Annotated in this window: 434 protein-coding genes, 7 tRNA genes, 1 other RNA gene, 9 pseudogenes and 1 riboswitch (1 of these 452 only partly in view); of the genes and pseudogenes, 382 read left to right on the forward strand and 69 right to left on the reverse strand. The window is 37.4% G+C overall.

The features are described from left to right. The first annotated feature begins 42 nt into the window (after positions 1–42). The 3 genes from A9Q68_RS00005 to A9Q68_RS00015 all read left to right on the forward strand — a co-directional run bounded on the left by A9Q68_RS00005 (position 43) and on the right by A9Q68_RS00015 (position 309). Positions 43–115, forward strand: a tRNA-Thr gene (locus A9Q68_RS00005). A 38-nt stretch (positions 116–153) separates the two neighbouring features. Beyond that, positions 154–227, forward strand: a tRNA-Ile gene (locus A9Q68_RS00010). A 10-nt stretch (positions 228–237) separates the two neighbouring features. Continuing rightward, positions 238–309, forward strand: a tRNA-Glu gene (locus A9Q68_RS00015). Between the two features lie 98 nt (positions 310–407). On the opposite strand, the gene A9Q68_RS00020 is transcribed toward A9Q68_RS00015, so the two are convergent. From A9Q68_RS00020 to recX, 3 genes are all read right to left on the reverse strand, one after another. Beyond that, positions 408–722, reverse strand: coding sequence for a DUF960 domain-containing protein (locus A9Q68_RS00020; protein WP_071792606.1), 315 nt, complete (start codon positions 720–722; stop codon positions 408–410). Positions 723–781: 59 nt separating this feature from the next. After that, positions 782–1,315 carry a nucleoside tri-diphosphate phosphatase gene (gene ntdP / locus A9Q68_RS00025; protein WP_071792607.1) on the reverse strand — a complete coding sequence of 178 codons (534 nt, stop codon included), beginning with the start codon at positions 1,313–1,315 and terminating at the stop codon, positions 782–784. Positions 1,316–1,395: 80 nt separating this feature from the next. Continuing rightward, positions 1,396–2,172 (reverse strand): recombination regulator RecX, encoded by a 777-nt coding sequence (recX, locus tag A9Q68_RS00030; protein WP_071792608.1) that lies wholly within the window; start codon positions 2,170–2,172, stop codon positions 1,396–1,398. 91 nt (positions 2,173–2,263) lie between these two features. Between recX and rlmD (A9Q68_RS00035) the strand changes: the two genes are divergently transcribed. The 6 genes from rlmD (A9Q68_RS00035) to A9Q68_RS10925 all read left to right on the forward strand — a co-directional run bounded on the left by rlmD (A9Q68_RS00035) (position 2,264) and on the right by A9Q68_RS10925 (position 10,668). After that, the gene (rlmD, locus tag A9Q68_RS00035; protein WP_071792609.1) at positions 2,264–3,619 is read left to right on the forward strand and encodes a 23S rRNA (uracil(1939)-C(5))-methyltransferase RlmD; all 1,356 of its coding nucleotides are present in this window, start codon (positions 2,264–2,266) and stop codon (positions 3,617–3,619) included. A gap of 499 nt (positions 3,620–4,118) precedes the next feature. Next, positions 4,119–7,307, forward strand: a complete 3,189-nt coding sequence (locus A9Q68_RS00040; protein ID WP_071792610.1) for a M14 family metallopeptidase — start codon at positions 4,119–4,121, stop codon at positions 7,305–7,307. 177 nt (positions 7,308–7,484) lie between these two features. Beyond that, entirely contained in the window at positions 7,485–8,399 is a 915-nt protein-coding gene (locus A9Q68_RS00045) for an amidohydrolase family protein (RefSeq protein ID WP_071792611.1), read from the forward strand. Then, complete coding sequence (locus tag A9Q68_RS00050) at positions 8,396–9,067, forward strand: putative quinol monooxygenase (RefSeq protein WP_083426007.1); 672 nt, start codon at positions 8,396–8,398, stop codon at positions 9,065–9,067. Before A9Q68_RS00045 ends, A9Q68_RS00050 begins: the two co-directional genes overlap by 4 nt. 94 nt (positions 9,068–9,161) lie before the next feature. Continuing rightward, a complete protein-coding gene (locus A9Q68_RS00055; protein WP_071792612.1) occupies positions 9,162–9,734 on the forward strand; it encodes a GNAT family N-acetyltransferase in 573 nt (190 codons plus the stop codon). Further along, positions 9,718–10,668 (forward strand): DUF459 domain-containing protein, encoded by a 951-nt coding sequence (locus tag A9Q68_RS10925; protein ID WP_240494196.1) that lies wholly within the window; start codon positions 9,718–9,720, stop codon positions 10,666–10,668. Before A9Q68_RS00055 ends, A9Q68_RS10925 begins: the two co-directional genes overlap by 17 nt. Positions 10,669–10,736: 68 nt before the next feature. Here A9Q68_RS10925 and A9Q68_RS00065 read toward each other — a convergent pair whose 3' ends face one another. Continuing rightward, entirely contained in the window at positions 10,737–11,642 is a 906-nt protein-coding gene (locus A9Q68_RS00065) for a LysR family transcriptional regulator (protein WP_071792613.1), read from the reverse strand. A 157-nt stretch (positions 11,643–11,799) separates the two neighbouring features. Here A9Q68_RS00065 and A9Q68_RS00070 point away from each other — a divergent pair, with 157 nt between their 5' ends. From A9Q68_RS00070 to A9Q68_RS00110, 9 genes are all read left to right on the forward strand, one after another. Then, a complete protein-coding gene (locus A9Q68_RS00070) occupies positions 11,800–12,636 on the forward strand; it encodes a sugar phosphate isomerase/epimerase family protein (RefSeq protein ID WP_071792614.1) in 837 nt (278 codons plus the stop codon). A 54-nt stretch (positions 12,637–12,690) separates the two neighbouring features. Continuing rightward, positions 12,691–13,548, forward strand: coding sequence for an SDR family NAD(P)-dependent oxidoreductase (locus A9Q68_RS00075; protein WP_071792615.1), 858 nt, complete (start codon positions 12,691–12,693; stop codon positions 13,546–13,548). Positions 13,549–13,590: 42 nt separating this feature from the next. Beyond that, the gene (locus A9Q68_RS00080) at positions 13,591–14,868 is read left to right on the forward strand and encodes an MFS transporter (protein WP_071792616.1); all 1,278 of its coding nucleotides are present in this window, start codon (positions 13,591–13,593) and stop codon (positions 14,866–14,868) included. Between the two features lie 74 nt (positions 14,869–14,942). Continuing rightward, positions 14,943–16,178 carry an MFS transporter gene (locus tag A9Q68_RS00085; RefSeq protein ID WP_071792617.1) on the forward strand — a complete coding sequence of 412 codons (1,236 nt, stop codon included), beginning with the start codon at positions 14,943–14,945 and terminating at the stop codon, positions 16,176–16,178. A 12-nt stretch (positions 16,179–16,190) separates the two neighbouring features. Next, positions 16,191–17,075: a shikimate dehydrogenase gene (locus A9Q68_RS00090; protein ID WP_071792618.1), complete on the forward strand. Its 885-nt coding sequence runs from the start codon at positions 16,191–16,193 to the stop codon at positions 17,073–17,075. A gap of 237 nt (positions 17,076–17,312) precedes the next feature. Continuing rightward, the gene (gene aroD / locus A9Q68_RS00095; RefSeq protein ID WP_071792619.1) at positions 17,313–18,068 is read left to right on the forward strand and encodes a type I 3-dehydroquinate dehydratase; all 756 of its coding nucleotides are present in this window, start codon (positions 17,313–17,315) and stop codon (positions 18,066–18,068) included. A 14-nt stretch (positions 18,069–18,082) separates the two neighbouring features. Further along, complete coding sequence (locus A9Q68_RS00100; RefSeq protein ID WP_071792620.1) at positions 18,083–20,989, forward strand: NADH-dependent flavin oxidoreductase; 2,907 nt, start codon at positions 18,083–18,085, stop codon at positions 20,987–20,989. A 109-nt stretch (positions 20,990–21,098) separates the two neighbouring features. Next, positions 21,099–22,007 carry an AEC family transporter gene (locus A9Q68_RS00105; RefSeq protein WP_071792621.1) on the forward strand — a complete coding sequence of 303 codons (909 nt, stop codon included), beginning with the start codon at positions 21,099–21,101 and terminating at the stop codon, positions 22,005–22,007. Between the two features lie 280 nt (positions 22,008–22,287). Further along, positions 22,288–22,896 (forward strand): VTT domain-containing protein, encoded by a 609-nt coding sequence (locus A9Q68_RS00110; RefSeq protein WP_071792622.1) that lies wholly within the window; start codon positions 22,288–22,290, stop codon positions 22,894–22,896. A gap of 74 nt (positions 22,897–22,970) precedes the next feature. Here the strand turns inward: A9Q68_RS00110 and A9Q68_RS00115 are convergent, their stop codons facing one another. Continuing rightward, on the reverse strand, positions 22,971–24,188 hold the full coding sequence (locus A9Q68_RS00115) for an ABC transporter permease (RefSeq protein ID WP_071792623.1): 1,218 nt from the start codon (positions 24,186–24,188) through the stop codon (positions 22,971–22,973). Next, positions 24,185–25,078 (reverse strand): ABC transporter ATP-binding protein, encoded by an 894-nt coding sequence (locus tag A9Q68_RS00120; RefSeq protein ID WP_071792624.1) that lies wholly within the window; start codon positions 25,076–25,078, stop codon positions 24,185–24,187. The genes A9Q68_RS00115 and A9Q68_RS00120 overlap by 4 nt, the downstream gene beginning before the upstream one ends. A gap of 159 nt (positions 25,079–25,237) precedes the next feature. Here A9Q68_RS00120 and A9Q68_RS00125 point away from each other — a divergent pair, with 159 nt between their 5' ends. Both A9Q68_RS00125 and A9Q68_RS00130 read left to right on the forward strand, forming a co-directional pair. Next, a complete protein-coding gene (locus A9Q68_RS00125; protein WP_071792625.1) occupies positions 25,238–25,726 on the forward strand; it encodes a prolyl-tRNA synthetase associated domain-containing protein in 489 nt (162 codons plus the stop codon). Positions 25,727–25,738: 12 nt separating this feature from the next. Next, positions 25,739–26,476 carry an HAD-IIB family hydrolase gene (locus A9Q68_RS00130; RefSeq protein WP_071792626.1) on the forward strand — a complete coding sequence of 246 codons (738 nt, stop codon included), beginning with the start codon at positions 25,739–25,741 and terminating at the stop codon, positions 26,474–26,476. A 61-nt stretch (positions 26,477–26,537) separates the two neighbouring features. Here the strand turns inward: A9Q68_RS00130 and A9Q68_RS00135 are convergent, their stop codons facing one another. Continuing rightward, a complete protein-coding gene (locus tag A9Q68_RS00135; RefSeq protein ID WP_131814164.1) occupies positions 26,538–26,978 on the reverse strand; it encodes a hypothetical protein in 441 nt (146 codons plus the stop codon). A gap of 704 nt (positions 26,979–27,682) precedes the next feature. On the opposite strand from A9Q68_RS00135, the gene A9Q68_RS11115 reads away from it, so the two are divergent. The 5 genes from A9Q68_RS11115 to A9Q68_RS00160 are packed head-to-tail and all read left to right on the forward strand — an operon-like array spanning position 27,683 to position 31,663. Then, on the forward strand, positions 27,683–27,883 hold the full coding sequence (locus A9Q68_RS11115; protein WP_420806773.1) for a helix-turn-helix domain-containing protein: 201 nt from the start codon (positions 27,683–27,685) through the stop codon (positions 27,881–27,883). A 47-nt stretch (positions 27,884–27,930) separates the two neighbouring features. Then, positions 27,931–28,731: a TspO/MBR family protein gene (locus A9Q68_RS00145; protein ID WP_071792629.1), complete on the forward strand. Its 801-nt coding sequence runs from the start codon at positions 27,931–27,933 to the stop codon at positions 28,729–28,731. Further along, positions 28,731–29,126: a DUF2177 family protein gene (locus A9Q68_RS00150; protein WP_003104934.1), complete on the forward strand. Its 396-nt coding sequence runs from the start codon at positions 28,731–28,733 to the stop codon at positions 29,124–29,126. Before A9Q68_RS00145 ends, A9Q68_RS00150 begins: the two co-directional genes overlap by 1 nt. Before the next feature lies 1 nt (position 29,127). Next, positions 29,128–30,894 carry a DegV family protein gene (locus tag A9Q68_RS00155; RefSeq protein WP_071792630.1) on the forward strand — a complete coding sequence of 589 codons (1,767 nt, stop codon included), beginning with the start codon at positions 29,128–29,130 and terminating at the stop codon, positions 30,892–30,894. Further along, positions 30,887–31,663: a DUF1295 domain-containing protein gene (locus A9Q68_RS00160; protein WP_071792631.1), complete on the forward strand. Its 777-nt coding sequence runs from the start codon at positions 30,887–30,889 to the stop codon at positions 31,661–31,663. The genes A9Q68_RS00155 and A9Q68_RS00160 overlap by 8 nt, the downstream gene beginning before the upstream one ends. Positions 31,664–31,749: 86 nt before the next feature. On the opposite strand, the pseudogene A9Q68_RS00165 reads toward A9Q68_RS00160, so the two are convergent. Then, a pseudogene (locus A9Q68_RS00165) lies at positions 31,750–32,929 on the reverse strand (IS256 family transposase); the annotation flags it as partial. 219 nt (positions 32,930–33,148) lie between these two features. On the opposite strand from A9Q68_RS00165, the gene A9Q68_RS00170 reads away from it, so the two are divergent. Both A9Q68_RS00170 and A9Q68_RS11030 read left to right on the forward strand, forming a co-directional pair. Then, positions 33,149–33,979 carry a CPBP family intramembrane glutamic endopeptidase gene (locus tag A9Q68_RS00170; RefSeq protein ID WP_071792632.1) on the forward strand — a complete coding sequence of 277 codons (831 nt, stop codon included), beginning with the start codon at positions 33,149–33,151 and terminating at the stop codon, positions 33,977–33,979. A 25-nt stretch (positions 33,980–34,004) separates the two neighbouring features. Next, complete coding sequence (locus A9Q68_RS11030) at positions 34,005–34,139, forward strand: hypothetical protein (RefSeq protein WP_276204026.1); 135 nt, start codon at positions 34,005–34,007, stop codon at positions 34,137–34,139. Positions 34,140–34,469: 330 nt separating this feature from the next. On the opposite strand, the gene A9Q68_RS00180 is transcribed toward A9Q68_RS11030, so the two are convergent. Further along, a tRNA-Thr gene (locus A9Q68_RS00180) sits at positions 34,470–34,540 on the reverse strand. Positions 34,541–34,777: 237 nt separating this feature from the next. On the opposite strand from A9Q68_RS00180, the gene A9Q68_RS00185 reads away from it, so the two are divergent. Both A9Q68_RS00185 and A9Q68_RS00190 read left to right on the forward strand, forming a co-directional pair. Beyond that, positions 34,778–35,989, forward strand: a complete 1,212-nt coding sequence (locus A9Q68_RS00185) for an MFS transporter (protein ID WP_071792634.1) — start codon at positions 34,778–34,780, stop codon at positions 35,987–35,989. A 12-nt stretch (positions 35,990–36,001) separates the two neighbouring features. Further along, positions 36,002–36,817: an MBL fold metallo-hydrolase gene (locus tag A9Q68_RS00190; RefSeq protein ID WP_071792635.1), complete on the forward strand. Its 816-nt coding sequence runs from the start codon at positions 36,002–36,004 to the stop codon at positions 36,815–36,817. Between the two features lie 89 nt (positions 36,818–36,906). On the opposite strand, the gene A9Q68_RS00195 is transcribed toward A9Q68_RS00190, so the two are convergent. Together A9Q68_RS00195 and A9Q68_RS00200 are read right to left on the reverse strand one after the other, a co-directional pair. Continuing rightward, positions 36,907–38,277 (reverse strand): MATE family efflux transporter, encoded by a 1,371-nt coding sequence (locus A9Q68_RS00195; protein ID WP_071792636.1) that lies wholly within the window; start codon positions 38,275–38,277, stop codon positions 36,907–36,909. Positions 38,278–38,292: 15 nt separating this feature from the next. Next, a complete protein-coding gene (locus tag A9Q68_RS00200; RefSeq protein ID WP_071792637.1) occupies positions 38,293–38,718 on the reverse strand; it encodes a MarR family winged helix-turn-helix transcriptional regulator in 426 nt (141 codons plus the stop codon). Between the two features lie 253 nt (positions 38,719–38,971). On the opposite strand from A9Q68_RS00200, the gene A9Q68_RS00205 reads away from it, so the two are divergent. The 9 genes from A9Q68_RS00205 to A9Q68_RS00245 all read left to right on the forward strand — a co-directional run bounded on the left by A9Q68_RS00205 (position 38,972) and on the right by A9Q68_RS00245 (position 47,451). Next, positions 38,972–39,226, forward strand: a complete 255-nt coding sequence (locus tag A9Q68_RS00205; RefSeq protein WP_037593334.1) for a DUF1912 family protein — start codon at positions 38,972–38,974, stop codon at positions 39,224–39,226. Positions 39,227–39,247: 21 nt separating this feature from the next. Next, a complete protein-coding gene (locus tag A9Q68_RS00210) occupies positions 39,248–39,796 on the forward strand; it encodes a helix-hairpin-helix domain-containing protein (RefSeq protein ID WP_071792638.1) in 549 nt (182 codons plus the stop codon). Positions 39,797–40,060: 264 nt separating this feature from the next. Next, positions 40,061–40,591, forward strand: a complete 531-nt coding sequence (locus A9Q68_RS00215) for a DapH/DapD/GlmU-related protein (RefSeq protein WP_071792639.1) — start codon at positions 40,061–40,063, stop codon at positions 40,589–40,591. Between the two features lie 8 nt (positions 40,592–40,599). After that, on the forward strand, positions 40,600–41,190 hold the full coding sequence (locus A9Q68_RS00220) for a GNAT family N-acetyltransferase (protein WP_046388284.1): 591 nt from the start codon (positions 40,600–40,602) through the stop codon (positions 41,188–41,190). Then, positions 41,177–41,794 (forward strand): DUF1349 domain-containing protein, encoded by a 618-nt coding sequence (locus A9Q68_RS00225; RefSeq protein WP_046388283.1) that lies wholly within the window; start codon positions 41,177–41,179, stop codon positions 41,792–41,794. The genes A9Q68_RS00220 and A9Q68_RS00225 overlap by 14 nt, the downstream gene beginning before the upstream one ends. Next, positions 41,791–42,351: a shikimate kinase gene (locus A9Q68_RS00230; RefSeq protein ID WP_071792640.1), complete on the forward strand. Its 561-nt coding sequence runs from the start codon at positions 41,791–41,793 to the stop codon at positions 42,349–42,351. The genes A9Q68_RS00225 and A9Q68_RS00230 overlap by 4 nt, the downstream gene beginning before the upstream one ends. A 46-nt stretch (positions 42,352–42,397) precedes the next feature. After that, complete coding sequence (locus tag A9Q68_RS00235; protein WP_071792641.1) at positions 42,398–45,049, forward strand: valine--tRNA ligase; 2,652 nt, start codon at positions 42,398–42,400, stop codon at positions 45,047–45,049. 334 nt (positions 45,050–45,383) lie between these two features. Next, complete coding sequence (locus A9Q68_RS00240; RefSeq protein ID WP_071792642.1) at positions 45,384–45,995, forward strand: DUF3862 domain-containing protein; 612 nt, start codon at positions 45,384–45,386, stop codon at positions 45,993–45,995. A gap of 235 nt (positions 45,996–46,230) precedes the next feature. Continuing rightward, positions 46,231–47,451, forward strand: a complete 1,221-nt coding sequence (locus A9Q68_RS00245; protein WP_071792643.1) for an ATP-binding protein — start codon at positions 46,231–46,233, stop codon at positions 47,449–47,451. Positions 47,452–47,611: 160 nt separating this feature from the next. Here A9Q68_RS00245 and A9Q68_RS00250 read toward each other — a convergent pair whose 3' ends face one another. Further along, a complete protein-coding gene (locus tag A9Q68_RS00250) occupies positions 47,612–48,127 on the reverse strand; it encodes a YcxB family protein (protein WP_071792644.1) in 516 nt (171 codons plus the stop codon). Positions 48,128–48,341: 214 nt separating this feature from the next. Here A9Q68_RS00250 and dcm point away from each other — a divergent pair, with 214 nt between their 5' ends. The 10 genes from dcm (at position 48,342) to A9Q68_RS00295 (ending at position 60,904) form a co-directional block, all read left to right on the forward strand. Then, positions 48,342–49,505: a DNA (cytosine-5-)-methyltransferase gene (gene dcm, locus A9Q68_RS00255; RefSeq protein WP_071792645.1), complete on the forward strand. Its 1,164-nt coding sequence runs from the start codon at positions 48,342–48,344 to the stop codon at positions 49,503–49,505. Further along, complete coding sequence (locus tag A9Q68_RS00260) at positions 49,498–50,949, forward strand: ATP-binding protein (protein ID WP_071792646.1); 1,452 nt, start codon at positions 49,498–49,500, stop codon at positions 50,947–50,949. The genes dcm and A9Q68_RS00260 overlap by 8 nt, the downstream gene beginning before the upstream one ends. After that, positions 50,942–53,542, forward strand: coding sequence for a Z1 domain-containing protein (locus A9Q68_RS00265; RefSeq protein ID WP_071792647.1), 2,601 nt, complete (start codon positions 50,942–50,944; stop codon positions 53,540–53,542). The genes A9Q68_RS00260 and A9Q68_RS00265 overlap by 8 nt, the downstream gene beginning before the upstream one ends. Next, the gene (locus A9Q68_RS00270; RefSeq protein ID WP_165605213.1) at positions 53,535–54,467 is read left to right on the forward strand and encodes a PD-(D/E)XK motif protein; all 933 of its coding nucleotides are present in this window, start codon (positions 53,535–53,537) and stop codon (positions 54,465–54,467) included. Before A9Q68_RS00265 ends, A9Q68_RS00270 begins: the two co-directional genes overlap by 8 nt. Continuing rightward, entirely contained in the window at positions 54,458–56,536 is a 2,079-nt protein-coding gene (locus A9Q68_RS00275) for an AIPR family protein (protein ID WP_071792649.1), read from the forward strand. The genes A9Q68_RS00270 and A9Q68_RS00275 overlap by 10 nt, the downstream gene beginning before the upstream one ends. A gap of 155 nt (positions 56,537–56,691) precedes the next feature. Continuing rightward, a complete protein-coding gene (locus A9Q68_RS10745; RefSeq protein WP_165605214.1) occupies positions 56,692–56,841 on the forward strand; it encodes a hypothetical protein in 150 nt (49 codons plus the stop codon). A 143-nt stretch (positions 56,842–56,984) separates the two neighbouring features. Next, entirely contained in the window at positions 56,985–57,944 is a 960-nt protein-coding gene (locus tag A9Q68_RS00280; RefSeq protein ID WP_071792650.1) for a Gfo/Idh/MocA family protein, read from the forward strand. Between the two features lie 212 nt (positions 57,945–58,156). Continuing rightward, positions 58,157–59,077, forward strand: a complete 921-nt coding sequence (locus A9Q68_RS00285; RefSeq protein WP_071792651.1) for a magnesium transporter CorA family protein — start codon at positions 58,157–58,159, stop codon at positions 59,075–59,077. A gap of 11 nt (positions 59,078–59,088) precedes the next feature. Beyond that, positions 59,089–60,165, forward strand: coding sequence for an MmcQ/YjbR family DNA-binding protein (locus A9Q68_RS00290; protein WP_071792652.1), 1,077 nt, complete (start codon positions 59,089–59,091; stop codon positions 60,163–60,165). Positions 60,166–60,199: 34 nt separating this feature from the next. Beyond that, entirely contained in the window at positions 60,200–60,904 is a 705-nt protein-coding gene (locus tag A9Q68_RS00295; protein ID WP_071792653.1) for a B3/B4 domain-containing protein, read from the forward strand. Between the two features lie 96 nt (positions 60,905–61,000). Here A9Q68_RS00295 and A9Q68_RS00300 read toward each other — a convergent pair whose 3' ends face one another. Then, on the reverse strand, positions 61,001–61,474 hold the full coding sequence (locus A9Q68_RS00300) for an arginine repressor (RefSeq protein WP_071792654.1): 474 nt from the start codon (positions 61,472–61,474) through the stop codon (positions 61,001–61,003). Positions 61,475–61,624: 150 nt separating this feature from the next. On the opposite strand from A9Q68_RS00300, the gene A9Q68_RS00305 reads away from it, so the two are divergent. The 28 genes from A9Q68_RS00305 (at position 61,625) to A9Q68_RS00440 (ending at position 91,248) form a co-directional block, all read left to right on the forward strand. Next, complete coding sequence (locus A9Q68_RS00305) at positions 61,625–62,302, forward strand: Crp/Fnr family transcriptional regulator (RefSeq protein ID WP_071792655.1); 678 nt, start codon at positions 61,625–61,627, stop codon at positions 62,300–62,302. Positions 62,303–62,587: 285 nt separating this feature from the next. Next, a complete protein-coding gene (arcA, locus tag A9Q68_RS00310) occupies positions 62,588–63,820 on the forward strand; it encodes an arginine deiminase (protein ID WP_071792656.1) in 1,233 nt (410 codons plus the stop codon). 333 nt (positions 63,821–64,153) lie between these two features. Beyond that, complete coding sequence (gene argF / locus A9Q68_RS00315; RefSeq protein WP_071792657.1) at positions 64,154–65,167, forward strand: ornithine carbamoyltransferase; 1,014 nt, start codon at positions 64,154–64,156, stop codon at positions 65,165–65,167. A gap of 325 nt (positions 65,168–65,492) precedes the next feature. Continuing rightward, the gene (locus A9Q68_RS00320) at positions 65,493–66,989 is read left to right on the forward strand and encodes a YfcC family protein (protein ID WP_071792658.1); all 1,497 of its coding nucleotides are present in this window, start codon (positions 65,493–65,495) and stop codon (positions 66,987–66,989) included. Positions 66,990–67,022: 33 nt separating this feature from the next. After that, positions 67,023–68,354: a dipeptidase gene (locus A9Q68_RS00325; protein ID WP_071792659.1), complete on the forward strand. Its 1,332-nt coding sequence runs from the start codon at positions 67,023–67,025 to the stop codon at positions 68,352–68,354. A 16-nt stretch (positions 68,355–68,370) separates the two neighbouring features. After that, a complete protein-coding gene (arcC, locus tag A9Q68_RS00330; RefSeq protein WP_071792660.1) occupies positions 68,371–69,321 on the forward strand; it encodes a carbamate kinase in 951 nt (316 codons plus the stop codon). Positions 69,322–69,501: 180 nt separating this feature from the next. Continuing rightward, complete coding sequence (gene asnA, locus A9Q68_RS00335) at positions 69,502–70,494, forward strand: aspartate--ammonia ligase (protein ID WP_083426008.1); 993 nt, start codon at positions 69,502–69,504, stop codon at positions 70,492–70,494. A 120-nt stretch (positions 70,495–70,614) separates the two neighbouring features. Next, entirely contained in the window at positions 70,615–71,154 is a 540-nt protein-coding gene (rsmD, locus tag A9Q68_RS00340) for a 16S rRNA (guanine(966)-N(2))-methyltransferase RsmD (RefSeq protein ID WP_071793698.1), read from the forward strand. After that, on the forward strand, positions 71,144–71,635 hold the full coding sequence (gene coaD, locus A9Q68_RS00345; protein ID WP_071792662.1) for a pantetheine-phosphate adenylyltransferase: 492 nt from the start codon (positions 71,144–71,146) through the stop codon (positions 71,633–71,635). The genes rsmD and coaD overlap by 11 nt, the downstream gene beginning before the upstream one ends. Continuing rightward, positions 71,622–72,665 (forward strand): SepM family pheromone-processing serine protease, encoded by a 1,044-nt coding sequence (locus A9Q68_RS00350; RefSeq protein ID WP_071792663.1) that lies wholly within the window; start codon positions 71,622–71,624, stop codon positions 72,663–72,665. The genes coaD and A9Q68_RS00350 overlap by 14 nt, the downstream gene beginning before the upstream one ends. A 130-nt stretch (positions 72,666–72,795) precedes the next feature. Further along, entirely contained in the window at positions 72,796–74,751 is a 1,956-nt protein-coding gene (locus tag A9Q68_RS00355; RefSeq protein ID WP_071792664.1) for a BglG family transcription antiterminator, read from the forward strand. Positions 74,752–74,772: 21 nt separating this feature from the next. Beyond that, positions 74,773–75,225, forward strand: a complete 453-nt coding sequence (locus tag A9Q68_RS00360; protein ID WP_071793699.1) for a PTS sugar transporter subunit IIA — start codon at positions 74,773–74,775, stop codon at positions 75,223–75,225. A 20-nt stretch (positions 75,226–75,245) separates the two neighbouring features. Further along, positions 75,246–75,524: a PTS sugar transporter subunit IIB gene (locus tag A9Q68_RS00365; RefSeq protein WP_071792665.1), complete on the forward strand. Its 279-nt coding sequence runs from the start codon at positions 75,246–75,248 to the stop codon at positions 75,522–75,524. Positions 75,525–75,536: 12 nt separating this feature from the next. Then, complete coding sequence (locus A9Q68_RS00370; RefSeq protein WP_071792666.1) at positions 75,537–76,877, forward strand: PTS galactitol transporter subunit IIC; 1,341 nt, start codon at positions 75,537–75,539, stop codon at positions 76,875–76,877. A gap of 17 nt (positions 76,878–76,894) precedes the next feature. Further along, positions 76,895–77,092: a hypothetical protein gene (locus A9Q68_RS00375; RefSeq protein WP_071792667.1), complete on the forward strand. Its 198-nt coding sequence runs from the start codon at positions 76,895–76,897 to the stop codon at positions 77,090–77,092. 1 nt (position 77,093) lies between these two features. Continuing rightward, positions 77,094–77,927, forward strand: coding sequence for a rhamnulose-1-phosphate aldolase (rhaD, locus tag A9Q68_RS00380; protein WP_071792668.1), 834 nt, complete (start codon positions 77,094–77,096; stop codon positions 77,925–77,927). A gap of 204 nt (positions 77,928–78,131) precedes the next feature. Next, the gene (locus tag A9Q68_RS00385) at positions 78,132–79,112 is read left to right on the forward strand and encodes a LacI family DNA-binding transcriptional regulator (RefSeq protein ID WP_071792669.1); all 981 of its coding nucleotides are present in this window, start codon (positions 78,132–78,134) and stop codon (positions 79,110–79,112) included. After that, complete coding sequence (locus A9Q68_RS00390; protein ID WP_071792670.1) at positions 79,109–80,020, forward strand: ribokinase; 912 nt, start codon at positions 79,109–79,111, stop codon at positions 80,018–80,020. Before A9Q68_RS00385 ends, A9Q68_RS00390 begins: the two co-directional genes overlap by 4 nt. Then, positions 79,995–80,393: a D-ribose pyranase gene (gene rbsD, locus A9Q68_RS00395; protein WP_071792671.1), complete on the forward strand. Its 399-nt coding sequence runs from the start codon at positions 79,995–79,997 to the stop codon at positions 80,391–80,393. The genes A9Q68_RS00390 and rbsD overlap by 26 nt, the downstream gene beginning before the upstream one ends. A gap of 15 nt (positions 80,394–80,408) precedes the next feature. After that, positions 80,409–81,887 carry a sugar ABC transporter ATP-binding protein gene (locus A9Q68_RS00400; RefSeq protein ID WP_071792672.1) on the forward strand — a complete coding sequence of 493 codons (1,479 nt, stop codon included), beginning with the start codon at positions 80,409–80,411 and terminating at the stop codon, positions 81,885–81,887. A 1-nt stretch (position 81,888) separates the two neighbouring features. Then, a complete protein-coding gene (locus A9Q68_RS00405) occupies positions 81,889–82,833 on the forward strand; it encodes an ABC transporter permease subunit (protein ID WP_071792673.1) in 945 nt (314 codons plus the stop codon). Positions 82,834–82,876: 43 nt separating this feature from the next. Then, a complete protein-coding gene (locus A9Q68_RS00410; protein WP_071792674.1) occupies positions 82,877–83,845 on the forward strand; it encodes a substrate-binding domain-containing protein in 969 nt (322 codons plus the stop codon). A gap of 171 nt (positions 83,846–84,016) precedes the next feature. Next, the gene (locus A9Q68_RS00415; RefSeq protein WP_071792675.1) at positions 84,017–85,351 is read left to right on the forward strand and encodes a bifunctional metallophosphatase/5'-nucleotidase; all 1,335 of its coding nucleotides are present in this window, start codon (positions 84,017–84,019) and stop codon (positions 85,349–85,351) included. A gap of 10 nt (positions 85,352–85,361) precedes the next feature. Further along, complete coding sequence (locus A9Q68_RS00420) at positions 85,362–86,099, forward strand: YutD family protein (protein ID WP_071792676.1); 738 nt, start codon at positions 85,362–85,364, stop codon at positions 86,097–86,099. After that, the gene (gene rlmN / locus A9Q68_RS00425) at positions 86,096–87,181 is read left to right on the forward strand and encodes a dual-specificity RNA methyltransferase RlmN (RefSeq protein ID WP_071792677.1); all 1,086 of its coding nucleotides are present in this window, start codon (positions 86,096–86,098) and stop codon (positions 87,179–87,181) included. Before A9Q68_RS00420 ends, rlmN begins: the two co-directional genes overlap by 4 nt. After that, positions 87,181–87,690: a VanZ family protein gene (locus A9Q68_RS00430; protein ID WP_106403984.1), complete on the forward strand. Its 510-nt coding sequence runs from the start codon at positions 87,181–87,183 to the stop codon at positions 87,688–87,690. The genes rlmN and A9Q68_RS00430 overlap by 1 nt, the downstream gene beginning before the upstream one ends. Positions 87,691–87,767: 77 nt before the next feature. Continuing rightward, a complete protein-coding gene (locus A9Q68_RS00435; protein WP_071792678.1) occupies positions 87,768–89,510 on the forward strand; it encodes an ABC transporter ATP-binding protein in 1,743 nt (580 codons plus the stop codon). Further along, positions 89,503–91,248 (forward strand): ABC transporter ATP-binding protein, encoded by a 1,746-nt coding sequence (locus A9Q68_RS00440; protein WP_071792679.1) that lies wholly within the window; start codon positions 89,503–89,505, stop codon positions 91,246–91,248. The genes A9Q68_RS00435 and A9Q68_RS00440 overlap by 8 nt, the downstream gene beginning before the upstream one ends. A 36-nt stretch (positions 91,249–91,284) precedes the next feature. Here the strand turns inward: A9Q68_RS00440 and A9Q68_RS00445 are convergent, their stop codons facing one another. Then, positions 91,285–91,932 (reverse strand): prepilin peptidase, encoded by a 648-nt coding sequence (locus A9Q68_RS00445; RefSeq protein ID WP_071792680.1) that lies wholly within the window; start codon positions 91,930–91,932, stop codon positions 91,285–91,287. 104 nt (positions 91,933–92,036) lie between these two features. On the opposite strand from A9Q68_RS00445, the gene A9Q68_RS00450 reads away from it, so the two are divergent. The 17 genes and pseudogenes from A9Q68_RS00450 to ileS all read left to right on the forward strand — a co-directional run bounded on the left by A9Q68_RS00450 (position 92,037) and on the right by ileS (position 108,950). Beyond that, a complete protein-coding gene (locus A9Q68_RS00450) occupies positions 92,037–92,270 on the forward strand; it encodes a YqgQ family protein (protein ID WP_071792681.1) in 234 nt (77 codons plus the stop codon). Then, on the forward strand, positions 92,245–93,216 hold the full coding sequence (locus A9Q68_RS00455; RefSeq protein ID WP_071792682.1) for an ROK family glucokinase: 972 nt from the start codon (positions 92,245–92,247) through the stop codon (positions 93,214–93,216). The genes A9Q68_RS00450 and A9Q68_RS00455 overlap by 26 nt, the downstream gene beginning before the upstream one ends. 9 nt (positions 93,217–93,225) lie before the next feature. Continuing rightward, positions 93,226–93,606, forward strand: a complete 381-nt coding sequence (locus A9Q68_RS00460; RefSeq protein WP_071792683.1) for a rhodanese-like domain-containing protein — start codon at positions 93,226–93,228, stop codon at positions 93,604–93,606. 176 nt (positions 93,607–93,782) lie between these two features. Further along, complete coding sequence (gene typA / locus A9Q68_RS00465; protein ID WP_071792684.1) at positions 93,783–95,624, forward strand: translational GTPase TypA; 1,842 nt, start codon at positions 93,783–93,785, stop codon at positions 95,622–95,624. Between the two features lie 114 nt (positions 95,625–95,738). Then, positions 95,739–95,981 (forward strand): DUF3165 family protein, encoded by a 243-nt coding sequence (locus A9Q68_RS00470; protein ID WP_071792685.1) that lies wholly within the window; start codon positions 95,739–95,741, stop codon positions 95,979–95,981. Between the two features lie 152 nt (positions 95,982–96,133). Next, the gene (murD, locus tag A9Q68_RS00475; protein ID WP_071792686.1) at positions 96,134–97,492 is read left to right on the forward strand and encodes a UDP-N-acetylmuramoyl-L-alanine--D-glutamate ligase; all 1,359 of its coding nucleotides are present in this window, start codon (positions 96,134–96,136) and stop codon (positions 97,490–97,492) included. Beyond that, complete coding sequence (locus A9Q68_RS00480) at positions 97,492–98,571, forward strand: UDP-N-acetylglucosamine--N-acetylmuramyl-(pentapeptide) pyrophosphoryl-undecaprenol N-acetylglucosamine transferase (protein ID WP_071792687.1); 1,080 nt, start codon at positions 97,492–97,494, stop codon at positions 98,569–98,571. Before murD ends, A9Q68_RS00480 begins: the two co-directional genes overlap by 1 nt. Then, the gene (locus A9Q68_RS00485; protein WP_071792688.1) at positions 98,572–99,741 is read left to right on the forward strand and encodes a cell division protein FtsQ/DivIB; all 1,170 of its coding nucleotides are present in this window, start codon (positions 98,572–98,574) and stop codon (positions 99,739–99,741) included. A 234-nt stretch (positions 99,742–99,975) separates the two neighbouring features. Continuing rightward, positions 99,976–101,179, forward strand: a pseudogene (gene ftsA / locus A9Q68_RS00490) (cell division protein FtsA); the annotation flags it as partial. Continuing rightward, on the forward strand, positions 101,161–101,343 hold the full coding sequence (locus tag A9Q68_RS11120) for a cell division protein FtsA C-terminal domain-containing protein (protein WP_420806774.1): 183 nt from the start codon (positions 101,161–101,163) through the stop codon (positions 101,341–101,343). The pseudogene ftsA and the gene A9Q68_RS11120, both read left to right, overlap by 19 nt. Positions 101,344–101,395: 52 nt before the next feature. Beyond that, entirely contained in the window at positions 101,396–102,721 is a 1,326-nt protein-coding gene (gene ftsZ, locus A9Q68_RS00495) for a cell division protein FtsZ (RefSeq protein ID WP_071792692.1), read from the forward strand. Between the two features lie 8 nt (positions 102,722–102,729). Further along, the gene (locus A9Q68_RS00500) at positions 102,730–103,401 is read left to right on the forward strand and encodes a YggS family pyridoxal phosphate-dependent enzyme (protein WP_071792693.1); all 672 of its coding nucleotides are present in this window, start codon (positions 102,730–102,732) and stop codon (positions 103,399–103,401) included. Between the two features lie 12 nt (positions 103,402–103,413). After that, entirely contained in the window at positions 103,414–104,064 is a 651-nt protein-coding gene (locus A9Q68_RS00505) for a cell division protein SepF (RefSeq protein WP_071792695.1), read from the forward strand. A 2-nt stretch (positions 104,065–104,066) separates the two neighbouring features. Continuing rightward, on the forward strand, positions 104,067–104,324 hold the full coding sequence (locus A9Q68_RS00510) for a YggT family protein (protein WP_071792697.1): 258 nt from the start codon (positions 104,067–104,069) through the stop codon (positions 104,322–104,324). Further along, the gene (locus tag A9Q68_RS00515; protein WP_071792699.1) at positions 104,321–105,109 is read left to right on the forward strand and encodes a YlmH family RNA-binding protein; all 789 of its coding nucleotides are present in this window, start codon (positions 104,321–104,323) and stop codon (positions 105,107–105,109) included. Before A9Q68_RS00510 ends, A9Q68_RS00515 begins: the two co-directional genes overlap by 4 nt. A 9-nt stretch (positions 105,110–105,118) precedes the next feature. Next, on the forward strand, positions 105,119–105,886 hold the full coding sequence (locus A9Q68_RS00520; protein WP_071792701.1) for a DivIVA domain-containing protein: 768 nt from the start codon (positions 105,119–105,121) through the stop codon (positions 105,884–105,886). A gap of 262 nt (positions 105,887–106,148) precedes the next feature. Continuing rightward, positions 106,149–108,950: an isoleucine--tRNA ligase gene (gene ileS / locus A9Q68_RS00525; protein WP_071792703.1), complete on the forward strand. Its 2,802-nt coding sequence runs from the start codon at positions 106,149–106,151 to the stop codon at positions 108,948–108,950. Between the two features lie 73 nt (positions 108,951–109,023). Here ileS and A9Q68_RS00530 read toward each other — a convergent pair whose 3' ends face one another. From A9Q68_RS00530 to A9Q68_RS10930, 4 genes and pseudogenes are all read right to left on the reverse strand, one after another. Beyond that, a complete protein-coding gene (locus A9Q68_RS00530) occupies positions 109,024–109,701 on the reverse strand; it encodes a helix-turn-helix transcriptional regulator (RefSeq protein ID WP_071792705.1) in 678 nt (225 codons plus the stop codon). A 25-nt stretch (positions 109,702–109,726) separates the two neighbouring features. Further along, positions 109,727–110,878, reverse strand: a complete 1,152-nt coding sequence (pepD, locus tag A9Q68_RS00535) for a beta-Ala-His dipeptidase (protein ID WP_206281786.1) — start codon at positions 110,876–110,878, stop codon at positions 109,727–109,729. Continuing rightward, a complete protein-coding gene (locus tag A9Q68_RS10875) occupies positions 110,868–111,164 on the reverse strand; it encodes a hypothetical protein (protein ID WP_206281787.1) in 297 nt (98 codons plus the stop codon). Before A9Q68_RS10875 ends, pepD begins: the two co-directional genes overlap by 11 nt. Before the next feature lie 213 nt (positions 111,165–111,377). Then, positions 111,378–111,641: pseudogene (locus A9Q68_RS10930) on the reverse strand (transposase); the annotation flags it as partial. A 334-nt stretch (positions 111,642–111,975) separates the two neighbouring features. Between A9Q68_RS10930 and A9Q68_RS10935 the strand changes: the two are divergent. From A9Q68_RS10935 to A9Q68_RS11040, 3 genes are read left to right on the forward strand one after another with little or no spacing between them, the layout of a single operon-like run. Then, positions 111,976–112,230, forward strand: a complete 255-nt coding sequence (locus tag A9Q68_RS10935) for a hypothetical protein (RefSeq protein WP_240494197.1) — start codon at positions 111,976–111,978, stop codon at positions 112,228–112,230. Beyond that, a complete protein-coding gene (locus A9Q68_RS11035; protein WP_276204042.1) occupies positions 112,227–112,706 on the forward strand; it encodes a hypothetical protein in 480 nt (159 codons plus the stop codon). Before A9Q68_RS10935 ends, A9Q68_RS11035 begins: the two co-directional genes overlap by 4 nt. Then, a complete protein-coding gene (locus A9Q68_RS11040) occupies positions 112,690–113,430 on the forward strand; it encodes a hypothetical protein (RefSeq protein ID WP_276204028.1) in 741 nt (246 codons plus the stop codon). Before A9Q68_RS11035 ends, A9Q68_RS11040 begins: the two co-directional genes overlap by 17 nt. Positions 113,431–113,585: 155 nt before the next feature. On the opposite strand, the pseudogene A9Q68_RS11130 reads toward A9Q68_RS11040, so the two are convergent. Continuing rightward, positions 113,586–113,748: pseudogene (locus A9Q68_RS11130) on the reverse strand (IS3 family transposase); the annotation flags it as partial. Between the two features lie 109 nt (positions 113,749–113,857). Here A9Q68_RS11130 and A9Q68_RS10540 point away from each other — a divergent pair. Continuing rightward, positions 113,858–114,625 (forward strand): annotated as a pseudogene (locus tag A9Q68_RS10540) (IS3 family transposase); the annotation flags it as partial. 84 nt (positions 114,626–114,709) lie between these two features. Continuing rightward, positions 114,710–114,875: pseudogene (locus A9Q68_RS00560) on the forward strand (transposase); the annotation flags it as partial. Positions 114,876–115,000: 125 nt separating this feature from the next. On the opposite strand, the gene A9Q68_RS00565 reads toward A9Q68_RS00560, so the two are convergent. From A9Q68_RS00565 to A9Q68_RS00575, 3 genes are all read right to left on the reverse strand, one after another. After that, positions 115,001–115,303 carry a DUF1827 family protein gene (locus A9Q68_RS00565; RefSeq protein WP_071792708.1) on the reverse strand — a complete coding sequence of 101 codons (303 nt, stop codon included), beginning with the start codon at positions 115,301–115,303 and terminating at the stop codon, positions 115,001–115,003. Positions 115,304–115,339: 36 nt separating this feature from the next. Beyond that, entirely contained in the window at positions 115,340–115,786 is a 447-nt protein-coding gene (locus A9Q68_RS00570) for an NUDIX hydrolase (protein ID WP_071792710.1), read from the reverse strand. Positions 115,787–115,908: 122 nt separating this feature from the next. Beyond that, on the reverse strand, positions 115,909–118,197 hold the full coding sequence (locus A9Q68_RS00575) for an ATP-dependent Clp protease ATP-binding subunit (RefSeq protein WP_071792712.1): 2,289 nt from the start codon (positions 118,195–118,197) through the stop codon (positions 115,909–115,911). Between the two features lie 280 nt (positions 118,198–118,477). On the opposite strand from A9Q68_RS00575, the gene A9Q68_RS00580 reads away from it, so the two are divergent. From A9Q68_RS00580 to A9Q68_RS00665, 18 genes are all read left to right on the forward strand, one after another. After that, positions 118,478–118,708 carry a DUF1797 family protein gene (locus A9Q68_RS00580; RefSeq protein WP_071792713.1) on the forward strand — a complete coding sequence of 77 codons (231 nt, stop codon included), beginning with the start codon at positions 118,478–118,480 and terminating at the stop codon, positions 118,706–118,708. Between the two features lie 155 nt (positions 118,709–118,863). Beyond that, complete coding sequence (locus A9Q68_RS00585; protein WP_071792715.1) at positions 118,864–119,547, forward strand: amino acid ABC transporter permease; 684 nt, start codon at positions 118,864–118,866, stop codon at positions 119,545–119,547. Further along, positions 119,547–120,281 (forward strand): amino acid ABC transporter ATP-binding protein, encoded by a 735-nt coding sequence (locus A9Q68_RS00590; protein ID WP_071792716.1) that lies wholly within the window; start codon positions 119,547–119,549, stop codon positions 120,279–120,281. The genes A9Q68_RS00585 and A9Q68_RS00590 overlap by 1 nt, the downstream gene beginning before the upstream one ends. Before the next feature lie 115 nt (positions 120,282–120,396). Beyond that, on the forward strand, positions 120,397–121,251 hold the full coding sequence (locus tag A9Q68_RS00595) for a bifunctional methylenetetrahydrofolate dehydrogenase/methenyltetrahydrofolate cyclohydrolase (RefSeq protein WP_071792718.1): 855 nt from the start codon (positions 120,397–120,399) through the stop codon (positions 121,249–121,251). Then, on the forward strand, positions 121,248–122,090 hold the full coding sequence (locus A9Q68_RS00600) for an NAD(P)H-hydrate dehydratase (protein WP_071792720.1): 843 nt from the start codon (positions 121,248–121,250) through the stop codon (positions 122,088–122,090). Before A9Q68_RS00595 ends, A9Q68_RS00600 begins: the two co-directional genes overlap by 4 nt. Before the next feature lie 120 nt (positions 122,091–122,210). After that, entirely contained in the window at positions 122,211–123,551 is a 1,341-nt protein-coding gene (xseA, locus tag A9Q68_RS00605; RefSeq protein WP_071792722.1) for an exodeoxyribonuclease VII large subunit, read from the forward strand. Beyond that, the gene (locus A9Q68_RS00610; protein WP_071792724.1) at positions 123,529–123,744 is read left to right on the forward strand and encodes an exodeoxyribonuclease VII small subunit; all 216 of its coding nucleotides are present in this window, start codon (positions 123,529–123,531) and stop codon (positions 123,742–123,744) included. The genes xseA and A9Q68_RS00610 overlap by 23 nt, the downstream gene beginning before the upstream one ends. Then, complete coding sequence (locus A9Q68_RS00615; RefSeq protein ID WP_071792726.1) at positions 123,744–124,613, forward strand: polyprenyl synthetase family protein; 870 nt, start codon at positions 123,744–123,746, stop codon at positions 124,611–124,613. The genes A9Q68_RS00610 and A9Q68_RS00615 overlap by 1 nt, the downstream gene beginning before the upstream one ends. Continuing rightward, complete coding sequence (locus tag A9Q68_RS00620) at positions 124,606–125,433, forward strand: TlyA family RNA methyltransferase (RefSeq protein WP_071792728.1); 828 nt, start codon at positions 124,606–124,608, stop codon at positions 125,431–125,433. The genes A9Q68_RS00615 and A9Q68_RS00620 overlap by 8 nt, the downstream gene beginning before the upstream one ends. After that, positions 125,420–125,890, forward strand: a complete 471-nt coding sequence (locus A9Q68_RS00625) for an arginine repressor (RefSeq protein ID WP_071792730.1) — start codon at positions 125,420–125,422, stop codon at positions 125,888–125,890. Before A9Q68_RS00620 ends, A9Q68_RS00625 begins: the two co-directional genes overlap by 14 nt. An 18-nt stretch (positions 125,891–125,908) precedes the next feature. After that, positions 125,909–127,570, forward strand: a complete 1,662-nt coding sequence (gene recN, locus A9Q68_RS00630) for a DNA repair protein RecN (protein ID WP_071792731.1) — start codon at positions 125,909–125,911, stop codon at positions 127,568–127,570. A gap of 130 nt (positions 127,571–127,700) precedes the next feature. Next, entirely contained in the window at positions 127,701–128,540 is an 840-nt protein-coding gene (locus tag A9Q68_RS00635; protein ID WP_071792732.1) for a DegV family protein, read from the forward strand. Then, a complete protein-coding gene (locus tag A9Q68_RS00640; protein WP_071792733.1) occupies positions 128,533–129,375 on the forward strand; it encodes an SGNH/GDSL hydrolase family protein in 843 nt (280 codons plus the stop codon). Before A9Q68_RS00635 ends, A9Q68_RS00640 begins: the two co-directional genes overlap by 8 nt. Then, positions 129,353–129,940, forward strand: a complete 588-nt coding sequence (locus A9Q68_RS00645) for a YpmS family protein (RefSeq protein ID WP_071792734.1) — start codon at positions 129,353–129,355, stop codon at positions 129,938–129,940. Before A9Q68_RS00640 ends, A9Q68_RS00645 begins: the two co-directional genes overlap by 23 nt. Before the next feature lie 97 nt (positions 129,941–130,037). Beyond that, positions 130,038–130,313, forward strand: a complete 276-nt coding sequence (locus A9Q68_RS00650; protein WP_071792735.1) for an HU family DNA-binding protein — start codon at positions 130,038–130,040, stop codon at positions 130,311–130,313. A 278-nt stretch (positions 130,314–130,591) separates the two neighbouring features. Continuing rightward, the gene (locus A9Q68_RS00655) at positions 130,592–132,445 is read left to right on the forward strand and encodes a heavy metal translocating P-type ATPase (protein ID WP_071792736.1); all 1,854 of its coding nucleotides are present in this window, start codon (positions 130,592–130,594) and stop codon (positions 132,443–132,445) included. Between the two features lie 72 nt (positions 132,446–132,517). Beyond that, the gene (locus A9Q68_RS00660; protein ID WP_071792737.1) at positions 132,518–132,718 is read left to right on the forward strand and encodes a hypothetical protein; all 201 of its coding nucleotides are present in this window, start codon (positions 132,518–132,520) and stop codon (positions 132,716–132,718) included. A gap of 339 nt (positions 132,719–133,057) precedes the next feature. Next, the gene (locus tag A9Q68_RS00665; RefSeq protein ID WP_106403985.1) at positions 133,058–133,465 is read left to right on the forward strand and encodes a cupin domain-containing protein; all 408 of its coding nucleotides are present in this window, start codon (positions 133,058–133,060) and stop codon (positions 133,463–133,465) included. A 77-nt stretch (positions 133,466–133,542) separates the two neighbouring features. Here the strand turns inward: A9Q68_RS00665 and A9Q68_RS00670 are convergent, their stop codons facing one another. The 3 genes from A9Q68_RS00670 to A9Q68_RS00680 form a co-directional block, all read right to left on the reverse strand. Further along, entirely contained in the window at positions 133,543–134,109 is a 567-nt protein-coding gene (locus tag A9Q68_RS00670) for a hypothetical protein (RefSeq protein ID WP_131814165.1), read from the reverse strand. A gap of 31 nt (positions 134,110–134,140) precedes the next feature. Continuing rightward, positions 134,141–135,073 (reverse strand): hypothetical protein, encoded by a 933-nt coding sequence (locus A9Q68_RS00675; RefSeq protein WP_071792740.1) that lies wholly within the window; start codon positions 135,071–135,073, stop codon positions 134,141–134,143. Positions 135,074–135,204: 131 nt separating this feature from the next. Beyond that, positions 135,205–136,140: a dihydroorotate oxidase gene (locus tag A9Q68_RS00680; RefSeq protein WP_071792741.1), complete on the reverse strand. Its 936-nt coding sequence runs from the start codon at positions 136,138–136,140 to the stop codon at positions 135,205–135,207. Positions 136,141–136,376: 236 nt separating this feature from the next. Between A9Q68_RS00680 and A9Q68_RS00685 the strand changes: the two genes are divergently transcribed. The 7 genes from A9Q68_RS00685 (at position 136,377) to A9Q68_RS00715 (ending at position 143,289) form a co-directional block, all read left to right on the forward strand. Beyond that, the gene (locus A9Q68_RS00685; protein WP_071792742.1) at positions 136,377–137,072 is read left to right on the forward strand and encodes a phosphoglycerate mutase; all 696 of its coding nucleotides are present in this window, start codon (positions 136,377–136,379) and stop codon (positions 137,070–137,072) included. A 225-nt stretch (positions 137,073–137,297) separates the two neighbouring features. After that, complete coding sequence (locus A9Q68_RS00690; protein ID WP_071792743.1) at positions 137,298–137,816, forward strand: transcription repressor NadR; 519 nt, start codon at positions 137,298–137,300, stop codon at positions 137,814–137,816. A 70-nt stretch (positions 137,817–137,886) separates the two neighbouring features. After that, complete coding sequence (locus A9Q68_RS00695; RefSeq protein WP_071792744.1) at positions 137,887–138,429, forward strand: hypothetical protein; 543 nt, start codon at positions 137,887–137,889, stop codon at positions 138,427–138,429. Positions 138,430–138,533: 104 nt separating this feature from the next. Beyond that, positions 138,534–139,304 (forward strand): formate/nitrite transporter family protein, encoded by a 771-nt coding sequence (locus tag A9Q68_RS00700; RefSeq protein WP_071792745.1) that lies wholly within the window; start codon positions 138,534–138,536, stop codon positions 139,302–139,304. A gap of 26 nt (positions 139,305–139,330) precedes the next feature. After that, positions 139,331–141,469, forward strand: a complete 2,139-nt coding sequence (gene pbp2b / locus A9Q68_RS00705; protein WP_083426012.1) for a penicillin-binding protein PBP2B — start codon at positions 139,331–139,333, stop codon at positions 141,467–141,469. Positions 141,470–141,479: 10 nt separating this feature from the next. After that, positions 141,480–142,076: a recombination mediator RecR gene (recR, locus tag A9Q68_RS00710; protein WP_071792746.1), complete on the forward strand. Its 597-nt coding sequence runs from the start codon at positions 141,480–141,482 to the stop codon at positions 142,074–142,076. A gap of 166 nt (positions 142,077–142,242) precedes the next feature. Continuing rightward, positions 142,243–143,289: a D-alanine--D-alanine ligase gene (locus A9Q68_RS00715; RefSeq protein ID WP_071792747.1), complete on the forward strand. Its 1,047-nt coding sequence runs from the start codon at positions 142,243–142,245 to the stop codon at positions 143,287–143,289. Between the two features lie 38 nt (positions 143,290–143,327). On the opposite strand, the gene A9Q68_RS00720 is transcribed toward A9Q68_RS00715, so the two are convergent. After that, positions 143,328–143,885 (reverse strand): folate family ECF transporter S component, encoded by a 558-nt coding sequence (locus A9Q68_RS00720; RefSeq protein WP_071792748.1) that lies wholly within the window; start codon positions 143,883–143,885, stop codon positions 143,328–143,330. A gap of 40 nt (positions 143,886–143,925) precedes the next feature. Continuing rightward, a riboswitch (THF riboswitch) is annotated at positions 143,926–144,016 on the reverse strand. 130 nt (positions 144,017–144,146) lie between these two features. Here A9Q68_RS00720 and A9Q68_RS00725 point away from each other — a divergent pair. The 5 genes from A9Q68_RS00725 to A9Q68_RS00745 all read left to right on the forward strand — a co-directional run bounded on the left by A9Q68_RS00725 (position 144,147) and on the right by A9Q68_RS00745 (position 149,706). Next, entirely contained in the window at positions 144,147–145,508 is a 1,362-nt protein-coding gene (locus A9Q68_RS00725; protein ID WP_071792749.1) for a UDP-N-acetylmuramoyl-tripeptide--D-alanyl-D-alanine ligase, read from the forward strand. A 99-nt stretch (positions 145,509–145,607) separates the two neighbouring features. Beyond that, complete coding sequence (locus tag A9Q68_RS00730) at positions 145,608–146,300, forward strand: TMEM164-related integral membrane acyltransferase (protein ID WP_071792750.1); 693 nt, start codon at positions 145,608–145,610, stop codon at positions 146,298–146,300. A 167-nt stretch (positions 146,301–146,467) separates the two neighbouring features. Next, complete coding sequence (locus tag A9Q68_RS00735) at positions 146,468–148,012, forward strand: peptide chain release factor 3 (protein WP_071792751.1); 1,545 nt, start codon at positions 146,468–146,470, stop codon at positions 148,010–148,012. A 159-nt stretch (positions 148,013–148,171) separates the two neighbouring features. Beyond that, positions 148,172–148,816 carry a DUF6287 domain-containing protein gene (locus tag A9Q68_RS00740; protein WP_071792752.1) on the forward strand — a complete coding sequence of 215 codons (645 nt, stop codon included), beginning with the start codon at positions 148,172–148,174 and terminating at the stop codon, positions 148,814–148,816. A 53-nt stretch (positions 148,817–148,869) separates the two neighbouring features. Next, positions 148,870–149,706 carry a hypothetical protein gene (locus tag A9Q68_RS00745; RefSeq protein WP_071792753.1) on the forward strand — a complete coding sequence of 279 codons (837 nt, stop codon included), beginning with the start codon at positions 148,870–148,872 and terminating at the stop codon, positions 149,704–149,706. A 36-nt stretch (positions 149,707–149,742) separates the two neighbouring features. On the opposite strand, the gene A9Q68_RS00750 is transcribed toward A9Q68_RS00745, so the two are convergent. Next, a complete protein-coding gene (locus tag A9Q68_RS00750; RefSeq protein WP_071792754.1) occupies positions 149,743–150,519 on the reverse strand; it encodes a Cof-type HAD-IIB family hydrolase in 777 nt (258 codons plus the stop codon). Between the two features lie 211 nt (positions 150,520–150,730). Between A9Q68_RS00750 and cshA the strand changes: the two genes are divergently transcribed. Both cshA and A9Q68_RS00760 read left to right on the forward strand, forming a co-directional pair. After that, on the forward strand, positions 150,731–152,338 hold the full coding sequence (gene cshA / locus A9Q68_RS00755) for a degradosome RNA helicase CshA (protein WP_071792755.1): 1,608 nt from the start codon (positions 150,731–150,733) through the stop codon (positions 152,336–152,338). A gap of 129 nt (positions 152,339–152,467) precedes the next feature. Continuing rightward, a complete protein-coding gene (locus A9Q68_RS00760; RefSeq protein ID WP_071792756.1) occupies positions 152,468–154,474 on the forward strand; it encodes a KUP/HAK/KT family potassium transporter in 2,007 nt (668 codons plus the stop codon). 52 nt (positions 154,475–154,526) lie between these two features. Here the strand turns inward: A9Q68_RS00760 and A9Q68_RS00765 are convergent, their stop codons facing one another. Genes A9Q68_RS00765 through A9Q68_RS00775 form a run of 3 tightly spaced genes read right to left on the reverse strand, consistent with a single transcriptional unit; the run spans position 154,527 to position 155,774 of the window. After that, on the reverse strand, positions 154,527–154,793 hold the full coding sequence (locus tag A9Q68_RS00765; protein ID WP_071792757.1) for a GIY-YIG nuclease family protein: 267 nt from the start codon (positions 154,791–154,793) through the stop codon (positions 154,527–154,529). Then, entirely contained in the window at positions 154,783–155,001 is a 219-nt protein-coding gene (locus tag A9Q68_RS00770) for a DUF3923 family protein (RefSeq protein ID WP_071792758.1), read from the reverse strand. The genes A9Q68_RS00765 and A9Q68_RS00770 overlap by 11 nt, the downstream gene beginning before the upstream one ends. Further along, entirely contained in the window at positions 154,998–155,774 is a 777-nt protein-coding gene (locus A9Q68_RS00775) for a tRNA1(Val) (adenine(37)-N6)-methyltransferase (RefSeq protein ID WP_071792759.1), read from the reverse strand. The genes A9Q68_RS00770 and A9Q68_RS00775 overlap by 4 nt, the downstream gene beginning before the upstream one ends. Before the next feature lie 138 nt (positions 155,775–155,912). On the opposite strand from A9Q68_RS00775, the gene A9Q68_RS00780 reads away from it, so the two are divergent. The 6 genes from A9Q68_RS00780 to A9Q68_RS00805 all read left to right on the forward strand — a co-directional run bounded on the left by A9Q68_RS00780 (position 155,913) and on the right by A9Q68_RS00805 (position 162,847). Continuing rightward, positions 155,913–156,653 (forward strand): lysophospholipid acyltransferase family protein, encoded by a 741-nt coding sequence (locus A9Q68_RS00780; RefSeq protein ID WP_071792760.1) that lies wholly within the window; start codon positions 155,913–155,915, stop codon positions 156,651–156,653. 78 nt (positions 156,654–156,731) lie between these two features. After that, positions 156,732–157,415: a helix-hairpin-helix domain-containing protein gene (locus tag A9Q68_RS00785; protein WP_071792761.1), complete on the forward strand. Its 684-nt coding sequence runs from the start codon at positions 156,732–156,734 to the stop codon at positions 157,413–157,415. Next, positions 157,396–159,639, forward strand: a complete 2,244-nt coding sequence (locus tag A9Q68_RS00790) for a DNA internalization-related competence protein ComEC/Rec2 (protein WP_083426013.1) — start codon at positions 157,396–157,398, stop codon at positions 159,637–159,639. The genes A9Q68_RS00785 and A9Q68_RS00790 overlap by 20 nt, the downstream gene beginning before the upstream one ends. Positions 159,640–159,710: 71 nt before the next feature. Then, positions 159,711–160,742, forward strand: coding sequence for a DNA polymerase III subunit delta (gene holA / locus A9Q68_RS00795; RefSeq protein WP_071792762.1), 1,032 nt, complete (start codon positions 159,711–159,713; stop codon positions 160,740–160,742). Between the two features lie 121 nt (positions 160,743–160,863). Beyond that, entirely contained in the window at positions 160,864–161,472 is a 609-nt protein-coding gene (sodA, locus tag A9Q68_RS00800; protein ID WP_071792763.1) for a superoxide dismutase SodA, read from the forward strand. Positions 161,473–161,794: 322 nt separating this feature from the next. Continuing rightward, the gene (locus A9Q68_RS00805; RefSeq protein ID WP_071792764.1) at positions 161,795–162,847 is read left to right on the forward strand and encodes a serine hydrolase; all 1,053 of its coding nucleotides are present in this window, start codon (positions 161,795–161,797) and stop codon (positions 162,845–162,847) included. Between the two features lie 78 nt (positions 162,848–162,925). On the opposite strand, the gene queA is transcribed toward A9Q68_RS00805, so the two are convergent. After that, positions 162,926–163,954, reverse strand: coding sequence for a tRNA preQ1(34) S-adenosylmethionine ribosyltransferase-isomerase QueA (gene queA / locus A9Q68_RS00810; RefSeq protein ID WP_071792765.1), 1,029 nt, complete (start codon positions 163,952–163,954; stop codon positions 162,926–162,928). 173 nt (positions 163,955–164,127) lie between these two features. Between queA and nagB the strand changes: the two genes are divergently transcribed. The 14 genes and pseudogenes from nagB (at position 164,128) to A9Q68_RS00885 (ending at position 179,836) form a co-directional block, all read left to right on the forward strand. Then, a complete protein-coding gene (gene nagB, locus A9Q68_RS00815) occupies positions 164,128–164,838 on the forward strand; it encodes a glucosamine-6-phosphate deaminase (RefSeq protein ID WP_071792766.1) in 711 nt (236 codons plus the stop codon). A 57-nt stretch (positions 164,839–164,895) separates the two neighbouring features. After that, positions 164,896–165,612 (forward strand): pseudouridine synthase, encoded by a 717-nt coding sequence (locus A9Q68_RS00820; RefSeq protein WP_071792767.1) that lies wholly within the window; start codon positions 164,896–164,898, stop codon positions 165,610–165,612. An 85-nt stretch (positions 165,613–165,697) separates the two neighbouring features. Next, positions 165,698–166,843, forward strand: coding sequence for an MFS transporter (locus tag A9Q68_RS00825; RefSeq protein WP_071792768.1), 1,146 nt, complete (start codon positions 165,698–165,700; stop codon positions 166,841–166,843). A 66-nt stretch (positions 166,844–166,909) separates the two neighbouring features. Next, complete coding sequence (locus tag A9Q68_RS00830; protein WP_071792769.1) at positions 166,910–167,860, forward strand: competence protein CoiA; 951 nt, start codon at positions 166,910–166,912, stop codon at positions 167,858–167,860. A gap of 9 nt (positions 167,861–167,869) precedes the next feature. Further along, complete coding sequence (pepF, locus tag A9Q68_RS00835; protein WP_071792770.1) at positions 167,870–169,672, forward strand: oligoendopeptidase F; 1,803 nt, start codon at positions 167,870–167,872, stop codon at positions 169,670–169,672. A gap of 92 nt (positions 169,673–169,764) precedes the next feature. Continuing rightward, positions 169,765–170,403: an HAD family hydrolase gene (locus tag A9Q68_RS00840; RefSeq protein ID WP_071792771.1), complete on the forward strand. Its 639-nt coding sequence runs from the start codon at positions 169,765–169,767 to the stop codon at positions 170,401–170,403. A 124-nt stretch (positions 170,404–170,527) separates the two neighbouring features. Further along, on the forward strand, positions 170,528–171,742 hold the full coding sequence (locus A9Q68_RS00845; protein ID WP_071792772.1) for an L-lactate MFS transporter: 1,215 nt from the start codon (positions 170,528–170,530) through the stop codon (positions 171,740–171,742). A 56-nt stretch (positions 171,743–171,798) separates the two neighbouring features. Continuing rightward, a pseudogene (locus A9Q68_RS00850) lies at positions 171,799–172,140 on the forward strand (hydroxyethylthiazole kinase); the annotation flags it as partial. Continuing rightward, positions 172,133–172,796 (forward strand): annotated as a pseudogene (gene thiE / locus A9Q68_RS00860) (thiamine phosphate synthase). The pseudogenes A9Q68_RS00850 and thiE, both read left to right, overlap by 8 nt. A gap of 250 nt (positions 172,797–173,046) precedes the next feature. Next, positions 173,047–173,754, forward strand: coding sequence for an O-methyltransferase (locus A9Q68_RS00865; protein ID WP_071792776.1), 708 nt, complete (start codon positions 173,047–173,049; stop codon positions 173,752–173,754). A gap of 60 nt (positions 173,755–173,814) precedes the next feature. Next, the gene (prsA, locus tag A9Q68_RS00870) at positions 173,815–174,756 is read left to right on the forward strand and encodes a peptidylprolyl isomerase PrsA (RefSeq protein WP_071792777.1); all 942 of its coding nucleotides are present in this window, start codon (positions 173,815–173,817) and stop codon (positions 174,754–174,756) included. Positions 174,757–175,090: 334 nt separating this feature from the next. Further along, positions 175,091–177,709: an alanine--tRNA ligase gene (alaS, locus tag A9Q68_RS00875; protein ID WP_071792778.1), complete on the forward strand. Its 2,619-nt coding sequence runs from the start codon at positions 175,091–175,093 to the stop codon at positions 177,707–177,709. Positions 177,710–177,868: 159 nt separating this feature from the next. Next, the gene (locus A9Q68_RS00880; protein ID WP_071792779.1) at positions 177,869–178,651 is read left to right on the forward strand and encodes a carbon-nitrogen family hydrolase; all 783 of its coding nucleotides are present in this window, start codon (positions 177,869–177,871) and stop codon (positions 178,649–178,651) included. A gap of 9 nt (positions 178,652–178,660) precedes the next feature. Next, entirely contained in the window at positions 178,661–179,836 is a 1,176-nt protein-coding gene (locus A9Q68_RS00885; protein ID WP_071792780.1) for a pyridoxal phosphate-dependent aminotransferase, read from the forward strand. A gap of 154 nt (positions 179,837–179,990) precedes the next feature. On the opposite strand, the gene A9Q68_RS00890 is transcribed toward A9Q68_RS00885, so the two are convergent. The 4 genes from A9Q68_RS00890 to nrdH form a co-directional block, all read right to left on the reverse strand. Then, positions 179,991–181,235 carry a chloride channel protein gene (locus tag A9Q68_RS00890; RefSeq protein WP_071792781.1) on the reverse strand — a complete coding sequence of 415 codons (1,245 nt, stop codon included), beginning with the start codon at positions 181,233–181,235 and terminating at the stop codon, positions 179,991–179,993. 128 nt (positions 181,236–181,363) lie between these two features. After that, the gene (gene nrdF / locus A9Q68_RS00895) at positions 181,364–182,323 is read right to left on the reverse strand and encodes a class 1b ribonucleoside-diphosphate reductase subunit beta (protein WP_071792782.1); all 960 of its coding nucleotides are present in this window, start codon (positions 182,321–182,323) and stop codon (positions 181,364–181,366) included. Positions 182,324–182,479: 156 nt separating this feature from the next. Then, on the reverse strand, positions 182,480–184,639 hold the full coding sequence (nrdE, locus tag A9Q68_RS00900) for a class 1b ribonucleoside-diphosphate reductase subunit alpha (RefSeq protein WP_071792783.1): 2,160 nt from the start codon (positions 184,637–184,639) through the stop codon (positions 182,480–182,482). 17 nt (positions 184,640–184,656) lie between these two features. After that, complete coding sequence (nrdH, locus tag A9Q68_RS00905) at positions 184,657–184,875, reverse strand: glutaredoxin-like protein NrdH (protein WP_071792784.1); 219 nt, start codon at positions 184,873–184,875, stop codon at positions 184,657–184,659. 530 nt (positions 184,876–185,405) lie between these two features. Between nrdH and A9Q68_RS00910 the strand changes: the two genes are divergently transcribed. The 4 genes from A9Q68_RS00910 (at position 185,406) to A9Q68_RS00925 (ending at position 190,487) form a co-directional block, all read left to right on the forward strand. Further along, positions 185,406–185,669: a phosphocarrier protein HPr gene (locus tag A9Q68_RS00910; protein WP_000146945.1), complete on the forward strand. Its 264-nt coding sequence runs from the start codon at positions 185,406–185,408 to the stop codon at positions 185,667–185,669. 4 nt (positions 185,670–185,673) lie between these two features. Next, a complete protein-coding gene (ptsP, locus tag A9Q68_RS00915; protein WP_071792785.1) occupies positions 185,674–187,407 on the forward strand; it encodes a phosphoenolpyruvate--protein phosphotransferase in 1,734 nt (577 codons plus the stop codon). A gap of 153 nt (positions 187,408–187,560) precedes the next feature. Continuing rightward, complete coding sequence (locus A9Q68_RS00920) at positions 187,561–188,988, forward strand: NADP-dependent glyceraldehyde-3-phosphate dehydrogenase (RefSeq protein WP_071792786.1); 1,428 nt, start codon at positions 187,561–187,563, stop codon at positions 188,986–188,988. A 206-nt stretch (positions 188,989–189,194) separates the two neighbouring features. Beyond that, positions 189,195–190,487: a polysaccharide deacetylase family protein gene (locus A9Q68_RS00925; RefSeq protein WP_071792787.1), complete on the forward strand. Its 1,293-nt coding sequence runs from the start codon at positions 189,195–189,197 to the stop codon at positions 190,485–190,487. Between the two features lie 66 nt (positions 190,488–190,553). Here the strand turns inward: A9Q68_RS00925 and A9Q68_RS00930 are convergent, their stop codons facing one another. Then, positions 190,554–191,636, reverse strand: coding sequence for a DEAD/DEAH box helicase (locus A9Q68_RS00930; protein WP_071792788.1), 1,083 nt, complete (start codon positions 191,634–191,636; stop codon positions 190,554–190,556). A gap of 151 nt (positions 191,637–191,787) precedes the next feature. Between A9Q68_RS00930 and udk the strand changes: the two genes are divergently transcribed. The 5 genes from udk (at position 191,788) to A9Q68_RS00955 (ending at position 195,296) form a co-directional block, all read left to right on the forward strand. Further along, the gene (gene udk / locus A9Q68_RS00935; RefSeq protein WP_071792789.1) at positions 191,788–192,423 is read left to right on the forward strand and encodes a uridine kinase; all 636 of its coding nucleotides are present in this window, start codon (positions 191,788–191,790) and stop codon (positions 192,421–192,423) included. Position 192,424: 1 nt separating this feature from the next. Beyond that, positions 192,425–192,703 (forward strand): DUF1294 domain-containing protein, encoded by a 279-nt coding sequence (locus A9Q68_RS00940; RefSeq protein ID WP_071792790.1) that lies wholly within the window; start codon positions 192,425–192,427, stop codon positions 192,701–192,703. Between the two features lie 101 nt (positions 192,704–192,804). Continuing rightward, positions 192,805–193,302, forward strand: coding sequence for a GAF domain-containing protein (locus A9Q68_RS00945; protein WP_071792791.1), 498 nt, complete (start codon positions 192,805–192,807; stop codon positions 193,300–193,302). Further along, positions 193,302–194,984 (forward strand): DNA polymerase III subunit gamma/tau, encoded by a 1,683-nt coding sequence (gene dnaX / locus A9Q68_RS00950; protein ID WP_071792792.1) that lies wholly within the window; start codon positions 193,302–193,304, stop codon positions 194,982–194,984. Before A9Q68_RS00945 ends, dnaX begins: the two co-directional genes overlap by 1 nt. A gap of 108 nt (positions 194,985–195,092) precedes the next feature. Further along, positions 195,093–195,296, forward strand: coding sequence for a DUF3272 family protein (locus tag A9Q68_RS00955; protein WP_071792793.1), 204 nt, complete (start codon positions 195,093–195,095; stop codon positions 195,294–195,296). Here A9Q68_RS00955 and birA read toward each other — a convergent pair. Further along, positions 195,277–196,212: a bifunctional biotin--[acetyl-CoA-carboxylase] ligase/biotin operon repressor BirA gene (birA, locus tag A9Q68_RS00960; RefSeq protein ID WP_071793703.1), complete on the reverse strand. Its 936-nt coding sequence runs from the start codon at positions 196,210–196,212 to the stop codon at positions 195,277–195,279. The genes A9Q68_RS00955 and birA overlap by 20 nt on opposite strands. 277 nt (positions 196,213–196,489) lie before the next feature. Between birA and metK the strand changes: the two genes are divergently transcribed. The 54 genes from metK (at position 196,490) to A9Q68_RS01230 (ending at position 258,444) form a co-directional block, all read left to right on the forward strand. After that, the gene (metK, locus tag A9Q68_RS00965; RefSeq protein WP_071792794.1) at positions 196,490–197,677 is read left to right on the forward strand and encodes a methionine adenosyltransferase; all 1,188 of its coding nucleotides are present in this window, start codon (positions 196,490–196,492) and stop codon (positions 197,675–197,677) included. A gap of 179 nt (positions 197,678–197,856) precedes the next feature. Next, complete coding sequence (locus tag A9Q68_RS00970; RefSeq protein ID WP_071792795.1) at positions 197,857–199,116, forward strand: UDP-N-acetylglucosamine 1-carboxyvinyltransferase; 1,260 nt, start codon at positions 197,857–197,859, stop codon at positions 199,114–199,116. 307 nt (positions 199,117–199,423) lie between these two features. Continuing rightward, complete coding sequence (locus A9Q68_RS00975; protein WP_071792796.1) at positions 199,424–200,968, forward strand: MFS transporter; 1,545 nt, start codon at positions 199,424–199,426, stop codon at positions 200,966–200,968. 69 nt (positions 200,969–201,037) lie between these two features. Beyond that, a complete protein-coding gene (locus A9Q68_RS00980) occupies positions 201,038–202,063 on the forward strand; it encodes a sugar kinase (RefSeq protein ID WP_071792797.1) in 1,026 nt (341 codons plus the stop codon). Positions 202,064–202,074: 11 nt separating this feature from the next. Beyond that, positions 202,075–203,865, forward strand: a complete 1,791-nt coding sequence (gene uidA, locus A9Q68_RS00985; RefSeq protein ID WP_071792798.1) for a beta-glucuronidase — start codon at positions 202,075–202,077, stop codon at positions 203,863–203,865. Between the two features lie 38 nt (positions 203,866–203,903). Next, entirely contained in the window at positions 203,904–204,632 is a 729-nt protein-coding gene (locus A9Q68_RS00990) for a FadR/GntR family transcriptional regulator (protein WP_071792799.1), read from the forward strand. A gap of 117 nt (positions 204,633–204,749) precedes the next feature. Next, positions 204,750–205,370: a bifunctional 4-hydroxy-2-oxoglutarate aldolase/2-dehydro-3-deoxy-phosphogluconate aldolase gene (locus A9Q68_RS00995; RefSeq protein ID WP_071792800.1), complete on the forward strand. Its 621-nt coding sequence runs from the start codon at positions 204,750–204,752 to the stop codon at positions 205,368–205,370. A gap of 12 nt (positions 205,371–205,382) precedes the next feature. Beyond that, the gene (uxaC, locus tag A9Q68_RS01000; RefSeq protein WP_071792801.1) at positions 205,383–206,780 is read left to right on the forward strand and encodes a glucuronate isomerase; all 1,398 of its coding nucleotides are present in this window, start codon (positions 205,383–205,385) and stop codon (positions 206,778–206,780) included. 30 nt (positions 206,781–206,810) lie between these two features. After that, a complete protein-coding gene (locus A9Q68_RS01005) occupies positions 206,811–207,905 on the forward strand; it encodes a mannonate dehydratase (RefSeq protein WP_071792802.1) in 1,095 nt (364 codons plus the stop codon). 25 nt (positions 207,906–207,930) lie between these two features. Then, positions 207,931–208,770 (forward strand): SDR family oxidoreductase, encoded by an 840-nt coding sequence (locus A9Q68_RS01010; RefSeq protein WP_071792803.1) that lies wholly within the window; start codon positions 207,931–207,933, stop codon positions 208,768–208,770. Between the two features lie 339 nt (positions 208,771–209,109). Further along, positions 209,110–209,913 carry an HAD family hydrolase gene (locus tag A9Q68_RS01015; protein WP_071792804.1) on the forward strand — a complete coding sequence of 268 codons (804 nt, stop codon included), beginning with the start codon at positions 209,110–209,112 and terminating at the stop codon, positions 209,911–209,913. A gap of 25 nt (positions 209,914–209,938) precedes the next feature. Then, on the forward strand, positions 209,939–211,732 hold the full coding sequence (locus A9Q68_RS01020; RefSeq protein ID WP_071792805.1) for a glycoside hydrolase family 3 protein: 1,794 nt from the start codon (positions 209,939–209,941) through the stop codon (positions 211,730–211,732). Positions 211,733–211,876: 144 nt separating this feature from the next. Further along, positions 211,877–212,428 carry a GNAT family N-acetyltransferase gene (locus A9Q68_RS01025; RefSeq protein ID WP_071792806.1) on the forward strand — a complete coding sequence of 184 codons (552 nt, stop codon included), beginning with the start codon at positions 211,877–211,879 and terminating at the stop codon, positions 212,426–212,428. Further along, positions 212,421–213,704 (forward strand): CBS-HotDog domain-containing transcription factor SpxR, encoded by a 1,284-nt coding sequence (gene spxR / locus A9Q68_RS01030; protein WP_071792807.1) that lies wholly within the window; start codon positions 212,421–212,423, stop codon positions 213,702–213,704. The genes A9Q68_RS01025 and spxR overlap by 8 nt, the downstream gene beginning before the upstream one ends. Before the next feature lie 24 nt (positions 213,705–213,728). Next, positions 213,729–214,589: a methionyl aminopeptidase gene (locus A9Q68_RS01035; RefSeq protein ID WP_071792808.1), complete on the forward strand. Its 861-nt coding sequence runs from the start codon at positions 213,729–213,731 to the stop codon at positions 214,587–214,589. A gap of 1 nt (position 214,590) precedes the next feature. Further along, positions 214,591–215,556, forward strand: a complete 966-nt coding sequence (locus tag A9Q68_RS01040) for a YihY/virulence factor BrkB family protein (RefSeq protein WP_071792809.1) — start codon at positions 214,591–214,593, stop codon at positions 215,554–215,556. A gap of 82 nt (positions 215,557–215,638) precedes the next feature. Beyond that, complete coding sequence (gene aroA, locus A9Q68_RS01045; protein ID WP_071792810.1) at positions 215,639–216,922, forward strand: 3-phosphoshikimate 1-carboxyvinyltransferase; 1,284 nt, start codon at positions 215,639–215,641, stop codon at positions 216,920–216,922. Beyond that, on the forward strand, positions 216,915–217,406 hold the full coding sequence (locus A9Q68_RS01050) for a shikimate kinase (RefSeq protein WP_071792811.1): 492 nt from the start codon (positions 216,915–216,917) through the stop codon (positions 217,404–217,406). The genes aroA and A9Q68_RS01050 overlap by 8 nt, the downstream gene beginning before the upstream one ends. A gap of 165 nt (positions 217,407–217,571) precedes the next feature. Next, complete coding sequence (locus A9Q68_RS01055) at positions 217,572–219,005, forward strand: LCP family protein (protein ID WP_071792812.1); 1,434 nt, start codon at positions 217,572–217,574, stop codon at positions 219,003–219,005. A 72-nt stretch (positions 219,006–219,077) separates the two neighbouring features. Continuing rightward, positions 219,078–220,709, forward strand: a complete 1,632-nt coding sequence (gene rlmD / locus A9Q68_RS01060; protein WP_071792813.1) for a 23S rRNA (uracil(1939)-C(5))-methyltransferase RlmD — start codon at positions 219,078–219,080, stop codon at positions 220,707–220,709. Between the two features lie 150 nt (positions 220,710–220,859). Beyond that, positions 220,860–221,432: a hypothetical protein gene (locus A9Q68_RS01065; protein WP_071792814.1), complete on the forward strand. Its 573-nt coding sequence runs from the start codon at positions 220,860–220,862 to the stop codon at positions 221,430–221,432. 38 nt (positions 221,433–221,470) lie between these two features. Continuing rightward, complete coding sequence (locus tag A9Q68_RS01070; protein ID WP_071792815.1) at positions 221,471–221,677, forward strand: helix-turn-helix domain-containing protein; 207 nt, start codon at positions 221,471–221,473, stop codon at positions 221,675–221,677. Further along, on the forward strand, positions 221,677–221,889 hold the full coding sequence (locus A9Q68_RS01075; RefSeq protein WP_071792816.1) for a hypothetical protein: 213 nt from the start codon (positions 221,677–221,679) through the stop codon (positions 221,887–221,889). The genes A9Q68_RS01070 and A9Q68_RS01075 overlap by 1 nt, the downstream gene beginning before the upstream one ends. 65 nt (positions 221,890–221,954) lie before the next feature. Then, positions 221,955–222,236 (forward strand): CD1845 family protein, encoded by a 282-nt coding sequence (locus tag A9Q68_RS01080; protein ID WP_071792817.1) that lies wholly within the window; start codon positions 221,955–221,957, stop codon positions 222,234–222,236. A gap of 29 nt (positions 222,237–222,265) precedes the next feature. Continuing rightward, complete coding sequence (locus tag A9Q68_RS01085) at positions 222,266–222,586, forward strand: TfoX/Sxy family protein (RefSeq protein WP_071792818.1); 321 nt, start codon at positions 222,266–222,268, stop codon at positions 222,584–222,586. 28 nt (positions 222,587–222,614) lie between these two features. Continuing rightward, a complete protein-coding gene (locus A9Q68_RS01090) occupies positions 222,615–223,232 on the forward strand; it encodes an SAP domain-containing protein (RefSeq protein WP_071792819.1) in 618 nt (205 codons plus the stop codon). Positions 223,233–223,351: 119 nt separating this feature from the next. After that, positions 223,352–224,194: an AraC family transcriptional regulator gene (locus A9Q68_RS01095; protein WP_071792820.1), complete on the forward strand. Its 843-nt coding sequence runs from the start codon at positions 223,352–223,354 to the stop codon at positions 224,192–224,194. A gap of 117 nt (positions 224,195–224,311) precedes the next feature. Then, complete coding sequence (locus A9Q68_RS01100) at positions 224,312–225,076, forward strand: replication initiator protein A (RefSeq protein ID WP_071792821.1); 765 nt, start codon at positions 224,312–224,314, stop codon at positions 225,074–225,076. Positions 225,077–225,084: 8 nt separating this feature from the next. Beyond that, positions 225,085–225,924 carry an ATP-binding protein gene (locus A9Q68_RS01105; RefSeq protein WP_447444103.1) on the forward strand — a complete coding sequence of 280 codons (840 nt, stop codon included), beginning with the start codon at positions 225,085–225,087 and terminating at the stop codon, positions 225,922–225,924. Then, positions 225,921–226,406, forward strand: coding sequence for a PcfB family protein (locus A9Q68_RS01110; protein WP_071792823.1), 486 nt, complete (start codon positions 225,921–225,923; stop codon positions 226,404–226,406). The genes A9Q68_RS01105 and A9Q68_RS01110 overlap by 4 nt, the downstream gene beginning before the upstream one ends. Then, entirely contained in the window at positions 226,403–227,134 is a 732-nt protein-coding gene (locus A9Q68_RS01115; protein ID WP_071792824.1) for a phage antirepressor KilAC domain-containing protein, read from the forward strand. Before A9Q68_RS01110 ends, A9Q68_RS01115 begins: the two co-directional genes overlap by 4 nt. Next, positions 227,127–228,911, forward strand: a complete 1,785-nt coding sequence (locus A9Q68_RS01120) for a VirD4-like conjugal transfer protein, CD1115 family (RefSeq protein ID WP_071793704.1) — start codon at positions 227,127–227,129, stop codon at positions 228,909–228,911. Before A9Q68_RS01115 ends, A9Q68_RS01120 begins: the two co-directional genes overlap by 8 nt. Before the next feature lie 155 nt (positions 228,912–229,066). Next, positions 229,067–229,378: a single-stranded DNA-binding protein gene (locus tag A9Q68_RS01125; RefSeq protein ID WP_071792825.1), complete on the forward strand. Its 312-nt coding sequence runs from the start codon at positions 229,067–229,069 to the stop codon at positions 229,376–229,378. A gap of 3 nt (positions 229,379–229,381) precedes the next feature. Then, positions 229,382–229,597 (forward strand): Maff2 family mobile element protein, encoded by a 216-nt coding sequence (locus A9Q68_RS01130; protein WP_071792826.1) that lies wholly within the window; start codon positions 229,382–229,384, stop codon positions 229,595–229,597. 11 nt (positions 229,598–229,608) lie between these two features. After that, entirely contained in the window at positions 229,609–230,472 is an 864-nt protein-coding gene (locus A9Q68_RS01135) for a VirB6/TrbL-like conjugal transfer protein, CD1112 family (protein ID WP_009529533.1), read from the forward strand. A gap of 14 nt (positions 230,473–230,486) precedes the next feature. Then, positions 230,487–230,747 carry a hypothetical protein gene (locus tag A9Q68_RS01140; RefSeq protein WP_071792827.1) on the forward strand — a complete coding sequence of 87 codons (261 nt, stop codon included), beginning with the start codon at positions 230,487–230,489 and terminating at the stop codon, positions 230,745–230,747. Positions 230,748–230,750: 3 nt separating this feature from the next. Next, positions 230,751–231,155 (forward strand): PrgI family protein, encoded by a 405-nt coding sequence (locus tag A9Q68_RS01145; RefSeq protein ID WP_071792828.1) that lies wholly within the window; start codon positions 230,751–230,753, stop codon positions 231,153–231,155. Continuing rightward, on the forward strand, positions 231,052–233,484 hold the full coding sequence (locus A9Q68_RS01150) for a VirB4-like conjugal transfer ATPase, CD1110 family (protein ID WP_071792829.1): 2,433 nt from the start codon (positions 231,052–231,054) through the stop codon (positions 233,482–233,484). The genes A9Q68_RS01145 and A9Q68_RS01150 overlap by 104 nt, the downstream gene beginning before the upstream one ends. Positions 233,485–233,489: 5 nt before the next feature. After that, entirely contained in the window at positions 233,490–235,613 is a 2,124-nt protein-coding gene (locus A9Q68_RS01155) for a CHAP domain-containing protein (protein ID WP_071792830.1), read from the forward strand. A gap of 12 nt (positions 235,614–235,625) precedes the next feature. Continuing rightward, positions 235,626–235,865: a conjugal transfer protein gene (locus A9Q68_RS01160; protein ID WP_071792831.1), complete on the forward strand. Its 240-nt coding sequence runs from the start codon at positions 235,626–235,628 to the stop codon at positions 235,863–235,865. Then, the gene (locus A9Q68_RS01165) at positions 235,840–237,375 is read left to right on the forward strand and encodes a CD1107 family mobile element protein (RefSeq protein ID WP_071792832.1); all 1,536 of its coding nucleotides are present in this window, start codon (positions 235,840–235,842) and stop codon (positions 237,373–237,375) included. Before A9Q68_RS01160 ends, A9Q68_RS01165 begins: the two co-directional genes overlap by 26 nt. A gap of 86 nt (positions 237,376–237,461) precedes the next feature. Then, entirely contained in the window at positions 237,462–238,061 is a 600-nt protein-coding gene (locus A9Q68_RS01170) for a DUF6088 family protein (protein WP_071792833.1), read from the forward strand. Between the two features lie 2 nt (positions 238,062–238,063). Then, complete coding sequence (locus A9Q68_RS01175; protein WP_071792834.1) at positions 238,064–239,065, forward strand: nucleotidyl transferase AbiEii/AbiGii toxin family protein; 1,002 nt, start codon at positions 238,064–238,066, stop codon at positions 239,063–239,065. A 93-nt stretch (positions 239,066–239,158) separates the two neighbouring features. Next, positions 239,159–240,871, forward strand: a complete 1,713-nt coding sequence (locus tag A9Q68_RS01180) for a DNA topoisomerase 3 (RefSeq protein ID WP_071792835.1) — start codon at positions 239,159–239,161, stop codon at positions 240,869–240,871. 55 nt (positions 240,872–240,926) lie between these two features. Beyond that, the gene (locus A9Q68_RS01185; protein WP_206281794.1) at positions 240,927–241,874 is read left to right on the forward strand and encodes a DNA cytosine methyltransferase; all 948 of its coding nucleotides are present in this window, start codon (positions 240,927–240,929) and stop codon (positions 241,872–241,874) included. A 2-nt stretch (positions 241,875–241,876) separates the two neighbouring features. After that, a complete protein-coding gene (locus A9Q68_RS01190) occupies positions 241,877–250,198 on the forward strand; it encodes a helicase-related protein (RefSeq protein ID WP_071792837.1) in 8,322 nt (2,773 codons plus the stop codon). A 55-nt stretch (positions 250,199–250,253) separates the two neighbouring features. After that, positions 250,254–250,913, forward strand: a complete 660-nt coding sequence (locus A9Q68_RS01195) for a DNA-binding protein (protein ID WP_071792838.1) — start codon at positions 250,254–250,256, stop codon at positions 250,911–250,913. A 151-nt stretch (positions 250,914–251,064) separates the two neighbouring features. Continuing rightward, a complete protein-coding gene (locus A9Q68_RS01200) occupies positions 251,065–251,295 on the forward strand; it encodes a helix-turn-helix domain-containing protein (RefSeq protein ID WP_071792839.1) in 231 nt (76 codons plus the stop codon). Beyond that, positions 251,288–252,349: a DNA cytosine methyltransferase gene (locus A9Q68_RS01205; protein WP_206281788.1), complete on the forward strand. Its 1,062-nt coding sequence runs from the start codon at positions 251,288–251,290 to the stop codon at positions 252,347–252,349. The genes A9Q68_RS01200 and A9Q68_RS01205 overlap by 8 nt, the downstream gene beginning before the upstream one ends. Positions 252,350–252,367: 18 nt before the next feature. Continuing rightward, on the forward strand, positions 252,368–253,591 hold the full coding sequence (locus tag A9Q68_RS01210; protein WP_071792841.1) for a DNA cytosine methyltransferase: 1,224 nt from the start codon (positions 252,368–252,370) through the stop codon (positions 253,589–253,591). A gap of 13 nt (positions 253,592–253,604) precedes the next feature. Continuing rightward, positions 253,605–255,326, forward strand: a complete 1,722-nt coding sequence (locus A9Q68_RS01215) for a 5-methylcytosine-specific restriction endonuclease subunit McrB (protein ID WP_071792842.1) — start codon at positions 253,605–253,607, stop codon at positions 255,324–255,326. Between the two features lie 36 nt (positions 255,327–255,362). Further along, a complete protein-coding gene (locus tag A9Q68_RS01220) occupies positions 255,363–256,547 on the forward strand; it encodes an LlaJI family restriction endonuclease (protein WP_240494199.1) in 1,185 nt (394 codons plus the stop codon). Positions 256,548–256,568: 21 nt separating this feature from the next. Further along, complete coding sequence (locus A9Q68_RS01225; protein WP_131814166.1) at positions 256,569–257,339, forward strand: DUF6414 family protein; 771 nt, start codon at positions 256,569–256,571, stop codon at positions 257,337–257,339. Then, positions 257,332–258,444: an AAA family ATPase gene (locus tag A9Q68_RS01230; protein WP_071792845.1), complete on the forward strand. Its 1,113-nt coding sequence runs from the start codon at positions 257,332–257,334 to the stop codon at positions 258,442–258,444. Before A9Q68_RS01225 ends, A9Q68_RS01230 begins: the two co-directional genes overlap by 8 nt. On the opposite strand, the gene A9Q68_RS01235 is transcribed toward A9Q68_RS01230, so the two are convergent. Together A9Q68_RS01235 and A9Q68_RS01240 are read right to left on the reverse strand one after the other, a co-directional pair. Continuing rightward, positions 258,445–259,776, reverse strand: a complete 1,332-nt coding sequence (locus tag A9Q68_RS01235) for a relaxase/mobilization nuclease domain-containing protein (protein WP_071792846.1) — start codon at positions 259,774–259,776, stop codon at positions 258,445–258,447. Beyond that, positions 259,776–260,135, reverse strand: a complete 360-nt coding sequence (locus A9Q68_RS01240; protein ID WP_071792847.1) for a plasmid mobilization protein — start codon at positions 260,133–260,135, stop codon at positions 259,776–259,778. The genes A9Q68_RS01235 and A9Q68_RS01240 overlap by 1 nt, the downstream gene beginning before the upstream one ends. A 293-nt stretch (positions 260,136–260,428) precedes the next feature. Here A9Q68_RS01240 and A9Q68_RS01245 point away from each other — a divergent pair, with 293 nt between their 5' ends. The 16 genes from A9Q68_RS01245 (at position 260,429) to A9Q68_RS01315 (ending at position 275,276) form a co-directional block, all read left to right on the forward strand. After that, a complete protein-coding gene (locus tag A9Q68_RS01245) occupies positions 260,429–260,656 on the forward strand; it encodes a helix-turn-helix domain-containing protein (RefSeq protein WP_071792848.1) in 228 nt (75 codons plus the stop codon). 20 nt (positions 260,657–260,676) lie between these two features. Beyond that, positions 260,677–261,333: a response regulator transcription factor gene (locus A9Q68_RS01250; RefSeq protein WP_071793705.1), complete on the forward strand. Its 657-nt coding sequence runs from the start codon at positions 260,677–260,679 to the stop codon at positions 261,331–261,333. A 3-nt stretch (positions 261,334–261,336) separates the two neighbouring features. Next, the gene (locus tag A9Q68_RS01255; protein ID WP_165605216.1) at positions 261,337–262,188 is read left to right on the forward strand and encodes a sensor histidine kinase; all 852 of its coding nucleotides are present in this window, start codon (positions 261,337–261,339) and stop codon (positions 262,186–262,188) included. A gap of 84 nt (positions 262,189–262,272) precedes the next feature. Then, positions 262,273–262,959 carry an ABC transporter ATP-binding protein gene (locus A9Q68_RS01260; RefSeq protein ID WP_071792850.1) on the forward strand — a complete coding sequence of 229 codons (687 nt, stop codon included), beginning with the start codon at positions 262,273–262,275 and terminating at the stop codon, positions 262,957–262,959. Continuing rightward, positions 262,952–265,462 (forward strand): ABC transporter permease, encoded by a 2,511-nt coding sequence (locus tag A9Q68_RS01265; protein ID WP_071792851.1) that lies wholly within the window; start codon positions 262,952–262,954, stop codon positions 265,460–265,462. Before A9Q68_RS01260 ends, A9Q68_RS01265 begins: the two co-directional genes overlap by 8 nt. 266 nt (positions 265,463–265,728) lie before the next feature. Next, the gene (locus tag A9Q68_RS01270; protein WP_071792852.1) at positions 265,729–266,139 is read left to right on the forward strand and encodes a sigma-70 RNA polymerase sigma factor region 4 domain-containing protein; all 411 of its coding nucleotides are present in this window, start codon (positions 265,729–265,731) and stop codon (positions 266,137–266,139) included. 489 nt (positions 266,140–266,628) lie between these two features. Continuing rightward, a complete protein-coding gene (locus A9Q68_RS10630) occupies positions 266,629–266,790 on the forward strand; it encodes a hypothetical protein (protein ID WP_000368178.1) in 162 nt (53 codons plus the stop codon). An 89-nt stretch (positions 266,791–266,879) separates the two neighbouring features. Beyond that, the gene (locus A9Q68_RS01275) at positions 266,880–268,559 is read left to right on the forward strand and encodes a recombinase family protein (protein ID WP_071792853.1); all 1,680 of its coding nucleotides are present in this window, start codon (positions 266,880–266,882) and stop codon (positions 268,557–268,559) included. Positions 268,560–269,180: 621 nt separating this feature from the next. Further along, positions 269,181–269,567, forward strand: coding sequence for a GntR family transcriptional regulator (locus A9Q68_RS01280; RefSeq protein WP_071792854.1), 387 nt, complete (start codon positions 269,181–269,183; stop codon positions 269,565–269,567). Continuing rightward, positions 269,557–270,399 carry an ABC transporter ATP-binding protein gene (locus A9Q68_RS01285; RefSeq protein WP_071792855.1) on the forward strand — a complete coding sequence of 281 codons (843 nt, stop codon included), beginning with the start codon at positions 269,557–269,559 and terminating at the stop codon, positions 270,397–270,399. Before A9Q68_RS01280 ends, A9Q68_RS01285 begins: the two co-directional genes overlap by 11 nt. Beyond that, a complete protein-coding gene (locus A9Q68_RS01290) occupies positions 270,399–271,052 on the forward strand; it encodes an ABC-2 transporter permease (protein ID WP_071792856.1) in 654 nt (217 codons plus the stop codon). Before A9Q68_RS01285 ends, A9Q68_RS01290 begins: the two co-directional genes overlap by 1 nt. A 255-nt stretch (positions 271,053–271,307) precedes the next feature. Then, complete coding sequence (locus A9Q68_RS01295) at positions 271,308–272,075, forward strand: hypothetical protein (RefSeq protein ID WP_071792857.1); 768 nt, start codon at positions 271,308–271,310, stop codon at positions 272,073–272,075. 54 nt (positions 272,076–272,129) lie between these two features. Further along, positions 272,130–272,675, forward strand: a complete 546-nt coding sequence (locus tag A9Q68_RS01300) for a DUF3592 domain-containing protein (protein ID WP_071792858.1) — start codon at positions 272,130–272,132, stop codon at positions 272,673–272,675. A 44-nt stretch (positions 272,676–272,719) separates the two neighbouring features. Further along, positions 272,720–273,535, forward strand: coding sequence for a J domain-containing protein (locus A9Q68_RS01305; RefSeq protein ID WP_071792859.1), 816 nt, complete (start codon positions 272,720–272,722; stop codon positions 273,533–273,535). A gap of 4 nt (positions 273,536–273,539) precedes the next feature. Next, entirely contained in the window at positions 273,540–273,929 is a 390-nt protein-coding gene (locus A9Q68_RS01310; protein WP_106403987.1) for an HIRAN domain-containing protein, read from the forward strand. A 213-nt stretch (positions 273,930–274,142) separates the two neighbouring features. Further along, positions 274,143–275,276 (forward strand): PTS sugar transporter subunit IIC, encoded by a 1,134-nt coding sequence (locus A9Q68_RS01315; RefSeq protein WP_071792861.1) that lies wholly within the window; start codon positions 274,143–274,145, stop codon positions 275,274–275,276. Positions 275,277–275,327: 51 nt separating this feature from the next. On the opposite strand, the gene A9Q68_RS01320 is transcribed toward A9Q68_RS01315, so the two are convergent. Further along, entirely contained in the window at positions 275,328–275,708 is a 381-nt protein-coding gene (locus A9Q68_RS01320) for a DUF1761 domain-containing protein (protein WP_071792862.1), read from the reverse strand. A 35-nt stretch (positions 275,709–275,743) separates the two neighbouring features. Beyond that, on the reverse strand, positions 275,744–276,313 hold the full coding sequence (locus tag A9Q68_RS01325) for a dihydrofolate reductase family protein (RefSeq protein ID WP_071792863.1): 570 nt from the start codon (positions 276,311–276,313) through the stop codon (positions 275,744–275,746). A 176-nt stretch (positions 276,314–276,489) separates the two neighbouring features. Here A9Q68_RS01325 and A9Q68_RS01330 point away from each other — a divergent pair, with 176 nt between their 5' ends. The 8 genes from A9Q68_RS01330 to A9Q68_RS01365 all read left to right on the forward strand — a co-directional run bounded on the left by A9Q68_RS01330 (position 276,490) and on the right by A9Q68_RS01365 (position 282,054). Further along, on the forward strand, positions 276,490–277,008 hold the full coding sequence (locus A9Q68_RS01330) for a hypothetical protein (protein ID WP_071792864.1): 519 nt from the start codon (positions 276,490–276,492) through the stop codon (positions 277,006–277,008). Positions 277,009–277,132: 124 nt separating this feature from the next. Continuing rightward, the gene (locus tag A9Q68_RS01335) at positions 277,133–277,588 is read left to right on the forward strand and encodes an 8-oxo-dGTP diphosphatase (RefSeq protein WP_071792865.1); all 456 of its coding nucleotides are present in this window, start codon (positions 277,133–277,135) and stop codon (positions 277,586–277,588) included. Between the two features lie 225 nt (positions 277,589–277,813). Continuing rightward, on the forward strand, positions 277,814–278,806 hold the full coding sequence (locus A9Q68_RS01340) for a helix-turn-helix domain-containing protein (RefSeq protein WP_071792866.1): 993 nt from the start codon (positions 277,814–277,816) through the stop codon (positions 278,804–278,806). 76 nt (positions 278,807–278,882) lie between these two features. Continuing rightward, the gene (locus A9Q68_RS01345) at positions 278,883–279,362 is read left to right on the forward strand and encodes a nucleoside 2-deoxyribosyltransferase (RefSeq protein WP_071792867.1); all 480 of its coding nucleotides are present in this window, start codon (positions 278,883–278,885) and stop codon (positions 279,360–279,362) included. A 169-nt stretch (positions 279,363–279,531) separates the two neighbouring features. Continuing rightward, complete coding sequence (locus A9Q68_RS01350) at positions 279,532–279,990, forward strand: GNAT family N-acetyltransferase (protein WP_071793706.1); 459 nt, start codon at positions 279,532–279,534, stop codon at positions 279,988–279,990. An 84-nt stretch (positions 279,991–280,074) separates the two neighbouring features. Then, the gene (locus A9Q68_RS01355; protein ID WP_071792868.1) at positions 280,075–280,470 is read left to right on the forward strand and encodes a PaaI family thioesterase; all 396 of its coding nucleotides are present in this window, start codon (positions 280,075–280,077) and stop codon (positions 280,468–280,470) included. 157 nt (positions 280,471–280,627) lie between these two features. Next, entirely contained in the window at positions 280,628–281,284 is a 657-nt protein-coding gene (locus tag A9Q68_RS01360; RefSeq protein ID WP_071792869.1) for an ABC transporter ATP-binding protein, read from the forward strand. Further along, complete coding sequence (locus A9Q68_RS01365) at positions 281,281–282,054, forward strand: ABC transporter permease (protein WP_071792870.1); 774 nt, start codon at positions 281,281–281,283, stop codon at positions 282,052–282,054. The genes A9Q68_RS01360 and A9Q68_RS01365 overlap by 4 nt, the downstream gene beginning before the upstream one ends. Before the next feature lie 27 nt (positions 282,055–282,081). Here A9Q68_RS01365 and A9Q68_RS01370 read toward each other — a convergent pair whose 3' ends face one another. Then, positions 282,082–283,566, reverse strand: a complete 1,485-nt coding sequence (locus tag A9Q68_RS01370; protein ID WP_071792871.1) for a DUF1846 domain-containing protein — start codon at positions 283,564–283,566, stop codon at positions 282,082–282,084. Between the two features lie 489 nt (positions 283,567–284,055). Here A9Q68_RS01370 and A9Q68_RS01375 point away from each other — a divergent pair, with 489 nt between their 5' ends. Next, a complete protein-coding gene (locus A9Q68_RS01375; protein WP_071792872.1) occupies positions 284,056–285,279 on the forward strand; it encodes an MFS transporter in 1,224 nt (407 codons plus the stop codon). A 155-nt stretch (positions 285,280–285,434) separates the two neighbouring features. Here A9Q68_RS01375 and A9Q68_RS01380 read toward each other — a convergent pair whose 3' ends face one another. Further along, positions 285,435–285,797: a thioesterase family protein gene (locus A9Q68_RS01380; protein WP_071792873.1), complete on the reverse strand. Its 363-nt coding sequence runs from the start codon at positions 285,795–285,797 to the stop codon at positions 285,435–285,437. 101 nt (positions 285,798–285,898) lie between these two features. On the opposite strand from A9Q68_RS01380, the gene A9Q68_RS01385 reads away from it, so the two are divergent. Both A9Q68_RS01385 and A9Q68_RS01390 read left to right on the forward strand, forming a co-directional pair. Continuing rightward, positions 285,899–286,252 carry an iron chaperone gene (locus A9Q68_RS01385; RefSeq protein ID WP_071792874.1) on the forward strand — a complete coding sequence of 118 codons (354 nt, stop codon included), beginning with the start codon at positions 285,899–285,901 and terminating at the stop codon, positions 286,250–286,252. A gap of 9 nt (positions 286,253–286,261) precedes the next feature. Continuing rightward, positions 286,262–286,984: a pseudouridine synthase gene (locus A9Q68_RS01390; protein WP_071792875.1), complete on the forward strand. Its 723-nt coding sequence runs from the start codon at positions 286,262–286,264 to the stop codon at positions 286,982–286,984. 31 nt (positions 286,985–287,015) lie between these two features. On the opposite strand, the gene A9Q68_RS01395 is transcribed toward A9Q68_RS01390, so the two are convergent. Both A9Q68_RS01395 and A9Q68_RS01400 read right to left on the reverse strand, forming a co-directional pair. Beyond that, entirely contained in the window at positions 287,016–287,933 is a 918-nt protein-coding gene (locus A9Q68_RS01395) for a magnesium transporter CorA family protein (RefSeq protein ID WP_071792876.1), read from the reverse strand. Positions 287,934–288,037: 104 nt separating this feature from the next. Next, a complete protein-coding gene (locus tag A9Q68_RS01400) occupies positions 288,038–289,279 on the reverse strand; it encodes an aminopeptidase (protein ID WP_071792877.1) in 1,242 nt (413 codons plus the stop codon). A gap of 162 nt (positions 289,280–289,441) precedes the next feature. Between A9Q68_RS01400 and A9Q68_RS01405 the strand changes: the two genes are divergently transcribed. From A9Q68_RS01405 to A9Q68_RS10640, 3 genes are all read left to right on the forward strand, one after another. Then, positions 289,442–289,570, forward strand: a complete 129-nt coding sequence (locus tag A9Q68_RS01405; protein ID WP_003099126.1) for a DUF4044 domain-containing protein — start codon at positions 289,442–289,444, stop codon at positions 289,568–289,570. 52 nt (positions 289,571–289,622) lie between these two features. Continuing rightward, positions 289,623–290,936, forward strand: a complete 1,314-nt coding sequence (obgE, locus tag A9Q68_RS01410) for a GTPase ObgE (protein WP_071792878.1) — start codon at positions 289,623–289,625, stop codon at positions 290,934–290,936. A 117-nt stretch (positions 290,937–291,053) separates the two neighbouring features. Then, on the forward strand, positions 291,054–291,212 hold the full coding sequence (locus A9Q68_RS10640; RefSeq protein WP_102777395.1) for a hypothetical protein: 159 nt from the start codon (positions 291,054–291,056) through the stop codon (positions 291,210–291,212). Between the two features lie 6 nt (positions 291,213–291,218). On the opposite strand, the gene pnuC is transcribed toward A9Q68_RS10640, so the two are convergent. Both pnuC and A9Q68_RS01420 read right to left on the reverse strand, forming a co-directional pair. Next, the gene (gene pnuC / locus A9Q68_RS01415; protein ID WP_071792879.1) at positions 291,219–291,920 is read right to left on the reverse strand and encodes a nicotinamide riboside transporter PnuC; all 702 of its coding nucleotides are present in this window, start codon (positions 291,918–291,920) and stop codon (positions 291,219–291,221) included. A 41-nt stretch (positions 291,921–291,961) separates the two neighbouring features. Then, positions 291,962–293,455 carry an ATP-binding cassette domain-containing protein gene (locus tag A9Q68_RS01420; protein ID WP_071792880.1) on the reverse strand — a complete coding sequence of 498 codons (1,494 nt, stop codon included), beginning with the start codon at positions 293,453–293,455 and terminating at the stop codon, positions 291,962–291,964. 805 nt (positions 293,456–294,260) lie between these two features. On the opposite strand from A9Q68_RS01420, the gene A9Q68_RS10705 reads away from it, so the two are divergent. Further along, positions 294,261–294,461 carry an LPXTG cell wall anchor domain-containing protein gene (locus A9Q68_RS10705; RefSeq protein WP_131814167.1) on the forward strand — a complete coding sequence of 67 codons (201 nt, stop codon included), beginning with the start codon at positions 294,261–294,263 and terminating at the stop codon, positions 294,459–294,461. A gap of 91 nt (positions 294,462–294,552) precedes the next feature. Here the strand turns inward: A9Q68_RS10705 and A9Q68_RS01425 are convergent, their stop codons facing one another. Further along, on the reverse strand, positions 294,553–295,293 hold the full coding sequence (locus A9Q68_RS01425; protein ID WP_071792881.1) for an amino acid ABC transporter ATP-binding protein: 741 nt from the start codon (positions 295,291–295,293) through the stop codon (positions 294,553–294,555). Then, positions 295,293–297,464 carry an ABC transporter substrate-binding protein/permease gene (locus tag A9Q68_RS01430; protein WP_071792882.1) on the reverse strand — a complete coding sequence of 724 codons (2,172 nt, stop codon included), beginning with the start codon at positions 297,462–297,464 and terminating at the stop codon, positions 295,293–295,295. Before A9Q68_RS01430 ends, A9Q68_RS01425 begins: the two co-directional genes overlap by 1 nt. Positions 297,465–297,635: 171 nt before the next feature. Here A9Q68_RS01430 and uvrB point away from each other — a divergent pair, with 171 nt between their 5' ends. The 6 genes from uvrB (at position 297,636) to dltD (ending at position 304,359) form a co-directional block, all read left to right on the forward strand. Next, positions 297,636–299,627, forward strand: coding sequence for an excinuclease ABC subunit UvrB (gene uvrB, locus A9Q68_RS01435; RefSeq protein WP_071792883.1), 1,992 nt, complete (start codon positions 297,636–297,638; stop codon positions 299,625–299,627). A gap of 253 nt (positions 299,628–299,880) precedes the next feature. Next, positions 299,881–300,015: a teichoic acid D-Ala incorporation-associated protein DltX gene (locus tag A9Q68_RS01440; protein ID WP_071792884.1), complete on the forward strand. Its 135-nt coding sequence runs from the start codon at positions 299,881–299,883 to the stop codon at positions 300,013–300,015. 12 nt (positions 300,016–300,027) lie between these two features. Next, positions 300,028–301,566 (forward strand): D-alanine--poly(phosphoribitol) ligase subunit DltA, encoded by a 1,539-nt coding sequence (dltA, locus tag A9Q68_RS01445; RefSeq protein WP_071792885.1) that lies wholly within the window; start codon positions 300,028–300,030, stop codon positions 301,564–301,566. After that, the gene (gene dltB / locus A9Q68_RS01450; protein WP_071792886.1) at positions 301,563–302,822 is read left to right on the forward strand and encodes a D-alanyl-lipoteichoic acid biosynthesis protein DltB; all 1,260 of its coding nucleotides are present in this window, start codon (positions 301,563–301,565) and stop codon (positions 302,820–302,822) included. The genes dltA and dltB overlap by 4 nt, the downstream gene beginning before the upstream one ends. A 15-nt stretch (positions 302,823–302,837) precedes the next feature. After that, on the forward strand, positions 302,838–303,077 hold the full coding sequence (dltC, locus tag A9Q68_RS01455; protein ID WP_071792887.1) for a D-alanine--poly(phosphoribitol) ligase subunit DltC: 240 nt from the start codon (positions 302,838–302,840) through the stop codon (positions 303,075–303,077). Further along, positions 303,070–304,359 carry a D-alanyl-lipoteichoic acid biosynthesis protein DltD gene (dltD, locus tag A9Q68_RS01460; RefSeq protein ID WP_071792888.1) on the forward strand — a complete coding sequence of 430 codons (1,290 nt, stop codon included), beginning with the start codon at positions 303,070–303,072 and terminating at the stop codon, positions 304,357–304,359. Before dltC ends, dltD begins: the two co-directional genes overlap by 8 nt. A gap of 94 nt (positions 304,360–304,453) precedes the next feature. Here the strand turns inward: dltD and A9Q68_RS01465 are convergent, their stop codons facing one another. The 3 genes from A9Q68_RS01465 to A9Q68_RS01475 form a co-directional block, all read right to left on the reverse strand. After that, entirely contained in the window at positions 304,454–305,290 is an 837-nt protein-coding gene (locus A9Q68_RS01465) for a sugar ABC transporter permease (protein WP_071792889.1), read from the reverse strand. Then, on the reverse strand, positions 305,290–306,651 hold the full coding sequence (locus tag A9Q68_RS01470; RefSeq protein WP_071792890.1) for a carbohydrate ABC transporter permease: 1,362 nt from the start codon (positions 306,649–306,651) through the stop codon (positions 305,290–305,292). The genes A9Q68_RS01465 and A9Q68_RS01470 overlap by 1 nt, the downstream gene beginning before the upstream one ends. A gap of 237 nt (positions 306,652–306,888) precedes the next feature. Next, complete coding sequence (locus A9Q68_RS01475; protein ID WP_071792891.1) at positions 306,889–308,139, reverse strand: extracellular solute-binding protein; 1,251 nt, start codon at positions 308,137–308,139, stop codon at positions 306,889–306,891. Positions 308,140–308,349: 210 nt separating this feature from the next. On the opposite strand from A9Q68_RS01475, the gene A9Q68_RS01480 reads away from it, so the two are divergent. The 3 genes from A9Q68_RS01480 (at position 308,350) to glgP (ending at position 313,254) form a co-directional block, all read left to right on the forward strand. Continuing rightward, positions 308,350–309,384, forward strand: coding sequence for a LacI family DNA-binding transcriptional regulator (locus tag A9Q68_RS01480; protein WP_071792892.1), 1,035 nt, complete (start codon positions 308,350–308,352; stop codon positions 309,382–309,384). Positions 309,385–309,466: 82 nt separating this feature from the next. Next, positions 309,467–310,969, forward strand: coding sequence for a 4-alpha-glucanotransferase (gene malQ, locus A9Q68_RS01485; RefSeq protein WP_071792893.1), 1,503 nt, complete (start codon positions 309,467–309,469; stop codon positions 310,967–310,969). Between the two features lie 20 nt (positions 310,970–310,989). Continuing rightward, entirely contained in the window at positions 310,990–313,254 is a 2,265-nt protein-coding gene (gene glgP, locus A9Q68_RS01490) for a glycogen/starch/alpha-glucan family phosphorylase (RefSeq protein ID WP_071792894.1), read from the forward strand. 115 nt (positions 313,255–313,369) lie between these two features. Here the strand turns inward: glgP and A9Q68_RS01495 are convergent, their stop codons facing one another. Beyond that, the gene (locus tag A9Q68_RS01495) at positions 313,370–313,675 is read right to left on the reverse strand and encodes a hypothetical protein (protein WP_071792895.1); all 306 of its coding nucleotides are present in this window, start codon (positions 313,673–313,675) and stop codon (positions 313,370–313,372) included. 172 nt (positions 313,676–313,847) lie between these two features. Between A9Q68_RS01495 and trhO the strand changes: the two genes are divergently transcribed. From trhO to A9Q68_RS01510, 3 genes are all read left to right on the forward strand, one after another. Then, positions 313,848–314,834: an oxygen-dependent tRNA uridine(34) hydroxylase TrhO gene (gene trhO, locus A9Q68_RS01500; RefSeq protein ID WP_071792896.1), complete on the forward strand. Its 987-nt coding sequence runs from the start codon at positions 313,848–313,850 to the stop codon at positions 314,832–314,834. Between the two features lie 76 nt (positions 314,835–314,910). Further along, a complete protein-coding gene (locus A9Q68_RS01505; RefSeq protein ID WP_240494201.1) occupies positions 314,911–315,717 on the forward strand; it encodes a cation efflux transmembrane domain-containing protein in 807 nt (268 codons plus the stop codon). 13 nt (positions 315,718–315,730) lie between these two features. Continuing rightward, a complete protein-coding gene (locus A9Q68_RS01510) occupies positions 315,731–316,642 on the forward strand; it encodes a TDT family transporter (RefSeq protein ID WP_071792897.1) in 912 nt (303 codons plus the stop codon). 20 nt (positions 316,643–316,662) lie between these two features. Here A9Q68_RS01510 and A9Q68_RS01515 read toward each other — a convergent pair whose 3' ends face one another. After that, on the reverse strand, positions 316,663–316,839 hold the full coding sequence (locus tag A9Q68_RS01515) for a DUF3042 family protein (RefSeq protein ID WP_071792898.1): 177 nt from the start codon (positions 316,837–316,839) through the stop codon (positions 316,663–316,665). 134 nt (positions 316,840–316,973) lie between these two features. On the opposite strand from A9Q68_RS01515, the gene miaA reads away from it, so the two are divergent. The 16 genes from miaA to rfbB all read left to right on the forward strand — a co-directional run bounded on the left by miaA (position 316,974) and on the right by rfbB (position 332,270). Then, positions 316,974–317,864, forward strand: a complete 891-nt coding sequence (miaA, locus tag A9Q68_RS01520) for a tRNA (adenosine(37)-N6)-dimethylallyltransferase MiaA (protein ID WP_206281795.1) — start codon at positions 316,974–316,976, stop codon at positions 317,862–317,864. Between the two features lie 85 nt (positions 317,865–317,949). Further along, a complete protein-coding gene (gene hflX, locus A9Q68_RS01525) occupies positions 317,950–319,188 on the forward strand; it encodes a GTPase HflX (RefSeq protein ID WP_106404002.1) in 1,239 nt (412 codons plus the stop codon). Then, positions 319,181–319,822 carry a cystathionine beta-lyase gene (locus tag A9Q68_RS01530; protein WP_071792900.1) on the forward strand — a complete coding sequence of 214 codons (642 nt, stop codon included), beginning with the start codon at positions 319,181–319,183 and terminating at the stop codon, positions 319,820–319,822. Before hflX ends, A9Q68_RS01530 begins: the two co-directional genes overlap by 8 nt. Positions 319,823–319,827: 5 nt before the next feature. Further along, complete coding sequence (rnz, locus tag A9Q68_RS01535) at positions 319,828–320,757, forward strand: ribonuclease Z (protein ID WP_071792901.1); 930 nt, start codon at positions 319,828–319,830, stop codon at positions 320,755–320,757. Then, a complete protein-coding gene (locus tag A9Q68_RS01540) occupies positions 320,757–321,521 on the forward strand; it encodes an SDR family NAD(P)-dependent oxidoreductase (protein WP_071792902.1) in 765 nt (254 codons plus the stop codon). Before rnz ends, A9Q68_RS01540 begins: the two co-directional genes overlap by 1 nt. Further along, positions 321,518–323,725: a single-stranded-DNA-specific exonuclease RecJ gene (gene recJ / locus A9Q68_RS01545; RefSeq protein WP_071792903.1), complete on the forward strand. Its 2,208-nt coding sequence runs from the start codon at positions 321,518–321,520 to the stop codon at positions 323,723–323,725. Before A9Q68_RS01540 ends, recJ begins: the two co-directional genes overlap by 4 nt. Before the next feature lie 126 nt (positions 323,726–323,851). After that, the gene (locus A9Q68_RS01550) at positions 323,852–324,370 is read left to right on the forward strand and encodes an adenine phosphoribosyltransferase (protein ID WP_071792904.1); all 519 of its coding nucleotides are present in this window, start codon (positions 323,852–323,854) and stop codon (positions 324,368–324,370) included. A 54-nt stretch (positions 324,371–324,424) separates the two neighbouring features. Beyond that, positions 324,425–325,105, forward strand: a complete 681-nt coding sequence (locus A9Q68_RS01555) for a DnaD domain-containing protein (protein ID WP_071792905.1) — start codon at positions 324,425–324,427, stop codon at positions 325,103–325,105. Then, positions 325,105–325,758, forward strand: a complete 654-nt coding sequence (nth, locus tag A9Q68_RS01560; protein WP_071792906.1) for an endonuclease III — start codon at positions 325,105–325,107, stop codon at positions 325,756–325,758. The genes A9Q68_RS01555 and nth overlap by 1 nt, the downstream gene beginning before the upstream one ends. Positions 325,759–326,251: 493 nt before the next feature. Further along, on the forward strand, positions 326,252–326,929 hold the full coding sequence (locus A9Q68_RS01565; protein WP_071792907.1) for a tRNA (adenine(22)-N(1))-methyltransferase: 678 nt from the start codon (positions 326,252–326,254) through the stop codon (positions 326,927–326,929). Then, complete coding sequence (locus A9Q68_RS01570; RefSeq protein WP_071792908.1) at positions 326,926–327,714, forward strand: Nif3-like dinuclear metal center hexameric protein; 789 nt, start codon at positions 326,926–326,928, stop codon at positions 327,712–327,714. Before A9Q68_RS01565 ends, A9Q68_RS01570 begins: the two co-directional genes overlap by 4 nt. A gap of 14 nt (positions 327,715–327,728) precedes the next feature. Next, positions 327,729–328,550 (forward strand): ZIP family metal transporter, encoded by an 822-nt coding sequence (locus tag A9Q68_RS01575; protein WP_071792909.1) that lies wholly within the window; start codon positions 327,729–327,731, stop codon positions 328,548–328,550. Between the two features lie 10 nt (positions 328,551–328,560). Further along, on the forward strand, positions 328,561–329,661 hold the full coding sequence (locus A9Q68_RS01580; RefSeq protein WP_071792910.1) for an NAD(P)/FAD-dependent oxidoreductase: 1,101 nt from the start codon (positions 328,561–328,563) through the stop codon (positions 329,659–329,661). A 54-nt stretch (positions 329,662–329,715) separates the two neighbouring features. Beyond that, positions 329,716–330,585 (forward strand): glucose-1-phosphate thymidylyltransferase RfbA, encoded by an 870-nt coding sequence (rfbA, locus tag A9Q68_RS01585; protein ID WP_071792911.1) that lies wholly within the window; start codon positions 329,716–329,718, stop codon positions 330,583–330,585. Next, entirely contained in the window at positions 330,585–331,178 is a 594-nt protein-coding gene (locus A9Q68_RS01590) for a dTDP-4-dehydrorhamnose 3,5-epimerase family protein (RefSeq protein WP_071792912.1), read from the forward strand. Before rfbA ends, A9Q68_RS01590 begins: the two co-directional genes overlap by 1 nt. 45 nt (positions 331,179–331,223) lie before the next feature. Next, entirely contained in the window at positions 331,224–332,270 is a 1,047-nt protein-coding gene (gene rfbB / locus A9Q68_RS01595) for a dTDP-glucose 4,6-dehydratase (protein WP_071792913.1), read from the forward strand. 31 nt (positions 332,271–332,301) lie between these two features. Here the strand turns inward: rfbB and A9Q68_RS01600 are convergent, their stop codons facing one another. Beyond that, entirely contained in the window at positions 332,302–332,493 is a 192-nt protein-coding gene (locus tag A9Q68_RS01600; protein ID WP_071792914.1) for a hypothetical protein, read from the reverse strand. Between the two features lie 69 nt (positions 332,494–332,562). Further along, positions 332,563–333,576, reverse strand: coding sequence for a lactonase family protein (locus tag A9Q68_RS01605; protein WP_071792915.1), 1,014 nt, complete (start codon positions 333,574–333,576; stop codon positions 332,563–332,565). A gap of 85 nt (positions 333,577–333,661) precedes the next feature. On the opposite strand from A9Q68_RS01605, the gene A9Q68_RS01610 reads away from it, so the two are divergent. From A9Q68_RS01610 to budA, 5 genes are all read left to right on the forward strand, one after another. Then, a complete protein-coding gene (locus tag A9Q68_RS01610) occupies positions 333,662–334,189 on the forward strand; it encodes an NUDIX hydrolase (protein WP_071792916.1) in 528 nt (175 codons plus the stop codon). Next, a complete protein-coding gene (locus A9Q68_RS01615) occupies positions 334,182–335,363 on the forward strand; it encodes an AI-2E family transporter (RefSeq protein WP_071792917.1) in 1,182 nt (393 codons plus the stop codon). The genes A9Q68_RS01610 and A9Q68_RS01615 overlap by 8 nt, the downstream gene beginning before the upstream one ends. Beyond that, positions 335,353–336,585, forward strand: coding sequence for a tetratricopeptide repeat protein (locus A9Q68_RS01620; protein ID WP_071792918.1), 1,233 nt, complete (start codon positions 335,353–335,355; stop codon positions 336,583–336,585). The genes A9Q68_RS01615 and A9Q68_RS01620 overlap by 11 nt, the downstream gene beginning before the upstream one ends. Before the next feature lie 107 nt (positions 336,586–336,692). After that, entirely contained in the window at positions 336,693–338,369 is a 1,677-nt protein-coding gene (gene alsS, locus A9Q68_RS01625; RefSeq protein ID WP_071792919.1) for an acetolactate synthase AlsS, read from the forward strand. Between the two features lie 12 nt (positions 338,370–338,381). Continuing rightward, positions 338,382–339,098 (forward strand): acetolactate decarboxylase, encoded by a 717-nt coding sequence (budA, locus tag A9Q68_RS01630; RefSeq protein WP_071792920.1) that lies wholly within the window; start codon positions 338,382–338,384, stop codon positions 339,096–339,098. Positions 339,099–339,173: 75 nt separating this feature from the next. On the opposite strand, the gene A9Q68_RS01635 is transcribed toward budA, so the two are convergent. Next, complete coding sequence (locus A9Q68_RS01635; RefSeq protein ID WP_071792921.1) at positions 339,174–340,832, reverse strand: Rqc2 family fibronectin-binding protein; 1,659 nt, start codon at positions 340,830–340,832, stop codon at positions 339,174–339,176. 609 nt (positions 340,833–341,441) lie between these two features. Here A9Q68_RS01635 and trpX point away from each other — a divergent pair. The 14 genes and pseudogenes from trpX to A9Q68_RS01705 all read left to right on the forward strand — a co-directional run. Then, positions 341,442–342,440: a tryptophan ABC transporter substrate-binding protein gene (trpX, locus tag A9Q68_RS01640; RefSeq protein WP_071792922.1), complete on the forward strand. Its 999-nt coding sequence runs from the start codon at positions 341,442–341,444 to the stop codon at positions 342,438–342,440. A 9-nt stretch (positions 342,441–342,449) separates the two neighbouring features. Next, a complete protein-coding gene (locus tag A9Q68_RS01645; protein WP_071792923.1) occupies positions 342,450–343,319 on the forward strand; it encodes an ABC transporter permease in 870 nt (289 codons plus the stop codon). After that, positions 343,316–344,074, forward strand: a complete 759-nt coding sequence (locus A9Q68_RS01650) for an ABC transporter ATP-binding protein (protein WP_071792924.1) — start codon at positions 343,316–343,318, stop codon at positions 344,072–344,074. Before A9Q68_RS01645 ends, A9Q68_RS01650 begins: the two co-directional genes overlap by 4 nt. A 179-nt stretch (positions 344,075–344,253) precedes the next feature. Next, positions 344,254–345,915 (forward strand): ribonuclease J, encoded by a 1,662-nt coding sequence (locus A9Q68_RS01655; RefSeq protein ID WP_071792925.1) that lies wholly within the window; start codon positions 344,254–344,256, stop codon positions 345,913–345,915. 137 nt (positions 345,916–346,052) lie between these two features. Further along, positions 346,053–346,838 carry an alpha/beta hydrolase gene (locus A9Q68_RS01660; RefSeq protein ID WP_071792926.1) on the forward strand — a complete coding sequence of 262 codons (786 nt, stop codon included), beginning with the start codon at positions 346,053–346,055 and terminating at the stop codon, positions 346,836–346,838. 14 nt (positions 346,839–346,852) lie between these two features. Beyond that, positions 346,853–347,575 (forward strand): M57 family metalloprotease, encoded by a 723-nt coding sequence (locus A9Q68_RS01665; protein ID WP_071792927.1) that lies wholly within the window; start codon positions 346,853–346,855, stop codon positions 347,573–347,575. A 60-nt stretch (positions 347,576–347,635) separates the two neighbouring features. Then, positions 347,636–349,546, forward strand: a complete 1,911-nt coding sequence (locus A9Q68_RS01670; protein ID WP_071793709.1) for an ABC-F family ATP-binding cassette domain-containing protein — start codon at positions 347,636–347,638, stop codon at positions 349,544–349,546. 220 nt (positions 349,547–349,766) lie between these two features. Continuing rightward, entirely contained in the window at positions 349,767–350,735 is a 969-nt protein-coding gene (locus tag A9Q68_RS01675; protein WP_071792928.1) for a thiamine pyrophosphate-dependent dehydrogenase E1 component subunit alpha, read from the forward strand. A 61-nt stretch (positions 350,736–350,796) separates the two neighbouring features. Then, positions 350,797–351,795 carry an alpha-ketoacid dehydrogenase subunit beta gene (locus A9Q68_RS01680; RefSeq protein WP_071792929.1) on the forward strand — a complete coding sequence of 333 codons (999 nt, stop codon included), beginning with the start codon at positions 350,797–350,799 and terminating at the stop codon, positions 351,793–351,795. 113 nt (positions 351,796–351,908) lie between these two features. After that, a complete protein-coding gene (locus A9Q68_RS01685) occupies positions 351,909–353,327 on the forward strand; it encodes a dihydrolipoamide acetyltransferase (RefSeq protein ID WP_071792930.1) in 1,419 nt (472 codons plus the stop codon). A gap of 103 nt (positions 353,328–353,430) precedes the next feature. Beyond that, positions 353,431–355,185 carry a dihydrolipoyl dehydrogenase gene (gene lpdA / locus A9Q68_RS01690; protein WP_071792931.1) on the forward strand — a complete coding sequence of 585 codons (1,755 nt, stop codon included), beginning with the start codon at positions 353,431–353,433 and terminating at the stop codon, positions 355,183–355,185. Positions 355,186–355,313: 128 nt separating this feature from the next. Next, a complete protein-coding gene (locus A9Q68_RS01695) occupies positions 355,314–358,079 on the forward strand; it encodes a cation-translocating P-type ATPase (protein WP_071792932.1) in 2,766 nt (921 codons plus the stop codon). A gap of 255 nt (positions 358,080–358,334) precedes the next feature. Continuing rightward, a complete protein-coding gene (locus A9Q68_RS01700; protein ID WP_071792933.1) occupies positions 358,335–359,324 on the forward strand; it encodes a lipoate--protein ligase in 990 nt (329 codons plus the stop codon). Positions 359,325–359,691: 367 nt separating this feature from the next. Further along, positions 359,692–359,802 (forward strand): annotated as a pseudogene (locus A9Q68_RS01705) (LPXTG cell wall anchor domain-containing protein); the annotation flags it as partial. Positions 359,803–359,886: 84 nt separating this feature from the next. Here A9Q68_RS01705 and gatD read toward each other — a convergent pair. Continuing rightward, the gene (gatD, locus tag A9Q68_RS01710; RefSeq protein WP_071792935.1) at positions 359,887–360,675 is read right to left on the reverse strand and encodes a lipid II isoglutaminyl synthase subunit GatD; all 789 of its coding nucleotides are present in this window, start codon (positions 360,673–360,675) and stop codon (positions 359,887–359,889) included. Further along, entirely contained in the window at positions 360,675–362,018 is a 1,344-nt protein-coding gene (gene murT / locus A9Q68_RS01715) for a lipid II isoglutaminyl synthase subunit MurT (RefSeq protein ID WP_071792936.1), read from the reverse strand. Before murT ends, gatD begins: the two co-directional genes overlap by 1 nt. A gap of 101 nt (positions 362,019–362,119) precedes the next feature. On the opposite strand from murT, the gene cdaA reads away from it, so the two are divergent. The 9 genes from cdaA to ndk all read left to right on the forward strand — a co-directional run bounded on the left by cdaA (position 362,120) and on the right by ndk (position 370,409). Then, the gene (cdaA, locus tag A9Q68_RS01720) at positions 362,120–362,965 is read left to right on the forward strand and encodes a diadenylate cyclase CdaA (protein WP_071792937.1); all 846 of its coding nucleotides are present in this window, start codon (positions 362,120–362,122) and stop codon (positions 362,963–362,965) included. 2 nt (positions 362,966–362,967) lie between these two features. After that, the gene (locus tag A9Q68_RS01725) at positions 362,968–363,924 is read left to right on the forward strand and encodes a CdaR family protein (RefSeq protein WP_071792938.1); all 957 of its coding nucleotides are present in this window, start codon (positions 362,968–362,970) and stop codon (positions 363,922–363,924) included. A 60-nt stretch (positions 363,925–363,984) separates the two neighbouring features. Next, the gene (gene glmM / locus A9Q68_RS01730; RefSeq protein WP_071792939.1) at positions 363,985–365,337 is read left to right on the forward strand and encodes a phosphoglucosamine mutase; all 1,353 of its coding nucleotides are present in this window, start codon (positions 363,985–363,987) and stop codon (positions 365,335–365,337) included. A gap of 262 nt (positions 365,338–365,599) precedes the next feature. Then, a complete protein-coding gene (locus tag A9Q68_RS01735; RefSeq protein WP_071792940.1) occupies positions 365,600–366,268 on the forward strand; it encodes a GNAT family N-acetyltransferase in 669 nt (222 codons plus the stop codon). 44 nt (positions 366,269–366,312) lie between these two features. Further along, the gene (hemW, locus tag A9Q68_RS01740; RefSeq protein WP_071792941.1) at positions 366,313–367,443 is read left to right on the forward strand and encodes a radical SAM family heme chaperone HemW; all 1,131 of its coding nucleotides are present in this window, start codon (positions 366,313–366,315) and stop codon (positions 367,441–367,443) included. A 10-nt stretch (positions 367,444–367,453) separates the two neighbouring features. Continuing rightward, positions 367,454–368,185, forward strand: coding sequence for an acyl-ACP thioesterase domain-containing protein (locus tag A9Q68_RS01745; RefSeq protein ID WP_071792942.1), 732 nt, complete (start codon positions 367,454–367,456; stop codon positions 368,183–368,185). 12 nt (positions 368,186–368,197) lie between these two features. Next, positions 368,198–368,962, forward strand: a complete 765-nt coding sequence (locus A9Q68_RS01750) for a TIGR01457 family HAD-type hydrolase (RefSeq protein WP_071792943.1) — start codon at positions 368,198–368,200, stop codon at positions 368,960–368,962. Continuing rightward, positions 368,962–369,582, forward strand: a complete 621-nt coding sequence (locus A9Q68_RS01755; protein WP_071792944.1) for a TIGR01906 family membrane protein — start codon at positions 368,962–368,964, stop codon at positions 369,580–369,582. Before A9Q68_RS01750 ends, A9Q68_RS01755 begins: the two co-directional genes overlap by 1 nt. Positions 369,583–369,971: 389 nt before the next feature. Next, on the forward strand, positions 369,972–370,409 hold the full coding sequence (gene ndk, locus A9Q68_RS01760; RefSeq protein WP_071792945.1) for a nucleoside-diphosphate kinase: 438 nt from the start codon (positions 369,972–369,974) through the stop codon (positions 370,407–370,409). Positions 370,410–370,475: 66 nt separating this feature from the next. Here the strand turns inward: ndk and A9Q68_RS10940 are convergent, their stop codons facing one another. Next, positions 370,476–370,748 (reverse strand): hypothetical protein, encoded by a 273-nt coding sequence (locus A9Q68_RS10940; protein ID WP_071792946.1) that lies wholly within the window; start codon positions 370,746–370,748, stop codon positions 370,476–370,478. A 402-nt stretch (positions 370,749–371,150) separates the two neighbouring features. Here A9Q68_RS10940 and lepA point away from each other — a divergent pair, with 402 nt between their 5' ends. The 21 genes from lepA (at position 371,151) to A9Q68_RS01870 (ending at position 392,595) form a co-directional block, all read left to right on the forward strand. Beyond that, positions 371,151–372,983, forward strand: a complete 1,833-nt coding sequence (lepA, locus tag A9Q68_RS01770) for a translation elongation factor 4 (protein ID WP_071792947.1) — start codon at positions 371,151–371,153, stop codon at positions 372,981–372,983. Positions 372,984–373,546: 563 nt separating this feature from the next. Further along, positions 373,547–373,990, forward strand: a complete 444-nt coding sequence (gene msrB / locus A9Q68_RS01775; protein ID WP_071792948.1) for a peptide-methionine (R)-S-oxide reductase MsrB — start codon at positions 373,547–373,549, stop codon at positions 373,988–373,990. Positions 373,991–373,994: 4 nt separating this feature from the next. Continuing rightward, positions 373,995–374,648 (forward strand): HD domain-containing protein, encoded by a 654-nt coding sequence (locus A9Q68_RS01780; RefSeq protein WP_071792949.1) that lies wholly within the window; start codon positions 373,995–373,997, stop codon positions 374,646–374,648. Positions 374,649–374,668: 20 nt separating this feature from the next. Next, complete coding sequence (locus A9Q68_RS01785; RefSeq protein ID WP_071792950.1) at positions 374,669–375,130, forward strand: GNAT family N-acetyltransferase; 462 nt, start codon at positions 374,669–374,671, stop codon at positions 375,128–375,130. Positions 375,131–375,211: 81 nt separating this feature from the next. Continuing rightward, the gene (locus A9Q68_RS01790; protein ID WP_071792951.1) at positions 375,212–376,393 is read left to right on the forward strand and encodes an Mbeg1-like protein; all 1,182 of its coding nucleotides are present in this window, start codon (positions 375,212–375,214) and stop codon (positions 376,391–376,393) included. 86 nt (positions 376,394–376,479) lie between these two features. Continuing rightward, a complete protein-coding gene (locus tag A9Q68_RS01795) occupies positions 376,480–377,334 on the forward strand; it encodes an aldo/keto reductase (RefSeq protein WP_071792952.1) in 855 nt (284 codons plus the stop codon). Positions 377,335–377,523: 189 nt separating this feature from the next. Next, positions 377,524–378,357: an SDR family oxidoreductase gene (locus A9Q68_RS01800; RefSeq protein WP_071792953.1), complete on the forward strand. Its 834-nt coding sequence runs from the start codon at positions 377,524–377,526 to the stop codon at positions 378,355–378,357. Between the two features lie 254 nt (positions 378,358–378,611). Then, positions 378,612–379,652, forward strand: coding sequence for a zinc-dependent alcohol dehydrogenase family protein (locus tag A9Q68_RS01805; RefSeq protein WP_071792954.1), 1,041 nt, complete (start codon positions 378,612–378,614; stop codon positions 379,650–379,652). 127 nt (positions 379,653–379,779) lie between these two features. Continuing rightward, positions 379,780–380,172: a stress response transcriptional regulator NmlR gene (gene nmlR / locus A9Q68_RS01810; protein WP_071792955.1), complete on the forward strand. Its 393-nt coding sequence runs from the start codon at positions 379,780–379,782 to the stop codon at positions 380,170–380,172. A gap of 2 nt (positions 380,173–380,174) precedes the next feature. Next, positions 380,175–380,579: a cupin domain-containing protein gene (locus A9Q68_RS01815; protein ID WP_071792956.1), complete on the forward strand. Its 405-nt coding sequence runs from the start codon at positions 380,175–380,177 to the stop codon at positions 380,577–380,579. Positions 380,580–380,593: 14 nt separating this feature from the next. After that, complete coding sequence (locus A9Q68_RS01820) at positions 380,594–380,914, forward strand: carboxymuconolactone decarboxylase family protein (RefSeq protein WP_071792957.1); 321 nt, start codon at positions 380,594–380,596, stop codon at positions 380,912–380,914. A gap of 33 nt (positions 380,915–380,947) precedes the next feature. Beyond that, positions 380,948–381,934, forward strand: coding sequence for an aldo/keto reductase (locus A9Q68_RS01825; RefSeq protein ID WP_071792958.1), 987 nt, complete (start codon positions 380,948–380,950; stop codon positions 381,932–381,934). Positions 381,935–382,154: 220 nt separating this feature from the next. Next, a complete protein-coding gene (locus A9Q68_RS01830) occupies positions 382,155–383,174 on the forward strand; it encodes a YeiH family protein (protein ID WP_071792959.1) in 1,020 nt (339 codons plus the stop codon). Positions 383,175–383,331: 157 nt separating this feature from the next. Then, complete coding sequence (locus A9Q68_RS01835) at positions 383,332–385,029, forward strand: FAD-dependent oxidoreductase (protein WP_071792960.1); 1,698 nt, start codon at positions 383,332–383,334, stop codon at positions 385,027–385,029. A gap of 2 nt (positions 385,030–385,031) precedes the next feature. Further along, entirely contained in the window at positions 385,032–386,378 is a 1,347-nt protein-coding gene (locus tag A9Q68_RS01840) for an APC family permease (RefSeq protein WP_165605217.1), read from the forward strand. Then, positions 386,375–387,634 (forward strand): YeeE/YedE family protein, encoded by a 1,260-nt coding sequence (locus A9Q68_RS01845; protein WP_071792962.1) that lies wholly within the window; start codon positions 386,375–386,377, stop codon positions 387,632–387,634. Before A9Q68_RS01840 ends, A9Q68_RS01845 begins: the two co-directional genes overlap by 4 nt. 160 nt (positions 387,635–387,794) lie before the next feature. Beyond that, positions 387,795–388,421, forward strand: a complete 627-nt coding sequence (locus tag A9Q68_RS01850) for an ArsR/SmtB family transcription factor (protein ID WP_083426015.1) — start codon at positions 387,795–387,797, stop codon at positions 388,419–388,421. Positions 388,422–388,626: 205 nt separating this feature from the next. Next, positions 388,627–389,808, forward strand: coding sequence for an alpha/beta hydrolase (locus tag A9Q68_RS01855; RefSeq protein WP_240494202.1), 1,182 nt, complete (start codon positions 388,627–388,629; stop codon positions 389,806–389,808). 75 nt (positions 389,809–389,883) lie between these two features. After that, positions 389,884–390,501 carry a hypothetical protein gene (locus tag A9Q68_RS01860; RefSeq protein WP_071792964.1) on the forward strand — a complete coding sequence of 206 codons (618 nt, stop codon included), beginning with the start codon at positions 389,884–389,886 and terminating at the stop codon, positions 390,499–390,501. A 305-nt stretch (positions 390,502–390,806) separates the two neighbouring features. Further along, positions 390,807–392,003, forward strand: coding sequence for a chromate efflux transporter (gene chrA, locus A9Q68_RS01865; RefSeq protein ID WP_071792965.1), 1,197 nt, complete (start codon positions 390,807–390,809; stop codon positions 392,001–392,003). Between the two features lie 187 nt (positions 392,004–392,190). Next, positions 392,191–392,595 (forward strand): DoxX family protein, encoded by a 405-nt coding sequence (locus A9Q68_RS01870; protein ID WP_071792966.1) that lies wholly within the window; start codon positions 392,191–392,193, stop codon positions 392,593–392,595. A gap of 126 nt (positions 392,596–392,721) precedes the next feature. Here the strand turns inward: A9Q68_RS01870 and A9Q68_RS01875 are convergent, their stop codons facing one another. Further along, entirely contained in the window at positions 392,722–393,870 is a 1,149-nt protein-coding gene (locus tag A9Q68_RS01875; protein WP_071792967.1) for a low temperature requirement protein A, read from the reverse strand. Positions 393,871–394,121: 251 nt separating this feature from the next. On the opposite strand from A9Q68_RS01875, the gene A9Q68_RS01880 reads away from it, so the two are divergent. The 14 genes from A9Q68_RS01880 (at position 394,122) to A9Q68_RS01940 (ending at position 407,750) form a co-directional block, all read left to right on the forward strand. Further along, a complete protein-coding gene (locus A9Q68_RS01880; protein WP_240494203.1) occupies positions 394,122–394,514 on the forward strand; it encodes a GNAT family N-acetyltransferase in 393 nt (130 codons plus the stop codon). A gap of 11 nt (positions 394,515–394,525) precedes the next feature. Continuing rightward, positions 394,526–394,834, forward strand: coding sequence for a DUF2316 family protein (locus A9Q68_RS01885; protein WP_071792968.1), 309 nt, complete (start codon positions 394,526–394,528; stop codon positions 394,832–394,834). A gap of 234 nt (positions 394,835–395,068) precedes the next feature. Further along, entirely contained in the window at positions 395,069–395,917 is an 849-nt protein-coding gene (locus A9Q68_RS01890) for a MurR/RpiR family transcriptional regulator (protein WP_071792969.1), read from the forward strand. Between the two features lie 132 nt (positions 395,918–396,049). Beyond that, complete coding sequence (locus A9Q68_RS01895; protein WP_071792970.1) at positions 396,050–396,904, forward strand: Cof-type HAD-IIB family hydrolase; 855 nt, start codon at positions 396,050–396,052, stop codon at positions 396,902–396,904. 135 nt (positions 396,905–397,039) lie between these two features. Next, a complete protein-coding gene (locus A9Q68_RS11045; protein WP_276204033.1) occupies positions 397,040–397,162 on the forward strand; it encodes a hypothetical protein in 123 nt (40 codons plus the stop codon). 329 nt (positions 397,163–397,491) lie between these two features. Next, positions 397,492–397,668 (forward strand): hypothetical protein, encoded by a 177-nt coding sequence (locus A9Q68_RS10750; RefSeq protein ID WP_165605218.1) that lies wholly within the window; start codon positions 397,492–397,494, stop codon positions 397,666–397,668. A gap of 177 nt (positions 397,669–397,845) precedes the next feature. Then, on the forward strand, positions 397,846–398,535 hold the full coding sequence (pynA, locus tag A9Q68_RS01905) for a pyrimidine 5'-nucleotidase PynA (protein ID WP_071792972.1): 690 nt from the start codon (positions 397,846–397,848) through the stop codon (positions 398,533–398,535). A gap of 180 nt (positions 398,536–398,715) precedes the next feature. Next, a complete protein-coding gene (locus tag A9Q68_RS01910) occupies positions 398,716–400,089 on the forward strand; it encodes an NAD-dependent succinate-semialdehyde dehydrogenase (protein ID WP_071792973.1) in 1,374 nt (457 codons plus the stop codon). A gap of 71 nt (positions 400,090–400,160) precedes the next feature. Then, positions 400,161–400,967, forward strand: a complete 807-nt coding sequence (locus A9Q68_RS01915; RefSeq protein ID WP_071792974.1) for a Cof-type HAD-IIB family hydrolase — start codon at positions 400,161–400,163, stop codon at positions 400,965–400,967. 5 nt (positions 400,968–400,972) lie between these two features. Then, positions 400,973–402,130 carry an MFS transporter gene (locus A9Q68_RS01920; protein ID WP_071792975.1) on the forward strand — a complete coding sequence of 386 codons (1,158 nt, stop codon included), beginning with the start codon at positions 400,973–400,975 and terminating at the stop codon, positions 402,128–402,130. Positions 402,131–402,321: 191 nt separating this feature from the next. Continuing rightward, entirely contained in the window at positions 402,322–404,097 is a 1,776-nt protein-coding gene (gene uvrC / locus A9Q68_RS01925; protein WP_071792976.1) for an excinuclease ABC subunit UvrC, read from the forward strand. A 102-nt stretch (positions 404,098–404,199) separates the two neighbouring features. Next, positions 404,200–404,802 carry a nitroreductase family protein gene (locus A9Q68_RS01930; protein ID WP_071793712.1) on the forward strand — a complete coding sequence of 201 codons (603 nt, stop codon included), beginning with the start codon at positions 404,200–404,202 and terminating at the stop codon, positions 404,800–404,802. Between the two features lie 165 nt (positions 404,803–404,967). Next, positions 404,968–406,329, forward strand: coding sequence for a dipeptidase PepV (gene pepV / locus A9Q68_RS01935; protein ID WP_420806775.1), 1,362 nt, complete (start codon positions 404,968–404,970; stop codon positions 406,327–406,329). A 746-nt stretch (positions 406,330–407,075) separates the two neighbouring features. Next, positions 407,076–407,750: a CPBP family intramembrane glutamic endopeptidase gene (locus tag A9Q68_RS01940; RefSeq protein ID WP_071792978.1), complete on the forward strand. Its 675-nt coding sequence runs from the start codon at positions 407,076–407,078 to the stop codon at positions 407,748–407,750. 153 nt (positions 407,751–407,903) lie between these two features. Here the strand turns inward: A9Q68_RS01940 and mnmE are convergent, their stop codons facing one another. Beyond that, positions 407,904–409,280: a tRNA uridine-5-carboxymethylaminomethyl(34) synthesis GTPase MnmE gene (gene mnmE / locus A9Q68_RS01945; protein WP_071792979.1), complete on the reverse strand. Its 1,377-nt coding sequence runs from the start codon at positions 409,278–409,280 to the stop codon at positions 407,904–407,906. Positions 409,281–409,445: 165 nt separating this feature from the next. On the opposite strand from mnmE, the gene rpiA reads away from it, so the two are divergent. From rpiA to A9Q68_RS01975, 6 genes are all read left to right on the forward strand, one after another. Then, the gene (gene rpiA, locus A9Q68_RS01950; protein ID WP_071792980.1) at positions 409,446–410,126 is read left to right on the forward strand and encodes a ribose-5-phosphate isomerase RpiA; all 681 of its coding nucleotides are present in this window, start codon (positions 409,446–409,448) and stop codon (positions 410,124–410,126) included. Positions 410,127–410,187: 61 nt separating this feature from the next. Beyond that, positions 410,188–411,399, forward strand: a complete 1,212-nt coding sequence (locus A9Q68_RS01955) for a phosphopentomutase (RefSeq protein WP_071792981.1) — start codon at positions 410,188–410,190, stop codon at positions 411,397–411,399. 12 nt (positions 411,400–411,411) lie between these two features. Then, on the forward strand, positions 411,412–411,819 hold the full coding sequence (gene arsC / locus A9Q68_RS01960) for an arsenate reductase (glutaredoxin) (protein ID WP_071792982.1): 408 nt from the start codon (positions 411,412–411,414) through the stop codon (positions 411,817–411,819). 21 nt (positions 411,820–411,840) lie between these two features. After that, a complete protein-coding gene (locus A9Q68_RS01965; protein ID WP_071792983.1) occupies positions 411,841–412,650 on the forward strand; it encodes a purine-nucleoside phosphorylase in 810 nt (269 codons plus the stop codon). A 208-nt stretch (positions 412,651–412,858) separates the two neighbouring features. Then, complete coding sequence (deoD, locus tag A9Q68_RS01970) at positions 412,859–413,572, forward strand: purine-nucleoside phosphorylase (protein WP_071792984.1); 714 nt, start codon at positions 412,859–412,861, stop codon at positions 413,570–413,572. After that, positions 413,565–414,341, forward strand: a complete 777-nt coding sequence (locus A9Q68_RS01975; RefSeq protein ID WP_071792985.1) for a LytR family transcriptional regulator — start codon at positions 413,565–413,567, stop codon at positions 414,339–414,341. Before deoD ends, A9Q68_RS01975 begins: the two co-directional genes overlap by 8 nt. Before the next feature lie 48 nt (positions 414,342–414,389). Here the strand turns inward: A9Q68_RS01975 and A9Q68_RS01980 are convergent, their stop codons facing one another. Continuing rightward, positions 414,390–415,304, reverse strand: coding sequence for a LysR family transcriptional regulator (locus A9Q68_RS01980; RefSeq protein WP_071792986.1), 915 nt, complete (start codon positions 415,302–415,304; stop codon positions 414,390–414,392). Positions 415,305–415,556: 252 nt separating this feature from the next. Between A9Q68_RS01980 and cpsA the strand changes: the two genes are divergently transcribed. From cpsA to A9Q68_RS02115, 27 genes are all read left to right on the forward strand, one after another. Continuing rightward, positions 415,557–417,023, forward strand: coding sequence for an LCP family glycopolymer transferase CpsA (gene cpsA, locus A9Q68_RS01985; RefSeq protein WP_071792987.1), 1,467 nt, complete (start codon positions 415,557–415,559; stop codon positions 417,021–417,023). Next, complete coding sequence (gene cps4B / locus A9Q68_RS01990; RefSeq protein ID WP_071792988.1) at positions 417,020–417,751, forward strand: capsular polysaccharide biosynthesis protein Cps4B; 732 nt, start codon at positions 417,020–417,022, stop codon at positions 417,749–417,751. Before cpsA ends, cps4B begins: the two co-directional genes overlap by 4 nt. 8 nt (positions 417,752–417,759) lie before the next feature. Next, positions 417,760–418,449, forward strand: coding sequence for a Wzz/FepE/Etk N-terminal domain-containing protein (locus tag A9Q68_RS01995; RefSeq protein ID WP_071792989.1), 690 nt, complete (start codon positions 417,760–417,762; stop codon positions 418,447–418,449). Positions 418,450–418,459: 10 nt separating this feature from the next. Continuing rightward, positions 418,460–419,203: a tyrosine-protein kinase gene (locus tag A9Q68_RS02000; RefSeq protein ID WP_071792990.1), complete on the forward strand. Its 744-nt coding sequence runs from the start codon at positions 418,460–418,462 to the stop codon at positions 419,201–419,203. Positions 419,204–419,206: 3 nt separating this feature from the next. Further along, entirely contained in the window at positions 419,207–421,009 is a 1,803-nt protein-coding gene (locus A9Q68_RS02005) for a polysaccharide biosynthesis protein (protein ID WP_071792991.1), read from the forward strand. A gap of 2 nt (positions 421,010–421,011) precedes the next feature. Beyond that, a complete protein-coding gene (locus A9Q68_RS02010; RefSeq protein WP_071792992.1) occupies positions 421,012–421,623 on the forward strand; it encodes a sugar transferase in 612 nt (203 codons plus the stop codon). Continuing rightward, entirely contained in the window at positions 421,620–422,468 is an 849-nt protein-coding gene (locus tag A9Q68_RS02015; protein WP_071792993.1) for an NAD-dependent epimerase/dehydratase family protein, read from the forward strand. Before A9Q68_RS02010 ends, A9Q68_RS02015 begins: the two co-directional genes overlap by 4 nt. Before the next feature lie 19 nt (positions 422,469–422,487). Then, positions 422,488–423,477: a WaaS/CpsH family glycosyltransferase gene (locus A9Q68_RS02020; RefSeq protein ID WP_071792994.1), complete on the forward strand. Its 990-nt coding sequence runs from the start codon at positions 422,488–422,490 to the stop codon at positions 423,475–423,477. A 2-nt stretch (positions 423,478–423,479) separates the two neighbouring features. After that, the gene (locus tag A9Q68_RS02025; protein ID WP_240494204.1) at positions 423,480–424,067 is read left to right on the forward strand and encodes a DapH/DapD/GlmU-related protein; all 588 of its coding nucleotides are present in this window, start codon (positions 423,480–423,482) and stop codon (positions 424,065–424,067) included. Between the two features lies 1 nt (position 424,068). Beyond that, positions 424,069–424,911 (forward strand): NAD-dependent epimerase/dehydratase family protein, encoded by an 843-nt coding sequence (locus A9Q68_RS02030; RefSeq protein ID WP_071792995.1) that lies wholly within the window; start codon positions 424,069–424,071, stop codon positions 424,909–424,911. A 13-nt stretch (positions 424,912–424,924) separates the two neighbouring features. Continuing rightward, the gene (locus A9Q68_RS02035) at positions 424,925–425,995 is read left to right on the forward strand and encodes a glycosyltransferase family protein (RefSeq protein ID WP_131814168.1); all 1,071 of its coding nucleotides are present in this window, start codon (positions 424,925–424,927) and stop codon (positions 425,993–425,995) included. 9 nt (positions 425,996–426,004) lie between these two features. Next, positions 426,005–427,102, forward strand: coding sequence for a glycosyltransferase family 1 protein (locus A9Q68_RS02040; RefSeq protein ID WP_071792997.1), 1,098 nt, complete (start codon positions 426,005–426,007; stop codon positions 427,100–427,102). Then, positions 427,099–428,556, forward strand: coding sequence for an O-antigen polysaccharide polymerase Wzy (gene wzy / locus A9Q68_RS02045; protein WP_071792998.1), 1,458 nt, complete (start codon positions 427,099–427,101; stop codon positions 428,554–428,556). Before A9Q68_RS02040 ends, wzy begins: the two co-directional genes overlap by 4 nt. Continuing rightward, the gene (locus A9Q68_RS02050; protein ID WP_071792999.1) at positions 428,556–429,629 is read left to right on the forward strand and encodes a polysaccharide pyruvyl transferase family protein; all 1,074 of its coding nucleotides are present in this window, start codon (positions 428,556–428,558) and stop codon (positions 429,627–429,629) included. The genes wzy and A9Q68_RS02050 overlap by 1 nt, the downstream gene beginning before the upstream one ends. Further along, a complete protein-coding gene (locus A9Q68_RS02055; protein WP_071793000.1) occupies positions 429,619–430,839 on the forward strand; it encodes an oligosaccharide flippase family protein in 1,221 nt (406 codons plus the stop codon). Before A9Q68_RS02050 ends, A9Q68_RS02055 begins: the two co-directional genes overlap by 11 nt. Before the next feature lie 13 nt (positions 430,840–430,852). Then, entirely contained in the window at positions 430,853–431,950 is a 1,098-nt protein-coding gene (gene wecB, locus A9Q68_RS02060; RefSeq protein ID WP_071793001.1) for a non-hydrolyzing UDP-N-acetylglucosamine 2-epimerase, read from the forward strand. Between the two features lie 163 nt (positions 431,951–432,113). After that, positions 432,114–432,671 carry a hypothetical protein gene (locus A9Q68_RS02065; RefSeq protein ID WP_071793002.1) on the forward strand — a complete coding sequence of 186 codons (558 nt, stop codon included), beginning with the start codon at positions 432,114–432,116 and terminating at the stop codon, positions 432,669–432,671. Between the two features lie 273 nt (positions 432,672–432,944). Then, a complete protein-coding gene (gene pyrF, locus A9Q68_RS02070) occupies positions 432,945–433,637 on the forward strand; it encodes an orotidine-5'-phosphate decarboxylase (protein ID WP_071793003.1) in 693 nt (230 codons plus the stop codon). A 30-nt stretch (positions 433,638–433,667) separates the two neighbouring features. Next, a complete protein-coding gene (gene pyrE / locus A9Q68_RS02075; RefSeq protein ID WP_071793004.1) occupies positions 433,668–434,297 on the forward strand; it encodes an orotate phosphoribosyltransferase in 630 nt (209 codons plus the stop codon). 571 nt (positions 434,298–434,868) lie between these two features. Further along, positions 434,869–435,624, forward strand: a complete 756-nt coding sequence (locus tag A9Q68_RS02080) for a GNAT family N-acetyltransferase (protein WP_071793005.1) — start codon at positions 434,869–434,871, stop codon at positions 435,622–435,624. Between the two features lie 70 nt (positions 435,625–435,694). Next, positions 435,695–436,078 carry a DUF1398 family protein gene (locus A9Q68_RS02085; RefSeq protein WP_071793006.1) on the forward strand — a complete coding sequence of 128 codons (384 nt, stop codon included), beginning with the start codon at positions 435,695–435,697 and terminating at the stop codon, positions 436,076–436,078. A 30-nt stretch (positions 436,079–436,108) separates the two neighbouring features. Next, on the forward strand, positions 436,109–436,609 hold the full coding sequence (locus A9Q68_RS02090; RefSeq protein WP_071793007.1) for a YbhB/YbcL family Raf kinase inhibitor-like protein: 501 nt from the start codon (positions 436,109–436,111) through the stop codon (positions 436,607–436,609). After that, a complete protein-coding gene (locus tag A9Q68_RS02095) occupies positions 436,596–438,077 on the forward strand; it encodes an amidase (RefSeq protein ID WP_276204035.1) in 1,482 nt (493 codons plus the stop codon). Before A9Q68_RS02090 ends, A9Q68_RS02095 begins: the two co-directional genes overlap by 14 nt. A 111-nt stretch (positions 438,078–438,188) precedes the next feature. Next, positions 438,189–439,055 (forward strand): transporter substrate-binding domain-containing protein, encoded by an 867-nt coding sequence (locus A9Q68_RS02100; RefSeq protein ID WP_071793008.1) that lies wholly within the window; start codon positions 438,189–438,191, stop codon positions 439,053–439,055. A gap of 20 nt (positions 439,056–439,075) precedes the next feature. Further along, positions 439,076–439,723, forward strand: coding sequence for an amino acid ABC transporter permease (locus A9Q68_RS02105; RefSeq protein WP_071793009.1), 648 nt, complete (start codon positions 439,076–439,078; stop codon positions 439,721–439,723). A gap of 117 nt (positions 439,724–439,840) precedes the next feature. Further along, entirely contained in the window at positions 439,841–440,494 is a 654-nt protein-coding gene (locus A9Q68_RS02110) for a uracil-DNA glycosylase (protein WP_071793010.1), read from the forward strand. Positions 440,495–440,517: 23 nt separating this feature from the next. Further along, positions 440,518–441,786, forward strand: coding sequence for a dihydroorotase (locus A9Q68_RS02115; protein WP_071793011.1), 1,269 nt, complete (start codon positions 440,518–440,520; stop codon positions 441,784–441,786). 69 nt (positions 441,787–441,855) lie between these two features. Here the strand turns inward: A9Q68_RS02115 and plsY are convergent, their stop codons facing one another. After that, positions 441,856–442,494 (reverse strand): glycerol-3-phosphate 1-O-acyltransferase PlsY, encoded by a 639-nt coding sequence (gene plsY, locus A9Q68_RS02120; RefSeq protein ID WP_071793012.1) that lies wholly within the window; start codon positions 442,492–442,494, stop codon positions 441,856–441,858. A 130-nt stretch (positions 442,495–442,624) separates the two neighbouring features. On the opposite strand from plsY, the gene parE reads away from it, so the two are divergent. The 9 genes from parE to A9Q68_RS02165 all read left to right on the forward strand — a co-directional run bounded on the left by parE (position 442,625) and on the right by A9Q68_RS02165 (position 451,060). Continuing rightward, positions 442,625–444,577: a DNA topoisomerase IV subunit B gene (gene parE / locus A9Q68_RS02125; protein ID WP_071793013.1), complete on the forward strand. Its 1,953-nt coding sequence runs from the start codon at positions 442,625–442,627 to the stop codon at positions 444,575–444,577. A gap of 171 nt (positions 444,578–444,748) precedes the next feature. Beyond that, positions 444,749–445,159, forward strand: a complete 411-nt coding sequence (locus tag A9Q68_RS02130) for a YkvA family protein (protein WP_071793014.1) — start codon at positions 444,749–444,751, stop codon at positions 445,157–445,159. A gap of 277 nt (positions 445,160–445,436) precedes the next feature. Then, positions 445,437–447,896, forward strand: coding sequence for a DNA topoisomerase IV subunit A (parC, locus tag A9Q68_RS02135; RefSeq protein WP_071793715.1), 2,460 nt, complete (start codon positions 445,437–445,439; stop codon positions 447,894–447,896). 117 nt (positions 447,897–448,013) lie between these two features. Then, the gene (locus A9Q68_RS02140; RefSeq protein WP_071793015.1) at positions 448,014–449,036 is read left to right on the forward strand and encodes a branched-chain amino acid aminotransferase; all 1,023 of its coding nucleotides are present in this window, start codon (positions 448,014–448,016) and stop codon (positions 449,034–449,036) included. Between the two features lie 63 nt (positions 449,037–449,099). Then, on the forward strand, positions 449,100–449,330 hold the full coding sequence (locus tag A9Q68_RS02145) for a DUF2969 domain-containing protein (protein WP_071793016.1): 231 nt from the start codon (positions 449,100–449,102) through the stop codon (positions 449,328–449,330). Positions 449,331–449,390: 60 nt separating this feature from the next. Then, positions 449,391–449,471 (forward strand) — tRNA-Tyr (locus A9Q68_RS02150). A gap of 5 nt (positions 449,472–449,476) precedes the next feature. Next, a tRNA-Gln gene (locus tag A9Q68_RS02155) sits at positions 449,477–449,548 on the forward strand. Positions 449,549–449,671: 123 nt separating this feature from the next. Then, complete coding sequence (gene rpsA, locus A9Q68_RS02160) at positions 449,672–450,889, forward strand: 30S ribosomal protein S1 (RefSeq protein ID WP_071793017.1); 1,218 nt, start codon at positions 449,672–449,674, stop codon at positions 450,887–450,889. Between the two features lie 99 nt (positions 450,890–450,988). Beyond that, positions 450,989–451,060 (forward strand) — tRNA-Arg (locus A9Q68_RS02165). A gap of 151 nt (positions 451,061–451,211) precedes the next feature. On the opposite strand, the gene A9Q68_RS02170 is transcribed toward A9Q68_RS02165, so the two are convergent. Then, entirely contained in the window at positions 451,212–451,841 is a 630-nt protein-coding gene (locus tag A9Q68_RS02170; RefSeq protein ID WP_071793018.1) for a DUF3862 domain-containing protein, read from the reverse strand. 247 nt (positions 451,842–452,088) lie between these two features. Continuing rightward, positions 452,089–452,436, reverse strand: a transfer-messenger RNA (tmRNA) gene (gene ssrA, locus A9Q68_RS02175). A gap of 91 nt (positions 452,437–452,527) precedes the next feature. On the opposite strand from ssrA, the gene A9Q68_RS02180 reads away from it, so the two are divergent. Beyond that, the gene (locus A9Q68_RS02180) at positions 452,528–453,139 is read left to right on the forward strand and encodes a TVP38/TMEM64 family protein (protein WP_071793019.1); all 612 of its coding nucleotides are present in this window, start codon (positions 452,528–452,530) and stop codon (positions 453,137–453,139) included. 36 nt (positions 453,140–453,175) lie between these two features. Here A9Q68_RS02180 and A9Q68_RS02185 read toward each other — a convergent pair whose 3' ends face one another. From A9Q68_RS02185 to A9Q68_RS02195, 3 genes are read right to left on the reverse strand one after another with little or no spacing between them, the layout of a single operon-like run. Then, the gene (locus tag A9Q68_RS02185) at positions 453,176–453,955 is read right to left on the reverse strand and encodes an ABC transporter permease (RefSeq protein ID WP_071793020.1); all 780 of its coding nucleotides are present in this window, start codon (positions 453,953–453,955) and stop codon (positions 453,176–453,178) included. A gap of 9 nt (positions 453,956–453,964) precedes the next feature. Next, entirely contained in the window at positions 453,965–454,663 is a 699-nt protein-coding gene (locus A9Q68_RS02190; protein WP_071793021.1) for an ABC transporter ATP-binding protein, read from the reverse strand. Position 454,664: 1 nt separating this feature from the next. After that, the gene (locus A9Q68_RS02195; RefSeq protein WP_071793022.1) at positions 454,665–455,033 is read right to left on the reverse strand and encodes a GntR family transcriptional regulator; all 369 of its coding nucleotides are present in this window, start codon (positions 455,031–455,033) and stop codon (positions 454,665–454,667) included. Between the two features lie 172 nt (positions 455,034–455,205). Here A9Q68_RS02195 and A9Q68_RS02200 point away from each other — a divergent pair, with 172 nt between their 5' ends. The 4 genes from A9Q68_RS02200 to lepB all read left to right on the forward strand — a co-directional run. Continuing rightward, positions 455,206–458,316, forward strand: coding sequence for a DNA polymerase III subunit alpha (locus tag A9Q68_RS02200; RefSeq protein WP_071793023.1), 3,111 nt, complete (start codon positions 455,206–455,208; stop codon positions 458,314–458,316). A 79-nt stretch (positions 458,317–458,395) separates the two neighbouring features. After that, positions 458,396–459,409 carry a 6-phosphofructokinase gene (gene pfkA, locus A9Q68_RS02205; RefSeq protein WP_071793024.1) on the forward strand — a complete coding sequence of 338 codons (1,014 nt, stop codon included), beginning with the start codon at positions 458,396–458,398 and terminating at the stop codon, positions 459,407–459,409. Positions 459,410–459,482: 73 nt separating this feature from the next. Next, positions 459,483–460,985: a pyruvate kinase gene (pyk, locus tag A9Q68_RS02210; RefSeq protein ID WP_071793025.1), complete on the forward strand. Its 1,503-nt coding sequence runs from the start codon at positions 459,483–459,485 to the stop codon at positions 460,983–460,985. Between the two features lie 124 nt (positions 460,986–461,109). Next, positions 461,110–461,373, forward strand: partial view of a signal peptidase I gene (lepB, locus tag A9Q68_RS02215; RefSeq protein ID WP_071793026.1) — the 5' portion only. Its footprint extends 294 nt past the window's final position; only the first 264 of its 558 coding nucleotides appear in the window; its start codon is at positions 461,110–461,112; its stop codon lies off the right edge, out of view.

Consider the following 461,373-nt stretch of genomic DNA (forward strand, 5'->3'; position numbering starts at 1 on the left):
ACGGCGTGGGGGTTCAAGTCCCTTAACCCGCATAAAACTTTAGCCGGCTTAGCTCAGTTGGTAGAGCATCTGATTTGTAATCAGAGGGTCGCGTGTTCAAATCATGTAGCCGGCATTGTTTTTATAAACAATATATTTTCCAAGCGTAAGCTTGGGCGCGTAGCTCAGGTGGTTAGAGCGCACGCCTGATAAGCGTGAGGTCGGTGGTTCGAGTCCACTCGTGCCCATTATAACTTTGGTCCGTTGGTCAAGGGGTTAAGACACCGCCTTTTCACGGCGGTAACACGGGTTCGAATCCCGTACGGACTATCGTTAACTCTTCATTATGAAGAGTTTTTTTATTTTATTTTTTGAGACATTTAAAAGACCTCAGAATGATAGGCTCATTAGAGGTCTTTTTATCTTAGTTAATGTAACTCATGATTTAAGAGGATGGTTTCAATCCCAGCATTATCCACTGCATAAACATATTTGGGTAAGAATGGGTCATAAGGATAGTCATAATCAAAAACAATAAGTGTTTCATTTTTCTTATCATGGTATTCGATGGATAGCTTGCGCTTATCATTTCGAATCAGTTTGAAAAGTAAGATATTTTCGAGTGGGAAGACACCTCTCAAGTTTTCGTCGATAATTTGCCAGAAAGTGTCAATAATTTCAGGTGCAATCGAAGTAGCAACTCCAAAACTTGCATAGCGTTCTTTTGTATTTTGAAAAGCCATAGGGTTATCCTTTCTAAGCGATAAGCAAAGCACTCCAAAAAGAGGAGTGCTCAACTTTATTAACGATTCTTCAGTTCAAGATAACGTTTGTACCAAATTTTGATATAGGCTTTTGAAAAAGGCCCTTTCTCCTGATTAATCCAATCAACTAAAACCTTAACATTTTCTTTTAAGATATAATCAATATCAGCAGAGTAACACATTTTTTCTTTGTGCATCTCATATTCGTCTACATCTAATAATCTTTTTTCACCATCTGCAAATACTTTAACATCTAGATCATAATCAATATACTTAAGAGCCTCCCCATCAAGAACATAAGGACTAGCTAGGTTACAATAATATGAAACACCATTGTCTCTAATCATGGCAATAATATTGAACCAGTATTTTTTATGAAAGTAAACAACTGCAGGTTCCCGAGTCACCCAGCGTCTACCATCACTTTCAGTAACAAGCGTATGATCATTCACTCCGATAATAGCATTTTCAGTTGTCTTTAGTACCATAGTATCCCGCCAAGTGCGGTGTAAACTACCATCATGCTTATAACTTTGAATTGTAATAAAGTCGCCTTCTTTAGGTAATTTCATGCCTTACCAACTTTCTACAATTAAACTTATCTGATATATTTTAACACAAAAAAAAAATAAAATCACTCATTTTGAGTGACTTATAAGTATTCGCGCAAAGCACGGTTAATGGCATCAGGATCAAAGCCTTTCCGATAGAGAGCTGCAAAAAGTTTTTGCTGTAATTGGTAACCGTCATAGCGCTTGCTAAATTTGCGGTGCTGCTTATCAAGTTCCTTTTCTAGAAGCGCATCACTATCTTCCTGATCAAGCTCAAAATGGAGGCTTCCCACAACAGCCTTGGCAGTGTCATAGGAGAAACCTTTAGTAAGAATTGACTTCGTAATTTTATCCTTCAAAGCTTTTTCCGGCAGACGACCCTGATAGTTATCTAAGAACTTTTGGCCAAGCTTTACAGCTAGAGGGAAATAATCAAATTGATCAATGACCTGATCAATTAACCCCGTGCTAATCCCCTTCTGCATTAATTTCTGCCTTAAAACCTGTGGTCCTTTATCACCGGATAAAGCATTTTGCCGTAAAAAGGACTCCACATATTTGGCATCATTAATCCAATTATTATCTTCTAAATCTTTAAGAATAGGGGCAATAGAAGCTTCATCAATATCATTCTTTAAGAGATAATCGCGAACCTGTTTCTTCGTACGTACCTGAAAAGAGATGAAATAAAGAGCAAGATTTTTACCATACGAAAATTGGGCAAATTCCCTAATTTCAGCTAATTCATCAGCACTTAATTCCTTATCTTTTGACAGCATGTATTTAACGATGGTATCTTCGGTAACATACAGTCTTTCAGAGTCATCAATTTCCAATAAATAAAGACGTTTCTTCTTTTCGATTTTGCTTATTTTCATACTAATCATTATAACAAATTAATGGTAAAATAGATGGGAAGAGAAAATTGTAATCGATAGAAATTTCTAAGAAAACGTGAAAAGGGACAAGATGCCATACATTAAAGAGAAACAACGAATTAAACTAAAAATCAAGCGCATGGGCATTAACGGTGAGGGTATTGGCTATTATCAGAAAACCTTAGTTTTTGTCACAGGCGCCTTGACCGGTGAGGAGGTTCTCTGCCAAATTACAGCCGTAAAACCGCGCTTTATGACAGCAAGATTAGTGACTATTCTCAAGGCTTCAAAAGATCGTGTTGCCCCTAAATGTCCTATTTATGAAGAATGTGGTGGCTGTCAGATAATGCACTTAGCCTATCCCAAACAATTGGATTACAAAGAGGATATAATCCAACAAAGTCTGAAAAAGTTTAAACCGGCAGGATATGAATCTTATCAAGTGAGAAAAACCATTGGCATGGATCACCCTTGGCATTATCGTGCCAAACTGCAATTTCAAACACGAGCCTTTGGTGGAAAAGTCCATGCAGGCTTATTTGCTGAGGGTAGTCACCGCTTGGTAACGATTGATGACTGTATGGTTCAAGACAAGACAACACAAACCATTCTCAATGATATTGTAAAATTATTAGATCGGCATAAATTGCCAATTTACAATGAACGTAAAATTGCTGGTTTACGAACTGTCATGATTAGACGGGGTCAAAGTAGTGGTCAAGTCCAATTGATTTTTGTAAGTAGTTGTGAGCTCCGACTTGCCCCAATGATCACAAATTTAGTCAGCATGCATCAAGATATCAAGTCAATTGCAATCAATATTAATAAAAGTAAAAGTAGTCAGATTTATGGCGAGGAAACAGAAATCATCTGGGGCAAAGAAAGCATTGAAGAAGAAGTTTTGGATTCCCAATTTGCCCTTTCCCCAAGAGCCTTTTACCAGCTCAATCCCCAACAAACGCAAGTACTATATGCCCAAGTTGTCAAAGCCTTAGATGTCTCTGAAGAGGACCATATCATAGACGCCTATTGTGGTGTGGGAACCATTGGTTTTGCTTATGCCAAACAGGTCAAGAGTTTACGAGGAATGGATATCATCCCAGAAGCCATAGCTGATGCTAAAAGCAATGCTGAACAATTAGGATTTACCAATACCTATTATGAAACAGGCAAAGCTGAAGACCTGATTCCCAAATGGTATCAAGAAGGCTATCGTGCAGATGCCATCATTGTCGATCCACCACGAACTGGATTGGATGAAAAATTACTAAAAACCATCTTAACTTATAAACCAGCAAAAATGGTTTATGTCTCTTGTAACACCTCAACCTTAGCAAGAGACCTGGTTCAATTAGCAAAAGTTTATCAAGTAGAGTATATCCAGTCGGTGGATATGTTTCCGCACACTTCCCGTACTGAGGCTGTTGTTAAGTTACTCCGCAAGTAGTGCTTCTATCAAAGTCATGTTATGTTTGGAAATATATAAAAAAAGTATATATATTAGTAGTTATTTTATAATAGCCACATAAAAATTAAGGACAAAATGAACAATTTTAAGACAAAAGCACAATTGTGCTTTTTCTTTTTATATTTTAAGAATAAATATTCTTATAAGGACATAAAAAAAGATTTTATAGTATTTTTAGAGGATACGAAAAAATATATATAAAAGGGGCTTCTTTTGAATAAATACAAAAAAATTATAGGATAGTTATTATAATTATCAATTTTAAACTTTATTATAAAAAATTATAAAATATTCGATTTTGACTAATTATTTTGCAACTAAATAGTATGTGAATAAAATTAAAATAATTACAATAATTCTATTTTTTTGAATACTCCAAAGACTTTGAAAGCGGTTGCAAACTGATATTCCTTGTGATAAAATGAGGGCGAAATAAAGAAATAAATGAGTAAAAAAACTCTAATTTAGGAGGTCTGTCATGGCTAAATTGCATACTAGTCATTCCACTTACGCTGATAGAGTTATTAAAGGATTATCAGCTTCTTGCTTACTTCTTGCTACACTTGCTTTAGCACAACAAGCTCAAGCAGAAGATGTTGCAGCCGTAGCACCAACTGCACCAGCAACAGCTCAAACTGTAGCTGCTCCAACAACTACAACAACTGCTGCCCCTGTTGTTGAAGCACCAACTCCAGCAACAACTACAGACGCTAGCGTTACTGCACCTGTTGCTCCAGTAACAACTGATGCTACAACACCGGCTCCAACAACTGACCCAACAACAGCTGCCCCTGCACCGGCTGTTACTGCAGTAACACCTAAAGCAACTGCTACACCTACAGTTAAAGCAGAGCCAAGTCAAACTGTTTATATGGATGTTACAAATAAAGTGAACATCTCTGCTCCAACAACAAGCCCAATGAAATGGACTATTCCAAAATTACCAACTAATCTTTATGATATGAAAACAGGTACATTTACTGGAGCACCTTCTTACACTGTAACAGAAACAAAAACAGCAACTGGGACAGATTATCAAATCGAAATCGTACCATTATTTGGCCCTGACCTCAGTTTACGTTGGCCAAACAATATCAGAAGAACTTACCGTGACTATATGGGAACTTATACCCTTCAAGGAGTGAGTCAAGATGGTTTAACAGTTATTACAAAAGAATTAATTCTTCGACCTTACGAAGACTATCAAACACATGAAGAACTCCTAAATACACTAGATGACGTTGCAGCAAACCATGCTACTGACCGTTTAGTTAAAGTAGAAACAATTGGTCAGAGTGCATTGGGCAACGATATTAAAATGGGGATTGTTGCTAAAGATCAAGCAAGCCTTGATAATTATCTTAATAATACAACCCCATCAATGTTACTAAATCCTGACCAAGCTTTAAAACTTTTGGCTCAAGGTCAATTTGATTATAAATTACCGATTCTCATCAATAATACCCATGCTGATGAACAACCTGGTATTGATATTGTTAGGGGATTATTTGAAGCTTTCTCAAGACAAACTGTGATTGACTATCAAACTGTTGACGCTAACAATACTCCAATGACAGTAACATTGGATATTCCAAAATTATTGGAAAAAGTTATCCTACTCTTTGATTTTACTGAAAATCCAGATGGAGATATCGCAAATACACGCGCTTTGGACAATGGACTTGATCCTAACCGTGATACAGGTTATCAAACCAATCCAGAAACACGTGCTATTGTTGAGCAAATCAACAAATGGAACCCAATTGCTATCTTTGATGTTCACGGATTTGTAAAAGAATTCTTGATTGAACCATGTACGCCTCCACATGATCCTAACTTTGAATATGATCTCTTTAAGGATAATCTAGTTGCTGGCGCACAAGCCATGGGTAATGCTGGAATCACTAACTCACAATATGACAGCTACATCATACCAATGTTCGACTATGGGTCAGGATGGGATGATTCCTTCTCAGGCTACACAGCTGTTTATGGTTTATATCAAGGAATTTTAGGACATACCATCGAAGTACCTGGAACAAACCAAGAGTCCTATAAAGCAGGCTACTATGCAGTATTAGCAGGGATTAATTATGATTTAGAAAATAGTGACCAGTTAATGAAGAAACGTTTGGAATTCTATTCTCGTGGTATTCATAAAGCTGAAGTAGAGGCTGCCGCTAACGAATTAGTCACTGTTGATGGTTCTGTTAAAGGAAGACCAACAAATGGGAACCCAACTTTCTTCCCAGATTATTATGTCATTCCAATGACACTTTCTACAGAAAGTGATACAGACCAAGCCTTTAAGATGATTGATTACTTCCGTCGTAATGGTGTCATTCTTAACCAATTAACACAAGACGTAGCAGGCTACAAAGCTGGTGATTTAGTCATTGACATGGCACAAGCTAAGAGAGGATATGCCAACCACGTCCTTTACCAAGGAGCTAATGAGTCAGAATGGCCAGCAATGTATGCTGAATTAGTAATGAATTTCCCAGCAATGCGTGGTTTCAAAGCTGATGCTATCTATCAAGAAAGTCTTTTTGCAGGAAAACTTGGTAACGTAACCTTAACAAGCGCACCTCGTACAGCAACAACCGACAAACAATACTATATTGTATCAAATAACTCTCTGGCTGCAGTCCAAGCCGTTAATGCAGCTCTTAAAGCAGGCAAAAATGTTTATTTAACTGACGATGGTTATGTAATGGATAAAGCAACATATGAAAGTGTTATTGCTACCTATCCACTCTATGCTAAACCAACATGTATGGTGCCAGTTGGACAAACCCTTAAAGCAATGAATGTTTATGCACCTGGTAATCCAAATGCTTCACTTGGCTTTAATTCACCGGCTGAAGTCAGTCTTGCCTTAGCACAAATGGGCTTTAATGTTGTTGATTCAGCAGACCAAGCAGATGTTATTGTACTTGATAATGACGAATTTGATGCAAGTATTCTTGGTAAAAAACCAATTATCGTACTTGGCGGAGTTGCCATGGCTAAACTTGAAAGTCTAGGTGTACTTCCCGGTTTCGATGCAGCTATGACAAATGAAGATGAAGGTTATAGCTACGAAGGCTTAATGAAGATTGACCTTGATACTAATAGCCCTTACACAAGTGGATATGGTTCTGATGCACTCTACTATGCAAACTCTGGTTCTTGGATTCAAGGAATTCCAGCAGGATTTATGAGTTTAGCAAATATCGAGGCAAGTGACTTCTATGTATCAGGTTGGTGGCCACAACATGAAGGACTAGCAAATAAAACAGTTGCTGTCAGTGGTATCTTCCAAGGACAACCAATGTTCATCTTTGCTGGAAATCCAGTTAACAAAACACATACAATTAACTTCTACCGTTGGGTAAGTAACGCTATCTTCGGTACAAACTTAACTGAATTTGTAGAAGGTGATTGCCATAAACCTGCAACTGACAACAACACAGTTGTAACAGTAAATCACAATGGACAACAAGTTCAAGTTTACCAACAAGTTGCTTACGGACAAGAAGCTCCAGCTGCTGAAAAAGCTGGCTTACCTGAACTTGCTGACGGAAACAGCAGCATGAAAGAAAGCCAAATCTTCTGGATTACTGGCCTCCTCGTTGCAAGTGGCGGACTCTTCGCAGCATTAAAACGTCGTGAAGAAGAAGAATAAGATATCAAAAAAATCTGATAAGACGCAGTAAGAAGCTAAGGGAAACCTTAGCTTCTTTTGCTGTGAAAAATCAGACCTATTCCTTCTCAAGTAGAATTCTTAAGTCATGCTCTTTTTAGACGGGATTATTATCTATTTTCTGCTATAATGGAGAAAATATGCGAAAAGAGAGCTCTTATGGAAAAAATTGATGTCTTTGCCCATGTCTTATTACCCCAATTTAAAGATGCTATCTTAAAAATAGCCCCTAGTATCCCTGAAAAAATGCCTTTTGTCCAACACCCTTTATTAGCTAACATGGAAGCTCGACGTCAAGCAGCACAAGACCATGTTAAGCAAGTTCTGTCATATGTCAATACCAATCCAGAAGATTATTTAGAAGCGGAGCAAGCAGCAATGATGGTTCAATCGGCCAATCAAGAGTTGCTGGATTTAGTAGCAGCTAACCAAGATATCTTTTATGGAGCGGTCCTCATGTTGCCCATGAATAACATTCCGGCTTGTTTAAAGATTATTGAAAGCTTTGCTAATCAGAAATATGCCTTAGGCTTTCAGATTTTTACCAGGCAATTAGGTAAATCAATAGCTGACCCAACATTTGCTCCAGTTATTGAGTCTTGTGCCCAAAAGGCTATTCCCTTATGGCTCCATCCGGTTTTTGATGAACGCAAACCCGATAACAACATCATTTTCTCTTGGGAATATGAACAAACACAGGCCATGTTACAGCTAGTTCAAGCTGGCTATTTTCAAAAATACCCAGACCTAAAAATCATCGTCCATCATGCAGGTGCCATGGCCCCTTATTTTGCCGGACGCATTAATCATATCCTGGCACCAGAACTAGCCCAAGACTTCCGTAAATTCTATGTGGATACTGCCCTTTTGGGCAATAGCAAAGCTCTAGAGCTAGCCATTGATTATTTCGGACATGATCATGTCCTCTTTGGGACAGACGCACCATTAGGCATTGCCCCAGCTGGCGCAACAAAGGAAATTATCCAAGCTATTACCCAGATGAAACTGCCAGAATCAGCAACAGCAGACATTTTCCAAAAGAATTTCTTAAGACTAATAGGGAGAAAAGAATGACCAATCCAGAAAAACAAGCCCCAATCATGCGCCTCTTTGAGCTAGAACCTATCCCGTCAACTTTGGAGACTTTCCAAAAAGTGGGTAAAAATAATTTGTTGCAATCTATTGAAAAAGAAGAGGGAACTCTAGTCATGGCCTCTTGCCACCATGATAATCCAGAGCAACAGTTGGTTTTTGAACTTTATCAAGACGAGGCTTCTTATCGGGAACACATCCAGTCTGACCACTTTAAAACCTTCTTAGATTATGCGACAGATGGCCTTAAAAGTCGCAAGGTTATTATCTTACAAGCCGAATTACTTTTTGAAAAGGCGACGAAAAAAGTCTTTGAAGATGCCACTTCTTTGAATATTCGTTTGGCAAAAATTAGCTTAGACCCTGAAGATGCGGCGACTTTTAAAGACATCCTTAGTGAGGAAATGGCCACTTCGATTGCTAAAGAAGAAGGTGTTTTGGCCCTCTTTTGCGGTCGCAATTTAGAAGATCTCAGTCAATGGTATTTCTTTGAAGTTTATCAGGACCAAGATGCTTATGAGAAACATATAGCAAGCCCCCACTTTAAGAAGTATATTGAGACTTCAAAAGCCATTGTTCAAGATAAAGAACTAGAAGTTCTAAATGGCATGACCTTTGTCAGTCAAGGGACAGCACACTACATTCTATAAAGGACAGACTTCGTCTTATTATTGACAAAGCTTTGAGGAGAATTTTTGACCTCAAGGCTTTTTTATTTTATACTAAAAATCTAAGGAGTCTTTTATGATACGATTTGCAAGTCCTGCTGATGCTGAGCAACTCTTAGCCATTTACAGTCCTTATGTGACCGAAACAGCAATTACTTTTGAATATGATGTTCCGTCGCTTGAGGAATTTAAAGAGCGCATAGCAAAAATCCAGACCTTTTATCCCTATCTTGTCTATGAAGAGGATGGCAAGATTTTGGCTTATGCCTATGCCTCAAGTTTTCATCCTCGCGCAGCCTATGCTTGGTCTTGTGAGGTCAGTATTTATGTCGCCATGGATACTCGCAGTAAGGGGCTTGGTCCCAAACTCTATCAGGTTTTGGAGGGCTACTTGTCGGCGCAAGGGATTCTAAATTGTAATGCCTGTATTGCGACAGCTCCTCAAGAAACACCCTATTTAAGCAATGCCAGTCAGGCTTTTCATGAAAAGTTGGGCTATCGTTTAGTTGGTAAATTCCATGGGTCGGGTTACAAATTTGACCAGTGGTTTGATATGATTTGGATGGAAAAATGCTTGAGTGAGCACAAACAAGGTCTTGAGCCGCCCCGACCGATACATGAGGTAGTGAATAATGGAAAAGTCTATTAGCAGTTTGAAAGTCAGTCAGTTCTACTTATCGGAGCGGAAATTAAAAGCCATCGAAGAGTGGCTGACCGAAGATCCGGACTCTATGAATGAACCTATCATTATCCGAAAAATAAATGGACAGGATACGATTCTTGATGGTCATAGCCGAGCATTTGTAGCCTATCAAAAAGGCTGGCAGACCATTCCTGCCCAATATGATGAGCAAGATCAGTGGCCGCATTACCAAACTTGTGCAGAAGAGGCCGTGCGTCAAGGGATAAATAGCGTCCTTGACCTCAGAGACAGGATTTTAGATGACCAAGACTATCAGGAGAAGTGGATTGCTTATTGCCAATCCTTGTCAGAAGTTAAAGTCGTCAAAAAAATTCATTTAACGGGGGATAGCTTAATGGCTAGGCATGAAGATGCGGATCAACCTATGGTTAACCTCATGCTCCACGCTCTTGATGAGAATTTAGTCATTCATAACACAGCCATTTCTGGCAACTCAACTCGAGATTTGTTAGCCCGCTATCAGGATATGATTTTAGAAGAAGAATCCGATTATCTCTTTGTATTGGTGGGAACCAATGACTTATCCAGTGATCGAGATATTGCCATCGATGAATTTGAGGCCAATTTGGAGCGTCTGATTGAAATCTTTGAAACCCGTTATCCAAGGAAACAGATTCATTTTCTCTTGCCCCCACCTGTGGATGAGAGCAAAATGCATCTAAGAACAAATGCCAACATTGCGGCCTATGGCCATACCATTGTCGAAGTTTGTCAACGCAAAGGCTGTCAAGCCCTTGATTTGAACCAAGCATTCAGAGATGCTGCCACAAAGGAAGTACCATTAGACCAATTACTGATTGGTGTTAAAGATGATGGTCTCCATTTTGGACGCATGGGCTATCGTATCCTCGCCAAGACTATTTATCAAGCCTTAACCTAAAAGCTTATATGTCATAAGCTTTTTTTCTTGCCTTCAACTCGAAATTAACATATGAAAAAAGCCAATCCTTAGGATTGGCTCATTTGTTCAATTTGATATTGTTTGGAAACATAATCGATAAAGTCTTGGATTGCTGGGGCCTGTGTTTTGTTATTGAGGTAAGCCAGGTAGTAGTAGCGAGAATTTTTGAGGACATCGACTTCAATGATATCAACATCGATTGTTTTTAGGAAATCCATTTTTGGTAGGATGGCAATGCCAAAGTTTTGTGACACTAAGCCGGCGATGGTTTCATCTTCCTCAACTTCAAAGGTAATATTGACTTGGTTTTTATACTCTTTATAAAGTTCCTCGACAACTGGGCGAACACCACTTTTTTTGGAAAACCAGATTTGAGAATAAGGTAGGGTATCTTCCAAAGTCACTTTTCCTAATTGACTGAGTTCATGTCCTTTTGGCACCACAATGACCATATCCTGAATTGCAATCGGCACAAAGGTGATTTGTGGGTCAGTATCGATTTTTGAACAGAAGGCTAAGTCATATTTACCATCTATTAAACCTTTTAATAGATCGGCTGTCATTCCGCTATCATTATAGAAGATAAAGTTAGCGGGAGAATGGGGGTGCTTGGTTAGGAATTGTCTTGTTAAATTTGGGACAATTCGATGACTGAGGATTCTCAACAAGGCAATATTAATATCTAATTGATCTAGGTCAAGGGATTGCAGTTTTGAGACACTTCTATCAATAATATTGAGCGCTTTTTGAATATCTTTCGCAAACTCCCGGCCATTGGCTGTTAAGACCATATTTCGCCCTTGTTTTTCAAAGAGTGGTAGTCCTAGCTCAGTTTCAATCATATTGATGGCATGACTTAATGTTGGTTGCGTAATATGTAGCTGCTGAGCAGCTTTTGTGTAATGTTCCAGATTGGCAAGTGTGATGAAATAGCGTAAGTGTTGTAAATTCATAAGCAACTCCTTCAGTTCATAATTCTATTTTAACAAAAACCATAAATTTTTTCTATGGAAAGCTTTTCAAAAATCAATTGGATTTTGTGATTTTTTTAACTTATAATAAATTTGTAAATGAATGTTAAAAGATTAACAAACTTTTGGAGGACTTATCATGTCAAAAGAATCACCAATTACCATTAGCTCTTGGACCTTGGGAGAAACTTGTCTTTTTGAAGACCGCGTTAAAGCAGCCAAAGAAGCAGGTTACGAAGGGATTGGCCTTCGCGCAGAAACCTATGTCGACGCCTTAAATGAAGGCTTAACAGACCAAGATATCTTGGCTATCCTAGAAAAATATGACATTAAAGTCACTGAAGTAGAGTATATTGTTCAGTGGGCTGAGGAGCATCGTTCTTATGAGCAAAAGTACAAAGAACAAATGTGTTTCCATATGTGTCGTCTGTTCAATGTTGGTCACATTAACTGTGGATTAATGGAAAACTATTCCATTGACTATACTGCTCAAAAATTAAAAGAACTTTGTGGACGTGCTGGTGATTTAATTATTGGTGTTGAACCAATGCCTTACAGTGGTCTTCCAGATTTTGACAAAGCCTATGCGGTGGTAGACGCCTCTGGCTGTGATAATGCCATGTTAATTCTTGACACTTGGCACTGGGTTCGTGCGGACCAACCTTATCGTCAGCTCACAGCTGAGCAAGCCGCTAAGGTTATCTCCATCCAAATCAATGATGCCTATGATCGCCCATATGCGGCAGCGATTCTCCGAGACGAATCCATGCATGACCGTTTGGCTCCAGGTACAGGGGCTAAGGACACAGTTGGATTTGTCAACATGATTAAGGAAGCGGGCATCACTCCGAAGGTTATTGGTGTTGAAGTGATTTCAGACGCTATCTTGGCTCAAGGTTTAGATTATGCGAGTCAACATACTTATGACAATACGGTTAAGGTGCTTAAGGAAGCTTGGCCAGAACAGTTGGTTTAAAAGGCTATCGGCAATTACTTTAAAATAGGCTATAATAGAAAGACAGGTAATATCATGACAGAACAATGGTTAGGTTTGGAAGGTAAAGTCGCAGCAGTTACAGGAGCTGTCGGCGGTATGGGAAAAACAATCGTTCAAGAATTTGCTAAGCAAGGGGTTAAAATCGTCCTTCTTGATATCAAAGAAGAAGAGCTCAATGCTTACGCTAAAGAAATTTCAGACACATATGGTGTCGAAACACTGGCAATTGTCACTAACTCAACTTCGGAAGAAGCGGTTGACAATGCAGTTGCTAAATCAGTGGAAACATTTGGTCAGGTTGACATTTTGGTTAATACAGCAGCAATGCTTCGTGCTTGTCCTTTAGAAGATTTACCCTTGGAAGAATGGCGACAAACAGTAGATATCAACTTAACAGGTTATTTCTTGGTATCTCAACGTTTCGGTCGTCAAATGATTAAACAGGGTAAAGGGAATATGGTTCATGTCTCAACCATCGCTTCTGTTTTCCCAGAAACTTATTCTGCAGCTTATAGTTCCACTAAAGCAGGCGTTAACATGATGTCTCGTCAAATGGCTGCTGAATGGGGTCAGTTTGGTGTTCGTAGTAACTGTATTCAACCATGTTTTGTTAAAACACCACTATCAGAAGCTTTTTATGCGGATCCTGAAGTTGAAAAAGGACGTAAAGCTTTAACAGCCAACAAACGTATTGGTAACACTATGGACATTGCTAATGCTGTTCTTTATCTAGCAAGTGATCGTTCAGACTATACAAATGGTCATGAGTTACGTGTTGAAGGTGGCTTCGGCATTATGATGGGTGACCAAACACCAAAACCTGGTGGACGTCGTCAATATGCTGAAAAAGAGCACAATGCCTACCTAGAGCGCATCAAGGCTAATAAGTAAAAAAAGAGGAGTCTGTTTCGTCAGGCTTACAAAGGAGAAAAGATGTTTAAGAACAATAAGTACAATTTCACAGCATTTCTATTATGGATGACTTACTTCTGTCATGGGATTCAAGCTATCATTATTTCACAAAATGCAGATTTCTTCGCTCATAAATGGGGTGTTGAAGCAGCAGCCGTTTTTGCTGTTATTGCTTGGACAGGTTTAGGGAAGATTTCCTTCTTAACTTTCTCTGGTGCCTTATCAGATAAAGTTGGTCGTAAACCCCTAATTGTTATTGGTTTAATCGGTTTTGTTATTATGTTTGGGTCTTTCTTGGTAGCAAGCAATCTTTGGATGGCCAATATTTTAGCCTTTATTGGTGGAGCTATGACTTCACTATATGATGGTGCCATTAACCCAGCTTTATTCGAAATGTATCCTGAAAATAAATCAACAGCTTCAATTTTTAGTAAAGCCTTTATTTCAGTTTCATCAATGTTATACCCACTTTTAGTAGCATTCTTAGTTAGTCATAAAATGGCGGTTGAAATTGGTATTATGGTTCCCTTCATTCTTAGTATCCTTGTTTTAGCAGGTGTCTTAATCGCCCGCTTCCCAGATAATGATATTCGTAAAGAACAAAATGTTTCAGCTCGTGAAGCCATCAAAATTCTTGAAGCTAAACAAAGTACTGCTCAACCAGCGACTAGCCAAACAACTAGTCGTCAAAATGCTGCTAACTTTGCCATTGATGGGGTTATCTTATCAGCTTTTGCCTTCACCATTTACTCAACTTTCTACTTATTCCAACAAGCTTCTAAATTGTATGCCCAAAATGTTATTCACATGTCAGAAACAGGAGCAGCAGCTGTTACTTCTTACTACCAATTAGGTGGTTTAATTGCAACAATCGTCTTTGCTTTCTTAATGGCGCGTGGCATTCGTGATATTGCCTTGCTTGTTATCAGTCCTATCTTTGCAGGTCTTGCTGGTTTACTGGTATACTTTGTTCCAACAGCAGCAACTTTAACTTTTGCAGGTATTATCATCGGTTTCTTCGCTGCAGGTGGCTTGTTGCAAATGGGGAATGCAGTTCTTAACCAATTTTTTGATAAAAATAAAGGTCGTAATACAAGTATCTATTACTTTGTTATGGCTCTTGGATCATACATTGTACCAATGTTAGCTTCTAAATTGATTGCTGCTAACCGTGCAGATTTAATCATGTTATTCGTATCAGTATGTGGCTTTGCTTCAGCAGCATTAATGATGATTGCTGGTAAACGTTACGGTCATATCTTTGGAGTTTCTGTCTTTTCCAATTCAAAAAAAGACTAAGAGATAACGTTTAAAGAAGGATGTCTAGCTTTCTTTAAGCCTTTTAAAGAATTTTATGCAAGGAGTATCATTCAATGAAAAATAAGTATGTGCCAACTATTGGGGCACTTTATATCAACTATATTTTTCAAGGAATTGCCGCCATTATTATTTCTCAGAATATGGTTACCTTAGAAGGAAGATGGCAAGCGTCGATCAGTCAAATTACTTTGGTCATTAGTGCTATCGGTTTTGGTCGTGTTCTAAGTGTTAACTTGGCCGGTTTAATTTCAGATGCTCTGGGACGCCGCAAGGCCGTTTTGTTAGGTGTTTTATCTTACATCATTTTCTATTTAGGTTTGATCTTTTCAAGCAACTACATGATGGCATTTGTTTTTGCTATCTTTGCTGGTATTGGTAATTCTTTCTTAGATACTGCCACATATCCGGTTGTGGTTGAGGCTTTCGAGGAGCACAATAGTAATAGTGCCCTTTCTGTTCTCAATAAAGCATTTATCTCAGTCGGTCAATTTTTACTGCCCTTGCTGACCAGCTTTTTACTCCGCAATCATTTCTATTTTGGCTGGACTTTCATTGCTGCTGCCCTCTTTTTAGCAGGCAATGCCCTATTACTCTTGAAATTACCATTTCCTAAATTGCAAAAAGATACCAAAAAAGAAGTGGTCTCAGAAGCGGAGCTATTGGCTCCTGCCAAACCTTTATGGAATCAATCACATTTTGCTATTGAAGGTGTCTGCCTATTAGTCTTTTCGCTGGTTTCGGTTTCGCTATTTAATATCTTTATTATTTGGGTTCCGACTTTTGCAGAAAATGTTGTTGGTATTGCCAGAACGGATAGTTTAATGTTTGTCAGTCTTTATAGCATTTTCTCATTCGTTTCGGTTTTTATCACTTCAGCCATTGTTAAGCGTGGGGTTAATGTTGTGGCTTACATGATCTTTTGTACCACTATTTCAGCACTTGCTTTAACAGCTATGTTGGTCTTCCCAACCATTTACACCTTAATTTTTGCTACTTTTGCCATTGGTTTCTTTGCTGCTGGTGGTATCTGGCAATTGGGGCTAGCGACTCTATTAGACTTTTTCCCTCAAAGAAGAGGTCTGGTAACCAGTTACTATTCTTTGGCAACATCCGTTTCGGTTATGGGCTCACCCTATATTACGGGTATCCTGGCTGAAAGTGATATTCGCTTGGTCTTTTATCTAGTTATTGGCTTAGCACTGCTCGGAACAGCTGTCTTAGCCATCGTTGCATATCGTTATAAAAAAGTTTTCTTATCAGAAACTAACATTATCAGACTTAATCAATAGAGAGGTATTATTATGTCAGAACGTTTATCAGGTCACACTTTACTCATTTCATTAATTGCGACACCAATTCGTCATAGTTTATCACCAAAAATGCACAATGAAGCATTTGCTAAACTCGGTTTAGACTATGCCTACCTTGCTTTTGAAGTGGGTAACGAAGAATTAGCCGATGCTGTTCAAGGGATTCGTGCTTTAGGAATCCGCGGTTCAAATGTTTCAATGCCAAATAAACAAGCTATCATTCCTTACTTGGATGAGATTTCACCAGCAGCTGAACTTGTTGGTGCAGTTAATACAGTGGTTAACAAGGATGGTAAAGGTCACCTAGTTGGTCATGTCACTGATGGTACAGGTGCTGTTCGTGCCCTTGCAGAAGAAGGGGTGGATATTAAGGACCAAATTATTACCCTTGCTGGTGCAGGTGGTGCAGGTACAGCTATTGCTGTTCAACTCGGTTTGGATGGGGCTAAAGAAGTCCGTATCTTCAATCCCAAAGATGCTGCTTTTGCCAATGCTGAAAAAACGGTTGAAAAAATTAACAGCAGAACAAATACTAAAGCAAGCGTAACTGATTTAGCTGACGATGCTGCCTTTAAACAATCCATTGCTGAGTCATCAATTTATATTGATGCAACTGGTGTTGGTATGAAACCATTAGAAGATTTAAGTTTAATCAATGATCCAGAAGTGATTCGTCCGGATTTAGTTGTCTTTGATGTGGTTTACAGCCCAGCAGAAACAAAACTTTTGAAATTCGCTAAAGAACATGGCGCTAAAAAAGCCATTAATGGTTTAGGTATGATGCTTTATCAAGGTGCTGAAGCCTTCAAATTATTTACAGGAGAAGATATGCCTGTAGACTATATTAAAGATTTACTTTTTAAGGAAGAAAACTAAAATCTGAAAAAGAACAGCATGCATGGTCATGCTGTTTTTGTTTGCAAATGGATCAGGTTTTTTCATCGATAATATATAAAAAATATCTATTGATTCATAAAAAAAGATGCATTAGATTTTAAAAATTCCTCATGCTATACTATTAGTGAAAAGTATCACATTTATCATCGGCTGAATTTGTTAGTCGGTAGCAAGTGGTCCAATAGCTTTCATGAGAAAAGGAAAGGTGTTAAAGAAATGGTAAAAACAGTAACAATTGGAGATTTGGTCATTGGCCAAGGTCAACCTAAAATTATCGTGCCTATCGTCGCCAAAAGTGCAGAGGCTATTATCCAAGCAGCCAAAGAAATCAGTGAAATTGATTGTGATTTTGTGGAATGGCGTATTGATCATTTTGAAAAAGTCCAAGACTTTGCAGAAGTAGCTAAATTGTCTAAACAAGTCAAAGCAACATTAGCAAAACCTCTTCTAGTGACCTTTAGAACACACAAGGAAGGTGGCGTTTGTCCCTTATCTGATGAATCCTATTTCAAACTCTATCAAGAATTAATTGAGCATGGGAGCCTTGATTTATTAGACGTGGAACTCTTTATGCCAGAGGCTGGAGTTGCAGACTTAATCACAAAAGCACATGAAAAAGCAATCAAAATAATCATGTGTAATCATGATTTCGATAAAACACCAAGTCAAGAAACCATTGTTGAACGCCTGACCATGATGGAAGAAAAAGGTGCTGACATCTGTAAGATTGCAGTGATGCCACAAAGCAATCAAGATGTTTTGACCCTAATGTCCTCAACAGCGCAAGCAAGACAAAAACTTGAGCAACCCTTGATTACCATGTCTATGGGTTCGCTGGGAATGGTAACACGGGTTTCTGGAGAAGCTTTTGGGTCTGCCGCAACCTTCGGTGCTGCTCAAGAAGCATCAGCACCAGGACAAGTACCAGTTGGCTTATTGCGCCAAATTTTGACAACCTTTAAATTGAACTAGGAAAAGGAAGAGTTATGACTAAAGAATTACTTGATCAGCTAACATTACCAAATGGACAGTCTTTAAAAAATCGTATCGCCATGGCACCTATGACGACACAATCAGCCTATTTTGACGGTTCCATCACTGAGGAATTGATTAAATATTATGCAGAGCGCTCTGGAACAGCGGGGACCATCATCGTTGAAAGTGCTTTTGTTGAAGACAAAGGCCGTGGTTTCTTCGGTGCACTTGGTATTGACCATGATGATAAAATCGAAGGCCTAAGTCGCCTCACGCAGGCCATCAAAAATAAAGGGTCAAAAGCCCTCATTCAAATCTATCATGCAGGACGTATGGCTTGGCCAGAGATGAATGGTGGTGCGAAACCAATCTCTTCCTCAGCAGTAGCAGCCCTTCGCCCAAACGCACCAGTACCAACCGAAATGACTCACCAAGAAGTCTTAGAAATGGTAGCCAACTTTAAAGAAGCTGTTCGTCGTGCCATAAAAGCAGGCTTTGATGGTGTCGAACTTCACGGTGCCAACACTTATCTCTTACAACAATTCTTCTCACCACATTCTAACCGTCGTCAAGATGCTTGGGGTGGCAGCCGAGAAAAAAGAGCTAAATTCCCCTTGGAAGTATTAAAAGCAGCCCACCAAGCCGTTAAAGAAGAAGGAGCCGAAAACTTCATTATCGGTTACCGATTCTCACCAGAAGAATTGGAAGAACCAGGAATCCACTTCGAAGACAGCATGTACCTGCTCAATACTTTGGCAGAAGAAGGACTAGACTATGTTCACTTCTCAATGGGAGCCTACTTACGAACTTCAATCGTTGATACCAATGACTTAGAGCCAACTATTGCCAAATACCACAAGCTTAAATCAGAAAAATTAGCCCAAGTCCCAGTCATGGGGGTTGGCGGCATCTTACAAAAAGCGGATGCCGAAGATGCCTTAGCCGCTGGATACGACTTAGTAGCTATCGCAAAAGGATACCTGGTAGAGAATGATTGGGCTCAAGCCATCATGGCTGACCAACAAGTTCCTGCCTTTGCTGATGTGCATGATCGTGAAAAATTAGTTATCCCTACCCCTTTGTGGAAATTTATGGATGACACCTTCTTCTTGGTTAAAGACACCATTGCCGAAGCTGCCAAAGCAGAGCGTCTCAAAGAATTAATGACCAAACCTTTGGAATATAAAGCTGGTGAGTATCGTGTCATGGCTCATGGCCACAACAGCGAATTACCAATGAAAGTTACCTTCAGTGATTCAGCTATCACAGCTATTGAAATTGATAGCGCTGGTGAATCAGCAGGACTTTCTGATTTGGTCTTTGAAAAAATGCCAAAACAAATCATTGATTTCCAAACCCTTAATGTTGATGCCGTTTCAGGAGCATCCTCAACCAGCCAAGGGGTTATTGATGGGGTTTCAGACGCCGTTCTTGAAGCCAGTGGACAAGATGCCGTTGATGTCTTAAAAGCACGTCCAAAACCAACAGTCGTCCGCTCAACTGAAGTCGTTGAAGAAACTGCCGACCTAGTTGTCGTTGGAGGTGGGGCAGCCGGAATTGCCGCAGCCCTCAGAGCTGATGAGTTAGGCTTAAAAGTAACATTAGTTGAAAAACTCAGCTTTATTGGGGGTGCCATTTCTGTATCTGGTGGTAACCAAGTGGTTATGGGTTCACGCTTACAACTTGAAGAAGGCGTGCAAGATGACAGTCCAGAACTTATGTACGAAGATTTCATGGCCAATGGTAACCATAAAAACGTGCCAGAATTGCTTAGCCTCTTAACCGAGAATGTTGGCCAAGCAACTGACTGGGTTCACGATTATATCGGTGTTCAGTACGACAAAGGCTTGCATATCTTAGCCGAGTACCGTAAAGACCGTGAATTGGCTTATGCCCATGGGGGACATGGCTTCGCAGATACAGTCCGTACAAAAATGGCAGCATCAGGCGTAACCTTACTATTACAAACAAAAGCAGAGAAACTCTTACATGACGGCCAAGGGAATGTAACAGGCTTAGTAGCGGTAGAAGAAACAGGTAAAACCCACCGCATCCAAACCAAAGGGGTTATCTTAACAACAGGTGGTTACGGTAATAACAAGGCCCTCCTTACAGATGAACTCAAAGGTGTTCTCTTCTACGGAACAAGCTCATCAATGGGTGAAGGCCTCATGATGGCGCAAGTACCAGAAATTGACGCCGCTAGCCGTCTCATGGAATTTGGAAAAATCTATCCAAATGGGGTCGAAGTAGCACCAGGCTATGCCAAATCAACCATCGGAGGTAACTTAGTTGTTCTGAAACAAAACGGCCTTTTAGTCAACACCGACGGTCAGCGCGTGGTTAATGAACGAGCAAGTAACCATGACATTCTAGAAGTCTTGATGGAACAAAAAGCTAAATTGTTGTACCTACTATTAGACCAAAGCCATTTTGATGTTTTCCGCAAAGAAATAGCTGAAGGTGGTATCTCAGAAGCTGAAGTTGACTCATGGTTAGCAGCCAACGGCCAAACAACACCATATCTCTTCCACGCTGATACCCTAGAAGAATTAGCTGAATTAGCAGGAATGGATTCTACTAGCCTTGCTGAAACCGTAGCTCGTTACAACGGCTTTGTTGAAGCTGGTCAAGACCAAGACTTCCAACGTGAGCTCCGCTTTTTACAAGAAAAAGTTGGCCAAGGTCCTTACTACATGATTGAGCAACGTCCGCGTTTTGCCACAACAATGGGTGGACTTGTGGTTAATGATAAACTAGAAGTTGAAAACAGTAAAGGCAATGTTATTTCTGGTCTTTATGCGGCCGGAGAAGTCGTTGGTGGGGTTATGGGAACAGACTCACCATCAGGGGCAAACAATGCTTGGGCCCTTACTTCAGGTAAATTAGCAGCCGAAAGTCTAGCAGCCAAAATTTAAAGAATTTCCTCTAGCAAAAGCTCAGGTGAGTGATCATTTGGGCTTTTTGCTTGGTTAAATGGCCGAGCTGAGAATGTGGTATACTAGTAAAGGTAAAAAAGGAGTTAAAATGTTAGATATTCTCATCAAAGCTAGCGCTTTTGTATTAGTGGTCCTGCTGGGGTATTTATTCAAAATCGGAGGCATTATCTCGGACAAGGAAGGCAGAGCCATGGCCAAAGTGGTTATGAATGTAACACTGCCCTGTGCACTCCTGATTTCCGCAAAAGCCATAACTATTTCAAGCCAACTATTTATACCGATGTTGGTTGCCCTACTAGCTAATTTTCTGATGTTGCTGATTGGTTATCTCAAAAGTCGTGGCAAAGAAGCTGTAGCAGCTTCCCAGGAAATTATTCAGTTAGCTGGCTACAATGTGGGGAATTTTGCCTTTCCCTTTGTTCAGTCTTTCTTCCCAGCATCCTATTTGTTAACAGTTATTCTGTTTGATATTGGCAATGCTATTATGGTTTTTGGTGGCAATGTCTCTATGGCAAGTGGCTTAGCCAAATTGGATGGACGCATGACCTTGCAGAAATTTTTGGCAAAACTTTATCATTCCGTCCCCTTTTGTACCTACCTCTTTTGTTTCTGTTTAGCTCTTTTACACATTGAGCTACCGGATGCTGTCCTAACCATTTTAAAAATTGGTGCCGACGCCAATCCTTTTATGGCCATGTTGGTCTTAGGGATTATGGTTGATTTGCGGATGAATAGAGAAGAAGTTGTCGAAATTGGTCGTCTGCTAGGTCTGCGCTTACTAGGCTCAGGAATCATGATTGCCCTCGTCTATCTTTTGCCAGTATCCGCAATTGTCAGAGATATGTTAACCGTTTGTCTCTTGGCACCAATCGCAGTAGTTTCACCGCTCTTTGCGCGTGAGTTGGGGAGCAAGAGTTCGACTCCAGCAACTATCAATTCCTTAACCATCATCTCTAGCATTGTCTTAATAACACTATTTATTCTTATACAAGCTTAAAGTGATCTGAAATGACGAATTGTTTCTCCAATTTCATTTTCCTTCAGACATCATCTGATTTGAACATAGGAGTTTTTACTCAGACTTTATCTGGTTTGAAAATATGAACTTCTTGCTCATATATTATTTCTAGCCATTCTTCCTTTGGTAAAGGGAGCTAATTCTGCCAGCAAAGCTTAAGGAAAGCTTAACTGACAGATTTGGAAATAACCTTTTCTGGTAATAGCCCTTTTTTTCTGCTATGCTATTACTTAGAAAAAAGAAAAACTAAAGGAATATTATGTTTACTGATTTTATTAATATGATATTGACCAATTATGGTCTTTATGCATTTGCAATTATCTTTGTCATTATTTTTGTGGAAACTGGCTTGGTCTTTTTTCCCTTCCTACCTGGGGATTCGCTTTTGTTTATGACCGGTGCCTCTATTGCCAAAAGTGCCTACAATCCCATCCCTTTTATTATCCTATTAGCCCTTGCAGCTATTATTGGGGATTATGTTAACTACTCCTTAGGGAAAAGATATGGGCTAGCTCTGAGAAGAGTACCTTTTTTCGGTAAATTTATTAAAGACAGTCATATTGCTGAAACGGAACAATTTTTTGTAAAATATGGTAATATTGCAATCTCACTAGGCCGATTTGTTCCCATCGTGAGAACTTTTATTCCATTTATTTCTGGAATCGGACGAATGGATGCTAAGAAATTCTTGCATTATAATATCATCGGTGGACTTGCTTGGGTCGTCGTTGGGATTTTAGCAGGATTCTTCTTTGGTAGTATCCCTTTTGTTCAAGCTCACTTTGAACTGATCATGTTGGGAATCATCTTTGTTTCGGTATTACCAATTATTTTCGTAGCAGTTAAACGTCAATTATCAAGCAAATAAAAGAGACCAATTGGTCTCTTTTTGATCAATCAAAAGCCTAGGATAGCTTAATCCTAGGCTTTTATTTGGATTTCTTATTTGTGGGCAAGTCCTTTTTTGAGTCCTTTAAAGAAACCGATATCGTCTGTTTGGAGAATTAAACCAGAGTATGATTTTCCGATAAAGTTGGTTAATAAGAAAGCACTAAGAGCTAAAATAGCTAAGGAAATCAGACTTTGAGTTAGATCAGCATAGCCATTAATTAAACGAATGGGCATAAAGAAGGTTGAAATAAAGGGAATGTAGGAGCCAATTTTGAGGAGTAGCACATCACTGCCTTCTTGTCCAAAGAGGAAGGAGCCGACAAAACCGGCGATAACCAGGTACATGACTGGTTGAGCTGCTTGTTGGGCTTGTTCAGGTCTTACAACCAGTGAACCGCAAAGGGCTGCTAAGATAACATAAATGAGGATGCCAAATACTCCAAAGGCTAAAATAGACCAGTCTAAATGTTTGAAAACAGATTCGATTAAGGGTTTGCTTCCAGCAATCATGGCTTTCATATTGTCCATCTTATTGGCCAAATGATAGGTCACTAAACCACCAATCACATAAATAGAGACATGGGTTAGAATAACGGCGAAGATTCCAAGGATTCGACCGTAGAAATAATTCTCAGCGGAAACACTGGAAAAGATAACTTCCATAATTTTAGTCCCTTTTTCACTGGCAATTTCTTGGGCAGTTTGGGAAGCATAAATCAGAATAATAAAATACATGATAAAGATGACACCGAAGAAAGAGATGTACTTACTGATAGCATTGTATTGATTTTTTTTCTCGGTTTCAACTTTTAGTTGGGGTTCTTGACTTAAAGTTTTTAACTGGTCTGGTGAAATCTGAGCTTTTTGAATATTGACTTGATTTTGAAGTAATCCTAAGCTTTGTTCTAGGAGGACTTTTTGACTCCTTCCTATGCTGTCATTACTCTTATAAATACCTTTAACAAGGGCATCTTTTGCGTCAACAATTAAATAGGCTGAAATTTTTTCTTTTTTTAGAGCTTTGGCAGCATCTTTTTCACTTTTATAGGAAAAGGTCTTATCCTCAATGTTTTGGAAGGCTTTTTTCATGGCTTTATCGCTAACAACAATGGCTATTTTGTCATTTTTTGAAGCTGAATTGCCACTGAGATAACCAATCCCCAATGAAAAAGCAATAAAGATAAAGGGTGAGATGACCATGAGTAAGAAAGACCAAGATTTAACTTGTCTTAAAAAGGTTTCTTTACAAACGATTAATATTTCTTTCATGAGAGAGCTCCTGACTTCAGTTTAAAGATATCATCAATAGATGGTGCTTGTTGATCAAAGGTTGATAAATAGCGACCAGCAGAGACACGATTAAAGATTTCTTTGCCAACTTCCTCATTGGCTAAAATAAGACGCCATTGTCCCTGATTTGTTTTTTTGATTTCCAAGATTTCAGGGATATCATTTAAACAATCAATAGCAACTTCAGATGATAAATAAAGTCTGGTTTTGCCAAAGCTATTGCGAATATCGGAAATGCTTCCATTTAAGACAATTTGTCCATCTTGAATCATAATCAGTTGGTCACACAATTCTTCAACATTGGTCATGACATGGTCGGAGAAGATGATGGTTGCTCCACGCTCTTTTTCCGCAAATATGACTTTTTTTAGAATAGCTGAATTAACAGGATCTAGACCAGAAAAGGGCTCATCGAGAATAATTAAATCAGGTTTATGGATAAGTGTAATGATTAATTGAATTTTTTGTTGATTCCCTTTTGATAAACTTTTAATTTTATCACTTGGTTTACCTTTGACTTCTAGCCGTTCCATCCAAAGTGGAAGTTCTTTTTTGACTTCAACATCAGTCATTCCTTTTAAACGAGCTAAGTAGGAAACTTGTTGAAGGACACTTAGTTTAGGCATTAAACTGCGTTCCTCTGGTAAATAGCCAATTTTAGGATAAGCTTTTTTGGTAATTGTTTCCCCATCAAGACAAATTTGTCCTTGATAAGTGACAAAGTGCAGTAAGGAATGGAAAAAAGTTGTTTTACCTGCCCCATTTTTCCCTACAAAGCCACAAATACTTCCAGATTGAATGTCAAAAGATAAATCTTTCAGTACGGGAGTATTACCATAGGCTTTGCTCAAATGATTTATAGTTAGCATATTCAAACTCCTAAATTTTCATTTTAGTAAAGGTTGCTTTACAAAAGTAGTATAATAAACGTTACATTTTTTGTCAAATGATTTTATTATTTTTTTAAAATTTGACCAAGAGCTTTTATTTATATAAAATAATATTAAAATGAAAGTAGGATTGTTACCATGTCTGCGTTTGAAGAATTAGCTGAGGAATTAGCCAAGAAGAATATTTTTTATGATATTGTGGAACATCCAGCTGCCTTAACAACGGAAGAAGCTGACGCTTACATTGAGGGCTATGAAGGCGTCCGTACCAAATCCATGTTTCTGACCAATAAGAAAAAAACAGCTTACTATCTTGTTGTTATGGATGATACCAAGCCCTTGAATATGGATTCTTTCAAAGACCTAGTCCATGCCAATCGTATTAGAATGGCTTCTCCTCAGAGTCTAGAGGAGAAAATGGGCTTAAGACCTGGGGTTGTTTCCCCCTTCGGCCTCATCAATAACCATAAAAAAGACATTCAGGTTTATTTTGATACCGAAATTTTGGATCAGCCGATTCAAACTTTCCACCCTAATGACAACACTAAAACAATCTTTGTCAAAACTGAGGACGTTTTACGCTTTATTGAGGACTTGGGATTTGAGGTCCACAAGGTTAACCTATAAAAAGGAGATTTAATGCCAGCTTCAACCAATATTTTTGTTTTTGATTTAGATGGGACTATTGTGTTTAATAGCCGAGCTATTGAGCAAAGAGTAAAAGAAAAATTATTAGCATTACAGAGTAATGCAACTCTGATCTTTGCTTCCGCTCGTCCCATTCGAGATATGCTGCCCCTCTTGGAAGATTTTCAAACTTGTGACCTGATTGGGGCTAATGGAGCTATGTATAGAAAGAATCAGCAGATTCAACTGACAGAATATCTAAATCCTAATACCATTGTGACTTGTTTTCAATTGATTGAGAAAGAAGACTTGGATTATATAGTAGATTATGACTGGAACTATAGTGCAAAAATTTCTGACCTGCAACATCATATTTTAGGGAAATTAGATCCAGGACATTTAGCTAAAGAGGTAGCCCTGACAGAAAAAAATGTGAGCAAAATAATTCTCTTCAATATTGAAGCAGAAGAAGCTCAGCTACTGGAATCAATGCCCAATACAACGGTTCTCTACCATCAAGCAGAAAAAGAGCTGGTTATCACTGCGAAAGGAATAAATAAATACTCTGCATTGAGATTTTTGATTGGTCAAAAGCCCTTCGTTGCTTTTGGTAATGACCAAAATGATATTACAATGCTCAACAATGCGACGAAAGGCTTTGTCATTGGAGATTTGATAGCATCGGAAAAATATCAATCGATAGCAGTTGAAGATTTGGTAGAAAAATTAGATTATTGGATTACAAAATAAAAGTAGAGAGTCAGTGATACTATCCTGACTCTCTTTTTAAAGATATGTTTCAACTTTTTAATTAATTGTTAATAATTAAGTCCATCAAATTGAGAACATCCTGTCGACTTGGAAATAGATTAATAATCATCGACTTTTGATTGAGACGGAGCTGGTTCTGGGGAATCACAATATCGGTAAGAATAATGTCGAAACTATCATTAAATGATCTTTTTTCCGTAATTGGTATGATATTTGCGAAACTTTCTGAAATAGAAACAGCGAAGTAGTCACAAACCATTTTGGAGTGATGTTTGCCAATCGAAGTATAAATACCTATTTTTAGAGGGTTCCAATGTTGTTTCATTTCAGGAACAAAATCTTCCCAATTGGAAATTAAGACATGGGTAATATTCTCTTTGATTTCTTCCAAATTCTTTAGAGGTATATTAATATGTGTTAGATAATCAGTGATAAAAGTCTCGATGGCATGGGCATTTATGGGTAAAAAAGTGTCTCTCAAATCAAGTATATTAATATCCGAGCGAATTAAAAGATTTTTATAATAAGCGATATAAAACGGAAAGAGAATCGTATAATTATGAATAATGCGAATTAATCGATCTTCATTTTTTAAGGGATAGTGTAAAATGTTTTGAAAATGGTTTATGCTTTATTTTCACTTTTTGTTTCAATTAGTTCCTTCTGTGTTTCTAGAAATAGATTCATCTCTAGAAATAAATACATCTTCAGAAGAAAAAATCAACTGAGAGTTATAAATACCAATTATCAAGTTTTTAAAATTTAATTTGTTTTCCTTTTTAATTTTTAAATTTGATTAAGAAATTGAAGGTGCTATATTTCTAACTTTAAATTGGGTTTAATCTAAAAAATAGATGAATATAAAACTTTAATTGAGACTGTAATTTTTAAACCTTCTTTTCCACTTGTATTATATTTCATACTTTCTTCAGAAGAAATAGCAATAATTTTTTTCTAAAAGTGATTTAGTAGCTTCTATAATTGTTTTGTTTGTTCCATAGCAAACCTCCTTATAATTTGGTATAATATAATTAAAAATTAAATTATACATTTGATGTAAAAAATCAAGAAATAAATTATGTTGTAATTATAAAAGTATTACTTTTTAACTTCTTTGAATTAATACGAGTTGAAAGTTATAGAAATTATGACGTAAAAATATATAAACAACGTGTTGGTTCAAAAATCAAATTAATCCGAAAAAAATATGGCTATTCCATGACTGAGTTCGCTAACAAAATTGGTGTGACCAAAGGAGCTATAAATAATTATGAAAAGGGTAGAGTAATTCCTAAGTTTTCTGTATTAGATAAAATAATAAAACTTAGTGACAATCTGAATGAAATAGAGATAATTCATTTTAATAAAACCTGTTATAATGGATAACATTATATCAAGAAAATGAATTAATAATTTATTTAAGGAGATTTAAAATGAAAAATTTAAACACAAAGACCAAAGCTTGGATTAATCTATTTGCATTCATTATAACTATAGCATTTAATGCTTTAGGTTCATTCGGATATATTAACGGAATGAGTCAAAAAGCAGTTTCCGATAAGTATCATAATCTAATTACTCCTGCTCCATTTACTTTTTCAATATGGGGTATTATTTATACCTTACTTTTACTTACATTAGCTATGATGATAGTAAAAAAGAAAGATTCAAAGGTAAATAAACTAATTAATATTTTTACTCCTACTTTTCTTCTAAGCTCTTTATTTAATATCTTGTGGATTGTAAGTTTTTCTTATGAACAAATAGGAATTTCTACTATATTTATTTTTTTGTTACTTATAAGTTTGACTACTATTAGTAAAAGATTAGATGAACATAGGAGTGAAATACCTTACAGACTTATAGGAATTACATTTGGGCTTTATTCGGGATGGTTGACTATAGCTTCAGTGGTAAATGTTGCAGCTTATTTAGTAAGAATGGGATGGAATGGTTTTGGGATTTCTCAAACAGTTTTGGCACCTACAGTTTTAGCTCTTTCAATTATTATAGTAATTTTAATAAATACTAAGATAAATAATGCTATATATACTTTACCTGTTGCATGGGCTTTTTTTGGAATACTGATGGAAACGAGAAGATTAGCTGGAAAGTTAGATTATGGTACGTATCTTAACCCAGTTATAATAATTGGAATCGTAGTATTAACGTTAGTTTCGATATTACAATTTAATCGAAACAATTTCTGTGTTGTTAAAAGAGAGGACAAATAATGATAAAAAGATATTTAATAATATTTGGAGTTTTTTTACTAATTGATGCTGCATGGCTTGGACTAGTTGCACCGAAATTTTATAAAAATAATATTGGCCATTTAATGGCTGATAAAGTTAATTTTATTCCAGCAATCATTTTTTATCTATTATATGTTTCAGCTATATTAATATTTATTGTAAATCCAACAGCTGAGAGTGGAAATATATTAAAAGGGATTCTAATGGGAGCATTTCTAGGGCTAGTTATGTATGCAACATACGACTTGACAAATATGGCTACTCTTAAAGGGTGGCCAACTATAGTAACAGTCGTTGATTTAATTTGGGGTTCATTTGTAACAGCTGCAACAACAGGAATTTCAATAAAAATAATTAATATATTAGGATTGTAAGATGAAAGATATCATAACAAGTAGTTCTATCTATAATGCCTTTATATTAGCAACAGAACAAATAATGCTTAATAAAGATTACTTAAATGAAGTAAATTATTTTCCTGTACCAGATAATGATACTGGAGAGAATCTATCTCATTTAATGCAGAGAATAAGGGAAGAAATTCGTGAAGAAGAAAATATAAAAGATATACTAAAATCCGTAAGTAATGCAGCTATCAAAGGTTCTAGAGGTAATTCTGGTGCAATATTTTCACAGTTTTTTCAAGGATTTGAGTATAAATGTCCTGACACTACAAGTTTACATTTATCAGAATTAATTAATTGTTTCGAATCTGGATCAGAGTATGCATACGACTCATTAGAAAATCCAGTAGAAGGAACAATTTTAACTGCAATCTCGGACTTTTCAGCAAGCTTACAGTTATTTAAAAATAATGAAATTGGAACAGGATCAATTTTTGAGAAATCATACGAAGAATTACAGAAGACTGTAGAAAAAACAAAGTATCAGATGAAGACAAAAGTAGGTAGTCAAAAAGTAGATGCTGGAGCACTTGGATTTATGTATTTCGTAGAGGGATTTATTAGTGGAATAAAAGGTAAAAAAGCTAATAAAACTAACAATGATTATATAGAAATAATAAGAGAAACACATATAAAAACACATGATTATCATATTGTTGATAACTACAAGTATTGTACTGAAATTTTATTAAAAAATAAAAAAAGTGTTCAGAAAGAAGACTTTAAGGATATTCTTAAAAAATATGGAGATTCTATAGTTATAACTGAGAATAAAACGTACCGAAGAACCCATATCCATACTAATGATCCGCAAAAGTTAATTGATATATTTAGAGAATTTGGTGATATTGTTGAAGTTAAAGCAGATGATATGATTTTACAACAAAGACTTACAAAAGTGTCTGATTCAGAGATCGGAATAGTAATAGATAGCATTGCAGATTTACCATTAGATGATTTACCAGATTTTGCATATATGTTACCCCTAAATATGATAATCGAAGGAGTTTCATATCAAGACAAGAGGACTGCTCCCAAAAATATGTCAAATATTAAAAGTGCTACTTCTTCACAACCTAATATTGAAGAGATAAAGAAATTCTTAAATCCTATTATTAAAAGACATAAGCATACCATTGTTTTGACAGTCTCATCTAAAATGTCAGGACTATTTGAGAGATATTTAGAATATAATAAGTCTAATCCGAATATTTCATTGGAAATAGTAGATACAAAATTAAACTCTGTGGCTGAAGGCTTAGTAGTATATCATGCGATTAAAAAAATTCAAGAAGGAATTGAATATAGTGAACTTATTAAATTTCTAGAAAGTTCAATAAAAAGAACTAAGATTTTTGTAAGCCTAAAAAATCTGGATGGTATGGTAAAATCAGGAAGACTAAATCAGAGGATAGGATGGTTCCTTCAAAAAATAGGATTTCTTCCATTAGTTTCTATAGATCAAGAAGGAAATGGAATTATAAAAAGGGCGGCGTTTTCAAACAAGAGAAACTATTCTAACTTATTAAACGAAATAAAAATAAATAAGGATAAAATAGAATCCTATGCTTTAGTCCATGTAAATAATTTTGAGAAGGTTCGAGAATTGGAGAAAGTATTAATAGAAATATTAGGATTTTCACCCTTATATATTTCAGAAATATCTTCAATTACTGAAAATTTTTCTGGAGATGGAAGTGTAGCAATAGGCTATCAATTAAAGGAGAATTATGAATAAATATATTTTAACAGTTGGAATTGTTTTAATTAGTTTCATTTTCGTTTTCTTCATTGGAAAGAGGGAAAACAAGCATGACTTACTTGACGTACTATGGGGAGCTGCATTTATATTGTCCTCAGTAATATCCTACTTAATATCGAATAATAAGACATATTCTGGTTTATTAATGACTATTCTTGTTATTATTTGGGGCAGCAGGCTAACTTTCCATTTAGCAAAGAGAAATATTAAAACTAAAGAAGATTTTAGATATGATGACTATAGAAAAAATTATAAGGGAAAATATTTTGATTTTTATTTCTTTTTTAGGATGTATTTAGTCCAATTTGTGTTGTGTATAATAGTCGTATTACCAGTAATATATGTAAATATAACAGGTAATGCAAAAATTTCAATTTTAACAATTAACGGAATTTTTCTCTGGATTATTGGATTTATATTTGAATCGGTAGGGGATAAACAATTAAAAGACTTCAGGTCAAAACCCGAAAATAAAGGGGAGCTAATGACATCTGGACTTTGGGCATATACAAGGCATCCAAACTACTTTGGAGAAGCAATACAATGGTGGGGAATTTATATTATATCTATTTCCAATCTAAATAATGTGTGGCTCATTTTTAGTCCTTTAGTGATTACACTTTTAGTTAGGTTTGTATCTGGGGTCCCACTACTTGAAAGGAAATACGAAGGTAGACAGGATTGGGAAGAGTATAAAAACAGTACAAGTGTTTTTTTCCCGCTCCCTCAAAAATCGAAAAATTAGGCTTTACACACAAGATGAATAAAGAGAGACAAGAAATAGTTTGTTTCTCTTTTTGCTTTGCTATGTTTTTCTCGAAATAATAGAATTTAACAATCAGTAAAAATTAAGAAAATGAATGGCAATTCAAAGCTCAAATTAAAATATAAAAGTAAACATGCTCCGAATCCTTTATGAATACGAGCTCCGAACTTAATATTATAGTCCTCGAAAATACTTACAAGGCATCGTTCTAAGGCTTCTTAATTTTGGGAAAACACCCTCTTATTGTTTGGTCGCTTGATTTCTTTATTGAGTGATTCAATCAAGTTTGTAGTGTGAATACTAGACCAAATGTGATGTGGAAATTGATAGAAAGTTAGGAGGTTTTCCATTGTTTAAAGTGATGCCATGACCTTTTTGTAATCAGGTTTCTACTCAGAAACAAATTGCTCTAATAATTTAAAAGCCTCCTGTAAATTTGTGGCACGATAAATCTGGTTGAACTGATTTAGAATAGGTGCCCTATCTATCCGTTTGACCTTACTGGAAATATTACGACCAATGTGAACCAGACACTGTTGCTGTTTAGCCATTGGATAGGCTTGTTGGATGATTTGATCCACACCGGTAGAACCGCCTGTAACAACTAGAGAATCTTGCTTAAGTCCTTGATTTTGTAGCCTCTTAAGAAGATCTGAGCAAGAGACATTGTTTTCATTAGGGGCAATCTCATAGCCAAGAACTGATTTATACCCTTCAGGTATGATACCAAGTGTAATGTGAATACATTCTTTACTGACCGTACCTAGTCGTAAGGGTAAGTAAGTTCCGTCTAAATACAAGACTGAGTAGTTAGATTGAAGTGATCGTTCATGAAAGGCAGAGACACTTTCTTGGGACACTTTTGTGATATTTGAAACAGTTGCTGGACTGTAATGGTGAGCATACATGCGCTCAGTAATGTCACTCATTTCGCGTGTCGTAACGCCAGTCTGAAAGAGTTTAATCACCATATCTTTTAGCATAATATGGTGATTAACTGATGAAAATTTACCGAGTCGATATCTTAGGATTATAAAAATTACTGCCGCTACTTCGTTTCAAACTGTCGATAATTAGTCCCATTACGTCTATTACCAGAGTTGTAATTTTTTTCATATAGCTCATTTCCAAGGAAAGCTGGGAGTTCAAGCTACAAAAGGTCATTCATAGCTATTACTAAAGAGGAACGAATGAATTCTTCAATATCTAATTTTGAGCTAGGAAGTTAAGTAATTCTGTTCTAAACTAAGTCATGAGAATAAATCTCATTCTAGCGAAATATTGTAAGTATACTATACAGGATTTATTCCTTTTTTGTTTTTAGACAATATATTTTACACTACCTAAAATCACCATTAATGATGTATATGATGAGAAATCGTTTGTTTTATTAAAAACAATATTATATACTGATAAAAAAGATTTTGATCACGCTAGTCAGTTAAAATAATAAGGAGATATCAATTGTTAACGACGAAAAAAGTTAGTTTAGGAATAATAGGATCCATACTCATACTCATTTTCTCACAGGTGTCAGCTGAATTAATAGAAACACTGTTAGTTCTCTTTAAAGTTCCAGAATTTATTTCAATTGCGATATCTGGAATCATTTATATTTTTTTAACTTATTTTTTACTGAAACAATTCGTGATAAAATTCTTTCATCGGAATTTAAATGACTTTGGAATCGGACATTTTCATGTAAAGTGGAAGTGGGTCATCATTGGTTTATTATTACCAGTTGTGGTTACAGTTATTTATCTATCTATTCCTGGTCACATTATTTCAACTCACAAGTCCACATTAGAAACCTTAGCAGTCATTAGTCGAGGAATCTTTTTCACAGGTTTTGGTGCAGGTTTTGTAGAGGAGATGGTTTTTCGTGGTATTATCATGACCTTAGTTAAAGAAAAGTGGGGAATGATGATTTCAATAGTTATTCCCTCCTTACTTTTTGGACTAGTTCATATCATTGGGATGTCATTTAATCTTTTAAGTATTTTATTAGTGATGCTTGCTGGAACAATGGTAGGTGTTATGTTTTCACTTATTGCTTATGAGAGTAAAACTGTATGGAATAATGCATTAGTTCATTCATTATGGAATAGTGTGATTATTAGTGGTATCTTTACAATATCAACTAAAGTCGATCCCTATAACATTAGTCACTATTTACTAAGAACAAAGTCCTTCTTAATAACTGGTGGTCAATTTGGAATTGAATCATCACTAATAGCACTATTGGGCTATAGTCTTGTGGCTTACTACGGATACAGTGAACTTAAGAGAGGTTAATAAGACTTATGAAGATAATAAAATTGTGACTACAGTCAGTACGGAAAAAGCTAGTATCACAGCTATATCAGGACAAATAGTCACAGCCATCAAAGGACAATTTAGAACAAAGGTTGAGACAGTTATTGATACTAACAGTACAAAATATGATGCTTTTTAAAACGTTTATTAAAGCGTTTTTTTTTTTAGTACCTTATTAATAAAGATTTAATTATTCAAAATTAGTTTTAAAAAAGGACTTTACTAGAACAAATTTAGAACAAATAATGAAAAATAACTAAAAAACCTTTAAAATCAAGGTTTTTAACTACATCTCTCTGATTAGGACGTATGGTCATTTAATGGCAGAAGTTGAGATGAGTCAACAAAAATAAGTTGTTGATGTATTAGATACTTAAACAAAGAAATGATGTAGACCAAAAGTAGACCAAGTTTGGAAGAAAACAAAAACAAACCCTTATAGAATAAGAGTTTGTACTTATAAAATATCTGCCACCACCGAGAATCGAACTCGGAACGAAGCATTACCATTGCTTTATTATACCATTTAACTATAGCGGCTACTCTATCTATATTACTATAATTTGGACTTGGGTGCAAGACTATTTTTTCAAAAAGTCATCCACAAAAATGCTTTTTTTTGAAATTCAATTTCACACTTTTGAGGAAAATGCTAAATTTGTGAAATTTAGTTACAAATTGGGTCAAATCAAATTGTTTAGGCATTTTAATTATGGTAAAGTAAAAGAAAAAAGCCATCCTTAATAAAATAGGGATGGTCAATCAGGAGGAAAACATATGACATCTGGACATAAAGCCTGGAAGGTCTTAGTAACATTATGTGGTTTATCAGCCGCGACAATTGGTGTTTCCATTAACACTTCTGGTGTTTTTTATGGAGTTGTGTCGGAAGCATTAGGCATTTATCGTGGTTCATTTGCCTTTCATATGACCATCTTTTCAATCGTAACAGCCATTGCGGGACTCTTTGTCATCAAACTTTTGGAAAAGGTTCCCTTCAAGTTATTGATGTGGGTCTCAATTGCTGTAGGTTTTGCCTCAACAGCTTTGATGGGTATGGCCACGCAATTATGGCAATTTTATTTGCTCAGCTTCCTACGTGGCTTTAGCACGGGGATGTTTTCTATCATGACTTTGACTTATATCATTAACTTCTGGTTTAATGAGAAAAATGGTCTTGCGACCAGTATTACCTTAAGCTTTAGCGGTATCATTGGCGCACTAATCTCGCCTATACTGGCAAAAGTGATTCAAAGTCAGGGTTGGCAATTTGCCTTCTTGGTACAAGCATTAATTTTCTTAACTTTCTGTCTGCCTGCTCTGCTATTCCCCTTCAAACTAGACCCAAGACAAGAAGGACTGACAGCTTACGGTTTTAAAGGAAAAGAAGAAGTGGTTGACGAATTAACAGATATAGAACCAACTAGCAACTTTAAAATCAACAGCACCTTAATTGCTATGATTATCTTTGGTGTCAGCTTAAGTTTCATCACTAGTATGGCCCAGCACTTCCCAGGATTTGCGGAAACCCTCAACTTAGATGTCACTGTTGGAGCAAGTTTATTGTCCATGGCCATGCTTGGCAATATTCTTTCAAAATTGGCAGTTGGTTTCCTTTCTGATAAAATAGGAGCTATAAAGGCCAACTTTGTACTAATCTTTGCCCTAACACTCGGTATTCTATTGCTAATCATCGGCAAAACACCGAGCCTCTTAATGCCAGGTGCTTTCTTATTAGGTGCAAGTTTTGGTATTCTAGCCGTTGCCACTCCGCTAATCACGCGTCATATCTATGGTGTTAATGATTATGGAAAAACCTACCCACTTATTGGATTTGCCTCAAACCTAGGTGCAGCCATCGCCTTCTCAGCCATTGGTTTCATCTACGACTTCACCAAGTCTTACTATCCAAGTCTATTTATATTCCTGGCCTTAATTGCCATTGGTAGCCTTGCGGTTATCTATGCCAACAAGAAAGGCAAAGCTTAAAAGGAGAATCCTATGTCAGTAACATTTAGCCCATCAGGTCAAGCAATGCCTGAAAAAACCGTTAACCTCCCCCTTTCAGCCTTCGACAAAATTGAAGGTACCAAAGTTTATTGGTTAGGCAATGCCTCTATCATGATTAACAGTCGTGGAACCATTTTGCTCATTGACCCAATACTTGATAGCTTTGACATGCCCTTGTTAATTGACATGCCAATTGATTCCAAAACCATTCCCAAAATCGACGGGCTCTTGATTTCACATATTGATAATGATCATTTGAGTTTTGAGACATTGGAAAATTGCAAAGCAGTTACAAAAACTTACCATGCCCCAACACACGTGGCAGGAGTCATGAATGAGAAAGGCTTCGCGACAGAAGAACATGCTGTCGGCGCAAGCTTCATGGTTGACGATATTAAGATTACCACAACGCCAACACGCCACAACTGGCAAAATAGCATGTCTAAGTACAATTATCGTGAGTGGAAAGAAGAAGAATATGTGGGTTTCTGGGTTGAAACTGCAGATGGGACCATTTGGCTGCCATCTGATACAAAATTGATGCCAGAGCACTTAGAAATGCCTCAGGCAGATATGATTCTCTTTGATTTTAGTGACAATGACTGGCACATCACGTATGATGGCGCCATTAAAGAAGCTAATACCTATCCAAATGCTGATTTAGTGACCATTCACTGGGGTTCTATTGATGCACCAGATTGGAATACCTTTAATGGTAACCCAGAACAGTTGCGTCAAGATGTGGTTAACCCAGACCGTGTTCATGCCTTGAATGTCGGTGAAGGCTTAGACTTAGTTAAAAAGTAAAACTATCTAAATCTTTAACAAGAAAACATCAGAAAAGCCAAGCTCAATTAAAGAGTTTGGCTTTTTCGCTCGTTGATTTGTTTTTACGGTTAGACTTCATCAGCTCTTAGATCATGCGGCATGCGTTTGAATTCACGTCTTAAGAAGTAAAAGGCTGAGACAAAGGCAATGAAATCAGAGATAGGAGCAGCATACATGACTCCTTCAACTCCCATAAAATGCGGCAGAATGAAGAGTAATGGTAGAAGAACGATGACCTGTTTCATCAAGGATAGAAAGGCACCAATTCTGGCTTTACCAATGGCTTGGAAGAAAGTCGTTGATGCAATTTGGATACCATTGACAAAAACAAAGAAGAGGAAAACACGTAAATACATGATGCCAAACTGAAAATAAAGTTTGGATCCAGTTCCAAAGAGTTCTAAGAATGGTCGGGTGAAAACTTCAAAACTGAAGAAAGCAATAACAGAAATGATGGTTGCTGTTTTCAGGAGCAAGACAGTTGTTTCTTTGACGCGTTCAAGATTTTTAGCCCCGTAGTTGTATCCGATAATCGGCTGAGCCCCTTGGACCAGTCCGATAATGATGGCAATAAATAAGCTATTAATCTTCATGACAATACCAGCCACAGCGATTGCGATATCGCTACCATAAATGGACTCGGCACCAAAACGACGCAACATGTTATTGCTGACAATTTGAATCAGTAACATAGAAGACTGGAAGATAAATGAAGAAGAACCAACCGAAACAATAGCCTTGAAGATATCAGCCCTAATTTTAAAGTCCTTGCCGACCAATTTAACTGATTTAAAATGACGGAAATAGAGTGCCATATAAAGAGCTGAGAGGATCTGACTGATTAAGGTCGCAAAGGCTGCACCTTTAATTCCCCAGCCAAAAACAAAGATAAATATAGGCACTAAAATGGTATTGAGGACAGCCCCAAAGATAATGGCCAACATAGAATGGTTGGGACTGCCGTCAGCACGAATCAGTGGATTGACACTAAAGGTGAAAAGCAAGAAAGGCATACCAAAGGCTGTAATGGAAGTGTAGTCTTGGGCATAAGCCATGGTCGCATCTGTGGCACCAAAAATGATCAGCAATGGCTTCAAAAAGATGATAATCAAAGCAGCAATAATAACACCCGAGAGGACAGAAAGGGATACAGCATTGCCGACTACTTTACTAGCTTTGTCCATTTGTCCGCGACCTAAAGAGAGGTTGAAGTTAGCAGCTCCACCGAGACCGAAGGTTAAGCCAAAGGCAAGACAGAGAATGGTTAAAGGGAAAGCCACACTGGTCGCTGCATTCCCTAAATAGCCAACGCTATGCCCAATAAAAATTTGGTCGACGATATTATAGAGGGAATTGACTAAATTGGCTGTGATAGCTGGCATAGCCATTTTAAAAAGGAGTTGGGGAATGGGTTTTAGTTGAAAATCGTTTGCTTGCATTGTTACCTCGCTATTCTATTCCTGATGATTTTTCTGTAATTTATTTAATAAGTGGCGTAAAATCTCTTTTTCTGAATCGGTCAAAGCAGCAGTAAAGCTTTCTTCAATTTGACCACTTGTTTCCAAAATAAAAAGACTAGCATTTTTAGCCTTGTCGGTTAACATGATGACCTTTGAACGTTTATCCTCAGCGTGACATTGCCGATAAATCCATTGATTCTTCTCAAGATTTTGAAGAATACCAGTGACAGTTGGGTTTGACATAGAAAAGTAATTTTCAATATCAATCTGTCGGACGCTGGCTTCAGGTCTTAAAGTAACGTATTTTAAGATTTTAAACTGACTAGGTGTCAAGCCTTTTGGCGTTAAAATCTGACTAGCAGTCTTATCAAAAGTTTGACTGGTTTTTTTGATTAAGATTCCAATATGATCTTTATACATGACAATTGCATAGTTTCCTATCTAAATGATGCTCCTATTATAACATAGCTTCCTATCTTTTTCGATAGAAATATTTAAAAAAGAGAAAAAATTTTAATTTTTAAAAGTGACCACACATATATTGATATGAGTGGGTTTCTTATAGATACAGAAAAAGGCGCATGTATACATGTAAGCCTTTCCAATGACTAATAATAGCACTCTCTGCCTACTTATGATATAATTTGTCTATCAATTGAGGAAGGAAGGTTTTATGTCTTTCGAAAAAGAATTTATAAAAGACTTTGAAGAATGGGTCCAAACGCAGATTCAAGTCAATCAAGTCGCAATGACGACAAGTCAACAAATTGCTCAGGAAGATGGAGACGAGCGTGCTAAAGATGCTTTCATTCGTTATGAAAGTAAATTAGACGCCTATCAATTTCTTTTAGGCAAATTTGACAATTATCACAATGGTAAATCCTTCCACGACATGCCGGATGATTTATTTGGAAAACGAAACTATTAAAATAGAAAGTAGGAAAGAATTATGGCTAAAGTAAAAAATCGTAAAAAAGAATTGAAACAAGAATTAAAACGTCAAGGTATTATTGGGCAAGAGCATCCAAAAGTGATTACCCTTGATGCTAACACCGATATCACAGCTATCCCTACTGATGCGGAAAGTGTTACAATTACAGAAAAACCAACTTTAGCTGAATTTGCTGAAACACCAGAATTAGAAGGTGTACGTTCAGACGCCGTTGAAAACATTTACGACAAAGGTGTCACATCAACTGATGAATTAAAAGACATGTCAGAAGATGACTTGCTTGAAGTCAAAGGTGTCGGTCCAGCAACTGTTGAAACACTAACAGAAAATGTTGGTATTGATGGCAAGTTGAGCCTTGAGGACTTCTCAAACCTTAAAGAAGTGAAAGATATTCGTTCTGACTTGGTTGAAATGCTCTACCATGAAGGCATCAAATCGAAAGCTGACTTCAAACAATGGACAGAACAAGAAGTTCTTGATATCAACGGAATTGGTCAAGGAACCATTGATAAATTAGTTGAAAATGGCGTTAAATTTAAAAAATAAGCTATCCATGATTGCCTAAAAGCTGCTAATCTGATAGAATAACAGTAATCAGAGTCCTAATGAGTTTGTCTGTTACAGGAAGCGGCAGTATTGAGAAACCCGCACAGATGTCAGAAGGTGTTGCTGAGGCTAACATAATCAATAACAAAGTTGCACATATCACACGGATATGTGAATCTGGGTGGTACCGCGGATAAGCATATTCGTCCCTGTCTAGCTCTAGCTAGATGGGGATTTTTTGTATTTAAAAGAGGGGGAAAAGAAATGATTGAACGTCGCTATACGAGTTTTAAGGATTCTGCTTTGTTTGAAGAAGCTATCGCCTTAACCATGGAAATCAACAGCCACTATCATAGTCCTGAAGAAATCAGAGACCTGATGTCACAAGTGACTGGCCAAAAAGTGCCAGACAGTCTCCGAGTCTTCCCCCCTTTCTATACGGATTTTGGCAAAAACACGACCTTTGAAGAAAATGTCTTTCTCAACTCGGGCTGTCATTTCCAAGATCAAGGAGGCATTCATATTGGCGAAGGTAGTCTAATTGGCCACAATGTGGTACTGGCAACCGTCAATCATGCCCTAGAACCAAGCAAGAACCGCAAGAACTCATATGACTCTATCGTCATTGGCAAACATGTCTGGATTGGTTCCAACGCCACCATTCTCCCAGGAGTAACCGTAGGCGATTGGGCCGTCGTCGCGGCCTCAGCGGTCGTCACTAAAGACGTCCCAGCCTATACCGTCGTCGGTGGCGTCCCAGCCAAAATCCTTAAAGAAGTAGACCCAGAAAGTTGAGGTGGATGATGATCAAAATAAAAGGTGACATTGAAAATAATCAACTCCCAGATATCGAGACGGAGAGGTTAATTCTTCGGGGTCGTCGCTTGTCAGATGCTGAAGCTATCTTTGCTTTTGCAAAGTTGGCAGAGGTCTCATATCCCGCTGGTTTTCCACCCGTTGCGACTATTGAAGACGAAATTCACTATCTAGACACTATTTACCCAGAAAATCTCAAAAAAGAAAAACTCCCATCCGGTTACGGCATCACGCTCAAGGATCAAGATAAGGTCATTGGCTCTGTTGATTTTAATCACCGCCATGAGGACGATGTCTTTGAAATAGGCTATCTCTTGCACCCAGATTATTGGGGACAAGGAATCGTACCTGAAGCGGCTCAAGCTCTTTTAGAATATGGTTTCACCAAATTACAGTTACATAAAATTGAATTGGCCTGCTACAGTTATAACAAGCAAAGCCAGGCTGTCGCTGACAAACTAGGCTTTACTCTAGAAGCGAGAGTCCGCGATAGAAAAGATGCTCAAGACAATCGTTGCGATGATTTACGCTACGGATTACTGAAGACAGAATGGGAGAAAAGACATGAAAACATTTAACTCAAAAGACCTAGTTTGGACTCGCCAACCCAAATCTTATGCGATAAGTGATCAAGAAATCGTCATTGAGACTTTACCACACACCGATTTGTGGCAGCGGACTTATTACCATTTTCAAAATGATAATGCACCCGTTTTGCAGATGACCATTGAAGAAGACTATTTCTCCTTTGTGGTCAAAACTAGTTTTGACAGCAAACACCGCTTTGATCAATGTGGTCTAGTCATGTATTTGGATTCCGAAAACTGGCTGAAAGCATCAATCGAATATGAAAATGAAGATTTCCAACATCTGGGATCAGTTGCTACCAATCAAGGATACTCCGATTGGGCCACCACCGAAATTGATGCCTCAATCAAAGAAATGTGGTACCGCCTCAGCCGTCGTGGCAATGATTTCCGCCTGGAGTGTTCACAAGATGGTCAATCCTTCAAACAAATGCGGATTTGCCACATGGTAAAAGCCAAAGGTCCAATCCAATGCGGTATCTATGCTTGCAGCCCAGAGGATTCTTCCTTCACCGCTCGTTTCACAGACCTAGAAGTGTTAGAATGCCAATGGCCATCTCACGACGGACAGGCGCCGGACGAGGTCACTGAATGAACTTAATCATTATCGGAGCACAGGCTTCTGGCAAAATGACCATAGGCCAAGAAGTCGCCAAATTGACTGAGATGACACTCTTTCATAATCATGAAACCATTGACTTCGTCCTCAAATTTATGCCCTGGTCTAAGGATGCTACGGACTTGATTACAAAAATTCGCTTTGACTTTTTCGAGACTTTTGCAAAAATAGGCCAGCCAATGATTTTCACCATTGTCATCGATTTCGGCGACCCAAACGAAGTGGCATTCTTAGATGCTCTTCAAGGAACTTTTGAAAAAAATAAGCAAGAAGTCCTCTTTGTAGAATTAGAAACCTCACTGGAAGAACGTTTGGTCCGTAATAAAACGGAAAACCGTCTCAAACATAAACCCTTTAAAAGAGATATTGCCTGGTCAAAAAAGGATATTCTCAGCACCATGGAATATGTCACTTTTAACAGCAATGAAGCACCGAAACAGCTACATCATTACCACAAAATCAATAATACTCACAAAAGTGCTCAAGCAGTGGCATTGGAAATAGTGGAAGTGATGAAGAAAATAGAAAATTAAAAAGTATCAAAAAAAGCCAATACACACATAATCAGAAAGGACAATTATGTCAAAAGAACTATCACCAAAATACAACCCAACTGAAGTTGAAGCAGGTCGCTACGACAAGTGGTTAGAACAGGACGTTTTCAAGCCATCAGGCGATAAAACAGCTAAACCTTATTCCATCGTTATTCCACCACCAAACGTTACCGGTAAACTTCACCTTGGCCATGCTTGGGACACAACCCTTCAAGATATTATTATCCGTCAAAAACGGATGCAAGGCTTTGATACCCTATGGTTACCAGGGATGGACCATGCAGGGATTGCGACGCAAGCAAAAGTTGAAGAGCGTCTGCGTGAACAAGGGATTACCCGTTATGACCTTGGTCGCGAAAAATTTCTAGACAAGGTTTGGGAATGGAAAGACGAATATGCTGTGACCATTAAAGAGCAATGGGGTAAGATGGGAATTTCCGTGGATTATTCACGTGAACGTTTCACCCTTGACGAAGGCCTCTCTAAAGCGGTACGCAAGGTTTTCGTTGATTTATACAAAAAAGGCTGGATTTACCGTGGTGAGTTTATTATCAACTGGGATCCGGCTGCCCGCACAGCTTTGTCCGACATCGAAGTTATCCATAAAGACGTGGAAGGGGCCTTTTACCATATGACTTATATGTTGGAAGATGGCTCGCGCGGCTTGCAAGTGGCAACCACTCGACCAGAAACTATGTTTGGAGACGTCGCAGTTGCCGTAAACCCGGAAGATCCTCGTTACAAAGATTTAATCGGTAAAAATGTTGTTTTACCTATCGTGAATAAACTGATTCCAATTGTCGGAGACGAGCATGCCGACCCTGAATTTGGAACTGGTGTCGTTAAAATCACCCCTGCCCATGACCCTAATGATTTCTTAGTTGGACAACGCCATAACTTACCACAAGTCAATGTTATGAATGATGACGGTACCATGAACGAGTTAGCTGGCGAATTTGCTGGTATGGACCGTTTTGAAGCCCGTAAAGCAACCGTTGCTAAATTAGAAGAACTTGGTGCCCTTGTTAACATCGAAAAACGTGTTCACTCAGTAGGTCACTCAGAACGTTCTGGCGCAGTGGTAGAACCGCGTTTATCAACCCAATGGTTTGTTAAAATGGATGAACTTGCTAGACAAGCCATGGATAACCAAGACACTGAAAACCGCGTTGATTTCTACCCACCACGCTTCAATGATACTTTCATGAGCTGGATGGAAAATGTCCATGACTGGGTTATTTCACGCCAATTATGGTGGGGACACCAAATCCCAGCATGGTACAATGCGGAGGGTGACATTTATGTTGGCGAAGAAGCCCCAGAAGGCGAGGGTTGGAAACAAGACGAAGATGTCCTTGACACTTGGTTTTCATCTGCCCTATGGCCATTTTCAACCATGGGTTGGCCAGATACAGAAGCCGAAGACTTCAAACGTTACTTTCCAACGTCAACACTTGTAACAGGTTATGATATCATCTTCTTCTGGGTATCACGGATGATTTTCCAATCCCTTGAATTTACCAATGAACGCCCATTCCAAAATGTCCTTATCCACGGGCTTATCCGTGACGAAGAAGGACGTAAAATGTCTAAATCATTGGGTAACGGTATTGATCCAATGGATGTGGTTGAAAAATATGGTGCTGATGCGCTTCGTTGGTTCCTATCAAACGGTTCTGCCCCAGGCCAAGACGTTCGTTTCTCTTACGAAAAAATGGATGCCTCTTGGAACTTCATTAATAAAATCTGGAACATTTCCCGTTATATTTTAATGAACAACGAAGGCTTGACCCTTGAAGAAGCAGAAAATAATGTGGCTAAAGTCGCTAGCTCAGAAGCAGGAAATGTGACAGACCAATGGATTCTTCACAACCTTAATGAGACTATCGTTAAAGTTACCGAAAACTTTGACAAGTTCGAGTTCGGTGTTGCCGGCCACATCTTGTACAACTTCATTTGGGAAGAGTTCGCCAACTGGTATGTTGAGCTAACTAAGGAAGTGCTTTATTCCGACAATGAAGACGAAAAAGTCATGACCCGCTCAGTCCTCCTTTACACCTTGGACAAAATCTTGCGCCTCCTTCATCCAATCATGCCTTTCGTAACCGAAGAAATCTACGCTCAATATGCCCAAGGCTCAATTGTTACAACAGCTTACCCAGGCGCTAATGATTCTTTTGAGAATGAGGTGGCCCACCGCGGTGTTGAGAGTTTGAAAGACTTGATCCGTTCGGTCCGCAATGCGCGTGCAGAGGTGAACGTTGCACCAAGCAAGGCCATCACCATTTTGATTAAAACGTCAGACAAAGAGCTAGAGGACTTTTTCAAAGCCAACGAAAACTACATCCGACGTTTTACAAACCCTGAAAAATTAGACATCTCAGCTGACCTCCAAGCTCCAGACATGGCTATGACCAGCATCATCACAGGCGCAGAAATCTACCTGCCACTAGCAGACCTACTCAACGTGGACGAAGAGTTAGCCCGCCTGGACAAAGAACTTGCAAAATGGCAAAAAGAACTGGACATGGTAGGCAAAAAACTTGGCAACGAACGCTTCGTAGCTAACGCCAAACCAGAAGTCGTAGCTAAAGAGCGCGACAAGCAGACCGATTACCAAGCTAAGTTTGATGCGACTCAGGAGCGTATCAAAGAGATGAAGAAACTTGTTAAATAGTTAAAATCATCCACTACTTCCTCAGAGTCCTGCCGCTAGACCATCAGTCTAAGCGTCAGGGCTCTTTGTCGTATTGAAGTGATTTTAACTGATTTAACTTAATAATCTTATGATAAAAATGAGCGAGACTTGCCCTACCATCAGTACTGCTGTATCGGACTGCCTCGAATCAACTGCTGATGGAATGTCAGTAATACAAATTAGAAGTACTAATGTTCTCAAATGGGTGATTATTGATATAAAAAACAACTTTTAAAAAATGTAATTTTATAAAAACGCTTTCAAAAGGATGAAATAGTTGTATAATATAATTATTAGGAAAAAGGAGATTCTTATGAAAAGAAAAAATTTTATTGTCATTGGTGCCCTAGCCTTGTTTTCAGTAGCAACTTTATCTGATTTAGCGATAGTAGGTCAAAACCAAAACCAAATTGTTTACGCTGCTAAAAAGAAAAAAGTTAGTAAGAAGCAAAAAGTTAGAAATAATTTTGACAAAATTATTGTTGGAGATATGGCAAATATGGGTGAAGGTGGAAGCACAGTAGATGAGCTTAAGAAAATGTTTGGCGAACCAAATTCAACTAGTACTAGTCAAATTGACGGTGTAAATTCACAAGACCTTACTTGGAGTAAATCAGGTATTACAATTACAATTCAATTTATAGAAAATAAAGCAGTTGCTCGATCAATTACTGGTTTCCAATATCTTAGAAAAGATGTCATTGGACTTAAAGAATATAATGCATTAGCAGATGGTACAAGCTATGAACAAGTTGTTTCACAATTTAAACAGCCAGATAGTATTACTGAAACGATTATCATGGGTTCAAAATCAACAATGGCAACTTGGGTTACAGGTGTTAAAGGTGGATTTGGTTCTGATATGGTATTAACATTTACAGATAATGCACTCACAGGAAAAGCACAAGCTAATTTGAAAGATTAGTATTCAGTAATATTATTACTTTTTTCGTATTAACAAAATTTCAAAATAACATTATACCGCCCCTAGGGGCGGTTTTTTTCTGTCTAATAAAAAATTATTTGCACAATCATGCAAATAATAGATAAAAAACACAGTTATTTGCACAATCATGCAAATAATAGATAAAAAACACAGTTATTTGCACAATCATGCAAATAATATCACAGTGTGATATAATGTTTTTGAGGTGAATCGAATGAAATATATTCAAAGACCAAACTATCAGGCCTTTTTAAATAGGCATCGTGAGAAACAAGTAATTAAAGTGGTAAGTGGTGTAAGACGAGCCGGTAAATCGGTACTTTTCCAACTCTATAAAGACCAACTCTTAGCTTCTGGTGTAAAACCAGAACAGATTATTGCAATCAATTTTGAAGACCTAGCCTATTTTGAACTACGTGATTTTAAAGTACTTAATAATTATATTGTGGATCGATTAACTGATGATGAAATGAATTATGTCTTTCTCGATGAAGTTCAACACGTCGAACAGTTTGAACTAGTAACTGATAGTCTTTTTATTAAAGATAATGTTGATCTTTACTTAACGGGTTCAAACGCCTACTTTATGTCCAGTCAATTGGCAACAAACTTGACGGGTCGCTACGTACAATTAGAGGTTTTACCTTTATCATTTAGTGAGTATGTGACTGGTATGGAGCTCCAAGGAAGTCAATTGAGTAAAACAGAACTCTTTAATACCTACTTATTTAGTGCATTCCCTTATCTTTTACAGACAGAAACTTATCAGGAAAGAATTGACTATCTACAAGGGATATACAATTCAATCCTCTTACATGATATTGTTCCAAGAATAGGAAGTCCAAGTCCTGTTTTGATTGAAAGAATTGTTCGGACACTATTGAGCAGTATTGGTAGTCAAGTTTCAACCAATAAAATCAGAAACACCCTAATTAGTCAGCAAACGCAAATTTCTCACCATGCATTGGATAATTATTTGGATACCTTAACAGACAGTCTACTTTTTTATGCCGTACCACGCTTTGATGTTAAAGGTCGATCATTATTACAAAGACTAGAAAAATATTATCCCGTCGATTTAGGATTTAGAAATTTATTATTACCAGATCACCAAGCAGATTTAGGTCATATGATTGAAACGATTGTTTTTCTAGAATTAAAGAGACGTTACCATAAAGTTTATGTGGGCAATATTGATAAATACGAAGTCGATTTCGTTGCTGTAACTGACCTTGGGGAATATGCCTATTTTCAAGTTAGTCTCACCACCTTGGACCCAGTAACCTTGGAAAGAGAATTGAGACCATTACAAGCTATTAATGATCAGTATCCAAAATACCTGCTGACATTAGATCAGATTCAAAGCCAAGCCAATTATGAAGGAATTGAAAAAGTAAACCTTATTGATTGGTTATTAGGAGATATGAAATCTTAAATTCAATTAAGGTAGGTTATCCAAGCCGTATCGTCTGAAAGGCCGCTGTAGCCGGCTTGACTGCCAATATTTTGTTGCTGAAGGTGTAGGAAATTGGAGAAAAATTAAAAGCCACACAAGTGGCTTTTTTGATGATTATTTGAAGTAGAAGAAGATGAACTTATTCAATAACTTTATTCTTTTTTGCAGAAAATTCTTTACTCTGCTTCTTTAAAAAATCAAGTAACTCAGGGCTAACCGACTCACCATCAATAATAAAGGCTTGAATATCATTGATAAAGAGATAAATAGTAGTATCCGTAATGTTCATTCTAAAAATATCTGAATAGCGATAAGAAGCAGACCCTTTAGATTGAACTGTCTTAAAGTGATCTTGAAAAAAAGAATAGTGAATCTCTTCGTTTTGGATACTTTTCGTTTGAAGATAATATTTTTTTGCTCTCCAACTAACCATCCCCTTCATGATAAAAGGAAAAGTAATTGCAAAGAGAAGAAGAAATAGGAAAGAACCATAAGCTTTGGATAGAAATAGTAAGAGTATAACAGAACCCAAAAAGAGACAATACCAAAGACGATATTTTCTCACTTTCATCACAAAAAGAGTGCGGTTCATAGCTAAATAAGTCTCTAGAGTAATCTGAGCCCTAGCCTCAAACAAAGGAATTTGACTGTCCATACTGCCTCCAAATAAGATATTCTCAAGAGTATTTTAGCATAATACAACATTTAATCACACTTATATTAAAAGGAAATTTGTAATTTTAATACATTCATTAATTTTTTAAACGATTTCAAAAAATTAATACTTGTTATATAATAGTAATAGAAAAAAAGGTAAAATTAATAAAAAAAACCTTTAAAAGTCATAAAAACTAAGGAAGTAAAAATCAATGTTAAAAGTTGTTGAGGCCTTTTCGGGAATTGGTGCTCAAAAAGAGGCTCTGGAAAGAGCAGAAATTGAACATGAAATATTAAGGACAATTGAGTGGGATATCAATGCCATTTATGCTTATGATGTAATGCATCATAGTGATTTGACACCTTCTGAACTAAGTAAGGATGAAATTGTAAACGATCTTGCGAATGTTATTTTAAGTTCTGATGGAAAAAAACCTCTTACACAAAGAAGCATAAGATATATTAGTGAAAGTAAATTAAAAAGATTGCATGCAGCAATTGTAAGAAATAAGAATTTATGTGATATTACAAAAGTTGTAGGAGAAGACATACCAGAAAACACTGATCTAATAACATATAGTTTCCCTTGTCAAGATCTATCAAATGGGTCTGCTTGGTATAATAAAGATAATGAAGGAATAAAAAAAGGTGCGGAGACAAGATCAGGTTTATTATGGGAAATTGAGAGAATATTAAAAGAAAAAAGACAAAAAAACATGATTTTACCCAGATTTTTGTTAATGGAAAATGTAAATGCAATTACTTCGCCAAAACATAATGAGAATTTCTTGCATTGGCAAAAAGAACTGGAGAGTTTGGGCTATGTTAATAAAGTTTATAGGTTGAATGCTTTAAATTTTGGTGTTCCACAATCAAGATCACGTACATTCATGCTATCTGTTAGATATGATGGAAATGAAGAAATCATTTTTTCTGATTTAGAGTCTTATAAGTCAGAAAAAAAATATGATTTAAGTGATTACTTGAGATTAGATAATATTTCTGAGTCAATTGAGTCTATTCCAAATTATACTCCAAGTAGAGCAAAAATTAGAAATAATAATATAGAATTAGCAAGAGATAATAAGATATTGGCCGATTACACAAAAACAATTTCTACAAAACAAGACAGAAATCCAAATGCTGGTATAATCATGTTTCAAAATAAAATGCGTTATTTAACGCCACGAGAAACATTTTTACTAATGGGGTTTACTGAAAAAAAATTCGATAAATTGAAAAGTGAAAATATTAAAAGTCAATATTTAAGTAATAGTCACTTTTATAAAATGTCTGGCAATTCAATCGTTGTAGATGTACTTGTACAGATATTTTTAGAGATTGAAAGAATTAATGGAGTCTATTTTAATGAATAATTTTCAAACATTAATACCAGATGCCTATAATTTAATTGAAAGTCAGAGATCAGTAGGATATATATTTGAAACTGCTGTAGCTGATATTATAGATAATTCTATATCTGCCAAGGCAAAAAAAATACTATTAAATGCTAATACAGAATCTCGAAACTTGACAATTACTGATAATGGGATTGGAATGAATAAAAAAGAGTTACTTCAAGCAATGAGGTATGGATCAAAGTCATCTTTAGATGCCCGTGAAAAAGATGACCTTGGTCGCTTTGGTTTGGGTTTAAAGATGGCTTCTTTTAGTCAGTGTAGAAAACTTACAGTAATTTCAAAACAATCTAATTCCCTAATAGGGGCTGTCTGGGATTTGGATTTAGTAAAAGAAAAGAATTCATGGATAATCCAAGTTTTATCTGAAGATGAAATAAGTAAAAATGTTAATACAGATCCTCTAATGGATTTTTCTTCTGGAACAATGGTACAGTGGGAAAAGTTTGACAAAATCGAACAACATGCTGACTTTCAAAATAATTTTGACGAAACCATGGAGAGAACTGAAGATCACCTTTCATTAGTTTTTCATAGATTTATCCAGTCAGGTAATTTATCAATTTTTTTAAACGATAGAAAAATTGATTATGTTGATCCATTCTTTACATCAAACAAAGCCACTCAACCAAAATCCCCTGATGTCATTTTAGAAAAAAATCGTAATTCTAGAATAGAAGTTCAACCGTTTATTGTACCTTATCAAAATAAATTAACACAGAAGGAACGACATGTTTTAAAAAAATTTGAAAATAATCAATTGAATCCAGGATTATATGTATATAGGAATAAGAGACTTATTGCTTGGGGAAAATGGTTTAAACTTGTGAGACCAAATGAGTTAGCAAATTTGGCAAAAATTCAAATTGACATTCCAAATACGATGGATGATTTATGGGAAATAGATGTAAAAAAATCACAACTTAAAATACCATCTAGCATTAGAGAACAACTCAGAAGTATTATTTCTAAAAGTATTGGAGAGTCAGAGAGAGTCTACAAACACAGAGGTACAATTCGAAATAAAGATAATATGCATTATATCTACAATCGAGTTGAAAAAGATGAATCAGTAGCTTATCAAATTAATCGAGAGAACCCACTTATCCAACAATTACAAAATAACTTATCTGATATTGACAATAGACTACTGAGTGTATTGTTAAATCAATTAGAGAATTTTTTACCATTAGAAAGTATTCAATATGATATGGCTAGTAAGAGAGAGATTAATAAAAATAATATTGATGATGATAAAATCTACGAAGAATTAATGTTAATAATCGGCAATCAAAACTCAAAAGCTAGTAAATTAAAATTGATTGAATATCTAAAAACTTCAGAAAATTACTCAGATAAAATTAGTATTTTTAAAAGAATAGAGGATAATTTGAATGATTGACTATGACAAAATTAATAAGCATTTTGAAACAGCACGGAGTGCAATTATTGCTGATGAGTTATCAACAAAAGAAGAAATAACAGAGCATCTTTTAAAGTTAAATAAAATTTTATTTGAGATGGATGATGTGACATTTGAAGAACTAGTTAGACAAGTTTTCTCAACTGTAGATATTTCATTAGAGTCAGGTAATATCCTAACTAAACAAAAAAATTCAAATTGGTTTGTAGATAGTAGGAGTGAAAGGGGTCAAAGAAGATTTACAGCTTATGAAAAATATTTAGCATATGTTTCTCATTATTCATCTAAAACAATTACTGGAATTAGTAATTCGATGGATAAAGTAATGAATAATATTGGTGATCCAAATTTAGACAGTTCATTTTCAGTTAAAGGCTTGGTTATTGGTGATGTTCAATCAGGTAAAACAGGGAATTTTATTGCTTTAATGAATAAAGCAGCAGATGCGGGGTATAATGTAATCATAGTTACCACAGGCACGATTGAGAAATTAAGAAGACAAACTCAAGAAAGAATTGAACAAGGTTTTGGTGGTTTTGATTCCGGTGAATTTGATATATCAAAAACAATCAAACGATGGGATAAAGATTTAGAAGCTTTAATGATTACGACTAAAGATGCTGATTTTAAAAAGAATGTGAATTTCACAACAGGTATTTCAAAATCAGTGCCAATGGTAGCAGTAATCAAAAAAAATAAAACATCATTGGAGAGTTTGGCATCGTGGCTTGAAAAACATAATGGGTTATATATTGACAGAAGTTTATTATTTATAGATGATGAAGCAGACAATGCTACTATTAATACAAGAAATTCTGAGGATCCGACAACAATTAATAAAGGAATAAGAAAAATTCTTAGTTTATTCAAACGATCAAGTTATGTTGGATTTACAGCTACACCTTTTGCAAATATCTTAATTGATCATAATGAAAACAAGGATTTGTTTCCTACAGACTTTATTCAAATTCTTGATACTCCAACAAATTATATGGGGGCAAATGTTATCTTTCCTGAAGGAAGTAAGTATCATTCTATTTTAAAATATAATGATGATGCTGAAGATTTAATCCCTCTAACAATACCGAAATCTGAACGATTAAATTTTCTTGTTGAGGATTTGCCAGCTAGTTTAAAAAGAGCAATAAAAATATTTTTTTTACAAAATACAATTCGAGATCTTCGCGGAGATAAATCTAAGCATAGGTCTATGCTTGTAAATGTAAGCTATTTAACACATATTCAAGAACAAGTTAAAGAATTGATTGAAAATGAGGTTGGTGAACTTAAAAGAAATATAAAACTCCATATTCTTCAAAAAGATAATAGTATACATAAGGAATTGGAAAAATTATTTAACGAAGAATTTTATTCAATACCAGAAACTTGGGAAGATGTATATAGAATCCTTTATCAATCTACAGATTCAATTATTACCGAAGTAATAAATGCAAAAAATAAATCCTTCCAATATGAGGACTTTCCGAATGGTGCAAGAGTTATTGCAGTTGGTGGTTTTGCACTATCAAGAGGATTAACATTAGAAGGACTATCTATAAGTTACTTATATAGAAATACATTAATGTACGATACATTAATGCAAATGGGACGATGGTTTGGTTATAGACCAAACTATGATGATATAGTGAAACTATACATGCCAGCTAGATCAATTGATTGGTATTCTCAAATTATGGAAGCTGTTAATGATTTGAAAAATCAAATAATATCAATGGTAAATCAACATAAGACACCTGAAGAATTTGGACTTTATATCAAAGATGCGGATAATCAAGATGAAGCAATTCTTTTAATTACTTCGAGAAATAAAATGAAAAATGCACTTTCACAAGATGTAAATATCAGAATATCTGGTGATTTTAAAGAAACCACGAAATTAAGTAAAGATAACTCAATAGAAAATAGAAAGATTATTAATGAATGGATAAATATTAATAGAGAAAAATTTGATAATAATTTATTAATAAAAAATGCAGATATTTCAATCGTAGAATCTTTACTAAAAAATTATGACTACGGTAGTTATAATAAATTAAATTCATATGTTATTGACGAAGTTATTAAAGAGTTCAAATACTTTGACGTTCAAATCGCAGCAAATGAGGGATCGAGTCTAGGGAACTTAAAAAATAAGATTCGTTCGTTTAGGTATGAACCAAAATTAAAAGTTGTTGCATTATCAAATTCTCGTCTAGGTTCTCCTACAGATGGAAAATTTGGACTAAGTAAAGAACAAGTTGAAAATGCAAAAGAAAAAAAGTTCAATCAGCAAAAACAATATTTTTCAGAGTTTAGTCAAGATGAAAGAAATCCATTAATAGTATTATATCCTCTTACTTTGAATCCAAAAGACGATGAAGATTCAAAAAAATTTGCTTCGGAAAATGAGGGTGAGACATTTTGGGCAATTTCATTAGGCGTACCCAGAACAAATAAAAAAACATTAACTTACAAAACAAAAATGAATACAGTCCTTCAACAACAATTAATTGAAGGTGATAAAATCGATATTTTGGCAAGTTCTGATGAGGAAGAGGACGATATTGAATAATATAGAGTTAAATACTTTTAAATTTGATACATATAAATTAATCCCTAGTGTGACTGCAATTCAAGTTTTTAAAGGTTCTGACATTTTGGGTAATTTATCTATTGCGTTTATTTTCCAGAAAGAACCTAAGTTAGAAATAAATACAAAAAAAATTTCAAGTAGAATAATAAAAGCTGAGAATGAATTTAGATTTTTCATATCTCTCAATCAAAGTGACAGTAATTCAATAGAAATTTTTAATTTATTTACGAATGATTTGACTAGTAGTATTAAAGAGGCTGATACAGAAAAAGAAGTACAAAGACTACTTTCAAATCGTATACGGTATTGGTCAGATTTTTTTAAAAGAGAAAAAAATAAATTAAAAGAGACAACAATACTAGGTTTAATTGGAGAATTATGGTTTTTAAATACAGTCTTAATTGAAAAAATCGGAGTAGAGGACTCAGTGAAATCATGGATTGGTCCTAAAGGAGCAAATCAAGATTTTATAACGAAAGAAAAAATTTTTGAAATAAAGACTCATAATATTCAATCTCAAACAATAAAAATATCAAATGAGAATCAGTTAAATGAAAATACGAATTTAACTGTAATTGGTGTTGAAAAATCAAGTTCAATTAACCAACATGCATATACTCTATCTAAGTTAGTAAATACAATTAATTTTAAAATCAGTGATCCAGAAACCCTGCTAATTTTTCAAAGAAAATTACTAGATATGGATTTATTTCCATTGGAAAACTTAGGTGTATATGATGATTCTGCATATTCAATAAAAAAGATACAATACTTTAGAATTAGTGAAAATTTTCCAATATTACATCAATCTAAAATTCCGAAAGCAATCGTAAAATATAATTATGATCTCCTGTTGAGTGGAATTTCTGACTTCGTTATAAGTGAGGAGGAATTATGGAACTGATAGAATTTTATAATTCTTATATTGAGGAAAGAAATGAGAATAGACAAATAGCTGAAACAACATTTGAGGAAGAATTTTTTAACTCATATTTAGACTTTCTAATTGAAAATGATGAAATAATTGGAGATCCGGTTTTTCTTCATTTTGAGATTCCTTTAGCACGATCTCAAAAAGCACAAATATCTGGATACTCCTATAATGAACTTGATGGTGTACTTTATTTAATTTCAGTTGATAATTTAAATTTAACAGATGAAATTTCAACGTTAACAACTGTGGAAGGTGAAAAGTTATTTAAACGAGCAAAAAATTTTTTCAAATATTCAAATGAAATATCACAAAATGGAGAGGAATCAAATGAGGCTGTATCACTTGCTTATGATTTAGCCACTTATCAGAAGAATAGTAATAGTTTATTCAATAACCTATCGGCAATAAAAGTATTGATTTTTACAGATAAAAAGCTTAGTAGAAGTCTTACTAGAAATGATGATGAATTAATAGGTGAAATTAAAGTTTCAGTTCAGTATGTAGGAATTGAAAGAATATTTGAGTTGGCAAATAGCAGAAAAGGAAAAATTGATATTGAAATTGATTTATCTGATTATGATAGAATTCCAGCAATAAAAGCAAATGAAACTTTAGATTATGAATCATACTTATGTAATATTAATGGTTTTACACTAGCTAGGTTATACAATAATTACGGAAGTAGTCTTATAGAGAGTAATGTGAGATCATTTTTACAAACTAGAGGTAACGTTAATAAGGGGATTAGATTAACAATTCTAAAAGAACCTGAAAAATTTTTCGCTTATAATAATGGTCTAACTTGCACTGCAAAAAGTGTTTCATTTTTTGAAAACCATATAATAAAAATTACGGGTTTACAAATTGTAAATGGTGGACAAACAACTGCAAGCTTAGCAAATGTACTTTTAAATGATAAAAACGGAGAAGAGAAATTACATTTGGTATCAGTTCCAATGAAATTAAATGTAATTAAAAATTTAGATATTGAAGACGAATTAGTTCCAGCAATTTCTAGATATGCTAATTCTCAAAATAAAGTATCAGAAGTTGATCTTGCAAGTAATCATCCTTTTCATAAGAAAATCGAAGAGTTATCAAGAAAAACTTCAACTCCTGCAGCAGATGGATTTTCACATGGCACATACTGGTATTACGAGAGAGCGGCAGGTCAGTACGCACAAGAAACATATAAAATGCCAAAAAGTCAGAAAAATAAATTTTTACAATTTAATCCTAAAAATCAAATGTTTAGGAAATCTGATTTAGCAAAATATTTTAGTATTTATAATCAAAAACCTGACATGGCTTCAAAAGGTGGTCAAACTGCATTTAAAGATTTTACATCTTGGATAATTAATACTTGGGAAAAAGATCCTAATACTATAAATCAAGAATTTTATAAAGAAATGATTTCTAACATTATTTTGTTTAAAGCTTTAGATAAAGAAACAAAAAATGGTGCTGGTGTAAATGGTTATAAAGCAAATATTAATGCGTATACTTTGTCCTATTTTTATTGGTATATTGAAAATAAGATCAATATGAAATTTGACTATTCTAAAATTTGGCAAAGACAACAAGTACCAAAAGAAGTTCTCGAATTTTTTAACGATGTTTCTTATCAAGTGAGAGATATTTTGACAAGTACAGATGGAAATGTAACTGAGTATGCTAAAAAAGGTATTGCTTGGACTAATATTAAAGAAAAAATTAATTGTTTTTCTGACTACGATTTAGGATTGGTAACAATGTCAAAGAATGAATTAAAATCTATTAAAAAAGATGCTCTAAAATATGAAAAAGAAACAAATGACATATTAGATACAAGTCTAGTATATAAAAAATTAGATGAAAATCTGGATTATTATATTACTCTATTTTCATTTATGCAACAGCATAAGGTGGAATTTAGTCCTTCAGAACATAGTGTAATCAGTTTACTTACACAAAATAAATATTTATCTGATAAACAATGCAAAATCGCACTAAATGCTATTAAAAAAGCTGAATTAGAGGGATTTGGAATTGACAATTAATTATTAGTAAAACAATTGTAAATCTAAAAAGTATCGAATTTTTTCGATGCTTTTTCTGATTTTTATAAACTTTTTCAGTGGACACACATGTCATTGTGCCTTTAAATTTGTTATTGTAAACTAATTAATAAAATATTTCATTCTTGGAGGAATTCATGGCTTATTTTTTAGTTATTCATTTTGAAGAAGAACTTGATGCTGAGTTGTCTTATTGGCCAAATCAGTTAGGTATGACGAAATCGCAGTTTATTCGTCAAGTTTTGGAAGAAAAATTGAATTGTATTAAAGAATATCCTATTGGGTAACTATTTTTTCTTTCTCCGTTATTCAACTGCCTCAAATTGTCTAAAACTTTGTGAATTTTTCCGGTCAGTTTTGCTCTTGGTTTCTGCCATTTTTAGCTTTAAATGTTATAATAAAGGTATCATAGCAGAAATGGGGAATGTCTATGGCGAAAGTAACGTATGGGATTGTTTCCACGGCGCAGGTGGCGCCGAGGTTTATTGAGGGAATTCGGTTAGCGGGTAATGGGGAAGTTGTGGCTGTTTCTAGTCGGTCGATTGATAAGGCCCGTGTTTTTGCCTCTAAATATAGGATTCCTAGGGCTTATGGCAAGTTGTCTGAGATGTTGGCGGATCCGGATATTGATGTCATTTATGTGCCGACCATTAATAAAGACCATTATAATTGTGCTAAGAAAGCCCTTTTGGCCGGTAAACATGTTTTGGTTGAGAAGCCTTTTACGCTGACTTATGGGGAGGCGCGTGAGCTCTTTAATTTGGCCTACCGTAAGGAGCGTTTCTTGATGGAAGCTCAGAAGTCGGTTTTCATTCCTTTGACCGACGTCATTAAAAAGACTATTCAAAAGGGGGAGTTGGGGGAAATTCTTTCTATCAGCTCGACGACTGCTTATCCCAATATCGACCATATCGAGTGGTTCACTGATCTCGAAGCTGGTGGTGGGACCGCTCACTTCATGGCACCTTACGCTTTCTCCTATCTTCAGTATCTTTTTGACTGCCCTATTGAAAAAGCGGGTGGGATGGCTAACTTTCCAAAAGGCCAGAGTGATTGCCAATCTAAGATTCTTCTTCAGTTGGAGAATGGTATCATGGTAGACATTTTTTTGACGACCAAACTGAAATTGAAGCATAAGATGATTATCCGTGGTTCCAAAGGGACGCTAGAGATTCCTAGTTTTTGGAAATCAACCATGGCAACGATCATCCATGAGGACGGAAGTCGCAAATTGCTTGAAGCACCCATGGACAGTGATTTTGCCTCCGAAGCCTATCACGTTAGTCAGATGATTCAGGAAGGCGCTACGGTAAGCCCTATTATGAAACCTGAAATCACGCTCTTAACCATTAAAATTATAGAAGAATTATATAAATCTTGGGGTAAATAAACTTTAAGGATAAGAAAAAGAGTTTAGCCTAGCTAAACTCTTTTTGGTTTCTCGTTTTATGAAAAGTTGAGACTCTCCTCTATAAAAAGTTATTTGCAAAAAAATGTATATTTTTACATATTTAATACAAAATGACATATTCTTACAGTTTTAACTTGTACATTTTGCCTATTTAGCCGATAATAATAAAAAGGTCTGGAAGGAGTCAGCTTATGGAAAGTGATAAAAAGTTAGAGAAAAAGATTTCCATTATCAATGTCGATTACTTATCGGCTGATGATCAGGAAAATCTATCGCAACTTGGGGAATCTGGGCAGGAGATTTTGGATTATGCCCAGGATGACAACGAGACAGCCTTTGTCAAAGAGGACGATGGCCAGTTGATATTGGTTTATCAATTATTGGAGGACAAGCTTGTTTCTCTGAGCGACGGCAGCATTCCCAGGATCATGCCTATGACTTTTGTGGCTGGGCAAGACCAGCTGCTGATTTTGCATACGGACTCCACTGCTCGGCTATTAGCTAAAGCAATGGACAAGGTCAGTCCAGCTGATGACCCTAAGGAAAGCCTTTTGCAGCTCTTGACGGTATTCACTAAGGACTACTTTAGAGTGGTTGAAGGCATGGGGAAAGAACGTGACGACCTGATGAATCAACTGCGCCAGCGCCCGACTAAGAGGAGTTTAACGGGCTTGGCTAATCTGCAGAGTGGCTCGGTTTATGTTATGATGGGCTCGCAACAAAATGGAGAGATGCTGGCTGATTGGCAGGACTTGCCAGGTTATGAGGACTATAGTGACAGGGTTAAGGAGCTCTTGCGGGATACTATGATTGAGGTCAAGCAGTTGTCCAATAATTGTTCTTTGCACCAACGGATTTTGGAGCAGATGGCTTCTTCTTATAACAACGTTTTGAGTAATCGCCTTAATGATAATGTGACATCCTTGACCATTTTAACCATTGGTTTGACCATTATTACGACGGTTACCAGTTTTTACGGTATGAATGTCAAGTTACCGTTTGCCAAGGTGGATATTGTTTGGCTGATTATTCTGGTCATTACGACGGTGATTGCCTTGATTGCTATGCATTTCTTGCGTCGTTTTGTTAATGGTGGCCATAAAAAGCTTTAGAAAGTTAGTGCATGTCGATTGAAGAGAGTGTTTTTAAACGAAAAGTTTTAAATAAAGATAAATTAGAAGCCTTTGGCTTCCTTAAAAAGTCTGACCAGTCTTATGATTATCAGACTAAGATCATGGATGGCAGTTTTCTGGTTCAGGTGTCTATTGATGCTAGGGGAAACTTGTCCAGTCGGGTCCTTGATTTGGACATGGATGAGGAATATCTGGCTATTCATTTAGAAAAGACGGTTTCTTCCTATGTGCGGCAGGTTCAGGCTGCTTACCGCCAGGTGTTGGAAGAGATAGCGGTGGCTTGTTACAGCCATCTGCCCTTTATTTCGGACCAGATGAATCGTCTGCATGCCCGCTTACAAGGGGAGTTTGGGGATTTGCTTGATCAGCCTTTTGAAAAGCACCCTGACTACCAATCTTATCGGGTTGCGGGCAAGTGGTACGCTTTGATTTACCCTTTGGACTTAGACAAGTTAGAAGGGATTGAGGACAAGTATAAGGGGCAGAGGGCTGAGGTAGTTAACCTGAAAGTGAAGCCTGCGCAGCTGGATGCCTTGCTTGGTTTGGAGGGCATTTACCCGGCTTATCACATGTCGAAAAAATCCTGGGTCACGCTAATTCTGGACGATACTTTGTCGGATTCGGCCGTCTTGGATCTCTTGCTTGGGAGCAGGGCCCTTGTCGCGCCAGCTATTCTCCCAAATCCAAATGGGCCAGATTATTGGGTCATTCCGGCCAATCTCAAGTACTATGATATTGATAGTGAGTTTGCGGCGGATCCGGAAATTTTGTGGACCCAGAAGGCTTCGATTAAGGCTGGGGATTATGTTTTTATCTACATTACGGCGCCTACTAAGGCTTTGCGCTATGCCTGTAGGGTGGTTGAGGCCAATATTCCCAATCGGGGTTATCGGGATCGTGATGGGATTGAGACCTTGATGAAGTTGCAGCTTTTGCAGCACTATGAGGACCACTTACTGCCTTTGGATATGTTGCAGGAGCAGGGGCTTAAGTCGGTTCGGGGGCCAAGGCGTTTGCCGCCTCAATTGGTTGCATTTTTGCAGGAAAAAGGGTATTTTAAAGAGTAAATAGGAGTAATAGGAGTATATAGGAGGTGGCCAGATGGCACGTTTTTTAGCTGATCAAACATTTTGGGACTTGTTTCCCGATGCACAATTAGGAGTTGTTCTTTTACGCAATTATCAGGCTTCGGGAGAATCACCTGAAGAGATTAAAACCATACTGAAAGAAAGCCACTCCTTAGCGGAAAATCATCTGACAGAGGATAATTTCGCTGAGAATGAGGTAATCCAGACTTATCGGAAAGCTTTTCAACAATTCAAGACCAAAAAGGGTGCCCGTTCTAGTATAGAAGCTCTTTTGAAACGTGTTTCAAATGGCAATGAGATTCCCTCCATCAACCCCTTGGTAGATATTTATAATGCTGCTAGTCTACGTTATGCTTTACCTGTTGGAGCTGAAGATTTAGATTCCTTTGTGGGTGATTTGCGCTTAACAATTACAGACGGTGGTGATCCATTTTATCTGATTGGTGATGAGAATAATTCACCGACTCTGGCTAATGAACTTTGTTACAAGGATGATGCTGGTGCTGTTTGTCGTTGCCTCAACTGGCGTGATGGCGAACGGACCATGATTACAGCTAATACCAAAAATGCTTTCCTCATTATAGAATTATTGGACCCGAGTAAAGCTGATCAGCTGGTCGAAGCCTTGAATTTCATTGAGGGTCATGCTAAGATGCAGTTAGGGGCTGAAACAGAGAAATTTGTTCTGACACAAGAAAATGCTTGTATTGATTTATAAAAGTTTATAGGTTAAAAATATGAAAAGCCCAAAGAGAAATGTCAATTTCTCTTTGGGCTTTTGTTGATGTGAAAAACCTTAACAATGTGTTAAGGTTTATTTGTTACTGAAGAAAAATGGTGGTGTGTAATGGCTGAGGGTCTCAAAACAAGCTTTTGCTCCCTCATTGTCTTCACAGATGATCAGACAGGTGTCGTCACCACAGACTGTTGCGACGATTTCTTGTATTTGCATGGCATCTAAGATTGATCCGAAGGACTGGGCTAGTCCTGGCAAGGTTTTTAGGACAATTTGATTCTGGACAATTTTGAGCATGACCAATGCATCTTCCATATAAAAGCGCAGGCGGTGTTCCCAGCGACTTTGACTGATAGATAAGGTTTCGTAATGGGTGGATTCACCATTAGAAACTTTAACCAAGTTCAATTCTTTCATATCTCTTGAGAGAGTTGCTTGGGTAATATGAATGCCGTTTTTTTCTAAGCGACTTTGTAATTCTTGTTGCGTGTGGATGGTCGTCTCGGAAATCAGGGAGCGAATGAGCTGATGTCGGATTTCTTTTTTGTTCATTTTTTCTCTTATCCTTTATAAAAAATTATTCAATAATTAATCCGAGTATAACAAAAAGCGATAGACCTGTAAAGAAAATTTATAGAACCGCTTACAAAAAGCGAACCTTTGTGATAAAATACTAGGGATAGAGAAAATTGGAGGTGTCATTTGATTAGAAGAGAAGATTATCAATATTTAAGAAAATTAAATGATTTTAGGTTTTTCTCCATTGAAGAATTTGATAAAATTGTTGGTCAAATGGAGCGCCGTAAAGTGCCTAAAGGCCATATATTGTTTTTTGAGGGAGATAAGCGCGATAAGCTTTTTTTAGTGACTTCCGGTTATTTCAAAGTTGAACAAACGGATCAAACCGGATCCTTTATATATACAGATTTTATTCGTCATGAAACCATCTTCCCATATGGAGGTATGTTTACGGACGAAGTATATCATTTTTCTGTTGTAGCAATGACAGATGTTACCTATTATTATTTGCCGACGGATTTATTTGAGGAATTTTCAGCAAATAATCCCAAACAGATGATCCACCTTTACAGTAAGTTATCTAGACTTTTAGAATTACATGAATTGCGCGTTCGCAACATGATCACTTCTAGTGCTAGTGAAAGAGTGATTCAGTTTTTAGCCATTCTCTTGATTGAAATGGGCGATGACAATAATCAATTGCCTTTCCAACTGACAGCTCTTGATATTGCTAGCATGAGTGGAACGACAAGAGAGACTGTCAGTCATGTCCTAAGTAAATTGAAAAAGGAAAAGCGGGTTGAAAGTAAGAACAAATACCTAACATTTATTGATCGTGACTACTTTTTAAAACATACTTAAGAAAATATAAAATACTTTTTTAAAGTTTTTTATATTTTTTTTGCTTTTTTTAAAATTTATAACTATTAATTTTTTCGTAAAAATGTAAAAAACTTACAAGAAACCGGATACATTTTTATAAAATTACATATTTTGAATAAAAACTGTAAACGATTTCACATATTAAGAGTGAAATTTACCGCATAATTTATATTGTTAAAAGGTAAACTATGTATGTAAGCAAGATTACTAAATCTTGATATGTGAATTCACAAAATCTTATATTTTAGAAAGAGGTTAAAAGTTATGACTGCTAAATCACCGATTCATGTTTATTCTGAAATTGGCAAACTTAAAAAAGTTATGCTCCACAGACCTGGTAAAGAAATTGAAAACTTAATGCCAGACTACCTTGAAAGATTATTGTTTGATGATATTCCTTTCTTAGAAAACGCTCAAAAAGAACATGATGCATTTGCACAAGCTCTTAGAGAAGAAGGCATTGAAGTACTTTACCTTGAAAAATTAGCTGCTGAATCACTTATTAATGATGAAGTTCGTAAATCTTTCATCGACGAATATATTGAAGAAGCTAACATCAGAGGACGCGCAACTAAAGAAGCAATCCGCGAAATGCTTATGTCAATCGAAGATAACCAAGAATTGATTGATAAAACAATGGCTGGTGTTCAAAAATCTGAACTTCCAGAAATCTCAGAAGAAGAAAAAGGTTTAACTGACCTTGTTGAATCTGATTACCCATTCGCAATTGATCCAATGCCAAACCTTTACTTCACTCGCGATCCATTCGCAACTATCGGTGAAGGTGTTTCATTAAACCACATGTTTGCTGAAACTCGTAACCGCGAAACACTTTACGGTAAATACATTTTCACTCATCACCCAGAATACGGTGGAAAAGTGCCAATGGTTTACGATCGTAGCGAAAACACTCGTATCGAAGGTGGAGATGAGTTAGTTCTTTCTAAAGATGTTTTAGCAGTAGGTATTTCACAACGTACTGACGCAGCATCAATCGAAAAACTTTTGGTTAACATCTTCAAAGAAAACTTAGGTTTCAAAAAAGTATTGGCATTCGAATTTGCTAACAACCGTAAATTCATGCACTTAGATACAGTTTTCACAATGGTTGACTATGATAAATTCACAATTCACCCAGAAATCGAAGGCGACTTGCGTGTTTACTCAGTAACTTATGAAAACGACAAACTTAAAATTGTTGAAGAAACTGGCGATTTAGCAGAACTTCTTGCAGCAAACTTAGGTGTTGAAAAAGTTGAATTGATCCGTTGTGGTGGTGACAACATCGTTGCTGCTGGACGTGAACAATGGAACGATGGTTCTAACACACTTACTATCGCACCAGGTGTTGTAGTTGTTTATAACCGTAACACAATCACAAATGCAATTCTAGAATCTAAAGGATTAAGACTTGTTAAGATCGAAGGAAGTGAATTAGTTCGCGGTCGTGGTGGACCTCGTTGTATGTCAATGCCTTTCGAACGTGAAGATCTATAATCTAGAAATTCATTAGAATCAAAGGAGTCATAAGCTGGTGTTAAAATCTTTCTACTATTAAATACAGTATCTTTCATTCACAATAGTAGGAGTGATTCAACTTAGACTTTTGTCCCTTTACATTAAGTAAATCAACACGTTGTGTTTAGGGAAAGGGCAGTGGTTCATATGGGCGCTTCCATCCCGAATCTCTCTCATTTCCCTTGACGCAATCTGTTAGTAACGAGATAAAACGACATGAATTTTATTATAATTACAGCTATATTAGGCGGGTTTATTGGCCTTTATCTCTATCAAGATCGAAACAAATAAAACATTTTCAAGGAGAATAAAATGACTCAAGTATTCCAAGGACGTAATTTCCTAGCAGAAAAAGATTTCTCACGCGAAGAATTCGAATATTTAATCGACTTCGCAGCACACTTAAAAGACCTTAAAAAACGTGGTGTTCCTCATCACTACTTAGAAGGCAAAAACATTGCTTTACTTTTTGAAAAAACTTCTACACGTACACGTGCAGCTTTTACAACTGCAGCAATCGATTTAGGTGCACACCCTGAATACCTTGGTGCAAACGACATCCAACTTGGTAAAAAAGAATCAACTGAAGATACTGCTAAAGTTCTTGGACGTATGTTCGATGGTATCGAATTCCGTGGATTCAGCCAACGTATGGTTGAAGAATTAGGTGAGTACGCTGGTGTTCCAGTATGGAATGGTCTTACTGACGAATGGCATCCAACTCAAATGCTTGCTGACTACTTAACAGTTAAAGAAAACTTCGGCAAACTTGAAGGTTTAACTCTTGTTTACTGTGGTGATGGACGTAACAACGTTGCTAACTCACTTTTAGTAGCTGGTACTTTGATGGGTGTTAACGTACACATCTTCTCACCAAAAGAATTATTCCCTGAAGAAGAAATCGTTAAATTGGCAGAAGGATTTGCTAAAGAATCTGGCGCTCGTATCCTTGTAACTGACAATGCTGATGAAGCTGTAAAAGGTGCAGATGTACTTTACACAGACGTTTGGGTATCAATGGGTGAAGAAGACAAATTCAAAGAACGTGTTGAAATGCTTCAACCTTACCAAGTAAACATGGATCTTATCAAAAAAGCTGATAACGAAAACCTTATCTTCTTACACTGCTTACCAGCATTCCATGATACTAAAACAGTTTATGGTAAAGACGTAGAAGAAAAATATGGCGTATCTGAAATGGAAGTTACTGATGAAGTATTCCGTAGCAAATATGCTCGTCACTTCGACCAAGCTGAAAACCGTATGCACACAATCAAAGCTGTTATGGCAGCAACTCTTGGAAATCTTTTCATTCCAAAAGTTTAAGATTAAATCGGTTTACTCTAATTAATACGAAACTTACTAATTTAACTTTTCAATCAAATGACTAAAGATATCTACTAATGTCTGAAGTCAAAAAACACATTATATAACTCCTTATATTTATAAAACAATTTAACAATTCCTTTAAGTAACTCCTTATGCTTAAAGAACTACATTATTTAACTCCTTATAACTAATGTAACAATGTAAAAATAAACTCCTTATAATTAACGTAACAAAGTAACTACTAAAAATTAGTCGTTCTGGTTCTGGCGACCTTGACCGGAACTTGAACGACTTTTTTAATTAAAAAAAAGAGGTAAATATCATGACAGAAGAAAAAAAACGGGGTTTTAAAATTCCTTCTTCTTACACAGTTCTCTTCCTTATTATTGCTTTGATGGCAGTATTAACATGGTTTATTCCAGCGGGTGCTTACGATACAGCTAAAGATGGTAGCGTAGTTTCTGGAACATATCATGCTGTGAAATCAAACCCTCAAGGGATCTATGATATCTTCATGGCTCCTGTACGTGGGATGTTAGGAACTGACAAAACTGATGGTGCTATCCAAGTTTCATTCTTTATCCTTATGGTAGGTGGATTCCTTGGTGTTGTTAACAAAACTGGTGCCCTTGACCAAGGTATTGCATCAATTGTTAAAGGCAACAAAGGTAGAGAAAAAATGCTTATCGCTATTTTGATTCCTATCTTTGCCCTAGGTGGATCAACTTACGGTATGGGTGAAGAAACAATGGCCTTCTATCCATTACTTATTCCAGTAATGATTGCCGTTGGATTCGATACGCTTGTAGCCGTAGCGATTATCTTGATTGGTTCTCAAATTGGATGTTTAGCATCTACAATTAACCCATTTGCAACTGGTGTTGCGGCTGATGCTGCGGGTGTATCAATTGCTGATGGTATGATTTGGCGCTTGATCCAATGGGTTGTTTTAGTAGCAATTTCAATCTGGTTTGTTTATAGCTATGCTAGCAAAATTGAAAAAGACCCAAGCAAATCTTTGATTGCCGATAAAATGGCTGAACACAAAGAAATCTTTAAATTACAAAACACTGACATGGATATGACTAAAGCTCAAAAACATGTTATCTGGTTGTTCATTATTACATTCTTAATCATGATCTTAAGCTTAATCCCTTGGGAAAACTTCAACATCATGATCTTTACAGACTTCAATAAATGGTTGACTGGTCTTCCAGTTTTAGGAACTCTTATTGGTAAATCTGCACTTCCAATGGGTTACTGGTACTTCCCTGAAATCACTATGCTCTTCATCATGATGGGTATCTTAGTAGCAATGGTTTACAGAATGTCTGAAGATGACTTCATTTCTTCATTCATCGCAGGTGCTGCTGACCTTCTTAGCGTTGCAATCATCTGTGCGGTTGCTCGTGGTATCCAAGTTATCATGAATGATGGTATGATCACATCAACTATCCTTTCTTGGGGTGAAAAAGGACTTTCAGGTCTATCTTCACAAGTATTCGTATTATTAACTTACTTATTCTACTTACCAATGTCATTCTTAATCCCATCAACTTCAGGTCTTGCTGGAGCTACAATGGGTATCATGGCACCTTTAGGTCACTTCTCACATGTTCCAGCTCACCTTGTTATCACTGCATTCCAATCAGCATCAGGTGTTCTTAACATGATTTCACCAACATCAGCTATCTGTATGGGTGCTCTTGCAATTGGTAAAATTGACCTTCCAACTTGGTGGAAATTCGTTGCTAAATATATGGTTATCGTTGTTGTAACCAGCGTTGCAATCTTAATGGTAGCTACATTCTTTAGCTAATTAATAATCACCAGGTAATATGGAGGTATAGAAATGAAAACCTATATTACAGAAACACACCAAGCAGCTTGTGTCAAAGCGATTAAAGAGGTCGTAGCCTTCCCTTCTGTTTGTGCAGAAGGGGAGAACGGCACTCCTTTTGGTCAGGCCATTCAAGATGTTTTAGAACATACCCTTGCACTTTGCCAAGGTCTCGGTTTTAAAACAGTTATTGATCCTGAAGGCTACTATGGCTACGCTGAAATTGGTGATCAAAAAGAAATGTTGGCGATTCTTTGTCACTTAGATGTTGTCCCAGAAGGGGACCGCTCTTTATGGAAAACAGATCCATTTGATTGTGTTGAGAGAGACGGAAAACTTTATGGTCGCGGTACTCAGGATGACAAAGGACCTTCAATGATGGCCTTGTTTGCGGTCAAAGCTTTAATGGATGCGGGCGTTACTTTTAACAAACGGATTCGTTTTATCTTTGGAACTGACGAGGAAACCCTATGGCGTTGTATGAACCGTTATAATGAGCGTGAAGAACAAGCCACCTATGGCTTCGCTCCAGATTCAAGTTTCCCGCTAATTTACGCTGAAAAAGGCTTGTTACAGGCCAAATTAACTGGTCCTGGAAGCAAAGCTTTGAATCTTGAAATTGGCAACGCTTATAATATTGTTCCTGCTCGTGCAAGCTATCAAGGGGACCGATTAGAAAAAGTAAAAGAAGAATTAGACAAGCTTGAATTTGAATATGTCTTAAAAGAAGACAAGATTACTGTTTACGGCTTAGCCCAACATGCTAAAGACGCTCCACATGGTATTAATGCCTTAATTCGTCTAGCAAAAGCCTTAGCACCTCATTGTGACGAACCGACTATCGATTTCTTGGCTAATGTTGTCGAAGAAGACGGTAAAGGCTTGAATATCTTTGGTGCTATCGAAGATGAGCCTTCAGGAATTCTTTCATTCAATGCTGCTGGTTTAACCATGAATGCTGATTTAACAGAAGTTCGGTTAGACATTCGCATTCCAGTCTTAGCTGACAAGGATCAACTTGTTGCTAAATTAACTGAAACTGCAAAAGCTTACGGTTTAACTTATGAAGAGTTTGACTACTTAGCACCGCTTTATGTTCCTATTGATAGTGAATTAGTGACAACACTAATGTCTGTTTATCAGGAAAAAACGGGTGATATGAGTCCAGCTATTTCATCTGGTGGCGCAACTTTTGCAAGAACTATGCCTAATTGTGTGGCATATGGGGCAATGTTCCCAGATTCTATCCAAACAGAACATCAAGAAAATGAAAATATCGTGTTAGAAGATGCTTATCGTGCTATGGATATTTATGCCGAGACCATCTTACGACTAACGACTTAAAAGGAGAATTAATCGTATGACTAAACAAAAAATTGTTGTCGCTTTAGGCGGAAACGCAATTCTTTCAACTGATGCTTCAGCTAAAGCACAACAAGAAGCATTGATTTCAACATCTAAATCACTTGTTAAATTAATCCAAGATGGTAACGAAGTTATCGTTACTCACGGTAATGGACCACAAGTTGGTAACTTACTTTTACAACAAGCTGCAGCTGATTCTGAAAAGAACCCTGCAATGCCTTTAGACACTTGTGTGGCTATGACTGAAGGTTCAATTGGTTTCTGGCTTGTTAACGCTCTTGACAATGAACTTAAAGCTCAAGGTATTGAAAAAGACGTTGCTGCTGTTGTAACTCAAGTTATTGTTGATAAAGACGATGCTGCTTTCAAAAACCCAACTAAACCAATTGGCCCATTCCTTTCTGAAGAAGATGCTAAAAAACAAATGGAAGAAACTGGCGCTAACTTTAAAGAAGATGCTGGTCGTGGTTGGCGTAAAGTCGTACCTTCTCCAAAACCAGTTGGCATCAAAGAAGTTAACGTTATCCGTAGCTTAGTTGACTCTGGCGTTGTTGTTGTCAGTGCTGGTGGTGGCGGTGTGCCAGTTATCGAAGATCCAGAAACTAAAGTTCTTACTGGTGTTGAAGCCGTTATCGACAAAGACTTCGCTTCACAAACACTTTCTGAACTTGTAGATGCTGATATGTTCATCGTCTTAACTGGTGTTGATAACGTCTTTGTTAACTTCAACAAACCTGATCAAGAAAAATTAGAAGAAGTAACAGTTTCTCAAATGAAAGAATACATTGGACAAAATCAATTTGCTCCAGGAAGCATGTTACCAAAAGTTGAAGCAGCAATTGCTTTCGTCGAAAACAAACCAGAAGCAAAAGCAATCATCACTTCACTTGAAAACATTGACAAAGTTCTTTCTGAAAATGCTGGAACTCACATTATCGCTGGTTAATTTTTGCTAAAATTAATAAGTTATTAAAAGTGTCAATAAAGGCTAAATTTTCTAAATTTAGCCTTTTCTTTTAACCCTTTTAAGTGTATAATTAGCTTTATATTTTTAATTTTTAAGAGTGAAAGTCCCTTAAAATAGAGAATCCTGACCATGTCAGAAAAAATAAAAAAAGGAGGAGCTATGAAGAAAAGCTTTATTCATCAACAAGAGGAAATTTCTTTTGTTAAAAATACTTTTACGCAATATTTAATTGCAAAGCTTGACGTTGTTGAAGTGCAAGGCCCAATTTTAAGTCGGGTCGGGGACGGTATGCAAGATAATTTAAGAGGTATCGAAAACCCCGTATCCGTTAATGTTCTTAAAATTCCAGAAGCAAAATTTGAAGTTGTCCATTCTTTAGCCAAATGGAAACGACACACCTTGGCGCGTTTTGGATTCAATGAAGGAGAAGGCCTTGTTGTCAATATGAAAGCTCTCCGCCCTGATGAGGATTCTTTAGACCAAACCCACTCTGTTTACGTCGATCAATGGGATTGGGAAAAAGTAATTCCAGACGGTAAACGTAATATTTCCTATTTAAAAGAAACTGTTGAGACTATCTATAAAGTCATCCGCCTAACTGAGTTAGCTGTTGAAGCACGTTATGATATCGAAGCTGTCTTACCTAAAAAGATTACCTTTATCCATACGGAAGAATTAGTTGCTAAATACCCAGATTTAACGCCTAAAGAACGTGAAAATGCCATTACTAAAGAATTCGGTGCCGTTTTCTTAATTGGTATTGGTGGTGTTTTACCAGACGGTAATCCACATGATGGCCGTGCACCAGATTACGATGATTGGACAAGTGAATCTGAAAATGGTTACCATGGTTTAAATGGAGATATTTTAGTTTGGAATGAGCAACTTAAATCTGCCTTTGAATTGTCTTCTATGGGTATTCGCGTGGATGAAGATGCCTTGAAACGACAAGTAGCTATTACAGGAGACTTTGACCGTTTGGAGTTTGATTGGCATAAATCTTTGTTGAACGGCCTTTTCCCATTATCTATTGGTGGTGGTATTGGTCAGTCACGGATGGCCATGTTTTTGCTTCGTAAAAAACATATTGGGGAAGTTCAAACATCTGTTTGGCCTCAAGACGTTCGTGAAACTTACGAAAATATTTTATAAGATTAGTTCTTATCTTAAGTGGAGACAATGCATTTTGTCCTCACTTTTTTATTTTGTAGTTGTCTTTATTTTTTGGTGCAAAAACTTGGAAGTGAACTTATTTCTGCTATAATAGAATTTATGAGAATTGTATCAGGTGAATTTGGTGGGCGTCCGCTTAAGACCCTCCCAGGAAAAACAACGAGACCGACTTCGGACAAGGTTCGAGGTGCGATGTTTAATATGATTGGCCCTTATTTTGATGGGGGTCGGGTTTTAGACCTTTTTGCTGGCTCAGGAGGCTTGGCTATTGAAGCCGTTTCTCGCGGAATGTCTCAAGCTATTCTGGTGGAAAGAGACCGCGGTGCGCAAGCCATTATCCACGAAAACATCAAAATGACCAAGGCTGAGAGTCAGTTTAAGCTATTGAAAATGGATGCTAGGCAGGCTTTGTTGCAGTTTGACCAACCTTTTGATTTGATTTTTTTAGATCCTCCTTATGCTAAGGAGGAAATTGTGGCCACCATAGAGGAATTGGATCAGCGCGGCTTGCTCAGTCCTCAGGTCATGATTGTTTGTGAAACGGACAAGTCTGTCCAACTGCCTGAGGAAATAGGATCAGTCGGTATCTGGAAAGAAAAAATTTACGGAATTAGCAAGGTAACGGTATATGTCATCTAAAATCGGACTTTATTCAGGGTCATTTGATCCTGTGACCAACGGTCATATGGATATTATTGAGAGAGCCAGTCAGCTCTTTGACCACTTATACGTGGGTGTTTTTTTCAATCCCGATAAGAAGGGGTACTTTGATTTGGACGTGCGCATGCGGATGTTGGAGGAAGCTTTAGAGCATTTAGACAATGTTACAGTAGTATCTGCCCAAGACAGCTTGGCGGTTGCTTTAGCTAAAGACCTCCATGTGACACATATGGTTCGTGGCCTTCGTAACCCGACCGATTTTGAGTATGAATCCAATTTGGAATACTTTAATCACCGTTTGGAACCTTCGATCGACACTGTTTACCTTATTGCCCGTAATACTATGAGTCCGATTTCATCCAGTCGGGTCAAAGAACTGGTGCATTTTAAATCTTCGATTGAAGGATTGGTCCCTCAATCTGTTATCGATCAATTGGAGCGAATGAATGAAAATCCTTAAATCCATAAAATTGTGGCTGATTAGCCTTTTAGCAGTAGTAGCCATCCTCTTTGCCCTCTTTTTCCCACTACCTTATTATGTTGAAATGCCAGGAGGCGCCTACGATATCCGCTCTGTCCTGCAAGTTAACAACCAAAAGGATAAAGAAAAAGGCTCTTACAATTTCGTAGCTGTCACTCTTAGCCGGGCCAGTCTTGCTCAAATTCTCTATGCCTGGGTGACACCCTTCACTGAGATTTCCTCAGCCGAGGACACAACTGGGGGCTATAGCGATGCGGACTATATGCGAATCAACCAATTTTACATGGAGACCTCTCAAAATGGGGCTATTTATCAGGCTTTAAAATTAGCCGGTAAGCCAGTTTCTCTAGACTACCTAGGGGTTTACGTCTTAGACGTGAGCAAGGACTCTAGCTTCCACGGGGTCTTGAATATTGCCGACACAGTAACAGGCGTTAATCAGAAAGAATTCAAGAGTTCAGCTGACCTGGTCAAATATGTTTCTAGCCTAAAATTAGGTGATAAAGTCACTGTTCAATACACCTCTGGACAAGAAAAGAAATCCAAAAGTGGAAAAGTCATTAAACTGAAAAATGGAAAGAATGGTATCGGGATTGGCCTAACAGACCATACCAAAGTCCACACCGATCAGAAAATTGTCTTTTCAACCGAGGGAGTTGGCGGACCAAGTGCTGGTCTTATGTTCACATTAGATATTCTAGATCAAATCAATAAAGAAGACCTCCGTAAAGGCCGTAATATTGCTGGTACAGGTACAATTGATCAAGATGGGAAAGTAGGAGATATCGGTGGAGCTGGCCTCAAAGTCGTAGCAGCAGCCAACGAAGGCGCAGAAATCTTCTTTGTCCCAAACAATCCCGTTGATAAACGGGTCAAAAAAGCCAATCCAAAGGCAGTAACCAATTATCAGGAAGCACTCAAAGCAGCCAAACAGCTCAAAACTAAGATGAAAATCGTCCCAGTCAAAAATGTCAAAGAAGCCATCGCATACCTTCAAAAAACCAAATAAAGGTTTAAAATAAACGAAAGCTTTCATAAACAATCAAAAACTTCTAGATTATTCTGGAAGTTTTTTGACTTTAATAAAAAAATGAGTCCGCTATACTATTAACTGTAAGCGATTACATATAGGAGTTCATATGAATAACAGACAAATTAGCTTATTACGAGATCTGATTGCTCAGGATCAATTTCAGACTGCTGCCTATTATGCAAAAATGTTTAATGTTTCTACAAAGACTATTTATAAAGATGTTCAAAGTCTCAATCTTATGTTGGAAGATTATCAAGTAGCTATTGAAAAAAGACCTCACCTTGGTATTCAATTGGATATCAGTGAAAATGATGGGCAAAAACTTTTATCCTATTTGAAAGAAACTGGATTGCAAACGAGTGGTGAATTTAAATCAAGTTCTGATTGTCGTGAGCTTGAATTGCTACAGGAATTAGCATTTGGAGATTGTCAGATTGACATTTTAGATTTTGCTCTAGATCATTTTATCAGTGAAGCCTCTGTCAAAAGAGATTTAGAAAAATTAGTCCCTTTGGCCAATGATTATGGCATTACATTTGATAAATGTCAGGGCAAGGTCATTCTGAATGGGAAAGAATCCGAAATTCGAAAATTTTTGCGTCAAGCCATCAGCGATAGAATCAAAAAACGTGATGAAGAGTTATCCTTTCAAAATTTAGTCAAATTTTTCAACAAAGATGACCTCATAATGATTGAAGAACAATTAAGCCTTTTATCGAAACGATATCATTTTGAAGTGAGTGATGTCTATAAATGGTATTTTATACTCGATGCTTGTATTTCTAATTATAGATTCCGAAATGGTAAACTGATTGACCGCATAAATGTTAGTGATTTTGCCAGCGTTCAAGATTATGAAATCTATTTATTAGCGACAGAATTCTTATCAGCCATCTATGCTTTACCTCATGATATCTTACCTCAAAATGAAATTTTGGCAACTCTGGCGGCCTTGATAGCAATTGGTTATATCAGTGACGACCATTTCAAAGATAAAATATTTGAAGAAGCCGTGACCGATTTAATTAGTGAGGTTAGTCGTCTTGTTAATTTAGACTTGAATGATGATCAGCATCTTAAGAAAATGTTATTAATTCATGTTCAACCGATGATTTATCGATTAAAGAATAAGGTTTTAATCTCCAACCAAACCACTGAAGTCATCAAGACACAATATAGTGTTCTCTATAATTTAGTCTGGTTAGCTTCGAAAGAACTATCAAACAGATTCTTAGTGCACTTGAATGATGCTGAGGTATCCTTTTTAACCATTCATTTTGAAGTGGCTATTGAACGTAAGTTGAAGCCAATTAAAATTTATGTCATTTGTCCCCATCATTTAGCGACTTCAGAATTAATTATGGTTCAGTTACGTAAAATTATCTCACCATTAGATAGTGTTCAAGCTATCGAAATCAATGATTTAAAGAAACTGACTTTAGCTGAGACTGATTTGGTCATCAGTTCCGTTGATATTTCAGATTTAAAAATCCCATTTATCTTTGTAAATAGTGTAATTACACCGCAACAGTTGCAAATGGTTCAAACGCAATATGCTAATTTTTCTCAAGGCAACAACCAGATGACGACTCATTTGCAAAATAATGACATGATTATCCAATCTATGATAGAACGTTTGTTGGATAATGCTATCTATCTGAATAAACCATTTAAAACAAAAAAAGAATGTATTGACTATATGGTTTCACTAGCCCATCCTGACAATCAGTCAAATTTTGGATTCAAAAAATCAATTATTAAACGAGAAATCCTAGGTAATACCAGTGTTTACACAGGAATAGCACTCCCCCACGCTAATCCAGAAGAGGTTAAGAAGTCACAATTAATCATATTAACATTAGATAAACCCATTAAATGGGGAGTCAATTATGTCAAGGTTATTATGTTAATAGCTATTGAAAGTGCAGAAGTTGCCTTGTATCGAGAAGCCTTAATTAGCATCTATGCCAAAATAGACAGCAAAGATTACATTGATACCCTTTGGAGTTCTGAAAATAAAGAAAACCTATTATGTAATTTGTTTAAAGAAGTTATTTATTAAAAAGGAGTCTATATGAGCGAAATTGTAGAACAGCTTGTTCGTGAAGATTTACTTAATCTTTACCTTAAAGCTAATGACAAAAGTCACCTCTTAGAACTTTTGTCAGATGATCTATTTGAAAAAGGCTATGTCTTAGATAGCTTTAAAGAGGCCATTATTAAAAGAGAGGGCGATTTTCCAACGGGTTTGCAGTTAGAGGAAGTAGCAGTCGCTATCCCACATACTTATTCCGAGCATGTCAAAAAACCATTTTTATACATCAACAAACTGGAGGAAACAATTCCTTTCATTCAAATGGGAACGGATGATGAAATTGTCCAAGTTTCCTATGTGATTGTTTTGGGCATTACAGAGCCTCATAAACAGACGGGACTGCTTGTGGAATTAATGGAAATCTTTGGTGATTCTGAATTTCTAGACCAATTACAGGAAGCGAAATCAGAAGAAGACTTGTATCACTTATTTAAAAAATAAATTTTTTGGAGGAAAAAATTATGAAACGTATTATTGTAGCTTGTGGATCAGGTGTAGCAACATCACAGACTGTTGCATCAAAAGTCAGCCGACTTTTAAAAGAAGCTGGAGTTCCTTGCGAAATCGAAGCCGTTGATATGAAATCATTGGATATGTTCATCAAAAATGCAGATGCCTATATTTCAATTGTTAAACCTAAAAAAGACTATGGTATTCCTGTCTTTAATGGCGTTGCTTTCTTGACAGGCATGGGACAAAAGCAAGAACTAGACAAAATTGTTGCCTTTATTAATCAGTAAGAGGAGTAGAAGATGGATATCTTAAAAACCGTTATTCAGTATATTTTAGATTTAGGAGCAGCTGTTTTTGTTCCATTCTTAATGTTAATTGTTGGTCTCTTGATGAAGATGAAATTTAGGGATGCTTTTACATCTGCCTTGACTTTAGGGATTGCCTTCACCGGTATGGGCATTTTAGTTAATTTCATCATGACTAGTATGGGTGCAGCAGCAAATGATTTAACAACCAACACTGGATTATCTTTACCAGCAGTTGATATTGGTTGGCCAGGAGCTGCGTCTATTTCATGGGCTTGGCCTTATGCCTTCCTAATGTTCCCTCTTCAACTAGGAATTAATTTCCTCTTGCTGGTAACTAATCAAACCAAAACCCTTAATGTCGATTTATGGAATGTTTGGAATAAAATCTTTACAGCTGTTATCGTCACTTACTTCACTAACAATGTTATTTTTGGTTTCTTAGCAGCAGCTATTATTATTGTTCTTGAATTGAAATTGGGGGATGCTTTTGCACCTGAAGTGGAACGTTTAACTGGAATTCCTGGTGTAACAGTTCCTCACTTTATCACGTTGATTGCTGTGCTTTTACATCCAATTGATGAATTATTGAAAAAGATTCCAGTTCTTAACAAGCAGTTCGATGCAGATACTCTAAAAGAAAAAATTGGGGTCTTTGGTGAAAACTCTGTTATGGGTGCCATTATCGGTTTAGCACTTGGGTTTGCATCAGGAAACGGTGTTCAGTATGCTTTAACTTTAGCTGTTCAAGCAGCAACTGCCCTAACCTTATTCCCTATGGTTTCTAAACTATTCTCACAAGCTTTATCACCAATTTCTGAAGCCGTATCTGAATTTATGCGTGAGAAGTTTGAAGACCGGGAAGTTTACATTGGTTTAGACTGGCCAATCCTTGGTGGCCGTAATGAACTTTGGGTAGCAGTTATCATGACTATCCCATTCTTATTAATTGGTGCTATTATCTTACCTCACAATATCGTTTTACCATTTGCTGGTATTATTAACTTGTCATTCGTAGTTGGTGCATTGTTGCTAACTAATGGTAATGTTCTTCGTATGATTATCCATGGTCTTATTTCAACACCTCTCTTCTTATACGGAGCTACCTACTTCACACCTTACATGACACGTCTTGCGCGTGAAACAGGTACTTTAGAAAAAGCAACGCATGGTATGGTTTCATGGTCATCATTTGAAGGTCCAGATTTACGCTATCTCTTAGCAACAATGTTTAATGGCAATATTATTTCAATTCTTTTATTTGCTCTTTGGATTGGACTTTATATTTGGTTATTAAAAGATCGTAAAAAATACAATCAGAGTTTTGAAGCATAATTAATGGAGGTCTTGATGTGACAAAACGTTATCAGTTCTTAATTCTAGCAAGCTATTTAGGCCTTGTTTATGCTCTTATTTGTCACAATTTAGGCCTATCTTTGATTCTACTCGTGCTCAGTTTGTTTCTTAAACGTAAGAATCTCTTTGAAGAGTGGGATCGTAAACAAGCTCTTAAGCGCCAGCAATTTACCTTAAGAAAAGAAAGGAAGTAAGATGAATTATCCAGAATATATAAATGGTTTAATTGAGTTAACCTATGACATGTGGAAAAAAGGTTGGGATGAATATAATGGTGGTAACGTCAGTTACCGTCTTAAGGAAGATGAGATTACTCATTTGACTAAAGATTTAGCAGAGACAGACTACATCTGGCATGACAATGAACCAGAAGTAGAAGTAATGGCTATTCCAGAAAATATGCAAGGGCAATACCTCTTAATTTCAGCTTCTTGGAGTCATTTCCGCCACTTGAAAAATCAGCCAGCTAACGATTCAGGAATAATCCGATTAACAGCTAATGGTTATGTAAAAGTAGCTGGATTTAATGAGGGCAAACGTCCTACCAGTGAAATCTTTATGCATATCTTAGCTCACTCTGCGCGTCTCGAGAAAGATCATAATCAAAGGGTTGTGGTTCATAATCATGCGACTAACTTAGTTTTATACTCCTTGTTAAATGAGGTTACGAGTCGCAGTTTGACACTTGATTTGTGGTCAGTATTAACGGAATCATTGATTGTTTTTCCAGATGGCATTGCCGTTCTTCCTTGGGAAGTTCCCGGTACCAAACAAATTGGTATGGATACTGCAAGAGAATTGGCTAGTCAACGCCTTGTTGTCTGGGCAAAACACGGGGTCTTATCAACTGGTGTTGATTATCAAGATTGTTTTGGTCTTATTGAAACTGCTGATAAAGCTGCCAAACTTGCTTTGGATTTACAAAATATCCGCCAAAAACCACTATCAGAATTCAATACCTTAACAAAAGAGAACCTCCTAGAAATCTGCCATGCTCTAAATATTAAGAGTCGCTATTTAGAGGATTAAGATTTCCAAAAACTTCTAGATTATTCTGGAAGTTTTTTGACATTCTAATAGGCGACAGGACTGGAATGACTGAAAAATATTATTATGACCATTATTTAAAAAATATGATGCAAAATAAAAAGTTAGGTCTTGACAGCCAAAAAGAAAACGGTTACAATTACAAATGTGAGAACGGTTCCATAAAATGTTGGGAAGGAGTCAAAAATGTCTACGATTAAAGAAGTGGCTGAAGAAGCAGGCGTTTCAAAGTCAACAGTTTCTCGTTATATTTCGCAAAACGGTTACGTATCAGAAGATGCGCGTGAAAAGATTAAAGCGGCTATTGAAAAACTGCATTTTAGTCCAAACGTTATTGCTCAATCCTTAAAAACAAATCGGAATCAATTGGTGGGCTTATTGCTACCAGATATTTCCAACCCCTTCTTTCCACGACTAGCTCGTGGGGCAGAAGTCTTTTTGAAAGAAAAAGATTATCGGGTCATGCTTGGTAATATTTCTGACAGCAAAACGCTAGAAGAAGAGTACCTTAAAGTCCTTTTGCAGAATAGGGCTGCCGGCATTATCACAACCCATGACTTTACCAAGGACCATCCGGAAATCGACATTCCAGTTGTGGTCGTTGACCGGGTTGATAAAGATAGTCGCTATGGCGTCTTTTCTGATAGTCAAGAAGGTGGTCGCCTGGCTGCGGAAGTTGTTTGGAAGGCCGGAACCAATCGTGTCCTCTTAATCCGTGGACCTTTGGATCAAGCCGACAATATCAATGAGCGTTTTAAAGCCAGTCTCCAGTTCCTGAAAAGTAAAAAGGTCGATGTTCGCATCTGTGACAGTTCCAGCTTTGATTTTGATCAGATTCAAGCCGAAGCAAGACGCAATTTGGATTGGTTTGTGGGAATCGATAGCATCATCGCACCTTCAGATATCCATGCCATTGCTTACATCCACGAACTGCATTCACGTGGCTTGCGCATCCCCGAGGATGTTCAAATTATAGGCTATGACGACATTTTAATGAGTCAATTCATCTACCCGTCATTATCAACTATCCACCAAGCTTCCTATCGCATGGGGCATTATGCCGCAGAATTAGTTTATAAAATAGCCAATCATCTCCCAATCGAAGAAGAACGGATTAAATTACCCGTTCACTATGTCGAAAGGGAAACTATAAGGAGTAATATATGAGTAAAATCGTCATCATTGGAAGTATTTCAATGGATTTAGTCATGGTCACTAACCGGGTCCCCAACCAGGGAGAAACTGTTTTCGGACAGTCCTTCTCCATGGTTCCTGGCGGTAAGGGCGCTAATCAAGCAGTGGCTGTCGGCCGCCTAAGCTCTGAGAAAGATCAGATTACCGTTATGGGTGCTGTCGGAAATGATTCCTTTGGTCCACTTTTATTAGACAATCTTAAGGCCAATAATCTTTTTGTGGATCATGTGGGAACGGTACCATCATCTTCTGGAATTGCTCAGATTACCTTGTTTGAGCAAGACAATCGGATTATTTACTGTCCAGGTGCTAATGGTCTGGTTGACACATCCAAATGGACTGAGGAATGGGATGTGATTGCCGATGCTGAATTAGTCATCCTCCAAAATGAAATTCCTCATCTAGAGAATCTGGCCATCGCCAAATTCTGTAAGGAAAAAGGCATAAAAATACTTTATAATCCAGCTCCATCACGCGAAACTGATCTGGAAATGCTACCCTATGTGACCTTCATGACACCAAACCAACATGAGTGTCAAGAACTCTTCCCAGGGCGCCAGCTTGATGACTTGCTAAAAGAGTATCCAAATCAATTGATTGTTACTTTGGGTACTAAAGGCTCAACTTATTGTGATGGTCAAGAGATTAAACTCATTCCTGCAATCAAAACTGAAGCTGTTGATACAACAGGGGCAGGAGATACCTTTAATGGCGCATTCGGAATGGGCTTATCAAAAAGACTGGATATTGCCCAGGCTTTAGAATTTGCTACTCTGGCCTCCCATTTATCCGTCCAAAAATTTGGAGCACAAGGTGGTATGCCAACAATTGAAGAAATGAAAGGACACCCAGCATATGTTGAAACATGGAATTTTGAATAGTGACTTAGCTAAACTAGCAGCTGATTTAGGACACACAGACCGCGTTTGTATTGGGGACTTAGGTCTTCCGGTACCAGTTGGTGTTCCTAAAATTGATTTAGCCTTAGTGCCGGGTAAACCAAGTTTTCAAGATTTACTTGATATTTATCTAGAAAATATCAAGGTTGAAAAAGTTATTTTGGCAGAGGAAATCAAAAGCTTTAATCCTGAACAACTGCAGGCTGTTTTAGCTAAGCTGGAACCAGAAGTGGTCGTTGAGTATGTTAGCCACGAGGACTTAAAAGAGCTTAATAAAGAGGTTAAGACTGTTATTCGAACTGGTGAAAATACGCCTTATTCCAATATCATTTTGCAATCAGGGGTTACCATATAGAAAGGAATTATCATCATGAAAATTGACATGAGAGATATTTCCAAATCGTTTGGAAACAATAAGGTTTTAGAAAAAATTGATTTAAGTATTGAATCTGGCCAAATTCATGCTCTAATGGGAGAAAATGGCGCCGGCAAATCGACCTTAATGAATATTTTGACAGGACTCTTTCCGGCAACATCTGGCCAAATCTTTATTGATGGTAAGGAAATGACCTTTGCTAACCCACAAGAAGCGGAAGAATTTGGGATCTCTTTTATCCACCAAGAAATGAATACCTGGTCTGAGATGTCGGTCCTTGATAATCTATTCCTGGGCCGTGAAATCAAAAAAGGCTTCGGAATCTTAGATAAAAAAACAATGACCTTAAAGGCCAAAGAAGCTTTCAAACGACTAGAGGTTGATATCCCTTTAAATAAGGCCATTGGCGAACTTTCAGTTGGGCAACAACAGATGATTGAAATCGCTAAATGTCTGTTGACCAAGGTTTCTATCCTGATTATGGATGAACCAACCGCTGCCTTAACCGAACGGGAAACGGGCAATCTTTTCCGAGTGATTCGAAGTTTGAAAAATGAGGGCGTAGGGATTATCTATATCTCTCACCGGATGGAAGAGATTTTCAAAATTACCGATTTGGTAACCGTTATGCGTGACGGCTTAGTGGTTGATACGGTGCCAACAGCAGAGACCAACCCCCATCAGTTGGTGCAAAAAATGGTTGGTCGTGAGCTAAATGATTTCTACCCAGAAAAGACAGCTACAATTGGTGACGTCGCCTTTGAAGTCAAAAATCTCAGTGGTCAGGGCTTTGAGGATGTTTCTTTCTCAGTCCATAAAGGCGAAATCCTCGGCTTTTCAGGGCTAATGGGAGCTGGTCGGACGGAAGTGATGCGGGCTTTATTTGGATTGGATACCAAAAAAGCTGGTTCGGTTATCATTGACGGGCAAGAAGTGGACATTAAGAATCCAGCTCAAGCTATCGCTAAAGGCATTGGCTTCCTGACCGAAGATCGTAAGGACGAGGGCTTAATCTTAGATTTTTCAATCCAAGATAATATGACCTTACCAAGCACCAAGGAATTTAGTAAAAAAGGATTCTTTGATGAGAAAACCAGTAAAACCTTTAGCCAACAATTAATTGACAGATTACGGATTAAATCTGGAAGTCCGCAGTTGCCCGTCGGCAACCTATCAGGTGGAAATCAACAAAAAGTTGTTTTGGCCAAATGGATTGGGATAGCTCCCAAAGTGCTCATTTTAGATGAACCAACCCGAGGCGTCGACGTCGGTGCCAAACGTGAGATTTATCAATTGATGAATGAACTAGCAGAACGTGGAGTTCCAATTGTCATGGTCTCATCTGACTTACCAGAAATACTTGGCGTCAGCGACCGCATCATGGTCATGCATGAAGGACGGATTAAAGGCCAGTTAAGCCGAGAAGAAGCGACACAAGAAAAAGTCATGCAATTAGCAACAGGAGGAAACTAAGGTGAAAAAAGTCATGAACTACGTATCAGAGTTAACCACTCTGGTTGCACTGGTAGGATTAATGATTGTCATTACAATGCTTAATCCTAACTTCTTAACAACCAATAACTTGCTCAATTTATTGTTGCAAGTAACAGCCAATGGCTTTATTGCCTTTGGGATGACCTTTGTTATTTTAACAGGGGGTATCGACCTATCAGTCGGATCCATCTTAGCACTTTCAAGTGCTTTGACAGCAGGTATGATTGCTAAAGGTGTCCCAGTTGGAGTTGCAATTTTGATTGCACTTGCACTTGGTGGTATCTTTGGAATGTTGAATGGTCTCTTTATTTCTTATGGGAAATTGGCACCCTTCATCGTAACACTAGCAACCATGACCATATTTAGGGGAGCAACCTTAGTTTATACCAATGGTAATCCTATCACCGATGGTTTATCAGATAGCTTCCTCTTCCAGTTTATTGGCCAAGGCTACCTCTTTGGTATTCCTTTCCCAGTTATTCTGATGTTTCTTATTTTTCTTATCTTGTATGTTCTTTTACATAAAACAGCCTTTGGGAAATCTGTCTACGCGCTAGGGGGGAATGAAAAAGCAGCGTATATCTCAGGTGTTAAGCTTAATAAAGTTAAAATCATTATTTACACCATTTCAGGTATGATGGCCGCAATCTCAGGTCTCATCATTACCTCTCGTTTGAGTTCCGCACAACCAACTGCTGGTGCTAGCTATGAGATGGATGCCATAGCTGCTGTAGTTCTTGGTGGAACGTCATTGTCAGGTGGTAAAGGTCGGATTATTGGGACCCTAATTGGGGCATTAATTATCGGGGTTCTAAATAATGGTTTAAACATTATTGGTGTCTCAGCCTTTTGGCAACAAGTTGTCAAAGGTATTGTTATCTTGATTGCTGTCTTATTAGACCGCTTCAAGGTTGCAAAAGCTTAGCTATTTTATAAAAAAGAACAAAAAATTAAAAAAGGAGTCTCATATGAAATTCGGAAAAAAACTTGGCTTTTTAGCCCTCTTGTTCTCAATGGTTCTCGTTTTAGGCGCTTGTGGTAAAACTGGTTTAGACAACTCTTCAGGTTCGTCGTCTAAAGAAGTGACTAAAAAAGCAGCTAAAGATTTGAAATTAGGTGTGTCAATCTCTACAACAAACAACCCTTACTTTGTTGCTATGAAAGATGGTATTGATAAATACGCTGGCAGCAAAAAAGTTTCAGTTAAAGTGGCAGATGCTCAAGACGATGCTGCCCGTCAAGCAGACGATATTCAAAACTTTGTCAGCCAAAATGTGGATGCTATTTTGATCAACCCAGTTGACTCAAAAGCAATCGTAACGTCTATCAAAGCAGCAAACAAAGCTAACATTCCAGTTATTTTGATTGACCGTGGTTCTGAAGGCGGCGACGTTCTTACAACTGTTGCATCAGACAACGTTGAAGCTGGTAAAATGGCTGCAGACTTTATCGTTAAAACATTAGGTGAAAAAGCTAAAGCTTTCGAACTTTCAGGTGTACCAGGAGCTTCAGCAACTGTTGACCGTGGTAACGGCTTTGGTAAAGTTGCTAAAGAAAAATTAGAAGTTCTTTCTAGCCAATCAGCAAACTTTGACCGTGCAAAAGCTTTGAACACTGCTCAAAATATGATTCAAGGACATAAAGATGTTCAAGTTATCTTTGCTCAAAATGACGAAATGGCACTTGGTGCTGCACAAGCCGTTAAATCAGCTGGCTTGAAAGATATTGTTATCGTAGGTATCGACGGTGAACCAGATGCTCACGCAGCAATTAAAAAAGGTGAATTGACTGCTACAATTGCACAACAACCTGCTAAAATGGGTGAAATTGCAATCCAAGCAGCTATCGACCACTACCAAGGTAAAAAAGTTGCTGAAAAAACAGTATCTCCAATCTACCTCGTAACAAAAGACAATGTTGATAAATACAACTGGTAATACATGAGAAGAAGCATTTCGGTGCTTCTTTTTTTTTTTTTTTGCTTTTTTGGAAAATAGCAGAGCTTCTTAGGGTATCAAAAATCAGAAATGGCTGCAAAAAAATGCTATACTAAATGTAGTCTAAGACCCAGTCTTCAAAGCAGCTTAAAGGAGGGCACCGAGCGCATCATGGAAGAATCCATCCGTATCTTACACCTAAATGACTTGCATTCTCATTTTGAAGCCTATCCCAAAATAGAGCGTTTTTTTGCTAGGGCTTCAGAAACAGATGCTGAAGTGATCAAAGTGGATATTGGTGACAATTGTGATTCTAGCCACCCTTTGACAGATGCCACGCAAGGCCAAGCAAATATACAGCTGATGAATCAATTGGGCATCCACTATGCAACTATTGGCAATAACGAAGGTATCGGCCTGTCGAAAGCCTCTCTGAATCAGCTTTATGATCAGGCAGATTTTCAGGTTATTCTAGGGAATTTGACGGACCAAAAGGGTCGGCCTGATTGGGCCAATCCTTATTGGATTCATGAAAGCAAAGCGGGCACAAAGATTGCCTTTTTAGCATATACCTTTCCTTATTACAAAACATATAATCCCAATGGTTGGCAGGTGCAAGACCCACTTGAGGCCTTGAAGAGAGAGTTAGCTATTCCAGAAGTTGCGCAAGCAGATATGCGAATCCTTCTGAGTCATTTAGGGATTCGGGTTGATGAGAGAATTTGTCAGGAAATTGAAAACATAGACTTGATTATTGGTGGTCATACCCATCATGTCTTTGAAGATGGGGTCTCTCTCAATGGAACCTATATGGCAGCAGCTGGGAAATATGGTCAATATGTTGGTGAAATTAACTTAAGTTTAATCGACCATCGACTAGATAGTATCCAGATGATTGCCCATGAAAGCAGTCATTTTGCTAGTCGTAAGGAAGATCAGGCCTTTATTGAAGGACTTGTTCAAAAAGGAAAAGCCTTATTGGCCCAAAGACAGGTTGATACTTTTGATCAGGATTTAGATATGGAAAGTTCTCTTGCTTTATTAACTGCGGCTATGAAAGATTATGCCCAAGCTGATTTGTGCTTGATTAATTCAGGCTTAGTCGTATCCCCTTTCAAAGCTGAGGTGACTGCTGAAAATCTACATCAGTCTCTTCCTCATCAAATGCGTTTGGCAAAATTAGAAATTACGGAAGAAGAACTGCAAGTTATTTGTCAAGATATTTATGGCCAAGAAGAATTCTTAAAGAATCAGGAAATTAGAGGAATGGGCTTCCGAGGCAAACAATTTGGCCAACTTTATAGCGACGGCTTTCGATACAAAAAGGGAAAAATAGTGTATAATGATAAAGTTATGGGTCAATCTGACAAACTAACTTTAGTCCTTGTTGACCAATATTATTTTGCTTCTTATTTTCCAAGTATTAAAGAAGTAGAAGTTGAGTTATTATTTCCAGACTTATTAAGAGAAGTCGTCGAAAAATACCTGATAAAAAGAAAAACCTGAAAGGAGTGCCATGAAAAAAGAGATTTCCCCTGAAATGTATAATTACAATAAATTTCCAGGGCCAGAATTTGTGGCATTTGACACTGTTGTCAAAAGTGATAACCTTACCTTTTCACTTTTAGAAAATGAAAAGGATGCCTTCGACGCAACGGCATTTAGTCAACGTTTTACAGAAATTCTCCTCAAATACGACTATATTGTTGGTGATTGGGGAAATGAACAATTACGGTTAAAAGGCTTTTATAAAGATTCCAATGAGGTCAGAAAATCAAGTCGTATTTCCCGCTTAGAAGACTATATTAAAGAGTTTTGTAATTTTGGTTGTGCTTATTTTGTCCTTGAAAATCCAGAACCAGTAGAGATTAAATTTGAAGAGGAAAGAGCACCACGCCGACGTAAAAATATCCGGTCATCAAACAGTAAAAGAAGAAGTCAAACGGCTGATAATGCTAAAACACGCTTTAACAATAAGGATAGTTTGAATGCTAGTCCTAAGCAGAGTCAGGAGCAAAGATCACGGTCTAAAATGAAATCCAAGGATAAAGAAGGTTTCAAAGCAAGACCAAAAGGCAAGCCCAAAATGAATCCTCGTGTCAAAGAGGATGAAAAAGCTTCACAAAACTTTACCAGTAAGAAGCGTCGTTCACCACAAAAACCTAGACCTAAAAAAGAAAACTCAGCAGCAAGCTCTAAAGCAGAAGCTTCAAATGATCACTTTATCATCAGAAAGAAGGATACTAATTCATGAAACCATCAATTTACAGCTTAACCCGAGACGAGCTTATTGCTTGGGCAGAGGCTAATGGCCAAAAGAAATTTAGAGCAACGCAAATTTGGGACTGGCTCTATAAAAAACGTGTCCAATCATTTGAAGAAATGACCAACATTTCTAAAGACTTTATTGCTCTTTTGAATCAAGAATTCTGTGTCAATCCTTTAAAACAAAGAATTGTTCAAGAATCTGCTGATGGAACAGTAAAATATCTTTTTGAATTACCAGATGGTATGTTAATTGAAACAGTATTGATGCGCCAGCATTACGGACACTCTGTTTGTGTTACCACACAGGTTGGCTGTAATATCGGTTGTACTTTCTGTGCCTCTGGACTTATTAAAAAGCAACGTGATTTAAACAATGGTGAAATCACTGCGCAAATTATGTTAGTTCAAAAATACTTTGACGAACGTGGCCAAGATGAACGCGTTAGCCATGTTGTGGTCATGGGTATCGGGGAACCATTTGACAATTATACTAATGTCATGAAATTCCTTAGAACCATCAACGATGATAATGGTCTAGCAATCGGTGCCCGTCACATTACCGTGTCAACATCTGGATTAGCTCATAAAATCCGTGAGTTCGCCAATGAAGGTGTTCAAGTTAACTTAGCCGTTTCCTTACACGCGCCTAATAATGACTTACGCTCAAGTATCATGCGTATCAACCGTTCTTTCCCCTTGGAAAAACTCTTTGCTGCTATTGAATACTATATTGAAACAACCAATCGTCGGGTTACCTTTGAGTACATTATGTTAAATGAAGTCAATGATGGTGTTGAACAAGCTCAAGAATTGGCAGACCTCACAAAAAATATTCGCAAATTGTCCTATGTTAACTTGATTCCTTATAATCCAGTTTCTGAACACGACCAATACAGCCGTAGTCCTAAAGCGCGTGTTGATGCTTTCTACGATGTCTTGAAAAAGAATGGTGTTAACTGTGTGGTTCGTCAAGAACACGGTACAGATATTGATGCGGCATGTGGTCAATTACGTTCTAATACCATGAAACGTGACCGTCAAAAAGCAGTGGCGGAAGTGGCTGAATAATGTCTTGGATTGACAATCCAATGGCTTTGCCAAAAGGCTGGCTGAGACTTCTAAAGTTTCTTCTGGTCTTTTATGCTTTAGCCATTGCCATCATGTGCTTTACGCCAAATCCACAGATTTTTGAAGGTATGGAGACACCTAATATTATTTATTACGGTCGATTACGCTTACTTTTAATCCCATTTAATTCATTTGTAGGCTTAAAGGAAGTGACTTCTCTATTCCAATTGATTTGGATATTTTGCCAAAATCTCTTGAATATGTTCTTGCTTTATCCTTTGATTTTGCTGGTCCATATTTTAAGCAGTCGTTGGCAGACGTATCGCAAGAGTTTATTGCTTGCCTTTCTAATCAGCCTCTTTATTGAATGTAACCAATTACTCTTGGATTTGGCTATAAACGCCAATCGTGTCTTTGAAATTGATGATTTGTGGACAAACAGTTTAGGAGGCTTCTTTGCCTTCATGACTTATCTTTTGATTAGTAAGAATCGTATCAAAAGAAACTGAGTTCTCTCCTGAGGGAGAGACTTTTTTAGCTGAATGAAATGAAATTTAGCGACAATTTAAAACTTGAAAGGAAGCTTATGTCAATCATAAAAAACCTCTGGTGGTTCTTCCGCCAAGAGAAGGGTCCATATTTAGTAGGAATCATCTCACTCAGTGTGGTGGCCTTATTAAATTTGATTCCGCCCAAAATTATGGGTTCCGTTATTGATGGAATTACCAGCGGTCATTTAACCAAAAATCAATTACTGTTGCAGTTGTTCTGGTTAGTTCTGTCAGCGCTAGCCATGTATTTCTTGCGTTACCTGTGGCGTATCTGCATTTTCGGAACCTCTTACAGACTGGGACGCATCATGCGATTCCGCCTCTTCGAACATTTCACCAAAATGTCACCTTCCTTCTACCAAAAATACCGGACAGGTGATTTGATGGCCCATGCCACCAACGATATTAACTCTCTAACCCGTCTAGCTGGTGGTGGGGTTATGTCGGCCGTCGATGCCTCAATCACAGCCATCGTAACTTTAGTGACTATGTTCTTCAGCATTTCTTGGCAAATGACCCTAATTGCTGTTTTGCCTTTACCAATCATGGCATATGCCACTAGCCGCTTAGGGCGTAAAACCCATAAAGCATTTGGTGAATCTCAGGCAGCCTTCTCGGATTTGAATAATAAGGTGCAAGAAAGTGTCTCTGGAATTAAGGTAACCAAGTCTTTCGGCTATCAAAGTCAGGAATTGGCCTCATTCCAAGAAACCAACCAGAAAACCTACCTAAAAAACATCAAAACCATGACCTATGATGTCATGTTTGATCCATTGGTCCTTTTATTCATCGGGGCTTCATATGTGCTCACTCTCTTAGTTGGGGCTTATATGATTAAGGGGAATCAAATCACCATAGGGAGCTTGGTCACATTTATCACCTATTTGGATATGCTAGTTTGGCCACTCATGGCCGTAGGCTTTTTATTCAATATGATACAGAGAGGATCAGTTTCCTACGAAAGAATTAATGACCTCCTTAGCCAAGAATCAGACGTTAAAGATCCTGAAAATCCGGTCAAGGAAGTTGCCAATGGTCCTTTGGATTATCAAATTGATAACTTCCATTACGATAATGAAGAAACCCTAAATGATATTCATTTCAACTTGGAAAAAGGACAAACCTTAGGACTAGTTGGTCAAACTGGGTCTGGGAAAACGACCCTGATCAAGTTATTACTTCGTGAATATAATGTCACCCAAGGAATGATAAAACTAAACGGACATAACATTGAAAATTACCGTTTAGAAGATTTACGTCGCTTGATCGGTTATGTTCCTCAAGACCAATTTCTCTTTGCGACTAGCATTCTCGAAAATGTACGATTTGGGAATCCTGATTTATCACTTGAAGAAGTGGAAGAGGCAACCAAATTATCACAAGTCTATGATGACATCATGGCCATGCCAGATAATTTCAATACCCTAATCGGTGAAAAAGGTGTTTCCTTGTCAGGTGGACAAAAACAACGGTTGGCTATGAGTCGAGCGATGATTTTAAATCCAGACATCCTCATTTTGGATGACTCCCTCTCAGCCGTTGATGCTAAGACCGAACATGCCATTATTGAAAATCTAAAAGAAACACGTCAGGATAAGACAACTATTATCACAGCACATCGCCTGAGTGCCGTTGTCCATGCCGATTTGATTTTAGTTATGCAGAATGGTCGCATTATCGAACGGGGAAGACATGAAGACTTGATTCAGCAGAATGGTTGGTATGCTAAAACTTATCAATCCCAACAAATGGAAATGGAGGTGCAAGAAAATGGCTAAAGATAATCAATGGCACGTTTTTAAACGCCTTATGTCCTATTTGAAACCTTATAAGTGGATGACAGCCCTTGCCTTGGGACTTTTGCTCTTAACAACAGTTGTTAAAAGTTTTATTCCGCTAGTGGCTTCCCATTTTATTGATAACTACCTCAATCACATCAACAATACAGCCTTCATGATTTTAATTGGCTATTATGGTTTATATGTTTTACAAAGTTTGATTCAATATTTTGGTAATCTCTTCTTTGCCAAGGTTTCTTACAGTATTGTCCGCGATATCCGTCGCGATGCCTTTGCTAATATGGAGAAATTGGGCATGTCTTATTTCGATAAGACACCGGCAGGTTCAATTGTCTCTAGAATTACCAATGATACCGAAGCTATCAGTGATATGTTTTCAGGTCTCTTATCTAGCTTTATTTCGGCAATCTTTATCTTCACCGTAACCTTATACACCATGTTGATTTTGGATGCCAAGTTAACAGCCTTAGTTGCTATTTTCTTGCCTTTCATTTTTATCTTGGTTAATTTATATCGTAAAAAATCTGTAACTGTGATTGCTAAGACCAGAAGTCTGCTTTCAGATATTAATACCAAACTAGCGGAAAGTATTGAAGGCATCCGGATTATTCAAGTTTTCGGGCAAGAAGACCGTCTTAAAAATGAATTTGAATTAATCAATGAAGAACATGTGGCCTACGCCAACCGCTCAGTTGCTTTGGATTCGATTTTCTTAAGACCTGCTATGTCCCTCTTGAAATTATTGGCTTATGCCGTGCTCATGACCTATTTTGGCTTCAAAGGCATGCAAGGTGGCTTAACGGCTGGTATCATGTACGCCTTCATTCAATATGTCAATCGCCTTTTTGATCCTTTAATAGAAGTGACACAAAACTTTTCTACCCTGCAAACGTCAATGGTGTCAGCCTCTCGGGTCTTTAAATTAATTGATGAAGTTGGCTTTGAACCTGCCCAAGAAGGTCAGATTGACCATATTGAAGAAGGACACATTCAGTTTAAAAATGTTTCCTTCTCCTATGACGGTCAAACGAAAATTCTGAATAACATCACTTTTGATGTTAAGAAGGGTGAAACCATTGCCTTTGTTGGTTCAACAGGTTCAGGAAAGTCCTCAATTATCAATGTCTTTATGCGTTTTTACGAATTTGCGGAAGGTCAGGTCTTGATTGATGGCAAGGATATCCGCAAATATAGTCAGGAAGCCTTACGCCAAGCAGTTGGCTTAGTCCTTCAAGATCCTTTCCTCTATCACGGCACCATCGCTTCAAATATCCGCATGTATCAGGATATCAGTGATCAGGAAGTTGTGGAGGCAGCAGAATTTGTTGATGCCAATTACTTTATTGACAAACTCCCTGAAAAATATGATGCTCCTGTATCAGAACGTGGCTCAAGTTTTTCAACCGGACAAAGACAATTGTTGGCCTTTGCCCGTACCGTTGCTAGCAAGCCAAAAATCCTCATACTTGATGAAGCAACAGCCAATATTGACTCAGCAACTGAGCAAATCGTCCAAAATTCCCTTGCTAAAATGCGTAAGGGTCGGACAACCATCGCCATTGCTCACCGTCTATCCACCATTCAAGATGCCAATTGTATCTATGTCTTAGACAAGGGCAATATCATTGAAAGTGGTAGCCATGATGAGCTCCTAGCTAAAGGTGGTACTTACTATAAAATGTATCAACTACAGGCTGGTATGATGGAGAATCGCTAAGCTGTAAAACAAGTCTGGAAGAAATTCCAGGCTTTTTTAGGTCAGCAAAAGTAATATGAAAAGGGCTGCGCTAAGAAAGGGGATGAAGGGCAGTACTTTTTGTTTGGACCAGAAAGAATAAACTAAGCCCAGCAGACTAGCACCTTGAATGGTCCAGAGAATGAGACTTAGGGGATAAAAGAGAGCCAGAAAAGCCAAGTAGAAGAAGTCTCCACTACCTATTTTGATGGGTTTTATAATCGCTAAAAGACCTATGAGAAGAAAAAAGACAGATAATAGATTTAGACCGCAACCAAGAAATCCAACTCCGTATGCTAGCAGCCAAAAAAGCAAGGGATAAGAACGAGAATAGTAGTCATAGATAGAGAGAAAGAGTGACAAGGACAGGATAGCCAAATCAATAAGAGTCAAATAATGAAAGCTTAAACAAAGGGTAAAGAGGATTCCATAAGTTGTTCCAAGCAAACAATAAAAGGGACTGATGGGAATATGACAAAAGCGGCATTTGTACTTGTTGAGACACCAGGAAAGTATGGGTACCAAGTCACGAGCTCGCAGTTGATTCTGACAGTTGCAACAATGACTGGGCGGCCAAATGATGGACTTTTGAGGGAACCTATCGTAAATCAAGCCTAAGAAGGAGCCTAGGCTTGCACCTAGGAAAAAATAGAGTAAGAAGGTCATACCTATTCATTCGAAAAGAAAAGTGAAAAAGGAGGAAAGAAAATAGGAAAGCGATTGCTTAATCTTCTTGAAAAAAATCTGATAATTTGCTAAACTCTACTTATATGAAAACATTATATGATGTGCAACAGTTACTGAAAAATTTTGGTATTTATATCTATATTGGCAAGCGTCTTTATGACATTGAGGTCATGAAAATAGAGCTTAAACGGCTTTATGATAATGGGCTGATTGACAAGATGGATTATTTGAATGCTGAACTGATTTTGCGACGCGAGCATAGATTAGAATTAGAAAAAGAAGGACATGAAGATGAGTCAAAAATTAATCGGGATTGATTTAGGCGGAACTACCATCAAATTTGGTATTTTAACCCTTGAGGGTGAAGTTCAAGAGAAATGGGCGATTGAAACCAATATTTTAGAAGATGGGAAACACATCGTTCCTGATATTGTTGTATCCTTAAAGCATCGTCTTGAACTTTACGGTTTAAGCAAGGAAGATTTCGTCGGTATTGGTATGGGGTCACCTGGTGCTGTCGACCGTGAGAAAAAAACTGTTACTGGTGCATTTAACCTCAACTGGAAAGATACCCAAGAAGTTGGTTCAATCATTGAGCAAGAATTGGGAATTCCATTTGCTATTGATAATGATGCTAACGTTGCGGCTTTAGGTGAACGTTGGGTCGGCGCTGGTGACAACAATCCAGATGTTATTTTCGTAACCCTTGGTACGGGTGTTGGTGGCGGAATTGTCGCTGACGGTAACTTAATCCATGGTGTTGCCGGTGCTGGTGGTGAAATCGGCCATATGATTGTTGAACCTGAAAATGGTTTTGCATGTACTTGCGGATCATTTGGATGTTTAGAAACAGTGGCATCAGCTACAGGTGTTGTAAAAGTGGCTCGTCTTTTAGCTGAAACTTATGAAGGTGATTCAGCTATTAAAGCAGCCATCGACAATGGTGAAGCTGTAACAAGTAAAGATATCTTTGTGGCAGCTGAAGCTGGCGATTCATTTGCTGATTCAGTGGTTGAAAAAGTAGCATTCTACCTTGGTTTAGCAACAGCTAATATGGCTAATATCTTGAACCCAGATTCAATCGTTATTGGTGGTGGGGTATCAGCTGCTGGTGAGTTTTTACGCTCACGCATTGAAAAATACTTCTTAAAATTTACCTTCCCACAAGTTAAATCATCAACAAAAATTAAAATTGCAGAACTTGGTAATGATGCCGGTATCATTGGCGCAGCAAGTTTGGCAAGTCAAATAGAAAGTCATTAGGAGGACGGCATGTCAATCGTTACGATAATTGGATGGATCATTTTAATTGGAACTGTGATCTACTTTACTTGGAATTATTTTGCTTTTAGAAGAATGGCTAAGCAGATCGACAATGAGACATTCAAAGAAATGATGCATTACAGTCAAGTTATTGATTTACGTGATCCAGTGGCTTTTAGGAAAAAACATATCTTAGGGGCTCGTAACTTCCCATTACAAACCTTTGATGCTTCAATCAAAGCCTTACGTAAAGACAAACCCGTTTTAATCTATGAAAATGTGACAACTCGTTTGGCCCCTAACGCCATTCGCAAGCTGAAAAAAGCAGGATTCACAAATCTTTACCTCTTAAAAGATGGTATTGATTATTGGGATGGTAAAACAAAATAAGATAATGAGAAATCAGGATTGACTGATTTCTTTTTTTTACCAATAATCATACGTCATTTTCATGTAAAAATTAAAAATATAACTGAAAACATTTACAATAAGTCATTTTCTGCTTTTTGAGAAAATTTGTGTTATACTAACTAAGTTAAAAAATTTATATGCTACAAGAGGAAAAAATGACAGAACTAAGAAACGATATCCGTAACGTTGCCATCATCGCTCACGTTGACCACGGAAAAACAACACTAGTTGATGAATTGCTAAAACAATCTCACACACTTGATGAACGTAAAGAGCTTCAAGAGCGTGCAATGGATTCAAACGATATTGAAAAAGAACGTGGTATCACCATTCTTGCTAAAAATACAGCTGTCGCTTATAACGACGTTCGTATTAACATTATGGACACACCAGGACACGCGGACTTCGGTGGAGAAGTAGAACGTATCATGAAAATGGTTGACGGTGTTGTTCTTGTCGTTGATGCCTATGAAGGTACAATGCCACAAACACGTTTCGTTTTGAAAAAAGCCTTAGAGCAAGACTTAGTTCCTATTGTAGTTGTTAATAAAATCGATAAACCATCTGCACGTCCAGCTGAAGTTGTTGATGAAGTTTTAGAACTTTTCATCGAGCTTGGAGCAGATGACGAACAATTAGAATTCCCTGTTGTTTATGCTTCAGCAATCAACGGAACATCTTCACTTTCAGATGATCCTGCTGACCAAGAGCATACAATGGAACCAATCTTTGATACGATCATCAACCATATTCCAGCACCAGTTGATAATTCAGAAGAACCTTTACAATTCCAAGTGTCACTATTAGACTATAATGATTTCGTTGGTCGTATTGGTATCGGTCGTGTCTTCCGTGGAACCATCAAAGTTGGTGATAACGTAACCCTTTCTAAATTAGATGGTACAACTAAGAACTTCCGTGTTACCAAACTTTTCGGTTTCTTTGGTTTAGAGCGTCGTGAAATCCAGGAAGCAAAAGCTGGTGATTTAATTGCCGTATCTGGTATGGAAGACATCTTCGTTGGTGAAACAATCACGCCAACAAATGCTATTGATCCATTACCAATTTTACGTATTGATGAGCCTACCCTACAAATGACTTTCTTAGTCAATAATTCTCCTTTCGCTGGTCGCGAGGGTAAATGGGTAACATCACGTAAGATTGAAGAACGTTTACAAGCAGAATTGCAAACAGACGTTTCCCTTCGTATCGACCCAACTGACTCTCCCGATAAATGGACTGTTTCAGGTCGTGGAGAACTTCACTTGGCTATTCTTATTGAAACAATGCGTCGTGAAGGATACGAATTGCAAGTATCTCGTCCAGAAGTTATCATTAAAGAAATTGATGGCGTTAAATGTGAGCCATTTGAACGTGTTCAAATTGATACTCCTGAAGAATACCAAGGTGCGATCATCCAATCCCTTTCAGAACGTAAAGGTGATATGTTAGATATGCAAATGGTTGGTAACGGTCAAACACGTTTGATCTTCTTGATTCCTGCTCGTGGTTTAATTGGTTATTCAACTGAATTCCTTTCAATGACACGTGGTTACGGTATCATGAACCACACCTTCGACCAATATTTACCTGTTGTCGGTGGAGAAATTGGTGGACGTCACCGTGGTGCCTTAGTTTCAATCGACCAAGGTAAAGCAACAACATACTCAATTATGCGTGTTGAAGAACGTGGAACCATCTTCATTAATCCAGGTACTGAAGTTTATGAAGGTATGATTATCGGTGAACACTCACGTGATAACGACCTTGGTGTAAACGTAACAACTGCAAAACAAATGACAAACGTTCGTTCTGCTAACAAAGACCAAACATCAGTTATCAAAACACCACGTATTCTTACATTGGAAGAATCTTTAGAGTTCTTGAATGATGATGAATATATGGAAGTAACTCCTGAGTCAATTCGTTTGCGTAAGCAAATATTGAACAAGGCTGCGCGTGATAAAGCAAGTAAAAAGAAAAAATCAGCTGAATAATCTTTGCCATTAAATTAAATAGAAAAGATTTTTGAAGAGTCCCGCTTTTTAAAAGTCTTTTTATGTCTGAGCAATGGTTTCAGAGCTAATCAGATATTAGGAAAGAGGACAGGAGTGTTTTATTTAATAATTGCCGTTTTAATAGTATCATACTATCTTTTTATGGCACCTAAAAGTATCAAGAATACCCTGTCAATGATTGGACTAGTAGCTCTGGTTGCGCTCTTGATTGTCTTAGCTGGGATGAGCTTAGTTAAAATATTGCAGTCACCGCCAGAAGTATTCGTTGTCTTGGCCATGATTGCTATTTGTTACCTAGCTCTGAGGGATATTTTAAGAATGCCTCCCAAAAATTAATAACAAAGACTGGCTTTTAAAAGGCTAGTCTTTTGACATTTCTGGCTTTTCATCAGGAAAATTGCTTTTGCTTGTATCTGGTCTTAACCTTGAAAAAGCTAGAAAATAAAGGTAAAATAAGATGGTATTAGAATGGATGGCGTGTGTACAAAATGAAAAAAATTACAAATTTTGAAAATAAAAAAGTCCTAATTCTTGGTTTGGCGCGTTCTGGGGAAGCGGCAGCCCGGCTTCTAGCTCAATTAGGCGCACTAGTTACTGTTAATGACGGTAAAGCATTTGAAGAAAATCCTGCCGCGCAGGCCTTACTGGAAGATGGCATCAAGGTTATTTGTGGTAGTCATCCTTTGGAACTCTTGGACGAAGATTTTGAAGTGATGGTGAAAAACCCAGGTATCCCATACACCAATCCCATGGTGGAAAAAGCATTGGCAACAGGTATTCCCGTTTTAACAGAAGTTGAATTGGCTTATTTGGTCTCAGAAGCACCAATTGTAGCTATTACTGGTTCAAATGGTAAAACGACAACAACAACCATGATTGCTGATCTTTTAAACCATGCTGGTCAATCAGCTTTACTGTCAGGAAATATTGGTTTTCCTGCCTCAGAGGTTGTTCAAAAAGCTAAGAAAAATGATACCTTAATCATGGAGTTATCATCCTTCCAACTGATGGGTGTGGAAGAGTTTCATCCTCATATTGCCATCATTACAAACTTGATGCCAACCCACATTGACTATCATGGTAGTTTTGAAGCTTATGTGGAAGCTAAATGGAATCTTCAAAATCGGATGACGCAGGAAGACTATTTGATTTTGAATGCTAACCAAGCGATTTCTCACGAATTAGCAGCTAAAACCAATGCCAAAGTTCTCTTCATCTCGACTGAGAAAGAAGTGGATGGAGCTTACTTATCTGATGGTAAACTCTATTATCAAGGTGAGTATATTATGGATGCGGATGCCATCGGTGTACCGGGTATCCACAATGTTGAAAATGCCTTGGCGACAATCATTGTAGCTAAGTTATTAGGTGTTGAGAATGCTGTCATTGCTGAAAGTTTAGCCCACTTTGGTGGGGTTAAACATCGCTTGCAAAATGCTGGGCAAATTGATGGTGTGACCTTCTATAACGATAGCAAATCAACTAATATCTTAGCTTGCCAAAATGCCCTCTCTGGATTTGATAATGAAAAAGTAATTTTAATTGCTGGTGGTTTAGACCGTGGCAATACTTTTGATGACCTAGTTCCTGACCTTAAAGGATTGAAAAAAATGGTTCTTTTGGGAGAATCTGCCCCTAAAATGAAAGAAGCAGCTGAGATGGCGCAAGTACCATCAATTGATGCTAAAGATATAGCTAACGCTACCAGAATTGCCTTTTCTGAGGCTAGTCAGGGTGATATCATCCTCTTAAGTCCAGCCAATGCAAGTTGGGACATGTATCCTAACTTTGAAATCCGTGGGGACGAATTTTTGAAAACAATCTCAGAACTTAAAGGAGAAGCCTAATGGCTAAAAAGATTATTTTCACTGGTGGTGGAACAGTCGGTCATGTAACCTTAAATCTGATCTTAATGCCACAATTTATCAAAGACGGTTGGCAAGTCCATTACATTGGTGATAAACATGGCATTGAATACCAAGAAATTCAAAAATCAGGACTAGATGTAACCTTTCATAGTATCAAAACGGGTAAATTAAGACGTTATTTTTCTTGGCAAAACCTTCTAGATGTTTTTAAAGTTGGCATTGGCCTCTTGCAATCAATGATTATTATTGCACGTATTAGACCTAAAGCCCTTTTTTCAAAAGGTGGATTTGTTTCAGTGCCACCAGTTATTGCAGCAAGCATTTTACGTGTACCTGTTTTTGTCCATGAATCCGATTTATCTATGGGACTAGCTAATAAAATTGCTTCCAAGTTTGCGACAACCATGTATACAACTTTTGAACCGGAAGCTCACCTCAAAAACGCTAAACATATCGGTGCAGTTACAAAAGTGTCCAGTGACTCTTTAATCTCTGCAAACCCTCTATTGCAAGAGATTGTTGAACAATTTAATCCAAATTTAAAAACTCTTTTGTTTATTGGTGGGTCAGCAGGAGCTAAAGTTTTCAATCATTTTATCAGTCAAACACCTGAATTGACAGAAAAATACAATGTTATTAATATTAGCGGTGACCCTAGCTTAAACAGTTTGGAAAAAAATCTTTACCGTATTGATTATGTGACAGAACTCTACCAACCTTTGATGAATTTAGCAGATGTGGTTATCACTCGAGGTGGGTCTAATACTATTTTTGAACTTTTGGCTATGCAAAAATTGCATGTCATTGTACCGCTTGGTAAAGAAGCTAGCCGCGGTGATCAATTGGAAAACGCTAAATATTTCGTTGAGCACGGCTATTCTCAAGAACTTATGGAAAATGAATTAACTTTAGATGGCCTTAGTCAAAAAGTTTCTGACTTATTGGTAAACCAAGATTCTTATAAGACAGCTATGGCTAGTGCACGTGAATTAACGTCACCAGATATTTTCTATAAACAATTAAGAGCTGATATGAGCTCGAAAATTAAGGAAAATTAAATGGCAAAAAAGAAAAAAAATAGCCCGGATAAAGAGCCGGTTGTTTTAACAGAATGGCAAAAAAGAAACATTGAGTTTCTGGAAAAGAAAAAAATTCAGGCTGAAGAAGAAAAAAAGCTTAAAGAAAAGTTGATGATTGAGAAGAAAGCTCAACTTCAACCGGTTGAACCGACTGAAGAAGTTGAGGAGACAAAAGTTTCTAAAATACTCTTTAAAAAAGAAAAAAAAGAAAAGCAGCCTAAAGAGAAAAGAGAAAAAACAAAAAGACAAAAAGCCTTGATAAAAGCTCTCCCGGTCTTGTTGGTCAGCCTCTTAATCATGGGGACATCGATCTTTTTCTTGACACCCTACAGTAAAATGAAAACCTTTGATTCAAAAGGTAACAGTCACAGTAGTTTGGTGGAATTGGTTAATCAAAGTAAGATTAAGCCTTCTGAGTATTTTTTATCTGTCCTTTTTTCTAGACAAAAACATATTGATGCTATTAAAGCTAGCAATCCATGGGTAAAAGACTTATCCATTCAATATGAATTACCTAATCATTTTATTTTTAAGGTTAAAGAATACCGCATTATTGCTTACGCTGAAGAAAAGAATGGTTTTCAACCAATCTTGGAGAACGGGCGACGAGTGACTGTTGTTAACAAGAGTCAATTACCAAAAAACTTTTTAATCATCAATCTAAAAAATGAAAGTGATATTCAATATTTGGTTAGGACACTTGCCAAACTACCAACTAAATTGGTGAAAAATGTTAAGTCAGTCTCCTTAGCAAATTCTAAGTCAACACCCGACCTCCTTTCAATCCAAATGCAAGATGGCAATACCATTCGGGTTCCTCAATCGCAATTATTGAAAAAGATGCCTTATTATCTCAAGTTGAAAAAGAATCTAAAAGACACAGCTATCGTCGATATGGAAGTTGGAATCTATTCAACAACGAGTGATATTGAAGCTGCGGAGGCTAAAGTCAAAGAGGAGCAAGCAAGTAAAACAGCTAAAAAGAAGGAGACAACAAATTCTTCTAGTAGCACCCCGTCAACTGACACAACACAATCAAGTGAGACTCAGCTAGATCCTAATCAACAAGCGGGTCAAGTCGATCCAAACCAGCAGCAAAGTCAAACAGAAAGCTCAAGTCAGGCAGCAGATCAAGTACCTGCTCAATAATGAAAATGACTTGCGAAATTTTTTGAAAATCACTTTGAAAAGAGGAGAATTTCAGCTAAAAAATGATTGTTTTCTTGGTCAGGATTAAATTGACAAAAAAGATTAAGTTTATATAACAAAATGCGTAAAATGGTAACATTTTACGTTTTTTTATGGTATAATATTCACTGAATAATTCTGTTTTTAGCAGTATTTAGAATAGTAAAAGTTTGGAAAGATAGTGAGGTCAAGTGAATGGCTAGAAATGGCTTTTTTACTGGTTTAGATATAGGAACTAGCTCGATTAAAGTTTTAGTAGCGGAGTTTATTTCAGGTGAAATGAACGTCATTGGAGTTAGTAACGTCCCTAGTACCGGCGTAAAAGATGGCATAATAATTGATATTGAAGCAGCAGCTACTGCAATTAAAACTGCAGTGGAGCAAGCTGAAGAAAAAGCAGGTATGACTATTGATAAAATCAATGTTGGCTTACCAGCAAATCTTCTTCAAATTGAACCAACTCAAGGAATGATTCCTGTTCCTAGCGAGTCTAAAGAAATTAAGGACGAAGATGTTGATAGTGTTGTTAAATCAGCTCTAACAAAAAGCATTACGCCTGAACGTGAAGTCATTTCTTTAGTTCCAGAAGAGTTTATTGTAGATGGTTTCCAAGGCATTCGTGATCCTCGTGGTATGATGGGGATTCGTTTAGAAATGCGCGGTTTGATTTACACTGGACCAAGTACAATCTTACATAACCTTCGTAAAACAGTTGAACGTGCGGGGATTACCGTAGAAAACATCATCATCACTCCATTAGCGATGGCTCGTTCAGTTCTTAACGAAGGCGAACGTGAATTTGGTGCTACCGTTATCGATATGGGTGGCGGTCAAACAACAGTAGCTTCTATGCGTGCTCAAGAATTGCAATACACTAACATTTATACTGAAGGTGGCGATTATATCACCAAAGATATTTCAAAAGTCTTGAAAACATCGATGTCAATTGCGGAAGCATTGAAATTTAACTTTGGTCAAGCCAACGTTAATGAAGCTAGCCCAACAGAAACTGTAAATGTTGATGTGGTTGGTAGTGATGAGCCTGTTGAAGTGTCAGAGCGTTATTTATCTGAAATTATTTCAGCCCGTATTCGTCACATTTTAGATCGCGTTAAACAAGATTTAGATCGTGGTCGCCTGTTAGACTTACCTGGTGGTATTGTTCTGATTGGTGGTGGTTCAATTGTTCCTGGTGTTGTTGAGATTGCTCAAGAAATCTTTGGAACAACTGTAAAACTCCATGTTCCAAATCAAGTTGGTATTCGCAATCCAATGTTTGCTAATGTGATTAGCTTGGTAGAGTATGTTGGTAAAATGTCAGAAGTTGACGTTCTAGCTCAAGGTGCTGTAAATGGTGAAGAAATGCTTCGTCGCAAACCAATTGATTTTGGTGGTCACGACTCATTTGTTCCTCAGTACAATGAACCTAGACATCAGCAAGCTGCTAATTATAACAACAATCAACAAGCAAATCCTGTCGATTATACTAAACAAGCGCCAGCTGAACCAAAACCTGGTATAGGTGAACGAGTTCGTGGTATTTTCGGAAGTATGTTTGACTAAAATTTTTAAAAAATAAAACTAGACAAAAGATAGTAAAAAAGTGAGGAATAAAATGGCATTTTCATTCGATACAGGATCAATTCAAGGTGCAATCATTAAAGTAATCGGTGTCGGCGGTGGTGGCGGTAATGCTATCAATCGTATGATTGAAGAAGGTGTTGCTGGTGTTGAATTCATCGCTGCAAATACTGATGTTCAAGCTTTAAGTTCATCTAAAGCAGAAACAGTCATTCAATTAGGCCCTAAATTAACTCGTGGTCTTGGTGCTGGAGGTCAACCTGAAGTTGGTCGTAAAGCTGCTGAAGAAAGTGAAGAAACGTTAACTGAAGCTATTACTGGTGCTGATATGGTCTTTATCACTGCTGGTATGGGTGGTGGTTCTGGTACTGGAGCTGCTCCAGTTATCGCTCGCATCGCTAAAAGCTTAGGTGCTTTAACAGTTGCAGTAGTTACTCGCCCATTTGGTTTCGAAGGAAACAAACGTGGTAACTTTGCAATTGAAGGTATTCAAGAATTACGTGAACAAGTTGATACTTTATTAATCATTTCAAACAATAACCTTCTTGAAATTGTTGATAAGAAAACACCTTTATTAGAAGCTCTCAGTGAAGCTGACAATGTCTTGCGACAAGGTGTACAAGGTATCACTGACCTTATCACTAACCCAGGTTTAATCAACCTTGATTTTGCTGATGTGAAAACAGTGATGGCAAATAAAGGTAATGCTTTGATGGGTATCGGTATTGGTTCAGGTGAAGAACGTATTGTTGAAGCTGCTCGTAAAGCAATTTACTCACCATTGTTAGAAACAACTATTGATGGTGCTGAAGATGTTATTGTAAACGTTACTGGTGGTCTTGATATGACTCTTACCGAAGCTGAAGAAGCTTCAGAAATTGTTGGTCAAGCAGCTGGAAACGGTGTTAACATCTGGTTAGGTACTTCAATTGATGACTCAATGAAAGATGAAATCCGCGTTACTGTTGTTGCAACTGGTGTTCGTCAAGATAAAGCTGAACAAGTTGCTGGTTTCCGTAGCCAACCTCGTACTTTCAATAATGGTTCTGCTCAACAAGCTGGTGCTCAATATGCAAGTGAACAAGCTCAACAAGCTGTTCAACCAAATTTTGAACGTCAATCAAACTTTGATTTTGATATGGCAGAAACACGTGAAATGCCAAGAGCTCAAGTGAAATCACCAAAAGTTAACTCTAACCAAAATCAAGGGTCAGCCTTTGGTAATTGGGATTTACGTCGTGATAATATTGAACGCCCAACTGAAAGTGAATTAGACAAACAATTAAATATGTCAACTTTCTCAGCAAATGAGTCAGATGATGACGAATTAGAAACACCACCATTCTTTAAAAATCGTTAAGAGAAACAATGACTATTAAAGAGAATAAAGATGTAATCTTTGAAGAACTCCATAAAAGCCTAGAAGCTGCAGGTCGTAATGAAAATTCTGTTACTGTGATTGGTGTCACCAAATACGCAGATATAGATGCGACTAAGGAATTGATAGAAGCTGGAATTTTTCATCTTGGTGAAAATCGAGTTGATAAATTCTTAGCTAAATATCATGCCTTACAAGATAAGGAGCTAACTTGGCATTTTATTGGTAGTGTTCAAAGACGAAAAGTTAAAGATTTTATCAATCAGATTGATTACTTTCACGCACTTGATTCAATTAATTTAGCAAAAGAGATTCAAAAAAGAGCTGAAAAGCCTATTAAATGTTTCCTTCAGTTAAATGTTTCAGGTGAGGAAAGTAAACACGGCTTTTCACCAGATGAATTGGATGACATTATTCCACAATTGGAAGACTTAGATAAGTTGCAATTGGTTGGTTTAATGACGATGGCTCCACTGGATGCTAATCCAGAAACACTTCACAACATCTTTAAAGAAACAAATCACATCAGACAAGAACTGCAATCGCAAAACAGAAAGAATATGCCTTTTACTGAGTTAAGCATGGGAATGAGCAATGATTATCCAATCGCTGTTCAAAACGGTGCAACTTTTGTTCGTATTGGAACTTCTTTCTTTAAATAATGGAGATAAAAGATGGCATTTAAAGACGCAATTAATAAGATGGTATCTTATTTTGATACTGATGACGTCAGCGAAGTGGAAGATGATGCTCCAGTTCAAAGAACAGAGGAAGCTGTAGCAGCAAAACCACAACAACAAGCGACTCGTCCAAACCCACAAACTCAAGCAAGTCCACGTGCTAGCCAGCAAGCTGCTAACCGTCCTGCTCCAACACCTCGTTCTTACAAGCCTGAGCAACAGGTAGCGCCAAGCTATCAAGCACAGCAAAGAACAAGTGCACCAGAAGCAATGGAACGTCGTAGTACACAATATGGTTCACAAGCTGCTAGAAAACCTGAAAGACAAGTTGAAACAGCGGCAGCAGGTCAAACAACAATTGCTCTTAAATTCCCTAAGAAATATGAGGATGCGCAAGAAATTGTTGATTTGTTAATTGAAAACGAATGTGTCTTGATGGACTTCCAATACATGCTCGATGCACAAGCTAGACGTTGTTTGGATTTTATTGACGGAGCAAGTAAAGTCTTGTACGGATCTTTACAAAAGGTTGGTTCTTCAATGTATTTGTTGACCCCTTCGAATGTATCTGTTAATATTGAAGAAATGAATATTCCTAATAGTAATCAAGACTTTGGTTATGATTTTGATATGAAGAGACGCTAAATATGATATTTCTATTAGTTATCGTCCTTAATCTCATAAAAGTATATTCATACCTTCTACTAGGTTATGCACTACTTTCTTGGTTTCCAGGTGCATATGATACTTGGTTGGGAAGATTGATTTGTCAATTGGTAGAACCTGTCATTCAACCTTTTAGAAAATTGCCTTTGCAATTTGCAGGGATTGACTTTACAGTTTTTGCAGTCATGATAGCACTCAACTTTTTAAGTAATTTTTTGATTAAACTCGTAATTGGATGACAAGTAAAGATATTAAACAACATTTTCACCCTAGTGAATCACCATTTATTGAAAAGATAAATGATATTATTAATCGGGTTGAAAATAATTATACCTACTATCTTACTGATTTTCTAAATCCAAGACAGATTGAAATAGTCAAAATATTGGTTGCTAGCAGTCAATTACTGGCCTTTTCGTCAAGTGATTATTTCCAGACGGAATATGGTCGCATGATTATTGCACCAGATTATTATCAATTAGATGAATCAGATTTTGACATAGCACTTGTTGAGATTATTTATAATCCTAAATTCAATAAGATAAAACATTCGCAAATTCTTGGTGCTCTAATTCATGAATTAGGGATTCAAAGGAGCTTGCTTGGTGATATCCTTGTTGAAGAAGGTTATGCTCAGGTCTTAACCACAAAAGCAATGGTAACTTATCTATTAAATCATATTAATAAGATTGCTAGAGCTAGTGTTAATCTAAAAGAAATATCAATAAGTCAGCTTATTAAGCCTACAGTAGATGAAATTCTATTGGATGTTACACTTTCTAGCCTTAGGCTTGATCGACTGATTGCCACTGTCTTCAAGTTATCTCGAAGTCAGGCAATTAAATTAATTGAATCTGAAAAAGTAAAAGTAAATTATCGCATCATCGATAAGACTTCTGAAACACTTAATCTTGATGATTTGGTCAGTGTTAGGGGTTTTGGTCGCTTTAAACTCATATCAGATAACGGTCTTACCAAAAATGGAAAGTATAAATTGACGCTTAGCAAAACAATGCAAAAATAAGGAGAAATAATGGCACTTACAGCACTTGAAATTAAAGATAAAACATTTAAAACCAAATTACGTGGTTACAGCGAAGAAGAAGTAAATGAATTTTTAGATATTGTTGTTGAAGATTATGAAGCTCTTGTTAAAAAGAATCGTGAACAAGAAGCAAAAATCAAAACACTTGAAGAAAAATTATCTTATTTCGACGAAATGAAAGAATCATTGAGTCAATCTGTTATTCTTGCTCAAGAAACTGCAGAAAAAGTTAAAGCTTCAGCAAATGCAGAAGCAAGTAACTTGGTAAGTAAAGCTAACTATGATGCTCAACACTTGTTAGATGAATCTAAAGCAAAAGCTAACCAAATGTTACGTGATGCAACTGACGAAGCAAAACGTGTAGCAGTGGAAACTGAAGAATTAAAACGTCAAACACGTGTCTTCCACCAACGTTTAATTTCATCAATTGAATCACAATTGACTTTATCAAATTCTCCTGAATGGGATGAATTATTGCAACCAACAGCTGTTTATCTTCAAAATTCAGATGCTGCCTTTAAAGAAGTGGTAAAAGAAGTTCTTAATGAAAATGTGCCAGAAACTAATGACTCTGCTTCATTTGATGCGACACGTCAATTCACTCCAGAAGAAATGGCTGAATTGCAACGTCGTGTAGATGAAAGCAATAAAGAATTAGAATCTACAGAATTTGCATTGAATGGTCATGAGGAATCATCTGATTCAGGCATTAACCTTAACGAAACACAAACTTTTAAATTAAATATTGAAGATTAAGAAAAACACGACTGATTAATCCACAAATACAGCAAGCAGAAGATGATGAGAGTTCTGCATTCCCTAGATTAATCCGTTATCATTTTCGATCATTTCAACTGAAATCCTATGTAAGTTGAAAGGTTTAGCTCACCTTACGAGCCACGAGGGAATAGTGCAAGCACTATTCTGAATTAAGGTGGTACCACGAGCTTTCGTCCTTTTATAGACGAGGGCTTTTTATATTATCGCAGTGACGAGTTATGAGAAGGAGTCTCACATTATGAAATTAAAAGAAACATTAAATCTTGGCAAGACAGCTTTCCCAATGCGGGCAGGTCTTCCAACAAAAGAACCCCAATGGCAACAATCTTGGGAAGAAGCTGATATCTATAAAAAAAGACAAGCCTTAAACGAAGGCAAACCAGCTTTCCATTTACATGATGGCCCTCCATATGCTAATGGAAATATCCACGTTGGTCATGCTTTAAATAAAATTTCAAAAGACATCATCGTACGTGCCAAATCAATGTCTGGTTACCAAGCGCCATTCATTCCAGGTTGGGATACACACGGTCTACCAATCGAACAAGTATTAGCCAAAAAAGGTATCAAACGTAAAGAAATGGATTTAGCGGAATACTTGGAGATGTGTCGTGAGTACGCACTATCACAAGTTGACAAACAGCGTGAAGATTTCAAACGTTTAGGTGTCTCTGCAGATTGGGAAAACCCTTATGTAACCCTAATGCCTGAATACGAAGCTAATCAAATCCGTGTCTTTGGCGCAATGGCTGATAAAGGCTATATCTATCGCGGGGCTAAGCCAGTTTATTGGTCTTGGTCTTCAGAATCAGCCCTTGCTGAAGCCGAGATTGAATACCATGATATTGATTCAACTTCTCTTTACTATGCAAATAAAGTGAAACACGGTAAAGGCATTCTTGATACAGATACTTATATCGTCGTTTGGACAACAACACCGTTTACAGTAACGGCTTCGCGTGGTTTGACAGTTGGTCCGGAAATGGATTATGTTGTCGTAAGACCGGCAGGTAAGAGTCAGAAATACCTTGTTGCTGAAGGATTGCTAGATAGTCTAGCAGCAAAATTTGGTTGGCCAGAATTTGAGACAGTAGCAACCTATAAAGGTAAAGACCTTGAATTCATTGAAACTGAGCATCCATGGGATACAGAAGTAACAGAATATGTTATATTAGGTGATCATGTTACTCTTGATTCAGGTACTGGTATCGTCCATACAGCTCCAGGTTTTGGTGAGGATGACTACAATGTCGGTATGCAATATAAACTTGAAGTGGCTGTTACCGTTGATGAACGTGGAATTATGATGGAAAATGCGGGACCAGATTTCCAAGGCAAGTTCTATGATAAAGTAACACCAATTGTTCAAGAAAAACTTGGTGACTTACTCTTAGCTAGTGAAGTAATAAACCACTCATACCCATTTGACTGGCGTACTAAAAAACCAATTATCTGGCGTGCAGTTCCGCAATGGTTTGCTTCAGTTTCTCAATTCCGTAAAGAAATTTTAGAGGAAATTGAAAAAACAACTTTCCATCCTTCATGGGGTAAAACACGTCTCTACAACATGATTCGTGACCGTGGCGACTGGGTAATCTCACGTCAACGGGCTTGGGGTGTTCCTTTACCAATCTTCTACGCAGAAGATGGCACAGCTATCATGACTAAAGAAGTGACTGACCATGTTGCTGATTTGTTTGAAAAAGAAGGCTCAATTATCTGGTGGAAAAAAGAAGCTAAAGACCTTTTACCAGAAGGATTTACCCATCCAGGTTCACCAAATGGTGAATTCACAAAAGAAACAGATATCATGGATGTTTGGTTTGATTCAGGCTCATCATGGAATAGTGTGATGAATGCTCGTCCACACTTAAACTACCCTGCTGACCTTTATTTAGAAGGTTCTGACCAATACCGTGGATGGTTTAATTCATCCTTAATCACATCAGTAGCTGTAAATGGTCACGCACCTTATAAATCAGTATTATCACAAGGATTTGTTCTTGATGGTAAAGGTGAAAAAATGTCTAAATCTAAAGGTAATACTATCTTACCAAGTGATGTGACTAAACAATATGGTGCTGAAATCCTACGTCTCTGGGTGACTTCTGTAGATACTGATAACGACGTTCGCGTTTCGATGGATATCTTAGGTCAAGTTTCTGAAACTTACCGTAAGATCCGTAATACCCTACGTTTCTTGTTAGCAAATACCTCTGATTTCAATCCAAGTACAGATGCCATCTCTTATGAAAATCTGCCAGCTGCTGACAAGTACATGACCATCAAATTTAACAAATTAGTGGAAACTTTCCATGAAGCCTATAACACTTATGACTTTATGGCCATCTACAAAGCTGTTGTTAACTTTGTAACCGTTGATTTATCAGCCTTCTATTTAGATTATGCTAAAGATGTTGTCTATATCGAAGCTGCAAATAGCCCACAACGTCGTGCTATGCAAACCGTCTTCTATGATATCTTGGTTAAGATTACAAAACTTTTAACACCAATCTTGCCACATACGGCAGAAGAAATCTGGTCATACCTTGAATTTGAAGAAGCAGAATTTGTGCAATTGACTGAATTACCAGTTGCTGAGACTTTCAATGGTGAAAATGAGATTCTGGAAGCTTGGGATGCCTTCATGACACTCCGCAACCAAGCTCAAAAAGCCTTGGAAGAAGCACGAAATGCCAAAATTATCGGTAAGTCATTAGAAGCCCACTTGACAATCTATGCTAGTCCAGAAGTGAAAACACTCATAAATGCATTAGATAGTGACATTGCTGTCTTGATGATCGTATCGCAATTAACAATAGCTGACTTAGAAGCTGCGCCTGCAGATGCAATGACTTTTGATGGCCTTGCATTCACAGTAGAACGTGCAGAAGGCGAAGTTTGTGAACGGTCACGTCGTATTGACCCAACAACCAGAATGCGTTCTTATAATGCCTTTGTCTGCGATGCTAGTGCTAAAGTGATTGAAGAAAACTTCCCAGAAGCTGTTGCTGAGGGATTTGAAAGAAAAGAAAAATAAGCACTTTCTAAGTGTTAATCACTTATGAGTAACATCAAAACACCTTCACATGTTCATGTGAAGGTGTTTTTTTTTATGAAGCTTCGCTTTCCGATTTAACGGCTTGTAAGTACTTGTAAATGGAAATTTCTGACATTTGGAAATCAAGGGCCACTTTAACAATACTTTCTTTAAAGTCAAAGAAGCCTTTTTGATAAAGTTGGCGAACCACTTCAATTTTTTGTTTGCGTTTGAGTTCATGACCGTGACGGTATTTACCATCTGTAATTTGGAAAATAATTTTCTCAATCATTTGCTCAGGCGACAAGTAGAAGTTTTCAACAATATCTTGTCGTGAATCATTTGAAAATTGTAAGTTGAGGACCTGATTGATTTTACTTAAGCCTGTTTCAAACAACTCTTTCATTTCGAGATTATCAGACTGATCGGTATTGGTGCAGACCATACCGATTAAGTTTTGATGCTCGTCTTTGATGAAGAATGATGACGAGTAGCAAAGCTTGTCGCTAAGCGTTTTGGTTTGATAATTGACAATAAAATCTTTTTCCAAATAGGTTTTGTTTTTATAAACATCAAGGACAAAATCAGTTGCAGGAGAGCCAATTTGGCGACCAGAAAAATTGTTTTTGATATAGACAACAGAATGTTCAAAACCCTTGGTCAAATCATGTAAGACAATTTCCGTTTTTGACCCCATGATGGCTCCGATAAAGTCAACAATAACAACATATTTTTCAATTTTTGGGTGCATAGTTCTCCTTACCTCTGGCATTTTTTTAATTCATACTTTCAAGTAAATTTAAGGTAAACTGCCAAATTCTTTCAGCTGAGGCAATATCTAATTTTTCATCTGCAGTATGAACGTCATATAAATTAGGACCATAACTAATCATATCACATTTTGGTAAAATTTTCTTCAACATACCACATTCTAATCCAGCATGAATAGCATCATATGTTGCTTCTTCATTAAAGGTTTCTTGATGCACTCTTAAGCAGAGGTCTCTAAGAGGGCTATTTGGTTCGAAGTGCCATCCAGAATAAAAGTCAGATTGCTCAAAACCACAGCCAACAAATTGCGCAATATAAGCTAATTTAGCAGAAAGGTTTGTTAAATTTGACTCTACTGAAGACCGTAAGGAAGTGATTAATTGGAAACTATCGTCATTTTCAAGCATGATAGCATTATTTAATGACGTTTGGACTAAGCCTTTGACATCAGGTGACATGGTTTGGACACCATCAGGGAGTACCATGAAGAAAGCAATCAATTTTTCAGTCAGTGCTTTTGTATAAGCTTGTAATTCCTCATCTTGTTCAGCTGCAGAAAAGAAGACGCTTAAGTCTGGATCAACACTTTCAAATTCAACTTTCAAATCTTTAAGCATCAGGTCAAAACTAGTTTGGGCTTTGTTTAAGTCACTGACAATGACAGTAGCAGAAGCATTGTTAGGGATAACATTATCTTTGCTACCACCTTCTAAATGGACAATATGAAGGTTTGTTTCAGCGGCCATGACATTCAAAATTCTGAAAAGAACAATATTAGCGTTAGCACGTTCTTTGATAATTTCTTGTCCAGAGTGTCCTCCTCTTAAGCCAGAGACTTCGAGATCAACTTTATAACCTTTGACATTTTCTTTTTCTAATTGGAAAGTAAAGGTATCGGTTTCACCACCAGCACAAGAGGTTAGGAAAATACCTTCTTCTTCAGAGTCGATATTCAACAAGCGAGTGCCGGAAAGGAGGTTTGGATTCACGGCGCCCGCTCCACTCATATTCGTTTCTTCGTTTGTTGTGATGAGGCACTCTAATTTCGGATGTTTGTAGTTGCCATCCAAAATGGCTAAAATCATGGCAACAGCTATGCCGTTATCAGCCCCTAAAGTAGTACCTTTAGCTTTTAAGAAACCATCTTCAACAAACAATTTGGATAGGATCTTTTTCAAAGTCGTGGACAGTGTCTTTGGTTTTTACACAAACCATGTCCATGTGCCCTTGAATAATAACTGGCTCAGCATTTTCGTATCCTGCTGCCGCTGGTTTTTTAATAATAATATTTAAGAGTTGGTCTTGGTGAACCTCTAAACCACGCTCATTGGCGAAATCCATTAAAAATTGTGAAACTTTTTCTTCATGTCCAGATTCCCGTGGAATTTGGTTTAATTCGTAGAACCAATGAAAAACATTTTGAGGTTCAATTGATAAAGTCATTTAGTTGTCTCCTTTTACTTATTCTTTCTGAGATTATACTAGTATTACAAAATTTATTGAGTTTGGTCAATTGTCTTAATAAAATAATCAAGATTAAGAACACTTTCAGATTATATATTAAATTAATCTCTAGTAAAGTGATATATAACTATTCTAGATATAGTTAGTAACTTTGTTTAAATACAAGAGTGAAGTATCTGAATATTAGTTAAATTAGCTATCAAGTGTATTGAAGCATATTCTAAATTTTTTATGAATACAGGCTCTTAATTTATTATTATAGTCCTCAAAAATACTTACAAGGTATCTTTCCAAGATTTCTTCATTTAGATCCCACTAAGCTCTTGTTTTGTCGCTTAATTTACTCATTGAGCGATTAAATCAAGTTTGTAGAGTATATACTCTACAAATGTGATGTGGAAATTGGTAAAAGGTTAGCAAATTTTCCGTTGTTTCAAGTAACGCTATAACCTTTTGTAACGAGGCTTCCTTTCAGTGACAACCAAAGAAAATTCTTTCATTCCTTATTATGTCATATCAAATATTCTGTAAAAAAAATTATATTTCTATTTTTTAAATTGTAATGAAGATAATTTAAATTATCTACGGAAAAAGGATAATAGTCAACATTTATTATTATCTTTTTTATATATCGCTTCAAAAAATATAAAATGTTATAACCCATCTTGTGAAGCGTTTTCACAATCATTCTTTCACAATTTTGTTTATGATTGGAGATTCTTATGACTCAAGAAGCTAAAGTAAAGAAAAAAGTGGTTTTCCATCTGCTTTTATAGTTTTGTTTATCATTATGTTGTTAGCATCCGTTCTGACTTATGTTATTCCATCAGGTGCATTTGAACGTTTAATTTACACACCAGAAACACAAAGCTTTACTAAGGTGGATGTTAACGGAGAAACAAAAGAAGTACCAGCTACACAAAAAACATTAGATAAATACCACATCACCGTTCCATTAGAAAACTTTAAAAATGGTTCTGTAAAAAAACCCGTAGCATACCACATTCTTATAGAAAAATTACTCAACGCCCTCAAAATATTATAGCAGTTTTGAGTGCAACGGTTACTGGTTTAACTGAAAGTATTGATATTATCGGATTTGTTCTTATTTTAGGGGGTAATATTGCAATTCTTAATGAAACTGGTGCATTTGCAGCAGGTATCTCTTCATTATCTCGTAAAAGTAAAGGTCATGAGTTCTTCCTGATTGTACTTGTTTCACTACTTGTTACTGCTGGTGGTACAACATTTGGCATGGCAGAGGAGTGTATTGCTTTTTACCCAATATTAATGCCAATTTTTCTAGCTGCGTGTTATGATGCTATTGTGGGAATTTCAGCACTCTTCTTAAGCTCATCTATTGGAACAATGTTTTCAACGACTAATCCATTCTCAGTTGTCATTGCTTCAAATGCTGCAGGTATTTCTTTTTCAACTGGCTTAGGGTTTAGACTTGTTTCATTAATAATTGCTGAATTTATTACTTTGTTGTATCTATATCGTTATGCTAAAAAAAGTTAAGCTTAATCCAAGTAAATCACTTGTAGCGGATATGATGCCAGACATTAAAGAGCATTTCTTGAAAGATTATAATCCAGACTTAGAAATTCCATTTGACTGGCGTCCTATTTTAATGTTACGTGTCTTTGCAGCTGGTTTTCCTATTCTTATATGGGGTGTATCAGTTGGTGGATGGTGGTTTGAACAGTTGACCACTCTTTTCTTAGGAATTGGTATAATCAATATGGCCTTATCGAATCTTGGAGAGAAAAAAGCCATTTCTGTCTTTATTGATGGAGCTGCTAGTTTAGTTGGTGTTGGTTTAACTATTGCTGTGGCTCGTGGAACTAACATTATCATGGATGGTGGAGCAATTTCTGATACGATTTTGAACGAAGTGTCAGGTTTAATTGCTAACGTTAATGGCGTTCTATTTTCATCAGTACAAATGATTTTGTTCTCATTCTTGGGAATTTTCATTCCATCATCTTCGGGTCTTGCAACACTTTCTATGCCAATTGTTGCACCACTTGCTGATGTTGTAAATGTTGGGCGAGAAGTAGTTGTTTCTGCTTACAACCAAGGTCAAGGATGGATTGCATTTATTACTCCAACTGGTCTGATTAAGGTAACTTTTGAATTAGTCGGCATTACTTTTGATTGTTGGTTCAAGTTTGTATGGCCATTAATGATAATTATCGGCATTTTTACTTTGATAATGTTTGGTTTAATGGTTGTCATTTAAAATAAACATCTAAAGAAAGAGAATACTCTAAAATGTAAAATCTCTATCAGTTTTCTGTATTGTACGGGAGACTGGTCGCCTATTCTCTGTTGAATTCTAGTTTCATTATAAAATGTTTGCTATACTATCTATGTTGTATTTTCTCCTTTCATGGAGATAAAAGGTTTCAGTCTTTAGGACGGAGTGAAACGATTCAATACAGGTGTTATCTGAAGGTGTCCCTTTTCGGGACATAGAGCGGATAATGCCTTTTTTCGTACAAGCTTGGTAGTAAGTCTTAGATGTATATACTGAGCCTTGTTCGCTGTGTAAGCTTACCCTATTAGGCAATTCTATGAATCGGTTACACTAAACTAGACAGAAATTATTAAGCGTTCTATACTAAAGATAACAGGAGAAAAAGTATGTCTAGAAACCTACGTCGCCACTTCACAAGGCTGGTATGAAACGAAGTGAGCTGATCAAAGAATATGAGTTGACCCCTTCAACTTTCGATAAGTGGGTTCCTCAGGAAAAAACAACTGGTTCATTTAAAACCGTTGATAATATTACAGGTGAACAAGATGAGCTGATTGAACTCCGAAAGCACAACAAAGATCATAAAATGCAGTGAGATATCCTAAAGCAAGCGGCAGTGATTATGGCACGAAAAGACAAGTAATCACTGCTAACAAGAATATGTATATCATTGTAGCTATGTGTCGTTAGCTGAAGATTCCACCCTCTAGCTATTACTATAAAGCCGTAGAACCAGTATCCGAGGCAGTTCTCAAGGGCAACCATCATTAAAAGTATTTTCCTTGAGAGTAAATCAAGATATGGCACTCGTAAAATCAAGAAAGGCATGGAAATCGATGGTGTTAGGATTTCACTCCGACGGATTCGTCGTATCATGGAGCGACTCAACCTGGTTTTCGTCTATCAGAAGGCGGCCTTTATACCTTACTCTACAGGTAAGTTAGATAGACAATTCAACCCAGAAAAGCTACTGGAAGCTCTAATAACGGACTTGATTTATGTTCCTGTAGCTGAGAGCACCTATCGTGCTTTCAAGATTGAATTTGTCAACCAAGAAACTTTCCATTCACTGGAAGAATAAATCTTCAAAATGTAATATTATATCCACTGGTGGAATTATCTTCGCATTCATGGCAGTCTGAACTACCAGACACACATGAACAAAACATTAATTGCCTATGAAAAACACTTTATAAATTTTGTACAGAAATCTGTCGCCTTTCCAAAAGCAATCTTTAAGGCCTCCATAATACCTAAGACTTATATCACTAATGTTCTCGAAATTTCCCTATTCTAACGCCAAGCTAGAAACTACTAACAATCTTAATAAAGTCATTAAGCGTAACGCTTTTGGATTTCGGAACTTTGAAAACTTTAAAAAGCGTATTTTGATTGCTTTGAACATTAAAAAGAGAATATCAATTTGATACTCCCTAGAACTTAGCTTTTCATCCACCTACTACAGTTGACAAAGTGCCAAAAAATAGAGCCTCACCAAAAGTGGAACTCTATTTTTATATCTGAGAAATCTTTTTGTCTCAATCTCTCAAATTTATTCTTTAATTTGGAATGACATTTCAATGAGATTATTGGTGTGAAGGGTTTTGGATTTACCTGGAACAATGTGTTCAGGATTAATTTTCCGCTTGAGGAAAAACTGACGGATAGCATCTAACTCTTCGTCTTTTATGGCACGGTATTTATTGGAAATCAACAGTTCATAGTGGGTTGCTGCTTTTGTAAAAATGACATCAGTATTACCTGCAGAGTAGACCTCGACAAGTTGGGCATCTGTATTTCGTAGCTGATTCTGAACAAGTTCAGGATGACTACTAGTTGTATTGATTAGTCTCATACTATCCTCCAAATTAAGATGAATTTATATTAACGTTTAATGATGATGCTTTTGCCACTCTGTCACACCCCATTTGTGGCTGCCTCTTTTAAGTTTATCAATGGCTTCTTCGACAGGGAACCAAGCTAATTGATTAAAATCTTCAAGCGGTTTATCCTCAATTTCATATGAAGTTACTTCATAGAGATAGGCGGGGTTGTAATAATAAGTGTCACGATGACGAGAGTAGAAGTACTCATCGGCTTGACCGTAGTAATAACCGATTTTTGCAGAAAAGCCAAGTTCTTCAATTAACTCCCGTTCTAAGGCAGTCATATGATCTTCACCTTCCTCGATTTCACCGCCAGGTAGAAACCAAGCACCATTTGGAGCTTGGACCAAAATGATTTGGTCAGCTTCTTTATTTGGAATGATGGCATAGACGCCATATCGAGACTGATAGTCTTGGTCATTCTTTTTTTCGCCGAAAATTGGAACTGTCATAAGCCCCCTCCTTTAATCTATTATACTAAAAATTTGCTGAATAATCTTATAAAAATTTGTATTTTTTAGAAAAAAATGACATAAAAGAAGAAGAAAAGAGTGCTTATAGCACTCTTTGTAAACTATTCAATGACTTCAGTCACATTTTGTTTTTTCTCGGTTTTTTTAGCTGACTTGATGACAATTTTGCCATTTGAGGACATCATGGCTTTTAAGTCTTTTTCTGTTGGATTATCCAGATAATAATCAGTGATAGCATCTTCGATGTGTTCTTGGATGGTACGTCTTAATGGACGAGCACCCATTTTTGGATCATACCCAAGATCAACCAATTTTTCTTTGACTTTTGCTGTGACGTCAAGGTGGATATTATTATGAGCTAGGCGCTTATTGACATCATCCAACATTAAATCAACAATTTGAAGCAAGTTGTCTTTGCTTAAAGCTTGGAATTCGATAATGCCATCAAAACGGTTCATAAATTCTGGACTAAAGAAGTTGCTTAATTCTCCTAGGACAGAATTGGTACGACCTTCCCTGGCAGCTCCGAAACCAACTGAAGCTTCAACTTTACCAGTTCCAGCATTTGAAGTCATAATGATAATGGTATCCTTGAAACTTACAGTGCGGCCTTGGCCATCAGTTAAGCGACCATCGTCCAGAACTTGTAAGAACATGTGCATGACATCAGGATGGGCTTTTTCCACCTCATCTAAAAGTATTAGAGAGTAGGGATTTCGTCTTACTTTTTCAGTTAATTGACCAGCTTCCTCATAACCAACATAGCCTGGAGGGGCACCAACTAATTTAGCAACAGCATGTTTCTCCATGTATTCGGACATATCAAAACGGATCATATTATCAGCTGAACCAAAGAGTTCAAGAGCTAATTGTTTAGATAATTCTGTCTTACCAACACCAGTTGGACCAACAAAAAGGAAAGAACCAATAGGCCGGTTTGGACTACCTAGACCAACACGATTTCTTCGGATAGCTTTAGCAATTTTATCTACAGCATCATCCTGACCAATAACATGGGCTTTTAAATCAGCTGCCAGATTCACCAATTGTGATTGTTCTTTCTCTTTTAAATCACCCACTGGAATATTGGTTTTTTGCTCAACGATGGCCTCAATGGTTTTTTCAGTGATGATTGGAATATCTTGCTCATCTACTTTTTGTTTTTGCATTTCCTTATATTTGGCGATTTGGTCGCGGAAATAAGCTGCGCGTTCGAAATCTTCATCACGAGTGGCTTGCGCTTTTAAATTTTCGGCTTCCACTAATCGTTGATCAATTTCTTTAGGGTCAACAAAGTTTAGGGTCAAATTCATTTTTGAACCCGCTTCATCAAGTAAGTCAATCGCTTTGTCCGGTAAGAATCGATCTTGAATATAACGGTTGGACAAGTTTGCGGCTGCTTCTATAGCATCTTGACTATATTTAACATGGTGATAGTCTTGGTATTTACCTTGGATACCTTTTAGAATTGTAATGGTTTCTTCGACAGATGGCTCATCCACCTTAACCGGCTGCATCCGGCGTTCGAGTGCGGCATCTTTTTCAATAATCCGGTACTCTTTAAGAGTAGTAGCACCAACCAATTGTAATTCGCCACGAGCTAAGGCTGGTTTTAAGATATTACCAGCATCCATATTACCATCACCAGCGCTACCGGCACCAACAATTTCATGGATTTCATCAATAAAGAGAATAACATCTTGACGATTGCGAATCTCTTCCATCAATTTTTGCATCCGCTCTTCAAATTGACCACGGATACCAGTACCTTGGACCAGACTAACCACATCTAAACGGATAACTTGTTTATGTTGCAATTTATGAGGAACATCGCCGTCCACAATTTTTTGAGCAAGGCCTTCAACAACGGCTGTTTTACCAACACCTGGCTCACCAATAAGGACGGGATTATTTTTGGTACGACGGTTTAAGATTTCAATGACACGAATGATTTCTTCATCTCGACCAATAACGGGATCAATGTCGCCACGACGTGCGATATCAGTAACATTAATACCGAATTCTTCTAGAAGTCCTGGTTCTCTTTGAGCAGAATGTGGATTTGCTCCAGGTCTTGCAGCTTGTCCATTTTGGTGATTGTTACCACCATTGCCCCCTCCTTGGCCCCCTGCCTGTGTAGGAGGCGTATTTGGTAATTGACCAAAGGCTCTAAAATTATTGAGATCTCCGAAGAAATCATCAAAGAATGGATTGAGTGAATCTCTTTGTTCTTGCGATTTAGAATGCATTCCTCCTAAAATTGGATTATTTGCATCAGTTTTCATGATTTGATAGCAATTTTGACAAAGATCTATCTGTCTTTTTTTGCCATTCACATTTGTATATAAGTGAATAGACGCTTCATTTAATTTACAATTTTGACAAAGCATAAGTTACCTCCCGGGGCAAAGAATAAAAAGGGAACCATTTAGTCAATAATGGTCAAACTTTATAGTCATATTATAGCACCCTTGATATGGAAATCAAGTAAAAAGTTCAAAAATTAGCACTTACTAGATAAGAGTGATAAAAATAGTCTAACGATTATCCTTTCAGTCACTTTACATGAAAATGACTGTGAAAAAACAAATAAAAATGGTCCTTTTTGTGTTGGTTTACTTATTTTTATGTTAAAATATAGGGGATAATAAAACGAATAGGAGAAAAGAAATGGAATCACATTTAGTGAGAATCATTAATCGTCTTGAATTAATGGTCAATGATGGTGGAAATTTAAAAAGAAATTTTGAACGTGAAGGTGTAGTTGTTGCTGAAGTTTCATTTTCAAATGATCCTGACAATGGTCCTGTATTCACATTACGTGATGTTGAAGCACGTGAATCATATTCATTTGATAGCATTGACTTAATTGCTATGGAAATCTACGACTTATTATATTAATAATTTGTCCTTAAACTATTTTTAAAAAAGCTTACGTTTAGTGAGTTTTTTTTTTGCTTAAAATTTAAAAAATGGAAAATCATCATTGTATTTTTATTCATTGAATGTTATAATTATTTCTATTATTTTGTTTTAGAAATGAATAGAGGACTTATATGGATTTTTCTTTTTTACCTAAATATTGGGCATATTTTAATGATGGTGTGCTTATCACCATCCTCATTTCAGTCTGTGTCGTTTTTTTTGGAACCATTATTGGAGTTCTGTTGACCTTTATGAAACGCAGTAATATAAGAGTTTTTAAATGGTTAGCGAATTTTTATATCTGGATTTTCAGGGGTACTCCCATGGTTGTACAGATTATGATTGCCTTTGCTTGGATGCACTTTAATCAGATGCCGACCATCTCATTTGGTGTTTTGGACTTGGATTTTTCTCGCTTGCTACCCGGTATTATTATTATATCGCTTAACAGCGGAGCATATGTTTCTGAAATTGTTCGAGCGGGGATTGAAGCTGTACCCAAAGGTCAACTGGAAGCTGCTTATTCCTTGGGGATTGTCCCCAAAAATGCCATGCGCTATGTGATTTTACCACAGGCCTTTAAAAATATTTTACCTGCACTTGGCAATGAGTTTATTACCATAATCAAGGATAGTGCTCTCTTGCAGACCATTGGTGTAATGGAACTTTGGAATGGTGCTCAATCTGTTGTGGCTTCAACTTACTCACCTGTAACGCCTTTGCTTTTTGCGGCATTCTACTATTTGATGTTAACCACACTTTTGTCCTATTTACTGGGCTTATTAGAGAAAAAATTAGGACAAGGAGCAATGTGATGACAAAAACACTAATTGACATTAAAGGTTTATCCAAATCTTTCGGCCAAAATCAGGTCTTAAAAGAAATTGATATAAGTATTGCAGAAGGTGAAGTAGTGGTTATTATTGGCCCTTCTGGATCTGGAAAATCGACCTTGTTAAGATCATTGAACCTCTTAGAAGTGCCGAGTCAAGGGACTATCCTTTTTGAAGGACTTGATATTACAGATAAGAAAAAAAATATTTTTAAAATGCGGGAAAAAATGGGCATGGTTTTCCAACAATTTAATTTATTTCCCAATATGACAGTTCTAGACAATATCACCTTGTCACCTGTTAAAACAAAAGGCTTAAGCAAGCGTCAAGCTCAAGAAAAAGCCTATCAGCTTTTGGATAAAGTCGGTTTACGAGAAAAAGCTAGTGCTTTTCCTGCAAGTCTTTCCGGTGGTCAGCAACAGAGAATTGCTATCGCAAGGGGATTAGCTATGGAGCCAGATGCGATGCTTTTTGATGAGCCAACTTCCGCTCTTGATCCTGAAATGGTAGGCGAAGTTCTAGCAGTTATGCAAGATTTGGCCAAATCAGGAATGACCATGGTCATTGTAACGCATGAAATGGGCTTCGCAAAAGAAGTAGCTGACCGAGTTATTTTTATGGATCAAGGACAAATCCTAGAAGAGGGCCCTCCAAAAGCTATTTTTGAAGCTCCTCAAAAAGTCAGAACCCAAGATTTTTTAAGTAAAATCCTATAAATGGTATATAGGGTTTCATAAAATCAGACCGTATGATAAGATTCAAATTAATGAGGGCTTGCTTTCTCATTTTTTTGGTATAATAATAGACAAAAAGTAGTTAAGGGAGTATTAAATGGTAACAGTTATTGATGGTAAGGCTTTAGCACAAAAGATTCAGAGCCAATTAGCTGAAAAAGTGCAAAAATTAAAATCAGAACATGGGATTGTTCCAGGCTTAGTTGTCATTTTGGTAGGTGATAATCCCGCAAGTCAAGTTTATGTGCGTAATAAAGAACGATCCGCTCTAGCTGCAGGCTTTAAAAGTGAGACGGTTCGTTTGTCAGAATCCATTTGCCAAGAAGAACTGATCACCATTATCCAGCAATACAATCTGGACCAATCCATCCATGGCATCCTGGTACAACTTCCCTTACCTAGCCATATTAATGATAAAAAAATCATCCTAGCCATTGATCCTAAAAAAGATGTCGATGGTTTCCATCCAATGAATACTGGTCATCTTTGGTCAGGACGGCCTCTGATGGTACCATGTACACCAGCTGGGATCATGGAAATGTTTAGCGAGTATGGCATTGATTTAGAAGGCAAACATGCCGTGATCATTGGTCGCTCAAACATTGTAGGGAAGCCAATGGCGCAATTGCTTTTGGATAAAAATGCAACTGTGACCCTAACGCATTCTCGCACTCGTCATCTGCCGCAAGTTACAAGTCAGGCAGACATATTAATTGTTGCCATCGGTCAAGGTCACTTTGTGACAGCTGATTTCGTCAAAGAAGGGGCAGTGGTTATCGATGTCGGCATGAATCGTGATGACAATGGTAAATTGATTGGTGATGTAGAATATGAGCAAGTGGCAGAAAAAGCAAGCTATCTCACCCCAGTTCCAGGAGGAGTTGGCCCAATGACTATCACCATGCTCTTAGAACAAACTTATCAAGCAGCCCTAAGAAGTGCTAGCCAATGATTCTAGAAGAAAGTATCCTGACCCAGGTCATTCAAGAACGCCCTCGTAAAAGTCATAAAGGCGATTACGGTCGTTTGCTTCTGATTGGTGGCTTTTATCCCTTTGCTGGTGCAATTATTATGGCTGCTCAAGCAACAGTAGCTAGTGGGGCAGGCCTAGTTACAGTAGCAACCGAAAAAGAGACCATTAGCCCCTTGCACGCTCGTCTACCTGAAGCCATGGCCTTAGACGTCGCAGACCAAAGTCTATTCTTACAGACCCTACATACTGCCGATAGTGTCTTGTTAGGTCCCGGTCTTTCGGAGAATAGCAAAGCTGAGAGCCTATTTGATTTAGTCATGGAGCATCTGTCAGAAGAGCAAGTCCTCATTCTAGACGGCTCCGCAATAAACCTCATGGCCAAAAGAAAACCCAAACTTAAATCCGGTCAGAATCTAATCCTGACACCCCATGAAAAGGAGTGGGAGCGCCTATCAGGACTAGCTATCAATGAGCAGACCGAAATGGCCAGTCAGGAGGCTCTGAAACAGTTTCCTCAAGGGACAATTTTAGTGGCTAAAAGTCACCAAACCAAACTGATTAAAGGAGAATCCATTTATCGCCTATCGGTTGGTGGACCTTACCAAGCGACGGGTGGTATGGGGGACACTTTGGCTGGCATGATTGCTGGCTTTAGTGGGCAATTTCCGCAGGTCAGCCTTTTTGAAAGGGTTCAGGCTGCTACCTATTTACATGCTTATATTGCTGAACAAGAGGCAAAAGAAGCCTACGTGGTTTTGCCAAGTCGCATTAGTCAAGTTATCCCCAAATGGATGCAGACATTAGCTAAAAAATCCTAAATCTATGTGGAGCCTTTGGCTCCTTTTTTTGTATCTAAGCCAAGCTTTTTAAGGGGAAAAATGGTATAATGGCTCTTGTATATACTGGTCTTTCTGACCAAAAATGAGGAAAGGAATCTGATGTCTGATTATTTAAGTGTTAGTCAACTAACCAAATATCTCAAATTAAAGTTTGATCGAGATCCCTATTTAGAGCGGGTTTATTTAACAGGTCAGGTTTCGAATTTTCGAAAAAGACCTAGTCATCAATATTTTTCCTTAAAAGATGAAGGTTCTGTGATCCAAGCGACACTGTGGGCAGGAACCTATAAAAAATTAGGATTTGACTTGGAAGAAGGCATGAAAGTCAATGTCGTCGGCCGGATTCAAATCTATCAACCTTCAGGCTCTTACTCAATCATTATTGAAAAAATTGAGCCAGATGGTATTGGTGCCTTGGCTATTCAGTTTGAACAATTAAAAGCAAAATTAAGCCAAGCCGGTTTTTTCAATGACAGTCATAAACAGACATTGCCCCAATTTGTCAGTAAAATCGGTGTCATTACCAGTCCCAGTGGTGCCGTTATCAAAGATATCATTACAACAGTATCCAGACGTTTTCCGGGAGTTGAAATTCTCCTCTATCCCACCAAGGTCCAAGGTGCAGGCGCAGCTCAAGAAGTTGTTGCCAATATTCAAAGGGCTAACCAAAGAGATGACTTGGATTTGTTGATTGTCGGACGAGGTGGCGGTTCGATTGAAGACCTTTGGGCCTTTAACGAGGAAATCGTGGTTGAGGCTATCTTCGAGTCACGCCTCCCAATTATCTCCAGCGTTGGCCATGAGACAGATGTAACCTTGGCTGATTTTGTAGCCGATCGCCGAGCAGCCACACCAACAGCGGCAGCTGAACTAGCGACACCGGTCACGAAAAGCGATATTATCTCTTGGATCAGCGATCAGCAAAACAGGGCTTATCAGGCTAATCTAAGGCTGATTAAACAAAAATCTGACAACCTAAGAAAGCTATCGCAGTCAGTTATTTTTAGACAGCCAGACCGCCTATATGATGGCTACCTGCAAAAAATTGATCGTCTGCAGTCGCAGTTACAATATAGTATCAAGCAAACTATTGCCCAAGCCCAGCAGGCGGAAATCCATGCTCGACATGGTCTCCAATCCCTAGATTTGGTCACTAAAATCAACCGTTACCAGGAAAAGGTTACCTACATGGAACAGTGGTTGCGAGTGGATATGCAAAAACGTTTTGATCAGAGCTTAGCGCGTTTTGAGAAAGCTCAAGATACTTTACTATCCTTAGATACCCAAAGAATTATCGCCCGAGGCTATAGTATCTTACGCAAAGAAAATAAAGTCCTTACCTCCATTAAGCAAACGCAAGCAGGCGATTTATTAGCCGTGGAATTACAAGATGGACAATTAGAAGTAGAGGTTAAAAATGTCAAAGAAGCAAACATTTGAAGAAAGTTTACAAGAATTAGAAGCCATCGTCAGCAAGCTTGAAAATGGTGATGTGCCCTTAGAAGAGGCCTTGGCTGAATTTCAAAAAGGGATGATTTTATCAAAAGGCTTGCAAAAAACCTTACAAGAAGCTGAAAAAACCTTGGTTAAGGTTATGCAAAATGATGGCACAGAAGTTGAGATGGAAAACTAATGGATAAGTTAACTAAGATTAACCAAACCATTGCCTCTTTTTACCAAAGTAAAGCTGCTGTTTCGACTGAAATGATTGAAGCTATCCTTTACTCAGTAGATGCTGGTGGCAAACGAATCAGACCCCTTTTCTTATTGGATGTCTTAGAAGCTTTTTCCATCCCTTTAGAGGAGAGTCATTTTGCGGTAGCAGCTGCTTTAGAAATGATTCATACGGGTAGTCTCATTCATGATGATTTACCTGCCATGGATAATGATGATTACCGTCGTGGTCGTCTCACAAACCATAAAAAATTTGATGAAGCTACAGCTATTTTAGCTGGCGACAGCCTTTTTTTGGATCCTTTTGCTTTAGTAGCTGGAACTGATCTTCCTGCTCAAGTAAGAGTTGACTTGATTCAATGTCTCTCTGATTCTTCAGGGACTTTTGGCATGGTTGGTGGTCAAATGCTGGATATGAAAGCAGAAGGGCAAAAGTTATCTTTAGACCAACTGCAAGCTATTCACCGCCATAAGACCGGCTGTTTACTGGCCTTCCCATTTTGGGCAGGAGCAAGAATTGCTGATGCCCAAGAAGAGGTTCAAGAAAAATTCCTTCAAGTTGGTCATTTGGTTGGTCATGCCTTTCAGGTTCGTGACGATATCCTGGATGTGACTGCTGATTTTGAGCTATTAGGAAAGACGCCGGAAAAAGATTTAGCGGCTGATAAAATGACTTATCCAAGTTTGCTTGGGCTTGATAAATCCTACCAGATTTTGAATCAGGATATTGATCAGAGTTTGGCGATTTTGGCTGAGTTGGAAAAGGCTCAAACAATTAAAGCAGATGCCGTCAAGGCTTTGATAGAAAGGTTGCGTCTTCATGCCTAAAGAAAGAGTTGATGTTTTGGCTTTTAAACAAGGCCTATTTGAGACCCGGGAACAAGCTAAACGTGGCGTTATGGCCGGCTTAGTTGTTGCTGTCTTAAATGGTCAACGCTATGATAAGCCAGGTGAAAAAATTGATGAGGACACTGAACTCAAACTAAAAGGGGACAAACTTAAATATGTGAGTCGTGGCGGTCTCAAATTAGAAAAAGCACTTGATGTCTTTGCCATTTCGGTTAAGGATCAGGTAACTATTGATATTGGTGCCTCAACTGGTGGATTTACTGACGTCATGCTGCAGTCCGGTGCCAAATTAGTCTATGCTGTGGATGTGGGTACCAATCAATTGGTATGGAAATTAAGACAAGATGACCGTGTGCGAAGTATGGAACAGTATAATTTTCGCTATGCCCAATTAGAAGACTTCACAGAAGGCCAACCTCAGTTTGCAAGTATCGATGTCTCTTTTATCTCTTTGAGTCTGATTTTGCCAGCTTTACATGCTATCTTAGCTGATCATGGTCAGGTAGTTGCCTTAATTAAACCCCAATTTGAAGCTGGTCGTGAATTGGTTGGTAAAAATGGTATTGTCAAGGACAAGGCTGTCCATCAAAAAGTCATTGAGGATGTTATGGCCTTTGCCGAAAATTTCGGATTTATCATTAAAGGACTTGATTTTTCACCAATCCAAGGTGGTCATGGTAACATTGAGTTCTTATTACACTTGCAAAAATCGGACTCTTCATTGCAATCAGAGGCAGTCGATATTCTAGCACTTGTTGACAAAGCACATAAGGAATTTAAGAAAAATGAAGAAAAATGAACGCTTGAATTTAATTAAGAAAATTGTTTTATCTCATGATATTGAAACCCAACATGAATTGTTGGCACTCTTAAGAGAGCATGGGCTTGAGTTAACTCAGGCAACCATTTCACGTGATATGAATGAAATTGGGATTGTTAAAATCCCTTCAGGTTCTGGTCCCTACATCTACGGTTTATCACAAGATTCTGGGAAAAAGATTAGCCAACGCCCCTTGTCTATCCGTTCAACCATATTGTCTATTTCGGAAAAAAATCCAGGCTTAAAACAACACCTCTATTTAAAGGTTGTGCCAGGAAATGCTATGGTTATTAAACGCTACCTTTGTCAAGATTTTGCGGATCGACTTTTTGGTGTTATCGCCGATGATGATAGTATCTTGATTCTGACAAAGAGTGAAGCTGACGAGGACATCATTCGCGATGAAGTTTCAGAATGGATGAATCAAAAATCATAAGAAGAAAGGGTCAGCCATATGCTTTTAGAAATTTCCATCAAGAATTTTGCAATTATTGAAGAGATTTCCCTTAATTTTGAAAATGGCATGACTGTTTTGACAGGTGAGACGGGTGCCGGGAAATCCATTATTATCGATGCCATGAATATGATGCTAGGGGCGCGTGCTAGTTTGGATGTTATTCGTCATGGTGCTCAAAAGGCTGAAATTGAAGGCTTTTTTTCCATTGACCAAAAAGAAGAACTGGTTTCTGTCTTAGAAGCCAATGGCATTGCGGTGGAAGATGAACTTATTATACGCCGTGACCTCTTCGCAAATGGGCGGAGCGTCAGCCGGATTAACGGCCAAATGGTTAACTTATCAACTTTAAAGGAAGTTGGTCAATTCTTAGTGGACATCCACGGCCAACACGATCAGGAAGAATTAATGCGTCCTGCTCACCATTTAGCTATCTTGGATGCCTTTGGCGATTCCCATTTTCAAAAAACCAAAGAGTCTTATCAAAGTACTTTTGACCGTTATAAAAACTTGCGCAAGGCTGTTCTTGAGAAGCAGAAGAATGCTCGTGAGCATAAGGAACGGATTGACATGCTGGCCTTTCAAATCGCCGAGATTGAGGCGGTTGATTTACAGCCAGGTGAGGATGACCGTCTGCATGCTGAGCGTGACCGTTTGATGAATCATAAATTGATTGCTGATACCTTAACCAATGCAGCTGTCATGTTGGATAATGACGAGCTATCAAGCCTAGCTAATATTCGCTCGAGTATGAATGATTTGTTGGCACTTGAAAATTACGATCCTGACTATAAACAGATGGCCAGTAACATTTCGGAAGCCTATTATATTCTTGAAGATGTTAATAAGCAGCTAACAGATACCATTGATAATTTGGATTTTGATGCTGGCAGGCTTTTGGAAGTTGAGAGCCGTCTGGATATTATCAATAGCCTGACTCGCAAATATGGGGGGACAGTCGACGATCTATTGGACTATTATGCCAATATTGATAAGGAATACCAACTCCTAACTGGCAGTGAAAGCTCCAGCCAAGATTTAGAGGCCGACCTGAAAAAAGAGGAAAAGGCCTTGGTCGCTCAAGCAGCTGATTTGAGTCAGCAAAGACACCAATTAGCTAGTCTTTTAGAAGCTGATATTAAAAAACAACTGCAAGACCTTTACATGGAAAAAGCTGACTTTAAAGTTCAGATGACGCCTTCCAAGTTTAACCGCAATGGTAATGAAACTGTTGAATTTTATATCTCAACTAATCCAGGTGAAGGCTTTAAACCATTGGTGAAAGTTGCTTCTGGGGGAGAATTGTCACGCCTGATGTTGGCAATTAAAGCTTCCATCTCAAGTAAGGCTGATAAAACAAGCATTGTATTTGACGAGGTCGATACAGGGGTTTCCGGCAGAGTAGCCCATGCCATTGCGCAAAAAATTTATATGATTGGTCAAAATAGCCAAGTGCTTGCCATTTCCCATTTGCCACAAGTCATCGCCATTGCCGACTATCAATTTTACATTTCTAAGGAAAGTAAGAATGATAGTACGGTTTCTAAAGCAAGACTTTTGGATAAAGAGGAAAGAATCGAAGAAATCGCCAAAATGATAGCGGGAACTGATATTACAGAAACTGCTCGTCAACAGGCACGTGATTTGCTGGAAAATCATTAAGAAGAAATAAGTCAGAAAAGATGGTCATAATCATCTTTTTCTTCTGTCTTTTAATATGAGAACTTTTGATTTATTGCCAAAACAGTGCTAGAATATAAGAATAATAGTTTCGTTTTAGATAGGAAAAAACATGGGAAAGATTAAGATTGTTACGGATTCATCAATAACTATTGAAAAAGAATTACTTGAACAATATGATATTACTGTAGTACCACTATCTGTGATGATTGATGGTAAATTATATTCAGATAATGACCTTAAAGAAGAAGGGCATTTCCTCTCACTAATGAAAGCCAGCAAACAATTACCTAAAACCAGTCAGCCACCAGTTGGTTTATTTGCCGACTACTACGAAAAATTAGTGGCTGATGGGGCTAGTGAAATTGTTGCTATTCACTTAAATCCGATTTTGTCAGGAACCATCGAAGCTTCCCGTCAGGGGGCTGAAATAGCTGGGGCACCAGTTCATGTTTTTGATTCATCCTTTACAGACCAAGCCCTTAAATTTCAGGTTATTGCAGCTGCAAAATTGGCTAAAGAAGGGGCTTCACTTGATGAAATCCTAGCAAAAGTTGCTGAAGTCAAAGAAAAAACAAGTCTCTATATTGGCGTGTCGACATTGGAAAACTTGGTTAAAGGTGGCAGAATTGGTCGTGTCACAGGAGCAATTAGCAGCTTATTAAATATTCGTTTATTAATGGAATTAATTCCTGACCAGCTAAAACCAGTTGCCAAAGGTAGAGGCAATAAAACCTTTTTCAAATGGTTGGAAGGTCATATGATGGAATTAGCAGCAAAACCAATTGCTCAATTAGCTATTTCCTATGCAGGTGACCGTCAATTAGCAGATCAGCTTTTGGAACGCATTAAACCTTTTTACTCAGGACCAATTTCCGTCATGGAAACTGGCTCTATTATCCAAACACATACAGGAGAAGGCGCTTTTGCCGTCATGATACAATATGAATAATAAAGAATTGCTTAAAATCTTAGCTTTCTTTTCCATATCACTCTTGTTATCCTTATTATTTTTTAACCAAGTTATTCCAAAATCACAGTCTCAATTAAGAGCTAGTGATTTTTTAAATCAGGAAAAGAAAGAACTTTCTTACATTGCAATCGGTGACTCCTTAACAGAAGGAGTCGGTGATTCAACTGGTCAGGGTGGCTTTATTCCTTTACTAAAAAAAGATATTGAAGCCCATTACCCAGTAACAATCCAAACACAAAATTATGGGGTATCCGGCAATACCAGTCTTCAAATATTAACAAGGATGCGTCAGGATAAAAGTCTGCAAGCTGATTTAAAGAATGCAGATTTGATGACCCTAACAGTCGGTGGAAACGATGTTATGGCTGTCATTCGTAAAGACTTGACCAATTTAGACATCTCTTCATTTGATCAGCCTATGCTTGATTATCAGGAAAGATTGGAAAAAATTATTACAATTGCTAAGAAGAGCAATAAAGATATCCATATCTATGTACTTGGAATTTATAATCCTTTTTACCTCAATTTTCCAGAAATCACTCAGATGCAAGAAATTGTCGATAACTGGAATCAGAAGACAAAAAAGACTATTGCGCAATATGACAATGTCCACTTTGTTCCTATTAACGATCAGCTCTATAAGGGTGTTGATGGCAAGGAAGGTATTGTTCAGTCAGAAGGAGATAAAAAACGGATATTAAATGATGTCTTATATTCTGGCGACCATTTTCATCCCAATAATATTGGCTATCAAATCATGTCAGACACAGTAATGGAGAGTATTAAAAAACATGAAAAAAAACTTACAAATTAATTGGTGGAAGTGGGCCTGCTTACTGATTTTAGCCATGAACATCGCCTTTGTTGTCGTCATTGGCAGCCGCCTAATTCAAATTCGCGAACCAGAAACTGAACATATCAAGGTCAGTAAACAGAAAAATATTAGGGTTGGAACCGTTACGACCAATCGTCAACAACTGAATAAAACAGTAGCTTCATATTTAAAAGACTATCAGAATAAAGACATGTCATACGATATTTATGCTTCTAGCACATCAATTGTCTTTGAAGGTAAATACAAGCTACTAGGGTATGAAGTCCCTCTTTACGTCTACTTCCAGCCAATTGCTTTAGCTAACGGAAATGTTCAGTTACAGGTTTCATCGATTTCAGCAGGAACCTTACCATTACCAGAAGCAGAAGTCCTTCAGTACCTTAAATCAAGCTATGATTTACCAGCTTTTGTTAAGGTTAAACCTAAGGAATCATCACTAGTTGTTAACCTCAGTAAAATCAAGAATGATGCTGACATTTATCTCATGGCAAAAAAGATTGACTTGGCAAATGATAAAATAAGCTTTGATATTTACAAGATATAGGCAAAATAACGTTAAATACTTGACCTATAAGCATTTTTTAGATATTATTGTACTTGTTAAAGCATATTGCTTATTAATTAATTGGAGGATTTGTTAAATGGCTAACAAACAAGATTTAATCGCAAAAGTTGCAGAAGCAACTGAACTTACTAAAAAAGATTCAGCAGCAGCTGTAGACGCAGTTTTTTCAGCAATCGAAGGATTCCTTTCAGAAGGTGAAAAAGTTCAATTAATCGGTTTTGGTAACTTTGAAGTTCGCGAACGCGCAGCTCGTAAAGGTCGTAACCCACAAACTGGTGCAGAAATCAAAATCGCTGCATCTAAAGTACCAGCATTCAAAGCAGGTAAAGCTCTTAAAGACGCAGTAAAATAATCGCATATACAAAAAGCCTATTGTAGCAAGCTTTCAAGCCTGCTCAATAGGCTTTTTTTTGATGAATTTTGACTTTTGGGGCATTTTTGGGGCAAAAGAGGAGCAAATGGCTAGAATCCACTCAAATCTGCCAAATAAAAGCATTGATTTGAGCTTAAATTACTTTCCTGGTTAATCTTAATTAGAATTATTCTAAATTACTTGACTTTTTTATTTAGAATAATTATAATTAAGATAAGTTAAATAGTTAGATTATTTCTAACTTGGAGGGAAATATTATGACTTGGATCAAAGCACATATCCATTTGATGGAAACATTAACATGCTTACTTTTAATTTTAATTGGCTTACCACTATTAGGTTCAAATCCTAGTTTGGCCTCATACTTTTTTATCGCTGCCTTCCTTATTGGTGGTTATGAATCAGCTAAAGCAGGGCTAGAAGATTTATTTGTTAATAAGCATCTTTCTGTTGACGTTTTAATGATTCTTGCTGCTGTTGGTGCTGGTATCATTAGCTATTGGTTAGAAGGGGCTTTGTTAATCTTCATTTTCTCCCTTTCCAATACATTGGAAGAAATGGCGATGGAAAAGAGTAAAAATGCCATTTCTGCCTTAATGAACCTAACACCGGATACTGCCCGCAAAATTATGGCTGACGGCTCTATTGAAGAAGTTGGCACCAAAGATTTAAAAATTGGGGACAAACTACAAGTTCGTAAAGGGGAATCTGTTCCAATTGATGGGGAGTTGCTTAGTGACTTTGGGCAATTTGATGAATCCATGGTTACTGGTGAGCCAATTACGGTTGATAAAGGAGCTAAAGACAATTTGATTGGTGGTACCATTAATGAGGGCCAAACCATTGAGATGTTGGTAACAGTTGAGAATGAGGACACCCTTTTTGCTAAGATCGTCAACCTGGTTGAATCTGCGCAAACCCAAAAAAGTAAAACAGCGACCTTTATTGAAGGTCTGGAAGATAACTATGTGAAAATGGTTCTGCTTTTAGTGCCTATCTTCATCCTCTTTTGTCACTTTGCCCTTGGTTGGACGTGGTTGGCTGCTTTTTACCGGGGAATGATCCTACTGACAGTTGCTTCACCATGTGCTTTAGTTGCTTCGTCTACACCAGCAAGTTTAGCTGCTATCAGCCGCGCTGCCAGAAAAGGTTTAGTCATTAAAGGCGGAGATGTCATCGATAATATGGGTGATATTAAAGCTGTCGTTATGGATAAAACCGGTACTTTAACGCAAGGTAAGCCATCTGTTGTTGATACCCATTATGTTGGTGACAAGGCGGAAATTGATGCCTTGGTTAAAACAGCAGAAGAAGCCTCTACCCATCCTATTTCAAAAGCCTTGTTAGAATTTACTGGGGACATCAATCGCCTTGCTATCGAGGATGCTGAAGAAATTTCTGGTAAAGGATTTGTCTTCCGTTATCAAGGACATGAATGGCGTATTGGGAAAAAATCCTTTATTTTAGAAGTGGTAGATCATATTGACCATTTAGAAGCTGAGATTGATACCTTTGAAGGTCAAGGGAAAACCCTAATCTTTGTTAGTCGTGATAAGGAGTTAATGGCTTACTACGCTTTACTAGATGATATTAAGAAAGAATCTTTAGAAGCTGTTAAAATGATGCATGACCTTGGAATCAAAACAGTTATGTTAACTGGAGACCAAGAAAAAACAGCTAAATATGTCGCTGAAAAATTAGGCATTGATGATGTCGTAGCTAATTGTATGCCTCAGGATAAGGTGGCTCGTTTAGCTGAAATTAAAGAAAAATATGGTTTTGTAGCCATGGTTGGTGATGGTATCAATGATGCGCCAGCTCTTGCTCAAGCTGATGTTTCCTATGCCATCGGTGCAGGGTCTGATATTGCCATGGAAAGTGCTGATTCCGTTATTATGGATGACTTAACCAGAATTCCCTTCTCTATTAAACTTTCTCGGAAGATGAAAGGCATTGTTAAACAGAACATTATCTTTGCCCTATCAGTCATTAGCTTATTAATCCTAGCCAATGTCTTCCAAATTGTTAATTTACCTTTAGGTGTTGTTGGTCATGAAGGTTCAACAATCTTGGTTATTCTGAATGGCTTACGCCTCTTATCCTTTAAATAAAATGAGATAAACTTGATTCTAAACATGAAAGCGTTTATACTATTATTAAAGTCTTAATAGAAAGTAGAAACCATGTTAGAATTAGAATTAGGATTAGAAGCTGTTTTAGTAGGATTTGCGCTCTTTTCCATTGGCAAGATAATCTTTTTTATCAAATTATCAGACAAGTTTTTACCAAAACCAGGAAAAAAGAGCAGTAAAACCTATTACCTAAAAAGAGGTGATCAAAAGATCAGCCCAGCTCAAAAATTCAAAAGAGACTATTTCAGATGAAATAGTCTTTTTTTTTATTAATTTATTTGATTTGATTTTCGATACTTTTCGGTAGTGGTTCGGACGACAGCGACTCACTACGTTATTCCATGTCTAAATCTTGAGCCAAAAGTCTCAAGATTTCCGAGTGGCACTTGTTGAAATTGGCCACTTTCACCACTTATGAAAAGTATCGGACTATAGATTTTTAAAAATTTATTTCAATCTTAGTTTTTTACTCTGTAATTTATTTTTGAAAATAAGATTTTACAATTGGAAAAAACATCAATTAATTACTAGGAAAAAATGCATTAAAATTACTTAAATGAGTTATACTAAAAATAAAGGACAGGTAAAATAATGAAGGAAATAGAGCAAGTTAAAATAAGTTATTCTATTTTTGTTGAAAAAGATAATGGAACAAAAGTCAATTATTTTTTATTTCCAGAGTTTGAAATTCATGAGAATCTTATTCCGAAACAATCAATTCAAGATTGGCATCAACATTCTAATATTGAAGAAGTTATAGTTATTACGAGTGGAGCTATTTGTATTGAAGTAATAAATGAAAAAACTTCGGAAATCAAAACATACAATGCAATTGATGGCGATGTAATTCGTGTGAGACATTCAATTCATAGGCTAACTAATAAAAGTCAACTAGATGCTAAGTTTATTGTTTTTAGATTTGTCCCAGATGGATGTGATAAAAGTTCAATCATAAAAAATGATAAAATTGATTTTGATTGTAAGTATTTGAATGAATAAAAATGATAATAATCTCAAAATAGGATAAATAAAAAATAATCTTTACGAAAAAGGGAGCTGATTACCAGCTTCCTTTTTCACTTCTTCACATTCTCTAGCCAGTATTTGTAATTGGATTCTAATCCATTTTTGGTTGTTCCGTCTGGGGCTGTTTGGCGAATCCAGTCGAGGAATTCTTTTGCTTCATCAGCTTTTAATATCAGAGTTTGATCAACCCTCATTCCTTGATTTAATTGATAAACCATTCCAAACTCTGTTTTACCATTTGTAGTTGTAGCATAACTACTATGAATATAAAATCCATTTCTGAAAATATGACCATAGGCATCTCTTAGTGGTTTACCTTCTTGTTCTCCATTAAGTGAGACATATTCAGCAACATAAGGTGGATATTCTTGGTCATCTAAAGAAGAAGTGCTTGTATTAGTTATTGTGCTTGTTTCAGAATCTATATTTGAAGCACTAGAATTATTATTAGATATCTGATTTGTAGTCTTTTTAGATTCAGATGATTCAGTAGACGACCTTGTTGTTTGTTCAATATTTTTAGACTTTAAAAATGATGATTTTGCAGCTTCTTGATTATCTGAGCAAGCAACAAGGATAAGGGTAAGTGGAATTAAGCATAAATATTTAATTTTCATGATAAGTCTTTCTATTAATACATGTTCATTTTTACTTTTTAACATTCTCTAGCCAATACTGGTAATTGGATTCTAATCCATTTTTGGTTGTTCCGTCTGGGGCTGTTTGGCGAATCCAGTCGAGGAAAGCATGGGCTTGGCCATTGGGGAGAACAACGACATCTGTTTCCTTCATATTTGTCATTTGGGAAATGTGGGTGTCGGCTGCTTCTGTGTTTTCGATAAAACTGATGTAAAAACCGTCTCTTAGCTTTGTGTCTGATTGCCAAGCACTTGGGAAGACATCCGTTTGATAGGCTTCAGTACTTGGGTTTGTGGGGCTAGGGTTTTCGGCACTAGGATTTTCTGATTGTGATGCTTGTGTTTTTGCTGGTAACCATGTTAGAGCTGCTAAGTTCAGTGTTTGGGTATTAGTGATACCAACTTGGCTAAGGTCATTGTCATGGATATTGTATTGCTCATCACTAGCGACAATTTTTGCTTGTCCACCATTATCAGGGATTTGATAAACCTTACTTTCAGCCATAGGACTTAAGGAAGACCATTGACTGCTTAGAACTTTACCATCTTCAAAAATAGTGAAGCCTTGTCTATTGCCCCCGGCGCTAGCGACAATAGATGAGGCTAGTAAAGTGGGCTGTTCGTTAACTAAATAATAGAGGGCTTCAGCGAAATCCGCTTTACCAATAATTAATTCATCAATACCGTCATGATTAATATCGCAGAAAGCATGTGATCGTGAGTAATACTGGTTGGGATAGTTGGCAAGGATGTCAGCATATAATTCTTCATTTTTCTTTTGGTTTTTAGTTTGTAAAGCATTTTTCTGTTTTGAGCTAGAATTTGTTTTCGTTTTTAGGATTTTGTCTGTTTTATTAGAGCTGTTTGTCGTGTTTTGAGCAGGTGAAGTACAAGCTATTAGAAGCAAATTTAGGGGTAAGAGGTAAAAGATTTTTCTTTTCATTTTGCTAGTCTCCATTCTTACTTTTATTATAGCACTCCAACAGGATTTACACTTTGAAAGATTGGCGAATTTCAGTTTTAGTCTTAAAAAAATCAGACCCTATTAAGGATCTGATATGATTGTCTTTTGTCTTAGTCTAAATACTGTAATTTCCCGCGGAAGTCTTCAAGGCTTTCGTACCCTTTTTCGCTCATGATAGCTTTTAATTCTTCAGTGATGCGCGTGAAGATTTCTGGTCCTTCTTCTTGTAAAGCTGTGCCGATTTGGACCATGCTTGCTCCACAGAGGATATGCTCAAAGGCATCTCGTCCTGACTTAACTCCACCTGTTCCAATAATTTGGATGGAAGGGTTGAGGCGTTGATAGAAAGCGTGGACGTTGGCTAGTGCTGTTGGCTTGATGTAATTACCACCGATACCACCAAATCCATTTTTAGGTTTGATGATAACAGTCTCCTCATTGATAACCAGTCCATTACCGATTGAGTTAATCGAATTGACGAAGGCAAGTGGGAATTTGTTAAAGACAGCGGCCGCTTGATCGAAATGAACGATATCAAAATAAGGGGGTAACTTAACACCGAGTGGTTTTGTGTAGTATGCAAAAATTTCTGTTAATAGATTTTCGGTTGTTTCAAAGTCATAGGCAATTTGTGGTTTTCCTGGAACGTTAGGGCATGATAAATTCAGTTCGACAAGTCCTTGATAAGCTGAAGCTTCAAGAGTTTTAAGGATGGTATGGGTATCTGCTGGTGAAAGACCGACAACTGAAATGAAGTGATTTTTTGAATTTGGCTCTTTTTCTAAGTCAAGAACAAAATCTAAGTAGTAATCGTAGCCCATATTTGGTAGTCCCATGGAATTAATGGATCCAAGAGTAGTTGGTGCGTAGCGTGGTTCGGGATTACCCTGACGGGCTTCCAAGGTTCCGGTTTTGGTTACGAATGAACCGGCAGCAGATGCCTCAATCTCTAATAATTCTTCCTTGGTCATACAATAAACACCGGCAGCGTTCATTAGGCAGTTGTCAAAGTTAAAACCAGCAATTTGCGTAGCAGTAGATACCATGATTTCCTCCAGAATTTAGACAAATTTTTTCTATTCTATCACTTGGGCATAAGCTTGGCAAGAAAAATTAAAAAAATTTCGAAAAGTCAACTAAATTCCCGAACAATGAAACACTTTCATTTGTTTTACATTCTCTTTTCAATTTTATCTGTTATGGACTAGCTTTTTTAGTCTAATTTTTGTAAAATAGTAACTGTAAAAAGGTGTAAAACCTTAAATAAAAGGAGAATTAACTAATGGTTAAATTGGTTTTCGCTCGCCACGGTGAGTCAGAATGGAATAAAGCTAACCTTTTCACTGGTTGGGCTGATGTTGATCTTTCAGAAAAAGGAACTCAACAAGCTATTGATGCAGGTAAATTGATTAAAGAAGCTGGTATCGAATTTGATCTTGCTTTCACATCAGTTCTTAAACGTGCTATCAAAACAACTAACCTTGCTCTTGAATATTCAGACCAATTGTGGGTACCAACTGAAAAATCATGGCGTTTAAACGAACGTCACTATGGTGGTTTGACTGGTAAAAACAAAGCTGAAGCAGCAGAACAATTTGGTGATGAACAAGTTCACATCTGGCGTCGTTCATACGATGTATTGCCTCCAGACATGGCTAAAGATGACGAGCATTCTGCTCATACAGACCGTCGTTACGCACATTTAGATAACTCAGTTATTCCAGATGCTGAAAACTTAAAAGTAACCTTAGAACGTGCCTTACCTTTCTGGGAAGACAAAATTGCGCCAGCTTTAGTTGACGGCAAAAATGTTTTCATCGGAGCACATGGTAACTCAATCCGCGCTCTTGTTAAACACATCAAACGCTTAAACGATGACGAAATTATGGATGTTGAAATCCCTAACTTCCCACCACTTGTTTTCGAATTTGACGAAAAATTAAATGTTACTGCTGAGTACTACTTAGGCAAAGACTAATATGAGAGGCCCTCACTTGAGGGCTTTTTTTGTGACATTGAGCTTGCTCTAAAATCTTACCTTGATTCTATTTTAGGGAATCCCAAAGGATCACAGCTGACTTGACAATAAAAAGAGAAAATGAATGGAACTACTCTTTTGAGGGCTCCGTGATTGCTTAAAGCATAGTCCAGAAAAGGAAAATGTGGTAAGATAGAATGCAAGAAAGCAGTGAAAGGGTATGAGATGAAAGCAGAGCAAAGAAGACAAGAAGTTTTGGCTATTCTTGAGGATCAAGAGGAGCCAATTTCAGCTAGTCAATTAGCTAAGACAATGCAGGTCAGTCGTCAAGTTATTGTGGGCGATGTGGCTTTATTGAGGGCGTCGCAGAATGATATTATCTCAACGCCTAAAGGCTATTTAATGCGCAAATCGCTTTATTCAAATGCCTTTACGGCCCGCTTAGTTTGCCAACACACTGAGGCGCAAACTTTTGAAGAGCTGTCCATTATTGTAGCTAATGGGGGAATTGTTTCGACGGTAGAAGTGGAACATCCCATTTATGGCATGTTAACAGCCCCTCTTAATATCAGAAGTCAGGAAGACATTGTCGACTTTATCAAAAAAGTTAAGAAGTCACAGGCGGAATTATTATCTTCATTGACTAACGGCCTTCACAGTCACTTGATTTCCTGTAAAGACCAGGCTAGTTTTGAAAAGATAAAAAAAGACTTATTAGAAGCGGGAATTCTCTATCAAAATTAAAACATTACAGGTGTCTTGACACCTGTAATGTTTTTGGTTATAATGTCATTTATATAAAAAGGAGATTATAATGACAAAAAAACCAACTCAAACCATTGCCTATGCTTCAATTTTGGTTGCATTTGGTATCTTGATTCCGATGATTATGCCTATTAAGATTATCATTGGACCAGCTTCATTTACTTTGGCTAGTCACTTGCCTTTATTCTTAGCCACATTTATTTCGCTTCCAGTTGCTATTTTTGTGGCTTTAGGAACAACTTTGGGTTTCTTTTTAGCAGGCTTTCCAATTGTGATCGTGATGCGGGCTTTTTCCCATTTAGCTTTTGCGGGGATAGCAGCAGCCTTTATCAAAAAGCGTCCTGAAATCTTACAAAATCCCTTACAATTAGTACCTTTTGCCCTGATTATCAATCTGATTCATGCCTTGGCTGAATTTTTAGTTGTTTTACTGATGACTAGAACAGCCCATACTGAAATGTCTTACATTTGGTCTATTCTTGGACTTGTCGGCTTAGGAACCTTAATTCATGGCATGGTCGACTTTTTCTTAGCTTCGTGGTTATGGGTGACCTTAACCAAAAAGTTAGGCTTAAAAATTGCCACCAATTAATAGGATGCAAGCCCTGGAAAGGGCTTGCATTTTTTTAAGAAATTGGTATACTTATACAGTATTGTGAAATCTATAACAAAAATTGAGGTAATATTGAGGTAATTATGAAAAGTCCTGAAGAAATATTAAACGCGACGATTGCAATTGGTCATCATAAAATTGAGAAATCTTTCTTAGCTAAAGCTATCTTAGGATTTATAGGTGGCGCAATGATTAGTCTAGGCTATCTCCTTTATGTCCGGATTGCTGCTAGCGGTTTAGAAACTTTCGGTGCCTTCTCAAGTATTTTAGGAGCCTGCGCTTTTCCAATCGGTTTAATCATTATTCTGATGGCGGGTGGTGAATTAATTACCGGTAATATGATGGCTGTTTCAGCGACTTTCTTTGCTAAAAAAATTTCTTTGAAAGACTTACTGTTAAATTGGGTAACTATTACCATCTTCAATATCATAGGTGCTTTCTTTGTAGCCTTTGTTTTTGGTCATTTCTTAGGTCTGACGTCATCAGGTATTTTTAAAGAAGAAGTGCTTCATGTTGCTCAGGCTAAAATTGCGGCTAGTCCCCTTCAAGCTTTTGTTTCAGGTATTGGCTGTAACTGGTTTGTCGGTTTAGCCTTGTGGCTTAACTATGGGGCTGGTGATGCTAGTGGTAAAGTTTTAGGCATCTGGTTCCCAGTTATGACTTTCGTAGCTTTGGGCTTCCAGCACAGTGTGGCCAATGCCTTTGTTATTCCAGCTGCCATTTTTGAAGGTGGAGCCAACTGGTTACAATTCATTCAAAATTTCACCTTTGTTTATGCTGGAAATATTATTGGTGGAGCTGTTTTTGTTAGTCTCTTTTACTACCTAGCTTTTCATCATCCTGAGCATGATTAGGATACATAAAATTTTAAGATCGAGAAATGATTCTCGGTCTTATTTTTGTAAAATATGATAAAATAGTAGGCGACGTTTCAAAAGGAGGTAGTGTCATCAAAAAAGAAGTTTCATCATCGATTATTGTTAAAAAGAAGGCAAGTATACCTCGAAGAATCAACTTATTATTTTTAATTATTGTTATATTATTTGTTGCTTTAGTCTTACGACTATCGCAAATGCAGATAGAAGATAAAGCATTTTACGATGCTAAATTAAAGGCTTCAACTATTTACCGTGTTAAAACATCCAAACCTAGGGGAATGATTTTTGACCAAAAAGGCAAGCTCCTGGTCGACAATGATGTCAAGGATGCGATTGCTTTTACTCGAAGTCCGGCGGTTTCCGCATCAGATTTAAAGAAATTAGCTCATGATTTACAAACCTATGTCCCTTTTATAGATACCAAGGTAACTGAAAGAGCTAAGATTGATTATTATTTGGCAGATCCAGATGTTTACGCCAAGGTGGTTGAAAAACTCCCTAAAGCCAAAAAAGCCGATCACTTTGGTAATAGTTTAACGGAAGGTCGGATTTATCAAAATGCAGTGGCTGCGGTTAAGAAGATGGAATTAAATTATTCTCCAGAGGAAGAAAAAATTATTTCCATTTTTGATCAAATGAATGCGGCAGCTAATTTCTATACTGTTAATTTACGCACTGGCGATTTAACAGAAGAAGAGATGGCTATGCTGGTAGCCGATAAAGCCAAGCTTCCAGGAATCTCTCTAACAAAAGATTGGAATCGGGTTGCAAAGGATGCTAGTCTGACTTCAATCATTGGTAAGGTTTCTAGTCCCGAGGCTGGTCTTCCCCAAGAAGATGCGGCGGATTATTTGAAAAAGGGCTATGCGCTCAATGACCGTGTGGGAACTTCTTATTTAGAGAAACAATATGAAGCCGAATTGCAGGGGCAAAGGGAAATTCGTGAGATAAAAACCAATCGCAATGGTAAGATTGTTTCAAATAAGGTGACGCATAAGGGTGAAAACGGGAAAAATCTTAAATTAACCATTTCAACTGATTTTCAAGATGGGGTTGATAAGATTGTCAAAAAATATTTCAGTTCAGAAGTTAGCAATGGCAATGGCCGTTACTCTGAGGGTGCCTATGCAGTAGCCATGAATCCTAAGACTGGTGCCATTTTGGCCATGTCTGGTTTGGAACGTGATCCTGAATCTGGTAAAATGGAAAAGAACGCTCTAGGTACCATTACCAATGTCTTTACGCCAGGTTCCGTTGTTAAGGGTGCGACTCTGGCAGCCGGCTGGCAGTCGGGTGTTATTGCTGGCGACCAGATTCTGACAGACCAACCTATCCAGTTTGGTAATTCTAAGCCCATTAATTCTTGGTTTACGGCCGGTCAACAAAACATTTCAGCTATTCAAGCTTTGGAATATTCGTCAAATACTTATATGGTCCAAATTGCCCTCAAAATGATGGGGCAAGATTACCATGTCGGTATGGCCTTGACGACTGATGGCATGAAGAAGGCTATGGAAGCTTTACGTGCTACCTATGCTAGCTTTGGCCTGGGAGCCCCAACTGGTATTGATTTACCGGGTGAGTCAACAGGTTACCTTGCCAAAGACTACACAGTTTCTAATGTCGTTACCGAAGCCTTTGGGCAGTTCGATAACTATACTGCAATGCAATTAGCCCAATATGTGTCAACCATTGCTAATGGAGGCAAACGCCTTGCGCCTCATTTGGTGGAAGGTGTCTATAAAAATGATGGCGGCAAGGGTCTTGGTCAATTAGAGAGCAACTTACCTGCAAAAGAATTGAATCAAGTCGCTTTGACACCCGAACAGCTGGCCATTATTCAACAAGGTTTTTATCAAGTAGTTAATAGTGGCAGCGCCTATGCGACAGGTAAAGATTTGGCCGGTTCGGCGGTCACAATTAGCGGAAAAACTGGAACAGCTGAGACCTACTACAAAGATAAGGACGGTAATGTCCAAGCAACCTTTAACTTAAATGTGGTTGCTTATGGACCTAGTCCAGATCCGCAGATTGCTGTAGCAGTTCTTTACCCTCATTCAAGTGATGCCTTAGCAAAAGCCCATCAACATATGGCAAGAGATATTATTAATTTGTACCTATCTCAAGAAGCAGGTCAATAAAGGAGAAGACGTGTTATACCCTACACCGATTGCAAAATTAATAGAATCCTATTCTAAATTACCTGGTATTGGTGTGAAAACAGCTACACGATTAGCTTTTTACACCATCGGGATGAATGACGATGACGTTAATGACTTTGCTAAAAATCTATTAGCGGCAAAGCGAGAATTAAGTTATTGTTCGATTTGTGGTAATCTTACAGACGAAGACCCTTGTTCGATTTGTCAGGATCCTAACCGCGATAAGAGTAAAATTTTAGTCGTAGAAGATGCTAAAGATGTATCAGCCATGGAAAAAATTCAGGAATATCACGGATTTTATCATGTCTTACATGGCTTAATTTCGCCAATGAATGGAGTTGGTCCTGATGATATCAACTTGAAAAGCCTCATTACGCGTCTTATGGATAGTGAAGTTAATGAAGTCATTATTGCCACCAACGCCACTGCTGATGGTGAAGCAACTTCAATGTATATATCCAGAGTCCTAAAACCAGCAGGAATTAAAGTAACCCGCTTAGCTAGAGGACTAGCTGTAGGTTCAGATATCGAATATGCTGACGAAGTAACACTATTAAGAGCCATCGAAAATCGAACGGAATTGTAAGAAGAAGTTGGAATGTCTTATTGCCCAGAAAACTTCGATTAAATCTAAGAAAATGTGGAGAGAAGATAAGCAGTCCAACTTCTTTTATTATTTCAGATTTGATTTTGAAAAGCTTTACAATTTTTGTTATAATTAATAGAAATTTAGTTCAGATAGGAAAAAAGAAATGTCTAAGCAAACATTAGTAGTCTTATATGGTGGTCGTTCAGCAGAACGTGAAGTCTCAGTTTTATCAGCAGAGAGCGTTATGCGTGCTGTTAACTATGATCGCTTTTTTGTAAAAACCTATTTTATTTCACAGGCTGGTGACTTTTATAAAACACTGGAATTCAGTCAAACACCTGCTCAAGATGAAAAATTGATGACTAACCAAACTATCGATGAACAAGCCAAAATTAAGGCTAGTGATATCTATGAAGAACAGGCTGTTGTTTTTCCAGTTTTGCATGGTCCTATGGGAGAAGATGGTTCTATACAAGGATTCTTAGAGGTTCTGAAAATGCCTTATGTTGGTACAAATATCCTTTCGTCAAGTGTTGCCATGGATAAAATTACAACTAAACGAGTGCTTGAGTCGGCAGGTGTGCCACAAGTAGCCTACACCGTTTTTGTAGAAGGTAACTCACTTGAAGCTTGTTTAAAAGAAAGCATGGAAAAATTAACTTTTCCGATTTTTGTAAAACCAGCCAATATGGGTTCTTCAGTTGGTATTTCAAAGGCTGAATCAGAAAGTGATTTAAAGGTTGCTATTGAACTGGCCTTAAAATATGATAGTCGTATTCTCATTGAACAAGGCGTGGATGCGCGTGAAATTGAAGTCGGTCTATTAGGTAATACTCATGTTAAATCAACGCTTCCAGGGGAAGTCGTTAAGGATGTGGCCTTTTATGATTATCAAGCCAAATATATCGATAATAAAATTACCATGGCCATTCCAGCTGAAATTGAGGATGATATTGTTGAGCAAATGCGTCACTATGCTGAAATTGCTTTTAAAGCTCTAGGTGGATGTGGCTTGTCACGATGTGACTTCTTCATGACTAAGGATGGCAAGATTTACCTCAATGAGTTAAATACCATGCCTGGCTTTACTCAATGGTCAATGTACCCATTATTATGGGAAAATATGGGGCTGGCTTATTCTGACCTCATTGAAGAGTTGGTTACTTTAGCTATTGAAATGTTTGAAAAACGCGAAAGTCATTTAATTTAAAAAAAAGAACAAAGTGGGGATGACACTTTGTTCTTTTTTTATGCTTGATTTAATTTTTTGATTTCAGGAATTCTTTGAAGTGCTGGCACTAGTAACATTGTGATCATGATACGAAGAGGGATTTCAAAGACTTTAAACCATCTTCCTGCTGCATATTGAGCCCAAAATGGGACATGGAAGTAGATTTGAATGAGAAGTGGTGTAAAGATGAAAGTGCCAAACAACATGATGATGGTAGTAGCTATGCTGACATAGACCCAATCCTTTTTATTGGTTGTTGACAATGGTTTCCGGTAGAAGAAAAAACCATACAAGAGGCCCTGAACGGCCTCCATTAGTGTCCACCAAATGATGAAATTACCTGACCCACTGGCTAGGTTATCAACCACATCAACTAGGGCTAGGGAAATAAAAGCCCAAATTGGGCCAGCAATCATGCCAATCATGGTATTTCCGATAAAGGCAAAACTAATAACCAATTGTTGCGGAATAACTGGTATTGAAAATTTACTAATGACTAGGGTTAAGGCAATTAGCATTGCGATAGATACTAGACGTTGAACGGACAGTTTTGGTCCATTAAAAATAGGTGACATATAAGGCTCCTTTATATAAAATGGGAGCTGTTAACTAAGTAACAGCGGATGCAATGATTTACCGCGCTAAAAGCTTCGTTATGTGACGACATCCCATTCACATACACTTGACGCAAATCATCTACTCTGTTAGAAAGTCATCAAAAACTTTCTAGGAAGGATTATAGCATAAGTTGATTCAATTGAAAATCTCCTCACTTTCCATGTGAAATATGATATAATAGGAGTAACATTTTTTGTCACTGAAAAAAAGGAATAATTATGAAACTATCATTACACGAAGTTGCCAAAGTTGTGGAGGCTCAGAATTCTATTTCCGAATTCGAAGACGTTCCCCTGTATCAAATTGAATTTGATAGCCGTAAAATTGAGAAAGGCGATCTTTTTCTTCCCTTAAAAGGGGTCATGGATGGTCACGATTATATTGAAAAGGCCTTTGAAAATGGGGCTGCCGCAACTTTTTCTGAGAAAGTTATTGAAGGTAGACCTTACGTTTTGGTCAAAGATTGTTTAAAGGCTTTCCAACAACTGGCCCATTATTACATTGAAAAAATGCGTCTTGATGTTATTGCAGTTACAGGATCTAATGGTAAAACCTCTACCAAGGATATGATTGAAGCAGTTCTCGCAACGACTTATAAAACGTATAAAACACAAGGTAACTACAATAACGAAATTGGTTTGCCTTACACCATTTTCCATATGCCAGATGATACTGAAAAAATTGTTCTGGAGATGGGGCAAGACCATATGGGTGATATCAAACTGCTTTCAGAAATTGCTGAGCCTCACATTGCTGTAGTGACGCTTATTGGTGAAGCCCACTTAGAATTCTTTGGTAGTCGTGAAAAAATTGCTGAAGGAAAAATGCAAATCACTGAAGGCATGGATTCTCATGGTATCTTATTAGCGCCAGGTGATCCAATTGTTGATCCTTATTTGCCTGAAAATCAAATGGTTATTCGTTTTGGTGACCAACAAGAAATCTATGTTAAAGACATTCAAGAAAACAAAAACAGCCTAACCTTTACAACAAATGTTTTAGACAAAGCTGTTACCTTACCACTATCAGGTAAATACAATGCAACCAATGCCATGTTGGCAGCTTATGTCGGTAAACTCTTAGCAGTTGCTGAGGAAGACATTATCGAAGCTCTTGAAAATGTTCAACTGACAAAAAACCGTACAGAGTGGAAAGTGGCAGCAAATGGAGCAGATATCTTATCTGATGTTTATAACGCAAATCCAACTGCTATGCGATTAATCTTAGAAACTTTTGCCCAAATTGATGCCAATAAAGATGGTAAAAAAATTGCTGTCTTAGCTGATATGAAAGAGTTAGGACCAACATCAGTAGACTTACATAAACAGTTGATAACAGCTCTAAATCCAGATCAAATCCAAGACTTAATTTTCTATGGTGACGATATTGAAGGTTTAGCGCAATTAGCTAGTCAAATGTATCCAATCGGCAAAGTTTATTTCTTTAAGAAGACAGATGAGATTGATCAATTTGATCAAATGAAGCAACATCTTAAAGAAATCCTAGGAAGCCATGACCAAATACTTCTAAAAGGCAGTAATTCAATGAATTTGGCCCAACTTGTCCAAGACTTAGTCTAATGTTCAAAAGTCGTAAACTCCTTATGATTATGAGTTTGCCCGCCATCTTGTCCTCAAAGCAAGATTAGGGTATAATGAAAAAATCAAGAAAGGAGCTTTATGACTTTTTTTGCTTTGCAACCAAGTGGAATCCCTCAAGTACCCCTTAGTTTCTATCTGCTTACACTTGCTTTGATTCCTATATTACTTTATTTAACCATCCGTTATTATCAAAAAGCCAGTTATCGTCATTTCTTTTTAGTCCTTCAATTAACACTATTAGTGACCCTTTATGGCTGGTATATCCTTAAAGGTTTCCCCTTCAACGAAGCCCTACCTTTATATCATTGTCGAATGGGTATGTTAGCCATTTTTCTACTTCCGAATAAGACTAAAGCAAAACAATTGTTCATGTTTTTAGGAGTTGGTGGACCAATCCTTGCTTTATTATCGCCGGATCTCTACCCTTATCCAATGACCCATGCCACAAATATTGCCTTTTATTTAGCTCACTACGCCTTAATGGTCAATGCTTTAACCTATCTCTTAATGCATTATCAACCCCAATTGAGCTCTGTGAGATTTAACCTAACCTTTTTAGCCTCCCTCAACCTAAGCTTGATTTTGGTCAATCTTCTAACAAAGGGCAATTATGGTTTTGTTATGAATTCACCCCTAATCCATAGTCACAATCTGATTTTTAATTTTACGGCACTCACGCTTGTCTTGACACTTTTAGCAAAGCTAGTAGAATTAGCCTACCAGCGCTATTTGATGACAGAAGAAGTCCTGATTCCGATTGGCAAAGGATAGTCATTGCTAAAGCCTTTAAATTCCGATATAATAAAAGAGTTGTCGAAATTTCAACTCTTTTTTGATAGAAAGAGATGAAGGACTAGACCTATGTATAAAAAGATATCAGTTGCATGAACGACGCCAAATGATCATAAAATTGAAGCCTAAGTATGTAAGGAAGAGCTATGTCAATACAAGAAGAAATTAAAAAAAGACGCACATTTGCCATCATCAGTCACCCGGATGCTGGTAAAACAACAATTACTGAGCAATTGCTCTATTTTGGTGGTGAAATCCGTGAAGCCGGTACTGTAAAAGGTAAGAAAACTGGAACCTTTGCTAAGTCCGACTGGATGGATATTGAAAAACAAAGGGGAATTTCTGTTACATCATCTGTGATGCAGTTTGATTATGCAGGCAAACGGGTTAATATCCTTGATACTCCAGGGCATGAGGACTTCTCAGAAGATACCTACCGTACCCTTATGGCAGTAGATGCTGCTGTCATGGTTGTTGACTCAGCCAAAGGGATTGAGGCACAGACTAAAAAACTTTTTGAAGTTGTTAAACACCGTGGTATTCCGGTTTTCACCTTCATTAATAAATTAGACCGTGATGGACGTGAGCCCCTTGAACTATTAGAAGAATTAGAAGAAGTACTCGGTATTGCCTCTTACCCAATGAACTGGCCGATTGGTATGGGAAGAGCCTTTGAGGGACTCTATGATCTTCATAACCAAAGACTTGAACTGTATAAGGGTGATCAACGCTTTGCCGCATTTGATGAAGGGGCTAAGCTCTTTGCCAATAATCCCTTTTATGAACAAGTTCTTGACGATATCGAGTTACTCCAAGAAGCGGGAAATGAATTCTCACCGGAAGCTATTCTTGCTGGTGAATTAACACCTGTCTTTTTCGGCTCAGCCCTAACTAATTTTGGTGTTCAAACCTTCCTTGATACCTTCTTAGAATTTGCTCCAGAGCCACATGGCCATAAAACAACAGAAGAAAAAGTTATTGATCCTTTAGATAAAGATTTCTCTGGTTTTGTCTTCAAAATCCAAGCCAATATGGACCCTCGTCACCGTGACCGGATTGCCTTTGTTCGGATTGTTTCAGGTGAATTTATAAAAGGAATGGGCGTTAACTTAAGTCGTACAGGTAAAGGTGTTAAACTTTCCAATGTGACGCAGTTTATGGCGGAGTCTCGTGAGAATGTTCAAAATGCCGTTGCAGGCGATATTATCGGGGTTTATGATACTGGGACTTACCAAGTTGGTGATACCTTAACCGTTGGTAAAAACAAGTTTGAATTTGAGCCACTCCCAACCTTTACTCCAGAAATCTTTATGAAGGTTTCTGCTAAAAATGTAATGAAACAAAAATCATTCCACAAAGGAATGGAACAATTGGTACAAGAAGGCGCAATCCAACTTTACAAAAATTACCAAACTGGTGAGTATATGTTGGGGGCTGTCGGACAATTGCAGTTTGAAGTCTTCAAACACCGCATGGAAGGCGAATACAATGCTGAAGTCGTAATGACACCTATGGGTAAGAAAACAGTTCGCTGGATTAAAGAAGAAGACCTAGATCAACGCATGTCTTCAAGTCGAAATATTTTAGCTAAGGACCGCTTTGATCAACCAGTGTTCCTATTTGAAAATGATTTCGCCCTTCGTTGGTTTGCGGATAAATATCCAGATGTTCAATTAGAAGAAAAAATGTAAACATATTAAAAGCTAAACAGTCAGGTTTAGCTTTTTTGTGTCATTAAATTACTTATAAGTAACTTTTGTTACAATAATGTTACTAAAGTATTGCAGATTAATTTTTTAAGTGCTATAATGAAAATGAAATAAAGATAAAAAGACATTTGGAGTCCTATTATGAAAAAGAGATTAGTTATTGCACTTTCAGTACTTGGAATAATGTTAAGCCTATTTTTCGCTTTTAAAATGCTGTCCTCGAATTCTCAAGAGACGGAGGCTAAAAAAGAATTTGGTCAAACCCAAGTTAAAAAAGCAAAACCCATAAAAGAAAAAGCAAGCGAAAGTGAAGATAAGACAAAGTCTTCTAAATCTGAAACAATTAATACTAGTCAACAAAACACAAGTCAAACCGATCAGCCTCAGAGTCAAGAAAGCAGTAGCCAATCTACAAGCCCTTCTAATGAGACAGTAAATGAAAATGTTAGTTCAGTGCAAACCTTGCTAAAAAGTTTACAAAAACAGGACTATTCCCCAATTGCAGGAACCTGGAAAAATGATTTAGGGGAAGTCTTAATTATTGCTGCTGACGGCAGTTTCACACTTGACTACAAACAGACGGATGGTACAGTAACTAGAGGTCAAGACAAAATTGGTAATGGATATATCCATGAAAATTGTTACCTTGCTAGTATAACGGGGGCAGGCTTATTGGTTACACCAGCTGGAGTGAAAAATGCCCATATAGGTACTGTCTATAATCAAGATTCCATCACAATGGGGCAATCCATAGAAGCTGATAAACATCCATTTTTTAAACAGTAATGGAGAGAAGTCCTATTTGAAAATAAAACAATAGGATAATAAGGAGCGAAAAAATGAAAAAGAAAATTATGATTAGTGCAGTAGTTCTAACATTGGCGTGTTCAAGTATTCTTTGCCTTGGTCAAGATCAAGAGAGTGCTCAAGAACAATTCAACAACAAAGCTATTCCAGTCAGTTATCAAAAAGCCGCAAGTAAAGCAGGTGTAAAGGATAGTCAAAAAGTTGACGGTAAAAAAGCTACAACTTCCAGTCTTCAAAATAATATTATTCTCCCACAAGTAGAGCAAGTTGTAGCAGACCAAGGCTCAGAAAATCAAACTCTAAATAGCGAGACTGTTAGTCAAGCAAATGTTGTTTCAGAAAAAACTACTATAGATACCTCCACAGTTGTAGTACCAGAAACGAAGCCAAGTGGAATTGCTGAAAAGGCACAAACAAATGCAAGTGCCGAAACTAGCACAACTAGTCAAAGCCAAGATGTGGCAGATAAATCTCTTGTTACACCAACCCTTTTACCAATACCTGCTGCTTTGGTTGGGACTTGGAGTGTTCAGCCAGATCCTGATTGGTTAGTAACAATTACGATCTCAGCAGATGGAACTGTTACACGGGTAGACAAGTCGTCAGGATATGTCCATTATGCTCAACCTCAAACTGCCTATTTTAATGGTGTTTATGATCGTGGCAATGGCTACTATGAGTTAGTCGGTAATAATGGCTATAACCAAGCAATTATGATTCCTGGCGGTATTGGTGGGGCTAATATCAAATATACCTTTGGTTTCCAACTGCAAGGAACAAGTCTTGTTCCAGTTTTGTGGCAAACAGGTAACAATTCGGAATTTGACTATTCTTATCCCTTAGGTGGTATAAGCCTTGTAAAACAATAAGAAAAGAAAGACTTCCCTTTGGAAGTCTTTCTTTTCTTATATAAGTCCGTAATGTTTTAAGCCGAAGGCGATACCGTCTTCTGTATTTTTATGGGTGATAAACTCCGCTAATTCTTTCAGTTGAGGGATTGCATTTTCCATTGCAACTGGATGGTCAACAGCCTTGAGCAGGTCCAAATCATTGCCTCCATCCCCAAATCCATATGTCGGGACATCATCTAAGTTCAAAGCACGTTTGATAATATTAACGCCTGTACCTTTGTTAAATCCTTTTTTTACGACGTCTATTGAATAGGGACTATTCCTTAAAAAACGAAGATTAGGAACTGCTTCAACGTAAAGATGGTCGTTTTCTTTGTTGGAACCACCAACAAGGACCATATTGATGTCTACATCTAAGTAGTAGCTAGGGTCGGTTCGGGGGATTGGGCCGTGGAAATAGTTGAAGTGACCAATTAAGCCTGGTGATTGTCCAGCTAATACCAGCTCACCTGGGGTATAGTAAGCAATGCTCTCTCCTAAGCTACGGGCCAACTCCAATGTTTTTGTGATATCGTCATTATCAATTGTTTCTGAAAAAATAATCTCATTGTTAACTTGAACTACCATACCATTGAGCATGGCTACTGAATTGATACCAGATTCTTCCAAGACATTTTCTAATTCTAAAATAGAACGGCCAGTAGCGATAACTGGAAGATAGCCATTGGCACGAAGTTGGTCTAATGCTTGTCGATTTTCAGAAGAAACATGAGATGAAGCATCAAGTAGTGTCCCGTCTAAGTCAAAAAAAACAATTCCCTTATAGTTCATAAATTCTTACCATTATATTTTCTATTAATTTTAGTAAAATCACTTTACTCTTAGGTCTATTTTACCATGACTTTTGTAAAAACACTTTCATGAGGTCTTTCCTATCTTTTTAGATTAAATTGTGTTAAAATAGTTTAGTTGTTAATTGAACGACAGAACTATAAAGGCTTATAAGGCAGCTTCGCACTGCTTTTTTAGAAAAGAGAAACATTTGAAATTTACAGAATTAAACTTATCAGAAGACATCCAATCAGCTGTTGTAACAGCAGGTTTTGAACAAGCATCTCCAATCCAAGAGATGACAATTCCACTAGCATTAGAAGGAAAAGATGTCATTGGTCAAGCACAAACAGGAACTGGTAAAACAGCTGCTTTTGGACTTCCAACCTTGAATAAGATCCGCACGGATGAAAATATTATCCAAGCACTTGTTATTGCACCAACTCGTGAACTTGCTGTTCAGAGTCAGGAAGAACTCTTCCGTTTCGGTCGTGATAAAGGTGTTAAAGTCCGCTCAGTATACGGTGGTGCAAGTATTGACAAACAAATTAAAGCCCTAAAATCAGGTGCTCATATTGTTGTAGGTACTCCAGGTCGTTTGCTTGACTTGATTAAACGTAAAGCATTAAAACTTGACCATGTTGAAACACTTATCCTTGATGAAGCTGACGAAATGCTTAACATGGGCTTCTTAGAAGACATTGAAGCAATTATCAGCCGCGTTCCTGCTGAACGCCAAACCCTGCTCTTTTCTGCAACTATGCCAGCTCCAATTAAACAAATTGGCGTTAAGTTCATGAAAAATCCAGAGCATGTCCAAATTAAAAATAAAGAATTAACCAACGTTAATGTTGAACAATATTACGTTCTTGTTAAGGAACAAGAAAAATTTGATACTATGACACGATTGATGGACGTTGATCAACCAGAACTTTCAATAGTTTTTGGTCGTACAAAACGTCGTGTCGATGAAATTACACGTGGTTTGAAATTACGTGGTTTCCGTGCAGAAGGTATCCATGGTGACCTTGATCAGAATAAACGTTTACGCGTTATTCGTGATTTCAAAGGGGACCAAGTTGATATCTTGGTAGCAACAGACGTTGCTGCGCGTGGATTAGACATTTCAAACGTAACTCACGTTTATAACTATGATATTACACAGGATCCAGAAAGCTATGTTCACCGTATTGGACGTACTGGACGGGCTGGTAAATCAGGGGAATCAATCACATTCGTTTCACCAAACGAAATGGGTTACTTGAGTATGATTGAAAACCTCACTAAGAAACAAATGAAACCACTTAAACCAGCAACTGCTGAAGAAGCTTTCCAAGCTAAAAAGAAAGTGGCACTTAAAAAGATTGAACGTGATTTCGCAGACGAAACGATTCGTTCAAACTTTGATAAATTTAAAGGCGATGCAATCCAACTTGCCTCTGAATTTACACCTGAAGAGTTAGCTTTATACATCTTAAGCTTAACTGTCCAAGATCCAGCTGACCAACCAGAAGTTGAGATTGCTCGTGAAAAACCATTACCATTTAAATATGTTGGTGGTGGCCATGGTGGTGGTAAAAAATCAGCTAAAGGTGGTCGTGGACGCGACAATCGTCGTGGTGGTGGTCGTGATGGTGAACGTCGTGGAGGCGGTTACCGTGGTAAACGTGATGACCGTCGTAAAGATAAACGCGACGAAAACGGTGGTGGACGTGACTTCAAACGTAAACCAAAACGTAATGCGAATGAATTCTTAAATAAAGATAAAAAATCAAATAAAAAAGATTCAGGGTTTGTCATTCGTCATAAAGGTGAATAATAAAAAAAGGAGTTGAATTCGTTTTCAACTCCTTTTTTTCTTGGTCTTTCATATCTTTTTAAGAGAGAATTTGTTATAATGGTGCCAACCATTTTTGGTATTTTTAATGAAAATTAGGAGGACGATTGGATGTCTAATGCCAATCACCCGTCTTTTGATAAAGCTACAAAAGCCGGATTTGTAATCGCACTCGGAATTGTATATGGAGATATAGGAACAAGTCCCCTCTATACCATGCAGTCATTAGTTGAGAACCAGGGTGGTTTGACACAAATGTCTGAACAATTCATTCTAGGTTCAGTTTCACTCATTATTTGGACATTGACCTTAATTACAACTGTTAAATATGTTTGGATTGCTTTGAAAGCTGATAACCATCACGAAGGTGGAATTTTCTCACTTTATACTTTGGTTCGAAAAATGTCCAAATGGTTAATTCTACCAGCAATGATTGGTGGAGCTACCTTGCTATCAGATGGGGCTCTAACGCCAGCAGTGACAGTTACCTCTGCCATTGAAGGTCTAAAGGCAGTACCTGGAATAGAAACTATTTATAATAATCAAACCAACGTTATCATAACCACATTAGTAATAATCTTAATGCTATTTAGTATCCAACGATTTGGAACCAGTTTGATCGGTAAATTATTTGGTCCGGTTATGTTAGTTTGGTTCACTTTTCTTGGCGTTATGGGTCTAATTAACAGTTTAGGACACTTGGAAATTTTCAGGGCAATTAATCCTTACTACGCACTCCATTTATTAATGAGCCCAGAAAACCATAGGGGAATCTTTATCTTAGGATCTATTTTCCTTGCTACCACAGGAGCAGAAGCCCTTTATTCTGATTTAGGACACGTTGGTCGGGGGAATATCTATGTCAGCTGGCCTTTTGTAAAAGCCTGTATCGTCTTATCTTATTGCGGACAGGGTGCTTGGATTTTAGCCAATAAAAATAGTGGCATTGAATTAAATCCCTTCTTTGCAAGCGTCCCAGAAAACTTCCGGGTTTACGCCGTGATTCTTGCCACAATGGCAGCCATAATTGCATCGCAAGCATTAATTACGGGGTCATTTACCCTAGTTGCGGAAGCAATGCGCTTGAAAATTTTCCCACTCTTTAGAGTTACCTATCCGGGTGAGAATTTAGGACAATTATACATTCCAGTAATTAACTGGGTCTTGTTCTTAATCACATCAAGTACAGTTCTTTATTTCCGAAATTCAGCACATATGGAATCTGCATATGGTCTAGCCATTACGATTACCATGTTAATGACAACCATCCTCTTAAATTATTATTTAATCAAACGAGGAATGAAGTCAATGTTGGCACATTTAGCCATGTCATTCTTCGCCATTATCGAGTTTATCTTCTTCTGGGCATCAGCCGTTAAATTCCTTCATGGTGGCTATGTTGTTGTTATCATTGCTTTGACTATTATTTCCCTTATGTTCATCTGGCATCGTGGAACAAAAATTGTCTTCAAGTATGTTAAGTCACTTAACCTTTTGGACTACCGTGATCAAATTAAAGCTCTTCGTGATGACACATCAATTGATTTGTACCAAACTAATGTTGTCTATTTAACTAACCGTATTAAAGATAACATGATTGATAAATCCATTCTCTATTCTATCTTAGACAAACGACCAAAACGAGCTAAAGTTTATTGGTTTGTGAATGTAAAAGTTACAGATGAACCCTATACAGCTAAATATAAGGTTGATATGATGGATACGGATTATATGGTTAAAGTAGAACTTTACCTTGGCTTTAGAATGCCTCAAACCGTTCCTCGTTATCTAAGAACCATTGTTCAAGATTTGATGGAAAGTGGTCGCTTGCCAAAACAAGTTCAGGAATATTCAATCTCACCAGGACGTGAAGTAGGAGATTTCCGCTTTGTCATCATTGAAGAACGGGTCTCTCAAGCTAGACAATTGACTGGTTTCGAACGTTTCATTATGCAAACCAAATCAAGTATCAAACACTTTACAGCAACACCTACCCGTTGGTTTGGCTTACAATATTCTGAAGTTAAGGTTGAGTTAGTTCCATTAATACTTTCAGATATTTTAAAACTCCCAATCAAAGAAGTCAAAGAAGTCGAAGTAAAACCTGAAACAGTATAATCTAAAAGACATGAGAATTGTTCTCATGTCTTTATTTCTTGGATTAAGAATGTTATTTTTTTAGATGCTCTTTGATATAATCTAATTTTTGTTGACGTGTTTTCCGTTTTTTGAAGAGTGCTTCGGCGCTCATGGCTTCTTGTTTATTTGGAAAAGATTCACTATAAATAAGGTTAACAGGTAAACGAGCACGGGTGTATTTTGCCCCTTTGCCAGCATTGTGCTTTTTCAATCTATTTTCTAAATCAGTAGTATAACCAGTATAAAGTGTTCCATCGGCACACTCTAATACGTACATATATGCTTCCTTATCTGTCATGACTAAAAGCCTTTTTGATTAATAAAAAGAGAGCTTGCAAGGCCAAGATAATGAAATAGCAGATAAACCAGACTAATTCGGTGACCATTTTTGCAGCCGTTGTTTGAATGGCACCAGAACCATCTGTATTACGAAACCATAAAAAAAGTGCAACAATGACAACTAAGCAAAATAAGATGAGGTTACCGAGGAGGAAATTTTTTTTCATAGGTTTTTACTTTCTTTTTCATTTTCATGTGAACCAAAATAAATCCGCTTAATTTGATCAGTGTAGTCTCCATTGTCTTGGTGAACAATCAGTGGTGGTAGAATTATTAATCCATCAATAGAGCCGTCTTTGATGGCTTCAATTAAGAGCATATTAGCATCATTTCCCACTTTGGGATAAACAAATTGAATGCGTTTGGGAGCTAAGCCATATTGTCTTAAACAATCTAGAATATCAATGAAACGGTCGGGGCGATGAACCATAGCCAAACGACCATTAGATTTCAGTGCGTGTCGACTGATTTGACAAATTTCTTCTAAATTTGTAGTAATTTCATGTCGAGCCAAAAGATAATGCTCAGAGAGATTTTTTTTAGATGTTTCACTAGCTTTGAAATAAGGTGGATTACAAAGAATTAAATCAACTCCTGATCTAGGAACGTAATCAAGGAGATTTTTTAAATCATCACGGACCATCGAAACTTGTTCTTCTAATTGATTGAGTTTGATGGAGCGTTGGGCCATATCAGCAAGTCTTTCTTGGATTTCAACTTCCACGATTCGTGCTCGCGTTTGTTGACTAGCAAAAAGGCCAATGGCCCCGTTTCCTGAACAAAGGTCGACGATTAATCCTCTGCTAGGTATTTTTGGAAAACGGGAGAGGAGGACACTATCTATAGAATAAGAAAAAACATCTTTATTTTGAATTATTTTAACTTGGTCTGAATAAAGTTGGTCAATGCGCTCGCCAGTTTTTAAAAGATTTTCATTCATAGCCTTATTATAGCAGAAAAAGGATATGATAGAAATGCTTTGCTTAGTATCCTCTAGAGCTTTGCATGTTTGATTAGGTTGACATTCATTAGTTTCGTGATACAATAAATAAAGTCAAATCGATTAAAGGAGATTCAGGTGTTTTACGCTTATTTACGAGGACTTGTTGTCTTTATTTTATGGGTTGTGAATGGCAATGCCCATTATCACAATGAAGAAAATATTTTGGATAAGGATGAAAATTATATCTTGGTAGCACCCCATCGGACCTTTTGGGATCCTGTTTATATGGCTTTTGCTGCCCGTCCTAAGCAATTTATTTTTATGGCTAAAAAAGAGTTATTTACCAATCGCCTTTTTGCTTGGTGGATCAAAATGTGTGGTGCTTTTCCAATTGATCGTGAAAACCCATCGCCGGATGCCATTCGTTATCCCGTCAACGTTTTGAAAAAGAAAGACCGGTCCTTGGTCATGTTTCCCAGTGGTAGTCGTCATTCTCAAGATGTTAAAGGTGGCGTTGCGGTTATTGCTAAAATGGCAAAAGTTAAAATTATGCCAGCAGCCTACACTGGACCAATGACGCTCAAAGGATTAATTGCTGGAGAGCGCGTGGACATGAATTTTGGTCATCCGATTGATATTTCGGATATTAAACGCATGAATGATGAAGGAATTGTTGAAGTTGCTAACCGAATTCAAACGGAATTTAACCGCTTAGATGCTGAGAATGCACCTTATCAAACAGGAAAAAAACGTAACATTTTAACCTATCTCTATCGTATCCCACTTGCTTTGGTGCTGATTATCGTACTCTTACTAACTCTCATCTTTACCTTTATTGCAAGTTTTGTTTGGGATCCTGATAAACATAAAGCTTAAAAATATCCTCTTGGATATTTTTTTTGATTTTCGGAGATTATTTTCCAAAAAAGTCGAATAATATAGTGAGGTGAAAAAATGTTAGATAAACTATTAGCTTTAAAAGATAGATATCCTGAAATCTTTAATTGGACCAATTTATTAACTGTCTTCTTAAGTTTAGCTTTACTAGTCACTTTGGGTCTTTTCTTTTTTGGGGACAATAGCTCCCTAGAAAAGAAAACTTCTAATGTCAATTTTGATACTGTAGCCAAAAGTAGCGAGGCATCAGCTGAGCTAGCAGAATCAAAAGTAAGGACTGATAAGACGACTATTCAAGAAATTGTGGTTGATTTAAAAGGGGCTGTTAAGAAAGAAGGGGTATACCACCTGCCACTTGAAAGCCGTGTTGCTGATTTAATTGAAATGGCAGGAGGACTCTTGGAGTCAGCTGAACCAAAGGCTATTAATTTAGCTCAGAAATTAAGTGATGGATCGGTTATTTATGTGGCTCAAAAAGGGGAAGCAAAAGCAGTAAATCTTACGGAAAATTTATCTTCCGAATCGTCTCAAGCAGAAGTTGGAAAAGGCAAGGTTAATATTAATAGAGCTAGTATTGATGATTTGCAAAAGATTCCTGGTATTGGTGAAAAGAGAGCACAAGAAATCATCGAGGCACGAGAAGCTGTTGGCGGATTTAAGAAACTGGAGGACCTTTTGAAAATTTCAGGAATTGGAAAAAAGACTATAGAAAAGTTGAAAAATGAAATCAGTCTTGACTAAGCAGTTTCCTATACCACTTATTCATTTCATTTACCTGTTTTTATTGGGCTTTTACAGTTTTCATTTTCCAAGTTGGCCTTTGTTTCTTGTAGATTTACTAGCAATTTATCATTTGATCAGAAATTATCCTAAGTTATTTTTTAAAATTATCTGTCTCCTTATTTTTGTAATGGGCTATTTTTTTCTGCAAGAAGTGAATGAGCAAAAAGCAATGAATAAGCAAGTTATAAATCCTAGTCAGGTTCGCTTAATACCAGATAGTCTTTCCATAAATGGTGATTCCATATCATTTACAGCTTCTGATAATAATGACAATTATTATAAAATCTTTTATCGAATGAAAAGTAAGAATGAAGCGGATTTTTTTAAACGCAATTCTGATTATCTATTAATTTCTGCAGCTATTAAACTTGAAAAAGCTGAACAAATGCGAAATTTTAGAGGCTTTGACTATAGGGAATTTTTAAAAAAACTAGGGATATATAGGGTCGCTCGTATAAGTGACATTAGAAGTATAAAAATTTCAAAAGCAAATTCTATTTTTGAGCGTTTAAGAAAGTGGAGACGACAAGGAATTGTTCTTTGCCAAACACAATTTCCAAAGCCCATGTCTGATTACATGACGGGGTTATTATTTGGTTATCTGGATAAATCATTTGGTCAAATGACCCAGATTTATAGTCAATTAGGAATCATTCATCTTTTTGCTTTATCAGGAATGCAAGTTTCTTTTTTTCTCAATCTATTTCGAAGAGTCCTCGTCATTAGTGGTATTCCAAAGGACCATTTTCCCTATTTTGATTTACCCTTTTCCATCGTTTATGCTTTTTTAACTGGATTAAGCGTTTCTGTTATTAGAAGTTTGCTGCAAAGAAATTTAAGAAATTTCCATGTTAAAGGTTTAGATAATCTATCACTGGCCTTCCTCCTCATGTTTTTTTTTCAACCCAATTTTCTACACAGTATTGGCGGCATCCTTTCTTTTGCTTACGCCTTTTTCATCACAATTATCAGCTGTGATCATTATGAAGGGAAGAAACGAATCCTTGTTGAAACGATTGTTCTTAGTATTTGCCTCTTACCTTTCTTAATTGTATACTTTGGTCAGTTTAACCCCGTAGCTATTCTGTTGACAGCGGTCTTTTCCCTACTCTTTGATAGTCTCATTCTACCCGTTCTCTGCCTGGCTTTTCTCTTAACCCCTATTTTTAAGCTCAGCTCTTTGAATCCCTTATTTATGTTAATGGAAAGGTTAGTTATCAGCTTAGGACAAATTTTTAGCAAAGCTATTATTTTTGGAAAACCTAATAGCTTTCAATTTCTACTTTTAATCTTTCTACTAGGCTCCTTTTTGCACTTCATGAAAGAGTTTAGGAAGACTATTGGGATAGGATTAGTCATTTTATGTTTATCATTTAGCATCAAGCTGCCATTTACAAATGAAGTAACCATAGTTGATATTGGTCAAGGAGATAGTATATTGATACGGGATATTCGTAATCGAACTATTTTAATTGACGTCGGAGGAAGTCAACATTTCCAAGGGAACGAGGCATGGCAGAAGAAGTTTCAAGAAGCAAATGCTGAGGGAACGCTAATACCCTATCTAAAAAGCCGAGGTATCAGTAAAATAGATCAACTGGTTTTGACGCATACTGATAATGATCATGTTGGAGATATGGAAGCTGTAGCAAGACATATTAATATTAAAGAGATTTTAGTCAGTCAGGGAAGTTTAAAGAATGGTGCTTTTCTTTCAAGGCTTAAAAAAATAAAAGTTCCAACAAGTGTCGTCAAAGCAGGTGACCGCTTGCCAATTATGGGTTCTTATTTACAGGTTTTATACCCTTGGAAAATTGGTGATGGCAAAAATAATGACTCGATTACTCTTTATGGACAATTACTCGATAAAAACTTTCTTTTTACGGGTGATTTAGAAGCTGAAGGTGAAGAGGATATTATGGAGAAATACCCCAACTTACCAGTAGACATTTTGAAAGCAGGTCATCATGGTTCAAAAGGTTCCTCTTCTAAGGCTTTTCTTAAACATATTTCAGCAAAAGTAGCTTTGGTTTCAGCTGGGAAAAATAATCACTTTCATCATCCACATCCGGATACCTTAGAGCGATTTAGAGAAAGAGAAATGACAGTTTATCGAACGGATCAACAGGGGGCTATTCGTTTTTCTGGTTGGAAGCAGTGGCAAGTGCAAACTTGCCACTAAGTCCTTACATCAATTTTGATAAGTTGAAGGACGGTGCATAAAATAGCCAATAATTTTGATATAATAAGGATATGATTGCAATTGAAAAATTAAGAAAATTGTCTAAAGAAAATTTAGAATTGATTACCCTGGTGACTGGTGAAGATATCGGTCAATACAGTCAGATAAAAGAAAAACTACTGGAAACAATTGGCTATGAAAATGATGATTTAGCCTATTCCTATTTTGATATGTCTGAGGGTGTCTATCAAGATGCTGAAATGGACCTTTTGAGTCTCCCTTTTTTTGCGGATGCCAAGATTGTTATTTTTGACCAACTTTTAGATATAACCACACAAAAAAAGAACTATCTGAAAGAGCAAGAACTTAAAGCCTTGGAAGCTTATCTGGAAAATCCTTTGGAAACCACACGCCTGATTATTTTTGCTCCAGGTAAATTGGATGGAAAAAGACGGATTGTTAAGCTACTAAAAAGAGATGGTCAGATATTTGAAGCAAATCCCTTAAAAGAGCAGGAATTAAAGTCTTATTTTCAATCTTATGGAAATGAATTAGGTTTAAGCTTTGATAGTGGTGTTTTTGATTGTTTATTAGCTAAAGCTAACGGTGATTTTAGTCAGATGGTCAAAAATTTAAGGTTTTTAACTTCTTATAAAAAAGATGGTCATATAACCTTGATGGATATTGAAGAAGCGATACCTAAGACTTTACAAGATAATATTTTTGATTTATCGCGGTTCTTGATTCAAAAAGAAAGTACTCAGGTTACTGATTTGGTTCATGACTTAAGACTTGCAGGTGAAGATGAAGTCAAATTAATCGCTATTTTATTAGGACAATTCCGTCTATTTCTGCAAATTGCTATTTTACAGAAGCAAGGAAAGAATGAACAGGCCATTGTTCAAACCTTGTCTGATTTAATAGGACGAAAAGTTAATCCTTTCCAAGTTAAATATGCCCTGAGAGATTCCCGCCAACTCAGTTTAAGTTTTTTGAAGAAATGCGTGCATACCCTGATTGAGACGGATTATCAGATCAAATCGGGTGTCAATGATAAGACCTATTTATTTGATTTAGCCATGCTTAAAATCATGGTTGATTGACGATTTAGAAAGTCTGTCCTACAGCTAAAAATGACCAGTTTACCATTAATCAAAATAGTTGAAAGCTCTATCAAATTGCGTTACTATAGACTTATCAAATAAAGGAAAAGAGGAATACCTAATGGCTATTATTTTACCTGAACTTCCATACGCATATGATGCACTTGAACCACAATTTGACAAAGAGACTATGACTCTTCACCATGATAAACACCATGCAACTTATGTTGCAAATGCAAATGCAGCTTTAGAAAAACATCCTGAATTAGGCGACAATGTTGAAGAACTTTTAGCAAATGTTGACGCTATTCCTGAAGATATCCGTCAAGCATTAATTAACAATGGTGGTGGACACCTTAACCACGCTCTTTTCTGGGAATTATTATCACCTGAAAAAACTGAAATCACTAGCGATGTTGCATCTGCTATTGATCAAGCATTTGGTTCATTTGATGCTTTTAAAGAAGCTTTCACAGCTGCAGCAACTGGCCGTTTCGGTTCTGGTTGGGCATGGTTAGTTGTTAATGGAGAAGGTAAACTCGAAGTTATCTCAACTGCAAACCAAGATACACCTATTTCACAAGGTAAGAAACCTATCTTAGGTCTTGATGTTTGGGAACATGCTTACTACCTCAACTACCGTAATGTACGTCCAAACTACATCAAAGCTTTCTTTGAAATTATCAACTGGAATAAAGTTGATGAATTATATCAAGCAGCAAAAGCATAAGAAGAAGTTTTGCAAAACTATTGAAACTGATCCTCAGGGTCAGTTTTTTTCTACTCTGTGTGAATGACAACATGATTTATTTCCACTTGAAGGTAACTGATTTCTTTCAGTTTTGCATTTTTGAAATAATAGTCTCATCAAAATTAAATAAAAGAAAAAAATCTAAATTTTTTAATCAAAGATAACTATAAGATTTTATTATGATTTGAAAAAACCATAAAAGAAGAGTTTTGTAATCAAAATGACATAATAATGTCGGAAATTTGAAACAAAGCCTTGCTTTTTTATTAAATTAATATAAAATATAATTATAGGAGATGAGATTGTGCGTGATAGAAGATTTTTTGGGTTGCCAGAAACTGTAAAAATCGTTGTTTTAGCTATACTAGCTCTTTTTTTAGGTTTAGTTGTAACTGTTTCAGCTTTAGAAAAAGGCAAAGTCCATTCACATAAAGATGAAGTAAAAAAAGTTATTAAGAAAAAAGAAAAGCCCATAGAAAAATCTGCGGAGGCTAAAAAGGCAGTTATGGATGCTGATTTAGCGCGGATGGATTCTTTAGGTTTATATTATGAATACGATAAATTAAGTTTAGTCGATACTGTCAAGGCTTATTTGGATGAATTTGGTATTGATCATTCACAAATTGCATTTACCTATAAGGATATTGAATCCGGTAAAATGTACTCCATGAATGATACCCAACCTATGACTGCTGGTTCAACTTATAAATTACCTTTGAATATGTTGGTAGTCGATGAAGTGGAAAAAGGGAAATACACTCTAGACGAGCGCTTTGATATCACCAATACGACTTATGAATATTTGATGGAACATAATGCTTATGTTAATCAATTTGCTGGCGCTATGTCAATTCCAGATATGCAAGAATATTCTTTAGTTTATTCTGAGAATACGCCTGCATACGCCTTAGCAGAACGATTAGGTGGAATGGAAAAAGCCTACAAGAAATTTGATCGCTATGGTAAGTCTAAGGGAGAAATCAAAACCATTCGTGAAGAAGGCAATAAGACAACAACAGATTACTATATCCAAGTCTTAGATTACCTTTGGAAACATAAAGAAAAATACAAAGATGTATTATACTACATTGGCGAATCTTTCCCAGGTCAGTATTATAAGACTTATTTGCCTGCCGATTTAGTTGTTTATCAAAAGCCGGGCTACGTACGTGAAGCTCTCAATGTTGATGCTATCGTCTGCGAAAAGAGTCCCTACATGATTGCTCTTTACACCAAGAATTTGGGTGGTTCAACTGAGGAATCTGATGAAATTTCAGGCCCAGGATACAACCAATTAGTTGGTTTAACCTATGTCATTAATGAATGGCACCGGGTTAACCAGAATAAAGAATAGTTTGAAGCCAAAATAACCGAGACCACAGTCTCGGTTATTTTTTTGTGATAAAGAAATTAAGTAAAATCTTTGATTAGGCTATTTTACAAACATGGCGTCACCGAAACTAAAGAATCTGTATTTTTCATCAACCGCATGTTTGTAGGCTTCGAGGACAAATTCGCGTCCAGCAAAGGCTGATACGAGCATGACTAAGGTTGATTTTGGCAAGTGGAAGTTGGTTGAGAAGGCATCAACAACTGTAAACTGGTAACCAGGTTTGATGAAAATGTTTGTCCAACCTGAATCTGCCTGGATATCTCCCTTAAATTTGCTGCCAATCGTTTCAAGTGTTCTAATAGAAGTGGTACCAACTGCGACAACACGACCACCAGCTTTTTTAACATCGCGTAGTATTTGGGCAGACTCTTCTGATAGATGATAAAATTCTGAGTGCATTTCGTGTGCGTCAACGTTATCAACTGAAACGGGTCTGAAGGTTCCTAATCCTACGTGAAGGGTTAGATAGACCAGATGAACCCCTTTAGCTTGAATTTTTTCCAGTAATTCTTGGGTGAAATGGAGGCCAGCTGTAGGGGCTGCGGCAGAACCATTTTCTTTGGCATATACGGTTTGATAGCGTTCAGAATCCTCTAATTTCTCATGAATATATGGTGGCAATGGCATTTCGCCAAGACTTTCCAAGACTTCTAAGAAGATACCTTCATAAGAGAAAGTGACGATTCTACCACCATGCTCAAGTTCTTCAAGAACAGTTGCTTTTAAGCGACCATCACCAAATGAGATTTGGCTACCAACCTTTAGGCGTTTAGCCGGTTTAGCCAGTACTTCCCAGTCATCACCTTGGGTATTTTTCAAAAGCAACAGTTCAACGTGACCGTGTGTATCTGGTTTTTCGCCGTGAAGGCGGGCTGGTAAGACACGCGTATTGTTCATAACCAAGGCATCGCCTGGATTGAGTTGATCAATGATCTGGTCGAAGTGGCTGTCAACCATGGTCTTGTTTTCGTGATCAATAATCAGTAGCTTTGAGCTATCTCTTTGTTCTAGTGGTGTTTGGGCGATTAATTCTTCGGGTAATTCAAAATCAAAATCGTTTGTATTCATTCTTGCTCCTTTTCTGGTTTTATCCTGTCAAGGCAAACCAAATCTTAACTATTATAGCATGCTGATGATACTTCGTCATTACTCTGGCTTAAAAAAGAAATAATCCTTGACAAAAATTGGTATATACCATATAATAGTTTTATAAATAGGTCTATACCAATAAAGGAGATAAAATGAAAGTTATTCGTGTACAAAATCAAGTAGAAGGTGGCCAAGTGGCCTTTAATTTATTGAAAGAAGCTATGGCAGATGGGGCTAAAACCTTGGGATTAGCTACTGGAAGTACACCGCTAGCTTTTTATAAGGAAGTGGTGGCATCTGATTTAGACTTCACTGATATGACTAGTATCAACTTAGATGAATACGTTGGTTTGGCTAAAGAACACGACCAAAGCTATGATTACTTTATGCGTGACAACCTTTTTAATGCGAAACCTTTTAAAGAAAACTTCTTACCAAATGGACTTGCAAGTGATTTGGATGCTGAAGTTAAGGCTTATGATGGGGTTATCGCTGAGCACCCAATTGATTTCCAAATTCTTGGAATTGGTCGTAATGGTCACATTGGTTTCAATGAACCTGGCACATCCTTTGAGATGACAACTCATGTTGTGGACCTGCAAGAATCAACTATCGAAGCTAATAGCCGTTTCTTTGCTTCTCGTGAAGATGTTCCTAAACAAGCTATTTCTATGGGTATCGCTTCAATCATGAAATCAAAAACCATTATTTTAATGGCTTTTGGCAAAGAAAAAGCTCATGCCATCAAAGAAATGATTACTGGACCTGTAACAGAAGACCTCCCTGCGTCAGTGCTTCAAAAGCATGACAATGTCATTGTCATTGTTGACCAAGAGGCGGCCTCAGAATTAGAAAGCCTTTAAGAAAATCTTGAAGAAAAGCGGAAGTCAATCTTCCGCTTTTTGTGTTACACTATTTTTATGCGATTAGATAAATTTTTAGAAGCTCAAAAAATTGGCTCAAGAGGCCAGGTCAAAAAACTGATCAAAAATCAAGAAATTTTAGTGGATGGGATAGTTGCAAGTTCTGGCCGTCAGAACGTTGATCCAGGCCTGCAAGCCATTACTATAGGAGATCACTTGTTAGAAGGGCAGGGGCATCATTATTATATTCTCAATAAACCTACTGGACATGTCTGTGCTCGCAGTGACGCCCAACATCCTACTGTACTAGACTGCTTGTCTGATCATGATCGTTGGCCGGATCTTTACCCAATTGGTCGGCTGGATCGGGATACGGAGGGCTTGGTCTTATTAACGGATAATGGTCCCCTAGGCTTTCGCATGCTGCATCCCAAGCACCATGTCACAAAAACCTATTATGTGGAGGTGAATGGCTGTTTAGGGAATGACGCGCCTGCATTCTTCAGGTCTGGGGTCCGTTTCCATGACGGGACGGTCTGTAAAGCGGCAGCCTTGGAGATTTTGTCTAGCAGTTCGGATTTATCTTCAGCTCGGCTGACTATCTCCGAAGGTAAATTTCACCAAGTCAAAAAAATGTTCTTGGCCTATGGTCTTAAAGTGACCTTTTTGAAAAGAATAAGCTTCGCAGATTTTCACTTGGGAGATTTGGCTATCGGCCAGTATCGGACCTTAAGTCAGTCTGAGATAAGCCTTTTGAAAAGCTACTTGGACTGAAAATATTATGAATTAATTCACAATCCTTGAAAAAATGACTTGCTACGGCTATACTGATTAAGTATCATTTTTAAAGGAGTTTTTTATGTCACATAAATTGTCGACCAAATGGGCTATCTTGTCCATTTCACTTTTCCTGATGTCACACTTAGCCATTGCTCCGGCCATTCCTAAGTTGTATCAACTTTATCATGGGGCTAATCCCCATATTGGTTTGGCCTCGGTTGAAACCTTGGTGACCATCCCAGCCATGATGATTACGCTCTTTGTTCTTTTGAGTAATCTTGTCGTGGCCAAAATTGGCAAATTGAAGACTATTCGTTTAGGCTTAATCCTAATTTTGATTTCAGGGATTGTCTCCTTCCTCACCAGTCAATTTGTGCTAGTTTTAATGGCTCGTTTACTTCTAGGGATTGGAATTGGACTTTATAATTCGCTTTCAATCAGTATTTTGAGTGATTTTTATGAGGGTGATGAAAGAGCTAGTATGATTGGTTTCCGGACCGCGACTCTTAATATTGGTAAAGCCTTAACCACTTTCATGGTTGGTTTGGCCCTCATGATTGGCGTCAATTATACTTACTTGGTTTACCTCCTGGTTATTCCTGTTTATTTCTTCTTCAATGCGAAGGTACCAGGTTTAGATAAGGAATTAGTTCCCTTAAAATCAGCCCGCATTTTTGATGCTAAGATTGCCATTTTAATGGTAATTACTTTCTTAGTGGGCGTTGCTTATATTGGGGCAACGGTTAAAATTCCAACTCTTTTGGTGACTAAATACCATTATTCAAGCTTCTTTGCTAGTAACATGTTGACAGTTTTAGCCTTTTCAGGAATTTTCTCTGGTCTCTTATTTGGCTTCTTAACTAAATTCCTCAAAGAAAAAGCGCTCTTGGTCATGCTTGCCTTGATGGCCCTTGGCAATTTTCTATTTGCTCTTAGTCCATGGCCAATTCTCTTTGTTCTGGCTTCCGTTCTGATCGGAGCTAGTTTTGTCGGAACCATGTCATCCGTCTTTTACTTAATCGCAAAAAGCTATAGTCAGGAGCATATCCACTTTGTGACCAGCTTGGCTATTACCGCAGGGAACATTGGGGTTATTTTAACGCCGGTGCTACTCACTAAAATTCCCGCAGCACTTCATTTGGAGGCCTTCACAACGCCTTTCTTGATCAGTACGACTTTTATGGTGATTGGTCTGGCCCTTTTCCCAGTCTTGCAGAAAAAATAAATTGTTGAGTTATCTTCGGATAGCTCTTTTTTTTCGAATTAAGTAGTAGAACTAGTGGAGGTGTCTATGTTAAAGGCTTTAGATTCTGATGGAAAAATCTTCTGTTTACTCGATGGCTTGCCAGTATCGGGTGCTTACTTTTGTCCCCTGTGTCGGGGAAAGCTTTGCTTCAAGAATGGAAAAATCATGCGACCGCACTTTGCCCATTTGCGTGTGGGGAATTGTCATTATGCTTGGGAAAACGAGTCAGAGGAGCATTTAAGTTTGAAGGCTTTGATTTACCGCAACTTGAGGCCTTTTCATCAGGTGGAAATTGAAAAGTACCTGGACGACTGTGAGCAGGTGGCTGATTTGCTGGTCAATAACCGCCTTGCCTTGGAAGTTCAATGCAGTACATTGGCCATTGAGCGCTTGAGAGAGCGGACTTTGGCTTACCAGAAGGAAGGTATTCATGTTCTTTGGTTGTTAGGCAAATCACTATGGTTGGGGAGAAAATTAAGTCAGCTTAAGCGACAATTTCTTTTGTATTCGCGCTCCATTGGTTTTTATTTATGGGAATTAGATTTAGAAAAGGAAAGTATTCGTCTTAAATACCTGATTCATGAGGATTATTTTGGAAATGTATTCTATCAAATAAGGGAGTTTTCTTTGAAAGCAGACCTCTTAAAAATTTTGAGACTTCCCTTCCTAGACCAATTTGTTGAGCCCATGACGCTTGAGATGCCCAAAAATCTTTTGGTGGAGATTCAAAAAGCTTTAAGAAGGAAAAACCCTTATTGGTTAAAAGAACAAGAAAATGCCTATTTAAGAGGGGATAATATCCTGATGAAAAAGGCGGAATATTTTTATCCATTTCTACATCCACCCCAATCGGAGATTGGTTTTTGCCAGATTGATCAAGACTATCTAAAAGACGCTGACAAGTATTTTTCATATTATAAGAATATTAAGAATAAACAAGTACAAACCCTCTATCCTCCCCGTTTTTATGATAAAATGGAGGTAAGAAAATTTTAGGAGGATATGATGGCAGATAACAGAAGTCATTTAGACGAAAAATATACTTGGGATTTAAGTACAATTTTTGCAAGCGACCAAGAATGGGAAAAAGAAGTAGACCTTCTTAAAACAGAATTAGATAATGCTCAAGGACTAGCGGGACATTTATTAGATTCCGCAAAATCATTATTGGAAACAACTGAGATTGAATTAGACTTGTCACGTCGTATTGAAAAGGTCTATGTTTATGCGTCAATGAAGAATGACCAAGATACAACTGTAGCTAAATATCAAGAATACCAATCAAAAGCATCTGCTCTCTATGCAAAATTCAGTGAAGTTTTCTCTTTCTATGAGCCTGAATTTATGACTATCAGCCAAGAGCAATTTGAAGCCTTTCTTAAAGAAGAAGAAAAACTTGAAGGTTATCACCATTTCTTTGAAAAATTATTAAAAAATAAAGACCATGTTCTTAGCCAAGTAGAAGAAGAATTACTAGCGGGCGCTTCAGAAATCTTTAATGGCGCGGAAGAAACTTTCGGTCTCTTGGACAATGCCGATATTCAATTTCCAATCATTAAAGATGAAGATGGCAATGATGTTGAAATTACTCATGGTAACTTTATTCATTTGATGGAATCTAAAGATCGTTCAGTTCGTCAAGCTGCCTATGAAGCTTTATATAGTACCTACGAACAATTCCAACACACCTATGCTAAAACATTGCAAACTAATGTTAAAGTGAATAATTTTAAGGCGCGTGTTCATCATTATGAATCTGCTCGTCAAGCAGCTATGAGTGCAAACTTTATTCCAGAGAAAGTATACGAAACTCTATTAGAAGCTGTGAACCGTCACTTGCCACTATTACATCGTTACCTGGAATTGCGTAAGAAAGTTTTAGGTGTGGATAGTCTCAAAATGTACGATGTTTATACACCATTGTCACAAACAGATTTATCCCTTAATTATGATCAAGCTTTAGCCAAAGCTGAAAAAGTATTAGCCATTTTTGGTAAAGAGTATAGCGATTATGTCCGTCAAGCATTTTCTGAAAGATGGATTGATGTTCATGTTAATAAAGGGAAACGGTCAGGGGCTTATTCAGGTGGTTCTTATGATACCAATGCCTTCATGCTTTTAAATTGGCAAGATAATTTAGATAATTTATATACTCTTGTTCATGAAACAGGACATAGCTTGCATTCAACCTTTACACGTAAAAATCAGCCTTATGTCTATGGTGATTACAGTATTTTCTTAGCGGAGATTGCTTCAACCACAAATGAAAATATTCTAACCGAAGAACTCCTCAAAGAAGTGACTGTTGAAAAAGAACGCTTTGCGATTCTTAATAATTACTTAGATGGATTTAGAGGAACTATTTTCCGTCAAAGTCAATTTGCTGAATTTGAACATGCTATCTATCAAGCTGATCAAAATGGTCAAGTCTTAACCAGCGACTTCTTGAACAATCTTTACGCTGATTTGAACGCTAAATACTATGGTTTAGCCAAAGAAGATAATTATTATATTCAATATGAGTGGGCTCGCATTCCTCATTTCTACTATAATTATTACGTTTACCAATATTCTACTGGTTTTGCGGCAGCAAGTTACTTAGCTAATAAAATTGTCCATGGTCAACAATCCGATATCGACCATTACTTAGATTATTTAAGAGCTGGTAATTCTGATTATCCATTAGATGTGATTGCTAAAGCTGGAGTTGATATGACAAATGATGCCTATCTAGATGCAGCATTCAAGGTCTTTGAAGAACGTTTAACAGAATTAGAAGCCTTAGTTGAAAAAGGCGCACACTTATAAAATGGAAAAGATAGTTTCGACTATCTTTTTCTATAATTGGAATTGTCAAACGCGTTAGAAGCAATTTTGAGAGGTTAGTTATGGAGAAGAATATGAGAAAATGGGTTATTTTTGACATGGATGGGGTCATTGTTGATTCCGAATATACCTTCTTAAGCAGTAAGACGGAAATGTTATTAGATCGTGGTATCGATACAGACGAAAGCTATCAGTATCAATTTATGGGAACTACTTTTGACTACATGTGGCGGGTGATGAAAGAAGAATGTCAGTTAGAGGATTCAGTAGAAGACCTCATTGCTGAGATGAATCGCAGACGCCAAGAAATGATTGATCGAGATGGTGTTAAAGCAATTAAAGGGGCAAAGGAGCTGATTCAGTTTCTAACTAAAAAGGGCTATCAGTTAGCTGTAGCTTCATCATCACCCAAAGATGATATTGAAAAAAATTTAGCTGCACTTGGTTTAAGCCAATATTTTAAAGTAACTGTTAGTGGGGAAGAAGTGGCTCATTCTAAACCTCAACCAGATGTTTTTCTGCGTGCTGCCCAGTTATTAGGTGCTGAACCAGAAAAGACTTTTGTTTTTGAAGATACTAAAAATGGTAGTTTAGCGGCTAAAGCTGCAGGTATGATTTGTATTGGTTTTGTTAATCCTGATTATCCAAAACAGGATTTATCTGCCTGTGATTATCTAGTCGAAAAATTCGAAGATTCTTACGCCTACTTCTAAACAATGTACGTCTTTTATCAAGAAAACAAATACTTTGACAAAAAAAAATTAGTATAATAAACTTAAACCCTAACTATTAATTGTGTTAGGGTTTTTATTGTTTGTTTTTTAGAAAGGGATCATTGTGAAAAATACAAATCGTTATATCGTGGCTAGTGCAGGCGTTATTTTCCATCTCATGTTAGGCTCAACATACGCTTGGAGTGTCTTCCGTAATCCAATTATGATGGCAACAGGATGGAGCCAATCTTCTGTAGCTTTTGCATTTTCTTTGGCCATTTTTTGTTTAGGTATGTCGGCTGCCTTTATGGGTCGCTTAGTTGAAAAGTTTGGACCACGCTTAGTTGGCAGTTTATCTGCCCTCCTCTATGCTAGTGGTAATATTATTGCTGGCTTGGCAATTCAAGAAAAAGAACTATGGTTACTCTACTTGGGTTATGGGGTCATTGGAGGCTTAGGCTTAGGATCAGGTTATATTACTCCAGTATCGACCATTATCAAATGGTTCCCGGATAAAAGAGGTTTAGCCACAGGTTTAGCCATTATGGGCTTTGGTTTCGCATCATTACTAACCAGTCCTGTTGCCCAAAAATTTATGGAATCTGTTGGACTCGTTAAGACCTTTTATATTCTTGGTTTCATCTATTTTGTTGTCATGTTATTAGCAGCTCAATTCATTAAGAAACCAAGTGATGAAGAATTTGCGCAATTGGTAGCCAAAGCTAAAGGGCAATCGAATACTAATCTTCATCATGGTATGGTCGCAAAACAAGCCTTAAAAACAAAAGAATTTTACATTCTTTGGATTGTCCTCTTTATCAATATTTCTTGTGGTCTAGGTTTAATCTCTGTAGTTGCACCAATGGCACAAGATTTAGCTGGAATGTCAGTGGAAGCAGCAGCTTTTGTTGTTGGCTTAATGGGTGTCTTTAATGGTTTTGGACGTCTTTTATGGGCGAGCCTTTCGGACTTTATCGGTCGTCCCTTGACCTTTATTATTCTCTTTATGGTCAATATTCTAATGTCGCTGTCCTTGTTATTCTTCCATGTACCAACACTCTTTATTCTTTCAATGGCCATCTTGATGACTTGTTATGGGGCTGGTTTCTCCCTTATCCCTCCTTATCTCAGCGATATTTTTGGAGCAAAAGAATTGGCAACCTTGCACGGTTATATTTTAACAGCTTGGGGAATTGCCGCTTTGGTTGGCCCGATGCTCCTCTCTTGGACTTTTGAATTAACTAAAAGTTATTCCACAACCTTAACCGTTTTTATCGGAATGTATCTATTTGCATTGGCAATTTCCTTCTGGTTACGTCAACGCCTTGCCAAAAACTAATCTAACCATTAGCCCTAGCCTTGTCTAGGGTTTTTAGTTATAATGAAACTGTTGAAAAAGCCTTTCAGATGCCAGTTGTTATCACTGGTGAAAAAGATGCTATTGCAGTAGATGGCTCAGTAACACTTTTGGAAAATGGCTCTGCTATGATGCCGCTAGTTACGGGAACAGGCTGCCTTCTGGGAGCAGTACTTGCTGCATTCATAGCGGTAGCTGACCCAAGCCAGTATAAAGACTGCTTAATCGAGGCCCTTTCAAGCTATAACATCGCTGGAGAATTAGCTGAAGAAGCGAGCGCTAATAAAGGTCCTGGAAGTTATCAGATAGCCTTTCTCGATGCCCTTTATAATATCAAAGATGAAGATGTGGAAGAAAGGATAAAAGTAAGTCATGAATAAAGAACTACTAGCTCTTTACTTTATTTGTGGTAGTCAAGACTGTCCGGATGGAAATCTATTAGCAACTTTAGAAAAACCCCTAAAAGCTGGGATAAGTCTTTATCAATTTCGAGAAAAAGGAATTGGTGCCAAGGATGGGATTGAAAAAAAGAGACTTGGCATTAGCTGCACAAAAATTATGTCAGTCTAATGGGGTCCCATTTATCATTAATGATGATATTGATTTGGCAATAGAAATAGATGCTGATGGTATCCATATTGGTCAGGATGATATGCCTGTTGAACAAGCAAGAAAACTGTTTCCAGAAAAAATTATTGGACTATCAATCAATAATATGACTGAAGTTCATCACTCCCAATTGAATTTGGTTGATTATGTAGGACTTGGACCCTATAAGGCAACAATTTCAAAAGCTGACGCCCAAACACCAACAGGTCTTTCCTTAATTCAGAGTGTTCGTGAAATAGATAAGGAATTACCAGTAGTTGCTATAGGAGGCATTCAAGAAGAAGATATTGAAGCTATTATTACTAATGGAGCTGATGGTATTGCAGTCATTTCAGCTATTACTCGAAGTCAGGATATTGGCCAAACTAGCCGAAACCTAAGAGAAGAAGTTGATAAGTATCTAGCAGAGAAAATAAAAAATTCTTGATATGCCTTTAAAAGGAAACATACTCTTAAAAACTATTTTCCTTTGATACTTTTCTAAGTGTAAGTAAAACAGCAACTTCCTCTGATCAAGATATCAATCACTTAGCTACCTTTCAAAAAATACGAGGCCGGATGAAAAGGTCCTCGTATTTCTTTTGAGAGAATGCATAAGTTTTTGAGGTAGCAATCCTCTTGTCCCTTTAACTCCGCAATTCTTGACACTGTCTCTAAGTCTATGCTATCCTAGATTAATGGTAGAATCGTATAGTAAAAATGCAAATCACAACATGCGTCGTCCTGTTGTGAAGGAAGAAATTGTCGACTTTTTAAGAACTAAGCAAGCAGCCAATGCTGGCTTTTTAGCTGAGATTGAGGCTTTTGCTAAAGAGGAAAATATTCCCATCATCCAACATGAGGTGGTGGCTTATTTTCGGGTGCTTTTGCAATCTTTGAAGCCAAAGAATATTTTAGAGATTGGGACAGCTATTGGATTTTCAGCACTATTGATGGCTGAAAATGCACCTGATGCTAAGATTACAACTATTGATCGTAATCCGGAAATGATAGCTTTTGCCAAGGAAAACTTTGCAAAATATGATCACCGTAAGCAAATCCAACTGCTCGAGGGGGATGCAGCTGATGTCTTGAGTCACCTTGATCAAGAATATGACTTTGTTTTTATGGATTCAGCTAAGTCTAAATATATAGTCTTTTTGCCAGAAATTTTAAAGCATTTAAAGGTTGGGGGTCTAATTGTTTTTGATGATGTCTTCCAAGGTGGCGATATCGCTAAGCCGATTGAAGAGGTGCGTCGAGGACAAAGAACCATTTATCGTGGTCTTCATAAATTATTTGAGGTTACACTTACCCATCCGGGCTTGACTTCGAGTTTGCTACCTTTGAGTGATGGTCTCTTATTGGTTCGAAAAAACCAAGACCTGATTGAATGGGAAGATTAAGTAATATTTAAGATAGTATGTTATAATGAATGGGTTAAAGATAAAAAGGAGCTCACTAAAATGAAAAAATCAAACAAGCTAGTTACTGGTTTTGTAACGTTGGCTTCAGTGATGACACTGGCTGCTTGTAGTTCAACGAATGACAGCACTAAAATTGCAACAATGAAAGGTGACACTATCACCGTAACAGACTTCTATAAAGAAGCAAAAGAAACAACTGCAGCTAAACAAACCATGTTAAGCTTAATCATGGCTCGTGTTTTTGAACAAGAGTATGGTAAAAAAGTTTCTGAGAAAAAAGTTGAAGAATCTTATAATAAAACGGCAGAACAGTATGGTTCATCATTCTCAGATGCACTTGCTCAAGCAGGTTTAACACCAGAAGCATACAAAAAACAAGTTCGTTCAACAATGCTCGTTGAATATGCGGTTAAGCAAGCTGCTAAAAAAGAATTAACAGACGCTAATTATAAAAAAGCTTTTGATGCCTATACACCAGATATGACAACACAAGTTATCGCTATGGATGATGCTGATAAAGCTAAGAAAGTCTTAGAACAAGTTAAGGCTGACGGTGCTGATTTTGCTAAGATTGCCAAAGAAAACACTATTGAAAGCAACAAAAAAGTTGACTTTACCTTTGACTCTGCAAGCAATGACTTGCCAAGTGATGTTATCGATGCTGCTACTAAATTAAAAGATGGTTCTAAATCAGAATTAATTACTGTTATGGACTCATCGACTTATCAAAAAAAATATTTCATCGTCAATATGGTGAAAAAAGCTGAGAAGAAAGCTGATTGGAAAGAATACAAGAAACGCTTAACTGAAATCATTATGAATTCAAAACAAAAAGACACAGCTTTCCAAAATAAAGTCATCGCAGCTACCCTTGATAAAGCTAATGTTAAGATTAAAGAAAAAGCTTTTGCTGATATCTTGTCTCAATTTGCTTCAAACAAAGGGACAGGTGGTATTGCCTCTACAGTTGGTCAAAAATAATTTCTATTTGACCTTGACCTAAAAAGACGCTATAATTAATTGTTAAGAATTGTTAGAGAAATAGATTTTCTACAGAAAAGTGACGGTTGCTGCGAGTCATGAAAATTGCTTTAACATGCTACTTAACGCTATACAATTTTATAAAGACATTAAAGATAATGACAAGCTCATTGAATGGAGGTGGTACCGCGGTTTTCGCCCTCTATACAGTGGTCTTGTCTTTTATTTATGAAAAAAGGAAGGATTGAAAGTGTTTAGATATTTTGGTGCTGAAAAGTGCATCACGAAATCAGAGGTTAGCGGTATCTCATTAACACACTTTCTCTAGAAAAAAATGAAATCATTAAGTTCAGCACAAATTCGCCAAATGTGGTTAGACTTTTGGAAGTCAAAAGGCCATTCTGTTGAGCCTTCAGCCAATTTAGTTCCTGTCAACGATCCAACTTTGTTATGGATTAACTCAGGTGTTGCAACCCTTAAAAAATATTTTGACGGTTCTGTTATTCCTGAAAATCCAAGAATTACCAATGCTCAAAAATCAATTCGTACTAACGATATTGAAAATGTAGGTAAGACTGCTCGTCACCATACCATGTTTGAAATGCTTGGTAACTTCTCAATCGGAGATTATTTCCGTGATGAAGCTATTGAGTGGGGCTTTGAACTTTTAACAAGTCCAGAGTGGTTTGATTTCCCTCAAGAAAAACTTTACATGACTTACTATCCAGAAGATATGGATTCGTACAACCGCTGGATTGCTTTGGGTGTAGACCCAAGTCACTTAATTCCTTTAGAGGAAAACTTCTGGGAAATTGGTGCGGGTCCTTCAGGTCCGGACACTGAAATTTTCTTCGATCGTGGCCCTGCTTTTGACCCAGAAAACATCGGTATCCGTCTTTTAGAAGAAGACTTGGAAAATGACCGTTACATTGAAATCTGGAACATCGTTTTATCACAATTTAATGCTGATCCTGAGGTTCCTCGTTCTGAGTACAAAGAGCTTCCAAACAAAAACATTGATACGGGTGCTGGTCTGGAACGTCTTGTAGCAGTTATGCAAGGGGCTAAAACAAACTTTGAAACAGACTTGTTCATGCCGATTATTCAAGAAGTTGAAAAACTTTCTGGCAAGACTTATGACCAAGATGGCGATAACATGAGCTTTAAAGTTATTGCTGACCATATTCGTGCCCTTTCATTTGCTATTGGTGATGGTGCCCTTCCAGGTAATGAAGGTCGTGGCTACGTTCTTCGCCGTCTGCTTCGTCGTGCTGTTATGCATGGACGTCGTATAGGGATTACAGAGACTTTCCTTTACAAACTTGTTGTAAAGGTTGGTCAAATCATGGAATCTTACTACCCAGAAATTCTTGAAAAACGCGACTTCATCGAAAAAATCGTCAAACGTGAAGAAGAAACCTTTGCTCGTACCATCGACGCAGGTTCTGGTCATTTGGACCAATTGCTAGCGCAGTTAAAAGAAGAAGGTAAAGATACTCTAGAAGGTAAAGACATCTTTAAATTGTACGATACCTATGGGTTCCCAGTAGAATTAACTGAGGAAATGGCAGAGGATGCAGGTTATAAAATTGACCACGATGGCTTCAAAGCTGCTATGAAAGAACAACAAGATCGTGCGCGTGCGGCTGTTGTTAAAGGTGGTTCAATGGGTATGCAAAATGAAACTCTTGCGGGCATTACAGAAGTTTCTGAATTCTCATATGAAGAAGAAATTTTAGAAGCAAAACTTTCAGTCATTATTATCGATAATGAACGTAGTGAAATGGTTTCTGAAGGTCAAGCCTTGTTAGTTTTCAACCGCACACCATTCTACGCTGAAATGGGTGGACAAGTGGCTGACCATGGTTGGATTAAAAATGCTGCAGGTGATATTCTAGCTAAAGTCTTGGATGTCCAAAAAGCACCAAATGGTCAAGCATTACATACCGTTGAAGTCTTGGCTAGTCTTTCACTAGATACAGATTATACCCTTGAAATTGACCATAAACGTCGTTTTGCAGTTGAGAAAAACCATACGGCAACTCACTTACTCCATGCTGCTCTTCACAATATCATTGGTGACCATGCTACACAGGCTGGTTCATTGAATGAAGAAGAATTCCTTCGTTTTGACTTCACTCATTTTGAAGCAGTAACAGCTGAGAAACTTCGTCGTATCGAAGAAGAAGTCAACCAACAAATTTGGAATGCTATTGCTGTTAAGACCATCGAAACAGATGTTGACACAGCTAAATCAATGGGTGCTATGGCCCTCTTTGGTGAAAAATATGGTAAGGTTGTTCGTGTTGTTACCATTGGTGATTACTCAGTTGAACTCTGTGGTGGTACGCACTTGTCAAATACTTCTGAAATCGGTCTTTTCAAGATTGTCAAAGAAGAAGGTATTGGTTCTGGCACACGTCGTATTCTAGCTGTGACCGGTCAGCAAGCTTTTGAGGCCTTCCGCCAACGTGAAGACGCTCTTAAAGAAATTGCTGCTAACTTAAAAGCTCCGCAATTGAAAGAAGTACCAGCCAAAGTAGCTAGTCTTTCTGAACAAGTACGTGACTTGCAAAAAGAAAATGCTGAACTGAAAGAAAAAGCTGCTGCTGCTCAAGCTGGCGACCTCTTCAAAGATGTTAAGGAAGCCAATGGCCACACTTACATTGCCACTGAAGTTTCTGTTTCAGATGCTGGGGCACTTAGAAACTTTGCTGATAACTGGAAACAAAAAGATTATTCAGATGTTTTAGTCTTAGTAGCTTCAATCGGTGAAAAAGTCAATGTCCTCGTAGCAAGCAAAGACAAATCAGTCCATGCAGGTAATTTGATTAAAGTATTGGCACCAATCGTTTCAGGTCGTGGTGGTGGTAAACCAGATATGGCCATGGCCGGTGGATCTGATGCAAGTCAAATCTCTGCTTTACTTGCAGCTGTTTCTGAAAATTTATAATAAGTGAAAAGTGAAAACAATCTTCTTTGTTTTCACTTTTTTTGATGATTTAGCTATTAGTCTTTCTTATAGCTTGCAATAAGATGATAGAATAGGCTAAGTTTACTTTTTATTGTTATAATAGTAATACTCTTAAAATCTTGAAAGAAATGAGATATTATGAAAGTTTCGATTATCCAAATGGATGTTATTTATAAAAGTCCTCTTGAAAATCAGGAAAAGGTTATGGTCATGATGGAAAAGGCTATGACAGATCAGCCTGATGTCATCATCTTGCCTGAAATGTGGAATACCGGTTATGCATTAAATGAATTATCAGACATTGCTGATTTTCAGGGGCAAGAAACAATTGCCTTAATGTCGGATTTTGCTAAAAAACATGATGTCAATGTCATTGCAGGATCAGTTGCTGTTGAAAGAGATAGCCGCTTTTATAATACTGCTTACAGTTTTAATCGGAAAGGGCATCTCGTCAATCACTATGATAAGGTCCATTTATTTGGTTTAATGGCAGAGGATAAATACATTAGTGCTGGTGAACAAGAGTCTCTATTTGAGATTGACCATGTCAGAGTTTCTCAACTGATTTGTTATGACATCCGCTTTCCAGAATGGGTGCGTAGACAAATGTCTCAAGGGGCGGAAATATTGTTTGTATCAGCCCAATGGCCAGACAGCCGGATTGACCAGTGGGAAATTCTTTTACGGGCTCGGGCTGTTGAGAACCAGGCTTTTGTTGTAGCTGTTAACCGCGTCGGAAAAGGCCCTAATGATCATTTTAATGGTCGTTCAATGGTTATTAATCCAATGGGTGACCTTCTCTTTAAAGACGAAAAAGGTACGGAACTCGTTAAGACTGTCACTTTAGACCTTGAACAAGTCAATCAAGTTCGAGGAATCATCCCAGTTTTTACGGACAGACGGCCAGATTTATACAAGTAAGGAGCAATCATGTCATTTGAACAATCAGAATTATTAAAAACACTTCCCCCACAATTTTTTGCTAGTCTCGTAGCCAAAGTGAATGCAAAAGTAGCAGAGGGACACGACGTCATCAATTTAGGGCAAGGTAATCCTGATCAACCTACCTATGATTTTATCGTTGATGGCTTGGTAGAGGCGGCTAAAAATCCTCAAACACATAAGTACTCTCAATTTCGTGGCAATCGCAATTTTAAAGAAGCTATTGTCAATTTCTACCAGAAGGAATATGACGTTAAGCTGGATGCCAATCAAGAAGTTTGTGTTCTAGGTGGTGCTAAAATTGGTTTAGTTGAACTTCCGTGGGCTCTAACAAATCCTGGTGATTTAATCCTCTTACCAGATCCAGGTTATCCTGATTATTTGTCTGGAATTGCTTTAGGAAAAGCTGATTTTGTGACTTATCCACTACTAGAAGAAAATCAATTTTTACCAGATTTGGAGGCTATTCCAGAAGAGGTCGCCAGAAAAGCAAAAATGATGATTCTTAACTATCCTAATAACCCAACAGGTGCGGTAGCGACAAGTGAATTTTATCAAGAGTTGGTGGCGTGGGCTAAAACATATGAAGTTGCCATTATTAGCGACTTTGCATATGGCGCCCTAGGATATGATGGTTTTGAAAATCCAAGTTTTCTTAGCACACCAGGCAGTAAAGAAGTTGGAATTGAGATCTATACCTTCTCAAAAACCTTTAACATGGCAGGTTGGCGCTTAGCTTTTGCGGTTGGAAATGCTGAAATCATCGAAGCCCTCAACCTGATACAGGATCATTTATTCGTTAGCGTCTTCCCAGCAGTCCAAGAAGCAGGGATTAAGGCTCTTGAGGATAGACGATCAGCGCAGGCAGTAAAGAACTTAAACAAACTTTACGACCAACGCCGAGAAGCCTTCGTGGCTGCCGCTGACAGAATTGGCTGGAAGGCCTTTGACTCTAAGGGCTCCTTTTATGCCTGGATGCCCGTCGCCAAAGGCTATACGAGTCAAAGCTTCGCTGATCTCTTATTAGACAAGGCCCATGTCGCTGTTGCACCAGGGATTGGCTTTGGGGAATCGGGCGATCAATATGTTCGGATAGGCCTCTTAGTAGATCCTGAAAGACTAGAAGAAGCGGTTGAACGGATTGCTAAACTAGACTTATTTTAATAAAAAAAATGCTTTGTCAATCTCAGAATTGACAAGGCTATTTTTTTCAAAATGCAATTATGAGATGTTCCATTTTTACTTTTTCGCAGATTAAAAAATGACAAGAAAAAACAGATCAAACAGTAGCTATTTCTTAAAAATTTAAGAAATATTTCTAGCCGATCTGTCTTTTTTTTATTATCTGTTGTGCTAATTTTTGACAGGCCAAGGAGGCTAAAATAGCTGTTGCGATGGGTAGTCCATTCCAAAGAGGTTGTCCAGTAATTTCTACCAGGAAGAAAATGGCGGTATTGGGAATATTGTTGATGATGGCTAGGAATAAAGCTGCTCCAATAACAATTGCAAAGGCAATCGATATATTGGGCAAAAAACTATTCCAGAGAGCAGCCGCTAACAAGCCTAGTCCACCGCCCATCATCATGGATGGTGCGATTTTTCCGCCATAGGTTCCAGCGTAAAAGGTCACATAGACAGCGATAGCCTTTGCCACTAGTAACCCACTAGCATAGGGTAAATCTTGTTTGGCATGTAGGAAAAAAAGTAATCCTGCTTTGCCATTTCCTAGAATTTGTGGAAAAGCAATAGAAAGAAGGGCGGCAAGCATGAAGGAGGCGACAACCATATAAATATACTTACTTGAAGCCAAATGTCGTTTAGGGATAGCAGTGAGGAGCGCTTTGTATGCAAAGATAATGATGGCAATGATGAAACCAAAGAGGCAAGCCCAGACAAAGAGATAGGGATTCCAGCTTAAGGGTTTTAAGAAATATTGGACTTCGTTACCGGAAATCAAACGGACTGTCCAGACGGCCATAAAGGATGTGATGGTTGCTGATAGAAAATTGCGTTTGGACCATTTGAGGAGAATGTTTTCTAAAATAAAGAAAAGGGTTGCAAGAGGGGCGTTGTAAACGGCACCGAGTGCAGCTCCAGAAGCACAGGCTAATAGTAAGCTAATCTCTTCTTTGGTCAGATGAAAAAAGTGGAGCCAGCTGGCTGTTAGAGCCACCGAAACTTCACGGGATGCTCCTTCTCGGCCCAGAGGAGAACCCATAGAGACGGTCACTAATTGCAAGATACCATGAAAAAATTGAGACATGGGATGGATTTCTTTATGATTGTGGACAATGGTCTTAATGGTATAAAAGGGTTTGCCGTATTTGCTAAGAGTATACCAGCCAAAGGCAGCAACCAATCCAGCACAAATAACCGCTAAAGAGCGTCTGAAAGGTGAAATATCAGCAATTTCTAAGCTAAAGGCACCGGTATGGTTACCGAAACTCAAGGTTTGAATGACATGAATCAGAACTGTCAGGGTGCTGGCAACAAGGCCAGCTGTTATTCCAGTTAGGAGCAGTAGTGCGAGCCACCTTAACTGATTTTCAATAGATTTATTCATAATATCATTATAACAAAAGCTTTTAGGCTTTGAAAGCTAAGGCTCTAATATAAGCTTAAGAATAAAAGAAAATTTTGATAAATTAAAAAAAGCTGAACAATCTGTTCAACTTTTTTGGTTATATTGTTTTAAAGTCCCATAGTGTAGTCGTCATCTTGCATAGCTTCTACTGAACCGAGCAAGTAGCCATTACCAACCTGACTAAAGAAGTCATGGTTAGATGTACCGGTAGAAATACCGTTCATAACGATTGGGTTAACATCGTTAGCAGTATCAGGGAATAGCGGGTCTTGTCCTAAGTTCATCAAGGCTTTATTGGCATTGTAACGAAGGAAAGTCATGACTTCTTCAGTCCAGCCAACTTGATCATAAAGCGTTTTAGTGTAATCTTCTTCATTTTCGTAAAGTTGATAAAGGAGATCATACATCCATTCTCTGAAGCTTTCTTGTTGATCTTCAGGAAGTTCATTGAAACCAAGTTGGAATTTATAACCAATATAGGTTCCATGGACAGATTCATCACGAATGATCAATTTAATGATTTCAGCAACGTTAGCCAATTTGTTGTTACCAAGGTAATATAATGGAGTAAAGAAGCCAGAGTAGAAGAGGAAAGTTTCTAGGTATGTTGAGGCAACTTTCTTTTGTAAGGCATCTCCGTTTGCATAAATCTCGTTAATGATTTTAGCTTTCTTCTGCAAGAATTCATTATTGTTGGTCCATTCAAAAATCTCTTCAATTTCTTTTTTAGTGTTTAAAGTTGAAAAGATTGAAGAATAAGATTTGGCATGGACAGATTCCATGAACTGAATATTATTAAGGACAGCTTCCTCATGCGGCGTTCTGACATCAGCACGTATAGCCTCGACACCAGTTTCAGATTGCATAGTATCTAGCAAAGTAAGCCCACCAAAGACCTTACCAACTAAATCTTTTTCTTGAGCTGACAATTTGCGCCAGTCATCCAAGTCGTTTGAAAGTGGGATACGTGTATCAAGCCAAAATTGCTCGGTTAATTTTTCCCATGTGGATTTATCGATGACATCTTCGATTTCATTCCAGTTTATTGCTTCATAATAAGTTGTCATTTCTTAAGATCTCCTAAAGAGTAGTTGATATGAAAAACCATATCATAAGCCAGTAACCCATTCTTGAGTAGATTACTGGCGATTTTTTATTGTTTATATTTGAATTCTAATTTACCTATTAATTAATGAATAAATCTTGACATGTCATATGTTTGATTAGATAACACAAGACTCACATTGATTTGCGCCAACTTCTTCACCATCATCGGTAAAGGTGCGAACATAATAGATTGACTTAATCCCTTTATTAAAGGCATAGTTACGAAGAATTGAAAGGTCACGTGTTGTTTGTTTGCTTTCAGATTTCCATTCATAAATTTCCTTAGGCAGTTCACTACGTAAGAATAAGGTTAATGACAAGCCTTGATCCACATGCTCTGTCGCAGCGGCATAGACATCAATGACCTTACGCATATCCATGTCATAGGCAGAAGTGTAGTATGGGATTGTGTCAGTAGACAAACCATTAGCTGGGTAGTAAATTTTACCAATTTTCTTCTCTTGACGTTCTTCAATTCTTTGAGTAATTGGGTGAATAGAAGCAGAGCAGTCATTAATGTATGAGATAGAACCATTTGGTGCTACGGCTAAACGGTTTTGGTGATAGAGACCATCTTTTTGAACAGCTTGGCGAAGAGCTTCCCAGTCTGCTGCCTGAGGAATAAAATGATCCTTGAAGAGGCCTTTAACCAAGTCGGATTTGGGAACAAATTTTCCAGTCACATACTTATCAAAGTAAGTACCGTCCGCGTATTTAGAATGCTCAAAGCCAACAAAAGTGGTTTTACGTTCGCGGGCGATATTATTTGATTCCACTAGGGTCCAATAATTCATGAGCATGAAGTAGATATCAGTGAATTCTACCGATTCAGGACTTCCATATTCAATGTGATTTTGTGCTAAGAAGGAGTGTAGACCCATAGCCCCAAGACCAAAGGTGTGGGCTTGTTGATTTCCATTCTTGATAGTTGGCACAGCTTCAATTTGCGAAGAATCCGTAACATAAGTTAAAGCGCGTGTCATTGCTTTAATAGAGCGACCGAAGTCTGGTGATGTCATCATGTTAAGGATGTTAGTTGAACCCAAGTTACATGAAATATCAGTACCCAATTCAAGGAACTCTTGAGCGTCATTGATGACACTTGGCTTTTGAACTTGGAGGATTTCTGAGCACAAATTACTCATAACAATCTTACCATCAATTGGATTTGCTTTATTAGCAGTGTCAATGTTGATGATGTATGGGTAACCAGATTCTTGTTGGAGTTTAGAGATTTCAGTTTCCAAGTCCCGAGCGCGAATCTTAGTCTTAGTGATTTTAGGGTTAGCAAGCAACTCATCGTACTTTTCAGTGATATCGATATAGTTGAAGGCAACTCCGTATTCACGTTCTACGTCATAAGGACTGAAGAGGTACATATCTTCATTATTTCGAGCTAACTCATAGAACTTATCAGGAACTGTTAAGCCAAGTGAGAGGGTTTTAACACGGACTTTCTCATCAGCATTTTCTTTCTTAGTTGAAAGGAAGGCGATAACATCTGGGTGGAAGATGTTCAAGTACACAACCCCAGCCCCTTGTCTTTGACCAAGTTGGTTAGAGTATGAGAAAGAATCTTCGAAAAGTTTCATAACTGGAACCACACCAGAAGCTGCTCCTGCATAACCCTTAATTGGTGCTCCAGCTTCACGTAAGTTGGATAAGGTAATTCCTACCCCACCACCGATTCGGGATAATTGCAGAGCAGAGTTGATGGAACGACCAATGGAGTTCATATCATCCGTCACTTGAATCAAGAAGCAAGAAACTAATTCACCACGGCGGCTGCGACCAGCATTCAAGAATGATGGCGTAGCAGGTTGGTAGCGCTGATTAATCATCTCGATGGCAAGATCTTTTGCTAATTCTTCATTCCCATCAGCGAAGTAAAGGGCATTGAACATAACCCTGTCTTCAAGGCTTTCCAAGTAGTAGTTACCATCGTTAGTTTTTAAAGCATACTGTTGGTAAAATTTATAGGCAGCCATGAAAGATTTAAAGTGAAAATCTTCAGCTTTGATAATAGCAGCTAATTCTTCAATAAATTCAGGCTTATATTTTTTAATAAATGCTTTTTCGATATAGTCATTTTCCATAAGAAAATTAATTTTATCCGTAATAGAAGCAAATTGCTTTGTATTTGGGATAACATTTTCTTTGAAAAAAGCATTGAGTGCTTCTTTATCCTTATTTAATGGAATTTTTCCATTAATGGGACGATTAATTTCATTGTTAAGGCGGAAATAAGAAATATCGCCAATATCTTTAAGACTCATAAAAACTTCCTTAATCCTTAAATAATTTCTTTTAGTTTAGCAGGTTGGAATCCAGAGAAAACCATCTGGTCACTTTCGATAACTGGAGCAGCTGTAAAACCAAGGCTTTTCACATAATCAATTTTTTCAGGATGCTCATCGATATTAATTTCTTGGAAAGTAGCACCATTTTGCTCTAGGAATTTTTTGGTCATTTTACATTGCATACAATTATTTTTAGAATAAAGTGTGATCATGATTTTCTCCTTCAAATTTTCAATACTCTAATATCATATAGAATTTAGATATAAAATGCAAGGTTTTTACCCGAAAAAAACACAATATTTTGGGGTGCATATTTAAACAAAGCACTATATATAGTGTAGAGGGGTGATGGATGCGGTAATGACTGGCTTAATCAGATTATCTATGATAAACAATCCTAAAAAAAACGTATGAATATTCTAAAAAATAAGTTTTTTAGTCTAAATATGCCCTTACGATACCCAAAATTATTGAGATTATTTATTGTAAAAGATAGTGAAATTATCAATGAAAAATTCAGAAATGTTGCTTGTAGACATGTCTGTGTTTTTAGTCAACACTTAATAAGTAGCCTTTACAAGTAAAAAGAAAGCAATGAAAATATTGTGAAAATTTTATTAGCTTTTAGCTAGTCAGAAGATTTAATCTTGAAAACCAAAAGACAATATGCTATAATTTGTTATTGTAAGGGTTACCATGTGGTGGCTCAAAAATACACAACTATTAAAAGGAGAACCATACTATGGCTTCAAAAGATTTTCACATTGTTGCAGAAACAGGAATTCACGCACGTCCAGCTACATTACTAGTTCAAACAGCTAGCAAATTTGCTTCAGATATCACTTTAGACTATAAAGGTAAAGCTGTAAACTTGAAATCAATCATGGGCGTAATGAGCCTAGGTGTTGGTCAAGGTGCTGATGTTACTATTTCAGCTGAAGGTGCTGACGCTGATGACGCTATCGCAGCTATCGAAGAAACAATGACTAAAGAAGGATTGGCATAAAACTATGACAGAAATGCTTAATGGAATTGCAGCCTCTGATGGTGTTGCTGTTGCTAAAGCATATCTACTAGTTCAACCGGATTTGTCATTTGAGACTGTTACAGTCGAAGATACAAACGCAGAAGAAGCTCGCCTTGATGTAGCATTACAAGCTTCACAAGACGAGCTTTCTGTTATCCGTGAGAAAGCAGTAGAAAGCTTAGGCGAAGAAGCGGCTTCTGTTTTTGATGCCCATTTGATGGTCTTGTCTGACCCTGAAATGATCAACCAAATCAAAGAAACCATTCGTGCAAAACAAACCAATGCAGAAACTGGTCTTAAAGAAGTGACTGATATGTTCATCACTATCTTTGAAGGAATGGAAGATAACCCATACATGCAAGAACGTGCAGCGGATATTAAAGACGTTGCCAAACGTGTCTTAGCACACCTTTTAGGCGTTAAGTTACCTAACCCAGCGACTATCAATGAAGAATCAATCGTCATTGCACATGACTTGACACCTTCAGATACTGCTCAATTAAATAAACAATTTGTTAAAGCTTTTGTTACTAACATCGGTGGTCGTACAAGTCACTCTGCTATCATGGCACGTACACTTGAAATTGCTGCTGTTTTAGGAACAAACGATATCACAAAACGTGTTAATGATGGAGACATGGTTGCCGTTAACGGGATTACTGGTGAAGTTATCATCAACCCAAGTGAAGAACAAATTGTTGCCTTTAAAGAAGCTGGTGCAGCTTATGCTAAACAAAAAGCAGAATGGGCTCTCTTAAAAGATGCTGAAACAGTAACTGCTGATGGCAAACATTTTGAATTAGCAGCCAATATTGGAACACCAAAAGACGTTGAAGGAGTCAACGATAATGGTGCTGAAGCAGTTGGTCTCTATCGTACAGAATTCCTTTACATGGATTCACAAGATTTCCCAACTGAAGATGAACAATATGAAGCTTATAAAGCTGTTTTAGAAGGAATGAATGGCAAACCAGTTGTGGTTCGTACAATGGACATCGGTGGTGATAAGGAGTTACCATACTTTGACCTTCCTAAAGAAATGAATCCTTTCTTGGGATATCGTGCGCTTCGTATCTCAATTTCTGAAACAGGGGATGCTATGTTCCGTACACAAATGCGTGCTTTATTACGTGCATCTGTTCACGGACAACTTCGTATCATGTTCCCAATGGTTGCACTTTTGAAAGAATTCCGTGCAGCAAAAGCTGTCTTCGATGAAGAAAAAGCTAAACTTGAAGCAGAAGGTATCGCAGTTGCCGATGACATCCAAGTTGGTATCATGATTGAAATCCCTGCAGCGGCAATGTTGGCTGACCAATTTGCTAAAGAAGTTGACTTCTTCTCAATTGGAACAAACGACTTAATTCAATACACAATGGCTGCTGACCGTATGAACGAACAAGTATCATACCTTTACCAACCATATAACCCATCAATCCTACGTTTAATCAACAACGTAATTAAATCAGCACATGCTGAAGGTAAATGGGCTGGTATGTGTGGCGAAATGGCAGGAGATCAACAAGCTGTTCCATTACTTGTGGGTATGGGCTTAGATGAATTCTCTATGTCAGCTACATCTGTATTACGGACACGTAGCTTAATGAAAACTTTAGATACAGCTAAAATGCGTGAATACGCACAACGTGCTTTAACTGAATGCTCAACAGCTGAAGAAGTACTTGAGTTAGCAAAAGTATATCTACCAGAAGCTTAATTATAAGGAGTTGGGAAACCAACTTCTTTTTATGTACTCAACTATTTGAAGTATAAAGTTTTTATAATCTTCTGACAATTATCATATCAGAAGATTGAAATATCCTGAAAAAGTGATAGAATAGTTGTATTATCTAAAAAGGAGATAAGTAAATTGACTAAACAGTATAAAAATCTTGTCAACGGAGAGTGGAAACTTTCTGAAAATGAAATCAAAATCTATGCTCCGGCTACAGGGGAAGAACTCGGCTCTGTACCTGCCATGTCTACAGAAGAAGTAGACTTCGTCTATGAATCTGCTAAAAAAGCTTTTCCAGTATGGCGTGAACTATCTTATGTTGAACGAGCAGCAATTTTACACAAAGCAGCGGATATCCTAGTTCGTGATGCTGAAAAAATTGGTGCGGTTCTTTCAAAAGAAGTTGCTAAAGGTCATAAAGCAGCAGTAAGCGAAGTTGTTCGTACAGCTGAGATTATCAACTATGCTGCTGAAGAAGGTATCCGTATGGAAGGTGAAGTACTTGAAGGCGGAAGTTTTGAAGCATCAAGCAAGAAAAAAATTGCAATTGTTCGTCATGAACCTGTTGGTCTCGTTTTGGCTATTTCACCATTTAACTACCCAATCAATTTAGCGGGTTCTAAAATTGCTCCAGCTCTTATCGCTGGTAATGTTGTAGCCCTTAAACCACCAACACAAGGTTCAATTTCTGGACTTTTATTAGCTGAAGTATTTGCTGAAGCTGGTGTACCTGCTGGTGTCTTTAACACAATTACAGGACGTGGTTCAGTCATTGGTGACTACATTGTAGAACATGAAGCTGTTAACTTCATCAACTTTACAGGTTCAACTCCAGTTGGAGAACGGATTGGTCAATTGGCAGGTATGCGCCCAATCATGTTAGAACTTGGTGGTAAAGACTCTGCGATTGTTCTAGAAGATGCTGATTTAGCATTAGCAGCAAAAAATATCGTTGCAGGTGCCTTTGGTTATTCAGGACAACGTTGTACAGCTGTTAAACGTGTATTAGTAATGGATTCAGTTGCGGATGATCTTGAAAAACATGTTTGTGACCTTGTTTCTAAATTATCTGTCGGTATGCCAGCTGATAATGCTGATATCACTCCATTGATTGATACAAAAGCGGCTGATTTTGTTGAAGGTCTGATTAATGACGCAACTGACAAAGGTGCCAAAGCCTTAACTGAAATCAAACGTGAAGATAATTTGATTTCACCAGTAGTCTTTGATAATGTGACGACTGATATGCGTTTAGCTTGGGAAGAACCATTTGGACCAGTCTTACCATTCATCCGTGTTAAATCTGTTGAAGAAGCTATCGAAATTTCAAATGCTTCAGAATATGGTTTGCAAGCTTCTGTCTTTACAAATAATTTCCCTAATGCCTTTGCTATTGCAGAGCAATTGGAAGTTGGAACAGTTCATCTTAACAACAAAACCCAACGTGGTACAGATAACTTCCCATTCTTAGGAGCTAAGAAATCTGGTGCAGGCGTTCAAGGTGTTAAATACTCAATCGATGCTATGACCAACTTAAAATCAATTGTTTTTGACATTGCATAATCAAGTATTGAAGTTGATATAAAAATAAGTTTATTAAAAACTAGTTATTCCCTTTTCGGATTAGTTAGTTTTTTTTTTGACAACTAAAGGTTATTTTATTAATTTTTTTATAATTTAATAATTTTCTGATGATAAAATTTGGAATATTCATTTCTTTTTTGGGATTCTTGTGTTAAACTAATGGTACAGTTTTATAAGGAGAAACAATGAAGAAACTTTCATATATAATCATGACACTTTTTCTCATTTTGGGATTAAGTCTTTCAGCATTTCTTTTTCATGAAAGATATATTCAAGACCGAATTCATAAGGTTATTAGGCAAGAGAAAAGAGTCTTAAAAGAAGAAGGAGCCTATCAGTCATTAGAAATTATAAAACAAGGAAATGTTGACTTTTACTATTATGCTCCCTTAAAAAATAATGCCGATTTTTACCAAGGAAATTTACCACTATCATTATATAAAGAGAAAAGATCAGATTCTGAATTTGTTCTGATCATCCCGAAATTCACTAAAAGTACCTTGAAAAATGTTAAACGAGCTAGTATTCATCAAGTAACTTATCGCAAGGGATTCTTAAAAGTGACTAAGAAATCTGACAAGGTTATCAGTAGCTATCATGTCACCAATGACTATCAGCAATTTCGAGTGACAGATTTGGTTAATGGTCATATAGACCGGATAGCTGAGGAAATTAATAAATTAGATCCAGAAACTGTATTTGATCCAACACTTACAGGTAATCTAACAGAGAAAAATGGTGTTTTAAGTGATTCCCTTAAAATAGATGATAATGGTATTGTTGTCCAGGATAAAAAAGAGATACCATTCCAAAATCTATTTGACGTTATTAACCCTAGCTTTTTAAGTGGAAAAACAAACCGTGCCTATGAAGCTTATCAAGAGAAGAAAAAAGAAGAAGCAGCAGCAAAAGTTGCTCACGAAAAAATGGTAGCTCTAACTTTTGATGATGGACCAAATCCGGAGACAACCCCTCGAGTATTAGAATTATTAGCTAAATATGGGGCAAAAGCAACTTTCTTTATGCTAGGATCTAAAGTCGTAGCAAATCAGGAACTTGTCAAAAAAGTACATGATAATGGAAATGAAATTGGGAATCACTCCTGGGACCATCCTAATCTAACCAAACTTGCTCCAGAGCAAATTCAAAATCAAGTTCAATCTACTAATGATGCCATTGCTAAGGCTTGTGGACAAAAACCTCTTTATTTAAGACCACCTTATGGTGCGACAAATGAAGTTGTCAAAAAAGCAGCAGCCATGAATCAGATGCTTTGGACTGTAGATACAAGGGATTGGGATAATCACAATACCCAAGCCATGATGGCAAATATCAAAAATCAATTGCAACCTGGTGGTGTCATTCTGATGCATGATATACATAAAACGACGGTCGATGCCCTACCGACGATTTTAGAATATTTGAAAAAAGAAGGCTATAAGTGTGTTACTGTTAGTCAGTTAATGGGACATAGTTAAGTCAACAGTAAGAAAAGTGAGTCTGGGATATTCTATCCTAGACTCACTTTTTTCGGGGGTTAACTTTTATTTTCTTATTAATTCTTGATTTCGTAAAGTTAGTTCAGAAACCTGAGCAAATTTTTTCAGTTTTTTGATATCTTCAGGATGGTTAACTAAGGTGATAACACTACCTGCTTTACCCATACGACCAGTTCTACCCGCTCGGTGCGTATAATTCTCTTTGTCACGAGCAACTTCAAACTGAATAACATATTCTAATTGGTCGATATCAATTCCACGGGCCACTAAATCGGTAGCCAATAATAAGGGGATTTGATGGTTTTTGAATTTTTCTAAAATGGTTTTGCGGAATTTAACATTGACATCACTGGCGAGTGATACCGCATTAGTACCCATAAATTGTAATTTTTCTTCAGTTGCACCTAAATCAGAGAGACTGTTAAAAAAGACTAAGGCTCTAAAATCAGGAATATTAGCAAATTTACGTAAAAGATCAAGACGATCTCTTTTGTCAACTTGAATATAAAAGTGTTCTAAATTACTTAAACCTTCTCCTGTTAAGTCAATGGTCTGAGTGCCTGTTTCGAGGACATCTTTAGAGACTTTATCAGTTGCACTCATATAAATCATTTGATGGTCACGAGGAACATGGTGAGTTATTTTTTGAACAAAGCGGAATTGTGAATCACCCAAGAGCTCATCAAATTCATCTAGAATGATGGTGTCTACATTCATCATCTTAATTTTTTTATGTTGAATTAATTCATAGACCCGGCCAGGTGTTCCAATAATTATTTGTGGCCCTTTTTTTAAGCGTTCAATTTGACGTTTTTGACTAGTTCCAGAAATAAAGAGTTGAGCAACTAGGTTTAGTGGCTCTGCCCATTCTTTTGTCACTTCGAAAATTTGTCCAGCTAACTCGGTGTTTGGGGCTAAAATTAAGAGCTGTTGTGCTTTTTTCGACTCAATCTTTAAGAGGCTTGGAAGAAGATAAGCCAAGGTTTTTCCTGTTCCTGTTGGACTAATTCCTAAGATATTTTGACCATTCAAGATAGGTTGAAAAACAGCTTCTTGAATTGCTGTAAAATGATTAAATTGGCGTTCTAATAGTTGATCTTGCCAGATTTGGGGTAATTTAGTAATCATGTGTATTCCTTTATCTTTAATACTTCCATTATAGCATGAAAAAGCCTAAGTTCCTAAAAATGCCAGTCTACTATTTATTAATCAGAATAGATAGCAAATTGATGGGAAATTTGGTAAAATATACCGAAGACTTTTAGAGACGGAGTAACACATGCACAAGAAACCCATTATTATCGGTGTAACAGGTGGTTCTGGAGGCGGAAAAACGAGTGTATCCAGAGCAATCTTGGATAGTTTTCCAAATGCTCGTATTGCCATGATTCAACATGACTCTTATTACCGAGATCAGGCTCATCTCAGTTTTGAAGAACGTGTCAAAACTAACTATGACCACCCACTGGCTTTTGAGACAGATTTTATGATTGAGCAATTAAAAGAATTGTTGCAAGGTCGTCCAGTCGATATTCCGGTTTATGACTACAAAGCTCATACCAGAAGTGATAAGACTTTTAGACAAGAGCCCCAAGATGTTATTATCGTTGAAGGGATTCTTGTATTAGAAGATGAACGTTTGCGTGAATTAATGGATATCAAATTATTTGTTGATACGGATGATGATATCCGGATTATCCGTCGGATTAAACGCGATATGATGGAACGTGGTCGAAGTTTAGATAGTATTATTGAGCAATATACGACAGTTGTTAAGCCAATGTACCACCAATTTATTGAACCAAGTAAACGTTATGCTGATATTATTGTGCCTGAAGGGGTAAGTAATGTTGTCGCTATTGATTTAATCAATACTAAAATTGCTAGTATCCTAGCAGAACACCAAGGAGAGTAAGATGGTCATCGCCCTTTTAAGTATATTATTAACATGGAACATTGTTGTTTTTGCCTTATACGGCATTGACAAGCGCAAAGCTATAAAGGACCAATGGCGTATTTCAGAACGGACATTGATTCTTTCAGCCCTTTTCTTTGGCGGTTTCGGTGCACTTTTAGGTGGCAAACTTTTCCATCATAAGACTCAAAAATGGTACTTCCAAGTTTCTTGGTATCTAGGCATTGCAATTATCTTTGTAGCAGCCTATTATATTTATGTTTATTTTTTCCAAAAATAGAATAGCAGAGCAAGCCAGGGCTATATGTCTTGGCTTTTTACTTGCTCTTGGTGAGAAAAGTAAATCTTAAAGAAAAAGGCAAGGTATGATATAATAGAACAATGAATATGACCATTAAAGAAATGAATTATCAATTAATGATTGAACAGGCAAAAGCCCTGTTTGCTAATGAAAGCAATGCCTTGGCTAATCTATCAAATGCCAGTGCTTTATTAATGACCACCTTGCCAAACTCGGTCTTTACCGGTTTTTACTTATTTGATGGTCAAGAATTAATTTTAGGTCCCTTTCAAGGAGGCGTTTCCTGTGTCCATATCCCTTTAGGTAAAGGTGTTTGTGGTCAGGCTGCTTTGGAAGAAAAGACTTTAATTGTTGCGGATGTTACCAAACATGCCAATTATATTTCCTGTGATTCCAAGGCCCGTAGTGAAATCGTCATCCCCATCTTTAAGAATCAGAAGTTATTAGGTGTTCTTGATTTGGATTCTGAATTGGTTGACGATTATGATCAGGTGGATAAACAGTATTTGGAAGCCTTTTTGGAAATCTTAGTCCAAGCTAGCCGCTTTAATTTTGAAATGTTTGGAGTTGAAAGCTAATGTATCAAGCCCTATATCGAAAATATCGCAGTCAGACTTTTTCCGAAATGGTTGGGCAAAAAGTCGTATCGACAACCTTGAAACAAGCAGTAGCCAGCGGGAAAATTAGCCACGCTTACCTTTTCTCTGGACCAAGAGGAACAGGGAAAACATCGGCTGCTAAAATTTTTGCCAAGGCCATGAACTGTCCGAACCAAGTGGATGGGGAACCATGTAATAACTGTGATATCTGTCATGATATTACCAATGGTAGTTTAGAGGATGTCATTGAAATCGATGCCGCTTCAAATAACGGTGTCGATGAAATTCGCGACATTCGGGATAAATCGACCTATGCTCCAAGTCGTGCCACCTATAAAGTTTACATCATTGATGAGGTTCACATGTTATCAACGGGAGCCTTTAATGCCCTCTTGAAAACCTTGGAAGAACCGACTGAAAATGTTGTCTTTATTTTAGCAACAACAGAACTTCACAAAATTCCAGCGACCATCTTATCTCGGGTCCAACGCTTTGAGTTCAAGTCTATCAAACAAAATGATATTGCCAATCACATGGCTTGGATTTTAGAGATAGAAGACATTCCTTATGAAGAGGGAGCTCTAGATTTAATTGCCCGCCGTGCTGAGGGTGGTATGCGTGATGCCTTGTCCATTTTGGATCAGGCTCTCAGTTTATCTTCTGAGGACCAAGTGGATTTGGCCATTGCTGAAGAGATCACAGGTTCAATTAGCTTAGCGGCACTGGATACTTATGTTTTTGAGATTAAACAAAAGAATGCTCAAGAAGCCCTTGCTCAACTGGCCACTATTTTCGAAAATGGCAAGAGCATGAGTCGTTTTGCTACTGACTTATTAACCTATTTGAGAGATCTCCTTTTGGCTAAAGCTGGCTCGGATTTGTACTTCCAGTCTCAGCATTTTCAAGATAACCTGCAACTCAATAGCCAGGAAATTTTTGCCATGATTGCGACCATTACCCATTATTTGCCGGAAATTAAAAAAGGGTCTCATCCTCGCATTTATGCGGAAATGATGACTATTGCTTTGGCGAATCCTGACGAGGTCAGCAGCCTAGAAGCATCGCCAGATTTGGTGGTCCAGTTAGAAAGTCTCAGGACCGAAGTAGCGCTGCTAAAAGAATCCATTGAGAAAATGGAATCTCAGGGACTTCAGGGAACAAGCCAGTCCTCAAGTCCGGTTAGAGCTGTTAAGAGTCGTCAATCCTTCACCTACAAGGTGGATCGTCAAAAAATCTTGACCATCATGGAAGAAACGGTTCAAGATAGTGAGAAATCACGACAATATTTAGAATCCTTAAAATCAGTTTGGAATGAAATCCTAGATTCGATTTCAGCCCAAGATCGGGCCTTACTTTTAGGGTCAGAACCTGTTTTAGCTAATGGTGAGAATGCCATTCTTGCCTTTGAAGCTGCCTTTAATGCTGAACAAGCCATGAATCGAAAAGATTTAAATGATATTTTTGGCAATATAATGAGTAAAGCAGCTGGTTTTTCACCAAATATCTTGGCTGTTCCTCGAGCTGATTTTAATCATATCCGAAGCGAATTTGCTAAACAGATGAAATCGCAGTCGCAGGAAATGGTTGAGGAAAAGTCGGTGACTGAAATCCCGGAAGGTTTTGACTTTTTAATGGATAAAATTAAAACAACAGAAGATTAAAAAAAGAGATGGGCGGAAGTGAACTAGTCCCCAAGAGTTAGTTTTTTTTTCTAACTTTTGAGGGGCAGTTCAGAAGACCCCATTCTCTTTTTATGATAGAATACCAATATGACAATTAGACAATTTATCATTATTACTTTTATTTGTGCTTTTGAAACTTATTTTTTCAATGATGCTTTGATGTCGGGGGATTACCTTTTTGCGACTTTTTGGGGCTTTCTCCTAGTTAGAGATTTGCGTAAGGCTTATAATATCCAAAAATTCACTCAGTCGATTTTGAAAGCGACTAAGGTTACCAAGAAGAAAGACTAATTTCACCGCTGCTCAGTATCTTTTCTTGCTTATCTGCCAGTTTGACAATGAGGTGACCTTGGTCTGTGATATCAATAGCTTGGGCTTGAATGGTTTTGTCATTTTCGATATAAGTGACTTGTTTGCCAAGGACTAAAGATTTTTCTTTATAAACCTTTAAGTGGTCCTTGACGGGGATTTCAAAGAAGAGTTTCCATATTTCTGTAATCAATTGGTTACGGCTGATTGGGGCATGGCCCTGGAAAAGAGAGCCAGCCTTGGCTGAAATTTCTGTCGGGAACTCAGGGATATTGAAGTTAAGGCCAATGCCGATTATCACATCAGTAATTAGTCCGGTTTCAACAGAAGTTATGGCTTCTGTGATGATGCCGGCTATTTTTTTTTGCCCTAAATAGATGTCATTAACCCATTTGATTTCTGTTTCGATGCCTGTCAAACGGGAGATGGCTTTGACAATACTGGAAGCGGCAATCAGGGTATAAGGCAGTAGATGGTCGTAAGTGACATTGGGGCGGAGGTGAAGGGACATGTAAATGCCACCAGTTTCTGAGGCAAAGAAGTCGCGATTCATCCGGCCTTTAGCTTTTGTCTGACTTGGCGCCAAAAAGAGTTGTGGTGTTACCCCATTTTGGGCGATATTATCTTTGGCATCTTGTTGAGTAGAATAGCTTGTTTCCATTAAGGTAACTGGAAAGCCGACTTCTTGGCTAATGCTTTCTGCTAGTAGGATATCACCCCCCAGGAGTTTATATCCTTTGACTTTAGATTTCTCAATCTGAAGACCTTGATTTTCTAAGGTTTTGATGGCTTTCCAAATGGATGTTCTGGATAAATCCAACTTCTCTGCTAAGAGTTCACCGCTGACAAAATCCTGATTTTGGGCTAGTAGTGTATATATTTTTTCTGATGTTTTCATGCTTCTAGTATAGTACATTTCAAGGAATTTTCAAGTTCATTCCTTGGCTTTCTACTGTTTCTTTAGACTCTAGATTGATAAGGCAAAAATGGCTCTAGCCAAACAGTCATAAAATGATATAATAGTAAAGTTAATGAGTCCCGAAAAGGCAGAAGTGATTCTGGTTCTTTGTAACTTTTTAACTCGACAAGGTTGTTATGCATTGTGCATTTGGCCGAATTGATATTACCAGAACAAAACTGGTAAGCTTTTATTATTTTAAAAGGGGGACATTTTTATGTCAGAACGTAAATTATTCACGTCTGAATCTGTATCAGAAGGGCATCCTGACAAGATTGCCGATCAAATTTCTGATGCCATTTTAGATGCTATTCTTACTGAGGATCCTGATGCCCATGTGGCAGCAGAAACAGTTGTTTACACTGGTTCAGTTCATGTTTTTGGGGAAATTTCTACCAAAGCTTATGTTGATATTAACCGAGTTGTTCGTGATACCATTGCTGAAATTGGCTACACAGAAGCCGAATATGGTTTTTCGGCTAATGCTGTTGGTGTGCATCCATCTTTAGTGGAACAATCAGCTGATATTGCCATGGGTGTTAATGAAGCTCTTGAGGCGCGTGAGGGACAAGCAGATGATTTGAACATGATCGGTGCTGGAGACCAAGGCTTAATGTTTGGTTTTGCTATCGATGAAACTCCAGAATTGATGCCTTTACCAATCTCACTATCACATAAATTGGTTAAAAAATTAGCTGATTTACGAAAATCAGGTGCAATTTCTTATTTGCGTCCAGATGCTAAATCGCAAGTTACTGTTGAGTACGATGAAGCTGACCAACCAGTGCGCGTGGATACTGTCGTTATTTCCACTCAACATGACCCTGATGTGACTAATGAGCAAATTCGTCAGGATGTGATTGAACAAGTGGTAAAAGCGGTTATTCCAGCTAAATTATTAGATGAGCAAACCCGCTTCTTTATTAATCCAACTGGCCGTTTCGTTATTGGAGGACCTCAAGGGGATTCTGGTTTGACCGGTCGCAAAATTATTGTTGATACTTACGGTGGTTATTCACGTCACGGAGGTGGAGCATTTTCTGGTAAAGATGCCACTAAAGTGGATCGCTCCGCATCTTACGCAGCTCGCTACATTGCCAAAAATATTGTTGCTGCTGGACTAGCTCGAAAAGCTGAAGTGCAATTAGCATATGCTATCGGTGTTGCCCAGCCTGTGTCTGTTAGAATCGATACCTTCAATACGGCAACTGTTGAAGAGGGGCGCATTGAAGCAGTAGTAAGAGAATTATTTGATCTCCGTCCTGCTGGTATCATCAAAATGCTTGATTTAAAGAGACCTATTTATAAGCAAATAGCTGCATATGGACATATGGGTCGGACTGACATTGATTTACCATGGGAAAAAACGGACAAGGTGGAGCAATTGAAAGCCTTACTTGGTTAAATTTTTGTTACAATTTTAATTTTTTATAAAGATGGACAGTCTTGTCCATCTTTTTTTACGCCCAAATAGCCTTTTAAGGACTATTTCGAAACGGTTTGCCCATTCAAGCTATTTGTATTGCTCATTAAATTATGATAAAATAAAAAGGTTGAATTCTAGTTTAAGAGAGATTTGAAAGTATGCGAAAAATTATCATTAACGGCGGCAAAAGATTGTCAGGGGAAGTAGCGGTCTCTGGCGCTAAAAACAGTGTAGTGGCATTAATTCCAGCGATTATTTTAGCTGGCGACAAAGTCACTTTAGATGGTGTTCCAGCCATCAGTGACGTGGATTCTTTAGTTGAAATCATGGAAATCATGGGGGCTGAGGTTGATTATCAAGGAGAGACTCTTGTTATTGACCCGAGTCAAGTTCAAAGTATTCCCATGCCTTACGGAAAAATTAATAGTCTAAGAGCTTCATATTATTTTTATGGCTCGCTTTTAGGTCGCTTTGGTAAAGCTACTGTTGGTCTTCCTGGTGGCTGCGACCTAGGACCTCGTCCTATTGATCTTCACCTTAAAGCTTTTGAAGCTATGGGGGCAGAGGTTTCCTTTGAAGGGGAAAACATGCATCTTGAAGCTAAGGATGGTCGTCTCCATGGTGCCCATATCTATATGGATACGGTAAGTGTTGGGGCAACAATCAATACCATGTTAGCAGCGACCCGAGCTGATGGGAAAACCGTAATTGAGAATGCGGCTAGAGAGCCAGAAATTATCGATATTGCAACCTTATTAAACAATATGGGTGCTCATATTCGGGGAGCGGGTACAGATATCATCACTATTGAGGGTGTTGATACCCTTCATGGAACAAATCACCAAGTGATTCCCGATCGTATAGAAGCAGGTACCTATATTGCTTTGGCGGCAGCGATTGGTGATGGTGTTAAAGTTACCAATGTTCTGTATGAGCACCTTGAGAGTTTTATTGCCAAACTTGAAGAAATGGGTGTAAGGATGACAGTTGAAGAAGATGCCATTTTTGTTGAAAAACAAGAAAATCTTAAAGCTGTTAATATTAAAACATCACCATATCCAGGTTTTGCGACAGACTTACAACAACCAATGACACCACTTTTATTAACAGCAAATGGACGCGGAACCATTATTGATACCATCTACGAAAAACGGGTTAACCATGTTCCAGAGATGGCAAGAATGGGAGCCGACATTTCAATTGTTGGTGGACAAATTGTCTATCATGGTCCAAATCATTTGACGGGCGCTCAAGTAAAAGCAACTGACTTAAGAGCAGGTGCAGCACTTGTGACAGCAGGCTTGATGGCAGAAGGAAAAACAGAAATTCGCAACATTGAATTTATTTTACGCGGCTATGCCAATATCATCGAGAAACTTCAAGATTTAGGAGCAGATATCTCCTTGATCGAAGAATAGTTTAGGAAGTTAGAAGAATACCAGTTTGAAACTTGCTTTCATTCGGTATCTAAAAAATATAGAGCCAGGGAAAAGATTGTCCCTGGCTCTTTTTGTCTGATGACTTACATAATTTATGTTAGAATTATCAGATGAATTAAGGAATAAAGATAAAAATTCGGCTACAAATTCTCCGTATTTACTGCTTTTTTTATAAAATTAATGTTTTTTTAAAAATATAGTTGACAATTCATCAGATGAATAGTATTATTAACTTGTAAATAAAACGCTTCCAAAAAATGGTAGCAAAAACAAGGAGGTTTCTCTAATGGAGAAAACATTTGAGGAAAGACAAGAAGTTGTCACATACAACCGTGCGAAAGTTTGGCAATTAGTGCTATTTGCTCTAAATAACGCATCCACAAATATTTATTTATTTGCCTTTATGTTTGTGACTTACTTTTCTACAGGTATCTTAGGTCTAGCAGCGATCTTTGTTAGTCAGATTATGGGTTATATTCGAATCTTTGATGGTTTTATTGATCCGGCAATCGGGATTCTGATTGATAAGACAGAAACAAAATTCGGGAAATACCGTCCTATTTTAGTTCTAGGTAATATCATTACTGCCTTATCATTGATTATGCTCTTAGCTTTAGCAAATGTTGATCAAGGTATTCGTTTCCCTCTATTTGTCATTGTTTTGATTATTCATAAAATCGGGTATTCAATGCAACAAACCATTACTAAAGCAGGGCAAACAGCTCTTACCAATGATCCAAAACAACGTCCAATCTTCAATATCGTAGATGCAGTGATGACAACTTCATTGATGACTGGTGGACAATTCGTTGTTTCTTCATTCTTAATTCCTAAGTTTGGAAATTTCACTCCTCAATTCTTTAATGCCTTAATCTATGGTACCATTGTTATTTCGGCAGTATTGGCTACCCTCGCAGTTATTGGTATTTGGTCTAAGGACCGTAAAGAATATTTTGGACTCGGAGAGAAAACACAGAAAACGCAACTCAAAGATTATTGGAAAGTTCTTAAAGGTAACAAACCGTTACAAGTGCTTTCTATAGCAGCTGCTTTGGTAAAATTCACTGTTCAATTCTTTGGGGATTCAGTTGTTATGGTAATGCTTTACGGAATCCTTTTTGGTAACTATGGCTTATCTGGTCAATTCTCATTACTCTTTGTTGTTCCTGGTGTCTTAATCAATATCTGGATTTCAGCAATGGCACGTAAAAAAGGCTTGCGTTTTTCATATATTAAGGCTTTACAGTTATCTCTCATTTCACTTCTTGTATTTGGAGTCGTATTATTCTTTGGTAAACCTGGTTCTTTAAGTTTAACAAACATTAATTTATATACCATTGCATTTATCATCACTTATATTGCTGCACGCTATTTAAGCCAGGCACCAGCAGGACTTGTATTAACAATGGGTGCGGATATTTCTGACTACGAAACATCTGAATCTGGTCGTTATGTTTCAGGGATGATCGGAACAATCTTCTCCTTAACAGATTCGATTGCCTCATCTTTTGCACCAATGGTTGTCGGTGCAATCTTAGCGACAATTGGTTTTGCTAAAAAATTTCCAACAATGGAAACACCTTTGACACCAGAACTTAAAATGGCTACAATTATCTTATTAGTAGGTATTCCATTTATCTCTTTACTAGTTGCTCTCTTCTTAATGAAATTCTATAAACTAGACAAAGAAGAAATGGTTCGCATTCAAGAAAAAATTCAAGTCATGAAGTCTGCTTCAAGTGATGAACGTGTTAAAGCGATTGCTAAAAACGTGCCATTAACTGATATGGATTATGTTGATGTAACCGATTATCCAGTCGACAAAGACTAATTCAAAGAAACAGCTTCACCTCAAGTGAGCTGTTTTCTTTATAGGAAAAGAATAATATAGGAGGTTAATGTGAAAAAAGTCGTTTCATTAGGTGAAATTTTATTACGTTTAAGTCCACCTCAATACCAGACCTTAACACAGGTCAATCAATTGGATTGTCAGTTCGGAGGGTCAGAACTTAATGTCTTGGCGACGCTGGCGCAACTGGGTCATCAAGTTTCCTTGATATCAGTTATTCCTGATAATGACTTGGGACGGATGACAGAACAATTTCTTTTTTCTAAACAAATCGGCCAAGATTATATTCTTAGAAAAGGTCATCGTTTAGGACTTTATTTCTATCAAAAAGGCTTTTCTTTGCGGGCTAGTCGAGTCACTTATGATCGTAAGTATTCTGCTTTTTGGGAAAGCAAACTGGCTGATTTTGATTTTGCTAAGGTATTTGACGGAGCGGATTGGTTCCATGTCTCAGGCATCACGCCGGCATTAACGACTGATTTGTATGACTTAACCTATTTCTTGATGGAGAAGGCACAGGGATTAGGGATAAAAATATCCTTTGATTTGAATTTCCGAGCTAGCTTATGGGATTCTTTCCAAGATGCCCGAGAAAAATTATCGCCCCTTTTAAAACTGGCTGATGTTTGTATTGGTCTTGAGCCCATTGATTTGGTAGGTCAAGATGGAGACTTGAAAGATGAACTAGGTCTGTCAAGGCCCTATAAAGATCAAGAGTTATTAAAGCAAGTTCTTAAGGAATTAGCTGAACGCTACCAATTAGAAAGTATTGCTTTTACCCAAAGAGAAAGCACCCATACTAATGAATACCAATTGAAAGCTTTTCTCTATCAAAATGGGCAACTTTATAAAACTGAGAAAGCTGGCATTCAAGTGCTAGATCGTGTTGGAACAGGTGATGCCTTTACAGCCGGGCTGATTCATGGCTTATTAAATCAATCCCCAGCTCAATTAGTTCTCGATACAGCCATGTCTTGCTTTAAGTTTAAACATACTATTGAAGGTGATATCAATGTTGTGACCAAACACGATATTGAACAATTATTATACCAAGAGTCACATGAAATCAAACGATAAGGAGAAAAATAATGTTATATCCAAGTTTTAGTAAAAGTAGAAGTGTCTATGATTTGAGTGGTTTATGGCAATTTAAATTAGGAGACCATAATCCCCAAGAAATCTTACCAAATGAAGAAGTTATGGTTGTCCCAAGTTCTTTTAATGATGTGGTTGTAGATAAAGATAAACGCAATTATATCGGAGATTTTTGGTACGAAAGAACACTTGAAATTCCCAAAGTAGCTGAAAATGAAGAGTTGGTCTTGCGTTTTGGCTCAGTAACCCATCACGCCAAAGTCTATGTCAATGGACAACTGCTTGGTCAACATAAAGGTGGCTTTACACCATTCGAGATAGTTGTACCTGATCAATTGGTCAATGAGTCTAGTTTACGCTTATCAGTCTGTGCCAATAATATTCTTGATTACAGTACTCTTCCAGTAGGTAATTATTCTGAAGAAATAGATGACGATGGTCAAGTTCGCAAAGTTGTCAAAGAAAACTTTGATTTCTTCAACTATGCTGGCATTCATCGTCCCGTTAAACTAGTTGTTAGACCAAAAAACCATATTAGAGAGATTGTCATTACATCCCAACTATCAGATGATTTATCAAGTGCCGACCTTCATATTGCAGTAGAAACTAGCCAAGCTGTTGATAGCTATCGTTTCACCATTATGGATGAAGATGGCAAAGTCCTAGCTGAATCTGATTCGTCTGACATTCACCTAGACCAAATCAGACTATGGGAAGTTCTAGATGCTTATTTATACACAGCTCGGATTGAAACCTACAAGAATGGTCAGCTGTTAGATGTCTATGAAGAACCTTTTGGTCTCCGGAAAATCGCTGTGCAGAATGGCCAATTCTTAATGAATAACAAGCCAGTTTACTTTAAAGGATTCGGAAAACATGAGGATACCTTTATAAACGGCCGCGGCCTTAATGAGGCAGCTAACTTAATGGACTTGAACTTGATGAAAGAGATGGGGGCTAATTCTTTCAGAACCTCTCACTATCCTTATTCAGAGGAAATGATGCGCTTGGCAGACCGCATGGGTATTCTTGTTATTGACGAAATCCCTGCCGTTGGCTTATTCCAAAACTTTACCGCATCACTCGACCTTGATGGGAAAGATAATGGCACTTGGCAGAAAATGGAAACCAAAGAAGCCCATGAATTGGCGATACAAGAATTGGTTGCTCGCGATAAAAATCACCCATCAGTGGTCATGTGGGTGGTGGCCAATGAGCCTGCCAGTCATGAACAAGGGGCACACGAATATTTTGAACCCTTAGTTAAACTTTATAAAGACTTGGATCCACAAAAACGTCCTGTTACCTTAGTAAATATCTTGATGGCGACACCGGATAAAGATTTGGCTATGGATTTGGTAGATGTCATCTGCTTAAACCGTTATTATGGTTGGTATATCGATCATGGTGATTTGAAAAAAGGTGAAAAAGGTCTTCGTCAAGAACTCTTACAATGGCAAGAAAAATTCCCGGAAAAACCAATCATCATGACGGAATATGGTGCTGATACCTTACCAGGTCTCCATTCTTCATGGGATATTCCTTATACTGAAGAATTCCAGTCAGCCTTTTATGAAATGACTCATGGTGTCTTCGATGAAATTCCTAATTTGGTTGGTGAGCAGGTTTGGAACTTTGCGGACTTTGAAACCAATTTGATGATTCTGCGCGTGCAAGGAAATCACAAAGGACTCTTCTCAAGAAATCGTCAGCCCAAACAAGTGGTTAAAGATTTCAGAAAACGTTGGCAAGCCATTCCTAATTACCATTACAAAAAGAAATAGTGTACAATAGTAATAGGTAAATTAGAAGAGGTGACAAAATGGCTAGACCATTAGTAGAACAAGCAGCAGAACGCTTGTTACAATTGATATTAGAACGTGATTATCCCATTGGTGCTAAGCTTCCCAATGAATATGAATTAGCTCAAGATTTAGATGTTGGTAGAAGTACTGTTCGTGAAGCTGTTCGTAGTTTAGCGACTCGTAATATCTTAGAGGTCAGACAAGGTTCAGGAACATACATTAGTTCCAAAAAAGGTGTGGCAGAAGACCCTTTTGGCTTTGCCTTTGTTAAAGACCGGGTTAAGTTAACAACTGACTTATTTGAGTTACGCTATCTTTTGGAGCCGAGAATCGCTGAGCGGGCAGCTCAATTTGCTTCCGACGAAGATATTGTTAGGTTGGAAGAGGTTGTCTTAGCCATCGAGAAGGCTCTGGCAGAAAATGATCCCATCCATTTGGAATTGGATGTTAAATTCCATAGTATGCTTGCTGAAATGAGTGGTAATATTGCTGTTACCAGTATGATTCCGGTTATCAATCAGTCTATTCAAATCATTAATGAGGATTATTCAAATCGTCAGATGAAACAGACGAGTATTGATGCCCATCGAAATATTTTAAAAGCTATTCAATCTCGCCACCCAATTGCTGCATATGATAGCATGCTTGCCCATATATTGACTGTTAGACAAACGGTTTTAAACGATTGGTTTGATAAGAAAATTGACATCCAAGGTCTACCAGCAACAGATAATCATAAAAAATAAGAGAAGGAGATCAGAGAAATCTGATCTTTTTTTCGATTTTGATATAAAATCCTTGACAATTCATCTGATGACTTCTATAATAGAATTATGATAACGATTACAAATGAGGAGGTCACTATGTTAGATGTCTTAAAAGAAAATTACTTCTTTGCAGTGGTACGTGGAGCGGATGAAGAGGATGCTAAAGAGATTTCACGCTATGCTATTGCTGGGGAGATTCGCAATATTGAAATCACTTTTTCCACACCAAATGCAGCCCAAGTTATGGCAGATTTGTCTGAGGAATTTGCAAATCGTAAGGATGTGGTCATTGGTGCGGGTACAGTTATGGATAGCAAGTTAGCACAAGAAGCCATCGATGCAGGTGCTGTCTTCCTAGTAAGTCCTCATTTTGATCCAGCAATTGCAAGTTTAGCTAAGGAAAATAAGGTCTATTATTTCCCAGGTTGTGCGACCGTTACAGAGGTTGTTACTGCTATGAAGGCATCTTGCCCAATCATTAAACTTTTCCCTGGTGGACAAGTTGGACCTGGTTTTATTAAAGATATTCACGGGCCAATCCCAGAAGTTGCTTTAATGCCTTCGGGAGGTGTTTCAATCGATAATGTTGCTGACTGGAAAAAAGCAGGTGCGGTAGCTGTTGGCGTTGGCTCAGCTTTAGCTCGAAATGTTGCCAGTCAAGGATACGAAAGTGTTACAGAAGTAGCAAAGGCTTTTGTTTCAGCTTTAGACAAATAAGAGGAGTAGCTTATGGCTTTCAATGATGACAATTTTATGTTACAAACGGATGCTGCTAAACGCATCTATCAAGACATTAAAGACCAACCTATTTTTGATTACCATTGCCATTTAGATCCTAAAGAAATCTTTGAAGACAAGGTTTACGAAAATATTGTTGATATCTGGCTTGGTGGTGACCACTACAAATGGCGTCTCATGCGTGCTAACGGTGTTTCAGAAGATGAGATTACTGGTAGCGCTGATAAATTAAGCAAATTCAAAGCTTTTGCTAGAACCTTGCAACGAGCTTATGGTAACCCAGTATACCATTGGTCAGCAATGGAATTGAAGAATGTCTTTGGGATTGAAGAAGTCCTAACAGAAGCAAATGCTGAAGCAATTTACAATCGTCTCAATGCTTACATTCAAAAAGAAGAAATCTCACCAAGAAAACTAATTGCAGCAAGCAAAGTTACCTTTATTGGAACAACCGATAATCCATTAGATGATTTGGAATGGCATGCCAAACTAGCTGCTGATGAGAGTATGTCAACAACTGTTGCACCGACTTTCAGACCGGACCAAGCTTTTATTGAACATGCTCAATTTGCTGATTTTGTGAAAGGTTTAAGTGAAAAAACCAATCATCAGATTACAGATTTCCAATCTTTTGTGGCTGCTTTAGAAGAACGGATTGCCTACTTTGCTCAACATGGTTGTAAGGCAAGTGATATTTCCTTTACGGAAATTGTTTTTGAAGAAGCGGATGACCAAGTCATAGATAACTTGTTAGCTAAAGCGCTTAAGGGTGAAAAATTGGCTTCCTTAGATATCAAACAATGGCAAACAGCACTTTTTGCTCAATTATGCCGACTATATAAAAAATATGGTTTTATCACACAAGTTCACTTTGGAGCACTTCGGAATAATCATTCAGAACTTTACAAAAAATTAGGTGCTGATGTTGGTATCGATTCCATGGGTGACCAAACTGCTTTAACCCTTAATATGAACCGTCTCTTGGATAATCTTGTTCAAAAGGACAGTCTGCCAAAAATGATTTGGTATAACCTTAACCCATCCTATAACATTGCGGTGGCTAATACCCTTGCCAACTTCCAAGCTAATGAAGTTGGGGTTAAATCTTATCTTCAATTTGGTGCAGGTTGGTGGTTTGCGGATACTAAGCTTGGTATGATTAGTCAAATGGATGCTTTAGCAGAACAAGGTATTTTAGCGAACTTCGTTGGCATGTTGACAGATTCACGTAGTTTCTTGTCTTACCAACGTCATGATTATTTCCGCAGAATACTTGCAAACTACTTAGGTCAGTGGATCAGCCAAGGCCAAGTTCCTGAAGATTATGATGCTCTGGGCAAGATGGCTCAGGACATTGCTTATAACAATGCGCAAGCCTATTTTAACTAAAAAAGAAAACAGAAAACTAGAGGTATTAAGATGAAAATGTCATTTAGATGGTACGGGAAAAATGATCCTGTAACCCTTGAAGAAATTAAAGCAATTCCTGGTATGCAAGGGATTGTAACAGCAGTTTATGATGTTCCTGTTGGTCAGGCTTGGCCTTTGGAAAACATTTTAGAATTGAAAAAAATGGTAGAGGATGCTGGTTTAGAAATTACAGTTATTGAATCAATTCCAGTTCACGAAGATATCAAACAAGGTAAAGACACACGTGATCAGTTGATTGAGAACTACAAAACATCCATTGAAAACGTTGGTAAAGCTGGAATTCCAGTTGTTTGTTACAATTTCATGCCTGTTTTCGACTGGACTCGTTCAGACTTAAACCATCCACTACCAGATGGGTCAACTTCCCTAGCTTTCTTAAAATCTGACTTAGAAGGTGTTGATCCTGTAGCGGATGACTTAAACCTACCAGGTTGGGATTCATCTTATTCTAAAGAAGAAATGAAAGCCATTATTGAAAACTACCGCAATAATATTTCTGAAGAAGATTTGTGGGCTAACTTAGACTACTTTATTAAAGCCATCATGCCTACAGCTGAGGCAGCTGGCGTTAAAATGGCGATTCACCCTGATGATCCTCCTTATGGTATCTTTGGTTTACCTAGAATTATTACTGGTCAAGAAGCAGTTGAACGTTTCTTGAATATCTATGATTCAGAAAATAACGGTATTACCATGTGTGTTGGTTCATACGCTTCAGATCCTAAAAATGATGTTCTTGCTATGACAGAGTATGCTTTGAAACGCAACCGTATCAACTTTATGCATACACGTAATGTAACTGCTGGTGATTGGGGCTTCCAAGAAACAGCACACTTGTCACAAGCTGGTGATATCGACATGAACGGTGTTATCAAACTTTTAGTAGACTATGATTGGAAAGGGTCTCTTCGTCCCGACCATGGTCGTCGCATTTGGGGTGACCAAACCAAAACACCTGGTTACGGACTTTACGATCGTGCCTTAGGTGCAACTTACTTTAATGGTTTATATGAAGCTAATATGCGTGCAGCAGGTAAAACACCTGACTTCGGTATAAAAGCAAAAACAGTTGGCAATAAATAATTAAGAGAAAAGAAAGAGGAATAATATGGCTAGAGTAATTGATTTTAAAGATAAAGTTGTTGTTGTAACTGGAGCTGGTGGTGTCCTTTGTGGCTTTATGGCTAAAGAATTCGCTAAAGCAGGTGCTAAAGTTGCCCTCTTAGACCTTAATCAAGAAGCAGCTCAAAAATTCGTTGATGAAATTGAAGCAGAAGGTGGCATTGCTAAAGCTTATAAAGCTAATGTTCTTTCAAAAGAAAACTTAGAAGAAGTTCGTCAGGCTGTTCTTAAAGATCTTGGCGTGACTGATATCTTAGTAAATGGTGCTGGCGGTAACTCACCAAAAGCAACAACTGACAATGAATTCCATACACTTGATTTACCAGCAGAAACAAAAACTTTCTTCGACTTAGATGAAGCAGGTATCAGTTTTGTCTTCAACCTAAACTACTTAGGTACCTTGTTACCAACGCAAGTTTTTGCACAAGATATGGTTGGTCGTCCAGGCGCAAACATCATTAACATTTCATCAATGAATGCCTTCACACCACTAACAAAAATCCCTGCATATTCAGGTGCAAAAGCAGCAATCAGTAACTTTACCCAATGGTTAGCCGTTCACTTCTCTAAGGTTGGTATTCGTTGTAATGCCATCGCTCCGGGCTTCCTTGTAACTAACCAAAACCGTGGCCTTCTTTTCTCTGAAGATGGTCAACCAACTGCTCGTGCTGAAAAAATCCTTAATAACACTCCAATGGGACGTTTTGGTGAAGCTGAAGAATTGATCGGCGGACTCTTCTTCCTAGCTGACGAACAATCAGCAAGCTTCGTAAATGGTGTCGTATTACCAATCGATGGTGGATTTGCTGCCTACTCAGGTGTTTAATCTTTTCGTCACTTTGTGACATCGCAAAGCTAATAGTGTGTCTTCTCTAAAAATTATAAAAGCTCTGACCTTTAGTTAATCTCCCTAAAGGCCCAGGGCTTTTTGATTTAGATTGAAAAGTGATCAAGCTCTAAGCCCACAGCATTCATCTGAAAATACGCAAAAGCAGTCGTTTCATATTTCAAACAATTTTTCAAACAGATGATTTAGGTCTTTGGAAAAAACAGAAAGTGGTCATATGATTTTAACTTAAAAATAAGTTATTTTTTTAATTGACACCGTTTTCAAGTCGTGTTATAATAAATTCATCAGATGAATTACAGGAAAATGGAGGTTCTTATGACAGATGTAAAGCAAAGCTATGTCTTTTGTGTTGATTCCGATGGTTGTGCCATGGATACCATGACCTACAAACACCAATTGTTTTTTGGTCCCATCGCTGCTGACACCTTTGGTATTTCCCAAAAAGAAGACTTTTTGAAGGAATGGGATCGGGTTAATCTTTTTTCGAAAACCCGTGGTGTTAACCGTTTTGTTGGTTTGGTTATGGGCTTGGAATATGCTGGTTTGGAAAATATCTCAGCTCTTAAAGAGTGGGTTGAAACAACCAATTCCCTCTCAAATCAGTCATTGGAAGAGGCTCTCGCCAAGAATCCAAGTGATGATTTGCAGAAGGCTTTGGACTGGTCAAATGAAGTCAACCGTCAGATTAAGGTCTATGAAGGTGATGCTTTAGCTTTTCCAGGTGCTCTTGAAACCCTGGCAAAATGTCATGAGCTAGGTAAGATTTATGTTGTAAGTTCTGCTAACAAGGAAGCGGTTGAAGAAGAGTGGCAAGAACAAGGCTTGATGACTCATGTTGACGACCTCTATTGTCAAGACCGAGGTAAGAAAGAAGATGTCATTGCTGGTCTGATTAAAGAAGGCTTTGACCCTGAAAAAATCATGATGGTTGGTGATTCACCTGGTGATTTAGCAGCTGCTGAGCAAAATGCTGTTAGCTTTTATCCAATCCTTGTTGGGAAAGAAGAATTCTCTTGGCTTAATTTAAAAGATAAAATCGCAAATGCTTTTGTTAATGGTAACTTAAGCCATCAGGATAAAGAAGCATTCAAAGATGCTTTTTGGAAAAACTTAGAGTAGACGTAAGGTCAGAAAGGAATTTATAATGACACATTTAGTTGATTTAACCAAAAAACCCTTTAACTTAGATCAAGAAGCAATTGCTTGGGTTGAGAAAACCATAAGCGAGATGACACTTGATGAAAAAATTGGTCAATTATTCTTCAATATGGGAGCTAGCCGTTCAGAAGACTATTTGACTCAAGTTTTAAATGATTACCATATCGCAGCCGTTCGTTATAATAAAGGACCTGCTAGTGAGATTTACGATCAAAACTTTATTTTACAAACCAAATCAAAATGGCCAATGTTAATTGCTGCTAATACCGAAGCTGGTGGTGATGGTGCCGTTACAGATGGTACTATGGTTGGTGATGAAATTAAGATTGCTGCAACAAATGATTCTCAATTTGCTTATGAAATGGGTCGTATTGCTGGTATTGAAGCATCAGCTGTAGGTTGTAATGCTTCCTTTGCCCCAATCGTTGATATTACCCGCAACTGGCGTAATCCAATTATTGCTAACCGTACTTGGGGTTCAAATGTTGACCAAATTATTGACCTTTCTAAACAATATATGAAAGGGATTATGGAGCACAACATTATGCCATTTGCCAAACACTTCCCAGGCGATGGTATTGACGAGCGTGACCACCATTTATCCTATGCTTCAAACCCAATGGGCAAGGAAGAATGGATGTCTACTTTCGGTCGCATTTATGGTGAATTGATTGAAGCTGGGTTACCTGGAATTATGTCAGGGCATATTCACTTGCCAAATGTTGAAAAAGAAATGCATCCTGAACGTAACCTGGATGAGATGTTACCAGCATCTTTAAACAAAACATTGCTTGATGAATTACTTCGTGGTGAATTAGGTTACAATGGGGCAATTGTTACCGATGCTTCACACATGGTTGCCATGACGGCTTCAATGCCACGTCGTGAATTATTGCCAACAGCTATTGAAGCTGGTTGTGACCTCTTCTTGTTCTTTAATGACCCAGAAGAAGACTTGCAATGGATGAAGGAAGGCTATGAAAATGGTATTCTTTCAGATGAACGCTTGCATGATGCCCTTCGTCGTTCCCTTGGTCTCCGTGCTAAATTAGGCCTTCATAAATTTGAAGGACGCCGTCAAGACTTATTCTTACCGAAAGAAGAAGCAATGGCTCTCATTAATACTGATGAAGCGAAAGCTATTTCTGATCAAGTTGCGGATAAGGCTATTACCCTTGTTAAAGACAAACAAAAAGACATTTTCCCTGTGACTCCTGACCGTTACAAACGTATCTTGATTGTCAACGTTGAAGGTCATAAGGGTGGCTTCGGTGCTATGATTGCCGGAAATAAAAAACGAGCTTCTGATCATGTTAAAGAATTGCTTGAGGCACGTGGTCATCAGGTGACTGTTTGGGAATCTACGGAAGAAAGAATCATGAAGTTACCTGAAAGTGAACGGGCAGCAGCTTTTGCTAATGTTTACGCTCAAAAACAACCAATTTCTAACTTGACTGACAATTATGATTTAATCATTAACTTGGTTGATGTTAACTCTGGTGGAACGGTTCAACGAATTGTCTGGCCAGCTGCTAAAGGTACGCCAGACCAACCTTTCTACGTTCATGAAATTCCATCTATCGTTGTTTCTGTTCAACATGCTTTCGCTCTTGCTGATATGCCTCAAACAGGGACATATATCAATGCTTACGATGGCAAACCAAATACTATGGAAGCCCTTGTTCGTAAATTAGCTGGTGAATCTGAATTTACAGGTGTCTCATCAGTTGATGCTTTCTGTGGCTTGATTGATACACATATTTGGAGACAGCCTAAATAAGCCATTTTAATAGGGCTAAAGACTCTGATTTCAGAGTCTTTTTTTTTGTGATTGATACAGTTTCGACTTTTCATCAATCTGTTATAGTAAATTAGCTAAAAATCTGTTATAATTATCTCAAACTAGGCAAGGAAAAAGGTGCTTATGGATTTTTGGACGCAATTGGCGAAATTGTCTTTTCTAGAGAGTGATCGCTTGTATTTAAGGCCAGTGACTTATGCGGATGCGTCAGCCTTTTTTGAGATTGTATCGGATGCCCAAGAGCTTTCGTTTATTTTTCCAGCAGTGGCAACTAAGTTCGAGAGTGATTACCTTTTGACCCATGCTTTTTTGAAAAATCCGCTAGGATGCTGGGCCATTTGCCTAAAAAATCAGGATCAAATGATTGGCTTTATTAAATTCGAGAATGTGACTTTAAGCGATGGCAAATCGGAATTGGGCTACTTTTTGCGGTCAGATTATCGTGGCAAGGGCTATATGACAGAAGCAGTCAGATTGGTCGCTTCGCGGGCACTGTCACAGTTAGGTTTAGAGTCTCTTTATATTGTGACTCACAGGGAGAATTTGGCTAGTCAGGCTGTTGCAAAAGCTACTTCCTTTGTCTTTAAAAAGTCATTTAAGGGCAGTGACCGTTATACCCATAAAATGCGTGAATATTGTGAATACCAAATAACTAAAGGTGATTATCATGAGTAAACATCAGGAAATTTTAGAGTATCTTGAGAAACTTGCTATTGGCAAGCGAGTGAGTGTCCGTAGTATTTCTAACCACTTAAAGGTTAGCGATGGGACAGCTTATCGGGCCATTAAAGAGGCGGAAAATCGTGGTATTGTTGAAACTAAGCCACGGAGTGGGACAGTTCGGGTTGAACGGAAAAACCGGATGCGCATTGACAAATTAACCTATACTGAAATTGCTAGAATTTCTAATTCTGAGGTTTTGGCTGGTCATGTGGGTCTCAGTCATGAGTTTTCGAAATTCTCTATTGGTGCCATGACCGAAAAAAATATTGGTCGTTACTTGGTTAAAGGGGGCCTTCTCATTGTTGGGGACCGTGAAGAAATTCAACTTCTAGCATTGAAAAATCATAACGCTATTTTGGTTACAGGTGGTTTCCCTATCTCAAATCGGGTTCTCTCAACTGCCAATCAGCTGGGTATTCCTGTCATGGTGACCCGTTACGATACCTTTACGGTTGCAACCTTGATTAACCATGCCTTGCTTAATTTCCGAATTAAGACGGATTTGAAGACTGTTGAGAGTGCTTTAATTCCACTAGATGATTATGGCTACATTCATGAGCTTGACTCTATTGCCAATTTTAACCGCTTGGCTAAGGCAACCAGTAATGTGCGTTTTCCAGTTCTTAATAAAGAGAATAGAATTTCCGGCGTTGTCAGCATGCGCGATATTGTTGGCCGTGAACCAAGCACCATTATTCGTGAGATTATGTCGCAGGATCCTATTGTGGTCTATCCGAAAACGAGCCTAGCTAATGTCGGGCAAAAGATGATTTTCGAAGATCTCAACATGTTACCTGTGGTCGACGACGATAACCGAGTTATGGGTGTTATTACTAGACGTCATGCTATGGATAATTTAAAAAAGAGCCCATCCATCAATCACAATACTTATAGTGAACAAATTGTTTCGGAATTAGAAGAATACAATCACTTTTTCCAATTAATTGTTGAACCAAATATGATTGATAGTACTGGTAACTTAGCTCAAGGGATAATTTCGGAAGTTCTGAAGGAAATCACTGTTAAAGTGCTGACTCGGAAATATCAAAAAAATATCATTATTGAGCAAATGATGATATACTTTTTACATGCTGCACAGATTGAAGATCAGTTAAAAATTTACCCGAAAATCATTACGGAAACCAGAAGAAGTGGTATAGTTGACTTTGAAATCTATATCAATAATCAAATTGTGGCAAAAGCAGTTATTACAAGTCGAATAAATTAAGTTAGTTTGAGGAGATAAAAAAGAATGATTACATTGAAATCTGCGCGTGAAATTGAGGCAATGGATGTTGCTGGGGATTTTTTAGCAAGTATTCATATTGGCCTTCGCCAGATTATTAAACCAGGTGTTGATATGTGGGAAGTTGAAGAATATGTTCGGAAACGCTGTAAGGAAGAAAATGTGCTTCCCTTGCAAATTGGTGTTGACGGTCATATGATGGACTATCCATATGCTACTTGTTGTTCTTTGAATGATGAAGTGGCCCATGCCTTTCCAAGACATTACATCCTAAAAGAGGGTGATTTGTTAAAGGTTGACACAGTCTTAAGTATGCCACTTGAAAAATCTATTGTGGATGTAGCAGCTTTAGATTTTGATAATGTTAAACAAATGAAAGCTTTGACTGAGCCTTATAAAGGTGGTTTGGCTGATTCTTGTTGGGCTTACGCTGTTGGTAAGCCTAGCCAAGAAGTAAAAGACTTAATGGATGTTACCAAAGAAGCCATGTATATTGGTATTGAAAAAGCTCAAGTTGGCAATCGTATTGGTGATATTGGTGCTGCCATTCAAGATTATGCTGAAAGTCGTGGCTATGGTGTCGTTCGTGATTTAGTTGGTCACGGTGTTGGGCCAACAATGCATGAAGAACCGATGGTACCAAATTATGGTGTCGCTGGACGTGGCTTACGCCTTAAAGAAGGTATGGTCTTAACTATTGAACCAATGATTAATACTGGCACTTGGGAAATTGATACGGATATGAAAACAGGATGGGCTCATAAAACCTTAGATGGTGGCCTATCTTGCCAGTATGAACACCAGTTTGTGATTACTAAAGATGGTCCAAGAATCTTGACCAGTCAGGGAGAAGAAAGAACTTATTAATATGGAAAAGAAGAAGAACTTTTTGACAAGATTAATAGAAAAATGGCAATATGAACCTGTTCAGGCCTTTATGAAACACTTTATCAGTGCCGAAATGGACCTGTCTTCTATAGCTGTGGCCTATTATCTGATATTAACGGTTTTTCCTCTCATCATTATTGCTGCTAATATTTTCCCCTATCTTAATATTGACATCTCAGACCTATTGAATTTAATGAAGCAAAACTTGCCAAGAGATATCTACAAACCTGCAGCCTCAGTTGTGACCAATATTTTCTCTAAACCAGCGGGTAGTATTTTGGGTATGGCGACAGTAGCCGGTCTTTGGACCATGTCTAGATCACTGACCTCCTTGCAAAAAGCTATCAATAAAGCCTATGGTGCATCACAACACAGAGATTTTTTAGTCGGACATATTATTGGCTTACTAATTAGTGTCTTCATCCTATTCTTATTAACCTTTGTCCTAATTTTTTCAACCTTTTCAAAGGCTGCTATTCAAGTCATGGATAAACATTATCATCTGAGTGATAATGTCACGTCACTCTTCTTAATATTAATCCAACCCATTACTATTACCATTATCTTTCTTGGTATCATGGTTCTTTATTTCCTATTACCAAATATCAAGATTCATAAGATTCGTTACATCTTACCAGGAACTTTCCTGACAGCATTTGTGATGACCTTTATGAGTAATATGGTTGCTAACTATGTGGTCCATAGTGTTGAACGCATGGTTGATATCAAAATGTTTGGGTCAATCATGATATTCATTATGATGCTTTGGTTTATATTTCTAGCTCGAATCTTGATATTTGGTGCTATTTGTAATGCTACTTATCAGGAATTAGACCAAGGGAAATTGGTCGGACGAAGAGGAAATGTAGCCTCCATTGTTGAACGCCTTTTTGGCAAAAAGAAAAAGTCGGAAACAAAAGAAAATCGAAATATAGATGAGAGCTAGGACATCATTGTCTTAGCTTTTTCTCATCTAGAAGTTCTGTCAGACTTATGATAAAATGTTAAGGATTGAACAAGGAGAAATCATGTTACTAAAATCCAATGTAAAAGCTTTAAAAGGGACAATCAGAGTTCCAGGTGATAAATCCATTAGCCACCGTGCTATTATTTTTGGTGCCATCGCTGAAGGTCTGACCGAAATTGAAGGGCTCCTAGAGAGTCAGGATGTCTTAGCTACAATAAGTGCTTTTCAAAAAATGGGCGTCCGCATTTATCAAAATAAGAATCGTTATCTAGTTGAAGGGCAAGGTTTTGCTGGTCTTAAGGAGCCTCAATCTTCTCTTGATATGGGGAATTCAGGGACTTCTATGCGACTCTTAGCTGGAATCTTAGCAGGTCAAGATTGGACAGTTACCCTCAAGGGCGACGCCAGCCTGAGCAAGCGCCCAATGGACAGAATTGCCATCCCACTAGAATTAATGGGTGCCAAGATTCAAGGCCAGGGGCAGCGCCATTTACCCCCGCTTAACCTAAAAGGTAGCTCTAAACTTAAAGCCATTTCCTATGACCTACCAGTTGCCTCTGCCCAAGTTAAATCAGCTATCTTATTTGCTGGCTTACAGACTACAGGCCAGACTCAACTAAAAGAAAAAGCCATTACACGTAATCACACCGAAGATATGATCAGGCTCTTTGGTGGGCGGATTGAACAGAATGGTAAGAAGATTAGTATTACAGGTCCACAAAAATTAAAAGGTCAAAAGCTCAGAATTCCAGGAGATATTTCTAGTGCCGCCTTTTGGTTAGTGGCAGGACTAATCGTTCCAGGATCGCAAATCATTCTGGAAAATGTCGGGATTAATGAGACAAGAACTGGAATTTTAGATGTCATCAAAGCCATGGGTGGCCAAGTAAATTATCTATCCGTTGATGCCAAAAGCAAATCAGCAACACTAGAAGTCTCATACTCGCAACTAAAAGGGACGGAAATTTCAGGTGACCTAATACCGAGATTGATTGATGAACTCCCAATCATAGCCCTTCTAGCAAGCCAAGCCCAAGGGCAAACCGTGATTAAGGATGCTGAAGAATTGCGCTACAAAGAAACGGATCGCATTTCAGTAGTAACGGATATCTTAAAAAAAATGGGTGTCCAAATCCAAGACTTGCCTGATGGCATGATCATTACAGGTGGCCAGCCCTTAAAAGCCTGCCAAGTTGATGCCCAATTAGATCACCGCATTGCCATGATGACAGTCATTGCAGCCCTTCTGGTAAAAGAAGGCAATGTCCAATTAGAGGGAGCAGAAGCAATTGCAACTAGTTATCCAGAATTCTTTAAGGATTTAGAAAGGTTAGAAAATGCCTAAAGTATTACTAGGTTTCATGGGAGCCGGCAAGACTACAATCGGCTGCCTCTTAGACGACCATTTTTTAGATATGGATATGATTATTGAAGAACGCATCGGCATGTCCATTTCCGATTTCTTTGCCCATAAAGGCCAAGCTGCCTTTCGAGAATTGGAATCAGCTCTGCTAGCAGAATTAATGATTCTCGACGAATCCTATATTGTTTCAACAGGAGGGGGAGTGGTGATCAGCGAAGCCAACCGTCAGCTATTACGGCAAAACCGTAAACATAATATTCTGCTCTCCGCATCCTTTGAAGTTCTCTATGACCGCATCAAAAAAGACAAGAATTTTCAGAGACCACTTTTTTTGAATAATTCTAAAGAAGATTTTCACGGTATCTTTGAGCGGCGCATGACCCTGTATGAGGGTTTATCGGATTTAATCATTAATGTTGACCATCGGACTCCTGAAGAAATTGTCCGAATTATTAAAAGTATTTAGGAAATTGTGCCAAAATTTAAGGAAGAACCTTGAGCAAAAAGCTTAAGGTTTTCTTAAGTTTTCTTAAAATCTTGATTTTTCACAGACAAGTCAGGGAAGTTACGTTATAATAGAAGTTATTGATAGTATTTGAGAGAGAAATACAGATAAGTAAATGGACATGATATGGCAAGACAAGGAAATAATGGTTTAAGTCACCATGAAGAACTAAGGTATTTTTACCTGCTGAGGAACTTGAGTTACCTCAGTGAAAATGAGGAAAGAGAATACCGTTATTTAAAATCCAAAATGGAGGCAGGCAAAGGGTCTGTTCAAGAAGAATACCAAGCTGAGAACCATCACGTTTTTCAGGATTTTTCTGCTAGTCAAAATCATTACCTAGAAGACTATCCAGAAGAGGAGCATTGGCAAGACGAAACACTCCCTAATGGTTTACCACTCTACCCAACTCAGGAACCCCTATCGCGTCGGGCAAAGAAAAAAGCAAAAGTCAAAAAAGAGGAGCCCCTTCCAGAATACCTAGTAGGAGCAGATCACTTTTATCAAGAACAGGAAGAATATGCCAAACCTCAAAATCATAAAAAGCCAAAGAAAAAAGGGCGTTGGAAAAGATATCTTAAACTTATAGGAATTCTCCTTTGTCTTATTCTGCTAGGTGCTATCTTTATGTTTGTTAAGGGGTATTTAGATATTTCAGCTAACAAAGATAAATACAAACCTGCTGTTACGGAAACCTTTAATGGTGTTGATAGTAAGGATGGTACAAATATTCTGGTATTAGGATCAGATCAAAGGGTGACGCAAACAACCAGCGAAGCTCGTACGGACACTATTATGGTGGTCAATGTTGGCAATAAAGATAATAAAATTAAGATTGTTAGCTTCATGCGCGATACCTTGGTAAATATTCCTGGTTATAGCTATAATGACAGTGACTCCTATGATTTAAAACTCAATTCTTCCTTCAGTTTTGGAGAACAAGATGATCATCAAGGGGCTGAGATGGTCAGAAAAACCTTGAAACATAATTTCGATATTGATTGTAAATATTACATGATGGTCGATTTTCAATCTTTTGCGGAAGCGATTGATACCTTGTACCCGAATGGAGTTGAAATTGATGCTAAATTTGCGACGATTTCAGGGGAAGCTGTTGACTCCGTTCAAGTGCCGGATGATTTGAGAATGAAAGATGGCGTTGTTCCAGAGCAAACCATCAAAGTAGGTAAACAACGAATGGATGGCCGTACACTTCTCAATTACGCCCGTTTTCGTAAGGATGATGATGGTGACTATGGTCGTACCATTCGTCAGCAACAAGTGATGGCAGCAGTCCTCTCACAATTGAAAAATCCTACTAAGTTGTTCACAGGTTCAGCTGCCTTAGGTAAACTTTATGCCCTAACTTCCTCTAACATTCCTTTCCCAATTCTTGTTCAAAAAGGCATCTCAACCCTTCCAAAAGGCTCAAATGTTGACCACATCACCATTCCCACTCAAGGAGATTGGGTAGATGAATTTGACATGTATGGAGGGCAAGCCCTCTACATCGATTTTTCCAAATATCAAAAAAAATTAAGTAAATTGGGATTACGTTAATTATGTTATAATGAAGAGTAACTAAGGTTGCTCTTTTTTAGTGCCAACCTTTCCCAAAGTAAAGGAAAAAACATGTTAAAGAAAAATGAAATTGTTGAAGTCGTTATTGAAGATTTAAGTCACCAAGGATCAGGTGTAGCCAAAGTTGACGGTTTCGTCTTTTTTGTGGAAAATGCTCTTCCAGGTGAACGAATTGCCATGCGCGTATTAAAACTCAATAAAAAGATTGGTTTTGGTAAAGTTGAAGAATACCTAGAAAAATCCCCACATCGCAATGAAGACCTAGACGCGGCTTATTTAAGAACAGGCATCGCAGACTTTGGTCATTTAGCATATGATCAACAATTGCTTTTTAAAGCCAAACAAGTTAAAGATAATCTCCATAAAACATCTGGTATTGATAGCGTAGAAGTCTTGCCGACCATTGGTATGGAGCAACCCTATGCTTACCGAAACAAGGCTCAAATCCCTGTTAGGCGTGTTAATGGTCAATTAGAAACAGGCTTTTTTAGAAAAAATTCCCATGATTTATTGCCAATCAGTGATTTTTACATCCAAGACAAAGAAATCGATAAATTAATTCTTTTCGTTCGTGACCTCTTACGCCGCTTCCAAGTTAGCCCTTATAATGAAGCAGACCAGTCCGGCCTGATTAAAAATTTGGTAGTCCGCCGTGGCCATTATTCTGGCCAAATGATGCTAGTCTTTGTCACAAGCCGTCCTAAAGTTTTCCGCGTGGATCAAATGGTACAAATGATTACAGAAGCCTTTCCGCAAGTCGTTTCCATCATGCAAAATGTTAACGATCAAAATGGCAATGCTATTTTCGGTAAGGACTTTAAAGTGCTTTACGGCCAAGACTACATCTCTGACAGCATGTTGGGCAACGACTACATGATTTCAGCCCAATCTTTCTATCAAGTTAATACTGTTATGGCTGAAAAACTCTACCAAACTGCTATGGATTTTTCAGAGTTGAGCCAAGATGACGTGGTTATTGATGCCTATTCAGGAATCGGAACCATTGGTCTTTCCTTTGCCAAAAAAGTCAAAAAAGTTTACGGCGTCGAAGTGGTCGAAGCTGCGGTCAAAGATGCTCAGAAAAATGCGGAACGAAATGGCATCCGCAATGCAACATTTGTAGTGGACACAGCAGAAGCAGCAATGGAAAAATGGAGCAAAGAAGGCATCAAGCCAAGTGTCATCCTAGTTGACCCACCACGCAAAGGCCTAACCGAAAGCTTTATCAAAGCCAGTGTCGCCATGGAACCAAAGAAAATCACCTATGTTTCCTGTAACCCAGCCACAATGGCGCGTGACATTAAACTCTACCAAGAACTAGGCTACGACCTCAAGAAAGTGCAGCCGGTGGATCTTTTTCCACATACGCATCACATTGAGACGGTTGCACTTTTGTCCAAACTAGATGTCGACCAACATATAAAAGTAAAATTAGATATGGACGAGCTAGATATTACTGCTTCTGAAAGCAAAGCGACCTATGAAGAAATTAAGGACTATGTTTTAAAGAAGAACGATATGAAGGTTTCTAATTTGTATATTTCACAGATTAAAAGAAAATGTGGCTTGGAAGTTGGCAAAAACTATAATGTATCTAAAAAAGAAAATCCAATTGTTCCAAATTGCCCACCTGAAAAGGAAGAAGCGATCAGAGAGGCTTTAGAGCATTTTAAAATGATTTAATTTGAAAATATTGAAAGCACTTTTGATCTAAGAATCAGAAGTACTTTTTTCTATGCTAGAAAACTTTCTAGTTATAACAGGCTGATAAATCATGCTTTATTTGATATAATAATCTTTAATAAGTAAAAGGTTTGAAAGCTAGAGGAAAATATGAATAAAAAAGAAAAAAGTGGACTATATGTCTTTATTTCAGCAGTAGCTATCAATGTCATTTCATCAATTATTTATGCAATTATTGAAAAGGTTGATTTTTTTACTGCCTTAAAAAGCATATGGAAAATATTAATTACATTTTTAGTAAATCTTTTATCAATAGAGCTTCGACTATGGCAAGTATTAGTTTTTTTACTAATATTAGTTTTTGTTAATAAGTTATATTTTGATATAAAAAGCAAATCTAAAGTAAATACTATTAGACCAGTTTTTATGGACTTTACTAATGGTGTTTATAAAGGGATTCATTATAAGTGGGAATTAGTTAAAACATACGATAATCGAATAAAAATAGAGAACTTTAGACCAATTTGCCATTGCGGAGCAGAGTTAACAACTAAAAGACAACATAATCATATATCCTATGGAAAAGAAAAATTATTTTGCGTTAATTGTGACGAAATAATAGAAGCAGATTTTGATTATGAAATAAAAGAAGATGCTAAATTGTATTTTAGTAATGAGTTGAATAAAAAAATTAATCAGTATAACGAATCTATACAAGTATAGAATAAGTGGTTGCTTAGTTAAGGGTGAAAGAAAATAATATGGCATTTAATTATAGTAATCTTTGGAAATTACTCGAAAAAAAGAAAATGAATAAAGAAGAATTAAGACAAAGCATAGGAATGTCTTCTGCTACATTAGCGAAGTTAGGTAAGAATGAAATTATAAGCATGGATGTTATAGCGAGAATTTGTGAAAGTCTTAAATGTGATGTTGGAGATATTGTAAGTTATGTGGAGGAAGACTAATGAGATTTTTAGATGAATTAGAAAAAGTATTAAAGGCTGATGAACGCTTTATTGGTGAGGATAATCAAGTAATAAAAACAAAAGTTTCGGATGCTGCAAGGGGGTCTCGTGTCATAATAATGACAGAGGCAAATAGTTCAGTAAAATCAAAGGTTTTGAAGCTTCTACCAAAGTTAGAAACTGAAGAAACTGATAGTTTATGTGCTTCTTAGAGCTATTATCCATTAAAATAATGGTTGTAAGTAGCACATAAGCCGAAGAGAAAAAGAGGTAGTGTATGCGATGGATATTAAAAATTATATTATTTCCGATTAGTCTTGTCTTATCAATTTTGACTGCTTTTCTGACATTCTTACTTGGTATAGGAACAGCGTTACTGTATATCGTTATGATGTTCTGTATATTTGGAGCGATAGCTTCTTTCATTCAAGGAGAAGTTGGGATAGGTATATCAGGCTTGGTTATTGGATTTCTATTTAGTCCTTATGGACTTCCGATGATAGGAGCAACTGTGATAGCGTTTATTGAATTGATAAATGATAAGATTAAAGAGGTGTAGACAAATTCAAATTTTTGGAGGTTCAGAGTATGGCTTCAAGTAAAGAATATTTAGATTTTATTTTAGAACAATTACCCGATTTGGAAGAAATAACATATCGTGCAATGATGGGTGAATATATAATTTATTATCGTGGAAAAATTGTTGGTGGAATTTATGATGATAGATTTTTAGTGAAGCCTGTTAAATCTGCAATAGAATATATGCCGAATGCAAAGTATGAGTTACCCTATGATGGAGCAAAGGAAATGCTGTTGGTAGATGATGTAGATAACAAAGAATTTCTAACTGGCTTATTCAATTCAATGTATGATGAGCTTCCAACACCTAAACCCAAGAAAAAGAAATAATAAAATTAGAACTTGTAGAGGTAAGCATTTGAAAGAGAATAGACCTGATTTTCGAGATATAAAATCATTTGAAGAATTTAACAGATACTACTGGTATCGAGACGAACTTTCACAAATTTGTAAATCCCTTGGATTGGAGTATAGATGTACAAAACAAGAGCTGAATCATATTATAGAACAATATTTTAAGGGAAATAGAATAGAAAAATTTTTGAGCAAAGGAAACAAAAATCAATCCAAAGTTGTAACATTAGATACACCGTTACTTGAATGCGGATTTTCTTTTAACCAAAAATTTAGAGATTATTTTTCAGTGGTAACAGGCGTTAATTCGTTTAAATTTAATGCTGATATGGCAACAGCTTGGCGAAAAGTAAAAAGGGATAACGATATAAAATTTACAATCCAAGATATGATTAAAATATACTATGGAGAATCAGACTATGCCAAATATGATAATTCAGTTTGCCAATGGAACCAATTTTTAAAAGATTTTTGTACAGATGAATTTAGCGAATATTATTCTAACAAGTTAAAAGCTGCAGCTATCCTTTGGAAAGAAGTTAGAGATTCAAAAAACGAAAAAATATATTCACGGGAACTTTTGAAAAAATATGAGGATAAAATAGAGGCGTACCATAAGTAAACAAATCCCAAGTTATAAGTTTCTATGAGATGAAACCTATAAAATTTGTACGGATATTGTAGGGTAGGAAAAGAAATCTTCCTCTATACTAAAATAAACCGAAAGAAAGGGGGATCGAAGTGAATATTATCAAGTCGTTTAACAATACGATTGATTATCTTGAAACAGTTCTTGATGATGAAATTGACGAAAAGAAAGTAACTCAGTTATCCGGATATTCGTATTCAATGTTCAGTCGCTTGTTTTCCATTCTGACCAAAACAACGCTCTCAGAATATTTAAGAAGCAGAAGATTAACAGAAGCTGCCGTTATCTTAAGAGATACGGACGAAAAGATTATTGATGTTGCTTTCAAATTCGGATATGAGTCGTCGGATTCATTTGGGACAGCGTTTAAGAATTTTCATGGATTTACTCCTTCTGAGGTAAGAAATGGGAAACCGTTTAAATTAGTATCACGAGTGCAATTAGCATTAAGTGTAAGAGGAGGAAGAAGTATGAATATTACAATTCAAAAGAAAAAAGCATTTACAGTTGGAGGGGTAAATGAACAAAACATCAGTTCATCGCTATGTCCGAGTGTTTGGGGTAAGCTATATGAAAAATATAGCCTCGATGAACTTGCAAGTTTGGGAAGCGGTCAGATTGTAGGTGTTTGTCATGATGTGGAAAATCCAAGCACAATAAACTATATGGCAGGATATATTGTTACAGACGCGGACAAAGCAAGAAGCATGGGCTTAGATGTTTTGGAAGTGGAAGAAGCGGAGTATGCCGTTGTAGAGTTAACAGGAAGTGTTCCGGATTGCATTCATAACGGGTGGAAATATGCGATGGAAGTCTTTTTCCCTGAGCATGGCTATGTTCATTCAGGAAAACCTGACTTTGAATATTATTATGAGGGCGATATGGATAGCAACGACTACAAAATGGAACTTTGGATTCCAATAACTAAAGCTTAAAAAACCAATTTGTCGAGCTGAATAAGATTAAATACTGAAGATACAAGGCGATTAAGAAATAGAAATCTTAGTCGCTTTTTCTTATGCAAAAAATTAAAAAGAGAGGAGGTGTGAGAAGTGGAATTTGATTATTTTTATAACCGGGACGGAGACCGTTTCAGCTACTATATGCTACCTAAAATCATAGTAACTGATGAAAGGTTTAAGAACTTATCATCGGATGCAAAGATTTTGTATGCTTGTCTCTTGGAGCGAACAAGTCTGTCTTTAAGGAATAAATGGCTTGATGAAGAAAACAGAGTATATATCATCTTCACTGTGGAAGAGATTATGGAGATTTTAGGAAGATCTAATAAGACCGCAGTCAAAATCCTTAATGAGCTTGATAGCACCTCGGGAGGTATAGGGCTTATCGAAAGAAAGAAACGAGGTCTTGGAAAGCCCAACATTATCTATGTTAAAGACTTTATGAGTGTATTTCGCTGTGAGTGTAAAAATTACACTTCAGAAGTGAAGAATTTACACTTAAGAAGTGTAGAAACTACACCTCAAGAAATGAAGAATGTACACGGAAGTAATCCTAATAGAAATAATACTGAATATAGTAATCCTGATATGAGTTTAGGGAAAGCTACTTATGGAACATTTCAAAATGTCTTTTTAACAGAGGCTGAAGTAACAGACCTAAAAGAGATATTACAAAGTCTATTTGATAATTATATTGAAAGGCTTTCAACCTACATTCAAAGCACAGGAAAGACCTACAAAGACCACAAAGCAACTATTCTTTCCTGGTTCTATAAAGACCGGGGAAGCATTAAGCAAACAAATAAAGCTAAGTCATATAGCTTAGAAGATTATGAGATGGGAGATTATTTGTGATGAAAGAAATGGCTGAGATTTTAATCGAGGGCGTTAGATACAGCTTCGATCCTGAAACGGAGTATATGAAAGACGGACACGCCTATTGTAAAACTTGCCACGAAAGAAAAGATGGCGAAGTTAAAAGCCTTATGGATATGAAATTTATCTTTAAAAATAACTGCAAATGCGATAGGGAAAGATTTGAAAAACAGAAGCAAAGAGAAAAGGAACAAGAGATTGAGCGGCTTAAAAGAAGCTGCTTTATTTCAATGAGCCAATGGGCTTATACCTTTGATAACTACAAGGGCGAGAAAGACAAAAGCTATATCATAGCGAAAAATTATGTAAAAGAATACGAGCAGATGAAAAAAGAAAATATCGGCTTACTCTTTTGTGGAACAGTCGGAAGCGGAAAGACCTATCTTGCCTGCTGTATCGCAAATGCTCTTATTGAAGAATATATGATAAGGGTCAAAATCAGAAACTTTGCTCAGATAATTAACGATCTACAAAAGAGCGGATTTGACTTAGATAAGAACGAATATATAGAAAGCTTAACCAATGTTTCCGTGCTTATCTTAGATGACCTTGGAATTGAGCGTGATACAAGCTATGCCAAAGAACAGGTATATAACATCGTAAACAGTCGCTATCTAAAGCAAAAGCCGACAATCTTCACGACAAACTTACCCTACGAAAAAATACAAAATTCAGATGACGGTGTTGAATATGAGAGGATTTATTCAAGAATTATCGAGATGTGTATTCCCGTTAAGGTAATGGGAGAAGATTTCAGAAAGAGGCTACAAAAAGAAAAGTTAAAGCAAAGCAAGGAAAGACTGCTAAAGGGAGGTGAAAGAACTTGATTAACGAAGAAGTTTCAAGCAAAGCCATAAACTTGGAAGTAAGGCTTGCCAAAGCTACGGCAAAAGAATTATTCAAGATACTGAAAAAATTGCTTCAGCAAGCAGAAAAGCTCGGTGGATTTGATAAGTTCATCAAGGCTGAGGGAAGTGAAGTAAAACTTAAAGATATGGTTAAGAAAGGACAGCTTGAGGAGTTGAATGTTAAAGACGAAGAACTAAAGGAGCTGAAGAAAGAACTGAATAAGCACGGCGTTAAATTTTCGGTTATGAAAGATAAGGAGACCGGAACACATTCGGTATTCTTTCAGGCGAAAGACACTAAGGTCATGAATAAGGCTTTTCAAAATGTACTTTCCTGTATTGAGAAAAAGGAGAAAACCAAAGAGTCCATTCATAAAAATATTGAGAAATTCAAGGAGATGGCAAAAGACACTATTACTAAAGACAAAGTTAAGAATAAGCAAAAGGAGCAGAGCTTATGAGTAATTTAATAACATTTGAAAATATGAAATTCGGGAAACTCACTGTAATCGAAAAAGACGGTGAGTTTTTCTTTATTGGGAAAGAAGTTGCTGAAAAATTAGGATATGTAAAACCATTAAATGCAGTAGAAAGGCATGTAGAAAAAGATGACTCCCTAAAACAGGGACTCATCGACAGAATTGGTAGAGTTCAGGAAACAATAATAATTAATGAGTCAGGATTATATTCTCTTATCCTTTCTTCCAAGTTGCCACAAGCAAAAGAGTTTAAGCGTTGGGTTACAAAAGATGTGCTTCCGAGCATTCGCAAAAACGGCGGATATATCAGAAATCAAGAGAATTTATCAAAAGAAGAGATACTCGCCAATGCGGTGCTTCTTGCTAATAATCTCATTGCCGAAAAGGAGAAAGTGATTGAGGATTTAGAACCGAAAGCCAAGTATTTTGATGAACTGGTGGATAATAACTTGCTTACTAATTTCAGGAATACGGCAAAGGAGCTTCATATACCGCAAAAGGTATTCATTCAATTTCTGATAGATAAGGGGCTTATTTATCGGGATAAGAAAAACAGGCTTCTTCCTTATGCTAAAAACAACAAAGGATATTTTGAAATTAAAGAATGGTGTAGAAACGATAATGATGCGGTTGGTATTCAAACCTTTGTAACACCTAAAGGAAGACACTTTCTATTGCTCTTGATTGGAGGTGATGATACTTGTGATTGATAAGATACTAAAAGATATAAAAGGCTTGTTCAAAGTGCAGGATAAGGCGAAGTTTCTAAAGCAGAACATTCCCTATCTTGCATTTTTCTATATAGGCAACATCTTTTCTCATCATATAAGAGCTTATGTAGGTGGCGATATTATCGACAAAATCTTTCAGGGGATATTAGAGCTTAACACAATAAGCTTTTTTCCAAGTGTCCACCCAATGGATATATTAACGGGAATTGCTATAGCTGCTTTAATCAAATGTATTGTCTATACTAAGGGTAAAAATGCTAAAAAGTTTAGACAGGGAAAAGAGTATGGTTCAGCAAGATGGGGAAATAAGAAAGATATTGAGCCATACATGGATGAAAAGTTTCAAAACAATATCTTACTTACCCAAACAGAGCGATTAACCATGAATGGCAGACCTGCTAATCCGAAATATGCAAGAAACAAGAATGTACTTGTAATCGGTGGATCAGGAAGTGGTAAGACAAGATTTTATGTAAAACCGAACCTTATGCAGATGCACAGTAGCTATTGCGTAACCGATCCGAAAGGAACGATAATCCTTGAATGTGGCAAGATGCTTGAAGACAATGGATATGAGATTAAAATCTTAAATACCATTAACTTCAAAAAGAGTATGAAATACAATCCTTTTGCCTATATTCGTTCTGAGAAAGATATTCTGAAATTGGTACAGACAATCATTGCAAATACGAAAGGAGAGGGAGAAAAAGCAGGTGAGGATTTTTGGGTGAAAGCCGAAAAACTCTACTACACAGCCCTTATAGGATACATCTTCTATGAAGCTCCAAGAGAAGAAAAGAACTTTGCAACACTCCTTGATATGATAGACGCTTCCGAAGTCAGAGAAGATGACGAAACCTATATGAATCCGATAGATAGGCTCTTTGAAGCACTTGAAAAGAAAGAACCTACACACTTTGCAGTAAAGCAATATAAAAAATACAAATTGGCTGCGGGAAAAACGGCGAAGTCTATTCTTATATCATGTGGTGCAAGGCTTGCTCCCTTTGATATTCAGGAACTTAGGGACTTGATGAGTGAAGATGAACTTGAGCTTGATACACTTGGAGATAGGAAAACAGCACTCTTTGTTATTATCTCCGATACCGATGATACCTTTAACTTTGTAGTGTCTATTATGTATTCACAGCTATTTAATCTTTTATGTGATAAGGCAGATGATGAGTACGGAGGTAGACTTCCTGTTCATGTGAGATGCCTACTTGATGAGTTTGCAAATATCGGCTTAATTCCAAAGTTTGAGAAGCTCATAGCCACAATCAGAAGTAGAGAGATTTCAGCAAGTATTATCTTACAGGCACAATCTCAGCTAAAGGCAATCTATAAGGATAATGCCGATACTATTGCAGGTAACTGTGATAGTACCTTGTTTCTCGGTGGAAAAGAGAAAACTACACTTAAAGAGCTTTCCGAAACGCTTGGTAAAGAAACGATAGACCTTTACAATACATCAGAAACAAGGAGCAATCAAAAGAGCTTTGGACTTAACTATCAAAAGACAGGTAAGGAGCTGATGAGTCAAGATGAGATAACCGTAATGGACGGAAGCAAATGTATCTTTCAGCTTCGAGGTGTAAGACCTTTTCTTTCAGATAAATTTGATATTACAAAGCATAAGAACTATAAGCTCCTTGAGGACTATGACAAGAAGAATTTGTTTGACATAGAAAATTACATCAAGCGAAGAGGAAAAGTAAAAATGAACGGCGAAACCGTTATTACCAGAATGCAGTAAGTCTAAAAAAAGATTTGCTGCTTTTTTCATATCAGAAATCAGGAGGATAAGATGATAAGGATAAGAAGTCCCACTTTTAAGAGAAAATTTTATAGAATAAACACTTTGCGATTGAGAAGAATTTTTCAGTCGCTTTTTTAATTTTGGAGGAAAAAATGAATAAAGAAATGATTAATATTAACGCCAATCTCATCAAGGAGCCGACTTTTGGAAGCTTCATGAAAGATGACAAAGAGGTACAGGTTGTAAACTTTACTCTTGCTAAAGGATATGGCAAAGGAAAAGAGTATATCAACTGTGCCGCTTATGGCGATAAGGCAGAGGCAGTCAAAGAGTTTAAGGAGGATGACTTCATTCACATCTATGGCTACTTCAGTAAAAGAGTTAAAAATGGCAAGACTTATAAAAATTTCATTGTAATGTCTTGCAACAAAATCGAAAAGAAAGAAGAGAACGAGGAGGAATAAATCATGGAATTTTTCGCACAGGCAGTAAATGTATTAAAGATTTTAGTTATGGCAGTAGGAGCAGGACTTGGAGCATGGGGGGGTATTAACCTGATGGAAGGTTATGGTAACGACAATCCTGGAGCGAAGTCTCAGGGTATCAAGCAATTGATGGCGGGCGGAGGTATTGTCCTTATCGGACTTAAGCTTATCCCACTTCTTGCAAATGTCTTAAAGTAAGGAGATAGCCTATGTTTGGGATTTTCGACAAGATAGAAGAGTTTTTCAAAGATCTTCTGCTCGGCGGAATCCAGGCAAACTTGGAAGATATGTTCCTTGACATTAACAATCAAGTCGGAAAGATGGCAACGGATGTGGGACAAACGCCTATGGGCTGGAACTCGGAAGTATTTAGCTTTATCAAAAGCATAAACGACTCTGTGATTATCCCGATTGCAGGGTTGATTATTACGGCAGTGCTTTGCATTGAACTCATCAATATGGTTATGCAAAAGAACAATATGCACGACACGGATACTTTCGAGTTCTTTAAATACATCATCAAGATGTGGATTGCCGTATGGCTTGTATCTCACGCCTTTGATTTTTCGATGGCGGTATTTGATGTCGCACAAAATCTGGTAAACAAGGCAGCAGGAGTGATTAACACTTCTGCTGTTGTTACCGGAGATGAAATTGTGGCGATGGTAGATGGCTTAAAAGAAAAAGGCTTAGGAGAGCTGCTCGGCATACTTCTTGAAACATCAATGGTAAAACTGGCAATACAGGCGGTTTCAATCGTCATTATGCTTGTGGTTTACGGAAGAATGTTTGAGATATATATCTACGCATCAGTTTCCGCAATACCATTTGCCACAATGGGAAATAAAGAGTGGGGGCAAATTGGAAATAATTATATAAAAGGTTTGTTCGCACTTGGATTACAGGGACTGTTTTTAATGGTTTGCTTCGGCATATACGCCGTTCTAATAAAAACGATAGAAATTACAGATATTCATGCAAGCATCTTTGCCGTACTTGGCTATTCGGTGTTGCTTGGCTTAATGCTTCTAAAGAGCGGAACACTTGCTAAAAGCGTGATGAATGCACATTAAGGAGGAAAAAATATATGAGAAAAAATATTTGTATGTACGGTATTGCGGCAGTTTCACTTATTGGAATTGTAACGGCTGCTGTTTCCGAAAAGAGGTTCAGAAAGAAGATTAAAAGAGAAATTTCCGACATCAAAATGTTTCAAAGCGTGGAAAATGACTTTCTAAATCGCCACAGCAAAATAGTGGCAGAGGAGCTTGAAGATATAATAGATGAAATCGGCACTGTCTATGAGCATTTTGAGGAAATAGAAAATATCAGAAACTGTGGGAGGTAAGCTATGGCGTATGTACCAATCCCAAAAGATTTAAAGAAAGTTAAGACAAAGGTGGCTTTCAATTTAACAAGAAGACAGCTTATCGGATTTTCGGTAGCGGCACTTGTAGGCATTCCTACTTATCTTTTTATGAGAAAGTTTGTGCCGAACGATATAGCGGTTATTTTCCTGATTGTAGCGACCTTGCCAATCTTTTTTATAACGCTGTTTGAAAAGGACGGACTGACATTTGAAAAATACTTTAAGTACATCTATTTGCATAAATTTTATCAGCCAGGTAAGAGAGTGAGAAAGGAGGTTTACCTTGAACAAGAAAAGAAAAATACAGCAGATAAGCTTAGACAAAAATCAAAAAATCTTGGCACAAAACAAGAAAAATCTAAGAAGCGACAAGATGGGAAAGGTTAAGAAAAATAAATTTTTTCTTGACCTTATCCTAAAAAAAGAAGCAAAAAGATTTACGGTTGAAGACACCATTCCATATCTTAGAATGCTAAAAAGCGGTATTTGTCAGCTTGATGAAAAGCATTTTAATAAGTGCATTGCCTTTCAGGATATTAACTATCAGCTTGCCTTAGAGGAAGATAAAGACCTTATCTTTAACCAGTTTGCTAATGTCTTAAATTCATTTGATCCAAGTGTGGATATTGAGTTTTCATATATCAATCAGCTTGGCAGAAATAATGAACTGAAAGCTGCCATTCAAATTCCCGATAAAAATGACGGATATGACGATATTCGCCTTGAGTTTCGTGAAATGCTTAAAAGTCAGCTTGCCAAGGGTAATAACGGACTTAAAAAATCCAAATATATCACTTTTGGGGTAGAAGCGGATAATTTAGAACAGGCTACGGTAAAGCTTGAAAGACTGGAGCTTGATATTCTGTCCAATCTAAAAAATATGGGAGTTAGAGCCGAGGGCTTAACGGGAGAAGAAAGACTGAAAGTCTTACACGATATATTAAATCCCGATAAGCTCTTTTCTTTTTCCTACAAAGACTTAAAGCCAAGGGAAAGCACAAAGACGGTAATTACACCGGATAGCTTTAACTTTATCCCAAGTAAACACTTTAAGTTCGGTAAATTCATCGGAGCCGTCAGTCATCTTCAAATCCTTGCAAGTGAGCTTTCGGACAGAATGCTTGCAGAGTTTTTAGATATAGATGACAACATCAATATTTCCTTTCATATCAAAGCGGTTGAGCAGACGGAAGCCATCAAGATGGTTAAAAGGAAGAATACCGACATCGACAAGATGAAAATCGAGGAGAACAAAAAGGCGGTTCGATCAGGCTATGATATGGATATACTTCCAAGCGACCTTATCACTTACGGGGATAATATCAAGCTGCTTCTAAAGGATTTACAAACAAGAGATGAGCGTATGTTTATCGTTACGATTGTCTTTATGAATTTTGCAAGGACAGTGCAAAAGCTTGACTCGACACTTTCACAGATTTCATCAATTGCAAGCAGACACAACTGCAAGCTGAAACGCTTAGACCATAGTCAAGAGCAGGGATTTGTGAGTGTACTTCCGCTTGGAGTAAACAAAGTTGAAATAGATAGAGGACTTACCTCATCATCTACTGCCGTATTCTTACCGTTTACAACAGAAGAGCTTTTCATTAACTCAAGCAACAGCCTTTATTATGGGTTGAATGCTCTAAGTCATAACCTTATTATGGCAGATAGAAAAAAGCTTAAAAATCCAAACGGCTTAATACTTGGAACACCGGGCTCAGGTAAATCTTTTGCGGCAAAAAGAGAAATGGCAAATGCCATTTTAACAACGGACGATGATGTTATTATCTGTGATCCCGAGGGAGAGTATGGAAACCTCGTTAAACAGTTTAACGGCGAGGTTATTAAGGTCAGTGCCAAGAGTAAGGACTTTCTCAATCCCCTTGATATAAACATGAACTACGGAGATGGAGATGCACCGCTCAAGGATAAGGCAAACTTCATTATGAGTATGCTTGAACTTGTAGTTGGAGGAAGCGGACTTACAGCAGAAGAAAAGTCCGTTATAGATAGGTGCTTACCTAAAATCTATGAAAAGTATTTTAATGAACCCGAACCAAAAAATATGCCTATTTTACAAGACCTATACGATATGCTAAAAAACCAGGAAGAAAAAGTCGGTAAAAAGCTTGCAACGGAGATGGAAATCTATGTATCAGGCTCTCTTAATGTCTTTAATCATCAGTCTAATGTGGACTTAGATAAACAGCTTATCTGTTTTGATATTAAGGAGCTTGGAACGCAGCTTAAAAAGATAGGAATGCTTGTCATTCAAGATCAGGTCTGGAACAAGGTTTCAAGAAATAGAAATACCGGAAAAAGCACAAGATATTACATTGATGAGTTCCACTTGCTTTTAAAAGATGAGCAGACTTCGCAGTATTCTGTGGAAATCTGGAAGAGGTTTCGTAAATGGGGTGGTATCCCGACAGGAATTACGCAGAATGTAAAGGATCTTCTTGCCAGTAAAGAGATTGAAAATATCTTTGACAATACGGATTTTATCCTGATGCTGAATCAGGCAACCGGCGATAGAGATTGGCTTGTAGTAAAGCTTAAAATCTCAAAAGACCAGGAGAAATTCGTTACCAATTCAAGAGCAGGCGAGGGGCTTATTTTCTTTGGGAATACCATTGTTCCCTTTGTAGACAACTTCCCGAAAGACACAATCCTCTATCAGAAAATGACAACGAAGCCTGAAGAAATGAGGTAGTGTCTATGAGCAAAAAAAGAAAGCGAGACTTGAATGAAAGGATAAAAGCAAAAGAAGAAGCGAGTGTTTCAGGTAATGATTCTTTATTTGACAGTTTAGGCAGTAAACGAAAGGTCGGGGATGACTATAGGAATAAGTTAACTAAAGATGAGAACAGATTTGACGAGAAGCTTCATGAAAAGGAAAGTAAGAGAATTACTGAAGCCTCTGATACAAGCCTAAGTAATAAAAGCAAAAACGCCATTAAGCGAAATCTTAAGAGTGCTGAAGCAAAATCTGAAACCGGCAGTAAAAAAGTATCGGCAACATCGGATTATCAAACGGAAGTCAAAGAAAATCGTATTTACGATCCGCTTGCCAAAGACCAGGACGGAGATGGCGTAGCAGACAGATATGATACCGACTTTAGAGATAGTGAAATATCCTATGAACCTTTATCAAACAAGAAGTCTAAGCTTCATGAAATGCAGAAGAAAGCGATTAAACGCAAGAATTATTCTGATGATATTTTTACAAGAAAAGGAGCAGAAGATAAAACCATAAAGGATACCATTTCAAAGACGGAAGAAAGCACCAAGGCTTCAAGCTGTAAAAAGGTCGCAGAAGATAGAGCAAAGAAAAATAGATTCTATAACCGCCATAATAAAGAAACTTTGCTTGGAGCAAGTGCTGTATCCGTTGCAAGGGCAAGTGATGTGGCAAGTCGCTATTTATCTACAGGAAGTGATGAAAATAAAGGTGTAGAAGCTGCCGAAAAAGGGCTTGATACATCATCTAAGCTCATTCACGGAATTAAGAATTATTCGGATAAAAGAAGAATGAAAAAGTCCTACGACTTATCTGAAAACAGCCTTCGTGTACGAAAGAAAAAGTCAAAGCTTGAATTTCGGGAAGCCAAAGAGGAACTTAAAAAGAATGATGAATATAAAAAGGCTTCGGCATATAAGAAATTCCAAAAGAGAAAGCAGATGAAAGCTGCCATAAACGGCAACAATCAGACAAGAATCAGAGACAGAATTAAAAAAGGCGTGATTGATACACTGAAAGGCTCTAAGGAGATGATTGTTAAAAAGGCGAAGGGTGTCTTGCTTATTCTGTTTGGGATTATTTTTCTTGGAACATTCGTCATTCAGTTTTCAGGCGGAGCAATGTCGGGAGTTGTGAACTCTACAAGTAGCGTTTTAACGACTTCTTATTTGTCAAGTGAGGAACAGCTAAAAGGGATAAATCAGTATTTCTCAGGTCTTGAAAATGATTTGTACGACAAAATCGAAAATGTCGAAAGTGATTATCCCGGATATGACGAATACATCGTCAATCAGAACGGCTTTATCGGACACAATGTCCATGAGCTTTTATCGTATATCACGGCAAGGTTTGGGGAAGTTAAAAATCTTTCGGAAGTTCGAGGAATTTTGGATGGGCTTTTTAATGATATGTATAAGCTTTCCTACGATGAAGAGATTGAAATCAGATATAGGACAGTTACGGAAACTTATATCGATGAAGATGGAAATGAGTATACCGAAAGTCATGAAGAGCCTTATGAGTATAAAAAGCTTATTGTAACCCTCGATAAAAAAGAGATGGACAGCATTATAAGGGAAGTCTTTGCTGAGTATCCCGACAATCTGAAACACTATGAAGCCTTATTCCTTGCTCAAGGAAATATGGCGGAAATCTTCGGTAATACCGACCTGTTAAATTCTCTTGGAGGTGTAGGTAATGGTGCTGAATACGAAGCTTCAAGCGAGGTGCAAAAGAAAATTGTAGATGCCGCCTTTATTACTCCATCGCCTGGTCCTGGCTGGTGTGCCATGTGGGTATCACAGGTCTATCAAAATGCGGGGCTTGGATATATCGGAGGAAATGCCAATGATATGTATCGAAACTATACTTTTACATCAGACAGGTCAAAGCTAAAAGTGGGAATGCTTGTTGCAGTGGAAAGCAGTAGTAGCGGAAGCACGGCAGGACTTACCTATGGTCATGTAGGTATTTACATCGGAGACGGAAAGGTAATTGATAATATCGGTCATATAAGAGTAACCACTGTAGACGATTGGATTGCGACTTTTTGTAAACATCATCCGGTAGGCTTCGGTTTTCCGCCGAATGTAAATAGATAAGGAGGGAACAATGTGAAAAAAGAACTGACAGTAATTAAAAATAGAATAAGGAAGTTAAAGGATAAAAAGGCTCTGATTGATGAAGAATTGGAGCCTTTATTTATTCGTGAGGAAGAACTTGAAAATGAGGAAATCATAGCAATTTGCAAAAAGAACAACATCACAATCAGTGATTTGATGGCAAAGGTAAACAGAGAAAAAGCAGAACTGAAAAAGGAGAGGACAAATGAAAACCAGTTTGAAAAAGAATAATAAATTTTGGACAGCAGCACTTGCAGTAATTGTAAGTATTAGCTGTATTTTAGGACTTTGGACAGTGGTGTATGCTCAGGAACAAAAGGTATCGGATATGCCTACAAGTGATAAGGCTGTCCAAACGGAAGTGGAAGTAAATGTAAAGTATATTTTTGAAGATGAAAAGGTATTTAAGGAAGAAAAGATTAAGGCAGAGAAAGGACAGCTTCTTGATAGCGGAGATCTTCCAATGCTTCCTGATGATATGAAATTCATTGATGAATTTCTATTCTATGAAGTAAAGGGCGATGGAAAGGATGAGATTATCCGTAAGGTAGCAAAGATAGAAGTTAAGGATAAGGAAACTCAGACGGAAGAAGAGAAACCAAAGCAGGACGAAAGTACGCAAACAGAAACTCCAAAAACTGAAAATAAAGGCACACAGACGGAGCTTTCTAAAGACGATATTTCCAAGATAGAAAAAGAGGCTAAAGAACTTCAGGATAAACTTGATAAATTAAATGGCGAAATCAAGGACAAAGACAAGTTAAGTGATAAGCAGAAAGAAAAAATCAAAGACCTTGAAGTTGAGATTGAAAGTCTTAAAGAGAAAGCAAAAAAAGATAAGTGGAATAAAGACTTATCGGAAGATATGAAAAAGGAGATAGATAAGCTATCTGAAAAGGTGAAAGAGCTTGAGAAAAAGGCTATAGAAACAAATAAAGCTCCTGCAACATCTCAGTCAGTTACACCTATTAGTCCTATTTCCGGTATTAAGACAAATTCAGGTATTTCTTCTCAAACACCACAGACCTCTATAAGTAGTTCAGGTAAAGGTTCATCTGATACAGTAAGCTCAGGGAATACTACAAAGGATACAGGTAAAACAGAAGCAAAGGAGAAAGAAAAGGAAGTTCGCTATCCGAATAAATTGACACCAAAGGCTCCTGCTAATAACAGTCAGAACTCATATATGGATAGTTCAAACAAGACTGTAAATACTAATAAGGGAGTAGCTTCAGCACCTTCAAAGGCAAGAGGGAGTGTTACGGAAAATAAGGATAATGCAAATAAGGACTATCCAATTCATCATGGAGATGAAAAGGAAGTTGATATGTATTCAGCCGATGCAAGGCAGTTCATTACATTTCAAACGAAAAATGGTAAGACCTTTCATCTCATCATCAACCACGATGAGGATAGTGAGAATGTAATGCTTTTAACGGAAGTATCTGAAGACGATCTTCTAAATATGGTTGAAAAGAAAGAAACACCGAAACAGGAGATTACCAAAGAGGAGCCGACTAAGGAAGAAGTAAAGCCTGAGAAAAAAGAAGAAAAGAGTGATTTAGGCACATATATCCTTTTGGCTCTTGTAGTAGCAGGTGCTTTAGGTGGCGGATATTATTTCAAGGTTGTAAAGAACAAAGAGAAAGAGGAACTTGAAAATCTTGAAGAAGATGACGATTTTTTCTCAGAAGCCGAAGAGTATGAGGAAAGTGAAGCTTCTGAAACAGAAGAAATTTAATGTATAAAGTGTTGTGAGATTTGCTGCCATTGACTATTTGCACCAAATATTATATAATATTTGGTGCAAAGGAGGTGGCATATCAGGTGAATTATAAGCAGAAAATACTAGACAGGATAGAAAGTTTTGAGTCCAATCAGGTTTTTATCGTAAATGATTTTTTTGATATTGCAGGATATGAAACGGTTCGCAGTACATTAAATCGTCTGGTAGAAGATAAAGAGATTATCCGCATTATGAAAGGCATCTACTATAAGCCGAAATATATAGAACTGATCGGAGAGTATGAAGCACCGTCCGTGAATGAAGTTGCGAATGCCATTGCCAGAAAATATAACTGGACGATTGCTCCATCGGGCAATACGGCTCTTAATTTATTAGGTTTATCTACGCAAGTACCGGCAAAGTGGACATATATATCAGACGGAAGATATGCCAGTTTCAGTTTCGGTAATGCAACAATCGAATTTAAGCGTAGAAATAATGGAGACATTTCCAAAATGTCAACCTTGACTTCAATGGTGATACAGTCAATTAAGGCAATCGGAAAAGACAAAATCACTTCAAAGCAGATCGATTATCTACGGGAAAAATTATCCGAAAAAGAAAAGTCGGAACTGCTTGCAGATAGTAAAACTACAAGTGCCTGGGTATATGGCATTATTAAGAAAATCTCAGAGGTGTAGAAATGTTTGAATACAAAAAGATGTCAAAAAATGAATTGGAGCAAGTTATCAAAAACGCTTCCTTGAAAATCGGTGTAAATGAGGTAATTCTTGAAAAAGATTACTGGGTATGCTTTGTCCTTAATTATCTTTTCTCTAAGTGTAAATGGAAAGAGGCTTTTACCTTTAAGGGTGGTACAAGTCTTTCAAAATGCTTCAATTTAATTCAAAGATTTTCAGAAGATATTGATTTAATCCTTGACTGGAGGGTAATCGGATATAGCTTTGATGAACCGTGGCAAAAACGCTCCAACACAAAGCAAGATAAATTTAATAAAGAGTCCAATCAAAAGACGGAAGACTTTCTAAAAAATGAATTTGTTCCTCAGTTGGAAAGTGATTTTAGAGATATGCTTGATGAGGAGTTTCATATAAGAATAGATGAAAGCGACCCGCAGACAGTATTGTTTGAATATCCGAAAGCATTTAAGTCTTCATATGTGGTGCAGGCAGTAAGACTTGAGATTGGAACACTTGCAGCTTGGACACCATCGGAAGCAGTTCATATTGTGCCTGATATACAAAAAATATATCCTATGCTCTTTGATGGAGATTTTATAAAAGTAAGAACCGTTCTTCCTGAAAGAACATTCTGGGAGAAAGCGACTATCCTTCATCACGAAGCAAATAGACCTGAAGAGCTTGCAATACCTAAAAGATATGCAAGACACTATTATGATTTAGTGTGCATTGCAAATTCGCCATATAAAGACAGGGCATTTAAGAGCTATGAGCTTCTTGAAAAAGTTGTTCAGTTTAAGCAGAAATTCTATCCGAGGAAATGGGCAAAATATGAAGAAGCTACAACTGAAACAATCAGGCTTATGCCTGATGAGTATCGCCTAAAGGAAATTAAAGAAGACTATAAAAATATGACTGAGATGTTCTTTGGCGAATATCCGAGTTTTGAAGAGCTGATGAATTCAGTGCTTGAACTGGAAAAAGAAATTCACAAAATTAAATAATGCACCAAAAATAATACAATATTTGGTGCAAAGTGTAGGGCGAGAGAGTAAAATCTTTCGCTCTTTTTTATTGAAACAGGAGGGAAAATATACATGGAACAAAAACTTGTGATAGCAGAAAAACCGAGCGTAGCCATATCTATCGCGAAGGTTATCGGAGCGAAAAATAAAAAGGACGGATATTATGAGGGAAATGGATACAAAGTATCTTGGTGCGTTGGACACTTAATTCAGATGGCAAATCCGGACAGCTATGATGAAAAGTATGCGAAGTGGAATATGGCTGATTTACCGATTATCCCAAGCGACTACAAGTATGAAGTTGCTAAATCAACTAAGAAGCAGTTTAACATCATTAAAAAGCTGATGAATGATAAAGAGATTGATATGGTTATCAATGCTTGCGATGCAGGTCGTGAAGGAGAGAGCATTTTTAGACTTGTATATAACGAAGCTAATTGTAAAAAGAAAATGCAGCGTTTATGGATTTCATCTATGGAAGATAGTGCCATTAAAGAGGGCTTTGATAATCTAAAAGACGGAAAGGACTATGACAATCTTTTTGAATCGGCACAGGCAAGAGCCATTGCAGACTGGCTTGTCGGAATGAACATCAGCAGGCTCTATTCTTGCCTATACAAGCAAAATTACAGTGTTGGAAGAGTACAAACACCTACTCTTGCCATGATTGTAAAACGAGATGACGAGATAGCAAACTTTAAAAAAGAAAAATACTATACAGTAGAGCTTTCTACAAATGGTTTTACACTATCAACAGACAGAATTGATGATAAGGTTGCTGCTAAACAGCTTTTAAATTTAGTTGGTGATAAGATTGAAATAACTGATGTCATACAGAAAGAAAAGATAACAAAGCCAGAGTTGCCATTTGACCTGACAACACTTCAAAGAGAGTGCAATAAGTATTTCGGATATAGTGCCAAGCAGACACTTGATTATGCCCAAAGTCTGTATGAGAAAAAACTGATTACCTATCCAAGAACAGACAGCAGATGCCTTACCGAAGATATGATTACAAGTACCGTCAATAACATTTTGGGCAAAAATGACTTTGACACAGGGCGTATCAAGACGGTATTTAACTCTAAAAAGGTTACGGATCATCATGCGATTATCCCGACAATAAGCTCGCTGAGTGAAAATTTATCGGGCATTCCTGAGAGTGAAGCAAAGGTATATAGGCTTATTTCCAATAAGCTTCACGCAAGTGTGGGCTATCCTTTAGTGGAAAACACAACAAAGATTGTGGCTGAATTTGACGGCTTTGAATTTACGAGTACCGGTAAGGTAATTAAGGACGAGGGCTTTACTAAGTATTTGAAAGAATATAAGGCGAAAAAAGATGAGGACATGGAGCTTCCTGATGTAAGCTTTAGCGATATTATAAGCATTGAAAATAAAGAGTTTAAAGAAAAATTTACCCAATCTCCGAAACACTTTACGGAAGATACGCTCTTAAAGTCTATGGAGATTGCAGGAAATGATGCCTTAGAAAAAGGTGTAGAGGTGGAAAGAAAAGGACTTGGCACTCCGGCAACAAGAGCAGGGATTATTGAAAACTTAATCCTTAAAGGATTTGTCGAAAGAGATAAGAAAAATCTTGTTGCTACCCATAAAGGAATAAGCCTTGTAACCATTGTTGAGGATACATTTAAGTCTGCAAAGACAACGGCTGAGTGGGAAATGAAGCTATCGGATATTGCACAGGGAAAGGCAAGTAAGGACGAGTTTCTAAAAGAAATTGAAGCTGAGATTAAAAAGACAATAGAAAAATATAGAAAGTAAGTTTTAAGGGAATGAGAGATTATCTTGTTCCCTTATTTTATTGGAGGTGATTACGATAGAAGAGATAAATGTGTTGGAGCTTTTCGGTGGCATCGGTGCTATAAGAAAGGCATTTATAAGGCAAAAAATCTCACATAGGATAGTTGATTATGTGGAAGTCGATAAGAACTGTGTTAAAAGCTATAACGCACTCTATGGAGAAGATTTTAAGCCACAGGATATAGTAAAGTATCATCCACCGGATGAAAGAATAGACTTTGTAATGCACGGCAGTCCTTGTCAGGATTTTAGCCGTAGCGGACTTAAAAAAGGCGGAGAAAAAGGAAGTGGAACAAGGAGCAGCCTGTTATTTGAAACGATACGGATAATTGAAGAAATGAAAGAAAAGCCCAAGGTTGTCCTTTGGGAAAATGTAAAGGGAGTTCTCGATAAGAATATGAGAGCTTCCTTTTTTCATTACCTAAAAGAAATGGAAAGGCTCGGATATGAGAGCAAATACAAGATATTAAACGCTATGGATTTCGGTATTCCGCAAAATAGAAAGCGTATCTTTGTTGTGAGCATACTCGGACAGAATGATTTTGATTTTGAAACTCTTAAAAAAGCAGAAACAAGAAGCATTGATAATTTCCTCGAAAAAGATGTTTCAGACCTTTATGAAGTAAGGCAGAAGTCAATGCTCAGATACTTGTCGGGCAATCCTAAAAATAAGAACTTCAAAGGCCGCTTAAAAATCATAGATAAGTACGCCTATACTATTTCCACAAAGCAAGTCAGAGTACCAAACTCAGGACTTGTAGATATAGGAAATGGCAAGTACAGGTATCTTACGGAAAGGGAGTGTTTAAGACTTATGGGCTTTGATGATGAAGATTTTGATAAGATAAGAGCCATTTATCTGAAAAGACCGGGCAAAACATCATCTATTCTTTATAAGCAAGCCGGCAACAGCATCGTGGTAAATGTGCTTGAAGCGATTTTGAATGAAATATACAGGAGGTAAGAATGAGAACGAACGATTTTTACAATATTATGGAGCTTGTAAAAATAGATGTTTTAGATAGCGAAAGCGAATATCTGAAACTCTTAAAGGTTGTCGGAAACAATCAGAAATACAACTTTTTAAGTCAGCTAAGTATCTATGATAAAAATCCGAATGCCACAGCTTGCACAAGCTTTGATTTATGGCGAGAACGATTTAACCGTACTGTTATGAGAGGGCAAAAGGGCATACCAATCTTAAATGACAGTAACGCATTTCAAAAGGTCGGATATATCTTCGATGTTAGCCAGACAATTTCAATGGACAGGAATGTCAATGAAGTTAAGCTATGGTCTTTTGATAAAGAAAATAATGGCAAAGCATTAAAAGACATGATTGATTTGCAAGGATATGAGGCAAGTGATAGCTTAACTGAAAATCTTTATACTTTAAGCCGAATATATGCCGATGAGAGCATTTACGAGCTTGCAAACAATTTAAGAATTGCAGATGAAGACAGAAACTCATTTGCAAACTTTATGAGAAACTCGGTAGCTTATGCCGTTTCAAACAGATTTCAAATTGATTATCCGTTTCCGATGGATAATTTAAGAGAAAATTTTAAGTCTATCGACAGCATATCTTTAATGAGTGTCGGCACTTGTATTTCAAATGCTTGTAGCCAAATCATCGATGAGACAAGAAGCAGAACAAGAAATTTTTCTAAAAATAGAGACCTGACAAAGAACCTTAGTGCCGATTATAATGAAAATAAAGTAAATGAATTAGGAGGAAATGATAATGTTATTCGATCAGATGACGAAAAAAATGATGAGCAAAGAAACCGAATTTTCGGAAGTGGGGAATACGGACGAGATAGTAGCAATCATCAAGGAGAAGACCCTAAGCAGCCTGGAAGAAGAGAAGATCTTTATGGAGGAATTTCCGAATCCGACTTACGCAGTGATGAGACTGGAGTATCTTTCAGAGAGCAAGGACGAGGAGAACTATCAGATGCTAATCGACCTTTACAAAGAGAAGAAGCTGGTATCTCACTTAATGGAAACTCAGAAGAGAGCAATCAACTTTATGAGGGACGAGAAATCAAAGTTGATGAAGTCTTGGAACATAGAGAGCGAGGAAGATCCGAAGTATCAGGCGATGATTTCAGCCCTGAAAGAGATGATAATCAAAGAAGTAGTCGAAGCGTAGAAGAAAACGGCATAGGAGAGATGAAAGAGGGAGCTGAAAATGCTCCCTTTTTCTATTCTAAGGATATTCCTAATGAGCTGATGACCGAGGAAATGCTTGAAAGAGTGCCGAAGCTCTATGAGCAGGAATGTATCTCCCTTGCCGATAAGGAAGTACACGCTGCATATATTATCCCGTTTAGAAGTAATTGGACCTGGTATATGACGGAGTATGACAGAGAAAGTGGCGATGCTTTTGGGCTTGTACTTGGGATTGAACCTGAATGGGGATATTTCAATCTTGAGGAGTTAAAGGAGTTAAATGCACAAAGACTCATTTTAGTAGACTTCCCGAAAACATTTAGGGAACTTAAAGACACAGAGCTTAAAAAGCAGATGAGCGAGGAAGAGCTTCAGATGGTCTTTAACAGTGAGCTTAGTTTTGAAAATGAAAGGGTTTATAAAACAGCAGGTAAAGAATTACCGGATGAATACGCAAAAGAATTAAGCCCTAACTTTGCCGAAGAAGTTAGCTCTATTATGGAAGAATATGAGGTTACAAGAGGAGAAGCCGTAAGCAGACTTGCAACAAGCAAGCTTGAAGAAGCTCTTAAAGGCACTAATATTTTTATTAGCGATTTTAGTGAGGAGCAGTTGGATGAGATTTTAAGTGCCATTAAAGAATATGATTTTTATGGTAATGAAATCACTGAAATTGCTGAGCCTAATCTCCCAGTTTGGAAAATGGAGCAGTTAAAATGGCTGATTGACGACTGGAACAAAGGAGAGACAAAAGTTACATCTGAGAAGATACAGTATCTCAAAAACCTTGACATTGATATTGCGAAATTTAATGTGCTTAAAGGTTATCTTGTAAATGATGAGGTGAGCATAGAGCAGATTGAAAGCTTCAAGGAAAATATCGACTTTGTAACGATGAGCGAGTTTGTGGACAGTCTAAAAGAAATAGCTTCAGATAACGAATTTGAGAAAGTGGCAATTAAAGTCGGAAATGAATTTATTCTTGCAAGTAAAAAAGACGGCTTTGCTATTAGTCTTGAAGATACAGGAAGAAAAGTTGCTATTGAGGGAAAAGAATACTCTCTTAATCGTGGAAGCAGTTTCGAGGAAAGTCAAAAAGTAGATAAGCTAATAGATAGTGGCAAATATGAAGCTTTTAAGATAAATGATTATGCGATAGAAAGTGATATTGCATTAGAAAATCAAGAAGCCGTTCAAGGAAATATTTTTGAATATCTAAGCGAAGAAAAGGAAGAAGCTATTACAGAGTCTAAATTGGATTTATCTCCTGGAAGAACAGTCTATATGAAGAACGAAGCCTATACCATTCACGAGGTAAGCAAGAACGAAATTATCGGCAAAAATGATTTGTGGCTTGATCCTGTAAGGAAAGGCAACCGTCAAATGCCAATCGTAAGCTTTGCGGATGAAAAAGAGCTTTTGGAAAAGATAAGTTTTGAAAGACCGAAACTTATTGTTGGAGATGAAGTCCATTACAAAGATAAAGACTTTACCATAACAAGATTTGACGATATGGGCGGTGGATTAAAGACCATTACCATAAAGGATAATGTGGAATATTTAGGTGGTATGATAACCGGCTCAGAGGTTATCCCGTATAGGCTTGAAAGTGATTTGGAAAGACTATTCGGACTTGAGGATAAACCAAAAGAGAAAGCTTCCAATTTCAAAATTACAGAGGAGATTTTACCTGAAAAGCTCACACCAAGTGAAAGGTTAAATAATAACCTGGAAGCCATCTCAATGCTAAAAAGAGTTGAAAAGGGCGAGAGAGAGCTTGACAGTACAGCACAGGAAGTATTAGCAAAATATGTCGGCTGGGGCGGACTTTCTGAAGTATTCGATGAAGAAAAGGGCGGTCAGTGGGAGACCGCAAGAAAATTCCTAAAAGAAAATCTATCACCTTTAGAATACGAAGCAGCTAAGGAGTCAACCTTAACTGCCTTTTTTACGCCTAAAACAGTTATTGACGGCGTATATAAGACACTTTCAGATATGGGCTTTAACAGCGGCAACATCTTAGAGCCGAGTATGGGAGTTGGAAACTTTATCGGAAATCTTCCGGATGAAATGAGTAAGTCAAAGTTTTACGGAATTGAACTTGACTCTGTCAGCGGTCGTATCGGAAAGCTTCTTTATCCCAATAGCGATATACAGGTAAAAGGCTTTGAAGAAACAAGCTTTTCCAACAATTTCTTTGATGTAGCAATCGGGAATGTACCTTTCGGAGAATTTAAGGTTAATGACAGAGAGTATAACCGAAATAACTTCTTAATCCATGACTATTTCTTTGCAAAATCCATCGACAAGGTTAGAAATGGCGGTGTTATCGCCTTTATCACATCAAGCGGAACGATGGATAAGAAAGATGAAAGCATCAGAAAATATATAAATGCAAGAGCTGAGTTTTTAGGAGCAATCAGGCTTCCAAACGACACTTTTAAGGGAGTCGCAGGAACGGAAGTAACAAGCGATATTATCTTCTTAAAGAAAAGAGACAGCGTTCTTGAACGTGATGATGCTTGGGTGCATTTAGCTGAAGATGAAAAGGGGCTAACCTACAACAAATACTTTGTAGAGCATCCTGAAATGGTACTGGGTTCTATGGAAGAGGTATCAGGGAGATTTAGAAATACTATTTCCTGTATTCCAAAAGAAAATGCCGATTTAAGAGAGAGTCTTGAAAAGGCGAGCAAGGAAATATCTGAAAATACAAAATATGAAGAGATTGAACTTCTTGATGATGAAATAACTTCCATTCCGGCAACAGACGATGTCAAAAATTTCTCATATACCGTAATTAATAACGATGTGTATTACAGGGAAAACTCGCTTTTTATTAAAAAAGAGGTATCGGATAAGAACAAAGAAAAGATTAAGGACTATCTCAAGCTGAATGAAGCCTTAAAAGATGTTATCAAAAGTCAAAAGGAAGATTTCAGCGATGAAGAGATAAAGGCTTCTCAGGAAAAATTAAATGAGGTCTATGATAACTTTTCTAAAAAGCACGGCTTTGTAAATAACCTTTCAAACACAAGAGCTTTAAGAGAAGATAGCAATTTCCCTCTTATATCGTCCATTGAAATACTCGATGAGGAAGATAACTTTAAGGCAAAGGGAGATATTTTCTCCAAGCGAACTATCACAAAGGCAAGAGTAATTGACCATGTGGATACTTCACTTGAAGCCTTGATGCTTTCCATTTCGGAAAAGGGTTATGTGGACTTTGAATATATGCAAGGTTTGACGGATAAGGATAGAAGCACTATCATTTCGGAGCTTAGAGGAGAAATTTTCCTAAATATCCGAGAGGAGAATACAAGGTTTAATCAGAAGATTTCCTTTGACCTTGAAGACGGCGATTTGCCGTTTAGCTGTAGTGATGAGAACAGTTCCTTTAAGTATGCCTATGTAACAAAAGATGAGTATTTAAGCGGAAATATCAGAGAAAAGATAGGTATTGTGGATAGCTATATTGCAAGACTAAGCCAAGCACAAAGAATGCTTCTGGATGAAAATACAGATGAACAAGAAATGCTTGCAAGTGAATTAAACCGCCTTGAATTTCAAAAGGCAGAGCTTCAAAAGGTTATGCCGAAAGAACTGGAAGCAAGCGAGATAAATGTAAGGCTTGGTGCTACCTGGATACCGACAAAAGATATAGAACGATTTGTCTTTGAAACCTTAAAGACACCGGGCTGGGCAAGATGGGATATAAAGGTTAAATTCTCCCATCTTACAAGTGAATGGAATGTTGAGGGGAAAAGCAAAGACCGAGGAAATGACCTTGCGGAAATGACCTACGGTACAAGTAGAGTTAGTGCCTATAAGCTGATTGAAGATGCTCTAAACTTAAAGGAAACAAAGGTATTTGACCAGATAGTAAATCCTGAAGGCTCAAAAACATCGGTCTTAAATAAAAAAGAAACGATGCTTGCAGGACAAAAACAGGAGCTTCTAAAAGAAGAGTTTAAGAACTGGATATTTAACGATCATGAGAGAAGAAACAGGCTTGTAAAGGTATATAACGATAAATTCAATTCAATCCGAAACCGTGAGTATGACGGCAGTAATTTAACCTTGGAGGGTATGGGAGAGGGAATTGACCTATATGAACATCAAAGAAACGCTATCGCAAGAATTCTTTATGGTGGAAACTCGCTTCTTGCTCATGTAGTAGGTGCCGGCAAAACTTTTGAAATGGTGGCAAGTTCTATGGAAGCAAAAAGGCTTGGAATGTGTACGAAGTCCTTGTTTGTAGTTCCTAATCATTTGACCGGACAAATCGGAAGAGAGTTTATGCAGCTTTATCCGTCAGCCAACATCATGGTGGCCGACAAGAAAGATTTTGAGCCGAAAAATAGAAAGAGATTTATCGGAAAAATTGCAACAGGCGAGTACGATGCGGTAATAATCGGGCATAGTCAGTTTGAGAAAATCCCGATGAGTAAGGAGTATCAGCAAAAACACATTCAGGATCAGATTGATGAGATTATCAATTATGTTGAAGAGTACAAGCACGATAGAAATCAGAATTTCACAGTTAAAGAGCTGCAAAAAACAAGAAAGAAGTTAGAAGCAAGGCTTGAAAAACTAAATGATGATTTCAAGAAAGATGATGTCATTACCTTTGAAGAGCTTGGCGTGGATAAACTGATAGTTGACGAAGCTCATAACTACAAAAACCTTTATCTTTATACAAAAATGAGAAATGTAGCAGGTATCGGGCAGTCTGAAGCCTTTAAGTCTTCCGATATGTTTATGAAGTGTCGCTATATGGACGAGGTGACAAACGGAAAAGGTATCGTATTTGCCACAGGAACGCCTGTAAGTAACTCGATGACAGAGCTTTATACCATGCAGAGATATTTGCAGTATGATGCTTTAAAGAAAAATGGCTTGGAGCATTTCGACTCTTGGGCTTCTACATTTGGTGAAACACAATCAGCATTTGAATTATCGCCTGAGGGAACCGGATATAGAGTAAAGACAAGATTTTCCAAGTTCTATAATCTTCCAGAGCTTATGAGTATGTTTAAGGAAGTGGCAGATATTCAGACGGCAGATATGTTAAATCTTCCTACACCTGAAGCACACTATGAAGTTGTTAAGACAATGCCGAGTGATGAACAGAAAGAAATATTAAAAGGTTTGTCTGAAAGAGCGGATAAGGTCAGAAATAGGGAAGTTGAGCCAGAAGAAGATAATATGCTTAAAATTACCAATGACGGTAAGAAACTTGCTTTAGACCAGCGTTTGATCAATCCTTTGTTACCTGATAATCCTGATAGCAAGGTCAATGTCTGTGTTAAGAATGTATTTTCAATATGGGATAAGACAAAAGAGAAAAAATCTACACAGCTTCTTTTCTCGGATATGTCTACACCAAAGGGAGACGGAGAATTTAATATCTATGATGATATGAGGGATAAGCTTGTGGCAATGGGAATACCAAAAGAAGAAATCGCCTTTATCCATGAAGCTAATTCCGATAAGCAAAAAGATGAACTCTTTGCAAAGGTAAGAAAAGGAGAAATCCGTATCTTAATGGGTTCGACTCAGAAAATGGGAGCAGGTACTAATGTGCAAAACAAGCTGATTGCTATACATGATTTGGATGTGCCGTGGAGACCAGCAGACCTTGAGCAGCGTGCGGGCAGAATTGTCCGTCAGGGAAATGAAAATAAAGAAGTTAATATCTATCGTTACATTACCGAGAACACCTTTGATGCCTACCTTTGGCAGACCATTGAGAACAAGCAAAAATTCATTTCTCAAATTATGACAAGTAAGACACCTGTAAGAGTTGCGGAAGATGTGGACGAAAGTTCACTTAACTATGCGGAGATTAAAGCCCTTGCAACAGGTGATCCGAAAATCAAAGAAAAGATGGATTTGGATAATGAGGTTACGAAGCTTAAAATGCTTGAAGCCAATTACAAGTCAAATCGCTATCGCTTGGAAGATAAGGTTGCAAAAACCTATCCTGATGAAATCGTAAAGCTTGAGAAACTTATTGAAGCCGTTAAAAAAGATATATCAAGCATAGAGCCATTAGGAGATGGCGAAAACAAGTTTACATCCATAACCATTAACGGAGCGAAGATAACGGATAAAAAAGAAGCAGGCGAAAAGCTGCTTGAAGTCATAAAGACAGTAAAAGTAAATGAGAGGAGGGGCATCGGTAAGTACCGAAATATGGATTTGGAAGTGAGCTACAACTTTTTTACAAATGAGCATAATTTTAGCTTAAACGGTGCTTCTAAAACGGTAGGAGAGCTTGGAACAAGTGCAGACGGTAATATTACAAGACTTGATAACGCCATTGAAAAAATGCCTGAAAAAGTAAAGAGGTTTGAAGAAAAACTCATCAGTACCAAAGAGCAGCTTGAAAATGCAAAAGAGGAATTAAAAAAGCCTTTTGAAAAGGCGGATGAACTGAAAACTAAGGTATTAAGACTTGCAGAGTTAAATAAGCTGCTTGATATGGGAGAGGTGGAAGAAAAAGAAAATCCAAATCCATTAGTGGAAGATGTGAAAAGAGCTATTATTGACTTTTGCAACAGAGAGTATGAAGAAAATCATAGATATGATGAATTTAATACGCTATATCCTGATTTAAAGCATATAGGCATTGCCTATACGAATACACCTGATGAAAAGCATGAGATACAGTTTGAACTTAATCTTGAGGACTTTACGGCTACGCAGCTTGTAAACGGCAAAGAGATAAGTCATTACGATTATGTAAAAGAAAACAGCAGTGAAGAAATGGCTCTTGATTGCATGAAGTTTGAAATGGAAAACGGTGAATTTAGTGCATTTGTTTCTGTTGATGAGGAAGAATTAAGACAGGCGTTAGGACTTGAAATTGATGATGAAGGTAATTTCTATGATCCGCTTGCAAAGGATTTGGATAATGATGGAGTGCCTGACAGGTATGATAATGACTTTAGGGACAGCGACTACTTTGAGACTACCTACGATGTGGAAGATAATCTCCACGCAAAGGAAGAAAAGCCATCTATCTTAGGGCAGATTAAGTCATTCCAGTCGGAACAAAGAGAAAAAGAAGTAAAAGATACAAAATCAAAAGAACACGATGAACGATAAGGGGCTTGTTTAAGTCCCTTATTCACTTTTAACAACAAATATGGAGGTATGAATAATGAATTACAAGGAAATGAGAAATACCATCGAGCAGATGGCAAACGAGAACTACGAGGACTTTACAAAGGCTCTAATCAGCTTTGAGAAAGGCATTAACGACAAGGAAGCACTTGATAATCTTTATGCGGAGTATATGGAGAATGACTCCATGAGCTTATTAAACGATGAATTTGACTATATGATTGATGAGCTTCGTGAAAGCGGTCAGATTAAGGAAAATTCGAGCATTGAGAAAGAGGATAACGATCTGGTAAATATTGTCGGCAATGTGGTAGGCGAAGTCGAGGTAGTAGAACGAGAAAACAAGAACGGAGAAGCCTTTAAGGTAGTTAATTTCTCCATTGTGTCAAAGGACGAAGAGGGTAATAAGCATTATACGAATTGCTCGGCTTATGGAGAAAAGGGTGATGTTCCAAAAGACTTTAAGCAAGGAGATTTTGTAAAGCTGTTCGGTCAGGAGAGAAAATCCATTGATGATAATGGTAAAGAGCATACGAATGTGAGAATACTCTCATCTAAACTCTTAAAAGCTAAAGAGCAGATGAAAAGTAAGGAAGAAAAGAAAGAATCTGTTCTTGGAGCAATCAAGAAATTTAAGGCGGAAGAAAAAGCAAAGCCTACTGAAAAGAAAGAAGCTTCCCAAGAAGTAGAAAGATAAGAATTTGTCGGTGTGGTCTTCGGACTGCACCGATTATTTTTTATAGAAAAAGGTTCGAGAAAACAGAATAAAGTATTGTTATTAGTTCTGTTTTTGTGCTATAATAGAATAGATATGATGAGGTGTGAAAAGACAAAACTGGAGGTTAGTCATGTCAAAACTAAGTTATAAAAAATTATTTAAAATGTTAATTGATATAGAAATGAAAAATACAGAGCTTATGGAAAAAGCGAAAGTAAGTAAAAGTACATTCTATAAAATAAAAAACGGTGAAAATGTTACTACTGATGTATTGCTAAGGATATGTGATGTATTGGAATGTGATATTTCGGAAATTGTAGAGTGTGTAAGTATTGAAGATGGAGGAAAAACGGGTGTCTAAGTTTACAGTTATAGATTTATTTTCAGGCGCTGGTGGGCTATCCAAAGGATTTTTAGACGCTGGTTTTGATGTTATTTTAGGAATTGATTTTGACGATAGTGCATTGAAAACTTTTGAAAATAATCATGGCAAAGCTAAAGCATTAAAATTGGATTTATTTAATCTTGATAATATTAATTACATAATTTCAGAGTTTGGTAGGGAACATAATACACTTGATGTATTAGTTGGTGGGCCGCCATGTCAAGGCTTTTCTTTAGCTGGTAAAAGAGAAGAAGATGATAAAAGAAATATGTTATATAAAGCGATGGTTAAATTGGCGGAAAGAATGAAGCCAAGAGCTGTTGTATTAGAAAATGTTCCTGGAATGCTAACACTTTATGATGGTGCTGGCAAAAAAAGAATATTTAATGATTTTGAAAAGCTTGGTTATAAAATGTCAGTGAAAGTTTTGTATGCACCTGAATATGGTGTTCCACAAATACGTAAAAGAGCTTTTTTTGTAGGATTATTGAATTCTAAGGAAGAGTTTACCTTTCCAGAGCCTATTCTTTCCTCAGAAAATTTTATTACTTGTGAAGATGCAATAGGAGACTTACCATCTTTAGAAGGTATTTATGGCGATGAGATACAGGAATATGAATGTAGTCCACAAACAAAATATCAAGCTGAGATGAGAAAAAATTCAACTAAATTATATAACAATATAGGAACACTACATTCGGCAAAAACAGTGAAGATGATTTCTCTTGTGCCAGAAGGGAAAAATTATAAAGCTTTACCAGAAGAATATAGAAATATGTATAAATATAATGAAGCACTAACACGATATCATAGCAAGAAACCTTCATTAACTATAAATACTGGGCATAGATCACATTTTCACTACAAATATAATAGAATACCGACGGTAAGAGAGAGTGCGAGGCTACAGTCTTTCCCAGACGATTTTATTTTTTATGGGAATAAATCCGAACAATATAAGCAAGTTGGAAATGCAGTACCACCTAAATTGGGGTATGCTATTGCCAAAAAACTCAAGGATTATTTATAGAGAAAGGCTAATGATAGTATGCGAAAATATAAATTTATAGACTTATTCGCTGGTTGTGGTGGACTGGAAGATGGATTTATGCAAACTGGTGATTATGAGTGCATATCGTCAGTTGAATGGTTGAAACCACAAGTAGATACGCTAAGGCATAGATTAAAAAATAAATATAATATATTAAATGCGGATGAATCTGTACTACACTTTGATATACAGAGAGAAGATGAACTATTTAACGGTTGGAATAACGATGAGAACTTTGGCTCATCTCTGGGACTAGATCATTATGTTAAAAAATCAAATGGTGTAGACCTAATTATAGGTGGACCGCCTTGTCAAGCCTATTCAATTGCAGGTAGAGTCAGGGACGAAAATGGAATGCGAAACGATTATAGAAATTATCTTTTCGAACATTATCTATCCGTTGTAAAAAGATATAAGCCAAAAGTATTTGTATTTGAAAATGTCCCTGGAATATTAAGTGCAAAGCCAAATGATAAAAAAATAATTGAAATAATTGAAGAAGAGTTCAAAAAAAGCGGATATGTAATCAGCAATAAGATACAGAAGTATGGGGTTGTTGATGCTTCAAAATATGGAGTGCCTCAAAGGCGAAAAAGAGTGATTTTACTTGGCGTTAGAAAAGATTTGGATTCTTTAGACTCTATATATGATAAGATTGATGATTTTTATAATGTTATGCTACCTAAATATCAACAGAAAGAGGTAACGGTGGGAGAAGCAATAGATGATTTGCCTAAAATCAGTCCTATCTGGGATGATGAAAAAAGAACAAATAAAAAAGCATATACTTATCAAGAAGGGATAAATTGGCATATACCTCGTTATCATAATTTGAGAGATATGGATATTTACAAAATGTTGGCTGAAGATATTGAGACTGGTGAAAAGAAATATACTAACGCTGCGGCTATTACTAAAATATATGAACAAAAAGTTGGATCTAAATCACCGATACATCGATACCATGTTTTGAGAAAGGATGAGCCTAGTACGACAATCATTGCTCATTTATATAAGGATGGTAATAGATTTATCCACTACGATTCATCCCAAGCTAGAAGTATTACACCACGTGAAGCAGCACGACTTCAATCATTTGACGATGATTTTAACTTTATTGGATCGCAAGGAAGTGTATATCAAATGATTGGTAATGCTGTACCGCCCAAATTAGCTTTAGCAATAGGTAAAGCTGTAAAAGAGTTTTTAGATAATCTATAGAGAGGAGATTAACATGTTCCATTATTTATATACAAATGATATGAGGGTATCTAATTTAGAAGAAAAAGTTACATCATTTGCAAAAATGTTCTTAACAGATTCAGTTCCATCAGCTAGTGAAGATAAATCTACAAATAATAATGCTAATACAATTGGATTTTATTTAAACCTTATCAATAAAGGCAATAGTGCAAAACTAGCAGCTAAGGGTGATGTTAGAAGTGTTGTACTTAATTTTATTAAAACATTTCAATTTCCAAATCCAAGGACAAAAGAAAGTTTTGAAAATGCAGTTAATGATGGCATTAAATTAGCTCCGATGCGTGAAATTATTAAAATACTTTTTATTTACTATCAAATGAACTCTGGAGAAGTTTATTTAACAAAAGATGAAATAGTAAACTTTATTTTTTACAATGAAAATATAGCTTTGCAAACTGATGCTGATAGGATTCAACTGATAAAACAAATTGAGGAGTATAGGACGACTAAAAATTTGCCTTCAAATATTGCTCCAACTAGTGAAAGAATTTGGAAGTATCAGGATAGGCAAATTAATGAATTATTGAGCGTTATTGAATGGTCAAAATTTATTGAGGTTAAGTCTGACAAGGTATTTTTTATAGTACCCACAAAAGATGATAGTAAGTATAAGTCTGAACTATTGGATATTATCATGTTTGATGAGTTTTGGGATTTCAATGATCAAGACAATATTTCAGATTTAAAATCTAGTTATTTTGAATATTGTGATGAGCAGATAAGCGTCGAAAATATTGAATTTGAGAATTACAATGACATTCAATGTAACAAGCTAAACAGAAATATTCAAAATATATACTTTGGAGCACCTGGAACAGGAAAAAGTTATGGAGTGGATAAGTTAATAAGAAACTGCTATCCGGACATTGAGAATAAAGATAATCCATTTGTTTTTAAAACAACCATTTATTCAGACTATTCATATTACAACTTTATAGGAAATATTATGCCGACATCAAAAAATGGTGAAATCAGATATGACTTTAAGGCGGGTATTTTTTCACAAGCACTCGCAATGGCATTTGAATATAGTGACAAGGAAATCTTTTTAATTGTTGAAGAAATGTCAAGAGGTAACATTGCAAGTATATTCGGTGATATTTTTCAATTATTAGATAGAGACGAGAACGGAGTTAGCGAATACTCAATTAATAATGATTTGATAATTCAACATTTTGATGAAAAAGGCATTAATATTGGTAAAAAAATATTCTTACCAAGGAATTTTCATATTATAGGAACAGTTAATACAAGTGATCAAAATGTAAACGTAATAGATACAGCGTTTAAAAGAAGGTTTGAGTTTGTATATGTTGATGTAAGTCCCGTTCATACAGATGGAACAATTATGAATGAGTATGTGTTTACTCTTGTAGACAAAGAATTTGAATGGAATAAATTGTATATGTCATTAAACGAGCTTATAACTACAAAATTAGAGCTTAGTGAAGATAAGCAAATTGGACAGTTCTTCATTAAATTTAATAATTATAGTAATGATGAACAAAAATTTGCTGCAATACAAAATAAACTATTACATTACTTATGGGATGATGTACAAGGGGCAGTTATTTCTGATGAGTATAGGATATTTAATAAAGAATACAAAACATTCTCTTCTCTTTATAAAGATTTTGGTGAGAAAGTCAATGTATTTAGTGAAGAACTAATTGATTTATATGATAAACAATAATTGTAGAGGTGCGAAATGAGTCAACAGGAAATTCGGGTGGTAAATGATGGTCAAACTGTTGATAAAGACTTCGTAAACTCTTGGGAGATATTTGATTATTGTGATCAATACAATGGAAGTCTTACAATATCTTTTGTCGGAGCAATTATAAAAAATGATAAAATTTTATTTTCATTTCCAAAACATTATAAAGTCGATGATGATGAACACAATCAAGTTTCTTGTATGAAACAAATACTTTATATTTTATCGAAATCAAAAGCAAGTTATGGTAGTTTTGATAAAGGAATAAAAGGAGAATTTCCGATAAAAGCATATTTAGGCATTTTGATGCATTATAAGAAATATGGTTTATATTTATCTAATGAACAATATTATGAAAATGGATATGCTGGAAACATAGATTGGAATAGAACAGTAAATAAATCAAACAAAATCATTCAGAAAAAAGGTGTAATATTTTTCCCATTCACTATTAAGAGGACTAGGGATAAAAGTGTATTTATTAGCGAATGTATGAATTACGTTTTATCAGATGCAAGCAGATATAAGAAGTTTATAAATACAATTATGCCGTATGAATATATTAATAAAAACAATATATTCAACAACTTAAGGTATGTACTTAATGAATTAAAAAGGATTAGAAATCTATATTTTAAAGATATAGAAAAAAGGCTTATTAACAATTTGATTGAATATATAGAGTGGAAAAGCACAACTAGAGATAATGTCAGACTTATAACATTGAAATTTGAAAATTATTGGGAAGTAATGATAAATGAATATCTCAACGATGGTTTTTGCGGAATAGAAGAAGATCAAATTATTTGGGGAGAAAACAAACAAAATAAATTCTCCAAGCCAGAAATGGAATATGTGGAAAGCGTAGAAAAAAGATTGCAATATAGAGGCAGAAGTCCATATAAAATACAGTACGATCATATATTTATTGATGATGATAATAGAAAAATTGTTCTTTTTGATTCAAAGTATTTTAACGCGGAAGTGGATCAATTGAATTATAAACAATTATTCTATCATTATAATTTAAAGCAGAAGTACCCTGAATTTCTTATATATAATGGATTGCTTTTACCTACAGAAAAAAACTACTATACAAAAATTCATGTGGATAGGACTGATTTAGATGGAGTTAAAATAGTAGAACATTACATTAACTTAAATTTAGTGTTGGATTATTATTCGAAATCAATATAAGGTAAGGAGGTAAGTGAAATTTTGAAAAAAGAGAACAAAAATATATCGTTTTTGAAAATAGTGTATTTTGATGAAGAAGCAGCGACAGATTTGATTTACATGGAAAATAAAGGGAAGATAGTAGAGTCAATTGTAGATACTGAAAATAACAAATTGGATACAAAGACAAGTGTTGAAGCTGGTATTGGAGCTAAAACTAGTTTGCTTTCTTTGTTGGGAGCAAAGTTTAAAATTGGAACCGATGTTTCTGTTGGGTACGGTTCACAACAATTAATTAATCAAGCAATTACGAATACTGTATTAACGGACTACTTAGACTTAACAAAAGAAAATAATCTTGTGAAAAAATTTGATAAAGCTTCTGTTTATCCTTTTCCTAATTCACTTGCATACTTTAAATTAATTACTCCATATATGGTAATGACTGAAGGTAAGATGGATGCAGGGGATATTAAGTTAAATATTCAAATGATGGATGAGGCGTTGAATAAAGGTAAAGGCTATTTTGAAATGGTATTAGAAGATGAAGGGACAAAGTCAATATTACGATTTAATTTAAAATCATTTAAAAATTCATATTCTTTATCAGACTTAGTGAAAATGGAATTAACTTATCATGCGGTGCGTGTTGGTAAAACTAAGTTAATTAATCTTGATGCCTCGAAGGAGTTCGCATATGAAAATATTGATAAAGAGATAGATGGATATAAAATCGCTAACGAGATTGAATCAATATCTGAAGATGATATAGATGTATTTGATGTATTGTTGGCAGGAGTGAAAAATGATTAAGATTTTTTATGGACCAGCAGTCGAATTTGAAAAATTCCTTCCCAATGGCATTAGACCAAAAACTTTAACAAAATTAATTACTGAATTGGATGCTCAAAATAGAAAATTTGACATAGTAGTTCCTCAAGATAAGAAAATAAAAAGAAAAAAAACAAATATAAAAAATTTGGTTGCTACAACTGAAGAATATTCTAGACTTAGTGATTCAGGTATAAATGGTTTTCTATCCTTGATAGCGGAAGTAAATATTAGTAATATGTATTTTCAAAATCCGCCAGATACAATTGTACAACAACTAAAAGGAGTTTATGGAAATATATCGATAACTGAACACAGATACAAAAGAATTTCTGTAGATATGGTAAGAAAATTCTATAGAGACTTTGGTAAATATATACTGGGACAAGATGATTCAAAAAATAAGTTAGCGACAAATCTTTATAAAATGTCTCAGAACTATAATAAAGATAAGCCTTTAGTAGTATTATTTTATGGACCAGCAGGAGTAGGAAAAACTGAAACAGCAAAATATATTGCCAGCCTAATGGAAGAAAAAGTGTTCAGGAAACAATTTTCTATGTATCAAAATAATTCTTTTGCAGATTATGTCTTTGGTGCAAATCATACAGCTTCTTCACTTGCAAGAGACTTAGTAGAGAGACAAAGTAATGTTATATTATTCGATGAGTTTGATAAACCTAATAGCATATTTTATAGTGCATTTTATCAGATGTTTGATGAAGGTATTTTTGTTGATAAAAATTACACATTAAATTTAAAAAATAGTATTATTATTTGTACTTCGAATTTTATAAATTTAACTGATGTCAGAAAAACTCTAGGGGATCCGATTTATAGTAGATTTGATGCTTTTATAGAGTATAAGGAGTTGTCAGAAGAAATTTCTAAGAAACTAATACAGATAAAATTCTTAAAAATATATGATGGCTTAACTGAAACTGATAAAATGTTGCTAAACAAGGATGAAGCATTAAATAATATTTTGAGATTTGCGAAGGTGATGAAAAATGCAAGAGAAATCGAAAGAGTAATAAATGAATATATTTTTTCGCTGTTGCTAAAAGTAAAAATCGAAAATATTTAATTATCTCTCTATCTCTTTCCCCATATATTTTTCGTAGTTTTTCCTGATTTGATACAGTTCGGTCATCTCGGATTTCGATGAAGAATACTCTTGCATAAGGGTATTCTTTTTTTCGTTCAGTTTTTCAAGTTCCTCAAAAATCTGCTTGGAATTCGGCATTTTGGAATAGGATTTCTTTAATTCGGCAAGGGATTTTTCGTACAAGAGAATTTCCGCTTTATGCTCACCGGCAAAGGCTTTGTCAGTAGGGCCTTTCTTATATGCCTGATAAATTTGGCGGTATTTTGTTACAGTATGGACTTGCTCCATAGTAGTGGAAAGGGTAGCTATTTTTTCGTCAAGCAACTTGATTTCGTCCTGTAGGTTTTGTCTTTTATCCGCACTTTTTTTGATAAAATCATCAAGCTGAGCAAGAGACTTAAAGCCTTTTTCACGCATTAAGATAACAGTATCTGATGCTACTTGCAGGTTGTGTTTGGTAGCCCAGAATTCATATTCCTTGCTTGATTGTGCCTTTTCATTGTTAGCAATGTCGATAATATTTCCGACACGCTTTTTAACGGAGAATGTCTTTTGATTAGCGTTTTCTAAAATTCTTTCTTTGAGTCTTTCTTCCGTATAATCTTCCCCGATAGTTTTTGCTCTTGTAAATCTTTCCTTGTCTTTGTGCTTGAAAGCGATGTGCTTGCCGCACTTGATTTCATAGCCGAGATCCGCTATCTTTTTCAAGAATTCGTCCCAGTCCTTTGACTGTTTTATCATTCTGTCAATATCAAACTGAAGCTTGCTTTTCCAAGAAGTTCCATTCTTGGCTTGTTCATTTTCATACCAGGATTTAGCGTTCGTCTTATACTTTTTCTTAAATCTTTCGTAGTATTCGTCAATAACTGATAGGCTATTTTCTTTACATAGTTTATCGCTTTGATAACGGATTTGATGATAGCTTCTTTTGTTGGACTGGTAGCATTTCCCCGTTACCATATTTACATTATTAAAGATGATATGGTTGTGTATATGTCCTTTGTCAATGTGGGTAGAGAGGATAAATTCATACTCATCTTTAAGTATTCTGTTGCAAAGTTCCAGACCAATTTGGTGTGCCATTTCAGGCGTAGCTTCGCCCGGCAAGAACGATTGAATAAGATGTCTTGCAAGTACAGAACCTCTTATATTATTTTCTTCTCTTCGCCTTAAAAATTGTGTGTGAGCGGAAGCTGTGTGGCATTTATTGGTGCTGATTAGGATTTTTTCATCCGTCTTTTCGGCATTGGTTATATAGTCAATCGCCAAATTAAGCGTAGATTTTATAGGGTGAATTTTTGTTATTGCCATTACTTATCATCTCCAGTTTCGGCAGTTCTTCCAAGCAGAAGAGAGTGAATTTGCCATATCTCTTTTGAAATGTGGTCTATCTGGTTTTTCATATCATTGATGTCATCGCTATAGATAATTCCTGTAGAATTCACTCGTTTTGCAATCTGATTGATGTTGCTTGTAGCGTTATAAAGAAGTCCCTGCAAATCTGCAAATGGCTGTAAATCAACCTGATAAATCTCCTTTTCAAGAACGCATTTTCTAATAAAAAGGTTCATATTTTTGCACTTAGCAAGTTTTCGTTTCTCTTCAAAAAGTGCCTTTTCTTTTTCATTAACTCTTACGATTAGTTGAATATTTCTTTCTCTGTTTTCCATAATTTCGTCTCCTTTCGGTGTATTTCGGGGTCTTAGGGTTCTCCCTAACAAGCTAAAAATTGATAAAAAAGAAGCAGCACCATATAGGTCTGCTTCATCGATTTTTCCGTCTTTGGATATCCAAAGACTGTGCTTGCTACAAAAGAATGAATTATATAGCAAGCGTTAAGCAAGTTTTGAATTTATAATTATATTATACCACATCTATTGGAATTAAGCTTGATAGAACAGCTAAATTTATAGTATAATAAATTATCCTATTTGTTAAATGAAAATAATAAAAGGAGCTTATTGTGCTAAAGAATAATATAGAACTTGACGTAAAGACAAAATGTATTGAAGTAGGAATAACACAGGTAAAGTTAGCTCAGCAAATTAAAACATCTGCACCGTATGTAAATCGAGTTATTCGTAACAAAGAATCTATTGTTAACAACACATTTGTAAAAATGATGGAAGCTTTGGGCTACGATATCGAGATAAGGTATGTAAGGCGCAGTGAATGTGATTACAGTAAATGATGATTGTGGAGATGATTACTATGAAAAGCATAATATATATTATCGAAGATGATAAATCAATAAATCGAGGGATAGAACTCACGCTCGGAAAAGAAAAATATGAGTTTAGAAATTTTTACAATTTATCGGATGTTAAGGATATAAATGATGCGGATCTTTTTATTTTAGATATAAATCTTCCGGATGGAAATGGATTGGATTTTCTTAAAGTAATTAGAAAACATTCACAAAAACCAGTGCTAATCTTGACTGCAAATGACACGGAAATTGCAGAAGTAGAAGGTCTTCAGTTCGGCGCAGATGATTATGTAACTAAGCCATTTTCCCTAATGGTATTAAGGTTAAGAATAGAAAAACTTTTGTCGAGAAACACAGAAAACGCTACATATAATAAACATGGATTAGATTTAAATTTCGATGCTTTTGTTTTTAAAAACAATGGTGTTGAATTTGAACTGAGTAAAACTGAGATTAGATTACTGAAATATTTGGTTGAAAATGAAGGTGTTATCTTATCTAGGGAAAAGTTGATTGATTATGTGTGGCAGAATCAGATGTATGTTGATGAAAATGCTCTTTCTGTAACAGTAAAAAGGCTTCGTGATAAGATCGAAAATGGGGAAGTAAAACTTATACACACTATTTATGGAATAGGATATGTTTTCAGATTGGAGTAGATGATGTTTAGAAAAAATGAATTTACAGCTCTAAATGAAATGCTTGATTTAGCAATAAATGGTGAGTTTGAGGAAAAATTTTTTGATGAGACAGAGTTGTCAAAATTTCAAACTAAGTTCATGCGTTATCTTACGAATTCCTCTATGTCTGAAAAGAAAATTACAGAGGAAAAGAATAAACTAAAGCAACTAATTACAGATATATCACATCAAACAAAGACACCGTTAACTAATATTGTCATGTATTCTGAGTTGCTTTGCGAAATTGCGGATGAACCTCAAATAAAGGATTATGCAAGTGAAATTAGTATACACAGTAGAAAATTAGAAGAACGTATAAATGCTTTGACAAAAATGTCAAGACTTGAAGGTGGAATATTGCAATTTAAGGAAAGCGAAATTCTACTTGATCGGATAATTGCGAATGTGGTTAATCAAGCTTCACTAAAAGCTTCTGCCAAGAATATAAAAATAGATATTGAAACTAATGTGGATACCATAGTAAAAGTTGACGAAAAATGGGTGGTAGAAGCCGTATTTAATATTTTAGATAATGCGATTAAGTATTCTGAAGAGAATAGCAGAATAAAGATTAATACATTTTGTTATGAAATGTTTTGCGGAATAAATATTATAGATCAAGGTTTAGGAATACCAGAACATGAAATTCCAAAGATTTTTTCTAGATTCTATAGAGGGACTCTTGCAGAAAATACAGAAGGAATTGGCGTGGGATTATTTCTTGCACGAAATATTATCGAAGGACATGGTGGATATATCAAAGTTAAATCAAAAGTAGGAGCTGGTAGTACTTTTGGGATCTACTTCCCAATTCTTTCAAAAGTGAAAGATTAAAGAAATTTTCTGGAAAGTATGCAGTGTTATGCTAAGCATAGATAGATATGCTTAGCATTTTCTTTTATACATGGAGGAATAAATATGGATGTTCTAAAAACAGAATCATTAAAAAAATACTATAACCAATCTAAAGTGATTGTAAAGGCTATTGATGGAGTTGATATTTCAGTATCTCATGGAGAATTTGTTGCTATAGTTGGTTCTAGCGGTAGTGGCAAATCAACATTGCTCAATATGCTTGGTGGATTGGATAGACCAACAGAGGGAACTGTATTGGTTGATGGAAAAGATATATTTACATTTAAGGATGAAGAGCTAACTATTTTTAGACGAAGAAAAATAGGATTTGTTTTTCAGGCGTACAATCTTGTACCAATGCTTAATGTATATGAAAATATCGTGCTTCCTATAGAACTTGATGGTAATGAAGTTGATAAAGGATATGTGGATTCAATTATTACTTCTTTAGGACTAAAAGAAAAAATAAATAGTATGCCTAATCAACTATCAGGTGGGCAGCAACAAAGGGTAGCAATTGCTAGAGCACTTGCTACTAAACCATCTATTATACTTGCTGACGAACCAACAGGGAATTTAGATTCAAAAACAAGCCAAGATGTTATTGGACTTTTGAAAGTTACAGGAGAAAAATTTAATCAAACAATAGTGATAATTACTCACAATGAGGAAATTGCACAGGCGGCGGATCGCATTATAAGAATAGAAGATGGTCATATAGTTTCAAAGGGCGGTGGTCTTAATGCGTAAAATAAGTAATCGAAAATGGATTTCAAATATTAGTAAAAAAAGTATGAAAGCTAATAGGAAAAGAAATTTAATATTAATAGTTGCCATTTCACTTACCGCCTTTATGATGACTGCAGTGTTTACTATTGCAGGCAGTATGATAAACGGTATGGAAAAATCTACGATGTATCAGGTGGGGACAGATTTACATGCAGGGTTTAAATATTTAACGCAAGAGCAATTTGATAAGCTATCTCAAGATAATAAAATAAACAAACTCTGTTACAACATTATAGTAGGGAAATCAACTAATGAAGAACTGCGAGAAGATTATACTGAAATTAGGTATACAGATGAAATAAATGCAAAGCATTCATTTTCATCCCCTGAAATTGGAGTGCTTCCCCAAAAGGAAAATGAGATTGCAACTTGTGTAAATGTACTGGATGATTTTGGATTACCGCATGAGATAGGACAAAAGATTCATCTGAAAATAGATAACGGGATTGATACCTATGAAGGCGACTTTGTTATCAGCGGGATTTGGAAAAAACCAGCAGAAACACTTACTAACCAAATTTTTGTATCGAAAGAATTCCAAGAAAAATTTTCTCCTGTTTGGAAAAATGAAGCTGATATGAAGAATTTTTTGAATGTTAACTCATACTCCGGCTCAATTAATCCGGCATTTAATTTTAATAATTCTTTTAATATTAGCGGGAAGATGGAGGATTTAAAAACAAGACTTGATTTTGGAAAAGAAATAAACGATGGAGTTAACTGGGCATATTCGACATCTTCAATAGATCCGACAAGTGCTGCTATTATGATTTTTTTACTATTCATAATTATGATTTCAGGCTATCTAATAATAAGCAATATTTTTAGTATCTCGGTAACCGCAGATATTCATCACTATGGTTTGCTTAAGACCATTGGAACAACTAACAAGCAACTTAAAAAAATTATAATCAGACAGGCAATTATGATTAGTGCTATTGCGATACCTATCGGTCTTGTAATTGGCTATTTTGCTTCGATGGTAATTATTCCGCAAATTGTTAGTAATATGATTAATATTCCTATAAATATAGGATTTAACATTAGTTTTTTTCTAATAAGTGGCATCTTTTCGTGGGTAACTATCAGAATAAGCTGTGTAAGAGCATGTAAAATTGTTAAAAAAGTATCACCTGTTGAAGCTGTAAGATATGTAGATTATTCAAATTCGATTAATAAAAAAAATAAAAAAACTCATAAGGTTACACCTGTAACTATGGCTTGGCAAAATATTGGACGTAATAAAAAGAAAACATTTTTTGTCATTCTTTCTATGGCATTGAGTGTAATTATGCTGAATATAAGCATATCTCTTGTGGCGAGCTTTGATGAAGATAAATATATAAGTAGTTTTTCTAGCTCTGATTTTACCGTAGCGGACGCTTCTGTTTTTAACAAAAATTCTTTAGCAGCAGATTATGAAGGGGTGAGTCAGGATGATATTGAATATTGTAAAAAACTTGCAGGAATAGAGAAAATAGGTGCGATTTACATGTCGGCAGGACTTCATAAAGTAGATGATACAGTTTTGAATAGAGTGAAAAAATTTTATGAATCTATTAAAAGTGAAATTAATCCTTATGAGGCAAAAGAACTAGAGAGTCGTATTTTTGCTAATCAAGAGATATACAGCAAAGTATACGGATTGGATCAAATGGTTTACGAGAATCTTGAAATGGATGCCGGGAATTTGGATTGGGAAAAATTCAAATCAGGGAACTATGCAGTTGTTTCTGCTCCAATCAAAGGTTCCGGAGATGATGCAGCTTTAGCATTTTATAAAATGGGAGAAAAAATCAGCGTGAAAATGCCTGATGGTTCCGTAAAGTCATATGAGGTAATGGGAATTGGAAATGTTCCTTACTCTATGGGACCGGGATATTCACAAATAATAGATGTTAATATTATGCTCCCATCAACAGAATATTTATCTTATTCACAGAGTAATAAAGCGATGAAGCTTTTCGTAAATGTTGATGATTCGCATATAAATGTTGCAGAGGCATCGTTAATTGAATACAGCGAAAAGACAAAACCACTTCTTGATTTTGAATCAAGAAATAAATATAAAGAGAGTTTTAATGAAATGAAAAGAACATTTCTATTGATTGGAAGCGCAATGAGTTTAATTCTTGCATTGATAGGAGTTTTAAATTTCATAAACTTAACTTACACATCCATAAACGAAAGGAGTGGTGAACTTAAAACACTTCATGCGGTAGGAATGACTAATAAGCAGATAAAAAATATGCTTGCTGCTGAAGGCGTGATGAGAATATTATTTACATTCGTTGTGGTACTCACAGTTGGAATAGGATTAAACCATTCTATAGTAAATATGATTGCTGGACAAATGATAATGTTTAAATATCAGTTTATTATTTGGCCAGTATTAGTAGCCATACCATTATTTTTGCTGATTGCATATATAGTACCCCAATTGTGTAAGTGGCAAAAAGTATAAAAATTAAACTATATATTTAGTTAAAAGGATGTGGAGAAGAATGTCGATATATTTATATACTTTAAAAATAGATCAAGATATAATACATTCTCCTTTTTCCTGCGTTCTTAATACCTTTATGCCTTCTTAAACATTTAACTAACCAATTAAATAGAATTAAAGGAAGATCAAGTTTCTTTCGTTTTCGAGGACTTCTTATGCCTATGTGCAGGAGTCCTCCTTTTTTGTCTTAAAACGCAGACAAAAAAGAAATGGAGGAAGCATATATGCCAAAAGAATATTACCTTTATGTCTATGGACAAAAGGTTAAAGTCAGCGAGCAGATATATAAAGTCTACTGGCGAGAAAAAGAACACGAAAAGTATTTAGAGCAGGTGGACAAGAAAAACCACTTGCTCTTTTTTTCATCATTGGATCATGACGGACACTTTGTAGATAATATTGTTGATGAAAGTGTTGATGTAGAAAAGATTGTTGAAACACAGATGATGATTGAAGCAGTCAGAAATGCTATATCAAGGCTCAATGCAGAAGAAAGAGATATTATTGAACGCTTGTATTTCAATGATGAAACGGTTCGTTCGGTGGCAAAGCTCAAAAGTATTACACATCCGGCTTTAATCAAAAGAAGAAATAAAATTCTTGAAAAGCTGAAAAAATTTATTGAAGAACTTTAAAACTTCGGTAACCAAAGGGGTCAAATTTTCCTTATGTAAAGTGAAGGGGAGTTTGACCTCCTTTACTTTCTTGAATAAGAGATAGCCTGCTTATGGCAAATAGGAAAATGTAAAGAAAATAATCCCTTTCAAATATTGCTCTTTGACAAGTGAATAGACCAAGGTAGGACTTTATCCATTTACTGAGAGTTATGACCTACGCCAAGACTTTTCTGCTGATGAAAATCGGTTCAAATGAATACCGGCATATTGTCGAGGTTAGAAGAAAACGAGCGATAGATAGGAATACATAAAAGATAAGCGTGGCGGCTTATTTCGATGATGTAAGTGGTGATAATGATACTTCAATAGTTTAAGCTGCCTCGTCTGAAACAAGGGGCGGAGGTGAGATTCCTATGTAGCAGCCAATGCACCTACCAATGTCATAAAACTTAGTAAGAAAAATAATACTTGATTATAAAGAATTTAAAGCGGGAGGGGGGTGTATTGGTGGATAATGACTGGAATGGACTGGCTGATTTGATAGCAAATCTGATTACAAAGTATGCTGGAGTTTTAGATTTAGATAATCTTCCAAATCCAACTCCAGTAAAAAATATTGAAGATAAAAATAAATTTGACATGGCAAAAACTCAGATTGAGAACAAGTGATAAAAGTGCTATAATATACTTGATATATTAGTCCAAACCATAAGTGGTAAAAATATTAAGATATAGAAAAATATATTGAGGTTAATGCTATGTCAAAAGAAAAAACAAAAGTATACCTCTACACAAGAGTATCTACATCAATACAGATAGATGGCTATTCTTTAGAGGCACAAAAATCAAGAATGAAGGCGTTCGCCCTTTATAATGATTATGAAATTGTAGGAGAATATGAAGATGCGGGCAAGTCTGGAAAATCTATTGAGGGAAGAATACAGTTTACTCGCATGATGGAAGATATAAAATCCGGAAAGGATGGAGTATCTTTTGTTCTTGTGTTTAAGCTGTCAAGATTTGCAAGAAATGCTGCTGATGTTTTATCAACTCTACAAACAATGCAAGATTTTGGAGTCAATTTGATTTGTGTTGAGGATGGGATTGATTCATCCAAAGATGCAGGTAAATTGATGATTTCAGTTTTATCAGCTGTGGCTGAAATTGAAAGAGAAAATATTCGTGTTCAAACAATGGAAGGGCGTATTCAAAAGGCAAGAGAGGGCAAATGGAATGGAGGTTTTGCTCCTTATGGTTATCAACTTATTGATGGAAAATTGATAATCAATGAGGAAGAAGCAATTGCGATACGAACTATTTTTGATCAGTATGTAAATACAACCATTGGAGCCAATGGACTTTCTAAATACTTAGAAAATCATGGTATAAGAAAAATTCCAAGACAAAATGGGAAAAATCCATTGTTCGACGCAGGTCTTATAAGAAAGATATTAAAAAACCCTGTATATAACGGGAAAATAGCCTTTGGAAGAAGAACTTTAGAAAAAGTTCATGGAACAAGAAATGAATATAAGCAAGTTGAACAAGATGAATATTTAATAGCTGAAGGTATTCATGAAGCTATAATTTCTGATGAGCTATGGCAAGCAGCTCAAGTTAAGTTAAAATCTCAAGCAAAGAAATATGAGCATGTGAATAAAGGGAAAGATACACGCACACATCTGCTTTCAGGAATTGTGAAATGTCCAATATGTGGAGTGGGAATGTTTGGAAACAAGTGTATTAAGAAAAAGAAAGATGGTACAAAGTATAAAGATTTTTATTACTATGGCTGTAAACATAGGCATATGATAAGAGGTCATAAATGTACTTACAATAAACAAATCAGAGAAGAATTGTTAGATGATGCAGTTGCTGAGGTAATTATAAAGATAGTAAGCAATCCCAAATTTGCTTCTATGATGCAAGAAAAAATTAACATGAAGGTAGATACCTCTGAAATAGAAAAAGAGATAGATAATTACCAGAAAGAATTGAGGAAGAGCCATTCTACGAAATTTAAGCTAATTGAGGAAATAGATAATTTAGATGCTGATGATAAGCACTACAAACGAAGAAAACAGGACTTAGACGATAGACTTTATCATATGTATGATAAGATTGAAGACTTAGAATCATTGTTAATTGATGCGAAAGCAAAGAAACAAACTATTGAAGCTGAGAAACTTACAGGAGATAACATATATAAGATTTTGATCTATTTTGATAAACTTTACAAGGTAATGAATGATGTAGAGCGTAGACAGTTAATTACAGCTTTGATTTCTGAAATTCAAATTTACGAAGAAAAGCAACCGAATGGGCAATGGCTAAAATCAATTACTTTTAAACTTCCTATCATCGATGAAGATTTAAATATAGGTTTGGACAATGATGAGCATGTTGAGTGTGTAAGCTTGTTAGAAAAACGCAAGTAATTCATGGCGCTTCCTGGTTTCAAGGCGCCATGCTAAAAAGGTCCACAGGACCTTTTTACTTCCACATACACATCATATTGAGTGCGTAAGTCTGTTAGAAAAACGCAAGTAATTCATAGCCCTCCCTGGTTTCAAGGCGCCATGTTCTAAAATCTTCAAAGAAAAGGACAAAAAATAACCCGTCCCCTCTTTTGACCGAGTTGTTGGACGAGTTATGGTCTATTAATAACGAGTAACCGTCTTTTTAACGGTTCTAATCTGGAGTTGAGTTGGAAGCTCAGCTCCTTTTGTATTTTCATTAGAACATACTTGATTGAATTTTAAGTCACAACAGGTTCATGTTGTATCACTTACTCGATTTAGATAAATTTGAAGGAACTATCAAGGACCAAGCTTTTATATAAATACACATTTCAGTAAGTGGACAATTTATTATAACTTTTTCTTTTTCATCCATTCCTTAACCAATTTTATTGGCTTCCTGATGATTCTTTTAGGTCTACTTTAAGCAAGTTTCATAGTAACTGAATACTATTTTCAAAACACTTGATTTCTAATCAAGTGTTTTTTTGGATTGACAAGAGTTAAGTGGTGTTATATACTGTTATAGAGGAGATGATAATGAAGATAATACTTATTAATGGCAGTAGTACACCATTATATGAACAGATTAAAAATGCAATAAAAGAAAATATCGTTGATTCTACGTTGTCATCTGAGGAACAATTACCATCGGTAAGACAATTATCTAAAGAGTTGAACGTGAGTATTTTGACCGTCAAAAAAGCTTATGATGAGTTGGAAAAAGAAGGCTTTATTCTTATTCGTCAGGGCTTAGGAACCTTTGTTGCTGCCATGAATCCAGATATATTGAAAGATGAAAAGCAAAAAGAGATTGAAAACTATTTAACCAAATCGTGTCAAATTGCTAAGGCAATTAACCTCAGCGAATCTGAATTAATAGACCTTATACACTATATATATATAGGAGATGTGTATGAAGAATAAAATTGAAATAAAACATTTGAATAAAAAGTATTCTAGTTTTGCCTTAAAAGACGTCAATTTTACTGTACCTAAAGGCTTTGTTACTGGCTTTATTGGTAAAAATGGTATGGGTAAAACCACAACGATTAAATCAATTCTCTCATTGATTCATTATGATGGCGATATTGAGTTTGGAGATTCTGAACTCGGTATAAAAATTGATAACCAAAAAATTGGTGTCATTATGGATGATTCTTTTCTTGCAAAAGATTGGAATATGGATTTAGTCAATAATGCCATGAAGGTTGGATATGATGAATGGGATGAGACACTATTCCAAAAATATTTATCTGACTTCTCTATTGACAGAAAACTTAAGGTTAAAGAATTATCTCGCGGCATGAAAATTAAACTGATGTTGGCCATTGCTTTGTCGCATCATGCAGATGTCTTGATTCTTGATGAACCTACAAGTGGCTTAGATCCAAGTATGCGTGAAGAGTTAATGGAAATCATTTCTGACTATATGCAAGATGAAAACCATTCAGTACTCTTTTCTACTCATATTACACAGGACCTAGAAGCAATAGCAGATTATATTGTATTTATAGATGATGGGAAAATTGTCCTCTCTCTAGAAAAAGATGACTTCATGAATTATTTTATGATATTGAAATGTGATATACAAAATCAATTCTCATTAAATGAATCTCTTGTTTTAGGAAGGAAGAAGACAAAATATCAGATTGAATACTTGGTGAAGCGTAGTGAAGTGGATGAAATACCAGAAGGGTATCTCGAAGATCATATTTCTATTGATCGCATTATGATTCTTTTTAGAAAGGGTGTCTAATGGACTTAATGAAAGTATTAAAGCTAGACATATTATCAGTTAAACCTTATTTTACAATTAAAAATTTCATTATCTTATTTGGAATGGGAATTGGTTATGGTGCCTTATCAAAAAATCCTGTAACAGCACTAGCTACAGCACAAATGTTTGCTATTCTCTTTTCTGGGTACCCTTTCATGGTGGGTGAAGAGTCAGGAATTGATCCTCTTTATAAGTTGTTTGGTATCTCTCCCAAAAATGTTGTTAAGGGTAGATATTTACTAGCCACTTTATTTGTAGGAGCTATGATACTTATCGGTATTGTCTTAGCATTCATTATTTCTCTAATCTTCCAAATTAATAATGGTGCGCTAACTATTTTAGTAACAGCCCCCATAGTAGGTTTAGTGACCTTATTTATTATTTTTATGGAATACCCCATTTATTTTAAATATGGATATAAAAAAGGAAAAACACTGGTGACAATTCCTTTTCTATTATTAGCAGTTATTGTGCTTGCATCTACCTTTTTCGCGAATCAGTTGAAAGTTGTAACGGCCTTTTTGCTTATGAACAAGATATTTAGTGTCAGTATACTCCTTGCTATAATAGTAATGGGAATGATCCTGTCCGTGAAGTTATCAAACAAATTTTATTCTAAAAGTGATTTTTAATTTGTTCCATTTATTAAAAAAATGAGCGTGACTTACTTAAATAACTAACATATTAAATCAAAAATAACCACTCACAACCGAGTGGTTATTTTGCTGTCTTCAAAAAATAGTTTCAACTTAAATTAAAATTTTATTTTTAAACTTAATTTTCTCATTTTCCAACTTTAAATTATTGTATAATTGAAATAGAAACTATTTGAGATTCAAATAGTAAAACATTTTTTTATCTATTTCGTCTAACTTCGGAGGCTCTGTATGAAATTTACAGTTAAAACATGGACTTTGGGTCCAGCCACCTCGTCATTCCTTTTGAGTATCATTTTTAATTCTTTTGCAATTGTCTTGCTTTATCATTATTTGACCTCTTTTTATCGTAGTGACTGGGAACTTTTTGGTGCAGCAGTGACCTTTGCGGTTGGTATTCCTGGCCTACTTTGCTTTTTGGGTATTCTCCGTGAACGCAAAGTTGTTAATAAGGAATTTTTCCCTTTAAATGAAGGCCTTGGTGCAAGTCATGTCTTGGAATTGGCTAATAAATTGCAGAATCGTCTTTCAGCATTGAATTGTCTGGTTGAAACCAATGAGGATGGCATCCGAATTTCAAGACTTTTAAGTCCTGAGGAAGAGGCTAAACTGACCTCAGGCGAAATCCTATACAATGAAGGAACTGTTCTTTTAAAAACTTTGCAGAAGAATAAATTTAGATGCTTAAATTTTGAAACGGCTCTGACAAAGGAATCTGGTATCTATCATCAAAAAACCAGACTAGTCGGTGGTCGCTCTATCTCATTTTCTTATAGGGCGGAAGCAGATCCTAAAAATGGAAACATACAAGTCAATAAAAGTCTTTCAAATCCTCAACACATAGGAGATATATTAAAACTATCTAAGAAGGAAGATCACTGGAAAGAAGCCTTTGATGCGGAAACTAAATATGCTCTTCAGATGGCAGCCTTAGGTGGTGGTGGCGCTATTGTGGTTTTGATTGGATTTTTCATTCAGTGGTTAATTGAAAAATTCTAGAAAAAAACAACAAAAAGGTACTTATTTCTTAAAAAATAAAGAGGGAGTTGGGAGATGTTAGTTATTAAATTGATTTTCGGGATTTTCCTTGCCCTAGGGGCTTTAATTCTATTTGTCATTGCTTTTAAATTCTTTTACAAATATTTGTTACAAGAGTCTCGATGTACGGAAGAGACCAGTGGAGAAGTTATTTCCTATACTAGAACAAGCAAAGGCTTTGAAGATTCGGGTATTCATTTACCCATTGTCTCTTATACTGTAAATGGTCAACACTATAAGGTCGTTGGGCCAGAATATAAGGCTTATAAAACCTACTCTCACAGGTCGCCAATTGCTGCTAATACTATTAAGACATCTTATGAAAAAAATCAAGTACTTTATATCGACCGGAGTTTGAATAGTCATTTTGGCTTGATTAAAAATCCTCTTGAGGAGATTTACCCGATTGGCAGTCAAGTTAAGGTTTTTTATGCTGCAGATAAACCACAATTGGCATATGTTGAAAGATATTGTCAGAAGAAATGGGCTTTTTATCTAACCTTTGTTACAGCCATCTGCTTACTCATTATAGATTTATTGATTGTCATTCTCTTGCCATAATGTTCTAAAACTAATTAGAAACTTGCTTTTTAAAAAATAATAAAATGGAAAATAATCATTTACTTCCAGGACTTAGTCCTATCAAAAATGCTGTTGATGCTTTACGCAAAGAAATTGTTGATTTTGTATTTGAGCGAGATCAGCTTAAGTTCACGGTTTGTGAAAATATTAAAGCTTCTTATATCCGTGAGTACGGTGATTTAGAATATCGCATTTATCAAGCCTACACAGTTTTTATGAGATTGAGACGGAAAAAAGACTTTATCCAAGCTAGGATAAATCGTCAAGAGGAAATTAATCTTGACGAAATCGAGACCCTTTTAGACAAAGAGTTTCAACACTTCCAAGAAACCTTAAATTCTAAGTTAGAAGAAATAAGTAAAGCGGTTGAAAGAGTCAATGGCACACCATTAACTAAGGATGAAAGTATAGAGTTGAAGCAACTCTATAAATTATTGGTCAAAAAATTACACCCAGATTTGCACCCTGATCAAAGTGTGCAGGATGCAGAGTTTTTCAAATCGGTCGTCTCAGCTTTTAAAGCTTGCGATTTAAAGACCTTAAGACTAATCGATTTACTTTTACATGAGGGCAGTAGTGACAGTGAAACTGGTTTGTCGACGGTTAATGATTCCCTTGAGCAAGAGCAAAAAAAATTGGAAACGATAAGAAAAAACATTCAAAATGAGATAGAGGAAATTAAGGCAAATGTTCCCTATACTTTAAATGAATATATCGCTAGTGACGATATCATTCGTAAAAGAAAAGATAGTCTGCAAAAGCAATTAGTAGCTTATCAGGAAGCCATTAAGACGCAAAAAGAAGCATTAAAAGAATTATTAGGTAATAAGCATAAATGAATTAATGACAAATGACAATTTAGGTTTGATTAAGTATCTACAAAATCAGGAATTGGGTCTTGTTTTGCCAACTCCCTTCGAAAGAGATATCTATTTATTTGAAACTATCGTTGCAGGTACCAGTCACATTGAGAATATTGCTGACATTGAAGCCCAACTAGACCTTGACGATAAGCTGGTCTTCTATCGCGAACCGGATAATCGCTTTGATCCCCAGGCTATCAAAATTGTGACCCTGAAGGGTGATAAAATCGGATATATTCCGCAAAAAGACAACCTGATTTTTTCTCGCCTCATGGATGCGGGTAAAGTGCTTTTTGGTAAAATTACCCGTAAAGAGAAAAAAGGTCAGTGGACCAAGATTGAAATAGCCATCTATTTACACGAGAGCTAAAGCGATAAGAATTTATTAATATCTGCTTAGCTAAAATTTCTATCTAGCAATGAATAAATAAAATGACTCACATTTCCTATCTTACAATAAGTATGTAAAATAGCTAAAATTCATCTGATGATTTTTAGCTATTTTTGACTGAAACGCTTTATTTTATCCAATTTTATGGTAAAATAGAGGTATAAAATCAATAAATGGTCAGAGGAGTTGCTTATGGATAAGAAAACCGATAGTCTAAAATTATCAGTCATGGATAAGATTCTAAATGGCTTAAAAGAAATATTTGCCCCCAATTTAGTTGCCTTAACAGGTGCAGGAATCTTAAAAGGAATCATTATCTTATTGCTCACCTTTAAAATAATTAAACCAGAGACAGCAGAGCAATTTATTTTATATCATATCGCAGATGCAGTCTTTTATTTTTTACCTGTTTTGTTAGCGCATTCATCAGCCAGAGTTTTTAAAACTAATCCAGTATTGGCGACCTCGGTGGCCTTATTCTTAGTCCATCCAGAATTTAGTCAAGCTGTGACAACAAAGAGTGGGGACTTTTTTGGGATTCCACTGACTCATATTACCTACACGTCATCAGTAATTCCCATCATCTTAATTGTCTTGGCCCAATCCTATATTGAGCGATGTGTTAATGGAATTCTTCCCAAAATGATTAAAGGTGTTTTTTCACCAGTACTCATTTTAATGTTGACAGGCGTACTTGGTGTTCTCTTAATTGGACCTATTGGTACTATTTTTGGAAATATCTTAGGGATAGGTATTACATGGCTTAACCAGTTTGCAGGTTGGTTGGTATCAGCTATACTTGGTGGCTTCGGTATGTTTATTATTATGGCAGGTGGCCATTATGCGCTCATTCCTATTTCGACTCAAAATTTAGCAAAAGTTGGCTTTGATAATCTGATGATGACCGGTCTCTTACCAGGTAATATGGCAATGGCAGGAGCAGCCCTAGCAGTAGCCCTTAAAAGTAGCGACAAAGCCTATAAACAATATGCCATTTCATCAGGGGTGACGGCCTTATTAGGCGTTTCACAACCTGCCCTTTATGGTGTTGCTATTCCTCTTAAAAAAGCCATGGGAGCCATAATAGCAGGAGGATTTTTAGGTGGTCTATATTCTGGCTTGGTTGGAGTTAAAGGCTTTGCCTTATCTGATCCAGGACTAGCAGCATTACCAGCCTATATCTCACCAGATGGCAATTGGATCAACTTTATAAATACCTTAATTACCATTGCCATTTCATTTGGTGTCACCTTTGCCATTTTATTCGTACGCAAACATCAAGACCCAAGCCCACTAGAAATTAAGGTCATTACCTCTACCAAATAACAGACAGATCAAAAATAATCCCCTTAAGTTTATGACCTAAGGGGATTTTGTTTATTTAATTAAAAGTAGCGCTAAACCGATTACCACGAAAGCAACAATTTTATAACTTTCGTTGATAAGTATTAATTTAACCGGACGTTGTTCAAAGAAGTAGTTCTTAAGTCCTGAAAGGATTGTAATAATGCCGATAATGATAGCATTAAGTGGCGTCGCTGCATTGATAGCTGATAAGAATAAGATGGTAACAATACTGATGATAACTTCAACGATAACTGTCATAATCATTTCTTTTTTGCCATCGCCATTTTTACCAATGTCTTCAGGGTTAATTCCCATTGCTTCAATCCAAGGTTTTTGGAAGAGGAGGCCATACCAGAGGCCACCAATCATAAAGTTAATAATGCCAGTAACGATTGCGATAATAAGTGTCATTTTTTTCTCCTAATGTGAATACTTGGTGTTGCGAATTAATGTTTAACCTTGTACTCAAGTCCCAGGGCACCTGTGCTAAAGCTTTGTGAGCTGATCAGTTCTAAGTCTGTGCTGATATCTTCAAAGAGGCGCAAGCCATTCCCAACAACAGTGGGAGAGACTGACAATTTAATCTTGTCAATGAGATTTTCTGAAAGTAAGGAGCGTCCGAGGCGGGGGCTTCCTAAAATTAAAATATCTTGGCCGTCCTTATTTTTCAATTCTTTAAGGTATTGGCTTAAATTTTCAGACACTATGGTAGAATTGTTCCAGTCAGCGGATTTAAGACTTGTAGATGCAACGACCTTCTCAACATCAGTTATCCATTTGGCATGTCTGCGTTCATAATCAGTGACTTCAGGATTATCAAGCATGTCAGGCCAGTAACTGGACATCATTTCATAAGTTGCTTTACCCCAAAGAATGGTTTCAACGGTGGATAAGTTTTTTTGAGCAAAGGCTTCAAGTTCTTGATTATAGGCAACAAAGCCAATATCCATGGCTCCTTTTGGACCTTCGACAATGCCATCTAGTGACATGTGTAAAAACAAAACAATATCTCTCATTTTTCAGACTTTCTAATTTTTAAAGTAACTTAGATAGTATACTGTTTTAGCAAGATAAAGTAAATTGATGTGACTGAAAAAATATATTTAGAGTGCCAAAAGATTCTATTTATTTTTAGCTTGAAAGGCGGTTATTTTGATAAAATAGGAGTATATAGTGGTCAAGGAGCAGATAAATGACTAAAAATAAAAGAGAAAACACATTAGTTTTTCAAGTTGGCTATTTCCCTGGTAAATTATTGAAAGATCCGGTTTCCGCTAAAATTGTGATTGATCAGAATCAAGAAATTTCAGTACTATCAGAGACTGGTCAAGCACTTAGACATTTTAACTTGTCAGATATCAAAAAGATTAAGGACGGCCAAGGGAGTGCTACCATAAAGATTGCAAAACAAGCAGCATTAAATATCTTAGTATCTACTTCTGACCGTGAAGAATTTCTTAAATCATATGGTCCGAAAGCTTTGGAAATGGCCGGATTAGAGGGCTTTCCGAAGACTCAATCAGAACAAGATGGTAATGCTTTTCTAGAATATTTGTCTGAAAATGGTCATCAAGCTAAAACGGTAGATGGTTTGGATATTTTTGCAGGGCTTGGCATTACAGCTGCTTTATGTCTTATTCCAATATTAAAGTTATGGACGCTAGTCATTATTGTAGGCCTTATTTACCTGGTTTATAAAGTCAATACTTAATGAAAATGGCTTAAACCTTAGTTAAATTGCCTATTGACTTGACAAATTTGAGGAAAAATCAGATACTTTAATAGTAAAAGTTAAGATATCAGAATACAAATCTTTAGGAATAAGGAGTCTTAAAATGTCGCGAGAAATTGCAACAACCCTGACCAATATGTGTATGATTTATGATGATCAAGGGCGTGTTTTAGTTCAGGATAAGGTCAGCAATGACTGGTGGGGAATAACTTTCCCAGGTGGACACGTTCACTATGAAGAGTCAGTTGTCGACTCGACCATAAGAGAAATCAAAGAAGAGACTGGCTTAGATATCAGCGATTTGGAAATATGTGGCATCAAAGATTGGACCAATTCCGATGGCTCTCGCTATGTTGTCTTTCTTTATAAAACCAATAAATTCTCAGGTCAATTGCAATCATCAGATGAAGGTGAAGTTTACTGGGTTGATTTAGAAGAACTCAAACACTTGAAATTAGCTTCATCAATGGACATTATGCTTGAAGTTTTCTTACGTGATGATATCAGCGAACACTTTTTCTTCCAGGAAGATGGTGTTTGGAAAGACATTCTCAAATAATACTTTATGAAAGTCATCTCTAAGGATGACTTTTTTTAGGGGATTGGCTTTAAGGTGAGAGTTTTTGTTCATTTTTTCATGATATAATTAACTTAAGAAATGATGTAATAAATAGCATTAAATCAGGCTTGCAACTAACGGTTGACAAATTGACGTGCTAACTTTATAGCTTGCAACTCCATTTTTAAGTATGCTAAAGCTATCAAATATCTGGAGGTAAGAACAATGATTTTAGCAGATAAGATTATTGAGGAAAGAAAACGTAATGCATGGAGCCAGGAGCAATTGGCAGAAAAATTGGAAGTTTCGAGACAATCAGTCTCAAAATGGGAAAGTGCACAGTCAATTCCGGATATCAACAGAATTATTCAGATGGCAGCCATTTTTGGAGTTTCAACGGATTACTTATTAAAGGATGACTATCCAAAAGAAGAAAGCGGAAAGCTTGTAGAAAGTCATGACGAACAGGGACCAAAACGATTTGTTACACTTTCGGAAGCTCAAGATTATTTAAATCAGGTGCAAATAGACAGCCCTAAGGTAGCATTAGCTTCAAGTCTCAGTGTTTTATCCCCCATAGCATTACTTGCCTTATCTGGGATGGCTGAAAATAAATTAATGGGTCTCTCAGAAGGAATTGCTGGAGCAATTGGTATTGGCGTGCTTCTTATATTTGTCGCAATTGCTGTCTCCATTTTTATTTCAAGTGATAATCATCTTAAGAAATTTGATTACTTAGAAAAAGAAGCCATCGATACGGAATATGGGGTAGAAGGCCTTGTTAGAAAGCTTCAAAATGAATTTGACAGTCGTCATCAGAGACAGATTGTCATAGGCGTTATCTTATGCATACTAGGTGTCATCCCATTAGTCATGTCTTCCTTCTTAACCCAAGATGACCTTATTATTATCTTAATGGTTTGCTTGCTCCTTTCAATTGTCTCTATTGCTGTCAACCTGTTTGTCAAGAATTCAATGATTGCCAGTAGTTATCAAAAATTACTGGAAGAAGGGGACTTTAGTTTGGCCAAAAAGAAAAGTTCAATCCTTATCTCACGGGTGGCAAGTATCTACTGGTTATCAGCAACCGTTATTTATTTAGGATGGTCCTTTATCACTAATAGCTGGGGAATGACCTGGATTATTTGGCCAATCGCTGGAATTCTTTTTGTTATCGTGATGACCATAACTAAAATAGTCATAAAAGCTGAAGATTAGATAGCTGCCTCATTAAGAGGCAGTTTTTTCTTGCGGTCGTGTTATAATAGTAGTACTAAAAATAGAGGAGTTTCCCATGAAGATTTATTTTGCAAGTCCCTTATTTACTGAGATGGAATTTACCTTTAACCAAGTTTTGGTGGAGAAAATTCGTAAGGCTTACCCTGAAGCTACGGTTTTCTTGCCACAAGAACAAGGTGAGATTAATGATAAAAATGCCTATGCTGATTCTAAAATGATTGCTATGTTAGATACGCAAGCCGTTCTAGAGAGTGATTTTGTGATTGCGGTCTTGGATGGTCAGGTGATTGATCCTGGCGTTGCGTCAGAAATTGGAATTGCCTATCAAGCAGGTATTCCTGTCTTGGGACTTTATACAGATTCCCGTCAATTAGGAGCGGATAACCAACAAAAATTAGATGCTCTCCAAACCGTTGGAGAATCACAATTTGGTTATGTGAATTTGTATACTGTAGGACTTATCAAATTAAATGGTAAAGTGGTTAGCTCAAGCCAGGAACTCTTGGATGCCATTGCTGACTTCGATAACAACTAAATCATTTTTAGGTCAAAATAAACAGCTAAATTATTTTTAGATTGAAATAATCAAAGTTGTTTTTAAAATGAGAGACAATTGAACTGATTTATTTGCTAGAGATAAATCAGTTTTTGATTATAAATGACTGATCACGTAAAAAAGAGAAAGCTATATGGAGGAAAATCCAATGATTCGTTTTGCTAGTGTAGAAGATGCCCCAAGTTTACAAGTGATTTGTAAGGAAGATTTGGGTTATGACCAACCACTTGAATCTGTGACAAAACAACTTGCTCGCTTTCATCACAATCAAGACCATCCTATTTTTGTTTTTGAGGATGATGAGAGTCAACAGGTTCTTGGGTTTTTAGAAGCAGAGGTTTATGAAACGATTTACAGTGATCCTGGTCTCAATATTTTAGGCTTAGCAGTGGCTCATTCTAGCCAAGGAAAAGGGATTGGCAAAGCCTTGTTGACTTGTTTTGAAGCATGGGCCATGGATAGACAGTTTGCCTTTATCCGCTTGAATTCTGGCTCTCAAAGGCTTGAGGCGCATGCATTTTACCAAAGGATGGGCTATGATGGATGGAAGACTCAAAAACGCTTTATTAAGATGCGTGAAACTTTTGCTAGTTCGCAAACCAAGTAAACTATTTCACAAATATTTTTTTAGCTCAGATGTCTATTTTATAGTATAATTAAGAACTGTAATGACTATATACGAGGTAGAAAAATGAAAAAAGAAGATATTGAATTAGCTGAAATTCGCGTTTTTGAAAATTATAAGATTGAAACTTTAGAAGCTGGTCATGCTGTGATGACAACAGAAGTTGTTGAACATTCTTTAAATTATTACAATATTTCGCATGGTGGTTATCTTTTTACCCTTTGTGACCAAGTTGGTGGTCTAGTTGCTAAGTCCTTAGGCGTTAATGCTGTAACCTTGCAAGCTAATATTAACTACCTTAAAGCCAGTCGCTTAGGTGAGACGCTTTGGGTTGAAGGAAAAGCTGTGCATAGTGGTCGCACAACTCAAGTTGTTGACGTAGAAGTGAAAAACAAGGATGGTAAAGTTTTAACAAAAGTGAGCCTAACCCTTTACATCACTGGTAAGATTGAAGAAAATTAATATCTGAATCATTCATTTAGCTAGGACAATAGTCCTAGTTTTTTTATGCTAATCTCTTATCTTCTCATTTTTTAATCACAAATAAGGACTTTTATCGAAAGAAGTGGTAAACTAGTTATTAAGAATGATTATAATTAAGAAACAACAGGAGAAAGAAATGGCATTATTAGATTTTACAGATGTCTCCTTTGTTGCCGACGGTAAAACGATTCTAAGTGATATTAGTTTTGCGATTGAGCAAGGAGATTTTGTTTCCATTGTTGGTCCATCAGGGGGTGGTAAAAGTACCCTTTTAAAATTGGCTTCATCATTACAAAGCCCGACAAGTGGTCATATTACCTTTGAGGGGAAAAAACTAGAAGATTATGAACCAACGCAATTAAGACAGCAAGTGTCTTACTGTTTCCAAACACCTTATTTGTTTGGTGAAATCGTTAAGGATAACATCCAATTTCCTTTTGATATTCGCCATTTGCCAATGGACCAAGACCGTGTTAAAAATTTGTTTGACCTCTTCAAAATGGATCTTTCTTATCTAGAGCAAGATGTCAAAAAATTATCAGGTGGAGAAAAACAAAGAATTGCTTTGATTAGACAGCTTCTATTTACTCCAAAAGTACTTCTCCTTGACGAAGTGACCTCAGCATTGGATACGCAAAACAAAGAGATCGTTGAAGAAGTGATTGCTAATTTACAAGCAGAAGGGATGACTATTCTCTGGATTACCCATGATTCTAGCCAATCTCGTAAATATGCCAATAAGGTCATGACCATTGTTCAAGGTCAATTAGAAAGTATGGAGGTCATTAAATGAGTGGTGCAGATAATATTTCCGTAACATCTTTGCTTTTAGCATCGTCTTTAGTTCTGATTACTCTCTTCTTTTCTTATTGGCAAAAACTGAAACTTGAGAAAGAAATTATCATTAGTGCTGTCAGAGCTGTTGTTCAACTCTTAATTGTTGGCTTTATACTCGATTATATTTTTGGCTATAAGAACCCCATCTTTACAGCCTTACTTTTACTTTTCATGATTCTCAATGCCTCTCATAATGCTGCCAATCGTGGAAAGGGTATCAGCAATGGGTTTAAAATTTCCTTTATTGCCATCACTTTAGGGGCAAGTATTACCTTGTCAGTTCTCATTTTCTCAGGCATTTTACAGTTCGTTCCAAATCAAATGATTCCTGTCGGAGGAATGATTATTAGTAACTCAATGGTGGCCATTGGGCTTTGTTATAAACAACTGTTAGCTTCTTTCCGTGATAAACAAGAAGAAGTAGAAACCAAATTGGCACTTGGCGCAGATATTTTACCAGCTTCTATTGACATTATTCGTGATGTTATTCGGACGGGAATGGTGCCAACCATCGATTCCGCTAAAACTTTAGGAATCGTTTCCTTACCAGGAATGATGACGGGGCTAATTCTAGCAGGAACTTCTCCGATTCAAGCTGTCAAATACCAAATGATGGTTACCTTTATGTTACTCTCGACAACATCCATTGCTTCTTTTGTCGCTTCATATCTAGCTTATAAGGGATTTTTCAACAAAAAGAAACAATTACAAGTCAAGAAAAATTAAAAAAGATTGGAAAATTTTCCAATCTTTTTATTTACGATAGAGTTTGTCTTGTTGGTAGACGGGATCGAATGTCACATTAACGCCCAATTTACGAAGGACGTTTTTGTCCTCTTCGGTTAGGGTTACAGTAGAATGGGCTTCGCTACCTTTCAAGTTGCCAAGTTCTTTCATAGCAAGGTCGGCATCCTTATTAGTCATAGCAGTAATGGCTAACGCTATCAGAATTTCATTGGAATGTAAGCGAGGGTTTTGACTACCCAAGTGATTTACTTTAAGCCCTTGAATTGGTTTAACGTATTCAGGTTCAATCAATGGTGTTTCTTTAGCTATGTTGGCTAATTTCTTAATCGCATTAATCACTACTGCAGCAGTCGGTCCGAATAATTCAGATGTCTTACCAGTCACGAAACGACCATCAGGAAGTTCTAAGGCAAGGGCAGGAGCATGAGTAGTTTCAGCTTTTTCACGCGCCAAACCAGTTACCTGACGGTCTTCAGGGCTTACCCCAATGTCATTCATTAAGAGTTCAATCTTTTTAATGGCTGCTTCACTAACCCGTTCCGCTTTAAAGTCAACCAAGGTTTGGTAATAGCGACGGATAATCTCTTGTTTAGAAGCTTCAATGGCAGCCTCTTCATCAACAATAGAGAAGCCAACCATATTAACACCCATATCAGTTGGGGAAGCATAAGGTGATTTATTTAAAATCCTTTCAAAGGTCCGATTTAAGACTGGGAAAACTTCAATATCGCGGTTGTAATTGACGGTAGTCTTACCATAATTTTCCAAATGAAAGGGGTCAATCATATTAACGTCATCAAGGTCAGCTGTAGCAGCCTCATAGGCTAAGTTAACCGGATGATGAAGCGGTAGATTCCAAACAGGGAAAGTCTCAAATTTAGCATAACCAGAAGTCACGCCACGCATTTGATCATGATACATCTGTGACATACAAGTGGCCAATTTTCCAGAACCTGGACCAGGAGCCGTTACAACGACGAGGTTACGGCTAGTCTCGATATAGTCATTTTTACCCATCCCTTCTGGGGAAATAATGTGGTCAATATCAGTTGGGTAGCCCTTAATGGTGTAATGTAAATAGGAAGAAATCCCGTTTTTGTCAAGAGCTTTGCGGAAAGCATCAGCGGCAGACTGGTTATTATACTGGGTAATGACAACAGAGCCGACATAAATATCAAGGGTATTGAATTTGTCAATTAAACGGAAGACTTCTTGGTCATAAGAAATACCCAAGTCACCGCGCACTTTAGAATGCTCAATGTTATTAGCATTGATAGCAATTACAATTTCAACTTGGTCTTTTAGTTCTTTTAAAAGTTTAATCTTATTATCAGGTTCATATCCTGGTAAGACACGGGCAGCGTGGAAATCTTCCAACATCTTGCCCCCAAATTCCATGTAGAGTTTGCCATCAAATTGGCTAATGCGTTCAAGAATGTGGTCTCTTTGCAGATTTAAATATTTTTCGGAATCAAAAGCAATTTTTTTCATGTTTTACACCTCTGTTTAGCATTATAACAAAGAAGCAGAAAGAAAGAAAAGGATTTCCTGAATTTCTCTTATTTTTTAGATCTTTTAAGAATTATCAGTAGAATTTCCGAACATTAAATTGAGTTAATTCTGACCCGAGGAATGGCTTTTAGTATTGCATGAAATATAGGGCGCAGCCCATGTCGGTGCCTTCTTTCTTGCTATCTGTCATTTTTGTTGTTTGCCTAGTTAGGCAGCTTGGCAATTCTTAAAAAATAAAAAAGTGGTTGACAATTCTCATTTACTTGGTTATACTTATAGACAATTAAATACTGCTTTAAGCATGTTCCGTGAGACATGAAAGTGCAAAGAAGAGTTGGTAATCCCTACCCTCTTATTTTCTGTAGACTTTTTGTGGACTCACGGCCTTGCTGCGAGTCCTTTTTTGGGCCTAAAGGAGTGTTCAATTAATTAAGGTAGTCAGAGAGCTACTATTAAAAGGAGAAGAACATGTCACAAATGTCTTTAGACAAGAACAACAAGCGGGCCCTAGCGGCAGCCATTGTAGCATCAGGTACAGATGACTTAAACGTTATGTTCCTGGCTTTCTCAATGTCCTCAATCATCACCGAACTTGGCATAACAGGAGCTCAAGGTGGGTGGATTGCGACCATTACAAACTTAGGAATGTTGGTTGGAGGGTTGTTATTCGGCCTACTAGCTGACCGCCATCATAAATTCAAGGTTTTCAAATGGACGATTTTGGTCTTCTCAATCGCAACAGGCTTGATTTACTTCACTAAAAGTATTGAATACCTCTACATCATGCGCTTTATCGCTGGTATCGGGGTTGGTGGTGAGTACGGCGTTGCCATTGCCATCATGGCCGGAATTGTTCCACCAGAAAAAATGGGACGTATTTCTTCCCTTAACGGAATCGCTGGGCAGGTCGGCTCAATCACATCAGCATTACTAGCCGGGTGGTTAGCACCAGCCTTAGGATGGAGAGGACTCTTCTTATTCGGTTTAGCACCTATCTTATTAGTCCTTTGGATGAAGCTTGCTATCGACGATGACAAGATTTGGGACAATGGTGGTGATGAGTCAGAAGAAACTAGCCAACCCGTTAAAATTAACCAACTCTTCAAAACACCACAATTAACAGCCCAAACACTAGCTTTAATGGTTATGACAACCGTTCAAATTGCTGGCTACTTCGGCATGATGAACTGGCTACCAACCATTATCCAAACCAGCTTAAATATCTCAGTAAAAGACTCATCTCTATGGATGGTAGCCACTATCTTGGGAATGTGTTTAGGGATGCTAACCTTTGGTCAAATCCTTGACCGCTTTGGACCAAGAATGGTTTACTCAGCCTTCCTGATTGCTTCATCAGTCTGCGTTTACCTCTTCCAATTTGCCAACTCAATGCCGACAATGATTATTGGTGGCGCAATTGTAGGTTTCTTCGTCAACGGTATGTTTGCAGGGTACGGGGCAATGATTACAAGACTTTATCCACACCACATTCGTTCAACAGCTAACAACGTGATTCTAAACGTTGGGCGTGCAGTTGGTGGTTTCTCATCCGTTATTATTGGTAAAATCTTAGACGCCTCAGGTGTTCCAATGGTTATGATTTTCCTAGCATCGCTATACATCATCTCATTTATTGCCATGCTATCAATCAAGAACCTTAAATCATCAATCTATAGCAATTTATCAAACTAAATTATTTTAAAATTGTGAGAAAATAAAATAGTAGGTCACACAAATGACCATAGAAAAGGTCCTTAGCATAGCTAAGGACCTTTTTATTAATATTGAACTGATGTGGTCATTGGAAAGCTAGTTTTTACCTATTTATTAGAGTGTTAGCTGGACACCTAAAGCTTACTAAGGAATTTGTCCATTTCGATGCGAACTCTGGTATGACAAGCTTTAGCAATTAATTGCTCATTGACAAAGGCTTCTAATCGGAAGTCATAGCGTCGGCCTTCTTCTTTAAGAGCGGTAATGGTCACAGTTACTGGTTCCGTAATCTTACTGGCTTTAAGATGTTGGATAGAGATTTCGGTACCAACGGTGGATAGTTGACTGTCATTAAGGGATTCTTCTGTAAATTGGAAACAGGCATTTTCCATGAATGCAACTAAGGAAGGTGTAGATAAGACATCCAAACCACCAGAGCCCATTCGCTTTGCGGAATGCTCATTTTTGCTTTCAAAAACTTGAGAATAAATGGTCATGAATTTTCTCCTTTTTTCCTTTATTATAATACTTTAGTAGCTTTCAGTCTTATAGAAACTGTGAATATGTTATACTATAAAAAAAGTGATTGGATGGACTTATGAAGGAAAATAAAGAAGCTGTTACAGCTTATATTGCTGAGCGACCTGTGGATCAGCAGCGACAATTAGCAAGTTTAAGAAATGTCATTGTCAGCCAATTGCCTGATTCTGTGATAGAAGGCATTGCTTGGTCTATGCCCTCTTATTGGCAGAAGACCTATCTCATTCATTTTCAGGCTTACAGTAATCATTTAAATGTCTATATTGGTCCGGATGCGGTAGCTCATTTCACTGATATCTATCCCGACTTGAAATACAGTAAAAGGGGCTTTAAGTTGACTTATGAAGAGCTATTACCCCAAGAAGAAATTAAAGCTATGCTGAACTGGCTCTATGAAACATATGGCCAATAGGAGGTTGTCGTGAGACTGGATAAATTTTTAGTGGAAGCTGGACTAGGCAGTCGGACGGAAGTTAAGGCACTCCTGAAGAAGAAGCTGGTTATGGTTAATGGTAAGCCGGAAAGTCAGGCCAAGCTGCAGATTGATCCTAATAAGGATCAGGTGACCTACCAAGGGCAAGAGTTGGTTTATGAGGAGTTTCTTTATTATCTTTTGAATAAGCCTCAAGGAGTGGTTTCGGCGACTGAGGATCAGCTTCATCAAACGGTCTTGGATTTATTGGATGAGACGGCTAGGCGTAAATCGGTCTTCCCGGTGGGACGCTTGGATAAAGACACGCATGGTCTTTTATTACTGACCAATGATGGGGATTTGGCTCATCGGCTCTTATCGCCCAAAAAACATGTGAATAAGGTCTACGAGGCGGAGGTTGATGGCATCATGATGGAGCAAGATATAGAAGCTTTCGCTCAGGGAATTAGTCTATCAGACCATCAATGTCAGCCGGCAAAATTAGAGATTCTGGCTATTAATACGGAAGCAAATACCTGTCGCGTTCGTATTACCATCAAAGAAGGGAAATTCCATCAGGTCAAACGGATGGTCCTAGCTTGTGGTAAGGAAGTGACAGACTTGCAACGTCTTTCAATGGGACCATTACACTTGGACCCTCAATTAGCCTTAGGAGACTTTAGACGTTTAAATGAGGACGAACTTCAATCATTGTTGAAGCTTAAAGTATAAAAAAGCCGTTACCTTTTCAGGTAACGGTTTTCTAGAGCCATTTTTTAAATTTAGAATAGAGAATTGCTGAAATAAAAATAGTAATGGCAAAAGCAATAACTAAAGGATAGGCCATGGGATTGTCCAATTCAGGCATATGTTTAAAGTTCATCCCATACCAACCAACTAAAATGGTAAGTGGCATACAGCAAGTGGTAACGGTAGTTAGGACAGCCATATTCTTATTTTGACGCATTTCTAATTGTGATTTAGCTAATTCACGAATTTGAATGATGGTTTCACGCAAGGTGAGAACGGTCGTTTGCAGACGAGTGACTCTGGCTGAGAAAAGGTGGAAGAAACGAAGATTTTCTTCTTGGAAGAAGTTGTTCTCATTTTCCGACAATTCTTGAGCCAGATCAATCAATTGAATATAATGACTATTTAACTTGGTCAATTTCCGTCTCAATGCATTAAGTTCTTGTTCTTTGTATAGTTGCTTGCCGTCTAGAATCGATTCTTCTAAATTGTCTAAAAATTTATCGAAGGATTCTAATAATTCTGAATCCCCTTTGATAATATTTTCCAAAAAATCATAGATAAAGCGTTCCAAACTTGGTTTTTTCCATTTTTTACTTTTTTGGATTTTTTTGATTAAATGCTCAACATGATCATGACTATCGATGAAGACAATACCTCGTTCATCAAGTGCAAAGGAGAAATCAATAGCTTGGTTGAGTAAATCCTCATGATTAGGAATTTTGAAAGTCCCGGTTAAGGAGTCTAAGTTGACTTCTGCCTTGGTCGAACGAGCATTAGTGAAGTCAAATTCCATATCAATACCCATTTTTAAGGCATCTTGAATACTAGGCCATTCATTTGGTTTGATGACAGCAACAAAAGGGATTTGTTCTTCTTGGCAGGTTTCAAAAGTGGTTGGTTTTAATTTTTCTAAAATTTGATAATACATATGCTTATTATAAGCGCAAAAAGCAAAAAAAGCTAGTTGAAACTAGCTTTTTTTAGAGGTATGAGTTTTCTTTAAAATTCATTATTTTTTAGTTATCGATGCGATTAGATAGCCCACTCGCCACCACGGAAGATTGGGACCACTTGACCATCTTTAGTAATACCATCAATATCCATTTTTTCAGAACCAATCATGAAATCAACATGGGCAGTTGAACGGTTCAAACCAGCTGCTTTTAACTCTTCTTGAGTCATTTCAGTTCCACCTTTTAAGCTGAAGGCATATGCTTGACCGATAGCTAAGTGGTTTGAAGCATTTTCGTCAAAAAGTGTATTGAAGAAAGTTAAACCAGATAATGAAATTGGTGTTTTATGAGGAACTAGAGCCACTTCACCAAGGGCTCGTGCCCCATCATTTTCTTCAACAAGACGTTTAATGGTTTCTTCCCCTTTTTCGGCTGTTACTTCTGTAATTTGACCGTCTTTGAAGGTGAATTTCATGCCTTCTATAACGACACCAGCATAACTCAAAGGTTTTGTAGAAGAAACATAGCCATCAGCACGGCGATAATCCGGAGCCGTAAAGACCTCTTCGGTAGGCATATTGGCAATGAATTCTTCGCCTTGTGCATTTGTGCTTCCTGCAGCTTCCCAAAGATGGTTTTCAGGCATACCTAAAGTTAAATCAGTACCTGGAGCCATGTAGTGAAGGGCATCAAATTGATAGTCATTTAATAAATCAGCTTTTGATTCAAGGCGTGCTTGATGCTCATCCCAAGCTTTGATTGGGTCTTCTTCATAAATACGATTCATTTTAAAGATAGCATCCCACAAAGCATCAACTTGTTCTTCTTCAGTAGCAAGATCAGGGAAGACCATTGCAGCCCATTCTGGACTTGAAGCCGCAACTAAATTCCAAGAGAATTTGTTAGCTTGAGAAGCAGCTCTTTGTTTTTCAAGAGCAACAGCAGTCGCTTTAGTTGATTCAGATAAGCGTTCAGAATCGACACCAGCAAATGCGTTAGGGTCTGATGAACGAACGAATAAACGGCTAGCATTTTTGTCTAAGAAATAGTTTGATTTTTCAACCAAGTAATCCGGAACGTTAACCAAACGATCGTAGTCAGCATGCATTAAACGTAGCCGAGCAATTTTGTCATCAATGTATTCAACAACAACTTCAGCAGCGCCAGCTTGGTAAGCTTTTTCAGTTAGGATGGAAGCCAATTTGTGATGCTCTACAGAAATAGCAATAATCAGTGTGTGTCCTTTTTGAACATTAACACCTTTTGTAATTAAAAGATCAGCATATTTTTCTAAATTTTTTTGAAAATCAGGTAAAACCATGAAAAGCTCCTTCTTAAAGATATAGTAAATCTAATGTAGCATAAAAGTGCCAAAACCTCAAGATTTATAGCATTTTATAGAGGTTTTCCTTGTTTGTGATTTGCTTAAAATACTGTTTCGTGTTACTATATAAAAAAGAAAATCTATAATTGAGGTGGCAAATTGGCATTTGGTGAAAATGGACCACGTAAGAAAACAGCATTTGAAAAAATTACAATGTTTGTTGTTATCTTAATGGTTCTCGTAACTGTAGGTGGCCTTATTGCAGGTGCACTATCAGTATTGATGTAAAAAAAACGCCAATAGGCGTTTTTTTAAAGTAAATGAAAGTAAAGAGAAGAATATGAGTATGTTTTTAGATACTGCTAAAATCAGCGTTCATGCTGGTCGAGGCGGTGATGGAATGGTCGCTTTTAGACGTGAAAAATATGTCCCTAATGGTGGACCTTGGGGTGGTGATGGTGGTAAAGGTGGCTCTGTCGTCTTTAAAGTTGATGAAGGATTAAGAACCCTTATGGATTTCCGTTATAACCGTAAATTCCGAGCAAAAGCTGGTGAAAAAGGGATGACAAAAGGGATGCACGGTCGTGGCTCTGAAGATTTGATTGTCCCAGTTCCACCAGGAACTACTGTAAAAGACGCCATTACAGGCAAAGTCATTACGGACCTTGTCGAAAATGGACAAGAATTTGTGGTTGCTCAAGGTGGTCGTGGTGGTCGTGGGAATATCCGCTTCGCAACACCAAGAAACCCAGCACCAGAAATTGCTGAAAATGGTGAACCTGGTGAAGAACGTGAGTTAGAACTTGAACTTAAAATTTTAGCTGATGTTGGTTTAGTTGGCTTCCCATCTGTAGGGAAATCAACTCTTTTAAGTGTTGTTTCAGCTGCCAGACCAAAAGTTGGTGCTTACCATTTCACTACAATTGTTCCTAATCTAGGTATGGTTCAAACCAAGTCAGGTGAAAGTTTTGCCATGGCTGATTTACCAGGTTTAATTGAAGGTGCCAGTCAAGGAGTTGGTCTTGGAACACAGTTCCTCCGTCATATTGAAAGAACCCGTGTTATCTTACACATTATCGATATGTCAGCATCCGAAGGACGTGATCCTTATGATGACTATGTTTCTATCAATAATGAGTTAGAAACCTATAATTTACGACTTTTAGAACGTCCACAAATCATCGTTGCTAATAAAATGGATATGCCAGAAGCAGACGAAAACTTAAAAGTATTCAAAGCAAAACTGGCTGAAAATTACGATGAATTTGACGAACTTCCTTTAGTCTTTCCAGTATCAACCTTGGCTAAACAAGGATTAGATAGTCTAATGGATGCTACGGCAGAAATGCTAGCAAATACTGATGAGTTCTTACTTTACGAAGATAGCGATTTCCAAGATGAAGAAGTTTACTATGGCTTTGATGGTGAGGAAAAAGACTTTGAAATCAGCCGTGATGATGATGCTTCTTGGATTCTAACAGGTGAAAAACTGGAACGTCTCTTTGTGATGACTAATATGGAACGAGATGAATCCATCATGAAATTCGCCCGTCAACTTCGTGGTATGGGTGTTGATGAAGCCCTTCGTGAACGTGGGGCTAAAGATGGTGATTTGGTACGAATTGGTAACTTTGAGTTTGAGTTTATTGATTAACTTGCTACTTAGCAATGGTGCTAAAGCACCTATCGTTAAGACGGCTTTCGCTATTTCGTTAATAATAAAATGATATAATCGTAAGTAAGGAATAGTATCTTTTTATGGAGGTTTTTTATGGGTGATAAACCAATATCCTTCAAGGATAAAGATGGCAATTTTGTTTCGGCCGCGGATGTTTGGAATGCAGAAAAATTAGAGGAGCTCTTTAATCTTTTAAATCCCAATCGTCGCTTGCGTCTGGAACGTGAAAAATTAGAAAAGAAAGAAGGATAGGGATTATTATACCCTATCCTTTTTAATAATGTTTTCCTGGTGAGAGTGTAGCCGTAGCCAGTTAAAAAATGTGTAGATATCATTCATCAGAAAAACAGCATAACAAATAGCAACTGAAAAATGACTACTAATTGTAGCGGCTTCTAATAGCCAAAGAATGATTAAGACAATATCATTGATCGCAAATATTAAAGCAAAGTAGGGACTTCTTTTATAGGATAAAAAGGTCGCAGCAAAAGTTGTTGTGATGGACAAAGTTGAAATCAAAAGGAAGGAGGTGTGAAAAATCCCTAAGACAAAATAAAAGATTATCGTTACTAGAAAGCTTAGAAAACTAATCAGATAAATATCTTTGATGCTTAGGTGACTAATAAGCACTTGTGATTTCCTCCCCATAAATGGGTGGCTTAGCCATGAGGACAATGCCAAAATTGCCATGGGAAGCGTCATTGTAAAGTATACCAAGACTTCACCAAAGTATTGGTTTTTTAATGAGATATAGGCATAAAGAACAGAAAAGATGAGAAAAAGTCCTTGTCCTAAAGGATTTGCCTTTGCTAAAAAGATCAATGCCGAAGCTCCAATTAAAGAAGCAGATAAAGCTAAAAGATTTGATTGGTGAAAAAAGAGGTAAGAGGATAATATGGTTGCGATGGAAAAAAACCAAAGTGACCACTCAAATGTTGTAAAATAGTTAAACTTTGCCATAAGAATATTCAAACACAGCAGAAAGCTTATGTCAATAGTCTTTAAAGGAGGTTACTTGTATTTAAATGGTACTTTTTCAGATAATCTTGTTCAATGAATGCACGGTCATGCGACACGCTAATAATTGCCCCTGGAAAATTAGCAAATAAGTCCCTTACTAAAGGTTGACTTGTCGGCGAAAAATGACGCGTTGGTTCATCTAAAATTAAGAGTTGCGACTTATGGAGAACCATTTTGGCTAAAAATAATTTTGCCTTCTGCCCCCCAGAGAGCTTGCTCGTTCCATGGTTAATTTCTTCCCGAGTAAATTGTAAACTAGCTAAGAGACTGCGCGCCTTTTCCAAATCATCAAAGGCTAGGAAATCCAGAATCTTTTCATCTGTAGACATTAGGTCATCATAATTTTGAGGCATATAGGACCATGAAAAGCTGGCATTTTGACTTAATTCAGCAACAATTTCCTTTAATAATAGGCTTTTACCAATCCCATTATCACCTGTAATGACAATTTTATCTTGCGCCCTAATAGAAAGATTGATTTTTTGACCCGTTTCCAGTTGGCGATTTTCCCAGTGCAGAAGTGTTTTGTTTGAGGCTAATTGCTCAATATTGGAGAAAAATATAGAAATACTTTCTAATTGATCTGGGATTTCAGTCAATTCTTCTTCAGCAATGCTCAATTTACGTTCTTGAGATTTGATATTTTTCATTTTTTTAGCTAAAAGTCTACCAGCAGTAGAGTCTTTAGTTGCATTCAATTGGTGGTGAAGACTTGATTGGATGCGTTTCTGCTTGGCTTCTTTTTTTTGAAAATCGTCGCGCTCTTTAGTGGCGATTTGTAACTGTTTATCATATTCTTCTTGTCTATGATTTTTGTATTCTGGGTAAGAACCTTTGAAGAAAGTCCACTTAGGTTTCCGACGTTTTTGGGTTAATTCAAGATGTAATACTGCAGTGGCACAAGAGGACAAAAAGGACTCATCATGAGAGATAAAGATGACTGTTTGGTCTGTCTCTCTAATAATTTTTTCTAGCCAAATCAGAGTATCTAAATCCAAATCACTAGAGGGTTCATCTAAAAGTAGACAATCAGGATTCATTGCTAAGGCTTTAATGACCTGTAGTTTAATCCTTTCTCCGCCAGATAGATCTACAAGACTGATATCTTCTTTATCCAATAAGTCCAAATTGAAATGACAGGCTTGAGCTAATTGGAAGAAAGAATTTAAATCAAGATGGGCCAAATCCTCTTCATTGTAGATGTAATCTGTTAATCTTTTAGCAGCAGTTTCGCTTTCTAACTCTTGTGGCAAATAGAGGACTTTATTGTAATCAGAATGTACTTGACCTGATACTTGGAGATAATCCTCAAGGCAATTGGGGTTATATAAATATTTTAATAAATTCGATTTGCCTGTTCCTTCTTCACCGATGATGGCAACTTTATCACCTGAATGAATGGTTATGCTCAATTGATTGAGAAGTTGGGAAAGGTCTTTCAGATGGGTAAATGATAAGTTTTTAATTTGTAGCATAGGATCTCCTTTAATAATTTTGACTCAAGAATTGTAAGCTTTCTATTTGAGAGATCAAAAAAACTTTCTACCTTAACAAGAAAAGTAGAAAGTTTGCGACAAAAAATAGGCAGTATAAAAAATACTTGCTTAAATAAGAGCAGACTAAAAAACTTAACTTGAAAAGATGCATCTCTCAAAAAAGTTTTTTAGTTGTTCATGGCTCCTATACCTCCGAATATTATTAAGTTTATTGTAGCAAAATCACTCAATTACTGCAAGATTTGCAGTAATTGAGTAAGATAGACAAAGCTTCAATCTGAGAAAATTCTTTTGAAAAAAGGCCAAGATTTTAAAGAACTTCACTATTTTAACCTACTCATCAACCTCAAATCTATTTTATTATGTCATATCATGTTGCACATATATATTAGTGAGGTAAATAGATGAATAAAAGAATTTCTAATAATAAAGCTAAAGTCTTACAAATGACTTTACTGGCTATGGCAGTTTTATCAACAAGTGAGAAGATCCTTATCAATCTTGAAAAGAAGATCATTTTTATTTTATCAGTGAAGACTGGGCTGGTAATTTTAGTGTGATTAGATTATCGTAATTATTAAAGCAAAAACCAGAGAAAAATAATGAATTAATTGTAAAACCAGATAAAGAAGACCAGTCAATTCTTGAAGTGAAGACTCAAGAAGAAGATCAGGTAAGCCAACCGCTTATGCCAATGTCAAAACCAATCTTTGAGAAAAAAATCACCTAAGATTCAAACAAGGAAATCCTTCCAAAAATAGAAGTTAAAGTAAGCAAAGACAACTTGATTGAAAAAGTAAAAAGACAAGAGTTTAACCCTGCCAAAACAATGATATCAGAGGAGAATACTTCTCTGATAGAGATGAAAAAAGACTATTTACCAGTCACAGCTGAAAGCCAAAATCCCTTGACAATAGTCGGAATGGCTATGCTTGTAGGGGGTCTTTTTCAAGCAATTTGGTCACTTATTAAAAAGAATAACTGATTATAGCAATACACTTGCTAGAAAATCAAAGTGATTAGAAGTCAAAAAACCCAGTAAAGGCAATTCCTTTACTGGGTTTTTAGTGTCTTTATTAGACGTTTAATACTTTATCTAGGAATTCAATTAAACGTGGGTGTTTTGGATGGTCGAAAATTTCTTCAGGTGTTCCGTCTTCTAAGAACTGTCCGCCATCTGTAAAAATGACACGGTTAGCAACCTGTCTTGCAAAGCCCATTTCATGGGTAACAATCAACATGGTCATTCCCTGTTGTGCTAAGTCACGCATAACGTTTAATACGTCTCCAACCATTTCAGGGTCAAGTGCTGAAGTCGGTTCGTCAAAGAGCATGATATCAGGATTCATGGCTAAGCTTCGAGCAATTGCCACACGTTGTTTTTGTCCACCTGAGAGGCTTGCAGGATAAGCGTCTGCCTTATCAGCAAGACCAACTTTTTCCAACAATTCCATGGCGTGGGTTTTAGCTGATTCTTTACTTTCTTTACCCAATTCCACTGGACCAAACATGATGTTTTCGATAACAGTCATATGAGGGAAGAGGTTAAAATGTTGGAAAACCATACCAATATTTTCACGGGCACGGTCAATATTGGTTTTGGGATCTGATAATTCAAATCCGTCAACGACAACTTTACCCATGGTAATAGACTCAAGTAGATTTAGAGTTCTAAGGAAGGTTGATTTTCCTGATCCTGAAGGTCCGATGATACAAACAACATCTCCTTCATAGAATTTGGCGTCAATACCTTTTAAAACTTCATTTTTGCCATAATATTTATGTAAATCTTGGACATCAATTTTTAATTCTGCCATTAGTTATGCCTCTTTTCTAAGCGTTTAGCTAAGCGGGTTAATAGCGTAATCATAACTAAATAGATGATTGCAAGGATTGCATACATTCTAAAGGATTGGTAGTTACGCGCAATAATAATTTTACCTGTTTGGAAAAGTTCCACTAAACCAATTGCTGATACGATAGTTGTATCTTTTAAGGAAATAACGAATTGGTTGATAAAGTTTGGTAACATGACTTTAATAGCTTGCGGTAAGATAACTTTTCGCATGGTAATTTTATATGGAATACCTAAGCTTCGGCTGGCCTCCATTTGACCTGATGGAACGGCTTCAATACCACCACGAACAATTTCAGCAATATAGGCTCCACCATTAAGTGAGAGTGCAATAGTAGCTGCAACAAAGTCATTGATTGGTGATTGATGACCCGTCATGCTTTCAATCAAGTTTGGGATACCCCAGAAGATGAAAGCTGCGACGATCATCAATGGAATTCCACGGACAACATCGACAAAGACTGATGATGTTATTCTGAGGGCTTTACTTGGCGAAACGGCCATCATCCCAAAGATTACCCCAATAAGGAGAGCAATAGCAAAGGAAATGAGGGTTAAACTTAAAGTAGTTCCAAGACCTGCAAGTAATTGTTTGTAGTTATTTGAAATAAGTCCAAACATGCTGGTTTCATCAATAGCATTAGCTGACTTAGTTTCTTTTTCAGATGCTAAGTACTTATTGAGGATTGCTTTGTATTTGCCAGATTCTTTTAGAGATGCTAATCCATTATTAAACATCTCGATTAATTCTGGATTTGTTCCTTTTTTAACGGCAAAGCCATATTCCCCAGAAGGTTCACCTTTGATAGGTGTGTCAAATTTTCGACCTTGCTGGATGGAATATTTTAAGATAGCTTCATCATCCATTAAAGCAACGATGGAACCAGAGTTGAGACTGTCATACATCGAGGACGCTTCATCAAAAGCTTTAAGGTTATAGCCATATTTATCTTTGTTTTTGTCAAGGAAATCATAAGAAGCAGTTCCTTTTTTAGCACCGACGGTTTTGCCTTTTAAATCTTTGTAATCTTTAATAGATGAACCTGATTTAACACCAAGCAAGATATTAGATGTGTAGTAACTGTCAGAGAAATCAAAGATTTTTTGACGTTCATCAGTAATAGACATACCAGCAATAACGGCGTCAGCTTGTCCTGATTGAACAGCATTTAAGGCTGCATCGAAGCCTGGGTTGGCAATTTCAATGGTAAAACCTTGTTCTTTAGCGATAGCTTTAATCAATTCCATATCGATGCCGACATATTTGCCTTTATCGTTTTGGAATTCAAAAGGAGCGAAAGAAGAGTCAGCAACAATTTTATATGATTTTTTCTGTGGAATGGCTTTTTTAGCAACATCTCCAGTTGCTTTCGAGCTTGTTTGGGCCTCATCTCCTAACCATTTTGTCATGATTTTTTGGTATGTGCCATCAGTTTTCATAGCTTTCAAAGATTTATTGAAATCTTTAACTAATTTATCATGGCCTGCACCTTTTTTAACGGCAAAACCAAAGGAACCAATGGCTTCACCAGGCATGTTGATAGCAACATCTTGATTTTGTTTGATAGCAAATTGAATAACAGGCTCATCATCCATTACGGCTTCAATAGAACCTGATGCAAGACTGTTGTACATAAGATCGCCGGTATCAAAGGTTTTAACAGAAAAACCATATTTATCTTTGTTCTCATCTAAAAAGCTTTGGGATGCAGTACCATTTTTTACACCAACTGTTTTGCCTTTTAATTCACTATAATCTTTAATAGGTTTAGCTTTTTGTGTGGCAATAACAATTTTTGTATCATAATAAGGGTCAGAGAAGTTAAAGACTTTTTTGCGGGCATCGGTAATCGTAGTTCCTGCCATCAAAGCTTTAGCTTGACCTGATTGAACGGCATTGACAGCGGCATCGAAGCCTGGGTAAGTCATTTTGTAATCCCAGTTTGAGCGTTTAGCAACTTCCTTGATGATATCAACATCAATACCTTTGTAGATTTGATCTGAATCTTTATACTCAAAGGGAGCGTAGGCTGTATCTGAGACCACTGTGATGGTTTCAGCACTTGCTTGGGCACTGAAAATGAATCCAAGTGATATAAGAGCAAGCATTAAGACCTTAATTTTATTCTTCATGTATATCTCCTTCGAAAAAATATTCCTAATTATATCAGAAACTTCAGACAATAGCAACCTTTTTTGATTTCTATGTCAGAAAACCTAACATCAAATAAGAGTATTACAAAAAACAGTATTGGGAAATACTATGTTAAAATAGGATAAAAGCGTATCGATAAGGATAAAAAAATGATAGATAAACGTGAACATAATAGTTTTCATTTGGTCTCAAAATACCAAGCAGCAGGAGACCAGCCTCAGGCCATCGAAGAATTAGTTGATAATATTGAGGGTGGCGAGAAAGCCCAAATTTTACTGGGAGCAACTGGTACTGGGAAAACCTTTACCATGAGTCAGGTGATAAGTCGTGTCAACAAGCCAACTTTGGTAATTGCTCATAACAAGACCTTGGCTGGTCAGCTTTATGGTGAATTTAAGGAGTTTTTCCCTGATAATGCGGTGGAATACTTCGTTTCCTACTATGATTATTATCAGCCGGAAGCCTATGTTCCTTCTAGTGATACCTATATTGAAAAAGATTCCTCGGTCAATGATGAGATTGATAAATTACGCCACTCAGCAACTTCTTCTTTATTAGAACGTAACGATGTCATTGTCGTGGCCTCTGTCTCATGTATTTACGGTTTGGGTTCCCCAAAGGAATATGCAGATTCAGCAGTTAGTTTGCGTCCCGGTCAAGAAATTTCACGGGATCAATTGCTTAACCAATTGGTTGACATTCAATTCGAACGTAACGATATTGATTTTCAACGGGGGCGTTTCCGAGTCCGTGGAGATGTGGTCGAAGTTTTCCCTGCTTCTCGGGATGAGCATGCTTTCCGGATTGAATTCTTCGGGGACGAGATTGATAGGATTCGTGAAATCGAATCCTTAACGGGTAAGGTCTTAGGCGAAGCTGAACATTTGGTTCTCTTTCCTGCGACCCACTTTGTGACCAATGATGAGCATATGGAAGCCTCCATTACTAAAATTCAGGCGGAACTGGAAGAGCAGTTGAAATTGTTTGAATCTGAAGGAAAACTTTTGGAAGCGCAGCGATTAAAACAAAGAACCGAATATGATATCGAAATGCTTCGAGAAATGGGCTACACAAATGGGGTTGAGAACTACTCGCGTCATATGGATGGTCGTGCCGCTGGTGAACCTCCTTATACCCTGCTGGATTTCTTCCCAGAAGATTTCCTCATTATGATTGATGAGAGTCACATGACTATGGGGCAGATTAAGGGCATGTATAATGGTGACCAGGCACGAAAAAAAATGCTGGTCGATTACGGCTTTAGGTTGCCTTCGGCCATGGATAATCGCCCTCTGAGACGGGAAGAATTTGAGAGCCATGTGCATCAAATTGTTTATGTTTCTGCTACTCCAGGTGACTATGAAATGGAACAAACTGATACCATTATCGAACAGATTATTCGTCCGACCGGTTTGCTAGATCCCATTGTTGAAGTGCGTCCTAGTATGGGACAAATGGATGATCTCTTGGGAGAAATTACCCTTCGTACAGAGAGGGGCGAACGGACCTTTATTACAACCCTGACCAAGAAAATGGCTGAAGATTTGACCGACTACCTTAAGGAAATGGGGGTAAAGGTTAAATATATGCATAGTGATATTAAGACGCTTGAACGGACAGAAATTATCCGTGACCTGCGCTTGGGTGTTTTCGATGTCTTAATTGGAATTAACCTCTTACGTGAGGGGATCGACGTACCAGAAGTTTCTCTTGTTGCTATCTTGGATGCTGACAAGGAAGGTTTCTTGCGCAATGAGCGTGGTTTGATTCAGACCATTGGTCGTGCCGCCCGAAACTCGGAAGGGCGCGTGATTATGTATGCTGATAAGATGACTGAGTCTATGAAAAAGGCTATTGATGAAACCGCTCGACGTCGTCAAATTCAGATGGAATACAACGAAAAGCATGGCATTGTGCCACAAACCATCAAAAAAGAAATCCGCGACCTTATTTCTATTACGAAAGGAAGTGACAGCGAGATTGCAGAAGAGGGACTTGATTACACTACGATGACACCAGTTGAACGGAAAGAAGCCATTAAGAAATTACAAAAACAAATGCAAGAAGCAGCAGAAATGCTTGATTTTGAACTGGCAGCAGAAATTCGTGACTTGCTTCTAGATTTGAAGAGTCAATCATAGTTTGTGTGACAAGTAAGTAACAATATTTTGCGAATAGATGACATTTTAAGTTAGCTTTAAGTAATGTCGAGTAAATTAAGTCCTATGAAATATTAGGACTTTTTTAGTGGGTTCTAATCAAATAAAATAAATGGCTCATTTTTTTATAATTCGATAACATTTTTAATAGTCTTAGATTTAACTTGCTCATAAAGTTAAAATAGGGTAAAATTTTGTATGAATTATTAAAAAAAACGACTGGAATAGGTAGAAAATGAACGAAAAACGAAAAATATTGATGTTATTTATTGGTAAAACAGTTTTGTTCTATCTCATTTTTATTCTATTAATCTACATCTTTGATTATCTTGGACATGGTCAAAGTGCCTTTATTTATAATGAGTTTTAAGGAGAATGTACAATGATTACAGATATGATTGAAAGAATAGAAGGGCTTGCCATAAGTCAAAAGGATTTCCCGGTTTATAACTGTTTGAGGGAAATTCACACCTATGGCCAATTGAAAGAGGATTCTGATAGTATAGCCAACTATATAGATAGTCTTAATCTTGAAGAAAAGTCACCAATATTAGTATTTGGTGCTCAATCCTATGATATGATGGCAAGTTTTGTAGCCTTAAGTAAATCTGGACATGCATTTATTCCAGTAGATGTTCATTCCGCTCCTGAAAGAATTTTAGACATTATTGAAATTGGACAACCAAGTGCTGTTATTGCTATCGAACCTTTGATTGTTGAGGTTGAAGACTTACCTATCATTAGTTTTGATGACATTGAAAAAGCTAAAGCGGCAGCCAGCCCTTATCAGATGACAACCCCAGTTAAGGGTGAAGACAACTATTATATTATCTTCACCTCTGGTACCACTGGTAAACCCAAAGGAGTTCAAATTTCCCATGATAACTTACTCAGTTTTACCAACTGGATGATTAGTGATCAAGAGTTTGCTACACCAGACCAACCACAAATGTTGGCGCAACCACCATATTCATTTGACTTATCTGTCATGTATTGGGCGCCAACTTTAGCTCTAGGGGGGACAATGTATGCTCTACCTAAGGAATTAGTCTCAGATTTCAAACAACTCTTTTCAGCTATTACAAGCCTGCCGGTTGGTATTTGGACATCGACACCTTCATTTGTTGACATGGCCATGCTAAGCGATGATTTTTGCCAAGAAAAAATGCCAAATTTAACGCATTTTTACTTTGATGGGGAAGAATTAACAGTATCAACAGCCAAGAAATTGATGGCTCGCTTTCCCGATGCAATTATCGTCAATGCTTATGGACCAACTGAAGCAACAGTAGCCCTTTCAGCAATTCGGATTACGCAAGAAATGGTTGAAAAAGGTGAACGCTTACCGATTGGTTATCCAAAACCAGATTCACCAACTTTCATTCTTGATGAAGATTTAAATGAAGTAGTTGACGGTCAGAGTGGTGAAATTATCGTTACCGGTCCAGCAGTGTCGAAAGGGTATATTAATAACCCAGAAAAAACCAAGGAAGCATTCTTTACTTTTAAAGGTCAACCAGCTTACCATACTGGAGATTTAGGTGCCTTTAATGAAAACCATGTCTTAACCTACGGTGGACGTTTAGATTTCCAAATTAAATATGGTGGTTATCGCATTGAATTGGAAGATGTTTCACAACAATTGAAACAATCACCACTGGTAGATACAGCAGTAGCTGTTCCTCGATATAATGTGGAACATAAGGTACAAAATCTTTTAGCTTATGTTGTTTTAAAAGATGGAATTCGTCAAGGATTTGAGCGAGACATTGACGTGACTAAGGCTATCAAAGAATCACTCAAAGATACGATGATGACTTATATGATGCCTTCTAAGTTCATCTATCGTGATCAGCTTCCGATGACACCAAATGGCAAAACCGACATTAAAGCTTTAATAAATGAGGTGAATAATCGATGATTGGAATGCTCAGTCAGATTCCCTATTTAGATCCCTATTCAAATCCTAGCTATTTTATTTATTTAATTATTGCCCTTTTACCAGTCATCCTTGGACTCTTTTATCAAAAAAGGTTTCACATTTATGAGTTGATAGTGACTTTAGTTTTTGTCGCCATGATGTTTGGTCAAGGTCACACCGACCAACTAAAAGCCTTTTTACTTTATATTATTTGGCAAACCTGTTCGATCTTCTTCTATAAATGGTACCGACAAAAATATGATAATTTTTTCGTTTTCGCCTTAACTCTTATTTTAGTTATTGCACCATTGTTTATCGTAAAAATCAGTCCTATCAACCCAGTTCATCCAAACCAATCACTCTTCTCATTTTTAGGGATTTCTTATTTAACTTTTAAGACAATAGGAATGGTTATGGAAATGCGAGATGGTCTTTTGAAAGATTTTAGTCTCTTTACCTTCTTAAGGTTTATGCTCTTCTTACCAACTTTTTCCAGTGGTCCTATTGACCGCTACAGACGCTTTCAAGAAGATTATGAGACCTTGCCTGATCGGGATAGCTACCTTGAAATGCTTAATAAAGCAATCAAGTACATCATGATTGGTTTCCTTTACAAATTTATTATTTCTTATTATCTCGGCAGTGTTTTTCTCCCAATAGTCGAAGCAAAAACAATTGCGACTGGTGGCTATTTCAATGTTTATTTGATATTAGTCATGTACCTTTATGGACTTAACCTCTTTTTTGACTTTGCAGGCTACTCCATGTTTACGATAGCTATTTCGAACCTACTAGGCATTAAAACTCCAGAAAATTTCCATTTACCTTTCTTGGCACCAAACCTAAAAGAATTTTGGAATAGATGGCATATGACCTTATCTTTCTGGTTTAGAGATTTTGTCTTTATGCGTTTAGTCCATTTTCTCATTAAGCATAAAGTTTTTAAAAACCGCAATGTGACTTCAGGATTTGCTTATTTGGTAAATATGACCATTATGGGATTCTGGCATGGCATCACATGGTATTATATTGCTTATGGCATTTTTCATGGGTTGGGCCTAATTTTGACAGATGCTTGGATTAGACGGAAGAAAACCATCAATTGCCAAAGAAAGCAAAGAGGCCTAGCTCCCCTATTTACCAGTAAAACCTATCATTATGTCTCGATTGTATTCACATTCCATGTCGTAATGGTCTCATTACTATTATTCTCAGGATTCTTGGACCATTTTTGGATCCATCCTACTCATTTCTAAAGAAGGAAAATTATCATGACTATTGAAGAAAAAATTATTGACGCTTTTGACCGCCTATTTATGGAAGATGTTTCCGATATGTTGGACGAGGATTTGTTTGATGCTGGCGTGCTAGACAGTCTTGGAACTGTTGAATTAATCGTTGAATTGGAATCACTTTTTGACATCAAGGTGCCCATATCAGAATTTGGACGGGAAGATTGGAATACTGTTACTAAAATCGTAGAAGGTGTAAAGGAACTGCAAAATGCTTAAAAAATTAGCATATGTATTAGGGCCTGTTACACTAGCCTTAATATTAGTCGCAGCAACAATTTTCGCATTTCCTAATCATTTAAAAAATGATTATCTTGCGGAAAAGAAAACAGCTGTCACTATTAGTATTGCTAGTTTTAAAAACAGTCTAATAAAAAAACAGGCACTTGAAGATTCTAAACATCGTTTTGTTCCTTTTTTTGGATCTAGTGAGTGGAGTCGGATGGATTCAATGCATCCTTCGGTCATTGCAGAAAAATATAATCGTTCGTACCGTCCTTTCTTAATTGGTAATAGGGGATCACAGTCCCTAATTCATTATTATGGTATGCAACAAATTAAAGGTAATTTAAAAAATAAAAAAGCAGTCTTTGTTATTTCGCCACAATGGTTTACACCACAAGGAACAGATAGTGGTGCCGTTCAAACCTATCTGTCAAAAACTCAAATTTTTGAATTTTTATTACATGCTAAGCAGGACAAGGAGTCACAATTTGCTGCGAAAAGAATGCTTACCATGAACCCAGGTGTCTCTAAGGCCAGACTTTTAGAAAAAGTTGCTTCTGGAAACGTTTTGTCTTCTTGGGACAAACAAGTCTTGAAGTTGCAATATCACATTGCTTTGCATGAAGAATCAATGTTTAGATTCCTAGCTACTTCGGATAATTTCGAAAATCGGATTATTCCACGAGTTAATGGCCTACCGAAAAAATTCTCCTACAATAGATTAGAAGAATTAGCAATTAAACGTGGTGAAGTTGCCACTTCCAATAATCCATTTGGCATAAAAAATTCGTTTTATAGAAAACGCATTGGTTCTAGTATCAGAAAATATAAATCAATTCAACGTAACAATGTTTATATTAATTCACCAGAATACAATGATTTCCAATTAGTCTTGTCGGAATTTGCAAAAGAGAATACTGATGTACTTTTCATCATTCCTCCTGTAAATCAACAATGGGCAAAGTATACCGGACTTAATCAAGAGAAATATTTAAGGGCAGTCTCTAAAATTAAGTATCAACTCAAATCTCAAGGTTTTGATAATATTGCAGACTTTTCTAATAATGGTGGGGAAGCCTACTTTATGGAAGATACTATTCACATTGGTTGGAATGGTTGGTTAGCAGTAGATAAAGTTGTCCAGCCCTTCTTAGAGTTTGAACACAATAGCTATAACTACAAAATAAATCCTGAATTTTATTCAGACAGATGGGCTACATTAGATTATGTGACTGGCAAAGAGTTTAAAAATCCAGTAATCAAAGTGACTCCATAAATGAAAAAAGTCCCTATAATCTCTTTTGTGGATTTACCCACTAGAGAAATTATAGAGCCAAAAAAGAAATTACATCAGTAATTTCTTTTTTTTACTATTTAACAGAACCACCTGTAATGCCTTCAACATAATATTTTTGCATAAAGATGAAGAGTAAGGTGATTGGGATAGCGATGAGAATTGAACCTGCTGTAAATGCTCGGAACCATTCGTTAATGGTATCTGGCTGAAGCATTGAGAATAGGCCGATAGCTACCGTATATTTGCTTGTGGCGTCACCTAGAATAACTTGGGCAAAGATAAAGTCAATCCAAGGTCCCATAAAGGCAAGAAGAGCAGTGTAGACAATGATTGGTTTTGACAATGGTAGGGTAATCTTGAAGAAGATATCCATACGAGTTGCGCCATCAATCATAGCTGATTCATCAAGTGAATATGGGATGGTATCAAAGAATCCTTTAGCAATGTAGAAACCAAGCGCAGCACCTGCTGAGTAGACCAAAACTAATGCTGTTAGCGTCTGAGTTAAGCCAATTGCTTTAAGAATATAATAGATGGCAATCATACTCATGAAACCTGGGAACATATTCAAGACTAAAGCTAATTTTAAAAATCCGTTACGATGCTTAAATTTGATCCGGCTGAGTGAGTAAGCCATGGCTACGGTGATAAAAGTTGAGATGATGCATGTTGCTGTTGCAACAATGAAAGTGTTTAAGAACCAACGTCCGAATGGGAAGGACTCATTGGTAAATAACATAATGTAGTTTTTGAGGGTGAAGGTTTTTGGCATGAAGTAATTAACATAGGCTGTTCCTTCACCACGAAAACTTGTAAGGACTACCCAGATAATTGGGAAGAGCCAAATGATGGCTAAAACTGTAAGGGTTGTATAAACTAATCCAAGTTGGAAGCGACGTTTATTTTTCATTATTTAGCAGTTCCTTCCTTGTATGATGCGGTACGTGTATAGGCCAGTAAGCTGAAAATTGCAGAAACTGCGAAAATTAAGATTCCAATTACGGAAGCTAAATTATAGTCGGCAGCCGTTACTGTTAATTTATAGAGCCAAGTAACAAGCAAATCAGTTGTACCTGCTTGGTAATATTCAGAGTTTGTCGGTCCTCCACCAGTGAGGAGGTAGATAACGTTAAAGTTATTGATATTACCAATAAACTGTTGAATCAAATTTGGTGTCATGATCAAAAGAATCTGTGGGAAAGTGATAGAACGGAAAATTTGGAATTTACTTGCACCGTCGATTTCCGCTGCTTCAATTTGTTCACTTGGTAAATTCATGATAATACCAGTAGCAACTAGCATAGTAAAAGGAATACCAATCCACATATTGACAAATATGATTGAGAATTTCGCCCAGATTGGATCTGAAAGGAATGGAAGTGCGTGTTTGATAATGCCTAGTTTGTATAGAAGAGCATTGACGGGTCCTTCATCATTAAGCAAGTTACGCATGATAAGAAGTGAGATGAATTGTGGAACAGCAATGGTAATAACAAAAATTGTTCGCCACATTTTTTTCAATTTCAAACCTTTTGTATTGATTAGTAATGCAAGAACAATACCGAAGAAAAAGTTTGTTACTGTGGCAAAGACTGCCCAAATCAAGGTCCAAGAGAAGACAGGGAAGAATGTACCAGCCATCCGTCCAGTCAAAATACTACCAAAGTTTGTTAAGCCAACCCAATCAAAGAGTGATTTTGGCGGTAAATGATTATGGTCAAAGTTTGTGAAGGCCAAACAAATCATGTAAATAAGTGGCAAGATAGTGAAGAGTAAAATACCAATTAATGGAATAGCCATCAAGGTCATATGGAAACGACCATTTGCTAAGGTCATGAAATCATCTTTAAAAGTTGGGATTTTTTCACCTTGGCTTTTTAGCATGTAGAGATTGTGGGCACTCATAAGGTTGCACCAATAAATATATGCAAAAACTAAACAGAAAATAATAGCGGCTAAACCAAAAATAAGCATGAGCATTGAATTATCGCCAGCGACTGCAACTTGCATTTTAATGCCATCGATGTTTTTGGTTACCATACCTTGTGTTTGTGTACCTAAGGTAATAAGACCTGAAAAGGCTGGGATAATTTGGCTAATAAAGGCGATTAGGAAAACAACCTCAGTGATTAGAAATAAAAGTCCCTTGATAATTTGTTTATTTGCAAGGTTAGCAAACCCCATAATCAATGCGGAAAGTTTAATATCTATTCCACCTTTTTTAAATGCTTCAGAAAGGCTAACTTGCCTTGCCAAATTTTTTTCAGTCATAAAAAATTTCTCCTTTTAGGACAGTTTACCAGAAAAAATGTCCTGGTAGCTAAAATGTTACTTAAATTTTTAAGAACATTTAAAAATTTAAGTAGCATATAGCTTTCTATTGAAAAAAACAAGTAGGAGTGGTCTAAATCTCTATGTTAATGGAGACTTAGATCCACTCCCTATCGGAGAAGATAACAGAGTAATCTAATAGTTAGCAACTCCAAACTTGTTCAATGTCATTAATGATTATTTAGTTGCTGCAATATCTTTGTCAAATTGTTGTAATTTAGCTAAGAAATCGCCTTCTTTAATTTTACCGTTGAAGGCATCGCTAAGGATAGCTGCACTTTCAGTCCAGAAAGTACCCATTTGGCTAAGTTTTGGCATTACAACAGTGTAATCTGATGAAGATCCCATTGTGATAACAGTTTTAGCAAGTTCGTTTGATTGAACTTCTTTAGAAGATTGAACTGTTTTGTTTGAAGGAACGATGTTACGAGTTTTGAATTGGTTTTCTTGGCTTTCTGCATTTGTTAAGTATGAAGCAAGTTTGTAGCTTGCAGCAATACGTTTAGCATCACCTTTAGCTGGTGCTTGGTTAACAGCATAAAGTTTAACACCTAAGAAAGCTTTTTGTTGAACTTCTTGACCACCGATAGTCACTTTTGGATAAGCAGCTACAGCAAGTTTATCTTTACCAATAGCATCTTGAGCAGCAGCATAATCCCAAGGTCCTGATTCAAATGCAGCAACTGAACCGTCGCCAAATTTAGACATACCGTTGTTAGCATCTAAGCTTACGAAACCTTTGTTATTTTTTTGGTCTGCAATCCATTTAAGAACAGCTGCACCTTTTTCATTGCCCCAGTTTGTACCTTTAACATCTTCACCGTTAGCACCAAATAATGTGTTACCAACAGACATGAATAAAGGACCAGTAGCATAAGCGTTAGCTTGTTTGAAGTTACCACCGAAAGTAGCTTTTGATGTAATTGTTTCGTATGATTTAACATCTTCAGCACTTAATTTTTCTTTATTGTAGAAAAGAACTTGTGATTCAATACCAAATGGGAATCCGTAAGTTTTACCTTTGTATTGTGCACCAGCGATAGCTTGGTCAGTATCGTTTTTAGCGATATCTTCAGTGTATTTAGCAGGAACTTCTTGAATAGTACCTGATTCTACTAATTGACCTAATTGGTCATGAGGAAGTGAGAAGACATCAGCAGCAGTACTTGCATCTTTTTTGATTTTTTCTTGTGCTTTTGGATCTTCAGATTCAACAACTTTTACTTTGTAGCCAGAATCTTTTTCGAATTTTGCAACTGTATCTGCGTATGATTTTTTAGATCCAGTTGGGACCCATAATTTAATTGTTTTTGAGTCTGATGAAGCAGATTCACTTTTAGCGTTTGAACCTTGTGAACATCCAACTAGAAGAGTACTAGCAAGTGTAAGACTTGCTCCGCTGACGATAACTTTTTGCCATGATTTCATAGCTATTTCCTCCTAAGAAATATTTTATATCTCTATTATGCAACCGTTTGCAGATTATGTCAATAGTTTTTTGAAAAATATTTTAAAAAATCTTAATAATTGTCTTTAGAAGTCTTTAAAGACTGTTTGATTTTTCACTATATAATTGTATAATGGTTTAAACATATGAATTTAATTCATATCAAGACAATCACATGGACGAGGTTCTAAATGGTAACAATTAAAGATGTTGCGCAAAAGGCTGGTGTCAATCCTTCAACAGTTAGTCGCGTATTAAAAGATAATAAATCCATTTCGGAAAAAACAAAAGACAAAGTACGCAAGGCTATGCAGGAATTAGGCTATGTACCAAATGTGGCGGCTCAAATTTTGGCCAGTGGACTAACTCACAATATTGGTTTGGTTTTTCCACCAATTACATTTAGCGACCGTTTATCTGAGCCTTTTTTCATGCAAATTCTATCTACAATTACAAATGAAGCCAAAAAATATCATTTTACCATATCCATAGCAACAGGTATGTCAGTTGAAGCATTGGAAGAACAAGTAAAATTGATGCATTTGCAAAAACGTGTCGATGGTTTTATTATCTTATATAGTGAACTCAATGATCCCGTTAAAAAATATTTAATGGCCAATAATATTCCTTTTGTAATTGTCGGAGCCCCTGAAGGGGATGAAAATAGTATTACCTATATTGATAATGACAACCAATTGATGGCAAAGACAGCAGTCAATTACTTACATGAAAATGGCCACGAGAAAATCCTTTTTATAACGGATGATTTAGAGTCTGAAGTTGCATCAGAACGTTATATTGGCTATTTAAAAGGTTGTATTCGTTTGAAGTTAGAATCAAAACCCATGGTCTTGTTCGATCGTAGTGATGCCTTAAATGTTGAAGAATTAGTTCAAACCATTTTTGACTTTAAAGCGACAGCTCTAATTGTTATCGGTGACGTTCTTACTGTTCGCATGGTTCAACTTTTATCTTTTTATGGTTTAAAAGTTCCTGATGATATTTCATTGATTACTTTTAATAATTCTACTTATTGTAAATTAGTACATCCTTACTTAACGACTTTTGATATTAATGTAGAGAATTTGGGAGTTACTTCTTTTAAACAATTAATGGAAATTATCAATGCTAAAGGCAGCGGTTTAAGTCAAAAAATTCTGGTTCCCTTTACCCTAAAAAAACGTGAAAGTGTCCGTAATTTAACAAAAAGTAAAAACAGTATTTAAAAAAATATTGTTTTTTCTTGTTGACTTACGCAAACGGTTGCGTTATAATTTCATCATAGTCACTATTATGAGAGGTATTCGTATGGAAAAACGTGCAAGTGGAGTTCTAATGCATATTAGTTCTCTACCAGGAGAATTTGGAATTGGAACCTTTGGCAAATCTGCTTATGACTTTGTCGATTTTTTGAAAGAAACAAAACAAACTTTTTGGCAAATTTTGCCACTATCAACGACTAGTTTCGGTGATTCACCTTATCAATCTTTTTCAGCAATTGCAGGTAATACGCATTTTATCGATTTTACTTTATTAGTAAGAGCAGGCTACCTAAAAGTATCTGATTTTGCAGGTGTTGATTTTGGAACTGACCCTGAAGCCGTTGATTATGCAAAAATTTTCCATGCTAGACGTCCTATTTTGGAAACAGCAGTAGCTAATTTTCTAGCGTCAGCCGAGGGACCAGAAGCTTTATCAGTTTTTGAACAATCTGCGACATGGGTTACTGACTTTGCTGAATTTATGGCTATAAAAGAGCACTTTGGAAACAGAGCTTTACAAGAATGGTCAGATGTGGCCATCATTAAACGTGAAGAAGCAGCTTTAGCTAAATATCGTTCAGAGCTTAAAGATGTCATTAATTACCATAAAGTTTGTCAATATTTCTTCTTCCAACAATGGTTTGAATTGAAGACCTATGCTAACGATAATGGTATTGAAATTATTGGTGATATGCCTATCTACATTTCAGCTGATAGTGTTGAAGTCTGGACAATGCCTGAATTATTCAAGGTTGATCAAGACAAGAAACCTATGTATATCGCTGGTGTTCCTGCTGATGGCTTTAGTGAAGACGGCCAACTTTGGGGTAATCCGATTTACGATTGGAATAACCATTTGTCTACAGACTTTGCATGGTGGATTTTCCGTATCCAAGAAAGTTGCAAAATGTACGACCACGTTCGTATCGACCACTTTAAAGGCTTTTCTGACTTTTGGGAAATCCCTGGCGGTGATAAGACAGCTAAGAATGGACATTGGGCTTCAGCGCCTGGCTTTGAACTCTTTACAGCAGTCAAAGAGGCCTTGGGTGACCTGCCAATCATAGCTGAGAACTTGGGATACATTGATGCTCGGGCAGAAAAATTATTGTCTGAGACTGGTTTCCCAGGAATGAAAATTTTAGAATTTGGTCTTTATGACGAAACGAGCAAAAGTTTCGACTTACCACATAATTATAGTGCCAATAATATTGCATACACTGGAACACATGATAATGAAGTGATTAATGGATGGTATGAAAACTTAACGGTTAAACAAGCTCGTTTTGTTAAAGAATACCTTGGACAAGCAGATCACGAACCAATTAATAAAGCCATGTTACGAACAATTTTTGCATCTGTTTGTGACTATTCTATTCTCTGTATGCAAGATTTATTGGATAAACCTGCAGATAGTCGTATGAACATGCCTAATACAGTTGGTGGCAACTGGCAATGGCGGATGCTTGCTGAAGACTTAACAGTAGAACATAAAGCTTATCTGACTCATTTAACAGAGTTATATGGTAGAGCTAGAAGCAATAATTAATTTTTTGAAAAGAGGAAAACATGTCAACATTTACAACTTACACTGAGAACCGTCTAGGGAAATCATTAGCGCAAGCGCAAAATGAAGAAATCTACTTATCATTGTTAAGTTATGTTAAAGAAGCAGCTGCTGAAAAAAGTAAAAATACTGCTAAACGTAAAGTTTACTATATTTCTGCAGAATTTCTTATTGGTAAATTATTATCAAATAACTTAATCAACTTAGGTATTTATAAAGAAGTCAAAGACGAATTAGCAGCTGCTGGCAAATCAATTGCGGAAGTAGAAGATGTTGAGTTAGAACCATCATTAGGTAATGGTGGGCTTGGACGCCTAGCTTCATGTTTTGTTGATTCCATTTCGAGTTTAGGAATTAATGGGGAAGGTGTTGGTCTTAACTACCATTGTGGTCTTTTTAAACAAGTCTTTAAAAACAATGAACAAGAAGCAGAGCCAAACTATTGGATTGAAGATGAATCTTGGTTGGTTCCAACAACTATTTCTTATGATGTTCCTTTTAAAAACTTTACTTTAAAATCACGTTTAGATCGCATTGATGTCTTAGGTTATAAACGCGATACAAAAAATTACCTCAATTTATTTGACATTGAAGGTGTTGATTATGGTCTTATCAAGGATGGTATTTCTTTTGATAAAACTGAAATCAAAAAGAACTTAACCCTCTTCCTTTACCCTGATGACTCAGATCGTAATGGTGAATTATTACGTATTTATCAACAATACTTTATGGTATCTAATGCAGCGCAATTATTGATTGAAGAAGCTATTGAACGTGGTTCAAATCTTCACGATTTAGCTGATTATGCCTATGTTCAAATTAATGATACCCATCCATCAATGGTCATCCCAGAATTAATTCGTCTTTTGACTGAAAAACATGGTTTTGATTTTGAGGAAGCTGTTTCAGTTGTTAGACAAATGGTTGGTTATACAAACCATACGATTTTGGCAGAAGCCCTTGAAAAATGGCCATTAGACTACTTGAATGAAGTTGTTCCACATTTAGTTGTTATTATTGAAAAATTACATGCTTTAGTGGCTTCAGAAGTGGCTGACAAAGCCGTTCAAATTATCGATGAATCTGGTCGCGTTCATATGGCTCATATGGATATCCACTTTGCAACAAGTGTTAATGGTGTTGCTGCCCTTCATACTGAAATTCTTAAAAACAGTGAACTTAAAGCATTCTATCAATTATACCCAGAGAAATTTAATAACAAAACAAACGGCATTACCTTCCGTCGTTGGTTAGAATTCGCTAACCAAGACTTAGCTGATTATATTAAAGAATTAATCGGTGATGACTACTTAACAGATGCTGCTAAACTTGAAAAATTATTAGCCTTTGCTGATAATAAAGAAGTGCATTCGAAATTGGCTGAGATTAAATATAACAATAAATTAGCCTTGAAACGTTACCTTAAAGATAACAAGGGAATCGAACTTGATGAGAACTCAATCGTTGACACTCAAATCAAACGATTCCATGAGTACAAGCGTCAGCAAATGAATGCCCTATATGTTATTCATAAGTACTTGGACATCAAAAAAGGAAACTTACCAAAACGTAAAATTACAGTAATTTTTGGTGGTAAAGCAGCTCCAGCCTACATTATTGCTCAAGATATTATTCATTTAATTCTTTGCTTATCTGAACTCATTAACAATGATCCAGAAGTAAGCCCATATTTAAATGTTCATTTAGTCGAAAACTATAATGTAACAGTTGCAGAACACTTAATTCCAGCCACTGATATTTCTGAACAAATTTCACTTGCTTCTAAAGAAGCATCTGGAACAGGCAATATGAAATTCATGCTCAATGGTGCTTTAACACTTGGTACTATGGATGGTGCCAATGTTGAGATTGCAGAATTAGCAGGAATGGATAACATTTATACCTTTGGTAAAGATTCAGATACCATTATCAATCTTTATGCTGATGGTGGCTATGTGGCTAAACATTATTATGATATTCATCCAGACATCAAAGCAGCTGTTAACTTTATCATCAGTCCAGAAATGTTAGACTTAGGTAATGTTGCACGACTTGAACGTCTTTACAAAGAATTAATTAATAAAGACTGGTTCATGACATTGATTGATTTAGCTGAATACATTGAGGTTAAAGAAAAAATGTTTGCTGATTATGAAGATCAAGACTTGTGGATGACAAAAGTTGTTAACAATATTGCTAAAGCTGGATTCTTCTCTTCAGACCGGACCATTGAACAGTACAACCAAGAAATCTGGCATTCAAACTAATCTTCTAAAAATACATTCAAGCTAAATTCCAAAAACAAAATCATTACAACAAAGCTCCTAAACAAAAAAGCATTCAGTTCATTTGAACTGAATGCTTTTATTATCTTAAGTATTATTATGAAATCAACAAATGATGAATTTTGATTTCTTGATCGGCATAGTTTTCCTTTAAATCATTGACGACTTCTTGGTATAAGTCTTTAATGGCTTGTCTTTTCTCTGGGTATTCATGGCCAATGTAGTGGAACTGGCACTCAATCGTTAAGAAGAGCTCGTGGAAAAGGGTGTTTAACTTTTCCAATTTTTCCAGGAGTGCTTTATCATTCTGAATAAACTCAGGAATCTCATTATCTTCCCCAAGTTGTGCATCAACCACTGTAAGAGGGTAAGTACCATATTCAAGACATAGTTCGTAAGACATTTTTTTCTCCTTTATCGTCAATAAGATTGTTACCACTTTCATTCTTTCATATTTAAGACTTTCAGTCAATTATTTGGTATTTTGTGATTTTTTGAGCAAGCTAATTGATTGCGTTGCTTTCTTAAGAGACGGTATAATAATATGTAAAACTTTTGATAACATAGGAGATATCATGTCAGAAAAAATTAGAGTTCTTCTCTACTATAAATATGTGGCTATTGAAAATGCCCAAGAATATGCAGCAGAACATTTAGCATTTTGTAAATCAATTGGTCTTAAAGGCCGTATTTTAATCGCCGACGAAGGTATTAATGGTACTGTTTCTGGTGATTATGAAACAACACAAAAATATATGGATTGGGTTCATAGTGATGAACGCTTTGCTGACCTTTGGTTCAAAATGGACGAAGAAGATGAGCAAGCTTTCAAAAAAATGTTTGTCCGTTATAAAAAAGAAATCGTTCACCTTGGTTTAGAGGATAATGATTTTGATAACGATATTAATCCATTAGAAGTAACTGGTGAGTACCTTAACCCTAAACAATTTAAGGAAGCCCTTTTAGATGAGGACACGGTAGTCCTTGATACGCGTAATGACTATGAATATGATTTAGGTCATTTCCGTGGTGCGATTCGCCCAGATATCCGTAATTTCCGTGACCTACCTCAATGGGTTCGTGATAACAAAGAAAAATTCATGGAAAAACGTGTCGTAGTTTACTGTACTGGTGGCGTTCGTTGTGAAAAATTCTCAGGTTGGATGGTCCGTGAAGGCTTTAAAGATGTTGGCCAATTACACGGTGGGATTGCCACTTACGGTAAAGACCCAGAGGTTCAAGGCGAACTTTGGGATGGTGCTATGTATGTCTTTGACGAACGTATTGCTGTGCCAATTAACCATGTAGACCCAACAGTAGTAGCCAAAGATTACTTCGATGGTCAACCTTGTGAACGTTACGTTAATTGTGCTAATCCATTCTGTAACAAGCAAATCTTTGCTTCTGAGGAGAATGAGGCTAAATATGTTCGTGGTTGCTCGCCAGAATGTCGCGCCCACGAACGCAATCGCTATGTTGCTGAGCACGGGCTAAGCCGCCAAGAATGGGCTAGTCGCTTAGAAGGAATTGGTGAAACATTGCCAACATTAGAAACTGTATAATTTTGAAAAAAGGATTCCAAGTGGAGTCCTTTTTTTCCTTGTATTATGCTATAATATAGGCTTGTAAGGAGTAATAATGATGCAAAAACAGCTAACTCGATTAGCTATTCCTAAAATGGATTGTGCTAGTGAGGAACAAATGGTCCGCATGGCTCTTGGATCATTCGAGACCATTGAATCGATTCAGATTGACCTAGACAAGAGAGAAGCAGAGCTGATTCACCAAGAAAGCGAACAGGCTATTTTACAAGCTTTAATACCACTTAAACTTGGAACGCAACTGCTATTCACCAAAGCCTTAGAAGAAGGACAAGGGCTTCAAGAAGAATCAGGTTTGGACCGCCGGATTTTATGGCAGGTCTTAGCCATTAATGCTGGTTTTTTCGTGATTGAAGAAGTAGCTTCCCTACTTTTCCAATCTTTGGGCATCGCAGCTGATGGTTTAGATATGCTGGCTGATAGTTTGGTCTATGCTATGGCTTTATACGCTGTCGGATCTAGTCTGGCCAGACAAAAGATGGTTTCAAGTCTTGCTGGTTATTTCCAACTCTTTTTAGCCCTCATTGGTTTTATCAATGTTTTTATAAGGGTGACTCAGCCCCATTATCTCCCTAATGTGACCGGTATGTTTTTGGTTTCGCTTATGGCTTTGCTGGCCAATAGTTTGGCCTATTTTTTAATTGCCAAGTCCAAAAATCAAGGTCTCCATATGAAAGCTAGTAAAATCTTTACTTCCAATGACATTCTGATCAATTTAGGACTGATGTTGACCAGTCTTTTGGTAGCAATCTTCCAATCGCCAATTCCGGATTTAATCATAGGTTTCGCCATTTTCGTTTTGGTCGTCAGAGGAGCTTTCAAAATAATCTCATTATCCCGTTAGAAAAAGTGACAATATGCGACATTTTCATCAACCACCCTTAGTCCTATCAGGCTTAATCTTAGGCATGACTGCCTTAGGCAACTTACTAGGAAACTTTAGCCAAAGTTTGAGGATTCTCTTTCAAATCCCAGCAGCGATTCTTTACCTTTATTTAATATTTTCAATTATTAAAGAACCTAAAAGAGCACTAGAGGAACTCAGGTCTCCCTTAATAGCCTCAGTTTTTCCAACATTTTTTATGACAGGGCTATTATTTTCATCATTAATCATCAAAATCGGCAATTTTAGCTTAGGACACAGTCTTTGGTGCCTATTCCTAGTTGGCAATATCAGCCTGATGCTTTACTATATTTGGACCTTTGTCATTCATTTTAAATGGTCCAGTGTCTTCCCCTCTTGGTCTGTTTTGTTTGTGGGAATAGCAATGGCAGCCTTAACAGCTCCATTCAGCCAACATTTTAGACTAGGACAAGTTATTTTTTGGCTAGGTCTCCTTCTAACTTTTTTAGTACTGCCTTTTATGACTTACAAAACCTATAAAATTGGTTTAGAAGGGGCGACAAAACCAAATATTTCTACTTTTTGTGCCCCTTTGTCCTTGCTTGCAGCGGCCTATCTGGCAACATTTCCGCAGCCAGATAACGGAATGGTCATCTTTTTATTGATTTCCTCACAAGTGGTTTACTTTTTTGTCTTGGCCCAATTGCCAGTCTTAATAAAGAGAGCCTTTAATCCAGGTTTTGCAGCCTTTACGTTCCCTTTTGTTATTAGTGCTACAGCTTGTCGGGCTTCACTGATTTACTTAGGTCGAGAACAAAAGTTTCACATCGTTATTTTGACTGAAATACTTATTGCCACTGCCCTAGTGACTTATGTTTTTATCAATTATCTGATTTTTTTAGCAAAGAAAAAGGTTCAAGGATAAGTCCTTGAACCTTTTTACTTTTAGCGAGCTACGCGACGTCGAGCTGCTTTTTTACGATTTTCTTCGATAAATGCTTCTTTTTCTTCTTCTGGGTCGATGATTGTTTTCTTAACTGCGAAAACAGCACCAGCAACAGTAGCTGCAGTTGCAACAACACCAGTTGCTAAACCTTTAGCAAATAGATATTTCTTTGACATAACTTTTCTCCGTTTCTATAACAAGTGACTCTAGTTCACCCTGCTCTTATGTTATAATATATGGTAACTAAATTTACAATAATAATCAAGAAAAAGATGTTTTTTGAAAGATGAAGAAGAAAAGAAAAGTCATGATAAAAAAAGACAAGATAGTAGTTATTGTCGGTCCAACCGCTGTTGGTAAGACAGACTTAGGTATTCGCTTAGGCCAGGCCTTCAATGGCGAAATCATTTCTGGAGATAGTCAGCAAGTTTATCGTCAGTTAGACATTGGAACTGCTAAAGCGACAAAGGAAGAACAAGCAGCAGCCCCCCACCACTTAATCGATATCCGTGAGGTTACTGAAAATTATTCAGCCTTTGATTTTGTGACCGACGCTAATCAAGCTATCCAGGAAATTCTAGCAAAGGGTAAACTTCCCATTTTGGTCGGTGGCACCGGCCTCTACTTGCAAAGTTTGCTTGAGGGCTATCATCTTGGCGGTCAGCTTGATCAAGAAGCCTTACTCACTTATCGGGCAGAGTTGGAAAGTTTAGAGACAGAAGACTTATATAAGATGATTGCTGATAAACAAATTGAGATACCAGAACTTAACCGTCGTAGGGCAATCAGAGCCTTAGAGTTAGATCGATTTGGGAAAGATTTAAGCAATCAGGACTTTCCTTATGACTATTTGTTGATTGGCTTAAATGATGACCGTCAGGTCATTTATGACCGTATCAATCAACGAGTCGACCGGATGATGGAAGAAGGTTTATTGGATGAGGCTAAGTGGCTTTATGATAATTATCCTAATGTTCAAGCAGCAAGAGCAATCGGCTATAAAGAACTCTTTCCATATTTCAAAGGTGAAGCAAGTTTGGAAGAAGCAAGTGACCAATTGAAGCAAAATAGTCGTCGCTTTGCCAAACGCCAATTAACTTGGTTTAGAAATCGCATGGCCGTTCCATTTTACCCCATCACGGCAGATAACTATCCCCAAGCCGTTATGGAAGAAGTGACAAGGTTTTTAGCAGATAAGTAGCCTCAAAAAGGGAGTCCTATTCTTTAGAAAGATGGGTTTTTATGGTATAATAGAGGTTACGGAATTCGGAGGAAAAGCTATGGCAATGACAGAAACAAAGACGGAACAAGAACGGGTGATCCTGTTAGGCGTTGCCTTGCAGACCAGCGAGAATTTTGACATGTCGATGGAAGAACTAGCGAGTTTAGCAAAAACAGCTGGGGCTATGGTCATCGATTCATATGTACAAAAACGTGATAAATATGATAGTAAAACCTTTATTGGATCTGGTAAATTAGAAGAAATAAAAGCCATCATTGATGCTGAAGAAATTGATACGGTGGTGGTCAATAATCGACTGACCCCTAGACAGAATTCTAACTTAGAAACTGCTTTAGAGGTAAAAGTCATTGACCGGATGCAGTTGATTTTGGATATTTTTGCCATGCGTGCACGGAGTCATGAGGGAAAGTTACAAGTTCATTTAGCTCAACTCAAATACATGTTACCACGTTTGGTTGGCCAAGGGATTATGCTTAGTCGTCAAGCTGGTGGGATTGGTAGTCGTGGTCCTGGTGAGAGTCAGTTGGAATTAAACCGGAGGTCAATTCGTCATCAAATTTCGGATATTGAACGCCAACTAGCTGTAGTGGAGAAAAATCGTCAAACCATTAGGGATCGTCGTATTCAGTCAGAAACCTTTAAAATTGGTTTGATTGGTTATACCAACGCTGGTAAGTCTACCATCATGAATGTCTTAACTGATGATGGTCAATATGAAGCTAATGAACTTTTTGCGACACTTGATGCAACGACCAAACAGATTTATTTGCAAAATCAATTTAAGGCGACCTTAACCGATACGGTTGGTTTTATTCAGGATTTACCAACCGAGTTAGTGGCGGCCTTTAAATCAACCTTAGAAGAAAGTCGTCATGTTGACTTGCTACTGCATGTTATTGATGCCAGTGACCCCAATCATTCTGAACAAGAAAAAGTGGTCCTCGATATTTTGAAGGATTTAGAGATGCTAGACATCCCTCGTTTAGCTATCTACAATAAAATGGATCAAGCCACTAGCTTAACTGCAACAGCTTTTCCCAACGTCAGACTATCGGCCAAAAATCCTGAAAGCCGTAGTCTTTTGAGACGCATCATTATTGATCATATTCGGGATTTATACCTGCCTTTCTCAATAAAAGTTCATCAGGATAAGGCTTATAAACTTTATGATTTAAATAAAGTGGCACTATTGGATGCTTACAGTTTTGAAGATGAAGTGGAAGAAATTTCGGGTTATATTTCCCCTAAACAAAAATGGAGATTAGAAGAATTATATGACTGATTATCTTGCTCTAGCAACAAATCATGGTGGCTACACCACACTTGATTTAAATTATCTGAAAGAAAGTTTGCAAGGGTTAAGTCATGAGCAGAAGATGGCCTTTATCACACCGCCACCAAGTGTTATTAATGCTTACTTTGCAGAAATTTATCAAAAGCAATCTCCACAAGCAGCTTGTGACTACTATTTTGACTTGTGTAAGGCCCTTGATTTATTTCAAAAGCAACCAACATTTACTGAGCAGAAGCCATTTGTCCGTTTAAATTTATCTGGTAAGGCCTATGGTTTCACATATCAAGATCATCAGGAAATTGCTATTGTTTTTGCTGAAGAAGAAGTGAAAGCTGGAGAAGGACTTTTCTTTGAACTGGCCCAAATTTTCCCCAACTATCTGATTTATCAGGAAGAGGGAATGGTCAAAATGGGCAAGAAAGACTTTAACTTAGACAACCCTCAGGCCATTGAACTTGAAGGTGCTTTACTGACTAAGGCCTTCCAATCAGGTCAGATTGTTCTTTTATCAGGTTACAATGCTGACGAAGTCTTTAATCTTAGTCAGTCCTTCTCAGGGCAAAAATACTATGGCTTCCAACAGCGAGAATGCCAAGTTTACATTATCGAAGAGAAAGTATAGGATATATGGAATTACAATTTTTAGGGACGGGCGCGGGCCAACCAGCCAAACAGCGTAATGTTTCCAGTTTAGTATTAAAGCTTCTAGATGAAATTAATGAGGTTTGGATGTTTGATTGTGGTGAAGGTACCCAAAGACAAATTTTAGAAACAACCATCAAACCTCGCAAAATTCAGAAAATTTTTATTACCCATCTTCATGGCGACCATATTTTTGGTCTCCCTGGTTTCTTATCAAGTCGCGCCTTCCAAGCCAGTGAAGAACAAACGGATATTGAGATTTACGGGCCAGTTGGCATTAAAAACTTTGTTCAAGGGAGTTTAGCTGTTTCTGGTAGTCGCTTGCCTTATAAGATTTCATACCATGAATTTTCAGAAAAGAACTTGGGCAAGATTTTGGAAACTGATAAGTTTATCGTCTATGCGGAAAAGCTGGCGCATACAGTTTTTTGTATGGGTTATCGGGTTGTCCAAAAAGACCTAGAAGGTACTTTAGACGCTGAAGCTTTAAAAGCAGCAGGTCTTCCTTTCGGTCCCCTATTTGGGAAAATTAAGAATGGACAAGACGTGACCTTGGAAGATGGTAGTGTTCTTTTTGCCAAAGACTTTATTTCAGCACCTAAAAAGGGTAAAGTCATTACGATTCTTGGTGATACACGAAAAACGGATGCCAGCATTACTCTAGCCAAGGATGCGGATGTCTTAGTCCATGAGTCAACTTATGGCAAAGGTGATGACCGAATCGCTAAAAATCATGGTCACTCAACGAATATGCAAGCGGCGGAAATTGCTAAGGCAGCTGGCGTTAAACGCTTATTATTGAACCATGTTTCAGCCCGCTTTTTAGGGCGTGATTGTCGCCAAATGGAAATAGACGCAGCTCAAGTATTTGGGGCTGTCAAAATGGTTAAAGACTTTGAGGAAGTGACGATTTAATGACTGAAAAAATCATTGTCATAACGGGTGCATCTGGTGGTTTAGCCCAAGCCATGGTTAAACACATAAAAGAATCAGATTTTCTTATCTTGCTTGGTCGTAATAAGGCACAACTCGAAGAAATCTATGGTAATCGTAAGCAAAAGAAATGTATTCAAATTGATATTACGAATGCTGATGCTATTGAACATTTAGTGGCAGAACTTTATTTAGAATTTGGACACATTGATATTCTAATTAACAATGCTGGCTTTGGTGCCTTTAAGGCCTTTGATGACTATGATCATCAGGATGTTGAAAGGATGTTTAAAGTTAATACCTTTGCTTCCATGGATTTTTGTCGCTTGATTGGTGCTAGAATGGCTGCGCATGGTAAGGGTCATATTATTAATATTGTTTCAATGGCTGGTTTAGTTGCTTCTAGCAAATCCAGTTTATATGCGGCCAGCAAATTTGCCATGATTGGCTATTCTAATGCTTTACGTTTAGAATTAGCAGAAAAAGGTGTTATTGTTACTAGCATCAATCCTGGTCCCATTAAAACAGCTTTCTTCAAAGAGGCTGACCCAACAGGAACTTATTTGGAAAAAGTATCAGCTTTTGCCTTGGAACCAGACCAAGTAGCTAAAAAAGTGGTAGCAGTTTTTGGTAAGCAAAAAAGGGAGATTAATCTGCCTTGGACCTTATCTCTAACTCATCTTTTTTATACCCTCTGCCCAGGTTTATCCGATTATCTTGCAAGAAAGGTTTTTAATTATAAATGATTAAAGCTAATTATCAATGGGAGATCAAACAAGAAGAGCCAGATACTGGCTTTTTTAAGCTTGCTAAAGCTCAAGGCTTATCTAAACAGTCAGCTCAACTCCTTTTTCAACGTGGCATTCGAAGTGAGGAAGAAATGCTGGCCTTTTTGAATGCAGATTTATCAGCCTTACATGATCCCTATCTTTTACATGATATGGAAAAAGCAGTTCCGAGAATTAGACAAGCCATTGAAAATGCCGAAAACATCCTCATTTATGGGGATTATGATGCTGATGGCATGACGTCAGCTTCTATCATGAAGGAAACGTTAGAAATGATGGGAGCAGAGGTGCGGGTATATCTACCCAATCGCTTTACCGATGGTTATGGCCCAAATCTCAGCGTTTATAAATATTTTATTGAGCAGGAAGCTATCACTTTAATTATTACTGTTGACAATGGAGTTTCTGGTCATGAGGCTATTGCTTTCGCGCAAGCCAAGGGTGTTGATGTTATCGTTACCGACCACCATGGTCTGCCGGACACCCTGCCAGAAGCTTTTGCCATTATCCATCCAGAACATCCAGGAGCTGACTATCCTTTTAAAAAGTTGGCTGGTTGTGGGGTTGCTTTTAAGCTAGCGACTGCCCTTTTAGAATCAGTTCCGACGGAATTTTTAGATTTAGTAGCTATTGGAACTGTGGCTGATATGGTAAGTTTACGCGATGAAAATCGGATTTTTGTCAAGAATGGGCTGCAAATTCTCCGATCCAGTGAAAGGGTTGGTTTGCAAGAATTGATGGCTCTTTCCAAGGTTGATTTTGATCAGTTTGACGAAGATGTCATCGGTTTTAAAATTGCCCCTCAACTCAATGCACTAGGTCGTTTGGATGATCCTAATCCAGCTATTGAGCTTTTGACTGGTTTTGATGATGAGGAAGCTCAAGAAATTGCCCAGATGATTTATCAAAAAAATGAAGAACGTAAGGAATTAGTGGAATCCATTTTCCAAGAAGCTTTGCAAATGGTTGACTCAGAAAAACCAGTGCAAGTTTTGGCTAAAGCGGGTTGGCATCCTGGGGTTCTTGGCATAGTTGCCGGCCGGATAATGGAGAAAATTAGCCAAACGGTGGTTGTTTTAAATATTGACAATGGCTTTGCTAAAGGTTCGGCTCGAAGTATTGATGCGGTCGATATCTTCCAGGCCATTAATCCACATCGGGAAATTATGACGGCCTTTGGAGGTCATGCTGGTGCTGCTGGGATGACTTTACCAGTTGATAACTTGGAGGCCTTATCTCAAGTTCTCTGCGATTATATCACTGAACAGAATATTGATATCACTCAAAAAAATCACTTAAGTATTGACCAAGATTTGGATTTGCAGGATCTCTCTTTAGACCTCATAAAAAGTGTTCAGAAATTAGCACCATTCGGCATGTACAATCGAAAACCCATTTATAGAGTGACTGATTTTCAGATTAGCCAGGCCAGAACCTTGGGCGCCAATAATGTTCATCTAAAATTGAGGCTTAAAAAAGGTAATTTGGAAACCGATCTCCTGGCCTTTAATCAGGGGCATTTGGCCCTTGAATTTCAACAAGCAAAAGGCTTGGAATTAGCAGTAAGCTTATCTGTAAATGTCTGGAATGGCAATACCAGCTTGCAACTGATGTTAGTTGACGCCAGAGTAGATGGTGTCCAATTGATTGATATCCGTTCTAAAACGGCAAAAATACCAGATCAGATTTCCCTCTTTTCAGAAGATCCAAATAACCAGATTGTGGTTCTTGATAAGATTCCAGAAGAGATTCAAGCATTTAAAGAAGCCTTCTCAAAAAATGATTACCAGGCTGTTTACTTTAAAAATAGCATTGAAAAACCATATTATCTAACGGGTTATGGCAATAAGGACCAATTTGCCCGCCTCTACAAAACCATCTATCAGTTTCCGGAATTTGATATCCGCTTCAAGCTACAAGAGCTGAGCACCTATTTAAAAATTGAGAAAATTTTATTAGTGAAGATGATTCAAATTTTTGAAGAGTTAGGTTTTGTTTCCATTGAGAATGGCCTCATGACAGTTAATAAAGAGGCAGAGAAACGTGCTATTTCAGATAGCATGATTTACCAGGACCTAAAAGAATTAGTTAAGTTTCAGGAAATCATGGCTCTTGCTAAGCCAGAAGAGATTTATGCCTACTTGAAAGGTCAAGGAAACTGAGATTTTAGAGGTATTAGCTAATGGCTAATACCTTAACCCTTTCATTTACGAAAATGCGATTTCATGCTATAATAAAGCGTATTGACATCGATACAGAAAGTTAAACTAGAAAGAAAATAAAGTATTATGAACTTAACACCTTACATCGCATCTATTGAAAACTACCCTAAAGAAGGGATTACTTTCCGTGATATCTCACCTTTAATGGCTGATGGTAAAGCTTACAGCTACGCTATTAGAGAAATCTGCCAATATGCAGCCGATAAAGAGATTGACATGATTGTTGGTCCAGAAGCTCGTGGATTTATCATTGGTTGTCCAGTTGCAGTTGAGCTAGGAATTGGTTTTGCACCTGTCCGTAAACCAGGAAAATTACCACGTGAAGTTGTATCAGCTGATTATGAAAAAGAGTATGGCTTAGATACTTTAACCATGCATGCAGATGCCATCAAACCTGGTCAACGCGTCATGATTGTTGATGACTTATTAGCAACTGGCGGTACTGTTAAAGCCACTATTGAAATGGTTGAAAAACTTGGTGGTGTAGTTGCAGGTTGTGCATTCCTGATTGAATTAGATGGCTTAAATGGTCGTGAAGCATTAAAAGATATCGACTATAAAGTTCTTATGAATTTCCCAGGTTAAGCAAGAGTAATCACTAACAGAAAAGACTTACAATCAAGTCTTGATAGAGGTTTTATGACTTATTTGGATCATTACAAGTCAGGCAATTTGGTCTTACCAAGTGCCTTACTTTTTCATTATAAAGATATTTTTACCAGTACTGATGACTATTTAGTATGGCAATTTTTTTATCTACAAAACACAACTGGGCATGATAGTTTGGCTCCAAGTCAAATTGCTAATGCCTTAGGAAAAACTGTAGCTGAAATTAACCGGTCGATTTCTAACCTTAGCAATCAAGAACTTTTGGATATGAAAACCATTACGGTTGCTGATGAGATTGAAACCTTGATTGATGCCACTCCAGTCTTGCATAAATTGGATCTTTTAGTCGCAAAAGAGAATCAAAAAGACCAAAAAGCTCCAGAAAATGAGAACCGATTTAAAGCCTTGGTTTCTGATTTTGAACGGGAATTAGGTCGTTTTCTTAGTCCCTTTGAATTGGAAGACTTGGAAAAAACAATTTCGGAAGATAAGATGGACCTGGATTTGGTCCGCGAAGCTCTGAAAGAAGCTGTCTTTAATGGCAAGACTAACTGGAAATATATTCAAGCTATTCTGAGAAATTGGCGCAAAGAAGGCATCACTAATCTCTATCAAGTAGAGGAAAGAAAGCATGCGCGTGAGCAAAACAATCCTGCCAATGTCCAAGTTTCGGATGATTTTCTTTCAGCTATGAATTTATGGAGTGACTAATGAGAGTTGGACGCAAAAAATTAAAGCAAATCCTTGAAACAATTGCGGTCATGTTTCCGGAAGCCAAGGGAGAATTGGATTGGGAGCACCCATTTCAATTGCTGATTGCTGTCATTTTGTCGGCTCAAACGACTGATAAGGCCGTTAATAAAATTACCCCGCAACTTTGGCTCAAATACCCTAGGATTGAAGATTTGGCCAATGCTCAATTAAGCGATGTTGAAGATGCCTTAAGGACAATTGGTCTCTATAAAAACAAGGCTAAAAATATCATCAAAACGGCTCAAATAATTTTAAGTGATTTTGATGGACAGGTTCCTAAAACCCATGCGGAATTGGAAACTTTACCGGGCGTTGGACGTAAGACAGCAAATGTCGTCTTAGGTGAAATTTATGGCATTCCTTCCATTGCAGTAGATACCCATGTGTCGCGCGTGGCTAAACGCCTCAATATTTCAGCACCTGATGCTGATGTTACACAAATCGAAGCTGACTTGATGGCTAAAATTCCAAAAAAGGATTGGGTGATTACCCACCATCGTTTGATATTCTTCGGTCGCTACCATTGCTTGGCTAAGAATCCTAAATGTGCTACCTGCCCCTTGCAAGATTCCTGCCTCTACTACAAAGAAAACATCAAAAAGAAAGCCTAAAGGGCTTTCTTTTTGATATAATATTCTTAAAAATTTTATATTCTAATAGTTAATTCAAAAATAATAATTGAGTACTTTCATATTTAGATTGGGTCTAATTTTTTATTTTATCTATTTAATAATCTAATCGAATAGAAGTCTCAAAATAAATTTATTCTAAAGCAGTTTTTAATAAGAACTAACAAAGTAAGTATCATTATTTTATAAGTCTTAAATCATTATATTGCAAAGCTTACGAGTGAAACGAGTCAAACGGATACTTTACACCGTAGCAAAAATGTCAGAAACTTTGTGTTTCTGACATTCGGAAATCTTAAGACCTTAGGCTTAAGATTTAGGTATGGAATTCTGAAGGAAGTCGCTACCGTCCGAGCTACTTAAGTAAAGTATCATAAAAACTAATTTTTTCTGTCTAAGAAAGCCTAATGGGCTTTCTTTTGTTTAAGTCTTGAATTTGTTATAATAGAGCAAGTAAGACTAGAAAGATGAGATAATGGATACAATTTTATCAAAACGTCTGCAGATGGTTGCGGACTTTATTCCTAAAAAAAGTAAATTATTAGATGTTGGAAGTGATCATGCTTATTTGCCGATTGCCTTGGTTGAGGCTGGTCATATTGATGCGGCAATTGCCGGTGAAGTGGTCAAGGGACCTTTTGAATCGGCTCAAAAAAACATTGCGGCTTCTGGTCTTGATCAACAAATTGAAGCCCGTTTAGCTAGTGGCTTAGCTGCCACGACCTTAGAAGACGGCATCACAGCTATTTCCATTTGTGGAATGGGCGGTCGTCTGATTGCGGAGATTTTGGAGGCTGGCAAGGATAAATTAGAAGCGGTAGAAACGTTAACTCTGCAACCCAACAATCGCGAAGATGATCTGCGTCGTTGGCTTCGAGACAATGACTTTAGGATCCAAGCTGAGCAAATTCTCGAGGAAAACGGTAAATACTACGAAATTATTCAGGCTGTTCACGGCTCTGCCTTTTTAAGTGCCTTAGACTGTCGTTTTGGTCCATTTTTGCTGAAAGAAAAATCACCAATTTTTATCGCCAAATGGCAAAGAGAGTTAGACAAACTGCAGTATGCCTTGTCTTGTGTCCCGGAGGATAATCAACTGGACCGCTCAGCCATTTCCCAAAAAATCAAGACTATTGAGGAGATGATTTCATGAAAGCTCGTGACTTAATTGCAAAATATGAAGCCTTCTGCCCACCGGAATTGTCAATGGCTGGCGATGTGGTCGGCCTGCAAATTGGCTCTTTAGATAAGGAAATCAAGCGGGTCATGGTGACCTTGGATGTTCGCGAAGGAACAGTTGCAGAAGCCATTGCTGGCCAAGTTGATTTGATTATTACCAAGCACGCACCTATTTTTAAGGGCATAAAAGATTTGGTTGAAAGTCCGCAACGCAATATACTTTTGGATTTGGTTAAACATGATATTGCCGTTTATGTCAGTCATACCAATATTGATATCGTGCCAAATGGCTTGAATGACTGGTTCTGCCAACATTTAGATATTAAAGAGACTAAATACCTTTCTGAGACTCAACCTGGCTTTGGAATCGGTAGGGTAGGAACAATTGAGCCAACGACACTTGAAAACTTTGCTTTTAAAGTTAAAACTACTTTTAATTTGGACGCTATCCGTCTAGTACGTTATAATGATGAAAATCCGTTGATTAAACGTGTTGCTATTTGTGGTGGTTCGGGCGATGATTTCTATAAAGCTGCCTTAAAAGAAAAAGCTGATCTTTATATTACCGGCGATATCTATTATCATACGGCGCAAGAAATGCTGACGGAGGGGTTATACGCACTAGATCCTGGTCATCATATTGAAGTGCTCTTTATTGATAAAGTAGCACAACTGATTGAAGGCTGGAAAGAATTTGAAGGTTGGCCAATTTCTATTTTGCGTAGCCAAGCCTCAAGTAATCCTTTTAGTCACTTGTAAGAGGGGAAAGAGAAATGAATTGGTTGAGTCATCAAAGTCCAGTCTTCTTAGCCTTTTTGGCAGGACTTTTTACTTGGGGTTGTACCATTATTGGGGCAGCCATTGTCTTCTTTTTTAAAACAATCAGTCGTAAGTTATTGGATGTCATGATGGGATTTGCTGCTGGTGTTATGATTGCGGCCAGTTTTTGGTCCCTCTTAGCACCCTCCATTTCTTATGCAGAAAAATCCTATGGCCAATGGGCCTGGATTCCTGCTGCTATTGGTTTCATGGTAGGTGCCTTCTTTATTCGAAGTATTGATGCCATTGTCCCTCACTTGCACTTAGACAAGGAAATGGTTGATATGGAAGGGATTCAGCCCGAAAAGAAATTATCTAAAACAGCTCTTTTATTTTTAGCCATTACCATTCATAATATCCCTGAAGGTTTGGCGGTGGGTGTCACCTTTGGAGCACTTGGGCATTCTGGTTTTTCAAATTTGGCTTTATTTGGTGCCCTTAGCTTAGCAATAGGGATTGGTCTCCAAAATATCCCTGAAGGGGCAGCTTTGTCCATTCCTATTCGAGCAGATGGCAATAGTCGTCTTAAAGCCTTTTACTGGGGGTCTATGTCAGCCATAGTTGAACCAATTGGTGCAGTGGTTGGAGCAGCACTTGTTTTGATTATGATGCCTGTTTTACCTTACGCTTTGTCTTTTGCTGCTGGAGCAATGCTCTTTGTTGTGGTGGAAGAATTAATTCCCGAGTCGCAGACAAATGGTAATACCGACATTGCCACTATGGGCTTGATGCTAGGCTTCGTGATTATGATGATTATGGATGTTGCCTTAGGCTAAGGAGAAAAAAATGAAAATTGCTATTATCGGAGCAGGAATTGTCGGCTCAACGCTGGCTTTTTACCTGCATCAGAATGGTCTTGAAGATGTGACAATCTATGACTATGGGCAAGGCCAAGCTACAAAAGCAGCGGCTGGTATCATTTGTCCATGGTTTTCCAAAAGACGCAATCAGGCCTGGTATCAAATGGCCAATAAAGGAGCTGATTTTTACCAAAAATTAGTGTCAGATTTTAAAGCGCAAGGACAGTCGACGGATTTTTACCAGCAAAACGGTGTTTATTTACTCAAGAAAAATGACAGTAAATTAGAAGAGCTCTTTGAGATAGCTCAAGCTCGCTTGGAAAGCTCTCCGATTATTGGAGAATTGAGAATCTTTGAAAAAACAGAAGTTCTAGAAATTTTTCCAGGCTTAGAAGGTTTTGAGAGGGTACTATATGCTTCAGGCGCTGCACGGGTCGATGGTTCTGATCTCTGTCAAAGTCTCCTTGCCGCAACACCTTACCCGATTCTCAAGGAAAAAGTGTCTCTTAAGCTAAGTGAAGGCAAGTACCAGATAAAAGGACAGAGCTACGACCAGGTATTCTTAACCAGTGGTGCTTGGCTAGGACAAATTCTGAAGCCTTTAGGTTATCAGGTCGATATCCGTCCCCAAAAAGGACAACTCCTTGATTATCAGCTGCAATATTTAAATACAGATCAACTCCCTGTCGTTATGCCAGAAGGTGAAATCGATTTGATTCCTTTTTTTGCTGGAAAATTATCCATTGGAGCCAGCCATGAAAATGACAAAGGTTTTGACCTGACAGAAGATGAGCGGGTCTTGAGGACTCTGGCAGAATCAGCCCAGACCTATTATCCAGCCATAGCTGACAGCAAGCCTTCATCCGTTAGAATCGGAACACGAGCCTACACCAGTGACTTTTCACCCTTTTTTGGACAAGTACCTGGGCAAAAAGGCCTTTATGCAGCTAGTGGTTTAGGGTCATCAGGATTGACAATTGGACCACTTATTGCCTATGAATTGGTCAATCTCTTTTTGGGACAAGAGACCATCTTAAAGACATCAGATTACCCAATCGAAAACTATGTCTGGCAAGGCCTGAAGTGACATTGACTTAAAAAAGTGATAGAATAAAAAGGATTAAAGAATAGGAGATTATACATGAAAGGTATTATTCTTGCCGGAGGTTCAGGCACTCGCCTTTATCCATTAACTAGAGCAGCATCAAAACAGTTGATGCCAATTTATGACAAACCCATGATTTACTACCCTCTATCAACATTAATGTTGGCTGGGATTAAAGACATCCTCATTATCTCAACACCTCAAGATCTACCCCGTTTTGAAGACTTATTAGGAGACGGTTCAGAATTTGGGATTAAACTCTCTTACAAAGAACAACCAAGTCCAGATGGATTGGCTCAAGCCTTCATCATTGGTGAAGACTTTATCGGAGATGATCGCGTTGCCCTTATTTTAGGAGACAATATTTATCATGGCAATGGTCTGACAAAAATGCTTCAAAAGGCTGCTGCTAAAGAAAAAGGGGCAACTGTTTTTGGTTACCAAGTTAAGGACCCAGAACGCTTTGGTGTGGTTGAGTTTGACCAAGATATGAATGCCATCTCCATCGAAGAAAAACCTGCTGTACCAAAATCTAACTACGCCGTAACAGGTTTATATTTTTATGACAATGATGTCGTTGAAATTGCTAAAAACATTAAACCAAGTGACCGTGGTGAATTGGAAATTACCGATGTTAACAAAGCTTATCTAGACCGTGGTGACCTCTCTGTTGAATTAATGGGCCGTGGCTTTGCATGGCTTGATACTGGAACACATGAAAGTCTTCTTGAAGCAGCACAGTATATTGAAACTGTTCAACGTCTCCAAAATGCTCAAGTTGCTAACTTAGAAGAAATTGCCTACCGCATGGGTTACATCACTAAAGAAGACGTCCATAATCTTGCTCAATCATTGAAGAAAAATGAATATGGTCAATACCTTCTACGTTTGATTGGAGAAGCTTAATGTCTGAACAATTTTTTGAAAAAGAATTAGCCTGTCGTCCAATTGAAGCTATTCCAGGATTATTGGAATTTGATATTCCTGTTCATGGGGATAACCGTGGTTGGTTTAAAGAAAACTTCCAAAAAGCCAAAATGGTACCATTAGGTTTCCCTGAATCTTTCTTTGCGGAAGGTAAATTACAAAATAACGTGTCTTTCTCACGTCAACACGTTCTGCGTGGACTTCATGCAGAACCTTGGGATAAATACATCTCAGTTGCTGATGAAGGAAAAGTGTTAGGGTCGTGGGTTGACTTACGTGAAGGGGATAGCTTTGGTAATGTCTACCAAACAGTCATTGATGCTTCAAAAGGCATTTTTGTTCCTCGTGGCGTTGCAAATGGTTTCCAAGTTTTATCGGAAAAAGTATCATACAGCTACTTAGTTAATGACTATTGGGCTTTAGAATTAAAACCTAAATATGCCTTTGTTAACTATGCTGATCCAAGCCTTGCTATCAAGTGGGAAAACTTAGAGCAAGCAGAAGTTTCTGAAGCAGATAAGAACCATCCTTTCCTAAAAGATGTTAAACCCCTTAAAAAAGAAGATTTATAAGAGTTAATTTTAGACTTTGTTCTAAAATGAGGAGAAAAAAGATTCATGTCAGAATACAAAAATATTATTGTCACAGGTGGAGCAGGCTTTATCGGTTCTAACTTTGTGCATTATGTCTATAACAATCATCCTGAGGTTCATGTTACTGTCTTAGATAAATTAACCTATGCTGGTAATAAAGCAAATATTGAAGAACTACTCGGAGACCGTGTTGAATTAGTGGTTGGTGATATCGCTGATGCAGCCCTAGTTGATCTATTAGCAGCAAAAGCAGATGCTATTGTTCACTATGCGGCAGAAAGTCATAACGATAATTCCCTCAATGACCCAAGTCCATTCATCCATACTAACTTTATCGGAACCTACACTTTATTGGAAGCAGCGCGTAAGTACGACATTCGTTTCCACCACGTGTCGACTGATGAAGTATACGGAGACCTTCCTTTACGGGAAGATTTACCAGGGCATGGCGAAGGCGAAGGGGAAAAATTCACCGCTGAAACCAAATACAACCCATCATCACCATATTCTTCAACCAAAGCAGCATCAGACCTGATCGTTAAGGCATGGGTGCGTTCATTTGGTGTTAAAGCAACCCTTTCAAATTGCTCAAACAACTATGGACCATACCAACACATAGAGAAATTTATTCCCCGCCAAATCACCAATATTTTAGCTGGTATCAAACCTAAGCTTTATGGTGAAGGGAAAAATGTCAGAGACTGGATCCACACCAACGACCATTCAACAGGTGTTTGGGCTATCCTAACAAAAGGCCGCATCGGTGAAACTTACTTAATTGGGGCTGACGGTGAGAAAAACAATAAAGAAGTGCTAGAATTAATTCTTGAAAAAATGGGTCAACCAAAAGATGCTTATGACCATGTCACTGACCGTGCCGGCCACGACCTTCGTTATGCCATCGATTCAAGCAAATTACGTGACGAATTAGGTTGGACACCAGAATTCACTAATTTCGAATCAGGCTTAGAAGAAACCATCAATTGGTACACAGAAAACCAAGACTGGTGGAAATCCGAAAAAGAAGCAGTCGAAGCAAAATATGCACAAACCCAAGAAGTGATTAAATAATAAAAAGAGCCTAAGGGCTCTTTTTTCTTGATTATTTACCAAATAGGCCTTTAACTTGATCAAGGACTCCAGAAAGTCCTTCTGTACCGTCTAGTAAGCCTTTAGCTTCTTCAAAGTATGTTCCTAGATCATCTTTATTGGTTTCGATGAAGTCTTTAGCACCGGCTAAATCTTTGTTGGCGATAAGTTCTTTGACTTGATCAAATAGTTCTTGTGGGTTCATGTGAAATACCTCTTCTATTTTATAATCTTATTTAATCACACGGATTCCTAAATAGCAAACAATTTGATATTATTCTGGGAAATAAATACAAACAGCTTCTGGTAGGTAAAAATCCTTTGAAACTAGGCTTAGTTTGCCTGTTTCTGAATCCCTCTTAAAGATGGTAGCATTTGTGCTATCTTGGTGTCCCACAATCAGATAATTCTGGTCAGGACTGAGATTGAAATCTCGCGGATTCTTGCCATGGCAGGGAACAATCTCACGCAAACTTAACTGGGCATCCTTATTCACCGCAAAAACAGCAATAGAATCATGACCACGATTGCTGGCATAGAGGAACTTGCCGTCTTGACTAATCCGGATAGCAGCTGTAGCGTTGAAGTCCTTAAAATCCTCTGGCAAAGTCGAGATGGTTTGAAGTCGCTCAAAGTATCCGCAGCCATTATAAATTAAGACTTCCACAGTTGAATTGAGCTCACATAGAAGGTAGGCGATTTTCTGGTTGGGGTGGAAGACCAAGTGGCGAGGACCTGCACCAGAAATTGATTGATATTCAGTAATCAATTCCAATTTTCCTTGCTCAGAAATCGCAAAGCTTCTCACTTTGTCACTGCCTAAGTCGCAGGTAATCAAGTATCTATCTGGGCTGAGGCCAACAAAATGAGCATGGGCAGATTTTTGATTTTGGTGTGGACCAGTGCCTTTAAGTGGGACCAAATCAGCGAGTTTTATACCATCATTTTCTTCAATCTGGTAGGCGGTGATTTCTCCCTTGTGGTAGTTTGCTCCATAAAGTAATTGACGCTTTTCATCAATGGCTAGATGGCAGAGGGGCGCCCCTTCAAGGAGGACGCAATTAATAAGTTTTCCCTCAGCGTCGAAAGCAGCAATTCCCCCTTGATTGCCCTCTTTGCGAATGGCATAGAGATTGCCTTTTTGAGAGGTTACTAAATATGTAGGGGAATCTGTTTCAATAATATTTTTGAGGTCAGATAAGTGACCATTGCTTTGATTAAATTGTGCTTTATAGATGCCTTTTGAAAGGCCTTTGGTATAGGTACCAAAATAAATGTCTTTTTTCATGCTTTCTTTGCCTCCTGCTGATTTAATGATAGCATATTTTACGGTTCTTGGTATAATAGATACAAAGAAAATAAAGGATACAATAATGACAAAATTGGCAACAATCTGTTATATAGATAATGGAGAATCCTTATTACTTCTCCATCGCAATAAAAAAGACAATGATGTCCATGAAGGAAAATGGATATCGGTTGGTGGTAAATTGGAAGCAGGTGAAAGCCCTGACCAATGTGCTATCAGAGAAATTTATGAGGAAACTCATCTCAAAGTTGAAAAAATGGACTTCAAAGGGGTTATTACTTTCCCTGAATTTACGCCAGGCCATGACTGGTACACTTATGTCTTTAAGGTGACAGCCTTTAGTGGTCAATTAATTTCAGATGAAGAATCGCGAGAAGGAACTCTCGAATGGGTACCTTATGACCAAGTTCTGACTAAACCGACTTGGGAAGGCGATTACGACATCTTCAAATGGATTTTGGAAGACCGCCCATTTTTCTCAGCTAAATTCAGTTACGGACCAAATCATCAATTATTAGAGAAAGAAGTGACCTTTTATGGCTCAGAAAAGGGAACTGGAATAGAAAAGGGAGGACAAAATATTAATGAATAAAAAAATTGATCATCAGTTAGAAGAAAGTTGGTTTTACAAATGGATTCTCAACAATAAGGCCGTTGTAAGCTTACTTATTATCTTGCTGGTTTTTTGTATTATTTTTGTCTTTACGAAAATTTCCTTCTTATTTACTTCAGTTGCTGCTTTTTTGACAATCTTAATGTTACCCTTGGTCATCTCGACACTTCTTTATTATTTGACCAAACCATTGGTTGACCGTATTGAAGCCCTGGGACCTAACCGAACAGTTTCCATCTTTATTGTCTTCTCATTTATCTTATTGATGCTTATTTGGGCCTTTTCCGGTTTAATTCCAATGATTAGTCATCAAACAACGACATTTATTTCGGACCTTCCTAAATATGTTGAAACGGTCAATAAAGAGGCTAATAAACTTTTGGAAAATGATTGGTTGGTTAGCTACCGATCAGAATTGCAGAGCATGTTAAGCAATGTTAGCAAGAAAGCTTTAGATTATGCGGAAAGCTTTTCTAAAAATGCTCTTGATTGGGCTGGTACATTTGCTAGTGCCATCGCAAGAATTGCTGTTTCCATTATCATCTCACCTTTCATTGTCTTCTACTTCCTCCGAGATAGTGGCAAGATGAAAGATGGTCTAGTTAATGTGTTACCAACACGCCTAAGAATTCCTATTTCGCGTGTCCTTGGTGATATAAATAAACAATTATCAGGATATGTCCAAGGACAAGTAACAGTTGCCATCATCGTTGGTTTTATGTTCGCCATCTTGTTTAGCATGGTTGGACTGAAATATTCTGTTACTTTCGCCATCGTAGCAGGATTCTTGAATATGGTACCTTATTTAGGCTCTTTCTTAGCGATGGTGCCAGTTGTCATCATGGCCATGGTTCAAGGTCCTCTGATGTTAGTTAAGGTATTACTGGTCTTTACTGTCGAGCAAACCATTGAAGGGCGTTTTGTCACCCCATTAGTATTAGGTAATAAATTAAGTATTCATCCAATAACCATCATGTTCCTCTTATTAACATCAGGCGCTATGTTTGGCGTTTGGGGAGTCTTCTTAATCATTCCTATTTATGCTTCCTTGAAAGTTATCGTTAAAGAACTCTTTGATTGGTACAAATCTGTAAGTAATCTTTATGTTGATAACAAAATTATTGTGAAGGAGAAAAAAGACCGTGTTAAATAGTGAAAAAATGATAGCCTCTATTGATCAAGGCGATTTAGAGCATGCGGAAAAGTATTTTGAAAAAGCTTTGAAATATGATGATTCGGAAAGTCTCTTGGCTCTTGGTCAATACCTAGAAGGAATAGGTTTTTTACCCCATGCCAAACGCCTCTATTCTCAAATAGAATCAGACTATCCAGAAGTCAATTTAAACCTAGCACAGATAGTAGCAGAAGATGGCCTAATTGAAGAGGCCTTCCTCTATTTAGATAAGATTCCAACAGATAGTCCGGATTATCTCCATACCTTAATTATTATGGCTGATCTATATGATATGGAGGGCTTGACCGATGTTGCCCACGAAAAGTTATTAGAAGCGGAAAATTTAAGTGATGATCCGCTCATCATTTATGGTTTAGCAGAATTAGAAATGGATTTAGGTCAATTCCAGGAAGCCATAAACCATTACGCCCAATTGGATAATCGAGATTTTCTAGAAAGCACTGGTGTCTCAACCTATCAACGGATTGGACGTGCCTATGCTAGCTTGGGTAAATTTGAAGCTGCTCTCGAGTTTTTAGAAAAAGCTGTTGAGATTTCTTATGACGATGACACTGTCTATGAGTTAGCAACCATCTTATATGACCAAGAAGAGTATCAAAAAGCTAATCTATATTTCAAACAGCTAGAAGCCATGAATCCAGATTATGAAGGCTATGAATATGCCTATGCCCAAAGCCTTCATGAAGAACATAAAACAGCAGAAGCGCTACGCTTAACCCAACAAGCTATTCGGAAAAATGCTTATGACAGTCAACTTCTCCTTTTAGCTTCGCAATTGGCCTTTGAAGAACATGATGCTGACTTATCAGAGCAATACTTGTTAGAAGCAAAAGTGATGGCTGAAGATACCGAAGAAGTTATTATGCGTTTATCAAGCCTTTACCTGGACAGCCAACGCTATTGTGAATTAGTTGCCTTGGATAATGACCAATTAGACAATCTTCTTAGTAAGTGGAATATTGCTAAAGGTTATCAAGCTTTAGAAGAGGATGAAAAAGCAATGGCCATTTACCAAGAACTAGAAGCAGAACTAAAAGAAAATCCTGAATTCTTGCAGGATTATGCCTATATTTTAAGAGATTTTGGTCAAAGCGATAAGGCAGGACAAATGTGTCAGCTTTATTTAAATCTCGTACCAGATGATCTTAATATGCAAGAATTCTTAGAAGAACTCCAATGATTTTGCAAACGTTTTTTCAGAAAACATATAAAATTTACAAATTGATTTCAAGAAATTTGAAAATTGAAGTGCTATAATAAAGTCATATTGTGAATGAGGAGTAAAAAATGACAGATTCAAAACAAATGTATGGGGCTGATTTAGTAATTGACAGCCTCATTAATCATGACGTAAAGTATGTATTTGGGATTCCGGGAGCTAAGATTGACCGTGTTTTTGATACTTTAGAAGACAAAGGGCCACAACTTATCATTTCTCGCCATGAGCAAAATGCTACTTTTATGGCTCAAGGGATTGGCCGGATTACAGGAAAACCAGGTGTTGTCATCGCGACAAGTGGTCCTGGTATTTCTAACCTTGCGACTGGTCTTGTTACTGCTACGGCTGAAGGCGACCCAGTATTAGCAATTGGTGGTCAGGTTAAAAGAAGTGACCTTTTAAAAAGAGCTCACCAATCCATGAACAATGTGGCAATGTTAGAGCCAATCACCAAATACTCAGCTGAAGTCCATGATGCTGATACACTGTCAGAAACGATTGCTAATGCTTACCGTAAAGCTAAATCTGGTAAGCCAGGTGCAAGTTTCATTTCTATTCCTCAAGATGTCACTGACAGTCCTGTTAAGGTCAATGCGATTAAGCCATTGACTGCTCCAAAACTTGGATCTGCTTCGGTGGAAGATATTAATTATTTAGCGCAAGCCATTCGTAACGCTGTTTTACCGGTTCTACTATTAGGCAATGGCGCATCAGATGAAAAAGTAACGGCTTCAATTCGTCGCTTGCTTGAATCGGTGAAATTGCCAGTTGTTGAGACTTTCCAAGGGGCTGGAATTGTTTCGCGTGAATTGGAAGAAGAAACTTTCTTTGGTCGTGTCGGTCTTTTCCGTAACCAACCAGGCGATATGCTTTTGAAGAAATCAGACTTAGTGATTGCTATTGGTTATGACCCAATTGAATACGAAGCCCGTAACTGGAATGCGGAAATTTCGGCGCGCGTCATTGTAATTGATGTGGCTCAAGCTGAAATCGATACTTATTTCCAACCAGAACGTGAATTGATTGGCAGTATTTCTAACACCATTGATTTACTTTTACCAGCGGTTAATGGCTATGCACTTCCTCAAGGTTCAGTGGAATACTTGCAAAACCTTAAGAAAAACCTAGATGGTGACCTTAAATTTGATCGTCAGTCTGCAGAAGGTTTGGTTCATCCATTAGATGTAATGGATGTCTTGCAAGAACAAACAGAAGATGATATGACTGTAACGGTTGACGTTGGTAGCCACTATATCTGGATGGCCCGCTACTTCAAATCTTATGAAGCGCGTCATTTGCTCTTCTCAAATGGGATGCAGACTCTAGGTGTTGCTTTACCTTGGGCAATATCGGCAGCATTAGTACGTCCTAATAAAACTGTGATGTCTGTTTCTGGTGACGGTGGATTCCTCTTCTCAGCTCAAGAATTAGAAGTGGCAGTACGTCTTAATTTACCAATCGTTCATATGATTTGGAATGACGGCCGTTATAATATGGTTGAGTTCCAAGAAGAAATGAAATATGGTCGTTCATCAGGGGTTCAATTAGGCGAAGTTGATTTTGTTAAATATGCAGAAGCTTTTGGAGCTAAAGGATACCGTGTTAACAGTAAAGAAAGCTTTAAAGAAACCCTAGCACAAGCCATTAAAGACTCTAAAAATGGTCCAGTTCTGATTGATATTCCAATCGATTACAAAGATAATGGACAATTAGGTGAAAACATTTTACCAGACGAATTCTATTAAGCAGGTGACCAAATGGTAGAAAAAGTTCTTTTTCAACATAATACCCTTGCCTCATTGATGGCAGGTTTGTATCGAGGGACCATGCCACTCAGCCAATTGTTGGAGCATGGGGATTTGGGTATTGGTACTCTCGATTATATCGATGGCGAATTGATTATTCTAGACGGAAAAGCCTACCAAGCTATTGGTACAGGTGATAAAGCACAAGTCATTCAATTGGACGGCAGTCAAACCGTACCCTATGCCGCAGTTGTTAAACATGTCGCTGACCAAAGCTTTGCCATAAATCAGGAAATGTCTGATTTAGACTTGAAAGAAAAATTAGAAGCTCATTTTGGCACAGCTAATCTCTTTCAATCACTTAAAATCACAGGCCGCTTCAAAAAGATGCACGTCCGCATGATTCAAAAATCGGATATTGGTCCTGCCTTCGCGGAAGTTGCCAAAAACCAACCTGAATATACAGAAGAAGAGGTAGATGGAACCTTGGTTGGATTCTGGACACCAGAACTTTTCCACGGCGTCAGTGTTGCTGGCTACCACCTGCATTTTCTTTCCGATGACAAGCAATTTGGTGGCCACGTCATGGACTTCCAAATCCAAAAAGGACAAGTTGAGATCGCTCAAATTGATGCCCTGGTTCAGGATTTTCCAAAGAATAGCCAAGCCTTTAAAGAAGCAAACTTTGATGTTGACCAATTACGTCAAGATATAGCAACATCGGAATAAAAAAAGACTGAGTATAATGCATAACCCCACCGCAGCTAATCCTTAGCCAGTGGAGAGCATTAAGCTCAGTTTTTTCTACTTGATTTTCATAGCCTCAATCTTGTCTTTTTCAGGAGTGACCCGCAAGGTCCGCTGTCCAGTATAGGTGACAAAACCAGGTTTAGCAGCGCTTGGTTTATGAAGCTTTTTAGCCTCAATCATGTCCACTTGAACCAAGTTCGACAGGCGACCTTTAGAGTAATAGGCTGCTAATTCGGCTGCGTCAGTCTTAACCTCATCACTAGGATCAAGATTGTCCTTAATAATGACATGGCTTCCTGGAATATCCTTAGCATGGAACCAGAGTTCACCTTTTTTGGCCAACTTGAAGGACAATTCTTCATTTTGGAGATTGTTGCGGCCCACCATAATAATGGTTTTACCATCGCTTGCCAGATACTGCTCTGGCTTTTTGCGTTTATGGCGCTTGTCCGTTGAACGACGCTTCATAAAGCCAGCTTCAATTAATTCTTCTCGGATATCCTCAATTTCGTCTCGGTTGGCTTGCGACAGATTGTATTCAACACTCTCAAAGTAGGCAATGCTCTGCTTTGTTTCGGCAATCAAACCAGAAAGATGTTTAACGGCTTCTTTTAATTTTTGGTATTTTTTAAAATAGCGCTGGGCATTTTGATTGGGAGTTAAGGCCAAGTCCAAAGCTATTTCAATTTTTTCACCGGTATAATAGTTGTCTAGGACGACTGATTCTTTATTATTAGGAACTGAGTTCAAATAGGTCGTTAGCAGCTCCCCTTTTTGTCGGAAATCTTCCGCATTGTCAGTAGCCACCAATTCAGCCTCTTGCTTAGCTAATTTTTTGATATTTTTATCCAGCTCATTTTGAACCCGATGGATGAGATCACTAGCTTGTTGAGTAACCCGATCGCGTTCAGCCTTGTCCTGGTAATAGAAGTCCAGTAAACTTGAAAGGTCTGTGAAGACTTGCTCCTGACTATCAGAAAAGACTACCGCTGCGAAAGCTTTCTCAGTCAAAGTCGGACAAGTAGGGACTGCGAAGAATTGACGGAAAGTAGGTAACTTTTGACCATTTTCTAATTGTTTAGCTAATTCTTGGGCACTATCACGACCTAAACCTTGGAACAAGCCCTGTAACTGTTTAGGTGTCAGCTCATTGGTTTGCAAGATTTCAAACAATTTTTCATCATTGACGGTATAAGGATTTGCGCCAGTGTTTTTCGGTGGAGCAATGTATGTTGAACCCGGTAGAATGGTTCGATAGGAATTCTGTGAAAAACCAACATGCTTAATGGATTCAATAATCTTATCCTGAGCTCGGTCAACCAAAATAATATTGGAGTGTTTACCCATAATTTCTATGATTAGAGTCGCCTGTATGGCATCTCCGATTTCATTTTTATTGGAAACCCCAATTTCAATAATTCGGTCATTTTCAATCTGTTTAAAAGATTCAATCAATGCCCCTTGCAAATATTTACGCATAATCATGGTAAAGGTATTTGGAAATTGCGGGTTTTGAAAATCTGCCTTTGTAACTTGTAATCTCCCAAAAACAGGATGAGCTGAAAGTAGTAGTTTGAAATTTTGGCGATGATTACGAATGGTCAAAACCAGTTCCCGTTCAAAAGGTTGATTAACTTTCTGAATGCGACCATTGACTAATTTATCAGATAATTCTTGAGTGAGATGATGTAAGAAAAAGCCATCAAAAGACATGGTTTCTCCTTTCTGTCTGCTTGATTAAACCATTATATCATAGCAGACAAGCAATAGGAAAAAAAGTTCTATTTAGCTTGTCGTTTTGATGAATAATATAAGTTGAATCAATTTTCTGTTTTCAAGGTAGACATTAATTCTATTTTATACTTTTCAAAGGTGGTTACGGATGACTTTAACAGTCAGGAGTTTGACGATTGAAGGTTGTAGATAATGAACTGCAGTGTAGTTCTCCAACTTTTAACGACACTCTTTAGAACTTGTAATCCTCCTTCGCTTTTTTATTTGTAGGCTCAGGCAGAAATCATCCACAGGATAATTTCTCTCCCCAAAGTCCAGAAATGAGCAAATTCTTCTTGCATTTTTCAGAAGATAAGCTATAATATAAAAAAACACGAAAGGAAATCCATAAAATGACTCACACTCAAGTAATGACTAAATGGCAAAGCTGGCATAGGTAAGTTGTGTTTATGGATTGGCATAGATACGACTTTTAGAGTACTTCTAAAAAGCTATCTATGCGCTAAAATTTTAAAAATTAAAGCGCTCAGGGATACCCGAATGAGTGCTTTTTCTTTTGGCAAAGAATGAAAATGAAGAGGAATAAATATGAAAAATAAACCCTTAATGGCGACCATCGCCCTCATCTTCTGTTTGGTTTTCTTTTCCTTATTTATGGAAAAAAGCAAGCAGCAAAATAATTTAGCGCAGAAGCCAGTCATAAAGGTTGGAATCTTACAGTTAGTAACCCATGAGGCTTTAGACCAAATTGAAAAAGGGATTGAGGACCAACTGAAGAAAGAATCAGTTTCTGGCAAAAGAATTGAAATCACTCTTATGAACGCAGAAGGTGACCAAAGTAAAATTCAAACCATGAGCCGCCAATTAACGGCTGGTGGCAATGATATTGTTGTCGGGATTGCGACACCTGCTGCGCAAGGCTTAGCAGCAGCCACTAAAGACACACCAGTTGTGATGTCAGCCATTACTGATCCTGTTGGTGCCAAGTTGGTTAAAAACTTAGAGCAACCTGAAGCCAATGTCACAGGCTTGTCCAATCATGTGCCTTTAAAACAAACATTGACCATGATTAAAGACCTAACACCTTACGTTAAAAAGATTGGGATTCTCTATGCTAGCAATGAAGATAATTCAGTTTCTCAGGTTAGAGATTTCACGAAATTAGCTAAGAAACAAGGATATCAGGTCATTCCATATGCGGTACCATCGACCAATGAGGTTCCCTCAACTATGTCAATTATGACCGGCAAAGTTGATGCTATCTTTGTACCCCAAGATAATACTATTGCCTCAGCCTTTTCGTCAGTTATAAGCGCCAGCAATTCTGCCAAAATACCTGTCTACTCAAGTGTGGATACTATGGTGGAGCAAGGCAGTTTAGGGTCAATTTCGCAAAGTCAGTATGATTTGGGTGTTGAGACGGCTAAGCAAGTCCAAGCATTGATTGCCGGTCGTTCGGTTAGTCAGGTGCCGGTTAAGATTGTTGATACTGGTAAGCCGTTGATTAATAAAGAAGCTGCCAAAGCTTTAGGAATTAGCATCCCAGAAAAATATCAAAGGTCAGCAACAATTGTTGGTAAGAAGTAGGAGGTCATTATGATTATTTCATCTGTTTCACAAGGTATTATGTGGGCTATCCTAGGTTTAGGAATCTATTTGACCTTCAGAATTTTAAATTTCCCCGATATGACTACGGAAGGTTCTTTCCCACTTGGTGGGGCTGTTGCCGTGACGGCTATCAATTTGGGGCTTAATCCCTTTCTTGCTACTTTTTTAGGGATGTTAGCGGGAGCTCTAGCTGGGCTAGCGACAGGTCTTCTCTATACAAAGGGGAAGATTCCAACTATCTTAGCAGGTATTCTGGTTATGACCTCTTGTAATTCCATTATGTTAATGGTTATGGGGCGGGCTAATCTTGGCTTGCAGGATTTAAAAAGACTGCAAGACTACCTTCCTTTTGCACCACATGTCAATAACCTCTTTCTAGGTTTCCTGGCTGTGACTATTATTATTAGTCTCTTAATTTACTTCCTCTATACCGATTTAGGTCAGGCTTACATTGCGACTGGTGATAATCGGGATATGGCTAAAAGTTTTGGCATTAATACTGATCGCATGGAGTTAATGGGTCTGGTCGTTTCCAATGGACTTATTGGTCTATCTGGGGCATTAGTTAGTCAACAAGATGGCTATGCCGATGTTTCTAAAGGAATTGGTGTCATTGTTATTGGACTTGCTTCAATTATTATTGGTGAAGTCTTATATTCTATCAATTTAACTCTTTTTGAGCGGCTAGTGGCCATCGTCGTGGGTTCTATCTTGTACCAATTTCTGATTGCTGCCGTTATTGCTTTAGGCTTCAATACCAACTACTTGAAACTATTCAGTGCACTTGTCCTTGCCATGTGCTTAGTCTTGCCTGTTCTGCGCAAGCGATTCTTTAAGGAAGTGAGGTTATCACGATGACTAAAATAATTGAATTAATCAATGCCTCAGTAGTCGTTAACAATGGTTTTGATGATCATAAAACGATATTAGATGATGTTTCTCTCACGATTTATGAACATGACTTCATTACTATTTTGGGGGGGAACGGTGCTGGAAAATCAACCCTTTTCAATGTCATTGCTGGAACCTTACTCCTAAGCAGTGGTCAGATTAAGATTCTTGGTATCGATGTGACTAAAATGGGTGCTGAGCGTCGGGCCAAGTATTTGGCTCGGGTTTTCCAGGATCCCAAAATGGGGACAGCCCCTCGGATGACAGTTGCTGAAAACCTCTTGATTGCGGAAAAACGGGGGGACAAACGTCAGCTGAAGCGCCGCTCTCTTAATGAACGCCAGCAACATTTCACGGAACTTTTAGCAAAAACGGGCAATGGCTTGGAAAAACATATGGAAACGCCAACTGGCCTCTTGTCTGGCGGACAGAGACAGGCCCTAAGTCTATTGATGGCAACCCTCAAACGTCCAGACCTCTTACTTTTGGACGAGCACACGGCAGCTCTGGATCCTAAGACCTCTCAGTCACTAATGACGTTAACGGACACTTTCGTTCGTGATGACCAACTGACAGCCTTGATGATTACCCACCATATGGAAGACGCCTTAACCTACGGCAATCGCCTGATTGTGATGAAGGACGGCAAAATCGTCAAAGACTTGGATGGGGTAAGCAAATCGCAACTTAGCATTGCTGATTATTACCTCTTATTTGAATAGAAGGAAAAGGTCTGAATTTTTTCAGCCTTTTTTTGGAAAATTGTGGCCCTAATAGGTTGAGAGATAAGACGAACAGACAAAAATATGCTATACTAATATGGAGTGTAGCAGAGCTACAAAGCAGTAATTCGACTTACAAAGTAAGGACCGTTTGTAATAAATTAATTTAAAGGAGTAACATGAGTGATATAAAAATTATCGCCTTGGGAGGAGTTCGTGAATATGGTAAGAACTTCTACTTGGTCGAAGTCAACGAATCAATATTTATTTTGGATGCAGGATTAAAATACCCTGAAAATGAACAATTAGGGGTCGATTTAGTCATCCCCAACTTGGATTATGTGATTGAAAATAAAGAGAAAGTTCAAGGAGTTTTCCTTAGTCATGGACACGCCGATGCCATTGGTGCCTTATCTTATCTCTTGGCAGAAGTACCTGTACCAGTCTTTGGGTCAGAATTGACCATTGAATTGGCTAAATTGTATGTCAAAATGAACAATGCCACTAAGAAATTTAATAACTTCCATGTGGTTGATAGTGAAACCGAAATTGAATTTAAAGATGGTCTTGTTTCCTTTTTTAAAACAACCCACTCTATTCCTGAAAGCTTAGGAATTGTGATTGGCACTGACCAAGGTAATATTGTCTATACTGGTGATTTCAAATTTGACCAGGCAGCTCGTCCAGGCTACCAAACAGATCTAGCTCGTTTAGCAGAAATTGGTAAAGAAGGTACTTTAGCCTTGCTTTCCGCTTCAGCTAATGCCACTTCAGTCGTTCAAACAGCTTCTGAGTCAGAAGTTGGCGAAGAGATGAACCAAGTCATTGGGGATGCAGAAGGTCGCGTTATCGTGGCAGCCGTTGCTTCCAACTTAGTTCGGATTCAGCAAGTCTTTGATTCAGCAGCGGCTTTTGGTCGTCGTGTTGTCTTAACAGGTAGTGATGTTGAAAATGTTGTTCGTACAGCTATTCGTTTGAAAAAATTAATGATTATTGATGAAAAATTATTAATCAAACCAAAAGATATGGCTAAGTATGAAGACCATGAGTTGATCATTTTAGAAGCTGGTAAGATGGGTGAACCTATTAACAGCTTGCAAAAAATGGCTAACGGTCGTCACCGTTATGTGGAAATCAAAAAAGGTGACTTGGTCTATATTGTAACCACACCAAATGTTTCGAAAGAAGCTATGGTAGCACGTGTGGAAAACTTGATTTACAAGGCAGGCGCAAGCGTTAAATTGATTACCCAAAACCTTCGCGTTTCAGGTCATGCGAATGGTCGTGATTTGCAATTGATGTTAAATCTCATCAAGCCTAAGTACCTCTTCCCAGTTCAAGGGGAATACCGTGACTTAGCAGCTCATGCTGATTTAGCGGAAGAAGTAGGTCATTACCCAGAAAATATCTATATCATGAAACGTGGCGACATTATGAACCTCAATCCAGAAGGCTTCTTACATGAAGGTGGAGTTCCTGCCTCTGATGTTATGATTGATGGTAATGCTATTGGTGATGTCGGTAATATTGTTCTTCGTGACCGTAAAGTTTTATCTGAAGATGGTATTTTCATCGTTGTTATTACTGTTAATAAACGTGAGAAGAAAATTGTTTCGAAAGCTAAAGTCAATACCCGTGGTTTTGTCTATGTTAAGAAGAGCCGTGATATTTTACGCGAAAGCGCTGAGTTAGTGAATGAGACAGTTGGCAACTACCTGCTTCAAGATAATTTTGATTGGGGGGAACTAAAAGGTTCTGTCCGCGATGAACTTTCAAAATTCTTGTTCGAACAAACCAAACGTCGCCCTGCGATTCTTCCAGTAGTCATGGAAGTACGTTAAGTTTCATTTAAGAGGCTTGTTTTACTATTAAATAGTAGAACTATTAAAGTAATTGACAAATAGGCAGCGGGAAGGCTGCGATTCTTTAAAATCGCTCTTCTCGCTCTTTTTAACCACTAGAAAGAGAAGGAAGTTTTATGGCAACTTTAAATATTGAATACCGTTCAGAAGCCTTGGGCATGGAGCGTCAAGTTAATGTCATTTATCCCGACCAGTCATCCTTGGCTAAGGATGAGCAAGGCGATACTGATATTCCTGTCTTGTATTTATTGCATGGTATGGGTGGTAATGAGAATTCTTGGCAAAAAAGGACGAATATTGAACGTCTGATCAGACATACTAATCTGATTGTTGTTATGCCTTCAACAGATTTAGGATGGTACACAGATACAGCTTCTGGGCTTCCTTATTACCAAGCACTAGCTGTGGAATTGCCTGAGGTGTTGAGAAGCTTTTTCCCAAATATGACCCAGAAACGTGAAAAAACATTTATTGCTGGCCTTTCGATGGGTGGCTATGGTGCCTTTAAGTTGGCGCTTAAGACTAATCGCTTTTCATATGCCGCTTCATTTTCAGGTGCTTTAACCACGCCAAGTACTGGTTTTGATGACATGGATCCTAATACCTTGAGATATTGGCAGGGTATCTTTGGTGATTTCCAGACAACTGATATTGAGCAACATCAATTACGGTCAATGGTTCCTGAAGCTGATGGTCAGACTAAATTTTATGCTTGGTGTGGTTTTGAAGATTTTCTTTTTGAGGCTAATGAAACAGCAGTGGCAGAGTTCAAGGATTTGGGCATGGATATCATCTATAAGAAAGATCATGGAACTCACGAATGGTATTATTGGAATCAACAATTGGAAGTGCTGCTAGACTGGTTGCCAATCAATTACGTTAAAGAAGAAAGACTTTCCTAGTCAAGGAGTTAAGAATGAAAAAATTTTTTAAAGCCTTACTCTGGCTGCCCACCAAAATCTTAGAATTGATATGGCGCATTATTTGGGGTTTTGTCCAAACCATCTTGGTTTTGGCTATTATCTTTTTTGGTTTGATATATTATTCTAATCATAGTAATTCAGCCTTTGCCAATCAGATTTCTAATGTTAGCAACCAGATTGTGACCATTTATAATCTTTGGAAAAATTCAGAATCACATTCTGAAAAGAACAGTCAGGCTTTAGCTTCGGATAATTACCAGCATAACCATGGTATTAAATGGTCAAAGAATGAAGCAACTGTCTTTATCAAAACCACTAATCTTATTTTTCTAAATGCCTATCAAGCAGCAATTAATAATTGGAATCAGACCGGTGCCTTTCACTTTACAGTAGTCAATGACAGCAGTAAAGCAGATATCATCGCTGATGAATCCAATGACAAAAGTGTTAGTGCAGCAGGTTTAGCTAATGTTGAGAGCCAAACTTTAACCAAAAAGATTACCAGTGTAAAAGTCTATTTAAATAGCTATTATCTCTTGGATAAACAATATGGTTATGGTACAGACCGCATTGTCCATACGGCTGAACATGAGTTAGGACATGCTGTGGGCTTAGACCACAATGATAACGAGGAATCGGTCATGCAGTCAGCAGGTTCTTTCTATGGCATTACAGTTACTGATGTTAAAGAATTAAAAGACTTGTATCAAAACTAAGACGAAATAAATATGGAAAAAATGTTCCTATCAGGGGCATTTTTTTGCTACAATGACAATATGATTATTTTACAAGCTAATAAAATTGAACGCTCTTTTTCGGGGCAGGTCCTCTTTCAAAATATTAATCTTCAAGTTGATCAAAGAGATCGGATTGCCTTAGTTGGACCAAATGGGGCAGGAAAGTCTACACTCTTAAAAATCTTAGTCGGTGAAGAAGTGCCAACCAGTGGTGAAATCAATAAGAAAAAAGACATGAGTCTCTCTTATTTATCTCAGGATAGCCGTTTTGAGTCTTCAAAAACTATTTATGAGGAAATGCTGGCTGTTTTTACTGATTTACGTCAGGATGAAGCTAAGTTGCGTCAAATGGAAATTGAAATGGGACAGCTTACCGGTCAAGACTTAGAAAAGGTCATGAAAACTTATGACCAATTAACGGAATCTTTCCGTCTTCGTAATGGTTTTTCTTATGAGTCTGATATTAAGGCTATTCTCAACGGCTTTAAGTTTGATGAAAGCATGTGGTCCATGCCTATTGAATCCTTATCAGGCGGACAAAATACCCGTTTAGCCTTGGCTAAAATGCTCTTAGAGAGACCTGATTTGTTGGTGTTGGATGAACCGACCAACCACTTGGATATTGAAACCATAGCCTGGTTAGAAAATTACCTGACCAATTATCAAGGCGCCCTTTTAATTGTCAGCCATGACCGTTATTTCTTAGATAAAGTAGCCACTGTAACTTTTGATTTACGCCCTAATGGTATTGACCGTTATGTTGGCAACTATTCACAGTTTGTTGACTTAAAGGCAGCCAAAATTGCTAGTGAAGAAAAGAACTATGAAAAGCAACAAAAAGAAATTGCTAAGTTGGAAGATTTTGTCCAAAAAAATATTGTCAGAGCCTCAACTACTAAACGGGCCCAAGCAAGACGCAAACAGTTGGCTAAAATTGAGCGACTGGATAAACCGACTGCCGCTAAAAAATCAGCTAATATGACCTTCCATTCTGAAAAGCCTTCCGGCAACCAGGTATTAATGGTTGAAGAAGCGGCCATTGGTTACGACAATGAGGTGCTATCAGAACCCATTGAAATAGAAGTCAAAAAATATGATGCCATCGCTATCGTAGGGCCAAATGGAATTGGAAAATCAACGCTAATCAAATCCATCATTCAACAAATTCCTTTTATCAAAGGTAAAGTCAAATATGGTGCCAATGTAACCATGGGTTATTATGACCAAACCCAATCACGGTTAACACCAAGCAATACCGTTTTGGATGAATTGTGGAATGACTTTCCGACTACGCCTGAATTGGATATCAGAAACCGACTAGGAGCCTTTCTCTTTTCTGGCGAGGATGTCAAAAAGACAGTTGGAATGCTCTCAGGTGGTGAGCGGGCCCGTTTGCTTTTGGCCAAACTCTCAATGGAAAATAATAACTTCTTGATTCTGGATGAGCCGACCAACCACTTGGACATCGACAGTAAAGAAGTTTTAGAAAATGCCCTTATTGATTATGACGGGACCTTAGTCTTCGTTAGTCATGACCGTTATTTTATCAATCGCGTAGCTTCTAAGGTATTAGAAATTACAGAAACTGGGTCTAGCCTTTTCTTGGGCGACTATGATTATTATGTTGAGAAAAAAGCTGAGCTGGCAGAATTAGCTGCCCTAACGCAACCTGAAGAAGAGAGCCAAGAAGACCAGCTTGAAAGTGCTAACGATTACCAAAAGCAAAAAGAAAACCAAAAAGAAGTCCGCAAGTTGACACGCCGTTTGCAAGAAGTAGAAGCACGCTTAGAGGAAATCGAAGCATCACAGGCAGCTATTAATGAAAAAATGTTTCAAATTAATGATCCTGGTCAATTGATTGATAGTCAAAAAGAATTGGATCAACTTGAAGAAGAGCAAATGCTGCTCATGGAAGAATGGGAGGAAATTGGTACACAACTTGACATCTAATTGTCATAAAGTCTCAGAAATTGGGTTGCGAAAGCAATCCTCTTTTTTAAACTGTTATATATTATAAAGGGTAAAAGTATAACAGATATTGTTAGTCGTTTCACAAACTATAAATTGGCGACAAATGCTTATTTTTAAGCTTAGAAAGCGATTTAAAAACTTGCATCTTATCACAAAATAGGTTAATATGGATGAGTAAAATGAAAAAATGGAGGCCAAAATGGTAACAGTTTCTAAAGAACAACATTTGGATATGTTTTTAAAAATGGAACGTATCCGTGAATTTGATTCACGTATTAACAAACTTGTACGTCGTGGATTTGTACAAGGGATGACTCACTTCTCAGTAGGTGAAGAAGCGGCCAATGTTGGTGCAGTAGCACACTTAACTTATGATGATATTATTTTCTCAAACCACCGTGGACATGGACAATCAATCGCAAAAGACATGGATCTTAACAAAATGATGGCTGAGTTAGCTGGTAAAGCTACTGGTGTCTCAAAAGGTCGTGGTGGTTCAATGCACTTAGCCGACTTTGAAAAAGGTAACTACGGAACTAACGGTATCGTTGGTGGTGGTTATGCTCTTGCAGTTGGTGCAGCCTTAACACAACAATATAAAGGAACTAACAACATCGTTGTTGCCTTCTCTGGAGACGGTGCAACTAACGAAGGTTCATTCCATGAGTCTGTTAACATGGCAGCAACTTGGAAATTACCAGTTATCTTCTTTATCATCAACAACCGTTACGGTATTTCAATGAGTATTAACAATGCAACAAACACTCCTCACTTGTACACTCGTGCGGAAGCTTATGGAATCCCTGGTTTCTATTGTGAAGACGGAAATGATTTAATGGCAGTTTATGAAACAATGGACGAAGCTGTTAAACATGTACGTGGTGGAAACGGACCTGCAATCGTTGAAGTAGAATCTTACCGTTGGTTTGGTCACTCAACAGCAGATGCTGGTAAATACCGTTCTAAAGAAGAAGTTGCTTCTTGGAAAGAAAAAGATCCAATGATCAAGTACAGAGCCTACCTTACTAAAGAAGGTATCGCCACTGATGAAGAGTTGGATGCTATTCAAGCACAAGTCGTTAAAGAAATTGATGATGCTTATGAATATGCTCAAAATAGTCCAGACCCTGAGCTTTCAGTTGCTTTTGAAGACATTTGGGTAGACTAAGTTCGGATTTAGCCGTAAACGTTTAAACTAACAAAAATACGATTAAAACTAGGAGTAAATAATGAGTGAAACAAAATTAATGGCTTTGCGTGAAGCCGTAAATCTTGCCATGACTGAAGAAATGCGCAAGGATGAAAATATCTACCTTATGGGTGAAGATGTTGGTGTCTATGGTGGTGACTTTGGTACATCAGTAGGAATGATTGAAGAATTTGGACCAAAACGTGTTAAAGACACTCCAATTTCTGAAGCTGCTATCTCTGGTGCGGCTATCGGTTCTGCCATCACAGGTTTACGTCCAATCGTTGACGTAACTTTCATGGACTTCCTTACAATCATGATGGATGCTATCGTTAACAACGGTGCTAAAAATAACTACATGTTTGGGGGCGGTCTTAAAACACCTGTTACTTTCCGTGTGGCTTCAGGTTCAGGTATCGGATCTGCAGCACAACACTCACAATCACTTGAAGCATGGTTAACACATATTCCAGGGATTAAAGTTGTTGCACCAGGAAACGCTAACGACGCTAAAGGACTTTTGAAATCTTCTATCCAAGATAACAATATCGTTCTTTTCATGGAGCCAAAAGCGCTTTATGGTAAAAAAGAAGAAGTTAACCAAGATCCTGATTTCTACATTCCACTTGGTAAAGGTGAAATCAAACGTGAAGGTACTGACTTAACAATCGTTTCTTACGGACGTATGTTAGAGCGCGTTCTTCAAGCTGCTGAAGAAGTTGCTGAAGAAGGCATCAACGTTGAAGTTGTTGACCCTCGTACATTGGTTCCACTTGATAAAGAGTTAATCATCGAATCAGTTAAGAAAACTGGTAAAGTGATGCTTGTCAACGATGCATACAAAACTGGTGGTTACATCGGTGAAATCGCGACAATGATTACTGAAAGCGAAGCATTTGATTATCTTGATCATCCAATCGTTCGTTTAGCAAGTGAAGATGTGCCAGTTCCTTACGCACGTGTCTTAGAACAAGCTATCTTACCAGATGTTGAAAAAATCAAAGCTGCTATTATCAAAATGGCAAAAAATGGTAACTAATAGACAAAGAAAGAAGTCTCAAATCTGAGGCTTCCTTCCGTCTATTCCGTGATAAAAATATCTGACCATTATGGCCATGTTATTTTTAGAAAAGTGAAATCGAAAGGAAAATTATGGCTGTCGAAATCATTATGCCAAAACTCGGTGTTGATATGCAAGAAGGCGAAATCATCGAGTGGAAAAAACAAGTCGGTGATACCGTCAACGAAGGCGATATTCTTCTTGAAATCAATTCTGACAAAACAAACATGGAAATCGAAGCAGAAGATGCTGGTGTTCTCTTAAAAATTATTCGTCAAGAAGGTGATGTTGTTCCAGTAACAGAAGTTATTGGTTACATCGGAGCTGAAGGCGAAAATGTTGATAACATTGCTTCAAGCGAAAAAACAAGCGAAATTCCTGCTCCAAATTCTGCAGATGCTGCTCCAACAGTAGCACCAAAAGAAGATGTTGAACGTCCTGCAACACCAGTTCCAGCTACAGCGGCTGCACCTCAAGGAGACGATTCTTCTGTTCGCGCAACACCTGCTGCTCGTAAAATGGCTCGTGAAATGGGCGTCAGCTTAGGACAAGTATCTGGTACGGGTCCAAAAGGCCGTGTTCATGCAGAAGACGTTGAGAACTTCAAGAATGCCCAACCTAAAGCATCACCATTGGCACGTAAAATGGCTGAAGATGCTGGTCTTGATTTAGCTGCTGTAAATGGTAGTGGCTTCAATGGCAAGGTTATGAAAGAAGACATTCTTGCGGCTATCGAAGAAAGCAAACCTGCCCAAGCACCTGCTGCCAAATCAGCTGAAGCTGAAAAACCAAAAGCTGAATTACCTGAAGGTGTTGAAATCATTAAGATGTCAGCTATGCGTAAAGCTATCTCTAAAGGTATGACGAACTCATACTTAACAGCTCCATCATTCACTCTTAACTATGATATTGATATGACTGAGATGATGGCTCTACGTAAGAAATTAATCGATCCAATCATGGAAAAAACTGGTCTTAAAGTATCCTTTACTGACCTTATCGGTATGGCTGTTGTTAAAACATTGATGAAACCAGAACACCGTTACATGAATGCTTCATTAATCAACGACGCAACTGAAATCGAATTGCATAAATTCGTTAACATCGGTATCGCCGTTGGTCTTGACGATGGACTTATCGTACCAGTTGTTCACAATGCAGATCAAATGACCCTTGCTGACTTTGTTGTTGCATCTAAAGATGTTATCAAGAAAACACAAGCTGGTAAATTGAAAGCAGCTGAAATGTCTGGTTCAACATTCTCAATCACTAACCTTGGTATGTTTGGAACAAAAACATTTAACCCAATCATCAACCAACCAAACTCAGCAATCTTAGGTGTCGGCGCAACTATTCCAACACCAACAGTTGTTAATGGTGAAATTGTGGCTCGTCCAATCATGGCAATGTGCTTAACCATTGACCACCGTCTTGTTGATGGTATGAATGGTGCTAAATTCATGGTTGATCTTAAGAACTTAATGGAAAATCCATTTGGTCTATTAATCTGATCTAGAGCAACAAATAATCAGTAAGTTTTATAAATAAGAGTTATAATAGAATTAGTTCATAAGTTAGAAATCTGCTTATGGTAAAGTTAAAAAGGAGAATATAATGGCTGTTGAAATTATTATGCCTAAACTTGGTGTTGACATGCAAGAAGGTGAAATCATCGAGTGGAAAAAACAAGAAGGTGAAACTGTAAACGTTGGTGACATCCTTCTTGAAATCAATTCAGATAAAACAAGCATGGAAATCGAAGCTGAAGACGCTGGTGTCCTCATCAAAATCGTTCGCCAAGCTGGTGATGTTGTTCCTGTAACAGAAGTTATTGGTTACTTAGGTGCAGAAGGTGAAGTGGTTGAAGAAGGTGCAGCTCCTGCATCTGCTGAAAAAGCAACTGCTGACTTAGAAGCAGCTGGTCTTGAAGTTCCTAAAGCTCCAGAAGCAGCAGCAGCTCCAATAGCTGACAAAGCGCCACTTGCTGATGACGAATATGATATTATCGTTGTAGGTGGTGGACCTGCTGGTTACTACGCTGCTATCCGTGGTGCACAACTTGGCGGAAAAGTTGCTATCGTTGAAAAATCTGAATTTGGAGGAACATGTCTAAATGTCGGCTGTATCCCAACTAAAACTTACCTTAAAAATGCTGAAATCCTAGATGGTATCAAACATGCAGCAGGTCGTGGTATCAACCTTGCTTCAACAAACTACACTATCGACATGGATAAAACAGTTGACTTCAAAAACACTGTTGTTAAGAAATTGACAAGTGGTGTATCTGGTCTTCTTCGTGCAAACAAAGTTAAAATGTACAATGGTCTTGGTCAAGTTAACCCTGACAAGACAGTTACAATTGGTTCAGAAACAATCAAAGGACGCAATGTTATCCTTGCGACTGGTTCTAAAGTTTCACGCATCAACATCCCAGGTATTGATTCTAAATTAGTTTTAACTTCAGATGATATCTTAGACTTACGTGAAATGCCTAAATCACTTGCTGTTATGGGTGGTGGTGTTGTTGGTATCGAGCTTGGTCTTGTTTGGGCATCTTACGGTGTTGACGTAACAGTTATTGAAATGGCTGACCGCATCATCCCAGCAATGGATAAAGAAATCTCAACTGAACTTCAAAAAATCCTTTCTAAAAAAGGCATGAAGATCAAAACATCAGTTGGTGTATCTGAAATCGTTGAAGAAAACAACCAATTAACATTGAAATTAAACAATGGTGAAGAAGTTGTTGCTGAAAAAGCTCTTCTTTCAATCGGTCGTGTACCACAAATGAACGGACTTGAAAACCTTAACCTTGAAATGGATCGTAACCGTATCAAAGTTAACGAATACCAAGAAACTTCAATCCCAGGTATCTACGCTCCTGGTGATGTTAACGGAACTAAAATGCTTGCCCACGCTGCTTACCGTATGGGTGAAGTTGCAGCTGAAAATGCAATGCATGGAAACGTTCGTAAAGCTAACCTTGAATTCACTCCAGCAGCAGTTTACACTCACCCTGAAGTGGCAATGGTTGGTATGACAGAAGAAGATGCTCGTGCTAAATACGGTGATGTTCTTATCGGTAAAAACAGCTTTACAGGTAACGGACGTGCCATCGCTTCTAACGAAGACCAAGGTTTCGTAAAAGTTATCGCTGATGCTAAATTCCACGAAATCCTCGGTGTTCACATCGTTGGACCTGCTGCCGCTGAAATGATCAACGAAGCAGCAACAATCATGGAAGCAGAATTAACAGTTGATGAATTGTTACTTTCAATCCACGGTCACCCAACATTCTCAGAAGTTATGTACGAAGCATTCGCTGATGTATTAGGTGAAGCTATCCATAACCCACCAAAACGCAAATAAAAATATCTTATTTAAATGAAATAATCAAAAAAGTTTAGGATTTCCTAAACTTTTTTGTTCTTTTTTTTTCAATTAGGAGTATAATATAATCATAAAATGTAAACGCTTTCGAAATCGAGGGTTTGATCATGAATAATTGGAATAATGGGAACTTAGAACAAGTCCACCAAGCAGATGAACAAGGCCTATACGACCTCCTAGAAACATGCCAAGAGGGCTTGAGCAATCAAGAAGCACTTGCCCGCCAAGCCATGATTGGTAAGAACATTTTAGCTGCCGAAAAGAAAGAATCTCTTTTTGTCACTTTTATTAAGAATTTTACTGGCCTCATGGCAATCCTCTTATGGGTTGCAGGGGCTATTGCCATTTTCTCCCATAGTCCGGAACTGGGCATAGCCATTTGGATGGTTAATGTCATAAACGGACTTTTTAGCTTTGTCCAAGAACATCGGGCTAGTCAGGCGACCGAAGCCCTCAAACGTATGTTGCCTTCCTATTGCCGTGTCATAAGAGATGGACAAGAATGCAAACTTTTAGCCGAAGATTTGGTGATTGGGGACTTGGTCTTAATTGAAGAAGGGGATAAAATCTCAGCCGATGGACGCCTTCTCCAAAGTAATGATTTAAAGGTTAACCAGTCAGCTTTAACCGGGGAATCCAATCCCATTGAAAAAACAGAATTTCCTGATAGCGACAGCAATAAAACATCTCTAGAATTTGATAACATGGTTTTTGCTGGAACCAGTGTTTCAGCTGGTTCAGGCAAATTTATTGTTACAGCTATCGGAATGGCCACTGAATTTGGTCAAATTGCCCACCTTACACAAGAAATGCAGGAAGAAAAGAGTCCTTTGCAAAAAGAATTAGACCTTTTGACAAAGCAGATCTCCTTAATAGCTGTTTCAATCGGTCTTTTCTTCCTCGTTTCTTCTATGTTCTTAGTAGGACAACCCTTTGCTCAAGCCTTTATCTTTGCTTTAGGAATGATTGTTGCCTTTATACCAGAGGGTCTTTTACCCACAGTAACCTTATCCCTTGCCATGGCAGTGCAAAGAATGGCAAAGGAACATGCCCTGGTTAAGAAACTATCCTCAGTTGAAACCTTAGGAGCCACCTCAGTTATTTGTTCTGATAAAACAGGGACATTGACCCAAAATGCAATGACCGTCAATTCCCTTTGGACATCTGGCCGCCAAATTGATGTTACCGGACTCGGTTATGATAGCCATGGTGAGCTGCAAGAAGAGGGGGAAACCATTAAGCCAGATCAGGACCAACTCCTCACCAAACTGATAAGATACGCTCCTCTCTGCTCCAACGCCAAAGTCCTTGCGCCAAATGCCGAAAATCCTAATTACACTGTTCTTGGCGACCCTACCGAAGCCTGCCTCAATGTCCTTGCAGAAAAAGCTGGCTTCCAATTAGCTGACCTTCAAAAAGCCTACCCAAGACTCAGAGAATTTCCTTTCGATTCCGTTCGGAAGCGGATGACCACTCTTCACCAATCAGCTGAGCAAGGTACCTTATTTACCATCACCAAAGGAGCTCCCAAAGAGATTTTAGAAAAAGCTGCCTTTTATTGTGATGAATATGGTGTCCATCCCATGACAGAAGCTTATTTCCAAGCCAGTCTGGCTGCCAATGACCAATTCGCTCAAGAAGGGCTCCGCGTCTTAGCACTTGCTTACCGGGATTGGCCAGCAGAGACTGATAAGAATTCACTGACCCTGCAGGATGTGGAAGAGGAATTAATTTTTATCGGATTAATCTCCATGAGTGACCCACCACGTCAGGGGGTTATTGAGGCCATTGAAAAATGCCATAAGGCCTCTATCCGCATCATCATGGTAACTGGAGATTACGGCATCACCGCCTTGAGTATTGCCAAAAAAATTGGTATCGTCAAAGGTGAGCAAGCACGTGTGATTTCAGGTTCAGAACTTGTTCATCTCTCCGATCAAGAGCTTAAAAAAGCTTTGAAAGGTGAAGTGGTCTTTGCTCGGGTGGCACCAGAACAGAAATTCAGGGTGGTTAAGAACTTGCAAGAAATGGGCGAAGTAGTGGCCGTTACAGGTGATGGGATCAACGATGCTCCAGCCTTGAAAAGAGCTGATATCGGGGTTGCGATGGGTATTACCGGTACCGATGTGGCCAAAGAATCTGCTGATATGATATTGACCGATGATAACTTTTCATCAATTGTTCATGCGGTGGAAGAAGGTCGAGCTGTTTACCGCAACATCCAAAAATTCTTGTCCTACATTATTACGTCCAATGGACCAGAAGCAGTCCCATCAGCCTTTTTCCTCTTCTCAAAAGGTTTTATTCCCCTTCCATTAACCGTGATGCAAATCTTGACCATTGACTTAGGAACAGATATGTTACCGGCATTGGGGCTTGGTATCGAGCCACCAGTAGAAGGCGTCATGGATAAACCACCTCGGTTAATCACAGACCGCCTACTCGATCGCAGCTTGATTGTTAAAGCCTTTTGTTGGTATGGCATGCTTGAATCACTGATTGCCATGATAGGATTCTTCTTCGTTTATTATCTAGGACAAGGTCATCTCAATCATTTTGTCAATCACGGTCTCCTATACCACCAAGCAACAACAATTACTCTAGGTGCTATCATTTTTGCCCAAATGGGCATGGTCATGAACGCCAGGGCAGATGGCCAATCCATTTTCACTCTCAAGTATTTTGCTAATAAGTTAATCAATTTAGGTATCATCTTGGAAATCTTCCTCTTCCTTTGCTTGACCTATCTGCCATTTTTACAAGGTATCTTTAACACAGCCCCATTAGCACCAATTCATTGGCTCTATCTACTAACATGTCCATTCCTAATGACGGCCATGGAAGAAACTCGATTAAGGTTGAAGAAGAAATGAGAAGCTTGTAGATATAGCATTTTTAGAAATTTTTAAGACTAGAAACGAAAAATTCTCAAGATTATTAAGCCATATGAATAAATTCTGCATTCAAAAATTGTAAGCTAGCAAATAAATGACCTATTACTAAAACTTATAGCAGACAGAGAAAAACAAGCCTTTAGGTGACCTATCATAGGAGCCAAAGGCTTGTTTTTTAAGGGTTTTTGGCTTAAAATAGAGACTGTAATTAATCGAAAAAAATAGGAGAAAAAAATGAAATATATTGTTAACAAAAGTAACAACCCAGCTTATAATATTGCCTTAGAAGCTTACGCTTTTAGAGAATTACTTTCAGAAGATGAAATCTTCATTTTATGGATCAATGAGCCAGCAATCATCATTGGTAAACACCAAAACACTATTCAAGAAATTAATAAAGAATATACTGATGAGCACGGAATCCACGTGGTTCGTCGCCTTTCTGGTGGTGGAGCTGTTTACCATGACCTCAATAACCTTAACTACACTATCATTTCTAACAAAACAACTGAGGGTGCCTTTGATTTTAAAACTTTCTCTCAACCTGTTATTGAAACTCTAGCTGACTTAGGTGTTAAAGCTGAATTTACTGGTCGTAACGACTTGGAAATCAATGGTAAGAAGTTCTGTGGAAATGCTCAAGCCTATTACAAAGGCCGGATGATGCACCATGGTTGTCTCCTCTTCGATGTTGACATGACAGTGCTCGGCGATGCCCTTAAAGTCAGCAAAGATAAAATCGAATCTAAAGGGATTAAATCAGTGCGTGCCCGCGTGACCAATATTCTTAACGAGTTACCAGAAAAAATTACGGTTAACGAATTCTCAGATAAAATCTTGGATAAAATGAAAGAAACATATCCAGACATGACTGAGTACGTGCTTTCTGAAGATGAATTGGCGAAAATCCAAAAATTAGCTGATGAACAATTCGGTAGCTGGAACTGGACTTACGGTAAAGCCCCTGAATACACCATCGAACGCAATGTTCGTTATGCAGCAGGAAAAATCAATACCTTTGCCAACGTTGAAAATTCTGTCATCAAAAACATCAAAATCTACGGAGACTTCTTCGGAATTAAAGATGTTCAAGACATTGAAGCCTTATTAATCGGTTCTAAATACGAATATAAAGATGTTCTTGAAAAACTTCAAGGCATCGATACAGCACAATACTTCTCAGGCATGACTGTCGAAGAAATTGCCAAAGCAATTGTTGCTTAATGAATAAGAGAAACCCATGGAATCGGATGATTTCATGGGTTTTATTAAACATACTTTTTTGAGTGCTTGGGACGGAAGCGGATCCTTTTAGAAATCTACTACTAAAACTTATGCCAAAGCTCTAATAATTTCCTAGGTGATTGACTAATCATTTTAGCTAAAAAAATATACAGAAAATAAATTGCACCCTATGAGTTGAAATGAAAAATCAAAGGCTTTTCAGTCCTTGTAATGGCATTGTTTTATCAGATTCATCAATAATTCTTGTCGGATCTCGCTTAGGTTTTGATCAGTCAATGCTCTCTTCTTAAAAAAATGCTTAGCAGTTAACAATGCAGCAAAATCAACTATAATTGCTTAAGCTGGAGAAAGCTTGCCTTTAACTGGTGAATCAGTTACCCCATTCTTCACGGCAGCTGCTTTAGCAGTTATGGCTGGTGCAGGTACGATATCTGCTGTAAAAACTAAAAAAGACTAAACATTAAGCAATATTCTACCTATTCATGATAGTAAAAAAAGCCTCTGAGGAATTGCTCCTCGGAGGTTTTTTGAATCATCATTTTTATTTCTCAAATTCGGCCTTACTTTTAACGTCTGCGTACTCTTCAGCAACTTCCTTAGCCAGGATGTCTTTGTAGGCCGGCAAGTTAAGCTCTTGTCCGTACTTGTTTTTTAAGGCAGTTGTTACCAGACGGTAGGCCAAGTTAACATTCCTAGAGAGGATTGGTCCGTGGAAGTAAGAGCCATAGACATTCTTGTAGTGAACCCCCTCACTACCATCTTCCTTATTATTGCCGTTTCCGTATACCACATTGCCCAGTGGTTTCTCATCGTCCGATAAGAACGTCCGGCCTTGGTGGTTTTCAAAGCCGTAATAGGTTTCATTAAATTCAGCATTGTGAATCTTGATGTCGCCGATAAAGCGGTTGTTTTCCTGATTCAAAGTGTAGTGGTCCATGACCCCGATGCCGTCAATTCTAACACCGTTAGCTTGGACATAGTACTGGCCTAGTAATTGAAAGCCCCCGCAGATGGCCAAAATGACCTTATCCTGGTTGATGTAATTGGCGATGGCTTCTCGTTTTGAAGGTAAATCTTTTGCCACAATAGACTGCTCATAATCCTGACCGCCGCCGAAGAAAACCAAGTCGTAGTGATCAGTATCAAAGTTGTCACCAATGGATAGGATATCTATAGTCATCTTTGCGCCCAGCTTTTCAGCCACATATTTGAGCATGAGGACATTGCCGTTATCGCCATAGGTGTTCATCAAATTGCCGTAAAGATGAGCCATATTAAGCTCATAGTTATAGTCGCGGTTGTCTGGAGATTGTAGTGAAGTATAAGTCATTAGTTCATCTCCTTTCCGACAAGGTGTTGGTTGGCCAGGATTTGGCGGAATTCAAGCATAGCAGTATAGGTAGCGAGGATATAAGCATGTTTAGCTTCTTGTTGCTGAATAGCAGCCATGACATCCTCAAGTTTTTCCAACTCCGTGATCTTGTTTTCCTCGTAGCCTGAGACCCGAAGTCTGCGAGCAATTTCCGAGTGGCGGACGCCTCCTGCATTAACTTCGGTGATGTCCATGTCATTGATCAGCTCAAAATTAGCATCCCAAATCCATGAGGTATCGATACCGTCAGCATAGTTGGCATTAAGCAAGACTGATAAAGAAAATGGATAATCTGCTAATTTAATCATTTCTAAGGACTGACTAGCACCAACTGGGTTTTTAATCAAGACTAAGGTACAAGATTTATCCCCAACAGTGAAGGTTTCCTGACGGCCAAAGACAGCCCGGCTCTTGTTGAAACCAGCCTTGATTTGTTGCGGGTCAACGCCAAAGAACTCAGCCACAGCCACAGCAGCCAAGGCATTATAAATGTTATAAAGGCCACCGACATTAATCTTGTATTCTTGTTCGTCAATAACAAAAGCTGAAGAAGAATTGGTTAATTCTGCTAGTTCAGTCAATTGGTAGTCTAAGCCTGGACGCTGGAAGTCGCAGTTAAGGCAGACGTAGTGGCCCAAATTAGCATAAGTATTTTGTTTGTATTGTAGAATATGCTCACATTTAGGGCAGAGAATACCCTCAGTATTGTAGTGGGCCAACTGTGGCTCATGTGATTCCGTATTAAAACCATAATATTTAATCGGATTAATGACTTCTTTAGAAGCAAAAATCGGACTGTCGCCATTAGCCAAAATGGTTGCCTTTGGTGCATTTTTCGCCCCGTCAAGAATCATTTGGTAGGTGGTATAAATTTCCCCATAACGGTCCATTTGATCCCGGAAAATATTGGTAAAAACAAAAAGACTTGGGGTAATGTATTGAGTTACCTTAGGCAAGCTGGCTTCATCAATCTCTAAAACAGCAATTTTTTTACCATTTTTACCAGGCTTAGCCGAAAGGAAAGTCGATACAATCCCTGTAATCATATTGGCTCCACTTGGATTGGTTAAAACCTCTCCGTAGGCTTCTTTTAAAATGCCAACAGTCAGAGCAGTGGTTAAGGTTTTCCCATTGGTCCCTGTGACAACAACAATTTCATAATCCTTAGCTAGGGTATCTAGAATGTCTTGGTCAAATTGCAAGGCTAATTTTCCTGGATAGGTTGAACCACGACCCATACTTTTTAGTACCGTCTGTGCTGTTTTTCCGGCAGTAATGCCCATTAATGTCTTCATTTTCATGTTTATATTTTAACATAGAATTGATGATTTTAGATACAGAAAAACTTTAAGAAAAATGTTATAATGTTACAGATATCTATTTCACATAGAAAGAGAGTAGTATGAGTAATCTTAGTAATATCGACGTTCGCTTTATTCAAAGTTTATTTAGTGATCCTTGGCTGGTCACCATCCACCTACTAGACATCCTGATTGTAGCCTATGCCATCTATCGCTTTATCAAGGCACTAGCCGGCACCAAAATCATGTCCTTGGTTCAAGGGGTCTTACTATTTATCATTTTGCGCTTTGTCGCGGAATGGGTAGGACTGACTACCATTACCTATCTGATGAACCAGGTCATTACTTACGGTGTCATCGCGGGTGTTATTATCTTTGCACCGGAAATTCGGGCAGGTCTCGAAAAATTTGGGCGCTCGACCCAGGTATTTCGACCTAAAGAATTAATGAGTGACGAAGAGAAACTCTTAGATGCTATCGTTAAATCAGTAGCCTATATGAGTCCCAGGAAAATTGGTGCCTTGATTGCTATCGAACAAGCACAAACCCTGCAAGAATATATTTTAACAGGGATTCCTTTGCATGCGGACATTTCTAGTCAGTTATTAATTAATATCTTTATCCCCAACACGCCTTTGCATGATGGGGCAGTTATCATTTCAGAAAACAAAGTCTTATCTTCGTGTTCTTATTTGCCACTGTCAGAATCCATGTCTATTTCCAAAGAGTTTGGAACAAGGCACCGGGCGGCAATTGGCTTATCAGAGAATTCAGATGCCATTACCATTGTCGTTTCTGAAGAAACAGGTGGTATTTCTATCACACGTAAAGGACAATTCCTTCATGATTTGTCTAAAGAAGAATTTGAGTCAGTCTTACGCTCTTATTTAATCAAGGGTGGTACACCAAATACTCCCTGGTATAAAAAATGGATGGGAGGCAAATAAGCGTGAAATCATTTTTTAACAGTCGCCTTTGGTTAGGTCTCGTCTCTATTTTCCTAGCTATCGTTCTCTTTTTAGCAGCTGCATCAAGTAGTGTATCTAATTCAAATAGCCAACTCTACAGCCCAATAGAAACCTATACGCACAGCTTAACCGATGTCCCTATCGATCTCAAGTACGATAGTGATAAATACTTTATCAGTGAGTATTCATACGGAGCCCAAGTCTATCTGACCTCTACCAACCGGATCAAGTTGGATTCTGAAGTCAATAGTGACACCCGTAATTTTAAGATTGTGGCAGATTTGTCCCACAGCAAGCCTGGTAAAGTAACAGTCCCTCTCAAGGTCAATAATTTACCATCTGGCGTTGCGGCAAAGGTGACACCGGGCAAAATTTCAGTAACCATCGGTAAGAAAAAGACCAAAACTTTTTCTGTTAGCGGTAGCGCAGATTCTAAACAGATTGCGTCTGGTTACGAAATCGCTGAAATTTCAACAGACATTAGTAAGGTAGAAGTGACTTCTGATGAATCAAAAATTGATTTAATTGACCATGTTGTGGCAAAACTACCTGATGATGTCAATTTGAAAGAAGATTATAGTGACGAGGTGACTTTACAAGCCGTTTCTGCGGACGGTACCGTACTGGCCAGCTCTATCAGTCCTGCCAGAACCAACCTCAAAGTATCTATTAAGAAAATCACAAAAGAAGTGCCAATTCGCATGTCTATGCTTGGTACTGTTAATGGTGGTCTTGCGTCTATTACGCCAAAATTATCTCGACAAACGGCGATTATTTCAGGACCTAAAGAGGTCTTGGATAATACTTATGAAGTGGTGGCTGAATTTGACATTTCAGATGTCACAAAAAATACCAATAAAACTGTAAGCTTAAAGGCTGATGGGGTTTCGATTGAACCAACTTCAGTTGTGGTTCAGTTGACAACGAAAAAGAAATAATACATAATATCAAAGGAAATTTGGAAACGGAGGAAGCGCTTAGGCGCTGAAGGATAAATTATGGGGAAATATTTTGGAACAGACGGTGTGCGTGGTGAAGCAAACATTGAGTTAACACCGGAATTAGCATTTAAATTAGGTCGCTTTGGAGGCTACGTCTTAAGCCAACATGAAACAGAACGACCAAAAGTTTTTGTAGCAAGAGATACCCGCATTTCAGGAGAAATGTTAGAATCAGCTCTTGTTGCAGGTTTGCTATCTGTTGGGATTGAAGTATACAAATTAGGTGTCCTAGCAACACCGGGTGTTTCTTACTTAGTAAGAACCGAAAATGCTAGCGCTGGTGTTATGATATCAGCCAGCCACAATCCAGCCTTGGATAACGGCATCAAATTCTTTGGTAGCGACGGCTTTAAATTAGCTGACGATCAAGAATTAGAAATAGAAGCTCTTTTAGATGCTAGTGAAGATACCCTACCTCGCCCAAGTGCTGAAGGCTTAGGAACACTTGTTGATTATCCAGAAGGCCTACGAAAATACGAAAAATTCTTAGTCTCAACTGGTCTTGACTTAGAAGGCATGAAAGTTGCCCTTGACACTGCCAACGGGGCAGCATCAGTATCAGCGCGTGATATCTTCTTAGACTTAAACGCTGACATCACTGTCATTGGTGAAAAAGCAAATGGTCTCAACATCAATGATGGCATCGGTTCAACTCATCCAGAAAAATTACAAGAACTTGTCCTTGAAAATGGTTCAGATCTTGGTTTGGCTTTTGATGGGGATAGTGACCGTTTAATTGCGGTTGATGAAGAGGGCCAAATTGTTGACGGTGATAAAGTCATGTTTATCATTGGGAAGTATCTATCAGAAAAAGGACTCCTTGCGCAAAACACCATCGTTACTACAGTGATGTCTAACCTCGGTTTTCACAAAGCTCTAGATGAACACGGCATTAATAAAGCCATCACCGCAGTCGGCGACCGCTACGTTGTCGAAGAAATGCGTAAAAACAATTATAACCTCGGTGGTGAACAATCTGGACACGTCATCATCATGGATTACAACACAACTGGTGACGGCCAACTAACAGCTATTCAATTGACCAAGGTCATGAAAGAAACTGGCAAAACCCTGTCAGAATTAGCTAGTGAAGTAACCATCTACCCACAAAAATTAGTTAACATTCGTGTTGAAAATAGCATGAAAGACAAAGCTATGGAAGTCCCAGCTATCGCAGCTATCATTGAAAAAATGGAAGCTGAGATGCAAGGCAACGGCCGCATCCTGGTAAGACCAAGTGGAACAGAGCCCCTCCTCCGTGTCATGGCAGAAGCACCAACCCATGAAGAAGTCGACTACTATGTTGATACCATCGCCGATGTTGTCCGCCAAGAAATTGGAATTGACTAAAAACAGATATTTCAAATACTATTTCAATACTTTTTCTGATCGATAGTGGTTAGAAAAAACAAAATTCGATTTAATATACTATTGAAGCTAGAACAAGTCTGTTCTAGCTTCAGCTATTTTAATTATCTGCTATCAACAAACGCTCTTAATAAAAAATAGTGAAGATGAGATGCTAAAAAGGATCCTTAAACCGATAGAAACTCATTTTCTCAATTTCTCATCTTGAAAATTAAAAATTCATTTTATAAAAAAGGAGACCTAAATGGAAGCGAAAATCCAAGAAATTCTGAAACGTTTGGATCCCCAGGCCTCTGCCTATTTTAAAGAAATCATTCCTGAATACCAAAAGGGTTATATCGATTATATCTATCAATCGGATATCTGTTCGGTTCAGAAGCGCCGCCTCAAATACATGTCTAAGCTTTTTCAGATCTGGCAGAAGAAGCCTTGGTATTACATCATGCCCATGACCCAGCATTCTGCTGAAATCATTGCCAAGGACTGGCAATATCCAGAACCCTATGATTTCTACAACCTAGCCGCAGACCCTGAAGACTATGCGGAGATGATGGATACCGAGCTTCGTCAAAACAGCTACTTTCAGGTCATCCGCAATGGGATTCTCTTTGGCTTTGCCTCATTTCAAGAGCAGGGCTCAGAACTGGAAATCGGTCTTGGCATGGCTCCCAAGTGGACTGGGCAATCCCATGGTGCAGCCTTCCTAAAAGCCATTGAAGACTACGCCCAATCCAATTATCAAGCTCAAACTTTTGTTCTTAATGTTGCGACCTTTAATAGCCGAGCCATTAAATGTTATAAAAATCTAGGATACCAAGCTGAGACCATTTTCAAACAAGCTACAAATGGCAGCGTCTATGACTTTGTCAAAATGACTAAGGCAGTAGAGCAAGGCCCCAGCAGTAAGAATTAATCTTGTTAGGCTGACCTTTAAAACAAAAGTGGTATAATAATACTATGAAGAAAAAACCAAGTTCAGCTTACGTGCACATCCCCTTTTGTACACAAATTTGTTATTATTGTGACTTTTCCAAAGTCTTTATCAAAAATCAGCCTGTCGATGCCTATCTTCAGGCTCTTATTGCTGAATTTCGTTCTTATGACATCAAGCAATTGAAGACCCTTTACATCGGTGGTGGTACCCCGACAGCCATTACCGCCCAGCAATTAGACTACCTGCTGACAGAATTAACAAGAGGCCTAGACCTCTCTGTCTTAGAAGAATTCACAATCGAAGCCAACCCAGGAGATCTAGACGCAGAAAAAGTGGCAGTCCTCAAGAATTCAGCCGTCAACCGCATCTCGCTAGGGGTGCAAACCTTTAATGATAAGCATTTAAAACAAATTGGCCGCAGCCATAATGAAGCGCAAATCTATGAAACTATTGATAGCCTTAAAGCAGCCGGTTTCCATAATATTTCGATCGATTTAATCTACGCTCTCCCAGGACAAACCTTGGATCAGGTCAAAGAAAATGTAGCCAAGGCCCTAGCCTTAGATATTCCCCATCTCAGCCTTTACAGCCTGATTCTGGAGCATCATACCGTCTTTATGAATAAGATGCGCCGTGGCAAACTCAACCTACCAACAGAAGACTTAGAAGCTGAAATGTTTGAGTACATCATCACCGAAATGGAGGCCAATGGCTTCGAACATTACGAAATTTCCAACTTCGGCAAACCAGGCTTTTTCAGCCAGCATAATCTCATGTACTGGGATAACGACGAGTATTACGGCTGTGGTGCCGGTGCCTCGGGTTACTTGGACGGCGTCCGTTACCGCAATCGGGTTCCCATCCAACACTACCTCAAGGCCGTGGCCGAGGGCAATGCCCGCCTGACAGAAGAGGTTCTGACCATGGAAGAGATGATGGAAGAAGAGCTCTTCCTGGGCTTGCGGAAAAAGACAGGTGTTTCCATCCCTCAATTTGAAGCCAAGTTTCCTTATTCTTTTGAAGAAAGGTACGGCCAAATTGTGAAAGAACTGGTAGCAGATGGGCTCCTAGTCGATGACCCCCAAATCGTGCGCATGACCAAACGAGGCCTCTTCTTAGGGGACTCCGTAGCAGAGAAATTTATTTTACAATAGGAGAATTAACATGGGATTACAATATCAAGAAAGCTTCACCATGCCCTTTGACTTGTGTGATGTCAAACACGATGCCAAATTACCTTTATTATTGGCCTACTGTCTAACCGTCTCTGCCCGTCAATCCAACGGCTTAAATCGCAGTGATGCCTACGTTTTAGAACACTTCAATCTCATTTGGATTATCACTGACTATGAAGTCAATATCAAACGCCTCCCCGTTTTCAATGAGACCATTACCATCAAAACAGAAGCTGTCTCATACAATAAATTATTCTGTTATCGCCAGTTTAATATTTACGACCAAGAAGGTAATGAATTAGCAGATATCCTAACCTTCTTTGCCCTTATGAATCCAGAAACCCGTAAGGTTTCAACCATTCCAGAAGAATTAGTCCAACCTTATGAATCTGAATTTGTGAAAAAAATGCGCCGGGCCTTTAAACCGGAAGCTTTGGAAAATCCAGAAGAAAAAACCTATCATGTCCGTTATTTTGATATCGATATGAACGGCCATGTCAACAACAGCAAGTACTTGGATTGGATGTATGATAGTCTAGGCTATGATTTCCTCAGACACCATAACCCTGTCAGCCTGCGCCTCAAATATGTCAAAGAAGTTGCGCCAGGCGGTCAGATCACATCCAGCTTTGTCCAAGATGATTTAACCACCCGCCATGAGATCAAATCCGAAGGGCAGGTAAACGCGCAAGCCATCATTGAATGGATGAGAATCGACTAAAAGGAGTTAGCTGTGACCTATAAAGGCTATTTAATTGACTTAGATGGAACAATTTACAAAGGAAAAGAGCGCATCCCCGCAGGTCAGCGTTTTATCCAAAGACTGCAGGAGCAAAACGTTCCCTATCTTTTGGTAACCAATAATACCACGCGGACACCTGAAATGGTGCAGGACATGCTGTCGAGCCAGTTTGACATTGAGACACCACTTGCGACCATTTACACGGCAACCATGGCCACCGTGGATTACATGAATGATATGAATCGGGGCAAAACCGCCTACGTTATCGGCGAAACAGGCCTCAAAAGTGCCATCGCCCAAGCCGGCTACCAGGAAGATACTGAAAATCCTGCTTATGTCGTGGTAGGCCTTGATACCCAGTTGACCTACGAAATGCTCTCGGTAGCGACCTTAGCTATCGCAAAAGGTGCCCTTTTCATCGGAACTAACCCAGACTTAAATATTCCAACAGAAAGAGGGCTTATGCCGGGTGCAGGTTCCTTAGTTGCACTATTAGAATCAGCTACCCGTGTCAAACCGGTCTTCATCGGCAAACCCAATGCTATCATCATGAACAAGGCCCTAGAGATCTTAGGTGTTAAACGGTCGGAAGCTATTATGGTTGGCGATAATTACCTAACTGATATCATGGCAGGCATCCAAAATGATGTGGCAACACTACTTGTGACAACCGGTTTTACCAAGCCAGAAGAAGTACCAAGTCTCCCGGTTCAACCGGATTATGTGATGGCTAGCTTAGATGAGTGGGAGCTGTGATGAAAGAGAAATTGCAAATGCTATCAACTTTCATCTGGGTCCTCTCATTATCTGTCCTTTTAACCATTTATTTGGCCTGGCTTTTCTATCCCATCGAAGTGGATCTACTGAAGATTACAAAAGTGGTTTTTATGACAAAAAAATCCATTCTTTATAACTTCAACGGCCTCATGAACTACTTGACCAATCCCTTAGTCAAGTCCCTAAAGTTTGCCAGCTTCACAGCCTCAAAAGCAGGCTTAGCCCACTTCGCAGACGTCAAAGGACTTTTTCACTTAACCCAAGCTTTGTTTGTCCTCAGCTCCCTACCAGCTCTGCCATTTCTCTATAAGAACATCGAAGCAAAAACATTAGGACTCTACAGCCACTTTCTTGGCCTGGCTGTTATCTTGCCCCTAGCCATTGCGGCCATGGCGCTACTCATAGGTTTCGACAACTTCTTTGTCCTTTTCCACCATATCCTCTTTGTCGGTAAGGACAACTGGTCCTTTGACCCCTTAACGGATCCCGTCATTTGGATCCTACCCGAAACCTTTTTCATGCATTGCTTCATCCTATTTTTCATTCTTTATGAAGCCATTTTCATCGGACTATTTGGCATAAGCAGAAGAAGGAAATAATGAAAACAAGTTCAATAAAGAGCTTGTTTGTTTTGAAATAAAATTTATGAAAACTGTCTACTTTCTTTGAACCACAATTGGAAAGTATCAAAAAGAACGAAAGAAAACAGAATTACTTTTTTCCCTTTTCTCATGAAAAGGGTATTTTTGTATTTCATTAAAGTTATTACTAAATTTTATCCAAGCTTATTTTGATAATGAATATTTATTACGAAAAATAGACAAAAAATGCATATTGAATTTGTCGTTTTCATAAATTTTCCATGGAATATTTCTGTAAAAACAGTGTAAATAAAGGCTTTTTAGATGTTTTTATCAATTTATTGATTTTCTGTTTGCAAGCCCTTACATATGTGTTATAATGAGAAAAAATAAGAGGAGAACTTCTAATGGAAAAAACATTTTTTATGATAAAACCGGATGGTGTTAAACGTGGCTTAGTTGGCGACGTTCTTGCTCGCATGGAAAAACGTGGCTTCACTTTTGACCAACTTCAATTGGTAACACCGACTAAAGAACAATTTGATCAACATTACTATCAATTGGTTGATAAACCATTTTACCCTGGAATGATGGACTACATGATGAGTGGTCCAATCCTGATTGGTATTATTTCGGGATATGAAGTCATTGAGTCATGGCGTACCATGATGGGGAAAACAAATCCTAAAGAAGCAGCTCCAGGAACAATCCGTAGCGATTTTGCCCAAGCACCAAATGATAAGGGTGAAATGATGAACGTTGTTCATGGTTCTGATTCTCGTGATTCAGCTAAACGTGAAATTGAACTTTGGTTTGGTAAAGAAGCAGCTGAAGAAGTTAAATAATAAAAAAAGAATAGCTATACTTAAGTCAGTACTTGGAATTTCCTCTTGTCTGACTCAGTAATAGAGCTATTCTTTTTTGTCTTTCTCTTGTCGAGCTACCTCTGGAAGAAGTTTTTCTTCAAAGGCTAGGCGATCTAAGTAAGCTTCCTCTTTTGTTCGTCTCGTAGGTCCGTGATAATGTTGACCTTTGACACAGATACGAGCAATGAAGCCCTGTCCATGGCTGTAAACCCCTTTGAAACCAGAGGTGTTGTTTTTGTTTTGACGATTTTCAAACATATCAATGACGACCCCGTCAATGATGGTCTTTTTAGCGTTCAATGCACATAAATCTTTCATTCTTGTATCTCGGTGGAGACAACCACAAGACCTTGTCTTTCCTCGTCTCAGTAAAGAGGTGTAAGCCTCTATGATTTTCCCACAATCACAGCGGCAGATGTAGACCACCTCATTATTACCGGCTCTTTTATCAGTTCTTTTGATGACTTTCAGCCTACCGAATCTCTCTCCAGTGAGATTTAATCTTTTCATAAGGTTAATTATAACACAGAATACTAATTAAATAAGAAGAAAACAATGACAATTTGCTTACAAAAAGGTAGCATTTTCATGATAAATAATAACATTATCAGATAGCTTAACCTGACCAAACCACTTTTTACAGGATTATTCTTATAGCGCTTTAACCTGTCTTTTGTTATAATTAAGGGTAACGAAAAATTGTATAGGAATAAAACGTGAATGAATAGTCAAGAATTGAAACAAAGACAAGAAAAAATCAGAAATTTTTCGATTATTGCCCATATTGACCATGGCAAATCGACTTTGGCAGATAGAATTTTAGAAAAAACAGAAACGGTTTCTTCTCGTGAGATGCAAGCCCAACTTTTGGATTCGATGGATTTGGAAAGAGAACGTGGGATTACCATTAAACTCAATGCTATTGAGCTTAATTATACAGCCAAAGATGGAGAAACTTATATTCTTCACCTGATTGACACCCCAGGACACGTGGACTTTACTTATGAGGTATCTCGTTCCCTTGCTGCCTGTGAAGGCGCAGTACTAGTTGTCGATGCGGCTCAAGGGATTGAAGCTCAGACCCTTGCTAATGTTTATTTAGCCTTAGACAATGACTTGGAAATTCTTCCAGTTATCAATAAAATTGATTTGCCCGCTGCTGATCCAGAAAGGGTTCGTCAGGAAGTCGAAGATGTTATTGGACTTGATGCCTCTGAAGCAGTTTTAGCTTCAGCCAAAGCAGGTATTGGGATAGAAGAAATCTTGGAACAAATTGTTGAAAAGGTCCCAGCACCAACAGGTGATGTGGATGCCCCATTACAAGCCTTGATTTTTGACTCAGCTTATGATGCCTACCGTGGCGTTATTCTTCAGGTTCGGATTATCAATGGTATTGTTAAACCAGGTGACAAGATTCAAATGATGTCAAATGGTAAAACCTTTGACGTTACTGAAGTTGGTATTTTCACCCCGAAAACAGTGGGTCGTCAATTCTTAGCAACCGGAGACGTTGGTTACATCGCAGCATCTATTAAGACGGTGGCTGATACACGTGTAGGTGATACTGTCACGCTTGCAACCAATCCTGCTGCTGAACCTCTGCACGGCTATAAACAAATGAATCCAATGGTCTTTGCCGGCCTTTACCCGATTGAGTCCAACAAGTACAACGACTTACGGGAAGCCTTGGAGAAGTTGCAGCTTAACGATGCCAGCTTGCAATTTGAGCCTGAGACCTCGCAAGCGCTTGGTTTTGGTTTCCGTTGTGGTTTCTTGGGTCTCTTGCATATGGATGTTATTCAAGAGCGTCTGGAGCGTGAATTCAATATTGACTTAATTATGACAGCGCCATCGGTAGTATACCAAATCAACACCACAGATGGCGAAATGGTTCGCGTGTCAAACCCGTCCGAGTTCCCAGATCCAACTAAGGTCGAGTCCATCGAGGAACCTTACGTTAAAGCGCAAATCATGGTGCCTCAGGAGTTCGTAGGGGCTGTTATGGAATTAGCCCAAAGGAAGCGCGGCGATTTCGTAACCATGGATTATATTGATGATAACCGCGTCAATGTTATCTATCAGATTCCTCTGGCAGAAATTGTTTTTGACTTCTTTGACAAGCTTAAATCATCAACCCGCGGCTACGCCAGCTTTGATTACGAGATTTCCGAATACCGCAAATCCCAATTGGTTAAAATGGATATCCTTCTCAATGCTGAAAAAGTTGATGCCCTCAGCTTTATTGTCCACCGCGAATTTGCCTACGAACGTGGAAAACTTATTGTTGAAAAATTAAAGAAAATCATCCCACGCCAACAATTTGAAGTGCCAATCCAAGCAGCCATCGGCCAAAAAATCGTTGCCCGTTCCGACATCAAAGCCTTACGTAAAAACGTCTTGGCCAAATGTTATGGTGGTGACGTTTCCCGTAAACGCAAACTCTTAGAAAAACAAAAAGCCGGTAAGAAACGGATGAAAGCCATCGGTTCCGTCGAAGTCCCACAAGAAGCTTTCCTAAGCGTTCTCTCAATGGATGAAGACACTAAAAAATAAAAGTAATGAAAGTGAAGACAAAGGAATTGTCTTTGCTTTTTTTGATGCCAGTTTTTTTGATTATGATAATGACAAACAATCTCATAAATTAAACGAGAAATTGCGACAAATTAACAAGTAGAATGATAAATTTAGAAAGTTAAAACCCAGTTCCTGTCACAGCCACGAGCGAACGAAGTTCGCCCCCCCAGATACTTTCCTCCGTAGTGGAAGTAACTGAAAAGAAATTTCAGTTACCGGAATTTTTTAGACCTAGGCTAAAAAATTAGCAATGGAATCACGCAGTGAGTCGCTTGCGTCCGCACTACTACAGGAAAGTATCAAAAAGAAAAGTAATGAATTATGTAGGAAGAAACTGCAGGAAGTTTCTCTTTTTTCTTCAACAGTCACTTCCCTAACTGTTGAACCCATCCGTGCTGCTTAAGTAAAGTGTCAACAAAAGATATAAGAAAATGGATAGGAAAGTATCAAAAAATGGAAACAGTAAAATCCTTACAAGAAGTCATTCTTGCAAGAATTTGTTACAATAAAAAGAAAGTTTATTTTTCACGTAGGAGGGACTTATGGAAGATAAAGAAAGCTTGCGCCACCGGATTGGAGACTTGGCCTATGAAGTGACGCAAAACGCGGCAACTGAAAGAGCCTATACAGGGCAATATGACAATTTCTTTGACAAAGGGATCTATGTGGATGTGGTCAGTGGTGAAGTCCTCTTTTCATCACTGGACAAGTACCAGTCTGGCTGTGGCTGGCCAGCCTTTACCAAGCCAATTGATAACCGCCTGGTGACCAACCATGAGGATCCCTCCTTTGGTATGCATCGGGTTGAGGTGCGCAGTCGTCAAGCCCAGTCCCACTTAGGCCATGTCTTTAATGATGGCCCCAAAGAAGCAGGAGGCTTGCGTTACTGCATTAATTCAGCAGCTCTCCGCTTTATTCCCTATCAAGACATGGAAAATGAAGGCTACGCCCAGTACTTAGATCTCTTTAGAATCGAGGAAGATTAAACAGATGAATGATATGCAAAAGAGCATCCTTTCTCAAACGGAAGAATGGGTGAAAGCTAAACTTGCAGGCGAAGCCAGTGGTCATGACTGGTGGCACATTGTCCGGGTGACTAACACTACTAAAACCATTGCCCAGGCCGAAGGGGCGGACCTTTTCATTTGTCAAATGGCTGCGCTTTTGCACGACATGGCAGATGAGAAACTTAATGCGGACCCTCAAGCAGCTGACCAGCAAGTAGTGGATTTTCTGCTGTCAAAAGAATTGTCAGAAGAAGAGGTTGCGGAGATTTTATACATTACGCGACATATTTCCTTCAAAGGCGGCAAAGGGGAGCAACTCCAGTCCCTATCAGCAAGAATTGTCCAAGATGCGGATAGATTGGATGCCATCGGCGCCATTGGAATTGCCCGTTGTATGGCCTATTCTGGCCACAAGGGTCGTCTGATTCATGACCCTAACATGAAACCAAGAGAAAACATGACTCAGGAGGAGTACCGCAATGGCCAGGATACGGCCATCATGCATTTCTATGAAAAATTATTACTGCTCAAAGACCATATGAATACGGACTACGGCCGTCAATTAGCTCAGCAAAGACATAACTTCCTAGAAACTTACTTAGATCAGTTTTATGCGGAATGGGATGGGCTGCGCTAGCCATTCAAGAAAGGGAAAAGATGATACGTTTAGCAGAGAGAAAAGACCTTCAGGCCCTGCAGGGGCTTCTACTTGAGATTGCGGACTTGCACCACGACTTACGGCCGGATTTGTTCATGCCAGCATCTTCCAAGTTTGGCCAGGAGGATTTGGAGGCAATGCTTGGCAATCCTCAAAAACCGATTTATGTTTATGAAGATACTGGACAGGTTTTGGGCCATCTCTTTATAGAGTGGAAACAACCAAACAATGGAGTTCGCTACCCTCATAAATCTCTCTACATTGAGGATTTGTGTGTGGCTCAAGCAGCTCGACATCAGGGAGTTGGTCAAGCTCTGATGGCTTTTGCGGAAGACTTGGCTCGCCAACAAGGTGCATTTAACTTGACCCTAAATGTTTGGGAAGCCAATCAGTCGGCTCGTGCTTTTTATGAAAAAGCAGATTTCAAACCACAACAAACGCAAATGGAAAAGATACTCTAAGATTGTTGGTAATGGATGCAAACTTGACCATGACTGCTTTCTTGGATAGAATGGAATAAGTGAAAGAAGGATGGTGATAGATTGCCCATATTAAAAGACTACATTGAGAAACAGGCTAAGACATCTTTTGCCGACCTGCCTCTCAATGAACTGGACATTATAGCTATTAATGAGATTGGTTATCTTTCTTTTGATGATTTAGGTGTAGCGACCATCGATGAGACAACCAAAATCAAGATAAAAGATATTGACAAAAATTATCCTGAGGATCGTCGGAAAACGATATACAACTATTTAATTACACAAGAACGGTTAGCATTATTTGAGGCCATTCAGGCTTCGCAACGCTTCGAGGAGTTGACTCTTTCCCATTACGTCAATGAAATCAATAAAGAGTTTGAAAAGCAATTTGCAGCTATGGTTTTTACTATTCCAAGTATCAAGCATGTTCAAATCGTTTTTCGCGGTACCGATGATTCTTTAATTGGCTGGAAAGAAGATTTTAAATTAACATATATGTCTGAAATTCCCGCACACCGCTCAGCTATCAACTATTTAAGTAACTATATTAAGATTCACCCGGACCAAGACATCTACTTGTCAGGACACTCTAAAGGTGGTAATTTAGCCCTCTATTCCTCAAGTTTCTCAATCCCAGCAGTTCAAAAGCAACTTAAAAAAGTTTATTTATTAGATTCGCCAGGGATAGCAGAAGAGCTACTACAAAGAGAATCTTACAAGGCTATTCGTGATAAATTAGTCCTTGTCAGACCACAAGAATCGGTAGTCGGTGTTATGCTTTATTGTGATGTTAAACCTAAGGTCGTTAAGAGTTTAGCTTATGGCGTCCTTCAGCATAAAACCTGTAATTGGCAGGTTCATTTAGAAGGAAAATTAGTCACTGTTCCAAGTCAGACAGAGCTCAGTCTTAGCCTAGAAAAAACCTTTAGAGACTGGACTAGACAATTATCCAAACAGGATTTAAAATTAGTCTGTGATTGCTTCTTTGATGCCTTAATTGCTAGTGGCATTACCAGTCTCAATGCCTTTACCTTTGATGAAAAATCTTTTATGGCACTATTTAAGGTAATTTCCTCATTCAATTCCATTGACCAAACCAAAAAAGCCATTATGTTTAAATCAGTTAGACAGTTAATACATGACTACACTGGCTATCGTAAACGGGATGTATCAGATAAAATTCAAGAACGCATCAGCAGTATCTTAAAAAAGAGACCAAATCCAAAGTTTCTGCAACGTTAAGCGGAGGCTTTTTGGCTCTTAAGGTTTCTGCTTGACCTGCCTCCTATGGTCAATGATATAATAGAGGAAAGAATGGAGGACAGAAGATGATAGAAATGGTCAAAATGAATGACGGTAATCGGATTCCGGACTTAGGACTTGGTACTTGGATGATACCAGATGAAAAAGCAGCAGACGTGGTCGTACAAGCCTTAAAACTAGGTTACCGCCATCTGGATACTGCTCAGGCTTACGGCAACGAGGTTGGTGTCGGCAAAGGAATTTTTATGTCGGGCATCCCTAGAGAAGAAATCTTTGTGACGACAAAAGTTGGAGCAGAGCACAAAACTTATGAAGCTGCCGCAGCATCAATCCAAGAATCCTTAGACAAGTTGGGACTGAATTATATTGACCTGATGATTATCCATAGTCCTCAGCCTTGGCAAGAATGGCGAGCAAGCGACAAGAATTTTGATCAGGGCAACTTAGAAGCTTGGCGAGCTTTAGAAGATGCTCACAAAGCCGGCAAAATTAAATCCATTGGAGTATCAAACTTCCAAAGAGAAGATATTGAGAATATCCTAAGCCACGGTACTATCAGACCGGCGGTCAACCAAATACTTGCCCATATTGGGAATATCCCCTTTGATTTGGTTGAATACTGTGAGAGTCAAGATATCTTAATTGAAGCCTATTCCCCAATTGCCCATGGTCAAGCTTTAGGTAATGAAACAATCAAAGCTATGGCTGATAAATATGGGGTAACCATCGCCCAATTATGCATCAAATATGTCTTACAACTCGATATGATTGCATTACCAAAAACCGAAAATCCAGAACACATGCACAGTAACATGCAAGTGGACTTCACCATTTCTCGTGAAGATATGGAAACACTTAACAAGATAAGATTCACCGATTATGGGGAATATAGTAAATTCCCAGTCTTTTCAGGTAAATAAAACTATCGCAATGAAGATTTGAACTTCATTGCTTTTTTCTTTTGAATTCTATATAGCAAATTGAGAATGAAGAGAGACCAAAAATGATATATCTCAAAAAAATGTCATTAAAATAATTTTTTCTCTTGACTTGGAGTCAACTCCAAGGAATAGTATAGAGTCAAGATAATAGATAGTGAGGTTCAATAAATGACAAAAGTAATGTTAGTAACAGGTGCGGGACAAATTTCCATGGCCATTGCTAGACGAATTGGTGCAGGTTGCAAAATCATTTTAGGCGATAAAAATCTAGCTAATGCCGAAGTAATTGCTAAAACATTGCGAGAAGCAGGTTTTGATGTTGAAGCACTGAAAATGGATTTATCAGACAGACAATCCATTCAAAATAAGATTGCCTTGGGGCAATCTTACGGACCGATTCACTATTTGGTTAATGGAGCTGGGATCTCTCCTTCACAAGCATCAATAGAAACCGTTCTAAAAGTTGATTTGTATGGCACAGCAATCTTATTAGAAGAAGTCGGCAAAGTCATTGCCAAAGGTGGCTCTGGTGTCACTATCTCTAGCCAGTCAGGTTTCCGCATGCCGGCTTTAACTGCTGACCAAGACCGTTTCCTCGCCACTGTTGACACAGAAGAATTATTAGCCTTAGATTTCTTACAATCTGACCAGATTTCAGACAGTCTCCATGCTTATCAATTAGCAAAACGGGCAAATGAAAAACGCGTCATGGCAGAGGCTGTTAAGTGGTCTCAAAATGGAGCTCGCTTAAATGCGATTGCACCAGGCATTATTGTAACCCCTCTAGCTTTGGATGAATTTAATGGCCCAAGTGGTGACTTTTATAAAAATATGCTTGCCAAATCACCTGCAGGCCGTCCTGGTACAGCAGATGAAGTGGCTAATCTTGCTGAACTCTTAATGAGTGATCGAGGAGCTTACATCACTGGTTCAACTATGTTAATTGATGGTGGTGCAACGGCATCTTATTTCTATGGTCCCTTGCAGCCAGAGCAGAAGTAAAAAATCACTAATTTTAATAATTAGAATTAAAGTGACAGTCAATTTTCAAGAACCATTGAGAGTTAGAATCCGACTATAAATTAACTTAAAGATTTGGAATTCCATATCAGGATTAATTAGAAATTCTGGAATTTGGTTCCAATTTTGACAAAGATAATGAAATTTTCTGAAATATTGTTTTATATTAATGTTTTTTTCTTGACTTGGAGTAGACTCCAAGGATTATAATGAAAGTATAGAAAAGAGGTACTCATATGAAAGTAGCAACATTTATGGAACCAGGTAAAATGGTGATTACAGAACGTGACAAACCGGTTATTGAAGCAGAAAGTGACGCGATTATCAAAATTGTTAGAGCATGTGTCTGCGATTCTGACTTGTGGTGGTATCGTGGGATTGCAGATCGCCCTTCAGGTTCTTATGCTGGACATGAAGCTATCGGTATTATCGAAGAAGTTGGTTCAGATGTGACGAATGTAGTCGTTGGTGATTTTGTTGTTGTCCCATTTACCCATGGTTGTGGCCATTGTGTAGCTTGCAAAGCTGGATTTGATGGAAACTGTACAAATCATGTCCCTGGTAAAAACATTGGTTACCAAGCAGAATATCTCCGTTACACAAATGCGGACTGGGCTTTAGTAAAAATTCCAGGACAACCATCAGATTATTCAGAAGAAAAACTCAACTCCCTCTTAACCTTATCAGATGTTATGGCAACTGGTTACCACGCTGCTAAAACTGCGGAAGTTAAAGAAGGCGATACTGTCGTTGTTATGGGTGACGGAGCTGTAGGTCTCTGCGGTGTTATTGCAGCAAAACTTTTAGGAGCAAAACGCATTATCGCTATGAGTCGTCATAAAGATCGTCAAGAATTGGCGCTAGAATTTGGTGCCACTGACATTATCGCTGAACGTGGTGAAGAAGCCGTTGAAAAACTGATGGCTTTAACCAATGGCGATGGGGCAGATGCTATTTTGGAATGTGTTGGCACTGAACAATCGGTTGAAACAGCCGTTCAACTTGGTCGTCCAGGCGCAATTGTTGGCCGTGTCGGCGTCCCACAAAAAGCTGAAATGAATACCAATAATCTCTTCTGGAAGAATATTGGCTTACGAGGAGGTATCGCTTCAGTTACTACATTTGACAAAGAAGTGCTCTTAGAAGCAGTCTTGAACGACAAAATCAATCCTGGTAAAGTCTTCACCAAATCTTTTGCCTTGGATGATATCCAAGCTGCTTATGAAGCAATGGATAAACGTGAAGCCATTAAATCTTTAGTTATTGTTAGTCAATAAGTAAGACATTAAGACCATTTTCAACTTCTCGATTAGACACGCTTGATGTGTTTGAGTAGTTTATAAAATGCTCCTTCATTTTAATAGAAAAAATGAAGGATTGAAAAAATATAATAAGTGAGTTTTTATGAATATTAAAAAAGTCTCTGAAATAACAGGGGTATCAGCTGATACCATTCGTTATTACGAACGAATTGGCTTGATTCCACCTGTCAGCAGAAATGAATCTGGCATTCGTAATTTCTCGGAGCAAGATGTCAATGTTTTGGAATTTATCCGCTTTTTCCGCGGAGCTGGTGTCTCAGTTGAAAGTTTGATTGACTATATTGGCCTTGTAGTCCAGGGTGATCAAACCATTGAAGCCCGTTTAGCTATTCTCCAAAACGAAAAAGAGGACTTGCAAGCCCGCATCGATGGTTTGCAGAAGGCTTTGGATCGCTTGAATCACAAGATTGACAACTACCGCAACAAGGTGGTTCCCCGAGAACATGAGTTGTTTGATAAGGAAAACGAGGAATAAGTATGCATGAAGAAGAAGTAAAAAATGGTATTTTTGCAATTGGTGAAGAAAATCCCTTTGGTCAGTTTTTCATTGGCCAATCTTATCTCAATGGTTTAGCAAAGTCACCTGATCAATCTTTAAGCGTTGGTAATGTGACTTTTGAACCGGGCTGCCGTAATAATTGGCATGTTCATTTAGATGGTTTCCAAATTCTTTTGGTCACTGCTGGTCAAGGTTGGTATCAGGAAGAAGGCAAGGAAGCGCGTGCTTTGAAACCTGGTGATGTAGTAGTTACGGATAAGGGTGTCCGTCACTGGCATGGGGCTAGTCAGGATTCTTGGTTCTCACATCTGGCTATTACCTCAGGTGCTAGTGAGTTTTATGAAGAAGTGACAGATGAGCAGTATCAAGCTGTTCACCAATAGAAAGTAGGTTGCATATGGCAGAAAAAGTAACAGCAGGTCGTGATATTTTAGGGGAATTTGCCCCTAAATTTGCCGAGTGTAATGACGATGTTTTATTTGGTCAAATCTGGTCGCGGGAAGAAGAACTCCCCGCTAAAATCCGCTCAATCGTGACCGTCTCAGCACTCATTTCTGGTGGTAATTTAGAACAATTGGAACATCATTTACAAAAAGCTAAAGAAAACGGAGTAACAAAAACAGAAATTTCTGAAATAATCACTCATATTGCTTTTTATGTAGGTTGGCCAAAAGCTTGGTCTGCTTTCAATCGTGCTAAAGAAATTTGGGCGGATTAAGTTAACTGAAAAGAATTAGAGGAGGATTTTCTAGTGGAATATATTAAATTAGGCAATACTGGTTTAGAAGTTTCAAAATTATGTTTAGGATGTATGAGTTTTGGGGATGCTAGTAAAGGTTTCCATTCTGGTTGGCTTTTGGATGAAGAAGCTAGCCGCAAAATCATCAAAAAAGCACTGGATATGGGAATTAATTTCTTTGACACCGCTAATACCTATGCTGCCGGTACAAGCGAGGAATTTTTAGGACGGGCCATTAAAGATTTCGCCGACCGGGAAGAAATTGTCATTGCTACAAAACTCTTTTTCGGTGACGGCCAACATGAAGGTCGTAACACCAAAGGCTTGTCTCGTAAAGCCATCTTCAATCAGGTCAATGCCAGTTTAGAACGTTTGGGAACAGACTATATTGATTTGCTCTACATCCACCGTTGGGATTACAATACACCAATTGAGGAGACCATGTCGGCCTTGAACGACTTGGTTAAGGCTGGTAAAGTTCATTACCTTGGGGCATCAGCTATGTATGCTTGGCAATTCCAAAAAGCCCAAAACGTGGCTGAGAAAAATGGTTGGACTAAGTTTTCTGTTATGCAAAATCACTATAATATGCTTTACCGTGAGGACGAGCGTGAGATGATTCCTTATTGTCAGGATGCTGGTGTGGCCTTGGTGCCATATAGTCCGCTTGCTGCTGGTCGTGTGGTGCGTGATTGGGATGCCGATACTGCACGTAGTAAGACTGACCAAGTGGCCATTTCTAAATACGATTCGACTGAAGATCAAGATAAAGAAATTGTTAAAGCAGTTGCTCAAGTGGCTGATGCGCGTGGAGTTAGTCGAGCTCAGGTTGCCCTTGCATGGCTCTGGCAAAAAGGCATTCACTCACCAATTGTTGGTGTGACCAAAGAGAAGTATTTGGATGACTTTATGGGAGCCTTCGGTTTGGAACTGACAGATAAGGAGATGGCAATCTTAGAAGCTAATTATTTACCACATAAAATTGTCGGTGCGCTTTAAGAAGTTACATTAAAGTCTTTGACAAACTCATTTTTGGGGATGAGTATGTCGGCATTATGATATTTACATTTATGATTTATAAAATTCTAAATATCTCATTTCAAAAACTAAAAATATAAAACATTGGAAAATGAAAAGCTTTGCTTTATGGCAAGGCTTTTTTCCTTGGTTTGCAATTTTTTCTGAAAGTTCTATAATAGATGACAGTAAAGGAGTCTCTATGATCAGTATTCAAAAAAAACTTCCTGGTATTCTCATTTGTCTAGCTTTAGCCTTACCGGCATGGTTTTTAGGTCAAGCCTTACCCATAATTGGAGGACCGGTTTTCGGTATATTACTGGGAATGCTTATAGCCCTTTTTTATCAGAAATGTGACAAAACGCAACTAGGTATAGCATTTACTTCCAAGTATATCTTGCAAACTGCTGTCGTTTTATTAGGGTTTGGCCTTAATTTAACTCAGGTATTAAAAGTGGGTCTGGAGTCGCTTCCCATTATTATTTCAACCATCGCAACTGCTTTGATAGTTGCCTATTTCCTCCAAAAGAAACTTAATCTTGATGTCAATACGGCAACACTGGTCGGTGTCGGTTCCTCAATTTGTGGTGGTTCAGCTATTGCCGCTACAGCACCAGTAGTAGGGGCAAAAGATGATGAAATCGCTAAGGCTATTTCTGTTATTTTTCTTTTTAATATTTTAGCAGCTTTACTTTTTCCAACACTCGGTCAGCTACTTGGATTATCCAATCATGGATTTGCCATTTTTGCTGGTACTGCTGTAAATGATACCTCTTCGGTAACTGCCACAGCGGCTAGCTGGGATGCTATCCATCATTCTAATACTTTGGATGGAGCAACTATTGTCAAGTTAACTAGAACCTTAGCCATCATTCCAATAACATTAGGTCTGTCATATTATAAGGCTAAGAAAGAGGAGCAGTCTGAGTCCACAAAAGGATTTAGTTTGGAAAAAGCTTTTCCAGCATTTGTTTTATTCTTTTTAATAGCCTCTCTAGTTACCACAGTAGCATCAGCCCTTGGTTTAAATATGTTACTATTTGAAAATCTTAAAGTCTTATCTAAATTCTTTATTGTCATGGCTATGGTAGCTATTGGACTTAACACGAATCTCGTTAAATTGGTTAAAACAGGGGGACAAGCTATAACCTTAGGTGCTATTTGTTGGCTAGCCATTACCTGTGTCAGCCTTCTGATGCAAGCTCTATTAGGGACTTGGTAAAGTATTTATAAGCAAAGCATGAGCAATCATGCTTTTTATTTTAGCTTTATACTCATTAAATGGCAAATTCATTGAAAAGGTTTAATTTTTTATTGACAAACATTCAATTGAATGATAGAATATCTTTGTGAAATAAAACACAATATAAGGAGCGATTATGACGAAAAGATTTATTGTTGTCGGTGGTGTAGCAGGAGGAGCTTCTGTTGCTGCAAGAATCCGTCGTCTTGATGAGAATGCATCAATTACTATTTATGATAAGGGGTCAGATATTTCATTTTCTAATTGTTGTTTACCAAACTATTTTAGCGGTGAAGTTGATGAAATTGAAAATTTAATTTTCTATAATTCTGAAAGTTTTAAAGCAACTTATAACTTGGATGCTAAAACCTTGTGTGAGGTTACAGAAATTGATTCTTTAAATCATAAAATAAAAGTTTTTGATATAAAAAATGGCACAGAATTTGAAGATAGTTATGATTACCTTATCTTGTCTCCAGGGGCTAAAGCCATAAAACCAAAATCAATCAAAGGAATTGATAGTGAGCATGTTTTTACTTTAAAAAATGTGAGTGATGTAAGATTTATTGATTCATACCTTACCATCAATAATGTTGAAGATATTGTTGTAGTAGGTGGTGGTTTTATTGGAGTTGAAATTGCTGAATGCTTAAAGACTTCTGGCAAAAATGTAACTTTGGTTGAAGCAAGTAGCCAGATAATGATGCCGTTTGATAATGATATGGTTCAGATGTTACACAAAGAATTATTTGACAACGGAGTCGATTTAATTCTTGAAGATGCAGTTAATGAGATTTCTGACAAAGATGTTCTTTTGAGCAGTGGTAAACGATTATCAGCTCAAGCTGTAGTTATGGCAATTGGAGTTCAACCAGATGTTGCTTTTGCTGAAAAATCTGGAGTAGTTTTAGGTGAAACAGGAGCAATTGCTGTTAATCACAATTATGAAACAAATCTAAAAGATGTTTATGCTGTCGGTGATGCTATTGAAGTATCACATTTAATTACAGGTGAAAAAACTCGTCTTCCTTTAGCTGGACAGGCACAAAAACAGGCTAGAAAAGTTGCGGATGCTCTATTTGGAAAGCTGTCTAGCAACAAAGGTGTCATTGGTTCATCTTGTATTCGTGTTTTTGAAATGAATGCTGCATCAACTGGTTTCAATGAGAAAGATTGTCAAAAGCGGAAAATAGATTACCGTACTGTTTATGTGATTCCAAATGACAGAGTTGGGATTATGCCTGATGCATGTCCTATGCACCTTAAAGTTATCTACCATTATCCAAGTGGCAAAATACTTGGCGGACAAGCAATCAGTAAAGGTAATCCAATAAAAAATATTAATGTTCTCGCGACTGTGATTAGTATGGGGGGAAGTCTTGAAGATTTAAAAGATTTAGAATTATGTTATGCCCCCGCATTTTCAACAGCAAAAGACCCTGTTAACTTTGCAGGTATTGTTGGTTTGAATCAGTTACATAATGTCTATCAACAAGTTCCTATGTCACAAGTTCGAGAATTGGTAAATAGCAAAGCTTTTATTTTGGATGTCCGTGGCAAATCTGCCTTTGAGAAAGCTCATATTAAAGGTGCGGTCAATATACCTCTTGATGAAATAAGACAACGTTTGAATGAAATTCCTAGAGATAGAACAGTTTATATTCATTGTCGTACATCATGGAATAGCTATTATGCTATTTGTGCATTAAAGGGTTATGGCTTTAATAATATTATTAATATTCAAGGTTCTTTTTTGGGACTAAGTTATCATGAGTATTTTAAAGATAAAACGACAGATCGTGAATCAATCCTAACAGACTATAATTTTAATTAATGATGACAAAGAAACTTAGTAAAATAGATATTTTGGCTTTGGTAGTTGGTTCGGTCATTGGCTGGGGAGCCTTTTATCTACCAGGTCAAAAGTTTTTACCTCAATCTGGTCTTATTAATACAGCATTAGGATTTTTGATAGGCTGGATAATGATTTACTTCGTTCAAATTGCCTACCATGTCATGATGTTAAACCACAAAGACAAAGGGGGAGAATTTTCCTATGTTTATAATTATTTGGGAAAAAAACATGGCTTTATTGTCGGATGGTCATTATCGTTTTGTTATTTAACCTTGATACCACTGAATGCTAGTGCTTTAACCTTAGTTATTAAGTCCCTAATTCCAAATTTTTCGTATATATATTTATACACTATCGTTGGAAATAAAGTCTATTTATCTGATTTAATTATTTCCACTTTGATTATTTATAGTTTTTATCAAATCAACAAACATGGAATTTCTTTGTCAATGACTTTTCAAAAGCTATTAATCTTCCTCCTAGTTGTCATAGTGTCTTCACTTACTGGTATCATACTTATCAAAAATTACAATAATAGCGAATTTATTACAAATTATATTAGTAACTATCAATTTAATGTTAGCCAAATGCTTCAGATTCTAGCAGTTATTCCCTTTCTTTTTGTTGGATTTGATATTGTTCCGCAAGTCATTACGGATTTAGGTTTCAACAGACAATTTGCAACACGAATGACTGTAATTGCTACAGGTTTCGGAGTTTTAATCTACAATGCTATTAATCTACTAACTGCCTTAACTTACAGTCCCAAAGCAGCTCAGCACTTAACGTGGGCAAGTGGCAGTGCAGTTCTAAATCACTTTGGTTGGTTAGGTTTCTTGTTACTTGCCATTGCTTTATTTGCTGCAATTGTAGGAGGAATTAATGGTTTTATGGTTGGAAGTAGTCGAGTAATAGCATCACTAGCTTCATATCAACTGATGCCAAAGTATTTTGAAATTGAAAATGAGCTAGATGTACCCGTTAATGCATTAAAATTTATTACATTAATTTCAATTTTAATGCCTTTGCTGGGGAGAATGATTATACTTTATATTGTGGACTTGTCAAGTCTCATGGCCGGCTTAACTTATGCCTATGTTTCTTATATTAGTATTTCTTTATCTGAAACAAGGAAAGAAAAGATATTTTGTTGTCTCGGCTTTTTTGTTGGTTTATCATTTATGTTGTTGCTAATAAGTCCAGGCTCCCCAAGTCAACTGAGACCCTTGTCTTTTATCATTCTTTTGCTTTGGATACTACTAGGGTATTTTTACTATACAAAACTAAATAAATATAATAAATCACATTTTCATAAGGAGAAAAAATGAAAAAAACAGAAACCTTAATAGGATTCATCTTCGGGTTACTATTATTAATATTGGGAAAAACCTTATTAAGTTCTAATATGCTATTTTTTAGATTGATAATTGGAATTGCGCTCGGTTATACTTTAAGTCGAGGTTATACTGGTTTTGCTGGTAGTGTCAATCGTGCTTATCGGACAGGTTCGACTCGATTAATGAGAACGATGATGATGATGTTTTTCATTACAACTTTGTTAAGTACAGCGTTTCTATTTAATAGTGATCCAGCGAGCTATGATTTATGGGTAAATCCAATTAATTTAGGCCTATTACTTGGTGGTATCTTATTTGGATTTGGGATGACTTTCTCATCTTGTTGTGCATCAGGTGTTTTGACTGACTTAGTCACAGCTTTACCAAGAGCTTTAATTACACTAGTTTTCTTTGCTTTTGGCGTGTTTATTGGCTTCCCAGTTCAAAATTCTAGTTCATGGGTTAAAGAATCATGGTTTACCTCACCTATTGGTAAAAAACTTTATGGAGGGGTGTATTTACCAGACCTCTTTAAATGGGATGGTTTAAATGGTTATCTAGGTGCATTAATTTTTACCGGCTTATTGTCAGGTGTTGTCATTCTCTTTGCGCATTATTACGAAAGTAAACGAAAAGCAGCAGGAACTTATACAGGTCATTTTGGTGAGAAAATTCAAGATATCGAAGTAGCAGAAACTAAGGAAGAGGTTACAACAGAAACTGATTGGTATAAGCGTCTCTTTGTCAACGCATGGTCACTTAGAAAAGCTGCAGTAATTTTAGCTAGTCTCTTTACGCTATTAATGGGTATTACTAAGGCTGGTTGGGGAGCTTCAACACCATATGGACTATGGTTTGGTAAAGTGATGATGGTATTTGGGGTATCAGCTGATCAGTTAGCAAGCTTTACAAAAATGCCGGTAGAAGCTTATTCAACTCCTTTCTTCCAACATCCTGTCAGTGTTCAAAATTTTGGAATCATTATGGGAACATTATTATTCTTACTGACCTCAGGAACATTTATCAAAGTCTTTACTTCAGAACTTAGAATTTCAAGTAAAGAAGCAAGATTTTTTGTTTTAGGTGGGTTCTTAATGGGATTTGGAACCAGACTTTCTAATGGATGTAATGTTGGAGCCTTATATACTCCAATTGCTAACTTTTCCTTATCTGGTTGGATTTTCTTCGTTTTTCTAGTTTTAGGTGGTATTTTAGGAAATATAATTGCTAAAAAAGTTAAACTTTAATTGTTAAAAAAATATTTTTTCAGAGGGCTGGACATTTGATGTCAAGTCCTCTTTTATGAGATAGTATAAATCTTTTGATTTAGTATGTTTGTAATATGTGATATAATTGAGTAAAACTGAGAGTAAGGTAAGGATATCATTGAATCAGGATAGGCAATATATGGATCAGGTTTTTTCAGAATATGTTCGTATTGGAAAAGCCTTATCTAGCGAAAAAAGAATCGAACTCTTGCACCGTTTGACTCACGGTGAAAAGACTGTAGAACAATTAGCTAAAATCTCTAATATGACAATAGCTAATACCTCTAGACATTTGCAAGTTCTTAAAGAAGCAAACTTGGTAGAAAATCATAAAGATGGAAAATATATCTATTACCGTATTTCTACTAATAGAATTGAAAGTTTATTAAATGAAATCCATCTCATAAGTGAGGAACAATCCCCAAAATTAAGGTATATTGAAGACCAGTTTGATCAAAGTGATCCTTTTATCAAAGTTTTATCTGCCGAAAAAGCGATGGATTTAGAAGAAAAACAAGACGTACAATTGGTTGATTTGCGAGTTTCTAAAGAATTTGAATTAGAACATATAGAAAATGCTTTGAATATTCCATATCATAAACTAGAGAATAGTATTGATTTGCTTCAAAAAAATCAGCCGATTATTTTATATTGTAGAGGTCGTTTTTGTCCCTATGCAAATCAAGCTTCTGCATATCTAAATAAATTAGGATTTGATGCTTATAGTGTTAACATTACTCACTTTGAATGGCATCGTCATAACTAAAAGTAATTAAACATTTTAAGAGTTACGTCATGTCAGTAATTAATATGATATTTACTATTGAATATTTTGTATTTTAAAACAATTTCAGTCATTTCATTGAGAAATGACTTTTTAATTTTCTAAATTTGTAGTCAAAACTTGCCAGTCATTCAATCTTTTGATAGGCTAAAGGTTAATACATGTTTATGAAAAGAAGTGGAGGACTGTGTTGACTATTCTTAAAAAGTTTGCCTTTTTCCTATTAGAATTGATTGTTATTATTATTTTTATTTTTAATCTAGCTACCCTCTTTCCCTTACCTTATTTGGGTTCTATTGCTAATCACTATACAGTACCTTATGTTCGGGTCTGGCTCCCTGTGCTTTGTGTATTATTTCTGGTAAGTATCTATTTGGGCATTAAAAACAAGAAGAGTGAGTGGCATATTTTTAATGCAACAATTGCTTCCCTCAGTTTAGCCATGGGCATCTATATGATTATGACCATAGAAACGAATCTTAATCAGCTGGGAGCCAATGTTTCTTTCTTGAAATCCTACCAAGTTGAGGATACTTCTGGAGTTAAGTTGGCAGTCAAAACCTATAGTTATTCCAAGTTGGGGCCTGTGAAACTCAATATTTATTATCAGGATGATAATGTTAAAGATAAGCCAGTTCTAGTTTATATTCATGGTGGTGGTTGGGTAGCAGGTACTCGCTATTCCCATGACTATTATTGGAGAAGCTTTGCTAAGGACGATTTCGTGGTGGTCAGTCTCGATTATGATCTTTCCAACAAAAATCGCCACTTGTCCGACGTGACCGAAGAGCAGTTGATTAAAGGGTTCGCTTGGGTTGATAATAATATTGATAAATATGGTGGCAACACGGATCGTCTTTATACGACCGGCGTATCTGCTGGCGGTAATCTAGCCTTAGAATTGTCATACAAAATTAATAGTGGTCATTTCCGAGCTGCCAATGGAGAAAAGTTGCCAAAGATTGATGCAGTTTCTGTTTCTTATCCCGTTGCTAGTCCTAAGGATTTTTATGAGAATAGTGACCTGGTCAAAGGGGATTTGGCAAAATTAATGGTATTGTCCTACCTAGGAGGCCGTCCCGATCAGTTGCCTAAAAAATATGCTCGTCTAACGCCTAAGAATTCTATTTCACCGCAGACTCCACCAACCTTATTAATGGCGGGTCAACGGGATAGTCTTGTTCCTCAAGAACCGACTTATGAATTGGCAGAAATCTTAACTAAGAAAAAGATTGCCAACAAACTGGTTATTTTCCCTTATACCAACCATGCCTATGACCGGATTGATGGTAACCTAGGCAGTCAAGCTTATCTTCATTTGACAAAAGAGTGGTTTAAAACTTATCCGGAGAAGGCGGTTAAGCCATAAGCACCAAACTATTTTCTCAAAACTTAATATGGTAAGATAGAAATAGAGAATATTTAAGATTGTTAAGGAGCTTATGTGAGAAAATATTTACAGGAATTTGAAAAAGAACTTTCAGACTATTTGGAAATGATATTATCCTTTATTTTAATGATAGCCATGGCCTTTTTTGCCTATTCATTAGTAAGGGATATGACCGGCTTTATGTCAAGCGGTATCGATGACTTGAAATTATTCGAAATCGTGCTAGCACGAGCCATGGCCTTAGCTGTCGGTATTGAGCTTATTAAAATGATTTCTAATCCTGGTCCCAAGACAGTTATTGAAGTCTTGCTTTTTGCCTTGACACGTCAATTGATTGTTGATCATCCAAACATGTTGGATTTTCTATTTGGTATCATCGCAGTAGCAGTGCTCTTTGCCATTAGACGTTACCTCTTTATTCAATTTGATAACAATACCCGTATGATTGTTAGAGGAAGCCACAAGCTGAAAATGATTAACGTCTTGGCGGGTGTGACTATTCCTGGTGAAAACGAAGATACACTCCGTAGTTATATGACTCGTCGACTAAATGAAGATAATAAAACGATCTCTGTCGGCTCTGTTGTTTATTTAAAAAATGTTGCCTTACGCGTTGATAAAATGCATGGGGACTTGATTACCCGAGTAGAAATCATCAAAGGTATCTATTAAGAAGTCTTGCTTTGTAAGGCTTTTTTGCATGTCGGATAACTTGTATTTTAGGACAAAATGGCGTTATCAAAAAATAAGGATTAGCTTAGTTAGTTTTTCAAAAAATAAGGATCGATTTCCATTTATAGTATGAATATCTAAAAGACAATTTAGTGTAAGCTAATTTAATTTTTTTAACGATTAAATTGCTCATTTTTAAGTAAAAGTTGATTTTAATAGTCTGATAAAGTTAGAAAGAAGATTAAAGTAACTGATTATGATAAACTAAATGTAAGTCGAAAATAAATTCAAAATGGAGATTAGAGATGACTGCTAAACTTCTGTCGAAGAAGCAATTTTTAAAAGACGTCTTTCTATGTGCCTTGGCATCTTATGGCGGTCCGGAAGCTCATTACGGTGTCTTCCAACACCAGTTGATTGAGAAAAAATCATATATAACGGAAGAAGAATTAGCAGAATTGATAGGACTCTTTTCAATCGTACCAGGTCCATCAAGTACGCAAACAATCACTGCCGTTGGTTATCATCTAGGCGGTAAAAAGTTAGCCCTTTTAACCTTTCTAATTTGGGTCAGCCCAGCTATTCTTATGATGTCTTCCTTGGGGCTATTCTTCCAACTATTCAAGGACAATCAGCTTTGGCAAAGCCTGGTTCGTTTTCTACCAGCTGTAGCCATTGGCTTCATTGTTTATGCAGCCATCAACATGACTCGCAAGACTGTCAAAAGATTGCCGGACTTGTTCCTTTATATTGGAATAGCTATTCTAGCCTACTTTACCCTTTCCTGGTCAGTTTGGATGATTTTCATCTTCCTCATGCTGGCAGGGCTTATTAATTCCTTACCTCATTGGTCTCAAATCAAGGAACAGTGGCATTACCTAGGTCAGATGAATGAAAAGCCACAATGGATTTACTTAGTGATGTTATTCGCCATTGCCATCATCTTGGAGTTAGCAGCTATCAATGGACAACCCTTAATGACATTGCTTGCTTCATTTTACCGTTATGGCTATTCAGTCATTGGCGGTGGCCAGTTGATTATCCCAATGATGATTGAAGATTTTGTCAAACTTCAGACCGTAATTAGTCAATCCGATTTCTTAGCAGGCTATGCCTTTGACCAAGCCGTCCCAGGTCCACTATTTAGTTTCGCAGCATTTGTAGCATCACGTGCATTCTCACAAAGTATCTTTGCATTACTGATCGGCATTGTAGGTGGCTTCACCATCTTCCTTCCTGGCACACTTTTAGTCTATTTCATGACTCCTCTTTGGCAAACAATTCGAAAATTTAAGGCAGTATCCTACTTCCTAAAAGGCGTTACCATCGCAGTAGCAGCCTTAATAACCCTCACCGCAATTAGCCAAACCCTGACACGACAAGACAATATACTAGATTTGATCATGGTTTTGGTAACTACTCTTTTATTGTTAAGTAAAAAGGTACCCGCCCCAATCATTATCATCGCTGCCATGTTGCTAGGCTTCTTTTACCAAGGGTAAAATGGCTGACGCTAGCAGAATCATCAAACAATTACCCAAGATTATAATCTTGGGTAATTTTAATAGACTGAATGAAATTGTTTGAAAATGAGACAAAATACTTGCAAGCTTTTTTCATCTTCGATAAACTATTTTGGTGAGTATTACTAACTAGTAGAAAATTCCAATACTTACAAAGGAGAAATTTATGGAAAAACATATAGATCGTTTTCGTCCCTATGCCCTAGGCTTCCTACGCATTGTCACAGGATACATGATGCTCTTTCATGGCTTAGATAAGGTCTTAGGAATCTTTAGTGGCAAACCAGTTCCCCTAACAAGTCTTCTTGGTATTGGTGGCGTCCTTGAACTAGTCCTTGGCTTTTTAGTTTTGATTGGTTTAGCAACTCGTTTAGCAGCCTTTGTCCTTTCAGGTGAAATGGCGGTAGCCTACTTCATGTTTCATGGGCTAGGTGGCAATATTTTCTTCCCCTATGTCAACAAAGGGGAATTAGCTGCCTTATACGCTTTTGTCCTCTTCCTATTTGCTTTCACTGGAAGTGGTGCCTTAGCTATCGATAATCTTATCGGTAAAAAAGACAAGAGTCTTTAAGATAAATTCTTGTTGCCAGTTGATATTGACTGACACTTTGAGAACATAAAAAATCCCAATCTATTTAAGTTGGGATTTTTTTAATACAGAGATTAAGCTTTTTAGAAAAAGTCATCTTCAATCATCTTAGATTAAGAAAATGGGATGGTCATCGCCGGAATCTTTGTGTTTGCGTAAATAGAAGCGCAGAAACTGAACCTCTATTATTAGTAACAAGAGGGCGTAAATAGCAATAACCAAGCCTAGTTCTTTTGCAAGAAAGAGTGACATGATGAATGCAATGATAATCGCTGAGGCTTGGAAAATGAGGTAGGTTTTTGGCCACTGGTATTGTTTTTGATTGTAACCATTATTGAGGGCTATGCCGAAGAAATAGGAAACTGTGGCAGTATATAAGTAACAAATCCAAAAGTTGTGGTTGATGTTGACGGATTCTGCTAGGGTTAGTGCAGAGGTCAGCATCAGTATGCCTATAAAGATAAAGTAGTGGCTATAGATCATGGTCAAACCTAGGGTATTGAGAGTTTGATCGATGGAATGATCAAACTCGCAAAAGTAATAGAGAAAGAGTAAGACCACGATAGCAAAGTAAAGGAGTGATTGGGCCGAAAAGTGACTGAGACTGAATTTTTCGCCGACTTTCATAATCATTTCCCCAAATGTGATGATGACTAAGAGGGAAATCCTTTCCACTAGGTGAGGGAAATTTATTGGGACTTGGCGCATTTTATGGCCAAAAATAATTGGTAAGAAGTAAGAGAAGACAATTCCGAAGAAGTAGACCCAGATACCGATGTGATAAGGTAGAAGGGCACCAATGCCAACAAATAGTGTTCGTGATCCAAGAATGTAAAAGAAGCCAGAAATCAGATATCGGTCATTGTTGTCACTATCCTCGTGGTAGTACTGAACCAAATATTGTAAAAAGAGGCTGAGGGATTGCAGGCAGATCATCCAGGAGAAGAGATGGAAATGATCTTGCCAGTGGGTGGTAAACATATTGGCTGCCAAAAGTAGGATGGCCATGTTTAAAAACATGATGACCATGTTGAAGAGGGAGTTTTTCCCGTAACGGTTGGTAAAGACGGTCTGAATCATCCAGGTGTTGACTAGAACCAAGAGGCAGGTTAGAAAGGTTAGGTAGGCTATTGGTGCGACAATTCCATGGCTGGTTTGGTAAATCATTCCAGTAGATTTGGCGATGGCATAAACCAAGACCAAATCATAGAAAAGTTCAGTGAATTCAACGCGTTTGTGTTTGATAACTTCTGACATATTTTTAACTTTCTCATGTGATATCTTATTATAAAGGCTTAGAGGGAAAAAAGACAAGTGAGATTATCTGAAAATTGGAATTTTATTTGATTATTTTCTGAAATGAAATAGTTTAACAATAAGAAAATTCTTAAATTGTTTTATAGTATGAAAAATTAAAGGGGAAAATATGAAAGTAGTTTCTTATCAAAAAAGAATATAAACAAGCTTTTATTGATTTAAATATTGCTTGGATTTCGGATATGTTTGTCATGGAAGAAGAAGATTATCGGGAATTTGATAGCATTGAGCAATCAATCGCAGATGGTGCCCAAATCTTTTTTGCCCTTAATGATGCTTATCAAGTCATGGACACTTGCATGATTGCCAAACGAAATGAGACGGATTGGGAAATCATGAAATTTGCGGCAGACCAAAAATTTGCTGGTCAAGGTGCTGGCAGTGCTGTCCTAAAGGCTTGCATTGATTATGCAAAAGAAAATAAGGTTGAAAATTTATATATCATGTCTAACAAACGTTGCCTTGAAGCCCTGCATTTATACCGTAAGTTTCACCTTCAAGAAATTAAAATGGACAAGTATCCCTTTGAAAGATCAGATATTGCTTTCTTTATGAACCCAATGTTGATAGGTAAGGAAAACTAAGGAGAAAAATCATGTTAAATCGTCAAGAAACCCTAGATACCGCAAAAGAACTCTTAGAAAATTACAATCGTTTAGGTTACTTAAGTGAAAAAGTAGCCAGTGACTTGCATCTGAACGAGAAGCAAGTTAAAGATGTCTTGACTATGAATCATTCTAATCTAGGTCATGTTTGGATGATGCGAGACTATTTGGAAGAGATGCTAATCAAAGAAGGTAAAGAAGTTTATCCATTTTCTCGTCTAGCTGATCATTCAGCCAATAAATGGTTTAGCTACGAAAAACTTGGAAAAAATAGAAGAATACAAAAGAAAATCCCTTGAACAATCAAGGGATTTTTATCCGCGTAACCACAAAACATAGGAGGTTTTTTAAGCCGCCAGATAGCTTAATCTCAGTTTAGAACAAGCACGTGAGACTTTCAAGTTTCTTTAAGCCTTTTAAACACTTATCTCACATTTTCCAGAAATGAAAAAGTTAAATTTGAGAAATTTGTCTTATTTTAGGTTATATTAGAGATATTAAGAATTGATACGAGAGTCTATTTGAGGAGGCCTATGAATATCTATGAAAAATTATTGACGATTAAATTGAGTGCCAATGAGAAAGCAATCAAAGATTTGATTTTTGCGGACAGCCCGTCTTTTATTAAGATGTCCATCAATACCATTTGTAAGAAAGCATTCGTTTCGCGCTCAACTCTCTATCGCTTTTGTGATAAATTGGGAGTCACTGGCTTTTCAGACTTAAAATTAAGGCTTCAGGCCGATTTGGAGCATTACCAAAAAACGGTATCTCATTTTAACATTGACTATCCTATCCAAAGTCAAGATAGTTTGGAAAAAATGTTGACCAATATGCATGAAGTCTATGGTGATACTGTTCAATCTACTGTCAATTTAATGGACTTGCAAGTCTTGAATCGCATTGCCAAACAAATTAATCAGGCTGATCGCACCTTACTTTTTACATCTGCCGGCAATATCTTTTTTGCAGAAAATTTTAAATTCCAGCTGGCTGAAATCGGAAAGCGGGTTGAAGTCCCTAAAGAAGACTATTATATGTCCTGGACAGCTGCCTCCAGTAGAGAAGAGGACTTTGCTATTGTGATTTCTTTTGGTGGTCGCTCCCATCAAATGGGGCACATCTGTAAATTGCTTAAGGAGAATCAGACTAAGATTTTATTAATTTGTTCACCTGAAGCGGAGAGTCTTTTTGATTATGCCGACCATATACTTTACATGTCTCCAAAAGAAAATCATTATCAGAAAATCTCATCCTTTTCAACTCGTCTTTCCCTCTTATTTATTCTCGATTTGCTTTACACAACTATTTTTAAAGAAGACTATGATGCCAATAAAGATTACAAAACGTCAACTTATCAGAAGATGATTAAGAGAGATTGAGACAATTGTCTCATAAAATGGTCCAGACATTTTCTAATTGTGAGAATTTTTTCCGAATGGATTCTTAGAGAGTCGAAACTTCTCATTTAGGCTTATAATAGGCTTAGTAGAGAAAAAGGAGACTCATTTACCATGATTAAAGCCATTATTTTAGACATTGACGGTACTTTGACCAACTCGCAAAAAGAGATTACTGCTGATACCAAGGAAGCTTTATTAAAAGCTCAGGAAATGGGTATCCGCTTAGCGATTGCGTCAGCTCGTAGTGAAAATGGGCTACGCCGCTTTGGTCGCTGGTTAGATTTTGAGCACAATAACGGCATTTTCATTTGTTACAATGGTGGGTTGATTATCAATAGTCAGACCAATGAAGTCTATTACGAGAAGGCTATGCCGACAGAATTAGCTAAGGAAATTTTGGAACACTTGAAACAATTCGATTGTATTCCCATGGTTAACAAGGATGAATACATGTATTTGAATGATGCCTTTAAGGGAATGATTCATACGCCAAATGGTGATATGGACATTATTCAATATGAGACACGTTCTAATGAATTTTTGATCTGCGAAAAAGCTGATTTGGCTGACTTCGTGGATTTCGAAGTACCAAAAATTTTGGTAGCAGCTTCATCTGATTATATGGCCGAAAATGAAGAAAAAATGGGTGCGCCATTTAAAGATCGTGCCCGTACCGGAATGACCGTGCCTTTCTATTATGAATTCAACGCTAAGGGCGTGGAAAAAGATGTGGCTATCGAAAAAGCCTTCGAAGAAATGTGCATTTCAAGCGATGAAATGATGGCCTTCGGCGACGCCCAAAATGACGTGGCCATGCTTAAATACGTCAAATACGGCATCGCCATGGGCAACGCCATCGATGAATTGAAAGAAGTTGCTTACGATGTCACAGACGACAACGACCACGACGGCATCGCCAAAGCCCTTTACAAATACATCCCAGAATTAAAAGATGTGACACTTTAAGAAGAAAGACAAAAGCAGCCCTACGGAAGGGGGCTGTTTTTTGGGTGGGGATTTAATATTATCACCGAAAGACAAGAATGTTATTGACTCATATTGTTAAAATTCGTAGACTGTCGTTAACAGAAGGGGGTGCTCATGAAAGAATTAACTAAAAATAGGTGTTCAAATGATTCCGATGAAAATTGGGCATTCGACTTAGAACTTGAAAAAGCAATGGAACAAAATGATGAACTCCTAAAATCTCTAATAGAAAAATAATAGTGAAAAATAGCCAGTTTATCTAGTCTAGTTTGATATAATAAAACTGAAAGTGATTTCAAGAACTAAAATTTTGTTTGTATTATTAATATTTTATAGGAGTTTGTTATGTGGACACCAAGGAGTCATTATATTACAGAATCGCAAGATTTGATTGAGTTTTTGAGTAAGGAAGGATGTTTTCACGACTTTTTGATAGGTTTCTTTACTTATAATAGTCAAAAGATTTCATCAAATTGACAATTGAGGAGGATTTCACCAAGGAGGATATTTGAAATTCTCCCTCATTAATATGGAATTTGGAATGTCAAGGTATATCTTCATTTAGAATGGATAGTATGGATGGCCAATCTAAGTGGTGGATATATGAAGTTCTATTTGATGGGAAGAGGTTGGAATTTCAATTAGTAAACGGCTATTTTGCTTTTGATGTTGAAAAATTTATTTTTGGTATTCCAAGTAAGTTTGAACAAGATCAATTAGATAAGCTTCCTAAAAATAGCTAAAAAAATTATTGGCTATTAATTGTATTGTTCCGCTAAATTGAAAATGTTATTCCGATAAATCCTCTATAGTTCCGAACTATGGTATAATTGGACTCATGAAATGGTCTGGAAATTTTAGAATTTTGCAGACCACATTATCCCTTGCTCAATTTGCCCTACTAGAAAGGAATCCTTAAATTGTCATACAAATATTTATTATTCGATCTTGACCACACCTTACTGGATTTTGATAAAGCAGAAGAAGTGGCTTTGTCTGAACTTTTAATTGAGTGCAAGGTCACCGATGTTCAGGCCTACAAAGACTATTACAAACCCATGAATCAGGCTATGTGGAAGGATTTGGAGCTCAAGTTGGTGACCAAAAAAGAGCTGGTTAATACCCGTTTTGCTAAGTTGTTTGATCATTTTGGGAAAACTGTCGATGGCATTTACATGGCGGAAAGATACCAGGCTCACCTCCAAAATCAAGGGCAAACCTATGCTGGTGCGGCAGAATTATTGGCTACTTTAAAAGAAAAAGGCTACCTCATTTATGCTGCGACTAATGGGATTACGAAAATTCAAACAGGTCGTATGAGAAATTCCGAAATTGAAGCTTTTTTTGAAAAGGTCTTTATTTCAGAAGCGTCTGGTAGTCAAAAACCAGATAAAGTATTTTATGATTGGATTGGCCAACAAATTCCCCACTTTGCCCCAAGTGACTGTTTAATGATTGGCGATTCTTTATCAGCCGATATTCAAGGTGGTAATAATGCTGGCATTGATACGGTTTGGTATAACCCGCATCACATAGAAAATGGCAGTAAAGCCCAACCAACTTATGTAGTTTCTAATTATCAGGAACTTTTAGAGATTTTGTCTAATTAGCTACTACATACAAAAAAAGCATATAAAAAAGGCAAAATAATTTGCCTTTTTTATATGCTTCTCACCTTATTCATCCGCTACTTTTCAAAGATTTTAGAAAAATTTCGTATTTCGTAGCATTTTTTTGAAATCGTTATCAATTTCTGATAGACTTTAATTAATAAAAAGAGGAGGCTTATTATGGCTTATAAAACTATTTACCCTTTTACAAATGAAGTTCTTAAAGAATATGAGAACACTTCTGATGCACAATTAGAAGAAGTGCTTGAAACGGCCCACCAACTTTACAAAAAATGGCGCAAAGATGACCAATTAGAAACTCGTAAAGCGCAACTTCATGAAGTAGCTGCTATCTTACGTCGTGACCGTGATAAATATGCGGAAATCTTGACTAAGGATATGGGTAAACTTTTCACTGAAGCTCAAGGTGAAATTGAACTTTGTGCTGACATTGCTGACTACTATGCTGACAATGCAGACAAATTCTTAGAACCAACTCCACTTGCTACTGATACTGGTGATGCATACTACATCAAACAAGCTACAGGTGTTGTTCTTGCGGTTGAACCATGGAACTTCCCTTACTACCAAATCATGCGCGTGTTTGCTCCAAACTTTATCGTTGGTAACCCAATGGTCTTGAAACATGCTTCAATCTGTCCTTGGTCAGCGCAATCATTTGAAGAATTAGTTGATGAAGCTGGTGCAGAAAAAGGTTCATTTACTAACCTCTTTGTTTCTTATGGACAAGTGTCAAACATCATCGCTGATAAACGTGTTGTTGGTGTCTGCTTAACAGGTTCTGAACGTGGTGGTGCATCTATCGCTGAAGAAGCTGGTAAAAACTTGAAGAAAACTACCCTTGAATTGGGTGGTGACGATGCTTTCATCATTCTTGATGATGCTGATTGGGATGAATTAGAATCAGTTCTTTTCTTCTCACGTCTTTACAATGCAGGGCAAGTATGTACATCTTCTAAACGTTTCATCGTTCTTGAAAAAGACTACGATCGTTTCAAAGAATTATTAACAAAAGTCTTCAAAACAGCTAAATGGGGTGACCCGATGGATCCAGAAACAACTTTGGCACCATTATCATCAGCTCAAGCTAAAGAAGATGTTCTTGCTCAAATTAAATTGGCTTTAGACAACGGTGCTGAATTAGTATATGGTGGCGAAGCTATTGACCATCCAGGTAACTTCGTAATGCCAACTATCATTGCTGGTATGACTAAAGATAACCCAATCTACTACCAAGAAATCTTTGGACCAGTTGGTGAAATCTACAAAGTGGCTTCAGAAGAAGAAGCAATCGAAGTGGCTAACGACTCTAACTACGGTCTTGGTGGAACAATCTTCTCAAGCAACAAAGAACACCGCGAAGCAGTTGCTGCTAAAATCGAAACTGGTATGTCATTCATCAACTCAGGTTGGGCAAGTCTTCCAGAACTTCCATTCGGCGGAATCAAAAACTCAGGTTATGGCCGTGAATTAAGTGAACTTGGCTTCACAGCATTCGTTAACGAGCACTTAATCTACACACCAAAAAAATAAGAAACTCATCTAAATAAAGTTAAGGCTTAAAGTTTTCCTTTAAGCCTTCTTTTTAACGAAAGGAGATGCTCATGGATATTAAAGTCTTTGCTACCGATATGGATGGCACTTTCTTAAATAGTCAGAACACTTATGATCGTCAGCGTTTTGCCGCTCTTTTTGAAAAAATCGATGCTCAGCAAAAGCACTTCGTTGCTATTAGTGGAAACCAGTATTATCAGATCAAGACATTTTTCTCAGGCTACGCTGATAAGATGACCATCGTTGGGGAAAACGGGGCATATATCGTTGATAAAGGGCAGGTCCTAAAAACCTATCCCCTCGCAGATGATATAGTTGCCACCGTCATCCGTTACCTCTACGACAATAATTTGGCCGATCAGGCTGTTGTCTGCGGTGAGAAATCTGCCTACATCTTGGATTCTGCTAGCGCAGCTGATTTGGAGATGTTCTCCATTTACTATACAGAATTACTGCAAGTGGCTAGCTTTGATGCTCTGCCATCTGACAAAATCTTAAAATTCTCATTTAACACCACTGTTTCGGAAACGCAAGAGATCGTTAATGCTCTTAATGCGCAATTGGGTGAGCGAGTGGTGGCAGTAGAGACCGGCAATGGCAATGTGGATGTGATCTCTAAAGGTATCAACAAGGGTTCTGCCATGGCTTTCTTGCTAAAAAAATGGGGCTTAGAAGCCAGTCAAATGGCTACCTTCGGGGACAGCAACAACGATTTGGAAATGTTGGCCATGACCGAGCATTCCTATGCCATGCTTAACGGCAACGACCAAGTTAAAGAAACCGCAACTTTCATGACCTCAAGTAATAATGACTCGGGCGTTATGGCGGTAATTGAGAAATTAGTAGAAACGACCTAGGTGTTATGGTACATTTATTATTATTAGTGATTTATCTGTCATTTATCAGTCTAGGCTTACCTGATGGCATGTTGGGTGCTGCTTGGCCTGCAATGCGGACAGATATGGGTTTGCCATTATCTTATATGGGTATGGTGACAACCATTATTTGTCTGGCGACCATTTTTTCTAGTTTGCAAAGTGACCGACTCAATAAAAAATATGGCACTGGATTGGTGACGACTGTTAGTGTGGGCATGACTGCCCTGGCCATCATTGGATTTGGGCTCAGTCATGCTTTCTGGCAAATTTGTCTGATTGCAATTCCTTATGGTTTAGGAGCAGGTAGTGTTGACGCAGCTTTAAATAACTATGTTGCTCTGCACTTTTCAAGTAAACACATGAGTTGGCTTCACTGTATGTGGGGAGTCGGAGCCTCAACAGGGACTTATGCCCTCGGCTATTCCTTTACTCTAGGACATACTTGGCATTTTGGTTATATTTTGGTCGGCATTATTCAAGCCATTTTTACAGCCATCCTCTTTCTTAACCTCTCTCTTTGGCAAAAAGACGATCTGGAAAAGCAAGATCAAGCAACGAGCAAGGCCATGACTATTAAAGAAGTCTTAGCCATTAGCGGTGCTAAAGAAATTATGATGACATTCTTTGCTTATTGTGCCCTAGAAGGCATTGCCGGCCTTTGGGCCAGTTCCTACATGGTAGAGGCCAAAGGTTTAACCTTATCCTTAGCCGCAACCTTTGCCAGTCTCTTATATTTAGGTATCACAATAGGTAGAGGTATCAATGGCTTTATGTCTATGCGCTTTTCCAATGATTTTTTGATTCGTCTAGGCCAAAGCATTATTATGACGGGTATTCTTATTTTGATGATACCAATCAGGAATGAATGGGTTACTCTAATCGGTTTATTACTGATTGGATTAGGATGTGCTCCAATCTACCCATGTATCATTCACTCAACGCCAGAACATTTTGGCAAAGAAAAATCCCAGGCAATGATTGGTGTTGAAATGGCCTTTGCCTATACTGGTTTTGTAATCATGCCAGCAGTATTTGGTCTATTAGCACAATCCTTATCTGTCGATATTTTCCCATACTTGTTGGCAATTCTCTTGCTTGTCATGTTTGTCATGCATAGCAAGGTTATTAAGATACATTTATAAAAAATTTTTAAAATTAGATTTCCATTTTTAAATTGGTTGAAAATTAATAAGTTGACTCATTTTGAGATGGCATTTGAAAGGATTCGCTGATATCACCAAATCAGGAGAAGAAGTATAATGAAAGCAAAAAGAGCCGATTTTATCGGCTCTTTTTTGCGGTCAAATGGGCAATAATTTGGTAAAATAGGGTCATGAATGAACTGATAAAACATAAATTGGAATTGCTTCCGGATAGCCCCGGTTGTTATCTCCATAAGGATAAGAATGGGACCATTATCTATGTGGGCAAGGCCAAAAATTTACGGAATCGGGTTCGCTCTTATTTTAGGGGCAGTCACGATACTAAAACAGAACTTCTGGTTTCTGAGATTGAAGATTTTGAATATATTGTGACGGGCTCCAATACGGAAGCTCTTCTTTTGGAGATTAATTTAATCCAGAAGAATATGCCCAAGTACAATATCAAATTGAAGGATGACAAGTCTTATCCTTTTATTAAGATTACTAACGAGCTTTTTCCACGTCTTTTAATTACCAGACAAATTAAGAAAAAGGACGGTCTCTACTTTGGTCCCTATCCAGATTCCTATACGGCCAATGAGGTCAAAAAGCTTTTGGACCGGATTTTCCCTTTCAAAAAGTGTACCAATCCTGTCAATAAAGTTTGTTTTTACTATCATCTGGGTCAATGTAATGCCCATACCATTTGCCAGACCGACAAGACTTATTGGGATGGCTTAGTGGAGGATGTCAAACTTTTCTTAGAAGGAAAGGATGATAAAATTGTCAATCAATTAAAAGAAAAGATGACGGCGGCAGCGGGAAAAATGGAATTTGAGCGGGCGGCTGAGTTTCGGGATTTGATTTCGGGAATTGCCAAGCTGCGCACTAAGCAACGAATAATGAGTAAGGATTTGCAGGACCGGGACATTTTTGGCTACTATGTGGACAAAGGTTGGATGTGTGTGCAGGTATTCTTTGTCCGCCAGGGAAAATTAATTCAGCGTGATGTTAATATGTTCCCCTATTACAATGAGGCGGAAGAAGATTTCTTAACCTATATGGGTCAATTCTACCAGGACCAACGACACTTCATTCCTAGGGAAGTCTTTATTCCTTCTGATGTTGACCAGGAATTAGTGGAAGCTATTGTTCCAACAAAAGTGATTAAGCCTCAAAGAGGTGAGAAGAAGCAGCTGGTAGCTTTGGCAACTAAGAATGCCAGGGTCAGTCTGCAACAAAAATTTGACTTGTTAGAGAAAGATCTTAAGAAAACGCAGGGGGCTATTGATAATCTTGGACAACTCATGAGGATTCCAACACCTAAACGTATTGAGGCTTTTGACAATTCCAATATTCAAGGGACGAGTCCTGTTGCAGCTATGGTTGTTTTTGTAGATGGTAAGCCGAGTAAGAAGGACTATCGTAAATTTAAAATCAAAACTGTTGTGGGGCCGGATGATTATGCTAGTATGCGGGAAGTCATTTATCGCCGTTATAGTCGGGTCTTAAAGGATGAGTTAGTTGCTCCGGACTTAATTGTCATTGATGGTGGTGCTGGTCAGGTAAACATTGCTAAGGATGTGGTCTATAATCAGCTTGGTTTAAAAATTCCGATTGCTGGTTTGCAGAAGAATGATAAGCACCAAACGCAAGAATTGCTTTTTGGCGATGCCTTGCAGGTTATTGATTTGCCTCGTAATTCTGAGGAATTCTTCTTGCTTCACCGGATTCAGGATGAGGTTCACCGCTTTGCTATTACTTTCCACCGCCAGGTGCGCTCCAAGAATTCATTCAGTTCTAAGCTGGATGGGATTGAGGGGCTTGGTCCAAAGCGCAAGCAGCTTTTGCTCAAGCATTTTAAGGGGGTAAATGCCATTGCGTCAGCGACCGAGGATGAGATTAGAGCCTTGGGTATTCCCCAAAAAGTAGCTCGAAGTCTTTTGGAAACTTTTGCTGAAAAATGATTTGTAGAAAGTCCATTTTTTGTGAGAAAATGAATGAAAAGCCTTGCAAAAAGTGGTAAAATAAGACTGTATTTAAATAAAAAAAAGATTGGAAGTTTTGCCATGAAATTTCTTGAATTAAACAAAAAACGTCACGGTGTTCGTTCTTTTAATGATCAGCCGGTTGACTTTAAGGATTTGCGGACTGCTATTGAAATTGCAACGCTTGCTCCGAGTGCTAATAATATTCAGCCTTGGAAATTTGTTGTTGTTGAAGATAAAAAGGCAGATTTAGCTAAGGACATGGTTCTTGGGAACAAGGAACAGGTTGAGCAAGCACAGTTTGTTGTGGCAATTTTTTCTGATACTGATCTGGTTCAAAGATCACGTAAGATTGCCCGTGTGGGTGTTAAATCACTTCCTGATGATTTGATCGGCTACTACATGGAAACTCTTCCTCCACGTTATGCCAAAATGGAAGAGCTTGAAAAAGCAGAATACTTGTCATTCAACACTGGTTTAGTCGCTATGAACTTGATTTTAGCTCTAACTGACCAAAAGATTGCTTCAAATATGATTTTAGGTTTTGATAAGACAAAAACCAATGAAATCTTAGAGGTTAATCCACGTTTCCGTCCGGAAATTTTAATCACTGTTGGCTATACTGATGATAAATTGGAACCAACTTACCGGTTACCTGTTGACGAATTAATTGAACGTCGTTAAACTGAGTGAAAATTCAGATAAAAAGTGTTATACTTTCTATATTGACTGTTGATAAAGTGAAGTAAGTTGTATTGTTTAGGTACAACTTATTAACTTTGTATTTTTTAAAAGGAGATAAACTTAATGATTGATTTTAAAGCAGAAGTTGAGAGCCGCAAAGAGGCTATGCTTGAAGACTTGATTAGCTTGCTTCGCATTAACTCTGAACGTGATGATTCTCTTGCTGATGAGAAACACCCTTTTGGTCCTGGTCCTGTTAAAGCTTTGGAGCATTTCTTAGCGATGGCAGAACGTGATGGTTACAAGACGCGTAACATTGATAACTATGCTGGTGATTTCGAATTTGGTGAAGGGGAAGAAGTCCTTGGTATTTTCGGTCACTTAGATGTAGTTCCTGCTGGAGCTGGTTGGGATACTGACCCGTATGAGCCAGTTATCAAAGATAATCGCATTTATGCACGTGGTTCATCAGATGATAAAGGACCAACTTTAGCTTGTTATTATGCTTTAAAAATTATTAAAGAATTAGGTTTACCAACTTCTAAGAAAGTTCGTTTTGTTGTTGGTACTGATGAAGAATCAGGTTGGGGCGATATGGATTACTACTTTGCCCACAACGGTTTGAAAGACCCAGACTTTGGTTTCTCTCCAGATGCTGAATTCCCAATCATTAATGGTGAAAAAGGAAACATCACTGAATATCTACACTTTGGTGGTGAAAACGATGGTTCATTTGTTCTGCATTCATTCAAAGGTGGCCTTCGTGAAAACATGGTTCCTGAATCAGCGACTGCTATCATCTCATCTTCTCGTGAATTCCATATCTTTGAAGCTGAATTTGATCAATACATTAAACGTAAAGAAGTAAAAGGGGATATCTCTAAAGAAGGTGACAAAATCAAAGTTACCATTCATGGTAAATCTGCCCATGGATCAACGCCTGAACTTGGTATTAATGGTGCAACATTACTTGCGCGTTACCTTTCACGCTATGCATTCAACAAAGAAGCAGAAGCTTATTTACGTTTAGCTGGTCATCAATTACATGAAGCTTTTGACGGTAAGAAATTTGGTCTTGCTTTCAAAGATGAAAAAATGGGTGCCCTCAGCATGAATGCTGGTGTCTTCAGCTTTGATAGAGAATCAAACGATAACACTATGGCTTTGAACTTCCGTTATCCAAAAGGAATTGATGCCTTTGTTCTTAAAGCTGGTTTAGAAAAATTAAAAGGTGTTCGTGAAGTTACCTTGTCACAACACGAACATGTGCCACACTATGTGCCAATGGATGATGAATTAGTTTCAACTCTTTTAAGCGTTTATGAAAAACAAACTGGCTTAAAAGGTTATGAACAAGTTATCGGTGGTGGAACATTTGGACGTCTTCTTAAACGTGGCGTTGCCTTCGGCGCAATGTTCCCAGGCGATGAAAACACCATGCACCAAGCCAACGAATACATGCCATTAGAAAACATCTACAGATCAGCAGCAATCTATGCTGAAGCCATCTACGAATTAATTAAATAAGCAAAAAAGAAGCCGTGAGGCTTCTTTTTGTGACATTAATTTATTTCAAATATCTATTAGTGTTCATTTCATTTGTGAATTGAACATTTCAACAGTCAGGGGAGTGACTCATTGATGAAATCCAATTCATTCCATGTCAAAAATAACCGCTTAACTACGGCGAAAAGAATTAAGTGACAATAGACTTATTGCTAATTTAATAAGGAGTCGGATGGTTGCAAAACAGTTAGATTTTTTTGTTTGAAGAAATCCAGGGATTTACATGACTAAATAAAAAAGTATTTAACTTTTCTACATATTGATTTCACTTATTTATAATCTTATTAAAAAATTATTCGAAAACTAGATAAAAAACTTGCAAAGTATGTAGAAAATGATATTATTACTTCGTAGAAAACAACTAACGTTGATTTATTCAATGAAGCTAGTGAGGATGGCCTGCTGCTTTAGGCTTGAATTGGATACTAAATGAGATTAGTATCGGCTTTAAAGGGTTTTGGGATACTTATCCACAAGCAGTAAAAAGTATTTCAGATGGAAGAGGGGTTAAACAACCCTCTTTTTAGTTTGGAGTTTATTAATAAAAATTTGTACTGCTTTTTCTAATTTAATTTCAGAAAGATATCGACTACTGGATAAAATTTTTCTCGCAATAACACATTAAAAATTTTACCCTTATTAAATTATGATATAATAATTGTATTAGTAAAGTGATATAGTTTTAATTGATTAGGAGTAATATCATATTGAAAAAAATCGAAAATAAAAAAGATTATTATTGGGCTGTGGGTGCACTTATTGCACTATTTTTAGGTGCATTTATTTGGGGAATTTTGTTCGGCTTTATTTTCCGAAATTCTGCTTCGATTACTCTATCAGTAATGGTTGGAGGAAGTATAAGTAGTTTCTTTGTCCTATGGTATGGCTATTGTTTTAAAAATAAATGGTCTCTATCTGATTTTGGATTTCATAAAGGGAAGCATTCCTTATGGCATCTATTGTGGTGGATTCCACTGACATTAATTTTTTCCCTTGCGGGAGCAGGCTTGTTTTCCTACCTTTTTAAAATACCCCATGAAGCAAAGGCTAGTGGAATTAGTAGTGATACAATGGCTTTGGGATGGGCTGTTGTTCTACTCATGGAACTAACAGTAGGTATATTAATCCCCTTCATCGAAGAAATTATTTTCAGACGTTTTTTATTTGAATGGGTTCAATTGTATTTTTCCAAATGGCTTGCTTCATCAATAGTAGTTCTTGTTTTTACATTACTACATATTATTCCAGCAGTAATGGCTTATGTCTTGTTTTTAGGAATTTCACTCATGCTTTCTCGAATTTGGTTTCAAAATTTGACGGCACCTTGGCTTATTCATACCTTCAATAATTCTCTTGTTGTTTTGATTGCGACGTTAAGTTGAGATTTCAAACATTTTCGAAATAAAATATTCTCTAGAATGAACTGACATTTCTTGTAAATATCAAAAAGGAGCCTACGGCTCCTTTTTGATATTCTTCATTCTAAACATAAAATTTCCATGCTCAGGGCTCAGAAAGTACATCGGGCTTTCTGACTACTTCCCGAGACAGAATTGGCTGAAGAGTTGGGTGATAAGTTCGTCGGGGGCGGCGTCGCCGGTGATTTCGCCGAGGATTTCCCAGGTTCTGGTGAGGTCGACTTGTAAGAGGTCGACGGGCATGCCCATTTCCAGTCCGTCGTTGACGGCTTGGAGGCTTTGGACGGCTTGTTCGATTAGGGAAATGTGGCGAGCGTTGGATAAGTATGTTGCGTCCTGTTCAACTAGACCGGCATTGTCAAAGAAGAGTTGGTTGATGCGGTCTTCGATCATGTCGATGTTCTCATTTTTCAAGACGGAGATTGGGATTAAATCGTCTGGTAATTCTTGACGCTCGATTTGTTCTGGTAAGTCGGTCTTGTTAAGGAGAATGAGTAGGTTGGCCTCTTTGCTCAAGTTCAAGAGCGTTCTATCCTGCTCAGTTAAGGGCTCAGATGCGTTGAGTACCAGTAGTACCAAATCAGCTTCGTTGAGGGCTTTTTTTGAGCGTTCGACCCCGATTTTTTCGACCACATCGTCGGTGTCCCGGATGCCGGCGGTATCAATCAGTTTGAGAGGCACCCCTTTAATATTGACGTATTCTTCGATGACGTCCCGGGTTGTACCGGCTATGTCGGTTACGATGGCTTTTTCTTCTCTTAATAAGTTGTTGAGCAAGCTCGATTTACCAACGTTAGGACGGCCAATGATGGCAGTTGAGAGACCTTCACGCAGAATTTTTCCACGCTTGGCGGTGCGTAATAAATTCTCTAGAAGTGTTTGGAACTCTTGGGTCTTTTCACGCATGAGGGCAGTAGTCATTTCTTCCACGTCATCATACTCGGGATAGTCAATATTAACCTCCACTTGAGCGAGGGTGTTGAGAATTTCCTGACGAGTGTCGCTAATTAATTGCGATAGCGAACCATCTAGTTGCTTAACCGCAATATTCATGGCTTTATCCGTTTTGGCTCTGATGATGTCCATAACCGCTTCGGCTTGGGTCAGGTCAACTCGGCCATTCAAAAAGGCCCGTTTGGTGAATTCACCGGGTTCGGCCATGCGCGCACCGTTTTTAATTAATAATTGTAAAATTTCATTTGTGACTGCAATCCCACCATGGGTATTGATTTCAATGACATTTTCTCTTGTAAAAGTCTTAGGTGCCAGCATAACGGTGACCATAACCTCATCAAGAATTTCTTGTGTTTGAGGATTAATGATGTGACCATAATTAATGGTATGCGAAGCCACTTGTTTTAAATCTTTACCCTTAAAGACTTTTGTCGCAATGTCTAAGGCCTCTGTCCCTGATAAACGGACGATACCAATGGCACCCTCACCGAGTGGGGTTGAAATAGCTGTAATGGTGTCAAATTCTCTTGTTATACTCATGCCCTTATTTTAGAATAAAGCTTGATTAAAAGCAAGGCTTTGAATTAATAAGGTCCTTGCTCAGCTATTGCCAAAAGTCCGGAAATTAAGGGTAATTTCATTAACAAGTGGGCGCTTTCATGGTATAATATAAGTCCATAATGTTTAAACTATTCAGGAGGAATCATGGAAGCACTTAAAAAAATTGCTGGCGTGACAGCTGCGCAATATGTTAAAGATGGTATGACAATCGGTTTAGGAACTGGCTCGACGGCTTACTTCTTTGTTGAAGAGATTGGGCGTCGAGTTAAGGAAGAAGGCTTGGATGTTGTTGGTGTGACGACATCAAGTGCCACAACCAAGCAAGCTCAAAGTCTTGGTATTCCTTTAAAAGCCGTTGATGAGATTGATTCTATCGATATTACTGTAGATGGTGCTGATGAAGTGGACAAGGATTTCAATGGGATTAAAGGTGGCGGTGCTGCCTTACTCATGGAAAAAATTGTTGCTACGCCAACCAAAGAGTATATTTGGGTGGTTGATGAAAGTAAAATGGTTGAACATTTAGGTGCTTTCAAGTTGCCGGTCGAAGTGGTTCAGTATGGTGCGGAACGTCTTTTCCGTATTTTTGAAAAATCAGGCTACCAACCATCATTTCGGATGAAAGATGGCCAAAAACTGATTACTGACATGCAAAACTATCTTATCGATTTGGATTTAAAGAAAATTGACAATCCAGTCGCTTTTGCCGAAATGTTGGATACAACTGTTGGTGTGGTGGAACACGGCTTATTTAACGGTATGGTCAATAAAGTGATTGTTGCCGGTAAAAATGGCGTGGAAGTATTAGAAGCACCAAAACATTAAGTCGTTATTATTTTATAGGTTTTAGGGAGCCAACCGTAACCTCCCTTAGATTGGAGACATTTTGTCTAAATTTGATCGTATTCATTTAGTTGTTCTTGATTCTGTTGGGATTGGTGCAGCGCCAGATGCAAATAATTTCCAAAATGCTGGTGTACCAGACGGTGCATCTGATACGCTTGGTCATATTTCAAAAGCAGTCGGTCTGGATGTTCCAAACATGGCTAAAATTGGTCTAGGTAATATTCCTCGTCCACAAGCACTAAAAACTGTGCCTGCGGAAGCAAATCCAAGTGGTTATTTTACAAAATTGGAAGAAGTGTCACTTGGTAAAGATACCATGACTGGTCATTGGGAAATCATGGGCTTGAACATCACAGAACCATTTGATACTTTTTGGAACGGTTTCCCGGAAGAAATTCTGATAAAAATTGAAGAATTTTCAGGCCGTAAAGTTATTCGTGAAGCTAACAAACCTTATTCAGGAACAGCTGTCATCGACGACTTTGGACCCCGTCAAATGGAAACTGGAGAGCTAATCATTTACACATCAGCTGATCCAGTTTTACAAATTGCTGCTCACGAAGAAATTATTCCACTTGAAGAATTATATAAAATCTGTGAATATGCCCGTTCGATTACTATGGAACGCCCAGCTTTACTAGGCCGTGTTATTGCTCGTCCTTATCTTGGTCAACCAGGAAACTTCACAAGGACATCAAATCGCCACGACTACGCAGTTGCCCCATTTGAAGATACTGTATTGAACAAGTTAGACCAAGCCGGCATTAATACTTATGCGGTTGGAAAAATTAATGATATTTTCAATGGTTCAGGTATCAACCATGATATGGGACATAACAAATCAAATAGCCACGGCATCGATACTTTGATTACAACAATGGGCCTTGCTGAATTTGAAAAAGGCTTCTCATTCACGAACTTAGTAGACTTCGATGCCCTTTATGGTCATCGTCGTGATGCCTTCGGATACCGTGATTGCTTGCATGAATTTGACCAACGCCTTCCAGAAATTATTGCTGCTATGCGTGATAATGACTTGCTATTAATCACAGCTGACCACGGTAACGATCCAACATATGCCGGAACTGACCACACCCGTGAATACATTCCGCTATTAGCTTACTCACCATCCTTCACAGGCAATGGCTTAATTCCACAAGGGCATTTCGCTGATATTTCAGCTACAATTGCGGAGAATTTCGGTGTCGACACAGCTATGATTGGGGAATCATTCCTCTCTCAATTACAATAGGACTGAGAATAAATGGAAAAAGTAAGAATTTATCATAATCCAAACTGTGGTACCTCGCGCAACGTGCTTGCTATGATCAAACATGCAGGACTTGAGCCAGAAGTGATTGAATATTTAATCAACCCACCAAGTCGTCAAGAACTGTTGGACTTGATTGCGGCAATGGGCATTTCGGTTCGTGACTTAATCCGTAGCAATGTCCCTGAATTTGAAAAACATGGTCTTTCTGATGACAGTAAAAGCGATCAAGACATCATCGATGCCATGATGGTTGATCCTATTTTAATCAACCGTCCGATTGTTGAGACTTCAAAAGGCACTAAACTTTGCCGTCCTTCAGAAACACTTTTAGATATTTTACCAGTCACTTTGCCAAGTCCTTATATCAAAGAGGATGGTGAAATTGTCTACCCAAGATAAGAAAGAAACAAAGGAGACAATATGTCTTTAGTGACAAAAATTAATGAAACAAGAGATTATTTAAACCTTAAAGGGATTAAAGAACCTGAATTTGGGCTTATCTTAGGCTCAGGTTTAGGCGAACTGGCTGATGAAATTGAAAATCCAATTGTCATCGACTATAATGATATTCCTAACTGGGGCAAATCAACAGTGGTTGGTCATGCTGGTAAATTAGTTTATGGTGATTTATCAGGTCGCAAAGTACTTGCTTTGCAAGGTCGTTTCCATTTCTATGAGGGGAATCCTTTAGAAGTAGTGACTTTCCCAGTGCGTGTCATGAAAGCTCTTGGTTGTCAAGGTGTTATCGTAACAAATGCTGCTGGCGGCATCGGCTACGGTCCAGGTACCTTAATGACCATTACCGATCATATCAATATGACTGGGAATAACCCGTTAATTGGTGAAAACTTAGAAGAATTCGGCCCACGCTTCCCTGATATGTCGGATGCCTACACAGCTGAATACCGTCAGATTGCTAATCGTGTCGCTCAAGAATTAGGGATCAAGCTTGAAGGTGGTGTCTATATTGGTGTGACAGGTCCTACCTACGAAACACCAGCTGAAATCCGTGCATTCAAAATGATGGGTGCTGACGCTGTCGGCATGTCAACAGTACCAGAAGTTATTGTTGCAGCTCATTCAGGCATGAAAGTTCTTGGTATTTCTGCCATCACAAACTTTGCTGCTGGTTTCCAATCAGAATTAAATCACGAAGAAGTGGTTGCTGTAACAGAGCATATCAAAGAAGACTTCAAAGGCTTAGTCAAAGCTATTCTAGGACAACTATAGGAACCAAGCACTTATAAAAATTTTATTAGATTAAAAGTTCACATTGCGTGAACTCTTATCACTTTTTACTATCACTTACTATCAAATGAAAGGTAAGGGCAGGGTCTTAGTTTTATTCTAAGCAAACTATTTTTCTCATATCTGGTCTCAATAATTTGTTGGATGAACAGAATTGATATTTAGGAGACTGCCTTTAGAAATTACTATTATGTCTATTCATATTTCTGCTGAAAAAGGTCAAATTGCTGACAAAATTCTTTTGCCAGGTGATCCTTTACGCGCTAAATTTATTGCTGAAAACTTTTTAGAAGACGCTGTTTGTTTCAATGAAATCCGTGGTATGCTAGGATTTACAGGTACATATAAAGGTCACCGCGTTTCCGTTATGGGAACTGGAATGGGGATGCCATCTATCTCAATCTATGCTCGTGAACTAATCGTCGATTACGGGGTTAAAACCTTAATCCGTGTAGGGACAGCTGGTGCCATCGACCCTGATGTGCATGTGCGTGAATTAGTTCTTGCCCAAGCCGCAGCAACCAACTCTAACATTATTCGTAATGACTTCCCTGAGTTCGATTTCCCTCAAATTGCGGACTTTGGTCTTTTAGACAAAGCCTATCATATCGCTAAAGAATTAGGCATGACCACTCACGTTGGTAGTGTTCTCTCTTCTGATGTTTTCTATTCCAACTCACCTGAACGTACCATGGAACTTGGTAAGATGGGTGTCAAAGCTGTTGAGATGGAAGCGGCAGCCCTTTACTACTTGGCAGCACAACACCGTGTCAAAGCTCTCGGTATTATGACGATTTCTGATAATTTGAATGACCCAAGTGAAGACACAAGTGCTGAAGACCGCCAAACAACCTTTACTGACATGATGCAAGTCGGGCTGGAAACCCTTATCGCTTATGACTGAAATTGAAAAAACAATAGACATCCTTTTGGGTGTCTATGCTTATAATCACGCTTTTAAGATTGCTCAAGAAATGCCTAAACTGGATGAGGAGTCGCTCTTTTTACTGGAAATGGTCAAGGAAAGACGAGAACTTAACCTAGCCTTTTTGACTGAGCACAAAACGAAATTAGAAGAATTGGAAAAGGCACACAATTTTAACTTTTTCATGAATGAGGATTTGGAAAAAGAACAAATCGCCAATTACCTTTTGGACTTGGAAGTTAAGATTAAAAACGGTGATATTATTGATTTCGTGCGCTCTGTTTCACCTATCCTTTACCGTCTATTCCAAACACTAATCCGTCAGCAAATCCCTAACTTTGACAGCTATATCATCGATGCCAAAAATGATGAGTATGATACCTGGAATTTCCACAAGATGAAAGCAGCAGGATTGCCTATTTTTGAGACCTATTTGGAAAAAAGGCAAAGCCGAAATATTACAACACGGAGTCTGACGGATCTTTTAATTCTATCTGAATTGCCACAAGAAATGAAAGAGACTATTAAAGAATTGCGTCGTTTTGAGAAATCAGTCCGTAACCCATTGGCCCATCTCATTAAAGCCTTTGATGAAGAAGAATTGAATCGAACAACTAATTTCTCCTCACAAGCATTCTTAAATAAAATTATCGAATTAGCCACCTTTTCAGGTGTAAGCTATCAACGTCAACCCTACTATTTTGACCAAGTCAATGAGATCATCAAAAAGGGATTTAATGATTATTAATACCATATTATTGAAAAGAAGCCTAACTTTTTGGTTAGGCTTCTTTGATTATTCCGGATACTTGAATTGGACTTCTTGTTTTAAGTAGTCAATGAATTTTTCACCCATTTTAGAGAGGTTGGCTTTTTCGTGTTTGATATAGACAACATCGATAATATCAGGGACATCAAGTGGGATGGCAACAATATGATTACCATTGAGCTGACTATTGAGGACACCTGATGCAACGGTGTATCCGTGGAGACCTACCATCAGATTAAAAAGTGTGGCCCGGTCACTGACAACAATAGATTTATTGTGAGGCATATTGGACATCATTTCTTCTGAAAAGTAGAAAGAGTTATGGAGACCTTGGTCATAAGAAAGATAAGGATAGGATACCAATTCTTCAAGAGCTAGACTTGTTTTAGACGCTAGCGGGTGATCTTCGCTGACAAAAATATGAGGTTGGGTTTTAAAAAGTAGATTTGTTATTAGATGGCTTTCATCTAATAATTTAGTTAGGACATCTCGGTTATAGTCGTTTAAGAAGAGAACTCCAATTTCAGAACGGAAGTTTTTAACATCATCAATAATTTCCCACGTTCTGGTTTCCCGTAAGAAGAGTTCGTATTGAGACATATCTGTTTCTTTAAGAAGTGAAACAAAGGCATTAACTACGAAAGCGTAATGTTGAGAAGAAACACTAAAGTGGTCACGATTACTATTTTTGTTCTTGTAGCGATCTTCTAACAGAGAAGACTGCTCCACGATTTGTCGGGCATAAGAAAGAAATTCCACACCATCTTTTGTAAGGGTAATTCCCTTAGGGTTGCGGATAAAAATAGAAATGCCCATTTCAGCTTCAAGATCTTTAACTGCATTAGAGAGGCTGGGCTGAGTTATATATAATTGTTTGGCAGCTTCATTCATTGAGCCACATTCGACAATTTTAATAATGTAATGTAATTGTTGTAATCTCATATAGACAGTTTATCTTAAATTGTTGTAAGATTCAAGTCAATAAAAGTAAAGGGGTTTCATTCCTATTTTAATAGTGTTTTGGATAATTATAAATTGTTTGACTATGCGGAGATATCTCATAATATTTTTAATAATAAACAAAAGATTAAGAATCATAAGGAAATGACATTTCTAGAAATTGCAATTTCCCTCTAAAAATGCTAGAATAAATCTATATTTTTGTGTATTTAAAAGAATTTGGAGATTTAAAAAATGTCGACAAGGTCACGTAAAAACAAAAAAACAAGTCGTAGAGGAAATGGTACTTTTACCATAATAAATTTTGTATTATTAACCCTCTATACAATTCTCTCAATTATTGTAGGTTTGATGATGTATAGTTATAATTTCCTAGCTTTCCATCACATTAACCTTATGATTAGTTGTGCTCTTGTAGCTCTTTTTTTTCTAGCGCTCTTACTAGTTATTAAGAAAAAAGCCAAACTTTTTACCATGATTGGACTCATTTTGGCAAACCTTGCCTTAGCAATCATGCTCTATACTTTTAAATCGACAATCGATTTAACGGCGCAAATGAATAAAACAGCTGCCTTTTCAGAAGTTGAAATGTCTGTTGTTGTGCCAAAAGACAGTAGAATCTCTACAATTAAAGAGGTGGATAGCCTCGAAGCACCAAAGAAGGCAGATGAAAGTAACATCAGCGAATTGCTGAACCACTTAGAATCTGTCAAAAAAGTTAGTCCACAAACAAAAGAAGTTGCTTCTTACCAAGATGCATATCAAGATCTTAAAGATGGTACTGCTAAAGCGATGGTTATGAACTCTGCTTACCAAGCTTTGATCGAACAAAATGACGCAAACTATAAAGACAAAGTTAAAACCATCTATACCTACAAAATCAAAAAGAATATTAAAAGTACAGATAAACCATTAAATAAATCAGGTGTTTACAACCTCTATATTAGTGGTATAGATACTTATGGTGCTATCTCAACAGTATCACGCTCAGACGTGAATATTATCATGACTGTTAATATGAATACCCATAAAGTTCTCCTAACAACAACACCACGTGACTCTTACGTCAAAATCCCAGATGGTGGTGGCGATCAATACGATAAATTGACTCATGCAGGTATCTATGGTGTTGAAACATCAATGAAAACCTTAGAAAATCTCTATGGGATTCAAATTGATAATTATGCACGTATCAACTTCACAACCTTTGCTGACTTGATTGATTTATTAGGTGGTATTGATGTGCAAAATGACACAGCCTTCTCGGCTAATGGCTATGATTTCCCTAAGGGAACAATAGCCTTGAATTCAAAACAGGCCTTAGTTTTTGTTAGAGAACGTCATGCCCTTGAAGGTGGCGATAATGACCGTGGTAAAAACCAAGAAAAAGTTATTACGGCTATTATTAATAAATTAAGTACTATCAAATCACCAAGTCAAGCATCAGCGATTATTACTGGTCTGCAAAATTCTGTTCAAACCAACTTGAGTTTGAATCAAATGATGACCATTGCTAACAGTCAATTAGAAAATAAAGATAGTTTCTCCGTAACATCTCAAGATGTGACAGGTACAGGTTCAACAGGTCAATTACCTTCCTATGCTATGCCGGGTTCTGCTTTATATATGTACAAATTAGATGATGCCAGTGTTAACCAAGCAAAAGAAGCCATTAAGGCAATTATGGAGGGAAACGAATGATTGATATCCATTCCCATATCGTTTTTGATGTGGATGATGGTCCGCTGACGATAGATGAAAGTCTATCTCTTATTGGAGAAAGTTATAAACAAGGTGTTCGTACCATTGTTTCGACATCACACCGTCGAAAAGGCATGTTTGAAACACCTGAAGATGATATTGCAAATAAATTTTCACAAGTTAAAAGGGAAGCCGAAAAACTTTACCCTGACTTGACTCTACTTTATGGAGCAGAACTTTATTTTACACATGATATTTTAGAAAAATTAGAGCATCAACAAGTTCCTCGCATGAATGGTACCCGATTCGCATTAATCGAATTCTCCATGGCTACGCCTTGGAAGGAGATTCACACAGCCTTATCACAGGTCATCATGCTAGGGATAACACCAATTGTAGCCCACATTGAACGCTATGAGGCCCTAGCTTTTAAGAAAGACCGTGTCCAAGAATTAATTGATATGGGTTGTTACACACAAGTTAACAGTGCTCACGTTGTGAAAGCTAAGCTATTCGGCGATAAACTAAAAGTCTTTAAAAAACGAGCAGCTTACTTTTTAGATGAAAACCTTGTTCACTGTGTGGCTTCAGATATGCACAACTTAAAGAAACGTCCACCTTATATGAAAGAAGCTCGTGATGTAGTCGCCAAAGAATATGGCCGCAATCGGGCGCGTGCACTTTTTGAAAGCAATGCGCAGACCTTAATCGATAATCAATATTTATAGGAGATTTTATGAATAACACAGACCGTTCATCAATGGAGATTGATGTTCTTAGCCTTTTGAAAAAACTTTGGAATAAAAAATTTCTCATCCTTTTTATGGCCCTATTCTTTGGTACTCTTGCCTTGATGGCCTCACTCTTTTTGATCAAACCAAAATACACATCTTCAACGCGCTTATATGTTATTAATCAGCAACAATCAAATAATATTACGGCAACTGATTTGCAGGCTGGTGACTATTTGGTTAACGACTACAAAGAAATCATCACTTCCCGTGATGTTATGAAAGACGTTATTGCTAATGATGGATTATCAGTGACACCTGAGCAACTGTCTAAAATGATTGCTGTTACAATTCCTGCTGATACTCGTGTTATCTCAATCTCAGTAACCAATCAAGATCCACAACAAGCCAAAGATTTAGCCAATTCCATTCGTGAAGTAGCTTCTGAAAAGATTAAATCTGTTACAAAAGTCAAAGATGTGACACCACTTGAAAAAGCACAACTGCCATCAAGTCCATCATCACCTAATATTAAACGAAACACTTTACTTGGTATCTTTATGGGTGCTTTACTGACAATGATTGTCGTTGTTGTACGTGAAGTGTTAGATGATCGTGTCAAACGACCTGAAGACGTCGAAGAAGTTCTTGGAATGACACTACTAGGTATTGTTCCAAATACAGATAAAATGTAAGAGGTGAATCATGGCACAATTAGAATTAGTCAAATCAAAATTAGATTTATATACATTAGCTGAAGAGTATTACAATTCCATCAGAACCAATATTCAATTCTCAGGTCGAGATTTACGAGTTATTGTTTTAACTTCAGTTCAACCTGGTGAAGGCAAATCAACAACTTCAGTCAACCTAGCAGTTTCTTTTGCCAAGGCTGGCTTTAAGACCTTGTTAATCGATGCTGATATTCGAAATTCAGTTATGTCAGGGACTTTTAAGTCGGATGAAAAATATGAAGGTCTGTCTAGTTACCTTTCTGGGAATGCTGACTTATCAGCAGTCATCTCCAGAAGTAATGTTGAAAACCTAATGGTCATTCCGGCTGGGCATGTCCCACCAAACCCTACAACCCTTCTCCAAAATAATAATTTCAACTATATGATTGATACCTTAAAAGAAGTTTTCGACTATATCATTATCGATACACCACCAATTGGTTTGGTTATTGATTCAGCCATTGTTGCTCAAAAAGCAGATGCTTCAGTTATTGTTACTGAAGAAGGAGCAATTAAAAGACGCTTTATTCAAAAAGCCAAAGAACAGATGGAACAAAGTGGTGCTCAATTCCTAGGTATTATCCTTAATAAAGTTGACAGTACAATTGATTCTTATGGCGGATATGGTTCTTATGGCGCTTACGGTAATTACGGAAATTATGGTAAGAAAGAAACAAGTAAAAAATCAAAACGTCTAACTAGAAAGAGAAAGTAAAAAATGAAAAGAAGTCAGAAAAGAGTCATATTATATTTCTTAGATTTGTTGATGATCAGTATTTCCTATGTATCAGCACATCAGTTTTTGTTAGCTTATAGCCATAGTCTAACAGATAAGGAAGTATTAGTAACTCTTCTCGTGACTCTTTTTGTCTATACGTTAATTGGTATACGTTTTAGAATATTCTCTATTATCAATCGTTTTACCGATTATAAAATCATTTTCGAAATTATCGTAAGTCTCCTAATTGCTTCTATAGCATCATATATTGTCGCTTTACTCAACTTTGATTCTTTTAGCAGACGCTTTATTTTTCTGGGGTATCTTTTTAGTACCTTCCTAGTTATTATTCCTCGCATGACCTGGCGTATGTATCACGATTTTGCACCGAAAATGCAAAAACGTAAGCAAAATAATAAAAAACGCATCTTGGTCGTTGGTGCTGGTGAAGGGGGCTCAACCTTTGTTCAAACAGTTCTCAATAAGGGTAAAAATATGGAGATTGTTGGAATCGTTGATTCTGACATTAATAAGCATGGGACATATTTGCATGGTATAAAAGTTCTTGGAAATAAACAAAGTATTCCAAGAATTGTTGCTGACTATGAAGTTAACCAAGTTACCATTGCTATTCCAAGTTTATCTGGTCCTGAACGTGAAAGTATCTTAGATATTTGTCATTCCGCAAACGTTTCCGTTAACAATATGCCAAGTATTGAAAATATTGTGATGGGTAATATCTCCCTTAATAAGTTTAAAGAAATTGACATCGCTGACTTACTAGGGCGAAAAGAAGTAGTCTTGGATCAGTCATCCTTATCTGAATTTTTTAATGGCAAAACAGTTTTAGTCACAGGTGCTGGTGGTTCTATCGGTTCAGAAATTTGTCGTCAAGTTGCAAAATTTAATCCACGCAAAATTCTTCTATTAGGGCATGGTGAAAATTCCATCTATCTGATTAATAGAGAATTGAGGGAAAAATATCGAGATTCTTTTGAAATTGTGCCCATTATTGCGGACATTCAAGATCGTACCCTTATTTTTCAAATTATGGCTGACTATCAGCCAGATATTGTTTACCACGCAGCAGCTCATAAACATGTCCCACTTATGGAATATAATCCACGCGAAGCTGTTAAAAATAATATTTTTGGAACCAAAAATGTGGCGGAAGCAGCAAAAGCAGCCGGTATTTCAAAATTCGTCATGATTTCTACTGACAAGGCAGTAAACCCACCGAATGTTATGGGGGCAACTAAACGCTTTGCGGAAATGATTGTGACAGGTTTGAATGAAGCTGGCAAAACACAATTTGCAGCCGTTCGCTTCGGGAATGTCTTAGGAAGTCGTGGATCAGTTGTCCCCCTTTTCGAAGAACAAATCAAAAAAGGTGGACCAGTGACAGTTACCGATTTCCGAATGACCCGTTACTTTATGACCATTCCAGAGGCTAGTCGTTTAGTTATTCAAGCAGGTTACTTGGCTCAAGGTGGCGAAGTCTTTGTCCTTGATATGGGGCAACCTGTTAAGATACTTGACTTGGCTAAAAAAGTTATCAAGCTTAGTGGCCATACCGAAGATGACATTGAAATTGTTGAATCAGGTATCCGTCCTGGTGAAAAATTATATGAAGAATTACTTTCTAGTGAAGAACGTGTTAGTGAGCAAATTCATGACAAGATATTCGTTGGAAAAGTAACCTCAAAACCATTATCTGAAGTTGAAAACATCATCAATGGCTTATCTCAATTATCTGAAAAAGACCTTAGAGAAACCTTAATTGAAAACGCAAAACAGGAGTAAAGATGTATCCATTTATTAAACGCCTTTTAGCCATAACGCTTTCTGCAATTGCGATTGTGATCCTTAGTCCGATTTTAGCTGGAATTGCGATAGCCATCAAAATTGATTCTAAAGGTCCAGTCTTGTTCAAACAAAAACGTGTGGGTAAAGATAAAAATCATTTTATGATTTACAAATTCCGTAGCATGTATAGTGATGCACCTGCAGATATGCCAACCCACATGTTAAAAGATCCAAGCACGATGATTACAAAAGTGGGTGCTTTCTTAAGAAAAACAAGTTTGGATGAATTACCTCAACTCTTCAATATTTTTAAAGGTGAAATGGCCATCATTGGTCCTCGTCCTGCATTGTGGAATCAATATGATTTGATTGCAGAGCGCGATAAATATCAGGCTAATGATATCTTGCCAGGTTTAACAGGTTGGGCTCAAATTCATGGTCGTGATGAGCTTGAAATAGAAGATAAAGCCCAATTAGATGGTTTTTATGTCAAAAACATGTCCTTTATGCTAGACGTCAAATGCTTTATTGGAACTTTTATTAGTGTTCTTAAAAGGGATGGTGTTGTTGAAGGTGGAACTGGAAACAAGGATAAGGAGTCCTCACAATGAAGCGTGTATTAATTACAGGTGCAAATTCCTATATTGGAACCTCTTTTGAAAAATGGCTTGATCAATCACAAGGGGATTATCAAGTTGAAACATTAGATATGATCAATCCAGAGTGGAAAAAAACTGATTTTTCACCTTACGATGTTATTTTTCATGTTGCCGCAATTGTCCATAAAAATGAAAAAAATATGGATCCAAGTCTTTATCAAAAAGTTAATACTGATTTGCCTATTGAATTGGCTAGTCTGGCAAAAGCAGCAGGAGTAAATCAGTTTATTTTCTTAAGTAGCATGAGTGTTTATGGGAATGAAGAGTCACTTATTAATAGTGCTACAAAGGAAAATCCATCTACTTATTATGGAAAAAGTAAACTAGCGGCGGAAGTTGGCTTAAAGGCTCTTCAATTAGATACTTTTAAAGTACTTATTATGAGACCACCAATGGTTTATGGACCAAAAGCAACTGGAAATTATACAAGACTTTCCAAGCTTTCTAAAATAACACCTATTTTCCCTAAAATTACTAATAAGCGGAGCATGGTATACATTGATAATCTTTTGGAGTTTGTCAGATTAGCCATTGATAATGAACTTAGTGGCTTGCACTTTCCACAGAATAAGGAATACGTAAATACAAGTCACTTAGTTGAAACTATCAGATCAGCAAATGGTAAAAAGACATTCCTTACACCTCTTTTTAATCCTTTAATTAAAAGCATGTTTGGAGTTAGTCAAATTAATAAGTTATTTGGAAACCTCATGTATGATCAAAGTATTTCACAAGAAACTTTTGATTATAATGTTGTCAGTTTCCAAGATTCAGTAAAGAAATCTGAAGAGAAATAAATAGCTTTAAGGAGCTTAAATGTTAAACCAAAAAAAAATATTATTTTTTTCACCAAAGTTTTTTGGGTATGAAGATTCTATTTTAAAAAAAATGGAATCAATGGGAGCGGAAGTTGTTTTTTTTGATGAACGTCCGTTTACGTCAAGTTATGAAAAAGCCCTTCTAAAAGTTAATCCAGAAATATTTGCAAAAAAAATCGAACGATATTTTACAAATATTTTTGAACAAGTAAAGCATATTGATTTTGATTATATTTTCTTTTTAAAATGTGAGACTCCTACAGTCTCAGTAATGGAAAAATTTCGTTCTCATTTCACTAGTGCAAAATTTTGTTTGTATATGTGGGATTCAATAAAAAATGTCAAAAATATTGAGAAAAAAATAAGTTATTTTGACTTAGTTTCAAGTTTTGATGAAAAAGATAGTCAAGAAAATAATTTTAATTTTCGACCACTTTTTTTTAGTGATATTTACCGTTATCCAGTTGATAATGAAAAAAATTACATATATGATATTTCTTCATTTGGAACTATACATTCTGATAGATATAAGGTGATTTCACAAGTTGAAAATGAGGCTGAAAAAAAACATTTAAAAACTTATTACTTCAATTTTCTGCAAGGCAAGTTTATGTATTACTTATATAAAATTACAAAAAATGAATTCAAGTATGCTAAACTTACTGATTTTAGTTTTGAAAAGAAATCTGGAGAAGAAATAACAAAAATAATAATGGATTCAAGAGCAGTATTAGATATTCAACATCCTAATCAAACTGGTTTAACAATGAGAACTATTGAAATGTTGGGAATGAACAAAAAAATTATTACTACAAATCAATCTATCTCAAACTATGATTTTTATCATCAGGAGAATATTTCAATTATTGATCGTAATAATGTGGAAATTGATCTTGATTTTATGAAAAAACCCTATAAAAAAATTGAAGATACTATTTACGAAAAGTATTCTTTGGATCAATGGGTTTTGGATACTCTAGGAGTTTAATAATGGCAAACAAATATAGTGCTTCAGAATTTATCTCAAATGTTCATGCATTAATATTAACCAAAATATTTTACAGAAATGCAAGACTGATAAGAAGACCTTTTTACATACGTGGTAAAAGGAGCTTTAAGTTTGATAGTGGTTTAACTTTAGGCCATGCTTGTAGATTTGATTTACTTGGTGATGCTGAAAAGAGACTAATTATTGGGAGAAATTGCGAAATTGGGGATTATGTTCACATAGTTGCTCATGAAAGTGTAACTCTTGGAGATGATGTATTAATTGCTTCAAAAGTTTTTATCAGTGATACTAGCCATGGTTCTTATTCTGGCGATTTTCAAGATAGTCCATTAGTAAAACCTAATGACCGAAAATTGGTAACAAAGGCAGTTAATATAGGGTCGAATGTCTGGATTGGAGAAAATGTTGTAATATTACCCGGAGTAAAAATAGGAAATGGTTCAATTATTGGAGCAAATTCAGTGGTAAATAAGGATGTTGCGGATAACTCTATTGTTGTTGGTTCGCCTGCTAGGGTCATAAAGCAATATAATTTTGAACAACAGTTGTGGCGAAAAAAGGAGAATTAATATGAAGGTACTTGTTACTGGAGCAAATGGATATTTAGGTAAGGGTGTAGTTCAAGATTTACTTAATAAGGGGCATAAGGTAATTGCAACTGATTTTAAATCAAATTTTATTGATAAAAGAGCAGAAGTTATTGAATGTGACCTTTTTAGTATTGAAAATCCATTTAGTTATTTTGGAGAACCTGAAATATTAATTCATATGGCATGGAGAGACGGTTTTGTTCACAATTCAATAAATCATATAAATGACTTACCAGCACACTATCAGTTTATTTCAAAAATGATTGATCAAGGTTTGAAACATATTGCGGTACTTGGTAGTATGCATGAAGTAGGATTTTTTGAAGGTGCGATAACTGAAAATACGCCAACAAATCCACAAAGTCTTTATGGTATAAGTAAAGATGCCTTGAGAAATGCTGTCGAACTTTTGTGTAAACAAAATTCTGTTGTATTTCAATGGTTAAGAGGTTTCTATATTGTTGGAAATACTAAGGATGGAAGTTCTATTTTTTCTAAAATTATTCAAGCAAATTCAGAGGGTAAAACAGAGTTTCCGTTTACATTAGGTTTGAATCAATTTGACTTTATTAATTATGATGATTTTTGTGATGCTGTCTCAATAACAGCTAGTCAATCTAAGATAAACGGTATTATTAATATCTGTTCTGGTCGTCCGGAAAAACTAGCAGATAGAGTTGAACGTTTCATTAAAGAAAATAAATTAAATATTAAATTGCAATATGGGGTATTTCCTGATAGACCTTATGATTCAAAAGCAGTATGGGGTAGCGATTTAAAATTATCAATGGTTCGTCAAGAGATTGAATCACAAAATAAATGAGGTAAGTGTCATTTTGAATAATGAAAAGAAAATATGTATAGTGACTATGGGCAATATATATTTAGTACCCTATTTACATACATATACTAATAAAATAAATTCACCAATTTCAATCATATATTGGGATAGAGCAAATTTAAATGAAACCGATGAAAAAAATAAATACTATCGTTTTCAACATAAATTTGAAACAAAAAAGGATAAAGCATTAGGTTATATTGAGTACAGAAAATTTGTTAAAAAGATACTTTTGGAAAATGAATTTGATGTTATTATTTTACTTCAAACCTTAAGTGCTTTACTATTAAGTGATATTTTACTCAAAAATTATAAAAATAAATATATTGTAGATGTAAGAGACTACACTTATGAAAATAATAAGTTAATTTACAATATTGAAAAAAAATTACTAAAGAATTCAGCTATGAATGTTGTTTCTTCAGAAGGTTTTTTAAACTTTCTTCCAACTGAAGCAGAATACGAGGTTGCCCATAATATTAGAAATTGGCCAATTGAGAATTTATTAAAGATAAAAAGAAGAGATAAAATTCGAGAAAAATTAAATATTGTCTTTGTAGGATATGTAAATTATCAAGAGCAACATAAAAAATTATTATTAGCTCTAAAAAATGATCCAAGATTTCATATTAGTTTTATAGGAACTCGAGGAGACGAATTATATCCGTTTTGCGAAGAAAATGAAATTCAAAATGTAACTTTGGTTGATACTTTCAAATCAGAACAAACCTTGGATTTTTATGAAAACGCTGATTTTGTGAATAATCTGTATGGCAATCATACACCAGTATTAGATTATGCCTTGTCTAATAAATTATATTATGCTGCTACATTAAATATTCCAATTTTAGTTTGTGAAGAGACTTTTATGGAAGATATTTCTCATAAATATCATTTTGGTGTTACAGTAAATTTAGATAATCCTAAAAAGTTAGGTGATTATTTATTCGAATCTTATCAAAATATTGATTGGAATCAACTCGATAATGGAACTAACAAATTTATAAAACATGTTGAAAGTCAACAAAATCAGTTTGAAGAAAAACTTTTCAAATTATTAAATTAAAGGAGTAAAATGGTAAAAATTCTACATACAATTCCAGCACTTGATGGTGGTGGTGCGGACAGAGTGATTTATGATTATTGTGTGAGAATGATTCCACAAATTCAATTTGATTTTATTGTCCATTCAGATCAAAAAGGAATTCTAGAAGAAGAATTAGAAGCATTAGGGTGTCAGATTTACCATATAAAACCTGCTCGAAATGGGATATTTTCGTACATTAAGTCAATCTACAAAATTTTAAATGAAAATAATTATGATATGATTCATGTATCACAGGGGTACTGGGGATACTTATACATTTTACTTGCTCAGGTTTGTGGTATCAAAATTAGAATAGCTCATGCCCATATGGCTAATGTACCTGAAAATAATCTTACCACATTAAAAAGAAAAATATTTTCAAAACTAACAATCATATCAGCAACGGACCTATTTGCATGCGGTATTGATGCGGCTAAATGGATGTGGGGTGAAAAAAATTATCGACATAACAATGTCAAAATTATGGTCAACGCTATTGATGGTGAGAAATTTGCCTTTAACCAAAACTTGAGAAATCAGCTAAGAAAAGATTGGAATATACAAAATCAGTTTGTTATCGGAAATGTAGGTCGATTGGCCCATCAAAAAAATCAATCTTTTTTGCTTGATGTGTTTTCAGAGATAAAGAAATTAAAAGATAATAGTAAACTAATTCTAATTGGACGTGGAGAATTAGAAGAAGAATTAAAATCAAAAGCTAAACGATTGGGCTTGTCTGACTCTGTAGTCTTTACAGGCGTCAGAACTGATGTTGATCAATTGTTAAACATGCTTGATGTGTTTGTACTTCCTTCACTTTTTGAAGGATTACCAATTACCTTAATCGAAGTACAAATGAACGGCTTACCAACAGTTGTTTCTGATAATATTACTGATGAGTCTAAATTTACTGATAATTACCTTTCGATTTCTTTAGAGGACTCCCTAACTACATGGGCTGAAAAGATTATCAGTTTGAATACTAAAAGAATATCTCTACCGGATGATATTAAAAATTTGAGGGATGTTAATTACTTAGCTAAACAACAAGAAAGATGGTATATGGAAAGATTGGAGAAAATGTGAACACAGATAATTTATCATATAAGCGAAGTATATCTTTGGGTGAATTTTTGTTTTTAATAATTTATTCAAGTTTCATTTTTATTTTGAGTTACTGGGCATTTGAAATTTTTTCTACATCGATTCCGTCAAACTATGAACATGTTATTTTTCCTTGGATAATTGTTTCATTTATTTTGACACTGATTGGTTTTGTAGTTATCTATAGAACTCCACTTTCAGATGTTGCTATCTGGTTTGTTTTAGTTTCGTATCTTTTTATGTTCGGACACGTTTTCTTAAAAGTATTTGATTTACATACAAGTTTAGTTTGGAATCCAGGTACATTTTTTCATCCGAACGACAAACTAAGAGGAGCTCTCTACGCAATACTCAGTTTAGATTTTATTAGTTTAGGATATTTTTTGAATAATTCCTTTTCAAAAGAAAAAAATACATCTCATGGATCTGATATTGAATTAACTAAAAATAATATTAATAATAATATGTATAAAGTTGGATGGATAATATTTATTATTGGATTGTTCTGTTCCCTTCTAAATTCTTATATTGTTGTTACATCGACTTTTAGAGCAGGAACTTATACGGCTTACGCAGAAGCAGCCGGTGCAACAGGATTTTTGGATGATTTTGCATACCTTATTATTCCAGGATCAACTTTTATACTTTGTAGTAGAAAATATAAGCTAAATTCAGCACGTATTTTCACTTCAATAATTAGTTTTTTATACTTAGTGATTATGGTTTTCAGTGGATCAAGAAAAACTCAATTATTTTCCATTTTAACCATCCTCATTTGTTATCGTTGGGTTTATGGGAAACACAAGCTAAAATTAAGTACAATCATTAGCACTAGTATTCTTGGATTCTTATTTTTAAATTTAATCTATATTATTCGAGAGTATCGAACCAATTTGTCTATGGTAATACCATCATTCATTAAAAGTGTTATACATTTAGATTTTCTTCGGGAAATTTTCGGGGAAACTTTTGCAGAAACTGGACTAAGTCTTTATTCAGTTGTCTCAATAGTAAAATATGTTCCCGCCGTATTTCATTTTGAGAAAGGCTTAACATTTGTTCGGTCAATCTTAGCCATTTTACCTTTAGGTGGTTTTTTCCCTACCTTCTTTAAAAATGGTTTTTCTACAGCATTAATTAACAAATATACTGGAATTCCTGTTGGATCAAGTTTAATTGGAGACTTTTACTGGAATTTTGGTATGATTGGAGCAATTATTTTTTGTCTCCTTTTCGGAATTGTTCTCAGTAAAGTTGGAAATATGAAATATAAAGGAAATTATCAAGAACCCCTTTATTTTTCATTCTTATTTGTTATCTTTATATGTATTAGGGCAGGATTAATGGATATTGCTAGACCATTAGCGATTATGACCTTAATTCCATTATTAATAAAAAATCTATTAATTAGATATAGTAAAAATAGGAGTATTTAATGAAAATCTTACTACATGGTGCAACAGATTTTGGTTCTTCAAATTTCGGAGATTTTATTTATGGTGAGATTTATCATTCATTCTTAAAAGAACTTTTCCCGGAAGCTACCATTTCATACTATAATCCATCTGATTATTTTAAAAAATACACTCGTAACTATGATTTTGCACAAAATGATTCAAAAAATGCAGATGCTTTGGTGTATATTCCAGGAGGATATTTTGGTGAAGGAAATGATGCAAAGTTAAAACATAACTTAGTTCAATACATTCGTTTCATGCCAGCTGGACTTAAAGCAATTGTCAAAAAACAAGATATCTATGTATCTGGTGTTGGTGCCGGTCCAAATACTGATTTCTTACTTACAAATGCTATTAAAGCTGTATGTAAGAAAGCAAAGCTAGTAACTGTAAGAGATGCTGAATCTAAGATTGCTCTTGAAAAATTGGGAGTTTCTTCAGTCTTTGAAGGTGCTGATCCAATATTAGCATTTGATTATTCTAAAATTATTGAGAATACTTCTCAAATTGACAAACTTATAGAAGAAGCAAATGGAAAACAAATCGTTTTTGTACACTATAATCATTCAGAGGAAGCTTTGGAAAAATTTGCAAAAACAATAAAATTATTATCAAAAAATAATAATAATTTACATTTTATTGTTGGTTCAGATCAAATTCTTGCGGATGAAACAGATAAGTTAGAGCGCTTCCTTGAATTAAGTGGTTGCACTATCTCACATTATAAATATGATTCTTCATTTGAATTGCTTTCATTATTGAATCGTGTTGATACAGTGCTTACTTGTAAACTTCATGTTGGTGTTATTGCTACAATTTTCAATAAAGCTGTTATTTGTATTGCTGAACATCCGACTAAATCAAAACGCTATTACAAACGAATTGGTACTCCAGAACGTTGTGTTTCATTATATGAAACAAATGTGGATGAAATTGTTGAGCTTTTCAATAAATACTCTGAGATTCCAGTTAATATACCAAATGAAGAAATTGCTAAAGCTCAAATTCACTATGATTTGTTGAAAGAAAAGATGTTAGAGAATGCCAAATAAGAAAAAGAATTTGCTGTTAAGAAATACCATTTTCTTATATGTTTTAATGTTTACCAAAATGATATTTCCCATGTTAACGTTGCCTTATCTTACTCGGGTACTATCTATTGAACATTATGGAGTTGTTGCTTATGTCAAAGCCTACAATTCATACATTCAACTTTTACTTGATTTTGGTTTTATTTTATCAGCAACAAAATACATTGTTAAATTTACTGATGATAAAGAAAAATTAGGTAAAATTACTGGGAATGTATTTGCTGAGAAGGCAATTTTAGGTCTCCTTGGGATCTTGTCTACGGTAATTTTAGCAAATTCAATACCAATATTAAGTAATAATCAGTTATTCGTTTGGCTATTTTTGATTTCCTCTCTTGTAACAATTTTTATTCCAGATTTCCTATTTAGGGGATTAGAAAAAATGGAATATGTTACTTATCCATTTGTCGTTTCTAAAACAATAGTGTTGGCATTAACTTTTGTACTGATAAAAGGAAATTCTGATTTCCTTCTAATTCCAATTTTGGAAATAGTTGGGAATTCCTTGGCCGCAGTGATTTCAATTTTCTTTATTTATAAACAGAAAATCCAAATACAATTTGATGATTACCGGGTTTGGTTTTCAGACATTAAAGAGTCATCTGTATACTTCTTTTCAAATTTTGCCACAACCATTTTTGGTGCTTTAACAACTTTGATCGTTGGTATTTATATGGGTAAAGTTGAAATTGCTTATTGGAGTGTTTGTATGCAGATTGTAGCAGCTGCAAAATCAATGTACAATCCTATTGTTAATAGTATTTATCCGCATATGCTAAAGACATTAGACTGGAAATTAATCAAAAAATTATCCAAACTTTTTGCAATACCAATTACAATTGGTAGTTTGATTGTATTATTTTTTGGGAATACGATTATGAGTATTATCGGTGGTAGTGATTTTTATGCGGCCGGTGATGTATTAAAATTTCTTATACCAGTATTTGTTGTAAGTTTTTATTCGATGTTGATAGGATGGCCTGTTTTAGGTGCTAGAGGCCTTGTTAAAGAAACAACGTTAACTACAGTTATTTCAGCTGTAATTCAAGTTCTAGGTATTGTAATATTAATTGTCTTTCATAAGTTTGAATTAATTGCTTTAGCAATATGTTGTGATATTTCGGAAATCTATCTTCTCGTTTCGAGAATGTTTTATTTAAGAAAATTGTAGAAAAGGGGAAAAAATGAAAAAGGTAATGTTGGTATTTGGAACGCGTCCTGAAGCAATCAAAATGTGTCCATTAGTTAATGAGCTAAAGAAATCAGATCAATTAATTACTAAAGTTTGTGTTACTGGACAACATAAAGAAATGTTAGAACAAGTTCTAAATGTCTTTCAAATTAAACCTGATTATAATTTGGAAATAATGAAAGATAATCAAACCTTAAATACAATTACATCTTCAATTTTATTAAAAATTAAAGATGTCTTTGAAATTGAGAAACCAGACTTGGTGCTAGTTCATGGTGATACGACGACAACTTTTGCAACAGCAGTTGCGGCATTTTATCAAGGCATTAAAGTTGGTCATGTTGAAGCAGGCTTAAGAACTAATAATTTGAAGAGCCCATTCCCTGAAGAATTTAATAGACAAGCAGTTTCAATTATTTCAGATTTCAATTTTGCTCCAACAGAACTTTCAAAAATAAACTTACTTAATGAAGGTAAGAATCAAGATAATATTTATGTGACTGGTAATACAGCAATTGATGCATTAAAAACTACTGTCGATCCTAACTATAATCATGAATTATTTGATTGGGTAGGTAATGATCGCTTAATAATGATTACGGCTCATCGTAGAGAAAACCTAGGTACTCCTATGGAAAATATGTTTAGGGCTATTAAAAGAGTTTTAGATGAACATCCAGATGTCAAAGCTATTTATCCAATTCATAAAAATCCTAGAGTTAGAGAAGTTGCAAAAAAAGTATTTAATGAAGATGACCGCATAAAAATTATCGAACCATTAGAGGTTATTGATTTTCATAATTTCTTGAATAAATCTTATCTCATTTTAACTGATTCGGGTGGCATTCAAGAAGAAGCACCGTCTTTAGGAAAACCAGTTCTCGTAATGCGTGATACTACTGAAAGACCTGAAGGTGTAAAAGCGGGAACACTGAAATTAGTTGGAACAGAAGAGGAAAATATTTATCAAAACTTTACTCAATTATTAGAAAATAATTCATTCTATCAAGAAATGAGTAAAGCAAGCAATCCATATGGTGATGGAACTGCTTGTAAACAAATTGTAGATATTATTCTTGAAAAATTATAATTTTTAAGAAAAGTAATCTTCGGATTACTTTTCTTATATTAAAGGGGATTAAAGGTTGTTTTTGTCATCACATTATCATGCAATAGCATTGCCCTTTTAATTTTCTTGTGTTATATTAATAATATAGTTTTCGCGTATAAGTAGCTGTAAAGGATGGTGTCGTATGAGTGTAACTGAACAAGATGGTCACAAAGTTTTAATTCAAAAATTATTGGTCAGTATTCACTATTTGACACTTTTTAAAGATGAGCTCTTATTGGTGGAAAGAACGCCTTCTATTTTGGGGGCAAATTTCTCGCCAGCGCTTGTACAGTCTGAATTAGGTGACCTCGTTAAAGCAATTGATGGTCTGGATAAACAACAACGGTTGATTGAATCTACTTTTTGGTATGAAGAAAAAGCCTTTAAGTTGATGAATAAAACCCTTCAAATAGTTGAAAAATGGGTTAAAGGACTTGATGAGCTGATAAAACTTTGTCAATCTAAAGAGGTTTTCCAAGCTATTTTAGGGGATAATCGGATTCGTGTTTTTGGTGTTCTCATTGATGTCTTTTCATCTTTGAAAATTATTGCCATGTCTTTGAAAGAAGTACCAGTTCCACCGGTTATGTTTGAACAAATCAAAATGGTTAACATCGAGGAAGAAGCATTCCGTAAACATTATCATAGTCCAAAACACATGTCACCAGAGGCTCAATTTAGTCCCGAACATATTCAATAAAACATGCTAAAGCCAATCCTTTTGATTGGTTTTTTTCTCATATTTCGGTCTCATTATTGCCTATTTCCGAATGTTTGGCTGATTCTTCTAAATTTTTTTGACAGCTATACCAAAATAGGCTATAATGAGAAAAATGAGATACCTTTAATAAAGTCCAGAGAGGCTACAAGGTTTACATGTTAATGAGAGGAGCAGTCTGCTCTTTATTTTCTGTAACCTTGCTTCTGTGGAAGTAAGGTTTTTTTGTAGCTTATGTCCAGAAAGGAATTATTTATGCGTGAAGCACGTCCCATTATTGCCTTAGACTTTCCTGATTTTGAGGAATTTAAAGCCTTTTTAGATCTTTTTCCTAAAGAAGAAAAACTTTACGTTAAAATTGGAATGGAACTTTATTATGCTGTTGGTCCGGAGATTGTTCGTTATGTGAAAGATCTTGGTCACAGCGTATTTCTTGATTTGAAATTGCATGATATTCCCAATACGGTCAAATCAACCATGCGCGTTTTGGCTAAAATGGGCATTGATATGACCACTGTTCAAGCTGCGGGTGGGGTTGATATGCTCCAAGCTGCTCGTGATGGTCTTGGTCAAGGACCAATTCTAATTGCCGTAACCCAATTAACCTCAACTAGTGAAGAGCAGATGCGTGAGGATCAAAATATTCAAACAAGTTTGATTGACTCAGTTTTACATTACGCTAAGAAAACAGCTGAAGCTAATCTTGACGGTGTGGTGTGTTCAGCTCATGAGGTTAAAGCTATTAAGGAAGTAACCCCTGAGGGCTTTGTTTGCTTGACGCCAGGGATTCGTCCGACAGGTTCTGAGATTGGTGACCAAAAACGGGTTATGACGCCTCAAGAAGCTAAAGCTATCGGTTCTGACTACATCGTTGTTGGTCGTCCCATTACTCAAGCTGAGAACCCACTGGAAGCCTACCATGCGATTAAAGCTGAGTGGAATGCCTAAGACTTAAACTGATATTTGAAGGAGAGAATCATGACTTTAGCACAAGACATTGCTGCAGACCTATTAGAAATCGAAGCTGTTTACCTTAAACCTGAAGAACCATTTACTTGGGCATCAGGTATTAAATCACCGATCTATACGGACAACCGCATCACTTTATCTTATCCAAAGACCCGTACTTTGATTGAAAATGGCTTTGTCGAAACCATTAAAGCCCACTATCCAGAAGTTGAAGTGATCGCTGGGACTGCAACAGCAGGGATTCCTCACGGTGCCATCATCGCTGACAAGATGGAATTGCCATTCGCCTATATCCGCAGTAAACCAAAAGATCACGGTGCTGGCAACCAAATCGAAGGGCGCGTGACTAAGGGCCAAAAAATGGTCATCATAGAGGACCTGATTTCAACTGGTGGTTCAGTACTTGATGCTGCAGCAGCCGCTATTCGTGATGGAGCAGAAGTACTCGGTGTTGTTGCTATTTTCACTTATGAATTGCCAAAGGCAAAAGCCAACTTTGATAAAGCTGGTATTGAGCTACTAACCCTATCACACTATACAGAACTTATCCAAGTTGCTAAGGAAAAAGGCTTTATTGATGCTGACGGTTTAGCTTTGCTTGAAAAATTCAAGCAAGACCAAGAAAACTGGCAAAACTAAAGGCTTGTAAAGTCTTTAGTTTTACAAACCAAAGATACTTTTCGGATGAAAGGTATCTTTTTTGATATTTTTTAGAAAATTATTTTCATATACTGATATCTTTCTTTTTTGATATTTTCCTTATATAGTCTGGGACACTTCAACAGTCAGGGGAGTGACTGTTGAAGGAAATGAGTGGAACTGTGAAACAGTTTCTTCCGTCACTGCGGATTCCATTGCTAAAGTTGATGCCTAGGTCATCAACTTTCCCATTCCTGATACTATTTTCTAGTATCAGGAATACGACTATGGCGGAAAATATCTTAAATGGCTCGCTTTGCTCGCCGTTTTGGCCTTGAGGAATCGGTAGTGACTGTGTTCTTATGAAAAATTGATGAATTTTTTGTCACCTTGAGTAAAATTTTAATTCATGTTATTATTTTATTAACGAATGGGGGTATAGTACTTAGGTCTATACTTGAAAGAACTGATGTTGTCAGTTCTTTTTTTATTTTTGTAAGGATAATGATAATATCAGTCCTTTTACCCTTAACATGATATAATTAAAGAAATTTAAAGACTGGAGAATATTATGACCTACAAAGAAATTTTGACGGATTATAGTGAAGCTTTTTATGAAAATGACAGATTTTATCGTTTTAAGGATGAGGCTTTAGCCAGTCGTTTTTATTCTAATTATATTGACTATAAGAAAATGCCTTCTCTTGAGCTTTTGCAGAAAGATTTGACGACTATTAAGGTAGAGCAGAAGGACTATCCTCTAGATTTTGCTATGGTCTTTTTCCCTGAAAATGCTGCTATGGGTGATGATATTAAAGATTTCTTTAAGGCTGAGAAGTTTGCTATTGAAAAGCATATTATTTTTACTTGTCCTTTAGAAAATCTGAAATTATCAGAGAAGGATATTGGTGATATTCGGATTGAGAAGTTGACTCCAGCCTACTTCAAGGACTATCTGGACTACAAATACCAGCAACGCTTGGAGTATGGCCAGGTTTTTGCCAAGCAGATGTATGACTGGGATCAGGAACATTTGCCGGAAGAGGGCTCGCAGATTTACTTGGCCATTGATGGCGAAAAGCTGGTGGGTGATGTGACGGCTTGGGAATACGGTGACTACATCGAGATTGACGACTTTTCACTCTTGGAGGACTACAGAGGACGTGGGATTGGCTCCGCTTTACAGCGTGAGGCCAGTCGTGACTTTCAGTCAGCCATCTTGATTTCTGAAGAAGTCAATCGTGACATGTACCAGTACCAGGGTTACCAGGAAGTGGCTTATTATTGGACCGCGTTACGCCATGACAAACCTAGTGATAGCGTCTAAATTGCAAGTCACCAATTGGCAATCTTTTAGACATTGTGTTTAAATATAGGGAGAAATGGAGAGAAAAATAATGCTTACTAAAGAAATGATTATGGCTGCTCAAAAGCAGTTTTCAGGCAATGATTTTACAGGCTTGGTTAAGGCCTTTTTAGAGATGGGGATTGTGGCCAATACTGTCAATATTAAAGAGGGGCAAGCTACTTACCTGACAGTTGAGGGACAAGAAGTTGAGCTACCAGCATATCGTGTAGAGAGTGTTGCGGAAAAGGTTGATGAAGATAACTTTATTCAACAGTTGCGCAAACACCAAAAGCAAGAAACGGATTTTCCAACTTTCTGTCAGGACACAGCAGCATCAGGCATTTACAAGTGGGATGTTGATTTGTTGGCCAAAACTTGTAGCTATTTCGATTTAGAAAATAATTTAGTTTATACGGAAGCAATTCCTGTATAATTGTTAAACTTTATCATGGAGGCTTAGAATATGAGAATTGAACATACTTTTTCAGGCAATGTTTTGGATGATATCTACGCAAAAGGGGCTTCGGACACCATTGAAGGGATGGCGGTTCTATCTTACCCATTCACTGTTAAGGAACTGCCAGAGGGGACTAAGAGCCTAGCATGGTCCTTTATTGACTATGATGCCGTTCCCGTCTGTGGTTTTCCTTACATCCATTGGTTAGTTGCTAATGTGCCTATTTTTCAGACACAAATTCCAGCTGATTTCTCGCGCAAAGACAAAGAGCATCTGGAGGGTAAAAACAGCTTGACCAGCAAATTCCTCAGTGACGCTGTTAAGGTCATTGATCAACAGTATATTGGCCCTAAGCCACCGGATAAAGACCACATGTATCAGCTCATGGTTTATGCCCTAGATTCAGGTCTAGATTTGGCTAACGGATTTTATTTGAATGAGCTCTACGATGCCATGGCAGGGCATATTCTGGAAGCTCAAGAGGTGACTTTGATTGGCAAAGTTTAATTATTCTCAGTTCTCAGATGCTAGCGCAATGGCCCAGGCAGTCAGAGCAGGTGAGATTAGCCCAAGTGAATTGATTGAAGCAGCCATCGCCCAAGCTGACACTTTAAACCCAGCCTTGAATGCCATCGTATCTGAGCGTTATGCATTAGCCCGCCAAGAGGCGTGTGAGCGTGATTTTAGGGACTTACCCTTTGCTGGTGTGCCCATATTTGTCAAAGACCTAGGGCAAGATATGGCAGGCCTCAAATCAACCTCTGGTTCTCGCCTTCTTAAGGACTATGTCGCTCAAAAGTCGATAATCCTGGTTGAGCGATTAGAAGCTCTTGGTTTCATTATTTTAGGTAATACAAATACCCCTGAATTTGGTTTTAAGAACATTTCCGATTCTTCGAGTAATGGAATTGTCAATCTCCCTTTGGACCATGACCGTAATGCCGGTGGTTCCTCAGGTGGTTCGGCCGCCTTGGTGGCGGCAGGAGTGGTACCTTTAGCCGCAGCCAGTGATGGCGGTGGTTCTATCAGAATTCCAGCATCCTTTAACGGTTTAATAGGCTTAAAGCCTAGTCGTGGTCGCATCCCAACAGGTCCCGATTCTTATCGTGGTTGGCAAGGGGCATCTGTCCATTTTGCCTTGACCAAAAGTGTTCGCGATACCAAAACCTTGCTTTACAATCTTCAAGACTGTCAGATGGAAAGTCCCTTTCCTCTGCCCTTGTTAAGCAAGGAAGAGGTCTTTGAGACCAAAGCTCAAGGCTTAAAGATTGCTCTCTTAGGTTCAGATTATGAGGGCCAGCCCTTAAGTGATGACTTGTTAAAAGCACTGGCAAAAACAAAAGCAAGTTTAATAGATTTAGGTCATCAAGTGGTCGAAATTGATGCTTTCCCCCTTGATATGACAAGAGTTATGCAGGATTATTATTTTATGAATGCGGCTGAAACAGCAGCCATGTTTGATGGAATTGAGTCAGCTATTGGTCGTTCGGTCACTAAAGATGATATGGAAGTCATGACCTGGGCTATTTACCAAGCTGGCCAAAGTTTGAAAGCTAAAGATTATTCCAAAGTCTTAACGGCTTGGGATCTTTACAGTGTCCAAATGCATGCTTTCCACGAGGAATTTGACCTCTTGTTGACACCAACGACATTTGCTAAAGCTCCCTTGCATGGACAACTGACACCAGATCCTGATGTGATGGCGCAGCTGGCAAATGCAGAAATGTTTTCTAACAGGGAGCAATTGCAACTGGTTTGGGACATGTTTGACAAAGGCTTGGCCCTGAATCCATATACTCCCCTGGCTAATCTGACTGGTCAGCCTGCCATTAGCTTGCCACTTTATTCCCTAGAGGAAAAATACCCACAAGGTATGCAGTTTATGGCGGCTAAAGGGCGAGAGGACTTACTTTTGGCGCTTGCCCAAGCTTTTGAAGATGCTGGTTTATTGACTGTAAAAACTAATCTAGTATAGAAAAAGAAACTATTATAGGATAGCTTCTTTTTCTTTGTAAGCATTACCATAACTGCTTTTTGGACTCTAATGATATACTTAGACTATCAAATTTAAGGAGTGTTTTTTCTAATGAAAAAATTGTATATATTATCGACATTAGCTTTGTCTGCCGGTTTACTGGCGGCTTGTTCTGCCAATCAGGATACTGGTCAAAGTCAATGGGATAAGATCGAGAAAAAAGGCGTTTTGAAAGTAGCGACACCGACAACTTACCAACCAACTTCTTATTACAATGATAAGAACAAATTAGTGGGTTATGAAGTTGATATGATGCGTGAAGTTGGAAAAAGACTCCATGTCAAAGTCAAATTTGTGGAAACTGGTTTTGATCAAGCTTTTACCTCTCTGGATAGTGGCCGTGCTGATTTATCCATCAATAACTTCGATATTACTGCTAAACGGACTAAAAAATACAATATGTCAGTTCCTTATAAATACGGAGTTGGTGGTATGATTGTTCGTGCTGACGGCACTTCAGGTATTTCTAAAAATGACTTGAGCGACTGGAAGGGTAAAAAAGCTGCCGGATCTGAAGGAACTGAGTATATGAAAGTGGCTAAGAAACAGGGTGCTGAATTAGTATCTTATGATAACGTTGCTAACGATGTTTACTTAAATGACGTGGCTAATGGTCGTACTGACTTTATCCCTAATGATTACCCAGCACAAAAAATGTTTGTGGACTACATGAAATCACAAAAACCTGATTTAAATGTTAAAATGGCTGATGTTCAATACAATCCAACGGAACAGGGAATTGTTATGAGCAAAAAAGATGATTCTGTTATGAAGAAAATCAACAAAGTCATCAACGACATGAAAAAAGATGGTTCTTTGAAGAAAATCTCTGAATCATACTACATGGGGCAAGATTTAACCAAACCATTTGGTAAAGACAAAAAAATTCCAGTCATTGATACAACTGATGTTGATTAAGAAAGTAGGAGTAAGATAAGATGATTAACTTTACGTTAATACGAGATAGTTTAGGTTTTGTTTTGGGCGGCTTGCCCTATACCTTAGGTATCTCACTTCTTAGCTTCATTTTAGGTCTGCTTTTAGGCCTAGCCCTAACCTTAATTTCTCGCTCAAATAATCGCCTTTTGGTCCTCTTGGTTAAAGCTTATGTCTCCATGATGCGAGGAGTGCCCATGATTGTGGTCCTCTTTGTCCTCTATTTTGGGCTGCCATATTACGGCTTGGAATTACCAGCGCTCTTATGTGCCTTAATTGGTTTTTCCCTGGTTTCGGCAGCCTATATTTCAGAGGTCTTTCGGTCAGCCATTGATGCTATCGACATTGGTCAATGGGAAGCAGCTAAAGCCTTAGGTTTACCCTACAAGTCCATTGTCAAAAAGATTATTTTGCCCCAAGCTTTTCGGATTGCCGTTCCTCCACTAGGGAATGTGGTCATTGATATGGTAAAAAGTTCATCCTTAGCTGCCATGATTACAGTTCCTGATATCTTTCAAAAGGCTAAAATTGTCGGTGGTCGGGAGTGGGATTATATGTCCATGTATATCTTAGTCGCCTTTATCTATTGGGCCATTGCATTCTGTTTGGAAAAATATCAAGACCATTTAGAAGCCAAATTAGCTTTTTGAGTTAAAAGACGAATAAAAACCTTAGAAATTCAGATTTCTAGGGTTTTTATCTGTCCTTTGTGTTAAAATATGAGCTAAGAGGGCATAGCCCATTAAGATTTTGCAGAAAGGACTAGCATGAAAGAATCTACTTGGCAAGACAAATTAGCTGATAAACTGAGTCCGGAGTATCTGGAATCTGTTGACCATTTTTTGGATCAGGTATACTCGCAAGGGACTATCTATCCAGCAAGGGAAAATGTTTTTCGGGCTTTGGAAGAAACGCCTTATGAAGCAACCAAGGTGGTTATCCTTGGTCAAGACCCTTACCACGGTCCTGGTCAGGCACAAGGCTTATCATTTTCCGTTCCTGACCATATGAAGGCTCCCCCATCTTTGCAAAATATGCTTAAGGAATTAGCTACGGATATTGGACCCAGAGATCATCATGATTTACTGCCATGGGCTGGACAGGGTGTGCTCTTACTCAATGCCTGTTTAACAGTTCCTGAACACGATGCCAATGCTCATGCTGGACTTATTTGGGAGACTTTTACTGATGCAGTTATCGAGTTGGCTAACGAGAAAGAATCTCCTGTTGTCTTTATTCTTTGGGGTGGCTTTGCAAAGAAAAAGAAAAAGTTGATTACTAATTCTCGTCATCTGATTTTAGAAAGTGCCCATCCTAGTCCCTTATCTGCCTACCGAGGTTTCTTTGGTAGTCGTCCCTATTCGCAAACCAATGCTTTTTTAGAAGCAAATGCTCTAAGTCCCATTGACTGGTTAGCTTAAGTGTCTATAAATAAGGAGTTGTCATGTTACTGATTAAAAATGGTCGTTTAATGGATCCTAAAACAGGCTTTGATGCTGTTCGCGATATACTTGTTTCTGATGGAAAAGTCCTCAAAATTGCCGAAGAAATTACAGAGTCACAAGCGCAAGTGCTTGATGCCAGTGGTTTAGTGGTTGCTCCCGGTTTAGTGGACATTCATGTCCACTTTAGAGAACCTGGACAAACCCACAAGGAAAATATTCATACAGGTGCTTTGGCTGCGGCTTCGGGTGGTGTGACTTCAGTAGTCATGATGGCTAATACCAATCCCGTTATTTCTGATATCGAGACCCTTGAAGAGGTCTTGGCTAGCGCAGCTAAAGAGTCCATTCATATTTACACGAATGCTAGTGTGACCAAAGGTTTTGATGGCCAGAACCTTACTGATTTTAAAGCTTTGCTGGCGGGCGGAGCAGTCTCATTTTCCGATGATGGCATTCCACTGGAGTCCTCAAAAGTGTTGAAAGAAGCTTTGCTATTAGCCAAAGAAAATGGCACCTTTATTGCCTTACATGAGGAAGACCCCGACCTGAATGGCGTTTTGGGCTTTAACGAGGACATCGCTGAGAAGCATTTTCATTTTTGCGGGGCGACTGGCGTGGCTGAGTACAGTATGATTGCGCGTGATGCCATGATTGCTTATGATTGCCAGGCTCATGTTCATATTCAGCATTTGTCCAAGGCTGAGTCGGTTAAGGTGGTAGCTTTTGCCCAAAGTATGGGTGCGCAAGTAACGGCAGAAGTGGCTCCTCAACATTTCTCTAAAACAGAGGACCTCTTGTTAGAGGCTGGGGCCAATGCTAAGATGAACCCACCATTACGACGTGAGAGCGACCGTCAAGCTGTTATTGAAGGTTTGAAATCAGGTGTTATCTCGGTCATCGCAACCGACCACGCGCCTCATCACAAAGGCGAAAAGGCTGTTGAGAAAATTTGGGAAGCCCCATCCGGCATGACTGGTCTCGAAACTTCCTTGTCCTTAGGAATTACCCACTTGGTTGAGCCCGGTCACTTGACTCTGATGGAACTATTAGAGAAGATGACCATCAACCCTGCCTCCCTGTATGCCTTTGATGCCGGTTATTTGGCGGAAAATGGCCCAGCAGATCTAGTCATTTTCGATCCAAAAGCAGACCGTTTAATTTCCGAAGATTTTGCCTCTAAGGCCAGCAACTCGCCCTTCATTGGTGAAACTTTGAAGGGCAAAGTGGTCTACACCATCGCAGACGGGCAAATTGTTTATCAAGCTTGAGATTAGCTGCGCTAGCAGAATCAACTTATATAAAAATTCCCTTTCATGCGAAAGGGAATTGCTTTTACCTTAATCTTTTTTCTGATGACTGAGGTTAAGACCCCAAGGTACCAAGTTTTCAGATTTGTCCTTGATGCGTTGCATGTTATCTTTATGCCGGTAGATAATGATTGCGGCTAGGGAGATGACGATGAGCAGGAGTATCGGGTCTGGTTTGTCCAGCAGGAAGTGGATTCTTGGAAAGACCAAGACTGTAATAGCTGCCAGGATTGCTGTAGTGATGCTTGATAGGGAAATCATACTGAATAAATAGAGGATTACCACAAAGAAAAGGGCAAGGAAAAGGACATAGAGCGGTGAATAACCTAGGATAACTCCGGCACTGGTTGCGACGGCCTTGCCGCCTTTGAATTTAGCAAAGACTGGGAAGGTATGTCCCAAGACCGCAAAAAATCCAAAGATAATTGGAGATATACTTGTAACCCCGAAGGCTAATGGTAAGAGTGTAGCGACGGTCCCTTTAAGGATATCAACGGCCAAGGTGGCCAGTCCAGCTTTGACTCCTAAGATGCGGAAAGTGTTGGTTGTTCCTGTATTCCCAGAACCATGCTCTCGGAGGTTGATTTTGTAAAAATTCTGGCCAATCCATAGTCCTGTTGGTATCGAACCTAGTAAATAGGCAATAATGATTAATAATGATATTTTCATAATATATATTATACCACAAAGCCTTTAAGCTGTAATTCAAGCTAACTAAAATAAGAAAATAAAAAATTATTTTGCAAATTTCTCAAAAAACTTGTAAGATTATAAAGATGAAAAAATCTGGAGGTCACTCTTGGCTAAAAAAGAAATATCCATAACAAATTATAATGACGATGCCATTCAGGTGCTGGAAGGCTTAGATGCCGTTCGTAAACGCCCTGGAATGTACATCGGCTCAACAGATGCGACTGGTCTACACCATCTAATTTGGGAAATTGTTGACAATGCGGTCGATGAAGCTTTATCCGGTTTCGGTACAGAAATTAAAGTTACTATTAATGCTGACGGCTCCGTAACGGTTGCCGATAGTGGTCGTGGGATGCCGACAGGTAAACACGCCATGGGCATTCCAACTGTTCAAGTTATATTCACCGTTCTCCACGCCGGCGGTAAGTTCGGACAAGGAGGCTACAAAACCTCAGGTGGTTTGCACGGGGTTGGATCTTCCGTTGTTAATGCTCTTTCCGAGTGGTTAGAAGTTGAAATTATCCGCGATGGTGCGGTTTATAAGCAGCGCTTTGAACATGGTGGTAAACCAGCGACCACACTGAAGAAAATTGGTACTGCCCCTAAAAGTAAGAGCGGCACAACGGTTTCCTTCATGCCTGACGCTAGTATCTTTTCAACAACTGATTTTAAATTTAACACCATAGCAGAGCGGCTTAAAGAATCAGCCTTCCTTCTGAAAGATGTTAAGATGACATTGACAGACCTCAGAGGTCAAGAGCCAGTTACAGAAGAATTCCATTATGAAAATGGGGTTCAGGATTTTGTATCATACCTCAATGAAGACAAAGAAACCTTAACGCCTGTTATCTATGTTGAAGGGGAAGATCAGGATTTCCAAGTTCAGGTTGCTCTTCAATACAATGATGGTTTCTCTGATAATATCCTGTCTTTTGTCAACAATGTTCGGACTAAAGATGGTGGTAGCCATGAAACGGGTTTGAAGTCTGCCATTACTAAAGTTATGAACGACTATGCTCGTAAAACCAATTTACTCAAGGAAAAAGACAAGAATTTAGAAGGCTCTGACTATCGTGAAGGTCTGTCAGCTGTGCTTTCCATTCTTGTCCCTGAGCAACACTTGCAATTTGAAGGGCAAACTAAAGACAAATTGGGTAGCCCATTGGCTCGTCCAATTGTCGATGGCATTGTTTCTGAAAAATTAACTTACTTCATGCTTGAGAATGGTGAATTAGCGACTAACTTAGTCCGTAAAGCCATCAAAGCTCGTGACGCTCGCGAAGCCGCTCGTAAGGCTCGTGATGAGTCTCGTAATGGTAAGAAAAATAAAAAGGACAAAGGCTTGTTGTCTGGGAAATTAACCCCAGCCCAATCCAAAAACGCTAAGAAAAATGAACTTTACTTAGTCGAGGGGGATTCAGCCGGTGGATCGGCTAAACAAGGACGCGACCGTAAGTTCCAGGCCATTCTGCCCCTTCGTGGTAAGGTTTTGAACACGGAAAAAGCCAAAATGGCGGATATTCTCAAAAATGAGGAAATCAATACCATGGTTTATACCATTGGTGCGGGTGTTGGTGCGGACTTCAGTATCGAGGACATCAACTACGATAAAGTCATTATCATGACCGATGCCGATACCGACGGTGCCCACATTCAGACATTGCTGTTGACCTTCTTTTACCGTTACATGCGCCCTCTTGTTGAAGAAGGACATGTTTACATTGCCTTGCCACCACTATATAAGATGTCAAAAGGCAAGGGCAAAACGTCTAAGGTAGAGTATGCTTGGACGGATGGGGAATTGGAAGATCTGCGCAAAGAGTTCGGCAAAGGAGCCATGCTTCAACGCTACAAAGGTTTGGGTGAGATGAACGCCGACCAATTGTGGGAAACAACCATGGACCCAGAAACCAGAACTTTGATTCGCGTCACTATAGATGATTTGGCGCGTGCTGAGCGACGCGTATCTGTCCTCATGGGCGATAAAGCTGCCCCTCGCCGCCAATGGATTGAAGATAACGTCAAATTTACCTTGGAAGAAAACACTGTCTTTGATTAATGAGCCATTTCATAGCTGTAAACCTTTAGTCATTTTTTTATTCTATTATTTCCTCGTAGTTTTCTTTTAATATTATTTCCAACTTATGCTAAAATATGGGTAAGTAAGCTTTGCTTACGTATAGTACTGTTAATTTAGAGAAACTGTTGGAAAAAAAGCGAGGGAAAAAGAATGAAAAAACGTATCAGTTCAAAACAAGCTATGGATGAGTTGCAAAAAGGATACCAGAAAGCAGACACTTTGTTAAAAGATGATGCTAAGATGGATTCTTTCTTAGATAAAGTTGAAAAACGCCTTAAGTGGATTCCTTTTATTCGACAAGAATTAAAATTATTGCCAATTTTTATTAGTATGGTTCGTTCTTATCTGAAGAAGGACTATACACGTGTGCCACGAGGAACAATCTTGGCAATTATCAGTGCACTTATTTACTTCTTGTCACCAATTGACCTGATTCCGGACTGGATTCCCTTCCTTGGTCAATTAGATGATGCCCTAGTCGTAGGGGCTTGCTGGAAGATGGTTAATAAGGATATTGACGATTACCGTCAATGGAAATTAACCCGTAATGTTATGAAATAATCTTTCAGTCTCATAATTGGATAATCTACTTACATCAAGGCAAATACAGACAAGTATACTTGTTTGCGTTTGTCTTGATATTTTGTATCAGCAAGAAATGAAAAAGACTAAGAATGCCAAGTCTTTTCTAAAATAAAAAATAAACACCTTCTAAACCATAGAAAGGAAATGAACACGCCCTAAATGTTGTGTCAAAAAGATAAATCCCTTAGAAAATCAGGATTTTCTAGTGATTTCCTATTTTGACTTTGCATTTTGCGGGCTTTGTATCTTAAGTATGAGTAATATTCAAAATATGTCCTTAGAGGACATTATGGGGGAACGCTTTGGGCGTTATTCTAAATACATTATTCAGGAGCGGGCTCTTCCCGATATTCGGGATGGTTTGAAACCTGTCCAACGTCGGATTCTTTATTCCATGAATAAAGACGGTAATACCTTTGATAAGGGTTTCCGGAAGTCGGCTAAATCTGTCGGTAACATTATGGGTAATTTCCATCCGCATGGGGATTCCTCTATCTATGATGCCATGGTTCGTTTGAGTCAGGACTGGAAAAACCGTGAAATTCTTGTTGAAATGCATGGTAATAATGGTTCGATGGATGGTGATCCTCCTGCAGCCATGCGTTATACGGAGGCTCGTCTTTCTGAAATTTCAGGTTATCTTTTACAAGATATTGAAAAAAATACGGTTCCTTTTGCTTGGAACTTTGACGATACCGAAAAAGAACCAACCGTTTTACCGGCTGCCTATCCAAACCTTTTGGTCAATGGGGCAACGGGTATTTCTGCTGGTTACGCAACTGACATTCCGCCTCATAACTTAGCAGAGGTTATTGATGCCACTGTTTATATGATTGACCATCCTAATGCTAAATTGGATAAATTAATGGAATTCTTGCCTGGGCCAGATTTCCCAACTGGTGGTATTATTCAAGGTCAAGACGAGATTCGTAAAGCTTACGAAACAGGTAAAGGTCGTGTTGTTGTCCGTTCTAAAACTGAAATTGAAGAATTAAAGGGTGGTAAGCAACAAATTATTGTTACTGAAATTCCTTATGAAATTAACAAATCTGTTCTTGTTAAAAAGATTGACGATGTTCGGGTCAATAATAAAGTGCCTGGGATTGTTGAAGTTCGTGATGAATCAGATAGAACTGGTTTGCGAATTGCCATTGAGCTTAAAAAAGATGCTGATACACAAACTGTTCTTAACTACTTGTTAAAATATACCGATTTACAAGTCAACTATAATTTCAACATGGTGGCCATTGATAACTTTACCCCTCACCAAGTTGGTATTCAGAAGATTTTAAGTTCATACATTGCTCACCGTAAGTCAATTATTATTGAACGTTCAAAATTTGACAAAGCAAAAGCTGAGAAGCGCCTGCATATTGTTGAAGGCTTGATCCGTGTCTTGTCAATTCTTGATGAAGTGATTGCCTTGATTCGGGCATCTGAAAACAAAGCGGATGCTAAGGAAAACTTGAAAATTAGCTATGCCTTTACCGAAGAACAAGCAGAAGCGATTGTGACCTTGCAACTTTACCGTTTGACCAACACCGATATAGTGACCTTGCAGAATGAAGAAGATGAATTGCAAAATCTGATCACGACTTTGGCAGCGATTATTGGTGACGAAGCGACTATGTACAATGTCATGAAACGTGAGCTGCGTGATGTTAAGAAGAAATTTGGCAATCCACGTCTTTCAGAATTGCAAAAAGAAACGCAAACTATTGAAATTGATACGGCTAGTCTGATTGTGGAAGAGGAGACTTTTGTCTCTGTTACTAAAGGTGGCTATATCAAACGGACAAGTCCTCGTTCTTTCAATGCTTCGACTCTTGAGGAAGTTGGGAAACGAGATGATGACCGTCTAATTTTCCTTGCTAGTGCCAAGACAACTCAGCACCTGTTGATTTTCACTGATTTAGGAAACGTCATCTACCGTCCGATCCATGAATTGCAAGATATTCGTTGGAAAGAGGTCGGGGAACACCTTTCTCAAACCGTTACTAACTATGCAAACGACGAGACTGTTCTTTATGCCGAGTTAGTTGACGATTTCACCAAAGGGACTTACTATTCAGTGACCCAACTTGGGCAAATTAAGCGCTTTGATCGGGCAGATTTGACGCCATGGCGGACCTATCGTTCCAAATCCATGAAATACGCAAAATTGAAGAATGATCAGGACCGGATTGTCACTGTTCATCCTATTTTCTTTGAAGATATCATGTTGATTTCACATCAGGGTTATGCCTTACGTTTCTCTTGCGAAGAAGTGCCCCTTCAAGGTTTGAAATCAGCTGGGGTTAAAGCTATGAACCTTAAAAATGGCGATGTTATAGCAGCTGCTTTCCTTGTAAGTACGGATAGTTTCTTCGTTCTAACCCAACGCGGTAGTTTAAAACGGGTAGCAAGTAGCGATATTCCGCAAACAAGCCGTGCTAATCGGGGCTTATTAGTACTGAGAGAACTAAAAGCTAAACCTCATCGTGTCTTCTATGCTGGCGCAGTTCATGGACCAGCAACAAGCGCAACAATTGATTTGTTCGCTGAAGCAGAAGAAGACAATCAAGATACTGAGAAGTTAGTAGTCATCACGAAATCTGGTCAAGACTATCAGATTGACTTGATGGACTATTCATTAGTTGAACGCACAAGTAATGGTAGCTTTATTTCTGACACTATTTCAGACCAGGAAGTTTTTGATGCCTATATAAACTAAAAAGGGATAACCCTTTTTAGTTTTATTGTTGTTTTCAGAAAATTAGAAAAGATTAGAATATCTTGCAATTTCAAAAAAATACGATACAATGATAAAAAGTAGAAATGAGGTCTTCATATGACAGTTAATATTGATTGGGAAAACTTAGGATTTGAATACCATAAATTACCATTCCGCTATATTTCTTATTACAAGGATGGCAAATGGGATCAGGGGCAATTAACAGAGGATGCCACTTTGCATTTATCTGAAGCTGCACCGTCCTTACATTATGGTCAACAAGCATTTGAAGGTATGAAGGCATATCGCACTAAAGATGGCTCTATCCAATTATTCCGACCTGACCGTAATGCGGCTCGTTTGCAGGATACTGCTGACCGTCTTTTAATGCCACAAGTATCTACAGAACAGTTTATTGATGCTGCTAAACAAGTGGTTAAAGCCAATGAAGACTACGTGCCACCATATGGTACTGGTGCTACCCTCTATCTTCGTCCTTTATTAATAGGGGTAGGTGATATCATTGGGGTTAAACCTGCTGACGAATATATTTTTACAATCTTTGCCATGCCTGTTGGAGCTTATTTCAGAGGTGGTTTGAAACCAACTAATTTTATTGTCTCTGAAGCCTACGACCGAGCTGCCCCACATGGAACTGGTGCTGCTAAAGTAGGTGGAAACTATGCTGGTTCACTTTTACCTGGTAAAAAAGCCAAGGCAATTGGCTACTCAGATGTGATTTATTTAGACCCAACTACTCATACAAAAATTGAAGAAGTAGGCGCAGCCAATTTCTTTGGGATAACTGCTAACAACGAGTTCATCACTCCACTAAGTCCATCAATTCTTCCTTCAATCACTAAATATTCACTTTTAGAGATTGCTGAAAAGAGACTTGGTATGACCGTGATCGAAGGCGATATCCCGGTTGCTGATTTGGATAAATTTACAGAGGCCGGAGCATGTGGAACTGCTGCGGTTATCTCGCCTATTGGGGGTATTCAATACAGAGACAATCTTCACGTCTTTTATAGCGAAAAAGAAGTAGGTCCTGTGACCCGGCGTCTTTATGATGAATTGGTTGGTATTCAGTTTGGCGATATTGAAGCACCAGAAGGTTGGATCGTCAAAGTTGAATAATTTGAAAGCTTGCCCTTGCAAGCTTTTTTCTTTTTGTGTAAAATGGAGAAAGTGAGGTATGAAATGAGTAAAAAAGACAAAAAAATTGAGATTAAAATCATTGATCAGAAGGTTTCATTAGAAAATGCGATGGTTGATGGCTATCAATTACAAATTGGTAAACGCACTGTTGGTGAAATTGCTGAGCTTGACGACAAGTTCGTGGTGATCAAAAATGGAAGCGCTGAAAGTTTCTTTAAAACATTGGAACAAGCAGTTGAAAACATCATTGAAAACTACAATTTGAATCACTAAAAAAGGGCAAAAACACTTGCGTGAGCACTGAAACTATGATAGAATAGTTTTTGTTGTTATGGAAAGATAGCGAAGAGGCTAAACGCGGCGGACTGTAAATCCGCTCCTTCGGGTTCGGGGGTTCGAATCCCTCTCTTTCCATTTTTTGGGGTATAGCCAAGCGGTAAGGCAAGGGACTTTGACTCCCTCATGCGTTGGTTCGAATCCAGCTACCCCAGTCAGAGGTATCAGAATTATCTGAGACCGTCAAAGATAAATCATGTTGTCGTTGCGGGTTACCTTGAGAAAATATATTGTTATCAAAAACTAGGGGACTAGTTTTTGTTGGAGGATTTTTTAGAATGAATGAATTTGAAGATTTGCTAAACAGTGTTAGCGAAGTAAACCCTGGTGATGTAGTCACTGCGGAAGTTTTAACAGTTGATAACGGTCAAGCAAACGTTGTTATCGATGGTACTGGTGTCGAAGGTGTGTTAACACTTCGCGAACTTACAAATGATCGCGATGCTGACATCAACGATTTTGTTAAAGCTGGCGACACAGTTGAAGTGCTTGTTCTTCGTCAAGTAGTAGGTAAAGATACTGATACAGTTACTTTCCTAGTATCTAAAAAACGTTTAGAAGCTCGCAAAGCATGGGACAAACTTGTTGGACGTGAAGGTGAAGTTGTTACTGTTAAAGGAACTCGCGCTGTTAAAGGTGGCCTTTCAGTTGAATTTGAAGGATTACGTGGATTTATCCCTGCTTCAATGATCGATACTCGTTTCGTACGCAACACTGAAAAATTTGTTGGTCAAGAATTTGACGCAAAAATTAAAGAAGTTGATGCCGCTGAAAACCGTTTCATCTTATCTCGTCGTGAAGTGATTGAAGAAGCTTCAGCTGCAGCACGTGAAGAAGTTTTCTCTAAACTTTCTGAAGGTTCAGTTGTAACTGGTACAGTTGCTCGTTTAACAAGCTTCGGTGCTTTCATCGACCTTGGTGGTGTTGACGGACTTGTTCACGTAACTGAGTTATCTCACGAACGTAACGTTTCACCTAAATCAGTTGTATCTGTTGGTGAAGAAGTAGAAGTTAAAGTACTTTCAATCGACGAAGAAGCTGGTCGTGTATCACTTTCACTTAAAGCTACAACCCCTGGACCATGGGATGGCGTTGAACAAAAACTTGCTCAAGGCGATGTTATAGAAGGTAAAGTTAAACGTCTTACTGATTTCGGTGCTTTCGTTGAAGTATTACCTGGAATTGATGGACTTGTTCACATTTCACAAATCTCACACAAACGTGTTGAAAATCCAAAAGATGTACTTTCTGTAGGTCAAGAAGTTACTGTTAAAGTTCTTGAAGTTAACGCTGCTGATGAACGTGTATCACTTTCAATCAAAGCTCTTGAAGAACGTCCAGCACAAGCTGAAGGTGAAAACAATAACAACAATAACAACAGCGAACGTCAATCACGTCCACGTCGTCCAAAACGTGAACAAAAACGTGATTATGAATTACCAGAAACTCAAACTGGTTTCTCAATGGCTGACTTGTTCGGTGATATTGAATTATAATACATGTAAAAGCTAAGATTATCTTAGCTTTTTTTGCATAAAAAATGTTCTATCCATCTTCTCATTTAACCTATTATATGGTATACTATTAAGGTATTACCACCTTTAGTGTAATGGATATCACGTAAGATTCCGGTTCTTGAGATGGGAGTTCGATTCTCTCAAGGTGGATAGATATACATGAAAAAGAGGCTCTAATTTGAGTCTCTTTTTGTATTCAATTATCAAGTATGACATGTGTTTTCACCATTTGCAATGTCCAAAAATTGGACAAAAAGAGTGAAACAGTCTTGCTTCACTCTTTTGATGTTATTTAATCTGATTAATTGATCAAGCCTTTTTGTTCCATTTTCACTAATTTATCGTTTTCGAATAAGAGTGAGATATTTGTCCCACGAACAGTTGTTTTTAAGCCACTGACCCAAACGGCTTGAGTTTGGACCTTATCACTTGAACTAGCATGAGTATAATCATCTGGTTCAGTAAGGATCTTGGTCACCTGATTGTAAGTCATGCCTTTTTTCAATTTATTATAATCCTGTAAGGAAACTTTTGGTTTACGGGCAAAGGCAAAGTTTGCAATCGATTTGACAATAGTTGAATTCTCATACATGTTGGCCTGGACTGTAACATTATCAAAAGTCCAAGTATAGTTATCTAAGGTTACATTACCAGCAGGTTGTTTTTCATGTTTTGTTGGTTCACCATAGAGAGCTTTAAGTTCCTCGATAGTAGATCCCCCTTTGAATTGGGTTTCCGCAGTGGCAATATGAACCTTCTCAAAAGCAATCCGTTTGTCCTGATGAGGAGCAGTAGGAGCTTCTTTAGTGGCCAAAGAGTTTTTGTTTTCAGAACCCTTGGAAGAAGTATCCTTATCTTTAGAACAAGCCACCATGCCAATGCAGAGCAGGGGAAGAAGTGCGGTAATCATTAATTTATTTATTTTCTTCATGTATTTTCAATTCTCCATTTAGATTGTTTCTATTATATCATATTTTGGATAGGGTATTAAGTTGTGAAAAGCTAAAAGTCTTGTTTTAAATTTTCTTTATCATCTTCAATGCTACCTGATACTCTAATGATTGACGTAAATTGGCTACTTCTTTTGTCAAAACTGATAGTAACTTATGAACAAGACCAAAAGAAAAAACCTTGATTTAACAAGGTTTTGGTAAGTTATGACAACTTACTGTAAGTTTTTATGGAGCTGGTGGGAGTCGAACCCACGTCCAAACACCTGCCAACATATTCGTCTACAACCATAGGTTATGTCTTGATTTAACAAGCTAAGGACACATAACTCAAGCCATTAGATTGCGAGTCTAAAAATCTCTTTTTAAGGTACTAGACAATACCTTAAACGTAGCTTGCTGTTTTGAGACTTCTAGCAGGACACAAGCAATCTTGTAGAAGTCACGCTAACTGGTTTTTAGGCAGCTAAAGCGTAAGTGTTTGTATTTTTTGCAGTTATATTTAACTGGCATTTTACATCTGCCGATGGGTCGCAGAACATGTCTCATAATGCCTGTCGAATCCGTAACAACCCCGTAAATGAAAAGGTAAAAAACTTACAAAAATTATTATAACAAAAAACACTTTGGATAGCAAAATCTTTTGGTTTTGTGGTATGATAAAATCATGAAAATGAATAATGCAAAAGCCTATGTTTTTTTTCAACAATTATTTAAAATATTAGGAATTGTTGCTTTAATAGGTTCCTTTGTTTTAGCTTTTTGGTTGTATAAATTAGGCATATTTAACGATAAAAATGTCTTGAAAGATGTTATTAACCAATACAAATTTTGGGGTCCTTTCATCTTCGTCATCATCCAAATTTTTCAAATTGTCTTCCCGGTTATTCCTGGGGGAATCACGACTGTTTTTGGCTTCCTGATTTTTGGTCCGATAAAAGGTTTCTTGCTCAACTACGTCGGCATATTAATAGGGAGCTATATCCTCTTTATGTTAGTTCGTGTTTACGGGAAACGGTTTATTCTGCTCTTTATGGATGAAAAGACATTCTACAAATACGAACGAAAATTAGAAACACCTGGCTATGAAAAACTATTTATCATCTGTATGGTTTCGCCCATCTCGCCGGCAGACATTATGGTAATGATTACTGCTTTGACCAATATGTCGGTTAAACGGTTTATGACCATTATGGTAATTGCCAAGCCAATATCAATTGTGGCTTATAGTTACCTTTTCATCTTTGGTGAGGATATTATCAAATATTTTCTGAAATAATGCAAAAGTGTTGGAAATTGATTCCAACACTTTTTCTTATTGTAAATTGAGTTTGTACTTCATAATGAAGTGGGTTCCAAAGTAGTAGAATATGACTTGGATTAGTCCCTCAATTGAGGTGATTAAGAAATACTTATTGCTTATCTTGGTGAAGTTATCATCAACCACTAAACCTAATAGATTATTATTAACGAAGAAGATAATAATAGTTAGGATGATTTGAATGGCAAAGTAGGTTAGGAATGCCATGATACCACGGTGATTGCTGAAAAGTTGGCCAACTGAAATGGAAAAGTAAATAACCAAAACGTAGGAAATACTTGAGAGGATAAATGAGACAATCAAGTAGGCCGTTATGCTGAGGTTTTTTGGAATTTCCTTAGCAATCTCTTGAAAGGCTTGAGCAATATCAGCAGAATTAAATTGTGGCAAGATTAAGATGGTAAATGCAAGGGCTAAGATAAACATATTAAAGAATGAGAAGATTAACGATGACACCAGTTTTGACATCAATAGTGAATGTTCTGAAACAGGTAGGGTCATGGTTAAGTAACCTTCGCGACCATAAATGTTTTTGTTAAAGCGATTAATAATGATAAGTAATGTTGCAAGTAGTGATCCGGCGATTAAGGCTCCAAAGATGAGAACTAAGGCCATTGGAATGAGACTAGTTAGTAGATTGAAGTCTGTTTCCTGAGTGGAGAATTGTTTAATAACAAATGATAAGATGGCCGCAATAGCAATGATGCCTGCATTTAAGGCAAAGTACCATTTACCAATGGATTTGAATTCATATTTTAATAATTTTCCGAACATTGCTGCCTCCTAAACTTTATAGTTGCTTCTGAAGAGTGTGTCGATTGACATGGCGTGTTCTTGACGGAGATCATCCACAGAACCGGACATGCTAATGTTACCATCTTTTAAGAAGAGAACTTCGTCAAGGATAGGTTCAATATCTGAAATCAAATGAGTTGAGATGAGTACTGATGCCTCTTCGCAGTAATTATTGATAATGGTTTTAAGGATGTAATCCCGGGCAGCAGGATCGACACCTCCGATAGGTTCATCCAAAATATACAATTTGGCTTTGCGACTCATAACTAAGATTAATTGAACTTTTTCCTTATTCCCTTTTGAGAGGTTTTTGAGGTATTCATCCAAGCTTAAATTCAAATCTCTAAGTAGACTGTAGGCTTTAGCAATGTCAAAATCATCGTAGAAATCATCAAAATACTGAATAATATCAGAAACTTTCATTTCTTCTCTAAGATAAGAAGTATCAGGTAGGTAAGAAATGATTTTCTTCGTTTCAATGGATGGGCGATAACCATCGATGACAATTTCCCCTTTATCGGGTTGGATAAGACCATTAATTAATTTAATAAGTGTTGTTTTACCAGATCCGTTAGGTCCTAATAAACCAATGATTTTTCCAGAAGGCATGCTGAAGGTTAAATCGTCAATGACTTTTTTGCCTTTATAAGATTTACTAACATGATGCAGTTGCAATAGTTGTGGCATCCTATGAATCTCCCTTTAGATATAGTTCAAGTTCTGGTAAGATTTGGTTAACAGTAAAACCCATTTTTACCATATTGGTCACGAAGGATTCAAGCTCACTACGTGATAGTTCACGACGTTTTTGGTCAATTAAGGCCTGATCTTCAGTAACAAAGCGTCCAGCGGTGCGTTGAGAATAGACGATTCCCTCTCTTTCCAATTCTGAAAAAGCGCGTTGCATGGTATTTGGATTGACACCAGCTTGCTCCGCATATTCTCGCACAGTCGGCAATTGGTCGCCAATTTTAATTTCTTGACTGACGATTTGCATCTTAATGTGCTGGGCAATCTGGATGTAGATTGGTGATTTTTCATCAAAATTCCAAGACATACCTACTCCTCTCTGAGATTGATAATTACAATCAATTGTACTACATTAATAATACAGTAAAAAGACTGGATTGTCAACAATTCAAAGATTTGAAAATTCCTAGTAGGTGATAAAAGCGAGCTCTGGTTGTAAATTTATAGTATAATAGAAGAAATCAATTTAAGGAGAAGCCATGTTTGCACAGTTAGATACAAAGACAGTTTATTCGTTTATGGATAGCTTAATTGACTTGGATAGCTATATTTTAAAAGCAAAAGAACTCGGCTATCAAAGCATCGGCATCATGGATAAAGACTCCTTATATGCTGCTTATCACTTTATTGTTAAAACACAAAAGGCAGGGCTACAACCCATTCTTGGTCTTGAAATCGATTATCTCATACAGGATCAGGCTATACCCCTTTATACTATCGCTAAGGATAATCAAGGCTATCAAAACCTCTTGAAAATATCGACGCTTAAGATGTCTGGACAGTTCAATCAAGATCATTTTCAAGATTATCTTGAAGGGGTATTGATCATTATTCCTTATTTTCCACAATTAGCTTCGCTGGAACTGGATTTTGACTACTTGATTGGTGTTTTTCCGGAGACTGAATTGCAGCAGCCGCTTGCGGTGGAGCGCTTGTTCCCTCTACAAACGGTGCGGTATTTCGATGATTCTGAACGGGAAACCCTACAGGTTCTGCATGCTATTCGGGATAATTGTACTTTGACGGAATCAGCTCTGGTAGAAGCTGGGCAATTCCTCAAGGAAAGACGGGAAATGGACCAAATTTTTGAGAGTCATTTTCCGGGCATTCTGGGTCATGTGCAATCGTTTATTGGACCGATTTCTTATCAGTTTAATCAGGATTTTAAATTGCCGCGTTTTAATCGGGACATGCCGGCGAAGGAAGAGTTGGCTCAGCGGACGCGGGAGGGCTTGCAAGAGAAGGGCTTATGGACTAATACTTATCAAGAACGATTAGCCCATGAGTTACAAGTTATTTCGGAGATGGGCTTTGATGACTATTTCTTGATTGTTTGGGACTTGTTACGTTTTGGTCGAAGCAAAGGCTACTATATGGGTATGGGTCGTGGTTCGGCTGCCGGCAGTTTGGTTGCCTATTCTTTAAACATTACGGGTATTGACCCAGTCAAAAATAATCTTCTCTTTGAACGTTTTTTGAATAAAGAACGTTACAGTATGCCTGATATTGATATTGACCTTCCGGATATTTATCGGACGGAATTTTTACATTATGTTCGTAACCGTTATGGTAGTGATCACTCGGCTCAAATTGTGACTTTTTCAACCTTTGGGGCTAAGCAGGCCATTCGAGACGTCTTTAAACGTTTTGGTGTTCCTGAATATGATATTAGTAACCTCAGTAAGAAAATTGCTTTTAAGGATACGCTTGCTAGTGTTTACGAAAAGAATATTTCTTTCCGTCAGACCATTAATAGTCGGATAGAGTATCAAAAGGCTTTTGAGATTGCCAAACGTATCGAAGGTAATCCACGGCAGACCTCTATTCATGCGGCCGGTATCGTGATGAGTGATAACCTGTTGACTGACCATATTCCTTTGAAGGAAGGTGTGGAAATGATGGTTACCCAATACGATGCGCCAGCAGTTGAAGCCAATGGTTTATTGAAGATGGACTTCCTTGGTTTGCGTAACTTAACCTTTGTGCAAAAGATGAAGGAGAAGGTAGCTAAAGATTTTGGTCAGGACATTGTCATAGAGGCTATTAATCTTGAGGATAAGGAAACCTTGGAACTATTTGCTCGAGGCGATACAAAGGGGATTTTTCAGTTTGAACAAAGCGGTGCTATCAGTCTTTTGAAACGCATCAAACCTGTTCGTTTTGAAGAAATTGTCGCTACAACCAGTTTGAACAGGCCAGGGGCTAGTGACTACACTAGTAATTTTATCAAGCGACGGAATGGGCAAGAAAAAGTGGATTTAATCGATCCGGCAATTGCTCCTATTCTTGAGCCAACTTATGGCATCATGCTCTATCAGGAACAGGTTATGCAGATTGCCCAAGTCTTCGCAGGCTTTAGTCTAGGCAAGGCCGACCTTTTAAGGCGTGCTATGTCCAAAAAGAACCTAGTAGAAATGCGAAAAATGGAAGCTGATTTCATGGCGGGGGCGCGTGATCTTGGTCGTTCGGAAGAGACGGCTAAGTTGCTCTTTAATCGGATGGAGAAGTTTGCTGGTTATGGCTTTAACCGCAGTCACGCTTTTGCCTATTCGGCACTGGCTTTTCAGCTGGCTTATTTCAAGGTTCATTACCCTTCGGTTTTCTTTGATATCATGATGAATTACTCCAATAGTGATTACATTAGTGATGCTTTGGATTCGGATTTTAAGGTGGTTCCTTTGTCAATCAATACCATTCCCTATCTGGATAAGATTGATAAGAATACTATTTTCATGGGGCTAAGGAATCTTAAGGCTGTTCCTCGTGATATGGCTTATTGGATCATTGAAAATCGCCCTTTTAAGAGTATTGAATCTTTCTTGATGGCCCTGCCAATTAAGTATCAGAAGAAGGAGTTGATTGAGCCTTTGGTGGCTATTGGCCTTTTTGATACTTTTGAGAAGAACCGTAAAAAAGTCATGACTAATATTGATGGCCTCTTGCTCTTTGTTGCTGAGTTAGGTTCCTTGTTCGCTGATTCTTTTTTCAATTGGGTGGATAGTGATGACTATTCTAATACAGAGAAGTATCAACTAGAGGAGTCCTATATTGGGATTGGCTTGAGTCCTCATCCTCTTTTGGAAATCGCTGAGCGGACTAGGGAGCCTTTCATACCGATTTCGAAATTGGTCAAAGAAACCAATGCGACCCTTTTGGTCCAGATTGAAAAAGTTCGGATCATTAGGACCAAGTCCAATGGTCAACAGATGGCTTTCTTGACGGTGACTGATACCAAATCCAAAATCGAGGTTACTGTATTCCCTGAAACTTTCTTGCAGTTCCAAGCTCTCTTAGCAGAAGGTCAGTTAATTTTTATAAGTGGTAAGGTTAATGAGCGCGACAATCGTTTACAAGTGATTGCCCAAAAACTTTGGAAAGCAAGTAGTAAACAATACTGGATTTTAGTTGCTAATCACGACAATGATAAGGAGATTGCGGAGATTTTAGCGGCTTATCCGGGGGACTATCCAGTCATGATTCACTATCAAGATTCTAAGGAAACGCTTCAAATTAGTCAGATTTTTGTGGATGCTAGTCAAGAACTGGCAAATGCTTTAAAATCAAGGGTTATGAAAACGGTTTTTCGATAAATTTAGCCCAATTGTGAAGAATTTTGCTATGAAATATGCTATAATTAAAACGTTAAATTAATTAAAGGAGTACCAAAAAATGAAACGTATTGCTGTTTTATCAAGTGGTGGTGACGCCCCTGGTATGAACGCTGCTATTCGTGCAGTTGTTCGTAAAGCAATCTCAGAAGGAATGGAAGTCTATGGGGTTAACCATGGTTATGCTGGATTAGTAGCTGGCGATATCTTCCCAATCTCTTCAAGAGATGTTGGCGATAAAATTTCTCGTGGAGGAACTTTCCTATACTCAGCTCGCTATCCTGAATTTGCTAAATTAGAAGGTCAACTAGCTGGTATTGAACAACTTAAGAAAAATGGAATTGAAGGAGTTGTCGTTATTGGTGGTGACGGTTCATATCATGGCGCTATGCGCTTAACTGAACACGGCTTCCCAGCAGTCGGCATTCCTGGTACTATCGATAACGATATCGCTGGAACTGATTTTACAATTGGTTTTGATACTGCTGTCAATACAGCCGTAGATGCTATCGATAAACTTCGTGATACTTCATCAAGTCATGGTCGTACTTTTGTTGTCGAAGTTATGGGTCGTAATGCTGGAGATATCGCTCTTTGGGCAGGTATTTCAAGTGGTGCCGATCAAATTATCGTTCCAGAAGAAGAGTTCGATATCAATGTTGTAGCTGAAACTATCGAAAATGACTTTAAGAAACAAGGTAAGAGCCACCATATCATCGTCCTTGCAGAAGGTGTGATGAGCGGTTTGGAATTTGCTGAAAAACTTAAAGAAGCTGGTGATATGAGTGACCTTCGTGTTACAAACCTTGGTCATATTCTTCGTGGTGGATCACCAACTGCTCGTGACCGTGTCTTAGCATCTCGTCTAGGTGCACATGCTGTTGAACTTCTTAAAGAAGGTCGTGGCGGTCTTGCTGTAGGTATCCATAATGAAGATATTGTTGAAAGTCCAATTTTAGGTACTGCCGAAGAAAATGCATTGTTTAGTCTTTCAGAGGATGGCAAAATTATTGTCAATAATCCTCACAAAGCACGTCTTGACTTTGCTAAACTAAATCGTTCACTATCAAGATAATCTTATCTGAGAGTTATCGTTTCTATTGTTAAACGTCGATAATCGACAGAAAAATAAGGAGTTTCATATAAATATGAGTAAACGCGTAAAAATTGTTGCAACACTTGGTCCTGCGGTTGAAATCCGTGGCGGAAAAAAATATGGTGAAGATGGTTACTGGGCTGGTCAACTTGATGTTGAAGCTTCAGCAAAAAAAATCGCTGAATTAATTGAAGCTGGTGCTAATGTTTTCCGTTTCAATTTCTCACATGGTGACCATGAGGAACAAGGTGCTCGTATGGCAACTGTTCGTCGTGCTGAAGAAATGGCTCGTAAACGAGTTGGTTTCCTTTTAGACACTAAAGGTCCAGAAATGCGTACTGAATTATTTGCCGATGATGCAAAAGAATACAGCTATGTAACTGGTGAAGAAATCCGTGTTGCTACTGAACAAGGTATTCAATCAACACGCGACGTTATTGCTTTGAGCGTTGCTGGTAACTTAGATATCTATGATGAAGTTGAAGTTGGTCATACTATTCTTATTGACGATGGTAAACTTGGTCTTAAAGTTATTGAAAAAGATATTGCAACTCGCCAATTCATTGTAACAGTTGAAAACGACGGTATCATTGCTAAACAAAAAGGTGTTAATATTCCTAACACTAAAATTCCTTTCCCAGCTTTAGCTGAGCGTGACAATGCTGATATTCGTTTTGGTTTAGAACAAGGCTTGAACTTTATCGCTATCTCATTTGTCCGTACTGCAAAAGATGTTGAAGAAGTTCGTGACATCTGTCGTGAAACTGGTAACGAACATGTTCAATTGTTTGCTAAAATTGAAAACCAACAAGGTATCGATAACCTTGATGAAATCATTGCAGCAGCAGATGGTATCATGATTGCTCGTGGCGACATGGGTATTGAAGTACCATTTGAAATGGTTCCAGTTTTCCAAAAAATGATCATTACTAAAGTTAACGCTGCGGGTAAAGCAGTTATTACTGCGACTAACATGCTTGAAACAATGACTGAAAAACCTCGTGCAACTCGTTCTGAAGTTTCTGATGTCTTTAATGCTGTTATTGATGGTACAGATGCTACAATGCTTTCTGGTGAATCAGCTAACGGTAAATACCCAGTTGAATCAGTTCGCACTATGGCAACAATTGATAAAAATGCCCAAACTCTTCTTAATGAGTATGGCCGTTTAGATTCATCAAAACTGTCACGTGATAACAAAACAGATGTTGTTGCATCTGCAGTAACTGATGCGACACATTCAATGGACATTAAATTAATTGTCACAATCACTGAAACTGGTAGTACAGCGCGTGCTATTTCTAAATTCCGTCCAGACGCAGACATTTTAGCTGTTACCTTTGATGAAAAAGTTCAAAGAGCTTTAATGATTAACTGGGGCGTAACTCCAATTGTAGCTGCTAAACCATCTTCAACAGATGATATGTTCGAAATTGCAGAAAAATTAGCTCTTGAATCAGGTATGGTTAAATCAGGCGATAACATTATTATCGTTGCTGGTGTGCCTGTTGGTTCTGGTGGAACTAACACAATGCGTATTCGTACAGTTAAATAATAATATGATTTGAGCCACAAGATTGCTTGTGGCTTTTTTATTCAGAGAATTCAGATTCTTTAAAGTTCTAACCTTTTGTTATTTCTTAGAAAATGTTATAATGATAACAAGGTAAGGAGTATATATGGTCAAAAGAGATTTTATACGCAATATTATCATTGCCTTAATTGTTATTGTCATTGCAATACTTTTAAGAATCTTTGTTTTCTCTACGATTGAAATTAACAAAGACTCAGCCAATTCATATTTGAAAGCTGGTGACTTAGTTACAATCAAACGTAATATAAAGCCACAATATAAAGATTTTGTGGTCTACGAGGTTGATGATAAGGAGTTTGTCAGCCGCGTCATTGCTACAGGTGGTCAGTCTGCAACCTACATGGATGAC

The sequence above is a fragment of the Streptococcus bovimastitidis genome, assembly GCF_001885095.1.
Taxonomy (GTDB): Bacteria; Bacillota; Bacilli; order Lactobacillales; family Streptococcaceae; genus Streptococcus; species Streptococcus bovimastitidis.

What these genes read in the sequence shown, in the direction of transcription:
- A9Q68_RS01355 (WP_071792868.1), top strand. Translation starts at nt 280,075, where the DNA reads ATGAAAAAAGAAGATATTGAATTAGCTGAAATTCGCGTTTTTGAAAAT.
- A9Q68_RS01735 (WP_071792940.1), top strand. Translation starts at nt 365,600, where the DNA reads ATGGAAGCGAAAATCCAAGAAATTCTGAAACGTTTGGATCCCCAGGCC.
- A9Q68_RS00880 (WP_071792779.1), top strand. Translation starts at nt 177,869, where the DNA reads ATGAAAGTTTCGATTATCCAAATGGATGTTATTTATAAAAGTCCTCTT.
- rbsD (WP_071792671.1), top strand. Translation starts at nt 79,995, where the DNA reads ATGTTGAAACATGGAATTTTGAATAGTGACTTAGCTAAACTAGCAGCT.
- A9Q68_RS01930 (WP_071793712.1), top strand. Translation starts at nt 404,200, where the DNA reads ATGAAATTTCTTGAATTAAACAAAAAACGTCACGGTGTTCGTTCTTTT.
- A9Q68_RS02195 (WP_071793022.1), bottom strand. Translation starts at nt 455,033, where the DNA reads ATGTCTTGGAATTTTGATGAAAAATCACCAATCTACATCCAGATTGCC.
- A9Q68_RS00690 (WP_071792743.1), top strand. Translation starts at nt 137,298, where the DNA reads ATGAAAGCAGAGCAAAGAAGACAAGAAGTTTTGGCTATTCTTGAGGAT.
- A9Q68_RS00185 (WP_071792634.1), top strand. Translation starts at nt 34,778, where the DNA reads ATGACATCTGGACATAAAGCCTGGAAGGTCTTAGTAACATTATGTGGT.
- A9Q68_RS00200 (WP_071792637.1), bottom strand. Translation starts at nt 38,718, where the DNA reads ATGTATAAAGATCATATTGGAATCTTAATCAAAAAAACCAGTCAAACT.
- dltA (WP_071792885.1), top strand. Translation starts at nt 300,028, where the DNA reads ATGATTACAGATATGATTGAAAGAATAGAAGGGCTTGCCATAAGTCAA.
- A9Q68_RS01840 (WP_165605217.1), top strand. Translation starts at nt 385,032, where the DNA reads ATGACAAAGAAACTTAGTAAAATAGATATTTTGGCTTTGGTAGTTGGT.
- A9Q68_RS00610 (WP_071792724.1), top strand. Translation starts at nt 123,529, where the DNA reads ATGTCAAAGAAGCAAACATTTGAAGAAAGTTTACAAGAATTAGAAGCC.
- A9Q68_RS02000 (WP_071792990.1), top strand. Translation starts at nt 418,460, where the DNA reads ATGGCACAATTAGAATTAGTCAAATCAAAATTAGATTTATATACATTA.
- A9Q68_RS02080 (WP_071793005.1), top strand. Translation starts at nt 434,869, where the DNA reads ATGACCTACAAAGAAATTTTGACGGATTATAGTGAAGCTTTTTATGAA.
- pnuC (WP_071792879.1), bottom strand. Translation starts at nt 291,920, where the DNA reads ATGGCAAAGTTTAACTATTTTACAACATTTGAGTGGTCACTTTGGTTT.
- A9Q68_RS00820 (WP_071792767.1), top strand. Translation starts at nt 164,896, where the DNA reads ATGCGATTAGATAAATTTTTAGAAGCTCAAAAAATTGGCTCAAGAGGC.
- A9Q68_RS00435 (WP_071792678.1), top strand. Translation starts at nt 87,768, where the DNA reads ATGTCAATCATAAAAAACCTCTGGTGGTTCTTCCGCCAAGAGAAGGGT.
- A9Q68_RS00205 (WP_037593334.1), top strand. Translation starts at nt 38,972, where the DNA reads ATGTCTTTCGAAAAAGAATTTATAAAAGACTTTGAAGAATGGGTCCAA.
- asnA (WP_083426008.1), top strand. Translation starts at nt 69,502, where the DNA reads ATGAAGAAAAGCTTTATTCATCAACAAGAGGAAATTTCTTTTGTTAAA.
- A9Q68_RS00890 (WP_071792781.1), bottom strand. Translation starts at nt 181,235, where the DNA reads ATGAATAAATCTATTGAAAATCAGTTAAGGTGGCTCGCACTACTGCTC.
- A9Q68_RS01780 (WP_071792949.1), top strand. Translation starts at nt 373,995, where the DNA reads ATGAATGATATGCAAAAGAGCATCCTTTCTCAAACGGAAGAATGGGTG.
- A9Q68_RS01700 (WP_071792933.1), top strand. Translation starts at nt 358,335, where the DNA reads ATGAAATATATTGTTAACAAAAGTAACAACCCAGCTTATAATATTGCC.
- A9Q68_RS01395 (WP_071792876.1), bottom strand. Translation starts at nt 287,933, where the DNA reads ATGTATTATCAAATTTTAGAAAAATTAAAACCAACCACTTTTGAAACC.
- A9Q68_RS00215 (WP_071792639.1), top strand. Translation starts at nt 40,061, where the DNA reads ATGATTGAACGTCGCTATACGAGTTTTAAGGATTCTGCTTTGTTTGAA.
- pfkA (WP_071793024.1), top strand. Translation starts at nt 458,396, where the DNA reads ATGAAACGTATTGCTGTTTTATCAAGTGGTGGTGACGCCCCTGGTATG.
- A9Q68_RS01670 (WP_071793709.1), top strand. Translation starts at nt 347,636, where the DNA reads ATGATTATTTTACAAGCTAATAAAATTGAACGCTCTTTTTCGGGGCAG.
- pyrE (WP_071793004.1), top strand. Translation starts at nt 433,668, where the DNA reads ATGACTTTAGCACAAGACATTGCTGCAGACCTATTAGAAATCGAAGCT.
- A9Q68_RS02005 (WP_071792991.1), top strand. Translation starts at nt 419,207, where the DNA reads ATGAAAAGAAGTCAGAAAAGAGTCATATTATATTTCTTAGATTTGTTG.
- A9Q68_RS02065 (WP_071793002.1), top strand. Translation starts at nt 432,114, where the DNA reads ATGAGTGTAACTGAACAAGATGGTCACAAAGTTTTAATTCAAAAATTA.
- A9Q68_RS01285 (WP_071792855.1), top strand. Translation starts at nt 269,557, where the DNA reads ATGAAGAATAAAATTGAAATAAAACATTTGAATAAAAAGTATTCTAGT.
- A9Q68_RS01235 (WP_071792846.1), bottom strand. Translation starts at nt 259,776, where the DNA reads ATGGCAATAACAAAAATTCACCCTATAAAATCTACGCTTAATTTGGCG.
- A9Q68_RS02145 (WP_071793016.1), top strand. Translation starts at nt 449,100, where the DNA reads ATGAGTAAAAAAGACAAAAAAATTGAGATTAAAATCATTGATCAGAAG.
- A9Q68_RS01195 (WP_071792838.1), top strand. Translation starts at nt 250,254, where the DNA reads ATGAATTACAAGGAAATGAGAAATACCATCGAGCAGATGGCAAACGAG.
- A9Q68_RS02100 (WP_071793008.1), top strand. Translation starts at nt 438,189, where the DNA reads ATGAAAAAATTGTATATATTATCGACATTAGCTTTGTCTGCCGGTTTA.
- A9Q68_RS11045 (WP_276204033.1), top strand. Translation starts at nt 397,040, where the DNA reads ATGAAAGAATTAACTAAAAATAGGTGTTCAAATGATTCCGATGAAAAT.
- A9Q68_RS00420 (WP_071792676.1), top strand. Translation starts at nt 85,362, where the DNA reads ATGAAAAAAGAGATTTCCCCTGAAATGTATAATTACAATAAATTTCCA.
- A9Q68_RS00105 (WP_071792621.1), top strand. Translation starts at nt 21,099, where the DNA reads ATGTTAGATATTCTCATCAAAGCTAGCGCTTTTGTATTAGTGGTCCTG.
- A9Q68_RS00400 (WP_071792672.1), top strand. Translation starts at nt 80,409, where the DNA reads ATGAAAATTGACATGAGAGATATTTCCAAATCGTTTGGAAACAATAAG.
- A9Q68_RS00665 (WP_106403985.1), top strand. Translation starts at nt 133,058, where the DNA reads ATGAAGGAAATAGAGCAAGTTAAAATAAGTTATTCTATTTTTGTTGAA.
- arcA (WP_071792656.1), top strand. Translation starts at nt 62,588, where the DNA reads ATGACTGCTAAATCACCGATTCATGTTTATTCTGAAATTGGCAAACTT.
- A9Q68_RS00770 (WP_071792758.1), bottom strand. Translation starts at nt 155,001, where the DNA reads ATGAAAAAAAATTTCCTCCTCGGTAACCTCATCTTATTTTGCTTAGTT.
- A9Q68_RS01005 (WP_071792802.1), top strand. Translation starts at nt 206,811, where the DNA reads ATGAAAATGTCATTTAGATGGTACGGGAAAAATGATCCTGTAACCCTT.
- A9Q68_RS01530 (WP_071792900.1), top strand. Translation starts at nt 319,181, where the DNA reads ATGACTGATTATCTTGCTCTAGCAACAAATCATGGTGGCTACACCACA.
- A9Q68_RS02180 (WP_071793019.1), top strand. Translation starts at nt 452,528, where the DNA reads ATGAAAATGAATAATGCAAAAGCCTATGTTTTTTTTCAACAATTATTT.
- A9Q68_RS00275 (WP_071792649.1), top strand. Translation starts at nt 54,458, where the DNA reads ATGGAACTGATAGAATTTTATAATTCTTATATTGAGGAAAGAAATGAG.
- A9Q68_RS00990 (WP_071792799.1), top strand. Translation starts at nt 203,904, where the DNA reads ATGGCTAGACCATTAGTAGAACAAGCAGCAGAACGCTTGTTACAATTG.
- sodA (WP_071792763.1), top strand. Translation starts at nt 160,864, where the DNA reads ATGGCTATTATTTTACCTGAACTTCCATACGCATATGATGCACTTGAA.
- A9Q68_RS01075 (WP_071792816.1), top strand. Translation starts at nt 221,677, where the DNA reads ATGAGATTTTTAGATGAATTAGAAAAAGTATTAAAGGCTGATGAACGC.
- rsmD (WP_071793698.1), top strand. Translation starts at nt 70,615, where the DNA reads ATGAGAATTGTATCAGGTGAATTTGGTGGGCGTCCGCTTAAGACCCTC.
- A9Q68_RS00955 (WP_071792793.1), top strand. Translation starts at nt 195,093, where the DNA reads ATGACAATTAGACAATTTATCATTATTACTTTTATTTGTGCTTTTGAA.
- dltC (WP_071792887.1), top strand. Translation starts at nt 302,838, where the DNA reads ATGACTATTGAAGAAAAAATTATTGACGCTTTTGACCGCCTATTTATG.
- A9Q68_RS01570 (WP_071792908.1), top strand. Translation starts at nt 326,926, where the DNA reads ATGAAAGCTCGTGACTTAATTGCAAAATATGAAGCCTTCTGCCCACCG.
- A9Q68_RS01890 (WP_071792969.1), top strand. Translation starts at nt 395,069, where the DNA reads ATGAATATCTATGAAAAATTATTGACGATTAAATTGAGTGCCAATGAG.
- A9Q68_RS10745 (WP_165605214.1), top strand. Translation starts at nt 56,692, where the DNA reads ATGGCTTATTTTTTAGTTATTCATTTTGAAGAAGAACTTGATGCTGAG.
- parC (WP_071793715.1), top strand. Translation starts at nt 445,437, where the DNA reads ATGAGTAATATTCAAAATATGTCCTTAGAGGACATTATGGGGGAACGC.
- nagB (WP_071792766.1), top strand. Translation starts at nt 164,128, where the DNA reads ATGAAAGTTATTCGTGTACAAAATCAAGTAGAAGGTGGCCAAGTGGCC.
- ileS (WP_071792703.1), top strand. Translation starts at nt 106,149, where the DNA reads ATGAAATTAAAAGAAACATTAAATCTTGGCAAGACAGCTTTCCCAATG.
- A9Q68_RS01080 (WP_071792817.1), top strand. Translation starts at nt 221,955, where the DNA reads ATGCGATGGATATTAAAAATTATATTATTTCCGATTAGTCTTGTCTTA.
- A9Q68_RS01420 (WP_071792880.1), bottom strand. Translation starts at nt 293,455, where the DNA reads ATGCTACAAATTAAAAACTTATCATTTACCCATCTGAAAGACCTTTCC.
- A9Q68_RS00225 (WP_046388283.1), top strand. Translation starts at nt 41,177, where the DNA reads ATGAAAACATTTAACTCAAAAGACCTAGTTTGGACTCGCCAACCCAAA.
- A9Q68_RS00840 (WP_071792771.1), top strand. Translation starts at nt 169,765, where the DNA reads ATGAGAAAATGGGTTATTTTTGACATGGATGGGGTCATTGTTGATTCC.
- lepA (WP_071792947.1), top strand. Translation starts at nt 371,151, where the DNA reads ATGAATAGTCAAGAATTGAAACAAAGACAAGAAAAAATCAGAAATTTT.
- hflX (WP_106404002.1), top strand. Translation starts at nt 317,950, where the DNA reads ATGACAGAAACAAAGACGGAACAAGAACGGGTGATCCTGTTAGGCGTT.
- A9Q68_RS01070 (WP_071792815.1), top strand. Translation starts at nt 221,471, where the DNA reads ATGGCATTTAATTATAGTAATCTTTGGAAATTACTCGAAAAAAAGAAA.
- A9Q68_RS01895 (WP_071792970.1), top strand. Translation starts at nt 396,050, where the DNA reads ATGATTAAAGCCATTATTTTAGACATTGACGGTACTTTGACCAACTCG.
- A9Q68_RS01845 (WP_071792962.1), top strand. Translation starts at nt 386,375, where the DNA reads ATGAAAAAAACAGAAACCTTAATAGGATTCATCTTCGGGTTACTATTA.
- A9Q68_RS01135 (WP_009529533.1), top strand. Translation starts at nt 229,609, where the DNA reads ATGTTTGGGATTTTCGACAAGATAGAAGAGTTTTTCAAAGATCTTCTG.
- A9Q68_RS02090 (WP_071793007.1), top strand. Translation starts at nt 436,109, where the DNA reads ATGAGAATTGAACATACTTTTTCAGGCAATGTTTTGGATGATATCTAC.
- A9Q68_RS00635 (WP_071792732.1), top strand. Translation starts at nt 127,701, where the DNA reads ATGGGAAAGATTAAGATTGTTACGGATTCATCAATAACTATTGAAAAA.
- A9Q68_RS00230 (WP_071792640.1), top strand. Translation starts at nt 41,791, where the DNA reads ATGAACTTAATCATTATCGGAGCACAGGCTTCTGGCAAAATGACCATA.
- A9Q68_RS00925 (WP_071792787.1), top strand. Translation starts at nt 189,195, where the DNA reads ATGAAGAAACTTTCATATATAATCATGACACTTTTTCTCATTTTGGGA.
- A9Q68_RS00585 (WP_071792715.1), top strand. Translation starts at nt 118,864, where the DNA reads ATGGATTTTTCTTTTTTACCTAAATATTGGGCATATTTTAATGATGGT.
- A9Q68_RS01555 (WP_071792905.1), top strand. Translation starts at nt 324,425, where the DNA reads ATGACTTATTTGGATCATTACAAGTCAGGCAATTTGGTCTTACCAAGT.
- arcC (WP_071792660.1), top strand. Translation starts at nt 68,371, where the DNA reads ATGACTAAACAAAAAATTGTTGTCGCTTTAGGCGGAAACGCAATTCTT.
- A9Q68_RS00670 (WP_131814165.1), bottom strand. Translation starts at nt 134,109, where the DNA reads ATGAAAATTAAATATTTATGCTTAATTCCACTTACCCTTATCCTTGTT.
- holA (WP_071792762.1), top strand. Translation starts at nt 159,711, where the DNA reads ATGATTGCAATTGAAAAATTAAGAAAATTGTCTAAAGAAAATTTAGAA.
- A9Q68_RS01610 (WP_071792916.1), top strand. Translation starts at nt 333,662, where the DNA reads ATGACAAAATTGGCAACAATCTGTTATATAGATAATGGAGAATCCTTA.
- A9Q68_RS01605 (WP_071792915.1), bottom strand. Translation starts at nt 333,576, where the DNA reads ATGAAAAAAGACATTTATTTTGGTACCTATACCAAAGGCCTTTCAAAA.
- nrdE (WP_071792783.1), bottom strand. Translation starts at nt 184,639, where the DNA reads ATGAGTCTTAAAGATATTGGCGATATTTCTTATTTCCGCCTTAACAAT.
- A9Q68_RS11040 (WP_276204028.1), top strand. Translation starts at nt 112,690, where the DNA reads ATGCTAAAAAAAGTTAAGCTTAATCCAAGTAAATCACTTGTAGCGGAT.
- A9Q68_RS01425 (WP_071792881.1), bottom strand. Translation starts at nt 295,293, where the DNA reads ATGGCAGAATTAAAAATTGATGTCCAAGATTTACATAAATATTATGGC.
- A9Q68_RS00150 (WP_003104934.1), top strand. Translation starts at nt 28,731, where the DNA reads ATGATAAAAAGATATTTAATAATATTTGGAGTTTTTTTACTAATTGAT.
- A9Q68_RS00655 (WP_071792736.1), top strand. Translation starts at nt 130,592, where the DNA reads ATGACTTGGATCAAAGCACATATCCATTTGATGGAAACATTAACATGC.
- A9Q68_RS01795 (WP_071792952.1), top strand. Translation starts at nt 376,480, where the DNA reads ATGATAGAAATGGTCAAAATGAATGACGGTAATCGGATTCCGGACTTA.
- lpdA (WP_071792931.1), top strand. Translation starts at nt 353,431, where the DNA reads ATGGCTGTTGAAATTATTATGCCTAAACTTGGTGTTGACATGCAAGAA.
- A9Q68_RS02010 (WP_071792992.1), top strand. Translation starts at nt 421,012, where the DNA reads ATGTATCCATTTATTAAACGCCTTTTAGCCATAACGCTTTCTGCAATT.
- A9Q68_RS01265 (WP_071792851.1), top strand. Translation starts at nt 262,952, where the DNA reads ATGCGTAAAATAAGTAATCGAAAATGGATTTCAAATATTAGTAAAAAA.
- A9Q68_RS01325 (WP_071792863.1), bottom strand. Translation starts at nt 276,313, where the DNA reads ATGAGAGATATTGTTTTGTTTTTACACATGTCACTAGATGGCATTGTC.
- A9Q68_RS01190 (WP_071792837.1), top strand. Translation starts at nt 241,877, where the DNA reads ATGAGAACGAACGATTTTTACAATATTATGGAGCTTGTAAAAATAGAT.
- A9Q68_RS00750 (WP_071792754.1), bottom strand. Translation starts at nt 150,519, where the DNA reads ATGAACTATAAGGGAATTGTTTTTTTTGACTTAGACGGGACACTACTT.
- A9Q68_RS00595 (WP_071792718.1), top strand. Translation starts at nt 120,397, where the DNA reads ATGGTAACAGTTATTGATGGTAAGGCTTTAGCACAAAAGATTCAGAGC.
- A9Q68_RS01155 (WP_071792830.1), top strand. Translation starts at nt 233,490, where the DNA reads ATGAGCAAAAAAAGAAAGCGAGACTTGAATGAAAGGATAAAAGCAAAA.
- A9Q68_RS00300 (WP_071792654.1), bottom strand. Translation starts at nt 61,474, where the DNA reads ATGAACAAAAAAGAAATCCGACATCAGCTCATTCGCTCCCTGATTTCC.
- chrA (WP_071792965.1), top strand. Translation starts at nt 390,807, where the DNA reads ATGACTGCTAAACTTCTGTCGAAGAAGCAATTTTTAAAAGACGTCTTT.
- A9Q68_RS01035 (WP_071792808.1), top strand. Translation starts at nt 213,729, where the DNA reads ATGATTACATTGAAATCTGCGCGTGAAATTGAGGCAATGGATGTTGCT.
- A9Q68_RS00945 (WP_071792791.1), top strand. Translation starts at nt 192,805, where the DNA reads ATGAATATGACCATTAAAGAAATGAATTATCAATTAATGATTGAACAG.
- A9Q68_RS00505 (WP_071792695.1), top strand. Translation starts at nt 103,414, where the DNA reads ATGGCATTTAAAGACGCAATTAATAAGATGGTATCTTATTTTGATACT.
- A9Q68_RS01835 (WP_071792960.1), top strand. Translation starts at nt 383,332, where the DNA reads ATGACGAAAAGATTTATTGTTGTCGGTGGTGTAGCAGGAGGAGCTTCT.
- A9Q68_RS01650 (WP_071792924.1), top strand. Translation starts at nt 343,316, where the DNA reads ATGACTAAAATAATTGAATTAATCAATGCCTCAGTAGTCGTTAACAAT.
- A9Q68_RS01200 (WP_071792839.1), top strand. Translation starts at nt 251,065, where the DNA reads ATGTCAAAACTAAGTTATAAAAAATTATTTAAAATGTTAATTGATATA.
- ptsP (WP_071792785.1), top strand. Translation starts at nt 185,674, where the DNA reads ATGACAGAAATGCTTAATGGAATTGCAGCCTCTGATGGTGTTGCTGTT.
- A9Q68_RS01440 (WP_071792884.1), top strand. Translation starts at nt 299,881, where the DNA reads ATGAACGAAAAACGAAAAATATTGATGTTATTTATTGGTAAAACAGTT.
- A9Q68_RS02170 (WP_071793018.1), bottom strand. Translation starts at nt 451,841, where the DNA reads ATGAAGAAAATAAATAAATTAATGATTACCGCACTTCTTCCCCTGCTC.
- A9Q68_RS02020 (WP_071792994.1), top strand. Translation starts at nt 422,488, where the DNA reads ATGTTAAACCAAAAAAAAATATTATTTTTTTCACCAAAGTTTTTTGGG.
- A9Q68_RS00070 (WP_071792614.1), top strand. Translation starts at nt 11,800, where the DNA reads ATGTCAAAAGAATCACCAATTACCATTAGCTCTTGGACCTTGGGAGAA.
- A9Q68_RS01885 (WP_071792968.1), top strand. Translation starts at nt 394,526, where the DNA reads ATGTTAAATCGTCAAGAAACCCTAGATACCGCAAAAGAACTCTTAGAA.
- A9Q68_RS01695 (WP_071792932.1), top strand. Translation starts at nt 355,314, where the DNA reads ATGAATAATTGGAATAATGGGAACTTAGAACAAGTCCACCAAGCAGAT.
- coaD (WP_071792662.1), top strand. Translation starts at nt 71,144, where the DNA reads ATGTCATCTAAAATCGGACTTTATTCAGGGTCATTTGATCCTGTGACC.
- A9Q68_RS01215 (WP_071792842.1), top strand. Translation starts at nt 253,605, where the DNA reads ATGTTCCATTATTTATATACAAATGATATGAGGGTATCTAATTTAGAA.
- A9Q68_RS01140 (WP_071792827.1), top strand. Translation starts at nt 230,487, where the DNA reads ATGAGAAAAAATATTTGTATGTACGGTATTGCGGCAGTTTCACTTATT.
- A9Q68_RS01870 (WP_071792966.1), top strand. Translation starts at nt 392,191, where the DNA reads ATGGAAAAACATATAGATCGTTTTCGTCCCTATGCCCTAGGCTTCCTA.
- A9Q68_RS01475 (WP_071792891.1), bottom strand. Translation starts at nt 308,139, where the DNA reads ATGAAATCATGGCAAAAAGTTATCGTCAGCGGAGCAAGTCTTACACTT.
- A9Q68_RS01115 (WP_071792824.1), top strand. Translation starts at nt 226,403, where the DNA reads ATGAGTAATTTAATAACATTTGAAAATATGAAATTCGGGAAACTCACT.
- ntdP (WP_071792607.1), bottom strand. Translation starts at nt 1,315, where the DNA reads ATGAAATTACCTAAAGAAGGCGACTTTATTACAATTCAAAGTTATAAG.
- A9Q68_RS01365 (WP_071792870.1), top strand. Translation starts at nt 281,281, where the DNA reads ATGAGTGGTGCAGATAATATTTCCGTAACATCTTTGCTTTTAGCATCG.
- A9Q68_RS10935 (WP_240494197.1), top strand. Translation starts at nt 111,976, where the DNA reads ATGTTGTTAGCATCCGTTCTGACTTATGTTATTCCATCAGGTGCATTT.
- A9Q68_RS10875 (WP_206281787.1), bottom strand. Translation starts at nt 111,164, where the DNA reads ATGACTTTATCAATTGAACCTCAAAATGTTTTTCATTGGTTCTACGAA.
- A9Q68_RS01820 (WP_071792957.1), top strand. Translation starts at nt 380,594, where the DNA reads ATGGCAGAAAAAGTAACAGCAGGTCGTGATATTTTAGGGGAATTTGCC.
- rpiA (WP_071792980.1), top strand. Translation starts at nt 409,446, where the DNA reads ATGGAAGCACTTAAAAAAATTGCTGGCGTGACAGCTGCGCAATATGTT.
- A9Q68_RS01615 (WP_071792917.1), top strand. Translation starts at nt 334,182, where the DNA reads ATGAATAAAAAAATTGATCATCAGTTAGAAGAAAGTTGGTTTTACAAA.
- pbp2b (WP_083426012.1), top strand. Translation starts at nt 139,331, where the DNA reads ATGATTCTCGGTCTTATTTTTGTAAAATATGATAAAATAGTAGGCGAC.
- A9Q68_RS10750 (WP_165605218.1), top strand. Translation starts at nt 397,492, where the DNA reads ATGGATAGTATGGATGGCCAATCTAAGTGGTGGATATATGAAGTTCTA.
- rlmD (WP_071792609.1), top strand. Translation starts at nt 2,264, where the DNA reads ATGCCATACATTAAAGAGAAACAACGAATTAAACTAAAAATCAAGCGC.
- A9Q68_RS01350 (WP_071793706.1), top strand. Translation starts at nt 279,532, where the DNA reads ATGATTCGTTTTGCTAGTGTAGAAGATGCCCCAAGTTTACAAGTGATT.
- birA (WP_071793703.1), bottom strand. Translation starts at nt 196,212, where the DNA reads ATGAAAACATCAGAAAAAATATATACACTACTAGCCCAAAATCAGGAT.
- A9Q68_RS00390 (WP_071792670.1), top strand. Translation starts at nt 79,109, where the DNA reads ATGAGTAAAATCGTCATCATTGGAAGTATTTCAATGGATTTAGTCATG.
- A9Q68_RS01130 (WP_071792826.1), top strand. Translation starts at nt 229,382, where the DNA reads ATGGAATTTTTCGCACAGGCAGTAAATGTATTAAAGATTTTAGTTATG.
- A9Q68_RS02190 (WP_071793021.1), bottom strand. Translation starts at nt 454,663, where the DNA reads ATGCCACAACTATTGCAACTGCATCATGTTAGTAAATCTTATAAAGGC.
- A9Q68_RS00460 (WP_071792683.1), top strand. Translation starts at nt 93,226, where the DNA reads ATGTCAATCGTTACGATAATTGGATGGATCATTTTAATTGGAACTGTG.
- rlmD (WP_071792813.1), top strand. Translation starts at nt 219,078, where the DNA reads ATGTTAAAGAAAAATGAAATTGTTGAAGTCGTTATTGAAGATTTAAGT.
- A9Q68_RS00485 (WP_071792688.1), top strand. Translation starts at nt 98,572, where the DNA reads ATGGCAAAAAAGAAAAAAAATAGCCCGGATAAAGAGCCGGTTGTTTTA.
- A9Q68_RS00700 (WP_071792745.1), top strand. Translation starts at nt 138,534, where the DNA reads ATGAAAAGTCCTGAAGAAATATTAAACGCGACGATTGCAATTGGTCAT.
- murD (WP_071792686.1), top strand. Translation starts at nt 96,134, where the DNA reads ATGAAAAAAATTACAAATTTTGAAAATAAAAAAGTCCTAATTCTTGGT.
- A9Q68_RS00720 (WP_071792748.1), bottom strand. Translation starts at nt 143,885, where the DNA reads ATGTCACCTATTTTTAATGGACCAAAACTGTCCGTTCAACGTCTAGTA.
- pepF (WP_071792770.1), top strand. Translation starts at nt 167,870, where the DNA reads ATGGCAGATAACAGAAGTCATTTAGACGAAAAATATACTTGGGATTTA.
- A9Q68_RS00050 (WP_083426007.1), top strand. Translation starts at nt 8,396, where the DNA reads ATGACCAATCCAGAAAAACAAGCCCCAATCATGCGCCTCTTTGAGCTA.
- A9Q68_RS01600 (WP_071792914.1), bottom strand. Translation starts at nt 332,493, where the DNA reads ATGAACCCACAAGAACTATTTGATCAAGTCAAAGAACTTATCGCCAAC.
- A9Q68_RS00675 (WP_071792740.1), bottom strand. Translation starts at nt 135,073, where the DNA reads ATGAAAAGAAAAATCTTTTACCTCTTACCCCTAAATTTGCTTCTAATA.
- A9Q68_RS00295 (WP_071792653.1), top strand. Translation starts at nt 60,200, where the DNA reads ATGGCACGTTTTTTAGCTGATCAAACATTTTGGGACTTGTTTCCCGAT.
- A9Q68_RS00740 (WP_071792752.1), top strand. Translation starts at nt 148,172, where the DNA reads ATGAAAAAGAGATTAGTTATTGCACTTTCAGTACTTGGAATAATGTTA.
- A9Q68_RS01085 (WP_071792818.1), top strand. Translation starts at nt 222,266, where the DNA reads ATGGCTTCAAGTAAAGAATATTTAGATTTTATTTTAGAACAATTACCC.
- A9Q68_RS01880 (WP_240494203.1), top strand. Translation starts at nt 394,122, where the DNA reads ATGGAAGAAGAAGATTATCGGGAATTTGATAGCATTGAGCAATCAATC.
- A9Q68_RS01275 (WP_071792853.1), top strand. Translation starts at nt 266,880, where the DNA reads ATGTCAAAAGAAAAAACAAAAGTATACCTCTACACAAGAGTATCTACA.
- pyk (WP_071793025.1), top strand. Translation starts at nt 459,483, where the DNA reads ATGAGTAAACGCGTAAAAATTGTTGCAACACTTGGTCCTGCGGTTGAA.
- A9Q68_RS01470 (WP_071792890.1), bottom strand. Translation starts at nt 306,651, where the DNA reads ATGACTGAAAAAAATTTGGCAAGGCAAGTTAGCCTTTCTGAAGCATTT.
- A9Q68_RS00685 (WP_071792742.1), top strand. Translation starts at nt 136,377, where the DNA reads ATGGTTAAATTGGTTTTCGCTCGCCACGGTGAGTCAGAATGGAATAAA.
- A9Q68_RS01685 (WP_071792930.1), top strand. Translation starts at nt 351,909, where the DNA reads ATGGCTGTCGAAATCATTATGCCAAAACTCGGTGTTGATATGCAAGAA.
- A9Q68_RS01370 (WP_071792871.1), bottom strand. Translation starts at nt 283,566, where the DNA reads ATGAAAAAAATTGCTTTTGATTCCGAAAAATATTTAAATCTGCAAAGA.
- A9Q68_RS00620 (WP_071792728.1), top strand. Translation starts at nt 124,606, where the DNA reads ATGCCTAAAGAAAGAGTTGATGTTTTGGCTTTTAAACAAGGCCTATTT.
- A9Q68_RS01745 (WP_071792942.1), top strand. Translation starts at nt 367,454, where the DNA reads ATGGGATTACAATATCAAGAAAGCTTCACCATGCCCTTTGACTTGTGT.
- A9Q68_RS00320 (WP_071792658.1), top strand. Translation starts at nt 65,493, where the DNA reads ATGACAGAAGAAAAAAAACGGGGTTTTAAAATTCCTTCTTCTTACACA.
- nrdH (WP_071792784.1), bottom strand. Translation starts at nt 184,875, where the DNA reads ATGATCACACTTTATTCTAAAAATAATTGTATGCAATGTAAAATGACC.
- A9Q68_RS00100 (WP_071792620.1), top strand. Translation starts at nt 18,083, where the DNA reads ATGACTAAAGAATTACTTGATCAGCTAACATTACCAAATGGACAGTCT.
- A9Q68_RS00500 (WP_071792693.1), top strand. Translation starts at nt 102,730, where the DNA reads ATGACTATTAAAGAGAATAAAGATGTAATCTTTGAAGAACTCCATAAA.
- A9Q68_RS00575 (WP_071792712.1), bottom strand. Translation starts at nt 118,197, where the DNA reads ATGCTTTGTCAAAATTGTAAATTAAATGAAGCGTCTATTCACTTATAT.
- A9Q68_RS00370 (WP_071792666.1), top strand. Translation starts at nt 75,537, where the DNA reads ATGGATATCTTAAAAACCGTTATTCAGTATATTTTAGATTTAGGAGCA.
- alaS (WP_071792778.1), top strand. Translation starts at nt 175,091, where the DNA reads ATGAAATCATTAAGTTCAGCACAAATTCGCCAAATGTGGTTAGACTTT.
- A9Q68_RS01015 (WP_071792804.1), top strand. Translation starts at nt 209,110, where the DNA reads ATGACAGATGTAAAGCAAAGCTATGTCTTTTGTGTTGATTCCGATGGT.
- A9Q68_RS01210 (WP_071792841.1), top strand. Translation starts at nt 252,368, where the DNA reads ATGCGAAAATATAAATTTATAGACTTATTCGCTGGTTGTGGTGGACTG.
- budA (WP_071792920.1), top strand. Translation starts at nt 338,382, where the DNA reads ATGGTAGAAAAAGTTCTTTTTCAACATAATACCCTTGCCTCATTGATG.
- A9Q68_RS00045 (WP_071792611.1), top strand. Translation starts at nt 7,485, where the DNA reads ATGGAAAAAATTGATGTCTTTGCCCATGTCTTATTACCCCAATTTAAA.
- A9Q68_RS00285 (WP_071792651.1), top strand. Translation starts at nt 58,157, where the DNA reads ATGGAAAGTGATAAAAAGTTAGAGAAAAAGATTTCCATTATCAATGTC.
- A9Q68_RS01295 (WP_071792857.1), top strand. Translation starts at nt 271,308, where the DNA reads ATGAAATTTACAGTTAAAACATGGACTTTGGGTCCAGCCACCTCGTCA.
- A9Q68_RS00240 (WP_071792642.1), top strand. Translation starts at nt 45,384, where the DNA reads ATGAAAAGAAAAAATTTTATTGTCATTGGTGCCCTAGCCTTGTTTTCA.
- A9Q68_RS01310 (WP_106403987.1), top strand. Translation starts at nt 273,540, where the DNA reads ATGACAAATGACAATTTAGGTTTGATTAAGTATCTACAAAATCAGGAA.
- A9Q68_RS01320 (WP_071792862.1), bottom strand. Translation starts at nt 275,708, where the DNA reads ATGACACTTATTATCGCAATCGTTACTGGCATTATTAACTTTATGATT.
- gatD (WP_071792935.1), bottom strand. Translation starts at nt 360,675, where the DNA reads ATGACTTATACTTCACTACAATCTCCAGACAACCGCGACTATAACTAT.
- murT (WP_071792936.1), bottom strand. Translation starts at nt 362,018, where the DNA reads ATGAAAATGAAGACATTAATGGGCATTACTGCCGGAAAAACAGCACAG.
- A9Q68_RS01655 (WP_071792925.1), top strand. Translation starts at nt 344,254, where the DNA reads ATGAGTGATATAAAAATTATCGCCTTGGGAGGAGTTCGTGAATATGGT.
- wecB (WP_071793001.1), top strand. Translation starts at nt 430,853, where the DNA reads ATGAAAAAGGTAATGTTGGTATTTGGAACGCGTCCTGAAGCAATCAAA.
- udk (WP_071792789.1), top strand. Translation starts at nt 191,788, where the DNA reads ATGCACAAGAAACCCATTATTATCGGTGTAACAGGTGGTTCTGGAGGC.
- A9Q68_RS01875 (WP_071792967.1), bottom strand. Translation starts at nt 393,870, where the DNA reads ATGTCAGAAGTTATCAAACACAAACGCGTTGAATTCACTGAACTTTTC.
- ftsZ (WP_071792692.1), top strand. Translation starts at nt 101,396, where the DNA reads ATGGCATTTTCATTCGATACAGGATCAATTCAAGGTGCAATCATTAAA.
- A9Q68_RS01340 (WP_071792866.1), top strand. Translation starts at nt 277,814, where the DNA reads ATGATTTTAGCAGATAAGATTATTGAGGAAAGAAAACGTAATGCATGG.
- A9Q68_RS01240 (WP_071792847.1), bottom strand. Translation starts at nt 260,135, where the DNA reads ATGGAAAACAGAGAAAGAAATATTCAACTAATCGTAAGAGTTAATGAA.
- A9Q68_RS02185 (WP_071793020.1), bottom strand. Translation starts at nt 453,955, where the DNA reads ATGTTCGGAAAATTATTAAAATATGAATTCAAATCCATTGGTAAATGG.
- A9Q68_RS01465 (WP_071792889.1), bottom strand. Translation starts at nt 305,290, where the DNA reads ATGAAAAATAAACGTCGCTTCCAACTTGGATTAGTTTATACAACCCTT.
- A9Q68_RS00055 (WP_071792612.1), top strand. Translation starts at nt 9,162, where the DNA reads ATGATACGATTTGCAAGTCCTGCTGATGCTGAGCAACTCTTAGCCATT.
- A9Q68_RS01980 (WP_071792986.1), bottom strand. Translation starts at nt 415,304, where the DNA reads ATGAGATTACAACAATTACATTACATTATTAAAATTGTCGAATGTGGC.
- A9Q68_RS00065 (WP_071792613.1), bottom strand. Translation starts at nt 11,642, where the DNA reads ATGAATTTACAACACTTACGCTATTTCATCACACTTGCCAATCTGGAA.
- rlmN (WP_071792677.1), top strand. Translation starts at nt 86,096, where the DNA reads ATGAAACCATCAATTTACAGCTTAACCCGAGACGAGCTTATTGCTTGG.
- A9Q68_RS02040 (WP_071792997.1), top strand. Translation starts at nt 426,005, where the DNA reads ATGGTAAAAATTCTACATACAATTCCAGCACTTGATGGTGGTGGTGCG.
- arsC (WP_071792982.1), top strand. Translation starts at nt 411,412, where the DNA reads ATGGAAAAAGTAAGAATTTATCATAATCCAAACTGTGGTACCTCGCGC.
- A9Q68_RS01540 (WP_071792902.1), top strand. Translation starts at nt 320,757, where the DNA reads ATGACTGAAAAAATCATTGTCATAACGGGTGCATCTGGTGGTTTAGCC.
- A9Q68_RS01515 (WP_071792898.1), bottom strand. Translation starts at nt 316,839, where the DNA reads ATGTCAAAGAAATATCTATTTGCTAAAGGTTTAGCAACTGGTGTTGTT.
- A9Q68_RS01480 (WP_071792892.1), top strand. Translation starts at nt 308,350, where the DNA reads ATGGTAACAATTAAAGATGTTGCGCAAAAGGCTGGTGTCAATCCTTCA.
- A9Q68_RS00410 (WP_071792674.1), top strand. Translation starts at nt 82,877, where the DNA reads ATGAAATTCGGAAAAAAACTTGGCTTTTTAGCCCTCTTGTTCTCAATG.
- nrdF (WP_071792782.1), bottom strand. Translation starts at nt 182,323, where the DNA reads ATGACAACTTATTATGAAGCAATAAACTGGAATGAAATCGAAGATGTC.
- A9Q68_RS01920 (WP_071792975.1), top strand. Translation starts at nt 400,973, where the DNA reads ATGGTACATTTATTATTATTAGTGATTTATCTGTCATTTATCAGTCTA.
- nth (WP_071792906.1), top strand. Translation starts at nt 325,105, where the DNA reads ATGAGAGTTGGACGCAAAAAATTAAAGCAAATCCTTGAAACAATTGCG.
- dltB (WP_071792886.1), top strand. Translation starts at nt 301,563, where the DNA reads ATGATTGGAATGCTCAGTCAGATTCCCTATTTAGATCCCTATTCAAAT.
- mnmE (WP_071792979.1), bottom strand. Translation starts at nt 409,280, where the DNA reads ATGAGTATAACAAGAGAATTTGACACCATTACAGCTATTTCAACCCCA.
- A9Q68_RS01020 (WP_071792805.1), top strand. Translation starts at nt 209,939, where the DNA reads ATGACACATTTAGTTGATTTAACCAAAAAACCCTTTAACTTAGATCAA.
- A9Q68_RS00250 (WP_071792644.1), bottom strand. Translation starts at nt 48,127, where the DNA reads ATGGACAGTCAAATTCCTTTGTTTGAGGCTAGGGCTCAGATTACTCTA.
- malQ (WP_071792893.1), top strand. Translation starts at nt 309,467, where the DNA reads ATGGAAAAACGTGCAAGTGGAGTTCTAATGCATATTAGTTCTCTACCA.
- A9Q68_RS00520 (WP_071792701.1), top strand. Translation starts at nt 105,119, where the DNA reads ATGGCACTTACAGCACTTGAAATTAAAGATAAAACATTTAAAACCAAA.
- A9Q68_RS00640 (WP_071792733.1), top strand. Translation starts at nt 128,533, where the DNA reads ATGAATAATAAAGAATTGCTTAAAATCTTAGCTTTCTTTTCCATATCA.
- msrB (WP_071792948.1), top strand. Translation starts at nt 373,547, where the DNA reads ATGGAAGATAAAGAAAGCTTGCGCCACCGGATTGGAGACTTGGCCTAT.
- A9Q68_RS00260 (WP_071792646.1), top strand. Translation starts at nt 49,498, where the DNA reads ATGAATAATTTTCAAACATTAATACCAGATGCCTATAATTTAATTGAA.
- A9Q68_RS00885 (WP_071792780.1), top strand. Translation starts at nt 178,661, where the DNA reads ATGTCATTTGAACAATCAGAATTATTAAAAACACTTCCCCCACAATTT.
- A9Q68_RS01565 (WP_071792907.1), top strand. Translation starts at nt 326,252, where the DNA reads ATGGATACAATTTTATCAAAACGTCTGCAGATGGTTGCGGACTTTATT.
- A9Q68_RS00160 (WP_071792631.1), top strand. Translation starts at nt 30,887, where the DNA reads ATGAATAAATATATTTTAACAGTTGGAATTGTTTTAATTAGTTTCATT.
- A9Q68_RS02110 (WP_071793010.1), top strand. Translation starts at nt 439,841, where the DNA reads ATGAAAGAATCTACTTGGCAAGACAAATTAGCTGATAAACTGAGTCCG.
- A9Q68_RS00130 (WP_071792626.1), top strand. Translation starts at nt 25,739, where the DNA reads ATGCCAGCTTCAACCAATATTTTTGTTTTTGATTTAGATGGGACTATT.
- A9Q68_RS00190 (WP_071792635.1), top strand. Translation starts at nt 36,002, where the DNA reads ATGTCAGTAACATTTAGCCCATCAGGTCAAGCAATGCCTGAAAAAACC.
- A9Q68_RS01975 (WP_071792985.1), top strand. Translation starts at nt 413,565, where the DNA reads ATGACTGAAATTGAAAAAACAATAGACATCCTTTTGGGTGTCTATGCT.
- A9Q68_RS01345 (WP_071792867.1), top strand. Translation starts at nt 278,883, where the DNA reads ATGAAGATTTATTTTGCAAGTCCCTTATTTACTGAGATGGAATTTACC.
- A9Q68_RS01495 (WP_071792895.1), bottom strand. Translation starts at nt 313,675, where the DNA reads ATGTCTTACGAACTATGTCTTGAATATGGTACTTACCCTCTTACAGTG.
- A9Q68_RS01175 (WP_071792834.1), top strand. Translation starts at nt 238,064, where the DNA reads ATGTTTGAATACAAAAAGATGTCAAAAAATGAATTGGAGCAAGTTATC.
- A9Q68_RS02050 (WP_071792999.1), top strand. Translation starts at nt 428,556, where the DNA reads ATGAAAATCTTACTACATGGTGCAACAGATTTTGGTTCTTCAAATTTC.
- A9Q68_RS01040 (WP_071792809.1), top strand. Translation starts at nt 214,591, where the DNA reads ATGGAAAAGAAGAAGAACTTTTTGACAAGATTAATAGAAAAATGGCAA.
- A9Q68_RS00660 (WP_071792737.1), top strand. Translation starts at nt 132,518, where the DNA reads ATGTTAGAATTAGAATTAGGATTAGAAGCTGTTTTAGTAGGATTTGCG.
- A9Q68_RS00080 (WP_071792616.1), top strand. Translation starts at nt 13,591, where the DNA reads ATGTTTAAGAACAATAAGTACAATTTCACAGCATTTCTATTATGGATG.
- A9Q68_RS01280 (WP_071792854.1), top strand. Translation starts at nt 269,181, where the DNA reads ATGAAGATAATACTTATTAATGGCAGTAGTACACCATTATATGAACAG.
- A9Q68_RS00995 (WP_071792800.1), top strand. Translation starts at nt 204,750, where the DNA reads ATGTTAGATGTCTTAAAAGAAAATTACTTCTTTGCAGTGGTACGTGGA.
- A9Q68_RS00110 (WP_071792622.1), top strand. Translation starts at nt 22,288, where the DNA reads ATGTTTACTGATTTTATTAATATGATATTGACCAATTATGGTCTTTAT.
- A9Q68_RS01660 (WP_071792926.1), top strand. Translation starts at nt 346,053, where the DNA reads ATGGCAACTTTAAATATTGAATACCGTTCAGAAGCCTTGGGCATGGAG.
- A9Q68_RS01910 (WP_071792973.1), top strand. Translation starts at nt 398,716, where the DNA reads ATGGCTTATAAAACTATTTACCCTTTTACAAATGAAGTTCTTAAAGAA.
- A9Q68_RS01105 (WP_447444103.1), top strand. Translation starts at nt 225,085, where the DNA reads ATGGCTGAGATTTTAATCGAGGGCGTTAGATACAGCTTCGATCCTGAA.
- A9Q68_RS00145 (WP_071792629.1), top strand. Translation starts at nt 27,931, where the DNA reads ATGAAAAATTTAAACACAAAGACCAAAGCTTGGATTAATCTATTTGCA.
- A9Q68_RS01315 (WP_071792861.1), top strand. Translation starts at nt 274,143, where the DNA reads ATGGATAAGAAAACCGATAGTCTAAAATTATCAGTCATGGATAAGATT.
- A9Q68_RS01590 (WP_071792912.1), top strand. Translation starts at nt 330,585, where the DNA reads ATGTCTGAACAATTTTTTGAAAAAGAATTAGCCTGTCGTCCAATTGAA.
- A9Q68_RS00970 (WP_071792795.1), top strand. Translation starts at nt 197,857, where the DNA reads ATGCGAAAAATTATCATTAACGGCGGCAAAAGATTGTCAGGGGAAGTA.
- A9Q68_RS01025 (WP_071792806.1), top strand. Translation starts at nt 211,877, where the DNA reads ATGGATTTTTGGACGCAATTGGCGAAATTGTCTTTTCTAGAGAGTGAT.
- A9Q68_RS01145 (WP_071792828.1), top strand. Translation starts at nt 230,751, where the DNA reads ATGGCGTATGTACCAATCCCAAAAGATTTAAAGAAAGTTAAGACAAAG.
- A9Q68_RS01805 (WP_071792954.1), top strand. Translation starts at nt 378,612, where the DNA reads ATGAAAGTAGCAACATTTATGGAACCAGGTAAAATGGTGATTACAGAA.
- nmlR (WP_071792955.1), top strand. Translation starts at nt 379,780, where the DNA reads ATGAATATTAAAAAAGTCTCTGAAATAACAGGGGTATCAGCTGATACC.
- obgE (WP_071792878.1), top strand. Translation starts at nt 289,623, where the DNA reads ATGAGTATGTTTTTAGATACTGCTAAAATCAGCGTTCATGCTGGTCGA.
- A9Q68_RS01575 (WP_071792909.1), top strand. Translation starts at nt 327,729, where the DNA reads ATGAATTGGTTGAGTCATCAAAGTCCAGTCTTCTTAGCCTTTTTGGCA.
- typA (WP_071792684.1), top strand. Translation starts at nt 93,783, where the DNA reads ATGACAGAACTAAGAAACGATATCCGTAACGTTGCCATCATCGCTCAC.
- A9Q68_RS01250 (WP_071793705.1), top strand. Translation starts at nt 260,677, where the DNA reads ATGAAAAGCATAATATATATTATCGAAGATGATAAATCAATAAATCGA.
- A9Q68_RS00265 (WP_071792647.1), top strand. Translation starts at nt 50,942, where the DNA reads ATGATTGACTATGACAAAATTAATAAGCATTTTGAAACAGCACGGAGT.
- trpX (WP_071792922.1), top strand. Translation starts at nt 341,442, where the DNA reads ATGAAAAATAAACCCTTAATGGCGACCATCGCCCTCATCTTCTGTTTG.
- A9Q68_RS01915 (WP_071792974.1), top strand. Translation starts at nt 400,161, where the DNA reads ATGGATATTAAAGTCTTTGCTACCGATATGGATGGCACTTTCTTAAAT.
- A9Q68_RS01510 (WP_071792897.1), top strand. Translation starts at nt 315,731, where the DNA reads ATGCGACATTTTCATCAACCACCCTTAGTCCTATCAGGCTTAATCTTA.
- A9Q68_RS00510 (WP_071792697.1), top strand. Translation starts at nt 104,067, where the DNA reads ATGATATTTCTATTAGTTATCGTCCTTAATCTCATAAAAGTATATTCA.
- A9Q68_RS00530 (WP_071792705.1), bottom strand. Translation starts at nt 109,701, where the DNA reads ATGCACCCAAAAATTGAAAAATATGTTGTTATTGTTGACTTTATCGGA.
- A9Q68_RS00730 (WP_071792750.1), top strand. Translation starts at nt 145,608, where the DNA reads ATGACTTTTTTTGCTTTGCAACCAAGTGGAATCCCTCAAGTACCCCTT.
- A9Q68_RS01385 (WP_071792874.1), top strand. Translation starts at nt 285,899, where the DNA reads ATGAAGGAAAATAAAGAAGCTGTTACAGCTTATATTGCTGAGCGACCT.
- A9Q68_RS01300 (WP_071792858.1), top strand. Translation starts at nt 272,130, where the DNA reads ATGTTAGTTATTAAATTGATTTTCGGGATTTTCCTTGCCCTAGGGGCT.
- A9Q68_RS10925 (WP_240494196.1), top strand. Translation starts at nt 9,718, where the DNA reads ATGGAAAAGTCTATTAGCAGTTTGAAAGTCAGTCAGTTCTACTTATCG.
- A9Q68_RS00600 (WP_071792720.1), top strand. Translation starts at nt 121,248, where the DNA reads ATGATTCTAGAAGAAAGTATCCTGACCCAGGTCATTCAAGAACGCCCT.
- A9Q68_RS00385 (WP_071792669.1), top strand. Translation starts at nt 78,132, where the DNA reads ATGTCTACGATTAAAGAAGTGGCTGAAGAAGCAGGCGTTTCAAAGTCA.
- rpsA (WP_071793017.1), top strand. Translation starts at nt 449,672, where the DNA reads ATGAATGAATTTGAAGATTTGCTAAACAGTGTTAGCGAAGTAAACCCT.
- A9Q68_RS00445 (WP_071792680.1), bottom strand. Translation starts at nt 91,932, where the DNA reads ATGACCTTCTTACTCTATTTTTTCCTAGGTGCAAGCCTAGGCTCCTTC.
- A9Q68_RS01505 (WP_240494201.1), top strand. Translation starts at nt 314,911, where the DNA reads ATGATGCAAAAACAGCTAACTCGATTAGCTATTCCTAAAATGGATTGT.
- A9Q68_RS01800 (WP_071792953.1), top strand. Translation starts at nt 377,524, where the DNA reads ATGACAAAAGTAATGTTAGTAACAGGTGCGGGACAAATTTCCATGGCC.
- A9Q68_RS00910 (WP_000146945.1), top strand. Translation starts at nt 185,406, where the DNA reads ATGGCTTCAAAAGATTTTCACATTGTTGCAGAAACAGGAATTCACGCA.
- A9Q68_RS00440 (WP_071792679.1), top strand. Translation starts at nt 89,503, where the DNA reads ATGGCTAAAGATAATCAATGGCACGTTTTTAAACGCCTTATGTCCTAT.
- deoD (WP_071792984.1), top strand. Translation starts at nt 412,859, where the DNA reads ATGTCTATTCATATTTCTGCTGAAAAAGGTCAAATTGCTGACAAAATT.
- A9Q68_RS00565 (WP_071792708.1), bottom strand. Translation starts at nt 115,303, where the DNA reads ATGAGACTAATCAATACAACTAGTAGTCATCCTGAACTTGTTCAGAAT.
- A9Q68_RS00415 (WP_071792675.1), top strand. Translation starts at nt 84,017, where the DNA reads ATGGAAGAATCCATCCGTATCTTACACCTAAATGACTTGCATTCTCAT.
- recX (WP_071792608.1), bottom strand. Translation starts at nt 2,172, where the DNA reads ATGAAAATAAGCAAAATCGAAAAGAAGAAACGTCTTTATTTATTGGAA.
- rfbB (WP_071792913.1), top strand. Translation starts at nt 331,224, where the DNA reads ATGTCAGAATACAAAAATATTATTGTCACAGGTGGAGCAGGCTTTATC.
- plsY (WP_071793012.1), bottom strand. Translation starts at nt 442,494, where the DNA reads ATGAAAATATCATTATTAATCATTATTGCCTATTTACTAGGTTCGATA.
- A9Q68_RS00430 (WP_106403984.1), top strand. Translation starts at nt 87,181, where the DNA reads ATGTCTTGGATTGACAATCCAATGGCTTTGCCAAAAGGCTGGCTGAGA.
- glgP (WP_071792894.1), top strand. Translation starts at nt 310,990, where the DNA reads ATGTCAACATTTACAACTTACACTGAGAACCGTCTAGGGAAATCATTA.
- A9Q68_RS00725 (WP_071792749.1), top strand. Translation starts at nt 144,147, where the DNA reads ATGAAACTATCATTACACGAAGTTGCCAAAGTTGTGGAGGCTCAGAAT.
- A9Q68_RS01755 (WP_071792944.1), top strand. Translation starts at nt 368,962, where the DNA reads ATGAAAGAGAAATTGCAAATGCTATCAACTTTCATCTGGGTCCTCTCA.
- A9Q68_RS00210 (WP_071792638.1), top strand. Translation starts at nt 39,248, where the DNA reads ATGGCTAAAGTAAAAAATCGTAAAAAAGAATTGAAACAAGAATTAAAA.
- A9Q68_RS02115 (WP_071793011.1), top strand. Translation starts at nt 440,518, where the DNA reads ATGTTACTGATTAAAAATGGTCGTTTAATGGATCCTAAAACAGGCTTT.
- A9Q68_RS01255 (WP_165605216.1), top strand. Translation starts at nt 261,337, where the DNA reads ATGTTTAGAAAAAATGAATTTACAGCTCTAAATGAAATGCTTGATTTA.
- A9Q68_RS02085 (WP_071793006.1), top strand. Translation starts at nt 435,695, where the DNA reads ATGCTTACTAAAGAAATGATTATGGCTGCTCAAAAGCAGTTTTCAGGC.
- A9Q68_RS00765 (WP_071792757.1), bottom strand. Translation starts at nt 154,793, where the DNA reads ATGACAGATAAGGAAGCATATATGTACGTATTAGAGTGTGCCGATGGA.
- argF (WP_071792657.1), top strand. Translation starts at nt 64,154, where the DNA reads ATGACTCAAGTATTCCAAGGACGTAATTTCCTAGCAGAAAAAGATTTC.
- A9Q68_RS01230 (WP_071792845.1), top strand. Translation starts at nt 257,332, where the DNA reads ATGATTAAGATTTTTTATGGACCAGCAGTCGAATTTGAAAAATTCCTT.
- A9Q68_RS01815 (WP_071792956.1), top strand. Translation starts at nt 380,175, where the DNA reads ATGCATGAAGAAGAAGTAAAAAATGGTATTTTTGCAATTGGTGAAGAA.
- A9Q68_RS00120 (WP_071792624.1), bottom strand. Translation starts at nt 25,078, where the DNA reads ATGCTAACTATAAATCATTTGAGCAAAGCCTATGGTAATACTCCCGTA.
- A9Q68_RS01400 (WP_071792877.1), bottom strand. Translation starts at nt 289,279, where the DNA reads ATGGTTTTACCTGATTTTCAAAAAAATTTAGAAAAATATGCTGATCTT.
- A9Q68_RS00785 (WP_071792761.1), top strand. Translation starts at nt 156,732, where the DNA reads ATGTTAGATAAACTATTAGCTTTAAAAGATAGATATCCTGAAATCTTT.
- prsA (WP_071792777.1), top strand. Translation starts at nt 173,815, where the DNA reads ATGAAAAAATCAAACAAGCTAGTTACTGGTTTTGTAACGTTGGCTTCA.
- rhaD (WP_071792668.1), top strand. Translation starts at nt 77,094, where the DNA reads ATGAATTATCCAGAATATATAAATGGTTTAATTGAGTTAACCTATGAC.
- A9Q68_RS01430 (WP_071792882.1), bottom strand. Translation starts at nt 297,464, where the DNA reads ATGAAGAATAAAATTAAGGTCTTAATGCTTGCTCTTATATCACTTGGA.
- A9Q68_RS02015 (WP_071792993.1), top strand. Translation starts at nt 421,620, where the DNA reads ATGAAGCGTGTATTAATTACAGGTGCAAATTCCTATATTGGAACCTCT.
- A9Q68_RS01065 (WP_071792814.1), top strand. Translation starts at nt 220,860, where the DNA reads ATGAATAAAAAAGAAAAAAGTGGACTATATGTCTTTATTTCAGCAGTA.
- rnz (WP_071792901.1), top strand. Translation starts at nt 319,828, where the DNA reads ATGGAATTACAATTTTTAGGGACGGGCGCGGGCCAACCAGCCAAACAG.
- A9Q68_RS01260 (WP_071792850.1), top strand. Translation starts at nt 262,273, where the DNA reads ATGGATGTTCTAAAAACAGAATCATTAAAAAAATACTATAACCAATCT.
- A9Q68_RS01830 (WP_071792959.1), top strand. Translation starts at nt 382,155, where the DNA reads ATGATCAGTATTCAAAAAAAACTTCCTGGTATTCTCATTTGTCTAGCT.
- A9Q68_RS00020 (WP_071792606.1), bottom strand. Translation starts at nt 722, where the DNA reads ATGGCTTTTCAAAATACAAAAGAACGCTATGCAAGTTTTGGAGTTGCT.
- A9Q68_RS02025 (WP_240494204.1), top strand. Translation starts at nt 423,480, where the DNA reads ATGGCAAACAAATATAGTGCTTCAGAATTTATCTCAAATGTTCATGCA.
- cps4B (WP_071792988.1), top strand. Translation starts at nt 417,020, where the DNA reads ATGATTGATATCCATTCCCATATCGTTTTTGATGTGGATGATGGTCCG.
- A9Q68_RS01665 (WP_071792927.1), top strand. Translation starts at nt 346,853, where the DNA reads ATGAAAAAATTTTTTAAAGCCTTACTCTGGCTGCCCACCAAAATCTTA.
- spxR (WP_071792807.1), top strand. Translation starts at nt 212,421, where the DNA reads ATGAGTAAACATCAGGAAATTTTAGAGTATCTTGAGAAACTTGCTATT.
- A9Q68_RS00245 (WP_071792643.1), top strand. Translation starts at nt 46,231, where the DNA reads ATGAAATATATTCAAAGACCAAACTATCAGGCCTTTTTAAATAGGCAT.
- A9Q68_RS01995 (WP_071792989.1), top strand. Translation starts at nt 417,760, where the DNA reads ATGAATAACACAGACCGTTCATCAATGGAGATTGATGTTCTTAGCCTT.
- A9Q68_RS00455 (WP_071792682.1), top strand. Translation starts at nt 92,245, where the DNA reads ATGAGTCAAAAATTAATCGGGATTGATTTAGGCGGAACTACCATCAAA.
- A9Q68_RS00450 (WP_071792681.1), top strand. Translation starts at nt 92,037, where the DNA reads ATGAAAACATTATATGATGTGCAACAGTTACTGAAAAATTTTGGTATT.
- A9Q68_RS10640 (WP_102777395.1), top strand. Translation starts at nt 291,054, where the DNA reads ATGGGTGATAAACCAATATCCTTCAAGGATAAAGATGGCAATTTTGTT.
- A9Q68_RS00325 (WP_071792659.1), top strand. Translation starts at nt 67,023, where the DNA reads ATGAAAACCTATATTACAGAAACACACCAAGCAGCTTGTGTCAAAGCG.
- A9Q68_RS00790 (WP_083426013.1), top strand. Translation starts at nt 157,396, where the DNA reads ATGAAATCAGTCTTGACTAAGCAGTTTCCTATACCACTTATTCATTTC.
- hemW (WP_071792941.1), top strand. Translation starts at nt 366,313, where the DNA reads ATGAAGAAAAAACCAAGTTCAGCTTACGTGCACATCCCCTTTTGTACA.
- A9Q68_RS01270 (WP_071792852.1), top strand. Translation starts at nt 265,729, where the DNA reads ATGCCAAAAGAATATTACCTTTATGTCTATGGACAAAAGGTTAAAGTC.
- ndk (WP_071792945.1), top strand. Translation starts at nt 369,972, where the DNA reads ATGGAAAAAACATTTTTTATGATAAAACCGGATGGTGTTAAACGTGGC.
- A9Q68_RS00865 (WP_071792776.1), top strand. Translation starts at nt 173,047, where the DNA reads ATGGTAGAATCGTATAGTAAAAATGCAAATCACAACATGCGTCGTCCT.
- A9Q68_RS01675 (WP_071792928.1), top strand. Translation starts at nt 349,767, where the DNA reads ATGGTAACAGTTTCTAAAGAACAACATTTGGATATGTTTTTAAAAATG.
- A9Q68_RS00590 (WP_071792716.1), top strand. Translation starts at nt 119,547, where the DNA reads ATGACAAAAACACTAATTGACATTAAAGGTTTATCCAAATCTTTCGGC.
- A9Q68_RS01050 (WP_071792811.1), top strand. Translation starts at nt 216,915, where the DNA reads ATGCCTAAAGTATTACTAGGTTTCATGGGAGCCGGCAAGACTACAATC.
- A9Q68_RS01645 (WP_071792923.1), top strand. Translation starts at nt 342,450, where the DNA reads ATGATTATTTCATCTGTTTCACAAGGTATTATGTGGGCTATCCTAGGT.
- A9Q68_RS00075 (WP_071792615.1), top strand. Translation starts at nt 12,691, where the DNA reads ATGACAGAACAATGGTTAGGTTTGGAAGGTAAAGTCGCAGCAGTTACA.
- A9Q68_RS00735 (WP_071792751.1), top strand. Translation starts at nt 146,468, where the DNA reads ATGTCAATACAAGAAGAAATTAAAAAAAGACGCACATTTGCCATCATC.
- A9Q68_RS00745 (WP_071792753.1), top strand. Translation starts at nt 148,870, where the DNA reads ATGAAAAAGAAAATTATGATTAGTGCAGTAGTTCTAACATTGGCGTGT.
- trhO (WP_071792896.1), top strand. Translation starts at nt 313,848, where the DNA reads ATGTCAGAAAAAATTAGAGTTCTTCTCTACTATAAATATGTGGCTATT.
- A9Q68_RS00650 (WP_071792735.1), top strand. Translation starts at nt 130,038, where the DNA reads ATGGCTAACAAACAAGATTTAATCGCAAAAGTTGCAGAAGCAACTGAA.
- A9Q68_RS00220 (WP_046388284.1), top strand. Translation starts at nt 40,600, where the DNA reads ATGATCAAAATAAAAGGTGACATTGAAAATAATCAACTCCCAGATATC.
- A9Q68_RS01850 (WP_083426015.1), top strand. Translation starts at nt 387,795, where the DNA reads ATGGATCAGGTTTTTTCAGAATATGTTCGTATTGGAAAAGCCTTATCT.
- recN (WP_071792731.1), top strand. Translation starts at nt 125,909, where the DNA reads ATGCTTTTAGAAATTTCCATCAAGAATTTTGCAATTATTGAAGAGATT.
- A9Q68_RS01580 (WP_071792910.1), top strand. Translation starts at nt 328,561, where the DNA reads ATGAAAATTGCTATTATCGGAGCAGGAATTGTCGGCTCAACGCTGGCT.
- A9Q68_RS00695 (WP_071792744.1), top strand. Translation starts at nt 137,887, where the DNA reads ATGACAAAAAAACCAACTCAAACCATTGCCTATGCTTCAATTTTGGTT.
- A9Q68_RS00830 (WP_071792769.1), top strand. Translation starts at nt 166,910, where the DNA reads ATGTTAAAGGCTTTAGATTCTGATGGAAAAATCTTCTGTTTACTCGAT.
- A9Q68_RS00775 (WP_071792759.1), bottom strand. Translation starts at nt 155,774, where the DNA reads ATGAATGAAAATCTTTTAAAAACTGGCGAGCGCATTGACCAACTTTAT.
- rfbA (WP_071792911.1), top strand. Translation starts at nt 329,716, where the DNA reads ATGAAAGGTATTATTCTTGCCGGAGGTTCAGGCACTCGCCTTTATCCA.
- A9Q68_RS01330 (WP_071792864.1), top strand. Translation starts at nt 276,490, where the DNA reads ATGACTAAAAATAAAAGAGAAAACACATTAGTTTTTCAAGTTGGCTAT.
- A9Q68_RS01965 (WP_071792983.1), top strand. Translation starts at nt 411,841, where the DNA reads ATGTCTTTAGTGACAAAAATTAATGAAACAAGAGATTATTTAAACCTT.
- recJ (WP_071792903.1), top strand. Translation starts at nt 321,518, where the DNA reads ATGATTAAAGCTAATTATCAATGGGAGATCAAACAAGAAGAGCCAGAT.
- A9Q68_RS01180 (WP_071792835.1), top strand. Translation starts at nt 239,159, where the DNA reads ATGGAACAAAAACTTGTGATAGCAGAAAAACCGAGCGTAGCCATATCT.
- A9Q68_RS10940 (WP_071792946.1), bottom strand. Translation starts at nt 370,748, where the DNA reads ATGAAAGATTTATGTGCATTGAACGCTAAAAAGACCATCATTGACGGG.
- cdaA (WP_071792937.1), top strand. Translation starts at nt 362,120, where the DNA reads ATGAGTAATCTTAGTAATATCGACGTTCGCTTTATTCAAAGTTTATTT.
- A9Q68_RS00235 (WP_071792641.1), top strand. Translation starts at nt 42,398, where the DNA reads ATGTCAAAAGAACTATCACCAAAATACAACCCAACTGAAGTTGAAGCA.
- pyrF (WP_071793003.1), top strand. Translation starts at nt 432,945, where the DNA reads ATGCGTGAAGCACGTCCCATTATTGCCTTAGACTTTCCTGATTTTGAG.
- xseA (WP_071792722.1), top strand. Translation starts at nt 122,211, where the DNA reads ATGTCTGATTATTTAAGTGTTAGTCAACTAACCAAATATCTCAAATTA.
- cpsA (WP_071792987.1), top strand. Translation starts at nt 415,557, where the DNA reads ATGTCGACAAGGTCACGTAAAAACAAAAAAACAAGTCGTAGAGGAAAT.
- A9Q68_RS01375 (WP_071792872.1), top strand. Translation starts at nt 284,056, where the DNA reads ATGTCACAAATGTCTTTAGACAAGAACAACAAGCGGGCCCTAGCGGCA.
- A9Q68_RS00350 (WP_071792663.1), top strand. Translation starts at nt 71,622, where the DNA reads ATGAAAATCCTTAAATCCATAAAATTGTGGCTGATTAGCCTTTTAGCA.
- dnaX (WP_071792792.1), top strand. Translation starts at nt 193,302, where the DNA reads ATGTATCAAGCCCTATATCGAAAATATCGCAGTCAGACTTTTTCCGAA.
- A9Q68_RS01305 (WP_071792859.1), top strand. Translation starts at nt 272,720, where the DNA reads ATGGAAAATAATCATTTACTTCCAGGACTTAGTCCTATCAAAAATGCT.
- A9Q68_RS00125 (WP_071792625.1), top strand. Translation starts at nt 25,238, where the DNA reads ATGTCTGCGTTTGAAGAATTAGCTGAGGAATTAGCCAAGAAGAATATT.
- A9Q68_RS02030 (WP_071792995.1), top strand. Translation starts at nt 424,069, where the DNA reads ATGAAGGTACTTGTTACTGGAGCAAATGGATATTTAGGTAAGGGTGTA.
- A9Q68_RS02055 (WP_071793000.1), top strand. Translation starts at nt 429,619, where the DNA reads ATGCCAAATAAGAAAAAGAATTTGCTGTTAAGAAATACCATTTTCTTA.
- A9Q68_RS00155 (WP_071792630.1), top strand. Translation starts at nt 29,128, where the DNA reads ATGAAAGATATCATAACAAGTAGTTCTATCTATAATGCCTTTATATTA.
- A9Q68_RS01335 (WP_071792865.1), top strand. Translation starts at nt 277,133, where the DNA reads ATGTCGCGAGAAATTGCAACAACCCTGACCAATATGTGTATGATTTAT.
- A9Q68_RS00680 (WP_071792741.1), bottom strand. Translation starts at nt 136,140, where the DNA reads ATGGTATCTACTGCTACGCAAATTGCTGGTTTTAACTTTGACAACTGC.
- A9Q68_RS02140 (WP_071793015.1), top strand. Translation starts at nt 448,014, where the DNA reads ATGACAGTTAATATTGATTGGGAAAACTTAGGATTTGAATACCATAAA.
- glmM (WP_071792939.1), top strand. Translation starts at nt 363,985, where the DNA reads ATGGGGAAATATTTTGGAACAGACGGTGTGCGTGGTGAAGCAAACATT.
- A9Q68_RS00040 (WP_071792610.1), top strand. Translation starts at nt 4,119, where the DNA reads ATGGCTAAATTGCATACTAGTCATTCCACTTACGCTGATAGAGTTATT.
- A9Q68_RS00365 (WP_071792665.1), top strand. Translation starts at nt 75,246, where the DNA reads ATGAAACGTATTATTGTAGCTTGTGGATCAGGTGTAGCAACATCACAG.
- A9Q68_RS00570 (WP_071792710.1), bottom strand. Translation starts at nt 115,786, where the DNA reads ATGACAGTTCCAATTTTCGGCGAAAAAAAGAATGACCAAGACTATCAG.
- A9Q68_RS02200 (WP_071793023.1), top strand. Translation starts at nt 455,206, where the DNA reads ATGTTTGCACAGTTAGATACAAAGACAGTTTATTCGTTTATGGATAGC.
- metK (WP_071792794.1), top strand. Translation starts at nt 196,490, where the DNA reads ATGTCAGAACGTAAATTATTCACGTCTGAATCTGTATCAGAAGGGCAT.
- A9Q68_RS00715 (WP_071792747.1), top strand. Translation starts at nt 142,243, where the DNA reads ATGTCTAAGCAAACATTAGTAGTCTTATATGGTGGTCGTTCAGCAGAA.
- A9Q68_RS00615 (WP_071792726.1), top strand. Translation starts at nt 123,744, where the DNA reads ATGGATAAGTTAACTAAGATTAACCAAACCATTGCCTCTTTTTACCAA.
- A9Q68_RS01055 (WP_071792812.1), top strand. Translation starts at nt 217,572, where the DNA reads ATGGCAAGACAAGGAAATAATGGTTTAAGTCACCATGAAGAACTAAGG.
- A9Q68_RS00480 (WP_071792687.1), top strand. Translation starts at nt 97,492, where the DNA reads ATGGCTAAAAAGATTATTTTCACTGGTGGTGGAACAGTCGGTCATGTA.
- A9Q68_RS00085 (WP_071792617.1), top strand. Translation starts at nt 14,943, where the DNA reads ATGAAAAATAAGTATGTGCCAACTATTGGGGCACTTTATATCAACTAT.
- A9Q68_RS02105 (WP_071793009.1), top strand. Translation starts at nt 439,076, where the DNA reads ATGATTAACTTTACGTTAATACGAGATAGTTTAGGTTTTGTTTTGGGC.
- A9Q68_RS01785 (WP_071792950.1), top strand. Translation starts at nt 374,669, where the DNA reads ATGATACGTTTAGCAGAGAGAAAAGACCTTCAGGCCCTGCAGGGGCTT.
- uvrC (WP_071792976.1), top strand. Translation starts at nt 402,322, where the DNA reads ATGAATGAACTGATAAAACATAAATTGGAATTGCTTCCGGATAGCCCC.
- A9Q68_RS01680 (WP_071792929.1), top strand. Translation starts at nt 350,797, where the DNA reads ATGAGTGAAACAAAATTAATGGCTTTGCGTGAAGCCGTAAATCTTGCC.
- A9Q68_RS01380 (WP_071792873.1), bottom strand. Translation starts at nt 285,797, where the DNA reads ATGACCATTTATTCTCAAGTTTTTGAAAGCAAAAATGAGCATTCCGCA.
- A9Q68_RS01635 (WP_071792921.1), bottom strand. Translation starts at nt 340,832, where the DNA reads ATGTCTTTTGATGGCTTTTTCTTACATCATCTCACTCAAGAATTATCT.
- dltD (WP_071792888.1), top strand. Translation starts at nt 303,070, where the DNA reads ATGCTTAAAAAATTAGCATATGTATTAGGGCCTGTTACACTAGCCTTA.
- A9Q68_RS00625 (WP_071792730.1), top strand. Translation starts at nt 125,420, where the DNA reads ATGAAGAAAAATGAACGCTTGAATTTAATTAAGAAAATTGTTTTATCT.
- A9Q68_RS02130 (WP_071793014.1), top strand. Translation starts at nt 444,749, where the DNA reads ATGAAAAAACGTATCAGTTCAAAACAAGCTATGGATGAGTTGCAAAAA.
- A9Q68_RS00760 (WP_071792756.1), top strand. Translation starts at nt 152,468, where the DNA reads ATGTCTAATGCCAATCACCCGTCTTTTGATAAAGCTACAAAAGCCGGA.
- A9Q68_RS00195 (WP_071792636.1), bottom strand. Translation starts at nt 38,277, where the DNA reads ATGCAAGCAAACGATTTTCAACTAAAACCCATTCCCCAACTCCTTTTT.
- uvrB (WP_071792883.1), top strand. Translation starts at nt 297,636, where the DNA reads ATGATAGATAAACGTGAACATAATAGTTTTCATTTGGTCTCAAAATAC.
- A9Q68_RS01550 (WP_071792904.1), top strand. Translation starts at nt 323,852, where the DNA reads ATGAACTTAACACCTTACATCGCATCTATTGAAAACTACCCTAAAGAA.
- A9Q68_RS00090 (WP_071792618.1), top strand. Translation starts at nt 16,191, where the DNA reads ATGTCAGAACGTTTATCAGGTCACACTTTACTCATTTCATTAATTGCG.
- uidA (WP_071792798.1), top strand. Translation starts at nt 202,075, where the DNA reads ATGTTATATCCAAGTTTTAGTAAAAGTAGAAGTGTCTATGATTTGAGT.
- aroD (WP_071792619.1), top strand. Translation starts at nt 17,313, where the DNA reads ATGGTAAAAACAGTAACAATTGGAGATTTGGTCATTGGCCAAGGTCAA.
- A9Q68_RS01125 (WP_071792825.1), top strand. Translation starts at nt 229,067, where the DNA reads ATGAATAAAGAAATGATTAATATTAACGCCAATCTCATCAAGGAGCCG.
- A9Q68_RS00290 (WP_071792652.1), top strand. Translation starts at nt 59,089, where the DNA reads ATGTCGATTGAAGAGAGTGTTTTTAAACGAAAAGTTTTAAATAAAGAT.
- A9Q68_RS00580 (WP_071792713.1), top strand. Translation starts at nt 118,478, where the DNA reads ATGGAATCACATTTAGTGAGAATCATTAATCGTCTTGAATTAATGGTC.
- dcm (WP_071792645.1), top strand. Translation starts at nt 48,342, where the DNA reads ATGTTAAAAGTTGTTGAGGCCTTTTCGGGAATTGGTGCTCAAAAAGAG.
- A9Q68_RS00355 (WP_071792664.1), top strand. Translation starts at nt 72,796, where the DNA reads ATGAATAACAGACAAATTAGCTTATTACGAGATCTGATTGCTCAGGAT.
- A9Q68_RS01010 (WP_071792803.1), top strand. Translation starts at nt 207,931, where the DNA reads ATGGCTAGAGTAATTGATTTTAAAGATAAAGTTGTTGTTGTAACTGGA.
- A9Q68_RS01165 (WP_071792832.1), top strand. Translation starts at nt 235,840, where the DNA reads ATGAAAACCAGTTTGAAAAAGAATAATAAATTTTGGACAGCAGCACTT.
- alsS (WP_071792919.1), top strand. Translation starts at nt 336,693, where the DNA reads ATGACAGATTCAAAACAAATGTATGGGGCTGATTTAGTAATTGACAGC.
- uxaC (WP_071792801.1), top strand. Translation starts at nt 205,383, where the DNA reads ATGGCTTTCAATGATGACAATTTTATGTTACAAACGGATGCTGCTAAA.
- aroA (WP_071792810.1), top strand. Translation starts at nt 215,639, where the DNA reads ATGTTACTAAAATCCAATGTAAAAGCTTTAAAAGGGACAATCAGAGTT.
- A9Q68_RS00975 (WP_071792796.1), top strand. Translation starts at nt 199,424, where the DNA reads ATGGAGAAAACATTTGAGGAAAGACAAGAAGTTGTCACATACAACCGT.
- pepV (WP_420806775.1), top strand. Translation starts at nt 404,968, where the DNA reads ATGCTTGAAGACTTGATTAGCTTGCTTCGCATTAACTCTGAACGTGAT.
- A9Q68_RS00515 (WP_071792699.1), top strand. Translation starts at nt 104,321, where the DNA reads ATGACAAGTAAAGATATTAAACAACATTTTCACCCTAGTGAATCACCA.
- A9Q68_RS00930 (WP_071792788.1), bottom strand. Translation starts at nt 191,636, where the DNA reads ATGATTACTAAATTACCCCAAATCTGGCAAGATCAACTATTAGAACGC.
- A9Q68_RS00825 (WP_071792768.1), top strand. Translation starts at nt 165,698, where the DNA reads ATGTCACATAAATTGTCGACCAAATGGGCTATCTTGTCCATTTCACTT.
- A9Q68_RS01290 (WP_071792856.1), top strand. Translation starts at nt 270,399, where the DNA reads ATGGACTTAATGAAAGTATTAAAGCTAGACATATTATCAGTTAAACCT.
- A9Q68_RS00645 (WP_071792734.1), top strand. Translation starts at nt 129,353, where the DNA reads ATGAAAAAAAACTTACAAATTAATTGGTGGAAGTGGGCCTGCTTACTG.
- A9Q68_RS00940 (WP_071792790.1), top strand. Translation starts at nt 192,425, where the DNA reads ATGGTCATCGCCCTTTTAAGTATATTATTAACATGGAACATTGTTGTT.
- A9Q68_RS00280 (WP_071792650.1), top strand. Translation starts at nt 56,985, where the DNA reads ATGGCGAAAGTAACGTATGGGATTGTTTCCACGGCGCAGGTGGCGCCG.
- A9Q68_RS01360 (WP_071792869.1), top strand. Translation starts at nt 280,628, where the DNA reads ATGGCATTATTAGATTTTACAGATGTCTCCTTTGTTGCCGACGGTAAA.
- queA (WP_071792765.1), bottom strand. Translation starts at nt 163,954, where the DNA reads ATGAATACAAACGATTTTGATTTTGAATTACCCGAAGAATTAATCGCC.
- A9Q68_RS00115 (WP_071792623.1), bottom strand. Translation starts at nt 24,188, where the DNA reads ATGAAAGAAATATTAATCGTTTGTAAAGAAACCTTTTTAAGACAAGTT.